General features: G+C 64.3%; 411 protein-coding genes, 6 tRNA genes, 1 other RNA gene and 2 pseudogenes (1 of these 420 only partly in view). 189 read left to right on the top strand and 231 right to left on the bottom strand.

Features of this window, described 5'->3' with window-relative positions; all coding sequences use genetic code 11:
- The first annotated feature begins 235 nt into the window (after window positions 1-235).
- Window positions 236-312 (top strand) — tRNA-Cys (locus C5B90_RS14425).
- Between the two features lie 63 nt (window positions 313-375).
- On the opposite strand, the gene C5B90_RS14420 is transcribed toward C5B90_RS14425, so the two are convergent.
- Window positions 376-3,933: a tetratricopeptide repeat protein gene (locus tag C5B90_RS14420; protein WP_115882444.1), complete on the bottom strand. Its 3,558-nt coding sequence runs from the start codon at window positions 3,931-3,933 to the stop codon at window positions 376-378.
- A gap of 210 nt (window positions 3,934-4,143) precedes the next feature.
- On the opposite strand from C5B90_RS14420, the gene C5B90_RS14415 reads away from it, so the two are divergent.
- Window positions 4,144-4,998 (top strand): hypothetical protein, encoded by an 855-nt coding sequence (locus C5B90_RS14415; protein WP_115882442.1) that lies wholly within the window; start codon window positions 4,144-4,146, stop codon window positions 4,996-4,998.
- A 12-nt stretch (window positions 4,999-5,010) separates the two neighbouring features.
- On the opposite strand, the gene C5B90_RS14410 is transcribed toward C5B90_RS14415, so the two are convergent.
- The 3 genes from C5B90_RS14410 to C5B90_RS14400 form a co-directional block, all read right to left on the bottom strand.
- Window positions 5,011-5,238 carry a hypothetical protein gene (locus C5B90_RS14410; protein ID WP_115882440.1) on the bottom strand — a complete coding sequence of 76 codons (228 nt, stop codon included), beginning with the start codon at window positions 5,236-5,238 and terminating at the stop codon, window positions 5,011-5,013.
- 49 nt (window positions 5,239-5,287) lie between these two features.
- Window positions 5,288-7,876 carry a heavy metal translocating P-type ATPase gene (locus C5B90_RS14405; RefSeq protein ID WP_115882438.1) on the bottom strand — a complete coding sequence of 863 codons (2,589 nt, stop codon included), beginning with the start codon at window positions 7,874-7,876 and terminating at the stop codon, window positions 5,288-5,290.
- 141 nt (window positions 7,877-8,017) lie between these two features.
- The gene (locus C5B90_RS14400; protein ID WP_115882436.1) at window positions 8,018-8,617 is read right to left on the bottom strand and encodes an AsnC family transcriptional regulator; all 600 of its coding nucleotides are present in this window, start codon (window positions 8,615-8,617) and stop codon (window positions 8,018-8,020) included.
- 132 nt (window positions 8,618-8,749) lie between these two features.
- On the opposite strand from C5B90_RS14400, the gene C5B90_RS14395 reads away from it, so the two are divergent.
- From C5B90_RS14395 to C5B90_RS14360, 7 genes are all read left to right on the top strand, one after another.
- Window positions 8,750-8,947 (top strand): heavy-metal-associated domain-containing protein, encoded by a 198-nt coding sequence (locus C5B90_RS14395; RefSeq protein ID WP_115882434.1) that lies wholly within the window; start codon window positions 8,750-8,752, stop codon window positions 8,945-8,947.
- Between the two features lie 111 nt (window positions 8,948-9,058).
- Window positions 9,059-9,241 (top strand): hypothetical protein, encoded by a 183-nt coding sequence (locus tag C5B90_RS14390; protein ID WP_115882432.1) that lies wholly within the window; start codon window positions 9,059-9,061, stop codon window positions 9,239-9,241.
- A 109-nt stretch (window positions 9,242-9,350) separates the two neighbouring features.
- Window positions 9,351-9,710, top strand: a complete 360-nt coding sequence (locus C5B90_RS14385) for a hypothetical protein (protein WP_058828399.1) — start codon at window positions 9,351-9,353, stop codon at window positions 9,708-9,710.
- Between the two features lie 229 nt (window positions 9,711-9,939).
- Complete coding sequence (locus C5B90_RS14375; protein ID WP_115882430.1) at window positions 9,940-10,476, top strand: DoxX family membrane protein; 537 nt, start codon at window positions 9,940-9,942, stop codon at window positions 10,474-10,476.
- Between the two features lie 247 nt (window positions 10,477-10,723).
- Window positions 10,724-11,713 carry an FAD-dependent oxidoreductase gene (locus C5B90_RS14370; RefSeq protein WP_115882428.1) on the top strand — a complete coding sequence of 330 codons (990 nt, stop codon included), beginning with the start codon at window positions 10,724-10,726 and terminating at the stop codon, window positions 11,711-11,713.
- A complete protein-coding gene (locus tag C5B90_RS14365; protein ID WP_199517500.1) occupies window positions 11,710-12,825 on the top strand; it encodes an iron ABC transporter permease in 1,116 nt (371 codons plus the stop codon). The genes C5B90_RS14370 and C5B90_RS14365 overlap by 4 nt, the downstream gene beginning before the upstream one ends.
- Window positions 12,825-13,706: an ABC transporter ATP-binding protein gene (locus C5B90_RS14360; protein ID WP_058566200.1), complete on the top strand. Its 882-nt coding sequence runs from the start codon at window positions 12,825-12,827 to the stop codon at window positions 13,704-13,706. Before C5B90_RS14365 ends, C5B90_RS14360 begins: the two co-directional genes overlap by 1 nt.
- A 69-nt stretch (window positions 13,707-13,775) precedes the next feature.
- Here C5B90_RS14360 and C5B90_RS14355 read toward each other — a convergent pair whose 3' ends face one another.
- From C5B90_RS14355 to fer, 5 genes are all read right to left on the bottom strand, one after another.
- On the bottom strand, window positions 13,776-14,249 hold the full coding sequence (locus tag C5B90_RS14355; RefSeq protein WP_115882426.1) for a peptidylprolyl isomerase: 474 nt from the start codon (window positions 14,247-14,249) through the stop codon (window positions 13,776-13,778).
- A gap of 69 nt (window positions 14,250-14,318) precedes the next feature.
- A complete protein-coding gene (locus C5B90_RS14350) occupies window positions 14,319-15,827 on the bottom strand; it encodes a hypothetical protein (RefSeq protein ID WP_233512017.1) in 1,509 nt (502 codons plus the stop codon).
- Between the two features lie 54 nt (window positions 15,828-15,881).
- The gene (locus tag C5B90_RS14345) at window positions 15,882-16,664 is read right to left on the bottom strand and encodes a cytochrome c biogenesis protein CcdA (protein WP_115882424.1); all 783 of its coding nucleotides are present in this window, start codon (window positions 16,662-16,664) and stop codon (window positions 15,882-15,884) included.
- On the bottom strand, window positions 16,658-17,257 hold the full coding sequence (locus tag C5B90_RS14340) for a TlpA family protein disulfide reductase (RefSeq protein ID WP_115882422.1): 600 nt from the start codon (window positions 17,255-17,257) through the stop codon (window positions 16,658-16,660). The genes C5B90_RS14345 and C5B90_RS14340 overlap by 7 nt, the downstream gene beginning before the upstream one ends.
- Window positions 17,258-17,370: 113 nt before the next feature.
- Window positions 17,371-18,102: a ferredoxin Fer gene (gene fer / locus C5B90_RS14335; RefSeq protein WP_115882420.1), complete on the bottom strand. Its 732-nt coding sequence runs from the start codon at window positions 18,100-18,102 to the stop codon at window positions 17,371-17,373.
- Window positions 18,103-18,250: 148 nt separating this feature from the next.
- On the opposite strand from fer, the gene C5B90_RS14330 reads away from it, so the two are divergent.
- Complete coding sequence (locus tag C5B90_RS14330; protein WP_115882418.1) at window positions 18,251-19,252, top strand: lysylphosphatidylglycerol synthase transmembrane domain-containing protein; 1,002 nt, start codon at window positions 18,251-18,253, stop codon at window positions 19,250-19,252.
- Between the two features lie 56 nt (window positions 19,253-19,308).
- Here the strand turns inward: C5B90_RS14330 and C5B90_RS14325 are convergent, their stop codons facing one another.
- The 4 genes from C5B90_RS14325 to C5B90_RS14310 all read right to left on the bottom strand — a co-directional run bounded on the left by C5B90_RS14325 (window position 19,309) and on the right by C5B90_RS14310 (window position 23,827).
- Window positions 19,309-20,277, bottom strand: a complete 969-nt coding sequence (locus tag C5B90_RS14325) for a hypothetical protein (RefSeq protein ID WP_115882416.1) — start codon at window positions 20,275-20,277, stop codon at window positions 19,309-19,311.
- Between the two features lie 204 nt (window positions 20,278-20,481).
- Entirely contained in the window at window positions 20,482-21,630 is a 1,149-nt protein-coding gene (locus tag C5B90_RS14320; protein ID WP_115882414.1) for an ABC transporter permease, read from the bottom strand.
- Window positions 21,627-22,304, bottom strand: coding sequence for an ABC transporter ATP-binding protein (locus C5B90_RS14315; RefSeq protein WP_115882413.1), 678 nt, complete (start codon window positions 22,302-22,304; stop codon window positions 21,627-21,629). Before C5B90_RS14315 ends, C5B90_RS14320 begins: the two co-directional genes overlap by 4 nt.
- On the bottom strand, window positions 22,301-23,827 hold the full coding sequence (locus C5B90_RS14310) for a hypothetical protein (protein ID WP_115882411.1): 1,527 nt from the start codon (window positions 23,825-23,827) through the stop codon (window positions 22,301-22,303). The genes C5B90_RS14315 and C5B90_RS14310 overlap by 4 nt, the downstream gene beginning before the upstream one ends.
- Window positions 23,828-24,415: 588 nt before the next feature.
- Here C5B90_RS14310 and C5B90_RS21270 point away from each other — a divergent pair.
- Genes C5B90_RS21270 through C5B90_RS14295 form a run of 3 tightly spaced genes read left to right on the top strand, consistent with a single transcriptional unit; the run spans window position 24,416 to window position 25,466 of the window.
- Window positions 24,416-24,709 carry a winged helix-turn-helix domain-containing protein gene (locus C5B90_RS21270; RefSeq protein ID WP_342764728.1) on the top strand — a complete coding sequence of 98 codons (294 nt, stop codon included), beginning with the start codon at window positions 24,416-24,418 and terminating at the stop codon, window positions 24,707-24,709.
- Complete coding sequence (locus C5B90_RS14300; protein ID WP_233512014.1) at window positions 24,702-25,190, top strand: hypothetical protein; 489 nt, start codon at window positions 24,702-24,704, stop codon at window positions 25,188-25,190. Before C5B90_RS21270 ends, C5B90_RS14300 begins: the two co-directional genes overlap by 8 nt.
- Before the next feature lie 42 nt (window positions 25,191-25,232).
- Complete coding sequence (locus tag C5B90_RS14295) at window positions 25,233-25,466, top strand: hypothetical protein (protein WP_058566210.1); 234 nt, start codon at window positions 25,233-25,235, stop codon at window positions 25,464-25,466.
- A gap of 343 nt (window positions 25,467-25,809) precedes the next feature.
- On the opposite strand, the gene C5B90_RS14290 is transcribed toward C5B90_RS14295, so the two are convergent.
- Window positions 25,810-26,349 (bottom strand): Lrp/AsnC family transcriptional regulator, encoded by a 540-nt coding sequence (locus C5B90_RS14290; RefSeq protein WP_058828410.1) that lies wholly within the window; start codon window positions 26,347-26,349, stop codon window positions 25,810-25,812.
- Between the two features lie 192 nt (window positions 26,350-26,541).
- Here C5B90_RS14290 and C5B90_RS14285 point away from each other — a divergent pair, with 192 nt between their 5' ends.
- The 14 genes from C5B90_RS14285 (at window position 26,542) to katG (ending at window position 41,299) form a co-directional block, all read left to right on the top strand.
- Complete coding sequence (locus C5B90_RS14285; protein ID WP_115882407.1) at window positions 26,542-27,024, top strand: hypothetical protein; 483 nt, start codon at window positions 26,542-26,544, stop codon at window positions 27,022-27,024.
- Window positions 27,025-27,327: 303 nt separating this feature from the next.
- The gene (locus tag C5B90_RS14280) at window positions 27,328-29,013 is read left to right on the top strand and encodes an ABC transporter substrate-binding protein (protein WP_115882405.1); all 1,686 of its coding nucleotides are present in this window, start codon (window positions 27,328-27,330) and stop codon (window positions 29,011-29,013) included.
- 52 nt (window positions 29,014-29,065) lie between these two features.
- On the top strand, window positions 29,066-30,085 hold the full coding sequence (locus tag C5B90_RS14275) for an ABC transporter permease (protein ID WP_058566214.1): 1,020 nt from the start codon (window positions 29,066-29,068) through the stop codon (window positions 30,083-30,085).
- Between the two features lie 2 nt (window positions 30,086-30,087).
- A complete protein-coding gene (locus C5B90_RS14270) occupies window positions 30,088-30,993 on the top strand; it encodes an ABC transporter permease (RefSeq protein WP_115882403.1) in 906 nt (301 codons plus the stop codon).
- 1 nt (window position 30,994) lies between these two features.
- On the top strand, window positions 30,995-32,137 hold the full coding sequence (locus C5B90_RS14265; RefSeq protein WP_058566216.1) for an ABC transporter ATP-binding protein: 1,143 nt from the start codon (window positions 30,995-30,997) through the stop codon (window positions 32,135-32,137).
- Window positions 32,134-33,198, top strand: coding sequence for an ABC transporter ATP-binding protein (locus C5B90_RS14260; RefSeq protein WP_004976503.1), 1,065 nt, complete (start codon window positions 32,134-32,136; stop codon window positions 33,196-33,198). The genes C5B90_RS14265 and C5B90_RS14260 overlap by 4 nt, the downstream gene beginning before the upstream one ends.
- Complete coding sequence (locus C5B90_RS14255) at window positions 33,195-33,557, top strand: hypothetical protein (RefSeq protein WP_115882401.1); 363 nt, start codon at window positions 33,195-33,197, stop codon at window positions 33,555-33,557. Before C5B90_RS14260 ends, C5B90_RS14255 begins: the two co-directional genes overlap by 4 nt.
- Window positions 33,554-34,705, top strand: coding sequence for a DUF917 family protein (locus tag C5B90_RS14250; protein ID WP_115882399.1), 1,152 nt, complete (start codon window positions 33,554-33,556; stop codon window positions 34,703-34,705). The genes C5B90_RS14255 and C5B90_RS14250 overlap by 4 nt, the downstream gene beginning before the upstream one ends.
- A gap of 8 nt (window positions 34,706-34,713) precedes the next feature.
- Window positions 34,714-35,631: a DUF1177 domain-containing protein gene (locus C5B90_RS14245; RefSeq protein WP_115882397.1), complete on the top strand. Its 918-nt coding sequence runs from the start codon at window positions 34,714-34,716 to the stop codon at window positions 35,629-35,631.
- A 1-nt stretch (window position 35,632) separates the two neighbouring features.
- The gene (locus C5B90_RS14240) at window positions 35,633-36,292 is read left to right on the top strand and encodes an AroM family protein (RefSeq protein ID WP_115882395.1); all 660 of its coding nucleotides are present in this window, start codon (window positions 35,633-35,635) and stop codon (window positions 36,290-36,292) included.
- Window position 36,293: 1 nt separating this feature from the next.
- The gene (locus C5B90_RS14235) at window positions 36,294-37,241 is read left to right on the top strand and encodes an aminopeptidase (RefSeq protein ID WP_115882393.1); all 948 of its coding nucleotides are present in this window, start codon (window positions 36,294-36,296) and stop codon (window positions 37,239-37,241) included.
- The gene (locus tag C5B90_RS14230; RefSeq protein WP_115882391.1) at window positions 37,238-38,170 is read left to right on the top strand and encodes a nitroreductase family protein; all 933 of its coding nucleotides are present in this window, start codon (window positions 37,238-37,240) and stop codon (window positions 38,168-38,170) included. The genes C5B90_RS14235 and C5B90_RS14230 overlap by 4 nt, the downstream gene beginning before the upstream one ends.
- On the top strand, window positions 38,170-38,829 hold the full coding sequence (locus C5B90_RS14225; RefSeq protein ID WP_115882390.1) for an aspartate/glutamate racemase family protein: 660 nt from the start codon (window positions 38,170-38,172) through the stop codon (window positions 38,827-38,829). Before C5B90_RS14230 ends, C5B90_RS14225 begins: the two co-directional genes overlap by 1 nt.
- A 313-nt stretch (window positions 38,830-39,142) precedes the next feature.
- Window positions 39,143-41,299, top strand: coding sequence for a catalase/peroxidase HPI (gene katG, locus C5B90_RS14220; RefSeq protein ID WP_115882388.1), 2,157 nt, complete (start codon window positions 39,143-39,145; stop codon window positions 41,297-41,299).
- A gap of 211 nt (window positions 41,300-41,510) precedes the next feature.
- Here katG and C5B90_RS14215 read toward each other — a convergent pair whose 3' ends face one another.
- Entirely contained in the window at window positions 41,511-42,401 is an 891-nt protein-coding gene (locus C5B90_RS14215) for a methyl-accepting chemotaxis protein (RefSeq protein ID WP_233512011.1), read from the bottom strand.
- 643 nt (window positions 42,402-43,044) lie between these two features.
- Here C5B90_RS14215 and C5B90_RS14210 point away from each other — a divergent pair.
- The gene (locus C5B90_RS14210; protein ID WP_115882386.1) at window positions 43,045-44,190 is read left to right on the top strand and encodes a Fic family protein; all 1,146 of its coding nucleotides are present in this window, start codon (window positions 43,045-43,047) and stop codon (window positions 44,188-44,190) included.
- A 226-nt stretch (window positions 44,191-44,416) separates the two neighbouring features.
- A complete protein-coding gene (locus tag C5B90_RS14205; RefSeq protein ID WP_233512010.1) occupies window positions 44,417-45,559 on the top strand; it encodes a hypothetical protein in 1,143 nt (380 codons plus the stop codon).
- Between the two features lie 256 nt (window positions 45,560-45,815).
- Here the strand turns inward: C5B90_RS14205 and C5B90_RS14200 are convergent, their stop codons facing one another.
- Together C5B90_RS14200 and C5B90_RS14195 are read right to left on the bottom strand one after the other, a co-directional pair.
- Window positions 45,816-46,337: a hypothetical protein gene (locus C5B90_RS14200; protein WP_115882382.1), complete on the bottom strand. Its 522-nt coding sequence runs from the start codon at window positions 46,335-46,337 to the stop codon at window positions 45,816-45,818.
- Entirely contained in the window at window positions 46,327-46,941 is a 615-nt protein-coding gene (locus tag C5B90_RS14195; RefSeq protein ID WP_115882380.1) for a helix-turn-helix domain-containing protein, read from the bottom strand. Before C5B90_RS14195 ends, C5B90_RS14200 begins: the two co-directional genes overlap by 11 nt.
- Window positions 46,942-47,300: 359 nt before the next feature.
- Here C5B90_RS14195 and C5B90_RS20890 point away from each other — a divergent pair, with 359 nt between their 5' ends.
- The 3 genes from C5B90_RS20890 (at window position 47,301) to C5B90_RS20400 (ending at window position 49,582) form a co-directional block, all read left to right on the top strand.
- Window positions 47,301-47,816 carry a hypothetical protein gene (locus C5B90_RS20890; RefSeq protein WP_199517499.1) on the top strand — a complete coding sequence of 172 codons (516 nt, stop codon included), beginning with the start codon at window positions 47,301-47,303 and terminating at the stop codon, window positions 47,814-47,816.
- Window positions 47,817-47,901: 85 nt separating this feature from the next.
- Complete coding sequence (locus C5B90_RS14185) at window positions 47,902-48,261, top strand: hypothetical protein (RefSeq protein ID WP_233512009.1); 360 nt, start codon at window positions 47,902-47,904, stop codon at window positions 48,259-48,261.
- A gap of 265 nt (window positions 48,262-48,526) precedes the next feature.
- Window positions 48,527-49,582, top strand: a complete 1,056-nt coding sequence (locus C5B90_RS20400) for a hypothetical protein (RefSeq protein WP_148708235.1) — start codon at window positions 48,527-48,529, stop codon at window positions 49,580-49,582.
- A 124-nt stretch (window positions 49,583-49,706) separates the two neighbouring features.
- Here the strand turns inward: C5B90_RS20400 and C5B90_RS14175 are convergent, their stop codons facing one another.
- The 4 genes from C5B90_RS14175 to C5B90_RS14155 form a co-directional block, all read right to left on the bottom strand.
- Entirely contained in the window at window positions 49,707-50,834 is a 1,128-nt protein-coding gene (locus C5B90_RS14175; protein WP_342764727.1) for an AAA family ATPase, read from the bottom strand.
- Window positions 50,835-51,627: 793 nt separating this feature from the next.
- Window positions 51,628-52,362 carry a DUF6339 family protein gene (locus tag C5B90_RS14170; protein ID WP_115882372.1) on the bottom strand — a complete coding sequence of 245 codons (735 nt, stop codon included), beginning with the start codon at window positions 52,360-52,362 and terminating at the stop codon, window positions 51,628-51,630.
- A 2-nt stretch (window positions 52,363-52,364) separates the two neighbouring features.
- Entirely contained in the window at window positions 52,365-53,324 is a 960-nt protein-coding gene (locus tag C5B90_RS20395) for a hypothetical protein (RefSeq protein WP_148708234.1), read from the bottom strand.
- Entirely contained in the window at window positions 53,321-55,225 is a 1,905-nt protein-coding gene (locus C5B90_RS14155) for a hypothetical protein (protein WP_115882366.1), read from the bottom strand. Before C5B90_RS14155 ends, C5B90_RS20395 begins: the two co-directional genes overlap by 4 nt.
- A gap of 144 nt (window positions 55,226-55,369) precedes the next feature.
- On the opposite strand from C5B90_RS14155, the gene C5B90_RS14150 reads away from it, so the two are divergent.
- From C5B90_RS14150 to C5B90_RS14135, 4 genes are all read left to right on the top strand, one after another.
- Window positions 55,370-57,163 carry a DUF262 domain-containing protein gene (locus tag C5B90_RS14150; protein ID WP_115882364.1) on the top strand — a complete coding sequence of 598 codons (1,794 nt, stop codon included), beginning with the start codon at window positions 55,370-55,372 and terminating at the stop codon, window positions 57,161-57,163.
- Window positions 57,164-57,210: 47 nt separating this feature from the next.
- On the top strand, window positions 57,211-58,263 hold the full coding sequence (locus C5B90_RS14145) for a DNA cytosine methyltransferase (protein WP_115882363.1): 1,053 nt from the start codon (window positions 57,211-57,213) through the stop codon (window positions 58,261-58,263).
- On the top strand, window positions 58,250-60,265 hold the full coding sequence (locus C5B90_RS14140) for an ATP-binding protein (protein ID WP_115882361.1): 2,016 nt from the start codon (window positions 58,250-58,252) through the stop codon (window positions 60,263-60,265). The genes C5B90_RS14145 and C5B90_RS14140 overlap by 14 nt, the downstream gene beginning before the upstream one ends.
- A 386-nt stretch (window positions 60,266-60,651) precedes the next feature.
- Window positions 60,652-61,749 (top strand): DNA cytosine methyltransferase, encoded by a 1,098-nt coding sequence (locus C5B90_RS14135; protein ID WP_115882359.1) that lies wholly within the window; start codon window positions 60,652-60,654, stop codon window positions 61,747-61,749.
- Between the two features lie 165 nt (window positions 61,750-61,914).
- Here C5B90_RS14135 and C5B90_RS14130 read toward each other — a convergent pair whose 3' ends face one another.
- From C5B90_RS14130 to C5B90_RS20390, 3 genes are read right to left on the bottom strand one after another with little or no spacing between them, the layout of a single operon-like run.
- On the bottom strand, window positions 61,915-62,634 hold the full coding sequence (locus C5B90_RS14130) for a DUF6339 family protein (protein WP_115882357.1): 720 nt from the start codon (window positions 62,632-62,634) through the stop codon (window positions 61,915-61,917).
- Window positions 62,631-63,641, bottom strand: coding sequence for a hypothetical protein (locus C5B90_RS14125; protein WP_233512007.1), 1,011 nt, complete (start codon window positions 63,639-63,641; stop codon window positions 62,631-62,633). Before C5B90_RS14125 ends, C5B90_RS14130 begins: the two co-directional genes overlap by 4 nt.
- On the bottom strand, window positions 63,638-65,581 hold the full coding sequence (locus C5B90_RS20390; protein WP_148708233.1) for a hypothetical protein: 1,944 nt from the start codon (window positions 65,579-65,581) through the stop codon (window positions 63,638-63,640). The genes C5B90_RS14125 and C5B90_RS20390 overlap by 4 nt, the downstream gene beginning before the upstream one ends.
- Window positions 65,582-65,725: 144 nt before the next feature.
- Between C5B90_RS20390 and C5B90_RS14115 the strand changes: the two genes are divergently transcribed.
- A complete protein-coding gene (locus C5B90_RS14115) occupies window positions 65,726-66,076 on the top strand; it encodes a hypothetical protein (RefSeq protein ID WP_115882351.1) in 351 nt (116 codons plus the stop codon).
- Here the strand turns inward: C5B90_RS14115 and C5B90_RS14110 are convergent.
- Complete coding sequence (locus C5B90_RS14110; RefSeq protein WP_233512006.1) at window positions 66,073-66,462, bottom strand: ArsR family transcriptional regulator; 390 nt, start codon at window positions 66,460-66,462, stop codon at window positions 66,073-66,075. The genes C5B90_RS14115 and C5B90_RS14110 overlap by 4 nt on opposite strands.
- 178 nt (window positions 66,463-66,640) lie before the next feature.
- On the opposite strand from C5B90_RS14110, the gene C5B90_RS14105 reads away from it, so the two are divergent.
- The gene (locus tag C5B90_RS14105) at window positions 66,641-67,648 is read left to right on the top strand and encodes a site-specific integrase (RefSeq protein WP_115882348.1); all 1,008 of its coding nucleotides are present in this window, start codon (window positions 66,641-66,643) and stop codon (window positions 67,646-67,648) included.
- 53 nt (window positions 67,649-67,701) lie between these two features.
- Here the strand turns inward: C5B90_RS14105 and C5B90_RS20385 are convergent, their stop codons facing one another.
- Entirely contained in the window at window positions 67,702-68,880 is a 1,179-nt protein-coding gene (locus C5B90_RS20385; protein WP_148708232.1) for a hypothetical protein, read from the bottom strand.
- Between the two features lie 115 nt (window positions 68,881-68,995).
- Between C5B90_RS20385 and C5B90_RS14100 the strand changes: the two genes are divergently transcribed.
- A complete protein-coding gene (locus C5B90_RS14100) occupies window positions 68,996-70,126 on the top strand; it encodes a site-specific integrase (RefSeq protein ID WP_115882346.1) in 1,131 nt (376 codons plus the stop codon).
- 50 nt (window positions 70,127-70,176) lie between these two features.
- Entirely contained in the window at window positions 70,177-71,544 is a 1,368-nt protein-coding gene (locus tag C5B90_RS14095; RefSeq protein WP_158547230.1) for a recombinase family protein, read from the top strand.
- Here the strand turns inward: C5B90_RS14095 and C5B90_RS14090 are convergent.
- Genes C5B90_RS14090 through C5B90_RS14080 form a run of 3 tightly spaced genes read right to left on the bottom strand, consistent with a single transcriptional unit; the run spans window position 71,541 to window position 74,399 of the window.
- Window positions 71,541-72,497 carry a recombinase family protein gene (locus tag C5B90_RS14090; protein ID WP_115882342.1) on the bottom strand — a complete coding sequence of 319 codons (957 nt, stop codon included), beginning with the start codon at window positions 72,495-72,497 and terminating at the stop codon, window positions 71,541-71,543. The genes C5B90_RS14095 and C5B90_RS14090 overlap by 4 nt on opposite strands.
- Window positions 72,497-73,279, bottom strand: coding sequence for a transcription initiation factor IIB family protein (locus C5B90_RS14085; RefSeq protein WP_115882340.1), 783 nt, complete (start codon window positions 73,277-73,279; stop codon window positions 72,497-72,499). Before C5B90_RS14085 ends, C5B90_RS14090 begins: the two co-directional genes overlap by 1 nt.
- The gene (locus C5B90_RS14080; protein ID WP_115882339.1) at window positions 73,272-74,399 is read right to left on the bottom strand and encodes a PD-(D/E)XK nuclease family protein; all 1,128 of its coding nucleotides are present in this window, start codon (window positions 74,397-74,399) and stop codon (window positions 73,272-73,274) included. Before C5B90_RS14080 ends, C5B90_RS14085 begins: the two co-directional genes overlap by 8 nt.
- A gap of 119 nt (window positions 74,400-74,518) precedes the next feature.
- Here C5B90_RS14080 and C5B90_RS14075 point away from each other — a divergent pair, with 119 nt between their 5' ends.
- The gene (locus tag C5B90_RS14075; protein ID WP_115882337.1) at window positions 74,519-74,767 is read left to right on the top strand and encodes a hypothetical protein; all 249 of its coding nucleotides are present in this window, start codon (window positions 74,519-74,521) and stop codon (window positions 74,765-74,767) included.
- Between the two features lie 41 nt (window positions 74,768-74,808).
- Here C5B90_RS14075 and C5B90_RS20380 read toward each other — a convergent pair whose 3' ends face one another.
- The 6 genes from C5B90_RS20380 to C5B90_RS14050 form a co-directional block, all read right to left on the bottom strand.
- Window positions 74,809-75,543: a hypothetical protein gene (locus C5B90_RS20380; RefSeq protein ID WP_148708231.1), complete on the bottom strand. Its 735-nt coding sequence runs from the start codon at window positions 75,541-75,543 to the stop codon at window positions 74,809-74,811.
- Window positions 75,544-75,884: 341 nt separating this feature from the next.
- Window positions 75,885-75,957, bottom strand: a tRNA-Arg gene (locus C5B90_RS14070).
- Between the two features lie 62 nt (window positions 75,958-76,019).
- Window positions 76,020-77,486, bottom strand: a complete 1,467-nt coding sequence (locus C5B90_RS14065) for an MATE family efflux transporter (RefSeq protein ID WP_304465970.1) — start codon at window positions 77,484-77,486, stop codon at window positions 76,020-76,022.
- A gap of 197 nt (window positions 77,487-77,683) precedes the next feature.
- Window positions 77,684-78,265 (bottom strand): 2Fe-2S iron-sulfur cluster-binding protein, encoded by a 582-nt coding sequence (locus tag C5B90_RS14060; RefSeq protein WP_115882335.1) that lies wholly within the window; start codon window positions 78,263-78,265, stop codon window positions 77,684-77,686.
- Between the two features lie 174 nt (window positions 78,266-78,439).
- Complete coding sequence (gene gnd, locus C5B90_RS14055; RefSeq protein ID WP_115882333.1) at window positions 78,440-79,339, bottom strand: phosphogluconate dehydrogenase (NAD(+)-dependent, decarboxylating); 900 nt, start codon at window positions 79,337-79,339, stop codon at window positions 78,440-78,442.
- Window positions 79,340-79,432: 93 nt separating this feature from the next.
- Entirely contained in the window at window positions 79,433-80,305 is an 873-nt protein-coding gene (locus C5B90_RS14050; protein ID WP_115882331.1) for a RimK family alpha-L-glutamate ligase, read from the bottom strand.
- Window positions 80,306-80,446: 141 nt separating this feature from the next.
- On the opposite strand from C5B90_RS14050, the gene C5B90_RS14045 reads away from it, so the two are divergent.
- Together C5B90_RS14045 and C5B90_RS14040 are read left to right on the top strand one after the other, a co-directional pair.
- Window positions 80,447-81,541, top strand: coding sequence for an aminopeptidase (locus C5B90_RS14045; RefSeq protein ID WP_115882329.1), 1,095 nt, complete (start codon window positions 80,447-80,449; stop codon window positions 81,539-81,541).
- Between the two features lie 116 nt (window positions 81,542-81,657).
- A complete protein-coding gene (locus tag C5B90_RS14040; RefSeq protein WP_115882327.1) occupies window positions 81,658-82,176 on the top strand; it encodes a high-potential iron-sulfur protein in 519 nt (172 codons plus the stop codon).
- A gap of 3 nt (window positions 82,177-82,179) precedes the next feature.
- On the opposite strand, the gene C5B90_RS14035 is transcribed toward C5B90_RS14040, so the two are convergent.
- Entirely contained in the window at window positions 82,180-82,482 is a 303-nt protein-coding gene (locus tag C5B90_RS14035; RefSeq protein WP_115882325.1) for a rubrerythrin-like domain-containing protein, read from the bottom strand.
- Window positions 82,483-82,636: 154 nt separating this feature from the next.
- On the opposite strand from C5B90_RS14035, the gene C5B90_RS14030 reads away from it, so the two are divergent.
- The 3 genes from C5B90_RS14030 to C5B90_RS14020 are packed head-to-tail and all read left to right on the top strand — an operon-like array spanning window position 82,637 to window position 83,986.
- Window positions 82,637-83,041 carry a 30S ribosomal protein S6e gene (locus C5B90_RS14030; RefSeq protein ID WP_115882323.1) on the top strand — a complete coding sequence of 135 codons (405 nt, stop codon included), beginning with the start codon at window positions 82,637-82,639 and terminating at the stop codon, window positions 83,039-83,041.
- A gap of 24 nt (window positions 83,042-83,065) precedes the next feature.
- Window positions 83,066-83,503, top strand: coding sequence for a hypothetical protein (locus C5B90_RS14025; protein WP_115882321.1), 438 nt, complete (start codon window positions 83,066-83,068; stop codon window positions 83,501-83,503).
- 54 nt (window positions 83,504-83,557) lie between these two features.
- The gene (locus C5B90_RS14020; RefSeq protein ID WP_115882319.1) at window positions 83,558-83,986 is read left to right on the top strand and encodes a DUF5807 family protein; all 429 of its coding nucleotides are present in this window, start codon (window positions 83,558-83,560) and stop codon (window positions 83,984-83,986) included.
- 63 nt (window positions 83,987-84,049) lie between these two features.
- Here C5B90_RS14020 and C5B90_RS14015 read toward each other — a convergent pair whose 3' ends face one another.
- A complete protein-coding gene (locus C5B90_RS14015) occupies window positions 84,050-85,309 on the bottom strand; it encodes a DHH family phosphoesterase (RefSeq protein WP_115882317.1) in 1,260 nt (419 codons plus the stop codon).
- A 103-nt stretch (window positions 85,310-85,412) separates the two neighbouring features.
- The gene (locus tag C5B90_RS14010; RefSeq protein ID WP_186328097.1) at window positions 85,413-85,874 is read right to left on the bottom strand and encodes a universal stress protein; all 462 of its coding nucleotides are present in this window, start codon (window positions 85,872-85,874) and stop codon (window positions 85,413-85,415) included.
- A 101-nt stretch (window positions 85,875-85,975) separates the two neighbouring features.
- Here C5B90_RS14010 and C5B90_RS14005 point away from each other — a divergent pair, with 101 nt between their 5' ends.
- On the top strand, window positions 85,976-86,431 hold the full coding sequence (locus tag C5B90_RS14005) for a universal stress protein (protein ID WP_115882316.1): 456 nt from the start codon (window positions 85,976-85,978) through the stop codon (window positions 86,429-86,431).
- 36 nt (window positions 86,432-86,467) lie between these two features.
- On the opposite strand, the gene C5B90_RS14000 is transcribed toward C5B90_RS14005, so the two are convergent.
- Both C5B90_RS14000 and C5B90_RS13995 read right to left on the bottom strand, forming a co-directional pair.
- Window positions 86,468-87,022: a GNAT family N-acetyltransferase gene (locus tag C5B90_RS14000; protein ID WP_115882315.1), complete on the bottom strand. Its 555-nt coding sequence runs from the start codon at window positions 87,020-87,022 to the stop codon at window positions 86,468-86,470.
- Window positions 87,019-87,387: a universal stress protein gene (locus tag C5B90_RS13995; protein ID WP_115882313.1), complete on the bottom strand. Its 369-nt coding sequence runs from the start codon at window positions 87,385-87,387 to the stop codon at window positions 87,019-87,021. Before C5B90_RS13995 ends, C5B90_RS14000 begins: the two co-directional genes overlap by 4 nt.
- Window positions 87,388-87,506: 119 nt before the next feature.
- Between C5B90_RS13995 and C5B90_RS13990 the strand changes: the two genes are divergently transcribed.
- Window positions 87,507-88,295: a DUF5806 family protein gene (locus C5B90_RS13990; RefSeq protein WP_115882312.1), complete on the top strand. Its 789-nt coding sequence runs from the start codon at window positions 87,507-87,509 to the stop codon at window positions 88,293-88,295.
- Window positions 88,296-88,344: 49 nt separating this feature from the next.
- Here the strand turns inward: C5B90_RS13990 and C5B90_RS13985 are convergent, their stop codons facing one another.
- Window positions 88,345-88,866, bottom strand: a complete 522-nt coding sequence (locus tag C5B90_RS13985; RefSeq protein WP_115882311.1) for a hypothetical protein — start codon at window positions 88,864-88,866, stop codon at window positions 88,345-88,347.
- A gap of 131 nt (window positions 88,867-88,997) precedes the next feature.
- Here C5B90_RS13985 and C5B90_RS13980 point away from each other — a divergent pair, with 131 nt between their 5' ends.
- Complete coding sequence (locus tag C5B90_RS13980) at window positions 88,998-89,450, top strand: hypothetical protein (protein WP_115882310.1); 453 nt, start codon at window positions 88,998-89,000, stop codon at window positions 89,448-89,450.
- A gap of 31 nt (window positions 89,451-89,481) precedes the next feature.
- Here the strand turns inward: C5B90_RS13980 and C5B90_RS13975 are convergent, their stop codons facing one another.
- The gene (locus C5B90_RS13975) at window positions 89,482-90,771 is read right to left on the bottom strand and encodes a dihydroorotase (RefSeq protein WP_115882309.1); all 1,290 of its coding nucleotides are present in this window, start codon (window positions 90,769-90,771) and stop codon (window positions 89,482-89,484) included.
- Window positions 90,772-90,885: 114 nt separating this feature from the next.
- Window positions 90,886-91,572, bottom strand: a complete 687-nt coding sequence (locus tag C5B90_RS13970) for a lipoate--protein ligase family protein (protein ID WP_115882308.1) — start codon at window positions 91,570-91,572, stop codon at window positions 90,886-90,888.
- Window positions 91,573-91,626: 54 nt separating this feature from the next.
- Here C5B90_RS13970 and C5B90_RS13965 point away from each other — a divergent pair, with 54 nt between their 5' ends.
- Together C5B90_RS13965 and C5B90_RS13960 are read left to right on the top strand one after the other, a co-directional pair.
- Window positions 91,627-92,538, top strand: coding sequence for a hypothetical protein (locus C5B90_RS13965; RefSeq protein WP_115882307.1), 912 nt, complete (start codon window positions 91,627-91,629; stop codon window positions 92,536-92,538).
- 219 nt (window positions 92,539-92,757) lie between these two features.
- Window positions 92,758-93,450, top strand: coding sequence for a helix-turn-helix domain-containing protein (locus tag C5B90_RS13960; RefSeq protein WP_115882306.1), 693 nt, complete (start codon window positions 92,758-92,760; stop codon window positions 93,448-93,450).
- Between the two features lie 200 nt (window positions 93,451-93,650).
- On the opposite strand, the gene C5B90_RS13955 is transcribed toward C5B90_RS13960, so the two are convergent.
- Both C5B90_RS13955 and C5B90_RS13950 read right to left on the bottom strand, forming a co-directional pair.
- Window positions 93,651-94,778, bottom strand: a complete 1,128-nt coding sequence (locus C5B90_RS13955; RefSeq protein WP_115882305.1) for a hypothetical protein — start codon at window positions 94,776-94,778, stop codon at window positions 93,651-93,653.
- 82 nt (window positions 94,779-94,860) lie between these two features.
- A complete protein-coding gene (locus tag C5B90_RS13950; protein WP_115882304.1) occupies window positions 94,861-97,452 on the bottom strand; it encodes a PAS domain S-box protein in 2,592 nt (863 codons plus the stop codon).
- Window positions 97,453-97,566: 114 nt separating this feature from the next.
- On the opposite strand from C5B90_RS13950, the gene C5B90_RS13945 reads away from it, so the two are divergent.
- Window positions 97,567-98,052 carry a PaaI family thioesterase gene (locus tag C5B90_RS13945; protein ID WP_008096600.1) on the top strand — a complete coding sequence of 162 codons (486 nt, stop codon included), beginning with the start codon at window positions 97,567-97,569 and terminating at the stop codon, window positions 98,050-98,052.
- Window positions 98,053-98,142: 90 nt separating this feature from the next.
- Here C5B90_RS13945 and C5B90_RS13940 read toward each other — a convergent pair whose 3' ends face one another.
- The gene (locus tag C5B90_RS13940) at window positions 98,143-98,715 is read right to left on the bottom strand and encodes a cysteine hydrolase family protein (RefSeq protein WP_115882303.1); all 573 of its coding nucleotides are present in this window, start codon (window positions 98,713-98,715) and stop codon (window positions 98,143-98,145) included.
- A 99-nt stretch (window positions 98,716-98,814) separates the two neighbouring features.
- On the opposite strand from C5B90_RS13940, the gene C5B90_RS13935 reads away from it, so the two are divergent.
- From C5B90_RS13935 to C5B90_RS13920, 4 genes are all read left to right on the top strand, one after another.
- On the top strand, window positions 98,815-100,260 hold the full coding sequence (locus tag C5B90_RS13935; protein WP_115882302.1) for an Hvo_1808 family surface protein: 1,446 nt from the start codon (window positions 98,815-98,817) through the stop codon (window positions 100,258-100,260).
- An 88-nt stretch (window positions 100,261-100,348) separates the two neighbouring features.
- Window positions 100,349-100,783: a hypothetical protein gene (locus C5B90_RS13930; protein WP_115882556.1), complete on the top strand. Its 435-nt coding sequence runs from the start codon at window positions 100,349-100,351 to the stop codon at window positions 100,781-100,783.
- A 46-nt stretch (window positions 100,784-100,829) separates the two neighbouring features.
- Window positions 100,830-102,260, top strand: coding sequence for an Hvo_1808 family surface protein (locus tag C5B90_RS13925; RefSeq protein WP_115882301.1), 1,431 nt, complete (start codon window positions 100,830-100,832; stop codon window positions 102,258-102,260).
- Window positions 102,261-102,375: 115 nt separating this feature from the next.
- Window positions 102,376-103,533 carry a nicotinate phosphoribosyltransferase gene (locus C5B90_RS13920; RefSeq protein WP_115882300.1) on the top strand — a complete coding sequence of 386 codons (1,158 nt, stop codon included), beginning with the start codon at window positions 102,376-102,378 and terminating at the stop codon, window positions 103,531-103,533.
- 88 nt (window positions 103,534-103,621) lie between these two features.
- Here C5B90_RS13920 and C5B90_RS13915 read toward each other — a convergent pair whose 3' ends face one another.
- Window positions 103,622-104,224, bottom strand: coding sequence for a TIGR00296 family protein (locus tag C5B90_RS13915; RefSeq protein WP_004976452.1), 603 nt, complete (start codon window positions 104,222-104,224; stop codon window positions 103,622-103,624).
- Window positions 104,225-104,374: 150 nt separating this feature from the next.
- On the opposite strand from C5B90_RS13915, the gene rnpB reads away from it, so the two are divergent.
- The 4 genes from rnpB (at window position 104,375) to C5B90_RS13895 (ending at window position 107,884) form a co-directional block, all read left to right on the top strand.
- Window positions 104,375-104,802: RNase P RNA component (gene rnpB, locus C5B90_RS13910), an RNA gene on the top strand.
- An 85-nt stretch (window positions 104,803-104,887) separates the two neighbouring features.
- A complete protein-coding gene (locus C5B90_RS13905) occupies window positions 104,888-105,994 on the top strand; it encodes a matrixin (RefSeq protein WP_115882299.1) in 1,107 nt (368 codons plus the stop codon).
- Between the two features lie 108 nt (window positions 105,995-106,102).
- Window positions 106,103-106,414 carry a hypothetical protein gene (locus tag C5B90_RS13900; protein WP_115882554.1) on the top strand — a complete coding sequence of 104 codons (312 nt, stop codon included), beginning with the start codon at window positions 106,103-106,105 and terminating at the stop codon, window positions 106,412-106,414.
- Window positions 106,415-106,651: 237 nt separating this feature from the next.
- A complete protein-coding gene (locus C5B90_RS13895) occupies window positions 106,652-107,884 on the top strand; it encodes a digeranylgeranylglycerophospholipid reductase (protein WP_115882298.1) in 1,233 nt (410 codons plus the stop codon).
- Between the two features lie 81 nt (window positions 107,885-107,965).
- On the opposite strand, the gene C5B90_RS13890 is transcribed toward C5B90_RS13895, so the two are convergent.
- Window positions 107,966-108,376, bottom strand: coding sequence for a hypothetical protein (locus C5B90_RS13890; RefSeq protein ID WP_199517498.1), 411 nt, complete (start codon window positions 108,374-108,376; stop codon window positions 107,966-107,968).
- A 94-nt stretch (window positions 108,377-108,470) separates the two neighbouring features.
- On the opposite strand from C5B90_RS13890, the gene C5B90_RS13885 reads away from it, so the two are divergent.
- A complete protein-coding gene (locus tag C5B90_RS13885; RefSeq protein WP_115882550.1) occupies window positions 108,471-109,703 on the top strand; it encodes an MBL fold metallo-hydrolase in 1,233 nt (410 codons plus the stop codon).
- Window positions 109,704-109,742: 39 nt separating this feature from the next.
- On the opposite strand, the gene C5B90_RS20885 is transcribed toward C5B90_RS13885, so the two are convergent.
- Both C5B90_RS20885 and C5B90_RS13880 read right to left on the bottom strand, forming a co-directional pair.
- Window positions 109,743-109,883, bottom strand: a complete 141-nt coding sequence (locus tag C5B90_RS20885; protein ID WP_199517497.1) for a hypothetical protein — start codon at window positions 109,881-109,883, stop codon at window positions 109,743-109,745.
- 173 nt (window positions 109,884-110,056) lie between these two features.
- The gene (locus C5B90_RS13880; RefSeq protein ID WP_115882548.1) at window positions 110,057-110,440 is read right to left on the bottom strand and encodes an SHOCT domain-containing protein; all 384 of its coding nucleotides are present in this window, start codon (window positions 110,438-110,440) and stop codon (window positions 110,057-110,059) included.
- Between the two features lie 238 nt (window positions 110,441-110,678).
- Here C5B90_RS13880 and C5B90_RS13875 point away from each other — a divergent pair, with 238 nt between their 5' ends.
- Window positions 110,679-112,790: a PAS domain S-box protein gene (locus tag C5B90_RS13875; protein WP_115882297.1), complete on the top strand. Its 2,112-nt coding sequence runs from the start codon at window positions 110,679-110,681 to the stop codon at window positions 112,788-112,790.
- Window positions 112,791-112,806: 16 nt separating this feature from the next.
- On the opposite strand, the gene C5B90_RS13870 is transcribed toward C5B90_RS13875, so the two are convergent.
- The gene (locus C5B90_RS13870; RefSeq protein ID WP_115882296.1) at window positions 112,807-113,082 is read right to left on the bottom strand and encodes a hypothetical protein; all 276 of its coding nucleotides are present in this window, start codon (window positions 113,080-113,082) and stop codon (window positions 112,807-112,809) included.
- 44 nt (window positions 113,083-113,126) lie between these two features.
- Entirely contained in the window at window positions 113,127-113,615 is a 489-nt protein-coding gene (locus C5B90_RS13865) for an Lrp/AsnC family transcriptional regulator (protein ID WP_058566265.1), read from the bottom strand.
- A gap of 202 nt (window positions 113,616-113,817) precedes the next feature.
- Between C5B90_RS13865 and C5B90_RS13860 the strand changes: the two genes are divergently transcribed.
- Window positions 113,818-114,765: a DMT family transporter gene (locus C5B90_RS13860; protein ID WP_115882295.1), complete on the top strand. Its 948-nt coding sequence runs from the start codon at window positions 113,818-113,820 to the stop codon at window positions 114,763-114,765.
- A 29-nt stretch (window positions 114,766-114,794) separates the two neighbouring features.
- Here the strand turns inward: C5B90_RS13860 and C5B90_RS13855 are convergent, their stop codons facing one another.
- From C5B90_RS13855 to C5B90_RS13840, 4 genes are all read right to left on the bottom strand, one after another.
- A complete protein-coding gene (locus C5B90_RS13855; protein WP_115882294.1) occupies window positions 114,795-115,715 on the bottom strand; it encodes a DMT family transporter in 921 nt (306 codons plus the stop codon).
- A 319-nt stretch (window positions 115,716-116,034) separates the two neighbouring features.
- A complete protein-coding gene (locus C5B90_RS13850; protein ID WP_115882293.1) occupies window positions 116,035-116,319 on the bottom strand; it encodes a DUF6360 family protein in 285 nt (94 codons plus the stop codon).
- A 128-nt stretch (window positions 116,320-116,447) separates the two neighbouring features.
- Window positions 116,448-118,226, bottom strand: coding sequence for a nitrite/sulfite reductase (locus C5B90_RS13845; RefSeq protein WP_115882292.1), 1,779 nt, complete (start codon window positions 118,224-118,226; stop codon window positions 116,448-116,450).
- An 88-nt stretch (window positions 118,227-118,314) separates the two neighbouring features.
- Window positions 118,315-118,638 (bottom strand): hypothetical protein, encoded by a 324-nt coding sequence (locus C5B90_RS13840; protein ID WP_115882291.1) that lies wholly within the window; start codon window positions 118,636-118,638, stop codon window positions 118,315-118,317.
- Window positions 118,639-118,942: 304 nt separating this feature from the next.
- Here C5B90_RS13840 and C5B90_RS20880 point away from each other — a divergent pair, with 304 nt between their 5' ends.
- Together C5B90_RS20880 and C5B90_RS13835 are read left to right on the top strand one after the other, a co-directional pair.
- Complete coding sequence (locus tag C5B90_RS20880; RefSeq protein ID WP_008096575.1) at window positions 118,943-119,113, top strand: hypothetical protein; 171 nt, start codon at window positions 118,943-118,945, stop codon at window positions 119,111-119,113.
- 195 nt (window positions 119,114-119,308) lie between these two features.
- A complete protein-coding gene (locus tag C5B90_RS13835) occupies window positions 119,309-119,980 on the top strand; it encodes a hypothetical protein (protein ID WP_115882290.1) in 672 nt (223 codons plus the stop codon).
- Here C5B90_RS13835 and C5B90_RS13830 read toward each other — a convergent pair.
- Window positions 119,968-121,212 carry a M20/M25/M40 family metallo-hydrolase gene (locus tag C5B90_RS13830; RefSeq protein ID WP_115882289.1) on the bottom strand — a complete coding sequence of 415 codons (1,245 nt, stop codon included), beginning with the start codon at window positions 121,210-121,212 and terminating at the stop codon, window positions 119,968-119,970. The genes C5B90_RS13835 and C5B90_RS13830 overlap by 13 nt on opposite strands.
- An 86-nt stretch (window positions 121,213-121,298) precedes the next feature.
- Between C5B90_RS13830 and C5B90_RS13825 the strand changes: the two genes are divergently transcribed.
- Window positions 121,299-121,372, top strand: a tRNA-Lys gene (locus C5B90_RS13825).
- A gap of 77 nt (window positions 121,373-121,449) precedes the next feature.
- Here C5B90_RS13825 and C5B90_RS20595 read toward each other — a convergent pair.
- Window positions 121,450-121,626, bottom strand: a complete 177-nt coding sequence (locus C5B90_RS20595) for a hypothetical protein (protein WP_158547229.1) — start codon at window positions 121,624-121,626, stop codon at window positions 121,450-121,452.
- A 392-nt stretch (window positions 121,627-122,018) separates the two neighbouring features.
- Entirely contained in the window at window positions 122,019-123,818 is a 1,800-nt protein-coding gene (gene pepF, locus C5B90_RS13820) for an oligoendopeptidase F (RefSeq protein WP_115882288.1), read from the bottom strand.
- A gap of 378 nt (window positions 123,819-124,196) precedes the next feature.
- Here pepF and C5B90_RS13815 point away from each other — a divergent pair, with 378 nt between their 5' ends.
- Window positions 124,197-125,534, top strand: a complete 1,338-nt coding sequence (locus C5B90_RS13815; RefSeq protein ID WP_115882287.1) for a M28 family metallopeptidase — start codon at window positions 124,197-124,199, stop codon at window positions 125,532-125,534.
- A gap of 9 nt (window positions 125,535-125,543) precedes the next feature.
- Here C5B90_RS13815 and C5B90_RS13810 read toward each other — a convergent pair whose 3' ends face one another.
- From C5B90_RS13810 to C5B90_RS13765, 10 genes are all read right to left on the bottom strand, one after another.
- Complete coding sequence (locus C5B90_RS13810; RefSeq protein ID WP_115882286.1) at window positions 125,544-125,870, bottom strand: hypothetical protein; 327 nt, start codon at window positions 125,868-125,870, stop codon at window positions 125,544-125,546.
- Window positions 125,871-125,974: 104 nt separating this feature from the next.
- Window positions 125,975-126,622, bottom strand: a complete 648-nt coding sequence (locus C5B90_RS13805) for an HAD family hydrolase (protein ID WP_115882285.1) — start codon at window positions 126,620-126,622, stop codon at window positions 125,975-125,977.
- 86 nt (window positions 126,623-126,708) lie between these two features.
- The gene (truA, locus tag C5B90_RS13800; RefSeq protein WP_115882284.1) at window positions 126,709-127,557 is read right to left on the bottom strand and encodes a tRNA pseudouridine(38-40) synthase TruA; all 849 of its coding nucleotides are present in this window, start codon (window positions 127,555-127,557) and stop codon (window positions 126,709-126,711) included.
- 90 nt (window positions 127,558-127,647) lie between these two features.
- Entirely contained in the window at window positions 127,648-128,115 is a 468-nt protein-coding gene (locus tag C5B90_RS13795) for a universal stress protein (protein WP_115882283.1), read from the bottom strand.
- A gap of 78 nt (window positions 128,116-128,193) precedes the next feature.
- A complete protein-coding gene (gene hisS, locus C5B90_RS13790) occupies window positions 128,194-129,489 on the bottom strand; it encodes a histidine--tRNA ligase (RefSeq protein WP_115882282.1) in 1,296 nt (431 codons plus the stop codon).
- Between the two features lie 93 nt (window positions 129,490-129,582).
- Window positions 129,583-130,488: an EamA family transporter gene (locus C5B90_RS13785; protein WP_115882281.1), complete on the bottom strand. Its 906-nt coding sequence runs from the start codon at window positions 130,486-130,488 to the stop codon at window positions 129,583-129,585.
- A gap of 75 nt (window positions 130,489-130,563) precedes the next feature.
- A complete protein-coding gene (locus C5B90_RS13780; RefSeq protein ID WP_115882280.1) occupies window positions 130,564-131,154 on the bottom strand; it encodes an alpha hydrolase in 591 nt (196 codons plus the stop codon).
- A 3-nt stretch (window positions 131,155-131,157) separates the two neighbouring features.
- The gene (locus C5B90_RS13775; protein ID WP_004976420.1) at window positions 131,158-131,523 is read right to left on the bottom strand and encodes a DNA-binding protein; all 366 of its coding nucleotides are present in this window, start codon (window positions 131,521-131,523) and stop codon (window positions 131,158-131,160) included.
- 105 nt (window positions 131,524-131,628) lie between these two features.
- Window positions 131,629-132,084, bottom strand: a complete 456-nt coding sequence (locus tag C5B90_RS13770; RefSeq protein ID WP_089776938.1) for a 30S ribosomal protein S19e — start codon at window positions 132,082-132,084, stop codon at window positions 131,629-131,631.
- A 115-nt stretch (window positions 132,085-132,199) separates the two neighbouring features.
- Entirely contained in the window at window positions 132,200-133,228 is a 1,029-nt protein-coding gene (locus tag C5B90_RS13765) for a lysylphosphatidylglycerol synthase transmembrane domain-containing protein (protein WP_115882279.1), read from the bottom strand.
- Window positions 133,229-133,393: 165 nt separating this feature from the next.
- Here C5B90_RS13765 and thiL point away from each other — a divergent pair, with 165 nt between their 5' ends.
- The gene (gene thiL / locus C5B90_RS13760) at window positions 133,394-134,287 is read left to right on the top strand and encodes a thiamine-phosphate kinase (RefSeq protein ID WP_115882278.1); all 894 of its coding nucleotides are present in this window, start codon (window positions 133,394-133,396) and stop codon (window positions 134,285-134,287) included.
- 59 nt (window positions 134,288-134,346) lie between these two features.
- On the opposite strand, the gene C5B90_RS13755 is transcribed toward thiL, so the two are convergent.
- The 5 genes from C5B90_RS13755 to C5B90_RS13735 form a co-directional block, all read right to left on the bottom strand.
- On the bottom strand, window positions 134,347-134,541 hold the full coding sequence (locus tag C5B90_RS13755; protein WP_115882277.1) for a hypothetical protein: 195 nt from the start codon (window positions 134,539-134,541) through the stop codon (window positions 134,347-134,349).
- A 201-nt stretch (window positions 134,542-134,742) separates the two neighbouring features.
- Window positions 134,743-135,882, bottom strand: a complete 1,140-nt coding sequence (locus C5B90_RS13750; RefSeq protein ID WP_115882276.1) for a site-2 protease family protein — start codon at window positions 135,880-135,882, stop codon at window positions 134,743-134,745.
- A gap of 445 nt (window positions 135,883-136,327) precedes the next feature.
- Window positions 136,328-136,573: a hypothetical protein gene (locus C5B90_RS13745; RefSeq protein ID WP_049917659.1), complete on the bottom strand. Its 246-nt coding sequence runs from the start codon at window positions 136,571-136,573 to the stop codon at window positions 136,328-136,330.
- Between the two features lie 307 nt (window positions 136,574-136,880).
- Window positions 136,881-137,666 carry a molybdopterin synthase gene (locus C5B90_RS13740; RefSeq protein WP_115882275.1) on the bottom strand — a complete coding sequence of 262 codons (786 nt, stop codon included), beginning with the start codon at window positions 137,664-137,666 and terminating at the stop codon, window positions 136,881-136,883.
- Between the two features lie 24 nt (window positions 137,667-137,690).
- On the bottom strand, window positions 137,691-138,035 hold the full coding sequence (locus C5B90_RS13735) for a hypothetical protein (protein ID WP_115882274.1): 345 nt from the start codon (window positions 138,033-138,035) through the stop codon (window positions 137,691-137,693).
- 93 nt (window positions 138,036-138,128) lie between these two features.
- On the opposite strand from C5B90_RS13735, the gene pyrH reads away from it, so the two are divergent.
- Window positions 138,129-138,842 (top strand): UMP kinase, encoded by a 714-nt coding sequence (gene pyrH, locus C5B90_RS13730; RefSeq protein WP_115882273.1) that lies wholly within the window; start codon window positions 138,129-138,131, stop codon window positions 138,840-138,842.
- Between the two features lies 1 nt (window position 138,843).
- Window positions 138,844-140,517, top strand: coding sequence for a lysine--tRNA ligase (gene lysS / locus C5B90_RS13725; protein WP_115882272.1), 1,674 nt, complete (start codon window positions 138,844-138,846; stop codon window positions 140,515-140,517).
- 39 nt (window positions 140,518-140,556) lie between these two features.
- Here lysS and C5B90_RS13720 read toward each other — a convergent pair whose 3' ends face one another.
- Window positions 140,557-141,072: a BGTF surface domain-containing protein gene (locus C5B90_RS13720; RefSeq protein WP_115882271.1), complete on the bottom strand. Its 516-nt coding sequence runs from the start codon at window positions 141,070-141,072 to the stop codon at window positions 140,557-140,559.
- Window positions 141,073-141,169: 97 nt separating this feature from the next.
- Window positions 141,170-141,709 carry a hypothetical protein gene (locus tag C5B90_RS13715; protein ID WP_115882270.1) on the bottom strand — a complete coding sequence of 180 codons (540 nt, stop codon included), beginning with the start codon at window positions 141,707-141,709 and terminating at the stop codon, window positions 141,170-141,172.
- A gap of 131 nt (window positions 141,710-141,840) precedes the next feature.
- On the opposite strand from C5B90_RS13715, the gene C5B90_RS13710 reads away from it, so the two are divergent.
- From C5B90_RS13710 to C5B90_RS13700, 3 genes are all read left to right on the top strand, one after another.
- On the top strand, window positions 141,841-142,293 hold the full coding sequence (locus tag C5B90_RS13710; RefSeq protein WP_115882269.1) for a hypothetical protein: 453 nt from the start codon (window positions 141,841-141,843) through the stop codon (window positions 142,291-142,293).
- Window positions 142,294-142,440: 147 nt separating this feature from the next.
- Window positions 142,441-144,228 carry a site-2 protease family protein gene (locus C5B90_RS13705; RefSeq protein ID WP_115882268.1) on the top strand — a complete coding sequence of 596 codons (1,788 nt, stop codon included), beginning with the start codon at window positions 142,441-142,443 and terminating at the stop codon, window positions 144,226-144,228.
- Between the two features lie 106 nt (window positions 144,229-144,334).
- Window positions 144,335-145,885 carry a heme-binding protein gene (locus C5B90_RS13700; RefSeq protein ID WP_115882267.1) on the top strand — a complete coding sequence of 517 codons (1,551 nt, stop codon included), beginning with the start codon at window positions 144,335-144,337 and terminating at the stop codon, window positions 145,883-145,885.
- 184 nt (window positions 145,886-146,069) lie between these two features.
- Here the strand turns inward: C5B90_RS13700 and C5B90_RS13695 are convergent, their stop codons facing one another.
- The 6 genes from C5B90_RS13695 to C5B90_RS13675 all read right to left on the bottom strand — a co-directional run bounded on the left by C5B90_RS13695 (window position 146,070) and on the right by C5B90_RS13675 (window position 151,042).
- The gene (locus tag C5B90_RS13695) at window positions 146,070-146,318 is read right to left on the bottom strand and encodes a hypothetical protein (RefSeq protein WP_115882266.1); all 249 of its coding nucleotides are present in this window, start codon (window positions 146,316-146,318) and stop codon (window positions 146,070-146,072) included.
- Window positions 146,319-146,391: 73 nt separating this feature from the next.
- Window positions 146,392-146,850 (bottom strand): SHOCT domain-containing protein, encoded by a 459-nt coding sequence (locus C5B90_RS13690; RefSeq protein ID WP_115882265.1) that lies wholly within the window; start codon window positions 146,848-146,850, stop codon window positions 146,392-146,394.
- 51 nt (window positions 146,851-146,901) lie between these two features.
- Window positions 146,902-149,055 (bottom strand): alkaline phosphatase PhoX, encoded by a 2,154-nt coding sequence (locus C5B90_RS13685; RefSeq protein ID WP_115882264.1) that lies wholly within the window; start codon window positions 149,053-149,055, stop codon window positions 146,902-146,904.
- 103 nt (window positions 149,056-149,158) lie between these two features.
- Window positions 149,159-149,623: a hypothetical protein gene (locus tag C5B90_RS13680; protein WP_115882263.1), complete on the bottom strand. Its 465-nt coding sequence runs from the start codon at window positions 149,621-149,623 to the stop codon at window positions 149,159-149,161.
- 175 nt (window positions 149,624-149,798) lie between these two features.
- On the bottom strand, window positions 149,799-149,969 hold the full coding sequence (locus C5B90_RS20875) for a hypothetical protein (RefSeq protein WP_199517495.1): 171 nt from the start codon (window positions 149,967-149,969) through the stop codon (window positions 149,799-149,801).
- The gene (locus tag C5B90_RS13675; protein WP_115882262.1) at window positions 149,969-151,042 is read right to left on the bottom strand and encodes an aldo/keto reductase; all 1,074 of its coding nucleotides are present in this window, start codon (window positions 151,040-151,042) and stop codon (window positions 149,969-149,971) included. The genes C5B90_RS20875 and C5B90_RS13675 overlap by 1 nt, the downstream gene beginning before the upstream one ends.
- Before the next feature lie 174 nt (window positions 151,043-151,216).
- Here C5B90_RS13675 and C5B90_RS13670 point away from each other — a divergent pair, with 174 nt between their 5' ends.
- On the top strand, window positions 151,217-153,400 hold the full coding sequence (locus C5B90_RS13670) for a GH32 C-terminal domain-containing protein (RefSeq protein WP_115882261.1): 2,184 nt from the start codon (window positions 151,217-151,219) through the stop codon (window positions 153,398-153,400).
- 13 nt (window positions 153,401-153,413) lie between these two features.
- Here C5B90_RS13670 and C5B90_RS13665 read toward each other — a convergent pair whose 3' ends face one another.
- Window positions 153,414-154,700: a glycoside hydrolase family 68 protein gene (locus C5B90_RS13665; RefSeq protein ID WP_115882260.1), complete on the bottom strand. Its 1,287-nt coding sequence runs from the start codon at window positions 154,698-154,700 to the stop codon at window positions 153,414-153,416.
- A 167-nt stretch (window positions 154,701-154,867) separates the two neighbouring features.
- On the opposite strand from C5B90_RS13665, the gene C5B90_RS13660 reads away from it, so the two are divergent.
- From C5B90_RS13660 to C5B90_RS13650, 3 genes are all read left to right on the top strand, one after another.
- Entirely contained in the window at window positions 154,868-155,785 is a 918-nt protein-coding gene (locus C5B90_RS13660) for an acyltransferase (protein WP_115882258.1), read from the top strand.
- A gap of 116 nt (window positions 155,786-155,901) precedes the next feature.
- Complete coding sequence (locus C5B90_RS13655) at window positions 155,902-156,198, top strand: hypothetical protein (RefSeq protein ID WP_115882256.1); 297 nt, start codon at window positions 155,902-155,904, stop codon at window positions 156,196-156,198.
- A gap of 50 nt (window positions 156,199-156,248) precedes the next feature.
- On the top strand, window positions 156,249-156,428 hold the full coding sequence (locus C5B90_RS13650) for a hypothetical protein (protein WP_115882254.1): 180 nt from the start codon (window positions 156,249-156,251) through the stop codon (window positions 156,426-156,428).
- A 266-nt stretch (window positions 156,429-156,694) separates the two neighbouring features.
- Here C5B90_RS13650 and C5B90_RS13645 read toward each other — a convergent pair.
- Window positions 156,695-156,765: transfer RNA gene (locus C5B90_RS13645), tRNA-Gly, on the bottom strand.
- A 275-nt stretch (window positions 156,766-157,040) separates the two neighbouring features.
- On the opposite strand from C5B90_RS13645, the gene C5B90_RS13640 reads away from it, so the two are divergent.
- Window positions 157,041-157,871 carry an NAD+ synthase gene (locus C5B90_RS13640; RefSeq protein ID WP_115882252.1) on the top strand — a complete coding sequence of 277 codons (831 nt, stop codon included), beginning with the start codon at window positions 157,041-157,043 and terminating at the stop codon, window positions 157,869-157,871.
- 33 nt (window positions 157,872-157,904) lie between these two features.
- On the opposite strand, the gene C5B90_RS13635 is transcribed toward C5B90_RS13640, so the two are convergent.
- Entirely contained in the window at window positions 157,905-158,600 is a 696-nt protein-coding gene (locus tag C5B90_RS13635; protein WP_115882250.1) for an enoyl-CoA hydratase/isomerase family protein, read from the bottom strand.
- A 60-nt stretch (window positions 158,601-158,660) separates the two neighbouring features.
- Here C5B90_RS13635 and C5B90_RS13630 point away from each other — a divergent pair, with 60 nt between their 5' ends.
- Window positions 158,661-159,338, top strand: coding sequence for a hypothetical protein (locus tag C5B90_RS13630; RefSeq protein WP_115882248.1), 678 nt, complete (start codon window positions 158,661-158,663; stop codon window positions 159,336-159,338).
- A gap of 78 nt (window positions 159,339-159,416) precedes the next feature.
- Window positions 159,417-159,488: transfer RNA gene (locus tag C5B90_RS13625), tRNA-Thr, on the top strand.
- Window positions 159,489-159,576: 88 nt separating this feature from the next.
- Here the strand turns inward: C5B90_RS13625 and C5B90_RS13620 are convergent.
- On the bottom strand, window positions 159,577-160,626 hold the full coding sequence (locus C5B90_RS13620) for a pectinesterase family protein (protein WP_115882247.1): 1,050 nt from the start codon (window positions 160,624-160,626) through the stop codon (window positions 159,577-159,579).
- 156 nt (window positions 160,627-160,782) lie between these two features.
- Between C5B90_RS13620 and C5B90_RS13615 the strand changes: the two genes are divergently transcribed.
- Entirely contained in the window at window positions 160,783-162,105 is a 1,323-nt protein-coding gene (locus tag C5B90_RS13615) for an MFS transporter (protein WP_115882245.1), read from the top strand.
- A 29-nt stretch (window positions 162,106-162,134) separates the two neighbouring features.
- On the opposite strand, the gene C5B90_RS13610 is transcribed toward C5B90_RS13615, so the two are convergent.
- Together C5B90_RS13610 and C5B90_RS13605 are read right to left on the bottom strand one after the other, a co-directional pair.
- Window positions 162,135-162,746 (bottom strand): class I SAM-dependent methyltransferase, encoded by a 612-nt coding sequence (locus C5B90_RS13610; protein ID WP_115882243.1) that lies wholly within the window; start codon window positions 162,744-162,746, stop codon window positions 162,135-162,137.
- A gap of 145 nt (window positions 162,747-162,891) precedes the next feature.
- Window positions 162,892-163,503, bottom strand: coding sequence for a metal-dependent hydrolase (locus C5B90_RS13605; RefSeq protein ID WP_172795736.1), 612 nt, complete (start codon window positions 163,501-163,503; stop codon window positions 162,892-162,894).
- 98 nt (window positions 163,504-163,601) lie between these two features.
- Between C5B90_RS13605 and C5B90_RS13600 the strand changes: the two genes are divergently transcribed.
- Both C5B90_RS13600 and C5B90_RS13595 read left to right on the top strand, forming a co-directional pair.
- The gene (locus C5B90_RS13600) at window positions 163,602-164,219 is read left to right on the top strand and encodes a hypothetical protein (RefSeq protein ID WP_115882241.1); all 618 of its coding nucleotides are present in this window, start codon (window positions 163,602-163,604) and stop codon (window positions 164,217-164,219) included.
- Window positions 164,220-164,260: 41 nt separating this feature from the next.
- Entirely contained in the window at window positions 164,261-164,914 is a 654-nt protein-coding gene (locus tag C5B90_RS13595) for a TrkA family potassium uptake protein (protein ID WP_115882239.1), read from the top strand.
- A gap of 352 nt (window positions 164,915-165,266) precedes the next feature.
- Here C5B90_RS13595 and C5B90_RS13590 read toward each other — a convergent pair whose 3' ends face one another.
- Genes C5B90_RS13590 through C5B90_RS13580 form a run of 3 tightly spaced genes read right to left on the bottom strand, consistent with a single transcriptional unit; the run spans window position 165,267 to window position 167,881 of the window.
- Window positions 165,267-166,133, bottom strand: coding sequence for a phosphate ABC transporter ATP-binding protein (locus tag C5B90_RS13590; protein ID WP_115882237.1), 867 nt, complete (start codon window positions 166,131-166,133; stop codon window positions 165,267-165,269).
- Window positions 166,130-166,828, bottom strand: coding sequence for an ABC transporter permease (locus tag C5B90_RS13585; protein WP_004976378.1), 699 nt, complete (start codon window positions 166,826-166,828; stop codon window positions 166,130-166,132). The genes C5B90_RS13590 and C5B90_RS13585 overlap by 4 nt, the downstream gene beginning before the upstream one ends.
- A 24-nt stretch (window positions 166,829-166,852) precedes the next feature.
- Window positions 166,853-167,881, bottom strand: coding sequence for a substrate-binding domain-containing protein (locus C5B90_RS13580; protein ID WP_115882235.1), 1,029 nt, complete (start codon window positions 167,879-167,881; stop codon window positions 166,853-166,855).
- A 231-nt stretch (window positions 167,882-168,112) separates the two neighbouring features.
- On the opposite strand from C5B90_RS13580, the gene C5B90_RS13575 reads away from it, so the two are divergent.
- On the top strand, window positions 168,113-168,589 hold the full coding sequence (locus tag C5B90_RS13575; RefSeq protein ID WP_115882233.1) for a PIN domain-containing protein: 477 nt from the start codon (window positions 168,113-168,115) through the stop codon (window positions 168,587-168,589).
- 45 nt (window positions 168,590-168,634) lie between these two features.
- Here the strand turns inward: C5B90_RS13575 and C5B90_RS20870 are convergent, their stop codons facing one another.
- The 12 genes from C5B90_RS20870 to C5B90_RS13520 form a co-directional block, all read right to left on the bottom strand.
- A complete protein-coding gene (locus tag C5B90_RS20870; protein WP_199517494.1) occupies window positions 168,635-168,811 on the bottom strand; it encodes a hypothetical protein in 177 nt (58 codons plus the stop codon).
- A gap of 218 nt (window positions 168,812-169,029) precedes the next feature.
- Entirely contained in the window at window positions 169,030-169,437 is a 408-nt protein-coding gene (locus C5B90_RS13570; protein ID WP_115882231.1) for an ACT domain-containing protein, read from the bottom strand.
- 152 nt (window positions 169,438-169,589) lie between these two features.
- A complete protein-coding gene (locus C5B90_RS13565; RefSeq protein ID WP_058566317.1) occupies window positions 169,590-170,228 on the bottom strand; it encodes a non-canonical purine NTP pyrophosphatase in 639 nt (212 codons plus the stop codon).
- Between the two features lie 54 nt (window positions 170,229-170,282).
- Complete coding sequence (locus C5B90_RS13560) at window positions 170,283-170,561, bottom strand: DUF5808 domain-containing protein (RefSeq protein WP_004967454.1); 279 nt, start codon at window positions 170,559-170,561, stop codon at window positions 170,283-170,285.
- Between the two features lie 63 nt (window positions 170,562-170,624).
- Window positions 170,625-172,283, bottom strand: coding sequence for a bifunctional N(6)-L-threonylcarbamoyladenine synthase/serine/threonine protein kinase (locus C5B90_RS13555; RefSeq protein WP_115882229.1), 1,659 nt, complete (start codon window positions 172,281-172,283; stop codon window positions 170,625-170,627).
- A gap of 33 nt (window positions 172,284-172,316) precedes the next feature.
- A complete protein-coding gene (locus C5B90_RS13550; RefSeq protein WP_004976369.1) occupies window positions 172,317-172,622 on the bottom strand; it encodes a 30S ribosomal protein S24e in 306 nt (101 codons plus the stop codon).
- A gap of 68 nt (window positions 172,623-172,690) precedes the next feature.
- Entirely contained in the window at window positions 172,691-173,230 is a 540-nt protein-coding gene (locus C5B90_RS13545; protein ID WP_115882227.1) for a GTP-dependent dephospho-CoA kinase family protein, read from the bottom strand.
- A 2-nt stretch (window positions 173,231-173,232) separates the two neighbouring features.
- Window positions 173,233-173,430, bottom strand: a complete 198-nt coding sequence (gene spt4 / locus C5B90_RS13540) for a transcription elongation factor subunit Spt4 (RefSeq protein ID WP_004967450.1) — start codon at window positions 173,428-173,430, stop codon at window positions 173,233-173,235.
- On the bottom strand, window positions 173,430-174,002 hold the full coding sequence (locus C5B90_RS13535; protein WP_004041780.1) for a DNA-directed RNA polymerase: 573 nt from the start codon (window positions 174,000-174,002) through the stop codon (window positions 173,430-173,432). The genes spt4 and C5B90_RS13535 overlap by 1 nt, the downstream gene beginning before the upstream one ends.
- A gap of 7 nt (window positions 174,003-174,009) precedes the next feature.
- On the bottom strand, window positions 174,010-174,378 hold the full coding sequence (locus C5B90_RS13530; RefSeq protein ID WP_115882546.1) for a twitching motility protein PilT: 369 nt from the start codon (window positions 174,376-174,378) through the stop codon (window positions 174,010-174,012).
- A 22-nt stretch (window positions 174,379-174,400) separates the two neighbouring features.
- Window positions 174,401-175,636, bottom strand: coding sequence for a translation initiation factor IF-2 subunit gamma (locus C5B90_RS13525; protein ID WP_115882225.1), 1,236 nt, complete (start codon window positions 175,634-175,636; stop codon window positions 174,401-174,403).
- A 237-nt stretch (window positions 175,637-175,873) separates the two neighbouring features.
- Entirely contained in the window at window positions 175,874-176,683 is an 810-nt protein-coding gene (locus tag C5B90_RS13520; RefSeq protein WP_115882223.1) for a DUF6517 family protein, read from the bottom strand.
- Window positions 176,684-176,809: 126 nt separating this feature from the next.
- On the opposite strand from C5B90_RS13520, the gene C5B90_RS13515 reads away from it, so the two are divergent.
- On the top strand, window positions 176,810-177,793 hold the full coding sequence (locus tag C5B90_RS13515; protein ID WP_199517493.1) for a DUF5787 family protein: 984 nt from the start codon (window positions 176,810-176,812) through the stop codon (window positions 177,791-177,793).
- A gap of 24 nt (window positions 177,794-177,817) precedes the next feature.
- Here the strand turns inward: C5B90_RS13515 and C5B90_RS13510 are convergent, their stop codons facing one another.
- From C5B90_RS13510 to C5B90_RS13490, 5 genes are all read right to left on the bottom strand, one after another.
- Window positions 177,818-178,000, bottom strand: a complete 183-nt coding sequence (locus C5B90_RS13510) for a hypothetical protein (protein ID WP_233512002.1) — start codon at window positions 177,998-178,000, stop codon at window positions 177,818-177,820.
- 61 nt (window positions 178,001-178,061) lie between these two features.
- On the bottom strand, window positions 178,062-178,274 hold the full coding sequence (locus C5B90_RS13505; protein ID WP_115882219.1) for a hypothetical protein: 213 nt from the start codon (window positions 178,272-178,274) through the stop codon (window positions 178,062-178,064).
- Window positions 178,271-179,095 (bottom strand): MBL fold metallo-hydrolase, encoded by an 825-nt coding sequence (locus C5B90_RS13500; protein WP_115882217.1) that lies wholly within the window; start codon window positions 179,093-179,095, stop codon window positions 178,271-178,273. Before C5B90_RS13500 ends, C5B90_RS13505 begins: the two co-directional genes overlap by 4 nt.
- Window positions 179,096-179,145: 50 nt before the next feature.
- Entirely contained in the window at window positions 179,146-179,757 is a 612-nt protein-coding gene (locus C5B90_RS21050; protein WP_233512000.1) for a hypothetical protein, read from the bottom strand.
- Window positions 179,758-179,807: 50 nt separating this feature from the next.
- A complete protein-coding gene (locus C5B90_RS13490) occupies window positions 179,808-181,220 on the bottom strand; it encodes an ATP-binding protein (protein ID WP_115882215.1) in 1,413 nt (470 codons plus the stop codon).
- A 348-nt stretch (window positions 181,221-181,568) separates the two neighbouring features.
- Here C5B90_RS13490 and nasA point away from each other — a divergent pair, with 348 nt between their 5' ends.
- The 6 genes from nasA to C5B90_RS20865 all read left to right on the top strand — a co-directional run bounded on the left by nasA (window position 181,569) and on the right by C5B90_RS20865 (window position 188,364).
- A complete protein-coding gene (gene nasA / locus C5B90_RS13485) occupies window positions 181,569-183,683 on the top strand; it encodes an assimilatory nitrate reductase NasA (protein ID WP_199517492.1) in 2,115 nt (704 codons plus the stop codon).
- Between the two features lie 58 nt (window positions 183,684-183,741).
- The gene (locus C5B90_RS13480; protein WP_115882211.1) at window positions 183,742-184,374 is read left to right on the top strand and encodes a molybdenum cofactor guanylyltransferase; all 633 of its coding nucleotides are present in this window, start codon (window positions 183,742-183,744) and stop codon (window positions 184,372-184,374) included.
- Window positions 184,375-184,639: 265 nt separating this feature from the next.
- Window positions 184,640-186,397: a nitrite/sulfite reductase gene (locus tag C5B90_RS13475; RefSeq protein ID WP_115882210.1), complete on the top strand. Its 1,758-nt coding sequence runs from the start codon at window positions 184,640-184,642 to the stop codon at window positions 186,395-186,397.
- Window positions 186,398-186,399: 2 nt separating this feature from the next.
- The gene (locus C5B90_RS13470) at window positions 186,400-186,579 is read left to right on the top strand and encodes a hypothetical protein (protein ID WP_115882208.1); all 180 of its coding nucleotides are present in this window, start codon (window positions 186,400-186,402) and stop codon (window positions 186,577-186,579) included.
- 130 nt (window positions 186,580-186,709) lie between these two features.
- Window positions 186,710-187,843, top strand: coding sequence for a thiolase family protein (locus C5B90_RS13465; RefSeq protein ID WP_115882206.1), 1,134 nt, complete (start codon window positions 186,710-186,712; stop codon window positions 187,841-187,843).
- A gap of 350 nt (window positions 187,844-188,193) precedes the next feature.
- Entirely contained in the window at window positions 188,194-188,364 is a 171-nt protein-coding gene (locus C5B90_RS20865) for a hypothetical protein (RefSeq protein ID WP_199517491.1), read from the top strand.
- A 50-nt stretch (window positions 188,365-188,414) separates the two neighbouring features.
- On the opposite strand, the gene C5B90_RS13460 is transcribed toward C5B90_RS20865, so the two are convergent.
- The 3 genes from C5B90_RS13460 to C5B90_RS13450 form a co-directional block, all read right to left on the bottom strand.
- Window positions 188,415-190,322: a cation:proton antiporter gene (locus tag C5B90_RS13460; protein WP_115882204.1), complete on the bottom strand. Its 1,908-nt coding sequence runs from the start codon at window positions 190,320-190,322 to the stop codon at window positions 188,415-188,417.
- A gap of 129 nt (window positions 190,323-190,451) precedes the next feature.
- Entirely contained in the window at window positions 190,452-192,452 is a 2,001-nt protein-coding gene (locus tag C5B90_RS13455) for a long-chain fatty acid--CoA ligase (RefSeq protein WP_115882202.1), read from the bottom strand.
- Between the two features lie 249 nt (window positions 192,453-192,701).
- Window positions 192,702-193,610, bottom strand: a complete 909-nt coding sequence (locus C5B90_RS13450; RefSeq protein ID WP_115882200.1) for an MBL fold metallo-hydrolase — start codon at window positions 193,608-193,610, stop codon at window positions 192,702-192,704.
- Window positions 193,611-193,693: 83 nt separating this feature from the next.
- On the opposite strand from C5B90_RS13450, the gene C5B90_RS13445 reads away from it, so the two are divergent.
- From C5B90_RS13445 to serS, 3 genes are all read left to right on the top strand, one after another.
- Window positions 193,694-193,954, top strand: a complete 261-nt coding sequence (locus C5B90_RS13445) for a hypothetical protein (RefSeq protein ID WP_115882198.1) — start codon at window positions 193,694-193,696, stop codon at window positions 193,952-193,954.
- A 140-nt stretch (window positions 193,955-194,094) separates the two neighbouring features.
- Window positions 194,095-195,663, top strand: a complete 1,569-nt coding sequence (locus C5B90_RS13440; RefSeq protein WP_115882196.1) for a DASS family sodium-coupled anion symporter — start codon at window positions 194,095-194,097, stop codon at window positions 195,661-195,663.
- Between the two features lie 108 nt (window positions 195,664-195,771).
- Entirely contained in the window at window positions 195,772-197,154 is a 1,383-nt protein-coding gene (gene serS, locus C5B90_RS13435; protein ID WP_115882194.1) for a serine--tRNA ligase, read from the top strand.
- A gap of 83 nt (window positions 197,155-197,237) precedes the next feature.
- Here the strand turns inward: serS and C5B90_RS13430 are convergent, their stop codons facing one another.
- Window positions 197,238-197,588, bottom strand: a complete 351-nt coding sequence (locus C5B90_RS13430; protein WP_115882192.1) for a nuclear transport factor 2 family protein — start codon at window positions 197,586-197,588, stop codon at window positions 197,238-197,240.
- Window positions 197,589-197,717: 129 nt separating this feature from the next.
- Here C5B90_RS13430 and C5B90_RS13425 point away from each other — a divergent pair, with 129 nt between their 5' ends.
- On the top strand, window positions 197,718-198,215 hold the full coding sequence (locus tag C5B90_RS13425; protein ID WP_042662239.1) for a DUF367 family protein: 498 nt from the start codon (window positions 197,718-197,720) through the stop codon (window positions 198,213-198,215).
- Between the two features lie 39 nt (window positions 198,216-198,254).
- On the opposite strand, the gene C5B90_RS13420 is transcribed toward C5B90_RS13425, so the two are convergent.
- Window positions 198,255-199,031, bottom strand: a complete 777-nt coding sequence (locus tag C5B90_RS13420) for a hypothetical protein (RefSeq protein WP_115882190.1) — start codon at window positions 199,029-199,031, stop codon at window positions 198,255-198,257.
- A gap of 138 nt (window positions 199,032-199,169) precedes the next feature.
- A complete protein-coding gene (locus C5B90_RS13415) occupies window positions 199,170-199,532 on the bottom strand; it encodes a DUF5518 domain-containing protein (protein ID WP_004976340.1) in 363 nt (120 codons plus the stop codon).
- 209 nt (window positions 199,533-199,741) lie between these two features.
- Here C5B90_RS13415 and C5B90_RS13410 point away from each other — a divergent pair, with 209 nt between their 5' ends.
- Window positions 199,742-200,719, top strand: coding sequence for an NOG1 family protein (locus tag C5B90_RS13410; protein ID WP_115882188.1), 978 nt, complete (start codon window positions 199,742-199,744; stop codon window positions 200,717-200,719).
- Between the two features lie 150 nt (window positions 200,720-200,869).
- Here the strand turns inward: C5B90_RS13410 and C5B90_RS13405 are convergent, their stop codons facing one another.
- The 4 genes from C5B90_RS13405 to C5B90_RS13390 form a co-directional block, all read right to left on the bottom strand.
- Window positions 200,870-201,607, bottom strand: coding sequence for an SIMPL domain-containing protein (locus tag C5B90_RS13405; RefSeq protein WP_115882186.1), 738 nt, complete (start codon window positions 201,605-201,607; stop codon window positions 200,870-200,872).
- Between the two features lie 137 nt (window positions 201,608-201,744).
- Window positions 201,745-203,049 (bottom strand): TIGR00341 family protein, encoded by a 1,305-nt coding sequence (locus tag C5B90_RS13400; RefSeq protein ID WP_115882184.1) that lies wholly within the window; start codon window positions 203,047-203,049, stop codon window positions 201,745-201,747.
- Between the two features lie 42 nt (window positions 203,050-203,091).
- Entirely contained in the window at window positions 203,092-203,814 is a 723-nt protein-coding gene (locus tag C5B90_RS13395; RefSeq protein ID WP_115882182.1) for a 5-formyltetrahydrofolate cyclo-ligase, read from the bottom strand.
- 108 nt (window positions 203,815-203,922) lie between these two features.
- Window positions 203,923-204,585 carry a helix-turn-helix domain-containing protein gene (locus C5B90_RS13390; RefSeq protein WP_115882180.1) on the bottom strand — a complete coding sequence of 221 codons (663 nt, stop codon included), beginning with the start codon at window positions 204,583-204,585 and terminating at the stop codon, window positions 203,923-203,925.
- Window positions 204,586-205,067: 482 nt separating this feature from the next.
- Between C5B90_RS13390 and C5B90_RS13385 the strand changes: the two genes are divergently transcribed.
- Entirely contained in the window at window positions 205,068-205,400 is a 333-nt protein-coding gene (locus tag C5B90_RS13385) for a hypothetical protein (protein ID WP_115882178.1), read from the top strand.
- 140 nt (window positions 205,401-205,540) lie between these two features.
- Window positions 205,541-206,158, top strand: a complete 618-nt coding sequence (engB, locus tag C5B90_RS13380) for a GTP-binding protein EngB (protein ID WP_058566346.1) — start codon at window positions 205,541-205,543, stop codon at window positions 206,156-206,158.
- A gap of 45 nt (window positions 206,159-206,203) precedes the next feature.
- Here engB and ddh read toward each other — a convergent pair whose 3' ends face one another.
- The 3 genes from ddh to C5B90_RS13365 form a co-directional block, all read right to left on the bottom strand.
- Window positions 206,204-207,130, bottom strand: a complete 927-nt coding sequence (gene ddh, locus C5B90_RS13375; RefSeq protein WP_115882176.1) for a D-2-hydroxyacid dehydrogenase — start codon at window positions 207,128-207,130, stop codon at window positions 206,204-206,206.
- Between the two features lie 115 nt (window positions 207,131-207,245).
- Entirely contained in the window at window positions 207,246-208,016 is a 771-nt protein-coding gene (locus tag C5B90_RS13370; RefSeq protein ID WP_115882174.1) for a DUF3179 domain-containing (seleno)protein, read from the bottom strand.
- A 273-nt stretch (window positions 208,017-208,289) separates the two neighbouring features.
- Window positions 208,290-209,522, bottom strand: a complete 1,233-nt coding sequence (locus tag C5B90_RS13365; RefSeq protein WP_115882172.1) for an NUDIX domain-containing protein — start codon at window positions 209,520-209,522, stop codon at window positions 208,290-208,292.
- 60 nt (window positions 209,523-209,582) lie between these two features.
- On the opposite strand from C5B90_RS13365, the gene C5B90_RS13360 reads away from it, so the two are divergent.
- The 3 genes from C5B90_RS13360 to C5B90_RS13350 all read left to right on the top strand — a co-directional run bounded on the left by C5B90_RS13360 (window position 209,583) and on the right by C5B90_RS13350 (window position 211,989).
- Window positions 209,583-210,077 (top strand): metallophosphoesterase family protein, encoded by a 495-nt coding sequence (locus C5B90_RS13360; protein WP_115882170.1) that lies wholly within the window; start codon window positions 209,583-209,585, stop codon window positions 210,075-210,077.
- Window positions 210,078-210,194: 117 nt separating this feature from the next.
- Window positions 210,195-210,950, top strand: coding sequence for a coenzyme F420-0:L-glutamate ligase (locus C5B90_RS13355; RefSeq protein WP_115882168.1), 756 nt, complete (start codon window positions 210,195-210,197; stop codon window positions 210,948-210,950).
- Between the two features lie 52 nt (window positions 210,951-211,002).
- The gene (locus C5B90_RS13350; protein WP_115882166.1) at window positions 211,003-211,989 is read left to right on the top strand and encodes a 5,10-methylenetetrahydromethanopterin reductase; all 987 of its coding nucleotides are present in this window, start codon (window positions 211,003-211,005) and stop codon (window positions 211,987-211,989) included.
- Here the strand turns inward: C5B90_RS13350 and C5B90_RS13345 are convergent.
- On the bottom strand, window positions 211,943-212,179 hold the full coding sequence (locus tag C5B90_RS13345) for a hypothetical protein (protein WP_058566353.1): 237 nt from the start codon (window positions 212,177-212,179) through the stop codon (window positions 211,943-211,945). The genes C5B90_RS13350 and C5B90_RS13345 overlap by 47 nt on opposite strands.
- Before the next feature lie 153 nt (window positions 212,180-212,332).
- On the opposite strand from C5B90_RS13345, the gene C5B90_RS13340 reads away from it, so the two are divergent.
- Window positions 212,333-212,590, top strand: a complete 258-nt coding sequence (locus C5B90_RS13340; RefSeq protein WP_115882164.1) for a hypothetical protein — start codon at window positions 212,333-212,335, stop codon at window positions 212,588-212,590.
- Between the two features lie 122 nt (window positions 212,591-212,712).
- On the opposite strand, the gene mutL is transcribed toward C5B90_RS13340, so the two are convergent.
- Window positions 212,713-214,404, bottom strand: coding sequence for a DNA mismatch repair endonuclease MutL (gene mutL, locus C5B90_RS13335; protein ID WP_115882162.1), 1,692 nt, complete (start codon window positions 214,402-214,404; stop codon window positions 212,713-212,715).
- Window positions 214,401-217,169: a DNA mismatch repair protein MutS gene (gene mutS, locus C5B90_RS13330; RefSeq protein WP_115882160.1), complete on the bottom strand. Its 2,769-nt coding sequence runs from the start codon at window positions 217,167-217,169 to the stop codon at window positions 214,401-214,403. Before mutS ends, mutL begins: the two co-directional genes overlap by 4 nt.
- 182 nt (window positions 217,170-217,351) lie before the next feature.
- Between mutS and C5B90_RS13325 the strand changes: the two genes are divergently transcribed.
- From C5B90_RS13325 to yciH, 6 genes are all read left to right on the top strand, one after another.
- Entirely contained in the window at window positions 217,352-218,308 is a 957-nt protein-coding gene (locus tag C5B90_RS13325; RefSeq protein WP_115882158.1) for a MoxR family ATPase, read from the top strand.
- A 5-nt stretch (window positions 218,309-218,313) separates the two neighbouring features.
- Window positions 218,314-219,342 carry a DUF58 domain-containing protein gene (locus C5B90_RS13320; RefSeq protein WP_115882156.1) on the top strand — a complete coding sequence of 343 codons (1,029 nt, stop codon included), beginning with the start codon at window positions 218,314-218,316 and terminating at the stop codon, window positions 219,340-219,342.
- Between the two features lie 61 nt (window positions 219,343-219,403).
- On the top strand, window positions 219,404-221,689 hold the full coding sequence (locus C5B90_RS13315; RefSeq protein WP_115882154.1) for a DUF3488 and transglutaminase-like domain-containing protein: 2,286 nt from the start codon (window positions 219,404-219,406) through the stop codon (window positions 221,687-221,689).
- 52 nt (window positions 221,690-221,741) lie between these two features.
- The gene (locus C5B90_RS13310) at window positions 221,742-223,007 is read left to right on the top strand and encodes a hypothetical protein (protein WP_115882152.1); all 1,266 of its coding nucleotides are present in this window, start codon (window positions 221,742-221,744) and stop codon (window positions 223,005-223,007) included.
- Between the two features lie 147 nt (window positions 223,008-223,154).
- On the top strand, window positions 223,155-224,198 hold the full coding sequence (locus tag C5B90_RS13305; RefSeq protein WP_115882150.1) for a hypothetical protein: 1,044 nt from the start codon (window positions 223,155-223,157) through the stop codon (window positions 224,196-224,198).
- Window positions 224,199-224,264: 66 nt separating this feature from the next.
- Complete coding sequence (gene yciH / locus C5B90_RS13300; protein WP_004976316.1) at window positions 224,265-224,558, top strand: stress response translation initiation inhibitor YciH; 294 nt, start codon at window positions 224,265-224,267, stop codon at window positions 224,556-224,558.
- Window positions 224,559-224,682: 124 nt separating this feature from the next.
- On the opposite strand, the gene C5B90_RS13295 is transcribed toward yciH, so the two are convergent.
- The 8 genes from C5B90_RS13295 to C5B90_RS13260 all read right to left on the bottom strand — a co-directional run bounded on the left by C5B90_RS13295 (window position 224,683) and on the right by C5B90_RS13260 (window position 233,296).
- Window positions 224,683-225,033, bottom strand: a complete 351-nt coding sequence (locus C5B90_RS13295; protein WP_115882148.1) for a rhodanese-like domain-containing protein — start codon at window positions 225,031-225,033, stop codon at window positions 224,683-224,685.
- On the bottom strand, window positions 225,034-225,597 hold the full coding sequence (locus tag C5B90_RS13290; RefSeq protein WP_058566376.1) for an NUDIX hydrolase: 564 nt from the start codon (window positions 225,595-225,597) through the stop codon (window positions 225,034-225,036).
- Window positions 225,594-226,094, bottom strand: a complete 501-nt coding sequence (locus C5B90_RS13285) for a DUF5809 family protein (protein ID WP_115882146.1) — start codon at window positions 226,092-226,094, stop codon at window positions 225,594-225,596. The genes C5B90_RS13290 and C5B90_RS13285 overlap by 4 nt, the downstream gene beginning before the upstream one ends.
- Before the next feature lie 24 nt (window positions 226,095-226,118).
- The gene (locus C5B90_RS13280) at window positions 226,119-226,625 is read right to left on the bottom strand and encodes a DUF5810 domain-containing protein (protein WP_115882144.1); all 507 of its coding nucleotides are present in this window, start codon (window positions 226,623-226,625) and stop codon (window positions 226,119-226,121) included.
- Between the two features lie 259 nt (window positions 226,626-226,884).
- Window positions 226,885-227,232, bottom strand: a complete 348-nt coding sequence (locus C5B90_RS13275) for a HalOD1 output domain-containing protein (protein WP_115882142.1) — start codon at window positions 227,230-227,232, stop codon at window positions 226,885-226,887.
- Window positions 227,233-227,392: 160 nt separating this feature from the next.
- Entirely contained in the window at window positions 227,393-230,605 is a 3,213-nt protein-coding gene (locus tag C5B90_RS13270) for a bacterio-opsin activator domain-containing protein (protein WP_115882140.1), read from the bottom strand.
- An 82-nt stretch (window positions 230,606-230,687) separates the two neighbouring features.
- Window positions 230,688-231,176, bottom strand: a complete 489-nt coding sequence (gene rimI, locus C5B90_RS13265) for a ribosomal protein S18-alanine N-acetyltransferase (RefSeq protein WP_115882138.1) — start codon at window positions 231,174-231,176, stop codon at window positions 230,688-230,690.
- A 155-nt stretch (window positions 231,177-231,331) separates the two neighbouring features.
- Window positions 231,332-233,296, bottom strand: a complete 1,965-nt coding sequence (locus C5B90_RS13260; RefSeq protein ID WP_115882136.1) for an aconitate hydratase — start codon at window positions 233,294-233,296, stop codon at window positions 231,332-231,334.
- Between the two features lie 306 nt (window positions 233,297-233,602).
- On the opposite strand from C5B90_RS13260, the gene C5B90_RS13255 reads away from it, so the two are divergent.
- The 6 genes from C5B90_RS13255 (at window position 233,603) to C5B90_RS20860 (ending at window position 238,965) form a co-directional block, all read left to right on the top strand.
- Entirely contained in the window at window positions 233,603-234,076 is a 474-nt protein-coding gene (locus C5B90_RS13255) for a deoxyuridine 5'-triphosphate nucleotidohydrolase (protein ID WP_115882134.1), read from the top strand.
- Between the two features lie 396 nt (window positions 234,077-234,472).
- Complete coding sequence (gene pan2, locus C5B90_RS13250; protein ID WP_115882132.1) at window positions 234,473-235,711, top strand: proteasome-activating nucleotidase Pan2; 1,239 nt, start codon at window positions 234,473-234,475, stop codon at window positions 235,709-235,711.
- A 111-nt stretch (window positions 235,712-235,822) separates the two neighbouring features.
- Complete coding sequence (locus tag C5B90_RS13245) at window positions 235,823-236,296, top strand: pyruvoyl-dependent arginine decarboxylase (RefSeq protein WP_115882130.1); 474 nt, start codon at window positions 235,823-235,825, stop codon at window positions 236,294-236,296.
- A 93-nt stretch (window positions 236,297-236,389) separates the two neighbouring features.
- Window positions 236,390-237,235 carry a sensor histidine kinase KdpD gene (locus tag C5B90_RS13240; RefSeq protein WP_115882540.1) on the top strand — a complete coding sequence of 282 codons (846 nt, stop codon included), beginning with the start codon at window positions 236,390-236,392 and terminating at the stop codon, window positions 237,233-237,235.
- Between the two features lie 98 nt (window positions 237,236-237,333).
- On the top strand, window positions 237,334-237,717 hold the full coding sequence (locus C5B90_RS13235; protein WP_115882128.1) for a DUF5811 family protein: 384 nt from the start codon (window positions 237,334-237,336) through the stop codon (window positions 237,715-237,717).
- Between the two features lie 1,086 nt (window positions 237,718-238,803).
- Window positions 238,804-238,965, top strand: coding sequence for a hypothetical protein (locus C5B90_RS20860; protein WP_199517490.1), 162 nt, complete (start codon window positions 238,804-238,806; stop codon window positions 238,963-238,965).
- A 28-nt stretch (window positions 238,966-238,993) separates the two neighbouring features.
- Here C5B90_RS20860 and C5B90_RS13230 read toward each other — a convergent pair whose 3' ends face one another.
- Window positions 238,994-239,317: a hypothetical protein gene (locus C5B90_RS13230; protein WP_115882126.1), complete on the bottom strand. Its 324-nt coding sequence runs from the start codon at window positions 239,315-239,317 to the stop codon at window positions 238,994-238,996.
- Window positions 239,318-239,510: 193 nt separating this feature from the next.
- Between C5B90_RS13230 and C5B90_RS20375 the strand changes: the two genes are divergently transcribed.
- From C5B90_RS20375 to C5B90_RS13215, 5 genes are read left to right on the top strand one after another with little or no spacing between them, the layout of a single operon-like run.
- The gene (locus tag C5B90_RS20375; protein ID WP_148708230.1) at window positions 239,511-239,777 is read left to right on the top strand and encodes a hypothetical protein; all 267 of its coding nucleotides are present in this window, start codon (window positions 239,511-239,513) and stop codon (window positions 239,775-239,777) included.
- Window positions 239,777-240,115 (top strand): hypothetical protein, encoded by a 339-nt coding sequence (locus C5B90_RS13225; RefSeq protein ID WP_115882124.1) that lies wholly within the window; start codon window positions 239,777-239,779, stop codon window positions 240,113-240,115. The genes C5B90_RS20375 and C5B90_RS13225 overlap by 1 nt, the downstream gene beginning before the upstream one ends.
- A 35-nt stretch (window positions 240,116-240,150) precedes the next feature.
- Window positions 240,151-240,669 (top strand): hypothetical protein, encoded by a 519-nt coding sequence (locus C5B90_RS13220; RefSeq protein ID WP_158547228.1) that lies wholly within the window; start codon window positions 240,151-240,153, stop codon window positions 240,667-240,669.
- A complete protein-coding gene (locus C5B90_RS20370; RefSeq protein WP_148708229.1) occupies window positions 240,666-241,217 on the top strand; it encodes a hypothetical protein in 552 nt (183 codons plus the stop codon). Before C5B90_RS13220 ends, C5B90_RS20370 begins: the two co-directional genes overlap by 4 nt.
- Window positions 241,214-241,909, top strand: coding sequence for a hypothetical protein (locus tag C5B90_RS13215; RefSeq protein ID WP_115882120.1), 696 nt, complete (start codon window positions 241,214-241,216; stop codon window positions 241,907-241,909). Before C5B90_RS20370 ends, C5B90_RS13215 begins: the two co-directional genes overlap by 4 nt.
- Before the next feature lie 204 nt (window positions 241,910-242,113).
- Here the strand turns inward: C5B90_RS13215 and C5B90_RS20365 are convergent, their stop codons facing one another.
- On the bottom strand, window positions 242,114-242,695 hold the full coding sequence (locus C5B90_RS20365; protein WP_148708228.1) for a hypothetical protein: 582 nt from the start codon (window positions 242,693-242,695) through the stop codon (window positions 242,114-242,116).
- 193 nt (window positions 242,696-242,888) lie between these two features.
- On the opposite strand from C5B90_RS20365, the gene C5B90_RS20590 reads away from it, so the two are divergent.
- From C5B90_RS20590 to C5B90_RS13195, 3 genes are all read left to right on the top strand, one after another.
- On the top strand, window positions 242,889-243,059 hold the full coding sequence (locus tag C5B90_RS20590; RefSeq protein WP_158547227.1) for a hypothetical protein: 171 nt from the start codon (window positions 242,889-242,891) through the stop codon (window positions 243,057-243,059).
- 4 nt (window positions 243,060-243,063) lie between these two features.
- The gene (locus C5B90_RS13200) at window positions 243,064-243,570 is read left to right on the top strand and encodes a metal-dependent hydrolase (protein WP_115882114.1); all 507 of its coding nucleotides are present in this window, start codon (window positions 243,064-243,066) and stop codon (window positions 243,568-243,570) included.
- 339 nt (window positions 243,571-243,909) lie between these two features.
- Window positions 243,910-244,683 carry an MvaI/BcnI family restriction endonuclease gene (locus C5B90_RS13195; RefSeq protein ID WP_115882112.1) on the top strand — a complete coding sequence of 258 codons (774 nt, stop codon included), beginning with the start codon at window positions 243,910-243,912 and terminating at the stop codon, window positions 244,681-244,683.
- A 9-nt stretch (window positions 244,684-244,692) separates the two neighbouring features.
- Here C5B90_RS13195 and C5B90_RS13190 read toward each other — a convergent pair whose 3' ends face one another.
- The 12 genes from C5B90_RS13190 to C5B90_RS20340 all read right to left on the bottom strand — a co-directional run bounded on the left by C5B90_RS13190 (window position 244,693) and on the right by C5B90_RS20340 (window position 254,552).
- Window positions 244,693-246,036, bottom strand: coding sequence for a DNA adenine methylase (locus C5B90_RS13190; RefSeq protein ID WP_115882110.1), 1,344 nt, complete (start codon window positions 246,034-246,036; stop codon window positions 244,693-244,695).
- A gap of 380 nt (window positions 246,037-246,416) precedes the next feature.
- A complete protein-coding gene (locus C5B90_RS13185; protein ID WP_115882108.1) occupies window positions 246,417-248,417 on the bottom strand; it encodes a minichromosome maintenance protein MCM in 2,001 nt (666 codons plus the stop codon).
- Between the two features lie 4 nt (window positions 248,418-248,421).
- Entirely contained in the window at window positions 248,422-248,937 is a 516-nt protein-coding gene (locus C5B90_RS13180; protein WP_158547226.1) for a ribbon-helix-helix domain-containing protein, read from the bottom strand.
- A gap of 25 nt (window positions 248,938-248,962) precedes the next feature.
- Window positions 248,963-249,184, bottom strand: a complete 222-nt coding sequence (locus C5B90_RS20360) for a hypothetical protein (protein ID WP_148708227.1) — start codon at window positions 249,182-249,184, stop codon at window positions 248,963-248,965.
- A 251-nt stretch (window positions 249,185-249,435) separates the two neighbouring features.
- On the bottom strand, window positions 249,436-250,845 hold the full coding sequence (locus C5B90_RS13175) for a hypothetical protein (RefSeq protein ID WP_148708226.1): 1,410 nt from the start codon (window positions 250,843-250,845) through the stop codon (window positions 249,436-249,438).
- Between the two features lie 2 nt (window positions 250,846-250,847).
- Window positions 250,848-251,591, bottom strand: a complete 744-nt coding sequence (locus tag C5B90_RS13170; RefSeq protein ID WP_115882102.1) for a hypothetical protein — start codon at window positions 251,589-251,591, stop codon at window positions 250,848-250,850.
- Window positions 251,592-251,640: 49 nt separating this feature from the next.
- Window positions 251,641-252,048, bottom strand: coding sequence for a hypothetical protein (locus tag C5B90_RS13165; RefSeq protein ID WP_233511998.1), 408 nt, complete (start codon window positions 252,046-252,048; stop codon window positions 251,641-251,643).
- 151 nt (window positions 252,049-252,199) lie between these two features.
- A complete protein-coding gene (locus C5B90_RS13160) occupies window positions 252,200-252,526 on the bottom strand; it encodes a hypothetical protein (RefSeq protein ID WP_115882098.1) in 327 nt (108 codons plus the stop codon).
- On the bottom strand, window positions 252,523-252,897 hold the full coding sequence (locus C5B90_RS20355) for a hypothetical protein (RefSeq protein ID WP_148708225.1): 375 nt from the start codon (window positions 252,895-252,897) through the stop codon (window positions 252,523-252,525). Before C5B90_RS20355 ends, C5B90_RS13160 begins: the two co-directional genes overlap by 4 nt.
- Window positions 252,890-253,195, bottom strand: coding sequence for a hypothetical protein (locus C5B90_RS20350; protein WP_148708224.1), 306 nt, complete (start codon window positions 253,193-253,195; stop codon window positions 252,890-252,892). Before C5B90_RS20350 ends, C5B90_RS20355 begins: the two co-directional genes overlap by 8 nt.
- The gene (locus C5B90_RS20345) at window positions 253,189-253,677 is read right to left on the bottom strand and encodes a hypothetical protein (RefSeq protein ID WP_148708223.1); all 489 of its coding nucleotides are present in this window, start codon (window positions 253,675-253,677) and stop codon (window positions 253,189-253,191) included. Before C5B90_RS20345 ends, C5B90_RS20350 begins: the two co-directional genes overlap by 7 nt.
- Window positions 253,671-254,552 (bottom strand): hypothetical protein, encoded by an 882-nt coding sequence (locus C5B90_RS20340; RefSeq protein WP_148708222.1) that lies wholly within the window; start codon window positions 254,550-254,552, stop codon window positions 253,671-253,673. The genes C5B90_RS20345 and C5B90_RS20340 overlap by 7 nt, the downstream gene beginning before the upstream one ends.
- A gap of 195 nt (window positions 254,553-254,747) precedes the next feature.
- On the opposite strand from C5B90_RS20340, the gene C5B90_RS13155 reads away from it, so the two are divergent.
- Window positions 254,748-255,260: a hypothetical protein gene (locus C5B90_RS13155; protein ID WP_115882096.1), complete on the top strand. Its 513-nt coding sequence runs from the start codon at window positions 254,748-254,750 to the stop codon at window positions 255,258-255,260.
- A 43-nt stretch (window positions 255,261-255,303) separates the two neighbouring features.
- On the opposite strand, the gene C5B90_RS13150 is transcribed toward C5B90_RS13155, so the two are convergent.
- The 8 genes from C5B90_RS13150 to C5B90_RS13120 form a co-directional block, all read right to left on the bottom strand.
- Window positions 255,304-255,618, bottom strand: a complete 315-nt coding sequence (locus C5B90_RS13150; RefSeq protein WP_115882094.1) for a hypothetical protein — start codon at window positions 255,616-255,618, stop codon at window positions 255,304-255,306.
- A 92-nt stretch (window positions 255,619-255,710) separates the two neighbouring features.
- Window positions 255,711-256,268 carry a hypothetical protein gene (locus C5B90_RS13145; RefSeq protein ID WP_115882092.1) on the bottom strand — a complete coding sequence of 186 codons (558 nt, stop codon included), beginning with the start codon at window positions 256,266-256,268 and terminating at the stop codon, window positions 255,711-255,713.
- Window positions 256,265-256,729: a hypothetical protein gene (locus tag C5B90_RS20335; protein WP_148708221.1), complete on the bottom strand. Its 465-nt coding sequence runs from the start codon at window positions 256,727-256,729 to the stop codon at window positions 256,265-256,267. The genes C5B90_RS13145 and C5B90_RS20335 overlap by 4 nt, the downstream gene beginning before the upstream one ends.
- Window positions 256,726-257,025 carry a hypothetical protein gene (locus C5B90_RS13140; RefSeq protein ID WP_115882090.1) on the bottom strand — a complete coding sequence of 100 codons (300 nt, stop codon included), beginning with the start codon at window positions 257,023-257,025 and terminating at the stop codon, window positions 256,726-256,728. Before C5B90_RS13140 ends, C5B90_RS20335 begins: the two co-directional genes overlap by 4 nt.
- Before the next feature lie 45 nt (window positions 257,026-257,070).
- Window positions 257,071-257,250 (bottom strand): hypothetical protein, encoded by a 180-nt coding sequence (locus C5B90_RS13135; RefSeq protein WP_148708220.1) that lies wholly within the window; start codon window positions 257,248-257,250, stop codon window positions 257,071-257,073.
- 32 nt (window positions 257,251-257,282) lie between these two features.
- Window positions 257,283-257,528 carry a cold-shock protein gene (locus tag C5B90_RS13130; protein WP_115882086.1) on the bottom strand — a complete coding sequence of 82 codons (246 nt, stop codon included), beginning with the start codon at window positions 257,526-257,528 and terminating at the stop codon, window positions 257,283-257,285.
- On the bottom strand, window positions 257,525-257,860 hold the full coding sequence (locus tag C5B90_RS13125; RefSeq protein WP_148708219.1) for a hypothetical protein: 336 nt from the start codon (window positions 257,858-257,860) through the stop codon (window positions 257,525-257,527). The genes C5B90_RS13130 and C5B90_RS13125 overlap by 4 nt, the downstream gene beginning before the upstream one ends.
- 90 nt (window positions 257,861-257,950) lie before the next feature.
- Window positions 257,951-258,256, bottom strand: coding sequence for a hypothetical protein (locus C5B90_RS13120; RefSeq protein ID WP_115882082.1), 306 nt, complete (start codon window positions 258,254-258,256; stop codon window positions 257,951-257,953).
- Between the two features lie 311 nt (window positions 258,257-258,567).
- Between C5B90_RS13120 and C5B90_RS20330 the strand changes: the two genes are divergently transcribed.
- The gene (locus C5B90_RS20330) at window positions 258,568-259,419 is read left to right on the top strand and encodes a hypothetical protein (RefSeq protein ID WP_148708218.1); all 852 of its coding nucleotides are present in this window, start codon (window positions 258,568-258,570) and stop codon (window positions 259,417-259,419) included.
- Window positions 259,420-259,431: 12 nt separating this feature from the next.
- Here the strand turns inward: C5B90_RS20330 and C5B90_RS13115 are convergent, their stop codons facing one another.
- From C5B90_RS13115 to C5B90_RS20320, 6 genes are all read right to left on the bottom strand, one after another.
- Window positions 259,432-259,749, bottom strand: a complete 318-nt coding sequence (locus tag C5B90_RS13115; RefSeq protein ID WP_115882080.1) for a hypothetical protein — start codon at window positions 259,747-259,749, stop codon at window positions 259,432-259,434.
- Between the two features lie 49 nt (window positions 259,750-259,798).
- Window positions 259,799-261,139: a hypothetical protein gene (locus C5B90_RS13110; protein ID WP_115882078.1), complete on the bottom strand. Its 1,341-nt coding sequence runs from the start codon at window positions 261,137-261,139 to the stop codon at window positions 259,799-259,801.
- Window positions 261,140-261,189: 50 nt separating this feature from the next.
- Window positions 261,190-262,869: a hypothetical protein gene (locus C5B90_RS13105; RefSeq protein ID WP_158547225.1), complete on the bottom strand. Its 1,680-nt coding sequence runs from the start codon at window positions 262,867-262,869 to the stop codon at window positions 261,190-261,192.
- 58 nt (window positions 262,870-262,927) lie between these two features.
- Entirely contained in the window at window positions 262,928-263,122 is a 195-nt protein-coding gene (locus C5B90_RS20325) for a hypothetical protein (protein WP_148708216.1), read from the bottom strand.
- A gap of 173 nt (window positions 263,123-263,295) precedes the next feature.
- A complete protein-coding gene (locus tag C5B90_RS13100) occupies window positions 263,296-264,570 on the bottom strand; it encodes a hypothetical protein (protein ID WP_134672481.1) in 1,275 nt (424 codons plus the stop codon).
- Window positions 264,571-264,641: 71 nt separating this feature from the next.
- A complete protein-coding gene (locus C5B90_RS20320; protein WP_134672482.1) occupies window positions 264,642-264,860 on the bottom strand; it encodes a hypothetical protein in 219 nt (72 codons plus the stop codon).
- Between the two features lie 59 nt (window positions 264,861-264,919).
- Here C5B90_RS20320 and C5B90_RS13095 point away from each other — a divergent pair, with 59 nt between their 5' ends.
- Window positions 264,920-267,931, top strand: coding sequence for a carboxypeptidase-like regulatory domain-containing protein (locus C5B90_RS13095; protein ID WP_115882072.1), 3,012 nt, complete (start codon window positions 264,920-264,922; stop codon window positions 267,929-267,931).
- A 176-nt stretch (window positions 267,932-268,107) separates the two neighbouring features.
- On the opposite strand, the gene C5B90_RS13090 is transcribed toward C5B90_RS13095, so the two are convergent.
- From C5B90_RS13090 to infB, 4 genes are all read right to left on the bottom strand, one after another.
- The gene (locus C5B90_RS13090) at window positions 268,108-268,341 is read right to left on the bottom strand and encodes a hypothetical protein (RefSeq protein ID WP_115882070.1); all 234 of its coding nucleotides are present in this window, start codon (window positions 268,339-268,341) and stop codon (window positions 268,108-268,110) included.
- Window positions 268,342-268,841: 500 nt separating this feature from the next.
- A complete protein-coding gene (locus C5B90_RS13080; RefSeq protein WP_115882066.1) occupies window positions 268,842-269,786 on the bottom strand; it encodes a site-specific integrase in 945 nt (314 codons plus the stop codon).
- Window positions 269,786-270,223: a hypothetical protein gene (locus tag C5B90_RS13075; RefSeq protein WP_115882064.1), complete on the bottom strand. Its 438-nt coding sequence runs from the start codon at window positions 270,221-270,223 to the stop codon at window positions 269,786-269,788. The genes C5B90_RS13080 and C5B90_RS13075 overlap by 1 nt, the downstream gene beginning before the upstream one ends.
- 50 nt (window positions 270,224-270,273) lie before the next feature.
- The gene (infB, locus tag C5B90_RS13070) at window positions 270,274-272,076 is read right to left on the bottom strand and encodes a translation initiation factor IF-2 (protein ID WP_115882062.1); all 1,803 of its coding nucleotides are present in this window, start codon (window positions 272,074-272,076) and stop codon (window positions 270,274-270,276) included.
- A gap of 199 nt (window positions 272,077-272,275) precedes the next feature.
- Between infB and C5B90_RS13065 the strand changes: the two genes are divergently transcribed.
- From C5B90_RS13065 to C5B90_RS13055, 3 genes and pseudogenes are all read left to right on the top strand, one after another.
- The gene (locus C5B90_RS13065) at window positions 272,276-272,521 is read left to right on the top strand and encodes a PRC-barrel domain-containing protein (protein ID WP_008096388.1); all 246 of its coding nucleotides are present in this window, start codon (window positions 272,276-272,278) and stop codon (window positions 272,519-272,521) included.
- A gap of 18 nt (window positions 272,522-272,539) precedes the next feature.
- Complete coding sequence (locus C5B90_RS13060) at window positions 272,540-272,998, top strand: NOB1 family endonuclease (RefSeq protein ID WP_115882060.1); 459 nt, start codon at window positions 272,540-272,542, stop codon at window positions 272,996-272,998.
- A gap of 196 nt (window positions 272,999-273,194) precedes the next feature.
- Window positions 273,195-274,439: pseudogene (locus C5B90_RS13055) on the top strand (RNA-guided endonuclease InsQ/TnpB family protein).
- Window positions 274,440-274,514: 75 nt separating this feature from the next.
- On the opposite strand, the gene C5B90_RS13045 reads toward C5B90_RS13055, so the two are convergent.
- A complete protein-coding gene (locus C5B90_RS13045; protein ID WP_115882058.1) occupies window positions 274,515-275,252 on the bottom strand; it encodes a CPBP family intramembrane glutamic endopeptidase in 738 nt (245 codons plus the stop codon).
- Window positions 275,253-275,581: 329 nt separating this feature from the next.
- On the bottom strand, window positions 275,582-276,874 hold the full coding sequence (locus C5B90_RS13040; RefSeq protein WP_115882056.1) for a glucose-6-phosphate isomerase: 1,293 nt from the start codon (window positions 276,872-276,874) through the stop codon (window positions 275,582-275,584).
- A gap of 72 nt (window positions 276,875-276,946) precedes the next feature.
- Between C5B90_RS13040 and C5B90_RS13035 the strand changes: the two genes are divergently transcribed.
- Entirely contained in the window at window positions 276,947-277,480 is a 534-nt protein-coding gene (locus C5B90_RS13035; RefSeq protein ID WP_115882054.1) for a hypothetical protein, read from the top strand.
- A 31-nt stretch (window positions 277,481-277,511) separates the two neighbouring features.
- On the opposite strand, the gene C5B90_RS13030 is transcribed toward C5B90_RS13035, so the two are convergent.
- From C5B90_RS13030 to C5B90_RS13015, 4 genes are all read right to left on the bottom strand, one after another.
- Window positions 277,512-278,195 (bottom strand): TVP38/TMEM64 family protein, encoded by a 684-nt coding sequence (locus tag C5B90_RS13030; protein WP_115882052.1) that lies wholly within the window; start codon window positions 278,193-278,195, stop codon window positions 277,512-277,514.
- Window positions 278,192-278,896 carry a PHP domain-containing protein gene (locus C5B90_RS13025; protein ID WP_115882050.1) on the bottom strand — a complete coding sequence of 235 codons (705 nt, stop codon included), beginning with the start codon at window positions 278,894-278,896 and terminating at the stop codon, window positions 278,192-278,194. The genes C5B90_RS13030 and C5B90_RS13025 overlap by 4 nt, the downstream gene beginning before the upstream one ends.
- Window positions 278,893-279,591 (bottom strand): CDP-alcohol phosphatidyltransferase family protein, encoded by a 699-nt coding sequence (locus tag C5B90_RS13020; RefSeq protein WP_058566396.1) that lies wholly within the window; start codon window positions 279,589-279,591, stop codon window positions 278,893-278,895. Before C5B90_RS13020 ends, C5B90_RS13025 begins: the two co-directional genes overlap by 4 nt.
- Before the next feature lie 127 nt (window positions 279,592-279,718).
- Window positions 279,719-280,384 (bottom strand): GNAT family N-acetyltransferase, encoded by a 666-nt coding sequence (locus C5B90_RS13015; protein WP_115882048.1) that lies wholly within the window; start codon window positions 280,382-280,384, stop codon window positions 279,719-279,721.
- A gap of 114 nt (window positions 280,385-280,498) precedes the next feature.
- Between C5B90_RS13015 and C5B90_RS13010 the strand changes: the two genes are divergently transcribed.
- Window positions 280,499-281,002 (top strand): DUF5812 family protein, encoded by a 504-nt coding sequence (locus tag C5B90_RS13010; RefSeq protein ID WP_115882046.1) that lies wholly within the window; start codon window positions 280,499-280,501, stop codon window positions 281,000-281,002.
- Window positions 281,003-281,047: 45 nt separating this feature from the next.
- Here the strand turns inward: C5B90_RS13010 and C5B90_RS13005 are convergent, their stop codons facing one another.
- The gene (locus C5B90_RS13005) at window positions 281,048-281,389 is read right to left on the bottom strand and encodes a hypothetical protein (RefSeq protein ID WP_058566399.1); all 342 of its coding nucleotides are present in this window, start codon (window positions 281,387-281,389) and stop codon (window positions 281,048-281,050) included.
- A 127-nt stretch (window positions 281,390-281,516) separates the two neighbouring features.
- On the opposite strand from C5B90_RS13005, the gene secF reads away from it, so the two are divergent.
- The 3 genes from secF to C5B90_RS12990 all read left to right on the top strand — a co-directional run bounded on the left by secF (window position 281,517) and on the right by C5B90_RS12990 (window position 284,473).
- Window positions 281,517-282,380, top strand: coding sequence for a protein translocase subunit SecF (gene secF / locus C5B90_RS13000; RefSeq protein ID WP_115882044.1), 864 nt, complete (start codon window positions 281,517-281,519; stop codon window positions 282,378-282,380).
- Entirely contained in the window at window positions 282,377-283,954 is a 1,578-nt protein-coding gene (gene secD, locus C5B90_RS12995) for a preprotein translocase subunit SecD (RefSeq protein WP_115882042.1), read from the top strand. Before secF ends, secD begins: the two co-directional genes overlap by 4 nt.
- Before the next feature lie 285 nt (window positions 283,955-284,239).
- Window positions 284,240-284,473, top strand: a complete 234-nt coding sequence (locus C5B90_RS12990) for a hypothetical protein (RefSeq protein WP_115882040.1) — start codon at window positions 284,240-284,242, stop codon at window positions 284,471-284,473.
- A gap of 69 nt (window positions 284,474-284,542) precedes the next feature.
- Here the strand turns inward: C5B90_RS12990 and rnhB are convergent, their stop codons facing one another.
- From rnhB to C5B90_RS12975, 3 genes are read right to left on the bottom strand one after another with little or no spacing between them, the layout of a single operon-like run.
- Window positions 284,543-285,190, bottom strand: a complete 648-nt coding sequence (rnhB, locus tag C5B90_RS12985; RefSeq protein ID WP_115882038.1) for a ribonuclease HII — start codon at window positions 285,188-285,190, stop codon at window positions 284,543-284,545.
- A 26-nt stretch (window positions 285,191-285,216) separates the two neighbouring features.
- Window positions 285,217-285,846, bottom strand: a complete 630-nt coding sequence (locus C5B90_RS12980; RefSeq protein WP_115882036.1) for a hypothetical protein — start codon at window positions 285,844-285,846, stop codon at window positions 285,217-285,219.
- Window positions 285,847-285,885: 39 nt separating this feature from the next.
- Entirely contained in the window at window positions 285,886-287,169 is a 1,284-nt protein-coding gene (locus C5B90_RS12975; protein WP_115882034.1) for a tRNA pseudouridine(54/55) synthase Pus10, read from the bottom strand.
- A gap of 260 nt (window positions 287,170-287,429) precedes the next feature.
- Between C5B90_RS12975 and C5B90_RS12970 the strand changes: the two genes are divergently transcribed.
- Window positions 287,430-288,407: a DMT family transporter gene (locus tag C5B90_RS12970; RefSeq protein ID WP_115882032.1), complete on the top strand. Its 978-nt coding sequence runs from the start codon at window positions 287,430-287,432 to the stop codon at window positions 288,405-288,407.
- A gap of 163 nt (window positions 288,408-288,570) precedes the next feature.
- Here the strand turns inward: C5B90_RS12970 and C5B90_RS12965 are convergent, their stop codons facing one another.
- The 5 genes from C5B90_RS12965 to C5B90_RS12945 form a co-directional block, all read right to left on the bottom strand.
- A complete protein-coding gene (locus C5B90_RS12965) occupies window positions 288,571-289,176 on the bottom strand; it encodes a twin-arginine translocation signal domain-containing protein (protein WP_115882030.1) in 606 nt (201 codons plus the stop codon).
- Between the two features lie 110 nt (window positions 289,177-289,286).
- Complete coding sequence (locus C5B90_RS12960; RefSeq protein WP_115882538.1) at window positions 289,287-289,859, bottom strand: DUF4112 domain-containing protein; 573 nt, start codon at window positions 289,857-289,859, stop codon at window positions 289,287-289,289.
- A 177-nt stretch (window positions 289,860-290,036) separates the two neighbouring features.
- Window positions 290,037-291,338 carry a malate synthase AceB gene (gene aceB, locus C5B90_RS12955; protein WP_115882028.1) on the bottom strand — a complete coding sequence of 434 codons (1,302 nt, stop codon included), beginning with the start codon at window positions 291,336-291,338 and terminating at the stop codon, window positions 290,037-290,039.
- On the bottom strand, window positions 291,331-292,368 hold the full coding sequence (gene aceA / locus C5B90_RS12950; protein ID WP_058566409.1) for an isocitrate lyase: 1,038 nt from the start codon (window positions 292,366-292,368) through the stop codon (window positions 291,331-291,333). Before aceA ends, aceB begins: the two co-directional genes overlap by 8 nt.
- Window positions 292,365-292,619 carry a hypothetical protein gene (locus C5B90_RS12945; protein ID WP_115882026.1) on the bottom strand — a complete coding sequence of 85 codons (255 nt, stop codon included), beginning with the start codon at window positions 292,617-292,619 and terminating at the stop codon, window positions 292,365-292,367. The genes aceA and C5B90_RS12945 overlap by 4 nt, the downstream gene beginning before the upstream one ends.
- Window positions 292,620-292,968: 349 nt before the next feature.
- On the opposite strand from C5B90_RS12945, the gene C5B90_RS12940 reads away from it, so the two are divergent.
- The 4 genes from C5B90_RS12940 (at window position 292,969) to C5B90_RS12925 (ending at window position 296,747) form a co-directional block, all read left to right on the top strand.
- Window positions 292,969-293,922: an ABC transporter ATP-binding protein gene (locus C5B90_RS12940; RefSeq protein WP_058566411.1), complete on the top strand. Its 954-nt coding sequence runs from the start codon at window positions 292,969-292,971 to the stop codon at window positions 293,920-293,922.
- Complete coding sequence (locus C5B90_RS12935; protein WP_058566412.1) at window positions 293,919-294,695, top strand: ABC transporter permease; 777 nt, start codon at window positions 293,919-293,921, stop codon at window positions 294,693-294,695. The genes C5B90_RS12940 and C5B90_RS12935 overlap by 4 nt, the downstream gene beginning before the upstream one ends.
- Window positions 294,696-294,841: 146 nt before the next feature.
- Window positions 294,842-295,741: a S49 family peptidase gene (locus C5B90_RS12930; RefSeq protein ID WP_115882024.1), complete on the top strand. Its 900-nt coding sequence runs from the start codon at window positions 294,842-294,844 to the stop codon at window positions 295,739-295,741.
- Window positions 295,728-296,747, top strand: a complete 1,020-nt coding sequence (locus C5B90_RS12925; RefSeq protein ID WP_115882022.1) for a hypothetical protein — start codon at window positions 295,728-295,730, stop codon at window positions 296,745-296,747. Before C5B90_RS12930 ends, C5B90_RS12925 begins: the two co-directional genes overlap by 14 nt.
- 184 nt (window positions 296,748-296,931) lie before the next feature.
- Here the strand turns inward: C5B90_RS12925 and C5B90_RS12920 are convergent, their stop codons facing one another.
- Entirely contained in the window at window positions 296,932-298,833 is a 1,902-nt protein-coding gene (locus tag C5B90_RS12920) for an ABC transporter ATP-binding protein (protein ID WP_115882536.1), read from the bottom strand.
- A 171-nt stretch (window positions 298,834-299,004) separates the two neighbouring features.
- Between C5B90_RS12920 and trmY the strand changes: the two genes are divergently transcribed.
- The 4 genes from trmY to C5B90_RS12900 all read left to right on the top strand — a co-directional run bounded on the left by trmY (window position 299,005) and on the right by C5B90_RS12900 (window position 304,157).
- On the top strand, window positions 299,005-299,601 hold the full coding sequence (trmY, locus tag C5B90_RS12915; RefSeq protein WP_007276073.1) for a tRNA (pseudouridine(54)-N(1))-methyltransferase TrmY: 597 nt from the start codon (window positions 299,005-299,007) through the stop codon (window positions 299,599-299,601).
- 84 nt (window positions 299,602-299,685) lie between these two features.
- A tRNA-Pro gene (locus tag C5B90_RS12910) sits at window positions 299,686-299,758 on the top strand.
- A 760-nt stretch (window positions 299,759-300,518) separates the two neighbouring features.
- Complete coding sequence (locus tag C5B90_RS12905; RefSeq protein ID WP_115882020.1) at window positions 300,519-301,757, top strand: ABC transporter substrate-binding protein; 1,239 nt, start codon at window positions 300,519-300,521, stop codon at window positions 301,755-301,757.
- A gap of 105 nt (window positions 301,758-301,862) precedes the next feature.
- Window positions 301,863-304,157, top strand: a complete 2,295-nt coding sequence (locus tag C5B90_RS12900; protein ID WP_115882018.1) for a hypothetical protein — start codon at window positions 301,863-301,865, stop codon at window positions 304,155-304,157.
- A gap of 145 nt (window positions 304,158-304,302) precedes the next feature.
- Here C5B90_RS12900 and C5B90_RS12895 read toward each other — a convergent pair whose 3' ends face one another.
- The gene (locus C5B90_RS12895) at window positions 304,303-304,497 is read right to left on the bottom strand and encodes a cold-shock protein (RefSeq protein ID WP_004041873.1); all 195 of its coding nucleotides are present in this window, start codon (window positions 304,495-304,497) and stop codon (window positions 304,303-304,305) included.
- A gap of 252 nt (window positions 304,498-304,749) precedes the next feature.
- Here C5B90_RS12895 and C5B90_RS12890 point away from each other — a divergent pair, with 252 nt between their 5' ends.
- Window positions 304,750-305,367 (top strand): bifunctional 2-polyprenyl-6-hydroxyphenol methylase/3-demethylubiquinol 3-O-methyltransferase UbiG, encoded by a 618-nt coding sequence (locus C5B90_RS12890; protein ID WP_115882016.1) that lies wholly within the window; start codon window positions 304,750-304,752, stop codon window positions 305,365-305,367.
- 13 nt (window positions 305,368-305,380) lie between these two features.
- On the opposite strand, the gene C5B90_RS12885 is transcribed toward C5B90_RS12890, so the two are convergent.
- Window positions 305,381-306,097, bottom strand: a complete 717-nt coding sequence (locus tag C5B90_RS12885; protein ID WP_115882014.1) for a hypothetical protein — start codon at window positions 306,095-306,097, stop codon at window positions 305,381-305,383.
- A gap of 119 nt (window positions 306,098-306,216) precedes the next feature.
- Between C5B90_RS12885 and C5B90_RS12880 the strand changes: the two genes are divergently transcribed.
- Both C5B90_RS12880 and C5B90_RS12875 read left to right on the top strand, forming a co-directional pair.
- Complete coding sequence (locus tag C5B90_RS12880; protein ID WP_042662640.1) at window positions 306,217-306,948, top strand: hypothetical protein; 732 nt, start codon at window positions 306,217-306,219, stop codon at window positions 306,946-306,948.
- Window positions 306,949-306,993: 45 nt separating this feature from the next.
- Window positions 306,994-307,542 (top strand): NUDIX domain-containing protein, encoded by a 549-nt coding sequence (locus C5B90_RS12875; protein WP_115882012.1) that lies wholly within the window; start codon window positions 306,994-306,996, stop codon window positions 307,540-307,542.
- Window positions 307,543-307,610: 68 nt separating this feature from the next.
- Here the strand turns inward: C5B90_RS12875 and C5B90_RS12870 are convergent, their stop codons facing one another.
- The gene (locus tag C5B90_RS12870; protein ID WP_199517489.1) at window positions 307,611-308,504 is read right to left on the bottom strand and encodes an alpha/beta fold hydrolase; all 894 of its coding nucleotides are present in this window, start codon (window positions 308,502-308,504) and stop codon (window positions 307,611-307,613) included.
- 189 nt (window positions 308,505-308,693) lie between these two features.
- Window positions 308,694-309,350: a helix-turn-helix domain-containing protein gene (locus C5B90_RS12865; RefSeq protein WP_115882010.1), complete on the bottom strand. Its 657-nt coding sequence runs from the start codon at window positions 309,348-309,350 to the stop codon at window positions 308,694-308,696.
- Between the two features lie 178 nt (window positions 309,351-309,528).
- Between C5B90_RS12865 and C5B90_RS12860 the strand changes: the two genes are divergently transcribed.
- Window positions 309,529-310,302 (top strand): CPBP family intramembrane glutamic endopeptidase, encoded by a 774-nt coding sequence (locus C5B90_RS12860; protein WP_115882008.1) that lies wholly within the window; start codon window positions 309,529-309,531, stop codon window positions 310,300-310,302.
- Between the two features lie 48 nt (window positions 310,303-310,350).
- Window positions 310,351-312,222 carry an SLC13 family permease gene (locus C5B90_RS12855; protein WP_115882006.1) on the top strand — a complete coding sequence of 624 codons (1,872 nt, stop codon included), beginning with the start codon at window positions 310,351-310,353 and terminating at the stop codon, window positions 312,220-312,222.
- 38 nt (window positions 312,223-312,260) lie between these two features.
- Here the strand turns inward: C5B90_RS12855 and C5B90_RS12850 are convergent, their stop codons facing one another.
- From C5B90_RS12850 to C5B90_RS12840, 3 genes are all read right to left on the bottom strand, one after another.
- Window positions 312,261-312,743 carry a cupin domain-containing protein gene (locus tag C5B90_RS12850; RefSeq protein WP_115882004.1) on the bottom strand — a complete coding sequence of 161 codons (483 nt, stop codon included), beginning with the start codon at window positions 312,741-312,743 and terminating at the stop codon, window positions 312,261-312,263.
- A gap of 76 nt (window positions 312,744-312,819) precedes the next feature.
- Window positions 312,820-314,340 carry a methyl-accepting chemotaxis protein gene (locus tag C5B90_RS12845; RefSeq protein WP_115882002.1) on the bottom strand — a complete coding sequence of 507 codons (1,521 nt, stop codon included), beginning with the start codon at window positions 314,338-314,340 and terminating at the stop codon, window positions 312,820-312,822.
- The gene (locus C5B90_RS12840; RefSeq protein WP_115882000.1) at window positions 314,337-314,618 is read right to left on the bottom strand and encodes a hypothetical protein; all 282 of its coding nucleotides are present in this window, start codon (window positions 314,616-314,618) and stop codon (window positions 314,337-314,339) included. Before C5B90_RS12840 ends, C5B90_RS12845 begins: the two co-directional genes overlap by 4 nt.
- A 186-nt stretch (window positions 314,619-314,804) precedes the next feature.
- On the opposite strand from C5B90_RS12840, the gene tgtA reads away from it, so the two are divergent.
- The 3 genes from tgtA to C5B90_RS12825 all read left to right on the top strand — a co-directional run bounded on the left by tgtA (window position 314,805) and on the right by C5B90_RS12825 (window position 317,116).
- Window positions 314,805-316,382 carry a tRNA guanosine(15) transglycosylase TgtA gene (gene tgtA, locus C5B90_RS12835; protein WP_115881998.1) on the top strand — a complete coding sequence of 526 codons (1,578 nt, stop codon included), beginning with the start codon at window positions 314,805-314,807 and terminating at the stop codon, window positions 316,380-316,382.
- Between the two features lie 73 nt (window positions 316,383-316,455).
- Window positions 316,456-316,731: a winged helix-turn-helix domain-containing protein gene (locus C5B90_RS12830; protein WP_115881996.1), complete on the top strand. Its 276-nt coding sequence runs from the start codon at window positions 316,456-316,458 to the stop codon at window positions 316,729-316,731.
- A gap of 79 nt (window positions 316,732-316,810) precedes the next feature.
- Window positions 316,811-317,116 carry a hypothetical protein gene (locus tag C5B90_RS12825; RefSeq protein WP_049916523.1) on the top strand — a complete coding sequence of 102 codons (306 nt, stop codon included), beginning with the start codon at window positions 316,811-316,813 and terminating at the stop codon, window positions 317,114-317,116.
- A gap of 50 nt (window positions 317,117-317,166) precedes the next feature.
- Here the strand turns inward: C5B90_RS12825 and epsC are convergent, their stop codons facing one another.
- Window positions 317,167-318,030 (bottom strand): serine O-acetyltransferase EpsC, encoded by an 864-nt coding sequence (gene epsC / locus C5B90_RS12820; protein WP_115881994.1) that lies wholly within the window; start codon window positions 318,028-318,030, stop codon window positions 317,167-317,169.
- A 276-nt stretch (window positions 318,031-318,306) separates the two neighbouring features.
- On the opposite strand from epsC, the gene C5B90_RS12815 reads away from it, so the two are divergent.
- A complete protein-coding gene (locus C5B90_RS12815; RefSeq protein WP_199517511.1) occupies window positions 318,307-320,286 on the top strand; it encodes a PGF-CTERM sorting domain-containing protein in 1,980 nt (659 codons plus the stop codon).
- 137 nt (window positions 320,287-320,423) lie between these two features.
- Here the strand turns inward: C5B90_RS12815 and C5B90_RS12810 are convergent, their stop codons facing one another.
- Entirely contained in the window at window positions 320,424-320,885 is a 462-nt protein-coding gene (locus C5B90_RS12810) for a pyridoxamine 5'-phosphate oxidase family protein (RefSeq protein WP_115881990.1), read from the bottom strand.
- A gap of 132 nt (window positions 320,886-321,017) precedes the next feature.
- Here C5B90_RS12810 and C5B90_RS12805 point away from each other — a divergent pair, with 132 nt between their 5' ends.
- The 6 genes from C5B90_RS12805 to C5B90_RS12780 all read left to right on the top strand — a co-directional run bounded on the left by C5B90_RS12805 (window position 321,018) and on the right by C5B90_RS12780 (window position 326,270).
- Window positions 321,018-321,371 carry a hypothetical protein gene (locus C5B90_RS12805; RefSeq protein ID WP_115881988.1) on the top strand — a complete coding sequence of 118 codons (354 nt, stop codon included), beginning with the start codon at window positions 321,018-321,020 and terminating at the stop codon, window positions 321,369-321,371.
- A gap of 121 nt (window positions 321,372-321,492) precedes the next feature.
- Window positions 321,493-323,250: an archaeosine synthase gene (gene arcS, locus C5B90_RS12800; RefSeq protein ID WP_115881986.1), complete on the top strand. Its 1,758-nt coding sequence runs from the start codon at window positions 321,493-321,495 to the stop codon at window positions 323,248-323,250.
- A 219-nt stretch (window positions 323,251-323,469) separates the two neighbouring features.
- Complete coding sequence (locus C5B90_RS12795) at window positions 323,470-323,739, top strand: hypothetical protein (protein ID WP_115881984.1); 270 nt, start codon at window positions 323,470-323,472, stop codon at window positions 323,737-323,739.
- Window positions 323,740-323,887: 148 nt separating this feature from the next.
- A complete protein-coding gene (locus tag C5B90_RS12790) occupies window positions 323,888-324,196 on the top strand; it encodes an ArsR family transcriptional regulator (protein WP_115881982.1) in 309 nt (102 codons plus the stop codon).
- 184 nt (window positions 324,197-324,380) lie between these two features.
- Window positions 324,381-324,770 carry a hypothetical protein gene (locus tag C5B90_RS12785; protein ID WP_058825810.1) on the top strand — a complete coding sequence of 130 codons (390 nt, stop codon included), beginning with the start codon at window positions 324,381-324,383 and terminating at the stop codon, window positions 324,768-324,770.
- A gap of 597 nt (window positions 324,771-325,367) precedes the next feature.
- Complete coding sequence (locus C5B90_RS12780) at window positions 325,368-326,270, top strand: hypothetical protein (RefSeq protein WP_115881981.1); 903 nt, start codon at window positions 325,368-325,370, stop codon at window positions 326,268-326,270.
- A gap of 15 nt (window positions 326,271-326,285) precedes the next feature.
- On the opposite strand, the gene C5B90_RS12775 is transcribed toward C5B90_RS12780, so the two are convergent.
- Entirely contained in the window at window positions 326,286-327,437 is a 1,152-nt protein-coding gene (locus tag C5B90_RS12775; RefSeq protein WP_115881980.1) for a hypothetical protein, read from the bottom strand.
- Window positions 327,438-327,547: 110 nt separating this feature from the next.
- Here C5B90_RS12775 and C5B90_RS12770 point away from each other — a divergent pair, with 110 nt between their 5' ends.
- On the top strand, window positions 327,548-328,570 hold the full coding sequence (locus C5B90_RS12770; RefSeq protein WP_115881979.1) for a DUF5305 domain-containing protein: 1,023 nt from the start codon (window positions 327,548-327,550) through the stop codon (window positions 328,568-328,570).
- Between the two features lie 26 nt (window positions 328,571-328,596).
- On the opposite strand, the gene C5B90_RS12765 is transcribed toward C5B90_RS12770, so the two are convergent.
- From C5B90_RS12765 to C5B90_RS12750, 4 genes are all read right to left on the bottom strand, one after another.
- Complete coding sequence (locus C5B90_RS12765) at window positions 328,597-329,190, bottom strand: hypothetical protein (protein WP_115881978.1); 594 nt, start codon at window positions 329,188-329,190, stop codon at window positions 328,597-328,599.
- Window positions 329,191-329,287: 97 nt separating this feature from the next.
- On the bottom strand, window positions 329,288-329,908 hold the full coding sequence (locus tag C5B90_RS12760) for a hypothetical protein (protein WP_115881977.1): 621 nt from the start codon (window positions 329,906-329,908) through the stop codon (window positions 329,288-329,290).
- 18 nt (window positions 329,909-329,926) lie between these two features.
- Entirely contained in the window at window positions 329,927-330,610 is a 684-nt protein-coding gene (locus tag C5B90_RS12755) for a hypothetical protein (RefSeq protein ID WP_115881975.1), read from the bottom strand.
- Between the two features lie 3 nt (window positions 330,611-330,613).
- Window positions 330,614-331,228, bottom strand: a complete 615-nt coding sequence (locus tag C5B90_RS12750; RefSeq protein ID WP_115881974.1) for a hypothetical protein — start codon at window positions 331,226-331,228, stop codon at window positions 330,614-330,616.
- A 450-nt stretch (window positions 331,229-331,678) separates the two neighbouring features.
- On the opposite strand from C5B90_RS12750, the gene C5B90_RS12745 reads away from it, so the two are divergent.
- Entirely contained in the window at window positions 331,679-332,839 is a 1,161-nt protein-coding gene (locus C5B90_RS12745) for a signal peptidase I (RefSeq protein WP_115881972.1), read from the top strand.
- A gap of 49 nt (window positions 332,840-332,888) precedes the next feature.
- On the opposite strand, the gene C5B90_RS12740 is transcribed toward C5B90_RS12745, so the two are convergent.
- The gene (locus C5B90_RS12740) at window positions 332,889-334,673 is read right to left on the bottom strand and encodes a hypothetical protein (protein WP_115881970.1); all 1,785 of its coding nucleotides are present in this window, start codon (window positions 334,671-334,673) and stop codon (window positions 332,889-332,891) included.
- A 375-nt stretch (window positions 334,674-335,048) separates the two neighbouring features.
- Here C5B90_RS12740 and C5B90_RS12735 point away from each other — a divergent pair, with 375 nt between their 5' ends.
- Window positions 335,049-335,306 (top strand): hypothetical protein, encoded by a 258-nt coding sequence (locus C5B90_RS12735; protein WP_115882532.1) that lies wholly within the window; start codon window positions 335,049-335,051, stop codon window positions 335,304-335,306.
- A gap of 27 nt (window positions 335,307-335,333) precedes the next feature.
- Here C5B90_RS12735 and C5B90_RS12730 read toward each other — a convergent pair whose 3' ends face one another.
- The gene (locus C5B90_RS12730) at window positions 335,334-335,729 is read right to left on the bottom strand and encodes a histidine kinase (protein WP_115881968.1); all 396 of its coding nucleotides are present in this window, start codon (window positions 335,727-335,729) and stop codon (window positions 335,334-335,336) included.
- Between the two features lie 99 nt (window positions 335,730-335,828).
- A complete protein-coding gene (locus C5B90_RS12725) occupies window positions 335,829-337,016 on the bottom strand; it encodes a tubulin/FtsZ family protein (RefSeq protein ID WP_115881966.1) in 1,188 nt (395 codons plus the stop codon).
- A 124-nt stretch (window positions 337,017-337,140) separates the two neighbouring features.
- On the opposite strand from C5B90_RS12725, the gene C5B90_RS12720 reads away from it, so the two are divergent.
- The gene (locus C5B90_RS12720; protein ID WP_115881964.1) at window positions 337,141-337,644 is read left to right on the top strand and encodes a zinc finger domain-containing protein; all 504 of its coding nucleotides are present in this window, start codon (window positions 337,141-337,143) and stop codon (window positions 337,642-337,644) included.
- A gap of 84 nt (window positions 337,645-337,728) precedes the next feature.
- Here C5B90_RS12720 and C5B90_RS12715 read toward each other — a convergent pair whose 3' ends face one another.
- From C5B90_RS12715 to C5B90_RS12695, 5 genes are all read right to left on the bottom strand, one after another.
- Window positions 337,729-338,745, bottom strand: a complete 1,017-nt coding sequence (locus tag C5B90_RS12715; RefSeq protein WP_042663325.1) for a cell division protein FtsA — start codon at window positions 338,743-338,745, stop codon at window positions 337,729-337,731.
- A gap of 132 nt (window positions 338,746-338,877) precedes the next feature.
- Complete coding sequence (locus C5B90_RS12710) at window positions 338,878-339,780, bottom strand: permease (protein ID WP_115881962.1); 903 nt, start codon at window positions 339,778-339,780, stop codon at window positions 338,878-338,880.
- Window positions 339,781-339,903: 123 nt separating this feature from the next.
- Complete coding sequence (locus C5B90_RS12705) at window positions 339,904-341,286, bottom strand: pentapeptide repeat-containing protein (RefSeq protein WP_199517488.1); 1,383 nt, start codon at window positions 341,284-341,286, stop codon at window positions 339,904-339,906.
- 96 nt (window positions 341,287-341,382) lie between these two features.
- Entirely contained in the window at window positions 341,383-341,742 is a 360-nt protein-coding gene (locus C5B90_RS12700; RefSeq protein ID WP_115881960.1) for a hypothetical protein, read from the bottom strand.
- 273 nt (window positions 341,743-342,015) lie between these two features.
- Complete coding sequence (locus C5B90_RS12695) at window positions 342,016-342,288, bottom strand: PRC-barrel domain-containing protein (RefSeq protein WP_115881958.1); 273 nt, start codon at window positions 342,286-342,288, stop codon at window positions 342,016-342,018.
- 400 nt (window positions 342,289-342,688) lie between these two features.
- Here C5B90_RS12695 and C5B90_RS12690 point away from each other — a divergent pair, with 400 nt between their 5' ends.
- Complete coding sequence (locus C5B90_RS12690) at window positions 342,689-342,919, top strand: hypothetical protein (RefSeq protein ID WP_115881956.1); 231 nt, start codon at window positions 342,689-342,691, stop codon at window positions 342,917-342,919.
- 78 nt (window positions 342,920-342,997) lie between these two features.
- Here the strand turns inward: C5B90_RS12690 and C5B90_RS12685 are convergent, their stop codons facing one another.
- Complete coding sequence (locus tag C5B90_RS12685; RefSeq protein WP_115881954.1) at window positions 342,998-347,524, bottom strand: dockerin type I domain-containing protein; 4,527 nt, start codon at window positions 347,522-347,524, stop codon at window positions 342,998-343,000.
- 490 nt (window positions 347,525-348,014) lie between these two features.
- On the opposite strand from C5B90_RS12685, the gene C5B90_RS12680 reads away from it, so the two are divergent.
- The 5 genes from C5B90_RS12680 (at window position 348,015) to C5B90_RS12660 (ending at window position 352,895) form a co-directional block, all read left to right on the top strand.
- Window positions 348,015-348,266, top strand: coding sequence for a hypothetical protein (locus C5B90_RS12680; RefSeq protein ID WP_115881952.1), 252 nt, complete (start codon window positions 348,015-348,017; stop codon window positions 348,264-348,266).
- A 500-nt stretch (window positions 348,267-348,766) separates the two neighbouring features.
- The gene (locus tag C5B90_RS12675; protein WP_115881950.1) at window positions 348,767-349,057 is read left to right on the top strand and encodes a hypothetical protein; all 291 of its coding nucleotides are present in this window, start codon (window positions 348,767-348,769) and stop codon (window positions 349,055-349,057) included.
- 177 nt (window positions 349,058-349,234) lie between these two features.
- Window positions 349,235-351,490 carry an NADP-dependent malic enzyme gene (locus tag C5B90_RS12670; protein ID WP_115881949.1) on the top strand — a complete coding sequence of 752 codons (2,256 nt, stop codon included), beginning with the start codon at window positions 349,235-349,237 and terminating at the stop codon, window positions 351,488-351,490.
- Between the two features lie 229 nt (window positions 351,491-351,719).
- Window positions 351,720-351,917 carry a hypothetical protein gene (locus C5B90_RS12665; protein WP_058826963.1) on the top strand — a complete coding sequence of 66 codons (198 nt, stop codon included), beginning with the start codon at window positions 351,720-351,722 and terminating at the stop codon, window positions 351,915-351,917.
- Window positions 351,918-351,995: 78 nt separating this feature from the next.
- Entirely contained in the window at window positions 351,996-352,895 is a 900-nt protein-coding gene (locus C5B90_RS12660; protein WP_115881947.1) for a universal stress protein, read from the top strand.
- A 51-nt stretch (window positions 352,896-352,946) separates the two neighbouring features.
- Here the strand turns inward: C5B90_RS12660 and C5B90_RS12655 are convergent, their stop codons facing one another.
- Window positions 352,947-353,981 (bottom strand): sodium:calcium antiporter, encoded by a 1,035-nt coding sequence (locus C5B90_RS12655; protein WP_115881946.1) that lies wholly within the window; start codon window positions 353,979-353,981, stop codon window positions 352,947-352,949.
- A 120-nt stretch (window positions 353,982-354,101) separates the two neighbouring features.
- Window positions 354,102-355,550, bottom strand: a complete 1,449-nt coding sequence (gene thiC / locus C5B90_RS12650) for a phosphomethylpyrimidine synthase ThiC (protein WP_115881944.1) — start codon at window positions 355,548-355,550, stop codon at window positions 354,102-354,104.
- Between the two features lie 355 nt (window positions 355,551-355,905).
- Here thiC and C5B90_RS12645 point away from each other — a divergent pair, with 355 nt between their 5' ends.
- A complete protein-coding gene (locus C5B90_RS12645; protein WP_115881942.1) occupies window positions 355,906-356,226 on the top strand; it encodes a hypothetical protein in 321 nt (106 codons plus the stop codon).
- Between the two features lie 273 nt (window positions 356,227-356,499).
- On the opposite strand, the gene C5B90_RS12640 is transcribed toward C5B90_RS12645, so the two are convergent.
- From C5B90_RS12640 to C5B90_RS12630, 3 genes are all read right to left on the bottom strand, one after another.
- A complete protein-coding gene (locus C5B90_RS12640) occupies window positions 356,500-356,925 on the bottom strand; it encodes an EamA family transporter (protein ID WP_115881941.1) in 426 nt (141 codons plus the stop codon).
- Window positions 356,926-357,100: 175 nt separating this feature from the next.
- On the bottom strand, window positions 357,101-360,817 hold the full coding sequence (locus C5B90_RS12635; protein ID WP_115881939.1) for a glycoside hydrolase family 97 catalytic domain-containing protein: 3,717 nt from the start codon (window positions 360,815-360,817) through the stop codon (window positions 357,101-357,103).
- A gap of 152 nt (window positions 360,818-360,969) precedes the next feature.
- On the bottom strand, window positions 360,970-362,127 hold the full coding sequence (locus tag C5B90_RS12630) for a multicopper oxidase domain-containing protein (RefSeq protein WP_115881937.1): 1,158 nt from the start codon (window positions 362,125-362,127) through the stop codon (window positions 360,970-360,972).
- 256 nt (window positions 362,128-362,383) lie between these two features.
- Here C5B90_RS12630 and C5B90_RS12625 point away from each other — a divergent pair, with 256 nt between their 5' ends.
- The gene (locus tag C5B90_RS12625; protein ID WP_115881935.1) at window positions 362,384-362,752 is read left to right on the top strand and encodes a helix-turn-helix domain-containing protein; all 369 of its coding nucleotides are present in this window, start codon (window positions 362,384-362,386) and stop codon (window positions 362,750-362,752) included.
- 3 nt (window positions 362,753-362,755) lie between these two features.
- Here C5B90_RS12625 and C5B90_RS12620 read toward each other — a convergent pair whose 3' ends face one another.
- A complete protein-coding gene (locus C5B90_RS12620) occupies window positions 362,756-363,394 on the bottom strand; it encodes a helix-turn-helix domain-containing protein (RefSeq protein WP_115881933.1) in 639 nt (212 codons plus the stop codon).
- Between the two features lie 156 nt (window positions 363,395-363,550).
- Here C5B90_RS12620 and C5B90_RS12615 point away from each other — a divergent pair, with 156 nt between their 5' ends.
- On the top strand, window positions 363,551-364,648 hold the full coding sequence (locus C5B90_RS12615; RefSeq protein WP_115881931.1) for a halocyanin domain-containing protein: 1,098 nt from the start codon (window positions 363,551-363,553) through the stop codon (window positions 364,646-364,648).
- 60 nt (window positions 364,649-364,708) lie between these two features.
- Here the strand turns inward: C5B90_RS12615 and C5B90_RS12610 are convergent, their stop codons facing one another.
- On the bottom strand, window positions 364,709-364,906 hold the full coding sequence (locus C5B90_RS12610; protein WP_004042032.1) for a XapX domain-containing protein: 198 nt from the start codon (window positions 364,904-364,906) through the stop codon (window positions 364,709-364,711).
- Between the two features lie 202 nt (window positions 364,907-365,108).
- Between C5B90_RS12610 and C5B90_RS12605 the strand changes: the two genes are divergently transcribed.
- A complete protein-coding gene (locus C5B90_RS12605) occupies window positions 365,109-365,732 on the top strand; it encodes a hypothetical protein (RefSeq protein ID WP_115881929.1) in 624 nt (207 codons plus the stop codon).
- Between the two features lie 84 nt (window positions 365,733-365,816).
- Here the strand turns inward: C5B90_RS12605 and C5B90_RS12600 are convergent, their stop codons facing one another.
- Entirely contained in the window at window positions 365,817-366,140 is a 324-nt protein-coding gene (locus C5B90_RS12600; protein ID WP_115881927.1) for a CGCGG family rSAM-modified RiPP protein, read from the bottom strand.
- A 119-nt stretch (window positions 366,141-366,259) separates the two neighbouring features.
- On the opposite strand from C5B90_RS12600, the gene C5B90_RS12595 reads away from it, so the two are divergent.
- Window positions 366,260-368,542, top strand: coding sequence for a nitric-oxide reductase large subunit (locus C5B90_RS12595; RefSeq protein WP_115881925.1), 2,283 nt, complete (start codon window positions 366,260-366,262; stop codon window positions 368,540-368,542).
- A gap of 110 nt (window positions 368,543-368,652) precedes the next feature.
- Here C5B90_RS12595 and C5B90_RS12590 read toward each other — a convergent pair whose 3' ends face one another.
- The 7 genes from C5B90_RS12590 to C5B90_RS12560 form a co-directional block, all read right to left on the bottom strand.
- Complete coding sequence (locus tag C5B90_RS12590) at window positions 368,653-369,963, bottom strand: RNA-guided endonuclease TnpB family protein (protein WP_115881923.1); 1,311 nt, start codon at window positions 369,961-369,963, stop codon at window positions 368,653-368,655.
- Between the two features lie 2 nt (window positions 369,964-369,965).
- A complete protein-coding gene (tnpA, locus tag C5B90_RS12585; RefSeq protein ID WP_115881921.1) occupies window positions 369,966-370,358 on the bottom strand; it encodes an IS200/IS605 family transposase in 393 nt (130 codons plus the stop codon).
- A 150-nt stretch (window positions 370,359-370,508) separates the two neighbouring features.
- Entirely contained in the window at window positions 370,509-370,883 is a 375-nt protein-coding gene (locus C5B90_RS12580; RefSeq protein ID WP_115881919.1) for a PIN domain-containing protein, read from the bottom strand.
- Window positions 370,884-371,114, bottom strand: coding sequence for an AbrB/MazE/SpoVT family DNA-binding domain-containing protein (locus C5B90_RS12575; protein WP_115881917.1), 231 nt, complete (start codon window positions 371,112-371,114; stop codon window positions 370,884-370,886).
- Window positions 371,115-371,306: 192 nt separating this feature from the next.
- Window positions 371,307-371,804, bottom strand: coding sequence for a hypothetical protein (locus C5B90_RS12570; protein ID WP_115881915.1), 498 nt, complete (start codon window positions 371,802-371,804; stop codon window positions 371,307-371,309).
- A 95-nt stretch (window positions 371,805-371,899) separates the two neighbouring features.
- Window positions 371,900-372,466: a halocyanin domain-containing protein gene (locus C5B90_RS12565; RefSeq protein WP_115881914.1), complete on the bottom strand. Its 567-nt coding sequence runs from the start codon at window positions 372,464-372,466 to the stop codon at window positions 371,900-371,902.
- An 84-nt stretch (window positions 372,467-372,550) separates the two neighbouring features.
- On the bottom strand, window positions 372,551-373,723 hold the full coding sequence (locus tag C5B90_RS12560; protein WP_115881912.1) for a TIGR04053 family radical SAM/SPASM domain-containing protein: 1,173 nt from the start codon (window positions 373,721-373,723) through the stop codon (window positions 372,551-372,553).
- 32 nt (window positions 373,724-373,755) lie between these two features.
- Here C5B90_RS12560 and C5B90_RS12555 point away from each other — a divergent pair.
- The 4 genes and pseudogenes from C5B90_RS12555 to C5B90_RS12540 all read left to right on the top strand — a co-directional run bounded on the left by C5B90_RS12555 (window position 373,756) and on the right by C5B90_RS12540 (window position 376,879).
- Window positions 373,756-374,114, top strand: a pseudogene (locus tag C5B90_RS12555) (DUF2249 domain-containing protein).
- A 140-nt stretch (window positions 374,115-374,254) separates the two neighbouring features.
- A complete protein-coding gene (locus C5B90_RS20585) occupies window positions 374,255-374,407 on the top strand; it encodes an HVO_2142 family zinc finger protein (protein ID WP_158250823.1) in 153 nt (50 codons plus the stop codon).
- A 167-nt stretch (window positions 374,408-374,574) separates the two neighbouring features.
- On the top strand, window positions 374,575-375,654 hold the full coding sequence (nirK, locus tag C5B90_RS12550; RefSeq protein ID WP_115881908.1) for a copper-containing nitrite reductase: 1,080 nt from the start codon (window positions 374,575-374,577) through the stop codon (window positions 375,652-375,654).
- 610 nt (window positions 375,655-376,264) lie between these two features.
- Entirely contained in the window at window positions 376,265-376,879 is a 615-nt protein-coding gene (locus tag C5B90_RS12540) for a hypothetical protein (RefSeq protein ID WP_115881904.1), read from the top strand.
- A gap of 32 nt (window positions 376,880-376,911) precedes the next feature.
- Here C5B90_RS12540 and C5B90_RS12535 read toward each other — a convergent pair whose 3' ends face one another.
- A complete protein-coding gene (locus tag C5B90_RS12535; protein WP_115881902.1) occupies window positions 376,912-377,217 on the bottom strand; it encodes a cupin domain-containing protein in 306 nt (101 codons plus the stop codon).
- Window positions 377,218-377,364: 147 nt separating this feature from the next.
- Between C5B90_RS12535 and C5B90_RS12530 the strand changes: the two genes are divergently transcribed.
- Window positions 377,365-377,664, top strand: a complete 300-nt coding sequence (locus C5B90_RS12530) for a hypothetical protein (RefSeq protein WP_115881900.1) — start codon at window positions 377,365-377,367, stop codon at window positions 377,662-377,664.
- Window positions 377,665-377,696: 32 nt separating this feature from the next.
- Here C5B90_RS12530 and C5B90_RS12525 read toward each other — a convergent pair whose 3' ends face one another.
- Together C5B90_RS12525 and C5B90_RS12520 are read right to left on the bottom strand one after the other, a co-directional pair.
- The gene (locus tag C5B90_RS12525; protein WP_115881898.1) at window positions 377,697-379,037 is read right to left on the bottom strand and encodes a hypothetical protein; all 1,341 of its coding nucleotides are present in this window, start codon (window positions 379,035-379,037) and stop codon (window positions 377,697-377,699) included.
- Between the two features lie 110 nt (window positions 379,038-379,147).
- Window positions 379,148-379,381, bottom strand: a complete 234-nt coding sequence (locus C5B90_RS12520) for a DUF2249 domain-containing protein (RefSeq protein WP_115881896.1) — start codon at window positions 379,379-379,381, stop codon at window positions 379,148-379,150.
- A gap of 371 nt (window positions 379,382-379,752) precedes the next feature.
- Here C5B90_RS12520 and glpK point away from each other — a divergent pair, with 371 nt between their 5' ends.
- The 3 genes from glpK to C5B90_RS12505 are packed head-to-tail and all read left to right on the top strand — an operon-like array spanning window position 379,753 to window position 383,598.
- The gene (glpK, locus tag C5B90_RS12515) at window positions 379,753-381,303 is read left to right on the top strand and encodes a glycerol kinase GlpK (RefSeq protein ID WP_115881894.1); all 1,551 of its coding nucleotides are present in this window, start codon (window positions 379,753-379,755) and stop codon (window positions 381,301-381,303) included.
- Window position 381,304: 1 nt separating this feature from the next.
- Window positions 381,305-382,384: a hypothetical protein gene (locus C5B90_RS12510; RefSeq protein ID WP_115881892.1), complete on the top strand. Its 1,080-nt coding sequence runs from the start codon at window positions 381,305-381,307 to the stop codon at window positions 382,382-382,384.
- Between the two features lie 47 nt (window positions 382,385-382,431).
- Window positions 382,432-383,598: a Cdc6/Cdc18 family protein gene (locus C5B90_RS12505; protein WP_115881891.1), complete on the top strand. Its 1,167-nt coding sequence runs from the start codon at window positions 382,432-382,434 to the stop codon at window positions 383,596-383,598.
- A 506-nt stretch (window positions 383,599-384,104) separates the two neighbouring features.
- Here the strand turns inward: C5B90_RS12505 and C5B90_RS21045 are convergent.
- Window positions 384,105-384,305 carry a hypothetical protein gene (locus C5B90_RS21045; RefSeq protein WP_115881887.1) on the bottom strand — a complete coding sequence of 67 codons (201 nt, stop codon included), beginning with the start codon at window positions 384,303-384,305 and terminating at the stop codon, window positions 384,105-384,107.
- Between the two features lie 411 nt (window positions 384,306-384,716).
- Here C5B90_RS21045 and C5B90_RS12490 point away from each other — a divergent pair, with 411 nt between their 5' ends.
- Window positions 384,717-385,586 (top strand): class 1 fructose-bisphosphatase, encoded by an 870-nt coding sequence (locus tag C5B90_RS12490; RefSeq protein ID WP_115881885.1) that lies wholly within the window; start codon window positions 384,717-384,719, stop codon window positions 385,584-385,586.
- Between the two features lie 685 nt (window positions 385,587-386,271).
- Here the strand turns inward: C5B90_RS12490 and C5B90_RS12485 are convergent.
- The 6 genes from C5B90_RS12485 to C5B90_RS12460 all read right to left on the bottom strand — a co-directional run bounded on the left by C5B90_RS12485 (window position 386,272) and on the right by C5B90_RS12460 (window position 392,502).
- Window positions 386,272-386,505: a hypothetical protein gene (locus C5B90_RS12485; protein WP_115881883.1), complete on the bottom strand. Its 234-nt coding sequence runs from the start codon at window positions 386,503-386,505 to the stop codon at window positions 386,272-386,274.
- Window positions 386,506-386,637: 132 nt separating this feature from the next.
- Window positions 386,638-387,744, bottom strand: a complete 1,107-nt coding sequence (locus tag C5B90_RS12480) for an oligopeptide/dipeptide ABC transporter ATP-binding protein (protein ID WP_115881881.1) — start codon at window positions 387,742-387,744, stop codon at window positions 386,638-386,640.
- Window positions 387,741-388,787, bottom strand: a complete 1,047-nt coding sequence (locus tag C5B90_RS12475; protein WP_115882528.1) for an ABC transporter ATP-binding protein — start codon at window positions 388,785-388,787, stop codon at window positions 387,741-387,743. The genes C5B90_RS12480 and C5B90_RS12475 overlap by 4 nt, the downstream gene beginning before the upstream one ends.
- A 42-nt stretch (window positions 388,788-388,829) precedes the next feature.
- Window positions 388,830-389,891, bottom strand: coding sequence for an ABC transporter permease (locus C5B90_RS12470; RefSeq protein WP_115881879.1), 1,062 nt, complete (start codon window positions 389,889-389,891; stop codon window positions 388,830-388,832).
- Complete coding sequence (locus C5B90_RS12465) at window positions 389,878-390,882, bottom strand: ABC transporter permease (RefSeq protein WP_115881877.1); 1,005 nt, start codon at window positions 390,880-390,882, stop codon at window positions 389,878-389,880. The genes C5B90_RS12470 and C5B90_RS12465 overlap by 14 nt, the downstream gene beginning before the upstream one ends.
- A 21-nt stretch (window positions 390,883-390,903) precedes the next feature.
- Window positions 390,904-392,502, bottom strand: coding sequence for an ABC transporter substrate-binding protein (locus C5B90_RS12460; protein ID WP_115881875.1), 1,599 nt, complete (start codon window positions 392,500-392,502; stop codon window positions 390,904-390,906).
- Between the two features lie 516 nt (window positions 392,503-393,018).
- On the opposite strand from C5B90_RS12460, the gene C5B90_RS12455 reads away from it, so the two are divergent.
- Complete coding sequence (locus C5B90_RS12455) at window positions 393,019-395,169, top strand: glycoside hydrolase family 3 N-terminal domain-containing protein (protein WP_115882526.1); 2,151 nt, start codon at window positions 393,019-393,021, stop codon at window positions 395,167-395,169.
- Between the two features lie 451 nt (window positions 395,170-395,620).
- Window positions 395,621-396,994, top strand: coding sequence for a TrmB family transcriptional regulator (locus C5B90_RS12450; protein WP_233511996.1), 1,374 nt, complete (start codon window positions 395,621-395,623; stop codon window positions 396,992-396,994).
- A gap of 125 nt (window positions 396,995-397,119) precedes the next feature.
- Here C5B90_RS12450 and C5B90_RS12445 read toward each other — a convergent pair whose 3' ends face one another.
- From C5B90_RS12445 to C5B90_RS12435, 3 genes are all read right to left on the bottom strand, one after another.
- Complete coding sequence (locus C5B90_RS12445; RefSeq protein WP_115881871.1) at window positions 397,120-397,938, bottom strand: IclR family transcriptional regulator; 819 nt, start codon at window positions 397,936-397,938, stop codon at window positions 397,120-397,122.
- 617 nt (window positions 397,939-398,555) lie between these two features.
- Window positions 398,556-399,812, bottom strand: coding sequence for a M20 family metallo-hydrolase (locus C5B90_RS12440; RefSeq protein ID WP_115881869.1), 1,257 nt, complete (start codon window positions 399,810-399,812; stop codon window positions 398,556-398,558).
- Window positions 399,813-399,941: 129 nt separating this feature from the next.
- Entirely contained in the window at window positions 399,942-401,204 is a 1,263-nt protein-coding gene (locus C5B90_RS12435) for an amidohydrolase (RefSeq protein WP_115881867.1), read from the bottom strand.
- A gap of 186 nt (window positions 401,205-401,390) precedes the next feature.
- Here C5B90_RS12435 and C5B90_RS12430 point away from each other — a divergent pair, with 186 nt between their 5' ends.
- The 6 genes from C5B90_RS12430 to C5B90_RS12405 all read left to right on the top strand — a co-directional run.
- Window positions 401,391-403,133: an ABC transporter substrate-binding protein gene (locus C5B90_RS12430; protein WP_115881865.1), complete on the top strand. Its 1,743-nt coding sequence runs from the start codon at window positions 401,391-401,393 to the stop codon at window positions 403,131-403,133.
- A 75-nt stretch (window positions 403,134-403,208) separates the two neighbouring features.
- Window positions 403,209-404,168, top strand: coding sequence for an ABC transporter permease (locus tag C5B90_RS12425; protein WP_115882524.1), 960 nt, complete (start codon window positions 403,209-403,211; stop codon window positions 404,166-404,168).
- Between the two features lies 1 nt (window position 404,169).
- Window positions 404,170-405,174, top strand: coding sequence for an ABC transporter permease (locus C5B90_RS12420; RefSeq protein ID WP_115881863.1), 1,005 nt, complete (start codon window positions 404,170-404,172; stop codon window positions 405,172-405,174).
- Window positions 405,171-406,247, top strand: coding sequence for an ABC transporter ATP-binding protein (locus C5B90_RS12415; RefSeq protein WP_115881861.1), 1,077 nt, complete (start codon window positions 405,171-405,173; stop codon window positions 406,245-406,247). The genes C5B90_RS12420 and C5B90_RS12415 overlap by 4 nt, the downstream gene beginning before the upstream one ends.
- A complete protein-coding gene (locus C5B90_RS12410; protein WP_115881859.1) occupies window positions 406,244-407,362 on the top strand; it encodes an ABC transporter ATP-binding protein in 1,119 nt (372 codons plus the stop codon). The genes C5B90_RS12415 and C5B90_RS12410 overlap by 4 nt, the downstream gene beginning before the upstream one ends.
- On the top strand, window positions 407,359-407,392 hold the 5' end (the start) of the coding sequence (locus C5B90_RS12405; RefSeq protein WP_115881857.1) for a hypothetical protein. 179 nt of this gene lie beyond the right edge of the window; 34 of the gene's 213 nt are visible here — the first part of the coding sequence; it begins with the start codon at window positions 407,359-407,361; its stop codon lies beyond the right edge, outside the window. Before C5B90_RS12410 ends, C5B90_RS12405 begins: the two co-directional genes overlap by 4 nt.

The raw sequence follows: 407,392 nt of genomic DNA, 5'->3' as shown, positions 1-407,392 counted from the left end.
CGTTCTGGTCAGTACTGGAGTGAGCGATCCTCTGGGAAATCCAGTTCGCCGCCCCCACTCATACAAAGCCCACTGGACTTCGGTCCAGTGGGCTTTTTTCATTTACAGCGAGCGGTAATCGCTCGCTCGCACACTACACAGACAGCGACCGCTCTCTCGGTCGAGACAGCGAAAACGCCCGACTCAGGTCGCACACCGTCAGGCTTAAGCACAAGACAGGGATACCAGTAACTGCGCCAAGGTGGCAGAGTTCGGCCCAACGCATCCGCCTGCAGAGCGGAACCCCCGCCGGTTCAAATCCGGCCCTTGGCTTTTCTCTTCGAACGCAACTCCCGTGAGCGACGCGTCTCGGTATCGAATCAGCGACTGACGACGTTATCGTACGAGTCGCTGTTCGAGCGCGCTGACCGCGTCGTCGTCGCCCAGTTCGTGTGCGAGTTCGAGGGCGTCGAGTGCGGCCTTCCGCGCTCGAACCCCGGCTTCGACGGAGGAAAAGCACGCTGCAGCGCGTCGTAATTCGTCGAGTGCGGTAGCGCACTCGCCGGCAGTACGGTGCGCACCAGCGCAGAGCCGCCGACATCGTCCTTCCGAAACGCCAGTCGGTGCGAGGTCCACCGCAGTTTCGAGCTGGTGAACACCGTTTTCGATCTGCTCGGCGCGCGTACGCGCGTGACCGGCAATCGCAGTCGTCATTGCCTGTTGATACGCCCCGAGTTCTGCGGCTCGAGACGAGGCCTCCTCGGCGATCTCTAGTGCGGTATCGATGTCACCTCGTGCAAGCTGTATCTGTGCTTGTACTGCTAACACTTCGACGAGGCGCGACTCGTTGTCCGAACAGTACGACGCCGCGCGCTCGGCACAGGTGAGCGCGTCGTCGAGTTCGCCTCGGTTGAGGTGCGTCTCGGCGAGCCCGTGGTACACACCACCGTTGACCCATCCGAACTGTTGACCGTCGATAACGTCTGTTAGTTCGAGGTACTGGTCATGTGCGGATTCGATGTCGCCACGTTGGAACTGAATCTCGGCGAGGTTTGTCGCCGAAGACGCAGCACCCATCTGGTCTCCGATTTCGCGTCGCACTTCGAGCGCCGCGCGAGTGTACTGCTCTGCCTCGTCGAGCGTCCCGTCTTCGATCTCGATGATACCGAGAATCGAGAGTGAGAGCGCCTCCCCCCAGCGATATCCGATCTTTCTCTGTAGCTGTAAGCTTTCACGGGCGTATTGACGAGCAAGCTCGTAGGAGCCGACCGACTGTTCCGTTCGCGCGAGGTTCGCAACCGTACTCGCAATTTTCGTCTCGTCGCCGACAGACCGACGAAGATCGAGTGCTCGCTCGTAGTTGACTCTCGCCGCCTCGTAGTCGTCGTTTCGCGCTTTGATGTTTCCGAGCGCGTTCAACACGTCACTGCGGCCCACGTCGTCATCGATTCGGCTGAACCGTTCGAGGGCTTCGTGTGCGTACTCGCGTGCGCGCTCGAACGACCCGCGGTAGCGTTCGACTTCGGAGAGCCCGGCGAAGCCGTCGGCGCGCGCGCGGACCAGCATCGTTTCGTCGAGGTCTCCGCCGTTGAGCGACGCGAGCGACTCGAACTCCCGCTCGGCGCGTTCGAGTTCGCCACCGTTGACGAACATGCGGGCGCGCCACCGACGCACGTCGAGTCGGAGGTCGTCGTCACAGGCTCGCGGCACGTCGACGTTCGAGAAGTCGGTCTCAGCGTACAGTTCCGAGAGCGTCGGGTTGTTGACGCCGAGTTCGAACACGCTGCGGACGAGTCGTTCCCCCCACGTTGAGGAGTCGCGCTCGATAGTGCGAACGATATCGGCGGTCCCGCCGAACACCGATTGGACGGTCTGGCGCGCGTCGTCGTCGTCGACGAGCGAGCAGAGCGCGTCGAGACATCGCTCGAACCGGCGGCGGGCGCGGCGCTCGGATTCGAGGTCGAGCAGCCGCTGGAGGAAGCGAGCGGACCACGTCTCGTGGACCGCGCGAACCCGCTCCCCGTCGGACTCGTCGTCGCCGAACGCGGAGTAGAGGACGGTCCGTTCGAGGGCGTCGAGCGATTCTTCGACGACGGATTCGTCGCGCTTCGACTCGGTGAGCGCGTACGCGAGCGGCGGCGAGACGCCGATTCCCGAGGCGTTCAGGAGATTCACGAGAACGCCGACGTCGACGCCGAGGCGCTCGTCGGCGCGTTCGAGGTCGGCGTAGACGGAGTCGATGTCGTCGAGGAGGCTCGTCGGGGCGGCGTTCCCTCCGGCTGCCGGCTCGGCGTGCCGGGCGAGTCGATGCAAAAAGAGATACATCTCTCCTGGCTCGAGGTCTCCGCCCTCGTTCGGGGTGAGTTCCTCGGGGTCGATATCGACGCTCGTTCCGACGGTCGCCTCGAAGTGCTCGACCAGTCTGGCTCGCTCGCGGGCGTCGATGACGGGAACGGAGACCACGTTTATCGACTGTGTCCGGTGGAATTCGAGGCGAGCGGTGCCGCGGAGCGAGCCGTCGCGCCATTCGCTTTCCCGACTGTCGAGGAGGAACGTCACGCGGTCGTCGTCGTCGAACTCGCGGACGAGTTCGAAGATGCTGTTCGCCTCGCTCCGGGTCGCGTCCTCGACGACGACGAGGACGTGCCCGCTGGCCTCGGCGAGGTAGGAACCGAGGTGCGCCGCGGAGGTAAACGGGTCGTGCTGGCCGGACTTCCGGTAGAGGACGGTACCCTGTTCGTGGCCGTACCACCGGCACGCGACGGACATACAGACCGTGCTCTTTCCCGCGCCGGGTGGCCCCGTCACGACGTGGTCGGTTCCCGAGCGGAGCCGAGAGAACAGGTCGTCAGTCACGTTCTCGCGTCCGTCTTCGGCCGGGCGCTCGCGGTCGAGCGCGTACCCGGCGCGGACCTCGCCGAGGTCGAAGCCGGCACGCCAACATGCCAGCGGCGGCGAGACGCCGACGCGGTCGAAGTACGCCGGAGCGAGTCGGACGAATCCCTGTGACTGCAGCGTCGTGGAGAGCGCCGGGCCGCGAATCGTTGCACTCGCACCGCGGTCGTCAGTTACGCTTCGGGGACCGGTTGTCGTCGCTTCGGCGTTCGCAGCGCCCGCTTTGGCGTCCGCGATGTCGGCTTCGGTTTCGGGAGCATCGCCGTCGGCGTTTCCGTTGAGGTCGAACGGGCTCGCGGCTTCCCAAATCGACTGCACGCGACGCCGGGCCCACGCCACGGCGCGCTTGCTCGTGTTTTCGATGACACAGCGGGCGCGCGCGTCGTCACCGTAGGCGACGACCGTCATCTGAGGCGTCCCGTCGAGCGTCGTCTGCGCGATGGCGAACGGGGGCACCTCGCCGACCCGAAGCTCGCAGTCCGAGACGGTCTGTACGGTTTCGAGAAACGCCGGGTACGCCCGCCAGATAGCGGTGACGACGGAGTCGGGCGCGACGAACCGACAGGAGTGCCCGTCGACGAGCCAGGTCGTACACCGGTCGACGAACGTCTGACTCGGCAGGTACGGGAGGACGAACGTCCCGTTGTTCGTCGCTTTGAGCCTGTTTCCGAGCGCATCGAACGGGTGTGAGACGCGCGGGTCGGTCCGCAGTTCGTCGGCTCCGACGACGGCCTCGACCGGAAGCGGGTAGTCGGCGGCCGCTCCCGCGACGAACGAGTCGAGTTCGAGCACGTCGGCGGCGGCGTCGCGGGTGGAACGAAACAGGGAGATGAACAGTCCGCCCTTCAGCGACGTGGTGTAGTCGCCGTCGTCGAGGACGAACCCCGCGGCGGTCAGGTCGCGTATCGCGCGGTCGACCGTCGAGCGGGAGTACGGGAGCGCTTCGATCAAATCTCGCTTGTCGAGGCGCGCGCCGTCCAACGCGTTGAGGAAGTCGAAGCGATTGGCGGCGAGTTCCAACTGTTCCGTGACGAGGTCGTCATCGCGCGTCACGACCAACTCCCGGCTCGGCTCCGTCGAACGACTGGTCGGTATCTCATTGGAGGATGGTTCGGCCAATAGTTTCAAAAACCCTTGTCAATCCACAGTTTCGACTGTTCGTCCGCACCGTCGTATTGGGGGCGGGAGTCGCCGCCGGCGGTCGCGCGACGCGGTGACACGCTCCGAGGAAAAGTAATCGTTATACGCCGCGTGGCCCATGCCGAAACCATGCAACGACGCGCCGCGGTCATCTCCGTCGTGTTCTTCCTGGTCATCGGTGCCGGTGCATACTCACTTATCGCGACTGCATCGACGCCGTCGGTCAGTTTCGAGAACCCCGAGTACTCGCTGGCACAGGGGGACGAGTTCTCCGTTCCCGATAGCGACCAGGCGTACACAGTGTCGTCGATAACCGAAGAGGAGGAGTCGGGCGGCCACGGTGGCGGCACCACGCTGGTCCGCTCCGGTGAACTCACCTACGTGAACGACTCCGCTCGCTTCACCGAGACGTGGGACAACGAGAGCACCGTCACGCTCGACGGCACGGACTACCGTGTCGAAATCGCCAACGTCTCCGACCCCACCGAAGCAACGCTGGTCGAGCTGTACAACGAGACCGCAATCCTCCAAGCTGACTCGAACGCCGACAACGAGACCGTCACCCGGGACGGCGAGCGCTACGTCGTCGTCAACGACTCGACGCTCGTCTCGGTCGACGAGTACTTCCCGGCGAACGAGACGCGCACCGTCGCCGAGGGTGACTCCTTCGACTACAACAACCAGTCTGTCACCGTCGACGCGGTCGAGACCTCCGGCGTGGCCATCGAGTGGTTCGCGTCCGAGGAGAACACCGTCACCGTCGAAAACGAGGCGAACCTGACCATCTCGGGACAGCAGTACCTCGCGTACTTCCCGGACGGCGAGACGCTCGTCCTGACGCAGAACTACGACAGCTACCAGGCGCAACTGTCCGAAATCGACAGCTTCCACGAGACGGAAAACGGCCTCTGGGGCATCGCTATCGTCTCGTTCACCACGGTCATTCTCCTCATCGGCATGGCGTTCCTCCCGTCGCGGTACTGAACGCCTCGCTCGTTACTGTTTTTCGCGCGCCTCACCCGCCCCGAGCCACGCGACTCCGGCACCGATGACGACCGACGACAGCGACCCGAGTATCTGGAGCGCCGCGACTGCGACGACCGACTCGCCGCCGGCGTAGCGCCACGGGGCGCTCACGAGCGTTCCGAGGCCGACAAGGACGAGGAACACGCCGACGGCGACCAGAAGCCACGGCGCTGGCCCCGCGGAGGTTCGAGTGGACATACCCTGAGAGAATCGCCGCGCGAGGAGAAAAATGAGGCGGCGAAGCGGACTACCGGCGGAGGAAGTCGAGGAAGCGGTAGTCGTGGTCCGGCGTGTAGGTCCGGAACAGGAGGCTGTTCGTGAGGACGGACACCGACGACAGGGCCATCGCGGCCGCGGCGAACACCGGCTGGAGGAGGCCGAGCGACGCGAGCGGAATCATCGCGGTGTTGTAGCCGAGCGCCCAGAACAGGTTCTGTTTGATTTTCGCGAGCGTTCCGGCGGAGATGCGGATGGCCTTCACCACGTCGAGCGGGTCGTCGCGCATGAGCGTCACGTCGGCGGCTTCGATGGCCACGTCGGTGCCGGAGCCGAGCGCCGTGCCGACGTACGCGGCGGCGAGCGCGGGCGCGTCGTTGACGCCGTCGCCGACCATCATGACCCTCGTGCCGTCGGCCTGCAGGGATTCGACGGCGTCGGCTTTGTCCTCGGGGAGAACCCCGGCGCTGACGTTCTCGGGGTCGATGCCGACCTGTTCGGCGACGGCGCGGGCGGTCCGCTCGTTGTCGCCGGTAATCATGTGGACGGTCGCGCCGCGGTCGCGGAGCGCGGCGACGGCCTCGGCGGCCGACTCCTTGATTTCGTCCGCGTCGGCGACGACACCCGCGAGGTCGCCGTCGACCGCGACGAGCATCGCGGTCTTCCCCTCGCTTTCGAGGTCGCGAAGCGCGTCCTCGGCGGGCGCGGGGTCGACGCCCGCGTCCGAGAGGAGTTTTCGGTTACCGACGAGGACGGTCTTCCCCTCGACGGTCGCGCGAATCCCGTGCCCGGGGACGTTCTCGAAGTCTTCCGGGTCGGCGAGGTCGAGACCGCGGTCCTCCGCGCCGGACACGATGGCGCGGGCCAGCGGGTGTTCGCTGTTGCGCTCGGCCGAGGCGGCGTACCGGAGCACCGCGTCCTCGTCGAGCGTCTCGTCGTCATCGGCGGTAACGACGCCCGAACCGTCGGCGGCGGGACCGACGGCGACCACGTCGGTCAGCGTCATCTCGCCTTTGGTGAGCGTGCCGGTCTTGTCGAAGACGACGGTGTCCACGTCTTTGACGCGTTCGAGCACGTCGCCGCCCTTGAACAGGACGCCGTTTCGCGCGCCGATTGCCGTCCCGACCATCGTCGCGGCCGGGGTGGCGAGGCCGAGCGCGCAGGGGCAAGCGATGAGCACGGCCGAGGCGAAGACGACGACGGCGAACTCGAACGTCGAGACCGCGCCGCCAGCCGCGACGGGGCCGCCCGCGACGAGTCCCCAGACGGGGAGCGACCGGATGAACCCGGCGAGCGCCTCGGGGAAGAGGAACCAGACGACGCCCCACAGGAGGGCGTTGGCGATGACCGCGGGCACGAAGTACGCCGAGATGCGGTCGGCGAGGTTCTGAATCTCGGGCTGGCGGCCCTGGGCCTCCTTGACGAGGGAAACAATCTGCTGGATTGCGGTCTCGGAGCCGACCTTGGTCGCTTCGACCACGAGGACGCCGTTTTGGTTCACCGTCGAGCCGACGACCTCGTCGCCTTCGGCCTTCGAGACGGGGACGGACTCGCCCGTGACCATTGACTCGTCGACCGCGGAGTCGCCGTCGACGACGACGCCGTCGGTCGGAATCTTCTCGCCGGGGCGGACCTTCATGCGGTCGCCGACCTCGACCTCGTCGAGGGGGACCTCGCGTTCGGTCCCGTCGTCGTCGACGAGCGTCGCGGTGTCGGCCTCGAGTTCGAGGAGCGTCCGGAGCGCCTCAGACGCCTGTCCCTTCGAGCGCGCTTCGAGGTAGTTCCCGAGCGTGATGAACACCAAGATGAGCGCGGCGGTGTCGAAGTAGAGACTGCCGGCGAGGAGGCCGACGAGGACGGCGACGGAGTAGAGGTACGCCGTGGACGACCCCATGGCGATGAGCACGTCCATGTTGGCGGTTCGGTTCCGGACGAGCGCCGTGTAGGAGTTCTCGTAGAACTCGCGGCCGAGATAGACCTGCACCGGCGTGGCGAACGCGAAGCCGACCCAGCCGATGGAGACGTCCGTGCCCGGAATTGTCTCGGGGAGGCCGCCACCGAACAGTTCGACCGCGAGCATCGCGAGAAGCGGGAGCGACAGCGCCGCGCCGAACAGCGTCAGGCGCTTCTGTCGGCGAATCTCGTCGTTGCGGGCGGCGTCGCGGGCGTCCTCTGCGCCACTCTCGTCGTCGCCGTCGTCTTCGCGGACGGGCGTGTAGCCGGCGTCTTCGACCGCCCGGTACATGTCTTCGAGGCTCGCGTCGGCGGGGTTGTAGGTGACGTGCGCCTCGTCGGTGGCGAAGTTGACCTCGGCGGCGACGACGCCCGGAACCGACTCCAGCGACTTCCGGTTCGCGTCGGCGCAGTTCGCACAGCTCATCCCGGTGATGCCGATGGTCCGGGTCTCCGAGAGCGCCTCGTAGCCGGCGTCCTCGACGGCGTCGTATATCTCGCGAAGCGATACCTCTTCGGGGTCGTACTCCACGGAACCCTCGTCGGTGGCGAAGTTGACGCTGGCGCTCGTCACGCCGTCGAGCGCCTCCAACGCCTCGCCGACGGTGCGCGAGCAGTTCGCGCAACTCATCCCGCGGATGTCTAGGTGGGCCGTTCGGCTACTCATCTTATCTACACCTACGTGCCCCTCTCTTACCTCGATTGCCCCTTCAGAACCGAACGTCCGAGCGGGTCAGAAATTTGGATTCGAAACCGCCGGCTCCGACGCTCAGTCGTCGCCTGCACTACCCACTCGTCGCCCGACCGGTCAGTCGTCGTTCGCGCCGGCTTCGAGGCGGTCGTATCGGTCTTCGAACCGGCCGAGACAGGACGAACAGCAGAAGTGGTAGAGCGTCCCGCCGATACGGGCGCTTTCGCCCTCGCTCGTCACCGTGTTGCCGCACTCGGCGCATTCGAGAGCGAACCCGGTCCCGTTGACCGTCGGCGTCCACTCGGCGGACTCCACGAGGCTCACCTCGTAGTCGCGGACCCGCGAGAGGTCCACGAGGTCGTCCAACTGGGCGCGGACGGAACTCCCGTCAAGTCGGGCGTGGGCCGTCACCTCGCCGTCGGCCGCGACGAACAGGTGTTGGACCGGGTCGGCCGCGCGGAGGGCGTCGCGGACCTCGTCGACGAACTCCGGGCGGACGGTCAGTCTGACGAGGACGGGCGTCCCGCCCGAGAGCGTCGATTGGTCGAGGTCCACGGTGAAGCGGCGGATGATGCCCTCCTCGCGGAGACGGTCGATGCGGTCGGAGACCGCCGGCGCGGAGAGGCCGACTTCGGCAGAGATGTCGCTGAAGGGTCGGCGGGCGTCTTCGGCGAGGAGTTCGAGGATGTGGAGGTCGGTTTCGTCGAGCGCGCGCATGCGCCCCGCTAGGGGCCACGATGTCATAGGTGTTCCTCGCGTTCGGCTTTCGATTCGAAAGTTGGAGTCGGCTAGTTGCCGAACCAACGAAAGGACAATTCACTAAATCGAGAACCTCCTACCTCGAACCGTATGCCGACCATCCTCACCGTCACCGGAATGACCTGCGAACACTGCGAACAGCGCGTCGCCGACGCCCTCGCCGGCGTCGACGGCGTCGATGACGCGACCGCCGACCGCGAGGCGGAGCGCGCGACTGTCGAGGGCGACGCCGACACCGACGTCCTCGTCGCGGCCGTCGAAGACGCGGGCTACGACGCGAGCGCCTGAATCCGAGACGCGCCCGGCCCGGGCGGTGCGGGGAACCGGGTGTCACGACCGAGACGCCGGTTCGACACGCCGACCTGAACCATTTTCCCCAGCGACCCGCTACCCTCGACCATGTACGCGCGGTCGTGGGCGGCCGTCCTGTTCGCGCTCGTCATCGGACTCCTCCTCGCGCTCGGCGTCGTCCGACTCGCCGCCGGCGACACCGGCGAGTTCGCACGGAACGCCGGCATCGCCGCCCTGCTGACCGTCTTCGCCGTCGCGCTGGTCAGAGACTGGGCGTCGAACGCGGAGTGAGTCTCGGCGACCGGGAGCCTCGTCCGGCCGATTCCTGAAAATACATCAATAAATTGTCTTTCACTTCGGGGGCAGACGGTTACAAGAGGCCGCGGTCCCAACCCCGCCTGTGTCTCCACCGAGCGACGACGACTTTCGCACGCACTCCCCGACGGCCCCGATAGACGACACGCCGACCGTCTCGTGTTCGCGGTGCGGCGAGGAGTGGGACCTCTCGTACGAACTGGACGAGCTACAGCTCGGCAATCAGTCGGTCGAGCAGTTCGCGCTCGACCACCGTCGCCACACCGGCCACTTCCCGGACGACGTCTCACCGTGGGTCGTTAGCTGCCGACAGTGTCCCGACGGCGAGCAGTTCCTCTCCGAGGCCAGCGCCCGCCGGTGGGCCCGCACCCACGCCCGCCACACGCGACACGAGGTGGCGATGGACCACGCCGACGACGACGGGGTCGTCATCGCACCCGAGTGAGGTGCGGCGGGAGTCCGGTCACCCCCGCCTCTCGGGTCGGGTCGTCGGCCGTGCGGTCGGCGGGACCGGCGACGTCAGGTCGAGACGTATCTTCGCGTTCGCGCCCGCCGAGGGTACCGGTTCGAATCGACGTGGACGGCCCGCCGATTCCCAGTTTCCGAGGATTCGAAAATCGGTCTGGATTTATAACCTCCCGGCGGTCCACGATTCACGTGTGAGGTGACAGACGATGGCCGCAACCGGCGAAATCGAGATGCTGGGGAACCGGATGGAGTTCGACTACGCCGAGGGCGTCACCGGCTACGTCCTCGTGTTCGCCCGGCTGGTCACGGGGTACTGGTTCCTCCACGCGGGGGTGACGAAGTACCTCGCCGCCGAGCCGTTTAACGCGGGCGGTTGGCTCGTGAACGGCACCGCCGGCGCGCCCGGCCCGGTCCACGCGTTCCTCGCGTGGGTCGGCCAGACGCCGCTGATGCTCGAGTTCACGAACGTCATGGTTCCGCTGGGCGAGACGCTCATCGGGTTCGCGCTCATCACCGGGGCTGCCGTCCGCCTCGCCGCCGCCGGGGGAACGTTCCTCATGACGTTCTTCTACCTCGGGAACGCCGACTGGGGTCACGGGCTGGTCAACGGCGACCTGCTGGGGCTCGTGATGTTCCTCGTGGTCGGCGCGCTCGCGGCGGGCCGCATCCTCGGCCTCGACGCGTACCTCGAAGAACTGGAGTTCGTCCGCCAGCGGCCCAAGCTCCGGTACCTCCTCGGCTGAGGGGATTTCGGCCACGCTGGGCCGCGTTCGTCCGGCAGCCCGCCGGTCTTTCTCTCGGACGTCGTTACCGCTGATTTGCGTGAGTCAGCCTCTTTGCGGGCCGTTCTCTGCGTGTCGGTGGATTTAGGAGTCCCTAAAATCCGAAAGTGGTTTATTGTATTAGGGACGCCTAAAACGTATGAACGAAGACGGAGCCGACTTCGACCACGCTTTTCGACGGGCTGTTCTCACGGGGGCTGTCTGAGCCGTGACCGACCAAGGCACCGAACCCGATTCGACGGACGTGGTCGTCGTCGGCGGCGGTCCCTCCGGATGCGCCGCGGCCGTCTTCACCGCACGATACGGCCTCGATACCGTCGTTTTCGACCGAGGGAACGCCGCCTTCCGTCGGTGTGCGTACCTCGAAAACTACCTCGGCTTCCCCGCCGGCATCGGCGTGGACACGTTCACCGCGCTCATGCACGAACACCTCGCGGAGGTCGGCGCGGACTACGTCGCGGACATGGTCGTCTCGGTCGAGCGACTGGGCGACGACGAGACGAGTACGGACGCGAGCGGGGACGAGTCGGACGCGTTCGACGCCGACGCCCGGCGCTTCGTCGTCCGCACGCAGGACGGTCGCCGGGTCGAAGCCGACTACGTCGTCGCCGCCGCGTGGTACGACGGCGACTACCTCCGCGGCCTCGACGACGACGACGCGATGTTCGAGGAACACGACCACCACGGCGAGGTCCACGAGCACTTCGATTCCGACTACGCCGACGACGACGGGCGGACCCTGGTCGAGGGACTGTATGTCGCCGCACCGTCGGGCGACCGGAACGCACAGGTCGGCATCGCCGCCGGACAGGGCGGCCACGTCGCCCGGTGTCTCATCGAGGACCGCCGGCGCGAACGCGGCTTCCCCGGCGACCTCGCGGCCCACTACGACTGGCTCCGCGCCGACACCGAGTTCCAAGGCGAGTGGGGCGACCGCGACCGCTGGCGCGAGTGGTTCGAAAGCGAGGTCCCGGACGACGCCGACCTCGACGACGAACGCCTCGCGGAACTCCGCGAGTCCTACATCGACCGAGCGTTCGACACCCGTCGGACCGACCACGAGGTCGAGACCGCCGAACCCCGCGGTATCCGGCGACTCGTCGAGGTAATCGGCACCGAACGCGTCCTCGACGCGCTCCCTGACGAGGTGCTCGCGGACTACCTCGACGGGCGCGAACTCGGAGGTGTCGAGCAGTGAGCGGAACGACGCCGACAGAACAGTCCTCGGGGTCGGTGCTGAACCGGTTGTTCGGCTGGATAGACGGCTCGCTCGTGTCGCTTTGTCTCGCCAGTCTCGTGGTCGTCGTGGTTGGCGGCCTCATACAGGTCAGCTTCGGCGCGTTCTCGATGACCATCGGCGAGGCGTGGCGCGCCGTCTTCGACCCCGCGGTCATCTTCGACCCGCAGGTCTGGCAGGTGTTCCTCCTCGGCGGCGAACTCCCAGACCTCAGTCGGCGGACGCTCATCGTCTGGAACATCCGGCTCCCGCGGGTGTTCGTCGCCGCTCTCGTCGGCGCGAACCTCGCAATCTCGGGCGCGATTTTCCAGGCGGTCACCCGGAACGAACTGGCCAGCCCGTTCATCCTCGGCGTCTCGTCGGGGGCCGGACTGCTCATCCTCCTCACGCTCGTCGTCTTCTCGGGGCTCGCGGCGTACCTCCCGCTTCTGGCGGCGCTCGGCGGGATGTTCGCGTTCGTCCTCGTCTACCTCATCGCGTGGAAGAACGGTACCTCGCCGGTCAGACTCGTCCTCGCGGGCGTCATCGTCGGCACCGTCTTCCAGAGCCTCCAGACGGGGCTGTTCTTCTTCGTCGACGACATCGGCGTCGTCCAATCGGCCATCGCGTGGACGACCGGGTCGCTCACCGGCACCGACTGGGAGCAGGTCCGCATGGCCCTGCCGTGGTCGATTATCGCCGTCGGCCTCGCGCTCGGAAGCTCCCGACAGCTCAACGTCCTGCTTCTGGGCGAACAGACCGCCCGTTCACTCGGGATGTCCATCGAGAAGGTCCGATTCGCCCTCTCGGGCGTCGCGGTCCTCGCAGCCGCCGCGAGCATCGCCGTCGCCGGCATCGTCGGCTTCGTCGGCCTCGTCGTCCCGCACCTCGTGCGGAACGTGGTCGGCAGCGACTACAAGCGGCTCGTCGTCGGCTGTCTGTTCGCCGGCCCGGCGCTGATGGTCGCCGCCGACGTGGGCGCGCGCCTCGCGCTCAACCCGATTCAGCTCCCGGTCGGCGTCGTCACGGGCCTCGTCGGCGGGCCGTACTTCCTCTATCTCATGCGCAAACAGCAGAACATCGGTGAAGTGTGATGTCGAACCAGCAATCAGGAGACTCCCAACAGATGGTACAACACGGCGAAACGGACGCGAACGCGGACGGACGCGCGAGCGTCGAAGACGGCTCGACACGCGAGAGCGCGCTCACCGGCGACGCGCTCGAACTCTCGTATCCGACGAGCGAGGAGCCGGTCGTCGAGTGCGAGCGAATCGACATCCCACGCGGCGAAATCACGGCGCTCGTCGGGCCGAACGGCTCCGGCAAGAGCACGCTCCTGAAGTCGCTCGCCAAACAGCTCTCGCCCGACACCGGGAACGTCTACCTCGACGGGAAATCCATCAGCGAGTACGACGACAAGGCGTTCGCGCGCGAGTTGGGGATGCTCTCTCAACAGCACGACTCGCCCACGTCGCTCACCGTCGAGGACCTCGTCTACCACGGCCGATACCCGCACCGGAGCTTCTTCGAGCAGGTCAACGACGACGACCACCAAGCGGTCGAACGCGCCATCGACCTCGCCGGCGTCGAGCACATCCGCGACAAGCAGATCGGCAACCTCTCGGGCGGCCAGAGTCAACTGGCCTGGATTGCGATGGTGCTCGCACAGGACACCGACGTGCTCCTCCTCGACGAACCGACGACGTACCTCGACCTGCACCACCAGCTCCGCGTGCTGGAGACGGTCCGCCAACTCAACGAGGAACGTGGCGTGACGGTCGCGGTCGTCCTCCACGACATCGCGCAGGCGGCGCGGTTCGCCGACTACCTCGTCGCCATGCAGGACGGCGAACTGTACGACTGGGGCCCGCCGCGCGAGGTCGTCACCGAGGAACTCCTCGCCGACGTGTTCCGCGTCGAGGCCGCGGTCAACTACACGCCAGACCCCGAAATCGTCCCGAAGCACTCGCTGTAGCGGTTCGACGTTCTTCCCTGACGCTCAGTTCTCGCGGGCCGTCACAACGTCTCCGAACGTCCGGAGCGCCTACTGGACGGCGACGATTTCGATGTCGAAGACGAGCGTCTTCCCCGCGAGTTCGTGGTTGAAGTCGACTTCGACCTCGTCGTCGCGGACGGCGGTAACGTCGCCGTGGAGGCCGTTTTCGGCGTGGACGTGCAGGCCGACCTCGGGCTCTTCGCCGACCATCCCCTCGAACGTCTCGGGGTCGTAGGTCCGAATCCGGTCGGGGTCGAACTCGCCGTAGGCGTCCGCCGGCGGGACGGTCACGGTGGCCTCCTCACCGGCCGACATCCCGACGACGGCCTCGTCGAGCCCCGGAATTATCTGCCCCGCGCCGACGACGAACGTCTGGGGGGCGTAGTCGTCGCGGTCCTTCTCTTGGGCCTCGTACAGGCCGTGTTCGACCGCGACCTCGTACCGCGAGGTGTTGAAGACGGTCCCGTCTTCGAAGCGTCCGACGTACGCGAGCGCGACTCGGTCTCCCGACTCGATTGCCATAGCGGGGGTCGGCGGAGGACGCGCATAAAAGTCGTCATCGAGGCATCCCGCCGGGGGAATCACCGCGGGTCAGGCTGGCGTCCGAAGCGCCGGCGGCCTGTTGCTGTCGGCCGTCGTCGCCCCCGATTCCGTCCCGTTTTCGATGCCCTCGACCCACGCCGGGGGCGTCGCGGTCGTCTCGCCGACGCGGCCGTAGGTCCACTCGAAGCGGACCCAGTAGAACCCCTCATCCGAGACGAGCGCGTAGGTCGCCGTCGCGTCGGCGACGAACCCCCGCTCGTCCACGTGGGCGACGAACTGGTAGTCTTGGACCGGTTCGACGCCACCGATGGCCGGGCGTTGGCTCCCCTCGATTCGGTAGTACGTGACGTTCCCGTCGGTCACTTTTCCGGTCACGTTCGTCGCCCGCGTGTCGAGATACTGGCGGACGAGTCCACGGTTTAACCCCCGCGGCTCGAACTGTACCGGCGGCGCGGTGGCGTTGCCGGCGACCCGGCGGATCCGCTCGACCCCGTCTTCGGTTTCGGAGACGTACCACGCGTCGCCATCGTAGTAGACTGTTCTCAGTCGGGTCCGCTCGCGTCCGGACTCGACGGTCTCGGCGATGATGTACCGGTCGCCGGCGACGGTGATGTCGGTGTCGTACTGGGTCCGCGTCGAGTTCGGGTCCGCGCCCTCGGGGCGGTAGATATCGACCCACAGCGTGTAGGACTCCTCGGCCAGTACGCGCTCGTGGGCCGCGCTGAGTGCGGTCAGGTTCTCGATGCCGTCCGGCCCGACGCCCGGGACGCGCTCTAACTCGCCCGGCTCGACGGGTTCGACCGGGCCGGAGCGCTGGCCGTCCCCGAGGCTCGGCGCGCCGGTGTTCCGCGTTTCCGACCCGGAGGTGCTCTCGGTCGCCGCGGTTTCCGACGGTTCCTCCGTCGCCACGTCGCCGCGCTCGGGTGTGGCCGTCGGCGGCCCCGACTCACCGGCCCCGCCCGTCCCGACGCCGGCGGACTGTATCGCCCCGTCGAGCGGGGACGGAACGAGGTCGAGCGCGACGGCGGCCCCGCTTACGACGGCGACGACGACGACGAGTGCAGTGAGTCCGCGAGCGGCGTCGCGGCCGCCCCCGGCGACCCGGTCGCCGAACCGTCGGGCTCCCCGCCGGGCGCGCAGCCGAAGCGGCGGGCGGAGGTCGTCCAGCGGCGCGCCGAACTGGCGGCGACAGACCGCGTCGGCGTCCGGGCGGTCGAGGGCGTACAGGAGTGCCTCGGTGATGTCGTCGGTGGAGAGATGTCTCACAGGAGGCGCGTCCGCGTCCGCGCCCGCGTCTCGTTCGGCCGTCGCCGACGCTTCCGACCGACGCCCGCTGACGGGCCGAAGCCGTACTGACCGGCCGCGACGCTCGGCGCGGACGACCCCAGACTCGACGCGCGTCTCGAAGCCGCGGGCGGCCCAGAGGTCGGCGATGACGGCCAGCCGCGCCCGTGTCGAGAGGCGTTCGAGGCGGGCGGCGACGACCGTCCGGTACCGGTCGGCTCGCTGGTCGGCGTTCATCTGGTACTTCCCTAGAAGGAGGAGACCGACGGGCATAGGCGCTTCTGCGAGTCCGGCGGTCGCGACGGTCTCCGACGCCGAGTCCCCGACTCAGACGACCGCGTCGAGGAGCGATTCGAGGGCCGGGGCGACGCCGAGCACGTCGAAGACGACGAGCAGGTAGTAGGCGCTGACGACCAGCATGACCGCGCCGGTGACGCGGTTGATGGCGGTCGTGTGGCGGGCGAACCACCGGGTCGCCCGTCGGCTGTACCGCTCCGAGACGAGGGCGAAGACGAGGAGCGGCGCGCCGATGCCGAGGCCGAACGCGAGGAACCCGAGGAGGCTCTCGGCGGCGGTGTCGAACAGCACGGGGACGCGCGCGAAGAACAGGGCGATGAAACCGGGGTTGCAGGGGAGGACGATTGCACCGAAGAAAAATCCGTAGGCGAACGCCGACAGCGCCGGGTGACGCGTCTCGGGTGGTTCGACAGTCGGGAGTCGCGCGAACACCTTCGCGTCGAAGAGGAGCGCGAGGCTCACGACGAAGAGCACGACGAAGGCCGCCGGCGAGACCACCTCGACGACCGCCGTGAGCGACACTTCGAGGAGGAGCGAGAACACGACGCCGACGACGAGCATGAACGACACCGCGCCGGCGGTGACGAGGCCGCCGAGGACGGCTATCGGGAGGCCGCCGTCGCTGTCGCCGCTGTCGTCGCTGTCGCCGGTCGCACCCGCCTGAGAGGATGATTCCCCGCTCGCACGCGAACTCTGTCGCGCGAGATACGCGAGGAAGCCGGGGTACAGCGGGAGGGCGCAGGCCGCGGTGAGCGGGGTGCCGACGCCGAGGACGAACAGTTCGAACAGCCGCGGCGCGAGGTCGGTCAGCACTCGCCGACCCGCTCGCGGAGGAACGCGGTCGTCTTGTGGCCGTCTTTGAGCCGCGTCGCGCTCCCGTCGGGACAGAGCCTGACCATCGGAACGACCGGCGCGCTCGCCATCGACGACCCGAACTCGGCGGTGAGACTCTTCGTGACCGACTCGGGCGAGACGGCGTAGCGCCAGTCGAAGCCGTGGTCCGCCGCGTGTTTCCTGACCTTCTCGGCGTCCTCGTTGGGGTCGATGTCGAGCGCGACCGTCAGCACGTCGTCGCCGACGGCCTCGTGGAACTCGATTAGCTCGCGCTGTTGGCGCAGGCAGTTCGAGCACCACACCGCGAACGTCTCCAGGAGAATCGGTCGGTCGAGGAGCCCCTCGATAGTGAACGTCTCGCCGGTTCGCACGTCGGTGAGTTCGGCCGTCCGCCACGCGCCGTCGCCGGCTGACGCGCCGGCCGTCCCGTCTCCGGTCGTCGTCGTGTCACCGCCGGCATCGACACTTCCGCCGCCGCTTCCACCGAGGCATCCCGCCAGCCCGACCGTTCCCGCCACGGCGCCCGCGCCCGCGAGTCGGAGGAAGTCTCTCCGCGTCGGCGTTCCTTTCATATCGTTGTAGGGTCGCTATCGAAGCTTAATTCGGCCGCGTTGGGGCGCGAGTGACGCACAACCCCGAGACCCCGCCGGGGCGCACGTCGGACAGGCCGGCCGCCGGTTTCCGGTCAGTCGCCGGCGCTCATCTTCCGGGCGTGCTGCGGGGGGAGCCGAAGTTCGTCGAGGCCGGGGAGATGCTCGATGTTGTAGACGACCTGCAGGTCGTCGGTCACCGGGAGGCTGATACACGACAGCCGGACGCCCTGTTCCAGCATCTCCTCCGAGAGGATGTGGTTCGAAGGCATCTTCACGTCGCCCTCGACGACCGCCACCGCGCAGTTCGCGCAGGCCCCGCCGCGGCAGGCGAAGGGCCAACTGTGGCCCGCGTCCTCGGCCGCCTTCAGGAGGTTGGTCCGCGGCTCGACGAACACCTCGCCGTAGGCGTCGCCGTCGAGGCCGCTTTCGGCGGCCTTCTCGAAGAGGTCGTCGTCGTCGAGCGACCAGCCGCGGTCGGTGAGCACGTCGTAGTCGAGGAACTCGACTCGCGCCCCGCGTCGTTCAGCCTCGGGCTCTGGGTCGTCCCCGGTCTGTCCGTTCCGGGCGGTGCCGGCGTCGTGCTGTCCGTTTCGGCTCGTCCCCTCGTTGGCCGGGCGACGGCTGTCCGCCTCGACGGGTTCGAGTTCGTCGCCGGGCTCGTAGCCGGCGCGAATCGCCTCGTAGGCCGTCCGAACAGCCTGAAATTCTTCGGCCGACCCGCCGTGGTCCGGGTGGGCCGACTTCACCCGCCGACGGTACGCGTCGACGAGTTCGTCCTCGTCTGCGTCCGGGTCGATGCCGAGCGTCTCGAACGGGGAGTCCACATCGGGGCTAGTAGGAACTCGCGAGCATAAATCCACGGCCACCGGCCGTCTCGTCGTGGTTTAGTCCTCGAATCGAGTGTGTAGTTCCGAGGACCGAACGCGGCCGCGAGCCGCGGCGGTTTTGTAGCGGGCCTCGTTTGCTTCGGGTGTGAGACGCGGGGTTCGATTCGTCGTCGGCGCGGGACTCGGCATCGGAGCGCTCGCGGTGTACCTCTGGTACGTCGGCCCGGAAGAGGTCGGCTCGCGCGTCACGGCCGTCGCTCCGTGGGCCGTCGGCGTCGTCTGCGCTCTGATGCTCGCCGAGGCGACCGTCGACGGCCTCGGCGTCTGGGCGTCGGTGCGCCCCCTTCGGGGCGGGCTCTCGCCACGGGCGAGCGTCCAGTTCGCGTTCGCCGGCGACTTCTTCGACGTGCTCAGCCCCGCCGGCCCGGTGAGTTCGGAGCCCATCATGGCGCAGTTCTTCGGCGTCGCGACCGAGACGAGCTACAGCGAGGCCCTCGGGGTCCGCGGCGTCGCCAAGTACGTCAAATCCGCCGCACAGCTTCTCCTGTCGGTCGCCATCGTCGGCGTCCTCTTTCTCGACGCGCCGACGCCGCGGTTCGTCCTCGTGACGCTGTCCGGCGCGGTCGTCGCGCTGTTGGTCGTCGGTGCCGCGCTCATCTGGGCGCGAGACGCGCTCTCGGCGGTCGTCGTCGCTGTCTTGGCCCCGGTCGTCCGCGTTGTCTCTGAACTCACTCGCGAGACACCGGTCGGCCGTGGGGCCGTCGCCGCCGCGGTCGAACGGTTCTGGGAGCGCGTCGTCCACTTCCGAGACGCGCCGGAACTCCTCGGCCTCATCGCGCTCAGCGGCGTCTTCGAGCAACTGATCACGTCGCTCGCGCTCTGGGTCGCACTCGCGGGCACCGGCACGACGGTGGCGTTTCTCCCGATCGTCGCCGTCATCCCGCTCCCGCAGGCGGCGAGCGTCGTCCCCATTCCGGGGAGCCTCGGCGCGTACGACGTGCTTCTCGCGGGCGCGCTCAGCCTCACCACAGGCGCGCCGGTTGCGGGGGCGGCCGCGGCGGTGCTCGTCGTGCGGACGTTCGAACTCCTCGTGTCGCTCGGGTGTGGTGGGGTCGCCACCGGGTTCCTGCGCGGCTTTCGGGCCTGAGACGGATTCGAAAGCGCGTCCGTCGCGTCGGCGCGAGGGGACGGGAGGAAAAACAGTCAGTCGGCGGCGCGCTCGTGAATCGGGACGCTCGCCAGCCCGACCGCGTTGGCCTTCGAGGAGACCGAGAGCGTCGCGTGCCAGCCCTCCTCGGCCGGCGTGACGTGCAGGGAGACGGGCTTCCACGACTCCGCCCGGCGGTAGAGGTCGAGGACGACCGGTAACACCGGAAGCCGCCCCTCGCGCGCCGAGAGCGCGTAGCCTTCGAGGGTCAGCTCCGCCGACCTCGTGCTGGCGTCCGGGCCGGGCTGCCACGGCGAGCAGGTGTACGACTCGACGAGGTCGAGCTGTTCCATCTCCGCCAGCGTCGCCCCCAGCGCCCCCGTGGAGTCGGGCCGCGACGTGAGGTGCGAGGCGGCGCGTTCGAGCACGTCAGCCTGCTCAGCCGACGTGAGGTGGACGTGGAGCGCGGTCGCCATGCTCTCCAACAGGCGCAGACAGAGGTCGTCCGCGCTGGACATGGTCTCCGCGAGGTCGAAGTACGCGTCCATCACCGCCGTCTCGACCGCCCGGTGGTCTGCGTCCACGAGCGCCTCGAACACCGCCGCCGCGACCCGGTGACAGAACTCGACCCGCTCGGAGCGCTCCCTGCCGTCGCTGCACTCGGGTCCGCCGTCCGTGCCGGCTCCGAGGTCGAGGTCGCAGGGCGGTTCGGGGAGACCGGGCGTCGCCCCGGCGGTCGCCCAGCCGTCGGCGGTCGCGCTCGCCCCACCAAAGCCCGGAACGTCGTCGTGTTCTGAGACGATGAGGTCGTAGTACGGGACGTTCGGGTCGTACCGCCTGAGGGCGGACCGATACTGTCTCGCCGCGCGGGCGGCGGTCTCCGCCGTCGAGCGGTCCGGGAACCGGAGCCCGTCCACCGGGACCGGTCGCTCTCCGGTCCGTCCGCAGACGAGTTCGTACGTCCCGTCGTCGCTCGCGAGCGATTCGATGTGAGTCCGAATCTGGGTGAGTGTCGTGCCGACCATGGTGTCTCTGTCTACTGGTTCGCGGGCCGTCGCCGACGCCGCGGTCCGTGCGTCGTTCGCTCGACAGATTGTTTAGGCCAACCTAAAACGTGTTGGTTCAGGCGGTCGGGCCGGGTGCCGAGGCGGACCGGTCGGTCTCGGGAGGCTGTCCGCTCGTACTGAATTGGCGCGCAAAAAACAGAACCCGACGGCGAAATTTCGGTGTCAGCCTCTGAGAGCGTCGACCGGGCGGTCGTTCGCGGCCTTCCACGCGGGGTAGATGCCGCTCAGGACGCTCGCCACGACGGCGAATCCGAACCCGTAGACGAGGTACTGCGAGCTACTCCAGTCGAGCGCGGCCAGCGGGTCGCCGGTGAGCGTGTTGAATATCACCAGCCCCGCGGCGAGCGACGCGACCGCGCCGACGAGGCCGCCGAGCGCCCCCATGAGCGTCGCTTCGGTCAGAATCATCCGCAACACCTCGATGCGGCGGATTCCGACCGCGCGGAGGACGCCGATTTCGCCGCGGCGTTCGACCGTGCTCATCAGCATCACGTTGAGGATGGCGACGCTCGCCACGACGAGCGAGATGCCGCCTATCGCCAGCAGGGCCGTCGACAGCGTATCGAGGAACCCGCCGACCTGCTGGGCGTTGCCGGCCGTCCGGATGCTCATCTCCTCCTCTTCGTCGGTGTTGAAGTAGTCGTCGAGGGTGGTCCCGATTTCCTCGGCTTCGGTGCCGTCGGCGGCGACGATAGTCACCGTGTCGTAGTACTGCTGGTCGGACAGCGCCGACAGCGGCAAGACGAGTTCGCCGCCGCCGCCGGGACCGAACGACGACCCCGACTCCTCGATGAAGCCCTCGATTCTGTACAGTTTCCCGTCGTACTCGACGGGGTCGCCCAGCTCCAAGCCGAGCGTCTGGGCCGTGTCGTTGCTGATGAGCGCGCCCGACTGGAGGCGAGTGGGCGCGTCGCCAGACGTGAGGTTGTACAGCGCGGCCGCGTTCGTCACCCCCGTGACGCTCATCCGCGCCTCCTGTCCGTTTCTCGTCGTCAGCGTCGTCGAGTTCGTCTTCTGGGGGACCACCGCCGCGTCGCCCGCGAGGTTCTCCATCATCTCGACTTGGTCGGGGGTCACACCGTCGGTGGCGCTGTCCTGTCCCGACGAGAGCGTCACCTCGTTGCCGATGTCGCCGAGTTGGGAGTTCGCCTGCTGTTGGAGGGCCACCGTCGCCATCCCGAGCGAGCAGATGGAGACGACGCCGATGACGATGCCGAGCGCCGCCAGCGCGGTTCTGAGCTTGTTGCGGCCGAGGTTGCGCCACGCCATGAGCGCGCTCGGGTACCGCCACAGGTAGCTGGCGACGCTCACGGTCGGCTCACCTCTTGAATGACGCCGTCGACGATGCGGACGGTGGTGTCGGTGTAGTCGAGCATCTGGTCGTCGTGGGTGACCGCGACGATGGCGACGTTCTCGTCTTCCTTCAGCCGCGTCAGCTCTTCGAGAATCGTCTTCCCGGTGTCCTGGTCGAGGTTCCCTGTCGGCTCGTCTGCCAAGAGGATGTCCGGCTCGTTGATGAGCGACCGCGCGACCGCGACGCGCTGTTGCTGGCCGCCGGAGAGCTGTCCGGGCGTGTGGTCGAGGCGGTCGCCGAGCCCGACCCGTTCGAGGAGGTCGACCGCCCGGTCGTGCCTGTCTACCGAGGTGTCCCACATCGAGGGGAGTTCGACGTTCTCGACCGCCGTCAGCATCGGGAGTAGGTGGAAGTCCTGAAACACGAACCCGATTCCGGTCCGGCGCTCTTCGGTGAGTTCGTCCTCGCTGAAGTCGGTCACCTCGCGGGCATCGAGGCGGACGTGGCCCTCGGTCGGCGTGTCGAGCAGTCCAATCATGTTGAGCATGGTACTCTTGCCCGAACCCGAAGGGCCGATGACGGTGACCATCTCGCCGCGGTCGGCGCGGAAGTCCACGCCCTTGAGCGCCTCGATGGTCTCCGTTCCGCTCTGGTAGCGCTTGACGACGTCCTTGAGTTCGATGACGCTCATGACTGCTGACGCCATCGGTAGACGCCGAACCCCACGGCGCCGATTACCACGACGCCGAGCGCCATCGGAAGTGCGGAGAGGATGCCGCCGGAGTCAGAGCTCTGACCGGGCGGTCCGCCGGCACCGGCCGCGGCCTGCGCATCGCTCCCGTCCGCGCTCGCACTCGCGCCCCCGGCGCTCGTGCCGCCGACATCGACGTCGACGACCTGTTCGAAGCGCTCGCCGTCGACCGAGTAGCTAATCAGGACGGGGACGCGCTCGACCGAGCCGTTCCCGCTCGCGGTCGCGGTCAGTTCGAACGTCGAGAACTCGCTCGTCTCGATGGTCCCGACGAAGTACTCGCCGTTCGAGGAACTGGGCGAGACCCCGTCGGACTCGGCGACGCTGATGAAGACCGAGTCGGCGTCGGCGCTCCCGAGATTCGCGGCCTCGCCGCTCAGCGTGACGGTCGACTCCTGTACTGTGGCTTCGACGCCGGTCAGCGCGATGTTCGAGGACTCCTGTGGGTTGTACTCGAACGTCCGTTCCGTCGTGTGCTGTTCGCCCGCGGCGGTGTACCGCGCGACGACCGTCACGGTCCCCGAGGGGACGTCCGTCCCGTCGAGCGCGACCGTTCGAGTCTCCTCGGCCGGCACGTCGGCCATGATGCCTCGGGCCACCGTCTCGCCGTCGACGACGGCGCTGAGTTGCACGTCGCGGAGTTCGACGTTGCCGTACTCCGTGAGCGACGCCTCGATGACGGACGACCCGTTCGCCGTCGTCGTTCTCGCGGTCAGTTCGGCGTCCACGTTCGACTCGTCGACGTCGACCGTCGCGTTCCGGGTTATCGTCCGGGTCACGCCCTCGTCGGTCTTGTACGTCAGCGTCGCCCCGAGCGTCTGCTCGCCGGTCTCGTCGAAGGTGACCTGATACGTGTTCGTCACCTGCGCGCCGGACTGAATCGACGCGCTCACGCGCTCTGCGTTCTCGACGGCGGCGTCGCCGCCCAGTTCGAGTTTGACGTTCGAGAGCGCACCGTCGTCGCCGTTCGAGACGGACACGTTGACCGAACTCTCCTGTCCCGCCACGAGGTCGGGCGTCGAGAAGGAAATCGCGGCCTCGTCGGGTTCGTCGACGTCAACGTACAGCGGGTAGTTGAGGCGGTGGTACGTCCCGTCGGAGTCCTGTGCGACGACGTGGACGGTCAGGCGCTTCTCGCCGGCGTCGGCGATGTTCATCGTCAGCGGGACGGAGATGGTCCCTCCCGACGAGACCGACCCGACGTCTTCGACGCGCGCGTACTCCTTCGACCCGCTCGAATCGCGGACGTACACGTCCGTGATATCGACCGGCCCAGAACTGCTCTCCAAGTTGGCTATCGTCGTCGTCACGGTGAACGACTCGCCCGGTGCGGGCTGGTCGACCGACGTGTTCGCCGACTGAATCGCGATGTCGGTCTGTGCGGCGCTCGCGATGCCCGCCGCGGAGCCGACCGAGGTGACCACGAGCAGTCCGACCAGGAAGGCGCTGACCCGTCTGCTCATCGCGTGCCCTCCGTCTGCGTCTGCCGACGTTCACGCGTCGCCGTCGACGCGACGCGCGGGACCACCGCGTCCCCGCGATACCTGACTGCGCTGTCCGTTCGAGCGTGTCTTCGCATGTTCACGGTCGGAGGGCTGTCTGCCACCGATTTATTCTATTGCCGACATTCCCCGAAAATCACTCACACGTTAGGCCCAAATTCGGGACAACCGCGGGGGCGTTCGATTTCGTCCCACGACTCGGGTCATGGAGTCCTCGACTATCGTTCGTGAACGTGTTCGTCTCCGAATTCTGTCCGTTCGGCTGCACCCGAATCCAACACGCACGAATCCGAATTTGGGTCTAACTTGTGCCTCTCTCGGGGGCAACTCTGCGTCGAGTTCGGCGAATCATTATCCGCCGTAGCGTGGGTGTATTCGATAGATGACGCACTCGATGAACTGCGAGACGAACACGCCCTCGACGACCGGCCGCGGGACGACCGCGACGGTCGCGCGACGATGACGAACCACGCCACAAGAACGCAGGCGCTCCAGCAGACGACGACAGATGCACGTCACGAACACCGGCGGAGCAGAACGGGAGCGCAGATGAGGCAGTTGCTGTGGTGGCTCGTCGGCGGGACTCGCGGCGGGAAGAACCGTCTCAGAATCATCCGCGCGCTGAACGAGCGCCCGGTGAACACGAACCAGCTCTCGAACGAACTCGACTTGAACTACAAGACCGTCCAGCACCACCTGGAGATGCTCACGGAGAACGGCGTCCTCACCACCAGCGGCGAGGAGTACGGCAAACTGTTCTTCTTGACGCCCAAGATGGACGACAACCTCGACCTCCTCGACGATATCGCGGAACAGACCGACATCGAGGACGAGGATGCATGAGACCGCGGCGCTCCGCCGGACCGTCGGGTACACCGTAGTCGCGGTCGCCGCCTCGCTGGGTGTCGTGTTCTCGCTCCCCGACGCGGGGGTTCCGACGTTCGTCGACCCGCGGACCCCGCTTTTCGGCGCGCTCGTGCAGACGAAGCTGTTCTTCTCGACGTTCACGACGCTCTTACTGGTCGTCCTGCTCGCGACGTACGGCCGCGTCTACCGCGAGTTCCCGAACCGGTTCACGCTGAGTCTCATCCTCTTTACCGTCGCGCTGTTGTTGCACGCGGTCACGTCGAACCGTTTCTCCCGCTGTTGTTGGGTTTCGGCCGCGGCGTCGAACTCGGCCCCTTCACGTACCTCCCGGACCTCTTTACGAGCGTCGCGGTGGTCATCCTCCTGTACCAGAGCCACAGGTAGGGGTCGCCCCCCGCGATTGGGCCGTCCGAACTCGGTGAGAGTTGTGCCTCATCTGGCCCCGAATTGGTCGTAAGTTCGGAAATCGAATTTCACCTCGCGGCTCGCACCCCGAACTATGAGTTCCGGTAGTGCCCCGTCCAAGCGAGACCGACTCGAACAGTACCTCTCGGCGCGCGCCTCGGAGGGCGCGTTCTACTTCAAGAGCAGGCACATCGCCGACGAGGTGGGGCTCTCGCCGAAGGAGATCGGGTCGCTCGTCGGGACGCTCCAGCGCGAGGCGGAGGCCGTCCGCATCTCCCAGTGGGGGTACACCCGCGGCACCACGTGGTACGTCGAGCGCGCCGACTGAACCGGGGAACGACTCGACCGACTGTCCGCAAAAGAAACCGTTGGTGGGGTTCCGACCCGGGGCAGGGGCAACTGGGTCCGAGGGGAGCGTTGCGTCGGGCCGGAGGGGGAGGGAACCGGTGACCGTCCGCCCGCCGAAACGGGCTGGTTGGTGTTCGGCGGGCGAGACGCGCCACCGACGGCGTTCGTCACGGGGGAGGGAGGGGGTGCCGCTGTCTCCCCGTCTGTCGAGTCGGCGGACGAGGGAATAGCGGTTTTCCGAACTTCGGGACAACACCGACCGAACTCCCGCCGAACTCCGTTCGGATTACACCCAATTCTCACTCGCGGCGACGCGGACCTGGTTACGACGCGTCGGGGGCCTCTTCGCCCGGCCTGTAGAACGTCCGGTGGAACATCTTGTACGAGTCGGTGATGGGGACGATGGTGTAGGTGTCGACCACGTCGCTGTCCTGCAGGAGTTCGCGGACGTAGCTGTTGATACTGCTCAGGGAAGACTGCCAGACACGAATCAGCAGGTCGTACTCGCCGATGCACTCGGCGACCTCGTACACCAGTCCCTCGTCGAGGAGTCGCTCGATAAACGCCGTGATTTCGTCGTTCGTGGAACCCTTGTCGTACGAGATGTGGACCTCGGCGTAGGGGTAGTCGGCCGCCCGAAAGACCAACAGCGCGAATATTTCGAGGATGCCGTCCTCTTGGAGCATCTTGCGTCGCCGCCGCGCGGCCGTCCGAGAGAGGCCGACGCGGTCGGCCAGCTCCGTGTCCGAGATTCGCCCGTCCTTGTTCAGTTCACGGAAGATGAGATAGTCCTTCTTGTCCATCCGGTCTTCGAGAAGTTCGACAACGCGCGGGTCCTCTATCCACTCCTGCGAATCGGGCATTGCTATTCTCACGGTTATACCGCTTAGCTTCATATATATGAATGTTTCTTCAAAATCTCCGAATCGGATGCAGTCTGTGAACGAATCGTTTACTCATGCCGGAACGACGAACGACCGAAATCGCAGGCCGTCGGGGGAACGCGCGTTTCGGCCCCCAAACACTTTTACTCCGCGTTCACGGAGGGTGTCGTCATGGTACGCGGAAAAATCAACCGAACGAACAAGGCTCTCGCCGATTGGGCTGACATCCTCACCGAGATCGACGAGGTTTCGACGGAACTCGAAGATTCAGGCTGGGAGACGCTCGTTCTTCACCCGGGAGACGTCGCCACCACGGACGCGGCGGCGGCCTCCGACTCCGGATTCCGGCTTCTCGTTCCGGATTCCGAACTCGAAGCGCTCGAATCGACCGTTTCGGGGCCTGATGCGGTGTTCGACCAGTTCGAAGTCTACCGCGCCCGCGACACGAACGTTCGAATCTTCGTCGTCGTCGTGAAATCCGAGAAAACGATGGAAGCGGTCCTTTACCCCGTGTTTTACGACTCAGACACCGACCACTCGTTCGTCGAAACGCTGCGGACCGAACCCGAGATTCGGACGACGGTGAGCGACTTGGGAGACACCCGTCGTTGCTCGTTCCGACACACCGAACCCACCCTGTTTCTCCCGCAGTAGCTACTCGCGAGTCGCTGACTCCGCCACGTTCTCGACCGCGCTCGACGCGACACATCCGCGATTAACGCGAAAGTTTCTGTCCACTAATTATACTATTAGATGTGTGTCTCTGTTCTCTGCTGGATAAGATAAGGTCGAATCAGCTTCTATTTCTGTTTAAGGGTCGTATTCGTCCATATCCGTGGGTTCTCGGTCCTCTCCATAATTATTACAAAGATAAAATTAGATGAATCAACATCTATTATAGACGATATGTTCAATCACTAGGAAAGCTTTATACGAATAGGGTATCCACAACTCTCCATGGCAACCGGCAACATAGAACGCAGAAAACTGCTGAAGCTCATCGGTGCGGGAGCGACGAGCGTCGCGCTCGCAGGCTGTCAGGGGGCCCAGCAGACCGAGACCACCGACGGGAGTTCCGGGAGCGACTCGACCACGACTGAACAGACGAGCGACGGCGGAAGCGGCGGGGGCAGCAACGACTTCCACTTCGTCGCCGGGCAGGTCTTCGGGACGCTCGACCCCGCAGAGCAGGTCGACTACACGCAGGGGCTCGCGGCGCAGAACCTCTACGACGAACTCATCACGGTCGACGCCGAGACGCTCCAGCCGACGGCGCACATCGCCGAGAGCTGGGACACCGAAGACGAGGGGAAGACGTGGGTGTTCACCGTCCGCGACGACGTGACGTTCTCCGACGGCACGCCGCTGACCGCCGACGACGTGGCGTACTCGCTCACCCGGATGCTGGAACTCCAGCGCGGCTACTCGTCGTTCTGGCTCGACTACCTCGACCCCTCGAACATCACCGTCCGCGACGAGCAGACGGTCGCCTTCGAGTTCAATCAGGCGTACGGGCCGGCGCTGGCGACGTTCGTCCAGTTTTACATCGTCAACAGCACCGTCGTCCAGGAGAACGAGCAGGACGGCGACTACGGAAACACCTATCTCCAGAGCAACTCCGCCGGGTCGGGCGCGTACGTCCTCGACAACTGGGAGCAAGGCAACTCCATCGAGGCGACCGCCTACGAGGACTACTGGAAGGGCTGGAGCGAGGACAGCTTCGACACGTTCCGTTCGACGGTCATCACCGAGGAGTCCACCATCAAGACGACGATGCAGCAGGGCGAAGGCGACATGACCGACCAGTACATGGGCACGCAGGCGTACGCGGAGATGGACTCGTACTCCAACGTCCGCGTCCCCGAGGTGCCGCAGCTGCAGTTGTTCCACTTCCCGCTGAACTGCCAGAAGGCACCGACCGACGACATCAACGTCCGGAAGGCCATCGCCTACGCCTTCGACTACGACAGCGCCGTCAACGACATCATCGGCGGCGGCGGCGTCGCGGCCGGGCCGGTCCCCCGCGAGATGGCGGGCCACAACGACGACCTCGTCCCGATGGAACAGGACCTCGACAAGGCCAAGGAGTTCCTCGACAAGGCGGACTACTCCGTCGACGAAATCAACGAAATCGGCCTCGAACACGTCGTCGTCGCCGGCACCGAACTCCAGCGCCAGATGGGGCTTCTCAACCAGGCCGGGCTGAACGAACTCGGCATCGACCTCGAAATCAACCCGCTGCAGTGGGCCCGCCTCACCGACCGCGCGACGAGCGCCGAGTCGACCGCCCACATGACGAACATCTTCCACACGGCGAAGATGCCGTCGCCGGACAGTCACACCTACCTGATGTACCACCCCTCCTCGTTCGGGTCGTACATCTCCCAGTCGTGGTACTCCACCGACGAAATCGCGGCCACCCTCGAAGAGGCGCGCAAGTCTACCGACCTCCAGTCGCGGCTGGAGAAGTACGAGGAGGCGCAGGCGCTCATCGTCGAGGGCATGCCCAGCGTCTACATCGCCAACCCGCCGTACCGCATCGGCATCAACGAGAACGTCGAGGGCTGGCAGTACCGCGGCGTGATGTCGTTCGACTGGGACGTCCACTCCATGACTCGCAGCGGCGAGGGCCGGGCGAAGTAGTCGCCCGACGACTTTCGACGCCCCGCCTCGGGCCGTCTTTCCAAACTCACCAATGTCATACGTAGATTACCTCGTTCGGCGCGCAATCCACTCGGTCCCCGTCATCTTCGGGCTGTCAGTGCTCATCTTCCTGATATCCCGCGTGATTCCGGGCGACCCCGTTCGATTGGCGCTCGGACCGGAAGCAACTGACCAGCAAGTCGCGGCACTCCGGGCCGAGATGGGCCTCGACCAGCCGCTGCCGATGCAGTACGCCGACTGGCTGTTCGGCGTCGTGCAGGGCGACTGGGGAATGTCGCTTCGGACGAACAACAACGTCTTTTCCGACATCGTCGCCCGCCTGCCCGCGACGCTCGAACTGACCGTCGTCACGCTGTTTTTCGCCGTGTTACTGGCGATTCCGTTCGGCGTCGTCGCCGGGACCAACAAGGACCGCTGGCAGGACCACCTCTCGCGCATCACCGCCCTGTTCGGCGTGTCGATGCCGCGGTTTTGGGTCGCTATCGTCCTCCAAATCGTCTTCGTCGTCAGCCTCGGGCTGTTGCCCCTCTCGGGGCGGCTCAGCGACGGCGTGGCACCTCCGCCGGCGGTCACGCGCCTGTATCTGGTCGACAGCCTCATCGCCGGCCAGTTCGGGACGTTCCTCGACGCGGCCACGCACCTCCTGTTGCCGACCGTCGCGCTCGGCCTCGCCACGCTGGCGCAGGTGATGCGGCTCATCCGCTCGGACATGATTGACGAGCAGCGCAAGGACTACGTCCTCGCCGCGCGGGCCTACGGCCTTCCGAACACCCTCATCGAATACAAGTACATGCTGCAAAACGCCTTTACGAGTTCACTCACGGTGGTCGGCCTCGCCTTCGGATTCCTCCTCGGGAACGCGTTCCTCGTGGAAATCGTCTTCGCGTGGCCGGGGATGGCGCGCTACGGCGTCCAAGCCATCCTCTACCAGGACTTCAACGCCATCGTCGGCGTCACCATCGTGGTCGGTATCGGCTTCGTGACCGCCAACTTCGTGGTCGACCTGCTGTACGGCTACCTCGACCCGCGGGTGCGGCTGGAGGAGGGATAGCCGTGTCCACGAAGACCTCCATTCCGTTTCTCGACACCGAGAGCGCCGCCCGGAGAGAGCGGATTCGACAGCTCAAACGCGGCTTTCGGACCTTCGCGGGCAACAAGCTCTCGCTCGTCGGACTGGCGATGATTCTGACGCTCGTCGTCGCGGCGCTCCTCGCGCCGTACATCGCGCCGTTCCCCGAACACGCCGGCGCGGGCGTCTACTTCGACCAGGCGAGCGAGCCGCCGAGCGCGACGCACCTGATGGGCACCGACACGACCGGCCGCGACATCTTCAGCCGCGTCCTGTTCGGGGCGCGCCTGTCGCTCCTGATGAGCGGTATCGTCCTCTCTATCGCCATCTCTATCGGCGTGACGCTCGGGCTCATCGCGGGCTACCTCGGCGGGACGACGAACACCGTCATCATGCGGGTGACGGACATCTTCCTCGCCATCCCGCCCACGCTCCTCGCCATGGCGGTGGTCGCCGCGACCGGCGCGTCGCTGTTCAACGTCATGGTCGCCATCGCCTTCTCGTGGTGGTCGTGGTACGCCCGCCTCGTGCAGGGCGAGGTGCTCTCGATAAAGGAAGACGAGTTCATCGAGTCGAGCCGTGCGCTCGGGTCGGGGTGGATGCGGACGACGTTCAGGGAGATTCTCCCGAACGTGGTCAGCCCCATCACGGTCAAAGCGACCCTCGACATGGGCTTCGTCATCCTCGTCGGCGCGGGCCTGTCGTTCCTCGGCCTCGGCGCGCAACCGCCGACGCCGACGTGGGGCGCGATGATTGCGCAGGGCCGCAACTACGTCACGAGCTTCTGGTGGATCGCCGTGTTCCCCGGGCTGGCGATTTCGTTCGCCGTCCTCGGGTTCAACTTCATCGGCGACGGCCTGCGCGACGTGCTCGACGTGGAGGTGGACTGAGATGGCAGACCCCATCTTAGAGGTGAAGAATCTCCACGTCCACTTCGAGACCCACGACGGGACGGCCGAAGTGATAAACGGCATCGACTTCGCCATCGACCGCGGCGAGACCGCGGCGCTCGTCGGCGAGACGGGCTGTGGAAAGAGCGTCACCGTGAAGTCCATCATGGGACTGCTCCCCTCGGCGACCATCCCCGAGGGCGAGATTCGCTACAAGGGCGAGGACGTGCTCTCGCTCTCCGACGCCGAGCGCCACTCGCGGCGCGGCAAGGAGATGAGCATGATAATGCAGGACCCGATGACGAGTCTCAACCCCGTCCTGACGGTCGGCGAGCAGATGATGGACGTGCTGAAGTGGCAGGGGCGACCGCGCCTGTCGCTGTCGAAACTCGTCCGCGACGCGCTGTCCACCGGCGCGAAAGCCGAACACCGGAAGCGGGCCATCGAGATGCTCGGCGAGGTCGAAATCTCGGCCCCCGAACGCGTCTTCGAGAGCTACCCGGTCGAACTCTCCGGAGGGATGCGCCAGCGCGTCCTCATCGCCATCGCGCTCCTGTCGGAGCCGGACCTGCTCATCGCCGACGAACCGGGGACCGCCCTCGACGTGACGACCGAGGCGAAGGTGCTCGACCTCCTCGACGAACTCGTCGAAGAGCGCGACACGAGCGTCCTCTACATCACCCACGACCTCGGCGTCGCCCGCGAGGTCAGCGACCGAATCAACGTGATGTACGCGGGCGAAATCGTCGAACAAGCGCCGACCGCCGACCTGTTTGCGAACCCACAGCACCCCTACACCCGCGGGCTGTTAGAGAGCATCCCGACGCTCTCGACCGGCATCGGCGACGGCATCGAGGGGCACCTGCCCGACTACACGAACCCGCCGGCCGGCTGTCGGTTCGCCGACCGCTGTCCGCACGCGGAGGCGGCCTGCCACGAGGCGTACCCGTACCCGCGGCAGACCGGCGCCGACCACGCGACCGCGTGCCACCTGTTCGACGGACTCCCGGCCCGCGAGCGTCACGAGTCGCTCGCCGCGGAACGGGTCGATATCGGCACCGCGCCGTGGCTGTCTGCTGGTGGTGACACCCATAGCGGCGACGCCCCCGGCGACATCTCCGCCGACGGGGGGACGGACCAATGAACGACTCAGCGTACACGACCGAATCGACGGCGGCGGCACAGCGCGACCGGGACCTCGACGACCCGATGGTCACGGTCGAGAACCTCAAGAAACACTTCCCGCTGTTCGAGGGCATCTTCCAGAAGAAAGCGGGCGAGGTCCGCGCCGTCGACGGCGTGAGCTTCTCCATCGCGGAGGGCGAGACGTTCGGCCTCGTCGGCGAGTCGGGGTCCGGCAAGACGACGACCGGCCGGTCGATGCTCCGCCTGACGGAGCCGACGAGCGGGCGGGTCGAAATCGACGGCCAGAACGTCGTCGACCTCTCCGACGGTGAGCTCAAGCGATTCCGCCGGAACATGCAAATCGTCCACCAGGACCCGGCGTCGAGCCTCAACCCGCGGCACCGCGTCAAGTCGATTATCGAGGCCCCCCTGAAGATTCACGACTACGGCGACTCCGAGGCCCGACTCGAACGGGTCGAGGAACTGTTGGACATGGTGGACCTCCCGCGGGAGTTCATGTATCGCTACCCCGGACAGCTCTCGGGGGGCCAGAAACAGCGCGTCGGCATCGCCCGCGCCGTGGCGCTCAATCCGAAGTTCGTCGTCCTCGACGAGCCGACGAGCGCGCTCGACGTGAGCGTGCAGGCCCGCATCATCAACATCCTCGAGGAGATACAGGAGGAGTTCGGCATCACCTACCTGTTCATCACGCACGACCTATCGCTCCTGAAGAACGTCGCCGACCGAATCGGCGTCATGTACCTCGGTCGGCTCGTGGAGGTCGGCGACGTGGACTCGGTGTTCGGGTCGCCGCAACACCCCTACAGCCGGGCGCTCCTCTCCGCCATCTCGACCATCAGCGAGGAGGACGAACTGGCGAAACCCGACCGAATCACGCTCGACGGCGAGGTGCCGGACCCGCGGGAGAAGCCCAGCGGCTGTGCCTTCCGGTCGCGGTGTGCCCACGAGTTCGACGCCTGTGCGGTCGAGGAACCCGAACTGTACGAGCGCGGGCCGGACCAGGTCGCGCGGTGTTTCCTCCACGACGACCGGTTCGAGGAGGGGGCAGAGTGGGAATGACCGCAGAGCGTGCGGAGCGCCTCGCCGCCCTCCGGCGGGCGCGGCAGAACCGGCCGTGGACCGACGAACTGCTCCGGTCGTGCGCGTCTGACCCGGCGGCGTTCAAGGCCGCCCAGTCGGCGTGTTCTGCCTGCGACCGGCCGTGTCGCGACGACGAGGTCTGCGCCACGGCGGTGGCCAAATCCGACGGGCTGTTCGAATCGATGGGCCGCGACCAGACGTACCACCTGCTCGCGGCGGGCATGAAGCGACTCCGGGCGCGGGGGACCGCGACGCTTCGCAACGCCGACAGACAGCGGCCGAACGCCTTCCTCAGCGTGACGACCGACGACGCAGACGCCCCCGAGGAATCCCAATGACGACAGACGACACGCGGACACAGACGGACGGAACGCAGAGCACGCCAAGAGACGACGCACAGCCCGCGCCGACCGACGGCGAGGGGACGATAACGGCCGAATGGGTCGAAGACGTCGCGGTCGGCGGCGCGGTCCTCGGCGGCGGGGGCGGCGGCTCGCTGGCCAAGGGCATCGAGTTCGGCGAACTCGCCGTCGAGTACGGCCGGCCGACAATCGTCTCGGTCGCCGACCTCGACCCGTCGGACGTGGTGTTGACCGTCAGCGGCGTGGGCGCGCCCGCCGCGACCGAGAGCCACGTCGACCCCGCGGACTACGTGCGCGCGGTGGAACTACTGGTGGACAGACTCGCGGCCGACGGGACGACCGTCGGCGCGCTGATGACAAACGAGATGGGCGGGTTCGCAACCGTCAACGGCCTGCTCCAGTCCGCCGTGACGGGCCTCCCGCTCGTCGATGCGGCCTGCAACGGGCGGGCGCACCCGACCGGGCCGATGGGCTCTATCGGGTTGTCGCAGGACTCCGAGTCGGTGCAGGCGGCAGTCGGCGGCGTACCGGGAACCGCCAGCCGACTGGAGACGGTCGTCGAGGCGGAACTCGGGACGGCGGCGTCGCTCGTCCGGCACGCGGCAGAAGACGCCGGCGGCCTCGTCGCCGTCGCCCGCAACCCGGTCACGGCGCGCTACGCCGAGGCGCACGCGGCGCTCGACACCTACGACCAGGCCGAGGCGGTCGGTCGCGCGGTCAGACTCGCGGACGACGGTCGCGACGCCGCCGAACGCGTCGCCGACGCCGTCGGCGGCGAGGTCTCGCTCGTCGGTCCCGTCGAGTCGTTCGCACTCGAGACGACCGGCGGCTTCGACGTGGGCGAGGTCGAAATCGAGGGGCGCGAACTCACCTTCTGGAACGAGTACATGACGCTCGAACTCGACGGCGAGCGCCTCGCGACGTTCCCGGACCTCATCACGACGCTCGACGCCGAGACGGGGATGCCCGTCTCGACGGCGGAACTCACGGAGGGTCGGTCGGTGGCGGTCGTCACCGCGCCCGCGACGAACCTCTCTCTGGGCGCGGGGATGGCCGACCCGGCGCTCTTCGACCCGGTGGAACAGGCGGTCGGAAAAGCGGTCAAATCACACGTATTCAACTAACGACACTCATGTTCGACAAGATTCAGCAAGCCTACGACATCCTCAGCCGTCCCGACGCGGACGGCGAACTGGTACGCGACGCGCTCGAAACGTACGGTCTCGACACGGAAGTGACGACCATCTCGACCGACGAGGGGTCGACCGACTTCGTCAAGACGGTCGTCCCCGGCCGCGACCCGGACGCGCCGACGCTCGGCGTCGTCGGTCGCCTCGGCGGGGTCGCCGCGCGGCCGGCCGAACTCGGCCCGGTCTCAGACGCCGACGGGGCCATCGTGGCTCTCGCGGTCGCGCTCCACCTCGGCGAGATGCGCGCCCGCGGCGACGTGCTCGCCGGCGACGTTCGCATCGCCACGCACGTCTGTCCCGACGCGCCGACCTCCCCCCACGACCCGGTGCCCTTCATGGGAAGTCCGGTCGATACACGCACCATGAACGAACACGAGGTGGACGAGGAGATGGACGCGGTCGTCTCCGTCGACGCCACGAAGGGCAACCGCGTCCACTGCGAGCGCGGCTTCGCCATCACGCCGACCGTCAAGGAGGGGTGGGTGCTGAAGGTGAGCGACAGCCTCCTCGACATCCAAGAGCGGGCGACCGGCCGCCCGCCGAGCACGCTCACGCTCACGATGCAGGACATCACCCCCTACGGCAACGACGTGCACCACATCAACAGCATCCTCCAGCCGGCGACGGCGACCGACGCGCCCGTCGTGGGCGTGGCGACGACGAGCGTCTCGCCCGTTCCCGGCTGTGGGACCGGCGCGAACTACCTCACCGACCTGCTCGACGCGACCGGGTTCGTCGTCGAGACGGCCAAGGACTTCACCCGCGGCCGCGCGTCGTTCTACGACGAGGCCGAGTACGACCGCCTCACGTCGCTGTACGGCTCGATGGGCCGCCTCCAGACCCTCGGCGAGGGCGTCTGAGATGTCCACGCTCGGACTCGTGACCATCGGGCAGGCACCCCGGACCGACGTGACGCCCGACATCGCGGCAGCCCTCCCGCCGGAGGTGGACATCGTCGAGGTCGGCGCGCTCGACCAGTTCGACTCGGCGGCCGAGGTCGAAGCCGCGGTCGGCCCGCGAGAGGGAAAGGCGGTGTACGTCTCGCGACTCACCGACGGGACGCCCGTCACCGTCGACCGCGAGTCGGTCGTCGGACTCCTCGGAGAGCGCATCCGCGACCTCGAATCTGAGGTCACGGCAATCGGCGTCCTCTGTACGGGTCACTTCCCGTCGTTCGACGTCAGCGTCCCCGTCTTCGAGCCGAGCGACCTGCTTTCGGCGTGGGTCTCGACCATCCTCGACGGGGGGACCCTCGGCGTCATCATGCCCAAGGAAGAACAGGAGGCCATGACGTTCGAGAAGTGGGCCGACTACGACCTCGTCACCGCCGCCGGGTCGCCGTACGCCGAGGAAGACGAGGTGTCGGCCGCGGCGGCCGAAATCGGCACCGACGCCGACCTCATCGTGATGGACTGCATGGGCTACACGCCCGAGATGAAGGCGACCGTCCGCGAGAGTACGGACACGAGCGTCCTGCTCGGGCGGTCGGTGCTGGCGAAGACCGCAGAGGAGGTGCTCTGACGTGGCCGACTACCGCGAGGTGGCGACGCGACTCCTCGCCGAGAACATGAACGCCGCCCCCGGAGAGACGCTCCTCGTCGTGACCGACACCGACACGAACCACATCGGGCGGGCGCTGTTCGAGGCTGGGGTCGAACTCAGCTTGGAGTCCGGCCTGTTCGAGATTCCGCCGATGGAGCGAAACGGGATGGAGCCGCCCGAGTCGGTCGCCCGCGCCATGGCATCGGCCGACATCGTGGTCTGTCCGACCAGCGCGTCGTTGACGCACACGCGAGCGCGGGAGGCCGCGACCGAGGCCGGCGCTCGCGTCGCCACGATGCCCGGCATCACGGACCAGATGTTCAGCGAGGGCGCGATTACGGCCGACTACGAGGAGGTCGAGCGCCTGACGGCGGCGCTCACGGAGAAACTCACCGCGGCCGACGAGGCCCGCATCGAGGTCGGCGACGCGTCGGCGACGATGTCGCTTTCGGGCCGCGACGGCATCCCGAGCGACGGCATCATCGCCGAACCCGGCGACTCAGGCAACCTCCCGTCCGGCGAGAGCTACATCGCGCCGGTCGAGGGGACGGCCACCGGCACGCTCGTCTTCGACGGCGGCCTCGCGGGAGTCGGCGTCCTCGACGAGCCGCTGACGGTCGAACTCGACGAGGGGCGCATCGCGTCTGTCGAGGGCGCGGCCGCCGACGAGTTCCTCGACGCGACGAGCGGCGACGACTGCGCCCGGCGAGTGTGCGAACTCGGCCTCGGGACGAACCCGGCGGCGAGCATCATCGGGACGGTCCTCGAAGACGAGAAGGTGTACGGCACCTGCCACGTCGCTTTCGGCGACAACCTCGGTTTCGGCGGAACCATCGACTGCGACTCGCACCTCGACGGTGTCATCCTCGAGCCGACGGTCTCGCTCGACGGCGAAGTCGTCGTCGACGACGGCGAGGTGCTCGTGTGAGCGACCGGACACCCGCAGCCGGTGGCCGCGAGGGCACGGACCACACGGGCCATGCTGACCGCACGGACCGACCCGCGCTCGACGCGGTGGCCGCCGAAGTCCCCGACCTCGCCCCGTGGCTGGCGCGTCGCGCGACGGTCCGCCAGTTCGACACCGACGCCGAGATTCCCGACGAGGAGGTCCGCGCGATGGTCGACGCCGGACGGAAGGCCCCGACCAGCGGGACGACTCAGATGTACAGCTTCGTCTGGATACGCGACCCCGACCGCCGCGAGCGGATTCACGAGCTGTGTAGCCGCGGTACCGTGCAGGTCGAGGAGGCGAGCCACTTCCTCCTCGTCTGCATCGACGTCCGCCGGATTCGACTGCTGTTGGAGCACCGCGACCGCGAGTTCCGGACGACGCCCGCGATGGGGCTGTTGGAGGGGTCGATAGACGCCTCGCTGGCCGCGATGGGCGTGATGCTGGCCGCCGAGAGTCGCAGCTACGGCGTCTGTCCCATCGGCAATATCCTGAACAACCTCACCGGGGTCGCCGCCGCGGCCGACCTTCCCGCGGGCGTCCTGCCGATTTTCGGGCTCTGTCTCGGCGTTCCGCGTCACGGCGAGGCGACAGAAAACGCCCCCCGAGTTCCACTCGACACGGTGCTCCACGAGGGCGGCTACCGCGACGCCACCGAGGCGCAACTCGACGCCTGCTACGACGCGATGAACGAGATGTACGGCGACAGCGTCTACGGCGACGACCGCCGCGAGTGGCAGGAGACGCTCGAACGCTACTGGGGACCGAACGGCTTCATGAACCGCCGCGAGGGCGAACTGCTCGACGCGCTCCGTCAGCAGGGGTTCTTCGAGGCCCGTGGCATCGACGAACCGGAAGATGCGGACACCGAGCCGGACGCCGACCGAAACGCCGGGGGTTGCGTCTGATGGTCGAACTCGGCGTCCTCCGCGTGCTCACGCTCGACGACGCCGAGGAGGTCGCACTTCACGGGCGGCTCATCGAGCGGCACTACCCGCACGTCTCGACGCTGTCGCGGTGCATCCCCGACCACCCCGACGGGATTCCGAACGCGGCCACCGAGACCGACGCCCTCCCGTACATCGAGGCGCTCGGCCGCGAGATGGCGACCGAGGTCGACGCGCTCTGCGTCAGTTGCGCGCTCGACCCCGGCGTGGAACTGCTCGGCGAGGCGCTCGACATCCCGGTCGTCGGCGCGGGCGCGAGCGTGGCCGCCGTCGCGTCCGCCCGCGTCGAGCGCGTCGGGACGCTCGGCCTCGAAAACGGGGCCGGGTCGAGCATCCGACACCTGCTCGGCGACCGACTCGCGGCCGAGGAAGTCGTCGAGGGCGCGGCGACGACGAACTTCCTCACGACCGACGACGGGCGAGCGGCGATTCGCGCTGCGGTCGACCGCCTCGTCGACGCCGGCTGTGACGTCGTCGCGCCGAGCTGTACCGGTATCTCCTCGTCGGGCGCGATACCCGACGTGCGGGCCGACGTTCCGATACCCATCGTCGACCCTGTCGTGGCGATGGGCGCGGTGGCGACGACCGCGGTCTCGCCGCCGCGTCCACTACGGCAGTAGGTTGCCGGACCACCCCGATGGCATTCCGCGCCGCTCGCGCCGCGCTCGGGGTCACACGCGCGGGCGACTTTTCGTGTACCCGACTGTGCGGGGACCAGCATCCTCAATCAGTCACCATAACGACACTAATCGATAGGTAACTCTACCGACAACCCACAACCGGTCAAAAAGACAATAGGATAGGGGAAACACATACTCGTAAAGAGCCCTCCACTGAGAATTATTCATAAAGTAAAAAGATTGCTTTGGCTATAGCCAAGACTTAATTCAAAATCAGTCAATTTTATCACCCAAAAGCGGTAACCGTTGGCGTATGAATGGCTCCGACCATGACTGGTGGCCGAACCAGTTGAAGCTCGAAATCCTCGACCAGAACGCACAACAGACCGACCCGATGGGCGAGGAGTTCGACTATACTGAGGAGTTCCAGAAGCTCGACTACGAGCAGGTGAAAGCCGACCTCGAAGAGCTGATGACCGACTCGCAGGACTGGTGGCCGGCGGACTACGGCCACTACGGTCCCCTCTTTATTCGAATGGCGTGGCACAGCGCCGGGACGTACCGCGCGCACGACGGCCGCGGCGGCGCCTCCGGCGGGCACCAGCGCCTCCCTCCGATCAGCAGTTGGCCGGACAACGTGAACCTCGACAAGGCGCGCCGACTCCTCTGGCCCGTCAAGAAGAAGTACGGGAACCAGCTCTCGTGGGGCGACCTCATCGTCCTCGCCGGCAACGTGGCCCTCGAATCGATGGGCTTCGAGACGTTCGGCTTCGCGGGCGGCCGCGCCGACGACTACGTCGGCGACAAGGCACCCAGTTGGGGCCCCGAAGAAGAGTGGGAGACGACTTCCCCCGACCGCTTCGACGAGGAAGGTAATCTCAAGGAACCGCTCGGGAACACCGTCATGGGCCTCATCTACGTCAATCCCGAGGGCCCCAACGGCGAACCCGACCTCGAAGGCTCCGCGAAAAACATCCGCCAGACGTTCAGCGGTATGGCGATGAACGACAAGGAGACCGTCGCGCTCATCGCCGGCGGCCACACCTTCGGGAAGGTCCACGGCGCGGACTCCGGCGACAACCTCGAAGCCGAGCCCGAGGCGGCTCCCGTCGAGGAACAGGGTCTCGGCTGGAAGAACAACCACGGCTCCGGAAAGGGCCCAGACACCATCACCAGCGGTATCGAGGGTCCGTGGACCAGCGCGCCGACCCAGTGGGACATGGGCTACGTCGCCAACCTGCTCGACTACGAGTGGGAGGCCCACAAGGGCCCCGGCGGCGCGTGGCAGTGGCGGCCGGCCGACGAGTCGCCCGCGGACAAGATTCCGGACGCGGCTCCGGACGCGCACCTCCCCGACCAGTTCGTCGACCCGATGATGCTCACCACCGACATCGCGCTGAAGAAGGACCCCGGCTTCCGCGCGGTACTCGAGGAGTTCCGAGAGGACCCCGCGGAGTTCCAGGAGTCGTTCGCCAAGGCGTGGTACAAGCTCCTCCACCGCGATATGGGCCCGCCGTCCCGGCTCCACGGCCCCGAGGTCCCGGACGAAGCGATGCTGTGGCAGGACCCCATCCCGGACGCCGACTACGACCTCATCGACGACGAAGATGTCGAGGAACTCAAAGCGGAGCTTCTCGACTCGGGCCTCTCTGTCTCCCAGCTCGTCAAGACGGCGTGGGCCTCGGCGTCCACGTACCGCGACAGCGACAAGCGCGGCGGCGCAAACGGCGCTCGCATCCGCCTCGAACCCCAGCGTAGCTGGGAAGTCAACGAGCCCGACCAGCTCGACGACGTGCTCGGCACCCTCGAAGGGATTCAGGAGTCGTTCAACGGCGCGCAGTCCGACGATACCCGCGTCTCGCTCGCGGACCTCATCGTGCTGGGCGGCGCTGCGGCCATCGAACAGGCCGCGGCCGACGCCGGCTACGACATCGAGGTTCCGTTCGAGCCCGGTCGGACCGACGCGTCGCAGGAACAGACCGACGTCGAGTCGTTCGAGATGCTCAAGCCGGACGCCGACGGCTTCCGGAACTACGTCGCGGACGGCGTCGACGAGCGTCCCGAGGACCTGCTCGTCGACAAGGCGGACCTGCTCGACCTCTCCGCGCACGAGATGACTGTCCTCGTCGGCGGTATGCGCGCGCTGGGCGCGAACTACCAGGACTCCGACCTCGGCGTCCTCACCGACGAGCCCGAGACGCTCACGAACGACTTCTTCGAGAACCTGCTCGACATGGATTACGAGTGGGAGCCGGTCTCGGACGACCAGTACCTGTACGAAGTGCGCGACCGCGAGACGGGCGACGTCGAGTGGGAGGCCACTCGCTTCGACCTCATCTTCGGCTCGAACTCCCGCCTGCGCGCCATCGCGGAAGTGTACGGCGGCGACGACGGCGAAGAAGAGTTCGTCGAGGACTTCGTCGAGACGTGGCACAAGATCATGAGCCACGACCGCTTCGACCTCGAATAACCGCGCCGCCCGCCGCGTTCGGTCGCGGTTGAGGCGCGCGAAGTCGGTCCCCGACGCGGCGTCTGCGGTCGCGCTCGCCGCCGCGGGCTGACTTTTTCGCTCGCGTTCTCTTACTCGCTCTCCGAGCGACTGCCATAGTGCGTTCTCGGAGCGGTTTCGACTCGGCTCGACTCGGACTAGATTGACCGAACGTCACCCGGCTTGACCCGGTTCAGTCGTCGGACGGAACCTCGCAGTCGAACGTTTCGAGCTCCTCTTGCAGGCCGCCGGTCTGTCCCCTGAGCTCGTCGAGTTGCTCTCGAATCTCCGAAATCGTCGCCACTCTGGACTCGGCTTGGCTCGCCAGCGCGTCGCTCTGTTCCGCGATGTCCCGCGAGTGGTCGGCGATACCGATAATCGCGTCGACCACTTCTTCGGTCGTCCGTGCACCGTCGTCGGTCGCGGTGGCGACCTCGTTGACCGACATATCGACGCTCTCGACGATTTCCGAGACCGCCGCGAACGCTTCGGCGGCGTCGGTCGTCGTCGATTCTCCCGTTTCGAGTTGCGCCTTCGTCTGTTCCATCTCGGCCTGCACGCGCGCCACGTCCTCGACCGTCTCGGTTATCGTTTGCTCGATGGCCGCCGAGTGGTTCTGCGTCTCGTCGGCGAGGGACTTCACCTCGTTCGCGAGGACGGCCACGATGACGAAAAAGTGGAAGTGCGCTTCGATGTAGCCGCCCGAGAAGTAGACGAGCAGGGCGGAACACGTCAGCAACCCGATTGACGCGAACCCGCTTCGCATTCGGCGCGGCAGCCACGGGAGCCACGCGAACAGCGCCAACCCCACGACTGCGCCGACGCCGAGCAAGACGTGTTCGGCGGGCGCGGCGGTGAGCGTTGCACCCGTGACGTACGGGTCTGACCCGGTGAAGTTCCCGAGGAGGTACAAAAGCGGCGCGTGCGTCACGAGGAAGACGAGGATGTTTCGGTGACGCGCCTGCCACGACTCGTTCGGAATCGAGTCCCCTTGCGGGACGTATCGTACTGCGTCTCGAACCCCCTGTCGCCACCGCCCCACACCGCCGCGACGGTTCTGCCTGTCCGCTGTCGACGTTCCCATACTCCTTTCCTTCGACTTCGGGGTGAAATGAATTGCCGCTCATTCATCAAGGATGATTCTCGTAACGGCGGATTTGAACTCAAAAACCCAAATATTGTGGTACTTTGTGGGATTTCGACATTTGTTTGTTTGATTATAGACGGGTTCTCGTGTGGCCGACGGGACCGGTCGTTGAATGGTTATCGGCGGCGGGGTTGGCGTGTAGTTAGGACCTGACCGAAGGTGAGTGAATTCGCCACGAGATGAGTACTATCGTTCACACGAAACAACACAAACAGACCCGACGGGCTTTCGTGCGGTGGGCGAACGCGTTCTATATTTCATGGTTTGGGTGGATGTAACATTCACTTTCAACGTGATCAGTAGATCGTATTTTGGATTCAGTTCGTTCGAAATCTGAATGTCGGTATCTGACCTCTCGGCTAGAACGACTCGTTGTCAAATTTCATCGCTAGTGGTAGGCAATGAAGACTCGCACAGTAACACTTGTTCATCTGCTTAAATAGGCGATTTACAAACGCCAGTCTTGACGACCGCCATTCGAAATTTTATGGGTCGCTCTGTACATGCTGCGGTGTGTTCTCAATCTTGTTCAATCGGTATATGAATAGTTATACATCCTCTCGCCCTGTATAACGAAAAAATGCGGACGAAGAAGCTCCCGAAGGAGGCACCGGGGACGTACGTTGAGTATCACCCACGTCCGTATTACTCGCCAGACCCGCTTCCTCCGGAGCCGAAAATTGAGATTCCCGTCGAGACACACGACCTCGTCGCCGACGCAGCCTATCAGATTGGCCGTGTCGATGGCATTAGCTCGACAGTCGATTTTGCGGCCGTCCTCTACACGACACTCATCCGAATCGAGGCAGTCGAGTCGGCTCGTATCGAGGGTGCAGAAGTCGACTATCAGGACGTCGCCGCGTTCCACACGAAGCACGAAGGTAACGCCGATGCCGAACCGCAAAGCAAGGACTTGCGTGAAGCTCTGAACTACGAAGACGCGCTCCTGTACGGTATCGAGCACATCGAACGTGGTGAGGAAATCACGCTTGAACTGATTACGCGTCTCCACGAGATGCTCCTCGACGGCGTCCGTAACGAAGGCGACGTCGTCGGGGAGTTCCGCGACCACATGGTCCGGCTCAACAGTCCGAATCCAGCTAAAGATCCGTTCGTTCCTCCCTCGGCGTCGTCTCTCGGTCCTCTCATGTCGTCACTCGTCGAGTACGTCGAGGCAGACGGCGAGTACCACCCACTTGTCGATGCCGCGATCATCCACTACTTCTTCGAGACGGTTCACCCGTTTTCGGACGGGAACGGTCGTCTCGGCCGACTCATCATCATCCTCTATCTGGTCGACCAGGGCTACATCGAGAGCCCGTACATCTACCCGAGTGCCTACTTCAACCGGCACAAGGTCGAGTACGTCGAGAAGATGCGCGCCGTGAGCGAGCAGGGCGAATGGGTCGAGTGGATCGACTTCTTCCTCGAAGCGCTCCGGTCGCAGGCCGAAGAGTCGTACGACCGCACGTGGGCGCTCAAAGAACTCCAGACGAAGTACGAAACAGAATACTCGGGAAGCACGTCGACGGACAGGTTTGCCCGCAAATTACTTGCAGTTCCGTACTTCACGGCGAACGACATCGTGCGAGAACTGGACGTGTCACGTGGGACGGCGTACAATGTCGTCGAGAACCTCGAAGACGCCGGCCTCATCGAAGAAGCGACCGGGGCCGACTGGGGCCAAGAGTACAAAGCGGTTGAAGTGTTCAACGTGTTCGAGTAGGTCGCTTCGGCGCGAAGGTTTAAGTTATAAACCGGGACCATCCCGGTTTATGCACCGTCGAACGTTCCTCACCTCGCTCACACTCGCATCGACCGCTGGTTGTACGACGAAGACTGACTCGTCCGCTGCATCGTCTAGGACGGAAGCGACACCAACACCTGAGACGAGTGGACCAGTACAACGTTCGGTCGGAGAGTCGTACTCACGGTCCAATGGTGCCACCATTGTGGTTGCATCCGCTCGGTTCAGCGGCGCAGCGCGGCTGGACGATGGAACCACAATCAGCCCAGAGCCGGGTAACGCTTTGATCTTAGCTGACGTCCGGTCAGCGAATACAGGTGAGTCGGTCGTCGACCTCCCTTCACGTGACTCTCTGGCACTTATCACCGGTGGGAGCCAGTACCAACCTCTCAAACCGAAGGGAAAACCGGGCGGGGAACCGACGCTCTCGTTCCCGCTCGGTGGGGCACTTTACGAAACAGTCGAAGACGCCCATCCTAACGTCACCGCGTTGGGCTGGGTTTTCTTCGAGGTCCCGGCTGACTCGACGGATTTCCGTATTTCCCTCTCCGATTCACAGTCGTCGACTTTGGAAGCGTATTGGGACGGAACGGTCGACCCGAGCTCGCTTCCAGATGTGGAAATCACGTCTCTCGATGTCCCCGAAGAACACGTTAACGGTGACCCAATAGAGTTCTCGGTGTCGGTGACGAACACCGGTGGGAGTGCTGGATTGTTCAACCAGCGGTTCTCTGTCGTACGGAGCACCGAGCCGAATGCACCGGGCGGCGTACTCGATACCACAGTTGAGCCTGGTGAGACGGTGACAATCGAAAGAACGGTCCCAGCAAAAGGGGTTCAAGACGTAACGATTGCAGTGCCTCCGGCGTTCGAGAAAACGACTCACGTCGTTCCCACGAAGGCACAGTTTGGAAGCTCTCACGAGCTACCGAATGGTGTCCAACTCCGGGTGAGCAAACCGACAGTCAGTGATACGGTCTGGGTCGACGAAAACGGAGGTGGCTTCGAAAACCACTCTATCGACAGGCGTTCGTTCGCTGTCTTCGAGATAACTGCGTGGAACCCGACGGATTCGATTATCTCAGAACCTGACAAGGACTGGTTCGAAGTCGAAGCGAACGGATTTGTCGATTCAAATTCGAACCGTGGGTTCGCACGTGGACTGCGTGAACCGGTCGAGATGCCATACTTCCGTGGCTCGCGTGAGCTTGCCCCCGGAGAAACGACGAATGGTGTCCTCTACTTCGACGTTCCGAAGAACACGAGTGTTGACGAGATCGCTTGTCGAGTGAAATGGCCTGTGACGGAACGTGCGAACAAGGTCTGTGAATGGAAGATGAGTGAATAACCCGGGCGTACAGGCCTGTTCGTCTTCGAAGAGTTGTGTAGAGTATCTCGATACGGTCTGGTTCGATAGGTACCCTTTCTTCTCGGCGAACGAAATCTACGGCAGTTCGTTCGTCCAACTGTCGAGGAACCTTCTGGGGCCTCTATGCACTGAATATGCGGTTTTAGAAAATGACGGACCCGACGGGAATGCGTCGCGGCCTGTGACGAATCTGTTTTAATTTGTGCGCTGTCTGGCGATTTTGCTCATCTTTTCCTCAAATCACTCGGACGTCGCCACCGTCGTCCATGATGTCGCTTCGACGAAGCACGAGAATCGATTCGCCGTACCCCTGCTGTACGACTGCGCCCTCTATCGCTGCCGCTGCAATCTTATCGTCGGTGAGAACGACGACCCGTGAATGGCCACTTCGGAGAAACTCGATTGCCAACCCGGCGAATACGGTATCTGCTTTCTCGACTTCGTGTTCGTTCTTGCCGGATTTTCGGGCAACCTCTCTTCGAACGTAGTCCATCGCTGCGACTGCATCGGAATCGGTTGGCGATGGTGGGTTGATTTTGGTCGCCCATCCTTCCTCGATGGCTGTTTCTACCCGGTCAGCGACGTGCATCGTGCTCAGTTCTTCGGCAACACGTTGGGGAACTTGCAAGGTTATCTGATGCCGTGCAGCAAACTTCCGAAGTTTCTGGAACTTCGAATTCTCCGGGCCCCCCACGGCGACGAAGAGGTTCGTATCCGCGAGGACGAAGTCGTCCGAGTGAAGGTCACTACTCCCCATCGAACTCCAGTTCGTCAGGGTCAGGCGAGATGAGTTGTTCGAAGTACGGGTCGTACTCTCGGCCAGCCTCCAAGACGGGCCGAACTGCATAGATGATGGCCATCCCTTCGACTGGCTTGGCGTCCATCTCTTCGGCCGCCATCCGTTGGGTGAGGTTCCCAGCGTAGTACTCTGCTGCCGCACGAACCGCTCTCACGAGTCGTCCAACGCCGTACCGATTGTGGAAGTATTCGGCATCGTCGTCGAATTCCGTGAGTGCGACTGCGTGGAGTAGCGTCGGGGTAATTGCGACTTCGCGGCCGTCGACGAACGCGAACGGTTCCGCGGTGAGTTGGTGGGGGCGCGTGCTCTCGTCGCGGTCGAGGACGCCGAGTCGTTCGAGTCGTTCGACGTCGTCGTAGGCCGTTGCACGAGCGAGGTCCAGTTCCTCGATGAGGCCTTGAATCGTTGCTGGCCCGTAGTAGCAGAGGTAGACGTACTCGCGGGCGAGGCGTGGGTTCTGCAGCAACGTCGTGGCTGCCAGCAACCCATCGAAATCGTCGAACGGTTGTGGAGGTGCGTCTTCGATTGGCGGTGCGTCGCCACGGTCAGTGAGGGTGGGCATACGTGAAATACGAAATCTATGTATTTTAGATTTATGCTGGTAGTACTAGTCCTCCGGAGTGTGAGTCCGTCACGCTACGTGACGAAATCGGTTGGCGGGAGAATATACGAATTCGACGGTTAGAGAACTCACTCTTTGGTTCTGAAGCGTTCCAGAAGTGTACGGACCCGACGGGCTTTCGTGCGAGGGACGAACGGGGTCTAGATTTCAAGTGGAAGAGAGGCTGTGGGGCACATTTTCAGCGTGCCCAGTCGACCATATTTTTGGATTCATTTCGTTCGCCAGACGAACGTTGTCCTTTGCCAGATTCATATTTCCAACCTAGTGGATATATGTTCTACCACCTCGTAGAATCGAGTATGCCCGAGGAAAACCAGAACGACCCTAACGCTTCGATGACCCGGGGTGAGCGCATCCGTGCCGCCGCACGGACGCTTCGAACGCCTCGAACGGCGTCGTGGGTTGCGAACGAGACAGAAGTCTCCGTCAAGACGGCCCAGAAGTATCTCGACCAACTCGTCGAGGACAACGTCCTCCGCAAAATCGAGCAAGGCGACCAGACGCTCTACTGTGTCGACCAGCTTATGGCGACCTACCGGGAGGTTGCGGCACTCCAGCGAGAACACAGCCGTGAGGAGTTGACGAGTGCCCTCGACTCGATGCGGAGCAAGATTACTGACTGGAAGCAGTCGTACAATGTCGAGACGCCTGGTGAACTTCGAGCGAGCATAGCCGACTTGGACGACACCGACGAAGTCGAAGCGCGGCGAGAGGTTGCTAGCGAATGGGAGCACCTCGCTGACCGTCTCCCAGTCGTTCGAGCGGCGCTCAACGAGTACGACTGGGCGACCAAACGAGACTCTATCTCCGCGTGACCAAATGGGGTTATCAGGAACTATCGACAGCTCAGTCTACGAGGGGCTGAAGGACGTTTTGCAGAGACACCCTGCCGTCACGTCGGTGTCCTACGAACCGGACAGCATCGTCAAGAAGTACATCCAAGCAGCGATTGACCCTAATCGAGTCGTGCCGACGACTGGGCCAGAGTCGCCGACGCTCGCCGTCAAGTGGCGGTTCGTCGGAGACGAGTCGCAGTTTCGGATACATTACGCCGACCCGAATACAGGGTTCAACTGTGGCTGGCATCGTGACGACGACCATCCCGAACTCGGGGCGGTTCACTTCCAGTATTATCTGCCCGACGAAGGAGAGACCAATCACGAGGCGGTGCAGTTCGAGAAGCAGATTCCGACGGAGGTTCTGTGGACGGTTCTGGATAGATTGTTTCAGGAGCGACTTCCGGAACTTGCGATGGAATAGCCATGGCTTGAAACCGGAGAAATATTCGTTCGCTCCTCAGATAGGCGATCCTATTTGGTACAGTCTAGCAATTAGAAGAAAGACAAGTTCGATAAGAATCTGTCATTGACTGCAACAGTGTTTTGATCAGAAAGCTAACCGACGATTAGCGTGCACCCATTACAACGTCATGTGTGGATGCTTCCCCTTCCCGATAGAGATTCTTGGTTGTCTACCAAGGATGAATAATTATACATGGTCCTTACATCTAACTGTATCCAACAAGATGGCAAGATTCCTCGTTGCGGACTCCTCTCTCATACAACAGGGACATCGGAGTTTCCTGATTGGGGTCGCATTGAAGATTCGGAACGGCAGTGAGTTCGACGAGCATTATTTTGATGTCGTTGAGGACCTTTTTGAGAAATACGACGTCGAAATACGGAATGCAGTACTTGACTCTAGCACTATCGTTTCTCGGGTCCCTAGTTTCCACGTTAGAGAAGCACGGCAAGACCTGATTGAAGGAATTGTAAATAACCCCGCGATCGAAAAGATTCACGTAGCGATTGGTTGGTATCTTGACGGTGTTGAGATCGGCGGGCGGTCAATTGGGGCCCGAAATTTTGTTGAGAACAAACTCTCGCAGTACTTCCCCGTTGTCACTGCATGGAACTCCCATCGAGAATCACTGGATTGGGACGACACCCCTACTGAACTCTGGCTTGATAATGTACAGGGCCGAATTACGAAGGCCTGGAAGTATTTAGGAAAAGAATTTGAAGATCTGAATCTGGTCCCTCACGGAGATACGACATATCCCTCTATTTCTTCGGCAGATATCATTGCAAACTATTTGGGTAGCACGCTGTCAAAAGATAAGGATTTCAGCGAACTTTCAAACCAAGCTCACAGAATTCTTTCGAGGCTCCGTGACGGAACTGAAGGAATAACCAGTAGCGACATTAATCACGAAATGAGCGAAGAAGACCACATAGTTCCAGAGTACGACTACGCGATTCGACCAGAACTCCATTACCCCCATCCAGTGTTCTTTATCCATGACGAGCACTTTTCGAACTCTGACCAGCCGGTCCTCAAGGAGACTGAGTTCCACGGTATGTTGCGCAGACACGCACAGGAGAAAGGTGGTTGTGTAGTAGGCTTGGAGCCACACCGTCTCCCTGCAATTGTACGTAATGATGATAAGATAGTCCCCACTTACGGTTCAAATACTGATGTGGCGAAAACGTTACAGAAACTGAATCCTACTACGGACCTTGAAATCATTGAGGCTGAATCCTTCATTAATGAGTTCATGGACAGTGATGCGTCTAGATAGTGTAGAAATGCGGTAGGCGTGGGAGCGACCCATTGCCTGCCGCGGGAAAGGGTGAAGTTGGAAGCGCCCCAGTGGGGCACCATCCACAACGGAATAATATAGGGACGTATACAAAAAACCTTGCTTAATCTCTCGTCTTGTATTGAGCGTCAACGTCGTTTAGTACATCTAATACAAACTCGCTAAGATCTTCTGGGCAGTTACCCTCAGAAATCGTGTTGAGGGCTTCGTTTAGCCACCTCCCTTTTTTATCTGGGCTCACATCAAGGTCCATCCAATCCTCTAACTCCCCACACGGTACGAGGTATACACCGTGCTCGCTCGCATCTTCGATCACGTTCTTGATTATCTCTTTGTGTTTCTCAGGCATATTTTCCACACCATCTTTCAATGTGGATATCTCGTCCTGTATCTGTGCGTAATCTGTGATTATTGGCTGTACCTCGTTATACTCCGCACCGCCCAGCATACCTCGAATTAAATCCGTCAAGTCTCGGTGAGGGTTGAGAATGTCTAAATCAACTATAGCCGCCACCGGTATCTGGGCATCCGTTGCTGCTCGAGCAATCTTATCAAGAGAAGATAGACCTAGTCCGTCAACGAACTGGATATCTGACTCATCGTGCTTTATTCGTGCAACGGCTTCGTATACTGCTCTATCAGAACCCCCTTCACAGACAACTATTCCGGTATGGAACGCGGATTCAAGTACTCTCTGGCTTCTTAGAAGCGGGTCAGTAGCGATTCGCTCAGCAGCGTCCAGGCCAATTTGATTGAACTGAGTATGATCTCCGGTTCGGTTCAATCGATGAATTGAGACGTTAGTTGGTGATTCCAGAACCCCGTTAAGGAAATTTGCGTTATGAGTGGACATTACAATTTGTTCTGTCGTTTCACACCCGACCTCGGCGATCCACTCACCTAAGCGCCGAGCCTGTGAGGGATGAAGAAATGCAGCTGGTTCGTCAAGAAGTAGTAACCGTGATTTCGAGACCAACAGACTTCCGACTACACCAGCAAAACTCAAGTAACCATCCCCAGCCTCATCAATCGGAGAAAACCCATTTTCTTCGATGAATTCGCCAAGTTCACGTGGATGTGAGGGGGGACTTTCGTCACACTGTCCAACTTGGATCCGGATACTGCCTTGGTCACTGTAGTCGATTACTGGTGAAACTCCGAAGACGTCCTTAAATATCTCTCTAAATTTCGAATACGATTCATCTGAGCGATACAGCATGGAGAGTGTCATGTTTTTAGGATTTCTACGAGTTTGATCAGCGCCGACTGATGACTCTGTAGCAAGTTGAAGGCGAGACGATGCGTCCAGAAAGGTCACGAGTGCTGGTGATAGAGTATCGAAGACCTCCCGAGATGATGTAGAGAGATTGTCGTTCAACCACCCTCGCCACTTCTCTGACTCAACGCTCACTGTGCGGCCAGCTTGACCACTCACAACTATTCTATCGCGCTCTTTGACATAGTGTAGACCACGTAATATCGGCCGGAAATCACCAGAGTGAAAAGAAAGAGAGCCAAATATTGTTGGATTTTTGTCTCTTAGTATGATGTTACGGATATCACGCAAAGTCTGTGTCTTCCCCGCGTTGTTTGGGCCGACTAGAACTGTGGTGTCCGCCAATCGGAGACTGTGGTCAAAGGACTCAGTTGTACGTTCACGATATAGTTTCTCTACAATCATTTACGGATGAAAACCCAAAGAACGTCAAGGTGATTAAAAATGTCTGTTACTCTCTTCTGTACTATATCTAAAAGAAATTTGAACACCGTCTGTGACTGAGTTATCAACATAAAGTTTAATTCATTTACATGAATTAAAAGGTACTCAGTAAAGTCAGAGACGGTACAGACTTGAACTGATGGACAGCGTTACGTATTCGGGAAATGCCGACGTTTTTGATTGTCAGCTAAAAAACTGGACGGGGCTCTGGTCCCAACCTGTACAAATCTTGGACTAGGTATGTCGTCAATTCAGTCCCGAGCCGAAAAGTAATACACTTTGATATGTTTGTGTTGTATCCAGTCTACGAACTAATTTTAAACTGCTCTATCTTTTGTTCTATCAACTTCCCCACTCCCTTGGCTCCGATTGCTTCTGCAGAGATGGACGAGAGTTCGTGACTCAGTGCTTTCGCCACCTTCTCAACGAGATCATTGTCGTCGATGAAATCGGCATCATCACGTTCGTAGGCGACCTTGGCGAAGGCTTGGACCGCGGCCTCACGGCGGAGGTCCTTACGGTCGAACAATCGATTAGCTATGTATTGGCGGGTCAGTATTTTCTCGGTTGGCCCGTATCCATCGTCCTCGGTTCGGGTGAAGTCAGCCATGAACCAGAGTCGTGCGAAGGCCGGTGCGTAGAGGTCTTCGGTCGATTTCGTGAACTTCTCTCGAAGTGATGTGATCGAAGTAGTTCCCTTCATCGGCCATCGGAATCGGACGTAGTCAGGACGCCAGACGACCGCCAAGTAGTGCCAAATTCCCGGGTCGCCAGCTGCTCTGCGAGGAACGTCGATAAATTTTCTCACGGCAGGTGCGACGGCAGCGTCCAAGTCCGAGCGATCCGACTCGAATCGGTGGCGGCCTTCGTTCATGACGTAGTCAAGCACTTGACCTAACGAGTCGAGATCTGCTTCGTAGTCAGTTTTCTCTACGAAGGGTTGGACCTCGCTACTGTCGTACGTGATATCGTCTTGGATGAACTCGTCTGTTACTAGGTTCCCTTCGCCACCAGTGGTGAGTCTGTAGAGTGTCTCCATCGTCAGATCATCTCCAATAGTCGTTTAATATCGTTGTATGGTTGCTGTCGCTGCTGGTAGATTGCCTCTACCTCGTTGATGGTCGTGGAGATTGCTTCGATGCCCAACGAACTCTCGAACTCGTCGACTGTACCGTCGGTAAAGTAGTGCCCACAGAGGTCGGTCAAGAGTGTCTCTTGCCAGTCGTACTCGATTCCCCCTTTGATGACTGCGTGCGTAGCTGCTTTGATCGTGAACTGCGTCAACATAGAGACAGCAAGATGATTTAGTGCGACACGTCCGATGAGTCCCTGTTTGGTCGGTCTCTCGATCGCGTTGATGGCTGCAACGACAGTCGGGTACGCCTCGTTGAGATACAGTTTTGGTTTAGCAGCATCGGTGACGTCTACGTGCCACTCAGCACCTGGCTTACCAGGGTTGTCGTCTCCGTTGAAGTCTGCGGGGATGACGGGGAGGTCACCGCTGAGCGACAACCGTGGCGGGTCGAGATACAGATCGACGTACGGGCCGTGAGCGAGCATCCGCCCACTCTGTCTACCGTACTCGTCGTCGTCCGGTCGGTAGTCATTCCGAATCAGGAGTGGTTCAAACTCGACACGACCACGGTAGGATTCTCTCTCTATTACGATGGTTCCGCTGTAAGTTCCTTGCTCAAGATCGTCAGTTTCGATGGGTTCGATAAATCGTCCGTGTGTCTGTGGAGCGTATCCAGCTACGACTAGTGCGCCCTCGACTTCGTTTGGTGGAAATACGTAGCTTAGTGTCTCGTCTGTGACTGACAATTCGACGTCGAACTCGGCAGTGTTCCACTCTTCATCGTGTTCGAATAGTGGGAACTCTGACGGGTCTTTCGGGAGTTCTTGTTCGTCACCGTCCAGACGTAGTTCGGTCGCCTCGAATCCGAGTGACTCACCGTCGTGATTGTATGGATAAGCGTCCTGATGGTATTGGTGAGTTGTCACGTTCTCGCCCCTCCAAGATTGGTCTCGATAGTGAAATTGAGCCGTGCTCTACCTTCTCCGACCGCATCGATACTTGCTGTCGAGACCGACATTGCATCGAATTCGACGGCGTCCTTTCCACCGGGGACTCGAACCATTGTCTCGTTGTTTTCCACAGACAAATTTGCGCCTGTTTCAGGGTCTGTTCCGGAAATGTTGTCCAACGCAACGGTCTCGATTACGTTGTTGGAAGAATCGAGTACAGCGAATTCCACCGTCAATCCCCAGTCGTCCTCCAAGGACTCTGTTAGCTCTAAAGTCCCCGTACTACGGTACTTGTCACCGATGTGATTGAGGTTGGATCTGACACGTTCTATAGTTCGACTACCACCACCCCCACCACCGCGGCTTCGACCTCGGTTCGGTCCTCCTGAGAAGTAGGGGAACCGCCGTCCGACGTCCCCGAGCATTTCACTGTCGTCGGAGCCGGCGGAGGTGAGAAGCTCCGTCAACCGTGCTGGTAGAGTGTCTTTGAACAGTGTATTGATCTCGCTGCTACCCCCTGAATAGTTATGTTCCAGTTTGCTGACTTCTTTCTCCCAAGTATCGTGGGCTTTCGGCTCAGCCTTACGGAAGAAGTCCTCGACCACGAGATCCGAATCAGGAATATCGTCGTCGTCAGCATCAAACGGATGTCGAGCTTTCCCTGCGAGGAGGATCGCCTGAAAGTGCTGAGTAGTGGACCGGGCGATGTGGTCGTACTTCCGGTATTTGACCACGTGGCGCGCGCCACGGAACAACGCAATCTGGTTCGGCATGCTGTTGGGTCGTGATTCGTGGCTTCGAACTACGAGAGTGACCTCTGCATCCGTCGACGACTTTCCATCCTTGTGTGCGGGCACTGTCAGTGGGATGTTGATCGCGGCTACGTCAGGTGCAGCACCGAGTGTTTCACTCGCCGAGTCCCGCTGTTGGTACGCTTCGATGAACGCCTCCAGGTCCTTGTTCGTTGTTGGGTCGATAGCCGAGGGTGAGCTATCGTCGGGTGCTTGGATAGAAATATCGAGACCATCCTCGAGAATTAGTGGCCAGTAGTACATGACTGCCAGATCTTCGATCCGCTCTATCACCTTCTGGGGAGAGCGACGGCTGCGACTAGGCTCTCGGAATCCCACGACGATTGCCGTGGTCCCGGTAGCATCAGCTCTAGCCCGACTTTCGTCTATGTGTAAGGCGTCCGCAGCTATGTCTGCTGCAGTAGGCCCCTCTATCGATACTGCTCTGCGGTCCTGAGTGCCGCTATTACCAATCCATCCGTCTCCGTGATATTCTTTCCCTCCGTATTCGTGGAATGGCAGATCGATTCGGCCCACGAATCGTGGTACATCTGTGTCAGACCATCCCTCAGGCGTCGTCAGAAACATGGCAGTCTTGATTCCGGAGAAACCCCACAGTACAGACGCACCGACACCGTGAACTCCGCCTTCTGATTCGTCTTTCGTAGATCGGCCAAAATCTTGAATCAGAGACGCGTAGTTAGTGTCGTCAGAAAATTCGTCCCCTGTCAACCCGGTCGTATTCTTGTCTTCGACCATCAGAAGTGGAAGTGTACCCTTCTCTATCCGGTCGACCATGTTCTGTACACCAATCTCGTCGTCGTTTTCCGCGACGGCCTCTAGGTGATCTCGGAACTTCGTGTCCCAGTTAATTGCGTCTAAGAACTCGTCGAGACGAGATCCTTCGAGTTGATCGAAGCGGTAGAGGAGTTCGGGCGTCAACCCATCTTGGGCTTCGTCAGCACTATTTTGGGCTGTTTCACGGACGAACTGTTCGAGTCGTTGGTCGAGCGCGATGTCGGTGAGTGCAGTGCCCAGCCTGCGTTCTCCCTGTTCACGCTTGTGGAAGTATGTCTCCAAATTCACAGACGATGCCGAACCGTGACCATCAGTGATATTATAATTAACTGATGAGTCGAATGGATATTGGAACCGCGCTAGTTTGGCCAATACCTCAATCTCAATTCCCCGGAAGGATTATTAGGATAAACTGACACTTGACTAATCATCGTGAGCGGAAGTCAGATCGATGCCGAAGAAGAATTCGTCCACAAACTGTACGGTGAGGACTATCTCTACCAGATTCCCAAGTTCCAACGTCCATTCTCGTGGACGGAGGAGAACTTCGTAGACCTCGTTGACGACTTGACCGACGCCTACGAATCGAACAGTCTGGCACACGGCGATTTATTGAATAGCGACCAGAAACTCGACAAGTCCCGAACGAAGGCCTACGAACCGTATTTCCTAGGGAGTATCATCTTGAACCGGGGCGGATCGACTGGAGACCGCTTTGACGTCATCGACGGCCAGCAGCGACTCACTTCGGTGGCAATCTTACTCTGTGTCCTCAGGGACCGTCTTGATCACGAAGGGTGGTCGACTTCTCTCGACCGTTTCGTCCAAGAAGAAGAGGACTTCGCGAAGGGGCAGGAAGGTTCCGTTAGACTCCGTATCCGAGACCGAGACCAAGCTTTCTTCGAGGAGAACGTCCTGGAACGCAAAGCGACACTTGACCCTGCCGATCCAGCCAACGGCGACACCGAACCGCAGCAGAACATTCTACAGGCAGTCTCTACCTTCGACGAACGGCTCGAACAGTGGGCCAGTCGTGGGAACGACCTCACCTCGTTAGCGGCGTTCATCCCGCAGCGAGTCGTGATGGTCCGAATAATGACGGATTCACTGAGCTCTGCGTTCCGTCTGTTCAACGTCACGAACGCACGTGGGATGCCCCTCAACAACGCAGACCTCCTGAAGAGCGAAAACCTCAGTCAGATCCCCGAGACCCACCGCGACGAGTACCAGCGAAAGTGGGAAGATATGGAAGAGGAGGTCGGGAACGAGGGGCTCGAACGGTTCATCGGGTACATGCGGCACATCCTCGTCAAGAACAAGTCTCAGAAGTCTATCTACGACGAATTTAGCGAAGTCTTCACGAAAAAGCCAGACTACCGCGGCCGTGACTTCGTCGACGAGCTCGAACAAGTCTTCGACGTCCATCGGAAGCGAGTGTACGACGCCAAACTAGACGCCGACGACGAACACAAGAACGTCTACTACGCCAACCTGGTCTCGGTCATGCGCGACTTCTACCCGTCGGACGAGTGGGTCGTGGCGTTGATAGAGTTCGACAAGACGTTCGACGACGAGGGCCTACTCTACGACTTCGTCTGTCGCCTCGAACGTCGGCTCACGGTCGACTGGTTGACCGGCTCGTCGAGCAGTGACCGATACTCACGCGTGTACAGTATCCTCAAAGCCATAGAATCGGCCGACGGTCCGCGGGAGGTCTTGAGGTCGGACTATCTCACAGGGGACTTGCGAGCCGAGAAAGAGGACTTCGAGGAATCGTTGGACCTACGCAACTTCTATCGGAAGGGGAACTACCAGTGGCCGAAGTACATCTTGATGCGTCTCAACTTGGAGCGGTACGACAACCGGAACGTCAAGGTCCAGTACGGGAACAACATCAACGTAGAGCACATCCTCCCACAGAAGCCGAGTAGTGGTTATTGGACCCAGCGTTTCAGTGACGAGTTGGAACGCGAGAAGTGGACGAACCGTCTCGGAAATCTAGTCCTCTTGGACGGGCGCAAGAACTACAAGGCGAGCAACCGGCCGTTCCCGAGAAAGTACAGAGAGTACTTCGAGAAGAAGAGCGACTTCGCGATAACGAACGAGTTGTCCGAGTTCGACAGTTGGACGCCGAGTCTACTCAAAGAGAGACACGAGAATCTGATCGACGAGTGTCTCGAACTGTGGATCGATTCGGCTGCCGAGACCGAGACGAACGTGGTATAAGTGAGTAATAGGATGATGCGCACGATGCTTTCCGGAGGATTTCCTAGATGAGTTCTAATCTCGCAGCAGTCGATCTCTTCTGTGGTGTCGGGGGACTGACTCACGGGCTGGAGCAAGCTGGCATCCCCGTCGCCGCCGGCGTCGAGATAAACCCCGACTGTAGGTACCCCTACGAAGCGAACAACGACGCCGAGTTCGTCAAGGCCGACGTCTCGGATATCGACTCGTCCGACGTCGAGTCACTCTTTCCCGACGATTCTACCAAGATACTCGCTGGCTGTGCACCCTGTCAGCCATTCTCTAATCTCAACAATGGACGGGACACGTCGCAGACCTCCGAGTACAGTCTCCTCCAGAGCTTCGGGGAGTTGGTGGAGGATATACAGCCTGCTATCGTCACGATGGAGAACGTCGCCGAGGTCCGAAACGAACCGGTCTACTCGGACTTCGTGAACACGCTGTTCAGAGAGGGGTACCAACTCTGGTTCGACAAAGTGAGTTGCCCTGACTATGGCATCCCACAACGCCGTAACCGGATCGTCTTACTAGCCTCGAAGCTCGGAGACGTCCCTTTGATCGACCCGACCCACGACCCCGCCGACTATCCCACTGTTCGCGAGGTGATCGGTAACCTACCACCGATCGAAGCTGGAGAGTATTCGAACGAAGACCACTTACACAAATCCCGTACACTGGAAGAGCAGAACCTAGAGCGGATCGGACAGTCACTACCCGGTGGGACGTGGAGAGACTGGGACCCCGATATCAGGCTCGATTGCCATCGAAAAGAGAGTGGCCGCTCTTTCGACTCTGTATACGGGCGGATGGAGTGGGACGCGCCTGCTCCGACGATGACGACACAGTACTACAACTACGGTAGCGGTCGATTCGGGCATCCTGAGCAGGATCGTGCCATCTCGCTCAGAGAAGGAGCGATGCTCCAGACGTTCCCCGAGGATTACGCCTTCGTCGAAGAAGGAGGCGACGTAGAGTTCAAGACGATCGGGAAGATGGTCGGGAACGCGGTACCAGTCCGCCTCGGCGAGGTAATCGGTCGGAGTATCGTTGACCACATGGAGGAACACGATGTCGCAGCTTGAGCCAGAATCTACAGAGTCGGAGAGTGATTCCCCGTACAAGATGTCTCTCAGCCTCAACGTGTTGAACCACCTAGGGCTGAACCTTTATAGCAACGTTCCTGCAGTACTGTCTGAAGCAGTCGCTAACGCGTGGGACGCCGACGCCGAGAACGTTGACGTGGACATCTACCCCGACGAAGAGAAGATCGTGATCGTTGACGACGGGCAGGGGATGGACGCCGAAGACGTGAACGAGCGGTACCTCCGTGTCGGATATCGAAGACGCCGAGATGACGAACGCTCGAACCGCACACCGATACACGACCGGCCTGTGATGGGTCGCAAGGGCATCGGGAAACTCTCCCTCCTGTCCGTAGCCGAGACTGTTGACGTGTACACGGCCAAAGATGGCGATCATAATGGCTTCAGGATGCAACTGAGCGAGATCCAGCGAGCCATCGGTGAAGAAGAGTCATCTTCTGGAGTCCAACAGCAACAGTACGTCCCGACACCACTAGACGACTTCCCGGACGAATTCACCGAAGGGACGAAGATCGTCCTCACCGACCTCACGAAGCGGGTTCACACCACCGAACACGCACTTCGGAAACGGCTCGCACGACGGTTCAGTATTCTCGGGACCGAGTACGACTTCACCGTGAGGATCAACGGCGAAGAGGTTACTGCGACGGATCGCGACTACTTCCACAAAGTTCAGTTCCTGTGGACGTTCGAAGACCACCACTATCGAGATCTCTGTCGTGATTCCAAGCTTGAAGCCCACGAGGAACGAGAGGGTAAGACCCCTGACGGATACAAGGTGTCCGGATGGATCGGAACCGTAGAGAAACCGAGTGACTTAGTTGAGGACTATCCGGGCCACGACACCGAAGCCGACGACCTGAACAAGATCTCTTTGATGGTCCGAGGGCGGATGGCCAAGCCAGACCTCTTGGAGAGTGTGAACGACAGTCGAATGTTCTCCAAATACCTCGTCGGTGAGATCCACGCCGACTTTCTTGATTACGACGACCAGGAAGATATCGCGACTTCGAATCGTGAGGACGTCGTCAAGGAAGATCCACGATATCAGGAACTCCTTGACTTCCTCCGCATCCAATTGAGCCACATCGCCGGGAAGTGGAACGACCTGCGTAACCAGCAGGCCTCCAGAGAAGCACGTCAAATTGGAATCGTCGACATGTGGTACGAGAGTCTCGCACCAGAACAGCGTGAGCGGGCTCAGAGTCTCTTGGGGAAGATTAGCCGGATGTCGGTGAAAGACGAGTCTGACCGGAGAGAACTCTTCAAGTACGGCATCTTGGCCTTCGAGAATCTGAAGTACCAAGAGAAGATCGACAGTATCGGCGACTTGACCGAGGCCGACGGACGGACGATCTCTCGCACACTCTCTGATTTAGACGACGTAGAGTCCTCTCAGCACCAGCAGATGGTCTCTCATCGGAAGGAAGTCGTAGACGCGTTCTTATGCCGAGTCGAAGAGAAGGGCGTAGACGACAAGACGTTCGTGCACTTGAGAGAGCACCCGTGGTTGCTGAACCCTGCCTGGGAACAGTCACCGGTTGACGAGGAGTTGCAGAAGACGGTCGAGAATTACCTATCCGAAGCAGGTCACTTCGACGGAGACGACGTCGACGAGTCGAGTATTCGGTGTGTTCGCGCAGCGTCTGGGTACACGTTGGTCGCGCTCCGTCACCCGACCGAACCCGCGAACTCTGGGCTCCACGATTTGGTCGATACGTTCGAGGATGCTCTCGAACACGGACTCGAAGAAGAGGGGTACGATACTCAGTTCGCAGACGTCGTCTTCGTGGTCCCCGACACCGAGACGTGGAGTGAGTTGGAAGGTCTCCTGAAGAAACGAGGAGTCGTCGTCAAGAAGTACGAAGACCTCCTGAGAGAGACGTCCCGAGTATACCAGTCCCGAACTTCGAACGACTCCCGGAATGGCCGTGTCTCGAGGCTCCTCGACCAGATTGACGACGGAGACGTGTTCGACTGACTTCTCTCGTGTTGCTGAACTTTTTGTACCAGAGCGTGACCAACGACCAGTATCGTGGACGAACTACACGCCGAACAGTTCCGTGTCGAGATCCTCGAATGGAGTGAAGACAACGTTCGTCGATATCCGTGGTGTGACCCCGAAGCCTCTCTCTACGGAGTCTTTGTCGCTGAGTTCTTCCTCAATAGAGCCCTGCCAAGACTGTCGTCTGGTGCCCCCCGAGTTTCTCATACAGTACGTCTCTAGAAGCAACTCACAGGTCTTTGTCTCTTTGTGATTTCGACACAGGCCAATACTGAAATCGGACTCGTCAACCGACCCCTCGTGTGTCGATATCCGGAGACGAACGCTTTATCTGTTCCGTCGAACTTCCATCCAATAGCAACATGAACGTATCCGCCGTTGACCTGTTCTGTGGTGCCGGAGGTCTCACGAACGGCCTTGAGACTGCAGGTGTAACGGTGGAGGCCGGTTTCGATATTGACGCGGATTGTCGGTACGCCTACAATGAAAACAACGAGGCCAACTTCGTACCCGCTGACTTAGCCGAAATCTCGAAGGAGAACCCCAAAAAAATAGCTGAGTGGTTGGACGATGATGCCGATGCGACACTTGTCGCTGGGTGTCCTCCCTGCCAGCCTTTCTCATCACTTAACCACGGCTCCGAGAGCGAAGACCACGAGATGTACGAGATGCTCTCCGAGTTCGGTGAGATCGTCGCCGCGATCGAACCAGATTTCGTGGTGATGGAGAACGTCTACGAACTTCGCCACGAAGTGGTGTACGAAGACTTCGAAGAGCTGCTGGAATCGATGGGCTACCTGTTGAACCCAGATTGGAACAAGCGGGTATTCTGTCCAGAGTACGGTATCCCGCAGACACGCCGGCGATGGGTGGTAACCGCGTCGAAGCGGGGTCCGTTCAACTTCTCCCCCAGAATTCACAACCGACCAAGTCAGTTTGAGTCTGTCAAGGAGCGAATCGACGACCTTCCTGCAATCGAAGCTGGTGATTCCCATCCCGAAGACTGGCTTCACACTGCTCGGTCACTCGACGACATCAACCTCAGACGAATCGAACAATCTGTTCCTGGGGGTACCTGGGAAGACTGGGACGAGGAGCTACTACTCGACTGCCACCTCGACGAGAGTGGACGTTCGTTCGGTTCCGTATACGGCCGGATGCGACCCGACGAGCCAGCACCCACTATCACGACACAGTTCTACAATTTGGGAAGTGGTAGATTTGGACACTACGATACAGACCAGAACCGGGCCATCTCGCTACGGGAGGGTGCGATGATTCAAACGTTCCCTCGTGACTACGAGTTCGCCGAAAAATTCGAAGATATCGGTATTACAAAACTTGGTCGGATGATCGGAAACGCAGTACCTCCCGCACTCGGTGAGATCATTGGACGGCGCCTGTTGGAACACCTACGGGGGGAGAAGAAACAGGCGGCGTTAGGTGACTACGTCGACTGAATAACCGCTCTGTTATTCGGTGGATATCTGTGGTTTAGAAACTCGTACGCCTGAGGGTCTACTTGTAGGCACCCAAACGAGGACACACGATGTCGAAATAGTCGTACTCGTACGGGATTGGAACACAGATTGGCGACTCTCGATTCGTAACTTGACGACGACAGTTCACCCTGACTCGACGTCTTCTCGAATACTCTGAACGACATCTACTAACTCTGATTTCGTCCGCCCTTCGAATGGTATCGTGGTGCCGGCACGGCGGAGCCTCTGTATCGTCTCGTCTATCACGTCGTTTGCTGCGAACGACTCTTCGTCTTCGTCGTAGAGTACTTCGAGACACGCAAGCGCCGCTGGTTTGTACCGGCCGAGCTGGATGTCGAACACACGGAAACAGAACCGTCGGCTCTCGAATGCCTTCTTGGTGTTCTCGTAGTCGCCGTCCTCTTGGGTCATCTCGGCAATCCACCACAACCGTTCGAAGGTACTGGAGGCCGAGTCGAGAGCAGAACCGTAGGTCCAGAACTTCTTCTTCATCCCCGTCTGACTCTCGTATCTCCACCTGTGGCGGACGAACCACGGGAAGTGACGCATCGCGAGATCGTTCCAGATTCTCGAGTCACTCGCTTCACTACGACTCAAATCGATCTCCTCGTGGACGGCGACTGCTGCCTCGGAATCCATCTCTCCTTCGAACTGTGGATACTCGTCTACGATCTCTCTCAGACGGTCCTCTAAAGCGTCGATGTCCGCACTGAAGTTCGTCGTCTGTGTATATCTCTCGAGCCTTCCTTCTTCGAAGAACTCTTTGTCACCCCTCAGGAATTCCTCGTCGTCCAATAGTCGCTTTGCATCGGTCTTCAACCGGGCCAAGGTCGTCTGTGTCATCTTTCCGCCAAGTTCTGGATGTGTTTCGTATAGTAGTCGGCTGGCTCTAGGAGCTCCTGTACAGCGCCTTCTATCTTCTTCGTCGCGAGTACCACAGACTCCGAGAGGTCCTCCTGTAGTCGTTCGGCGGTCTTCTCTGGTGTGTGATCAGGATAGAGCTCGTCGTGGAGTTCGTCGAAGACAGCTCCCTGCCACTCTGGTGCCCAATCGTCTTCGTCAGGATCGTACTCGGTCGCAGCGACCGTGACGAGACGAGTCCAAACTGGTGTCATGACTTGATTCCAAACGAGGTCTGAGACTACCTTCTCGTGTTCACTCTCGGCGTCCTGAATCACTGTGGTCACTTTCTCGTGGTCTTCGTTGAGCCACAGCACTGGCACATCAGGATCGCCTTCCAGGTCCAGATAATAGAACCGGTCCGAGGATGGGAAGCGAGTATCGTCGTCTGCCTCGTGGACCTCTTCGAACGATTTAGATCGGACGTCTAGGAGGCCTTGGTCTTCCCTACTCGTGTCGCTGATATCTATCCGCCACTCTGGGCCATCAGCGACGAAGACACCCGCGTCCGTCGCGTAGTTCATCGACTGCGACGTATCGGTCGTACGTATCAGAATCGGGCGGAGGTCAACGCTCCCCTTGACGTCTTTTGAATCGAACTCCCACGTTCCTTCGTACGTCCCCGAACTTATCGGGTCCCGAGCCAGTACAAACCGTTCACGGAGATACGTCTCCCGACAGTGAGCGGTGACGACGAGCATTCCCGGTATCTTTCCGAACTCCGGGAAGACCTTCCCCAGTAGGCCCTCTGGAATCGTCACTTCGATCTCTAAGGTGAGTGTATCCCAGCCCTCGTACTCTTTGATGTCGACGAGCTGATCGACATCTGGTTCGCTCGACGACTTGCCGTTGATTGAATACTCCGTCACCGAAAATTCGAGTGAACCAGGTTCACAGCGGTGGGGGTACGTTCGATAAGACAGCCCCTTGTTCAGTTGAATTTGCTTCACGAAGATGCCACCTCCTCGATGCTGATAGACCCGTCGACGATCTTGAACTTGGTCTCACCGAGGTCGCCCAACCTCGGATCGGCGTCAGCAAGAGATTCAGATCGTATATCGAATTCTATTTTCCCCGTGTCGTCCTTCACCTCTATCACCCCTCTACCGTCGTCAAGTCTCCGACCGACGTGGCTTCCTGTGACTTCGACCTCTTCGACTGGAATCTTGGAAGCTTCTCGATCGTCCTCGAACATGGCCGCGATTTCGATCTCGACCTCCCACTGTCTGATTTCGCCTTCGACATCCAGGTCGGGCTCTATCCACCCTACGAACGTCCACCTGTTCTTGTCGACTTCCGATTCTGTCACTCTCCAATCGAAAGGACTCGAAACGTTCGGCGTCGAGACGCCGTTACTCCTGCCTCCAGACCGACGCGTCTTCGGCAAGATGTCCCTGTCGGGGCGAATCGAGTCTCCAGAGCGTTCTTGGGTGCCGTATAGCAACTTCGAGAGGTGCTTCTTCAGTAAGTCCCTCTTCAGTTTTCGAACACGCTTGACACACCCCGGCTCGAAAGTTCCCTTGAGCTCGTCGTTTTTCTTCCCAACCCAGTCGTCGTGCGCTGGAGGCTCTGCCATCGCCAAGAACTCGTCTATAGCTCTGTCTTCTCGTGTTGGCGTCCGCCCCGGCTGGGTTCGTGCGTTGCCACAGGCGAGAACACCGTGGAACTTCTCCGAGAAACCGAGATGTCGTGCAGGCTTGTACTTGACCACCATCCCCGACCCTCGGAAGAAAGCGATCTCACCAACACGTTCTTCCTCGTCGGGATACGCCTTCCGTGCAGCGAGTGACACCGGACCACTCTCTGGTGTCTTACGGTCTTTTCGACTCCTTATTTCGTAGTCGAACTCTCTACTGGCAACCTCACCAGGCCCGCCTAGTGAATCTGGCGCACCGTCGCGTCTCTCGTAGCAATCGATGAAAGGGGCAACACCATCGTGGTCTCGGATCGTGTCGTCGGTGATCTCTCTTTCGTCGCCTGCCATGTCCAAGTACACTTCGAGGTCACCACGACTGATAGCAGGCCAAAAGTAGTCCGCTGCAGTCTGCTCGAAGATATCCGCGACCTCTGACGGCGATGGTTGTTCCTCCATTGAGGGATCTGACGGGTCGCGGAACCCGACGATCATCGTACTCGTCCCGGGTACGTCCGGTCTCTCCAGCGACAACTCTTGGGCGAGGTCTTCTGCCACGTTCGACCACATCGACTCTGGACGCTCCAAGTCCGGATTGCTCAGGCCAGTCGGTGATCCGAACCAACCTTCGTTGTCGTACCACTGACCACCTGGTGTTTGGTGCGTCGGAACGAACGAACGACCTACTAGGCGCGGTGAATCCTGGTCGTCTAATTCTTCGGCCAAGGTAGAGTTGAATACGACTGTCTGTAGCCCGCTGGCAACCCACAAGACGGAACTTCCGAGACCGTGTCTCCCACCTGTATCTCCAGTCTTGTTACTACTTCCGGGGTCGCGGACTAATGCCGCATAGTCACAATCGGTAGAAACCTCGTCTCCTTGTATCCCGCTCGTGTTCCTCTCTTCTGCGACGAGAATTCGCAGTTTTCCCCCACTGTCCAGATAGTCGAGGTACTCTTTGAGGCCAGGACTGCTTTGTTCCTGAGCCGCTGCACGTACGTGTTTTAGTAGGGAATCCCAACCGATCGCCTCCTCGAACACGTCTCGAGGGTCTTGGAGCTCTACGAGTCTGAACGTAACTTCGACAGGGTGCTCGTTCTCGAGCCCGGCGTCGTTGATATTCTGGAGAATCTCCTTCACGAAGGTATCGAGACTTCTATCCAGCGTCTTCTTCTGGAGGAGCCCCGGACTGTGTGACTGTCCTGGTGGTTGCTCTTTGAACCACCAGCCCTCGGGACGGGCTGAGTCAGATCGCATATATTGTTTCTGACTCTCACGTGGGACAGCCAATTATAAAAATGTGTGATTGTTCGTTGAAACTACTATTGCGCGATTGTGGTGTGTCCACTAATCTAAACGGTCCGTTACTTTCTTCGCTCGGAGCAACGACTCTGTTGCTGAATGACTGAATACGACGAGGATTCGATTCCATCACACGCCCTCAAATCGAACGGTCGTGAATGGACGTACGAAAAGCTTGACCCACGAACTCACCAGTGGACTCGCCCGTTAGACCAAGAAGAGTTCGACTGGGACGTTTCGAACGTTGACCTTGTCGGAACCGATGTCCCCGTTCGTGTCGTCAGTCTCGAACTCCACGACGGGTGGACGGTACAAGGGTTAGAGACTGCGGGACCAGACTACCACCGCCCTGGGTTCACAGAGACGATTTCTTCTGATTACGTCTCTTCTACAGCGGATTTAGAAGAGGCAATCGAGATGGTCGAAGACTTCGTAGCACGACTGTCCTAGATCACCGGCTCTACGACGACGTGTTTATGCTTCAGACGTGGTGCTTTATTTTGTCCATCTGTTTCAAATTCCACGACATCTAACTGAGCGAGTTTCTGTAGATCACGGCTGACGACTCCTTTGTCGATCTCCAATTCTGCGGCGAGCTGCCGAACCGACTGAGGTCTGTGTATCTTGAGGTAGTCTATTATCTTGATGCGCCGCTCGTGGAACACATCTCCTGCTCGGTTACGCCCCAAGACGAGCGTGTCTGGAAAGCCGTTGTAGGCAAGTGCTTCTACGAATTTCGAACGGAACTCCAGCTCTGGGTCAATCTCCGTGTCGCCTTCGAATTCATTTGGGTCTGTGATTTCGGGATGTTTTTCTGGCATAATTGTTCTGGACATCAAACCGTTGTGAAATATACAACGGTCATGTGTTGATATCCAACGACCGACCACATATGCATTTCTCAGGGATTGCAGAAGTTCACTGGAAGTCAGAACTATATTTAATTCCTTTGTGGGAGTTTATTCAATAGCCAGCCCAAGAACCGTCTGCCAGACTGTTCGTTGGCGTCGTAGCATGAGCCTCGAACCATTAGAACCCCAAGAAGCACTTGAATTATATCTGCTTGACCGAGAGAGCGAACTCTCGAAGGCAACTCAATACTCCCATCGGTCTCGTATCGGCCACTTAGTCAGATGGTGTGGTGAACAGGAGATCAACAACCTGAACGAATTAACTGGTCGTCGCCTTCAGGAGTATCGGCTCTGGAGGCGGGAAGAAGGAAACCTCGCACCTGCTTCTGAGAAGACCCAGATGGACTCCATTCGGGTGTTCGTCCGATGGTTGGAGTCAATGGACGCTGTCGTTCCTGATTTGAGTACGAAAGTCTTGTCTCCGTCTTTGAGCCCCGACGACGACGTTCGGGACGTCCTCATAGAGCGAGACGAGATGTTCGAAGTCCTTGGCTACCTTTCGAAGTACCAGTATGCCTCCTTACCACACGTCTCGTTGTTCTTGCTCTGGCATACGATGATGCGCGTTGGAGCTGCCCACGCTCTGGATGTCTCTGATTACAACCCTGAGGAGCAATACATCGAAGTCAAACATCGGCCTGAGACGGGCACTGCGATCAAGAACAAGGAGCGTGGAGAGCGATTCGTCGCGCTGTCTGACCACATCTGTTCTCTCTTGGACGATTGGCTCGTGAACAAACGACCAGAGGTCACGGACGAATACGGGCGAAGTCCACTCTTGACGACGTCACAAGGCCGTGTCGCCAAATCGACGTTGAGAGACTACTGCTATCAATATACGCGTCCGTGCGTGTATTCTAACGAGTGTCCTCATGGCAAGGTGATTAACGAGTGTCCAGCTACCGATAGAGACCAAGCCGCCAGGTGCCCATCGAGTGTCAGCCCCCACGCAATCCGTCGTGGAAGTATCACTCATTCTCTCAGTGAAGACGTACCGTATCGGGTCGTCAGCGACCGAGCAAACGTATCCCAATCGGTACTTGAGAAGCACTACGACCAGCGAAGTGAGCGCGAGAAGATGGAGCAGAGGAGGAAATATTTCGAAGAGTGACGGTGAATCGTGATCAATACAGGACCACATTCTGCACGTGCCCTACCACACTCTCAGTCGGTCCTCGTTTCGTCAACCGAATCCCAATTATATTCGACTGGTTCTTCTTTTGCATTGGCTTGTTTTTCTGCTACCTCAGAGTAGGGATATTTCAGCTCCTCGATTCCATGTGATTCTCGTACAGTAATCTTCTGACGTGTCCACCAGTTTTTCAACCGGAGCTTTGAGGGATCCCGAACTTCATCTGGTTCTGGGTAATACTCTGGAAGCGGATCAGGAGTCCAGTCCACACTTCGTTCTTCGAGATTCCCTTTTAAGTAATCCCAATGTAGTTCAATCCAATGACGATTATATTTCTCTATGGGGTCAATGACTGAGTTTGATATGTTTTGGGGGTTGTTCATTTGGAAACAAATCATCTTGGCTCGTTTTCGACCTTCGCGTACGAGGTCTCTAGCGACCTTCTCGTTCTCACTCCACTTAGCGATCTCTTCGTCCCCACTCCACCTATTTTCGTCAGTAGATTTCATCCGTTGAGGATCAAATTCCTTGTATATGTCTGTCATTAAAGAAATCTGATTTGCTCTACGAATTTCATCTCTTGACTTCTCTAACTCTTCCTTTGAACGAGTATCCGACCTCATGTACCGAACTATTGCAAACCGTCTTTTCAAACGCGCGAGCTCATACCACCATTCTTTGATAGATTTCGGTGGTCTGTTTGGAAATGGTTGCCATGACTCACCATCCGGACTCTCTACTTTTTCATTCGGAATCCCTTTGAGAGTCGCTATTGCCTTAGCAATGCGTAAGTCTTCGTCAGCAGGGGCACCCTTCTCCTCTTCTATTCGGTCGAAAATGTCTTCTGCACCTTCGGAATTTTGACCCTTCTTGATATGCCAACGTAGTGAATCAATAACACCCCTATTAACCGACCTGCTGAATGTTTTTTCTGAGACTGCAGAAAATAGAATCGTTTGAAGTCTGATCAACGCTCTTCGGTCTGGCCTCGTCGCGGCGTCTGGTCTGTGATTGGCTGACTCTGCAATCTCTGAATTCAGAGCACGGTTGACAATCTCACGTGACTCCTCTGGAGGAAGGTTTCTCAAATATAGTACCTCCGCTAAACTCTTTGTGAGACTTTCGCGAACCGCTTCTTTTCGCCTCGTGTTACTGCATTCACTCCACTCAAAGATTGTCTCTCGTTGATTCTCTGTGAGCCTATGTCTCATCTGGTTGATTGAACAGCCTCGAAACACTATATAAATCTATCCCAAAACCGGTTTCGTGCATTCAATTCACGAAATTAAAATTTGAGATTCTGACATTTGCATACCCCCTGTTGGTATGGATGTAGAGAACATGACTAAGTCTCCAATAAACAACCAGTCACCGAACAATAGCCACTTAGGCCGATCCAACCAGGCACTTCAGCCCATCTCCCCACCTGACGCAGTCGAGAGCTTCTTAGACAGTCGTAAGTACGAACTGTCTTCGAGCACAGTGAATCGTTATTCTGCGAAGCTCAATTACTTCATTGAGTTCTGTGAGCAATACGAGATCTCCAATCTGAATAATCTCTCGGGCCGTGATGTTGAAGCGTACAGATCCTGGCGCCGACACGAGTCGAGTGATAAGGTTGATACACTTGATTCGACCACACTCCGCGACGATATGTACCTGCTCCGAGCATTCTTGTTATACCTCACGAGAATCGAAGGCGTCGCATTCTGGGTGCCAGAAAAAGTTTCTATCCCCGAAGTAGAGCAGGGGAAAGGTATCCGAGACGTCGACATCTCTCGGGAGCGATTAGACGAGGTTATCGACCACCTTGAGAGCTTCTACTACGCGAGTAGAGCGCACGTGATTTGGCTTCTGCTGAGCCAAACCGGTCGGCGTCCTGGCGGTATTCACTCTCTTGATGTGGACGACTTACACGACTCTGGCGGCGACACGTATCTTGAATTCAAACACTGGGGCGAAGGGACGCGGCTCAAGAATGGGGTAAACGGCGAGCAACAGGTCTGGATTCGAGAGTCTACTGCAGCCGTAATCCGTGACTACATCGAACACAACCGAGTTGATGTCGTAGAGGATGACCGACAGCCTCTATTGACGTCGTCACAGGGTCGGATTTCAAAGTCGACTATCCGGCGTTGTATCTACAAATGGACTCGTCCTTGTCAGATAACTGGCGAGTGTCCAGAAAAGAGAGACATCGACGAGTGCGAAGCTGCTAACTCTCTCGGACGTGCTTCTCGGTGTCCTCTTTCGAAGCCACCGTATGCGCTTCGACATGGATTCATCTCAGAGATGAGGCGTGGAGGCCTGCCTAAGGCGGTAATTAGTGAGCGGTGTGACGTCAGTGAGGAGATTATCGACATCCATTACGATGAACGAACGACCGAAGAAAAACGGACGTACCGTCAGAACATGATGAACGAATATCTTGAACAGAATGCGGGGTACTTCCGATGAATCTCCAAAGCGTCTCTAACCACTGTCTGCACAGAGCTAATAAAGAACGTATGATGTCATCACTGTACGGTGCCGACATCATACCTACTTTAAGTGGCCCTGCACAGAGTATAAAAAGCGTCAGACATCAGGTGAGTGATTCTGCGCTCTTGTCGCTCTCTGATGTCGCAGCAGTCGCACTGACAGCGAGTTCTGCTCTGAATACTGGGCAAGTCGAACTACTGGATTTCAAGAAATCAGAATCCGACTTGTCGACAGACGAAAGAGAACCTCCTGAAGAGCCAAAGCAAATCGCTGAGGAAAAGAAAGGAATTCTCTACGCAAGGGTGAGTGGTCACGAACAAGCCAAGCGAGGAAGCATCCATTCGCAGGTTGATCAACTCAAGCGAGTCGCTGAGAAGAACTCTATCGAACTGGTCCGAGAAATCTGTGACGAGGCAAAGACTGGCAAGACATTCGATCGAGACGGTATCAGAACGTTGCTGAAACTGGCTCAGCGTGACGATGTCTCCTACGTTCTCATGCGAGATGTTGACCGACTAGGCCGTTCTGCAGCAGAGACTCTGTTCTTCATCTATATCCTCCAAACCGAATTCGACATTACGTTCCTGAGTAGCACCGGCGAACGGGACGTGGAAACAATCCACGGTCTCATGGACACGACACTCCGTGCTCTTATGGCAGACGTGAACAACGAGATTCGGATTGCGAGTGCACACAACTCGAAAGCCCGCTTGTTCCTCCAAGAACGAAAGTGGAACGCGTGGTATCCCCAGTTCGACCCGGTCGGCTACGAAGTCGCTGACGACGATTGGTTGACTATCGACCCCGAGGAGCTCGAGGCGGCCAAATTGATGTTTACGTCATTTCTCGAGAGCGAGACGTACGCTGAAGTGAGCCGTCAGGTGAGCGAGGTCGTCGGCATCCCGGTCCCTGCGACCACTATCAAAAACTGTCTGAAAAACCCAGTTTACATCGGACGGCCTTCGCTCCCCGAGGATGCTGTTGGTGGTTACGCCGGTACACTCGAGGTACAAGATGACGAATTGTCTCTCGTCGACGAAGACACGTTCTACCAGGTACAGCAAATCATCGAGGAGAAAGACGACCTCCACTCGTCTTCTTCTGACACAGTTGATCTGATAGAGATCTTGGACGAGTTTGATTTGCTTTCTGTGGTACTCACCACCCCCGTGGCGAGACTCCTGTGTCCCGAATGCGATGGGAGGTTACGGAAAAACGGAACACGTCCACTGGTCGGTAGCAAGGTTGTCCACAATTACGAGTGCGTCGAGTGTGGGAAGAACAGAAGATGGCCAACACGAGACGAGTACGAACGTCTCGACTTCGTAGAGAAACTCCTGAAGATGGATAAATTCGCCCGACGTATCGCGGGTCGCGCCTTCGATAGAAACTAAGCTCTCACACTCTCCTTTTGCAGGAGTGTCTGATAACTGATCAACGCTTCCGATATCTTTCGGCTCTTCCTTGCTTCAGACATCTTCTTTCTCGAACTCTTGCCCTTGGATTGGAACCGGCGCCGGACCGTCTGTGTTCGTTCGAATATATCCTCTTCTACTATCTGGTACTCTTCGACTACGTCGTCGACTTCCGACACTCTGTAGCGACCGATATACAACTCGTTCGTGAGAATTCGTTTGACTCCTGACGGTGACCAAGGCTTTCCACCTCTCGTCAGAATTTGTTTCTCGTTTAGCCACACCGCTACGTTTGGCATCGATTTCTCTCGGATATAGCGTTTGAATATCTCTCGCACCAGTTCAGCTTCTTCAGCATCGATAGCGAGTCGACCATCTTCTAGACGTGAGTATCCAAGTGGTGGCCGATTGTTGGGCCATTTGTGTTCCAACGCCATCGCTTTGAGACCCATCTTCGTCCGCTGTCTGATTAACTCGCGCTCGAACTCCGCAGCGTTTGCGATGTTTCGGAAATTGAATCTCCCAGACGGAGTCGTGGTGTCCAGTTGCTCCGTCACGCTATGAAGCGCAATTTCGTACTCTCGAAGCCGACGTTCGATTTCGACGGCGTGGATGATACTCCGGGATAGTCGGTCGAGTTTCCAGAAGACGACGACGTCGAACCGTCTCTTCTCTCCGTCTTGGAGCATTCGTTGGAATGCCGGCCGCTCGATATCGTGGCCACTCTCGGCTTCGTCGCGATACACGTAGTCGACGTCCCACCCGACCCGTTCACACCGCTGCCAACATTGTCGGACTTGCTCGTCTAACGAGTAGCCAAACCGTTGGTTCACGCTCGAAGTTCGAGCGTACACTGCAGCTCTCGCAGACTCGTCACGCTGTTCGGATTCCAAGTTTGGCCAGAGTTTCTCTGCCAACAATTGGTCGGACATCAGCGGACTCCCGCCGTCCGCAGGTCACCGAGCCTGACTCGTACCGTTTCCGTCGAGACCCCTGCTTCGTTGGCGATCTGCTTCTGTGTGTACTCCTCTTCGTGGGCGAGATACAACGCTGCCGCAGCGAAGCCGACAGGGTTCTTTCCAAGGTAGCACCCAGTATCGACTGACGTTTCGAGAATAGACTCAGCACGAGCTATTGTCTTCTCGTCGCTACCGAGCCGAGAAGATAGGAACGCCAAGAAGTGAGACGGTGCTGTCTGGGTCGGTGTCCGACCGATTTCCTCTTCAATTTCTCTGAGGAGCCTACTGAGATAGTTACCCTTCGCTCCGACGTGCTTTTCGACGAGTCGATGGGGAATCGGTTCTCTGCACTCACGAGAACTGGATAGCAGGACTGCACCGACGATGGACTCGGTCTTTCTCCCATCGAGGAGATTTGCCTTGACGACTTCTGCTAATGTTTCAGCGGCGTGTTCGTGAGTCTTGGCCCCTACGCCAAACTCTGAGGCAAGAGCGTACAACGTAGCGAAAACGTCTCTCAACCTTGCTTCCGTACTATCTGACACCGCGTACAGGTCCTCCCATCGAACTTCGATTTGGTCAACATCGTCTTCATCGGATGGCTGTTCAGTAGGGGGACTTCGGTCGTCTCTTACGACGAACCCACAGTTGGCACAGAACTGGTTCTGTTCGGCCACGGTAACGAGTTCGGTCGAACCACACCCTGGACATGGTTTATCTCGACCTGCCTCGAACACCTTTCCTCTCTCAGGCACGACTCACACCCTCCAGTCGGTTTTCAGACCCGTACCCCTCTGTAATCGGTAGTGGATGTAACTCAGCCGGGACCCCTCTATCCAGACACCTTGGGCAGAGTGGAGAGACGTACTCCACTTCTGCCTCGACCGACTCGTGTGCGAACTCGGAAGAACAACACTCACAGCTCCACGAAGTCGTCGAAGCTCGATTCGAGATGTCCGGGTATGCTGCTGCGATGGTGGGTGTAAGTTCGGCCTCTGGCCAAGCCTCGATGTGTTTCTCTACCGAATCTCGTGGGTACTCGACTCCTTCGACGAAACCGACCACCCCTGCGTCAGAACAATTGTCGTTTCCCTGGCCACACCGTAATCGATACTCACAGTACGAACATTCCCACTCAAAGTGCGGCTCTTCCGGTGGAAGTTGTCCAGCAGTCCTGAAGCGAGTGTGCTCTCTCGCCCATGCTACGACCAAGTCGTCCCAGAACTGGGGATCAAATTCGACTTGAAACGACTTGACGAGCAGAGACGTCCTGTCGACGTAGATGATTGCTCCATCGGAGATATCCTGCTCGTAGTGTTCTGAGAGTCCGTACATGTAGGCGTGAATTTGGGCGAGGTGCGTCTGATCCGGGGCTTCGAGTCTCTTCATCGCCCGATCCGACTTGGTCTTAATCTCCGTAACGAGGAGTGGGTCACCTTCAGGATCTACGAAGACTGGGTCCGTAGATCCCTTGATGTGCAGAGTCTCTTCGCCAGTTTGTATCTCGTAGTCGACGCGGAGGTCGTTCGCCACATAGAGGCCCGTCTCCTGGGCAGTCGAGGACAAGAACCGAAAGAGGATTTCTACCTCGAGTTTCGAGCCAAACCAGAATGTTCCACGAGGGCTTCGTCGCTCACTTGGGGCATTCAGCTGGCGGTAGAACACTTTTCGGTGGCACTGGAGTAACGAACTCGGATTGTGCCTATTGGCCTCTGGAACTCGTGGAGGTCCGTTGAAGAAGGGTGTTCCTCGTTCCAAGTTTTTCTTGAACTTTCTATCGGCGTACCACCGGTCGAAGAGGTCAGAACTGAGCCTCGCTACCAACTCTGTTGAGTCCACCTCTTGCGGGCCACCCGTGGTTTTGTGTGCGTCCATGTTTATTCCTACGTGGGAATTAATATGGCTATTTTTCAGGGTTTTCCTGACAGTCTGTGTATTAATTCCGTTAGTGGAGGAAATTTCTTTAGCCGGTCTAGTTTGTCGTGTCGCGGTAGATGGAAAGCAATGGTCCCGGACGAAGGCCGACGGTCACTGATGAAGAGATTCTTTCTGTCTTCGTCGACGCTTCGGACCCAGTGCTGATGGCGGACGAGGTTGCTGCAGAACTTCCTATTGGACGTCGCGGTGTCTACGAGCGGCTACGCAAACTGGAGGATAAGGGTGTGTTGAAGTCGAAGAAGACCGGCGCGCGCAGTACGGTTTGGTGGTATCCTGGTTTCACTGACACAATCGAAGAGGAATAGATATTCACTAAGTCGGTTTGTCAAGGTTAAGATCTGTCTTTTTAACTTCTAAGATGATCAATATTGTTCTCTTCAAGCCCTGAATTAATTTGGTCATCTTTCTCAGACACACCGGTGAGCACATCCTCAGAAAGGCGTAGTTCCTCAGTATCAAATCCTAAACTTTTCAACACATCTTTGCGAGTGGATTCTAGCTCTTTCAAATCACTTTCGAGTGTACTAATTCGTGTTTGTAGGTCTTCGTCGCCACCATCTTCTGCGGTTTCGATAACACGACCCATTTCGTCCCTTACAAGATCTAAGGAACGATGGAATTTGATGAGCTGCTCAATCTCGTCAGAGTCTAGTGTACCTATTTTTCCAGTGTTAGTTTCGTAGATAGGCGTTGCAAGGAGTAGTCCAACTTTCTCAAATGCTTCTGGAGTCGCGGATTGAATTATATCATGTGAGATGTTCTCAAGGGCGTCTTGAGCATTTTCTCTTGCTCCTTCGGGTATCTCCCCTAATTGTTCCTCGGCCATATTGACGAGTTGGTCTTCAATTATTTGCTGAAGAATACCCTGTGATTGCATAGTGTGGACTGCAATCCTAAGCTCCATGATCTCTAAACATTCAAGCTCTGTCGCTAAAGCTCGCCGAAGCCTGTTACTCTGTATACTCCTTTGCCTATTATTGAAAAAGAATGTCGATGCAAAAGAGAATAGACCGCCAGCCACAGCACCAATAAATGCAGCTACAGCTGGGTTTGATAAGGAGATAGGTATCTCAGGGAACATTTGTTAAATACTTGTTTTTCACTAACTAATTAATATACCTTCTCGAACTAATTGGCAATCCACGAAATATGAGTGATAGCTCAACTTCACCGTTCTACGCCTTCTTGATACACTGCAGCGTGCGGGAGATCTCGATTAAAACCAAATGGCTCGGGTATATTTTCATGGTGAAAGCATGAATACATCCTTTGCTACGCAGATTCTTCTCGTTTGAATCCTACCTAATCGCAATACAGCAGCGACCACCGTTCGGAAAACGAACGGAATCAATTCAGAAGTCGGCCTGCTCTTTATAAGTGATGTACCCACGTCTATCGAATCTACACCGTTCAGAAACCGAACGGACCCGACGGGATTTGAACCCGCGACATCTTGGTCCGGAACCAAGCACTCTGTCCACTGAGCTACGGGCCCTCAGCGGAGAGAGCTACACGGCACCGACGTAAAACCGTTGTGGAACCCACGCCGGCGGCCGATTACGTTCCAGTCGCGTCGGCGTCGACGACGCTGTGTTTCCACGTCCCGCGGGTGAACCACGCCGTGGCCGCAATCGCGCCGAGAATCTGTCCGACGGCCATCCCGAGCCAGATGCCCGTCTCGGCGAACCCGAACTGGAACGAAAGCAGGTAGACGATGGGCACGCGGCCCAGCCAGAGCGCGAACAGCGAGAACCCGAGGGCAGTCTTCGTGTTCCCCGCGCCGCGGTACGCCCCGAGGACGACCTGGAGGACGCCGATGAAGCCGAACTCGAACGCCCGGATGCGGATGTACTCGACGCCGAGGTCGATGGTCTGGGCGGCCGAGGCTGTCCCGGTCTGGAGGAAGAACGCGACGATGGGTTCGGCGAAGATGTAGGCGAGGACGCCGGTGACGAGCATGACGCTCGCACCGACCTTGGCGGCGAGCCAGACGGCGCTCTCGGCGCGCTCCGGTTTTTGTGCGCCGAGGTTCTGGCCGACGATGGTGTTCGTCGCCCGTCCGAGGCCGAGCGCCGGGAGGAACACCAGCGACGTGAGGCGGTTACCGAGACCGAACGCCGCGACAACTTCGGGCTTGAACGTGACGACCATCGCGGTGAGAGTGATGAAGCCGAGGGCGGTGGCGGACTGCTCAATGGCGCTCGGAACGCCGATATCGACGATTTGCTTGATGTACTCGAACTGCGGGCGGAAGTCGGCGAGCTGTACGTCGGGGCCGGCGCTCGTCCCGAAGATGACGTAGATGCCGATGATGGTGGCGACGGCGCGCGAGAGAACTGTCGCGTACGCCGCGCCGGCGACTTTGAAGCCGTCGAAGCCCGTGGCGGTGAAGAGGCTCGCCTGAAGGCCCTCTAATCCGAGCATCGAAAACAGCGGGTTGGCGTCGAAGCCGAAGATGAACACGGGGTCGATGACGATGTTGATGACGACGCTGATGAACATCACGACCATCGGGGCACGGGTGTTGCCGTAGCCGCGCATGAGCGCGGAGAAGACGAAAAAGCCGAAGAGGAACGGCAGGCCGAGGAAGAACACGCGCATGTAGTCGCCGGCGAGGGGGATGACCTGTCCGGCGGTCGCCTCCGAACTCGGGAGGACGCCGAGCATCGCGTCGGTGGCGAAAAAGCCGATGATGCCGACGACGACGGCGATGACGGTGATGAACGTGAGCGTCTGTCCGGCGACGGTCCCGGCCGAGCCCTCGCTTTTCGCGCCGGTGTACTGGGCGACGAGCGTGCTCCCGGCGACAGTGAAGCCGCCGCCGACGGAGATGAGCAGGAAGATGAGGGGAAACGCGAGGCTGATGGCGGCGACGGCGTCGGTCGAGAGCCGACCGAGCCAGACGGTGTCGGCGAGGTTGTACGCCACTTGGAGGAGTTCGGTGACGATAATGGGCCACGCCAGTTCGAACATCGGCCGTTTGAGGTCGCCTTCGGTGAGGGAACCTCCTTCGGGGAGGGACACTGAAGAGGTGAGACACGCGGAGACCGTTTGAAAGCGTCGATAGGGTCGTCGCCCGGTGAGGCGGTCGGCGGCGGACGGGAGCGGCTCCCGTGTGACCGACCGCGCCCGACGATGCGGGAGCTATTCGCAGAAGCGGCGACGACGACTCACGAACGGATGGCGTCGAGAGAAAACGGTGGGTGGTTGCGGTCGTCGCGTTACGGCGCTTCGCCGGTCTCGATGGCGAAGTCGGCCTTCGGGTAGGCGACGCAGGTCAGCGTGTAGCCGTTGTCCATCTCCTCGCCGGAGAGGGTCTCCTGCGTGTGGTGCGTGATGTACTCCTCGGCCGGGCCGTCGGTAATCTTCGCGGCACAGGAGACACACGAACCCTGCCGACACGCGTACGGGAGGTCCATCCCGGCGTCTTCGCCCTGGTCGAGCACGGTCTCGTTGCTCGCCAGTTCGATGGTCTCGCCCTGCTTGACGAACTCGACTTCGAAGTATTCGACTTCGTCTTCGGGCATGTCGGCGGGGCTCGGCTCTTCTTCCGCCTCCTCGCCTTCGAGTTCGGCGCCCTCTTCGCCGCCCGCGACCGCGGCGACGCCGCCGCCCCCGCCGATGGAACGGTTCATCGGCTCGGGGAAGTCGGTCTCTGCGACGGTCGCCGCGCGGCGTTCGAGGACTTCCTGTGTGATGTCGGCGGTCGGCTCCCAGCCGGTGCCCTTCGAATAGTGCAGGGCGACGGCGAGGAGTACCAGGACCAATCCGGCCCCGACACCCACCAGACTGATGACTGCCATACCGGCGGATATGGAGGGAGGGGTTAAGGAAATTGTGATTGTGGCGGCACCCGCGGGCGGTCGATTTCACCGCCGAAACGACGGTCTCACGCGGGTTCCCTCAGTATCGAGGGCGCGAGGTGTCCGTCGCGGTCGTCGCGGTTGCGCCGGGGCAGTTCGCCGGGGACGACCGTCTCAGTCGTCCTTCCGCGCGACCTCGTGACGGCCGAAGCCGTACCGGAGCCGGTTGGCGAGGCGGCGGGAGAAGCGGTCGTCGGCACGGGAGCCGAACCGCTCGGCGAGCGACTGGTAGATGAGTGGGACGGGGACTTCCTGTTCGAGGGCCTCCTGAACCGTCCACGTGCCCGTCGAGCCGCCCGCGACGTGGTCGTCCACGTCGCCGAGGTCGCTTCCCTCCTCGCGGAACGCCTCCTCGCAGAGTTCGAGGAGCCACGAGCGGATGACCGCGCCGTTGTTCCACGTGTTGGCGACCGATTCGAGGTCGAGGTCGTAGCGGCCCTCGGCGAGCAGTTCGAAGCCCTCGCCGTACGCCTGCATCAGCGCGTACTCGACGCCGTTGTGGACCATCTTCACGTAGTGGCCGGAGCCGGACTCGCCCATGTGGCCGTGGCCGGCGGGGCCGGTCGCCACGGCGTCGAAGACGGGAGTCAGCTCGTCGTAGGCCCACTGCGGGCCACCGACCATGAGCGAGAAGCCGAGGTCGGCACCGGCGGGGCCGCCGGAGGTGCCGCAGTCGAGGTAGGCCGCCGAGCACGCCTCGGCGCGCCGCACGGACTCCTCGAAGTGGGAGTTGCCGCCGTCGACGACCACGTCGTCCCCGTCGAGATGCGGGTCGAGGTCGTCGAGGGTCGCGTCCACTGCGTCGCCCGCGGGGACCATGAGCCAGATTCGCTTGTCGTCGCCGAGCCGGTCGGCGAGGTCGGCGACGCTGTCCGCGGGTTCAGCACCCGCGTCGGCGGCCGCCGCGACGGCTTCCGCCGAGAGGTCGAAGGCCACGACCTCGTGCCCGGCATCGAGCACTCGGTCGACTACGATGCGCCCCATCCGGCCGAGGCCGATGACGCCTAGTTGCATGCGTCGGCATCGTCCGCGGGGGGTGGTAGTGGTTGTGGTTTGGTGCGTGCGCGGCCGACCGCCGAGGCGACACCTTCAGAGCCGGCCGCCCGCTCAGAGCCGCGCCAACAGCGCCTCGGCCAATCGGTCGCCGGCGGCGTCGTCGGTCCGGAAGAACAGTTCGGGTTCGATGAGTTCGACTTCGAGGAGGAGGAAGCCGTCGCCGCGCTCCACGCCGTCGACGCGGGCGTACAGCGGCGGGTCGCCACCGAGGTGGGCCGAGACGGCGTCGACGACGCGCCGGGCGTTGTCGAGCAGCGTCTCGCTCGGCTCCTCGACGTGGACGCTTCCGCCGTGTTTCTCTTGGACGCGGTAGTCGCCGGGTTCGGGGCGCTTGACCACCGCGTGGCTGAACTCGTCGCCGAAGAAGACGAGCGACCACTCGCCGTCTTCGATGTCCGGCGCGAACTCCTGAACCAGCACGTCTTTCTCCGCGACGAGGTCGTCCACCCATTGCTGGGCGTCGGCGGCCTCCGCGCGGCTCAGCTGTCTCGTCTCGAATGCGCCCGCGCTCACGGCGGGCTTGACGACGAGTCCGTCCCACCCTCGCGTCTCGAAGACGGCTTCGAGGGACACGTCGCCGCCGCGTTCGACGTACTCCGTCGGCAGGGTCGAGACGCCGGCGTCGGCGAGGTCCCGCAAGTAGAACTTGTGGCTGTTCCAGTCGAGCGTCGTCGTCGGGTTCCACACCGCGCAGTCGGCGTCTGACAGGCGGTCGACCCACGCGGCGTACGCCGCCGGGTGGCGGTAGTAATCCCAAATCGACCGGACGACCACGGCGTCGAAGCCGTCCCAGTCGACCGACTCGTCGGACCAGACGACCGGCTCCGCCGCCACGTCACGCTCCCGGAGCGCAGCGAGGAACGAGGCGTCGTCGTCGACGAGTCCCGGGTGGTCCTCGGAGGTGGCGAGTGCGATGGAAGTCACGGGAGATGATGGCAGATATCGGGCGATAAGAGTTCTGTAACGCTCGGCCCGTCCGACGAACATCGCCCGCGTCGGGGTCGCGGTGGACGGTCTCACGCCCGCAGACGCCGACGTTTTTACCGCCCCGCACGAGGGTCGCGTATGGACGAACGCATCCACGAGCACGCCGCGGTGCTCGTCGACTGGAGCGCGCGAATCGAGGCCGGCGACGACGTGGTCGTCTCGGTCGGCGAGGGGGCTCACGACCTCGCGGTCGCCGTCGCCGACGCCCTCGGCGAGCGCGGCGCGAGCGTCGTCACGACCTACGCCTCCGAGGAGGTCCAGCGGGCGTACCTCCGCGCGCACGACGGCGACTTCGACCTCCCCGAGCACGAACTCGCCCTCTACGAGGCCGCCGACTCGGTGCTCTTCCTCGGTGGCACCCGCAACACGGCGGCGACCGCCGACGTGCCGACCGAGACGCGGCAGGCCTACGGCCGCGCCACGAGCGAGGTTAAAGAGGCGCGCATGGACACCGACTGGGTCTCGACGGTCCATCCCACCCGCGCGGCGGCCCAGCAGGCCGGTATGTCGTTCGAGGAGTACGCCGACTTCGTCTACGACGCGATTCTCCGCGACTGGTCGGAACTCGCCGACGAGATGGCGAACATGAAAGACGTGCTCGACGCCGGGTCGGAGGTCCGCATCGTCAAGGCGGACACCGACCTCACGATGTCCATCGAGGGCCGGACCGCGGTCAACTCCGCGGCCTCCGTCGCCTACGACTCTCACAACCTCCCGTCGGGCGAGGTGTTCACCGCGCCCGTCGAGGACGCCGTCGAGGGCGAGGTGTTCTTCGACGTGCCGATGACGCTGGAGGGCCAGCGCGTCGAGAACGTCCACCTGACGTTCGAGGCCGGCGAAGTGGTCGACTTCTCCGCGGGCACGGGTGAGGACGCGCTGGCCGGTATCCTCGACACCGACGAGGGCGCGCGCCGCCTCGGCGAACTCGGCATCGGCATGAACCGCGGCATCGACCGCTTTACCGACAGCATCCTCTTCGACGAGAAGATGGGCGACACCATCCACCTCGCGGTCGGGCGGGCGTACGGCGCGTGTCTCCCCGAGGGCGAAGACGGCAACCAGTCCGCGGTCCACGTGGACATGATAACCGACATGAGCGAGGATTCGCGCATCGAGGTCGATGGCGAGGTCGTCCAGCGGAACGGTACGTTCCGGTGGGAAGACGGGTTCTAAGCCGTCTCAGAGCTGTTTTCTGAACTCACCGTCTGCTGGGGTTGTGACGGTTAAGATACCATGGCCCGTGATAACGCTGCGCCTACTGAACCCGCCTGAGGACGTAGTCTTCGGCTATGGCACGATTCGTCCGAACGAGGCGGCGGTTCCTCGAACTGGCGGGGAGTGGTGCGGTTGTGGGTATCGCTGGCTGTCTCGGCGGCGGTGGGGGCCAACAGGAGACGGAGACGGAGACGACAACGACGACCGAAGCGATGGACGACGACCACGACGAGGAGCGTCCAGAAGGTGTCTCCGAGGAGGAGTTCGAACACGGTCCAGTTCCGGAGGCGTACCGGACCGCGCTCTCGCAGGCGAACGAGCGGCGGGACCCCGACGACCTGTTCACGAAGGAGGCGGTCAAGTTCCAAGAGGCGGACGACGCCGTCGAGGCGGGCCTTACCGAGGCCGGACGAGACTGCGGCAACTGCGCCGAGTACATCCCCGACAAGAACGGCGACGGCTTCGGAGCCTGCGCGAAAGTCGAGGGCTACGTCGACCCCGCTGACTGGTGTTCGCTCTGGGAGTCTATCGAGGAGGCCGAGGCCGAAGAAGAAGGGGGCGGAGACGGAAATGAGACTGCGTACGCCGTCTGAGGCTCACTCTTGGGCCACGCCGATGTTCTTCAGCGACCCGCCGCACCGCGGGCACACCTGCTCGTAGACGCCGTGTCCCGAGCGGTAGCCGCAGGTAGTACACTCGTACCACGAGCGCTTGACGAGTGTCGTCGGCTCCGCCTCGACTAACGTCTCCGTCCGGCGTTCGACGAGCGCGTCGGTCCGGCGCTCGACCAACTCCGCCGGACGCCGTTCGACGAGGTCTGTCGGCTCGGGACCGACCAGCGCCCTGGATTTGGCTTTGACGAGGTCTGCAGGCTCACGCGTGGCGATATCCTTGCTCATGCTACGGTGTACGCCGTGTCAGGTGTTAACTCTTGCCAGCACACGTCGTTCTCGCTGATACCGCCGAATTCGACGGTTTCGACCCGATTCGACGGGTGCGGTCCCGAGACGCGCTTTCGACGTACTTTTTATCCGCGACCGTTTTCATCCGCGCATGGCAGAATTCATGGTCGTCGTCGCCGACCCCGACACCGGTGCGACCTACCAAGTCGACGTCGAAGGACAGGACGCAAACCGATTCCTCGGCCGCGACCTCGGTGACGAGGTCGACGGCGCGGCCGTCGGTCTCGACGGCTTCACGCTCGAACTGACGGGCGGTTCGGACAAGGCCGGCCGACCGATGCACCCCGACGTCCCCGGCGGCGCGCTCAAGGAAATCCTCGCCGAAGACGGCATCGGCTACAAGCCGTCCCGCGACGGCGAGCGCAAGCGCGTCACCGTCCGCGGCCGCGAGGTCTCCGGCGAGACCGTCCAGATCAACGCGAAGGTCGTCTCCGGTGATGGCGACGTCGCCGCCGCCTTCGGCGAGGGCGACGACGAAGAAGCGGACGACGAATAACGCCGTCTCACTCCTCTCTTTCCCGTGCCAGAGCAACTGCCCTCCGACCATCCGTCGGTCCAGACGTTCCGCGCGAACATCGCCCGGAGCGGCGGGACCCGCCGCCCCTGTCTGCGCGTCCCCGACGACGTGACCGCCGAAGACGGCGAGTTCGTTCGGCTCCACCTCGGCGGCACCGCGTATCACGCCCGTCTCTCGGCCGACGCCTCGGGACTCGTGATTCGCGGCGCGTACGACAACAAGCGTCTCGCGCGCACCCCGAACAACGGCGAGAATCGGCTCGTCGAGTGGTGCAGAGAACACGACCGGGCCGACGGCGACGCCGTCGAACTCGACGAACTGGACGACGGCTACCAGTACGGCCTCCGGGTTCCCGGGGTCCGACAGGTGTACCGCGTCACCGAGCGCCCGAACGACTCGCTTTCGAGCATCGCCGAGAAGTTCGGCCTGCCCGACGAGTGACCGGTCGCACTCCGAGACACGCCGCTTTTACGCGCCGACCGCCCTAGGCGGGGTATGAGCAAGGTAACGGAGTACCTCGCAGGCCAGCGCCTCGACGACGTGGCGCTCTATCTCACCCACGAGTACCTCGACAGCCAGGGCAAACTCCCGAACATGGGCGTCGAAGTCGACAACGGCTACGTCCTCGTCGTCCCCGGTGACGACGGCCGCCGCGCCTTCGCGGCCGGCACGGGTATGGACGCCATGGAGTTCGCCCAGACCGCCATGGGCAACGACGGCGACATCGACGACGACCTGAGCGGCGGCACCTGCCCCGAGGCGGCCACTGAAGAGAATCACGAGGTGAAGTTCATCTTCTCCTTCGCCGAGGAGCAAAACGAGGAGGTCGGCGGCATCTACGAGGAGGGAGACGTGGTCCACGCCTACGCCAAATGCACCTGCGGGACGACGTACTCCGACCGCTGGGTCGTCGACGACGCGTAATCGGCCTCCGTCTTTCGACGCTGGTTTTCCGCTTCGGAGTCGGCTTCGGAGTCGCGTTCGCCGTTACCGCTCGGTCTCGACGCCTTCGTCGTCGTCGGCCGCCTCGTCGTCGGCTTCTGCTTCTTCTTTCTCGACCGCGTCGGCGACCTGCTCGAACGCGCGGAGGATGACGCGCTTCGTCGTCGCGCCCTGCGTCGTCCAGTGGTGGGCGTAGTCGAGCATGTCGTCGTAGATATCGGGCTTACAGCCGGCGGCCTTCGGGTGGCCGCCGCCGTTGACGAGGTCCGCGACCTCGTGACAGCGCTCGAAGTCGTCGGAGCCGCGGATGCTGGCGCTCCCGGCGGGCTTGACGACGACCGCCGCATCTGCGCCCGCCTCGCGGAGGGCGTCGGCGACCTCGTTCTGCGAACACCGGCCGTAGGTGACGCCGACCGTCCAGTCGCCGACGGTCTTCAGTTCGGCGCGGTCGACGGCGGCTTGGATGAGGTTCTCCTTTTCGACGCGGCGGTGGGCGATGTACTCCTCGACGACCGGCGGGAGGTCCGCGCCGTACGCGCCGACGACGGCGACGTACTCCTCTTTCGAGGTCCAGTAGGCGTAGTCCGCGAGGTCCTGACTCCGCTCGTCTTCGTTCAGCCAGAGGTCGTGGTCGCGGGTGACGGCCGCGAGTTCCGAAAACCGCTCGTCGAACTCGTAGTCGAGTTCGCGGAGCGTCACGTCGGTCGAACACTCTTCGTCGGACTCGCCAACGACGAGGTCGACGCCGGCCTCGCGGACCGCCTCGGCGACCTCCGGCTTCCACTGGTGGTGGTCGTACCAGTGAATCTCGCCCGCCGTCTCGACGAGCGCGGCGAGTTCCTCCTCAACGTACTCGAACTTGTCCGGACAGAGGTCACAGACGTACACCTCGACGCCCTCGGGGGCGTAGTCGGCGACGCGCTGGAGGTCGTCTTCGAGCGAGTACGGACTCGACCCCATCAGCGCGACCGGCGATTTCGGGCGCGCTTCTTCGTCTTCCTCGGCGACGGCGGAGTCGTCTTCCTCCTCGTCGTCCTCGTCGTCTGCGAGTTTCTCCTCGATGCGTTCTTCGAAGTCGGCCACGTCGAGGGCGGCGTCGTACGCCTCTCGGAGGAGGGCGACGCAGCCGAGGCCGTCGGCGTCGGTGTCGGTGACGACCGCAACCGACGCGTCTTCGAGTTTCTCTCTGGCGCGTTCTTCGGCGCGTTCTTCGTCGAACGAGTCGGGGTAGAAGAATCCGGCTCCGGGGAGCACGGACTTACGGGGGAGCGAGAGCTGAGAACTGTCGATGAGCTCGTCTTCCATACGCCGAACTCGGGCGCGACGGGGAAAACTCCTCCCGATTCGGTCGGCGGCGACCGCGTCGAACGTCTCGCGGGTCGCGACCGAACCGACCCACGCGGCCCGCTCAGGCGGCTTCGTCGCTCAGTAGAGAGTCCGTCGTCCCCTCTTCCAACTGGCGGACCGTCAGCACGGGCACCGGACAGGTCCGGACGACGCGCTCGGCGACGCTCCCGATGAGAAAGCGGTTCTCGCCGTGTCGGCCGCGGGTGCCCATGGCGACGGCGTCGGCGTCCACCTCGCGGGCGTAGTTCGAAATCTCGGCCGCGGGGCGGCCCTCTCGCACCGCGACGGTCACCTCGCGGTCGGTCGCGGCCTCGACCTCGGCGAGCGCCTCCTCGCCGCGTTCGGTGAGCGCGTCACGCATCTCGTCGCGGAGTCGATCCGGCGCGGTCTCCACGTCGCCGGCGTCGATGACGTACAGCGCGTGGACCGACGCGTCGAACCGCTCTGCGAGGTCGACGGCGACGCTGACCGCCCGGCGGACGCTCGCCGAGCCGTCGGTGGCGATGACGATGGTGTCGAACATGTCCACGGGTTCACGGCGCGGCGGCATAAAACCAGTCTGGGGCGGCCGGCCGTCGGGACCGTGGGGTGAGTTTTTTGTCGTCGCCCGACGCAGGTGGAAGCATGTCATCGCGCCCGCTCTCTATCGACCTCGTCCTCGTGCCGGTCGACCAAAGCGAGGAGGCGACGCGCGCGGCGGAGTACGCCGCCGCCGTCGCGGCCGAGTACGACGCCACGGTCCACGCCGTCCACGTCCTCGGCGAGGACGTCGTCCGTGCCATAGAGCAGGGCGTCGTCGACGAGGACGCCGTCGCCGAGGACAGCAAGGCCGTCACCGACACGGTCTCGGCCCTCGCCGACGACGTCGACGTTCCCGTCACCACCTCGGTCGCCTACGGCTTCTCGCGGACGAGCAAGCTCCGCCACCCCGGGAGCGTCGTCCTCGACACCGCAGAAGAGCTGAACGCGGACTTCATCGTCGTGCCCCGAGAACCTGTCTCGGGTGACCCCGGCGAAGTGCTCGCCAAGGCCGCCGAGTACGTCCTTCTGTACGCCAGCCAGCCCGTCCTCTCGGTCTGAATCGCAGGTCGTTGTCGTCGTGACTCCCCGTCGCCTTCAACCGCCCTCCTCGTCCGGAGGTTCGGCGAGCCGGATGGTCATCTCCAGTTCGAAGCTCTCGGCGTCGCTCGTCTCGAAGCCGACGGTCTGGTAGAGGCCGACCGCCGCGCGGTTCCAGCGCTCGACCGTGAGCCACACCTTCTCGACGCCGGACACCCGGCCGTGGCCGAGGAGCGCCTTGATGAGCCGCGTACCGATACCGGCGCGCTGGTACGTCTGGTGGACGAAGATGGCGAGTTCGTAGGCGTCGCCGTCGGGGACGAGCGTCGCGTGGCCGGCCACCTCGTCGCCGTCCCACGCGATGACGTTCAGGCAGTCCTCGTCGAGGATGTTCTCCAGCCAGTCGCGGATGCGGTCCTCGCGCCCCGGCGGGATGCCCTGCGCGCGGTCCGAGGGGTCGAACGCGTCGTACATCTCGACGAGCGCCTCCATCTCTTCGTCGGAGCCGTCGTACGCGCGCACCTCGATGGTGCGGTCTTCCCTGTCGGTGAACGACAGCGGCGGCGCGTCGTAGGGGTCGGCGACGGCGTCGGAGAACGTTCGGTTGCTCATCGTACTAGAGTGACGGTCACGTGGGAGTTCAAGAGGACGAACTCCGCGATGTTGCCGATCTGTATCTTCCCCATCGGGCTCGTCTCCCCGCCGCCGAGCACCAGTTGGTCGAACCCCTCGTTCTCGGCGAGGTCCACGAGGGCGCTCCCCGGGTCGCCGTCGAGCAGACGGACGGGCGCGTCGACACCGCGCTCGTCGAGCAGTTCCGTCACCCGCGTTTCGATGTCCTCGCGCGAGCGCTCGCCGGCCGGGTTGTCGACGATGGCGACCGTGAGGTCGTCGCCCACGTTGGCCGTCCGTTCGACCGTCGTTTCGAGCGCTCGGATGGAATCGTCGCTGCCACCGATTCCGAGCAGTACCTTCATGATTCCCAATCTCGCGGTCGTGATAGAAAACCCTTGCCCGGAATCGGGGGCGACACCCCCGCCGGCGGGGGACCGCGCGTCGCGGAACCCTTTTCGGCCGTGCCGCGGTAGCCCGCGGTATGACAGACGAGTCCGACGAGTTCGAGACGGGCGCGAGCGACGCCGAGGAGACGGCTCGCCCCGACGCGGACGCGCGAGCGGAGGCGGACGAAGCGGCGGCAGACGCGGAGATGGCAGACGCGTCGGCCGAAACTGCGGAGACGACGGGTGCGGAACCGACGGACTCGGAGGCCGCCGACGCGGCCGACGAGGACGCGACCGGCTCAGAGACCGACTCAGTTGATTCCGAGGCCGCCACTGCCGGAGCAGATTCGGACGCTGAAGACGCTGAGGCCGCCGAAGACGCCGTTCCGGAGGACGTACAGAAGTACGCCCGGTTCAAGAAAGTCGACGGCGCGCAGTACGACCGCGTCAACGACTTCCTCCGCCAGCGGACCTACGTGACGGCTCGCGAGTGGGCCATCGCGCGACTCTGCGCCGACTTCCGGACCGAGACGGGCGTCGAGATGACGAAAATCGGGAACAACCTCCCCGAACTCGTCCCCTTCATGACCGACACCTACACCCCGCAGGCGGTCAATCAGGCCCGCTCGGCGTTCCGCGACAAGGTCCGGAAGTCGGGCGCGACGTTCCTCTACGGCGCGATGTCCGGGTTCTTCACCGCCGAGGAACTCGACGAGATGATGTACGAGGTGACGGAAATCGCCAAGTTCCTGCTCGAAGTCGAGGGCGTGGACCTCTCGGTCGAAGAGGAACTGGAGGCCGAAGAGCGCATTTCGAGCGTCATGCGCGAGGTCCGCGAGGCGAGCACGGAACTGCGACAAGAAGAGCTGTCGGACGAGGAGTGAGGCCCTGCGGTCGGGGTCGGTTCAGAGCCGACTCCCCGCCGACTCGGAGTCAGGGGAAAAGCGGCTCCGGGTCCGACTGGACTAACTCGACGCGTCGGTCCGCCTCGACCGGTCGGACGTAAAGACGGAGTTCGCCCTGTTCTCGCGCTCGCGTCACCATCGCGTCAACCTTGTCCAGTCCGTAGTACAGCGGGACGACGACGGCCTTCGACGCCGCGGCGTCCTGCACGACAGAGACGGCGAACACGGTGTCGTCCTCGCGGGCGCGGTACACGTCGTAGCGGTCGAACTCGGCCGATTTGACCCACGACGACAGCGACTCGAACTCGCTTCCGGGGACGAGCACGTCGAACCCGACGCGCTCCGTCGCCTCGGGCAGGTTCGCCGGCGGCAGCACCGTCACGTCGCCGGGATGGAGCACGAGCGTCTCCCAGCCCTCGTCTTCGTACTCGGCCGCGGTTGCCTCGGCGTCCTCCACGACCGTCTCCCAGAACGACAGCAGTCCCGTGAGTGCGTGCGGTTCGTCCGCGTTCGGGCCGCGACCTCGGGGCGGCGTCTGCTCGTCGGTCATGCGTGTCACTCCCTCGGGGTGTCGGACGGGAAAAGGATTCGCTTGCATCGGGTCTGTTCGGTCCCCGACCGGACCTCCGACGCCCGGTGACGACGGAACTGCTATCTGTCTCCCCGCCGACAGTCGGCCCGATGCGATGGTCACTCCGTGCGGTCCTCGGGTCGTTTCAGCTCCCCGTCGCCGGTGCCGGGGTCGCGCTCCTCGCGTTCGTCTGGCGGACCGCCGTCACGATGCCCCCGCCGCCGCCCGGAAGTGACGGCTTCGCCCACGGACTCGCGGGCTTTTTCCTCCTCGTGTTCGGAGTCGCCGGCTTCGTCCTCCTCGCGGGCGGCCTGCTCATCCCGCCCGGTCCGGGGTACGGCGTCGAGTTCACTCGCAACCAGCGCTGGCTGTTCGCCTACGCGCTGGTCTCGCCGGTCCTCGCCGTGGGCGGCTTCCTCGCGACCGTCGTCGCATCGTCCGCACTCGGCGGACTCGGCGGCCTCGCCGGGTCGGCAGTTTCGCTCGTCGTCCTGACGGCACCGCTCGCGGTGCTCGTCGGCGTCGGCTGGAAGGGCGCGCAGGTCGTGGCCGCGCGGTTCTGAGGGTTCGGGCCCCAGTCGCGCTCAATCGCGCTCAGTCGCGGACGTTCTCGCCGGCGACTTCGCCGAAGCCGTCGCCGTCCCAGACGAACTCGCCGCGGAGCATCGTCCACTCCGGGAAGACGCCGGTGTGGCCCTCGAACGGGGTCCAGTCGCAGTTCGAGTGGAGGTCCGCGCCGCGAATCTCGCGGGCGGCGCCGAGGTCGTACAGCGCGAGGTCGGCGTCGGCCCCCGCCTCGATGCGGCCCTTGCGCGGCAGGTCGAACACCTCGGCAGGGTTCGCGGCCACCACGTCGCGGACGCGCTCGGCCGTGAGGTCGCCTTCGACGACCGCGCCGAGAAGCAGGGGTACCATCGTCTCGACGCCGGGGACGCCGCTGGGGGCGTCGAGGAGCGTCTGTTCTTTCTCCTCGCGCGTGTGCGGCGCGTGGTCCGTGGCGACCATGTCGATGCGGCCGTCGGCGAGACGCTCGAACATGGCCTCGCGGCGCGCCTCGGAGCGGAGCGGCGGGTTCATCCGGCCGTAGGTGCCCAACTCGGCGAGGTCGTCGCGGGACAAGAAGAGGTGGTGCGGCGTCGCCTCGCAGGTCGCGCCGCCGTCGCGGGCGGCGTCCACGCCCTCGGGGGTGCTCGTGTGGGCGATGTGAATCTGTGCGCCGGTCTCGCCGCCGACGCGGACGGCGCGCTCGACGGCGGCCGCCTCGGCCTCGGCAGTGCGGTAGGCGCTCCACGCGTCGGCGTCGGCGTCGTGGCCGACCCCACCGAGGTCGCCCTCGATGGCGGACTCGTCGAACAGGTCGGCGTCCTCGGCGTGGACCGTGACGGGCACGCCCGCCTCGCCGGCGCGCTCTGCGGCCTCGGAAAACAGGTCGGCCTCGATGCCCATGTCGCCGGTCGAGTCGGCGAGGAACACCTCACCGAGGGCGAAAAGCGGTCGGTCGAGGAGGCTGTCTGGGTCCCAGTCGGCGGTGACGCCGCCGTTGATGCCGTAGTCGATACAGGACTTCGCGGCGCGCTCGGCCTTCGTGTCGAAGCCCGCGCCGTCGGTCGTCGTCGGGTCCGTGTTCGGTTGGTCGGCGACGGTCGTCACGCCCCCCGCGGCGGCGCTCCGCGCGCCCGTCTCCCACGTCTCCTTGTGTTCGAAGCCCGGTTCGCGGAAGTGGACGTGCACGTCGATAGCGCCCGGTAGAAGCAGGTTCTCCTCGGCGTCGACGGTCTCCTCGTCGGCGACGGGGTCGAGGTCGCCGACCGCCTCGACGGTCCCGTCCTCGACGCGGACATCGACCACGCGGCCGTCGGCCAGCGTCGCGTTCTCGATTCGCATACGAGGGGGTGCGATGCGCCGGGTGCTAAGTCCGGCGGTTCGGGTAGTGGCGGCGGTTCGGAACGTGGCTTCGACCCATCGTATTCTCCCACCGCTGGACACGCCCCGCGTCGCTCACGCGAGGGCCGCCGCGTCTTCGACTCGGGTGTCCGCGTCGCCGACGAAGACGGCTTCGAGGGTGTCGCAGACCGCGTCCGGACTCGCCGGCCCCCCGGCGTCGGCGACGCTGCCCACCGAATCCGGGTCGAAGGGGACCTCGATGGCCTCGTAGACGGGCGCGAGCACGTCGGCTATCTCGTCGCGGTCGGCGACGACGACCACGCCGGAGACGAGTGCGCTCTCCTTGCGGACCCGCTGGGCGATGCCACAGAGCTTCCCGCCCGCTTGGACCGAGTGGTCGCCGGGACAGTACGATTGCGGAGGCTCGCCTCGGCGTGCGGGGACGCCGAGTGTTCGGAGGGCGCGGACGACGGCGGTCGTTCCGGCCTCGTACCGCGCGTCGAGTCCGGTCCGGGCGTCGTCGAGCGGGAGCGCGTGGGCAAACGCGACGGTGGTTCCCGTGTAGGCCACCGCGCGGCCGCCGACGGAGCGTTCGACGGCCGGGAACCCGCGTTCCTCGGCGGCGGCGACGGCCTCGTCGTACCGCGGGGCGTGGGTGTCGCGCCTGCCGAACGCGAGTTGTCGGTGCGGCGTCCACGCTCGGACGGCCGGTTCGCCCGTCTCGCCCGCCTCGCGGAGCATGGCCGCGGTGACCGCTCGGTCTGCGTCTCGGTCGGGCCCGCGGCCGCGGATGACGCGCATGCCCGAGAGAACCACCCCGACGTACCTAAGCGCACCCGTCCCGTCCCGACGACCATGCTGCGACTGCCGCGGTCGATGCTTTCGCGCTTCGAGCGCTTCTCGCTCTACAACTCGCCGTATCCCGCCCACGACAGCGGCTGTGCAATCGACCTCTACGTCGCCGACGACGACCCGGTGGCCCGCTCGCCCGTCGCGGGGGCCGTCCGCGAGACGCGGACTGTCCGCGCACCGGACAAGCCCTACGCCCACGACGACGAGTACCTCATCCTCGTCGATGTCGACGCCGACACCACCGGACTGGACTGGCTCGGCGACGCCGACGACGACCCGCGCGAAGGACTGGTCGCGCGCATCCTCCACGTCGACCCCGGGGTCGACGCGGGCGATGAAGTCGCCGTCGGCGACTCGCTGGGACGACTCGTCCGCTCCGGGTTCTTCGCCCCGTGGGTCGCAAATCACGTCCACCTCGGCTTTCGCCCTGCGGACGCGAATCAGCACCGCGCCCGGGGGTCGCTCCCAGTTTCGCCCGACGTGACCGTCTCGCCGCTCGACTGGGACGGGACGGGAACCGTCGTCGAGACGGCGGAGACGTTCGTCGTCCTCGACGCGCCGGCCCGCGCCGACGCGGGGGTTGGCCCCGACGAGTTCGTCGGCCTCGCGAGTGACGAGGGGGTCGTTCTCGACGGCGGCCTCGCCCACTACGGGTTCGGGGGCACGCTCTCGCCCGTCGGAGACGGGCAGTCGTTGTCGCTCCTCGGCGAGCGGGTCGGTCGGACCGCCAGTCGGGACGTTCCGTGGGCCGGCTTCGACGTGCTCGCCGACGGAGAGAAAGTAACCGGATTGTCACTATTCGCGTCCCGCGTCGATTTCGGGACCAAAATCGTCTGCCCCGGCCACGACCTCGCCGTCGGCGACGAGGTATCGGTCGCGATTCGCCCCAGTTCCGACCCCATTAGACTCGACTGATTCCGCAGAGATGATTTATAACTGACACGAATGGGTCGGTCGGTGGCGACTGAACGGGTCCGCCATATTGAGGGTCAGTTCTTAAACTCCTTTACTATGAAAGGGCGAGTCTCCGCAAAAAATATCCTTCGTTCACCCGTATTTTTCTCCGTTTGTGAGACTCGACATACGAACGTGTGCCGTCGTTTCGGTCTTCGACGCCGCCGTCCCCGCGCCGCGATGACCGACGACCGCGACACCGGGTACGAGGTCGAACTCGGCCACCCGCTGGCCAGCGTGTCCTCCGACGCGACGCTCGAAGACCCCAAATTCGAACTCACGTTCGTCGGCGGCATTCCCGTGTCCGGCAAGCCCGTTCCGTACTTCGTCGCCCGCGGGAAAGACCGCGAGACGCTCGACGACTTCCTCGACGACCACGCGAGCATCGAGCACTTCGAGCCGGTTTCCGACGGTCCCGAGGGACGGCTCTACCGCTGCGAGTGGGCGACCCGCGACGGTGATATCATCTCGGCGATTCGCGAGTGCGACGGCATCGTCCGCCGGATGGTCGGCACGAGATACGGCTGGTCGCTGTCGGTGTACTTCCCGTCGAACGAGCTGACCACCCGGTTCCACGACGCGTGTCTCTCCCGCGACATCGACATCGACGTGCGCCGCGTCGAGCCCGCCCGCCTCGACGAGCGTCACCCCCCGGACACCGCCCTCTCGGAGAAGCAACTGACGGCGCTTCGGCTCGCCTTCGAACGGGGCTATTTCGAGACGCCGAAAGAGACCGGCCTCGACGACATCGCGAGCCGGTTGGGCATCACCGAACAGGCGCTCTCGCAGCGACTTCGGCGAGCACTCCGGCACCTCGTGGGCTCGGCGATAGACGATATCGACGACATCGGCCGCGACTCGCGGTCCGAGTGAAGAGCCGACGACGCGTCAGAACGGGACCGTGGTGGGGATGTGGCAATCGGGCGCGGATTGCCACGGTGGTGTCGATAGTGAACCGCGATGGAGGCGACCTGTGGTCTCTCCGGCGGTGCGCCCGCGTGGGGGGTGCCACCGACGCATATCGATACGCCGATTCTAGTAATATATCTGACCCTTGTGTGGACAATCAGTATTTAAGCGGCGTCGAAGTAATCGAGGTACTCCGAGGCGAACGTCCGGACCTCGTCGTACGTCGGCGGCGACCCGTTTCGGACGAAGTGGCCCGCGACGGCGTTGCCGACGACGAGCGACTCCGCGCGGCCGAGGTCGAGGACGTGCGCGAGCGCGAGGCCGGCGTTGAAGTGGTCGCCGGAACTCGTCGTCAACACCGGGTCGTCCGTCCGGGGGACGCCGACGGCCGCGGCCCCCTCGTCATCGATGAGATGGGCCTCCTCGATGCCGTGGCCCGCGAACCGGCTGACGCCGAGGTGGTCGAACGCCGCCTGCGACTCGCGGCCGAAGTCGTCGCTCTCGACGCCCGCCAACCGCGCGAGATAGCGCGTCTCGTAGCGGTTCGCCGACGCGACGACGCGAACCGCGTCGTCCAGCGCGGACACCTGTTCGACGCCCGCGGCGACCACCTCCGGCTCCCGCTTTCTGAGGTCGCCGGGGTCCAAAAGCAGCGTCTCCGGCGGGTCAGACAGCGTCGGCCACAACTCCTCGCGGAGGCCGCGCGCCACGTCCGGTAGCTCGGGCATCTCCGACCAGTAGCCCATCCCGACGAGTTCGGTCCCGTCGACCAGTTCGGCCAGTCGGTCGAGGCCGACGCGCGACTCGATTCCGGCCCAGTCGAGCGTCATCAGCGCGCCGATTTCGGTGAGCATCAGCTTCCCGTCGTCGAACTCGACGGCGTCGGTGTAGCCCGGCGACCCGAGGGTCTCCAGCGGGAGGTGGCCGAACTCCTCGACGAACGGCTCTTCGACCGGGTCGCCGAGACAGCCGACGACTCCGGGCTCGAACCCCATTCGGTCGAAGGCGCGCGCGAGGTGGCTCACGTGTCCACCGGTTCGGACGCCGTCTTGAATCCACTCGAAGGTGAGCGAACTCTCCGCTTCGACCGAGTCGTTCACGCGGTCGGCGAACGCTTCGAGCGTCGGTACTCGCTCGTAGGCGTCGGCCGACTGCCGCTCGGAGACGAACTCCCGAACGCGGTCGATGTAGCCGTCGAACCCGAACAGCACCCGCCCGCCGTCGACGCGCTCGGGGAGCGACTCCCGGCACGAGTCGGCCGCGCGGACGGTCGTCTCGTCTGGTGTCTCCATGGCGCTCCGTTCGGACGACCCGCAATTAGTGTTGCCGCCGGCGGCGACACTCCCGTCCCGTCAGCGGTCGCTTCCGAGGCCGTCAGCGGTTGCTCTCGGTCGTGATTTCGAACCGCGCGCCGCCGTCGTCGCTCTCGACGAACCAGACGCTCCAGCCGTGGGCGTTCACGACGCTCATGACGACGCTGAGCCCGAAGCCGGTCCCCTCGGAGCTCGTGGTGTAGCCCGCCTCGAAGATGCGGGGGCGGTCGTCCGGCGGAATCCCCGGACCGTCGTCTTCGACGTAGAACCCGGCGCGGTCGTCGAGGGGGCCGACCCCGACGGTCACGTCGTCGCCGCCGTGGCGGATGGCGTTCGAAAAGAGGTTCTCGAGGAGCTGTCTGAGCCGCCCTCGGTGGGCGTCGACCGCGACGTCGCCGTCGACGACGAGCGTCGCTTCCGGCGCGTTGCTCGCGGCGGTCGTCCACGCCGCCTCGGCGACGGACCCGAGCGACAGCCGTTCGGCCTCGTCGACCGTCTGGCCGTTTCGCGCGAGCGCCAGCACGTCCTCGACGATGTCCGCCATGCGGTCGTGGGCGGCCGCAACCCGGTCCAGTTCGTCGTCGTCGTATCGCTCGCGGGCGAGTTCGAGGTAGCCCATCGCCGCGTTCAGCGGGTTCTTGAGGTCGTGGGAGACGACCGACGCGAACGATTCGAGCTGCTCGTTCTGGCTGGCGAGTTCGCGCTCGCGCCGACGTAGCTGCTGTTCGCGCTCGACCCGGTCCAAGACCGCGCGGGTGTTGGCGGCCAGCACCTTCGCCAGCGCGATGCGCTGGTCGGCCAGCGAGTCATCGTCGAGAGAAGCGACGAAGAACACGCCGTGGTCGGGAATCGGGACGATGAGCTCCTCTTTGACCCCGGCGTCGAGGACGAATCGCCGTGGGTTCGAGTCCACGTCTCGGTAGAGGTTGTGCTCGCCACGCTCGAACACCTCCCACGTCAGACCCTCCCCCCGCGGAATCGGCGGCACGTCGCCGAACACCGCCCACGCCTCGTCCGTGAACGCCGTCGGGACGAGCGCGTCCAGCGACTCGTCGTACAGGAGGACGCCGCTAATCGCGTAGTCGAGGACCTCCGTGGCGGCCTCGCAGACGATTTCGGCGACCTCCTCGCGACTCGTCGTCCCAGTCAGCCGCCGAGTCGAGGCGTGGAGCGCATTGAGCCGCTGTTCGTACCGCTTTCGGGCCGTGACGTCCGTCGAGATGCCGACCGCGCCCACGACCTCGCCGTCGTCGCCGACGATGGGCGAGACGGTGAACTCGACCACGTAGCTCTTCTCGGGGAGCGACAGCTCGATTTCGAACCGCTCGCGGGTGCTCTCGCCGTCGAGAATGGCGTCGAGGGCGGCCTCAACGCGCTCGTAGTATTCGGCGGCGAGATAGCCGGCGTCGCGGAGCGCGGAGGTGTGTCGGCCGACGAACGCCGACATGGGGATGCTCGTCCGCGACAGCGCGGCCTCGTTGATGAACTGGACCACACCCGCCTCATCGACCACGTACGCGCCCTGTCCGATGCTCTCGACGATGGTCTCGTACCGCTTGAGCCGCTGTTCGTAGCTCCGCTGCTCGGTTACGTTCCGCGAGGTGACGACGAACCCGCCGACCGAGGTGTCCGCCTGGTTGCTTCCGATGGATTCGATCCACGTCCACGACCCCTCGGCGTTCCGGTGGCGGTACCGAACGGCTTCGGTCCCGTCGGCCCCCGTCTGGAGCGCGTGGTCGAAGACGGCCTCGACGCGCTCCCAGTCGTCGGGGTGAATCAGGTCGGCGACGCGCCTGCCGGCCAGTTCGCCGGGCTCGAACCCGAGCACGTCGGTGACGGAGGGGCTCTGGTACTTGATTCGCCCGTCGGTCCCGACGAGGGTCACGAGGTCGCGCGCCAACTCCACGAGGCCGCGGAACTGCGCCTCCGTGGCGCGCTGTTCGGTCACGTCGCGCATCGAGACGAGGACGCCGTAGGAGCCGTGATACTCGATGTCCTTGACGTTCGCCGCGCACTCGCGGACGCCGCCGTCGGCGTCGACGAGGCGGACCTCGTAGCTCACCGGCGCGTCGCCGCCCCGCCGCCGCGTCTCGGAGATGCGGCTGACTTTCTCCCGGTCGTCGGGGTGGATGACGTCGAGAAGCGCGGTCTCGGCGAGTTCGTCGTCGCTTCGGCCGGTGAGTTCGGTCAGCCGGCGGTTCCAAAAGCGGAAGTCGCCGTCCTGCGCGATGAAGATGGCGTCGTGGCTCTGCTCGACGACGGTCCGGTACAGTGAGTCCGAGTCCCGGCCGCTCGACGCCCACCGGGAGAACTCGATGGTGCGCTCGATTCGCGCGGCGACTGCGGCGGTCGCCTTCTTCGTCCTTGGCAGACCGATGACGATGGCCCCGCTCCCGTGGGCCGACCCGCCGGCGCTCGCGGTTCCGTGGGTGACGAGAAAGAAGACCGGGACGACGCCGACTCGGTCGCGGATGCGGGAGACGAACTCGGTGTCGACGTCGCCGCAGAGGACGACGCCGCCGACCCCGTCGTCGAGGGCGTCGAACACCGCGTCCGGCCCCGCACACGACTCGGTCGTGAAGCCGCGTCGCTCGACAGCCTCGACGAGGGCGTCTGGGCACTCGTCGACGAGCACGACGCGGGAATCGCTCATACCGGTATCAGTCCGGGAAACTGTATATATCTCACGTGATACCGACCTGACGGGTGTCCGACGAGACCGCCTCCGACCGTCGGTTACATGCCATTTGACACACTCGTTCGTGACATGACCGAGGACTTTCCCGCCGAGGCCGCGGCAATCGTCCAGCGGCACATCGAGGACGAACACGGCTACCTGTCGTGGCTCAACACCCGCGTCGACGCCATCGAGCGCGGCCGCATCGTGATGACCATCCCGTACGACGAAAAGCTCACTAACACCGTGTCGCCGCCGACCATCCACGGCGGCATCGCGGCGACGCTCATCGACACCGCGGGCGGCATCGCCCTCCGGACGATGCTCGACGACCCGCTCGCCGGCGGCGTCGCCACCATCAACCTCAACGTGAACTACCTGCGGCGGGCGTCGGGCGACCTGACCGCGGTCGCTGAGGTCGTCCGCGCCGGCGGGTCAGTCGGCGTGAGCACTATCACCGTCGTCAGCACCGACCCGGAAGAGGACTCGGACGTGGCCGCCCGGCAGTCGCCGTCGAGCGACTGGAACGACGCCGTCGCCACCGGACAGGGCGCGTACCGGCTCTTTCGGGAGTGAGACGCGGCCGAAGGCGCTCCACGCGTCGGGGTCGGAGTCGGGGTTGGAGTCAGAGTCAGGGCTCCGCTCGCGCCCGGCGGGACCGCCGGCCTACTCGAACGTCACGTCCGCGAGCGTCGCCGTCTCGCCGAACAGCCAGTCGGCGTGGTCGACGGCGTACTCCTTGTGTTCCGCTTCGATGTAGCCGAGCGCGTCGGTGACGAGAATCGGCCGGTAGTCGCGTAGTCCGGCGCTCCCGGCGGTGTGGAGGACGCAGACGTTCGCCAGCGTTCCGCAGATGAGCAGATCGTCCACGCCGTGGCTGTCGAGCCACCCCTCCAGTTGCGTCTGGTAGAATGCGTCGTAGGTGTGCTTCTCGACGACGAGGTCTTCGTCGCGGACGTCGAGGTCGCCGTGGAGGTCGGCATCCCACGTCCCTTCGATGACGTGTTCGCCCCAGCGCTCGAACTCGTCGTAGTAGTGGTTGCCGTCGAACTGCTCTGGCGGGTGCACGTCGCGGGTATAGACGACGCGTGCGCCGGCGTCGCGGGCGGCGTCGACGAGGCCCGCGACGGGGCCGATTGCGGATTCGCTCCCCGGCGCGAACAGGCTCCCGTCGGGGTGGCAAAAGCCGTTCTGCATGTCCACGACGACCACCGCGGTTCGGTTCGGGTCGAGTGCCATGTGCGTGAGTTGCGCCGGGACGACCAAAACAGTACGCGCCGGTTCGATTCGAGGCCCGAACCCGACAAGGTACTTCACTTCGGAGCCCAAGGATACGATATGCGAACGACCGGTCTCCGCGCCGTTTTCGCCGCCGTACTCTTGGTTCTCGCCGGCTGTGCCGCGCCCACGGCCGCGCCGGGCGGCGACGCGCAACCCGCGACGCCCGACCCGGACAGAGAAGGATTCGCCGACCCCGACCAGGACGTGCTCGGCTGGGAGGACGGCTACTGGTACGACGAGCCAATCGCCGTCGACCAGTCCGACGGCCTCAACGACTCCGAGATGGATGCGTACGTCGCCCGCGGGATGGCCCGCGTCGAACACCTCCGGCAGTTGGAGTTCGACGAGCGCGTCCCCGTGAACGTCATCTCCCGCGCAGACTACCGGCGCGACAGCGCCAACAACTCGGGGTCGGCAGACTCCGAGTTCAACCGCTGGAACGACCAGGTGTGGGAGGCACTCTTTATCACCGGTGAATCGACCGGAAGCGCGAGCGCCATCTCCGAGACGACCGGCAGTTCGGTCCTCGGCTTCTACTCGCCGTCCGCCGACGAGATTAAAATCGTCACCAGCTCGACCGACGAGCCGACCATCGACAACACCACGCTCATCCACGAACTGGTCCACGCCCTGCAGGACCAGCACTTCGACCTGACCGACGCCCGCTTCCGCGGCGAGACGCAGGACGGCGACCTCGCCATCGACGGCATCGTCGAGGGCGACGCCAGATACGTCGAACAGCAGTACGTCGACCAGTGCGCGGCCGGCACGTGGGACTGCGTCGTCACGCCCGCCGCGGGCGGCTCCGGCGGCGGGTCGGGCGGCGGCGGCCCGAATCTCGGCATCCTCCTCACCATCTACCAGCCGTACTCCGACGGCCCGGTCTACGTCCACGACCTGTACGAACAGGGCGGCTGGGAGGCCGTCAACGACGCCCTGCGCAACCCGCCGGTGTCCTCCGAACAGACCATCCACGTGACCGACGAGTCGCCCCGTCCCATCTCCTTCGCCGACGAGGGGACGAACGGCTGGACCACCTTCCCCGGTCAGGGCGTCGAGGGCTCCGACACGGTCGGCGAAGCGTCGATGTTCTCGATGTTCTGGTACCAGGCCCGCACGTCTGGCGCGGAGACCGTCCGCGTCCAGTCCATCCTCGACACGACCTCGGAGTACGACACGTACAACTACGACGCCGCGCCGTCGAACGGCTGGGCGAACGACCGCCTGTTCCCCTACCGTAACGAGGCCGGCGCGGAGACCGAGTACGGCTACGTCTGGGTGACCGAGTGGGACACCGACGGCGACGCACAGGAGTTCCACGACGCCTACCTGAACATCCTCAGCGCCCACGACGCCACCCAGCGTGACGACGGCATCTACGTCATCGAGGACGGTTCATTCAACGACGCCTTCCGTGTCGTCCGCACCGGCGACCGCGTCGTCATCGTCAACGGCCCGGCACCCGCCGACGTGGACGAGATTCGGCCGGGGCTCGCCGGCTAAGTCGGCTCCGCGTTTCGCTCTGATTTTCCCGTCCTGTTTCGCCCACCCGGTGACAAAGCACTTGCCGCGAGACGACGCCGACCGTGGTATGTCCCGCGTTCGAACCCTCCCGCTGGCGGCGCTCGCCGCGCTCGCCGTCCTCTCCGGCTGTGTCGGCGTCCCGACTGCCGACGCGCCGGGTGAGTCGCCGTCGGTGACGACGGAAACGCCGACTTCGACGACGGAACTCACACCGACCGACTCGCCGACCGCGACGGAGACCGAGTGGTACTTCGACTGCAACGCCTCGCTTTCGGTCGACCCCGCGGACGAGGTCCCGGGTGACGCAACCGTCTTCGACTACGCGAACCTCTCGACAGAGCGGCGCGCGGAGTTCGACGCGGCAGTCGGCGAGTCAGACTCCGCAGCGAGCGCCGGCGCGGCGTCGTTCCCCGAGCAGACCGACGCCTACGAGTTCTGGGTGGAACGACCGTACGTCCGGTACGAAAACGAGACGTACACGTCCGTCGTCGCAATCTGTTGACCCCCCACGCCGAGACGCTTTTTCGTCTTCCACCCCTGCACCCGCTATGAATCGCCGTCGCCTCGCCGCCGTTCTCTCCGCCCTTCTCCTCGTCGTCGCCGGCTGTGCCGCTCCCGTCGCCGACCCGAACGCCGCGGGGGACGACCCGGATGGCGCGGACGGGACCGCGACCCCGGCCGACGACTGGCCGTGGCCCGCCGACCCGCCGACCGACCGACTGGGCTGGGAGGCTGGCTACTGGTACAACGAGTCCATCGCGGTCAACCAGTCCGACGGCCTGAACGCGACCGAGCGCGAGGCGTTCGTCGCCCGGACGATGGCCCGCGTCGAGGTCGTCCGCGAACTGGAGTTCGAGGAGTCCGTGCCGGTCGAAGTCATCTCTCGCGCCGAGTACCGAAACCAATCGGACGAGCCCGCGGACCCGGTCCACAGCGACTGGAACGACCAGGTGTGGGAGGCGCTGTTGTTGGTCGGCGAGGACCGGACCATCGACGAGGTGTTCGACGAACTGTACGGCGGCGCGGTGCTCGGCTACTACTCGCCCTCCGAGGACCGAATCGTCATCGTGAGCGACGACGACCAGCCGACCATCGATCGGCGGACGCTCGCCCACGAACTCCACCACGCCCTGCAGGACCAGCACTTCGGGCTGGACGGCTCGCCGCCGACGCAGGACGCCCAACTCGCCGAGAACGGACTGGTCGAAGGCGACGCCCGGTACGTCGACCGGCTGTACGAAGAGCGCTGTGAGACCGAGTGGGACTGCGTCCCCCGGCCCTCCGGAAACGGGTCGGGAAGCGGTTCGTTCGACTATCCCGTGTTCCTCACCATCTACGCGCCCTACAGCGAGGGTCCGACGTTCGTCTCGGACCTGCGCGAGCGCGGCGGCTGGGCGGCCGTCGACGACGCCTACGCCGACCGTCCCGCCTCGACCGAGCAGATACTCCACCCGAAGCGGTACCCCGACGAGCGCCCCGTCGAGGTGACGGTCGAAGACCGCTCGTCGGCCGCGTGGACGCGCTACGACACCGACCCCGTCGCCGACACGGTCGGCGAGGCGTCCATCTTCGCCACGTTCTGGAAGCACCGCGCCATCGACCGGAGCAACCTCCAGCGGAGCACTGGGGCGTACTCGCCGTACAACTACACGGCCGGTCCCTCCGAGGGCTGGGCCGGCGATGCGGTGGTTCCCTACCGCCCGGCGTCGGACGAGAGCTACGAGGCGAACCTCCACGAGCGCGGTTACGTCTGGCGAACGGTCTGGGACACCGAGGCTGACGCCGAGCAGTTCGAGCGAACCTACGTGACCTACACGCTGAGGATCCGCCTCGGCGGGTCGTACGCGGGCGAGAACACCTACCGCGTCGACGACGGCCCCTTCGCGGACGCCTATCGCGTGACGAGAGACGGTGACACCGTCACCATCGTCAACGCGCCGACGGTGGAACAGTTAGACGAGGTTCACGGTCGGGAGTGAACCCAGCGGCCCGGAACCGTGGTGAGCTGTCGCTCCGATTCGTCGAAGAAAATTCCTCTTCGACGCACGTGACCGATTATACACCTTTTTCATCGGCCGGGTGGAATCCGCGCCAATGAGTGACTTCGATATCGTCGGTTCCGAGGCCATCCGCGAGGGCGTCGCGACCGACGCCTACTTCGAGCGGACCGAGGCGACCCTCCGACACGCGGGCAAAAACCCCCGCGTCGTCGCCGAGGTGACGGCCGACCAGTTCCCCGACGGCGACTTCGAGCTGTTCGCCGGCGTGAAAGACGCCGCGGAACTGCTCTCCGGCCGCGATATCGACGTCGACGCCATGCCCGAGGGCCTGCTGTTCGACGGCGGCCCCGTGATGCGAATCGAGGGCGACTACCTCGAATTCGCCCGGCTCGAAACCTCGCTTCTGGGCTTCCTCTCGCACGCGTCGGGCTGTGCGACGGCCGCCCTCGAAGCCCGCTCGGCGGCTCCCGACTCGACCGTCCTCTCGTTCGGCGCGCGGCACGTCCACCCCTCCATCGCCGCGATGGTCGAGCGGAGCGCCCTCGTCGCCGGCCTCGACGGCTTCTCGCACGTCGCCGCCGGCGAGATTCTCGGGAAGGAGGCGTCGGGGACGATGCCCCACGCGCTCCTCATCGCCTTCGGGCGCGGCAATCAGGCCGAGGCGTTCCGCGCCTTCGACGAGGCCGTCGCCGAGGACGTGCCGCGAGTCGCCCTCTGTGACACCTACGGCGACGAGACCGAGGAAGTCCTGCAGGCGGTCGAGACACTCGGCGACGACCTCGACAGCGTCCGCCTCGACACCACCTCCTCGCGCCGCGGCGACTTCCGCCACATCGTCCGCGAGGTCCGCTGGGAACTCGACGCCCGCGGCCACGAGGACGTGGGCATCTTCGTGAGCGGCGGCCTCGGTCCGGCCGAACTCCGGCACCTCCGCGACGTGGTCGAGGGGTTCGGCGTCGGCGGCTACATCTCGAACGCCAACCCGGTGGACTTCGCGCTCGACATCGTCGAGGTAAACGGCGAACCCGCGGCCAAGCGGGGCAAGCTCTCGGGCGTCAAAGAGGTCTACCGCACGGCCGACGGCGGCCACCACGTCGGCCTTCGCGGGCGACCCGGCCCGACCGACGGTGAGGCGCTCCTCGAACCGCTCATCCGCGACGGTGAGGTCGTCTCGGCGTTCGACTTCGACATCGACGCGGCCGCGACGCGGGCCAGAGAAGACGCAAAGTTGGTCGGGTTCGGCGACGAGTAAGACGCGTTCTCGTTTTGCGGCGACGCTCGGGGCCGTCGCTCGCCAGTTAGGTTCTCCCCCCAAGGAGCCGCGTCGTCGCCGCGACGACTTACAGCGCTTCGACGCTCCCGCCGTCGTCGCGCTCGCGGAAGACCTGCCCTTCGAACAGGGTAATCATGGTGTCGTCGTCCTGCCACGCCAGCGGTGACAGGCCGGCCTTGCGGCAGGCGTTCGTGAGGAACTCCTCTTTCGACCAGCCGAGTTCGATAGGCAGCGTCGGGTACATCCAGCCGTGGGTGCCGCCGGCGTCGATGGCGACCCCGTGGGTACCGAGTTCGATGTCGGCGACTGGGTCGTTAGTCAGCGTGTAATTGTTGACGATACAAACAGAGATGTTCAGATTCGGGAGTTCGGGTGCTTCGATTTCGGTTTGGCACGAATCGCCCGACGCGGCCTTGATGGCCGCGTCGACGATGGCGTGACCGAGTTGGTCTTTCCCCCGATATGCGCCCGCACAGCCCCGAAGTCGACCGCGCCCACGTGTCGACTTGATGCGGACAAACGCCCCGGTTCGGGCGTAAAATGCGTCGCGCATGCTGCCCGGTTGCTCTCTCTGTCCATGAAGAACGTACGATTCGACCGATTCCCGCGCTAGTTCGACCGCCCGCGCCCCATCCTCGTAGGTGAGGTGTACGGTCTGCGCCTCGGACATATTATTATTCAAGTTCTGTGGTGACTTCAACGCTTCCCTCGAATGTTATCCACTTGTTATGTAGATTACGTGCCACATAACGGGTGACTAAACCCGTGTATGACCCCGTTAATCGAACCGCTTATCCGACCGACTGGACTAGGGTAGGTCGGCAGAGAGAGCCCAGTTCCCGTGCCCGAGACGGGCATGAGGAAAGTCCCCCCACCGTCCGGACAGGTGACCGGGCGCAAGCCCGGAGTCGGAGACGGCTGGCGCTGGAACAGAAACGAGACCGCTCGACTTGACCGATGATGCGCGCGCGACGGCTCCGCCGTCGCCGGCGTGGCCATCATGGCCGCGTGCGAACCGACCCGTAAGGGAAGGGAGTTAACCCGCAGAGGGAGCGAGATGGCGTCGCCATCTCTGACGGTCGAGAACGGATGGAACGGCGAATCCTCACCGGTGCAAGTCCGCGCCGCGAAGGTAGTTCGGACGGCGCGTCGGGTTCGCCCGTCGTGCCCTCGGGGCTCGCCCCGAGAAGGACGCGGACGCTGAGCCGAATGCTGGGACGAACAGAAGGGGGCTTACTCCTCTCAGCCGCTTTCGAACGCCCGAGCGGCCGCACCATCGGTCGATTCGCGCCGTCGGGAAACGCTCTTGACCGTTCGCCACCGCAGTCTCGGTATGCGCGGTTTGACCCTCCTCGTCGCGGCGCTCGTCGTCCTCGCCGGCTGTGCCGCGCCGGTGTCGCCGGGAGACGACGCGACGACTTCGACGACCGCTCCGTCCGCCACGACCACCGAAACGCCGCCGCCCGCAGCCTCGACTACGTCGCCGCCAGCGACCGCGACTGCCACGCCGACCGCGTCGCCGACGCCCGAGCCGACAGAGACGTTCACGCCCGCCTCCGGCTACGGCCCGTGGGGCTCCGAGCCGGTCGTCGTCGCCGTCGAGGCCGCCAATGCCGACCGCGACTACGCCGCGCTCGTGACTGAGGCGACGACGTTCTGGGAGGCGAACGACGCGCGCTACCTCGGCTACGAGGTCGACTACGAGGTCGACGCCGACGCCCGCGACCCGGACATGGTGGTCCGCTTTTCCGACACCATCCCCGAGTGTAGCGGACAGGCCGACGCGGTCGGCTGCGCGCCGTACATCACCGACGCTCGGCAGATTGACCGCCCCGAGACCGTCTACATCCGAACCGGGTTCAGCGACGACTCGACGGTCGAAATCATCGAACACGAACTGGGCCACACGCTCGGTCTCGCCCACGGCGATGAGCCCGTAGCCCTGATGAACGCCACGGGCATCCTCTACACGCCCCCGCGGACGAACGCGACCGAGAAGGCGTTCCCGTGGGACGACCCGAACTTCACGGTCTACGTCGACGACGCGAACGCCTCGGACCCCGACGCGGCCCGCGAGCAGATCCGTCACGCCCTCGATTACTTCGTCGACGGCGCGCCGGGGATGCCCGACAACCTCACCTACACCTACGTGGACGACCCGGCGGACGCCGAGGTTCGCATCTCCTTTGCGGACTCCTCGCCGTGCGCCCCGGGTGCGGTCTCCTGTGCCGCCGTCAGCGGCTACGACCCGGACGGGGACGACGCGTTAGAGACGTATGGAAGCTACCGGGTCATCCTCGTCGACCTCGACACCGAGGCCGTCGGCTGGCACGTCGGCTACTGGACCGCACACTACCTCGGCGCGGAGGCCGACGACGAAAAGCCAGAACCGTTCCGGAACGCGACGTACAACGAGCGCCGAAGCGAGTGGTGGACGTAGCGCGGTCACCGTGCCGGCCGTACCGGCGTGGTTCGCGCCGAAAACGGCGGTTATCGTCCGTTCGAATCGGCCGAGTCCTTCTTTGGTACGGCCCCCGTAGACACGGTCGTGATTCCCACCGACAGGCACGGTGACGCCCACCCCGCCTTCGACGAGGAGTCGTTCCGCGACGCGCTCGCCGAGTTCGGGGGCACGGACGCGGAGCGCCGGGTCGTCGCGCGGCAGGCCCGCGACCTCGCCGACTCGGGGCAGGCCGAAGCCGACCGCGGCGCGGCGCTCACGGGCGACGAAATCGTGCGGAACATGCGCGACGCGCCAGAGGGCGGCCCCGCGACGCGCTGGAACTGGTGGCTCGGGGCGCTCGAAGCCGCCTACGGCGGCTACCGCGAGTTCCAAGTCCGCCGTATCCCGAAAGCCTGACCCCCGCCTCCACGCGACGCTCTGTGGCTACGTAGCCGCCGTCTCTCTCCCCGTTGAGTGACGCGTCGCACCCTCCCTCGCCCGTCGTCTCTCCGATGTATCTGTCGCCCCTGAGCGGTCGGAATCCGCCGAACGTCCCCGCCGCTCCGACCGTTCAAAACCAAAGCAGATTACACGCTTGTTACAGAAAGGGTGTGTAACGCGTACGACCAACCTACCGGTGATGCCTACTCTACAATGACAGACAACTACGACGTGATTATCGCAGGCGCGGGCCCTGCAGGTGGACAGGCGGCACGAGACCTCGCCGCCCGAGGCTACGACGTGTGCGTCCTCGAAACCGAGTCCGAAGACGAGTTCCCCTCCAGGAGTAACAAATCGACCGCCGGGACGTTCCCGTCGGCGATGGCCTCGTTCAACATCCCCGACAAGGTCGTGATGAACTTCACCGACGACGTTGTCTTGGAGTCCCCGAACGACTATTACCACCGGCACCAACCCGGTGCGGTCCTCGAGTTCGCGGACTTCAAGAACTGGCTCGTCGACGAGGCGGAAGCCGACGGCGCGGAGTACCGTTTCGACGCGCGCGTCTCCAAGCCAATCATGGAGGGCGGCGAAATCGTCGGCGTCCGGTACAACGGCGACAAAGAGGTGTACGCCGACATCGTCATCGACGCCACGGGCCCGAGCGCGCCGCTCGCCAAGGCGCTCGGCGTGTGCGACCTCGACCGACAAAAGCAGGCTATCGGCATCGAGTTCGAGTTCGAGGGCATGGACCTCGCGCCCGAGGGCTACGGCGACCTCACGGACGCGATGATGCTCCGACTCGACCACGACATCGCGCCCGGCGGCTACTCGTGGATATTCCACACCGGCGGCGACACCGCGAAGGTCGGCGTCTGCTACATCCAAAACGAGGGACACCGTCACAACGCCAAGTCGGGCTACACCATCGACGACTACCTCCAGTACTGGCTCGACACCGACCCGCGCTTCGCGAACGCGGAGCGCCTCGAGGGCAAACAGCACCGCGGTTCCGCGCACATCCAACTTCCGGGTCGCATGAGCACGGACAACTTCATGGCTATCGGCGACACGGTCCCGACCGTCGACCCGCTGTGGGGCGAGGGCATCGACAAGTGCATGCGCTCGGGTCGGGCCGCGGCCGCGACCGCCGACCGCGCGCTCACGAACTCCGAGCGCGACACCTCAGCGTCCGAACTCGCCATCTACGACCAGTTGTGGCACGAGCGTGTCGCGCCGAAAGTCAAAAACCGCCTGTTCATGACGGAGATGCTCTACCGCGCCTCGAACGAGCGCTACGACAAACTGCTCGAAGACCTCCACCGCCTCCCCAACGAGCAGTTGGACGCCGCGAACGGCGGCAGTCCGCTCGCCATGTTCCGCATGCTCAAGTTCGAAGATCTCTCTATCCTCGCCTCGACCGCGAGGGATTGGTTCTCGAACTAACCACCGGACGGAACGGGCATCCCTCCCGGTCCCCACGACTCTCGTCTCTCGTCTCGATTCAGTCTCTCTTCTCTCCGTCGCTCACTCGCTTTCGTCGTGCTCGTCGCGCTCCCCGCCGTCGTCGCCGAGCATCGCCAGCGCGTCGGCCAGCGCCGCCCGCGCCGACGCGACGTGTTCGTCGGCCGCCTCGTCTTCGGTTTCGTCGACGTTCGACAGCAGGTGTTCGACGTGGCCGAGTCGCGTCCGGACCACCTCGTCGTCCGGGAGCGGGCCGACCGCGAGGTCGCCCGCGACGGCCTCTGCCTCGCCGAGCCACCGACTCGCGTCCTCGCGGACGGGCCGCGTCGCCGTCGCGGCGAGTCGGTCGTGGAGCGTCGCCACCAGTCGGTCGAGGTCGTCGCGGTCGGTTTCGGTCTCGGGTTCGGGGTCGGCCTCGGCGTCGGATTCGGGGTCGTCGCCACCGCGGTCGGGTTTGGAGTCGGAACCGGTCACGCCTCGGGAGACGGCGGCTGGCGTAAAAAGCGTCGAGTCCCGCGAGTCCGGCGGGACCGACGAGCAAAAGCCCCTCCGGTCGGTACTGCCGGCAATGAAACTCCAGTTCCTCGGCGGGGCCGAGGAAGTCGGGCGCAGCGCGATTCTCGTCAACGACTCGCTGCTGCTCGATTACGGGATGTTGACCGGGAACCCTCCGCAGTTCCCCGTCGGCTCCGTTGACCCCGACGCCGTCGTCGTCTCGCACGGCCACCTCGACCACGTCGGGACGGTCCCCTCGCTTCTCTCGGGCGACGACTGGCCGGCGGTCCATTGGACGCCGCCGACCGACGAACTCGCTCGGACGCTCGCGCGCGACACGCTCAAACTCCACGGCGGGAGCTACAACTGCCCGTTCACCGAGACACACGTCCGGCGGATGACCCAGCAGTCGGAACACCACGACTACGGGGAGGCGTTCGAGGCCGCCGGCCACGAGGTCACGTTCTACAACGCGGGCCACATCCCCGGGAGCGCCCACGTCCTCGTCGACGACGGCGAGACCCGCCTGCTCTACACCGCCGACTTCCACACCGACGACCAGCGGTTGGTCTCGGGCACGACCGACCGCCCGGACGCCGACGTGGTCATCTGTGAGTCCACCTACTCCGACGTGGAACACGACGACCGCGCGACCGTCGAAGAGCGCTTCGTGGAGTCGGTGCGGACGACCGTCTGGGAGGGCGGCACCGTCGTCGTCCCCGCGTTCGCCATCGGCCGGACGCAGGAGCTTCTCATGGTGCTCGACGCCCACGACATCGACTGCTACGTCGACGGCATGGGGACGCGCGTGCTGCAGATGCTCAGAAACCACCCCGACTACGTCCGCGACGCGGCGGCGCTCAAGCGGGCGAAATCGAACGCCCGAATCGTCTCGGGCAGGGACGGCCAGCGAAAGCGCATCGCCCGACAGAACTCGGTTATCGTGACGACGAGCGGGATGCTCTCGGGCGGCCCGGCGATGACGTACATTCCCGAGATTCGGGGCGACCCGACGAACAAAATCTGTCTCACCGGCTATCAGGTCGAGGGGACGCCGGGCAGGGAACTGGTCGAACGCGGCCGGTGCGAACTCAACGGCGGCGTCGTCCCGGTGGCCGCCCGCGCCGAGATGTACGACTTCTCCGCCCACGCCGACCGACACGGGCTCTTATCGTTCCTCGACGACTACCGCGACGCCCCGGTGTTCGTCAACCACGGCGACCGCTGTGCGGCGTTCGCCGAGGAACTCCGCGCCGACGGCTACGAGGCCGCGGCTCCAGAAATCGGAACGACGGTCGAGGTCTGAAGCGCGCGGCGGCCGACGTCGCCCCACGAGTCACCGGACTCAGGCGCGTTCGTCGTCCGTCTCCGGGACTTCTATCGACCGGCTCGCGGCGACGCACGCGGACACGCGAAGTCGCGTTCGCCGCGACCGAAAGCGACCGAGGAACGAGCCGAGCGCCCCACCGGATGAATCCGAACTCATGGTTTTAGGTTGGCCTAAACAATCATAGTCGTTGCGGTCAGCGTGCGCACTCTCTCCGACGGGGTCGGCGAGCGAGCGACTCCCCGCGACCGCTCCCCGACCGTCACTGCTTCATTCGACCGGAACCCCTTCATTTCGCCTGCAACGAGGCGACTGTCTCGAGTTCCGACGCGTCAGTCGCGTTCGAGTCGCTCGCGGCGACGGTCGAACTCCTCGTCGTCGATGTCGCCGCGGGCGTAGGCCCGGCGGAGTTCGTCGAGCGCGTCGTCGTCTCCGTCGTCCCCGTCGCGCAGGGCGCGGAACAGGAGGACGCCGCCGCCGACGACGACCGCGAGGACGAGCAGTTGACCGAACAGTCCCATCCCCCACATCCACCACGGGACGGTCCCACCGGTCCCGCCGTGCATCCACGTGTCGTGCATCCAGCCGCCGCCCCATCCCATCGGCATCCCGCCGCCGAGCCCGGCCATCCCGAAGAGGACGGGAAGCGCGAACAGCGCGGCCAGCGCGAGCAGGACGATGCCCGCGAGTCGCGTCGAGTCGTTTGTCGTCGTCATGGTGTTCACCGAGGCGGTGGCGTCCGCCTCACAGGTGACAGTACGCACTCCACGTTTAGGTCGATTGTCGCTTCGATTCTTCGGCTCCGCTGCCGGAAAAGCTTCCATTCCGCCGCTTTGCGTCGCCCTAACTTTGGAATCTTCGACGCGGGGGCGCAGCGTTCACTCCCCCGATCAGTCGTGATTTTCCGCCGACAACTGCCGGTTCATACTTGAACCTCGCTGTCCTTTCGCCGGTATGCCTGGTCGGCTGAACGTCCTCGTCGTCAGCGGGGACGCCGCCGTTCGCGAGCGTCTCGCGACCGAACTTCCCGATTCGGTCGGCGACGCCACGACCGAGGTCCGCGTCTCGACTGCCGACAGCCTCGACGCGGTTCACGCGGTGCTCGAACGAAGTCGCATCGACTGTCTCGTCGTCTCAACCGAAGTCACCGACTCGGAGGGCCGACCGCTCGTCTCGAAGCTCCGCGACGACGGCGTGCCGCTCGTCTCGTTCGAGCGGTCGACCCCCGACGAACACGACCTCGACAACCTCGGGCACGTCGTCTACGACGCCGCCCGTAACACCGTCGGGTCGCTCGACCATCGCGCGCTCTTCGAGGCCGTCAACGTCGGCCTCGCGGTTCGCAACCTCGAAACGCTCGAACTCGTCGACATCAACCAACACTACCTGAACATTCTCGGCATCGACCGGGCGTCGGTCATCGACACGACCCCCGCTCACGTCACGGCGGACGTTCCCGGCTACGACGCCGACCGCGCCCTCGACGAGGTCGAGACCGCCCGCGAGGAGGGCGAGCACGCCTTCACGTGGCCCATCGAGAACGCGTCGGGCGACACCATCTGGATTCGCGTCAGCCTCACCGTCGCCGAGATTTCGGGGCGGGACCGACTCATCTCGACGGTCGAGGACGTAACCGAAGAGCGCCGCCGCGAACGCGAACTCGAGGCGTTCAAGGGCGCGGTCGACGCCGTCGACGCCGGCGTCACCATCACCGAGGACGACCGACACGTGTACGTCAACCAGACCGCGGCCGACATCTGCGGCTGCCCGGACCCCGAGTCGATGCTCGGGACGGGCTGGGGACACCTCCACGACGAGTCGGAACTCGAACGCCTGCGGCGGACGATTCCACCCGCGCTCGAAGCCGACGGCAAGTGGCAAGGCGAGGTGGCGATTCGCCGGCCCGACGACGGCGACCTCGTTCCGGTCCGGTTCTCCATCACGTCTCTGGAAGGCGACCGGAACGTCATCGTCTTCCAGAGCCTCTCCGACCAGAAGGCCCGAGAGGACGAACTCGAACGGAACCGCGACTTCCTGGAACGCACCCAGCGCATCTCGAAGGTCGGCGGCTGGGAACTCGACCTCGTGACCGACACGCTGGCGTGGACTGACCAGACGAAGCGCATCCACGAGGTGCCGCTCGACTACGAGCCGGACGTCGACGACGCCATCGAGTTCTACGCCTCCGAGGAGCGAGACCGGGTCCGCGAGCTGGTGGACCGCTGTCGGTCCGAGGGCGTCCCGTGGGAAGACGAGTTCCGACTGGTCACCGCCGAGGGGTCAGAGCTGTGGGTCCGCACGCGGGGCGAACCGGTCATCCGCGACGGCCGGGTGGCGGCGCTCAGAGGGACGATACAAGACGTGACCGCCCGCCGCTCCCGAGAGCGCGAACTCGAACGGACGAACGCCGAACTGGAGGCGCTCAACCGAATCGTCCGCCACGACATCCGCAACGACATGGCCGTCGTCGTCGGCTGGGCGGAGCTACTCCGAGAACACGTCGACGGAGAGGGCGCGGACATTCTCTCGCGCATCCTCTCGACGGGACGCCACACTATCGAGATAACCGAGGTCGCCCGCGACCTGATGGAGACGATGAGCGGCGGCGGCGTCGAGACGCGCCCGATGTCGCTCGTGAACGCCGTCGAGCGCGAACTCGCGGTCCGCCGCGAGGCGTTCCCGAACGCGACGTTCGAGGTCGACGGCGAGGTTCCGGACGTGGCGGTGCGCGCGAACCCGCTCATCGCGTCGGTGCTCGGCAACCTCTTCAACAACGCCGTCCAGCACAACGACGGCAGCACCGTCGTCACCGTCTCGGCGACCGTGGACGACGACGCCGACATGGCGGTCATTCGTATCGCCGACGACGGTTCGGGTATCCCCGACGCACGGAAGTCGGTCGTCTTCGGGAAGGGCGAAAAGGGGCTCGAAAGCACCGGTACCGGCCTCGGGCTCTATCTCGTCCACCAGTTGGTCGACTCGTTCGGCGGCGAGGTCCACTTCGAGGACAACGAACCCACGGGTACGGTCGTCGTCGTCTCGCTCCCGCTCGCGTCGGCGGACTGAGCCGACCGCGACGCTCTCAGACCGTGTCGGTCGGCTCGTGGGACTCGGCCATCTCGGTCGCGGCGGCCGCGTACGCCGCCTTCGTCTCCTCGTCGGAGACGCGGCCCAGTTCGTCCTCGGGTACGTCGATGGCGGCGTAGGTGTCGCGCACGTCGGACTCGAAACTCGTCAGCGAGCGCTCTTTGCGGTGGTAGCGCGTTCCGTCGGTGGTCGCGTACACGAGGATGATGATGTTCTGTTCGTCGTCCGAGTAGGTCCGTTCGACCAACCACGTCCGCACCTCGTTTGCCATGGTCGAGTGTACGTGCGGAACCGTGATACGTCCCCGCTCGGTTCTCAGTCCTCGATACCCAACTCGTCGAGGAGCGTCTCCAGCGTGTAGCTCTGGAGCGCCCGGTGGCTGTCGCGCATCGCGGAGATGACGAACGTCGAGTTCGTCCGCTCGACCTCCGGCGTCGCCTCGAAGTCGCTGATGAGGCGCTCCACGCGGTCGGAGTCCGCGAGATGGGCGACGACGATGAAGTCCGTCTCACCCATCGTGAAGTAGAGCTGCGTGACGCCCTCTATCTCCAGCAGTTTGTTTCCGACTTCCTCGTACGACCCGCTGTAGTCCGCCAGCACTTCCACGACCACGGTGACGCCGAGTCCGAACGCCTCTAAGTCGATGTCGTAGAGGTCGTTCTCGATGACGCCGTCGTCCTTCAGGTTGTTCAGGCGGTAGTGGATGGTCGAGACCGGGATGTCTGTCTCTTCGTGTAGCTTCTCGGGACTGCCCGTCCCGAGGTCCGCGATGGCCTTCAACAGGCGCACGTCGCGTTCGTCCATACCCTCTCGTTGCGGTCGGTGACGTAAGTCCTTGTTCTGTCCGCCGTTTTCGCCACCTCTCTCGCGCTCTCGAACTATCACGAATTATAGAGGATTTCCTACAGCAAATCTGAGTATATTAAGTTTAAAATTCAACTCAAATCAAATCTCTTGTAGAAGGCTTTAACAACACACGTCTCTGAGAACTGAAACAGATTCGACCATGACGCGAACCACTTGGAGAAACATTCCGACGACGCCCCTGCTTTTCGTCGCGCTCGCGGCGATGTGGGGCACCTCGTTCGTCGCCATCGAGGTCGGCTTGGAGTTCTTCCCGACCCTCTCTTTCGCTGCGCTCCGCTACGAACTCGCGGGGCTCGTGATGCTGGCGTACGCCTGCTACTCCACCGACCGCTGGCGACCCGAGACCAGAGACGAACTGCTCGCGACGGCCATCGGCGCGGTGTTCATCATCGCCGCCTACCACGGCCTGCTCTACCTCGGACAGGAACACGTCCCCGGCGCGGTGGCCTCTATCATCATCAGCCTCTCGCCCATCTTGACGGCGGTCTTCGCCTCGGCCATCCTCACCGAGGGGTCGCTGGGGAAGACCGGGACGCTTGGCCTGTTCGCCGGGTTCGCCGGTGCCGTGCTCGTCGCCGACCCGGTCTCGGCGTTCTCGGGGTCGTCCGGGTCGGCGCAGGGACTCGGCATCGTCCTCATCTTCCTCGCGGCGGTGTCGTTCGCTCTCGGCGCGGTCCTTACCCGCCCGCTCCGGAGTGACCTCCCGGTCCAGTCGATGCAGGCGTGGTCGATGCTCGGTGGCGGTGTCCTGCTTCACGGCTGGGCACTCGTCCGCGGCGAGTCGCTTTCCACTATCGAGTTCGCCCCTGCCGGTATCGCGTCGTTCCTCTACCTGACGCTCGTCTCCGGCGCGGTAGCGTTCCTCCTCTACTTCGAGCTTCTGGACCGCCTCGGGCCGACCGAACTCAACCTCATCGGCTACGTCGAACCCGTGGTCGCGGCGCTCATGAGCTGGGCGCTCCTCGGCCACGTCATCGACACGACGGCGCTCGTCGGCTTCGGAGCCATCTTCTTCGGCTTCGCGGCGATGAAAAAGGAGACGCTGGTGTCGGTCGCCGTCGCGGTCCGACGACGGGTTGCGGCCTGAAGTCGGTCCGCGCTTCGAGTTCTGTTCTCTTATTCAGCTTCCGCGGGGACGCTTCCCCGGAGTCCGACCACCCGAGCCACGCTGTCGCGCTGGACGAGGAGGAATCCGGAGAGGATGACCCCGAAGCCGAGGACGGTCGCCGGCGAGACGGACTCGCCGAGGAACGCCCATCCGGTGACGGTGGCGACGACCGGCATCGCGTAGGCGACGAGGTTGCCGCGGACGGGACCGGCCTCCGCGAGGAGCGCGAAGTAGACCGGGTAGGCCGCGGCGGTCGCGGGCATGCCGACGTAGAGAATCGCGGCGACGAGCTCCGGCGACCACGCGACCTGCGCGACCGACTCGCCGAGACCGAGGCTGGCGGCGTGGATGCCGACGGCGGCGGCCGCCATCGCCCACGCGGTCTGCGGGAGCGTCCCGATGGACGGCCCGACGCGCTTGAGCAGGACGGTCCCGAAGGCGACCGACAGCGCCGAACAGACGATGAGCGCCTGTCCGACGCTCCCGCCGCCGAGGACGCTCTCGGGGCCGACGATGACGACGACGCCGACGAGTCCGAGCAGGATGCCGGCGGCGTCGACAGCCGAGATGCGCGCGTCGTCGAGGAGCAGGACGGCGAACACCGGGGAGGCGACGGGCATGATGCTGTACATGACGGCCGCCGCGCCGGTCGTCGCGTGTTGCTGGCCGAGGAAGAGGAACACGTTGTTCGCCCCGAGGACGAACGCGGCGCTGGCGAGGATGCCGAGCGCGTCGGCGCGGGTCCGCGGGAGCCAGTAGCCGCCGCGGACGGCGACGAGCGTCAGGAGGACGACGGCGGCGACGTCGACGCGGAAGGCGGCGAACAGCACCGGTGGGACCGAGCCGATGGCGGCCTTGATACCGACGAAGGAGGTGCCGAACAGCACCGCGGCCGCGACGAAGAGGACGAGAGTCCGGTGACGGCTCACGCCACCACCCCCCGCGCTGTGGCCGGCGTTCGATTCGCCGGGTGAGCGCGGGAGGTGGAATGCGGTCGACGCTCGGTGCGTGGACGGCGTAGAGGCGTCGTCTGTATCACAACACATCCTGCGACTTCCGAAGGCATATGTCTAACGATTGGTCTCGTTGCAGGACGAATACGCAGTTCGAGTCACTGTTTGCCACGATTCGTTGACTAAACTGGGTTAGAAGTTGTCATGGGTGGTGTTGTCACAGAACGGCGCGATTACACGGCCGGCCGCGCCGCTCGGGGGCCGTCGAACGTCGTCGAAAATCGGAAGGCGGCGGTCAGTCTTGCTGTTCGGCTTCGACGCGGTCGGCGTGTTTTTCGAGGTCGGCCGCGAGCTTCCGGGCCTCCTCGGGGGACAGCGTCAGTTTGTCCGCGTGCGGCGTGAGCGCGTCGAGTTGCGTCCAGTCGAGTTCGAGTTCGAGGGTAATCTCGTCGGGGTGCTTCCGCGGCGAGGTGACGTTACACACCGCGAACGCCGACTCCTCGAAGTCGTGACCCGTCGCCGACGCGTCGACGAGATCCAGCGTCGTGTAGGCGTTGACCTTCAGGATTCGGTCTGGCATCTGTGAGTAGTGTATGGTGTCGTCGTAAATAGGTAGCGCGGCGGCGAGTCGTCACCGACGCGGGCAAGTGTCCGGAGGTGACGACGAACGCGGCGGTCGCGGTCGGTCACCAGCCGGAAACGGTCGGCTCAGTCGTCGCTCGTGATGGGCGTGCCGTCGCCGTGGGTCGGCGCGGGACTCGCGTCCATCGAGTCGTCTTCGGCGTAGGGGTACCACGTGCGCTTCGTGTTGTGCATCATCGGGTCCTCGTAGCTGGTCTCTTCGGGTTCGACCAGTTCGGCGAGGTCCTCCTCGTCCGTCCGGGCGACGAACTCGCGGAACGTCTCGTCGCCCTCGCGGCGCTCCTCGAAGTTCGCGAGCAGGTTCTTGATGGCACCCGGCACCTCGTCGACGGGGACGCGCTGGGTGACCCACTCGGCGAAGTTCGGGTTCTCGCCGAGGCCGCCGCCGAGGCCGATGTCGAGCGCCTCGACCGGCTCGCCGTCCTTGCGGGTCTTCATGCCGCGGAGGCTGATATCGGCAATCTGCGGCTGCGCGCAGGAGGCCGTACAGCCCGAGAGGTGGATGTGGAAGTCCTCGACGCCGGCGGGGAGTTCGACGTTCTCCTTGAGCCAGCGGGCGTAGCGGACCTGCCGGTTCTTCGTCTCCACGATGGAGAGCGAACAGAACTCGGTGCCCGTACAGGCGATGGAGCCGCGCATGAACGGGTGCGGGTCGGGCGAGTAGTGGTCGAGGAGGTCCTCGTCCTGCAGCGCGTCGAGCTTCTCCTCGGGAACGTCGGTGATGATGACGTTCTGGCGCTGCGTGATGCGAACCTCGCCGGAGCCGTACTCGTCGGCGACGCGGGCGAGTTCCTTCGTGTCGTCGACGCCCATGCGGCCGACGAGGACGTCGAGTCCGACGTAGTAGTTGCCGTCGGCCTGCTCGTGGATGCCGACGTGGTCGGAGTGGCCACCGTCGGCGTAGCCGGAGTTGTAGGAGTACTCCGAGCGCAGGTCGTCGCCGGCGGTCTCCAGTTCGAAGTCGACGAACTCCTCTTGGAGGACGTTGCGGAACTTCTCCGCGCCCCACTCGTCCATCAGGAACTTGATGCGGGCGTTGTAGCGGTTGTCGCGGTCGCCGTTCTCGCGGAACAGCGCGGAGATGGCTCCCGAGACCTCGGCCGCCTGCTCGGGCGTCACGAACACGTCGATGTCGCGGGCGAGTCGCGGCTCGTTACGCGAGAGGCCGCCGCCGATGCGGATGTTGAAGCCCTTCGTCTCCTCGCCGTCTATCTCCTTGGTCGCGGGTTCGAGCGCGAGGTCGTTGATGTCGCCCTGTCCGCAGCCTTCGCGGCAGCCGGTGACAGAGACCTTCCACTTCCGCGGGAGGTTCGAGTGGTCGTCGTTGCCTTTGAACGTCTCGTTGAGCTCCATCGCGACGGGGAGCGCGTCGACGTGCTCGTGTTTGTCCTTGCCGGCGACGGGACAGCCGACGATGTTCCGCCACGAGTCACCACAGGCCTGTTGCGTCGAGAGGCCGACCGATTCGAGCTTCTCGAAGATTTCCGGGATGTCCTCCAGTTTGATCCAGTGGAGCTGAATCGACTGGCGGGTCGTCCAGTCGACGTAGCCGTTGCCGAAGATGGGGTTCTCGGCGGGGCCGCGGGCGTACTCGTCGGCGACCTCCGCGACGACTTCGGTCTGGCCGGGCGTCAGCACGCCGTTCGGCGTCCCGATGCGCATCATGAAGTACGACTCTTGGCCGTTGCGCTGGTGGTACAGACCCCACCATTTGAAGCGCTCGAACCAGGCGTCTCGCTCGTCTTCCGGGATGGTGTCCCAGCCCTGCTCGGCGAATTCGAGCAGGTGCTCTCGTATCTCGTTACCGTAGACCTCCGACTTCCAGCGTTCGACGTCCGTGGGCATTCGTATGAATGTCCATATACGTGCCCACGTAAGGCCCCGAGCGTACCGTCAACCCTTCCCGGTGCTGCCCAAAAGAGGAGAATGTTGCCTATTCGTTGTCGTCGCCGCGTCGAACCGGGAGGACGACCCGCTCGCGGTCGATATCGACGAATTCGCCATCGCGGAGCCTGCCGACCGGAACCCAGCCGGGAACGCCCGTCTGGCCGCAGGCGATGCACTGGCCGTACACCTTCGCGGAGATGGTTCTGCCGTCCGCGCCGACGTCGAGGACGTTCTCGACGACGAAGTCGGGAAGCTCGCACCCACAGAATGACGGGTCGTCGAGCCGCCAGAGTTCGCTCACGCTCACTTCTCTGGCGTCGTTCACGGAGACCCACGCCCCGTCGTCGAGGACGCGCAGGGAGACGCTCATACCTCACCTTCCGCGCTCCGGCTACCTATGCGGGGCGGCGCCCGCAATCCCCGCGGGGGAGCACGACGCGGGTTTCGACGGTCGTTCCGGCGTAGTCGTGCGATTGTGCCCGAAACCGGCCGTCAGAGGTAGGGGCAACCCGTTCCGGTAGCCGGGAGTGGGGGTACACATTACAGGTGCGGATTCCCTTATGCGGGTCCGGCCGGTACGTGGTGGTGATGAGTGACCACCGCACCGCCGTCCGACAACACGCCTCCGCCGACGTCGCCCCAGAGCTGTTCGAACCGTCACAGGAGGGTGACGCATGACCGGCGAGGCAGAACTCGAACCCGAACGCGACCGCGAGGCCGACGCCGAGGTCGAGTCGTCGACTGAAGCGGAGGAAGAAGACCCCACGGCTCACCTCAAAGACCTCGAAGACGGTGCGGGCTGTACCGAAATCTGGTCGCACCTCTCGGAGTCTCGCGAGGAGTAACCGCCCCCGCTCGCTCGCCACCCACCGCCCGCCGCCCGTCTGTCACCGGTCGCCGTCAGCGAATCCCCCGCCCTCTGCCGTCCCCCGTTTGCGGGCCTCCAGCTACTTGCTCGTATTCCGCCTGCCGACCGCTCGCGCGCGAATCTCGCCTCTCGGGGGGACGTTTTTAAGTCCGAACGCGTTACCGTCTCGTAGATGACGAACGACGAACGCCGAACGACCGAGGTTCCGGCCGACCGACGGGAACCGGTCGGTGAACCGGTCGTCCGCGGCGACCCCGCCGTCACGGGCGACCGCGCCCGCGAGGCCGTCGGCTTCGACCCCACCGACCCCGACAGCCTCGCCGAGGCCGCCAGAACGGTCCGCTCGTTCTCCGAGTCCACCGCCGGCGACGACGACCACGTGTTCATGCTTCGCGGCGCGGCCGCCTGCGCCGCGCTCGTCCGCGGTGTCGGCTCGTATAAACGCGCCGCCGAGCGCGCCGGCGGCGACGTGTCTGTCTCCTTCATCCGCAAATGGGCCCGCGTCCACGACCTCCCGCAGTCGGTCCGCCGGCACGTCGCCCGCGGCCGTATCGCTCCCACGGCCGCCAAGCACATCGCCCGCGTCTCGGGCGACGCCAGACTCCACCTCGCGTGGGCGACACTCGATGCCGGCCTGACCGTCCGCGAGGTTCGTCGCCTCGCCAGCGAGGTCAACGACGGCACGCCCGTCGTGGACGCGCTCTCGGCCCACGGCGTCGATATCGGCACGCTCGACGTGACGCTCCCGGCCGACGTCTATCTCGAACTCCGCCGCCGCGCCTCGCTCGAAGACGCCACCCCCGGCGACGTGGTCGCTGACGCCCTCGACGACTACCTCGACTGAAGGAACCGGCTCGCCGTCTCGCGAATCACGTCCCGCGCCACCTCGACTTCTTCCCACTCGACCGTCTCGTCCGGAAAGTGCGCCTGGTCGATGTTGCCCGGCCCGAACAGCACCGTCGGGATACCCGCCTCGACGTAGTGTCGCGAGTCCGCTCCGTAGGTCGCGCCGACAGGGTCGTCGTCGCGGCCGTCCGCCCGCAGCGCCCCGCGTAACGACTCCACGACAGGTTCGTCGGCGTCGATTTCGGCCGGCTCGAACTGCACGGAAAAGCGCTCGAACACCGGCGGGTGCGCCGAGAGCCACTCGTCGTCGGCGACGACGCGCGCCAGCCGTTCTTCGAACGCCGATTCGACCTCGGCGACCGTCTCTCCCGGCGCGACGCCGAGCCGCCACTCCGCAGTGAGCGTCCCCGCGACGCTCGACGCCCACGTCCCCGCCTCGACGCGGCCGACGCAGACGGGCCACGGAATCGGGTAGTCGAAAAGCGGATGGGTGACCGCGTCGGTCCGCTCCGATTCGAGGTCGAAGAACGCTCCGCGAATCGCCTCGAACTTCTCGATGACGTCCACCCCGCGCCAGCGCGAGGCCGCGTGCGCCGTGCGCCCGGTCAGTCGGAGTCGCTTCATGACCGACCCCTCGGTGGCGACGACCGGCTTGAGCCGCGTCGGTTCGGCGACGAGCGCGGCGTCTCGTTCGAACGGATAGGGGTTGTCGAGCGCGGCCGCCGCGGCCCCGATGCCGCCTTCCTCCTCGCCGACGACGCTCTCCACGACGACCCGCCCGTCGAGGTCGATGTCGCCCGCTTCGACGGCATCTCGGAGGTCGAGCGCGGCGAAGACGCACGCCGCGAGCCCCGCTTTCATGTCGGCCGCGCCGCGGGCGCTGACGGTGCCCGCGTCGTCGTCCCAGTCGGGTAAAAACGGGTCGTGCGTCCACAGCTCCCTGTCGGCGGGCACCACGTCCACGTGGCCGTTGAGGACGAGCGTCCGGCCGGCGTCGGGGTCGCCGAACTCGAACGCGCCGGCGACGCTCGGGCGGTTCGCCGTGTCGATGTCGTCGGGGTCGTCGGGAAACGACGGATGCTCGGCCAGACGCGCGGGGTCGGCGGTCCACTCGTAGGTGTCGAAGCCGAAGTCGTGTAGCCGGTTTTTGACCCACTGCTGGGCCGGGGCCTCGGCGCGGGCGACGCTCTCGAACCGGAGCAGCGCGTCCACGAAGTCGCGAAGGTCCATATTGTGAGGGACGGGAACGGGGTACAAAGCAGGAGGGGGCAACGAAAATAAACGCTTATCAGTATCCCCATTTAAAGAGACTTCGAGGGCTGGTAGCTCAGTTAGGCAGAGCGTCTGGCTTTTAACCAGACGGTCGGGGGTTCAAGTCCCTCCCAGCCCGTTTCTGCGACGAATTTCGCGCGGAGTGAAACGGCTCCGAAAGGGTTGAATCTGGGGGAGAGTCACGTGGAGCGAGAGCTACGATTCGCCTCCCTCATCGTCGGTACCGTCTCCGTGCCGTTGCCTGATTTCCGCTTCCACCGGCGGCTCGAGGCTGATAAGTTCGTAGAACTCCCCGTCTTTTCGAAAGCCGAGCACTACCTCGTCGACCCCCGTCGCCTCGTCCAACGTTAGCGTTAGATATTCTTCTGCCACATCTGGTAGCCCCCCGAAGCTGGTTACTCATCTAACTACACAAATGTTCTGGCAAACGTACTGTTTTGTGCGAAATTCGGACACGGCCGATAACCGACTCCCGAGTTCATGCGATAATCCTGGAACTCACGGATGAGATGAGAGTGTGTCCACACTTCTGACGCGCCTCGATGCGGGCGACACTGTGCACTCGCGTCCCCAGACCGGTCGATAACGGTCCAAAAGCGGTGAATACGGCGATTGAACGGCTCGACCGGCCGACGAGTCGCAGGAGGTGAACGAGTGCGCGAAGACGTTCGCGACGCATCGGTGAGTACAACGTCCACATCAACAGCGCGTCCGAGCAGGCCAAACTCGTTCAGGTCGGCTGAGCCCGGCCTGCGATTTTTCGGTTATTCGAGGTCGAGGAGCGTCGCGGCCTCGTCGAGGAACTCGGCGTAGACCGACATCGCGTCCTCGATGGGTTCGGGTTCGGTCATGTCGACGCCGGCGGTTTGGAGCACGTCGAGGGGGTACTCGCTGCCGCCGAGCGCGAGCGCCTCGCGGTAGTCCGCCGCGGCCGACTCGCCCTCCTCGCGGATGCGCTCGACGATGGCCGCCGCCGCGGAGATACCCGTCGCGTACTGGTAGACGTAGTAGTTGTAGTAGAAGTGCGGAATACGCATCCACTCGCGGGCGATGTGGTCGTCGGTCGCCGCGGGTTCGTAGTACGCCGCCTTCAGGTCGCCGTACAGTTCGTCGAATCGGTCGGGCGTGAGCGCGCCGTCGTCCTCGACGATTTCGTGAATCTGGAGCTCGAAGTCGGCGAACATCGTCTGGCGGAACAGCGTCGAGCGGAAGCGTTCGAGGTACTCGTCGAGGACGTGCGTCCGGAGTTCGTCGTCGTCGACGTTCTCCAGCAGGTACTCGGTCAGGAGCGTCTCGTTGACCGTGGAGGCGACCTCGGCGGTGAAAATCTCGTAGCTCGCATCGTGCCACGGCTGGGCGTCGTTGGCGAGTTCGGAGTGCATCGAGTGGCCCAGTTCGTGGGCGAGCGTGAACATCGATGCCGCGTCGTCCTGGTAGTTCATCATGATGAACGGCTGGGTGTCGTAGGTTCCCGCGGAGTACGCCCCGGAGCGTTTGCCGCGATTTTCGTACACGTCGACCCAGCGGTCTTCGAGGCCCTCGGCCATCCGCGCTTGGTACGCCTCGCCGAGCGGTTCGACGGCCTCGACGATGTACTCCTTCGCCTGTTCGTACGGAATCTCGGGACCGTGGTCGCCGGTGAGCGACACGTACAGGTCCCACATCTGGAGTTCGTCCGCGCCGATGGCCTCGCGCTTCAACTCGGCGTGGCGGTGGAGGTGGCCGAGGTTGTCGCGGACGGTGTCGAGCAGGTTGTCGTACACCTCGACCGGGACGTTAGGGCCGTCGAGAGCGGCCTCGCGGGCGGTCTCGTAGTCGCGGATGCGCGCGGTCTTCACGTCCTTCTTGACGCTGTTTTTCAGCGAGGTGCCGACGGCGTTGCGCACGTCGGCCCAGCGGTCGTAGAACTCCTCGTGGACGGTCCGGCGGAACTCGCGGTCGGGGTGTTTCTGAAGCTTCGTGAAGTTGCCCTGCGTGATTTCGACTGACGTGCCGTCGGGCTTTTCGACGGTCGGGAATTCGAGGTCGGCGTTGGCGAGCATGGAGTAGATATCACTCGACGCGCCGGTCACGTCCGAGAGGTCGGCGAGGACCTCTTCGACCTCGGCGGAGCGGGTGTGTTCCTTCGTCCGGAGCACGTCGTCGAAGTGGTGCTCGTAGGCTTCGAGTTCGGGCTCTTCCTCGACGAACTCGGCGACGCCGTCGCGCCCGAGTTCCTGTAGCTCGGGGTCCAGATAGCTGACCGCGCTGCGAGCCTTCGACGCCAGCGCCTCGGCGCGACCAGCCTGCGCTTGGTACTCCTGGTTCCGGGTGTCCTGACTGCTGCGGAGGTTCGCGTAGGAGACGACCATGGACACCTCACGGAGCACCGACTCCATCGTCTCGAGGAGTTCGAGGAGCGTCTCGGGGTCCTCGGTGGCGCGACCCTCGTAGCTCGCCAGCTCGGGGACGCGCTCTGCGACGTCCTCGTACGCCGCCTCCCACTCCTCGTCAGACGCGTAGATGCTGTCGAGGTCCCACTTGTACTCCTCGTCGATGTCGCTCCGCTCGGGAACCGAACTCATGTCGGGTGATTCGACGCACGCGCGGGTGGTAAGCCTTATCAATCGACGGGCGAAGCGGGGTCGAGGAGGGCGGTCGCGTCGCGGTTAGTGTCGGGTCGCTCTCGCTTCCCGAACCTGCGAGCCGTCCCGGACTAAGTCCTCGCAGTGCGGACAGACGCGGGGGGCGTCCATGCCCTCCGGGGCGAACACCCTGACGTAGCCTTCCGTGACGAAAGAATTGCAGTTCTGACATGTAGGCATGGCGGTCGTGCGTACCACGTCAACTGAGTTAGATGTTATGGGCGATTTTCGGGACCCGTCGCCGACTTCGACCGCGAAAGTCCGGCGGCCGCGCCCGGCGGCGCAAACCACTTTGCCCGGCGAGCGTGTGGGAGTGCCATGGACGACCTCTCCTCCGCAGTCCGCGAGGCGTTCGCCCGGACGTGGGTCGACGACCGCCCGTGGGAGTTCCTCACCGACCTGACCGCCATCGGCGACCGGATGGCCGGTGGGTCGGGCGACCGCCGCGCGAGCACGCTCGTCGCCGACGCCCTCGCCGACGCGGGCGTCAGGCGCGTCGAGTTCGACCCCTTCGAGATGGCGCGCTGGACCCGCGGCGACACGACGCTTGACCTCACCGCGCCCGACGAGCGGCGCTTCGAGGCCGTCGCGCTCCCGTACGCTCCGCCGGCGACCGTCTCCGGACCACTCGTGGATGTCGGCTACGGCACGCCGAGCGAAATCGACGCCGCCGACGTGGACGGCGCGCTCGCCGTCGCCAGCACGACGACGCCCGCCGGCGGCCGGTTCGTCCACCGGATGGAGAAGTTCAACTACGCCGTCGAGTCCGGCGCGGTCGGCTTCGTCTTCGTCAACCACCTCCCCGGGCAACTCCCGCCGACCGGGGCGCTCCGCTACGACGAGGAGGCCGCCGCGCCCGCAGTCGGTGTGAGCGCCGAAACCGGGTCGTGGCTGACCGACTACGCGGCCCGCGGCGGCGAGGCGACCCTCGCGGTCGACGCCGAGACGACGCCCGGCGAGAGCCGGAACGTCGAGGGTCGCGTCGGCCCCGACAGCGACCGCGAACTCGTCCTCTGTGCCCACTTCGACGCCCACGACATCGCCGAGGGCGCGCTCGACAACGGCTGTGGTATCGCGGTCGTCGTCACCGCGGCGCGACTGCTCGCCGAGATGGACCTCGACCTCGGGGTCCGAGTCGTCGGCGTCGGTGCGGAGGAACTCGGGTTGACCGGCTCCGAACACCTCGCGGACCGACTCGACCTCGACCGCGTCGCCGCCGTCGTCAACGTCGACGGCGCGGGGCGGTTCCGCGACCTCGTCGCCCACAGCCACACCTCGGAGGCGACCGCCGAGGTGGCGACCCGAGTCGGCAACGAGACGCGCCACCCGGTCGAAATCGAACCCGAACCGCACCCCTTCAGCGACCAGTGGCCGTTCGTCCGCGCCGGCGTCCCGGCGCTTCAGCTCAGGAGCGAAAGCGGCGAGCGCGGCCGCGGCTGGGGCCACACCCACGCCGACACCCGCGACAAGGTCGACGACAGAAACGTCCGCGAACACGGGATGCTCACTGCACTTATCGTCCGTGAACTCGCGGCGGCGGCCGCCGACGGGGAGATTCCACGGCTCGACGACGACGACCTCTCCGCGGCGTTCCGCGACGCCGACTTCGAGACGGGGATGCGGGCCGCGGGCATCTGGCCCGACGGCTGGGAGTGAGTCCAGCGGTCAGTCGTGCGCGGACGACTCGATGTCGTCTCCTCTGTCGCCGCCCGAGTCGCGCCCGTCGCCGCCTTCGTCGGCGTCGCTGACTTCGACCGTTAGCTCCGCCGCTTCGAGCGCGCTTTCGGTTGCGGCCTCGACGACCATCCCGGCCCCGATGACGACGTAGTACATCCCGTAGACGAACGTCGGCACGGCTATGAGGAGATAGAGCGCGAGGCCGGCGATACCCGTCAGGCTGGCGAGGAAGCCGCCGACGGCGTTGCCGACGCCGATGATAAACAGGCCGAAAACGATGCGAAGGGTCGCGTCCCACGCGTCGGACCGGTCCATGCGTGAGTCGACGGCGAGCCGCGTGATGTGTTTACTGGTCGATACGCGGCGCGGGGGCGCGGCACGGGCCCGCGGTGAGGTTTGCGTGGTCGTTCACCCGCGCGTCAGCACACCGCGAGCAGTTCGTCCAGCGAGTCGAGTTCGTAGGTCGGTTCGGCGGCCAACTGGTAGCCGTCGCGGTGGGGTCGGCGGATGAACGCCGAGTCGATGCCGGCGCGGTCGGCCGCGACCACGTCGACGTTGCTGTCACCGACGTAGAGCGCCGAGTCGACGCCGAGTTCGCCCATCGCGCGCTCGATGTAGTGCGGGTTCGGCTTTTTCACCCGCGCGCCTTCCACCGTCGGGTCGCGGCCGTAGGCTACCTCGAAGCGGTCGTCGATGTCGAACACGTCGAGGATGTGTTCGATGGTCGCGTGCTGGTTGTTGCTCACGACCGCCAGCGGGTGGTCGATGTCGTCGAGGACGACCACGTCGTCGTACAGCGGTTTCGTCCCGTTTTCCAGACACGCCCGCTGGGTCGCCGCGGCGTGACTCTCGTGGTGCGACCAGAAGTCGTCGACCGGTACGTCGTGGACCGCGCAGATGCGGCGCAGGCGCGTGAGGCCGCCGTTGATGACCCCGTCGACCGTCTCGGTCGTCGGTTCGACGTCGAACTCGGCGAACGCCCGCCTGACCGCCTCCCGCTGGACTTCGAGGAGCGTCGGCTTCGTCAGCACGCCGTCGTTGTCGAAGATGACAGCGTCGTAGCACATGGTCGGCGATTCGCACCCGAACCAAGATAACGTTGCTATGTGCGACCCCAACCGCTCCGGAGGGCTATTGACTCCTCGCGCGTCCGTCAACTGCTTTCTTCGCCGTCACCGACGCTTCCGGCGTCGCCCGCCACGACTCCGTCGCGGATGCGCGACCCGACGCGCCAGCCGATGCGGTCCGCCAGCGCCCGCTCGCCGAAGGCGGCCGCGGTGCTCTCGGCGGCCATCGAGTCCACGTCGAACTCGACGTTCGGGTAGTCGACCGCCGTGAGAAGCAGGGGCGTCGGCGGCGCGGGCGCGATGCCCGCGGGGCCGTCGAGGTGGTCGGGACCGAGCGCGTCGTCCACCTTCGACGGCGGGGCCGCGCCCGACCCGACGGCGCGGACGAGCGAGACGAGTCGGCGGACGAGTTCGCGGGCGAAGCCGCCGGCCTCGACGCGCACGAGGAGGAAGTCGCCGTCGCGGGTCAGGTCGCCGTCGATGGCCCGGACCGTTCCGTGGTCGTCGGGCGTGAGGTTGTGGAAGTCGTGTTCGCCGCGGCAGGCGTCGAAGGCGTCTCGCGCCCGGGCGTCGTCGAACCCCTCGCTCGGCGCGTGGAGGTCGTAGACGTACTCGCGGCGGGTCGGCCGGTGTCGGGCGTGGAAGTCGTCGGGGGCGTCGGCGGCGGCCCACGCCCGGACCGTGCCCGGGAGCTCCGAGTTCAGCGCCCGCGGCGTACACCAGTCGGGGCACTCGAAGGCGACGGTCTGTGCGAGCGCGGAGACGCCCGCGTCGGTCCGCCCGGCGGCGGCGTAGTCGGTCGGTTCCTCGTCGTCGTCGCAGACGCCGAGCGCGCGGCAGGCGTCGAAGAGGGCGTCCTCGACGGTCGGCACGTCCGGCTGTCGCTGGAACCCGTTGTACGGGCGTCCGTCGTAGGCGACGCGGAAGGCGCGCATGTCGGGTGATTTCCCGGCGGACTACTTAACCGACTCCACCCGATTCGCCAGCATCGGTCGCCCTGTCGATTTCGCGCCGTCGCCCCGCGACTACACGTCCGCGTCCAGCGACTGCTCGTCTTCGACCGGCGAGTCCTCGCTTCGGATGGTGAGCACCGGCACGTCGGCCATCCGGAGCACGCGCTCGGTGACGCTCCCGAGCAGGTAGCGCTCGATGCCCCGGCGGCCGTGGGTGCCCATCACGATGAGGTCGGCGTCGACCTCCTCGGCGTACCGGAGAATCGTCCGGTGCGGCGAGCCGTGTTCGACGGCCGTAACGACCTCGACGCCGGCCGCGTCGGCCGCCTCGACGGCCTCGGAGACGATGCGCTCGCCTTCCTCCTCGTAGGCGCGGACGAGGCCGCCGGCGTCGAGTTGGGTCGCGTGGAGGGCACGCTCGTCGACGACGTACAGGGCGTAGAGCGTCGCGTCCGCCGTCGCGGCGAGGTCGATGGCGCGGTCGAGCGCCTCGTCGGCGGGGGCGCTGCCGTCGATCGGGACGAGAATCCTGTCGTACATGTCACTCGTCTGTACGACGGGCGGGAACAAAAGGGCGTGCGCCAGTACCGGGGCGCGGGAATCGCGGGGCGAGTCTGCTTACTCGTAGTCCTCGTAAGTCGGCGCGTCGCGGTCGCCGGGGAAGTCCTCGACGGGGACGGTGGTCTGGTCGCCGCTCGCCATGTCCTTGACCGTCACCTCGCCGTTTTCGAGGTCGCGCTCGCCGACGATGACGACCGTGTCGGCGTTGACGGAGTCGGCGTAGGACATCTGCGCGCCGAAGCTCCGGTCGGACACGTCGGTCTCGACGACGTTGCCCGCCGCGCGGAGGTCGCGGGCGATGTCGGAGGCGACGGCGCGGGTGTCGCCGACGGTGAGGAGGTAGTAGTCGGTCGCCAGTTCCTCCTCGGGCCAGACGCCGGCGCGCTGGCAGAGCAGTTGGAGCGTCGCGCCGCCGATGCCGACGCCGACGGCGGGGGTGGGCTGGCCGCCGAACGACTCGATGAGGTCGTCGTAGCGGCCGCCGCCGAACGTCGCCCGCGACACGTCGCCCGTGGAGTCGAAGCACTCGAAGACGACGCCGGTGTAGTAGTCCAGTCCGCGGGCGGTCGTCAACGACACCTCGCAGAACTCGCCCGCGCCGAAGTCGTCGGCGGCGGCGAGGACGTTCCGGAGGTTCTCGACCGCGGCCTCGACGTTGTCGCCGCCGAACTCGGCGATTTCGTCGAGGTCGCCGCGCTCGATGAGGTCGGCGAACTCGCCGGCCTGGTCGTACGAGAGGCCGGCGTCCGAAAGCAGGCCGAGGTACTCCTCGCGTTCGACTTTCTCGGACTTGTCGACGGCGCGAACCGCGTCGGCCACGTCCACGTCGGCGTCGAACGACCGGAGCAGGCCGCCGAGGATGTCGCGGTGGGAGACGCGGAACTCGAAGTCGTCGGCGGTGAGGCCGAGGTCGGTCAGCGCGTCGGCGCAGAACGCTAGAATCTCGGCGTCGGCCTCCGGCTCCGAGGAGCCGAAGATGTCGGCGTTGGTCTGGTAGAACTCGCGGAAGCGACCCTGCTGGACCTGTTCGTAGCGCCAGAAGGGGCGGGTCGAGACCCACTTGATGGGCTTCGACAGCGCCTGCTGTTTGGCGACGACCATCCGGGCGACCGTCGGCGTCAGTTCGGGCGTGAGGGTGACCTCGCGGCCGCCCTTGTCCTCGAAGGCGTACAGTTCCTCGACGATTTCCTCGCCGGACTTGTCGACGTACATCTGGGTCCGTTCGAGGTGGGGCGTCCCGATTTCGCGGAAGCCGTAGCGGGCGGCGGCGGTCTCGACGGTGTCGACGACCTCGCGCCGGGCCGACATCTCGCCGGGATAGAAGTCACGAAATCCCTTGAGTCGGTCGTACATGCGCGTTGGTTGGCGAAGGTCGCGCTTGAAACCTGTTGTTCGGGCCGGCGTTCAGGTCGGCGGGCGCTCGTCGGTTCGTCGGGTCGTGGTCGATTACCCGACCAGCGCCGCGAGCGCCGACAGGTCGCCGAGGGCGATGAGCGAGACGCCCGCGACCGCGAGGACGGCCGCGGCGAGGCGAAGCCCGAACTGTGACTCCTTGAGGATGACCCCGCCGAGAACGACGGCGACGATGGCCTGCGTGTTGACGATGGGCGAGGCGATGCTCGCCGGCACCATCCCGAAGGCGGTCGAGGTGACGTGCTCGCCGACGGCGACGAGCGCGCCGGCCGCGACGAACTTCGGAACGTCGCCGCGAACGCTCGTCCAGTTGCGGGCCGCGACGGGTAGAACGGCGAGTGCCGCGCCGGTGAACAGCACCGGGACGAACACGCTCGTCGGGATGCCGAGTTCCTGCAGGGCGACGCGCTTCCCAACGTCGCTGGCGGCGTAACAGGCCGCGCTCGCCAGCGCGAGTTGGGCGGGCCGCGAGCGGACCGCGCGTCGCAGCGGGTCGAGGAACGCCCCGCCCTCGTAGTTCGCGACGTAGACGGCGACGGTGGCGACCGCGACGCCGAGAACCTGTAGCCCGGTCAGAAACTGGTTCAGAAACAGGATTTCGATGGGAAGGACGAACACCGGAACGAGCTTGTTGATGGGCGCGACGTAGGACACGTCGCCGGCGGCGAGCGCGTCGACGAACAGGATGAACGCGACGCCGACGAGCACCGCCGTGCCGGCGACGATGAGAACCCCCATCGCGCCGAGTTCGGCCAGCGAGGGGACGGCCGCGGGGTCGTACGTCACCACCGTGACCGGAAGGTACAGGAGGACGGCGAAGGCGTTGACGACGACCGTGATGACCGCGCCGGAGTACCCCGGAAAGTACCGCTTCAAGGCGAAGATGTAGACGCCCCAGACGAACGCGGCGAGAACGGAGTAGGCGATGCCGGGGTCCATGATTCATCCGGCGCGCGGTGGGGTGAAAAACGACGCGGTACGGACCGAGCCGGCGGTTACCGGACAGCGGCGTCCTCAGCGTCGGCCGTGGACGTAGCTCTGGATGTGGTCCGGGAACACCTCGTCGACCGCCGCCTGCCCGTGTTCGGCGGCGATGAGTTGGCGGAGTTCGCCCTCGTAGTCGGCCTTCGGAATCTCCTCGGAGGGACCGGTCTCCACGTCGAGATGCGACTCCACGAGGCGGTCGACCGCGCCGCGGCCGAACCCCGAAAGCGGCGAGAGGTAGTCGACGCCGTGGCGGTCTTCGAGGCTCTGGGCCTGCGCCCGGGAGATGGACGGCACGCGGTCGTCGCGGCGGGTGCCATCGGCGACGGCGTCGAAATCGAGGCCGCAAACTGCTTCAAGAGCGTGTTCGTGGACGCGCTGGATGCCGCCGCGAGGGTAGCCGTCTTCGACCATGCGGGCGATGGCCTGCGCTGCGACCTCGCGGTCGAGTTCCAGCGTCTCGAAGGCGTAGCCGAGTTCGGCCGCCGCGTCGCGGGCGTGCGTCCAGTCTTCCGTGACCCCGAAGTGGGCGGTCACGAGCGTCACGTCGTAGAAGGTATCGAGAAGCAGTGCAGCGAGCGAGGAATCCTTGCCGCCGCTGTAGAGGAGCGCGAGTTCCACGTGTTACCGACGGCGGATGTTGAAGCTCTTCGACTCGGGCTGCAGCTCTTTCAGGAGCGCCTTCATCTTGTCGTCGTCGATGCGGCCCTGGATGCGCCCGCTCTGGGCGAGGGCGACGATTTGGCGCTCGACCTGCTCTGCGAAGTCCGGCTTGGACATCTGCACCGCGTTGAGGCGCTGGCGGGCCTCGTCGGTCAGGTGCTGTTTGAGAAGCGCCTGTTTCTGCTGTTCGGCGCGCTGTTGGGCGGCCTCCTCGGCCTGCTGTTGCTCGGCGGAGCCCTGTCCGCCGCCGCCCCGCTGTTCTTGGAGTTCCTGCATCTTCTTCTTTCGAAGCTCCTCCAGTCGCTCATCGTCGGGACTGCCACTCATACCCTAGCGCACGGTCCGATGTCTGAAAACCATTACGGACCCGCATACAGACGGCTCTCGGGGAATCCGCCGTCGAAGAAGAACTCTCGGTGTGTGTCGGCGGCTCTACGCGTAGCGTTCGAGTTCCGGACGGTCGAGGTCGGAGAGCACGTCGGACGCGGCGTTGTCGAGGAAGCTCGTTCCCTCGGCGGTGATGCGGCGACCCTCACCCTTGGCGGTCTCGACGAGGCCTTCCTCTTCGAGCTGCTGGAGGAGCGTGCGGATGATGTTCTTACTGCCGGCGTCGCTGTGCGCACCGGAGACACTGTAGCGGTTGGTGCCGCGCTTGAGGCCGCCGTACTCGGTGGAGAGACGGTCGACGCCGACGGGGCCGTTCATGGCGACCTTGCGGAGCAGGCTCGCGCCACGGACGTACCAGAAGTCGTCCTGCTGGGGCGGGAGTTCGCGGGTCTGGCCGCTCTTCGCGAAGGCCATCCAGTCGGGTTGCTCGATACGGTCCTCGAGTCGTCCGGCGACCTCTTCGATGAGGGCGTCCGCCGGGACGTCATAGATGGTTACCATGGCTATTGGTTCATAATCGCGGCGTTTAAAGGCATCGTATTCGCCCGATACGGGCGGTTGGAGGCTCCTGCGCCCCGACCGGCGTCTGCCGGGCCGACAGCCCGCGTCCGTGCCGTCAGGACCGCCACCCGCGCACGCTCTCCGTGCTCATCACGAGGCCGCCGAGGACGACGGGCACCCAGTAGACGAACCCTCGGAAGACGACGACGCCCGCGGTCGCCACGTCGAACGAGACGGCGGAACTCGCGGCGGCGACGAGGATGGCGAGCGTCCACTCGATGCCGCCCGCGCCGCCGGGGAGCGGCGTGACGCCGGCTATCGCCCCGATGGGAACGACGAACAGCGCGATGGAGAAGGCGATTGGCGCGCCGATGGCGTGGAACGCCACCCAGAGCGCGACCATCTGGCAGAACCAGCCGAACCCCGACAGGCCGAGCGCGACCGCCAGTCCCCGCGGGTTCCGGCCGACGCGTTCGATAGAGCGGAAGAAGCCGTTGATGCGGCGCTCGATGCCATCGTTCGTGGGTACTGAAACCCGCGGAACGTACCGTGCGATAGTCCGGATAAACGGCGTCAGAGCACCGATGAGTCGGCGTTCGAGGCCGTAGCGGCGCTTCCACGCGGTGTAGACGGCCGCCGGAACGCCGACAGCGAGGGCGATGACGGCGACGAGCGCGATTTCGAGGTTGCGGCCGAGCGTCACCTCGGTGGCGTAGTAGCCCGCGCCGATGAGCGCGATGGTGATGGAGGGGACGAAGTTGATGGTGTCCACGCTGGCGATGGCCGCCAGCCCGGTCTCGTACTCGGTGTCGGCGCTCCGGGAGATGAGAAGCGCCGTCACGGGCTCGCCGCCCGCCTGTCCGAACGGGGTGATGTTGTTCGAGAACGTCGCGCCCGTGAAGATGAGAAACGAGCGGACTGTCGAGACATCCACACCGAGTACGCCGAGGACGGTCTTCAGCGACGCGCCCCACGCGACGAGCCAGACGAGCGTGATGCCGAAGATGGCGACCAGATACGTCGGCTCGGCCATCGTCACCCGGTCGATGAGCTCGTCAACCCCCGCGAAGTAGAACAGGACGGCGAAGACGACGATCGCCGCTGCGAAACCGAGCACCGTCGCGCGGAGGTTCTCGCGGGCCATTTGCTGGGGATGCGTCTACGATGGGCATTAAGTCACCGGATTCGACGGCCGAGTAACAGGTCTCGCGTCGCCGCCGTCGGGGATTCGGTCGCGCTCCCGTGGTCGGCGACACCGAGCCCACTTTCGGATAGATGGACATTTCCGCTCCGCCCGACACGTCCGCATATGGACGAGCGTGCCGCCCTCAGACTGCTCGCCGCGGACCTGCCGGACGCCGGCGACGACGCCGCCGTCGTGGACGACCTCGTCGTCACGACCGACATGCTCCACGAGACGACGGACTTCCCCGCGGGAACGACCCGCTACACCGCCGGTTGGCGGGCCGTCGGTGCGTCCCTCTCGGACGTGGCCGCGATGGGCGCGAGCGCGACTTGCGCCGTCGCCGCCTACGCCGCCGTCGAACTCGACGAGACGGAACTCGGCGATTTCGTTCGGGGCGTGCGGGACGTGTGCGAGGCGGTCGGCGCGGCGTACGTCGGCGGCGACCTCGACACCCATCAGGAGTTCACGACGGCGACGACAGCCATCGGCCGCACCGACGACCCGGTCCGGCGCTCGGGCGCGGAGCCGGGGGACCTGCTCTGCGTCACGGGCGAACTCGGCCGGTCTGCCGCCGCCGTCCGCCTGTTCGAGGCGGGCGAGACCGACCGCGCCAACAACCTCTTTCGGTTCACGCCCCGCGTCGCCGCCGGCGTCGCCCTCCGCGGGTCGGCGACGGCGATGATGGATTCGAGCGACGGCCTCGCCCGCTCGGTCCACCAGCTCGCGGAGGCCAGCGACTGCGGTTTCGAACTCGACTTCGACGCGCTCCCGGTCCACGACGGCGTCGCCGAGGTGGCGACCGATTCCGACGACAGGCGCGACCTCGCGGCGTTCTTCGGCGAGGACTTCGAACTCGTGTTCACGCTCCCTGAGTCGGCGCTTGACGCCGCCCGCGACGCGACCGACGTGCCGCTCACGGTGGTCGGGAAAGTCGTCGAGGAATCCGCCGACGCCGCCGTCGTCGCCGACGGCGAGGCCGTACCGGACCGCGGTTACACCCACGGCGGCGACGAATAGCTGACGCCGTTGGCAGCTACGGTTACTATCCGGTCGTCGAAGCCCCGGACACAGCCGAACTAACTGCCGGTCAGTTGAACCGCGATGTCTGCGATAACGTACGACGGAGCGATGACCATCACCGCGTAGGAGATAATCTGCGCAAGGCCGCCGAATATGCTCGCTGGGAAGGTGAACCCAGAGAAATCGCACGTCAGTGTTACCATCGCCAACAGGTATAACCCGACGACGTGGTAGAGTTCGTTTCTCTCCATAGGCGACGTCGAAGCTGTCTGGTGAAATACATTATGTCCGATTCGACCCCGGCCTCACGGCGGCTTCACCCGACCGGTAGCCAAACGAACGGGTGGCGATTTGTGGCAGTCTCAGCTAGCTATTCAACACATCATACCCGTCCTATTGAGCTGTTTCACGGCCCGAGTAACCCTCTCTTCGCACTGCCGTCCGCCCGCGCCTCACCCCGGAATGACCTGAACCGGCACGAGGAGGAAACACGCCGCGCCGAGGGCGAACGTAAAGAGGCCGACGGCCATCCGAGCCGGCCCGAGCGGCGTCTCGTCTATCGGCTTTGCCGGGCCGTTGTAGGCGATGAACGTCGCCATCAGCCCCCAGAAGAACCACAGGCCGACGGACTGGTTGAGGCCGAGGCCGCGGACGTAGTGGAGGTAGCCGGCGATGCCGAACAGGACGAGCGGCACGGCCGCCGCGAGCGACTCTTGGCGCTCGCCGAGCATCGCCCGGACCATGTGGCCGCCGTCGAGTTGGCCGACCGGGAGCAGGTTGAGGACGGTGAAGAACATCCCGACCCAGCCGCCGATGACGACGGGGTGGACGACGGTCCGGGGGTCGGTGTACTCCGTCGGCTGCCCGAGCACGGCCGCGATAGCGTCGAGGAGCGGCGGATTGTTGAAGACAATAGTGTCGGCCGACCCGGCGAGGACTCGACTCGGGACGGTCATCGGTTCGAGCGAGAGGCCGATGACGGTGACGACGATAGTCGCCGCGAGGCCGGCGAGCGGGCCGGCGACGCCGATGTCGAACAGCGTCTTCCGGTCGGGCATCTGCCCGCGCATGCGAATGATAGCACCGAGCGTGCCGAACGGGAAGATAAACGGGATGAGATAGGGCAGCGAGACGTTGACGCCGTGGTACCGACCGACTGCGTAGTGGCCGAGTTCGTGGACCGAGAGGACGCCGAGGACGGCGGCGGTGAAGGGCCACGCCCGCAGGATCACGAGCGGGTTCGCGGTGATGTCGGACAGGGGGATGTAGTACCACGCGTACGCGCCGACGAAAAGCGTCGAGAGGACTGTCAGCGCGAACAGCGTGATGTTCTTCCACGGGACCCCCTCGACACCCTGCGAGGCCGGTTCGACGATGACCACATCGGTCTGTCCGAGGTCGGCGACCTGCGCCTGCACGTCGTAGCCGGCCTCCCGGAACGCCGGCCAGATTTCGCGGACGAGCATCTGCTCGGGGACGAGCGACTCGCCGTAGTAGATTCGCCGACGGCCGTCTGACCGCACTTCGTGGACGTCGAAGACGGCGCGAAGCGCTTCCACCGGCGGTCCGTCCGCCGATTCGGACTGTTCCATTGACGGGCAGTAAGCGTGCGACGCGCATAAATCCCGTGACGGGACCCGAACCGACCCGGCGATGGCGACGCGAGAGAGCCGTCGCTCCGGGCGTTTACGTCGAACCGAGGAAAACGAAGCGTCGCGAAACCGTGCGGGTATCGCCACGGAACGGGTGGGCCGTCACCGGGGGTGTGTGGTGGAGCCCGTTCCAGCGGGCTTACGCGGGGGTTCGATTACGCTGCGCCGTGGGAGGGGCATCGGTTCGTCGGCGTCACGAACCGGGCGGGGCAGTCGGGCTGTCGGGCAGTCGAGTCGCGTCTCGGCTTGGGTTCCGAGCGCGCTCGGTGTGTGCTGTGGGGCTGTGGGTCGTTGCGGGGTCGCAGTCAGTTCGTCCGGGGACCGTCCGGGCGGTGCGCGGTGTTGGCGCTGGCGTCGGTCGGGGCCGGGGCGGGCAATGCGGGTTTCAGGCGGTCTCGACGCGCCACGTGGTCGCGCTCGTGTACGACCACTTCTCGATGGTCAGGTCCGTCGCGGAGTCGCGGAGCTTGACCATCAGTGCGCCGATTTCCTTGGGAGACAGGCCGACGTCGTCGGCGATGAATTTGCTCTTGAAGTACATCTCGCCGTCTTTCGCACGGTCGAGCAGGTACTGCTTGAGGCGGTCTTCCTTGGAGCTACTGTCGGTGGAGGGGGGTACTGTTGCGCTCATCTGGTACACCTCACTTCCACCTAATGGCCCATCACCTGTTATAAAGGAAGGTCCGTTAGAATTAGTTCGGCCGCTTTCAGCCTGAATCGACTCAAAGGGTACATTTTAGAAATCTTTGAAATCCGCTTAGATTTTTTAGAATCGATTTTGAGAAATCCTTTCTGAAAATAGTATGTTGAATATATGGGGGCAAATATCCCTCGTTTTCCCCCGTCTGACGCCGCATTTTGCGGCAATCCGTGCCGCAATATCGCCCGATTTTCGCGCCTTCGTGACTATCCGCGTATTCTGAATAATCCGCCCCACCTCAGCGGTCGTGGACCCAGAACTCCTCGTCGGTGGTCGTCTCCTTCTTGAATATCGGCACCTCGTCCTTCAGGCGGTCGATGCCGTCTTCGACCGTTCTGAACGCCTCTCGCCGGTGGCCGGCGAGGACGACGACGAACACGATGTCCTCGCCGTCGCCGATGACGCCCACCCGGTGGTGCATGAGGACGCGGAGAACGCCGTCGCGCTCCTCCAACTCCGCCGAAATCGCGGCCATCTTCGACTCCGCGACGCCGTCGTACTTCTCGAATTCGAGGCTGAGCGTCGGGTCGTCGTCTTCCGATTCCTTCGCGCGCACTCGCCCGGTGAACGTCGCAATCGCTCCGGCGTACACCTCGAGCGGGTCCGCCTTCGCGCGCTCGACCAGCGTTTCGAGCGTGACGTGCGGCTCGTGCGAGTCGATTTCGGCGGCGAGAGACGCAACATCCGCAGATTCCGCTGTTTCGGCCTCTGCGACGACGTTCGCCGCGTCGGCACCCGCGAGCGCGACGGTCGGGACGCGAGCGTCGGGGAATCCCGAGAGAAGCGCGTAGTCGTACTCCGCAGAGAGGTCGTCGAGGAGGTCGTCGAGGTCGCGGTCGTCGCCAGTTCCGACCCAGTTGCCGTCCGGCGAGAGCCCGTACGCGGCGGCGGCGCTGTCTGTCGACTCCGGTTCGGTCGCGCTCTCGGGGAGCGATTCGACGGTGGCGACGCGGCCGTCCAACTGCGCGGCGAGTCGGTCGCAGAGCGTCGTCGCGCCCGCGCCGACGATTCCAAGGACGTGCATACCCGAAGGACGGCCCGCGCCGGTTTAAGATTGCTCCGTGCCGGTCTCGTCGGACTCGGTCGGCGGCTCCGCCTTGTCCGCCTCGGCGCGCGGGCGGGTCCGATAGAGGTGGACGGCGATGGCCACGCCGGCCAGACTGAGAAGCGTCGCCACCCACGGGGCCGCCGCGCCGACGGGCGTGTCGGCCGTCGCGGGGAGCGTATCGAACTGCCAGAGCGCCCAGCCGACGGAAAAACAGGCCACCAACGCCCAGTTGAAGACGGTCCGCCGGTCGAACTCGCCGCGTCGGTGGCGGGCGAGAATCGCCCCGAGGGCGAGCACCCAGCCGACGACGATGAGCGTGACCGTCTCCACGGTGACGAGTCGCATACCGGTAGTCGCCGCGAGAGTGGTTTAAAGCCCCCGACACGGGCGTCTCGCACTTGATAACCCTTAAGATGCGCTCACGGATATCCGTGTGCAATGAGAGTCGTCATCTCCATCGGCGGAAGCGTGCTCGCGCCGGACCTCGACGCCCGACGCGTGGAGGGTCACGCCTCCGTCGTCGAAACGCTCGCGCGAGACGGGTGCGAAATCGGTGCGGTCGTCGGCGGCGGCGGCGTCGCCCGCGACTACATCGGTGCCGCCCGCGACCTCGGTGCGAACGAGGTTCAACTCGACCAGATCGGCATCGACGTGACCAGAATCAACGCCCGCCTGCTCATCGCGGCGCTCGGCTCGCAGGTCGACCCCAAGGTCGCCCACGACTACGAGGACGCCGGCGACGCCATTCGGCGCGGCGACATCTCGGTGATGGGCGGCGTCATGCCCGGCCAGACCACCGACGCCGTCGCGGCCGCGCTCGCCGAGTACGTCGACGCCGACCTGCTCGTCTACGCGACCAGCGTCGACGGCGTGTTCAGCGCCGACCCGAACACCGACCCCGACGCGACGAAGTTCGAGGAGATGACCGCGGACGAACTCGTCGACGTCATCGGCGACATCGAGATGAACGCCGGGTCGTCCGCCCCGGTCGACCTCCTCGCCGCGAAGCTCATCGAGCGCGCGAAGATGCGCACCATCGTTCTCGACGGCACGGACCCCGACCGCATCACGCCGGCGGTCCTCCGCGGCGAGCACACGGGCACCGACATCATCCCCGAGGGCGGCGACGAACCGACCTACTGGGCTCCCTGAGATGACGACCGACGACCCTTCCCGCGGTGACGCCCCCGCCGCGGACGCGACCGACGCCGACGGCGACACGGCCGCCACCCACCACGGCTTCTGGGCCGACGAGGTCGCCGACGAAATCGAGGCCCGCGACCCCGACGAACCGGTCGTCGTCAAGGGCGGCGTCTCTCCGTCCGGCGTGGCCCACCTCGGCAACTTCAACGAAATCATGCGCGGCTACTTCGTCGCCGAGGTGCTCCGCGAGCGCGGCCACGAGGTCCGGCAGGTGTTCACCAGCGACGACAAGGACCCGCTCCGGAAGCTCCCGCGAAAGCTCGCGGACGCCGACGGCAACATCGTCGGTCTCGGCGAGGTCGACGCCGGCGCGCTCGGCCGCAACCTCGGCAAGCCGTACACGTCGATTCCGGACCCGTTCGGCGAGGCCGAGTCGTACGCGGCGCACTTCGCGGCGCTCCTGAAGGCCGACGCCGACCGCCTCGGCGTCCCGGTGGAGATGATTTCCAACACCGAACTGTACGAAAACGGCGACTTCGACCCCGTGGTCGAACACGTCCTCGAACACGCCGACACCGCCCGCGAGGTGCTGGGCGAGTACCAGTCGAAGGTCGACGAGGACTACGTCCCCTTCAACCCCGTCTGCGCCGAGTGCGGCAAAATCACGGAGACGGTCACGGACATCGACCTCGACGCCGGCACCGTCGAGTACGTCTGCACCGACATGACCGTCGGCGACAACACCATCGACGGCTGCGGCCACGAGGGGACCGCGACGTTCCGCGAGGGCAAACTGCCGTGGCGCTTCGAGTGGCCCGGTCAGTGGCAGGTCCTCGGCGTCGACTTCGAGCCGTTCGGCAAGGACCACGCCGAGGGCTCGTGGCCCTCCGGTAAGGACATCGCCGAGAACGTCCTCGGAATCGAGCCACCGGTGCCGATGGTGTACGAGTGGTTCACGCTCAACGGCGAGGCGCTGTCGTCGTCCGCCGGTAACATCGTCACCGTCGCGGAGATGCTCGACCTGCTCGAACCCGAGGTACTCCGGTACTTCTTCGCGCTCAACCCGCGGAAGGCCCGCGACCTCGACCTCACGCGACTCGACCAGCTCGTGGACGACTTCGACCGCTTCGAGCGCGCCTACTTCGGCGAGGTCGACGACGAGAGCCTGACTCGCTTCGCCGAGCGCGCCTACCCGTTCGTCGTCGACGAGGTCCGCGAGGACCGGGTTCGACTCCCGTACACGTTCGCGGCCGTCCTCGGCATGACCGACGACGAGGACCTGCGCGTCAAGATGGCCCGCAACGAGGGCTTCTTCGACGAGGACACCCCCGACGAGGTGGTCGAGGAGGCGCTCGGTCGGGTCGAACGCGCCCGCCGCTGGGCCGAGAAGATGGACAACCAGTACAACTACCGCCTGCAGGTCGAACTCCCCGAGTTCGACTTCGAGCCCGCAGTCGAAGCCGCCCTCGACGACCTCGCTGACTTCGTCGCTGAGGGCCACGACGGCGAGGCGATTCAGGGGGAAATCTACGAGACGGCGCGCCGCCACGACATCGAGATGGGCGACTTCTTCGCCGCCGGCTACCGCCTGTTCTTCGACGCCGAACAGGGCCCGCGACTCGGCGAGTTCCTCGGCGAGCTAGAGCGCGACTTCGTCGTCACGCGACTCCGCCGCGAGGACTGACCTCGCCCGAACCGCGGTTCGCTGTTTGGGGTTCGATTCTCACGCTCGACGACCCGCGAGCAGCGCCACCGCACCGAGCCCCGCGACCGCGAGCGCGCCGAGACCCGCGCCGAAGCCGGGGATGCCGGTCTCGGTCGTCTCATCGGTGGCGGTCGTCGACGCTGCGTCCTCGACGACGACGCCCTCGGCCTCCGCGAGCGCGCTCGACTCGTTACGGACTGAGACGGAGAACGTCGAGCCGGGCGGAATCTCCGAGAAGTCGAGGGTCGCGGAGAAGTTCCCGTCCTCGCCGACGATGGCCTCGCTCGTCTTGAGGAACCGCGGGCTCGTGTCGCCGGCGGACTGGACGCGGACCGAGAGCGTCGTCCCCGCTTCGAGGTCGCTCGTCCCCCGAATCGTCGCGTCTTCGGCCTGCGTGACGGTCACGTTCCCGTCGGTTGTCGCGAGGCTCACCGACGAGGCGTTCTGTGCTGCGGCCGCGGTCGTCCCGCCGACGAGCGCGGCGCAGACGACGGCGGCGACGACGAACCAACGGAGTCGGATTCGTTCGAACATGCCATCCGACACTACTCGAATCCGGGAAAAATAGTTACCCGAATGTCAAATAGCTCTTTGAGTTACCGGTGGTGTGCGGACGGTGACTCGGTCGGTTTCAGTTCTCCTCGATGGCGTCTATCACGACCGCGCCGACGACGGCGAGTCGCGGGTCGATACGCTCGCGGTCCACGTCGATAGTGTACTTGTCCCGGAGAGAGAACTGCTCGCTCACCGCGCCGACCGGTTCGCCGGCCGCGTCCTCGATGCGGTACGAGAAGGGAATGAGCGTCGTGAGGAGTCGTCTAGCGACCGCCATCGGGACGTTGTCCTCGACGATTCGACCCACGACGGAGCCGTCGGGGCCGAGCAGTTGGTAGGTGTGTTTGGCGAACGAGAACGCGCCGCGTTTGACCGCGCCGACGCGCTCGCCGGTCCGACTGTCGACGATGTCGTAGGCGGCCGATACGTCGAAGACGCTGTCGGCCTTGACGCGGAAGCGTTCCTCGCCGGAGTCGTGGTCGTTCAGCCGGAAGTCCTCTTTCAGCTTGAACTTCTTTTGCTTCGCCGAGAGGATGGGGTCGTCTCCCTCGTAGACGACGTACTTGTTGCTGATGGACACCTTCTGTCGGACCTCGTAGCGGGAACTGTCGAACACGGTTCCCGATGGTCGCCGGGGTGGCTAAAACCCTTCTGGGGGACGACTTATGTCCCCGACGCGCGTACGGATGGACGGGCTCGTTCCCCCGCGAACGACGCCTACCGCGGCCTCGCCGCACCACACTTCACATGTCTCTCATCGACTTCATCCGGTCCGTGGAGGAATCGCAAGACGAGTTCGACGTCGAACTGGAGGAGTTCGACGCCGACTCCGAACAGGAAGCCGTCGACGACGAGTCCTCGGGCGGCCGCTCGTACGGCCGGCTGCTTCTCGTCGCCTTGCTCCTCGTGGGCGTCGCTTACGCCGTCTCCCGGCTTCGCTCGTCGTCCGGCGACTCCTTTACCGACATCGCGCTCGCCGACGACCCCGCCGAGAGCGAGACGGCGACCGACGACGCGGCCGACGACGAAGACGCCACGGTCACCGTCGAACACGACCCCGAAGACGAGACGGAAGACGCGGCGTCCGAAGACGAGGCCGACGAGGTTGACGAGGCCGACGACGCGGACGACGACGGCGACGACGGCGCGGTCGAAGTCGAAATCGAGTCGCCCGGCGACGACACCGACGAAAACGAGTAATCCGACGCTCTCCCGCGGGTCGGGTTAGTTGCGGTCGTCGTTCGCGGCCGCCAACGCCCGCCCGCGGCCGTCGAACGCGGTACCGTGACCCGAACGGTGGTACCGTAACCCGAACGCCTTTTGGCGCGCGCCGCTTCCCTTCGGGCGATGAACACGCTGCTTTGGGTTCTCGCCGGCTTCATCGCCTACTCTCTCCTCGCGGCGCTGTTGCGTGCTCGCGGTATCCTCCCCGAGTACGTCCGCGTCCAAGGTCCGCTCACGACGGTCCACACCCGTCGCGGCCGCGAACTCCTCGACAGACTCGCCGCCCCCAAGCGGTTCTGGCGGGCGTGGAGCAACATCGGTCTCGGCATCGCCCTCGTCATCATGGCGGGGACGTTCGTCCTTCTCGTCTACCAGGCGATCGTCATCCTCCAGAACCCGCCCGCTCCGACGCAGGTGAACCAGCCGCAGAACTTCCTCGTCATCCCCGGCGTCAACGACTTCCTCCCGCTTTCGGTCGCGCCGGAGATTCTCTTCGGTCTCCTCGTCGGCCTCGTCGTCCACGAGGGCGGCCACGGTATCCTCAGCCGCGTCGAGGGCATCGACGTGGAATCGATGGGCATCGTCCTCCTGACGATACTCCCCATCGGGGCGTTCGTCGAACCTTCCGAGGAGAGCCAGCGCCGCGCCGACCGCGGCGGCAAGTCGCGGATGTTCGCCGCCGGCGTGACGAACAACTTCGCCGTCACGCTCGTCGCGTTCGCCCTGCTTTTCGGCCCGGTCATCGGCTCTATCACCGTCGCGCCGGGCGTCGCCGTCTCCGGCGCGTACGCCGGTTCGCCGGCCGACGCCGCGGGCATCTCGGGCGGCGACCGCGTGACCGCCATCGAGGGCACGCCGGTCAACACGACGCAGGAACTCGACGCCGCGCTCCTCGCGACCGACGCGGGGACTGTGTCCGTCGAACTCGACGGCGAGCGGACCGTCTCGGTCACGCGCGAACTCGTCGTCGCCGGCTCCGTCGAAGGCAACCCCGCGAACTTGACCGTCGAGTCCGGGAGCGACCCGATTCGCGTGACTGCGGTCAACGGGTCCGCCGTCTCGACGCGCGCCGACTTCGAGTCCGCCGTCGGCGACTCGCGGTTCGCCCGCCTCGACACTTCCGCCGGCGAGCGCACCATCCCGGTCGGTGCCTACATCACGAACGTCGCCGAGGACGGCCCGCTGTACAACGCTACGGGGACGACCCAACCCCTCATCGTCTCGTCGTTCAACGGCGAGCGAATCACCTCCTCGACGGAACTGCAGGAGGCGCTCGACCGGACCGACCCCGACCAGACCGTCGCCGTTGAAGTCTACCGCGACGGCGGCTTCGAGACGGTGCAGGTGACGCTCGGCGAGAATCCGCAGGACGGAAACGGATTCCTCGGCGTCAACATCTTCCAGGGGACGAGCGGCCTGCTCCTGACCGACTTCGGCACGCAGGAGTACCCCGCGGGGACGTACCTCTCGCTTCTCGGCGGTGACGGCGGCGACGGTGGCGGCCTCGGCAGCGCCTTCGCCGGGTCGCCCCTGCAACTCGTCTACGTGTCGCTGCTTTTGCCCCTCGCGTCTGTCGTCCTCGGGATTCCGAACTTCCCCGGCTTCACCGGGCAGGTCGTCAACTTCTACCAGGTCGGCGGCCCGCTCGGCTTCCTCGGCGGCGGCGTCTTCATCGTCGCCAACGTCCTGTTCTGGACGGCGTGGATTAACCTCCAACTGGGGCTTTTCAACTGCATCCCCGGCTACCCACTCGACGGCGGTCGCATCCTGCGGACCTCGACCGAGGCCGTGGTCTCGCGGCTCCCGGTTGACGACCCCCACACCGTCGTCCGGACCATCACGACCTCCATCGGGCTCACGATGCTCGCGTCGCTCGTGCTCATGATATTCGGGCCGACGCTCCTCGGCTGAGCACTGGGTCGCCCCCCGCCGGGGACCGACTCGCTTCTCTTCGACGGTTCTCGAACCGCGAAAACGACTCGCAACTTCAATACCGGATGACTCCCTAGGCCCCCGTATGGTAGAGGCCCCACAGACCGACGAGGGCTGGTTCGCGCTGCACGACTTCCGAACCGTCGACTGGGACGCGTGGCGTGACGCGCCCGAACACGAGCGCCGCCGCGCAATCGAGGAGGGCGTCGCGTACCTCGACGCCCACGAGGCGGTCGAGGACGCCGAGGCGGGCGCGTCCGCTGTCTTCTCCGTGCTCGGCCACAAGGCGGACTTCGTGGTCGTCCACTTCCGGCCGACGCTCGACGACGTCTCCCGCGCCGAACGGCAGTTCGAGCAGACCGCGCTCGCGGCCTTCACCGAGCAGCCGACCTCCTACGTCTCCGTCACCGAGGTGTCCGGCTACGTCTCGGACGACTACTTCGAGGGTAACGAGGAGGACATCGACACCGGGCTGCTCCGCTACATCGAGGGCAAACTCAAGCCCGACATTCCGGAGGACACCTACATGTCCTTCTACCCGATGTCGAAACGCCGCGGCGAGGAGCACAACTGGTACGACCTCTCGTTCGACGAGCGCCGCGACCTGATGTCCACCCACGGCGACACCGGCCGGAAGTACGCCGGGAAAATCAAGCAGGTCATCGCCTCCTCTGTCGGCTTCGACGACCACGAGTGGGGCGTCACGCTGTTCGGCGACGACCCGACCGACATCAAGGACATCGTCTATGAGATGCGCTTCGACGAGGTCTCCTCGAAGTACGGCGAGTTCGGCCAGTTCTACGTCGGCCGGCGCTTCCCGCCGTCGGACCTCGGCGCGTTCCTCGCGGGCGACGGCGTCCCGACGAGCGAGTTCGGAGACGAGTCTCACCACGGCGGCCACCATCACGGCGAGGGCGGACACCACGGCGGCGACGGCCACCATCACGGTGAGGGCGGCCATCACCACGATGAGGGTGGCGACGGTCACCACCACGGCGAAAGCGACGATGGCGGCCACCACCACGGTGACGACGGCGGCGACGAAGCCGACGACGAGGACATCCGCGGTCAGCTCGAAGACCTGAACATCTACGCCGGCAAGCCCCACGGCGAGGACGTGTACGCAACGGTCCTCTACTCCGAGGCCGACGCCGACGAACTGTTCGAGGAAGTCGAGGGTCTCCGCGGCAACTTCGACCACTACCCGACGCACGTCAAGACGGCGGTCTACGAGGCCAACGAGCGCGGCCGGGTCGCCGTCGTCTCCATCTGGGAGACGGCGTCGGCCGCCGAGACCGCCGCGGGGTTCCTCTCGGAACTCCCCGGCATCGTCGAGCGCGCCGGCGAGGAGTCCGGCTTCGGCACGATGGGGATGTTCTACACCGTCAAGTCCGAACACCGCGGCGACTTCGTCGAGAAGTTCGGCACCGTCGGCGGCCTCCTCGAAGAGATGGACGGCCACTTCGACACGGACCTGATGGTCAACGTTGAGGACGAAGACGATATGTTCATCGCCAGCCAGTGGCGTTCGCAGGACGACGCCATGGAGTTCTTCCGCTCCGACGCGTTCCGCGACACGGTCCAGTGGGGCCGCGACGTGCTCGCGGACCGGCCGCGACACGTGTTCTTAGCGTAGCTCCGCGACCATCGGGAGCGGGGTGAGGAACCCCCATGTGGGGGTGACGAATCTTTTTGTCCAGATTTTGCCAGCGAGCGGAGCGAGCGCAGGAAAAGGTGGCGTGTACGTGCTCGCGGACCGGCCGCGACACGTGTTCCTCGCGCAACGCGGTCGAACGCCCAAAATCAGACTGCAGCTTTTTCTACGTGAGCGCGGCGCGAACGTCCCGGAGCTTCGGGCGGACCTTGTCGGTGCCGACGTTGTACGCGAAGTACAGCGCCACCGCGCCCATCACGACCGCCCACGCGGCGATTTCGACGTTGCCCTGTTCGAAGGTGACGAGCGCGAAGTGCTCGATGTACGCGCCGGCGACCGAGAGCCCCGCGCTCCCGAGACTGAAGACGAGAAGTTCGAGGAGGTCCGGAAGCAGGTCGACGAGTGAACTACGCATGGTCGTCCCGGACTCGGTCGAGTGTTGTGTCTCTTTTGGTCCCGGCACCGGGGTTCGTCCGACACGCGCTCCGTCAGTTCCGCTCGAAGGCCCGCTCTCTCCCGTCTCCGGAGGGCGATTGCGACCGCGACTGCGACCCGGAGACGTAGCGCTCGGTCTCGACCAGCTTGTCGAGGCGGCGCTCGAACTCCTCGTCCGAGAGGTCACCGGCGGCGTAACGCTCCCGCAGGCGCTCGATGGCCGATTCGTCGTCGACGGGGTCGTAGACCTCTCGGTCCGTCCTCCGCGCCCACTCGTCTTCGCCGTCTGACTCGCCGCGGAAGCGACGCAGGACGCGCCGCCCGCCGTAGGCCACCACCGTCGTCGACGGGGCGACGGCGAGGAACCAGACGACCGCCAGATGCGCTTCGAGCCCCGCCATCAGCGCGATGAGCATCATCCACACGCCGGTGACCACGCCCAGAAGTGGCGGGTTCCGGGCGACGACGCGAGCTTCTTGAGAGAGTGCCGAACCGAACCGTTCGAGGACCATCGGTCGAACGTGTCTCTCGAAATACAAAAAACTGCGTCCGAGCGGGGGTAGTTAGTTTCCGTTGCCGTTGCCGCGTCCCGGACTGTCGCCGTCACCGCTTCCGCCGTTTTCGCGTCCCGGAGCGTCGTCGCTTCGTCCCGGGTTATCGGCGTCGTCGCCGTCGGGGTCGTTGCCGTGACCGCGGTCGTCGTCCTCGGGCGTGTAGACGTACAGGCAGTCGTTCTTGTACGAGCGACCGAACTGGTCGGCGTCCTCGCAACAGAGCACGCGACCGTCGTCCATCACGGCGAGGTTGTCGACGTTGATGAGCGCGTCGTCGGCGACGGCGGCGGGGTCGCTCGCGTCGGGGCCGACGATGACGGGTTCGAGCGTCGAGACGTTGTAGTCGGACTCCAGTTCCGCGCGGTAGACGACGCCGCCGTCGACGCGCTGGAGCTGGAGTTCGCCCGTGTCGTTCGACATGTCGTCGTTGAGTTCGGAGATGCCGAAGTAGACGTCGTCGCCGGGTTCCGCGCCGTCGACGCTGTCGATACCCTCCGCCTTGTTGAACTCGATGGTCGCGCCGATTTCCTTCGCGGCCGCGCGGGTTTCGAGGAACGGGACGTGCCGGAGGTCGTCGCTGACCTCGTCCGGGCCGTACCACTCGTACTGCTTGCCCCACTCCACGATTTCCTCGTCGGTGACGTAGTCGCGGTTGCCGTTCTCGACGACCTCCCTGTCGGCCGCTTCGAGGAGGTCGGCGGTCACTTCGTCGCCTTCGGACCAGTCGGTGTGGGTTCTGAGGTAGTCGGCCTGCGTGACGTCGTCGTACTCCGCAATCCACTCAGCGACCTCGGCGTTGGTGGCGTGACCGAGCTTCAGCCACTCGAATTCGAGGTCCACGTCGGCAGGGGGCGCGGCGGCGGCCTCGTCGTCGTTCGTCACGAGCGGGGCGTAGAGCGTCCCGGCGAGGTCCATCGGGTCGTCGTAGCTCGGAATCGGCTCGTCGGCGACGAACTTGTAGATTCCCTTGCTGTCGCCGTCGGAGGCGAGGTAGACCGTCCGCTCGTCGGACTGCACGTCCGGACACTCCCACGCGGCCCGGCCCATGACGTAGTATTTGACCGGTTCGGGTGTCTCGGCGGCCGGCTCGCGGAAGTCGACGATGTAGCCGTAGCGGTACGGGTTCGGGTACACGTCGCCGATGGGCGTCAGGTCGTTGTCGTCGCCGGACTGGTCGACCGGTTCCGCGCCGAGGTAGTACGCGAGGAGCTCGACGCCGGCGACCGCCCAGTAGCTCTGGACGAACCACGAGTCGTCGTAGTAGTCGTCGACGGCCGCCTGAATCTCGGTCGGGTTCGGCCGGTTCCAGAACTCGTGTGCGCCGCGGAGTCCCTCGCCGGTTCCCTTCTCGACGATGTCGCTCACGGTCGCGGTCAGCGAGACACGCGGGTGGGCGTAGTTCTCCTCCGCCGACAGCATCGTGTTCCACGGGCTGAGGTCGCCGTAGCAGTTGATTCGCGTCCCGCCGAGGTCGCGGAGGGCGTCGGTGTTCGCGAGGTTCAGCGCGTTTTCGAGGTCGGCCTCCCACGAGCCGTCGTCGCCCTGACTGAGCGGAATCCGCGAGACGTTGCCCGGACTCGCCTCCCAGTTGGTGAACAGGTAGCCCTCGGTCCCCGCGTCGTTCGTGGCGACGAACTGGTTGCAGTCGGGGGTGTAGCCCGCGTCGGCGTACTTCGACCCGCTGAACTGGTCGCTCGTGATGTTCGTCCCGCCGGGCGTCTGCGGCACGCCGAGGAGTTCCGACCCGCCGTCGATGGCGTCGCGCTCGCGGGCCAGAATCTCGTAGTCGCCGGCGGCGGACCGGACCGCGCGACGCTCTTCGTTCGTCTCGGGCGTCGACAGTTCGTCGAAGTCGTTCTCGCCGTCGAACGAGAACTGGAAGCCGGAGAAGTAGCCGATAGCCGCCTTGTCGTAGGGTGCGGGGTTCTCGCGGTCGGGGTGCTGGAGGCTGTAGAGCAGCGACCCGTCGTCGAAGACGAACGGCCCCGTCACTTCGGCCCCGAACGCCGTCGTCGAAAAGCGCTTGAGTTCCCCCCGCACGAGCGGTGCCCGCGGCGTGTTCGGGTCGTCGGGGTCGGCCGCCTGACCGACGCCTGCCACGCTCGCTCCCAGCGCGGCGGCGACGGACGATGCCATGAGATTTCGCCGAGTAAACTCGACCATGCGAGCGAAGAAGCGAAACCGGCACGCGTGTAAGTTTATATGACAACAAGGTTGCAATACTGTCCGTGGGAGAGCAGTCTGTTGATTATATATCCGCCCGAGCTTACTCCACGACCGACACGCCGTCCCCGACGGAGTTTCCCTCGCGTTCGAGCGCCTCGACCCCCTCTCGAATCTCCTCGGCGCGCCGTCGGACGGCCGCGGCGTAGCGCTCGATTCGCGCCCGCTTTTTCCCGTAGAACGACGCCACCCAGTCGGCGTCGGCGTAGGGTTGTGACAGGAAGTACGCCGCGAGGGTGTCGCGGCCCGCTTGGATGATTTCCGGCGGCACGCCGCGGTCGCCCGTGCCGGCCTCGACGAACCCGTTCACGTCGAAGTACACGTCCGCGTAGAGTGTGGCGGTGTCGGCGTCGTCGAACTCGCGGCCCGCGTGGTCGGGCGCGCGGAAGCCGTACCGCCGGCCCTCTTCATCTGGGTCGTCGTATTCGACGATGCGGACGCCCAGCGGGTAGGTTCTGTACGCGCGCTCCGACCGCGTCTCGGGGGAAGGAGATGCTGAATTCGACATGTGAGTGTTCGCGTCACCCCGGCGCGAACGCGCCGAGGCGACCTACTGGTCGCGTTCGGCAGCGGCGGTGTAGTAGGCTGCTAAGTGCGATATATATCGACGGGGAGCGCTCGTGAGCGTCAGCGACCGAACAGACAGAACAGAAAAACAGATGCGACCGACTGCGGGCGCGCCGTTAGCGCCCGTTTCGGACGTATTTCGCGGCACCCACCACGCCGGTGAGGAGCGTCAGCGCTATCCAGCGGCCGGCGTCGTCGCCGCGTTTCTTGGCGTCGAGGCTGACAAGCCACGCGAGCACGACGTGGGCGACCGCGGTGACGCCGAGGAGGGTCTTCAGGCGACCCATCAGGCTTCGTTGCGCGCGCCCTTCGCGACGCGCTTGTCGAGGCCGGCCGCGCGGATGTCGTCGCCGTCGACCGACGAGCGGAGCGCGTCCATGCCGTCGAAGCGGTCGATACCGAAGTTGTCCGCGTACAGTTCCTCGACGCGGGTCATCTCCTCGTCAGTGAGTTTCGGTACGCCGGAGGCCTTCGCCCACTCGTCGATGTCGTCTTTCGTGCGGAACGTCGGCGTGACGGCCGCTGTCTCGTCGTAGCCGAGGAGGTAGGCGATGGACGCCTGCGCCATCGTCCGCTCGCCGTCGCGTTCGAGGAAGCGGAGCGCTTCGAGCTTCTCCCAGCCCGTCTCGTACCACTCGTCGGGGCGGAAGCCGCGGTGGTCGCCGGAGCCGAGTTCGGTCTCGGGGCGGACCTGCTCGTTCAGGAGGCCCGAGGAGTGCGGCACGCGGGCGATGAGGCTCGTCGAGGAGCCGGTCTCGCGGATGGTGTCGAGGAAGTGGTTGCCCACGTCCTGCTCGAAGGCGTTCCAGACGATTTGGAGCGCGTCGAACTCCTCTTCGATGGCCATGTCGCCTTCGGCCAGCCAGCCGATGGAGGGGCCGAGCGCCCAGCCGGTGGCCTTGATGAGGCCCTCCTCTTTGAGTTCGTCGAGGGCTTCGAGCACGTCGGGCGTGACTTCGTCGACGTTCGCGTTGTGGAGTTGCAGGAGGTCGATGTACTCCATGTCGAGGCGTTCGAGGCTCTTTTCGGTCGCCTCGCGGACCCACTCGCCGGTTATCTCCTTGGGGAGTTCGCCGTGGCCGGCCTGCGGGTTGTTGTAGAAGTCGTAGCCGATTTTGGTGGCGACGGTCACCTCGTCGCGGTAGTCGGAAAGCGCCTCGCCGACGACCTCCTCGGAGTGGCCGTGGCCGTACACGTCACCCGTGTCGAAGAAGTCGATGCCCCGGTCGATGGCGTGGTGGAGCATCTCGATGGAGTCTTCGTCCGAGCGGTCGCCCCACCAGTCGGTCCCGACGACCCACGCACCGAAGCCGACCTCGCTGACTTCGATTCCGGAGGTGCCGAGTTCGCGGTAGTGCATGGCCGGCCCTACGAATTGGGGCGACTTATTGGGTGTGTTTTGTTTTCGTCTCGTGGGAATCCTCGGCGGAGGCGGCGCTCGCGTCCCGCGGTCGCTCTCTGGATGCTGTGTGTATTTGCTCGCTACCGAGTGAATCCGCAGATTCATGCACGGTGATGTCGAACCACGTCAGCAATGGACGTGATTCCGGTTCGAGTCGGATTTCTCTTCGCGGCCGAACTCACGGAGGAACAGCGAGTGGCGTTCGAGTGGGCCGAGTCGATAGCGAGCGTCGAAACAATCTCTCTCGACGCCGTCGCAACCGGGGAGACCGACCTTTCCGAGTTCGACGTGCTGTGGTGGCACTCTGACCGCCACGTCGACGCCGACCTGCGTGCCCTCGCGGCCGAGTGTGTGCCCGCACTAGACGCGTACCTCGGTGACGGCGGCGGACTCCTCCTGACGCTCAACGCCCTCTCGGCGGTCGACACGCTGGGAATCGACTCCGTCGCACCCGACGCGGTCGGGACAGAGAACTCGCCGCACCCGACCGGACTGCTAACGAAGTCCATCCACGCGGACCACCCGCTTTTCGACGGGTTCGACACGCTCGGCGTCCACCTTCAACCGCCAGAAGCGCCGCGCCCATTCGCCCGGTACGAACACGTCCTCCCCGAGAACGGGCAGGTTCTCGCCAGCACGCTCCACGGCGACGACTTCCTCGTCGCGCTCAAGTCCGTCGTCGCGTGGGACCGCGGCGCGGGTGCGGGCGCGGTCTACGGTATCGGTGCCGAAGTCTCCTTTCTCACCCACCACGGCAACGACTTCGAGACGATGGGCGCGAACGAGCACCTCCTCCGCAACGCGCTCGCGGTCCTCGGCGGCCCCGCCCACCGCAGACCGTCGTTTACCGACCGCCCCGCCGACGCCGAGGGATTCGCCGCGATGCGCGAGCGACTCGGCGACGACCATCACCGCCCCCGGTACCATCTCGCCGGCCCCGCAAACTGGCTGAACGACCCGAACGGCGTCATCCAGTACGACGGGACCTACCACCTGTTCTACCAGTACAACCCCGGCGGGCCGTCCCACGGGTCGATTCACTGGGGCCACGCCACCAGCGAGGACCTTCTGCACTGGGTGGACCAACCGGTCGCGCTCGCACCTGACCAGGACGGCCCGGACCGCGACGGCTGTTGGTCCGGGTGCGCCGTCGTCGACGACGAGGGCGTGCCGACGATTATCTACACGGGCGGCCGCGACCACCACCAGCTTCCCTGTCTGGCAACGACGAGCGACCCGCTGCTCCGGTCGTGGGACAAAGCGCCCGACAATCCCGTCATCGAGTCGGCACCGGACGACCTCGACATCCTCGGGACCGACGACTGGTCCGCGGAGTTCCGCGACCACGCCGTCTGGAAGGTCGGCGACGACTGGTACCAGCTCATCGGCTCCGCCATCGCGGCGGTCGGCGGCGTCGCGCTCCTCTACCGCTCGCCCGACTTGCGCGAGTGGGAGTACGTCGGCCCGCTCCACTCCGGGAGCGAGGGTCACGGGACCGTCTGGGAGTGCCCGGAACTCCTCGACTTCGGCGACCACCAACTGCTGCACGTCTCGAACTACGAGGACGTGCGCTACTTCGTCGGTACCGCCGACCTCGACGCGCCGGCGTTCGCGGTCGAACGCGAGGGGCTGCTCGACTACGGCGACTTCTACGCCCCACAGTCCACCGTTGCCGACGACGGTCGGGCGCTCGCGTGGGGGTGGGTCAAAGAGACCCGCGGCGTCGACGCGCAGTGGCGCGCCGGCTGGTCCGGGTTGCTCTCGCTCCCGCGCGAACTCTCGGTGAACGCCGCCGGCGAACTCCGACAGCGACCCGCCGGAGAACTCGCCGACCTCCGCGGCCGAAGCGTCTCGCTCGACGCGAGCGCGCTCGACGCCGACGAGCACGCGTCGCTCAACCTCTCGGGTAACGCCTACGAACTCGCCGTCGACGTCGCGGTCGAGGGTGACGCGACGTTCGAACTCGGCCTGTTTGAGTCGCCGGCGCTGGGCGAGCGGACCGTCCTCCGGTACGACGGCGACCGGGTCACGGTTGACCGCGAGCGGAGCACCCGCGCCCACGACGCGGACCGAGAGCCCCGCTCGATGCCCGTCGAGGGCGACTCGGTGTCGCTTCGCGTGTTCGTCGACTGTTCGGTCGTGGAGGTGTTCGCCGACGAGCAGCGCTGTCTGACGACCCGGGTCTACCCGACGCGCGCGGACGCCGACGGCGTCTCGGTCGCGGTCCGACGCGGCGAGGGCGGCGGTCGGGTCGACGTTCGCTCGCTCGACGCGTGGGAACTCGACGCGACGTTCAAGGCGCGAAACCAAGCGTGACAGCCGCGTCCGTTCAGTAGCCGCCGCGGGTGGTGTCGCCGTTTCGCTCCCACCAGGGAGTCGGCAGTTCCTCGCGCGGTAGCGGCAGGTGTCCGTGGTCGAGCGTGTCGACGAGGTCGGTCTCGTCGCCGTCGAGGGCGACCCGGACGGTCGGCGCGAGCGTGCCACCGAACCGGCGCATCTGCTCTTCGGGAGGGAGGAGTCCCACGTCGTCGAGGCTCGGCCGGTCGTAGTCGAAGTAGTTGAAGAACGACGAGACGAGCAGGTCGTCACCGTGGTCGTAGACGAGCCACGAGTACGCCTGGAAGGGCGCGCCTTTCGGGTTCGTGAGCACCATCCCGTGGCCGTTCAGGGGTTCGTAGTCGCCCGCGAGGTCGTCGGCGACGAAGCCGTAGAGCGCGTCGTAGCCCGTCAACTCGGGCGCGAAGGTGTGGACGTGGCTGGAAACGAACAGGTAGTACGTCCCGTCGCGGACGACGAGATGCGGGCGCTCCAGTTCCTGATTGACGCAGACGGCGTCGAGAAGCGGCGGCCGGAGTTCGAAGTCGGTCGGGTCGCCGGTCGGCGAGTGGGCGATACCGACGCTGCCGTTGAACTCCTCCCAGACGGGGTCGTCGCACTCGCCGGCCCCCTCGGGGACGGGCGTGTTCGCCTCGAAGAGGAGGTACGTCTCGCCCGACGCGGGGTCCTCGAAGAACCACGGGTCGCGGAAGGTGTATATCATCCCGCGCGACTGGTCCTCGCGCTCGTACCAGTCGCCGTCCGGCGTGAGGATGATTCGGTGGTCCCACGACCCTTCGATGCTGAACCCGGCGTCGTCAGTGCGGACGGTACCACCCGTCGCCAGCGCGATACGTTGGGTGTAGGTTAGTTCCTCAGCGCCGTCCTCGCCCGCGGCGGTGTAGTAGAGATAGACGTCGCCGCCGTCGCCGTCAGGGTCGTACATCGCCGACCCGGCCCACTGCCGCTGGCCGAGCGTGCCGCCGTCGAAGACGACGCCGCCGGTGGTCCACTCCTCGCCGTCCACGGAGTAGAAGTACCGGATAGTCGCCACGTCGTGGCGCTTTCCGGGGAGGAGGTCCGACGGCGACGTCAACGAGAAGATGACGCGATAGCCGTCGATTTCGGCGACGGAACCGTCGCGGTTCCGGAGGAACCACGTGTCCCAGATGTGCAGGTCTTCGTCCAGTCGCTCGTCCGGGGGGTAGATGACCGGCGCGACGTTCGAATCGTCGCGGCGGAGGCGTTCGGCGTGCGCACGCGTCCACGCAGGCGTGCCACCTTCGAATTGTTCACTCATATTCCAGTTAACTTTGCCGTGGAGTATAGGTGTCACCCTTCGCGTGGTTTTTCGACCCGTTTCGACCCACTCCGAAGCTCGGAACCAGCTAATATTGCCCGGAGGAGGCCTGACGCGCGGTTCGCACAACCGAATCCATTTGAATCTCGACGGCTTACGACGGTGCAATGACGAAGGTCCACGTTTCGCTTCCGGCGGACGCCGAGGAAGGCCTGCAGGCCTTCATCGACGAGGTTGATGGTCGGCTCGCCTCGGACGAAGACACCTGCACGGTCGTTCGGGACACCCTCATCGACCTGTTCGGCGACCGCGAGGCGTGGGAGCGCTGGCAGAACGGCAAGCCCGTCTCGCCCGCGACGCGGGTCCGACTGCAGGGGTACGACCCCTGCAACGCGACGCTCGAAGCCGAGTACTACGCCGAGAAGGACGACGAGAAATTCAAGCGCTCGAAGCATCTCCAGTGGCTCTGGCGGCAGTTCGACGCGACCCCGATGGCCGACAACGTCGCCTTCGCCCTCCGGTTCCGACAGATGCTCGCCAACCACCTCTTCGAGGAGGCGGGCGACAATCTCCGCATCTTCAAAGGCGTCACCTTCTCGTACGGCCACAACATCTCCGTCGGCGACAACACGGTCATCCACGACGACGTGCACCTCGACGACCGCGGGAAACTCACTATCGGCGACCGCGTCTCCATCTCCGACAGCGCCCACATCTATAGCCACTCCCACGATACCGTCGACCAGACCGAGGTCAGGAACTACCACACGACCATCGGTGACGACGCGCGCGTCACCTACGACGCGATGGTGAACGCCGGCGTCTCGGTCGGTGAGAACGCCATCGTCGGGGCTCGGTCGGTCGTACAGGGCGACGTGCCCGCCCACCACATCGCAGTCGGCTCCCCCGCGAAGAGCGTGAAAGTAAAGCCCGGCTTCGAGGAGGTCGCCGAACCGCTCGACGGCGGCGGCGAGCGCCGCGCCGACGAGCGCGAGATACCCTACGAACTCCCCGACGACCTCGACGCCTTCGACGAGTTCGACCGCGACCTCGACGGTCCGGTGGATTCCCACCGACGCGAGTAACTCCTTTTTCGACGCGAATCCGCCGTGGCGGCATCACCCGCGACCACCGCCGAGAGCGTCAGCAGACCCGTTCGACCGAAGAACCGATATAGCATGCTAACGTAAGTCAATGTGTGATGGACGTCTGGGGTTGGATCGTCGTCTACGCCCTCGGGTTGACCCTGCTCCAGCTCCTGGTCTATCGGTATCTCGTCAACGGCGGTGAGCCGACGATGGGTGAGGGGTCCAGTCGGGACTCCGCCCGGACGGACCGCTACGCCCACCCCGAAATCGCGGCGTCGTTCGACGACGGCTCGCAGGCCGGCGTGCAGACGACGCCGACGGGCGAGCGCATCTGCCCGAACTGCGGGGTCGAAAACGAGGCCGACACCGCCTTCGACCTCTGCTGGAACTGCACCCGACGGCTCCGGTGACGACCCGCGGCCGAGCCCGTTTTACCAGCCCTCGACTAACTACGCGTATCATGGCCGACGACGACGAACTCCACGGCGAAATCGACGCGCTGGCTCGCGACATCGAGCGGGCGATTCTCGAATTCGACTCGGCCCTCGAACGCCACGCGATGATTCGGCAGACCGCCCGCGAACCGGTGTTCCGCTCCGAATCGCCGGAGCTTGACGACGTGCAGAACCTGTTTTTCTGAGTCGGCGAGGCGGACTCCCCTTCGAAGAAGGTGAGAGGCAACGCGAGGGCGTCACTACGTTCGACAGAAATGCGCCGACCGGGACTGAGCAAACCGACGGTTTGCGAAGGTCGGTCGGTAAACGACCGTAGGGAGTGCGCCGACCGGGAATTGAACCTCACTCGCAACGCTCCGCGTTGCTCGCTGCTTCAATTCCCTCGGGGCGTATCTCTTCACGCCACGGGACTCGGAGCCGTTCGGCTCCTCGTCTGGTTCCGTTCAGAAGATGCGCCGACCGGGAATTGAACCCGGGCTCCGAGCTTGGGAAGCTCGTGTCCTACCACTGGACCATCGGCGCGCTGTGCTCTGCTTGCGCCCCTGACTCGACCTCGCTCCGCTCGGTCGACCATCGGCGCTCACATTCGTTCGCCCCGTGGCTGACTTCACTTCGTTCAGTCACCCATCGGCGCGCTGTGCTCCGCTTCGAACCGCCTTCCGAAGCAAAAATTCGTAGACTGCGGGGGCACTTGAACGTAGCGCTTCAACCCATAACAGCCCCGTGAAAACTGGACGGTCGTCCATTGTTTTTGCGTGACACGTGACTATTTGGGCCCCCGGTTCCAACCGGCGCTCATGACATCCGTCGACGTTCTCTCGGAGGACGCCCCGTTCGACCTCCTGTTCTCCGAAGCGGAACTCGAAGCGCACCGCGAACACATCACGACCTTCATCGAAGACACCGTCGAGGCCGCCGGTGCCGACGGGGCCGTCCTCGGCCTGTCCGGGGGTATCGACTCGACGCTCACCGCCTTCCTCGCCGTCGAGGCGCTCGGGAAAGAGAACCTCCACGGCCTCGTCATGCCGAGCGTGGCGAACGCCGAAGACATGATGAGCGACGCCGAGGGCGTCGCCGAAATGCTGGGAATCGAGTACGACGTGGTCGAGATTCAGCCCATCGCGGAGACGTTCTTCGACACGTTCCCCGAGGCGGCCGACGACCGCATGGCCGCCGGAAACGTCTACGTCCGCACGCGGGCGGTGCTCAACTACTTCGTCGCCAACCACGAGAACCGCATCGTGCTCGGGACGGGCAACCGCGCCGAGGCGATGACCGGCTACTTCACGAAGTACGGCGACCAGGCGGTCGACTGCAACCCCATCGGGAACCTCTACAAACAGCAGGTCCGCCAACTGGCCGCCCACGTCGGCGTCCCGGAGGAACTCGTGTTACAGACGCCCTCTGCCGAGATGTGGTCCGGCCAGACCGACGAGGACGAACTTGGGCTCACCTACGACGCGCTGGACGCGATTCTCGCGCTCCACGTCGACGGCCCGCTCTCGAAGTCCGCAACGGTTCGCCACCTCGGGGTGACCGAAGAACAGGTCGACCGCGTGGTTGACCTCGTCGAGGGCAGCGCCCACAAGCGGTCGATGCCCCCCGCGCCGTCGGCGCTCGACGTGTAGGCCGCCGCGGGCCCGCCGCTCCGCCCGAAAAATTCACTTTTCGCGCGACGCCGCGATGTCGTCGACGTTCGCCCGATGAAGCTCCGCGAAGCCGGCGGCTTCCCGTTCGAGTCGCGCCTCTCGGCCGTCGCGGTCGCGCAGTCGCTCCTTGATGATTCGGAGCGACCGGTGGTCGTTGTCGGCCATCGACGCCGCGACCTCGCTCGGGTCGTCGACGAGTCGGGAGACGAGACCCATCTGGAGGGCTTCGCCGGCGTCGACGACGCGGCCCGAAAGCGAGAATTCGAGGGCGTGACCCTCGCCGACGACGCGCGGGAGACGGACTGTCCCGCCCCACGCGCCGAACAGGCCGAGTCGGACACCCGGTTCGCCGAGGGTCGCACGCGGGGTGGCCACCCGCACGTCACAGGCGAGCGCGAGTTCGACGCCGCCGCCGCGGGCCGCCCCGTCGATGCCGGCGACGACGACCGATTCGGCGGTTTCGATGGCGTCGGCGACGCGTTGGCCGTGTTTTGCGAACGCTTCCGGGTCGTCGAGGTCGGCGACGCTGTCGAGGTCCGCGCCGGCGCAGAACGCCGGGCCGTTCCCTCGGAGGAGGACGACCGGTGCGTCGGCCTCGACGACCGCGGCTTCGAGGGCGTCGAGGTCGGTCGGTCTGAGCGCGTTCCGTCGCGCCGGGCGGTCGATGGTCACGACTCGGAGGTCGCCGTCGTCCGTCGTCCGTATCATACGCCCGTTGTGCCGTGGTTTTCCAAAGGTCTTTGCCCTCCCAACCGTAAGTCTCGGCCGATGGACGACGCCGTGCGAGCCCGCGAGGCCGCGCGCGAGGCCCTCTCCGACATCGAGCCTGAGGCCCTCCGTGCGGCGCTGGACGAACGCCTCGACGCCGCCTCCTTGACGCCGGCAGTGCTCACGTTCGTGAGCGCGCGGGCCGTCGAACCGAAGGTCGACCTGAACGGGCTGGCCTCCCGCGCGGCCGGAGTGCAACTCATCTACGAGGGCCTCCGGCTCACCCGGTCGCTCGCCCACGACGAGCCGTGGTCGCATCTCGATAGCCCCGAGGAGGACACCGACGCCGACCTCGACATCCTCGCGGCGGACGTGCTCGTCTCGCGCGGCTTCTACCTCCTCGCCCGGACCGAGGCCGCCGACCACGCTGTCGAGACGGTCCGCGCCTTCGGCCGCGACCAGACCCGCCGCCGCTCGGCGGACGAGGCGGTACGCCCGGACCTCGACGGCGAACTCGAAGTGAACATCTGCACGCTCGCCGTCGTCGCCGGCACCACGGCCGTCGGCTCGGCCCCGCCGACCGCGCTCGTGGAGTACGCCGCCGGACTGGCCGACACCCACGACGGCGACTTCCCCCCGGCCGACGAGACCGTCTCCGAGGGGACCGTCGAGCGCATCGCGGCCCTCTACCGAGGCGGCGGTGGTGACGATGCGGTCACCTCCGCTGCGGACCGCTAATCGACATACGCTACCACGGTTCCGGGTCGGTTCGAATCGAAACCCCTAAAGAGTAACCCGGACAACCAAGGAATGCCTGCCTGGGTAGCTTAGCGGTAAAGCGCGTCCTTGGTAAGGACGAGACCCCGGGTTCAAATCCCGGCCTAGGCTCTTCTCGAAATTCGACTGTCGAGCGAGGCGTCTCGTCGCCGAGCAGTTGTTGGATTCCGGTTGAGACTGACCCGCCCCGCTCGCACGCTCATTCCTCCCAGTCCCACCACTCCCCACCACTCGCGGAACCCAACACATTCGCCTTCGAATACTGCGCAGCCTCGTCCTCGGTCAACACCGTCGCCCACGACACTCGCTCGCCCTCCGCCCCCGGTCCTCGACTGTCGTACTCCGCGTATTCGACCGTCTGCTCGGCTTCCGGGCGCGACCAGTTGTGCCACCCGTCGGGGAGGACGTGCGAGTCCAGCCATGTGCGAATAAACGCGGTTCGGGCGTGGTTCCGCCACGGGCGGCCGAGATACACCTCGGACACGTCGGCGTCGGCGGTCAGTTCACAGTCGAGAAAGACGAAGCCGAAGGGCTCGCGCTCCGGCGTGGAGGCCGCCGTCACGTACGAGTCGGCTTTCGAGTGGATGCGGCAGTCCTCGAAGACGGCGGTCGCACCGCCGAAGACGAAGTCGGTCGTCCCCTCGACGTAGCAGTCCGAGAAGTACTGGCGCGCGCCCTCGCCGGCGGCGTAGACGGTGTCTTGGTGGCCGAGGAAGCGGCAGTTCTCGAAGACGGCGCGGTCGGCGTTGACGTGGAGCGAAACGGCCTGTCCAACTGGGCCGGCGCTGTTCTCGACGGTCAGGTTTCGGGCGCGGAAGTCGTTGCCGCGGACCTTCAGCGTGTAGGTGAAGAAGGTGCTGTTGCGCCCGCGGTCGATTTTCTCGAAGTGGTCGCCGTGGCTGATGACGGTCTCCTCAGCACTCTCGCCGACGAGGGTGATGTCGGGGTTCCACGCGTGGACTTCGACTTTCTCGTCGTACACTCCTTCTCGGACGAGAACTCGGATTCGGTCCGGCGGGAACGACTTCGCGCCGTCGATGGCGGCCTGGATCGTCTCGTAGTCGCCGCTGCCGTCCTTCGCGACGACGTAGTCGTAGTCGCCGAGGTCGTCGGAATCGCGGGCATCCTCGGGGTCGTCAGACTCGTCAGCGCCGTCGCCGTCGTCAGCGTCCCCGAGAGTTCCGACCGCTCCGGCGGCGACGCCGAGACAGCCGACCGCAACTGCGAGAGACGTGAGTAATGCGAGCATGGGTCGCACCTCCCTCCCCGAAGCTATACGCTTGGGGGATACCGGTGGAACTCACGGCGGCGCGGGGTGCGGTTTCACCACGTCACCTCGAATTCGCGCCACACCATCACGAACTTCCACGATAAACATTTACACGCACGCGCTGTCGCCTGAGCCATGACACGGTTTTCGCGGCTCGGACCGGCCCGCGTCCGGTGGGCGCTCTGGGCGCTCCTGACGACGGGATTTCTCCTCGTCAGCTTCCATCGCGTCACCTCGGCGGTCCTCGCCGACGACCTCGCGCGGACGTTCGACACGACCGGCGCGGAACTCGGCATGCTCCACGCCTCCTTTTTCTACATCTACGCCGGCCTGCAGCTCCCGGCGGGCATCCTCGTGGACCGCGCAGGGTCGCGCCGGGTCGCCGCCGGCGGACTCGCGGTGATGGCGCTCGGCGTCTTCGGCTTCGCGCTCGCGCCGACCTACGGGGTGGCGTTCGCCTCGCGAGCGCTCCTCGGCCTCGGTGGGAGCGTCCTCTACACGGCGACGCTCCGGTTCCTCGCCAACTGGTACCGTCCGGACGAGTTCGCCACGATGACCGGGTGGACCGTCGCCGCCGCGGGGATGGGCGGCGTGCTCGCGACGACGCCGCTCGCGGTCGCAATCGACGCGGTCGGCTGGCGTTCGGTTCTCCTCGGGGTCGGCGTCGGCGGCGTCGGCCTCGCGGTCGTAACGTACCTCGCGGTCCGCGACCGGCCGCGGGACGCCGGGTTCGACCCCCTCGACGGCGTCCGTCCGCCCGCCTCGTCGGTCGAACTCGCGACGGTCGTCGAGAACACGAGACGCGTCCTCCGCGAGGGCGAGACGTGGCTGATGGGGACGATGCTGTTTCTCGTCTTGGGCACGAACTTCACCGTCACCGGCCTGTGGGGCGTGCCCTACATCGCCGACCTCTACGACGTGTCGGTCCGGACGGCCTCGCTTTTCGTCTTCGTCGGCAACGTCGGCTTCCTCCTCGGGTCGCCCGTGCTCGGGACGCTCTCGGACCGCATCGGCTACCGCACCGAACTCATCGTCGCCTCCTGTGTCGTCTTCACCCTCGCGTACGGGCTCATCTTCCTCTTCGTGACGCCGCCGCTCCTCGTGGTCGGCGTCCTGCTGTTCTCGGCGCTGTTCGTCATGGGCGGGGCCGTCATCGCGTTCACGGTCGCCAAGGAGCGCCACGACGCCACCGCGAGCGCGACGGTCACGGGCGCGATAAACAGCGTGGGCTACTTCGGCGCGGCGCTGTTCCCGGCGGTGATGGGCCTCGCCCTCGACGCCTACTGGACAGGCGAGATGGTGGCCGGCGCTCGGGTCTACACGCCGACCGGCTATCGCGTCGCGTTCGGCATCGCCACCGCCGCGGGAATCGTCGCGGTGTGCTGTGCGTACCTGCTCCACCGTCGGGAGTCCCGCGCCGATGCGGTCCCGTCGGCGACCGCGGAGCCGACCGACTGAACCGCGTGTTCTTCGCTAAAATAGCCGTTTCAGCCCTCGTATCGCGCTAACACGAACGGGTACTGGCTCCCCAACTCGTCGTCCACGACGAACTCGGCTTCGACCGCGAACCCGGTCGAATCGAGCGTCTCGTAGGTCTCCTCGATGTCGGGGAAGCTCCACCGCATCTCGACACCGCTGTCGAGCCAGTCGGGGTTCGAGCCGGTCCACGCCTCGCCGCCGACGGTCGAAAGCAGGGTGCCGCCGGGCCGGAGAACGCGGGCGAACTCCGCAAACACCCGCTCGTGTTCCGCGATTGGGACGTGGATGATGGAGTAGAACGCGCAGACGGCGTCGAATGAGTCCGACCGGACCGGAAGCGCGGTCATGTCGCCCTGCGCGAACTCTGCCGCCGGCACGTCTCGGTGGGCGAGGCGCAGTTGCTCGCGGGAAAAGTCGACGCCGACCACGTCGAAGTCGGCGGCGAGGGCGTCCGTCACGGGGGTTCCCTGCCCGCAGCCGGCGTCGAGGACCCGCGCGCCCGGGTCGAGGGTGTCGGCGAGTTCGCCGAGCACCGTGGGCGCGTCGTCGCTCCGCTGGTCGCGGTAGTCGTCGGCGAGGCTATCGTACGCGTCTCTGACGGCGCGTCGTTGGTCTGTCATTCTGGAACTCGGGTAAGTTCGACCGCGCGGTCGCCGGATAAGTGTCTTGTCCCGGTCGGCCCGCTCGCGGGCTGCCGGTTCGAGACGGAAGCGACGCTGAAAACGGAGAACCGGCGGTCGAGACGCCTCGAAAACGGGGAGCCGCTTACCGGAGGTCGCGGACGAACCGCTCCGGCACGTAGTCGACGACGTGGTCGGGTATCGCCGCGACGGCGGTCTCCGCGATAGCGACCATCGGCTTGCGGAGCAGGACGTAGACGCCGGAGACGGCGACTGCGGCGATGACGAGCGTCTCCGCGAGGCCGTCGAAGGCGAGGACCGGCGGGACGGCAAAGGCGAGCGTCAGCGCGAGGTCCTCGGGCGCGCCGTCGTAGCGAATCAGGCGCTTCGGGGCGAGCCACCGGCCGTTCCAGTGGTCGTAGACGGCGCGCTCGGAGGTACCGAGCCACGGCTTGAGTTCGAGGCCGCCGCCGAGCACGTCGGACGCGGAGTGGAGCGCGGCCGCCGCGAGGAACAGCGCGACGGCGAGCGTCGTAGTCGTCGGGTTCAGCGCGGCGACCGCTACCGCGGGCACGGCGAGCGCGCTGAAGTACACGGGGAAGTGAAGGGTCTTCCGGTGGCCCGCGTAGAGGTCGAAGTCGGGGAACAGGCCGCCGAGTGCGGCCGCGAGCACCGGGAGCATCCCGGCCTCGGGGACCAGCGCCCACACGGCGGTGCCGAGGACGACACCCGCGAGGGCGTGAGTGGTGGCCATCATCGATGGGGCGTATGCAATCTGGAGGAAAAACGATGTCGGTGGTCGTGCTAGCTAGTCTCACGGTCGAATTTAGGGCGCTCAGGCCGTATCACACCGCAATGGTCCCCAGTCGAATCGAGCGACTCGCGGGGCGGGCGATTCAGGTCGTTATCGTGTGTATCTTCTTCGTCGGTCTCTACACGCGGAACCTGAGCGTCGCCGTCAACGCGGTGCTCGCGCTGGCCGCGACGTTCCTCCCCGCGGTGCTCCGCCGCGACTGGGAGATTCGACTCCACCCGCTTCTCGGCCTCTGGCTGGCGCTGGCGGTGTTGCTCCACGCCATCGGCATGCTCGGCCCGTACCACTACATCGACTGGTGGGACCACGTCACCCACACGCTCTCGGCGACCGTCGTCGCGGCGGTCGGCTACGTCACCGCGCGGGCCGTCGACGAGTACACCGAGACCGTCTATCTCCCCGACCGCTTCATGTTCGTCTACATCCTGCTTTTCACGCTCGCGGCCGGCGTGTTCTGGGAGGTACTGGAGTTCGGCGCGCGCCTCGCCGCCGACGCCGTCGGCTCGGAGGCCGTCCTCGTTCAGTACGGTCTCGGCGACACCATCGTCGACCTCGTCTTCGACACGGTCGGCGCGGTGCTCGTCGCCCTCTTCGGGACGCCGCCACTCGCGGACACCATCGATTCGGTCACGGAGCGACTCGAACGGACTCGACCCTGACGGGGGCCATCTTTTAGCCACCCGGTGTGCATACTACTACCATGAAATTCGTTATCGTTGGATACGGGCGGGTGGGTTCGCGGACCGCCCGCGTGCTCCGAGAGGAGGGCCACGACGTGACGGTCGTCGACAACGACGACAAGAAAGTCGACCGCGCCCGCGACGAAGGCTTCGAGGCGGTACTCGGTGACGGCGGGACCGAAAGCGTCCTACGGGAAGCGGGTGTCGAGGGCGCAGACGCCGTCGGCGGGCTGACCGGCGACCCGAACATCAACTTCGCGGCCTGCATGCTCGGCAAGGAGTACGACTGCCGGACGGTCATGCGCATCAGCGAGGACTACCGCCAGGAGATTTACGAGCGCTACGCCGACGACGTGGACGAGATTATCTACCCCGAACGGCTCGGCGCGGCCGGCGCGAAGACGGCGCTCCTCGGCGGCGACTTCAACGCTATCGGCGACCTCACCGACCAACTCCGACTGACGACGGTAACCGTCCCCGACGACGCCCCCGTCGTCGGCGAACACGTCGCCAACATCGACCTCGGTGCGGACGGTCGCGTCTACGCCCACGGCCGGGAGCGCGAGCCGATGACGATTCCGCTTCCGGGGACCGTCGTCGAACCCGGCGACCAGCTAGCGCTCCTCACAGAGCGAAACGCGCTGGAGCGAGTCCGGTCGAAACTGCTCGGCTGACTCCTGCCCCCGAACCGACGCTCTTCTCTTCGCGCCGCCACCGCTCGAACCGGTGCCACTTGTACCGACGCTTGCCGCCGCCGAGATGTCTCTCTGCGGTGCGGTCTGCCTCGGAAAACAGCGCCGTAGTGGCGGCGCCGCGTTGTCGTACCGGGGGAAACCAGAACGACGATGGTGGTGGTGGTTTTCGTGCCGGGCGCGCCGGTGGGAGGATGGGAACTGAGGCCGAGTGCGCGCCCTATCACCGGGTACGTACGGGGAACCTTAAATCTGCGTCAGACAGGAGTCACACGCTATCTACGTGCAATATCTGCTGTTATACCTCCGGCAAAGCCGCCCCGGTTCCCCGCGCTCAATAAACGAGTTTCCCCTCGACGAACTGGCGGACTCGGTCGTCGTCCGGCGACTCGAACACCTCGTCGGTCGGCCCCGATTCGATGCACGTCCCGCCGAGGATGACGGCCGTCCGGTCTGACACCCGCCGGGCCTGCTGCATGTCGTGGGTGGCGAGCGCGACGGCGATGCCTCGGTCCCGCGCCGCCCGCATCGCCGACTCGATAGCGGCGGTGTTCCGCGGGTCGAGGTTCGACGTCGGTTCGTCCAGCAGTAACACGTCCGGGTCGGGTGCGAGCGCCCGCGCGATGGCGACGCGCTGGGCCTCGCCCGCCGACAGCGAGCCGGCGTCGCGGTCGACCTTGTCGAACATTCCGACCGTCCGAAGCGCATCTTCGACCGTCTCTGACGGCTTCTCGTGGCCGAACAGCCCCTCGACCGCATCGCGGACGCGAGCCGACCACGACCGGCGGACTCGAAGCCCGTAGGAGACGTTCTCCTCGACCGTCGTCGAGAAGAGACTCCGCGTCTGGAACGCCATCCCGACCCGGCGTCTGACCGCCAGTCGGCGCGCCTCGGGGAGCGCCCACACGTCGTCGTCGCCGACTTCGACCGTCCCCTCGTCCGGCCGCTCGAACATAGCGAGCAGTCGGAAGAGCGTCGTCTTGCCCGTCCCCGATGGACCGACGACGGCGAGAATCTCGCCCGGTTCGACGGCCAGCGAGATGTCTTCCAGCACCGCGCCGTTGCCGAAGCCGTGGCCGAGGTCGTGAGCCGCGAGTCGGGTCCCGCCGCGCCCCGTCCCGTTCGACGCCGGGTCGGGTGCGGTGGTCTCGTCGGGTTCTCCGGAATCGGGCTCACCGGCTCCCGGTCTCTCGGTCGTCATCGTCCCCTCCCGTTCCGTCCGGGGGTCCGGTCGCGGAAGCGCGCGCCGAGGGCGTTCACGCCGAGGACGAGCGCGAGCAGGATGGCGCCGAGGGCGATGCCCGTCTCGATGTTCCCCTTCCGCGCCTCGACGGTGATGGCCGTCGTGAGCGTCCGGGTGAACGACGTGCTGTCCGAGAAGACGATGTTGCCGCCGACGATGAGCACGGAGCCGACCTCGCTGATGGCGCGGCCGTAGGCGGCCAAGAGCGCCGTGACGATGCCGTAGCGCGCCTCGCGGACGACCAGCAGGGCGACGTCGGTCGAGGTGCCGCCGGCGGCGAACGCGGCGTCTCTGAGGTCCTGCGGGACCGACTGGACCGCCGAAAGCGAGACGCTCACGAGGACGGGGAGCGCGAGGATGGTCTGCGAGAGAATCATCGCCTCGGGCGTGAACAGCAGGTCGAACGTCCCGAGCGGTCCCGAGCGGGACAGCGCCAAGAGGACGACGAGGCCGACGACGACGCTCGGAAAGCCCATCCCCGTCGAGATGACGGAGGTGACGACCGACTTGCCGTAGAAGTCGCGGAACCCGACCGCCAGCGAGATTGGCAGGCCGAGCGCGGCGCTCAGCGCGACCGCCGCGGTGCTCACGTACAGCGAGACGGCCGTGATGCTGACGAGGTAGGTGAGGTTCAGGTCGCCGAGGGCGAACACGGGCGGTGGTGGGGTCCGGTCGGACTAAAAGTCCTCGGGGACGTGCTGTGCCACCCACGACTCGAACTGGGCGTCGGAGACCGACGCCGACGACGAGGCGTTCTCCCCGCCGTCGTAATCCTCGGGGACGTACTGGCCGAACTGCGGGTCCTCAGAGAGGGCGTTGGGGAAGAACAACTGCGACCCGTTCGCCGTGTAGTTGCTGATTATCTCCTGTCCCTCGGGGCTCGTGAGGAAGCCGGCGTAGGCCATCGCCAGCGAGTAGTTCACGTCGGGATACATCGCGGGGTTGACCGGGATGACGCCGTAGGGGTTCTTCAGGATGGTCGGGCCGCCCTTGAGCGGGCCCTGCACCTGGATTTCGAGGTCGATGTTGTCCTGTGTCGCGAGGAACGTCCCGCGGTCGGCGAGCGTGTACGCGCCCGACTGGTCGGCCTGCACGAGCGTGTCGCCCATTCCCTTGCCGATTTCGCGGTACCACGTCCCCGACGGCTCGACGCCGGCGGCCTCCCAGATGAGCAGTTCCTTCTTGTTCGTCCCGGAGTCGTCGCCGCGAGAGACGAACGTCGCCTCGGCGTCCGCGATGGTCGCGAACGCGTCGGCCGCGCTCTCCATCCCCGAGATGCCCGCGGGGTCGTCCGCCGGCCCGACGACGACGAAGTCGTTGAACATCACGTCGCGGCGGTTGACGCCGTACCCCTCCTGCAGGAACTCGTCTTCTGCGCCGCGGGCGTGGACGAGAATCACGTCCGCGTCGCCGTTCCGCGCCGTCTCGATTGCTGCGCCGGTCCCCTGTGAGATGGTCTTCACCCGAGCGTTGAACTTCTCCTTGAACACCGGGTTCAGGGCGTCGAGCAGTCCCGTGTCGTACGTGCTCGTCGTCGTCGCCAGCGTCAGTTCTTGGGTCGCGCCGCTTCCGCCTTGGCTCCCGCCAGCGCCCTCCGTAGTCTCGTTGTTCGCCTGCGGAGGATTCGCGTTCCCCGTGCATCCACTCAGTCCGAGAACCGCGCCGACACCGGCTGCCTGTAAGAAACGCCGTCGCTCTATCGCCATGCATTGTGGTTCGGCGAGTGCGGATTAACTGTTTCCCACGCAATGTAATCACAAACAATTTCAATATCGGTGAATTGTAACGGTTCGAGTCCGAAACCGGTTGCGTCGGATTCTTTTCGAGCCGTCCCGTGGTGACGGACATGAGTTGGGAGTCGCTTTTCGCTCGCGCCGCCGCCTATGAGACGACCGAAGCCGACATCACCGAGGCGCTTCGCGCCCGCCGAGGCGACGATGCCTGAGGCGGAGCCCTCACCCGCGCGGGTCGTCGCCGACGCCGACGTGCTCGCGGCTGACCTCCTCGTCGATGGTCCGTCCAGAGCGGCGCTCGACCACCTCCGGCGGCACTCGTGGACGACGCTCGTCGCCAGCGACCCGCTTCTCGACGACGCCGAGGCGGTCGTCGCCTCGCTCGCGGACGCCGACCTCGCGGCCGACTGGCGCGAGAAAATCGACTCGTGGGCCGAACTCGTCTCCCACCCGGACGGCGACAACCCCGCGCTGGCGTCGGCCTACCGCGGCGGCGCGATGCACCTCCTCACGTTCGACGACCGTCTCAGTTCGGCGCAGGCGGGCGCGGCGCTCGGCGGCCGCTTCCCGGTCAGCATCCGACACCCGAAGGCGTTCGCGTCGCTGTTCGCGCCGGAGAGCCTCTACGTCGAAGTCGAAGGCGGGTCGTACCCCGGTCCGGACCGCGACCCGCGGGCGTAGCCGCCGGCCGCCGGCCGCCGCCCCGACCGCCGACCACTCGTCGGGTCAGTCGCCGTTGACGATTCGAGTCACCGCGAAGATGGCGAGGACGGTCACGAGACCGAAGCCGAGGGCCACACCGAGTCCCTGCGAGGCGTCGCCGAAGAACACCGCGATGGCGGCGAAGACGGCGATTCCGTAGCCGCTCGCCGCACCGGCGGCGACGACGTTCGCTCGGTTCATGCGTCTCCGTACGCGCCCGCGGTCCCTGAGTGTGAACCCCCGCGATTGTGGGGAGTGACGGGGCCGGGGTCGGCTGTCAATCTGGCGGACCGCGTGCGGTCGGTACCGCTGGAGGGGCCGGTGACGAACGGAGGGTGCTCGTCGCAGTCGGGGAACATCACGGCTAGTCTGCTCCCGCCGAACGTATCAACCTGTTTGCTCGCGAACTAGTTTCAGCGTTAGTTCCCGTCGTCGGTGGCCCCGGCGCGCTCGACGGTACAGCCGAGCGATTCGAGTTTCGTCGCGGCCACTTCCACGTCGTCCTCTCGGACGAGCACGTGGTCGGTCGAGTACGCTGACAGCGCGAACACCGAGATGTCCTCTTCGGCGAGCGTGCCCGCGACCCGCGCCAGAAAGCCGACGAGTTCGAACGGCAGGACCATCTCGAAGGTGAGTCGCTTCCAGCCCCGCTCGACTTCGACGGCAGTCGCCTCGTCGACGCGCCCCTCCTCGACGACGACGGTCGTCTCGTTCTCGTCTCGAATCGTCGCGAACGCGTCCGGGTCGCCCCGTTCGGCCTTGATGACCGCGTAGGTCGCCGCCGAAACAGTCACGGTCCCGTCCTCGAAGAAGTCGCTCGGGTCCATGCGTCTCGGGGTCGCCCCGCCGGGGTAAACGTAGCGGCCGGTGGCGGTGGTCGTGGCGGCTACCGGTCAGGCCGTTCGCCCGATGAGATTCGCCTCGCTACCGCTCGGCGAACTTCCGTCGGACGCTTCGCGCCCGACGACGTTCGCTTCGCTCACTCCGTTCGCTCAGCAAACCACGTCGCGAACTTCGCTAACGCCCGCCCGCGGTGGGAGATGCCGTTTTTCTCCTCCGCGCTCATCTCCGCGAACGTCGCGCCGTCGTGTTCGAAGATGGGGTCGTAGCCGAAGCCGCCCTCGCCGCGCGGCGGGACGATGCGACCGTTGACGCTTCCGGTAAAGAGCTTCACCGGCAGCGCCTCCGTCTCCTCTGCGTCCTGTTCCGCGCCGCGGGCGGCCGCGACGGTCCGGTCGTCGCGGTCTATCGGGTCCGGACTCGCCTCGAAGGGTTCGCCGTCACAGTACGCGAGGACGCAACGGAACGAGGCTCGGCGGGGTTCGTCGAGTTCGGCCGCGGCCAGTCGGTGGACCGCCTCGACGCCGAGGGTGTCCTCGACGTACGAGGAGTACGGGCCGGGGAAGCCCTCGAAGCCGTCGATGAAGAGTCCGGCGTCGTCCACGAGCACCGGTTCGTCGGCGTAGCGGTAGGCCTCGCGCGCGCCGTGGGCCGCGATGGGGCCGAGTTCGGACGCCTGTACCTCGGTGTAGTCGAAGTCGAGTTGGGTCACGTCGTCGTCGAGGTACGAAAGCGCCTCGCGGACCTTCCCCGCGTTCGTGGTGACGTATCGGAGCATGTCCGGCCCTCCGCGGGCGGACGTGGAAAAGTCGTCGGTGTCGGTCGCTTCGCCTCAGTCGACGATGACTTCGACGGGGCCGTCGTCGGCCTCGGCCTCGTCTTCCTTTTCTTCTGCCTTCTGGCGCTCGTTCCAGAGGAGGCCGCCGGCGACGAGGAGGACGACCCACGACCGCCAGCTCGCGAGGTTCAGCGTGTAGCCGATGCCGAACGGCTTCTCCACCAGCATGCCCTTGCCGGGCTGCCAGTACGACGAGAGCAGTCGGCCGGCGCTCGGGCGCTCGAAGTTGTACGGGATGCCGAAAAGCGTTCCGCGCTGCGGTTTGTCTGCCATATGAGACGAATACGCCGGCTCGGGATAAATCGTTTTGGCCTTCCGACGGGGAGTCCGCGCCCGTTACCGGTACCGGCCGCGCGACTCGACCTCTCGCAACCGGGCGATAACCTCCTCGGAGCCGACGGCCTCGTAGCCCGATTCGAGCGCGTCGATGAGGGGGTCGGCGTCGTCCGCGGTCCCCTCGACGCTCTGGGCGAACACGTGGAGGTCCATCGCGTGGTCCTCGACGTGACCCGTGTGGAAGCCGAGGCCGAAGTCGATGAGATACACGCGCGGTTCGCCGTCCGGCCCCGTTCCGACCCGGACGTTCCGCGTGGTCGGGTCGCCGTGGACGATACCGGCCCCGTGGAGGCGCGCGAGGTACTCGCCGACGACGCGGACGGACTCGGGGTCCAGTCGCTCTGCGAGGTCCGCGTCGCCGACTCGCTGGAACGTGATGACACCCTCGACGGGGTCTATGTCCCGAATGACGGGCGTCCGAACGCCGGCGCGCCGGGCGTCGCTCGTCAGCCGCGACTCGGCTTTGGTTCGCTCGCGGCGGAGTTTGTCGTCCAGTTCCGGGTGGCGGTACGTCTTCGGGACGCGCCGCTTGACGACCTCGTCAGCGCCGATGTCAACGGTCGCCTCGGCCCCGCGAATCGCGCCGTCATCGGTGTAGGCGCGCGCGACCGACTCGTCCGCGCCGCGCCACGTCACGTCGACCTGGTCGGGGCGGAAGTTCGGGTCCACGGTCGATTCCTCGACCGCGAGCGTGTCGCCCGCGGCGAGCATCCGCGCGCCCAGCACGGCAATCATGCCGGCGTTGTCGCGGAGGAACCGCGGTTCGGGCGCGTGGAACTTCGCGCCGCGCTGGTCGCACATCTCCGCGAGCATCTCGCGCAGGCGGGCGTTCTGGCCCACGCCGCCGCCGAGGACGAGTTCGTCCGTCCCCGTCAGCGACAGGGCGCGCTCGGCCACCTCGGTGAGCATGGCGAAGATGGTCTCCTGCAGGCCGGCGCAGATGTCGGGGACGGGCGTGTCCGCGTCCGCCTCGTCCTTCGCGGCGCTCATGATGCCGGAAAACGAGAAGTCCATCCCCTTGACGACGTACGGCAGTTCGACGTAGTCGCCGTCTTTCGCGGCCGCCTCGACTTTCGGGCCGCCGGGGTGGGTCCAGCCGACGTGGCGGGTGAACTTGTCGATGGCGTTGCCGACGCCGGTGTCCATCGTCTCGCCGAGGACGCGGTAGCGACCGTTGTGATAGCCCAGCAGGTGGGCGTTCGCGCCCGAGGCGTTCAGACAGACCGGCGAATCGAAACCGGACTGATAGCGGCCGATTTCGAGGTGCGCGACCATGTGGTTGACGCCCAGCAACGGCACGTCGAGCGTCTGGGCGACCGAGCGGGCCGCGGTGCCGACGATACGGAGACACGGCCCCAGACCGGGGCCGCGGGAGAAGGCGACGCCGTCCACGACGGGGCCGTCGCCGTCGTGTCGCTCCGCGGCGTGCGCGAGCGCGGTCTCGACGACCTCGGGGACGGCAGTCCCCATGTGCTCTGCGGCCTCGCGCGGGTGGATGCCGCCGCTGTCGGGCTGGTAGGGGTCAGATTCGATGAAGACGTGGTCGGCCGAGGGGTCGGGCGTCCGCTCGGTTCCGGAGCGGAGCGCGTCGGGGTCGTCGGTCTCGAAAACCGCGGCGCTCGCGGCCCACGCTGTACCTTCGATTCCGAGAATGCGCATCGAGTGTGAAGAAACGGCGGTTCGAAGCCGGGACTACGCCTCTTCGGCTTCGACTTCGGCGTCGGTGATCTTGTTGCGCTCGAGCATGTGCTCCTGCTCGACGTCGCGCGCGAACTCGGGGCTCTCGTAGACCTTCGCGTAGCCCGCGGTCTTGCGCATGCCGAACTTCGTGTCGAGTTCGTGGACGACGACCTCGTCGGAGTCCTTGTTCAGTTTGGCCGCGAGCGAGTCGCGGACCGACAGACGGGAAGGCGTCGCTTCCTCGTGGACGATCTCGAATCGAACGTCCGTCCGGTGCAACATGGGGTTCTCCTCCTCGGAGATGATTTCGATATCCATGGTTCAGTTACCAGTAATTCCCCCCGAAGCAAGTAAAAGGATTTCGAAGGGACGAGCGCGCCCGCGTCTCAGGCGTCGATGGGCGCAACCACGGCGTCGAAGTCGCCGTCGAACTGCGCGAGGAGGTCCCGCATCTCGGTCTTGGCCGCGTCGGTGACGGTCACGCGGACCATTCCCTCGTCGGGTTGGCCGTAGACGACGGTCGAACCGACGGGCGCGGCGAGCACCGCCGGGAGCGTGGCGAGGTCCTCTTCGCCCTCGACGAGGAGCGTCGTCGGTTCGTCGGCGTCGAGCGCGGCCACGAGCGCCTCGACGAGCGCGACGGAGACGGTCCCCGGTTCGTTTTCGACCTCGACGAGGCGGCCGGTCTCGACCGCGCGGCGAATCTCCTCGCCGACGGCCTCGCGCTTCGTCTTGCCGTCGATGACGGCCACGTCCGGCGGGCGACCGGCGCGGCGGAGGTGGAAGGTGACGACGTCGCCGACGGCGACGAGCGGCGCGTCCGCGTCCTCGCTGGATGCGTCTGCGAGGAGGTCGTCGGCCTCGGTGTACACCGGGCCGAACGGCTCTTTGAACGCCGCGCGAAGCGCCGTCGGCAGGGTGAGCATGCTCAGCGGACCTTCAGCGCGTAGCCACCGGGTTCGGTGACGTTCATCTCGGTGGCGATTTCGCTGTCTTCGGGGTGGGTGATAACGACGTAACCCGCCCAGTCTTCGGTGAGACTGCTCGACCCGCAGTTCTCACACGTCTGTTTGTCCGGCTCGTTGACGAAGTGGCACTCGCGGCAGGCGAGACGGGGCTTCGCCATCAGTTACCCTCCGCCGAGGCCTCGCTCTGCTGGCGCTTCGATTCGAGCCAGCCGTGCTTGCCGAGCCCCGGCTGTTTGGCCGTGAGGCCGATCTTCGAGTCGCGCGGGTTGCGCTCGTCGATGCTCTTCGTGACGATGCGAGCGCGAACCTCGTCGTCGACGGCGAGCGTCTGGTTGGACTCGGTCGACGCGAGCTGTTGATTCTCGCCGTCGTAGGCGAGGTATTCGTCGGATATCTGCGAGACGTGCAGCAGGCCGTCGACCGGGCCGATGCCGACGAAGGCACCGAACTCGACGACTTCGACCACGATGCCGTCGACGACCTCCTGCATGTCGGGGTCGTAGGTGATGGCGTCGAAATCGGCCTCGTAGTAGACGCCGGGGCGGTTGGGCAGCACGGTGCCCTCGCCGATGTCGTTGACGTTCACGACGCTCACGACGCTCCCCACGTCTTCGTCCATCCGTCCTTCCAACTTGTCCTGCAACAGTCGCTTGACCCGCTCGGGCGTCACGTCGCCCAGGTGTCGGGGTGGGACTTCGACTGTATCTTTGAGTCGTACCCGTTTGTACATAGTTTCGTTAAGGTTCCGTGATTGCCAGCGTGGCGTGCCCCCGGATGCCGACGACGGGAATCCCGCAGTCGAGCACCCGGTCACGGAGGGGCTTGTCGTTCGTGACGACGTAGTCGACCTCGCCCGATTCGGCGAGTTCGACGACCGCGTCGTCGGCGTACGATTCCTCGGTTTCGACCGCCCGGCACCGGGTCGCTAGGTCCGCGCCCACGCTCGCCGCGACGCCTTCGGTCCCGGCGCCCGACGAGAGCTTCTCCAGCTCGTCGAGGACGGCCGTGGGGACCACGAGGTCCGCGTCGGCCGCGAGCAGCCGGTCGAGCTCGTCGAACACGCGGACGTTGAGTTCGACCGGCATCATGAGCGCGTTCGTGTCCATGACGACTACGGTGGCGGTCACGTCACTTGAGCGTCCCGATACCGATGAGCCGCCAGCGGGCGCCCACGCGGCGGTTGATGGCTATCTTCGCGCCTTCGGCGGCGCAGACGGGGCGCTTGAGCGAGACTTCCGCCTCGCCGCTTCGCGCGCTCGTCACCGCGCCGACCGTGGTCGCGGTTCCGACGGTGAGCATCAGGGGCTCGCCGGTGGATATCTCGTCGATACCCTCGTCTTCCTCGCCGCCGACGACGCGGTCGAGCAGTTCCACGTCCATGGTGAACTGCTCGCGCGTCGGCGGGAGTGTGCCGGGCTCGCCGGCGACCTGCCCCGCGAGCGCGTCGCCCTTCGTGAAGCTCGGGTCGAGACCGGTCCCGACGCCGCAGAGACCACCGGGGCGGACCTCGTCGACCATGTTGCCGCCCGCCTGCAGCGAGCGGACCTCGGTCGTGATGGAGCGCCATTCGGTCTGGCCCTCCTCGTCGACTTCGCGGCCGGGGCGGAGTTCGAGTTCGTCGCCCGCTTCGAGCTTGCCGGCGACGACGCTGCCGCCGATGACGCCGCCCATGAGACCGTCCCAGGTCGTTCCCGGGCGGTTGATGTCGAAGCTGCGCGCGACGAACATCCGGCTGTCTTCGGTCTCGTCGCGGTCGGGCGTCGGAATCTCCTCCTCGATGGCCTCGATGAGGAGGTCCAGATTGACCTCCTGCTGGGCGCTGATGGGGACGATGGGCGCGTCTTCGGCCACCGTTCCCTCCACGAACTCCTTGATCTGCTCGTAGTTGTCGAGGGCGCGCTCGCGGTCGACGAGGTCGACCTTGTTCTGCGCGATGACGATGTTCTCGATGCCGATGATATCGAGCGCCATCAGGTGCTCGGCCGTCTGGGCCTGCGGCACGTCCTCGGTCGCGCTCACGAGCAGAATGGCGCCGTCCATGATGGCGGCACCAGAGAGCATGGTCGCCATGAGCGTCTCGTGACCGGGCGCGTCGACGAACGAGACGGTGCGGCGTACGTCCGTCTCCTCGCCGTCTTCGGTCTCCTCTTCGACCGTGTAACACTCCGGCGCGTCAACGCCGGGAATCTGACGGAACGTCGCGTCGGCGTACCCGAGTCGGATGGAGATACCGCGCTTCATCTCCTCCGAGTGTTGGTCCGTCCACGAGCCGGACAACGCTTGAACGAGCGTCGTCTTTCCGTGGTCGACGTGACCGACGAGTCCGATGTTCACCTCCGGTTGTTGTGGGTTTTTCGTCACCATTGACCTCCTGAGAGTAATCTTGCGTGAACTTGGCTCCGAACGACTGATAAAGGTGCTGTTCTCGGACCGGGGCTGCTGTGGCTACGTCGGGCGGTCACACACCGCGCGCGGCGATTCAGCGGCGTCTCCCGCTCCCGGCGACGCCTCGAAAAATGGGTCGTCGTGCCCCCCAGCACGACGGTTCGTAGACCGATTCGAGTAACCCCTCGAACGGCTATCGGCTCCGGAATCCGTCGGTTATTCGACGCCCTTGACGAGCGAGCGAAGCTCGTCTCGGTAGGCGTCCGGCGTGAGTTCGAGGTCGATGTCGACCGAGACCTCGATGGCCTCGGTCGGCTCCTTGGTCACGCTGAGTTCGATGTTCTCGCCGGGGTGTGCGCCACCCGCGACGAGAATCGTCCCGTCGTGCTCCCAGACGGCGAGCATCCCGCTCACGTCGAACTCCTGACTCTCGATAGTGAACTCCTTTTCGTCGGTGAACGGGAACGTGATCTCGTCGAAGGCGATGGTGGCCCCGTACTCGGTCACGCGCGCCGAGTCGCCGGTGTCGACTGTCGTCGTCCGCGTGTCCGTCTGTTCGATATCCGTGACGTCCACGTCTTCCAACTGCCCCTCGTAGTGTTTCCGCGCGTGCTTCTCGACCAAGTCGACGACCGTCCCGCGGACCGTCTCCGGGAGGTTCGACAGGCTCGGATTGAGCGTCACGCGCGTCGCGAAGAACAGGGAGAACTGCCCCTCGGCCTGTCCGAGTGTCTTCTCTTTCAGCGTCTCCGCGAGGTCCATGTCTTCGTAGACGAGCGTCTCGAACGCCGCGGAGACGCTCGCCGGGCCAGCCGACCGCTCGAACGCCGGGTCCAGCGAGTGCCCCCCGATGTACTCCCAGCCGCCGGCTTCGAGCGTCCCCTCCGGCACCTTTGGCGGTGCCCGCGCGGCGCTCGCGGTCGTTCCGGAACTACAGCCGGCGAGTCCCGCGAGGCCCGCGCTGGCCGCGATACCGAGGTACGTTCTCCGTCTGATACTGTGGGCTGCGTTGTCTTCCCCCTTCATCGGTCAGTACTGCCGTGCTCTGTTTCAAATATGTACCTCCCTAAAAATCAAATACGAGAACACCGGGGCGACCCATCGGCAGGTCCGAGAGCGACCTTTTTGCCGCTCCGTCACCGACCGTCTCACGTGCCCGCTCCGGTGTCGTCGCCGTCGGAGTTCGCCTTCGAACTGGCGCTCTGCGCCCACCTCGAACAGACGACCGACTGGCTCCCCGCGCGCCAACTCGGCGCGTCGGTCGCCTCGCCGGGGAGCCGCATCATCGACGTGTGCGCCGTCGTCCCGGGGCCGGGATTCGACGAGCGCGCCCGTATCACCGACTGCGCGATTCCCGCAACGGCCATCGAGAGCGACGTGGGGGCCGGAAGCGCCGTCTTCTGGCGTGACGGCTTCGACTGCCACCCGGGACGCGCCCGGCGTGCCACCGACCGCGCCGTCGAAGTCGGCTTCTTCGAGTCCGAGCGCCGCCGGAGCAGAGAGTACGTCCGCCGCGCCGCCCGCTATCCGGACGACTGGTTCGCCCGACTCGTCGGCATCGAGAACAAGCCCGACCTCGGCACTCCCGGCGACCTGCTTCGACAACTCCGCCTCGACGTGAGCCTCGCGGTCTTCGACGAAGTGATTCTCACGACTGAGAGCTACGTCACCGGCGCGCACCTCAACCGCATCCCCGAGGAGGTCGGCGTCTGGCGCTTCGACCCCGGCACCGGCGACCGGGAGGTGGTCCGCGAGGCCCGCCCGCTTTCTCCGCACTCTACCGGCGTCGAACCCGTCGAGTACCACTCGCTCCACACCGACGTGGCGCTCGTCTCGCCCGCCGAAAAGCGAACCGCCCGCCTCCGACTCGCCGAGCGCGCCTACGGAAAAGGGTGGCGCGCCTACGACCTCCCCGCCTGCGCCCACGCCCGCGTCGACGCCGACGGTCGCCCCGTCTGCGCCCACTTCGACCGCGTGGTCGACCCCGGCTCCGAGTGCGGTGCCGACTGCTCGGCGTTCGAGGCGGCCGACCCGCCGGAACTGGACCGCGACGGCCTCCGCGAGTCGCGGACGGACTGGGTCGCCGACCCGACCGGCGTGGTCCGCAGACAGTCGGGACTCGACCGGTTCGGCTGACTCGCCCTGCCGCTCGTCGGGCCGCTAGTCGTCTCGCTCGTCGGAGTAAACCCAGCCGAGCGTCGCGACGACGCCGAAACCGACGACGAACACCGCGCCCTCGACCCAGTTCGGCTCGCCGGACCACGAGGCCACGAGGAACCAGATGACGCCGGCGACGACTGCCAGCGGCGTGCTGTATCGGAGCGCAGCGACGATATCGGACACGACCGTCCCGACGCGCTCCGGTCGCAAAACCGCACCGGACCGCCGGGTTCGCTCCCGGGCCTCACTCCGCGTCGGCCCGCTGTTCCATGTAGTTCCAGTAGGTGACGAGCGCGACGCCGATGACGGCGACGAAAACGACCTGGACGACGACGCCGAAGACGTCCAACTGGCCCGTATCGACGTACGTCAGGACGAAGTTGCCCGCGGCTGCGACGACACCGGCGACCATGAGATACCTGAACGCCTTGTCCTCGGCGACGGTTCGCAGCTTCACAGGTCGTACACCTCGCCGTCGACCGCCAGCGGCTCCTCGAACGCCTCGTCGGCGGGGTAGTAGTGCGCCACGTGGACGAGGCGGGTCTCGTCGGCGTTCAATTCCTCGCCGAGCGCGATGGCTCCCTCGCGGGTCATGTGCTTCGTGCCGAAGGTTCGTGCGACCCCGTTTTCGTCGTAGTCGTCGCCGCCGATGGGGTGGTACTCGCAGACCGACGCCGGGACGATGGCCTCGGCGAGAAGCAGGTCGGGGTCACGGAGCACGTCGCGGGACTCCTCGGGGATGGCGTAGGTGGAATCGCCAGAAAGCGAGAGCTTCGCGCCCGTCTCGGGGTCCTCGATGGCGACGCCGTAACAGACCAGCGGGGGGTGGACGACCGGCACGAACGTCACGTCGAGGCCGCAGGCGCGGAACGACTCGAACGGCGTCTGGTCTTCGACCGAGATGCGGTCGAGGTAGTCGAACTTCGAGCGAATCGCGTCGGCGACGCTCTCGCCCGTGACCGGGTCGACCTCGTCGGCGGCGTGGACCGCGAGGTCGTCGAGGAGGCGGTAGACGTTCCCGAGACCGTCGAGGTGGTCGAAGTGGATGTGGGTGACTAAGGCCTCGTCGGGAAGCGGCACGTCCTGCGTGAGAAACTGGTGGCGGAAGTCGGGGCTGAAGTCCACGAGGAGCGACTCGCCGGTCCGCTCGTTTTGCACGTGGACCGAAAAGCGCGTCCGCTCGATGCCTCGCTCGCGGGCCGCGAGGCAGGTCTCGCAGTCGCACCCGACGGTGGGCGTGCCGGTCGTGTCGCCGGTCCCGAGGAGGGTCACGCGCATTGACTCAACCACGGGGGCGGTGAGGTATAAACGTGGCCGACCGCGGCGAGTCAGGACCGGTATATCTGCCGGAACTCGACCACGGGGTGGAACGTCCCCGAGAGCGTCGTCGCTTCGAACTGGAGGTTCGCAGTAACCGTGCGCGGAACCGCCGAGACGAGCGCCTCGAATTCGACGGACGGCGTTCGTGCTTCACCGCTCCGGTTCGGCCACACCTCGTAGGCGAACATCACCCGTCTCACGTCCCCGTCGTCGTAGCCAATTCCTCGGCTGATATCAGCTAACGACTCGACGCCGAGTCGTTCCCGAACCGTCGCCATCGCCTCGGTTCCTGCGACGGTCCCACCGACTCGCGTCACCCACGACGATGCCGGTTCCCGGTCGTATATCGGCTCTTTCGTCGTTCCCGACTCGTTCACGTGTTTGCGATAACCGGTGCGTCGTCGAATCTCTGCAGTGTCCGGATAGTAGTCGTACTTCGACGAGTCTCGGTAGTCGCGCGAGATTGTAATCGGGTCACCAGAGGCGGGCGCAGGATTCGACTCCGGTTCGGGAAGGGGTGTCTCGGTGGACGGTTCGAGGTCCGACGTACACCCGGAAAGCGCCGTGAGAACCCCGCCCGCCACAATCGTGCGAACGAATCGGCGTCTGCTGGAGGGCATCGGCTCGCCGTTTGCGGCTCACTAGTAAATGTTTTGTCAGAAAGGGAGCGTTACTGCGCCGCGCCGGCGTCTTTCTGCGTCTCGCCTTCGTGTTCGTCCGCGTGGTCGTGGTCGTGGTCGTGACCGTCGTCCGAACCCGACCCCGCGACGAGTTCCGACGAGTCGGACATCATGTCGAGGTTCTTCAGGTTGTCACGCTCTTCGAAGTCGGCGACGGCTTCCAGCAGGTCGTCCTGCGTGAGTTCCATCCGCTCTTCGGTGAGCGCTTCGAGGACGGCCTCGCGGAGGACGAGTCGGAGGTCGGAGCCGGTGAGGCCCTCCGTCACGTCGGCGATGGCCGAGGGGTCGAACTCGTCGATGTCCATCCGGTTCGTGATGACCCGAAGGATGTCGGCGCGCATCCCGCGGTCCGGCTTGGGGAAGTTGACGATTTCGTCGAAGCGCCGCCACGCCGCCGAGTCGAGCTGGTCGGGGTGGTTGGTCGCGCCGATGAGGATGACCTCGTCGCGAATCAGCGAGATGTCGTCGATGCTCTTGAGCAGCGTGTTGACCGCGCGCTTGAGCGCCGCGTGCTCGTCCGACCGGCGGGTCTTCGCCACCGAGTCGAACTCGTCGATAAAGAGGATACACGGCGACAGCCGCTTTGCGACCTCGAAGGTCTTTTCGACGTTCTTGGCCGTCTCGCCGAGGTACTGGCTCGTGATCATCGAGAGCTTCACCTCGACGAACGGGAGGCCGAGCTCGTGGGCGAGCGCCCGCGAGACGGTGGTCTTGCCAGTCCCCGGCGGCCCGACGAAGAGGATTTTCCCGATTTCGCGGAGGCCGATGTCCGCGAGGTACTCGCGGTGCTCAATGGCCTTCATCAACTTGTGAATCTCGCCTTCCTGGTCCGTCGTGAGCACGAGGTCGTCGAGGGTCATCTCGATTTCCTCGGGCGCGCGGACCTGCACGAGGTCGAGCATCTCGGCGTCGTCCTCGTCGTCGAAGTACTCGTCCAGCAGGCTGTCTATCCACACGCGGTCGGCGTGAATCGGCCGGGTCTGTTCTCTGGCCTCCGCGTGGGTCACGTCCACGTCGTCTCGGTCCTCGACCGACTTCGCGACCGTCGGGTTCGTCACGAGCCGGTCGTAGTCGGCTCGTTTGACGAACCACTCCAGCGCCATCTCGGGCTGCGTCAGAGAGAGGCGGCCGGAGAAGTCCTCGCGCTGGGTGAACATGAGGTCGGAAATCGCGTCCCAGGGGTGTTCCACGCCGGTCGCCTTCCGCGCGATGGACTCGGTCACAACGAGCGGTCGCTCGATGCCGGCCATCGACGAGTCGTCCTCGTCGCCGTCGTCCTCGGCGTCCGCCCAGAAGACGCGTCGATACCGCGGGGGAAGGTCGTTTTCGTCAAGCGTTCGGTCGTCGGTGTAGAGGTGGGCCGTCAGCAGAAACTCGACAACCTCGAGCGCCCGTTCACTCATCCCCCAGAAATTGCCCGGGGAGACGCATAAGAGCGTCGGAGCGCCGCCGCTGGTGCGCGCGACCGAACTTCCCCGATGACAAGGAACTCGGCACGACTCCACCGTGTGACGTTAATTTCAGAAAAACAATTCAAAAACATATCCGAAAATGGATTTATTACGCGATTATATTCCTTTCACACGCTTGTATATTGTCTCTTTCTTCAGAATAATCGGGGAAAATATCCTTTCTTAAACGATTAGGGTTTTATGGTTATCTTCCGCCACTGTGAGCCAAGATAGTGAAATGATATTCACGAATGGAACGAGATGCCCGCCCAAATGCGGTACATCCTCGACGAATAGCCGGTGGTGAATCGCGTGGCGAAACAAGTCCCGACGACCTGCATGCGCTGTGCCGTGGGCTGTGGACACGTCCACCTCGGCTCCGACACCTCGTACGGGCTGGAAGCGGTTCGGGGGGACCCTTCACACCCCGTAAACAACGGGCTGGCCTGCGGTCGCGGCATCCGCGAATCGGCCGACCCGGATGGGTCGTGGCTCACGCGACCGCTCGTCAGGGAACACGGCGAACTCCGTCAGACCTCGTGGTCGGACGCGCTCGCGCGCGTCGGCGACGCCATCACCGACGCGATGGCCGACAACCCCGACGAGGTCGCTGTCCTCGGGAGCGGCCAACAGACGAACGAGGCCGCCTACGCCCTCGGGAAACTCGCCCGCGGCGGTATCGGCACCCGAAACTACGACGCGAACACGACGCTCTGCATGGCGAGCGCGGTCAAAGCCTACTACCGCGCCTTCGGGAGCGACGCGCCGCCGCCGACCTACGACGACATCCCCGAAGCGGAGACGCACCTCGTCTGGGGGGCGAACCCGGCCGTCGCCCACCCCGTGATGTTCCGGTGGATTCGACAGTCGGCCGACGACGGCGACCTCGTCGTCGTCGATCCCGTCGAGACGAAGACCGCGGGGGTCGCCGATGACCACGTCGCCATCGACCCGGGCGGCGACCTCGCGCTGGCGCAGGCGGTTCTCGGCCATCTCGTCGAGACCGACCGCGTGGACGAGGGATTCGTCGCGGAACACACCGAGGGGTTCGACCGAGTCGTCGACGAACTCCCCCCGGTCGAGGAGGCGGCGTCGGACGCCGGCGTCACCCTCGACGAAGTCGAGAAACTGGCGTCGCTCCTCGACGCGCCCACGCTCGTCTACTGGGGCATGGGCGTCAACCAGAGCGTCCGCGGTACCGCTACCGCCGGCGCGCTCGTGAACCTCTGTCTCGCCTCTGGGAACCTCGGCCCCGGCTCTGGTCCCTTTTCTCTCACCGGACAGGCGAACTCGATGGGCACCCGCGTCGTCTCTTCGAAGGGGACGTGGCCCGGCCACCGACCGTTCGAACACCCGGACCACCGCCGGACCGTCGCCGAGGCGTGGGACGTGCCCGTGTCTCGGCTCCCTGACGACAACGGACCGGGACCGGTCGGCATGTTCGAGTCGTCGCCGTCCGTCGTCTGGACCGTCGCGACCAACCCGCTCGCCGGGTTCCCGGACGCTACGGCCGCCCGTGAGGTCCTCGAAGACTCCTTCCTCGTCGTGCAGGACGCCTTCCGTTCCGAGACGGTCGAACTCGCCGACGTGGTGCTCCCCGCGGCGACGTGGGGTGAGTCCGAGGGGACCACGATGAACATGGAACGGACGGTCTCGCGGGTTCGTCCGGCCACCGAGACGCCGCCGGGCGTCAGACAGGACCTCGACATCATCGCCGACGTGGCCGCCCGCGTCGCGCCCGGACTGCTCCCGAGACCGTCGGTCTCGCCGAGCGACCTGTTCGACGAGTTCGCCGCCCTCACCGAGGGCACGGACGCCGACTGCTCGGGGCTCTCGTACACCCGACTCGACGGCGAGCGCGCCGTCCGCTGGCCCGCGCCGGACCCGACGAGCGAGGGCGGCTACCGCTACTACGACGCCGGCGACGGGGAGTCGGGCGACCCGACGTGGTCGTTCCCGACAGCGTCCGGGAAGGCGCAGTTCAGCGCGCTCTCTGGGTCGTCGCTCCCCGAACCCGCCGACGAGTCGTACCCGCTGACGCTCACGACCGGCCGCGAGGCCGACGGGTACAACACCGGAGTTCGCACGCGGAGCGACACGCCGGACCAGCCGGTCGCCCGCGCGCACCCCGACACTATCGACGCGCACCGCGACGCGGTCGCCGACCCCGAGGGCGACCGCCGAACCACTGTCGTCTCCCGCCGGGCGTCGGTCCCGGCGACGCTCGACCCCGACGACGCCGTCCCGCCGGGCCTCGTCTGGCTCTCTATTCACCATCCGATGACTAATCGACTTACCAGCCCTGCGGTCGACCCGCAGTCGAACGAACCGAACTTCAAGCAGTGCGCCGTCCGCCTCGAACACCCCGAGGCGACCGCGTCAACCGACCTCCTCGCGGCCGAGGTGAGCGACTGATGGCGCTCGCCGCCGCCGGCGGACGGCCCCGCGAACTCGAACGCGCCGCCGCCTGAGAATGGCCGACGAGTCGCACCCCCACCTCGACACCGGCCGTGCGGGCATCATCCTCGCCGGCGGCCGGTCGACCAGATTCGGCGGCATCGACAAGGCGACGGCCACCGTCGGCGGCCAGCCCATGATTCACCGGGTCGCCGCCTCGCTCGACCCCGTCGTCGACGAACTCGTCGTCAACTGCCGCGCCGAACAGCGGGACGCGCTCGCCGGCGCGCTCTTGGACTTCGACGTCCGGTTCGCGGAGGACTCTCACCCCGACCGGGGGCCGGTCTTCGGCCTGCGAACTGCACTGCGGGCGACGAGCGCCGAGTACGCGGCGGTCCTCCCGTGCGACATGCCGCTCGTTCCGAGTGGGTTCATCTCGCACCTCTTCGGTCGCCTGCAGGGCGGCGCCGGCGTCGTCCCACGAGTCTCTGAGACGATGCAACCGCTCCCCGCAGTCATCCACTGCCGCGCCGGTGTGGTCGCCTGTACCGACACCATCCGCGCCGGTGACGACCGCCTACAGGCCGTGATGTCCGCGCTCAACGTCACCGTCCTCGACGACCGCGAAGTGGAGGCTCACGCCGGAACGCACGCGTTTCACAACGTGAACTCCTTCGACGACTTGCGCGCGCTCGCCGCTCGTCGGTGAGTCGCGTTCGAGCCCCATACCACATCATCTTCCATTATGTTCAATTGTGGTTATCCAATAATCGCCCGACTAACTGCCCAAAATACAACCTTATATTCGGAATATTCGGTTATAGAATGGACGAATACGGCCTATAGCGCCGATTTCTAAAGATTATCAACGAATACTCTTATGAACCTCTGTCGAGTCGTGTTATCACGAAACATGACCAAGTTCGCAAACAAACGCACAGGAATAGTGGATGATTGCCCACTGGTGGTCGGAAATGGCGAGTAAGAAGGAAGCGTGGAAGTCGGAGCTCTACGGCGACGCGGTCCGCGAGAAGATCGAGGAGTTCGCCGAGAAAGGCATCGACGCCATCCCCGAAGACGAGCGCGACAAGTGGTTCACGCGCTTCAAGTTCTGGGGCGTCTTCCAGCAGCGGACGGGCCAAGACTCGTACTTCATGATGCGGCTGACGAACGCCAACGGCGTCCTCGAACCGGGACAGCTCCGGGCAATCGGCGAGGTCGCGCGCGACTACGCGTCCGGGCCGGTCGAGAACCCCGAGTTCGGCGACGCATGGTTGGACCTGACGACGCGCCAGTCGATTCAGCTCCACTGGCTCGAACTCGAAGACATCCCCGAGGTCTGGGAGAAGCTCGAAGCGGCGGGCGTCTCCTCGCGGTCCGCCGGCGGCGACACCATGCGGAACATCACCGGCTGTCCGGTCGCCGGCCGCGACAAACACGAACTCGTCGAGTCCCAGCCGCTTCTCGACCGCTTCCAAGAGGACCTCCGCGGGAACGACGCCCTGTCGAACATGCCGCGGAAGTTCAACATCAGCGTCACCGGCTGCCGGGAGGGCTGCGCGCAGGACTCGATAAACGACGTGGGGCTCGAACCCGCGAAGAAGGAGATTGACGGCGAGACGGTCACCGGCTTCAACGTCCGCGTCGGCGGCGGCCTCGGCTCCCGAAAGCCGCGCGTCGCCCGCAACCTCGACATCTTCGTCGCCGACGAGGACCGCGCCTACGAGGTCGTCCGCGGCTTCGTCGAACTCTACCACGAACACGGCAACCGCGACGTTCGGGCTCGCGCCCGCAGTCGCTTCTTCGTGGACGAGTGGGGCACGGAGAAGATTCGCGACCTGCTCCAGGAGGAGTACGTCGACTTCGAACTCCAGTCTGCGGGCGAGAACATCCGCGACGAATACACCTACAACGCGGGCCGCCCGGAGTCCGACGGGAAACACGACCACATCGGCGTCCACGAGCAGGCCAACGGCGACTACTACGTCGGCCTCAGCGTCGCCGTCGGCCGGCTCACGGCGTCCGACGCCATCGAACTGGCCGACATCGCCGACGAGTACGGCTCCGGCGAGGTCCGCCTCACCCGTCGTCAGAACCCGCTTCTGATGGACGTGCCGGAGGAGAAGCTCGACGACCTGCTCGCCGAGCCGCTCCTCGGAAAACACACGCCCGTCCCGAACCCGTTCCAGCGCGGCACGGTCGCCTGCACCGGGACGGAGTTCTGCTCGCTCGCGCTCACGGAGACGAAAGCCCGGACCGCCCGGATGCTCCGGTGGCTCCGCGACAACGTGGACGTGCCCGACGACGTGAGCCAACTGAAGATTCACTACTCCGGCTGTACCGCCGACTGCGGGCAGGCGAACACGGCCGACATCGGCCTGTTCGGCATGCGCGCCCAGAAGGACGGCGAGATGGTCGAGGCCATGGACATCGGCGTCGGCGGCGGCATCGGCGAGGACCCGTCGTTCGTCGAGTGGGTTCGACAGCGCATCCCGGCCGACGAGGTGCCGGGTGCCATCGCCTCGCTCGTGGAAGCGTTCGCCGAGCGCCGCGAGCCCGGACAGACGTTCCGCGAGTGGGTCGAAGCCGAGGGGACCGAAGCAGTCACCGAGTACTGTGTCCCCGAGGAGACGGACTTCGAAGCGCCGTACATGCACGACGCCAAGCAGTCGTGGTACCCGTTCGCCGAAGAAGAGGAAGCGAAGGCCGAACAGCCGGTCACGAGCGACTGAACATGACCGAACGCATCGCATCCGACGACCCGGCGGACGACGCAGACGCCGACGACGTGGCCTTCGAGCACGCCTCGGCGGACGTCGCGCCGGAACTATTCCCGGCGGAGCCAACGGTTGCCGACGCGGGTACCGGCGGAATCCCCGGTCGGCCGGACAGCGACTCCGCCACTCGTTCCTGACGTTCCGAGACTCGGTGCCGTCGTCTCCACTTTCACCGCTTTCTCGGCGTTTTTCGACCCGAAGAACAACTCGTTACGACGAATAGTGAGTTCTAAACTATTTATGGTGTTCGAACCCTGATGATGTGCCATGCCAGAGCCAGTCATCGCGGCCGCGTACCGCACGCCGTTCGGCAAGGCGGGCGGCGTGTTCGAAGACGTTCGAAGCGAGGACCTCTCGGTCACGCTCATCGACCACATCCTCGACGAACACGACGTCGACCCCGACGACGTGGAGGACCTGATGTGGGGCGTCGCCCAACAGCGCACCGAACAGGACAACAACGTCGCCCGCGTCATCGCGCTCCTGTCAGACCTCGGCGAGGGGACGCCCGCGACGAGCATCAACCGCTGGTGCGCCTCCTCGATGCAGGCTATCATCTCCGCGTCCGACGCCATCGCCGCTGGCAACCGCGAGTGCATCGTCGCCGGTGGGGTCGAAAGCATGTCCCGCGTGCCGATGGACGGCGACTCCTACCAGCACCTCCACCCCGAACTGAGCGAGCAGTACAACATCTTCCAACTCCAGATGGGGATGACTGCCGAGAAAGTCGCAAACGAGCACGAGGTCTCCCGCGAGGCCCAAGACGAGTTCGCGTTCCGGAGCCACCAGCGCGCCGCCGAGGCGACCGACTCGGGCCGCTTCGACGACGAAATCGTCCCGGTCGAGACGGACGACGGCGTCGTCACCGAGGACGAGGGCATCCGCCGCGACACCTCGATGGAGATTCTCGGCGGTCTCGAGCCCGCCTTCTCGGGCGACGGCTCCGTCACCGCCGGCAACTCCTCGCAGATAACCGACGGCGCGGCCGCGGTCCTCGTCACCAGCCGCGAGTTCGCCGACGAACACGGCCTCGACGTGCTCGCCTCGGTCGGCACGAACAACGTCGCTGGCGTCGACCCGACGGTCATGGGCATCGGCCCGGTCCCGGCCACCCGCGGCCTCCTCGACCGCGCCGGCACCGACATCGACGACTACGGCCTCGTCGAAATCAACGAGGCGTTCGCCAGCCAGTGTGAGTACTCCCGCCGCGAACTCGGCATCGACGCGGACAAACTCAACGTCAACGGCGGCGCAATCGCGCTCGGCCACCCCCTCGGGGCGTCCGGCGCGCGCCTCCCCGTGACGCTCATCCACGAGATGCAGAAGCGCGACGTGGACCGCGGCCTCGCGTCGCTCTGCGTCGGCTTCGGTCAGGGCGCGGCAATCGAGTTCAGCAGGTAAGGCGAGCGTTCAGCTGTTTTTTTGGTCCAGATTTTTGCCGAGCGAAGTGAGGGAAAAAGGTGGCAGCGGTGTGGCAATCGAGTTCAGTCGGTAGGGCGAGAATTCGGCTGTTTTTTGGTCCAGATTTTTGCCGAGCGAAGTGAGGGAAAAAGGTGGCAGCGGTGTGGCAATCGAGTTCAGCAGGTAGGGCGAGAATTCGGCTGTTTTTGTTTCGGTTTTCGAAGCGAAGTCGGTGAGACCGGGAGACGACGCGACGGTCGCCTCCCGCTCGTTTCTCCGCCGCTAACGCTCACGAACAGACGTGCGCCTTCCGTCACGTTCATACTCCGGAAGTCGAGAGTATCCCGGTGATGAACCTCACGACGACCGTACTGTCGGGGGCGTTCGCGGCGCTGGTGGCCGCCGGGGCCGCCTCCGCGGGGTTCGTTCCGAGGCCCGACCTCGGCGCGCCCGTCTGGTACGTCCTCGTCGCGCTCACCGTCGGCTACTGGGCGGTGTTCGTCCGCTGGGCGCGGCGCTGACCTGTCGGGGACGACGCGAAAAACCGAAATTCAGGGGGCGGCGAGAGCCGCTATTCGGGGTTGACTAACTCTTCTGCGTCCCGGACGGCCTCGCGCTCGCCGATGATGGTGATGCGGTCGCCCTCTTGGAGCGTGTACTCCGCGTTGGGGACCGTCGTGTCGCCGTTTCGCGAGACGAGGGTGATGAGACAGCCGTCGGGCAGTTCGGGTCCGACCTCGCGGATGGTCCGACCGATGAGTTTCTCGGCGGTGACCTCGACCTCTTGGACGTCGCCGGAGCGGCCGATTTCGCCCATCCAGTTCGACATCGACGGACGCTCGATGTAGTTGTCGAGCGCCTGCGCCGTGGCGATGGTCGACGAGATGGTCCGGACGCCGAGTTCTTCGAACGCCTCGACGTTGTCGGGGTTGTTCGCCCGCGCGAGGACGCTCTCGGGTTCGAACTTCGAGTTCGCCAACTGCGCGACGAGCAGGTTCACGTCGTCGTCGCCGGTCGCGGCGACCACGAACTTGGCGTTCGCGGCCCCCGCGGAGCGTAAGACGCTCGTGTCGGCTCCATCGCCGTGATGGACGGTAAAGCCCATGTTCCGGGCCGTCTGGACTACTTCTTGGTCCTCTTCGATGAGGACCACGTTCTCTCCGCGGTCTGCGAGGCGTTCGGCGAGCGCACGGCCCACTTTCCCGCCTCCGATGATGAGTACACGCATTGGGATGACGTCGAGGTATTCTGCGATCTGGCGAGCGAGGCCGGCCTCGAAGACGACGGTCGTCAAGATGACGAGGAACACCGTGCCGACGAGAATCGAGGCGCTCTGGTTCAGCGCGGCGGCCTGTTGGGTCAGTCCCTCGGCCGCGAGCCGTGTCGCCTCCTCTTGGAGAGCGATGGCGAACAGCGAGGCCACGGACGCGGGGATGATGCCGCGCGGGCCGACGAAGCTCATGAAGAGCTTCTCTTCTCTCGTGAAGCGGTCGCCGCGTGCCGAGATGAAGACCAACAGCGGTCGAATCACGAGCGCGACGGCGGCGACGACGGCGAGGCCGCCGACGCCGAGGTTCAGGAGGTTCTGGAAGTCCAACAGCGCCGCGAGGGCGATGAAGACGAACGACAGCACGAGCAGCGTGATGTCGCCTTTGAACGCCGAAATCTCCTCTTCGTACGGCACGTCCGCGTTGCCGAGGAGGATGCCGGCGGTCGCCACCGCGGCGATGCCGGCCTCCGTAGCGACGTAGTCGGCGGCCGCGTAGGATACGAGCGCGCCGGCGAGGACGAGCAGGCGCGCGTTCTGCGGCGCGTTGCCCGGCGAGAGGTCGACGTACCGGAGCGCGTAGTACAGCGCCCCGGCGACGATTGCGCCCATGACGACGCCGACGCCGAGGCGCTCGGCGAACAGGACCACGAGGGCGTCGGGGCTACTGACGCCTTCGAGGATGGCCTCGAAGATGACGATGGCGACGATAGCCGCCGTCACGTCGTTGACGATACCCTCCGTGTCGAGCGCCGCGCCGACTCGGTCGCGGACCGGGACGACTTCGAGAATCGGGGCGATGACCGTTGGCCCGGTCGCGACGAGGAGCGCGCCCACGAGGAACGATACCGGCCACGGCGCGCCGAGCGCGTAGCGGACGACGACGCCCGTCGCGACGAACGAGATTATCGCCCCGACGGTGACGAGGCGGAACGTCGCGGCCGGCGCTTCCCGTAGCTTGTCGATTCGAAGGTGGAACGCACCCTCGAAAACGATGATAGCGACCGAGAGACCGACGATGGCCTGTAGTGCGTTCCCGAACGAGTCGGGAGAGATGACGCCGAGGACCTCCGGACCGAGCAGGATGCCCGACGCGATGAGGAACACGACGCTGGGGACCTGAAACCGGTCCGAAAGCACCTGCGAGACCACGCCGATGCCGATTATCGCGGCGACGAGCGGGATGAGGTTGGCTCCTCCTGCTGTGGCCACTTATATCGCCTCCATTGATTCGGTCCATGTGACGACGGAAGATAAGTCCACACATCTCGGGCGGTGTTTCCGCGGACTCGGGGGTCGTTGGGCCAAAAAAACGGCTGGGGACGTTTCGGCTGTCGGATGTTACTGGGTCGCGGCTTGCCCGCCACCCCGCCGCTCTTCGCTCCGGCGGTCCTCGTCGTAGATGAGAGACACCTCGTCGGCGTAGCGGTCGAGGATGTTCCGGCGCTTCTTTTTCATCGTCGGCGTCATCAGGTCGTTCCCCTCCGTGAACTCCTCGGGGACGACGCGGAACTGCTTGATTCGCTCGTAGGACTCGAAGTTCTCGTTGGCCGCCTCCACTTCGGCCTCGATGCGCTCGTACACCCGGTCGTCGCGGCAGATGGCTTTCGGGTCCTCCGGGAGGTCGATGTCCTCCTCGTCGGCCCACTTCCGCAGGCCGTCGAAACTCGGCACGATGAGCGCCGAGACGAACTTGCGGCCGTCGCCGAGGACCATACACTGTTCGACCACCGACGAGGAGGCGAAGGCGTCCTCGATGGGGCCGGGTGCGACGTTCTTGCCCGTCGAGAGGACGAGAATCTGCTTGGCGCGCTCGCGGAAGGTGATGTAGCCGTCGGGCCGGAGTTCGACCACGTCGCCGGTGCGGAACCAGCGGTTGCCCTCGTCGTCCTCGACGAACGCCGCCTCGGTCTCCTCGGGGTTGTTCCAGTAGCCCTCGGTGACGCTCGACCCGCGGACGAGCAGTTCGCCCACCTCGCCGCCCGCGTCGCCGAGTTGGTCGCCGACGACGGTCGTGTCGAGTTTCGTCTCGACGTTCCGAAGCGGGTAGCCGATAGTGCCGATTTTCGGCTCCTCCGGGGGGTTGACCGAGATGACGGGCGAGGTCTCGGTGAGGCCGTAGCCCTCGTAAATCGGGAGGCCCATCGCGTGGTAGAGCGCGCACAGTTCGGCCGAGAGGCTTCCGCCGCCGCTGATGAAGAAGTCGAGGTTGTCGCCGAGCGCCTCGCGCACTTGCCCGAACACGAGGCGGTCGGCGAGGCGGTGTTTCGCGGTGAGCAGGTAGCCCGGCGCGTCGGTCGTGTGGTACGCCTGCCCGACGCCGACGGCCCACTCGAAGATGCGCTTTTTGGCGGGCGACTCGCTGGCTTGCGCTCGAATCGCATCGTAGAGCTTCTCGTACACCCGCGGGACGCTCGTCCCGGTCGTCGGCTGGACGAGTTGGAAGTCCTCGCGAAGCGTGTCGGGGCTCTCGGCGTAGGCGACCGCCGCGCCCGCCGCGAACATCATGAAGTGACCCGCCATGCGCTCGAAGACGTGGGCGAGCGGCAGGAACGACAGCGCCACCGAGCCGGGACCGATGACCGGCGTGTCGCCTTTGTCCGGGCGGGGACCGAACCGCCGGTAGCTCTCGTTGACGTTCGACCGGAAGTTCCAGTGGGTGAGTTGGACGCCTTTCGGCTGGCCGGTCGTCCCCGAGGTGTAGATGAGGCTAGCGAGGTCGTCGGGGTCGCGCTCGTCCAGCCACGACTCGTAGGCCGCCTCGTCGTACACCTCCTCGCCGCGGCGGTAGAGTTCGCCGAGCGTCAGCACGTCGTCGCGGTCGTCGTGGCCGTCGTACTCGTCCACGACGACGATAAACCGCAGGTCCAACTCGTTTTCGACGGCGAGCACGCGCTCCAACAGCTCTTCGTTCTCGACGACGACGGCGTTCGCACCGGGGTCCGAAAGCAGGTACTGCACCTGTCGCTCCGACGACGAGGTGTACACCGTGGTCACGACGCCGCCCGCGCCGAGGACGGCGAAGTCCGTCTGGGCCCACTCCATGCGCGTGTGCGCGAGAATACCGACGCGGTCGCCGGTCTCGATGCCGAGGTCGCGGAACCCGGCCGCGAGTCGGCGCACGATGCCCCGCATCTCCTCGTAGGTCAGGTCGGCGTAGTCGCCGTCGGGGGCCGCCGGAACGACGCCCTCGGCGACCAGCGACCGTCGGTAGACGCCGCCTTTGTACCGCTGTGCGACTCGCGTGGCGTTCCGCGACGCGCTCGATTCGAACATCCGTGGGAGGGTCGTCCGCTCGATGACAGGGTCGTCGAACGCCGCCTCCGCGTCCCGCCAGTCCATGCTCTGTTAGTAATGATTCAACATTTAAAACTATGTACGTTGGGTCTGTTGAAACACCGCGGTACCGCGGGGAAACGCTGATTTCGACCCCGAACGCGGCACTTTTGGGTCGGCAGCGGCAGTGTCAGCGCGTTGCCCGGGCTGGCTGACTCGGCCGAACTGGCCGAACTGGCCGAACTGGCCGAACTGGCCGAACTGGCCGGACTGGCCGGACTGGCCGAACTGGTCGACCCCGCCGACCGACTCGCGTCACTCGTCGTCGCCGATGTAGTCGAGGTAGCCGAGCACGCCGCGGGTGTTCAGTCGCTCTTCGTCGCGGGCCTTGCGCTCGCCCCACACCTCGGCCATCTGGGTGTGCTCGACGAAGTGGTCGATGACGGCCTCGTCGTCGCCGAGTTCAGCGCGCTTCTGTCGGATGGCCTCGACCCACTCCACGAGAACGCGCTTGTACTCTGCGGCGAGGTCGCTGTCGTAGGGCTTCGGGCCGAAGTGGCCGAAACAGACCGTCTCGGGGTCGATGTCCTCGATGGCCCGCACGTCGTCGAGCGCCTTCTGGAGGTGGAACTGCGAGGGCGGCGAGGTCTGTCGGAGCGTCCGCGACTTCGGCTCCCAGATACCTAGCGCGTCGCCGACGAACAGCACGTCGTCGCCGTCGTCGTGGAACATCACCTGGTGCGGCGCGTGGCCGGGCGCGTGATGGACCGTGAGCGTCCGGTCGCCGAGGTCGATTTCGTCGCCGTCGGTGAGGCCCTCGACGCGCTCTTCTTCGATTGGGAGGGGTTCGTCGTAGAACTGCCATTGGTCTTCGACGGCCGCCTTCGTGCCCTCGATGAGTCGCGACGGGTCCACGAGGTGCGGCGCGCCGATTTCGTGGGTCATGACGGTCGCGTCGGGGTAGCGTTCGGCGAGGTAGCCCGCGCCGCCCGCGTGGTCGAGGTGGACGTGCGTCGGCAGGATGTACGCGAGGTCGTCGACGCCGACCTCGTCGAGCATCCCGAAGACCGCCTCTCTGTCGGCGGCGATGCCGGTGTCGACGAGCGCCGGTTTCTCGGCGTCGACGAGGTAGACCGAGCCGTACTTCTCCACCTCGTACATGCCGCTGTCGACGTAGTAGAGGTCCGTACTGTCCGGGACGGGTTCGACGTCGCCAATAGCCATAGTTGACGGCCGTCTCCGGGAAAGAAAAGCGTTCGGTCGGCCGACCCCCCACGTTGATTACGGGCGACCGCAAAGCCGTCTCCATGTCCGAACAGGGTGGCGAACCGCTCCCGGACGTCGACATCTCGGACGTCTCGCCGATGGCGTGGCGACTGCTCAGAGTCGCCGCCGGCTACAACCAGCGGGCCGTCGAGCGCGCCGTCGACGACCTCATGCAGGCGCACATCTCCATGCTCGAATCCGGGAGCCGCGGCCTCTCGCGGTCGCGCCGCCGCGCCCTGCTCTCGCTGTACGCTGCGGAACTCGACGACGAACAGGTCCGCACGCTCGTCGACCACTTTTAAATCGCGTCGAGACGCGACGCGAAATCTCGCTTCTGTCTGCCGATTTCGACGGGAGGACGGCTGTCGACACCGATATACCTCCATTCGCTACCGTATTGAAAATAATTAAGTAAGACTATCGTTAGAGATAGCGTGTATCAATGATACGCGGTGTTACAAAGACTGCTCGCGGACGATTCGCCGTCTTCACGCTCGCCCTCGTCGCGTCTCTCGCGCTGGCCTTCGGGCCATCGCTTGAGGGGCTTTCGACGCGGGGTCAGTACGCATTAGCGACGATGGTGTTCGCCGGCATCCTCTGGGTGTCCGGCGCGCTTCCCCTCGCGGTGACGGCGCTGTCGATACCGGTGTTGCTCACGGCCTACGGCGTCTACGGCGATATCGACCCGGCGCTCGCCGGCTTCGCCGACCACCTCATCTTCCTCTTCATCGCCGGCTTCATGCTGGCGAACGCGCTCCAGAAGTACAACATCGACCGCCGCATCGCGCTGTGGCTCATGGCCGTCATGGGGTCGTCGCCGCGGCGGCTCATCCTCGCTATCATGCTCGCCACGGCGTTCCTGTCGATGTGGGTCTCGAACACCGCCACGACGGCGATGATGACGCCCATCGCGCTCGGCGTCCTCGCGCAGGTGCTCGGCCGCGAGGAGGTCTACGAGGCCGACGCCGACGAGGGAACGTTCTCGAACATGCAGATAGCGACCCTTCTCGGCACCGCCTACGCCGCGAGCGTCGGCGGGGTCGGCACCCTCATCGGCACGCCACCGAACGCGGTCGTCGCAACTCAACTCAACGCGCTCCTCGGCTACGACATCGGCTTCGCCGAGTGGCTCCTCGTCGGACTCCCAATCGTCGCTATCACCCTTCCCATCGTCTGGTACCTCCTCACGTTCCGCTTTTTCCCGCCCGAGGTCGACGACGTGGAGGGCGCTCGCGAACAGGCGCGCGAGTACCTCGCCGACGAGGGCACGCTCTCGACCCGCGGCCGTCGTGTCGCGTACATCTTCGCCGCCACCGCCGGGCTGTGGGTCGTCGGCGGCCTTGACCCCGTGTTCGAGTTGTTCCTCCCGGACCCGGTGTTCAACACCCTGTTCGGCACCGGCGAGGGCATGACGCTCCTCGGCGTCGAGGGGCATCAGGGCCTCCTGTACTACGTGATGGTCGGGATGTTCTCTATCCCGGCGCTCGTCCTCGCGGACACGATGGAGTGGGACGAACTGGCTGACATCGACTGGGGAACGATTCTCCTCTTCGGTGGCGGCATCTCGCTGGCTGACGCGTTCGCCTCCACGGGCGCGACGAAGTGGCTTGCTGAGGCCGTCTTCGGCTCCTTGACCGGCGCGCCCATCATCCTCGTCGTCGGCGCTATCGTGCTCCTCGTCATCTTCCTTACGGAGATGACCTCGAATACCGCGACGGCGACCATCATCGTCCCCGTGCTCATCGGCATCGGGAGCGTCTTCGCGGCGACGCTCGGACTCACCGAGGTCTCCGCGGCCGTGTTCCTCGCGGTCAGCGGGGCTATCGCGGCCTCGTTCGCCTTCGCGTTGCCGGTGGCGACGCCCCCGAACGCCATCGTCTTCGGGAGCGGCCACATCAAGCAGTCTCACATGATGCGGGCCGGGACCGTCCTCAACGTCGTGATGACCGGCGTACTGACCATCCTCATCTGGTTCCTCTTCCAGTTCGTCTGGCCGGCGTTCCTCTGGTAACCGACCCGTCGGTCTTCGACGCCCGCCAGCGTCTCTCCGTCCGGTCTCCGCTTCCCATCCCTCGGCGATGCGATACGATTTTCCCGCCCGCCCGGAAATCACAGCCCAATGATTGACAGGCAACTGCTCCGCGACGAACCGGAGCGAGTTCGCGACGCGCTCGCCGCCCGCAACATGGAGGGTGTGGACATCGACCGCGTCCTCGACGTGTACGACGAGTGGCGCTCGCTGAAGGCCGAGGGCGACGACCTCCGCCACGAGCGCAACGAGGTCAGCCAGAAAATCGGCCAGCTGAAGCAAGAAGGGAAAGACGAGGAAGCGCAGGAGGCCATCGACCGCTCGGGCGAACTCAAGACGGAGCTACAGGAGCTCGAAGCCCGCGCCGACGAACTCGAGGCGGAACTCGACGAGGCGCTCATGGAACTGCCGAACCTCCCCCACGAGTCGGTCCCCGTCGGGGCCGACGAGGCCGACAACGAGGAGGTCCGCCGCGTCGGCTTCGACGACCTGCGCGACCTCCCCGACGAGGTGACGCCGCACTACGACCTCGGCGAGGAACTCGACATCATCGACGAGAGCCGCGCGGCCAAGACCACCGGCTCGGGCTTCTACTTCCTGAAAGGCGAGGGCGCGATGCTCGAACACGCGCTCGTCCAGTTCATGCTCGACGTGCACCGCGAACAGGAGTACGTCGACCTGTTCCCACCGATTCCGGTCAAGACCACCTCGATGGAGGGTACCGGTCAGCTCCCGAAGTTCGCGGAAGACGCCTACCGCATCGGCGGCTCGGAGACCGAGAACTACGAGGACGACGACCTGTGGCTCTGTCCCACCGCGGAGGTCCCGGTCACGAACATGTACCGCGACGAGATTCTCCTGAAGGACGACCTCCCGCTGAAGCACCAGGCGTACACGCCGAACTTCCGGCGCGAAGCGGGCGAACACGGCACCGAAACCCGCGGTATCGTCCGTGTCCACCAGTTCAACAAGGTCGAACTCGTCAACTTCGTCGAGCCCGAGGAGTCGTACGACCGGCTCGAAGCCCTCGTCGACGAGGCCGCCGAAGTACTCGACCGACTCGGCCTGCCGTACCGTGTCCTCTCGCTTTGCACCGGCGACCTCACCTTCGCGTCGGCGAAGACCTACGACCTCGAAGTGTGGGCTCCTGGCACGGAGTCGGACGACGCCCCCGAACAGGGTGGCCGCTGGCTTGAGGTCTCGTCGGCCTCGAACTTCGAGGACTTCCAGGCGCGCCGCGCCGGCCTCCGCTACCGCCCCGAGCGCCACGAGTCGGCCGAGTACCTCCACACGCTCAACGCGTCGGGCACGGCCGTCGGCCGCGTCATGGTCGCGCTGCTCGAATACTACCAAAACGAGGACGGCACGGTCGACGTGCCCGAACCGCTCCAGCCCTACATGGGTGGCCGCGAGGTCATTGAGGGCCACGAGCCCGTCGGCGAGGCCGCCGTCGGTGCCGGGAAGAAAGACTGAGCGACTGACGCACGCCGCGACCGCGAGTTTCTCTTCTCTTCCCTTTCTCCCCTCTCTCCCGTTTTCCCCGGCGACGCACGCCGTCAGTTCGGCGACGACTTGACGAACGTCTTCAGGTCCGAGAGCTTCCCGTCGTGGGCACGGAACCGGTCGAGAAAGACGAACAGTTCGTCGCCGTCGCGGTCTTCGAGGTGGCCGCGGACGACGATTTCGTCGTCGGACTTCGACTGGATGTAGCGTTCGATGACGTGTCGCGTGTCCTTCTGCGGCCTGTCGTCTCGCATGAACGAGACGAACTCCTCGCGCCCCGAGAGCGTCATGTCGCCGCGGTGCTGGACGAACTCCGGTTCGAGGATGTTCCGAAGCATGTCGTATCCGTGGTGGTCGAGCGCCGTGTAGTACTGCCGGGCCAGATACGTCGCGTCGGGATGCACACCCGCTATTCGTCGGCCGGCGGCAAGAATCCGACGCCGGTGCTGCCGGCGTGCCGGCGCTGCCGTCGAACGCCCCGCGCGTGCCACCGCGTTCGGGACGCTTTTCTCTGCCAGCCGCGTATCGCGGCTGTGGACCTGCACGTTCGATACGAGGGCGACGACGACCCGAAGAAGTGCACGGCGAAGAAGCTCGAACGCTTCGACATGGCCGCCCTCCACGGCTCCGACCGCGAGACTCCCTACGGCGTCGTGCTCAACCCCCACGCCGACAGGGCGCTGTCGCCCGCCGACGCGGACACCGGCGCGCTCGTCGCGCTCGACTGCTCGTGGGAGTCGGCCGGCGAGGCCATGTTCTCGCTCCCCGGCGAGCACCGCGCGCTTCCCTATCTCGTCGCCGCTAACCCCGTGAACTTCGGCCGCCCGATGCAGCTGACGACGGTCGAGGCGATAGCCGCCGCGCTCGTCATCTTCGGCGAGAAGAAGCGGGCCGAGGACGTGCTCTCGAAGTTCAACTGGGGCCACACGTTCCTCGAACTCAACGAGGAGCCGCTCCGCCGGTATTCGGAGTGTGCGGACTCGACCGAGGTCGTCGAGATTCAGCGGGAGTATCTCGAACGCGGCGAGTAACACTCGACTACGGAGCGGCGAACCGCGTCGACTCCGCCTTCAGAGCCGGCTCGATGTCCAGTTGAGCGCGACGGTCGTCCCGGTGTCGACGCGCTCGGTCGGCGTCACCTGAATCACTCGCGCCCACGTCCCGCCGCTCGGCGCGGTGTAGTTCATCCCGCCGCAGTAACAGTCGACTTCGAGCGCGGGGTCTTCTTCGTTGTGACCGTCGTACGGATGGCCGGTTCGAGACCACGCGCTCCAGTCGATAGTGTCGCTGTCGTGGCGCGCGACGAGCGTGACTTTCAGCGGCTCGCCGATGGTCGTCGTCCCGTAGTGGATGTCCTCGCGGTCGGTGTCGACGGTGTCGAGCGACTGTGGCGAGTCGGGGAGCAGGTCGACCTCCGAGAGGTCTTGGGTGTCGTACGTTTCCGTCGCCTGCACTTCGGCGTCGTCGGGCGCGCGGTACACCTCGGTCGTGAACGGAAGCGACGAGTCTTCGAGCCGAAAGCCGAGCAAGACCTCGTCCGAGGGGACCGATGTCTCCTCGACCAGCGTCGGGTGTATCTCCTCGGGGTTCTCGACGAAGTCGGCGGCTTCGAGCCCGCTTTCGGTTGTTTCTTCCTCCTGTTCGGTCGTCTCGTTCGCAGTCGTCTCGTTCGCGGTCGTCGTGGTCTGCGTCTCGGTCGTGGTCTGTGTCCCCGCGTCGGTCGTTCGCGTCGTCGGGTCCGAGTCCCCAGACGAGCTACATCCAGCGAGACCGGTGAGACCGGCGACGGCGACGCCGCAAATCGATTGGAGGGTTCTTCGACGGGTGTGCGTTGACTCCTTACCCATGGCCGTCGGGTGTGGTCCCTCCCCCTTAGAGACCCGAGACCGTTTACGTGAAATAATGGGGCTTAGGACCATGCTAAACCCCGATTTCTGGACTATCGCACTCGGCGAGGTCAGGGGTCGCGGCCCCGCGCCGTCGGGCTACCCCTTCACCCACGCGCCGACGGCCCCGGCGATGGCGCTGTCGATTGCGAAGATGAGCGTCAACACGACGCCCGCGACGAGGACGCCGACGCCGCCGAGGAGTCCGCCCAGCGGCCCACCGGCGAGTCCGAGAAGACTCCCGAGCAGGGCCGCGAGGAGCGTCACGACGATGCCCGAGATGGACCCCGCGACGAGGCCGTTCCACGCGCCGTTACCGAGCGTGCCGCCCGCGAGGTAGCCCGCCGCGAAGCCCCCGAGCAGGCCCGCCCCGATTTGGCCGATGAGCGGGAGCGCGAGCCCGCCGGTGCCGACGACGACGATGACGACGAACCCGACAGCGACCGCTTTCCAGTCAGTCATGGGTCGAAGTAGGCCGCGGGCGGGCAAGAACTTCGTGGCGGTCGCGGGGTGCTCGGCCGCTCGCTCACGTCCGCGCCCCCGCGTCGGTCGGCCGCGACCCCCTCGCTTCCAGTCGAACCGTGCGTGAGACCTGCACGGCGAATCTACCGCTCGAAGCGCCGAGCCCCAAACGGACGCGCTTTTACGGCTCGGCCATGTAGCGGACTGCAATGATTTTCGAGTCTCTCCCGACCACGCCCCGGTCGGACGAACTCATCGACAAGGCCTTCTCGCGGGCCGCGCGCACGGGGCGAGCGAAGCAGAACAAGTTGGAGGCTCAGCAGTCGATGCTCCAGACGGCGTCGAACATCCTTTCCGACAACCTCGAGAACGTCGTCGTCGAGTGGCCCGACTTCGGGACGGTCGACCCCTTCTACTACGAACTCGCCGACGCCATCGTCGACGTTGACGAGGTCCGAAAGAGCCTCTCGGAAGTGATGTGGGCCTCCCGGCAGGTCGACAACATCGCCCGCGAGTACCAGCCGAAGCTCCGCAAGACCGACGCGGACCTCGCGCGAAAGCACCGAAAGCAGGCGTTCGCCCGCATGGCGAGCGTCGTCGAGGAGGTCGAAGACGACCTGCTCCGCATCGGCGAGGCGCGCGACGCCCTGAAGGACCTCCCCGACATCCGCCCGGACGAACCGGCAATCGTCGTCGCCGGCTACCCGAACGTCGGCAAGTCCTCGTTCGTCAACGACGTGACCCGCGCGTCGAACGAAATCGCCCGCTACCCCTTCACGACGAAGGGCGTCCAAATCGGGCACTTCGACCGCGACCGCATCCGCTACCAGATTATCGACACGCCGGGACTGCTCGACCGGCCCGAAGACGAGCGCAACGACATCGAGCGGCAGGCCGTGAGCGCCCTCGAACACCTCGCGGACGCCGTCCTCTTCGTCGCCGATGCCAGCGGGGCGTGCGGCTACCCCATCGAGTCGCAACTCGAACTCCGCGACGCCGTGAAGGCGCGCTTCGAGGAGCGCGACATCCCGGTGCTCACTGTCTGTAACAAGAGCGATCGCTCGACCGACATGGAGGCCGACCTCTACATGAGCGTCGAGACGGGCGAGAACGTCGAGGCCGTCCTCGACGCCGCGGTCGAGGCCATCGGGTTCGAACCCGACATCCCGCCGTCGCGCAACGAGTAATCGAATCGACGCGGATTTTCGGGTTCCGTCGTTTTCGCCACGCCGCGACACCTCGAGGGGAGAGCCGCGGCTACGGGGTGAGTATCGGAGAAAGAGGACGTGAGGTTGGCCGAACCGAGAGTTCAGTCAGCGGGGCGCGGGTTCCTATTCTTATTCGGCTTCGTAGACCATCTGGACGGTCGCCGAGACGGTCACGGGGCCGGGCGAGAGTTCGGTCGAACCGGACGAGGCGCGTGCGGCGTCCTCGGCGTAGGCGACCGGGTACGGACCGGGCGAGGCGCTGCCGCCGACGGTAGCGGTGTGGACGCCCGTGACGGTCAGGTCGGAGGCGCTGGCGACGGCGTCGGCGTCGGCCTTCGCGGAGTCGACGGCGCGGGTCAGGGCCTCCTCGCGGAGTTCGGCGCGCTTCTCGTCGGTGAGCGTGAAGGCGACGCCGCGGATTTCGCTGGCACCGGCACCGACCGCGAGGTCGATGACTTCACCGGCGCGGTCGGGGGCGACCTCGACGCGGAGGGTGTGGGTGGCGCGGTAGCCGAGGAGGTCGCGCTCCTGGCCGCTGTAGTCGTACTCGGGGTAGATGTTGAAGCCGGTCGTCTGGATGGCGTCCTCGGCGACACCGGCGTCGGTGAGGGCGGCGCGGACGGCGGCTACGTCGTCGGCGACGGTGCCGCGGGCCTCGTCGGCCGAGTCGGCGGTGGTCGTCACGGCGATGGAGACCACGGCGAGGTCGGCGTCGGCGGTCACTTCGCCGGTACCGGTCGTGGAGATGGTCGTCGCGTTCGTCGCGTCTACGCCGCCGTCGGTCGTCGCCTGCAGGGGTGCCGAGAGGCAGCCCGCGAGGAGGACGAGGCCGACGAGGAATATCGGAGCAATCGTGCGTCGTTGCATACCCATCGTACGTCGGTTCAGCTATTCAACTCGCGCTAGAGACAAAGAGCGACTGTAGCCTTCGAAACGGGTGACGAAATCCCCGGCGCGTGCCCGCTGGTCGCACGGCGACGCGCCGAAAGCGAGGGCGCGTCCGACTACTCCACGACGGCGACGTAACGCACTTCGACGTCGATTTCGCCGGTGGCCCACGGCGACAGCGGCTCGGGGGCGACGGCGTTCACCCGCCTCGTGAGTTCGCGTTCGACCATCGGCGGGTCCGAGGCCGGGTCGTAGCCGACGGTCACGACGACGCCGTCCGGCTCTTGCAGCGGCCCGCTGTCGTACTGCAGTTCCATCGATAGCAGTCGGGCGTCAGTGTCGGAGAGCACGTCCTCGATGGCGTCTCGCGCGTCGCCTTGGAAGTCGGCGTTCCGGTAGGTCGTGTAGGTGACCGCGCCGAGGAACGACGAGAGGACGAGCAGGCCGACCCCGATGACGGCGATACGGAACAGGGCGGCCCGGCGGGCCTCGTCGCGGCGAATCCAGCGTTCCGGCCGGTAGCCCTGCTGCCAGAGGACGCCGATGGCGACGAAGTTGACGGAGAGGATGTTGACGAGGACGAGGATGGCCGAGCCGACGACGGCCTCGGGCGCGCCCCACGCGACGCCGATGCCGACGACGGCGGTCGGCGGGACCAACGCGGCGGCTATCATGACGCCGACGAGCGCGGTCGAGACGCCGGAGGAGAGCGAAATCGCGCCCGCCGCCCCCGCGCCGAGCGCGATGACGAGCGACAGCACGTCGGGTGCGAGGCGCTCGTCCACCTCGGGAATCGAAAGCACCTCCGCGGGGGACAGCGGGACCGCGCCGGTCTGTTTGAGCAGGAAGGCGAAGACGGCGGCCGCACCGACCGCGAGGACGCCGCCGAGCGCCTGCAGGCGAACTCCGCGGGCGAACATCTCGTCGTCGTCGACGACGGTGCCGACGCTCGCGGACATCGCGGGACCGACGAGCGGGGCGATGACCATCGAGCCGACGACCACGGCCGGCGAGTCGAGAAGCAGGCCCGCGGTGGCGACGAGCGCCGAGATGACCGTCATGAGCACGTAGGTCGACACCGACGGCGCGAGGTCCGCGGCCTTCGAGGCCAGTTCCTCGCGGGCGATGCGGTCGCCGTTCTCGTCGTCTTCCTCGTACTGCTCGCGCAGTTGGTCGAACCGCTTGGACGCGACCGTCTCGGCCGCGACGACGACGGTGTAGGCGTCGCGCTCGACGCCCGCTTCGCGGAGCCGCGCCAACACCGGTTCGACGGCCTCCTTTGGGACCGGGAAGGTGACGACGGCGACGAAGCCGCGCCCGGAGGTCTCCTCGGAGACGGCGTAGTCCACGCCCTCCTCGTCGAGCGTCCGCAGGACGGCCTCGCGCTTGCCGGTCGGCACCAACACCTGTACGAGTCGCACGGCCTCACGTCGGCCCGGGCGGTGAAATAAGCAGGGGCTCGGCTACTCGTCGGACCCGTCGTGCAACCGCCGGAGGACCGGCATCTCGTCGAGGCGCTCGTCGGGGAGCGCGTCCCAGTCGATGCCCGTGGGTCTCGGATACGGGGTCTCGGTTCGGACCAGCCGCTCGGGGGTGACGACGATGTCCATCGGCACGTCGTGGGCGTCCGGCTCCGGCAGGTCGTCACGGACCTGTCGCTCGTGGACCGTCGTCGCCACGGTCGTCTCCGCGGAGACGGCTCCCAGCCCTCGCAACACCGCGTATTCGAGGTCGCTGAACCCCTCGCCCTTCCCGACGCGAGCGCCCGCCTCGGAGACGGCGACCGACCCCGAGACGACGAGGTCGATGGGCGGCAGGGCGTCGGGACCGACCTTGTCGGCGTAGGTCTCGACGTGCGAGACGGTCGGTGCGCTGTCGAGGTGTTCGTCGTCGATGCGCGCGGGGTCAAGTTCGTAGAAACACTCCTCGTCGCGGAGCCGCGGCACGGCCATGTAGACGGTCTTGCCCTCGCGGAGCGCCCGCCTCCTGACGGGGAGTTGCGGGGCATCCGGATTGGCCTTCACGGCATCGGCGTCGGCCCACTCGGGCGTCTTTGCGAGTCGCTCGGCGGCCGCGCTCGCGTCGGCGAAGTTCGGGATGCGGCCGTGCGGCGGGAAGGGAAACCGGGCCGCGCCCGACGATTCGAGGTCGTCCCACACCGTCGTTCGGAGCGTCGCTTTGTCCATCGCGTCGCCGCCGCGTACTCGCGGCGGACCAATAGCTCCCCCGCTCCTCCGTTCGGGGCGCGAGCGGCGTCCGTCGTCGCGGGCTCGGCAGGCCGGCGGGTCGGGGCGCTACGAGAGGTCGGCCGCCGACTGCGACAGAAGCACCTTCCGCAGGACCGTGTCGGCCCCGCGACGGACGCGCTCGGAGGCGGCCTGCGGGCTGATTCCGAGTCGGTCGGCCACCTCGCTGAGCGTGGTCTGGCGAGGGACCTCGAAGTAGCCCTCCGAGACGGCGGTGACGAGCGCCTCCTGTTGTTCGTCGGTGATGTCGAAGTTGTAGACTCCCGGCTCGCCCTCCGCGAGGGTATAGATGCGCTCGACGTGGAACTCGATGTCCTCCTCCTGACAGAGGTTGTGGAAGTCGGTGAGTGCCGCGTGGTCGTTGAACCGGAGGCGGAACATCCACGGGTCGTTGCCGTGGGCTTCGAGAATCGTCGCTTCGCTGTCGGTGAGAATCTGGGTCAGACTCGACGTGGTCTCGCCCCAGTTGACCTTGTACAGCACGCGGTCGGCGACGCGGGCGACGGCCGCCAAATCGTCGACGAGGCGGTCGTCTCGGACGGCGTGTTCGAACGCCTCGAAGTCGGCGCCCTGCGCCCAGAAGAACGGCATGACCTCACCGCCGGTCGGGACGACGCGCTCTAGCTCGATGTGGACGCCGTTCGACACGGCGGTGACCCTCCCGAGGTCGAAGCTCTCTGAGTCGATCGTCAACTCGACGATTACGGCCATTACTGGCTGACCTTCAGCCGCCGCCGTATTGAACTCTCTTGTCGAACCACTGCTAAAATTCGGGGCTTGAGGTGAGACAGGGAAGCCGGCATTCACCTCATTTAGCTAGCATTCAGGCCGATACAACCCGTTCGTGACCAGATTCGGTTCATAACGTGTCCCGTAGGTTTTCGGATGTGGTATTTCAATGACCGGAGTGTGAAAGCAGAAAGAGAATGCTGACTTGCTAGCTATGCTCCTTCGGGGAACGTAGTTGTGAACGCACACAGACATCGACAGCCGTACACCGTCAACCCGCGCCGTGGTGGCGCAGAGGTGTACGGACGTGTGATTGACGGGCCGCGCTCTCGACGGTACCGGTATCGGGTGGTGTCCACCGGGTGCCCGGAGCGGGGCCTTCCGGCGACTTGCGGGAGACGCTTTGGCTCGGCGTCTCGCGCCCGTCGCGCGACGCCTGTTCGGATCCAACGGGGGTCGCGCCGATGGTAGCCGCGACGTCCCCCCGCCTCGACGAGGCGTTCGACGCCCTCGGGAACGTCCATCGGCGACGGTTGCTGATGGACCTTCGCCGACGGCGACGCGCGCGCCTCGAAGCGGCAACGCGGGACGCGGCCGTTGGTGGCGGCCGCGACCGCGACCGACTGAAGGTGGAACTGTTCCACGTTCATCTCCCGAAACTCGCCGACGCCGGCTTCGTCGAGTGGAACCGTCGTCGCGGTTCCGTCGCGTGCGGCCCTCGATTCGACGAAATCGAGCCGCTGCTGCGATTCATCGACGAGAACGCGGGCGAGCTATCGGCCAGCGGCTGTGACTGACGCGGCCGCCTCATTCACGCGTCGTCGGCGAGCCGTCGTGGGGGCGACTCGCCCGGAGACGTGATTTTTTCGGACGCCGACGCCTCGCAGCGCGGCGTCCGTTCCGCCCATCTTATCTGTCGCGGTGGCGAACCACCGGTATGTTCCAAGACCGACCGGACCGCGACGAAATCGTCCTCGTCGGGCGGTCGAACGTGGGGAAGTCCACCCTGATGCGAGAGCTGACGGGTCACAGCAAATTCACGACGGGCAAGAAGCCCGGCGTCACCCGCAAACCCAACCACTTCGACTGGAACGCGGAGCACTTCATGTTCACCGACCTCCCCGGGTTCGGCTTCATGTCCGGCGTCGACCGCGACACCCGCGAGGCCATCAAGACCGACGTCGTCCAGTACATCGAGGAGCACGCCGACGACATCCTCGCAGCGGTCCTCGTCGTCGACGGGAAAAGCGTCATCGACATCATCGACCGCCACACCACCGAAGACTCCATCCCGCACGACGTGGAGATGTTCTTCTTCCTCGACGAACTCGACATCCCGACCGTGGTCGCGGTCAACAAGATGGACAAGGTCGACGACCGCGACGAGCGCCTGAACGACCTCTGCGACCGTCTCGGCCTCTTCCCGCCGTGGAAGCAGTGGCGGAACGTCATCGCGCCCATCACGGCCAAGCGGGGCGACATCTCGCACCTCGAAGAAGCCCTGCGGTCGCACCTCCACGAACAGGGCCGCGACGACCTGTTCAAGTTCCTCTGAGCGGCTCGCGGTCGCCTCCGCACTCCGGCCCGGACCGTCTCGCTCTCACACCACGCGGTTCGTGAACGATTCGCCGGCAGCTATCTTCTCGACGTTCTCCCGCACGAGCGCCGCGATGTCCTCGTGGTACTTCCCCGTCGCGGCGCTCACGTGCGGCGTGACGAGCACTTCGTCGAAGCCCCACAGCGGCGACTCCGCGGGGAGCGGTTCCTCGGCGAACACGTCGAGCGCCGCGCCCGCGATGTCGCCGTCGTCGAGCGCCGCCACGAGGTCGTCTTCGTCGACGACGGGCCCGCGCGCGACGTTCACGAGGTAGGCGTCTTCGCGCATCGCCTCGAACGCCGGCGCGTCGACCATGCCCGTCGTCTCATCCGTCAGCGGTATCGCCAGCACGACGAACCGGGCGTCGGCGATAGCCTCGTGGAATCGGTCGGGCGTGAACACCGTGGAGACGTTCTCGACCGGGTCGCCGGAGCGCCGGACGCCGACGACCTCCATGCCAAGAGCGGCCGCGCGGTCGGCGACGCCGCGCCCGAGCGTGCCGAGACCGACGACGCAGACGCTCTCGCCGTCGAGGGTGAACGGTTCCTTGTAGCGTGGGAGGTCCCACTCGCGGTCGTGCTGGGCGTCGCGGTAGGCGTGGAGGCGGCGGGCGAGCGTCAGCATGTAGGCGACGACCGTCTCGCCGACCGTCGTCCCGTGGACGCCCGTGCTGTTCGTCAGGGCCGTGCCGGCCGCCTCGTAGTCGGCGACCGGGAACTCGTCGTAGCCGGCGCGAACGCAGTGGACCCAGTCGGCGTCGACGAACGCGTCTCTGTGGCCGAACGAGACGACCGCGTCGCCCGGCCCGAACTCCTCGTCATCGCCGACGAGTTCGACGGGAACGTCGGAGTTCGAAAGCGCCTCCACGAACAGGCTCGGCGGCATCACGCGACCGACCGACTCGTCGACTGCGATGCGTTCGATGTGCATGGCCGAGGGGTCACCGCGGCCCACGAAGGAAGTTGCGCCTTCGGCGTCGGTGTCCGGTTTTCGGAGTTCTGGTTTCCGCTCTCCGGTGTCCAGTTCCCGGCTTCTATCACCCGACTTACGTCGTCTTCGACCACGGCGGCGGGAGGAGCACGTCGGTGTCGGGGTGGTTGGCGCGCCACTCCGCCCACGTCGTCACCGACGACGGGAGTACCGCCAGTTCCTCGCCGGACTGCGGGCCACAGATGCCCGTCGCCAGCAGTTGACTCCAGTAGCTCCCGGTCGCGTCGTCGTAGAGCACGAGATTTCCGGAGTTTCGGACCTCGGCATCGCCCGACGAGGCGGACGCGCCGAACGCCCGACCCTCCTGCACGCTGGCGAACCCGTAGACTGCGGGTGGTTGCCAGAGATGCCCCGTGACGCGGAAGACCGCGTCGGTCCCGGAGACGCGCCGAGTCGCGACCATTCCCGACTGGCAGATAGGACAGTAGGTAACGAGCACCGGGTCGTCGCCGAGAGTGTCGTTGACGACCTCGTGCCACCAGAGAACCGAAAGCGGGTACGCGCGGGCCGCGCCGCCGCGCTCGACGCCGATGACGAAGGCGTCGTCGGAGAGCCCTGCCCCGACCTCGTAACCGAAGCGGTACTTCTCGGCGACTTTTCGTCCCTCCCAACTCGGACCGACCGCAGGTTCGAGAATCGCCTCGATTCCCACGAACGGGTTCGGCGGGTCGTCGCAGACGGTGCCGGGAAAGCCGTGTTGGACGACCGGGTCGGGGTTCTCTGGCGCGGGAAAGCCGGCGACTGGTGGACGGACGCCCCCGCCGGTACAGCCCGCAATTCCGGCGGTGGCGACGGTACAGACGCCGAGAAATGCCCGTCGGTCCATGCGACAACTGCGGCTGGTGGGACCGAGACCTCATGGGTGTCGTGCGTCAATGTCGCACGGCCCGGGAAAGGAGACGCGTCTCGCGGTCGTCAGTAGTTGGTGGCTCGGATGAAATCCATCATCACAAGGGGCTGAGTGGGGGTAACCTTCTTCATCGCCACCGTGTCGCCGTCGGGTTCGGACGGTCAAGAATCCACCCCTTTCGGCCCGCCGGGCGGCGATGGGACGATGACGACGGTGCCGGCGGTCTCCAGATGGGTCAGCGCCTCCACCTTAGCCGTCCCACGCCGCCAGCGCGGCGTGTTCGGCCGCGACCGCGCCGATTTCGTCCGCGTCCAACACGCCGTCCTCGGTGACGACGCCCGAGAGCAGGTCCGCGGCGACGGCCTCGAAAAGCGGGTTCTCGGTCCGTACCGTCTCCTCTCCGTCGTACAGCGCGCCCGCGTCCTCGCCGACGAAGCGGTCGTCGCCGCGAACCTTGTCGCGGGCGCAGACGGCGAACACGGGGACGTTGGCGCGGGCGGCCGCGAGCGCGACGGGGAGGCTTCCGACCTTGTTGACGACGCCGCCGGACGCGAGCACTGAGTCGGCCCCGAGGAGGACGGCGTCTGCTCCCCCGCCCGCGACGAGTCCGGGGAGCGCCGCGTCGGTCGTCAGCGTCGCGTCTATGCCGCCTCGGGCGAGTCGTTCCGCGACGCCGACACCCTCGCCGCCTGGTCGGGACTCGGCGACGAGGACGGCTGTCCCGGCGGTTTCGAGCGCCGCGAGGACCGTCCCCGACCGCGAGAGCGTGGCGAGTCGGTCGTCCTCGCGCTCCCGGACGAGTTCGGCGGCTCGGGCGGCCGCCGCGTCGTCGGCTTCGGCGGCGGTGTCGATGGCCGCCTCGGCGCGGCGGCGAACCGATTCGGGTTCAGGGTCCGCGTCCGCCATAACGCGGTTGACGCGGTTCTCGACGGCGGCCATGCTCGGGCGCGCGTCGCGGAGTCGCCGGGCGACCGACGCGACCGCCTCCAACGAGTCCGCCTCGGAGGCGGCGTCGCGCAGGACTTCCAGCGCCCGGAGCGAAATCCACGCCGACCCGTGGGCCTCGTCGTCGGCGACGGTCTCGACCGCGGGCGCGACCCGGCGGTAGGCCGTCCAGAGTCCCGGGACCGTCTCGCGTTCCCGAATCGCGGTCGGCTGGACCCACTCGACTGCGGCGAGTTCCTCGTTCGGCTCGGTGTCCCGTGTCCGCGCGTCGAACAGGAACGGGTGGACGGTCCACTCGTGCCCTCCGTCGGCGACTGAGACGGGTGCTCCCGCTCGGACGAGGTCGGCGTCGGCCTCGCGGACGCTGACCTCCTCGGCGAGTTCGCGCCGGGCGTCGCGCTCGGCGTCAGCGGGGTCGCCCTCGACGTAGCCGGAGATACCGGCCCAGCGGCCCTGATACGTTCCGACAGACTCGCTCCGGCGGGCGAGGAGAATGCGGCCGCCGTGTCGGAGGAAGACGGTGACGACGTGTGGCATATCGTGACTTACGTCAGCGACTGACAAAACGACTATTCAGGCCGGTCGCGTGGTGTCGGTATGCGACTCGCTATCCTGAGCGACACGCACGTTCCGGGGCGGGCCGACGGGATTCCCCCGTGGGTCCAAAAACGGATCCGCGAGGCCGACCTCGTGATTCACGCGGGCGACTTCGACTCGCCGGACACGCTCGACCGCCTCCGCGACCTCTCGGCGCGGTTCGTCGGCGTTCGCGGAAACATCGACCCGCCGGCAATCGACCTCCCGTTCGTCGAGGTCGCGGAGGTCGAGGGGGTCACGTTCGTCGTCACCCACGGCACGGGCACGAGAACGGGCTACGAGTCCCGCGTCGCCGACGCGGTCAGGGACGCCGCAGGCAACGGTGCGGTCGGCGTCGCGGGCCACATCCACGAGGTGGTCGACGAGGTGGTCGACGGCGTCCGCGTCCTCAACCCGGGCACCGCGACGGCGGCGAATCCGGGCGACGACGCGACGATGATGGTCGGCTCTGTCGTCGACGGCACGCTGTCGGTCGAGGTCGTTCGCGACGACTGAGGTCGGCGCGTCGTCGTACTGTCTCGCACCAGAACCGCTTCCGGCCGCCCGCCTGCGATACCGGCCCGGTTCGCCAGCATCCCGTCGTTTTTCACCGCCCTCGCCTTCCGGTTCGGTATGGAGCTGTTTCCCGTCCCCGACGTGCCCGAGATTCGCGAGGGCGACGACCTCGCCGCCCTCGTCTCGGAGCGCGTCAACCTCCGGCCCGACGACGTGGTCTGCGTCGCCTCCACCGTCGTCTCGAAGGCCGAAGGGCGGTTCGCCGACCTCGACGACTTCCCGGCCGGCCCGCGGGCGCGCGAACTCGCCGCCCGCCTCGCCGAACTGACCGGCGACGAGAAGGACCCGCGGTTCGCGCAGGCGGTCCTCGAAGAGAGCGTCGACCTCGTCATGTCGGAGCCGTTCCTCCTGACGGAGACGCGGTTCGGCCACGTCGGCGTCAACGCCGGCATCGACCGCTCGAACGTCCCCGACCACGACCTGCTGTTGCTCCCGAAGCGCCCGAGCGAGTCGGCCGAGCGCATCCGCGCCGGCATCGACGCCGACCGAGTCGTCGTCACCGACACCTGCGGCCGGCCGTTCCGACACGGCCAGCGCGGCGTCGCCATCGGCTGGGCGGGGCTGAGCGCCTCGCGGGACTGGCGCGGCGAGGCCGACCGCGACGGCCGAGAACTCGGCGTCACCGTCGAGAGCGTCGTGGACGAACTCGCCGCCGCCGCTAACCTCGTGCAGGGCGAGGGCGACGGCGGCACGCCCGTCGTCGTCGTCCGCGACTTCGAGTGGGGCGACCACGGCGAAAGCGACGCCCACTTCCGCGACATCGACGGCGACTTCGTGCGACAGGCGCTCCGCGAGTGGCGCTACGACCCCTGACGACTCGCTTCACCATTTCACGCTCAGACCACGCACACACCACGCTCACACTATGCTCGGACTCGAACTCACCCCGGAACATCCCGTCGACGACCTCGTCGAACTGGGCACGCAGGCGGAACGCGAGGGCTACGACTCCCTGTTCGTCTCGTGTCACTACAACAACCGCGACCCCTTCGCGGTCCTCGCGCGGCTCGCGGCCGAGACCGACGACATCCGCCTCGGCCCCGGCGTCGCCAACCCCTACGAGCTACACCCCGTGACGCTCGCCGGCAAGGTGGCGACCGTCGCCGAGGCCTCGGGCGGCCGCGGCCTCCTCGGTATCGGCCCGGGCGACCCCTCGACGCTCCGCAACCTCGGCCTCGAAGACGAGCGCGGCCTCCGCTCCGTGCTGGAGGCGTTCAAGGTCGCACAGAAGCTCTGGGACGGCGAGCGCGTCACCCACGACGGCACGTTCGAGGCGACCGACGCCGGCCTCAACTTCGACGTGCCCGGCGAGGTGCCGGTGTACGTCGGCGGCGAGGGACCGCACATGTGCCGCATGGCCGGCAAGCACGCCGACGGCCTGCTGTTCAACGGTTCGCACCCCGACGACCTCGCGTGGGCCAGAGAACAGGTCGACATCGGCGTCGAGGACCGCCCCGACTCGCGCGGCGAGTTCACCCTCGCCGCCTACGCCAGCGTCTCCGTCTCGGAGGACGCGGACGCGGCTCGCGAGGCCGCCCGCCCGCCTGTCGCGTTTATCACCGCCGGAGCGGCCTCGCCGGTCCTCGACAGACACGGTATCGACGCCGACCGCGCGAGCGACATCGGCGAGAAGATTTCCGCCGGCGCGTTCTCCGAGGCGTTCGGCCTCGTGACGCCGGCGATGATAGACGCCTTCTCGATGGCCGGGACGCCGGACGACGTGGCCGACCAGATGGACGCATTGCTCGAACACGCTGATGGCGTCGTGGTCGGGTCGCCGGTCGGCCCCGACCTCGAAGAAGCGATTACTCTCGCTGCGGCGGCCTACCGGTCGACGAACCGACACCGATAATCCCGAGTTCCGCGCCGATTGCGCCGAGGGTGACGTAGGCGAACGCGCCGACGGCGAGGAGGATGAAGATGTTGCCGAAGAGGAAACTCACCGTCGAGAGCGGGTCGCTCAGCGCCACGTCGGCGAAGGTCACCACCAGTTCGAGGACGCTCGTGAGGAGCGCGATGACGAAGTCCGTGAGTGTTGCCATGCGCGACTCTCGGGAGTCGGGGGTATTGATTGTGTGGGTTTCGCACGGCGCTCACCCGACCGGTGAAACTCGCCTCGCCCCCCTGTTCGCGGCGGTCGTCCACCGCGCCGCTCGGTCGGCACCGATAAGGACCGCGCCCACGGACGCTGAGTCATGCCGAACCGCTCGCTCGACGACTTCGCCGGCGACGACGACGGCGCTGCCGACGAACCGACGGCTGTCGACGGCGCTGACGACTCACCCGATGCCAGCGATACCGATGCCAGCGACGCCGACGACCGCGACGTGAGCACGCTCGCCACCTATCGGTGGACGCCCGAGGCCGCGGCGTGCCCGCAGTGCGGGGAGTCGGTCCAAAAGCGGTGGCTCGACGGCGACGAGTACGTCTGTCTGGACTGCAAGGACTGGTAGCGGCCGGTCGCGCAATGCTAGTCACTATCTGGTAACTATCTCTCTCTGAGCCACCGCGCCACTTCGCACGACTCAGTCGGGGTGGCTCGGCAACGTTGCTCCCGCAGAGACCTCCCCGAGACCTACCCGAGCCGACCGCTTCGTCGGCCGAATCCGCGGACGAACGTTTCTTCGTCGATAGAGAGGACCGTCGGCCGGCCGTGCGGGCAGGTGTAGGGCGTCTCGCACGAGCCGAGTCGCTCGACTAACTGCGCGGCCTCGTCGTCTCCGAGGTCGTCGCCGGCTTTTATCGACGGGTGGCACGCGAGGTCTTTGAGCAGTTCGTCCCGGGGGTCGGCGTCGTCGCCGGCGGCGAGGCCGGCCACCACGTCCGCGAGCGCGTCCGGGGCGAACGGCCGGCCGAGCGGCGCGGGCACGGCTTCGACGCGGTAGGTGTCGTTCCCGCTCCCGTCGCCGAACTCGGCGACGCGGAACCCCAGTTCCTCGATGAGGTCGCGGTTCGCGTCGAGGAGCGCGGCGTCGGTCGGCGACAGCGAGACGGTCGCGGGCGGGTTGACGGAGACGGCGTCGATGCCCGCCGACTCGACCGCCTCGCGGAGTCGCTCGTAGTTGATGCGCTCGTGGGCCGCGTGCTGGTCGACGACGAGGAGTTCGTCGTCGGCCTCACAGAGCAGATACAGGCCGCGGAAGCGCCCGATAACGCGGAGGTCGTCGAACACCGACGCGGCCTCGACGGGCGCGAGCGAGCTATCGAGGTCCATCGCCACCTCGCCGCTTCGGCGGAGGTCGGCCGTCGAGAGCGCGTCGCGGACGCTCGCCTCGACCGCCTCGGCGACCGCGTCGGCCTCTCTGAAGCCAACCTCGTCCTTCGCGGGATGGACGTTGTGGTCGACCCACGCGGGCGGCAGGCGGAGTCGAACGACGCCGACCGGTTCGCGCCCGTCGGGCAGGAGCGTCTCGTAGCCGTCTGCGACCGCCCGGCGGAGCCGCGAGTCGGCGAGGGCGCGGCCGTTGACCGAGACGTGGATGTGGTCGCGTCGGGAGCGCGTCACCTCCGGGTGACAGAGCGCGCCGTCGACCTCGACCGTGGCCGTCTCGCCGGCCGTCGAGACCTCCCGCGACGAGTCGAACGCCGAGGCGTGGCTCGCGGCGTCGCGGCCGTACACCGCCAAGAGCGCGTCGGCGAAGCGGCCGGTTCCGGGCGTCGTGAGCGTCTCGCGGCCGTCGTGTCGCAGGACGAACCGCACGTCCGGCCGCGTGAGCGCGTAGCGCGTGACGACCGCCGAGACGCGGGCGAACTCGGCTTTCGGGGACGCGAGCGACTTCTTCCGCGCCGGGCGGTCGGAAAACAGGCCGGTCACTTCGACGGTCGTCCCGCGCGCCCGTCCCGCGGGCGAGACGGTCTTTCCGTGTTCACCGTCGGTCGCGTCCTCGCCGCCGTCGACGACGACTCGCGTCCCCCGCGGGCCGCCGTCGTTCGTCGTCAGTTCGAGGCGGGCGGCGGCCGCGGCGATGCTCGGCAGCGCCTCGCCCCGGAAGCCGAGCGTCTCGACTGTTTCGAGGTCGTCGGCCGCCGAGAGTTTGCTCGTCGTGTGTCGCTCGACCGCGAGCGCGGCGTCGGCCTCGGCCATCCCGCGGCCGTCGTCGGCAACGCGGATTCGCTCAGTACCGTCGCCAACGACCTCGATTTCGACGGTCTCAGCGCCGGCGTCGAGCGCATTTTCCACGAGTTCGACCACGACGCTCGCGGGGCGAGCGACGACCTCGCCGGCGGCGATTTTCGAGCGCGTCTCCGGGTCGAGTCGGCGAATCATTCGAGTTTTCCTTTGAGGTCGGAGAGGAGATTCAGCGCCTCCAACGGCGTGGTGTCTACGAGGTCGGCCTCGCGGAGCGCCTCGGCGACGGCTTCGAGTTCGGGGTCCGGTTCGGCCGTCGTGGTTGTCGCGGTTGTCGCAGTCGCTCGGTTCGGATTCTCGCTCTCTCGGTGGCCGTTCTCCAACCCATCGACGTAGGCGGCGAGCGTTCCGTCTTCGGCGGTGTCGTCGACTTCGCCATTCGTGGCGGCAGCGACGCCTGCGTCGGAGTCGTCCGCGCTTCCGGCGTCGGTCTCGTCCACGAGGTCACGAGCGCGCGCCACCACGCTCGCCGGCACGCCGGCCAACTGCGCCACTTCGACCCCGTAGGACGACGATGAGGGGCCGTCGGCGACGCTGTGGAGGAACGTGACCTCGCCGTCGCGCCGCGCGGCGGTGAAGTGGAGGTTGAACACGCCTTCGCGGTCGTCGGCCGCGTCGGTGAGGTCGTGGTAGTGGGTCGCAAACAGCGTCGTCGCGCCGACCTCGTCGTGGAGGAACTCGGTGGCCGCGCGGGCGATGGCGAGGCCGTCGGCGGTGGAGGTGCCACGGCCGACCTCGTCGAGGAGAACCAGTGAGTCAGCGGTGGCGTTGTGGAGGATTTCGGTCAGTTCGCTCATCTCGCGCATGAACGTGGACTGGCCGCCCGCGATGTCGTCGGACGCGCCGATGCGGGTGAACACGCGGTCGAGGACCGGCAGTCGGGCCGACTTCGCGGGGACGAAGCTTCCGACCTGCGCGAGGACACAGACGAGCGCCACCTGCCGCATGTACGTCGATTTGCCGGACATGTTGGGGCCGGTGACGAGCGCGACGCTCCCCTGTGGGAGGTCGGCGGGGTTCGGGACGAACTCGTCCTGTGCGCGCTCCACGACGGGGTGTCTGCCGGCGTCGATGTGGATGCCGGCGTTCTCGTCTGCGCCACCCGCGTGGAACTCGGGTCGGGCGTAGTCGTTCGCCACCGCCACGTCCGCGAGGGTTCGGAGCACGTCGAGGTCGGCGAGGGCGTCCGCGACGGCCTGAATCCGGGCCGATTCGGTCGCCACGTCGGCGCGGACCTCGCAGAACAGGTCGTATTCGAGGGCGTCGGCGCGGTCCGAGGCGCGGAGAATCTCGTCCTCGCGCTCCTTCAGTTCGGGCGTGTAGAACCGCTCCGAGTTCTTCAGCGTCTGGCGACGCTGGTAGTCGTCGGGGACGCGGTCGAGGTTCGGGTTCGTCACCTCGATGTAGTAGCCGTGGACCTGATTGTAGCCGACTTCCAGCGAGTCGATGCCGGTGCGTTCCTGCTCGCGGGCTTCGAGGTTCGACACCCACTCGCGGCCTGCCTCGGCGGTGCCGCGGATGTCGTCTAACTCGGCGTCGAAACCGTCGGCGATGACGCCGCCCTCGGTGATCTCCTGCGGCGGGTCGGAGACGACCGCGTCGCCGACGAGGTCGCGCACGTCTTCGAGTTCGTCCAGCGAGTCGCGCAGGTCCGCCAGCAGGTCGGAATCGGTTCCGGCGAGCGACTCGCGGATTTCCGGCACCCGGTCGAGCGTCGTCTTCAGCGAGCGCAGGTCGCGGGCGTCGGCGCGCTCGCGTGAGACGCGGGCGACCAGCCGTTCGAGGTCGTACACCGACGAGAGGTGCTCTCGGAGGTCGGCGCGAGCCAGCGCGTCGTCACAGAGGGCGTCCACGGCGTCCAGTCGGTCCTCGATTCGCTCGCGGTCGACGAGCGGGCGGCGGAGCCACGCCTCCAGTCGGCGGCGGCCGAGCGCGCAGGCCGTCTCGTCGAGGACCGAAAACAGCGTGCTCCCGGCGCGGGCGCTCCGCGACTCGAACAGTTCGAGGCTCCGGATGGCCGTCGCGTCGAGTTGGAGGAACTCGCGGGGGTCGAACCGCGTGACGCGGGTGACGTACTCCAGTTTCGAGTCGCCCTGGGCGTACTCGGCGTAGGCGAGCGCCGCGCCGACCGCCCGGAGTTCGGCGTCCGACTCGACCACGGCGTCCGGTCGGGGCGCGTAGGCCGACAGCGTCTCGCGGGCCGCGTCGGCGTCGAACGCCCCCGGTTCGAACGGCGTCTCCATCGGGTCGAACGAGAGGTTCGGGAGGTCGCAGTCCGGGCCGACGACGAGTTCGGCGGGCGCGAGGCGCTCCAGTTCTTCGAGCGCCAGCGCGCGGTCGGCCCCGGTGACGAGGCACTCGCCGGTCGAAACGTCCACGACGGCGAGGCCGTAGGTGTCGCTGTCGCCCTCGTCGTCGGCGCTGTCGCGGCTCTCGGCGTCGCCGCCGTCCCGAGCGACCGCGCCGAGGTAGGTCGCCCGCCCGGCGTCGAGCAGTTCCTCGTCGACGACGGTGCCGGGCGTGATGAGTTGGGTGACGGCGCGGTCGACGAGGCCGGACGCCTCCTCGGCGTCTTCGACCTGCTCCGCGAGCGCGACCCGGTAGCCGGCGTCGAGCAGGCGTTCGAGGTAGCCCGCGGCGTTGTCGATGGGAATGCCGGCCATCGGCCACGTCCCGGTGGAGTCCTCGCGCTGGGTCAGCGTCACCTCGCAGGTGCGGGCGACGGCCTCCGCCGCGCCGCAGAACGCCTCGTAGAAGTCGCCGACCTGAAACAGCACGACGGCGTCGTCGTGTTCCTCGCAGAGGTCGGCGTACTGCGAGAGCATCGGCGTCAGGTCGTCTCGCACTTCCAGCATCTCCGGCGGCGCGCCGTACACCGCCTCTCGCTGGGCGTCCGCGTTCATACCCACAAGGCGGGCGGCCGAGCAATAAAAACGGCCGGGAACGACGCGGTCCGAGGTCGTGCGCCGCCCGTCGCCCCGGTTGTACCGTGCACACACCCAGCAAGGTTAGGTAGACTGAGGCAATACTAACACACAGAGTCCCGCCGCCCCGCGGCACGGTCGGTGGGAAATCCGGGATATCAATGACTGATGCACATGCAGACGCCGACTTCGACCCCGCGCTCTCGGTCGAGGCGGTGTCGGATCTCGCGACACGAATCTCCGAGAACGTCGAACGAGTCATCGTCGGCCACCACGACGCCATCGAAGACATCATCGTGGCGCTGTTCGCCCGCGGCCACCTCCTCTTGGAAGACGTGCCGGGCGTCGGCAAGACGATGCTCGCCCGCGCCATCGCCACCTCGATAGAGGGGGAGTTCGAGCGCATTCAGTTCACGCCCGACCTCCTCCCGTCCGACGTGACGGGCGTGAACGTGTTCAACCAACAGACCAGCGAGTTCGAGTTCCGCGAGGGACCGGTCTTCGGGAACGTCGTCCTCGGCGACGAAATCAACCGCGCGCCGCCGAAGACGCAGGCCGCCCTCCTCGAAGTCATGGAAGAACTGCAGGTGACGGTCGACGGCGTCACCCGCCGCGTCCCCGACCCCTTCACGGTCATCGCGACCCAGAACGACGTGGAACCCGACCGGACGTACGACCTCCCGCTGGCCGAACTCGACCGGTTCATGAAGAAGATTCACCTCGGCTACCCCAACGAGGCTGAGGAGACGGAACTGCTCGGCCGCGTCTCGGGCCACCATCCCATCGAGTCGCTCGAACCCGTCGCGTCGGCGGGCGACGTGCGCGACGCCCGCGAGCGAATCCTCGAGGTGACGGTGAGCGAGCCGGTCCGGCGCTACGTCTCTCGGCTCGCCGCCGACACCAGAGCGCGCGCCGACCTCGGCGTGAGCCCCCGTGGCTCCATCGCGCTCGTCCGCGCCGCGCAGGCCCGCGCCGCCCTCGACGCCCGCGACTACGTCGTCCCCGACGACGTGCAACGCGAGGTGCGGAGCGTCTGGGCCCACCGCGTCCGGACGACCGACGAGCGCTCCGGCCGCGACGTGGTCGAGCGGGCGCTCGATACCGTCCCGGTCGAGTGAAACCGATGAGGCTCACCCTCCGCGGCTGGGTCGCCGTCGCGGTCGTGGTCGTCGGCGTCGCCAACGCCGTCGCCTACGGCCCGCGGGCGCTCAACGCCGTCGTCGTCCCAGTCGCCGTCGGCCTCGTCGTCGGCGCGGTGCAGGTCTGGCGTGTCTCGCCGCCCCGCGTCGAGCGCGTCGCCCCCGACGACGGCTTCCCCGGCGAAACGCGCACCGTCTCGCTCGACCTCGACGCCGACAGGCTGTTTCCGGCGACCACGACCGACGCGCTCTCACCCGGCCTCGACGGCGACACCGCGGTCGATTCGGTCGTCGGCGACGGTCGCGTCGACTACGAGGTGACCTACCGCGCCCGCGGCCCGGCGACGCTCGGTCCGGCGACCGTCGTCGCCCGCGACATCCTCGGGCTGTTTTCGAAGTCGTTCACCGCCGGGGGGACGACCGAGGTGCTCGTCTTCCCGCGGGTCCGGTCGCTCGGCACCGCGGCCCGCCGCGACCTCTCGGCGCTCGCCGACGCGGGGCGCACCAACGAGCGCGCCGAGTTCGACCGCCTGCGCGAGTACGTCCCCGGCGACCCGCTCCGCGACATCCACTGGAAGTCGAGCGCCAAGTCCGGCGACCTCGTGGTGAAAGCCTACGACGACCGGGTCACGGCCGACGCGGTGCGCGTCTCGGCCGGCGCGACAGACGGCCACGAGGACGACGTGGCCGAGGCGGCCGCGACGCTCTGCTGTGCGCTCCTCGACGCCGGCGTTCCGGTCCACCTCACCTCGCCCGCCGGAGTCGTCGAGGCGACGCCCGGCGACCGCCGGCGCGTTCTCGTCCACCTCTCGCGGCTTCGCTCGGGGTCGGTCCCCGACGAGACCGCCGAGGTCGTCGTCAGCGGCGACGCCGGGAAGACCCGCGTCGCGCTCGGCGGCCGCGAGACGACGTTCGACCGCCTGCGCGCCGACGGCGACGCGACGGCTTCGTCGCCCCGAGGCGCGGCGAGTCCCGCCGGAACCCGCGGAACCGACTCGGGGGTGTCGGCGTGACGGTCCCGCGCGACCGTTTTGACGGCGCGAGACGCATCCCTGCGCGCCCGGAGGTACCGCGATGAGCACCGACACGAACCGGCGTGGCTCGGATTCGGGGTCGGCCGCGACCGCGTCGGGATCGGCGTCGTCATCCGCGACGAACACTGTCTTCGGCGTTCCCGCCAACCTCCTCGCGACGGCGGCCTCGCTGGTCCTCATCGGCACGTTCCTCGCGGTCGTCTACGACATCACGAACGTCGTGGGTCGCCGCGACCAGTTCGTCCTCCTCGCCGCGGGGACGCTCACGCTCGCGACCGTCGTGGGTTGGACGCTCCGGCCCAGATACGCGCTCGCCCTCGCGGTCCTCATCGCCGCCGGCGGCTTCGCGGCGTACTTCCTCGCGCTCCCCGAGAGCCAGGTCGCGCTGCTCTCGCCGGAGCGCCTGCTGGCCGACACGTTCGCGCTCCTCAGCGGTCTCTCGGCGCTTCGGCTCCTGTCGGCCGACGTGTGGGCGCTCGCGGTGACGCCCGGCCCGGTGTTCCTCGCGTGGTATCTCGCCATCCGCGGGCGAATCGCGCCGGCCGTCGCGGTCGCCGGGAGCGGCCTCGGCCTGTTCGTCCTCACCACCGACGCGACGGGGACGCTCACGCTCCTCGGCGTCGGCGCGGGCATGGCCGCAGTCGGCTTCGACGGCATCGACCGCTTCGGGAGCGCCGGCGGCCAACTCGACGTGCTGACGGTCGTCCTCGCCGCGATGATCGTCCTCTCGGCCACCGTCACGGTCCTTCCCGGGGCGGGCGGGTCGCCGGTCATCCCCGACGAGGGCGTGGCCGACCAGCCGACCGTCGAGGCCAGCCTCGTGAGTGCGGACGACCGCATCTCTATCGTCGGGAGCATCAGCCTCTCACCGCAGGTCCGCTTCGAGGTCCAGAGCACGTCGCCGGACTACTGGCAGACGGCGACGTTCGACCGCTACACCGGCGACGGCTGGGTCAGGACCGGCGACACTCGCGATTACGAGGGCGGCCGGTTGGCCGGTCCAGACGGTCCGTCGCGGCTGGTCCGACAGACCGTCACGCCGGCGACGCCGCTCGACTCGATGCCCGCGGCGTGGCGGCCCGTCGCCGTCTCCGGAGCCATCGAAAACGAGACGCTCGTCACCCAGCAGGGGAACCTCCGGCCCGACCGAGTCGTCGAAATCGGCGAGACCTACAACGTCACGAGCGCCGTCCCGCAGTACACCGCGGCGTCGCTCCGACGGACCGGCACCGACTACCCCGACGAGATTCGCGAGCGGTATCTCGCGCTCCCCGACAGCACGTCCGACCGCGTCCGCGACCGCGCCGCCGAGATAACGGGCGACGCGGAGACGCCGTACGACAAGGCCGTCGCCGTCGAGGAGTGGCTCGAAGCCAACAAGGAGTACTCGCTCCGGGTGTCCCGCCCCGACGGCGATATCGCCGAGTCGTTCCTCTTCGAGATGGACGCCGGCTACTGCACCTACTACGCCTCGACGATGGTGGTGCTCCTCCGCTCGGAGGGCGTCCCGGCGCGCTTCGTCACCGGCTACACGACCGGCGAGCGCGTCGACGGCGACCGCTACGTCGTCCGCGGCCTCGACTCCCACGCGTGGGTCGAAGTCTACTTCGAGGACACCGGCTGGGTCCGCTTCGACCCGACGCCCGCCGGCCCGCGACAGGACGCGGAGTCGACGACCCTCAGCGACGCCCGCACCGAGGGCCAGACGGGCGTCGACACCAACGAGACGAACGTCGAGTCCAACGAGACCGAACAGCCCACGACGACCGCGAACGACACCGCGACGCCGACGGAAAACGGGACCGAGACGAACTCGACGCCCGTCGACAGCAGCGCGCCGGGCCCCAACATCGACGAGCGCCTCGGCATCACGCCGACCGGCGACGGCGAGGCCGAAGCGGACGAGGACGACGGACTCGCCCCCGAGATGCCGTCACGGGAGACGGTTTTCGTCGGTCTCGTCGGCCTCCTCGGCGTCGTGGCCGGCGTCAGGCGGACCCGGCTCCCGGCGCACCTCCGCTTTGCGACCGCGGCGTATCAGCGGCGCACCAACTCGCCGGCAGACGACGTGTTCCGGGCGTACGACCGCCTCGAACTCGCCCTCGAACGCGACTACCGGCCGCGTCGCCCCGGCGAGACGGTCAGGGCGTACCTCGATTCGCTCTCCCGCGTCGGCGTGGACGAGCGGACCCGACAGGTCGGCCGACTCTACGAGCGCGCCAAGTACGGCGACGGCGTCACCCGCGCCGACGCCGACGAGGCCGTGGCCGCGGCGAACGCCGTCGTCCGCGCCCGTCTGCCGCTCGTCAGACGCTGGACGGACTGAACGGCGGGAAGAACCGCGTCACTTTTTCTGCGTGCGCTCGCACGAACGCTCAATGGCGACACGAGACGCTGTCTTCGCAGTCCTGTGTGCCGCCCTCTGTGTGCTGGCCGTGGTCGCGCCGACCGCGGCCGCACAGGAGGCCCCCGCGAGCGGTCCGGGCGTCGAACCGCTCGTCCAGCAGGGCGTCGAACCGGACAGCACGCGAATCGTCGTCGAGGTCTCCGAGAGCGGCGACGCCCGCTGGGAGATTCAGTACTGGACCCGGCTCGACGACGAGAACACGACCGAGGCCTTCCAGACGCTCCGAGACGACGTGCGGGCCAACCCCGACGACTACACCTCGGCGTTCGCAGACCGCATCGCATCGACCGTCGGAGCCGCCGAGAACGCCACCGGCCGGGAGATGGCCGCGACGAACGTCTCGGTCGCCGCCGAGACGCGGTCGCTCCCCGATAGCTTCGGCGTCGTCAGCTACTCCTTCGAGTGGTCGAACTTCGCGGCGGTCGACGGCGACCGCCTCGTCGTCGGCGACGCCATCGAGGGCTTCTTCCTCGACAGTAGCTCCCGGCTCATCCTCTCGTGGCCCGACGAGTACGGCGCGACGACCATCGAACCCGCGGGCGACGAGACGCGCGAGCACACGGTCATCTGGCGCGGCTCCCAGACCGAGTTCGTCTCGGGCGAGCCGAACGTCGTTCTCGAACGCGGCGCGGGCGGGCCCGGAACGACCGCGACGGCGAGCCCGACCCCGACCGACTCGGAGACGCCCGCCGCGGGCGACGACCCGTTCCCGACGACGACCGCGCTCGTCGCGCTCGCCCTCGTCGTCCTCGTCGGTGCCGGCGCGCTCTATCTCCGCTCGCGGGGCGCGCTCGGCGGCGGCGACGGCGGCGCAGACGCGGCCGGTGCGGCCGGCGAGACAGACGCCGGAGCGTCCGCCGACTCGACCACCTCGGCCACCGAGGATGCGGCTTCGGCGTCGGCGGCCGACGACGCGGCTACCGCGGCGAGCGCTGGGGCCGGTGCGGACGCGGCCGCCGATGATGCCGACGCGGGCGACGACGGCGAGCCGAGTCCGCCGCCGGAACTCCTTAGCAACGAAGAGCGCGTCCTCCGGCTCATCGAGTCCCGCGGGGGCCGCATCAAGCAACAGGAGGTCGCCGGCGCGCTCGACTGGACCGACGCGAAGACGAGCAAAGTCGTCCGCGGGATGCGCGACGAGGGGACCATCGAGGGCTTCCGACTCGGTCGCGAGAACGTCCTCCGACTGCCGGAAGACGACGAGGACGGCGACGACGGCGACTCAGAAGAGGTATAAATTTCTTACGACCGTTTCGGTCGGTGGTCGGTCCCTAATCGGGGGACGGCGACGACCTGACCGCGACTCTCAAACTGCCGTTGACTGGGGTTGATTCGCGGGCACGACCGCACGTTTATATCGGAACGGGGTTCCAAAACGAGAGTGATGAGTCGACGAACCGCTGCGCTCGTCGTCGTCGCCGCCGTGGTGCTGGCGACGGTTGGCGCACCGCTCGCTCTCGCCGCCCCGGCCGGACCGATGGGACTAACGGCCACCGATGGCTCGGCCGCCGCTCCTGTCGCACAGACGACCGCAAACGACAGCGCGACCAACGACACGGCGACCAACGACAGCGCCGCGTCGTCGGAGACGCTCCCCGGTCAGCGCCTGTCCGCCGTCATCGGCGTGCAGGGCTCCGAGACCGACGGGGAACTCGAACGCCGTACCTTCGAAGCGCGCTTCGCGAACGCGAACTCGAACGCCTCGAAGGCCGCAGTCGTTTCCACGCAGGTCGAGACGGTACGCGAGCGCCTCACCGAACTCGAACAGCGCAGGGACCGCCTCGAAGCCCAGCGTGCAAACGGCACTCTCTCGGAGGGCCAGTATCGCGCGCGGTTGACGCAAACAGTCGCCGATATCGAACGCACCCGGAGCATGCTGAACCAGACGGCTGACGCCGCCTCGACGGTCCCCGCCGAGGACCTCTCGGCGCGCGGCGTCGACACGGCCGAACTCGACAGGCTCCGCACGAACGCGAGCGAACTCACCGGCCCCGAAGTGGCCGAAATCGCCCGCGAACTCGCGGGCAACCCCGGCAAGGGTATCGGCCGCGAGCGCGCCGAAAACGAGTCGAAAGCCGACAACGGCGGGCGACCTGACGACGCGGGGCAAGGTGACGCCCCGGGAAACTCGCGCTCTGAGGCGAGCGAGCGCGCCGATGACGTCCGCGCCGACGCCGAGAACGCCACCGACGGCAACGCGACCGACGTGACCGGCGACGCGTCCGAGGGCACGTCCGACGACGCAGACGGCGGCAACGCCCCCGAGACGCCGCCCGGCAACGACAAGCGGGCGAAGGACGCCGACGGGAGCGCACCCGTGGTGACCACCGACGAGCAGTCCGACGCTGACGACGGCACGACCACGACCGACGACGCGACGACGGACGACGAATCGGAAACGTCGTCCACGGACGACTCGGGCGCTTGAAGCCGGGGACGGCAACCCCGCCTCCCGATACTGTTTAATATCCCCATCCTGTAGGTCCACACTGTAATGTCGGAAGTCTGCTCGACGTGCGGGCTCCCTGAAGAGCTCTGCGTCTGCGAGGACGTGGCGAAAGAGTCTCAGGAGATAGTCATCCGCATCGACGAGCGCCGCTACGGAAAAGAGGTTACAGTCATCGAGGGATTCGACCCGAAGGACGTCGACATGGACAGCCTGTCGTCGGACCTGAAGTCGAAATTCGCTTGCGGTGGAACCGTGGAAGACGATTCCATCGAACTCCAAGGCAACCACCGCGGCCGCGTGGAGGACTTCCTCCGCGAAAAGGGGTTCAACGTCGCGTGACCGACCTCTGAGTTAGCCCGCCGTCGAGATTTTTCGAAGCAACTCAGTGCACACGAGCTGTTAGTCCGCTAGCCGTCTGACCGCTCGTGTCCGCGGCCGCGTCACGCGTCAGCGACGCCGCCGCTCAGCGGCGTCCGTCGTCGCGTTCGCCCTCGTCGATGCCTTCTTCGAGCGGGCCGTCCCACGCGTCGAGTCCGCCGGCCATGCTCTCGATTCGGGCGTCTTCCGTCCCCTCGTAGGCGGAAAGCAGGCGGACGGCCTGCACGCTCGCCTCGCCCCGCGGGCAGACGGTGACGATGCGCTCCGCGCCCGCGACGCGGTCGAGGTGCGAGACGAGGTTCGCGAGCGGGACGTTGATGCTCCCCGGTAGGTGCCCGAGCGCGAACTCCGCCTCGGTGCTCACGTCCACGACGAGCGGCGGGTCCTCGCCGTCGAGGAGTTCCTCGACTTCCGCGGGGGAGAGTTCGTCGACCATCTACAGCAGGCCCTCGTCGCGGGCGAGGAGGACGCCCTCGACGGTCGCGTCGTTCGTCGGCGGTTCGGTCGCCCGCTCGATGGCCTCTTCGACCGGCACGGCGCGGACCGAGAGGAACTCGTTGTCGTCGAGGTCGCGTTCGACCGGCGTGAGCCCCTCGGCGAAGACGAAGCCGCGGCGGTGGCGGAGGACGCCCGTCGAACACCACACGTCGCCGATGACCGACGCCGAGTCGGCGGCGAAGCCCGTCTCCTCGCGGAGTTCGCGCACTCCGGCGTCGGTGAACGACTCGCCCTTCTCGACGACACCCGCGGGGAGTTCGAGCTGCGTCTGGCGGATGTTCGGCCGGTACTGCTCGACGAAGACGACGTGGTCGTCCGCGACGGCGACGACGACGACCGCGGTCGCCAGTTCGGCCCAGTAGTAGCGCTTCGTGGTCCCGTTGGGCTGTTCGACGAGGTCGTAGCCGCCGGTGAACCAGCCGGTGTCGTACTCGATTTCGGACTCCAGCACGCGCCACTCGGGGTCGGGCAGGCGCTCGTGACGGCGGCCGTCGTCGGTCATCGGTCCGCTCCGGCCGCGTCGTCGGTCTCGGCGGCGTCATCGTCGGCCGCGGGCGACTCGTCGCGCTCGGGTTCCTCCCCGAGGAGCGTGTCGCGGTAGACGCGGCCGAAGGCGTTTCGTCGGAGCGTGCTGACGGCGGCGTCCTCCTCGTTTTGGAACGTCGTCGCCAGCACCGTTTCGGCGAAGGGGACCGCGTGCCACGCGACGCGCTCTACGTCGGGGTTGCCGAGTTCGACGACCTCGTAGTCCTCGTGGGCCGCGCGCCAGTCGTCGAACTCGTCGCGCGTGCCGACCGTGACCGAAAGCGACTCGGCGAACAGCGCGTTCCGGACGGTCTCGACCACGTCGCCGGTCACGCGTTCGCTGTACTCCTCGCGGTCGAACTCCATCGCCTTGGCCGTCTCGCGGACGACCACCTGTGCGGTCGGTCCGACGCGGTCGAAGGCGGCCTCGGCCTCGTCGAGCGACGCCGGAGCAATCGTCCCGTGGGTTTCCATCGCCAGTCGATTCGGGGCCCGGACTTACGACTCTTTCCTGTCCGTGTCGTCGTCGTCGACACTGTCGTTCTCACCGGCGTCGCCGGTCTCGTCGGCATCGCCGGCGTCGTCGCCCCCCGCGTCCTCGCCGGCTTCTTCCTCTTCGTACATCTCGCGGGTGAGCGACTGCGCCTGCTCGAAGATGCGCGCCGCGTCCCCCGACAGCGACTGTGACCCGCCGGAGCCGCCGAACGGTTGGGCCTGTCGGTCGGGGATGTCGTGGTCGTGTTCCTGTCCGTGCGCGTGATTGTGGCCGCGGCCCCCCGTGCGGTCGACCGTGTCCTCGAACACCTCGTCGAACTCGCGTTCCTCGGCGAGGTCAGAGACGAGCGGGCCGAGCGAGTCGGCGTTCAGGTCGGCCCACTCGGGGGCGTGTTCGTCCAGCCACGTCTCGTGGTCGTCGCCGTGGACGATGGCCTGCAACGCGAGGTGGTTCGCGAGGTGCGTCTCGTCGCGTTGCGGCGCGTCGCAGACCGGACAGGCGTATCCCATGCCCTCCGGTAGCGGCTCTGTGTACCAAAATCCGTCGCACTCTCGCGTCGCCCCGTGTTGCATCGCATCGCGTCGTGTCGTATCGTGTCGCATCGCGCCGCGTCGGCGTCGTCGGTCGTCAAAGGAAATGTGGCCGGGTCGCCCGCGCGGTGGTGGGTGGGTCGCGGGCGACAGGCGGCTCTCGCGGCACCGAACGAGGTGCCGCGTCGTGTGGTGGTGGGTGGTGGTGGTGATACCGATTCGTTCGTGTGTCGATGCGTCAGGCGGACTTGACGATGACCGTTCCGTCGGCCCAGACGGTCACGTCGCAGGCAGCGTACCGGAACCCGATTCGACCGCGCGAGGGGACGACCGACCCGCGGGTGCCGTCGTCCGTCACCGGTGCCCGCGCCAGCGGAGCGAACAGTTGGCAGAGTGCGTCGGGGTCGATAGTCTCGGACAACGGTGGGAGTTCGATGGCGTCCACGCCGTTCAGTTGAGCGGTCGCGGTGACGACTGTCACCGCGAGGGTGTCTCGTCCGCTCCAGTCGTGTTGGGCGACGACCTCGTCGGTCGTCCCCGTATTCCATCCCACATCGCTGCCCGGTAACACGCGAGTTTCATCCATGGTTCGATTCGCGTCGGCGCCTCGCCGACACCCATGCCGATGACGCTCGGGGATATATCGGTCGCTGCTATCCAACTAGTGGTGACACGCGCGCCACCTCTAGGTACCTAGAACCGCAACTGAAAATCAGCTGGTAACGTGGTCAGCACGTGGTACGTCCTCACTCGAAGACGCGTTCGACCAGCTTTCGCTCGGCCGCGCGCAGGTGGTACTGGTAGGTCGGCGCGCTGATGTCGAACGTCTCGGCGAGCGTCTCGGCGGTGCTGCGACGCGGCCACTCGTAGAAGCCGGCGAGGTGGGCCGCCCGAATCGACTCGTGCTGGCGACTCGTCCACGCCGCGCGCATCTCGGCAGCGAACGTCTGCGGCGACTCGGTGCCGTCGTCCGCGGTCCGCCGCGACAGCAGACTCGTCCCCGGGTAGTTCGAGTCGAGCGCGTCCACGAACGACCGGACCCGGATTCGCTCCGGCACCTCGGCGGTGAGCGTGGTCTGGGTTGGCGTCGCGTCGAGCGCGCGGAGGGTCGCCTCAGAGGCGTACAGCGTCTCGAACAGCGACTCCCGCGGGAGGCGGAGTTCGAACAGAGACCCCGAATCGTCGGTCGAGACATGGCGCACGCGCGTCGCGATGTCCCCCCCGGCGGCGACGACGTCCTCCGGCTCCGCGTCGCTGGCGACGAACGCGATGACGGAGCCGTCGGACTGCGGGATGACGCCCCCGAGGCTCACCGCGTGGCCGACCCGCCGGGCGAGCCGCGACAGCGACAACCGGTCGCCGCCGAGTTGTACCTGCACGTCCGTCCGGCGCTCGGTCAGCATGGCGTCGGCGCGCCCGGTGGCCGCGAGGGCGTAGCCGACCGTCTCGCCCAGGTCGGTGAGCAGGCCGTCGTCGTCGGCGAAGGCGTCCGGGCCGGTGGCGTGGACGACGAACAGCGCCTCCACCCGGTCGTCGGCGACTGCGGGGATGACCGCGATAGCGCGGAACCCGTAGCTGAGGGCGTCGCCGCGGTGGTCGGCCCACGCGGGGTCGTCGAGCACGTCAGCTATCACCTGTATCTCCCGGGTCTCCACCGCGGCTTCGAGCAGGGGAAACAGCGGCTCCGCGGACGCCACCTCTCCAAGTCGGTCGGCGTAGGCGGTGTCAGCACCGTGGACCGCGTCGCTCGTCGGCCGGTACGTCTCGTCCACGTCCCTGGCCTCTGCGTGCCAGACGATGGCGTAGTCGTCGGCGTCGACGAGGTGCTCGGCGACGGCCGAGAGCGCCTCACCCCGTGTCGGCGCGCGGATGAGCGACTGGTTGATGTTCCGGATGGTCGCGTTGATTCGGTCGAGTCGGGTGAGCGCCTCGTTCTGGGCCTCGAGCCGGCGGTCGCGCTCGCGTAGCTCCGCCTCGGCGTCGATTCGGTCGAGCAGTTCCTCGACCGTCGCAGAAAGCAGGTTCACGAGCTCCACGTCGACCTCATCGGGCGCGACGGTGCCGGGGTGGCCGGTGACGAGGACGCCGTGCCGACCGAGCGGCGCGGCGATGACGCGCTCGACGCCGTCGACGACGCCCCCGTCGGGCGCGAGTTCGACCACGCGGACCTCGCCGGAGACGAACGCGTCCCAGACCCCGCCGCGGTCGAGGCCGCTCCCGACCGGCTTGTCGCCGAGGCCGGTTCCGGCCGCGCCGACGCGGACGAGGCTCGTGTCCGCCTCGTCGAAGACGAACAGCTCCGTCCGGGCATCGCCGAGCACCTCGTCGCAGGTGTCGACGGCGGCCCGGAGGACCGCCTGTCGTTCGGTCGCGCCCATCATCTCTCGGGTCCGTTCGTGGAGCGTCGCGAGCAGGCGCTCGTAGCGGTGTCGCTTCGTCACGTCGCGGAGGACGCCGACCGAGCCGACTTCCTCGCCGCCGACGACCAGCGGCGTCCGGTGGTCTTCGACTCTGATGACCTCCTCGCCGGGCGTCCGCAGATCCAATTCCACGATTCCCTGCGAGGTCGACGCGAACGCCTCGTCACTGCCGTCGGTCGCACTCGCGTTCTCGGTGAGCAACGCCGTGGACGACCCGATGACGTGGTCACGGTCGAGTCCGGTGAGTCGCTCGAACGCGGGGTTGACCGCCGCGAACCGCCCCTCGTCGTCCAGCGCGTACACCGCGTCGGCGACGGCCGCCAGCATCCGCCCGTACTGCTCGGCTTCGACCTCGTGTTCCAACTGCTCCGTGATGTCGGTGAAGTAGACCGAGAGCCCCGTCTCGGAGGGGTACGCCCGAACCGCGTACCACGTTTCGAGGGGGTCGTAGTACTGTTCGAAGGTCGCCGGCTCCTGTCGCTCCATCGCGCGCTCGAACTCCTCGCGGAAGACGGCCGCCTCGGGCACCGAGTCCCAGATGCGCGTCCCCAACACCGCCGCGGCCGACATCCCGAGGCCGTGTTCGGCCGTCGAGTTGACGTAGGTGACGCGCCAGTCCGCGTCGAATCCCATCACCGCCTCGTCCATCCGCTCTAAGACCTCCGAGAGGGCGCTTTTCAGCTCGTGCCGCTCGGTCGCCGCGCCGACGACGGCAGCGATGTTCTCCAAAAAGAGCACGTCGTCGTCGGTGAACTGCCCGCGGGCGACGCCGTGGACGGCGATGGCTCCCCACCGGGTGTCGTCGCCGCCGATGGCCGTGCTCATTCCGCTTTTCGGACCCGACGGGCCCGCGTCGCTCGCGTGTTCGAAGCGCTCGTCGTCGTCGAAGTCGTCGACGAGCATCGAACGCCCGGTCCGGTACGTCTCGACCGCTTGCGTTCCCCCGGCCGCGGCGAGTCCGTGGCCCCGACTCGCCGACCAGCCCGCGGTGGCGGCAACGCGGAACGCACCGTCGTCGAGGCCCTCGAAAATCGTGACCGAACTGGCGTCGAGCACGTCGCGGACGCGACTCGCGGCGTGGTCGAGCGTCGAGTCGAGGTCGACGGCGGTCAGCGCCCGCGTTCCGATTTCGGAGACGACGCGCTGCTGTTCGATTCGGTCTCGGTGGCTCCGCGCGAGGGTGCACTCGCCGAGCGCCCGCTCGACGCGGAAGGCGAGCCACGACATCGTCTCGGGGTCGTCGTCGCGGACGACGTAGTCCGTCGCACCGGCTTCGACCGCGCGGGTCGCGGTCTCCTGGTCGGCGGCCGCGACGACGACCGGGACGTCGATGCCCTGGGCGTAGACATCGCGGACGAACGCCCCCTCGTCGCCGGCCGCCGTGGGGGCGGCTAGGACGATACAAGAGATGGCCGCCGAGGCGGAAACGAGTTCCGCGCGCGCCGCGGCGGGAGTGCGGACGTGCCGGACGGTCGTCGCTCCGTCGAGCGACGACAGCGACGAGTCGAGAGACGCCGCGAACTCGCCGTCGTCACTCACACAGAGCACGGTGGGAGACGGTAACACAACTCGTGTACGTGGCTCGTCGTGATAAGCGCTCCTTCGGCCACGGGCGGTCCTGTCAGGCGCGCTGCCACTCCGCCACGTCGAGGACCATGATGTACGCGTCCTCGCCGTCGCCGTAGTAGCCCGGCACCCGGCGGGCGGGTTCGAAGCCGAGGCTTCGGTAGAGACCGATAGCCGGGTCGTTCGAGACGCGGACTTCGAGCTTCACGACCGTCGCGCCCGCGATGGCCATCGCCGTCAGCGACTGGACGAGCAACTGCCGACCGAGCCCGTTCCCGCGGGCCTCCTGGCGGACCGCGAGGTCCTTCACGTGGCCGATGTCGTTGCCGTGGTTCGGCATCACGTCGGCGACGACGTAGCCGAGCACCTCGTCCCCGCGGGCGGCGACGAGAAACGCCGGCTCGTCGACGAACATCTCGAACGCGGAGTACGGCCACGGCTCGGAGAAACACGTCCGCTCGATGCGGAGCACGTCGAGGAGGTCCGCCCGGTCGACCCGCCTGACGACCAAGTCGCCGGCGAGCGCGTCGTCGAACGACGTCACGCTCGGCGCTACGTGGTTGGCACGCAAAAGCCCGACGGCACGGGTGCACGGCGGTGGTTGGGGCGGACGCTCACGGTCGCGGGCGGCTCACCCCACCGGCCGCGCGATGGCCGCCGCTCGCCGGGCGAAAAAGCGAGAAGGTGTGTTGGTCGCGTTTAGTCGTCCGCGGGGGCAGCGCCGCCCTCGGCCTGCTGCTTCGTGAGGGGGAGCTTGCCGCCGGCGGTGAGGATACGACGTTCGCGCTCGGAGGCGTGCAGGTTCGCCGTCGCTTCCCAGTCGTCGTTCACGCGGATGGTGAACTCTTCCTGGCCGGATTCGACGGCTTCGGCAACGTCGTCGACGATTTCGACGTCGTCGCCCTGCTCGATCTTCTCGTACGTCTCCTCGTCGATGGCGAGGGGGACGATACCGAAGTTGAACAGGTTCGCCTTGTGGATGCGAGCGAACGACTGCGCGAGGACCGCCTCGATGCCGAGGTACATCGGACACATCGCGGCGTGTTCGCGGGAGGAACCCTGACCGTAGTTCTCGCCCGCGACGAGGACGCCGGTGCCGGCATCCTTGGCGCGCTGGGCGAACGTCTCGTCGACGCGCGAGAGCGTGAAGTCCGAGAGGCGCTCGATGTTCGAGCGGAACTTGAGGATGTCGGACGTCGCCGGGATGATGTGGTCGGTCGTGATGTTGTCCTCCATCTTCAGGAGGGTCTCACCCGAGATGTTCGAGCCGAGGGGGTCCTGCAGGGGAACCTCGCCGATGTTCGGGCCCTTGATGAGCTCGTCGTCGATGGCGTCTTCGGCGTAGATGAGGTCCGTCTTCGAGCCGTTGTACTTGTCGGGGAGCTCGACGCCGGGGGCGTCGAGGCCGAGTTCGTCGGCGAGGTCGCGCGGGTCGACGATTTCGCCCTTGAGCGCCGCGGCGGCGGCGACCTGCGGCGAGCAGAGGTAGACGTTGTCGTCTTCGATGCCCGAGCGGCCCTCGAAGTTGCGGTTGAAGGTGCGCAGCGAGACAGAGTCGGAGGCGGGGACGTGGCCGATACCGATACACGGGCCACAGGTCGCCTCGGAGACGTTGACGCCGGCCGCCATCATCTCAGCCGTCCAGCCCTCGCGGGCGAGCATCTCGCCGGCCTGCTTCGAACCGGGCGCGACGATCATCTCGAGGTGCTTTGCGACTTCCTGGTCCTTGACCATCTTCGCGGCCGGGAGGACGTCCTCGTAGCCGCCGTTGGTACAGGAACCGACGAGGACCTGCTCGACCTTCTCGCCGGCGACTTCGCGGACCGGAACCACGTTGTCGGGCATCGACGGGCAGGCGATGAGCGGTTCGAGGTCGCCGAGGTCGATGACGATTTCGTCGGCGTATTCGGCGTCGTCGTCGGCCGTCAGCTCGATGTACTCGTCGCCGCGACCCTGGCGCTCGAGGTAGTCCTTGGTCTTCTCGTCGGTCTCGAAGAGCGACGAGGTGGCACCGAGTTCGGTCCCCATGTTGGTGATGGTGGTTCGCTCGGGCACGGTGAGCGATTCAGCACCGGGGCCGGTGTACTCGAACACCTTGCCGACGCCGCCCTTGACGGTCTCGCGGCGGAGCATCTCGAGGATGACGTCCTTCGCGGAGGACCACTCGGGGAGTTCGCCTTCGAGGCGGACGTTCACGACTTCCGGCATCTCGACGTAGTACGCGCCGCCGCCCATGGCGACAGCGATGTCGAGGCCACCGGCACCGATGGCGAGTTGGCCGAGGCCGCCGGGGGTCGGCGTGTGGGAGTCCGAGCCGAGGAGCGTCTTGCCGGGCGCGGCGAAGTTCTCCTTGTGGACGTTGTGGCAGATACCGTTACCGGGGCGGGAGAAGTGGGCACCATATGTCCCGGCCGCGGAACGGAGGAAGCGGTGGTCGTCCGTGTTCTTGAAGTCGAACTGGTAGGTCTGGTGGTCGCAGTACTGGGCGGCGAGTTCGGTCTGGGCCTCGTCGAGGTCGAGCGCCTCGAACTGGAGCCAAACCATCGTCCCAGTCGTGTCCTGCATCAGGACTTGGTCGATTTCGATTCCGATCTCCTCTCCGGGGGTGAGGTCACCCTCGACGAGGTGGTCCGAGAGAATCTTTTCCGTGAGCGTCTGTCCCATAACACCCGAACCTCGATGGTCCTCGGATATAAATCCCGCGTACTTCCCTATCTTCGAACGTGAAAGATAGCGCCGTCTCGGGGTTTCTAGCGTCTAAGGGCCATTAAACTCCTTGTTGGTTCTCCCATGTGACTTGTCACCGCGGGGGGCGTCACCGCCCCAAATGGGTGGTGATTCGGGCTCTCTCACCCCCCTCGATATCGGGGGTGTTTGGAGCCCGTCACGACCTCGGAATCGACGCCGCCCCCGGGCCGCCGACCGACCGAGGTTCGGCACAGTTTTGCGCCCGCTGGACGGGGTTCGGATATGCACCGCGCTGGCTCGTTCGTCGCACAGCACATCTCGCCGGTCACGGCCGAACAGGTCCAACCCAACGGCGTCGACCTGACGCTCGAAGCGGTCCTCGAACAGGTCGAACCGGGCCGCCTCGGCCGCGAGGGAAAGACCGTCGGCGAGCGTCGGGCCCTCGATTTCGCCGACCCGGACACCGAGACGTACCGACTCGACCCCGGCGGGTACGTCCTCCAGTACGCCGAGACGGTCCACATCCCCGAGGACCACGTCGGCTTCATCTACCCGCGGTCGTCGCTTATGCGGAACTCCTGTATGCTGAACACGGCCGTCTGGGACGCCGGCTACGAGGGGAAAGGCGAGGGTCTCTTGCAGGTCCACCACCCGGTCGAACTCGAACGCGGCGCGCGCGTGGCTCAAATCGTCCTCGCGGACGCGACCCACGACGAGACCTACGACGGGAGCTATCAGGGCGAGCGGACCCACTGACGGCTTTCGGTCGGTGGCTTCCAAGCATCGCGCGGCGGATAGTACCGGATGAATACCGACATCCCGAGTTACGGGACGTTCTCGGCGATGACGAATTCCTTTCAAGTCGATGGACGTCGTATTTGTTCTCGCGGAGGGCATGTCGGGCCGAAACGAGGGGCGACCTGTACACACCGAACCTCCGCAACTTCCTCCTTCCATATCTTCTTGATGCGCGTGTTCTCGCTGCGCCTGCCCGTTTCGCCCGAGTCGTAGACACCGCCCGCGGGCCGTCGATTCGCCCGGAAGACGAGCGGCCACGGGGTCGCTGTCACCTAAAACCGCTTCGAGCGGCGCACTCGTGTTCTCTGACCCAAAGGCACATTTACGCGCATGCCTAAGTGTGGCCAATCACTGATGTCACGGAGTCCATCTCTCCCGGAACGTCCTCATCTCGATCTGGACCCCGAGATGTCGGATGCAGAGCGTCTCTCTGCACTCCGCCAGCACTTCGAACGCATGGTCGACGTCAACCGCGAACTCGACCAGCGGCTCCAGAACGCCGACGACCGTCACGCCGAACTGGTCGACGAGGTCGACCAGATGAAGGCGCGAAACGAGGCCCTGAAGACGGCCTCGTACTACATCGCCACGGTCGAGGAGTTGACCGACGACGGCGTCATCATCAAGCAGCACGGCAACAACCAGGAGGTCCTGACCGAGTTCGCACCGAGCCTGAACATCGACGACATCGAACCCGGCGACCGCGTCGCCATCAACGACTCGTTCGCCGTCCAGACTATCCTCGACGACGAGACGGACGCGCGGGCGCAGGCGATGGAGGTCGTCGAGTCGCCGACGGTCACCTACGACGACATCGGCGGCATCGACGAGCAGGTCCGCGAGGTCCGCGAGGCGGTCGAACAGCCCCTCGAAAACCCCGAGATGTTCGAGGAAGTCGGCATCGACCCGCCCGCGGGCGTGCTCCTGTACGGCCCGCCGGGCACGGGGAAGACGATGCTCGCCAAGGCCGTCGCCAACGAGACCAACGCCTCGTTCATCAAGATGGCCGGCTCCGAACTCGTCCAGAAGTTCATCGGCGAGGGCGCGCGACTCGTCCGCGACCTGTTCAAGCTCGCCGCCGAGCGCGAACCGGTGGTCATCTTCATCGACGAAATCGACGCCGTCGCCTCGAAGCGCACGGACTCGAAGACCTCCGGCGACGCCGAGGTCCAGCGGACGATGATGCAGCTCCTCTCGGAGATGGACGGCTTCGACGACCGCGGCGACATCCGCATTATCGCGGCGACCAACCGCTTCGACATGCTCGACGAGGCCATCCTCCGCCCGGGTCGGTTCGACCGCCTCATCGAGGTCCCCAAGCCCGCCGTCGAGGGCCGCCGCCGTATCCTCGACATCCACACCCGCGACATGAACGTCGCCGACGACGTGGACCTCGACTCGCTCGCCGAGGAACTCGACGACTACTCCGGCGCGGACATCGCGTCGCTCACGACCGAGGCCGGGATGTTCGCCATCCGCGACGGCCGGACCGAGGTGACGGGCGCGGACTTCGACGCCGCCCACGAGAAGCTCTCGAACGTCGAAGAGTCCGGCACCGGCCCCATCTCGGGCTTCACGGACTACCAGTACTGAGGTCGGTTGCCGGGGACCGCCGCCGGAGACGGTCGTCAACGCCTCCACCTCCCCCGGCTTTCGAGCGCCACTATTCGTAACCCCCTTTTCCGCCGCCGCGAGAGTTCGGACATGAACACGATTCGCGTCGTCCGCGGAGTCGGCACCGCCCCCACCGAGATGGCGTCGTACGACGCCGCCCTCGCCGCCGCCAACGTCCACAACTACAACCTCGTCGCCGTCTCCTCGGTCGTCCCCGCCGACGCGACCGTCGAGGCGGTCGACGTGGCCCCCGACCTCGGCCCGGCGGGCAACCGACTGACCGTGGTGCAGGCCCGCGAGACCACCTCGACGCCCGGCGAGACGGTCGTCGCCGGCCTCGGCTGGGCGACCGGCTCCGGCCCCGGTCTGTTCTACGAGGCGTCCGGCACCGACGAAGCGAGCGTTCGCGCGGCCGTCCTCGACGGTCTCGAAGCGGGTCGGAACCTCCGCGAGTGGTCGTTCGACGACGAGGACGTCGCGCTCACGACCGGGACCCACGAGGGCGACGGTTACACCACCGCCGTCACCGTCGCGGCCTACGGACAGAGCGAACCCATCTTCTAAACCGCCCATTCGCTGACCGACGGACTCATCAGCTTTTGTGAGAATCCCTCCGGTATGAGTGGTGACGCGCCGTTCGACCTGTCCCCCGGGCGAGTGGCGCTTATCTACGCCGCCTTCGGCTTCCTCTGGGTCGCGACGAGCGACAGTCTCGTAGAGGGACTCCCTAACCACGAGATCATCCAGACGGCGAAGGGGTGGCTGTTCGTCGGCCTCTCGGCGCTGTTGGTGTACGCCCTCGTCAACCGGAGTCAGTCCAAACTGAACCGGGCCTCCGAGCAACTGGAATCGACACTCGCACACACGAGCGTCCTCCATCGAATCCTCAGACACGACATCAGAAACGCCTGCACCGCCATCCTCGGCTACGCCGAACTCGTCGAGTCGAAAGGCGACACGAGTTCGAACATCGACCCGGTCGAGGCGATTCAGGAGCGCGCGAACCGGCTGGTCGAAGTGAGTGACGAGGTCGCGCTCCTCCGCACCGTCGAACTCGCTGAGGGGAACGAAGTCGATGTCGACCTCTCCTGTGCGGTCACAGACGCCGTCGAGGACCTCGAAATGGAGTATCCGGAGGTACAGGTTTCGGTCGCCTCGCCGGAGACGCTCGTTGTGCGGGCGCACCCGGCGCTCCCGCGGAGTCTCGCGGAGTTACTCGACAACGCCGTCGTCCACGCCGACTGCGACGTGCCGGAGGTGCACGTCGGCGTCTGGCAACTCGGCGAAGTCGCCGGGGTTACCGTCACCGACAACGGCCCCGGTATCCCCGATGCCGAGCGCAATGCCCTCTTGTCCGGGGCGGAGACGCCGCTTTCGCACACCAGCGGCGTCGGCCTCTGGCTCGTCCACGCCATCGTCGACGCCTCCGGCGGGTCGCTCGACATCTCGAAGCCGAAGGCCCACGGGACCGTGGTCACCGTGTCGCTCCCGCGACCGGCCTGACGGCGGCGTCGCCGCGCGGCCAGTCGGTTTTCGATTCGCTCACCACATCACCGCCGACGACGGCTTTTTACACGTCCTACCCGTATCGCAGACGACTGATGAACGGGAACAACCCATATGCGGGCGCTCCCGGCGTGGCTGGGGCCGGCCAGCCGTCGGCCAACCGAGAACTGACCGTCGACCAGATGGACGCACTCCGGCGGGCCGTCGCCGGCATCGTCTCGCGGACGGAGTCGTACCTCCCCGAGGGGTTCGCCGTCGGCTCTGAGCTCTCGACCGGGGCGAACGGACCGCTGGCGACCGTGGCCGTCCACCCGCCGGTCGGCCACCCCGTCAGCGCCGGCTTCTCGCCGGACGCCGATGACCTCGACGCGGGACTCACCGACGAGGACCGAAACGAGGTCGCCCGCGGGCTCGCCGCCAGCGCGGCGTTTCAGGTGATGAGCGCCGTCGGCGACGACCTCACGCCCGCCGCGCGATAACCCCGACCGACCCCCGTCGCCGCCGGGGTCCGAGTGGCGACTGACCCGAGCGCTCCGTTGACGCTCGTCGTCCCGACCGCGGCCCAATTTTTTGGCTCTGTTGAAACCCTCAGCGTTTGTTCGGTGTGGCGTGACACAGACAGAGGTGAGTTCAGCATGACGACCTCGTTTGTTTCGCGCCGAATCCAATACAGCCGTTCAGCGATCTGTAAACTCAGAAGTAGTACACTCATCGACAGATACGCAAGGCGAGTGCCCCGGGACTTGACACCGAAACGGTTCACTGAGGGACCCTACTGAGACGACTACCCAGTAGGTACAGCGGCCCGCCGAACAGTACTAACAGCATTGAGGCACTCCCGCTCACGAATGAATTCGACACGAGATTGGTCTCTCCTGTGCTAAAGAACCCAAACAGGAAGACAAAGCCGAAGACGACAGCCAATTCACCCAATAGGAGAAGTCGCCGCTTCCGTCTCGGTTTTACAGTTCCCAGAACGAATTGGAGGCTTAACACCACTGACCCGAAGAGAATCCATTCTTGAAACTGAAGTTTGGTGAAATCACCAGTCCGAAGTTGCCATGTGGTAAGTATGGCACCGAAGGTTACCGTGGCGGCGCTAAGACTTGTAAGAACTGCTCGTCGCCTCGTGATTTGGTGTGGTCGGTCTTGACGCCAGAATTGTACTGTTACGAGAGTTACGAGGCTAACCGAGAGTGTGCCAATAAGAAACAGTACAAACCCGAATACACCGACTATTCCCCACGCACTTGGAAGAAGACCTATCGTTGTTGCAAATCCGTATCCAAAGAAAAAGAACCCGACCGTGAACATCATCGCGAGGATGAAGTACGTCATGCGTTCGTCTCTTTGAGGAGTCGAAGATGAAGTCCCTGAGTTCTGCATGGGGCTATTGCCAATATGACATATTCACCACACATTAAGTATTTCTTGAACGCTCGATTTTAGCTTTAGTTACTGCCGACTGGCACTCGCCGCGCTTCACGTGCAGTCTTGTCTCCGAGTTCTCTCGTCACTTCAGAACGAGAACAATACACTTCACGGAGGCGGTCGAAAGAGGAAGTATGGCTTCGATTTTCGGCTACGCGGACGAGATTGGTCCGACGACGCTCATCATCGTCGGCTTCCTGCTGTTTGTCTTCCCCGAACCGGCGACTTCGGCTCTCGGCGCGGGGCTGATGCTGTTCGGCGCGGCGTACTGGTTCTGGGAGTGGAACCGTCCCTGAGCGGACCCGAGCGAGCGAGTGACTCCGCTCAGACGCTCCCGCGACGGCGGTTTCGACTGTCGTCGTCGCGGACGCGAGACGTAACGCCGTCGAGTGGGACGTCGGTCTCGGCGGTCGTCCCCGACCCACCGGCCGGACCGGGCACCGACCGCGGCGTCGCAACGAACAACCCGTAGGCGAGCATGGCCGCGGAGACGAGGCCGCTCGTTCCCACGACGAGCGAGAGCGGGAGCGGCGAGAACGTGCCGACCGCCGTCCCGACGAGAAGTGGGAGCGGCAATGTCGCGAGGATGGCGTCGTACCGCGTCGCTTCCGAGACGATGCTGTCGCTATGGGGTGTTCGTGTGCGCATGATACCACTCGGCGACGAGTACGAACGTGTGAATATTAGCTATTTCGCCGGACCGGTCGGTCCCGCGGTCGCCTACTTCCCCCAGAATTAAGTCTCTGATTCTTTACGCTGTATAGAAAAATAGCTCAGTAGATTTAGCTAAAACATCAGAGAGCTGGCAGCTACTATATCGGCTCTCCACATAGTATGTCGTGTGAGCGAATCAGATTCTAACGACCAGAACCCAAGTGATGATGACGGGTCAGGTCAGAACGATTCGACGCACCGCCGAAAACCAAACGAACTGCAGATGCGGGCGGGAAAACTCTCGGTCGAAGCCAAATCCGTAGATGAGTCTGTAGGCGAACTCGCCGATATCGTCTCGGACGAGATGGAGTCCCTGATGCGCTACCATATTCGGGGCGAGATGGAGATGTTAGAGGAGCAGGACTTGCACTCCATCCTTCTGAGTGATGACTGATGCCGCTCATCCTCAGAGACCGACTCGGAGTGTTCTCTCTGTTCCCGCTGTTTTTCATCAACCTCGTCGCCAGCACAGCCGCCGTCCTCCTACACAAGATATACCCTGTCGTGGCGACCGTCGCCCTCGGCGTCTATGTGTATGTCTTACTCCTGCAGACTCGCCTGATGGCGTTACTGCTCGTGTCGGGTTGGGTGACGACGCCGATAATCGCACAGTTCACGCACGAGTTCTCAGTCGATGTGGCGGTCTACTCGATGGGAGTGTTCACCGCTTCGGTCGTCGCCGCCCACTTCATCGCAATCGTACTCTCAGCAATCACGGGATTTAGACTATGAACAGGAGACAATACCTATCGACGGTTGGCGCATCGGTGGCCGTACCAGTTGGTGTCGGCGGTGGCATCCTTAGCGAAATAGAGGAATCCGACCACCTCACTCCCGACGAGTTCCGACAGCAGATTCCCGACCAGATAGGGAATTATGAAGGCGGAATCACGCACGAGGGCGAGACGAATTCTTCAGGCACACTTCTCATCGCCTCGTATCAAGACTCGGCGTGGCCCGTCGGGATACAGTACATCGAGCAGAACGACCCGCAGCTGATAGCGATGATGCACTGCACGCACCACTATCCTGAGTCACTCTCTGAAACGGTGAATCGTCTGTCTCGCTTCTTCTCGAAAGTGGATGTGCAGTATGAACAGCTGAGGGACGGCAACCTCGAATACATCACCTACGAGTTTAGCGATGGGTATCGGGTTCGCACCGAGTACGACCTCCGAGAGAACGGGAAAGAACATCGAGCGTGGGTCAACGGAGACCTCCACAGCTTCGAAGACCAAATCGCACGGAACGAGTTCGTGAACGAAGAGGTGCAATCTCGAATATGAACAGGCGACAGTACATCTACTCAGTCGGTGGTATCGCACTCACGCCCACGCTCCCACTCGCACGCACGGACACAGGCAGGCACATCACGCCTGAGCAGTACAAGCGGCGAGTTCCTGAATCAATCAAAGGAGTTGAAGTAGAACTCAAAGAGCACGACACAGAATCCGTCGGGAAGCATATCTATTCAATATATTCAAATCAATCACCGTTCCCATCTATCACATACACGGAACACCCACCTGATACAGAAGGTAGGTCGCAGGTTATTGCCGATGTTGGTCGCTTACGATATGGGTTCGAGACTGTTTCAGGTGCGGTTCGATTTCTCCGACAAGCTATGACTCGGGTTGAGTATGAGAGGCGGGTTCGTGGAGAAGATGCTGGATATGCGTATGAATCGTATACGGTCGATGATTGGACGCTGACTGTACAGTTAGATAGGGACGACGGAGGTAGTACTGTAGTTATTGACGGCGAGTGGGTCGAGTTCGAGAATCGAAAAGAGCGGAACAAAGTCGTCAAGCAACTGGTTCAGAGAAAACTATGAAACGACGCAACTACCTCAAGACAGTTGGGGCGGCAGGCTTCGTCCCGAGTGCAATCCCCCACGCCGACCTGAATTCGGTAAACTACGACCCGATAGATGCAGGAGCGTACATCAAACGGTACGAGTCAGGCACAGTCCTCTCTCTATCCGTTCCATCAGGTCGAGGCGACTACCTCACCATCCACGGTCGAACAGATGACGGCGACCACATCATCCACGCTCCGCACCTGGACGAGCCGAACGAGTCGGACGATGAAGATGATGTGTATCACTTCTTCGAGCAAGAGCCAATCGCCGACTACACGCTAACCATCACGGAAGACGGCCACACCGAACAAGTCCAGTTCACAGATAGGGTCGTCCCGTACAATCCGAGCAAGGATTTCCTCGGTGACGCTGAATATCTTGGTGAAGTTGACCTCCTACGGCTAGGCGTAAGCGATACATCTTCCCACCTGAACTACGACCTCGATACCGACTTCGATGCAATTCTCTGGGAGACCTACGATGAGGATGAACAAGAGTGGGTGCGTCATCCCGCTCACGCCCACGCTCAGATGAACTACGACCTCGTGTGCCCGTGCGAAAAGAACTACATCGAGATTCTCGGGAGTAAGCGCCTCCGAGCGAAAGGCATCGTCGGCGATACCATCGAACACATCCCAATCGTTCGAGACCGAATCAATCGATAGAGAACACAGGTCTGCCTCGGGGATACGCACACGCCCGCTACTCCCGATGTTCAACCAGTAGAAGATTAGTACTCTACGAATTCCGTAGGTAGGGCGACTTAGAAAGACTCCGTGGCGAGCCTGTACTCTCTGGAGATTCTTAACCAACACAGCACGCTATGGAGGGGAGTTGTTGGTTAAGAGTTGCACGAGAAAAGAACTGAATCAGTCAGCGGGCTGTGCTTGCTGTTGTGCCTGCATCAACGGGGCGAAGTCCATCAAGTCAGCGTGCGTCCCGTAATCACAGATGACTGTATATCGATTATTATCTGAAGACCGTCCTTGCACCCACGGTGGATTGAACGACTCACCTTTCTCTTCGATAGTTCGCTTATTCCAGAGACCGATGAATTCTAACGCTTCAATAGTTCGTTCGTGTCGGTCGAGGTCTTCCAAATCATCATCTTCAGCGTACACGCACCGCAGAAGAACATAGAAATCGTGGAAACCATCTGGGAGGTCTGCGGGGACTATGAGGTCTTTCTTATTCTCACCAATCACCGTTCGAGTCTTCACATCTACCTCAAAACCTTCTACGACAAAATCCGCATCTTTCTTTCCGCCGAGGTGTTTATACTCGAAATTCGTATTTTGTTCTAAGATTTGCTTGAACGCCAGTTCCCCGAGGTCTCCGACATATCGGTCGAAGTCTCGCTCTTTCTTTGTTCTGTTATAGTCCTCACCAGCCTCGATGCCATCTTTCTGTGCCTGTTCACGCAGTTCTTCAGTAACCGCAAGAGAAATCATAACTACACTTAACTAATCTGTCATAAGTTCCCAAAGGTGCTCCCCTGAACGGAATACCACGAACACACGGGCGCACGAGAAATATAACTACAACAACATATTTGGGGATTGAGAAATATATTACAACTGTTCGTTTATGAAATTAGAACAATTACTTTCTCAGATTGAATCGGACGCAGGCAAGCTAATCGTGATGTATCTCCGTCGAGTCGGGACGGCAACCGTAGACCAGCTCGCAGATAGATTCTGCTGGTCGAAGATGAAGACCTACAACATCCTCTCGGCGCTCAGGGAGATGGAGATTGTTGCACCGCTTGAAGAATCCTCGAAAGAACGCTACGCTCTGAAACGGGTTGAACTATGAAACTATGCACAGTCAAGGACACAAAGGAATCGCCCTCTTGCTCTACTCGCCGATAACCTACTTCCTCCTCGAAACAGGACGGCCAATCTTTGCTGTCGGTGGACTCGTGTTAGTGCTGATGCTGTCGATGGTCCCAGACAAGGATATGGTCATCCCACTCTTGCGTCATCGAGGGCCAACGCACACGATTTGGTTTGCGGGAGTCGTCGGTGCAGTATTGGCGGGCGTCGGGATGGTGATTCAGTTCGGTCTTGACCAGATTGGAATCGTCGCTGTCGCTGTACCCGTGACTGGATTGTTCATCGTCGGCTTCCTGAGTATCGTGTATCACATCATCGGCGATGCACTGAATCCATCAGGCGTGCGCCCGTACAAACCAATTAGCTCGCACAAGCACGCACTCGGCGTCACAAAGAGTGGGAGTTTCCTCGGTAACTGGTTCTTCTACATCATCGGATTTGCCGCTAATCTGGTTGCGGTTGCACTCGGTCTCCAGGGATTGCTCGTGTAGACCCCGACCCCACCCTGTCGGCACATAGGCTCAATTCCGTGTACACAGACGACAATATATTGTCCGCTGTATACAGCGCAAGAACAGAATCAGGTCGGCGTCACAGCGAAAATCTGGTTACACTTGTAGCACTCATGGTAGCAATAGCCGCTCGACTCGTGCTGTTTGATTTTCTTCGGTTTGATGCGCTTACGGCACTCAGGACACTCGCAGTTCGGACCCATGCGAGCTAAGCTGCGCTCTACCCTATTTATGTGCTCTGCACGAATTGTGGCTCTTCCACCAAGCCGATGACTTGGTGACAAAAGCTAAAGCAACTGAGCTTAAAGTCTGGAGCGGATGAGTAACACCTTCGATTCGTTCGAGGATTTCACTAACCGCCTTCAGGATATCGAAGAGATGGGGTATGTCGAAACCCATCGGAGCGGAGACACAGGCATCGGCAAGACGCTCGAAGACCTCCTGGGTATCAAGGAGAACAACATCCCTGGTCCTGACGCCGCAGGTGTCGAGCTGAAAGCCGCCCGCCGAGACTCGGGGAGTATGATGACGCTGTTCACGAAAGAACCGCCGAGAGGTAGTCGTGAACTGTGGGCGTCGTCGCTCGTGGAGAAGTACGGGTATGAAGACGATGAGGGACGGCCCGCACTCAAAATCACACTCTCCATCGACGAGTACAACAATCAGGGCTTCCGCACCGTCACGAACGAGGAAGGCGTCCACATCGAGCACGAAGACGATGGCATAATCGCCACTTACCCGCTCGACCTACTCCAAGAGACCTACGAGGAGAAGTTCCCCGAGATGGTTCTCGTTGAAGCGGCAACGCAATCCATCGACGGCGACGAACACTTCTGGTACAACGAAGCGTACTACCTCGATGGGTTCGACGGCGACGAGTTCCTGAACCTGATTCGAGAGTCCATCATCACCATCGACCTGCGGATGCACCTGCGGGACTCGGGCGGCGCACGCAACCACGGCACAGCGTTCCGCATCAAGGACACGAGTAAACTCGACCGAGCGTTCGAAACCCGAACGCAGCTCCTCGACGGTATCGGTCGGGACGCAACAGTTACTGAATCCCCACAGCAAGGACTCAGCGACTTCTGAACTCGGCGGTTACGGCGCTCTGAGAATAACGATATTCTCGTTCGCCATCAGATTCCCTTTCGTGCCCTCGATGTTCTCAGGGGCGTTCTCCCACGGCAGCGTCTTGTTCGGGATTTCTCTCGGGAGATTAACATCAAACTCGTAGCCGATGTGTTCACAGAGTTCCCGAGTGATGAGGTGCGTCGGGATGTTCACTCGGCTCATCGTCCGATTGGCGACGACCCACGCCACAGGCTGACCTGACTTGGTGACTTCGGCCACCTGTTCCATCACGGCGTAGTAATCTCTGAAGAAGTCCATCGCATCTTCTGCACGCCCGTCCTTCTCTCTCAGCGTGTCGAGGGTGACTTTGAGCGTCTCGGAGTACTCTTCGAGTTCGGAGAGTGGTTCGAGAACATCATACCGCCCACCGAGACCCGTCTTGTCCACATCCTTCATCTCGTCATAAGTCACTTTTCCAGTCAACAGCGCAGGGTCTTGACTGAACTGCCCGTAGGCAACCGTGGTCTGGTGGTCGCCGTATGGCGGCGAGGTGATGACGATATCCGCCTGGTCTTCACCCACATCCTCAACTGCAGTTCGGGAGTCAGAGTAGTGGATGGTCGTGTCGAGGTCGTGGTCAACACGATTACTGTACTCCCGCATCTTCTCCATGTTCTGCTCTAGCTTCTTCTCGAAGATAGCCTCCACATCGGGATTGTGGTCTTCTCGGTCTTCCTCGGCGAGCCTGTAACGCTTGTACTCGCCGTTCCGCTGGTAGGATACCTTACGGGTCGTATGGGAGAGAACGATACGGAAGAAGCGGGCATACGCCTCTCCAAACTCATCGTCAACCGAATCGATACGGTCACGAAGCGCAGTCAACTCGTGGAGCTGCGGTTCGGGGAACCATCCGTCCCGAACATCAGGCATCTCTAGCCACTCGACTTCACCCGACTCGTCGTATGCCTCACGAACTTCTCGGAGGTCTTCCGACAGGCCGTCAACCAGAGCATCCCGAGCTTCACTCAGACCGCCACGCTCTAACGGAATCGACTTCGCCTCACTCAGCATCACGGCGAACGGATTGATATCGTTCCCTTCGGCGTTGAGACCGTGGAGTCTCCCCTCGACGGCGGTAGTCCCGCTCCCGCTGAACGGGTCGTACACGAGGTCGCCCTCCTCGATGACACCAGTTTGCTTGTAGTGTCCTAGGAGCGTATCGGGAATCTTCGGAATCATCCGAGCAGGATAGTTGTGAAGCCCGTGCGTGAGGTACTGCGTATCCGACTTTTCGAAAGTCCAGTTATAAGACTCCAGACTATCGTCGTCGGCTACTACACCGTCGATAGTAGATTGATGTGAATTAGTCATGCGTGGAGCGTAGTCACTTGTGAAGATGGTTGGCGGTATCCGTTAAGCACTTTTCGCTGTTGCTGAAATCGTGTTCCTGGCACATCAAGACACAGACACTCCAGGACAATATAGATAGTTTATTTGATAGTTTAGCTAAACTCGTTGAGCTATTCAGGTCAGGTCTATCAACTGTTTCTAACAAAGCTGCTAATTAGCAACAATCTCAGCAATTAGCAACTTGGCAAAATAAGAAAAAGAGAATTCTTCAAAGGAAGGCAAGATGAACTCGCTTTCCTCGCTCACTCAACTCCTCGAAATCGTATTCGTTGAACTGTTCTTCTCGGTTGTCGTTGTCGTTTTGGGTTGAATCGTGTCGTGTCATAGTGAATCACTTAGTGTTACTTCTGCGTGTGTAGTACGCCATCCTCATCTTCGTAGACTGTTCCATCATCGAGGCGACTTTCAACCGCCCACCGAATCGTCTCCTGGTCGAGCTGGTGGTTCATCACAATCCGTCGCTCGACTTCCTCTTGAGTCGGGTCGTCATCCTCAGCGTGGTGGAGCGCCTCAACAGCATCGACTACCTTCTCCTTTGCCTCCATCTGCTCGGAGTTCTCACCAGTCCACAGTACCGACTTGTCGATGTTCGCTTCATCGAGGCGGTTGACGGAATCGATGAGCATCTCTGCTCCACGAGTCATATCATCTCGTTCGATTCGGTCGTGTCCGTTGAGGCGGGCGAAGACTGTCGCAAGCCGCATAATCGTTGGCAGTTTTCGGAGGTCGATGTGGTCGCTATCGTCGGCCCGTAGGGAAGCGAACTCTTCAGCGATGAATTCGACTTCTACCTCAGCAGGCGGGGCAGGCTCGTGTTCTTTGAGGAATTCAACGAACTTCCCGAACTCTGACTTGGAGAGTCGGTCGTGGTTCGGGTCGTCAGCGGCGGCTTCTTGCCACCGACTCATCATCGCCGTCGCCTTCGTCTTATCTGCTTCTTCATCCTGATTATCCTCGATGATGAACACCAATCCAAATCGGCTGAGAAGTGCAGGGTCGATGGCAAACTGGTCATCAAACGCTTCATGTTCGTTGAATTTCCCATCGATAGGATTTGATGCGCCGATGAAGGAACCAGTAGTAGTGAGAGTCTGGTCTACATCACCGCTGTTGATTGTATACGACTGATGTTCAAGTGCCGACTTCATCCCCTGCATCTCTTCTGAATTCATGTCGGCGAGCTCATCCATCATCACATCTCGGTATCGGAAGTACGGTCCCGTTCGAGCGTACCAGCCACCTTTTTCTTTATCTTCCATTGCAAACCCAAGCAGTCCTGCTTTGCTTGACCCACTACCTTCAGCAATCTTCGAGCGAGCAACTGACTCCTCGATAAATTCGAGAATCTTTGTCTTCCCGACTGCAGGTGAACCAATCCCGATGATGTTGAGGTCGGAACGGTCCATCCACTCCACATCACCAGATACGATAGCAGCGAGGACTCCTTGCTTGAAGTCCTCAATCTCATCACCAACAATATGTGGAGCGAGAGACTCAAGCAAGAGTTCTTCAGCATCACCTGATTCAACGATTTCTTCGAATCGTTCTCGTTCTTCGGCTGTGATTTCGAGCGTTTCTCGTTCATTGTCGATTCCAAGGATGACAAGTTCTCGCTCTTTCACAGCGTCGTTCTTCTGTTCTCTGTAAGTGCGAGGGATGGCCGTGACTGTGACGGTCTCGCCGACCTCGACGCTATCGAGAAGCGGTGGGTAGAGGTGAGCGAGGATATCCTCACCTTGTCGGTCAGCAGTTGCGTCATCAGAGAGTTTGATGAGCTGGCGAGATTGCTCCACCTCCTCCTCATCAATAATTTTGAACTTAGACTGCGCCGTGTTGTTACAGTCTTTCGCAACGCACGAGTGCGGCTTATCGATTTGTCCGTCTACCGTGTACTGGCTGACGCTGTTTCGAGTACCACAGACAACGCACCGCCATACCGTGTCGATAGTGATTGGCTTCTTGGCGTACACCTGTTCCACGGTCGCATCAATCTGCACGAGGCGGTTGTGGTCAGCGGTAGTGAGTTCATCAACTCGTTTTCCGTCTTGTTCGGTTTCCACGACGATGTTCGTGTACTTGATATCATCCGACTGAATCAATCCCTGTTCTTCAGCACGCTCACACCCGATGAGTTCGAGGTTGTAAAGAGCACCATCTGGGTCGTTCCTGAATAGCCGTGGGAGGTTTTCGTTCAACTCGCTGAGAGTGTCAAAGTCGAGTGTGACTGTTACCGTCACATCGTCCACTTCAACCGTGGCGAGGTCTTCATCAAAGAGTTGGTCGATAGTCTGTACGAGTCCTTCGTTTCGTTCGAAGTCGAATTTAGTTAGATAGTCAATCATAGTTTTAGAGGTTGTATTTGTCTGCAAGGTCTTGTTCGGAAGTCGATTCTACAATTTTGTCTGGGAGGTGGTCTGCAGGCTCAATCTCATCAGTCTGCTCATCAGCGAGGTCAAGCACATCATCTACGGAGTCGCACTCGTCTTCGAGTTGGAGAACAGTCTCGACTGAAGATTGGGCGGCTACCGTCACATCAAGTTCTTCGTCACCAACAGCGAGATACGCCGCTACTGTGTTCAGCGCCGCTTCGAGTTCTTCTTCTGCCGACTGCTCTCGCTGCTCCTGTTCTTCGAGCTGCTCTCGCTTGTGTTCGAGGAGAGCCTGCTTAGACTTGATATCCTGCTCGATGCTCTCTTTCTGTTGTTCAAGCGAATCAATTTCATCTTCTAACCGAGCGATTTCGTCTTCGAGGTCGCCAGGAGAGAGTGCCTGCGAGAGTACATCTCGGATGAGAGCGGCACGAGAAGAGTAGCCACGCCGTTCTTTGACTGCATCAAGTTCTTTGACGAACTCTTCATCCATCGGGACGGACGGGTTTGCTGTGAGTTTATTCGTCATCACCTCCACGAGCGACTACACTCTCAGAATCTGCTGTTGGGACGAAAGTCTGCATCTCGATTTCGATTGTACCATCATCGTATAGGCGGAGTTCGACCGCTTCAGCGTCATCAGGACGCCACTTTTTCGGGATTGTTATCTGCCCGTATTCGGACATCATCTTCTTTTCTGTCTCTACGACTTCTCGTGAGTTATCGGATTCTTGAGTCATCCTACATATATGTATATGTTGACACCCTATTAAACCATCGGAAGGATGACACGAATATAACGACAATATAGTATTCGAAGACGATTAACCGAACAACCGAACAGAACTATCTATGCTAAAATATACTATGTTAGCAGCTGCTAACTTTCTTGCTAATTAGCAGCTTTACTATCTACTACCCAAACAACTATCACACTAAGTTAGCAGCTGCTAAGATTCCTGCTAATTAGCAGCTTTATTGGTATGAGATATTAGTGGAAACAGTCTATGGAAACTTCTTCATCATCAACGACCTCGTGATATCTTCGCCAAATCTTATCGCCTGTTACTTCACCATCGATGTTCTCGATGAGGTTCTCCAGCGAGTACTCTTCGTCGTTGCTGTTCAGGATTCGCTCGATGTGTTTCTTGAACAGGCTCTCAGCTTCTTTGTACGGTCGAAGTTCTGTTGACGCTGAGTAACCGCAGTTCGAATTAAGACACTCCCACTCTTTGCCTGATATCTGTTCCATATCAGTTTGGCAATCTGGGCACTTCGGGTCGGTGTCTACATCCAATTCAGCAGCTCCGTCGTCGCTGGTGAGGTCTGCGAACCCACGCCAGAGGATACCGTCGGTTTCGATGCATCCAACAATCTTCTCAGGCTCTTCTCGTGGGTCGGGATGGCGAATTGCTGACTCATCGTCCTCGAATACTTTGAGGCCGTGTCCGCTTGGGGTGAAGAACTGAACTGGAATCGTATCGACCAAATCAGCATCTTCTAAGCGTGTGAGTAACATCCCAGTCGTCACAGTATACCCTTGGAGCGTGTCGATGGAGATGGGACTGTGTTTGTAGTCGTGGCGAACTTGATAGATGTTAAATTGCTCTTCATCAGCCTCTTCCTCGAAGGATACCAGCTCGGCTGAGATAGCTCCGTCTGAAGGATTATCGAGAACGAAGAGATAGTGAGCGCCACTCGTGATTTTCTGTAGGCGGGGTTTCGGGAGCTCGTCTTGAAGGCGTTTGTAAACCTCGTAGGGGAGCGGCTTAGAGCGAAAGCCGTACAGCGTCCGTCGTACCCGCTCAATCTCGTTCTTGACTCTCGTGGCGGTCGTGTTGAGAAGTCGTTGTGGGAGCGATTGTCGCTCTACCTCAAGTAGCTCTTTCAGTCGGTCAGCTTCTTCTTCGATATACAACGCCCGCATCGAGTAGTAGTGAGTGAACGGAGCTGAGGCGATGAGGTCTCGACAGTCACGCCAGTCGGAGATTATCTCACCCATAGCGTCTTTCATCTCTTCGGTGGCCTTCTGGTGATTCCTGTGCTTTTCCAACTCCTCGACACGCTCGTTCATCTTCTCGACAGTCCTCTTTCGGTCATCGGGGTCGGGATGATTCCCAGAATACTCCCAGGCGTTTTGAACGCCGTTCGCAGTCCGTTCCACTCTGTTCAGCCAGTCTTTCTTATCCTGGGATGGAAACCACTCTTCCCGCACTCCAACTCTCAACAGAAGAAGTACGAGAACGACGACACCTCCAATTCGCATCCAACCAAGTACTGAATTTACTAAGAGCTGGTCAGCGAATCCTGCCAAGAGAGGCGGGTAGAAACCAGCGGCAGTAGGAATACCAATAAAGATGATAGTTGCGAGAGCCGAGAGTTTAGTCCACTTATCCGCCATCGTTATCGGAAGCAGTCCGTCGATACATGTGAACTCTGTTTAATTTCGGCGTAGACTTCCCAAACACTCTGCGGCGTCACTTCACCATCGACACGCTCGATGAGGTTGTCCAACGAGTACTCTTCTCCTTGACTCTCTACGATATCCTGTACGAACCCTTTGAAGAGCCGTTGAGCTTCGCTGTGTTGTCCTGACTCTCTGTCAGCGGTATAGCCACAGTCGTCGTCGGGGCAAACCCACTTCTTGCGAGTGATGCTGCTTTGTCCTCTCAGCGGACTCTTGTATGGATTTCCTCCTCGGCCCGTCGGTAGCTCGTAGGACTCACGAGTCATCTCTTTCTGACAGTCAGGGCATCGAGGAGTCAATTCAACATCCACGCTTTCGACCTTCACATCAGAGAACTCGGCGATACCTCGCCACGCCATCTCGCCTACTTCGACGCACCCGACGATAGTATCGATAGTCGGTGTTTCGTCTTGAACTTCTTCGACGGGGACGCCTTCTTCATCTCGTTCGATATCGAAAGTAGACTCGTCCGTAGAGAGTTTGGACTTGAGAAGCCAGCCTGTGAGAAACGCAAACCCTGCGATGAAGATATTTTGAATCCAGTTGAGGATTGTTGGTGAGAGGGCGTTGAAGATTGGAGACCAGCGAGCGACCGCCACGGGGAGATTGAAGAAGACGAGGACCAGCCCCGTTGCGGCGGAGATGATGGTTGCGATGTTTTTCGTTCGCTGTTCAACCATATGCGGAGATGTTGTTCAGGTGTTTTGTAACTACTGGACAAGCAGCTGGTCAGAATCCCGAACTGTGTATCTTGACTCGGAGTCCAACTGCCGCAACTGCGAGACCTCCGTAAATCAGGATATCAAGTGTACTCAGCAATCCTGCTTCGAGGAAGATTGGGATGGCGAGATAGATGCCGATGACAACGCCTGCGAGGTAGCCGAACGACCAGTAGCGGGATGCATCCACAGTCATCACCGCAGAGACGATTGATACAGGAATCACCCACCAGAAGATGCCTGGTGGCAAGTATCCTTGTTCGACCAGCAGCGGAACGAGTTCACTAATCAGGAGGGCAACAACGACGGTCTCGACAATCATCCCGACTCCTCGTTCGAGACCGTGGTCCATACCTGGCATCTTGCCAGCATATAATTTGTGTGAGAAATAGAGTGTTTCGCCTGTGATGACTGTCACCGAGGCAGACCTGTGCTCTCAAAGCGGATTCACAGGCGAGTGGATACATACGAGACGCCTGCACCCACGCACACGCCCACGAAGAATACTCCACCGACGAGAAGTCCGCCTGCATACGCTTCTGCGTCCCAAGTAGCAGAGGATGAGTAACTCATCGGATACCACCATCACCACCGACGATGACAACATCTGCACCTCTCCACATCGCAAACTCAGGAACCTCAAATACGGTTTGAACTCGGATGATTAACCGACCTTCGTTCTGACGAGTTGCCTGCAGAGCTTCGAATAAATACCTCTCAGACGCACAACCTCGTATCTTCATATCTTCTTCCTCAAAGTCGAAAACCTGTTCAACCTCATCGTATTCGACACCGACCACGACAATAATATCGCTACTATCGGGTTCCTCATCTCGTCTGTATGCGAGGATGGCAGCGCCGCCAAGGGACAGGAGAGCAACGATTACCCCAATCATCGGATACCACCTTTGAGTCGTTTGAACGCTGTTCTCGCTGTCTTCTTCCCGCTTCTTAGGATGATGCCGAGACCTCGACGAGCCTTACGGAGTACAACCGATACTGCTCGCTTCCCTCGCCTGACTGCGAGTTTGAATCGTCGCCGATGCCGTCGAGTATCCACGCCCAACTGTTGAAGCGTCATATCGAGCGTGAAGAGGTAGATGCCGACCGCCACGAGAGAGGCAACAATTGAGACAGCGAATCCAATCACGCCACCAACAGTCATCCCGAGTGCGCCACCGATGGCCATCACGACCGTCCCGACGATGCCGCCGATGAGAGCAGTACTCCCTGCAGGTTTCAGGTTAGAACGAGTGTCGTCAAACATCAGAATCACGAGCGTGCTTGCTCTGGTAGTGAGCATCGAGTAGTCGTTTCAGAACTAATCCTACAGCAGAAACCAGCAGTAGCCCGAGTATCGCATATTTGGCGAGCTCCGTATGGATGGCTGCTCCAAGACACCATCCTGTGCAGGTCATATTGATGTAGACAAGATAGACGAGCAGTCCCAAGTGAGCGAGTACAGCAGTCAGGGCAACATACACTCTCACTAGCGATGGAAGTTCAAGGACTATTGTGGCGAGACCACGCCCGAGGGTTCGACCGATTGTTTCAGCGTCTAACATGAGTCATCACCCTCGCTGAAATCGAGGTCGTCTAAAGTAGTCGGAGTTGCATCTATCTCATCCAATTCAAACCCGTGGTACTCGTCTGGTGCTTCACCTGCTCGAATCGCTGGAAGTGGGAACGCTCCAATCCACCACTCTTTCTCTCGTCCATCGAGGCGTGTCTTTATGGTCGTGTTCCAATTCTCTTCGATACGAATCTGCACATCGGCTCGGGAGTCAGAGACGATTTTGAGTTTATCAGCACGATACGCTAGTTCGTTAAAGTCCCGAATTAAGAGACGAGCCTGTCGTTCTTGCTCGTCTGTTGCAGCGACGATTTGAATATACAATTCTTCACCAGCTGTTGCTCTGTTCAAGGAGTCGATGATGCTGATGAGTTTACCCCGAGCGTGATGCTTAGTCCCAGAGATAGGAAGCATCACCACACCAAGCAAAGTCCACACCGTGCGTTGGAAATAGAAGAGGAATTTCTCTAACACGAGACACCACGGGCGTCGTCACCCTGATTGAGGTCGAGGACAGTCTCTAACTCACTACGGTTGAGGTCGTGGTCTACTGCAAGTTGAGCAAGGTCGCACTTGGACTTCCAGTCGAGGTCGTGGAATCCATCCACCTGACCAAGATTGTAATCGAGTTCTCGTTCTAACTCATCGAGATGGAATTGCGGCGGAATCTTGTCGTCGCTGAAGATATCGTCTAGCGGGCCATCATCGCTATCGTCTTCATCTTCAAATTCAGCTCTCGGATACGCTTGCGGTGGTTTTCTGAAATCGAACCGTGGAATCTCGAAAGTATTGAACGAGCGGCGTGGAGTTCCTACAGATGCTGTATATTCTACTTCATCACTACCTGCTGGAATATACTGGACTGTCCCACGCTCGGGGAGATGATACTCTGCATCAGCTGTGTCGATGAGCCACGGATGTACATCTTTGAGATGCCTTGGAACTAGTATGATGTGATGACCTTGCTTAATCACCTGCTGGACAAACCCATCCGACTCGTGACGCAAACTCTCGCAGTCATCGATTAGAATCGTGAACTGTTGTTCTGGATGTTCTTCGAGAATTGCTTCTACTCCTCTCCAAGATACTGCGTAGTATGCATCTTCTAGAGATTCAAGATTCGAGATGATAGGATTGGCATCTTTTTCAGCGATGTGGACACCATAGGTTGTTGTACCTGCTCCCATCTCCCCTGTTACTAGAGAGAGTTTGCCTCTTCCAGATTTTAACTCGTTCTTCAGCTCTCTAATCCGACTTTCTAATCGTCCTTTCTGTTGTTCGTGGAATTCAATCGCTATTCGTAACTGTTCTACTTCTCGTTCATAGTTGAAATTTAAACCAGAACTCATATCTAAATATATTGTCACATAACCTTATTAAACTATTGTCGTATTGTCACTTTCTCCCTCTCCTCTACACGGGTCTTAGGCGGTCTAATTATGTCGGACTGAGCGTTGCGGTCTCTGAATCAGTCTGAATTGCCTATCGATATTTGCGGGCGTTCAGTTACTCCTGTAGGGTTAGAGACACAAGCTTGGGACACTATGAAAATCAGAATTGAAGAGAAACTCATCCTCGAAGCGTTGTACAAGAACGACGAGCCGTTGTCCACGACCGACCTGAAATCATCGACGGGCATCGACACAGATGCGATTGGTTATTCAGTACGCCAGAAGCTCGAACCAGAAGGTCTCGTTGAGTATGAGTATCGAGAAGACAACGGAACAGAAGTCCGAGTCCACGACCTCACGGCTAAGGGCGAGTCGGAGATTCAACAGGGCTTGATTGGCGATGTGTTCGGCGAGTCGTCTGAAAGTGACCCTGAACGAGTTGCACTTGAGGCACGGATTGATGAGCTGGAAGAACGCTTGGGTGCGGTAGAGAACAAGACGCAGGCGAACAAGCAACTTCTCGATTCACTCCGCTCTCGGATTGACAAGGCAGCTGAAGTCATCCAGAAACACGACCGACGATTGAACGGGATTCGGTGGGCGCTTGAAGAGAACGGAGTCGTGGATGTAGTCGAGTATGTAAAGAAGGTAAAGAGCGGCGACTAGAGGCTTTCTCTGTTCTCCCGAAGCCGACCTGTGCTCTCTGTCGCTATTCTGTTTCTGCTTCGACTTCCTCAACATGGACGAGATTCTGGACTGGGAAGGGATTATTCTCGCCTTCGTATTCAGGAGAGTAGTTCCAGAGATTGCCGTCCACCTCATAGATGAAGGACTCCTTGTCGTTGACCTCGACTCGAACGACCTCTCCATACTCGTCATCCTCTTCCCATCCGATTACGCTCAGAGCCTCGACGGGCCACTCTAAGAATTTGATTGTATCTCCTGGCTCCAACTGCTCGAAGGTCTCGAAGTCATCGTCCGCAGGCTCACGGGCGTCCATACTCGGCTCGTGGGAGATAGTCATGGACCGATGGTGAGTCCCCGCCCCACTTAACGCTATACAGAGTCAGGATTGTCAGGCGAACCCACTCCAGATAGTATCAAACACACCCATCGTCACATCCAGATTTCGAGTTCCCCGAGGAAGTTCTCAAACGATTCAACGGCCCTATTTGCTGACGGTGAACCAGCCACGGTTATCTTACCGTTGTGGAATATCGAGAAGGTGCAGTCGTACTCGTCTGTTGTGTAGATAATCGCAGAGTGTTGTTCTGGTTCATATTCTGCGTTCTGGAACCCGAGACCAACTGCAAGCGTTGAGAGGTTGAACGAGGTTGGAACATCGGCGAGCAGGACACTATTCGAGACCTCGAACTCAACATCATCTCGTTGGTCTTCGTCCACCAGTCCGATGGCCTCGAAGCCGTCGAGAATCCCTTCAAATTCCTCAAACAGTTCGTCTTCCGAGCCTGCTCTCAGGATGAGTCGCCCGCTGGTGAACAAAGTCATCAACGGGAGTCTCGATTTCTTGGGTCGGATTTCGAGTCCAGGCTTCTCTAAGTCATATTCAACACCGATAGTGTCTGCGAGAATTTCGAGGTCAACTTCAACAGGTAACTCCCCTGCACCAACTGCTAAGGTTTCTTCAACCTCATACTCTGCTTCGACACTCATACCGCATCAGGAGCATCACCTCCGATTGAATTGGTTGAAGAGTTTTGTCCTTCCCACGGTGCAGAGTTGTTCTCATAGTCGTAGTCGCCGTAGTATGGGAACGGGCTATAATCAGTATGTTCGTGGACTCTGAAAGCCCACTTCTTGCCAGTATACTCGTTCGTGATGATTATGTCATCATCAGCCTCGAACAGATATTGATTTTCAACAGCACCTGTTCTCGGTTCTAATCGCTCTCCGTCATCAACTCGATAGACAGTATATCCGTTCTTGATTAACGGTTCTTCGAGCGTGACGAGAACAACTGTGCCGTCATAATTATCGAGGTCGTTCCACAACTCGTCAGCCTCTCCTAAGTGAGAGATTCTTACCGATGGGTCTCCAGTAGCGACACTAGCTACGCTTAACGAGATGAAGAGGAGTATGAATCCGACTGGCACGATGTAACTTTTGAGATTCATACTGCATCAGGAGCATCACCTCCGTGGTCAGGGTAGCCGTAATTGTTGATGGTCGGCATCGTGATTCTGTTATCCTCATCTCCATCTTCGTCGTCTTGGCCGTCACCAATCTTCATCGCCTGGTCGCAAGCAGGACACACATCCTCTTGGAAGTCCTCGTGGAACCACCGTCCCTCATCCTCGATGTGGCGCTGTTGGATTTTTTCACCACACTCTGGACACTCGACGATGTTCCAGTCGTAGCCGTTTTCTCTGGTAGTCGTTACAACCGTCAGTCGGAATTTTTTCGCTGACATAAGGAGCGATAGCGGAATCGAACCGCCTGAGTAGCACCAGCACGCCTATAAGTTACGCTTGTAGTGATTGCCGTCGTCCGTCAGTTCCAGGAGACCTTCTTCTCTGAGCGTTTTGAGGACACTTCGAATCGTCTCCATCGAGACTTCTGTGTCGTAGTCGTCAGCGATGGTGGTCTGGATATCTCGGGCGTTGAACTCCCAATCACGCACCCGCATCACGGACATGTGTACATAGTCCCGCTGCGTGTACTTGCGAATCATCGCTCATCACCCTCGGCGTCAAGGTCGTCGGGATTGGAGAGCCGCTCGATGTTAGTCACACGAGGGCCTTTCTCTGATTCCTCATACTCGAACGACACCTGCTGTCCTTCAGCGAGGTCAGGGCCACCAATATCCTGCATGTGAAAGAACACATCTTCATCGAGGACTTCGTTGGAAATCCAACCGTAGCCACCTGTGTCGTTGAAGAAGTCAACCACGCCTTCGAACTGAAATTGACTCATAACGCATCACCCTCTTGGATGAGGAATCGGACTGTGTGCCGCTCGCCTGCGTAGTAGACAAGCACCTCGAAACCCTGTGGCGTCCAGAAGAATTCGTGAATCTCTCCTGCAGATTCGAAGACGGCCTCAAACACATCGAGGTGTCCCTCGTAGATGAAGACCAACTCGTCCAAGTGGAACTCTGCAGTCTGGACAGGTGACTCGATAGCGAGGTCGTCGCCGTCTCGATAGATGAACACGCCGTCCTGTGAGTTGGCGTTGACGAGATTATCTGAGATTGCTACTGAGTTGTCTGTGCTACTTCCGTGAGTGTTGAATTGTTTCGTACTCATAGTTTGATTCTCCCGTCTTTAGAGCATAGCGAGTTTCTCGGTGGTGTATAGGAGCGCCGAAGGAATCGAACCCTCGTGTAGCCAGCACGCTTAGGCGTAGGCGACGGACTTGTTCTTCTCCGCCTGTTCCAGACAATCCTCGAATCGGTCGAGAGCGCCGTCGAAGTCGTCGTAGAGCTTGACAAGTCGTTCGTCACCGTCGATAGTTGCGACCGCCCACGCACCTTCCCTACAATCCCAAGTGATTGTGGCTGTTTGCTCGTATCCTCGTGGTGTGGTCCACTCGGCGACGAGGAGGTACTCGTTGAGGTAGTCAACTGAGTCGGCTTTTTCTCGGGCGAGGTCTACTGTTTCGAGTTCGATTCGTGCATCGGAAGTGCCAACTTTCTTACTCATATCCCTACATATGTGCCCCACCCTTATAAAACTTTCCAACCACAAAACCATGAAATAAACTCTTAGAGAGCACAGGTCGGCTTCGGGACGCCAGAGAACTGTTCTACTCCTCAAATTCATACGATACTGACCCCGCACTCTCCGAAAACAGAAGATAGAGGCGCTGAGAAGTACACGGGAGCGAGCCTGTGTTCTCTTAACCAACAACTCCGCCAGACGAGATATGCTGTTGGTTAAGACGCTCATCCGAGTTTGGCTTCAGAATATTGGTGGGAAGAATTGAAACACTACCAGCGTGAGCGTCAACTAAGATGGCTCAATCTCCATCGTGGATTCAAATCCTCGTCTCTTCTCTACTTCTCCCTGCAGCTGTTGCTCTCCTTGTTTCTTGGTTTGAGGCACGGCGTCGAGACAACCGAGACCGTAACGACTGGTTCGACAACATCGCCTCAGCTGCAAGCGGAATTGATAGAGCGTGGTACAAATCTTCAGAACTGACTACCGAGAAACAGCAGAACACCATCGAGACCGTCGATGACTATGTGGACCGACTGACGGAACGGAAGAACAGTACACTCTCACCATCAGACCTCACGGAAGCAATTGAACTCCTCGACCGAAAGTGGATAGATGCGAAGGACTCTCTCCCCGCAAATCAGAGTAGCCTATACGAGAATCTCGGAACATCTGTCCAACGAAAGGGCCGACAGGTAGGATACATCGCCGAGCAGAATCGACCGAAATCTCTGCGGGAACGATTATCTCAGTACCGCCCACATCCAATTGACCGAATCAAGCGGTTTCGAGAACTCGGGTTTGAGCGAGGTCGTGTCTGTCGGTTCTCGTATGACAACATCACCGTTCTCAAGGACTTCTTCTCTGTCGAGGAAATCAATCAGATTGAAAAAGGCGAGAAGTCGATTCGAGTGACAAGCCCGTTCGACTCACGATTCTGTGTGCGAGATTCGGATTCTGATGGCCCTCGATTCATCGCTATTGATGGATTCAGTAGACGCTCAACGGGACAGATGAAGTTCTCGTTCCGTGTGTTCCCCATCGAGGAAGACCAACTCATCCAGGAACTCAATTACGCTCAAGAGTGGGAGTTAGAAGATATGGAGAAGACTCGGGAGATAGCGTTTGAACTCATGGAAGTCGGCTAAGAGGCACTATCGTCAGTCGAGTCTGTCGAAAGCTTCCCTCAAGAAGACGAGTCCCCAGATACCGATAGCGACCATCATCATCGGTGAGATGTTCTGAAGCGTGCTGTTGACCGCAGGTGTGGCTCTCGGAACAAGATACGCCGTAATCGCCGCCACTCCTAGACCGCTCAGGAGCCACCGCCAGAAGTCGTTGTCCTCGGTGATGAATTCTCCAGAGTTAGGATGTTGTGGTTGGTCTGCACCGTGGTCTTGCCCTCGAATTTGATTAGCAACATACAGGCCAAGCAGAAGAGCGATGATTCCTGAGAGAGTCCAGCTCGGAAGTTGCATAGACTCGTCTATTTTCTGAACTGATTTAAAATATCATCCCACGAGACGGTCACTCCATCATCCGCTTCAAATCACTCAGTTCTCTGTCGTTGAGGATTTCCTCGACCATCTCCCACGAGTCGATGTGGTCTTTGTGGAGACCGCTCTTATCGAATATCTTCGCCCATCCATCTGGCGGGATGTTCCCAACCGTGTATTCGTCGCCTGCTGAATCGTTCGAGGTAGGGTTTTCTTCTACATCAGCCGAATCACGAACTTCCTCAGCGGTCTCATCGGCGTCATCTTCAACATCTGACTCGGAACTGTCAGAGAGCACAGGTTCGCTTGGGGCGTCGTCAGAAGATTCAGAGCGTTCAGATTCGGTCGATTCAAACGGCGTATCTTCTAACTCTGCTGCGGGCACATCTGGGTGTGGTGAATTCTGTCCCTTGTGACGGTCGCAGAAGTACTCAGGCTCTTCCCCGTATGGGATATGAATCATCGTCCCACAACGGTCGCCTTCTTTGTTTTCTCCGATACACTTTATCGCAGAGTCCTCACTCCACGACCAGTCTGTAACCTCGTTCGTATCGAAGTCGTATTTCGTCGGCGGGATGTTTCGGAGTGTTTTGAACTGTCCTTCAGGCTCGCCATCGGAACCAATCGTCTTGTAGAATTTGGCAACCTTCTTCGAATCTTTGTAGACGAAATCGCACAACTCTCTCACCCACTTGTGGATATCCTTGGTGCCGTGGCCGATGATGACCATGTTTCCATCGTTCTTTCTGATGAAAGTCACCATCGGGAAGAGCTGGTCTTCAACCGCTGACGAATCACCAGTCCCTGAAGCGTGCTTGTTTGCCTCGTCAAAGACAAAGAAGAACTCTGTATCTGGATTGTTCTCTATCCACTCATCGAGTTCGTCCATATTCTCGACCGTCGTCGCCTGTCGCAGACTCGTGATGTTAGAGAGAATTACGCCGTCAGGGTGTGAGAGTTTCCAGAGTTCCGCTTCAAAAATAGCGAAGTCAGTCTTCCCTGCACCCATATCACCCGAGAGATACTGGGTTACATAGTCGTCTTCAGACGGAGAGACATACTCAATCAGCCACTTCCAGAGGCGGGTGTGTTTGAGTTCAGGTGATTCTGCACGAGAAGTGAAGTACTTGAGGAGCATCATCCGCTCAGATTTAGCGGCTTGTGTTGCGTTCAGCGTCGTCGCCTTCGACACTATTCGGCGGTATTCTTTCGTCTCCTCATACGGGATATCTGTCGTGGCGACGGTATCCTTCCACTCTCTCCACGCTTCTTTCTTATCCGCAAGAATCCGAGAGAGTTCTTCATCGAGGACTTTGACGGCCCACTCGTAGAGGTGGTTGGCATCGTCTTTCCCTTCAACCTCATCTCGCATATCTGACGCTGTTCGACCTTGATTATACCCTCCACCTGAATTTGAAGTGGTCATCTGCTACCACCAGCCGTTTGGCTATTTTGGGAATTGTCAGATGGTGAGTCGGTGAGACCTTCGACTTCCCCAAGTTGTTCTTTGAGGTCTTGTTCGACCGTCTTCTCTTTCGTTACTATCTCCTCGTGATTCGTCTCAGAGAGGTCTTCTCGCATCCACTCATCTTTCTGTTGAGCACCCTCCATCAGCTCGCCCTCGATGCGGGCACTATCGATGGCTTTCAGCTGACGACCCCACTTCTTCGCCCAGTGCCATACTTCGTCAGATAGGACCGTGTACATCGAGCGGAAGTATTCAGCAACCTCAGCTTGCTTGCCCGAGCGTGCGAGTTTTGCAGGGTCCACATCTTCCATCACTATATATGCGATATTTTCTTTCGGGTCGTAGTGAGATACTACATACGCCTTTCGGTCAGTATTCAGATTCACCTCCATCAATCGTTTCTTACTGATTTCCACGAACTGTGTTGGAGCAGAGTCACTCTCACTAAGCCGCTTGTACACCTGCAGGTCAGCTTCTCGACTCGGACTGAGAAGCCACGGAGCATAATCGAGGTCGCCAATAGCAGGGTCGATATCGTGGAGATATGTTCCGTTCCGTCGGAGATACCACTTGCCGATGACCCATACAAAGGCGATGAACAGAACTGTATTGTACGCCCAGTAGACCATCAGGTTCGAATAGATTTCACTCAGCAAGACAAGCGTACTCGGGTCAAACCACTGCCCAACAAACGGCGGGTTGGCGAGGAGTTTCCAGAAGAAGGCGATTGGATACATATCCCAGAACGCCAAGACGCCGATGAACCAATTGAACCCGAGAATCCCTAAGAGACCGAATCCATGAACGAGGTCTTTGGCTTGTTTCGAGTACGGGTCGTCACGGCTTGGTAAGTCTTCATCTTGGTAGATACCACGGAGAGATTGACCAGCGAGCGGAATCGCAACCTTGCCCACTCGAAGGTTGAATTTGAGGACAGCAACGAACATCAAGATAATCACAATCCCACCGATGATGCCGATGAGCGGACCCATATCTCCCGCAGGGTTCCAGTTGATGACGAGAGCTGTGTATTGGATGTTGTACTGTGCGCCTGTCTCTATAGATTGGATGGATTCCGTCGAGGTAACTGAAACAGCCCATCCGAGCAAATTGCCTGTTGTTGGTGTCGTTAGAGTCTTCGACTCGCCTGGTTCCAACTCGTAGGACTTGATGCGTGGCTCCTGCCCTGCGTTGTTGTTCGTGACTACCCACTCCGTGTCGTTCGTCGGATTGTAAATCTGGAACTGAGCGTGCGTCTGATTGTGGGAGAGTTCGTTCAGGAAGATGCCGTTATTGAACTCGTGTTCTGCTTTGCTTGTGTTGAACGGCGGCTCGTCATCTCCTGCCGCTGTCGAGTTAGACTCGTTCGAGGATGAATCAGAATCGTCACCATCGCCGACTTGCACCACAACGGTATCTCCCGAGTCGCCTGAATCACCAGAATCGTTCGTGCCTGCGAAGTCTCCTGTCTCAGTTGGAGTGGCCGTCGAGGTCGTGTTGTTCGTTGAATTGTCCGCCGTGTCGTTGTCAGGCGTCGGCGTCTCCTGTTGGAACTGTACATCATCAGCGACTACATCACCAGACGGTGACGGAGAAGCGGCTACAGTCCCGACCGCACCCGTCACGGTCGTCATCAAGATGAGGAGAACAGCCAGAAGCGAGAGTAGATTGTGAGAAGTCATGTTGAATCACTTAGCGGAACCCAGTTTCTTTGAGGATTTTATTGAAGTTGTAGAGCAGTACGATTACAGCAATCACGCTGAGGATAGACCCGCCAATCCCGAGTACAGCAAATCCGATAGTCTTGACCGCCTCAGGAGCAAGGACAGCAAGCCCGACGAAGAACATCATCGCTGATGTAACTAAGACTGCGATGAAAGCGAGCATCTTGTCGCTCGTCCACGATGCTTTTCCAGGTGCTTCCGTTGAGTTGAGAAATTCTTGAATCATATTATATCACTTATTTTATGTTTTGGTTGTTGAGAGACGCCCTAAGAATCGAACTCAGGTGGAAGCACCAGCACGCCGAAAACCCTGTTACGGGTGGTTAAGCAACTATTCTAGAGGTTGTTGAACTTGAGACCGTTCTTCACCCAGAGGAGAGTGAAGAGCGTTCCAACAGTCGCAACGAATCCAGCGATGACCGTGAGTACAAGGACTACAGGGTCATCTGGAATCTGGTCGCCGAGTCCGCTGAGCGGGTTGTTGAAGTCACCAACACTACCGATGAAGCCGCTGTCATCCGAAGAGGAATCAGTCGCTACATCGATTGTCTGGGAGACCGTGCCGTTTGTAGCCTGAGAGCTATCTACGGTGAAGGTCTCCGTGTAGGTCGTCTCGTTACCGTCAGCGTCCGTGTAGACGATTTCACGAGTGTATGTGGAACCATCATCGAGACCAGTGAAAGTCACTGTGTTGCTGTCGTTACTTGTGACAGTTGCAGACGCAACAGCGGACTCGTTATCGCCGATACTTGAACCATCGTAGAGGTTGATATCGAAGGATTCGAGAGCCGAACCGTTGTTCTCGACTGTAAACTCATAGTCTACCTGCGTGCGCTGGAAGGTAAGGTCAGCAGTCGTCGTGTTGTTGTACGAGATGCTGTATACCGTCGAGGATTCGTCGTAGTGGTCGGCAGAGTGCCGTACTGTGTAATCCTCACCAGAAGCGAGTTCGGTACTGTAATTCTCGCTGAAGTTAGTCGTGTTGACTACCTCAGTTCCGTTCGAGTCTTCGATGACGAGTTGCTCGCCACTAAGGTTCTCGAAGGTAGTACCGTCGGAAGTCGAGAGACTACCGATTTCGAAAGTACCTGTTGCCTCGGAGTACTGGAAAGTATCCGAGTAGGATGTGTTAGCAACACTAACCGTTGCTTCACCACCTTCAGAGACGGTGAACGGCGTAGCGATATTGAAACTCGTTGAGCTGCTCACATCGGATGTGAACTCAACTACGATATCATATGTACCGTCCCCGTTATCTGTGATATTGTTAATTGAGAGAGGAGCACCGCCAGTTACCAGTACGCCCGACTCGTTCAGAGTGAGGTCGCCAGTCCCTGAATCAACTGTAATCGTTTCAGTCTCTCCTGTTGTGGCGTTATCCACAGTTAAGCTAGGATATGCGGTGTATTCTCCACTTGTCTCATCATATATTGGTTCTGCAACCTGAATCCCTGTCACGGAAGCAGCGGCGGCTGGTCCAGCGAAGAGGCTGACAACCAACATCCCGATAAGAGCGAGGACACCTGTTTGTGCGATACGACTTGGGCCGTCATCGCCACTACCAGAGGCAGTAGACGAATTTGGATTAAGTTTATTTAGGTAATTACCCATAGGAAACTATATACTTTCTACCACTAAAAGTGTTACCGTAATTTGATATATTGGACGCACGCATGAGCGAACTATTTCACATACCAGTATGGGCTGTTCTCTTTGTGAGCTAGCACATCCTCTTCCCACAACCCGTGCAGAGCGTGTGATACAGTAAACGCAGAAAGGTCTTCATCAACCTCGTCTTGGACGATTTCAACAGTTAGCTGAATTTTGTCCGTCTTGTGGATGACAGCATAGATTTTGTCCCGTGGCGTCGATTTTGATTTTCTTGAATCAGTCTCAGTCATACTTAAATAGTTACTGTCAGGGACTAAATATTTAGTGTTGTAAATAAGTTAATATAAGTATGACAAGTTTTCTTAGAAATTTGAGTATCGGCGAACAACTAACACTCGTAGTCATCGGACTGTTCTTCGTTGCGATGGTCGGGGGTGCGGCTATCGTCGGTGCGGCAGCGATGGATTCCGTCAACGACACTGAGCCAGTTGGCAACGAAACAGACGCAAAGACGACGGCCAATATTGCGTGGCTCAACGCAACCAACTGGGGCGGCTCTAACTCCACCGAAATCACGGCATACAACGAAACAGGCACAGTCCTCTGGCAGACCTCAGTCAGAAACGAAGATATCGGCAATACAGAAGGGTCAGCCCGCTCTGCTGTGGTCGGAAACGGCGAATATGTCTATGTCGCCTCGAATTACGAGTTATACAAGCTCAACGCAACTACTGGCGAACTCATCAACACAACAGGCAGCGGAGGTCAGCGTGTTGCCCTTGACCCATCTGGGAATCTCCTAACTACGCTCGACCACCAGCGGCAATCCATCTCTAAAGATACAGTCTACAGTCTCGACGCAAACGGGACGCTCACAGTCTCCGACGCCTCGTATGATGGAACAGGTAACTACTCGACCACAACGACTGCAGAATACGCTTCTAGCTCTTACGAGACCGAGAATATCTCTGAGGTGGCTCATCAAACTCATAACACCGTCCATGCGTCCACGGATGAGTATGTCGTCATCAGCGTCCGCATCGAGGGGCGTTCGGAGGACGAGTGGGACACGCACATCGTCAACCGCTCCACGGGCGAATCGGTCTACGAAATCGAATATACCGACCAAGGCTCGCTTCAAACTGCAGCTGTCAAGCCAAACGGGACGCTCATCGTCAACGCTTACATCAAGCCAGATGCGTCCGCACAGGGCGAAATCAACGAAACCTATGTCGAGTTCGATACGGCGACTGGAACAGTCGTCACGGAAAAGACAGGGAACGCCGCAGAATTAGAGCACGATTTTTTTCGGAACTCGTGGGTGAGTAGTCTCGAATATTACGCAGTCGGAGAGTATGAGGTCTCCATCAATAAAGCGAGTCTCTACTCGTATGACCACTCATACCAGATTTCCATCTACAACGAGTCTGGAGCGAAAATCTACCAGAACGACTCTGCTGAGTTTGGTCCTAATTATATCGACGCCTACGGTGGGACATACGATATCGAGGTAGATGGTCTCGGACTTCAACCACAGCGAATCAACAACACGACCGTCTACCACGCCCAGACAAACACTCAGAGTTTCTCAATCGAATATGCTGGAACTGGAACGCTCAATATCACCAGCGTCACCAACGACAGCGGAACGGAGCTCGAAAACTGGTCTGTCCAAGTCTCAGACTCATCAGGAGAAACGATTCGGTCAGCACAAAACACGACTGCCCCAGTTGAGTACGAACTGACTGCAGGAGAGTCCTATACGGTCGAAGTCAGCAAGTCTGGATTCAACACCACTCAACAGTCTGTATCCATCTCTGAGAACAATACGACGCAGGTAGATTTGACACTCGTAGACGAAACGACTGAAACAACAACGGATGACGGTGGCGATGAAACAACCACGGACGACGGAGATGATGTAGGAGTAATCGTCCCAGGCGGCGGTGGAGATGATGGCACAACTGATGTGCTTGCTGTCGTGTTCGGCGTCGGTGGCATCGGTTTCCTCATCTTCCTCTTGGTGGCCGTGCTTGCCTTCAGAAGCGGTCAGCAACAGTTCGCCCTCATCCTCGTGATACTCGTTCTGTCGATGATGGTCGCCCCACCGATGATGGTCGGCGATGTAACAGCCCAAACAACCGAGAGTGGTCCACCTGAAGAAGTCGCTGACCTCCTCGTCTTCACTGCCTTCGAGGATAGGAACGGACAGCCAATCAAGGACACCGTGTACGCTGTAGACCCAAGTACTAACGAGACCGCTTGGGTGACGGAACTCAACGCATCGGGAACAGGAAACGAGTCAGCAATCGCAGTCGCCTCTGACGAGACCGCCCACCGCATCTACGCTTTGACTATCGGCGACAACGATTCTGTCCGAGCCTACTCACTTGAGTCATCATCAGGCGATATCGTTGAATCTCATAAACTCAATCTCACCAGTTACCAGCTCGGTCGGTTCGCAGTCGCTGGCGATTCGAGCCTCTACTTCAATACACCAGACAAGACCTACTCCTTCGACTTCAGTTCGGACTCGCTGACCGAGATGTACACATACGAATCTGTGCCCGTGCAGGCGTACTCGATGGGTATCCAAGATGGGCAACTTGAGCAAGCCGCTTACGCCCCTGACTTGGAGGCTACCTTCGTATATGAGGGGACGAACCGTACTGATGATTTCGGCGGCTCACTCTCCCGCATCGACCATACTACTCAAGGATATGTCTACCAGACCTCGGGCGAATCCTATCTCGAATTCAGAACCGACGGTCAAACCACTTGGTCGTATGTCGAGTCAGAATCTCTCCTCCGAGCAGCTGCTTCCGATGGAACGAGTGTGTACGCCACAGTTGGTGATGAACTTCGGCAATACGGAACCACGGCAAACTCGGACGAAACAGTACTTTACACAGCCAACCCGTCCGACAAGACCTCTCACCGCCTCTCGACGCTTGAATACGATTCAGGACACCTTCACCAGTTTCAGACTCGACAAGGTAACACGGAGAACCTCACATCGGACACGCCCACGCTCGTCTACCGTATGCACGACCCAAGCACGGGCGACCTCGTGTATGAGACTAAGATAGCCCACGATTCGAATTATCATCGGTCGGTGGCCGTCGTTCACGATACGGATAAGATTTCGGCAATTGTTGGTGGGTCCGAACCAGCATACTCACTTGGAGATATCCTCGACGAGTATCTCCCGACTGAATACATCCTCGCAGGACTCGGAATCCTGTTCGTGGCGTTCGTCGGGATACTCCTCCTCATATGGAAAGTTGCTAAGATGCCGTTAAAGATTCTCTCGTTCCCGTTCAAGATGTTCTGGAAACTCCTGAAGATGTTGAGACCGTGAAGAAGTGCAAGTACTACTTTTTGCTAAGTTGCTAATTGCTAAGATTGTTGCTAATTAGCAGCTTTACTAATTATTGTTCTAATTACTGTTACTACTATACTACTATGTTAGCAGCTGCTAAGATTCCTGCTAATTAGCAGCTTTGTTGCTAAGTGCTAATATGGTTAGAAGGTAAGTCAGTAAGTGGGAGTGTATTCTTCACTCATCCTCCCAAGAATCTTCTCTCGGAGTATCTTCGCTTCTTTCTGTTGTTGGTTATCGATTTGTCCTTCTGCGGCACAGACTCCTAGATGATGGACGCAACTGTAATACTCGTCTAAGAGTTCATCGTCTTCGAGGTCGTCTAGGTTCGCTTCATCGTATTCTTCTCTGGCTTCCTCAGGAATCTCGTCAGTCACCTCGTCGCTCATACTGTATTATTGTACTATCTACAGCTTGTTAGGCGCTCCTCTCCTCGATTCGGGATAAAGTATATAGGATTTGATATAGGTTGTTAGAGTGTAGTCGGATTCTTGAGTCTAACCGCACTCGTGAGTTTGTCCGACTACAATTGCAGTCAAAATCTGAGTCTGGTTCAAACGGGTCGCTCCCGAGGTCGTGGGTTCAACTCCCACCGACTGCTTTTCCTTACTTCCCGAGCACTACAGGGTTTTCAGCCTCTATACTCTCACATGTCTAAGATTGACCCGAACGAGTATGATTTGAGTGAAGAAGAAGCAGAGAAATCTCTCAAGCGAGCAAAGCGGAAGAAGGAGCGAAAGTCGGGGTCAAGTGGGAAGTCTAGTTCGAGTAAGTCGAAGAAGTCGTCGGATGATGGCTCGAATATTGACGCTTTGATTGTGATTGGAGGTACTCTCCTGTTCCTCGGGTGGGCGGCTGACAAAGTGCTGGCTTTCCTATTGAGCCTGCTCTAAAACTTCGGTCGGTGGTTCTCGTTCGCTTCTTTGATTTCTTCTTGCTTAAAGTGGAGATAATTATCAGCAGTAACCTCAACGCTCTGATGACCCATCAGCAACGAGAGGAACTTGAGGTTCATCCCGTTCTTTACCCGATAGACCGCATATGAGTGTCTGTAAGAGTGGGCAGTTGGGTGGTGTAGTGGACGGCCCGCAGCGTCCTCTGCGTAAGTGTCGAGGATGCCTGCACGGTCGGCTACTCGCTTCACCACTTCGTTTGGGTATTTGTTCTGCACCTGTGTCGAGTACGAAGTGCAGATGAGGTAGTTTGAATCGGGTGCTTTGTCGTATTGCGCTCGCCCGCCTCGGTCGAGCCACTTTCGGAGGATGCGGGAAAAGTTAGATGAGTAGTAGACGATGCGATTATCGTCGTTTTTGGCGTTGTCTATCCAGATGCTTTCTTCATCTCTATCGATGTGATTGAGTTGGATAGATGCGGCTTCGGAGCGCCGAATTCCAGTTGACCAGAGGAGTTCGCATATTAGTTCTTCACGAAGCGATTCGTAGTGGTCTCGCATCAGCTGGTGTTCTTCCTTCGTCACATAGTGGATGCCGTCTTTGAGGTTTTGTTGAGCGAGAGTTTGGTCTCCGAGTTCGGTGAGGTCTACATCGTCGGCGGCTTCGATATCGTTCTTCTGCAGGAAGACACGAGTTGTGGAGAACAGTCCTTTGACGGTCAGGTCGGAGCCACCGTCCTCTAACAGGAAGTCGAGGAACATCTCCATATCTTCCTCGTCCACTTCTTCATATGAGTTGAAGCCAAACTCGTCAAGGAAGCGTTGGAATTTGCGGAGACCTTCTTGGGTGCGTGACCAAGTGGATTTATCGCCAGCACGCAGTTTCCGTCGCTTCACATACTGCACTATATCGTCGTCCGTGATTTCGTAGGATTTCTCCATCAGTTATCACCGTCTTCTTCGTCGTCAGGACGCTCTTTCGGGTTGTTGAACGCAAACCCGTCACCACCCTCTATCTCGTGTGCTTCTTCACCTTCGATACGAGCCACGATTTGTGGGTAGTACCACTCCCAGAGTTCTTCGTTCGCTTCGACGGACGCCTCTCTAACTTTTCCTTGACTCAGCTGGTCAAGGTGTGAAGATTTCACAGCGTCGAGTACTGTGTCGATATCCCCACGGAGCGATTCGATTTCTTGGAGAAAGACTTCTTCTTCTAATCCTTCTTCGCTCGACTCGGCGTAGTGAGCGGAGATGAAATCTTCAACACTTCGTCGGATGAGTTCGGTTAGTGAGCCGACTTCCTGTTCTTCCTCTACAAACTCGTCCCACTCTTCCTTTGTCTCCGAATTGACCTTGATGTTGATTTGGCTCCGAGGCACACCTGTAGCTACTCAGCAGGGGTTTATAGAAATATGGTATAATTGCGAATCTACTTCCCCCAGAAGGGGTCGCGGCGGCGGTGCTTTTCGAGGTAGCCAGACAGCGCCTCCAGTTCGTCGGTGGGGATGTCGTCGCGGAGCTCCTGTTCGAGAATCTTCGCGTGCTTCTCGGGAAGCTCTATCCAGAGCTCGTCACCCTCGTCTATCTGCCGGCCGACCGTCGGGCCGTCGATGGCGACGCTGACGCGCGACCCCGCGCGGGCGCTCGACACGTCCTCGCCGTTCTCTTGGATGCCCGAGAGCTGGCCAACGCGGTTGGCCTCGCCGTCTTCCCACTTCACGACGTTCATGTTGTTCTTGATGGTCCCGGACATGACTTCGACGCCGACGACGGCGGGGTTGTTCTGCCGGAAGACGTGGTCCTGAAGGATGCGGAAGCGACACGGGCGGACGATTTTGTCGAGAATCGTCTCCTGTTGGGCGCGCTTCATCTCGTTGACGTGGTCTTCGTACTCCTCGACGAGCTGATAGATAACGTCGTCTTCGAACAGCTTCACGTCGTTCTTTTCGAGTTCGGCCTCGGCGTTCGAGAGCACGTCCACGTTGAACCCGAGGATGACCTTGTGTTCGGGTTCGCGGGCGGTCGAGGCGACGGCCACGTCGCGCGGGGCCACGTCGCCGACCTCGGCGCGGAGGATGGGAACCTCAGCCTCCTGTAAGGCGTTCGCCATCGCTTCGAGACTGCCGAGCGTGTCGGCCTTGACGACGACGCCCTCCTCCTCGGTCGTCACTTCGATGTCGGCGAGTTCGGCTTCGACCTCGCGGATGACCTCGTCGAGGTCGCGGTCGCCGACGACGCGGACCGGCGCGCCGGCCATCGCGTCTTCGAGGTCGGGGGCGGCGATTTTCACACCGGCCGCGGCGCGGACCTCGTCGACCTTGTCGAACCGCTTTTCGGTGCGAATCTCGGCGTTCGGGCGGGGCTGGAGGAGCGCGCGGACCTCGGTGACGATGGGGTCGTTCGCGCCGCCGACGACGACGGTGTCGCCCGCGCGAATCGTCCCGTCGTAGAGGACCACGTCGAGGGTCGCGCCGAAGCCGCGTTCCTCCTTGACTTCGAGGACCGTCCCGGAGCCGGGACCGGCCACGTCGATGGCCATCTCATCTTTCATGTAGCGCTGGGAGAGGCCCATCAGGACGCCCAGTAGGTCCGGGATGCCCTCGCCGGTGAGCGCCGAGACGGGGACGACGCCGATGTTGGACTGGAAGTTCTGGACGCGCCAGTAGAAGTCGGAGGAAAAGCCGCGGTCGGAGAGTTCGCCGATAATCTCGTACAGTTTCTCGTCGAGTTTCGAGCGGGCGCGCTGGGACTGTTCCTCGTACGTTTTCTGGATGGGTTCCCCCTCTTGGGGGTTCCATCCCGGCGTCGTGTCTATCTTGTTCGCAGCCACGATGAACGGCGTCCCCGTTCGTTTGAGGATGTCGATGGCTTCCTCGGTCTGCGGCTGGAAGCTGTCGTTCACGTCGACCACGAGGATGGCGATGTCGGCGAGCGCCCCGCCGCGGGAGCGGAGGGTGCTAAAGGAGTGGTGACCCGGGGTGTCGATGAACAACAGCCCCGGGAGGTCGAAGTCCTCGGGTTTGACCAGACTGCCGGCCATCTGCGAGACGGTGTCTAAGGGGACCGCGGTCGCGCCGATGTGCTGGGTGATGGCACCGGCCTCACCCTCGCTGACGGCGGAGCCGCGAATCTTGTCGAGAAGACTCGTCTTCCCGTGGTCCACGTGGCCGAGGACGGCCACGATGGGTGTGCGAAGCGTATCGGATTGTGACGTCGAATCAGTGTCGGACATGAAGAATCGCCCCGGAGAAAGCTCTTACCGAAATCGAGTCGGTGACTCAAGTTAAGTCCATCGTCACGGCCGTGCGCATGAGTCCCATGATTCCCCGTGTCGACTGTTCTCGCGGCCCGTAGGCGGATTCGGGTCGGTCGTCGGCCGCCCGTCAGACGTGCCCGTGTCGTTTATGTGAACCGGCGAGGAAGGGGTGTGTATGGCCGACATACTCGCCGAGAACCTCTCCGGAAAGGCCGTCATGGGGTCCGACGGGACGGAACTCGGGATGCTGTACAACATCACGATGGATCTGAAATCGGGCGAGCTTCACGACCTCCTCGTCCAGCCGAACGAACAGGTCGCCCCGAGCCGTGTGGCGTTCGACCAGGACGACCGCGGTCGGTTCCGAATCCCGGTGAATCGCGTGCAGGCGGTCAAGGATTACATCGTCGTCCAACGGTAGTTTCAGGATAGATTCTCAATGCGGATTCTCGACGCTTCTGCGTTCATCCACGAGTACCACACCGACGACGAGACGGCCTCGATTCCCCTCGTCAAGGAAGAACTCACCGGCGAGCACGCCTTCCGCTTCGACGCGCTCGAAGGCGCGGGCATGTACGTCCACATCCCCGGACAGGGGACCGTAGACAAGGTGCTTCGCGCCGCGGGCGAGACCGGCGACCGTGACGTGCTCTCGGAGACCGACACGCGCCTCATCGCCGCCGCGTTCGAACTCGACGCGACGCTCGTCACCGACGACTACGCGATGCAGAACGTCGCCGAACGACTCAACGTCGGCGTCGAAGTCATCGCCCAAGACGGCATCGCTGAACAGCGGAACTGGAAGTTCCAATGTCAGGGCTGCGGCCGCGAGTTCGACGAGAACAAAGAGCGCTGTCCCATCTGCGGGATGGAGCTGACGCGGAAGAATCCGGCGTAAGCCGGTCGACCTGGCCGACTCGACTCGGCTGTCCGCGTTCTTTTTCAGCATTATACAAGGTGGAGTCTCCGACCTCAAGGAGTGAGCGAAGCAAGCGAGTAGGTCGGAGAGGAAACCGACATGGTACGGCACAACCGGCATACTCTGGCCACCTGACTCCTAAATAATTAAGAACCGATAGTTCTTCATCTGAAGTATGGAGTTGCGTCGAACCGCGCCGGTCAAACTCATCGTTCCCGATGAGCGACGCGACGACCTCCACGAGTCAGCTCGCCAGTTCCTTCACTGTGCAAACCGTGCCGCCGAGTTCTGTTGGGACGATCGCTCCTACACGAATTGCGTTACGGCGAACGCGACCGCACGGGATGCGCTCTATGAGGAACTGCGAGAGGAAACAGAACTCACCGCGAACCTCGTCCAAGAAGCCATCTGACGTGCCGTCCAAGCAACGACAGGGTGTGTCGAACGGTGGAAACAGGGCAAGCGCGTGAGCCGACCGGAGTTCACCTCGTGGAGTATGCTGTACGATAAGCGAAGCGCCACATTCTACCGAAACAAAGTTTCGCTTTCAACCGTCAACGGGCGTGTTGAGTGCGACTTTGAACTCCCGGCGGACAGCCCGACACCCTACGAACAGTACGTTCTTTCCGAAGAGTACGAGTTCCGGGCGAGTACACTCCAATACGACAAGGCGACCGACGAGTTCTACTTCCACATTACGACCCGGAAGTACGATGACGACGAGCCCGAGGTTTCGGCAGATACCGGGCACCAAACAGTCCTCGGTATCGACCTCGGCGTCAACAGCCTCGCAGTAGCTTCGACCGGCACGTTCTGGCAGGGAGACGAGTACGACCATTGGTGCCGCGAGTTCGAGAGGCGGCGTGGTGAGATGCAACAGCGCGGCACGCAGGCCGCACACAACGCGCTGCTTCGGCTCGGCAAGCGTGAAGAAGCGTGGCGGAAACAGTACATCTACACGGTTGCCAACGAGATCGTTTCGGAAGCCGTCGAACACGCCTGCGACGTGATCGTGTTCGAGGACCTAACAGACATCCGCGAGCGGCTTCCGGACGCGAAGTGGCACCACGTGTGGGCGTTCCGCCGCCTCGCCGAGTACGTCTCCTACAAGGCACCAGAGCAGGGTGTCTCCGTGGAGGAGGTTGAGCCGAACCACACGTCCCAACGGTGTTCTCGGACGGACTGTGGCTTTACGCACGACGGCAACCGCAAGGGAGAACACTTCGAGTGCCAGAAATGCGAGTATGAGGTCAACGCGGACTACAATGCGGCGAAGAATATCGGGGTGCGATACGCCCGGAAACAGACACATAGCCTCCGTTCCTCGCCCAAGTCGGGGAGCGGAGACGCACCAGTAGACGTGCGTGTGAATGGTGGGATGTTGAACGGTGAGAGTCACCAGCCTATTACTGGGGACTGATTGCCGGGAGTCCACATCAAAGCCCTACCCTCAAGGACCGAGGCGCACAGCGCCGAGGGAGTAGGGTAGGGTAGTTTACACCATGCCGGTCGCCTGCGCGTAGCTCACGAGGAACTGGACTGCGTTGTACAGTCCGTGGACCAGCGCGGCGACGAGCAGGTTTCCGCTCTTCTCGTAGACGAGCGCGAGGACGCTCCCGAGGAGGAACACCATCCCCAGCGAGACGAAGGCTCCCTCGCCGGAGAAGGACCAGACGTGAATCGACGCGAACACCAGACTCGACAGGACGACCGCGGGCGCGGGGCCCCAGAGTCGGCGGAGTTCACCGAAGGCGACGCCGCGGAAGATAAGCTCCTCCGCCGGGCCGACGAGGACGATGGTGACGACAGTGAGATACAGGAAGTACACCGGGTTCTCGCGGCCCTGCTGGGCGATGACGCTGTCGCCGCTCTGGATTCCCAGCGCGGACATCAGCGCCGACGCGCCGAGGTAGACGCCCATCACGGCGACGAACCCGCCGACGATCCACAGGGCGTCGCGGGCGGTCGGTCGCTCGAATCGAATCAGGTCCCAGTCGTCGCGGGCGGCGAGGTAGCCCGCGCCGACGACGCCGAAGCCGACGAACTGTCCGGCGCTCTGTATCGCGCCGATGAGTGCGGTGTCACCCGGAACAACGCCGCGAGCGAGGCCGCCGGCGACCGAGCCGAACGTCGCACCGACGAGAAGCGAGAGGGCGACGACGATGATGATGCCACCGTACGCTTGGAGGTGGTCTGCGGGGCTCGCAGACGCGCGGGCGGTGTCGTGTGCCATTGCCCTCTCCTTCGGAACGGGGTCGGATAACCGATTCGGGTCGATCCTCGTGATGCTGTGAAGTCACGTAAGTCTGCGTCGTTTGCGCCGTCTCGAGAGGAGAACCGGACTGCGGGAACCTCTCGAAAGCCCCCGCCGCGACGGCTCCCGCGGGCCGCCGCGGTCCTCAGCCTCCGGCCTGCGGTCCTCACCGCCCCGGGGTTCGCCCTCGCGGCGGCCCCTTTCAGTCCCGCCCTGTGGACTGTTCGGTAGTCGTCGCTGGTTGGTTGTTCTGTGGTCGTCGCAAAAGCTGGTTCTCGGCCGTAGTCGCCGTGAGCCTCTCGCTCCGACTACTCGACGACCAGCCGCGACTTCTCTTCGACCGCGTCCGCTTCCTCGAAGTCGCCGCCGCCGAGCAGGCCGCGGGCGGCGCGCTTGCCCCACTCGACCGCCGGCTGGATGAACGTGTCCACGCTGGCGAGTTCGCCGTAGAGGACGCAGGCGGCCTCCATCGCGTAGAGCAGTTCACCGAGGCCGTACTCGTCCACGCGGTCGAGTTCGATGCGGACGTTCGGACAGCCGGCCGCGGCGAGGCTCGCTTCGGTCGCCTCGAACTCGGCGTCGAGCAGTTCGCCGAGCGACGAGCCGCCGAGGTACGCGAGACCGTCGAGGTCGGTCTCGGGGATGGCCACGTCCTCGCGCTCCGTGGCGCGGACGAGCGTCACGAGTTTGTCGCGCGGGCCGGCGCGGTACAGTTGAAGCTGGGAGTGCTGGTCGGTCGCGCCGAGCGCCCGCAGGGGCGTCTGGCCGAGACCGTCTTTTCCGAGCGACTCGGCCCAGAGCTGGGCGAACCACTCGGAGAACGTTTCGAGCGATTCCGCGTAGGGCATCATCGCGTTCTGCCGCAGGCCGCGCTCGGCGAGGGCGTAGGAGACCGCGCCGTAGGCGTACGCCGGCGAGTCGAAAAGCGAGTCCGACAGGCGCGCCTCCTGTGCGGCCGCGCCCTCCAGCACCGCCTCGATGTCGTGGCCGCAGAGGGCGGCGGCGGCGAGGCCGACCGTCGAGAGCACCGAAAAGCGACCGGGGACGCCGTCCGGGACGGGGAGCGACGGGAGGTCGTGCTTGTCGGCGAGGTCGCGGAGGTTGCCCTCCTCGCCGGTCGTGACGAACGTCCGGTCGGCCCAGTCGACGCCCGCGTCGGCCATGGCCTCCTGCACGACGAGGAAGTTCGCCAGCGTCTCGGCGGTCGTACCGGACCGCGAGACGACGTTGACGACGGTCGACGCGAGGTCAAGCGAGTCGAGGAGGCGCTCGACGGCCTCCGGGTCGACGTTGTCGAGGTAGTAGGCGTCCACGTCGCTTTCGAGCGCGTCGGTGAGAGTGGCCGCGCCGAGGGCGCTCCCGCCGATGCCGACGGTGACGACCGCCGAGGGGTCGTCGAACCGGCTCACGGCGTCCCGAATCGCCGCGGGGTCGGTACTGTTCGGGAGGTTCAGCGATTCGTAGCCGTGTTCGCCGGCCTCTCGGCCCCGTTCGATGCGGTCGTGGGCGGCCGCGACGCGGCCGTCGAGTCGTTCGAGCGCCTCGCGCGAGACGCCGTGGGCCGACGCCGTGCCGAGGACGTTCCCGAGGTCTACCTGCATACAGGATGCCGCGTCGCCCGGCGTCAAAACGACACCGGTCGCTTTAATCGCGGCCGCTCCCAAGGGCGACCGATGGCAGACGACTACGGCGGCGTCATCGGCGCGTTCCCGTACGCCTTCCGGCACAGCGAGTCGTGGCTGTTCAAGTGCTACGTCCTCGTCGGTGCCCTCGCGACGGGTGTCGTCTCGCTGTTCGTCGCCTTCGGACTCGTGGTCCTCATCGGCGCGACCGCCGGCGTCCCCGGTGGCTCGCTTACCCTCTCGCGGTCGTTCTACGTCCTCGTGGGGCTGTTCGTCGTCGCGCCGCTGGTCGCTCCCGTACTGTTCGTCGCCCGCCGACACCGCCGCACCGGCTCGGAACCGCGGTACGACCTGAGCCTCGCGCTCGCGGGCTTCGTGTTCATGCTGTCGGTGTACGTCGGACTCGTCGCGTCGGTGCCGGCGGAGCTTCAGACGCCCGCCGAGCCGTTCGCGGTGGGTCCCGTGACCGTCTCAGCGCTCGTTCCCGTCGTCCAACTCCTCTACGACCTCCCCGCAATCTACGGGCTCGTCCCGCCGGTCGCGTGCGCGGTGGGAATCTACGGGATTCACCGACTGCTTCGGTAACTGCTGCGGACTCGTGTTTTCCGACTCAGCCTCATCCGACTCGCGTCGCTAACTCGTCGCGGTAGCGGTAGACGACCGCCGAGGCGACGACACTGATTCCGACGAGGAGCGCAACCGCCTCGTAGTTCGCCGCGCCCGCGCTCTGCCCGGCGGCCGCCGCGAGAGCGAACGTCGGCAGGCGACCGACGGCAACGAGGACGACGAGCGTCCGCAGTCGAAGCGGCGAGAGCCCGGCGAGCGCACAGAGCGCGTCGTCCGGGAACGCCGGCAGGAGAAACAGGACGAACAGGCCGGCGACGCCCCGGCGGTCGGCGAAGCCGTCGAACCGGGCGAGCACGTCGTCGGCGACGAGGCGCTCGACCACGGGCCTGCCGAAGCGCCGGGCGAGCAGGAAGACGATGGCACTCCCCGCCACGACGCCGACCATGCTGTAGGCCGTGCCGGCGACCGTCCCGAAGAGGTAGCCGCCGACGGCGGCGAGCGCCTGACCGGGAATCGGCGCGAACACCACCTGAAGCGTCTGGATACCGACGAACACCAACGGAGCGAACGGACCGGTCGATTCGACGGCCGAGCGGACCCACGCCGGGTCGGCGAGGCGCGGGGCGAACACGGCGACGCCGACCGCGACGGCCGCGAAGGCGGCGGCGACGGCCCCGACTCTGACGAGCGCCGCGTTCCGCGCCGCTACCGAGTCGAACAGGCGACCGGTCACAGGAACGAGGCGGTCTTGAGCCGGGCGTTCAGCGCGTACTTCCGCAGGTACTGGCGGGCGGTCGTTCGCGTCCCCCGCGCGACGGTTCGCCCGGCGCGAATCCCGTCCAAAATAGCGTCGGTCGTGACGCCGCCGTCCGCCTCGACCGAGACGGCCGTGTACGCCTGTCCGACCAGCGCGGGCCGGTGCGCGTCGCTCCCGCCCGTGCCCGGGAGTCCCTGCTGGCGGGCGTAGCGCCGCGCCTGCCCGTTTCTGAACCCGGTGAGCGTGTGCGCGTTGTACACCTCGACGGCGTCAACGTCCCGAATCGCCCGACGGGACGCGCCGTGTCGAAACGTCTGAAACGGGTGCGGCACGACTGCGAGCCCACCCGACTCGCGGACCGTCCGCGCCGTCTCGGAGAGCGGTCGCCCCGTCGCCGGCGGGTCGTCGACGCCGAGCGCGAGGAGGTGGCCGTCGGCCGTCGAGACCTCGACGCCGGGAACGACCCGGACGCCGTACTCGTGAGCGATGTCGAACGCCCGCGAGAGCGCCCCGACCGAGTCGTGGTCGGTGATGGCGACCGCGTCGAGGCCGACCGCCGCCGCGCGGGCCAGCACCGCTTCGACCGACATCTCGCAGTCGTAGGAGGCGTCGGTGTGGAAGTGGAGGTCCACCGCAAGCGTCTGCGGCCCTCGTGAGCCTTGCGCCCGATCGCTCATATCACGCCGAATTCGAGCGCGAGACAGCCGGCGACCGTCAGAACGCCGGCGACGCCCACGAGGACGTGGCCCGCGTCGGTCTTGTACGCCTTGTAGTCGGAGGTCATGAGCGGGCAGACCGCCACGATGGTCGCGCCCGCGACCCAGCCGTTCCACAGCGGGACGAACTGGAGGAGGAAGTAGTTCGCCAGCACGACGAGGTGCGTGTGGACGACCGTCGTCCCGTGGTAGTACGAGGTGCCGCCCTCGTCGCCGAAGCCCTCGCTGTTGTGGCGGATGAGTCGCAGGCCGCCGAAGGTGAGGACGACGAAGCCGACGACGGCGCTCACGACCGGGTTGGGCGCGAGCGCGACGTGGTACAGGAGCGCCGCCGACACGAGGTACGCGAAGATGTCGATGAAAGAGTCTATCTGTCGGCCGAACGCCGAGGCGGTCCCGGTCTTGCGGGCGTAGTAGCCGTCGGCCTTGTCGAAGGCGAAGCCGGCGAGAACGGCTACGATGGCCCAGTTCGGCTCGCCCGACACGAACAGTATCGCGCCGACCCACGCCCAGAAGAGCGCGCCCAGACTCAACCAGTCCGCGGCCCCGAGCCGCGAAATCATGTTCTCCCCCGTCGATGAGCGCACGACCTCGCTCGCCCGCGCGTCGACCGCGTCCAGCCTCCCGCGAAGTGCTGACCTGAGTTCGTCCGTCATGCCTGTCTGTCCGACACACTCGGCCGATTGAGTATAAATTTAACCGCTATAGTATATATAAATCAAATATCTATATACTAACGTTCCCGAACGGAGCGCTCGGGACGGAACTGAGTGCTCTGTACCGCTATGAACCCGGTTCGACGCGCCGGCGTCGCCACGGTCCGACCCGGTAGTACGCTCGGGCGCGGGCGACCCGGAAGCCGACGCTCTCGAAGGTCCACTGCGAGGGTCGGTTGTCGCGGGCGACGAGCGCGTGGACCGTTTCGGCCCCCTGTTCGGCGGCGACTGCGACGGCCTGCGAGACGAGCGCGGTGGCGATACCGCGGTTCCGCGCCTCGGGCGCGACGAACACCCGGCGGACGTAGCCCCCGGGGAAGGTCACGTCGGCCTCCAGCGGGTGGACGTGGTACGTCAGGCCGGGGTCGCCGAGAAAGAGGTAGCCGACGATGTCGTCGTCCGCGACGTCACCGTTCTCACCATCCTCGCCGTCCCTCTCGCCTCTCCCAGCGTCGAACGCGCACACCGCCGTCTCGTCGGCTCGGAGTTCGGAGAACGCGTCGTAACGTGCTTCGAACCGCGTCGCCTCCGCGGGGTCGAGCGCGCGAATCTCGACTCCCGCCGGGGGGTCGCGGTCGGCGTCCGCCGCGTCGGCGTCCGCCGCGTCGGCGTCCACCGCGTCGGCGTCCGCGACGTACTCGTCCATCTGCGTCGCCGTGAGTCCGCGGGCCTTGAGCGCGTCGTAGACGCGGCGGGCCGTCTCGGTCCGGGTCAACCGCCAGAGCGCGGGCATCGTCAGTCGCGTCGGCGCGCCGCGAGAAAAGCCCACCGTCGCCGTGGGTACAGGTGCCACACGCGGTCGAAAGCGCCCGAAACGGGGAAAAGGCCCGGTTGCATACACCGGGTGATGACCGAGCCCGAGTCCGAATCCGAATCCGAGTCCGAGTCCGAGCGAACGGGAACGTTTCTCGTCACCGCCGCCGACGAGGAGTCGGCCGTCCTGAAGGACGTTCACTCCGGGCAGGTTCACGCGCTCTCGTCGAACCCCGGCGTCTCCGAGGACGAAGCCGTCCGCGGGACCGTCGCGCCCGACCCGCCGATGAACGTCTCGTGGCAGCTCGTGGAGGTCGAGTCGCGCTGGACTGTCTCCGTCGAGCGCTCCACCGAGTCGCCGACGACGAACTCCCGCGACATCGCCGCCGACAACCCAGACGGCGAACTCGTCCGGGAGGAACGCGCCGGGACCGGCGAGATTCACGTCCTGTCGGTCCCCGACGACATGACCGAACAGGCCGTCGACGACATCCTCTCGGACCGCGAGGGCCTGCTCTCGCGGGCCGCCAGACTCGACGTGAACCGCGTCGAAGTCCGCTCGCAACCGGGCGTCGTCGCGGTCCGCTACATGCCCTGAGTCGGGCCTTTTCTGCTCTTCGCCCGCTCGGCGACTCGCGTTCTCCTATCGCTGTTCCGCCGTCGAGGAGACGGGACCGTCCGCGCTCTGGACGCACCACCCGCCGTGAACGCTTCCCTCGCGCTCGACGAACTCGACCGTCGTCTCGTCGCCGATGCGGGTCGCCCCTTCGGGGTCGAGTTCCTCCACGCGGAGCGTCAGCGTCAACGAGTCGCCGCAACAGCCCACGTCGAGGAACTCCTCCCACTCGTCGCCCGGTGCGGCGGCCTCGTGGACCCGCCGCAGGTAGTTCACGAAGCGGTCGGCGGTCAACTGGTCGTAGCCCCACGCGCTGAGTTCGTCGGGGAAGGAGACGACCACGCGGGTCGCCGTCGGTTCGGTCGTCATAGTTCACGATTGTCGGCCAACGACTATGGGCCTGTCGCGGGTTCGCCGCGCGCTCGTCAGACCGCTTCGCGGCCGAGGCCGTCCGCGGATAAGAAACCTTATTCGGCACCGCTCAGGACCGCAACCCATGGTTGAGTTTACGGTACCGGAGGTAGACTACACCCGGTACACGAATCGCCAACTCGTGGCCGTCCCCCTCGCGGTCCTCGCGGTGGCCCTCTTGGTCATCGGAGGGTGGTACGTCGCGACTGGCGCGCCGGTGAACCCGGGCGTCGATTTCACCGGCGGAACCGAACTCCGTATCGCAACGGATGCCCCGCAAAGCGAGGTCGCCGCGGCCTTCGACAGTCAGCCCGAATCGATTCGCTCCGTCGCGGCCGACGGAACGTACGTCGTGACCTTCCAGTCCGGGAGCGCGACGTCGACCGAACTCCAGACACAGGCCGAAGACGCCGGCTTCGAAGTCCGGTCTATCGACGCGGTGTCGGCTAACTTCGGCTCCGAGACGCAACTGCTCGCCCTCGGTGGCCTCGCGGTCGCCTTCGCGGGCATGAGCATCCTCGTGTTCGCCATGTTCCGCTCGTTCGTTCCCTCCATCGCGGTCGTCGTCTCGGCGTTCTCCGACATCGTCATCCCGGTGGCGCTGATGAACCTCCTCGGCATCGAGCTATCGCTGGGGACCGTCGCCGCCCTCCTGATGCTCATCGGGTACTCGGTGGACTCGGACATCCTCCTGAACAACCACGTCCTCCGACGGTCCGGTGACTTCTACGAGTCCACCGCGCGCGCCATGCGAACCGGTGTGACCATGACGCTCACGTCCATCGCGGCGATGATCGTCATGACCATCACGGCGACGCTGTTCGGCATTCAGTTGCTCGCCGCCATCGGTACGGTCCTCGTGTTCGGCCTCACCGCCGACCTGATGAACACCTACATGCTGAACGTGACCCTCCTTCGCTGGTACAAGTTCAAGGGGGTGGCCCGATGAGCACGCTCCGCGACAACTGGCGGGTCATCTTCCTCGTCGTCGCCGTCCTGCTCTCGACGTTCGCCCTCTTCTCGCCGACCATCGGGGGGCAGACACAGGGCCCCATCGCCGATGACAGCGGCGCGACGAACCTCAAGTACGGCCTCCAACTCGACGGCGGAACGCGAATCCGCGCGCCGCTCGTCGGCGTCACGGCCGAGGACGTCGAGTTCGAGGGCGATTCCGACCGCGTCGTCGAGCGACAGGTCGCCGCCCAGTTGGACGGTGCCGACGCCGCGGACGTCATCGCCCGTCTGGGCGCGGAGTCCAACACGGTCGAAGTGACCATCGAGAACGCCACGACCGACGACTTGGCCGCCGCGCTCGACGCCGCGGGCTACGCCCACGGCGAGGTCAGAGACGGTGTCACGGAGACGACCCGCGCCGAGACGGTCCGCGTTCTCCAGTCGAAGATCAACGAGGCCGGCCTCTCCGGCGGGACGGTCCAACAGGTGACCACGGCGACGGGCGAACACTTCATCCTCGTCGAGGTCCCCAACCGCGACCAGTCCGACGTCGTCGACCTCGTCGGCGAGCGCGGGACGGTCCAGATCGACATCTATCACCCGGTCTCGCAGAACGGCACGCGGACCTACGAGACGCGCGAGGCCGTCCTGACGCAGGCCGACTTCACGTCCATCGGGACCGCACAGGAGTCCCAAGTCGGAAGCGGGGCCTTCGTCCCCGTCTCCGTCCGGGACGAACCCGCACAGGAGTTCCAGTCGGCGGTCGTCGAGACCGGCCTCGCCCAGAACGGCGGGACCCGGTGTACCTACATGGAAGACGGCGGACAGAACACGACCGAGGGCTGTCTCCTCCTCGTCGTCAACGGTGAGGTCGTCAACGCCTTCGGCATGAGCGACGGACTCGCCGACACCATGCGGGCCGGCGAGTGGGCCGGCGCGCCGAGCTTCCAGCTCCAGACGCTCAACACGTCCGAGGCGCAGGAAATCGCCATCAACCTCCGCGCCGGTGCGCTGCCGGCCAAGCTCGACCTCTCGGGCGAGGACAGCGGCACCTCGTCGTACATCTCCCCGAGCCAGGGTGAGAGCTTCAAGTTCAACTCGCTCATCACGGGTATCATCGCTGTCCTCGCGGTCGCCGGCGTCGTCTTCGTCCGCTACGGCAAGCCGCAGGTCGCCCTGCCGATGATCGTCACCGGTCTCTCCGAGGTGTACATCCTCCTCGGGTTCGCCGCGGCCATCGGCTACCCGCTCGACCTCTCTGTCATCGCCGGCTTCATCGCCGTCATCGGGACGGGTGTGGACGACCTCATCATCATCGCCGACGAGGTGATGGCAGAGGGCACGGTGAAGTCGCGGAAGGTCTTCCAGTCGCGGTTCCGCCGGGCCTTCTGGGTCATCGGCGCGGCCGCCGCGACGACCATCATCGCCATGAGCCCGCTCGCCGTGCTCTCGCTCGGCGACCTGCAGGGCTTCGCTATCTTCACCATCCTCGGCGTCATCATCGGCGTCCTCGTCACCCGCCCCGCGTACGGTGACATCCTCCGACTCCTCCTGACCGAGGACCGCTGAGGTCGACCCGCTTTCGACCGACGCGTTCTTTCACTCGTTCGTCACGCGTCCAGCGCCGCGAGCCGACGACTCCGCCCGCAGGCCACCGTCGCGATTCTCGCAGTTGATACCTCTCCGACCGCTCGTCCGTTCCCCATGTCAGAATCGGGCGACTGCGACGGTTTCGGTCGTCCCCATTGGGATATACTTGCCGACAGAATCATATAGACTGTCTATAAAATACTGACCGAACCGGCAACCGATCAACCGCCGCCCGTCGGTACTCACGGTGCACGCACTCCACTCATGGAAGACACGCCACTTCGACGCGACGACATGGACGCGACGACGACTCGACCGACCGCCACGCGGCGGTCCGCCTCCGCGGACGACGAGGAGCTTGTCGCAATCGTCGCCCCGTACGACGACGCACCTGACGAGTGCACCATCTTCCCCGCAGGACTCTCCGAAGACGAGTTGCTGACGACGTGGCTCTCCGCGCAGGAAGGCGCGTACGTCTCGCTCGCCGAGATGCGGTAAGTCGTCTCCGCGACTCGCCTTCGAACCGCCCCGACCCTCCACTTTTTCGAACGTCGGTCCCGCGACGCCTCAGAAATCGCCCAGCGACGACTGCTCGTGCGCGGCCATGAGGTCGGCACACGTCGACCACGACTTCCGCGCGCAGTCCGGCAGAATACCGTGTTCGCGGACGTACTCCCGCAGGAACTCGCGGGTCGTCCCGTCGCTCGGGTAGCCGCTCCCCACCTCGCCGTACTCGTCAGCGATGGCCTCGACCCGGCGGTCGCGTTCGACCTTCGCGACGATACTCGCCGCGCCGACGATGGCGTGTTCGTCGTCCGCGCGGTGTTGGGCGTGGACCTCGACCGAGACGCCCGTCTCGGCCAGTCCCTCGCGGACGCGACGGCCGAATCTGGACTCGCTCACGTCGCCCGCGTCGCAGATGAGTTCGTCGGCGTCGGCGGCGACTTCGGCGGCCGCTTCGACCTGTGCCCGGACGGTCAGCAGGTTCATGTCCGTCTCGGGGTCGTCGATTGTCTCGGGTTCGACGAACGCGACGCCGACTTCGATGTCGTCGCGCTCCCGGAGTTTCGCGGCGAGTTCCTCGCGCCGTTCGGGAGTCAGTCGCTTCGAGTCGGCGATTCCGTCCGGGAGGGCGTCGGGGTCCGCCCGGACCGCCGCGGCGACCATCGGACCCAACACGGGTCCCTTTCCGGCTTCGTCGACGCCGATGTGCATACCTCGTCGGGTGTCGCGGACGAGAATTAGAGATTGCGGTCCGCGGCGACGCCGACCCAGCCAGCGAGTGTCGGCACTCCCACCGTGAGAACTGCGACGCTCAGCACGGACGCGAGGATGCTGGTTTTCACGTGGACGCCGAACACGACGACCCCAGCGAGGAATGCGGCCGTAAGGGCGTGTGCCACCTTCGGTTCGCCAACCGCTCGGGTGAGAACCGGCGTGGCTAACGCGGCCGCAAGCGAAAACAGTCCGCCGAGAACGACGTAGTCGAGAATTTGCGAGCCGCCACCAAGGGACCAGACCCGATACGTTGTCTCCTCGTATTCGACGTAGTACTCGCCCCGTCCGAGTGTGATGGTGTCGCTGTAGAAGAACTCGGGTGCGCCCGTTCCACGAAGGACAACGGTCGTGGAGTCGGCGGACTCTCCGAGTCGTTCGTGTGCGGTCGTTACCACCTTCTTGGCGGGCGAGGAGAGCGACTCACTACCGCGAAAAACCGCACCGTCAACGCTCTCGGCCTCCTCGGGAATCGAGTCTTCGACAGTCACGCGGTGGTCGTACTCCGGGCTTCCGGGCGCGGGGACGACGACGAACCCGACAGCGACGAGGATGACCGCGAGCACGATGCGAGTCACGTTGAGGGCGGAGGGCATCTCCTCAGAAAAGTCATTCAGCAGACAAGTGCTTTCTCCTCAGTCCTTGAAGAACTCGTCGTCCTCGAACGGTTCGTCCTCGCCTTCGACCGCGATGACGTCGAGCGCGGTGACGACCGCGCCCGTGTCGAGGATGCCGGCGAGACTCGGGTTCGTTCGCCCTTCGTCGCCGGAGACGAGTTCCTTGATGTAGAGGCCGCCCTCGCCGTGGACTTCGACGGTCGCGTGGCGCGCGTCTTCGAGGTCGCCGGTGGCGTCGTAGACGTGGCGGGTGCGGGTGATGCTCGCGCGGCGGTGGTCCACGCGATGGGGCGTGTACTGCTCGATGGTCGCGCCGGTGAGTTCGTCCAGCGCGGCCTGCAGGTCCTCGTCGGTCACGTCGTCGTCGAACTCGACGGCGGCGCGGTACTCCTTGCTCGCGTCGAGTTTCTTCACGCGCTCGACCATGTCGTAGGTGGCGAGCCGAAGCCCCTCGACCTCGATTTCGCCCTCGGCCATCGCGTTGATGTCGCCTTCGAGCTGTTCGACGTCGATGGTGCGGCGGCGGGGTTCCATGATTTCGACCACGAACGGTCGACCCGTCCCGAGCATGAGGGCGTCCACGTCCTCGCGGCCCGCGCCGTGGAACTTCGCGTCGACGCCGTCCATCACATCCATCACGACGGGGGAGACGAAGCCCTCGACGCTGTCCTCGTAGAGATAGCCCGACCCGCCGCAGTAGTCACAGGGCTCTTTGCCCTTGTAGCCCGAGCCGTCGCACTCGCGGCAGGGCCACTCGGTCTGCGGGATGTCGCGCGCGAGTTTCCGGTAGCGGCCGTAGACGAACGCGGAGTTGAGTTGCGCCTCGACGGTGTCGGCTTCGATGTCGAGGAGGAACTGCACGTCCGGGCGGGTGAAGTCCACCTCGGTGCCGGTGAGCCGACCCACGCGCTTTCCGACCTCGCGGTTGAACTCGGATTTGAACAGTTCGCCGGCGTCCTCGGGGAGCCCCGCGCCCTCGCGGAGGAGCAGTTCGTTCTCCTCGACGAGCGGGGGCGCACGGGTACCGACCTGATACGTCTCGACTTCCACGTCTTCGATGGCTTCGGCGCAGCGTTCGGCCCACTCGTCGAACTCGGCACAGGCCCCCTCACAGACCCAGCAGTCCTCGGTCTCGACGGCCTCGTAGGGCTCGTCGTCGTCGAGGGCGGCGGCGACCCGGAGCGACTTGCCCCGCTCGGCGTTCGTCAGCCCGAAACTGCGCTCGGCGAAGGCCCGACCCAGACAGGCGTCGCAGACCGGCCCGCTCTCGGCGAGCGCTCGCGCGTCCTCAAGGATGCTCATGTTCGGTCTCTATCGGGGCGCGCGTAACTAGCTTACTTTGTTCGGCGCGTCGCCGCTCGGTCGTCGCAGTCGTCGCGTCGCGCCCGGAGAACGTCGCCGAAACAGCCTCTCTACCGGTCTCGTTGACTCCCGCACCGACCTCCACTTCAGCTGAGACGTTTGTCAACACGCCCCGAGTGGAGTGCTATCTCGGCTCCGAGAAATTTGATGTACGGCGGCGTGGTAGCCGCTTCAACACCTGGGTCTACGGTCGATATCTCGTGTCTATCAATACGCAAACGAATCGGACGCTCGCACTGTTCGCGACCATCGCGGTCCTCTGGGGAACGTCGTTTATCGCCATCGAGGTCGGCCTCGATGTCCTCCCGCCCGTGCTGTTCGCCGCCCTCCGGTACGACGTGGCCGGGGTGGTGCTGTTCGCCTACGGTCTGCTCGCAGCCGAGGACTGGCGGCCCCGCGGCCGCGACGAGTGGCTCGTCGTCCTCGTCGGCGGGGCGCTCCTTATCGGTGCGCACTTCTCGCTCCTGTTCTCCGGCCAGCGGTACGTGACGAGCGGCGTCTCGGCCATCGTCATCAGCCTCGCGCCCGTCCTCACGCCGCTTTTCGCGTGGCCGATGCTGCCCGAAGAGCGCCTCGACGCGTTCGGCTTCTTCGGTGTGTTTCTGGGGCTGGCCGGCACGGTAGTCATCGCCCTCGCGTCCGGCTCGGTCGGCGGCCAACTTCTCGGCGTCGTCCTGCTCCTTCTCGCGGCCGCGGCGTGGGCGTTCGGCTCGGTGCTCGTCAAGCGCCTCCCCGGGAACCCGCCCGTCGTTCCGATGCAGGCGTGGATGATGCTCCTCGGCGCGGGCATGCTCCACGTCACGAGCCCCGTCCTCGGCGAACCCGGCCTCGCGAGCGTGGCGTGGTCACCGGTCGTCGTCGCCGCGCTGCTGTTCTTGGCCGTGCTCTGCAGCGCCGTCGGCTTCATCGCCTACTTCGTCCTGCTCGACCGCATCGGCGCGGTCGAAATCAGCCTCGTCAACTACGTCACGCCGGTCGTCGCCGCCGTCACCGGCTGGGCGTTCCTCGGCGAGCGCATCGGCCCCGTCACCGTCGTCGGCTTCGCGCTCATCCTCCTCGGCTTCGCGTTCATGAAACGCGACGCGCTCGGCCCGCTGGGGCGCCGTCTCGGCGTCCGCGTCGGCATCGTCGCGCCCGAACCGGCGGCCGACCCGGACAGTCTACCGGCCGACGACTGAGTGGCGTCCCGTCGCCGACGCTGCAGGGCTACTCTCACAAGGCTGTCGCGGAGCTCTCGCAGACTTGTCGCGTCCGGCGTCACGGCGCGAATCCCGACCCGCCTTCGAGTAGAAAAAAGTTCGCTACGTCCGACGCCGGCGTCCACGTCGGCGTCAGTCGTCCTCAGTTGTTGGTCTCGTTGTCTGACGACGTGGTCGTCTCGTTCGTCGTCGTGACCGTCTCGTTGGCGGCCGTCGTCTCGGTGACCGTCTCGTTCGTCGCGGTTTCGTTCGTGGTCGTCTCGTTCGTCGTGGTCGTGGTCGTGGTCTCCTCGGCGGCGGCCTCGTGGGTCGCGAGGACTTCTTCGGCACCCGCGCGGCCGACCCAGACGACCTCGACCGTCGAGTCGCTCTCGGCGGATTCGATTTCGAGGAAGTTACCGACCGAGAGTGGGTACTCCTGTCCCTTCTCGCCGTCGGCGACCCACGTCGCGGTGCGCTCGTCGTCGACGGTGACGTAGACCTCGTCCGTTCCCTCGTCGGTGATCTTCTCGCCGCCCATGTGAACGACGCGGAGGACGCCGCTGTTGGTACGGAAGGTGAGCTCGGGGTCCGGAACCTCGGCCGGTTCGACGTCGGCCGTCGTCTCGCCCGTCGTACCGTTGCCGGTCTCGTTGCCCGTCTCGTTACCCGCAGTCGGCTGCGACCCGGAGCCACCGCCCATACAACCGGCGGTGGTGAGGAGGGCTCCCGTCGCGGCGACGCTCTTCAGGAAAGTTCGTCGTTCCATACACGGTGGTTTGCAAGCTCGTATATATGTCTTGTAGTTTACAGTTTGGGGGTGGATAACCTGTCTCACACCCAGTTTTCAGTGTCTCGAATATCAGATACTTACAGCAGTCAAACCTGTCCGAGCGCCCACAGGGCGACGACCGCAGTCGCCGCGCCGAGCGCGACGAGCAGGAGGGTGATAGCGGCCACCGCGGCCAAGAGGAACCGCCGGTCGGCCGCCGCGGCCTCGGGAGAGACGTCGTCGTATCGGGCTTCCAACAGCCGGACGTTCCGGGCGTTGGCCTTCCACGCCGCGTCGAACACGTCGCCGACGAGCGGGAGCGACCCGACGGTCGCATCGAGGACGACGTTGCCGAGCATCCGCGCGAGCGTCGCCCGCGGCACGCCGAGCATCGCGGCTTCGACGAGAATGTACGCCGAGAGGGCCGAGGCCGTCGCGTCGCCGATACCCGGTACCAGTCCCAGTATCGGGTCGAGGCCGATGCGGTAGTTCGTCCCCGGAATCTCGAACGCCTCGTCGAGGTAGAAGCTCACCGCGCGGAGTCGCGCGAGGGTCTCCTCGTCGGCGACGCCCGCCGACTCGAAGTCGACGACTGCGTCGGGTTCCAGCGGTTCGTCGCCATCGCCGTCGCCGGCGCTCGCCGCCGCGGGCGTCGTCGGAGTGTTCGAGGAATCGTTCACACGCGTCGAATCGCGCGGGCGGAACTTGAGGATAGCGTCGAGTGGAAAAAGAACGCGACGCGCCGCCCCCACGGTTCGGGCGAGCGCGTCTCAGAGCTACGAAGCCGGACGCCGTCGTGTGACCAAGCCGAAGCCGGGGTCGACGGCGGAACCCCGAGGTGGCGTCGCTTCCCGGGCTTAGAGGCCCACCTCCATCGCGCGCTCGACGACGCCCGCGCCGTAGCGCTCTTCTAACTCCTCGTGTTGGTCCGGGCGGTGTTCGTACACGTCTTGGAACAGGCTGATGGGCGTCATCGCGGCCTGATAGGTCGCTTCGTCCCACATCCGGTCCTTGGCGATGTCGATTTCGGTGCCGCCGATACGGAGCGTCGCCGACTGCGTCATGGCGATCGCGCCGCGGCCGGCCTCCTTGGCCGCCTCGAACTCCTCCATGGAGTCGACGATGTCGTCCATGCTCGGGACGTACGAGGTCAGGCCGAGCAGTTCCTCGCGGAGTTCGTCCGCGGTGAGTTCCCGCGTGTCGCCGCCGACACGGAGTTCGTAGCCGCCGTCGGTGGCTTCGAGCGAGAGGCGGTCGCCATCGTACACCTCAGCCCCGTCCTCGGACGCGAGTTCGATTTCCTCGCCGCCCGCGTCGAGGAGCCAACTGCCGGTCTTCGGCGGGAGCGGCGAGGTGTTGGCCTCGACGACCTGCCCGGGGGTGAGCGACCAGATGCCGAGCATCCCCTTCGCCTGATTCTCGGTCATGCGCTCGCGGTAGCCCTCCACGTCGCGGATGTCGTCGTAGGGGCCGTCCACGGCGATACAGCCGGCAGCGCTGGCTCCGCGGGAGGTGTTGTGTCGAAGCTCGGGCCACGCCGGGAGTTCGCCCGTCGGCGTCATGGCGCGCATGTCCTTCGTGTAGTCGACCTCGCCGTCGACGAGGAGGAACAGCCGTTCGAGGTTGTTCGTCGGCTTGCCCATCTCGTCGCGGAGGTCGCCCATGGCGAGTTCGGCCTCGCCGCTCTCGATGATGACCGACATGGCGAGGCTCCCCTCGTCGAGTCCGTGCTCGTTCTCGACGATGGTGAACCACTCGTCGGCCTTCTTCCAGTCGTCGATGCCGCCGACTTCGGGGATGACGAAGCCGTCGATGTGCTCGACCGCGCCGTTTTCCGGGTCGGTGATTTCGAGTATGTGCTGGAAGCCCTGATACCGAGTTTCGGGGCTGTCGCGGTGCCAGACCATCCGGGGGTGAATCTCGCCGGGGAACTCCGAGCCGTGTTCGGAGATGACTTCGATGATGTTCTCGGCCCCCTCGTCGCGCATCGACGGCGCGGTGGCGTCCTCGTTGTCGGGGACCCACACGTCGGGGGCCTGCATCCCGCGGAGGCCGGCCGCCCGTCGGAGCATCTTCGCGGAGTCGTCTTCGCCCTCGACGGCCGTCGGCGAGGTGAAGAACGTCCGCACGAACTGCCGGTCGTGTCTGCGCTCAGTCATCGTCGTTGCTCGTGATGGGGTCGGCCTGCTCCTCGCTGAACCCTTCGGACTCCTCGATGCGGCGGCGCGCCTCGGGGTCGAACTGCGTCTCGATGTCCTGATACCGCGAGACGAACGACAGTTCGTGGTGGCTCTCGGTCGGGTGGTCGAGGTAGCGCTGTTCGAGGTCAAACTGCCCTTCTTCGTCCTGTTCGGCGAGCTTCTTGAAGTCCTCGTAGACGGCGTGCGCGCCCGAGTGGAGGCCGAACAGCGTGATGAAGATGTACTTGTAGCCGAGGTCGCCCAGCTCCTGGAACGTCAGCGGGTCCTCCTCTTCGGACCACGCGAACGACGACGAGTAGTTGAACGCGAGCTTCAGGTCCGGGTGCGTCTCGTGAATCTCCTCGGCGTAGGCGACGGCGTCCTCGCGCGAGGGGTTCGGCATTTCGGGCCAGACGATGTCGACGCCGGCGTCGGCGTAGATGCGGCCGCGCTCGACGTGTTCGTCCCAGTCGCCGTTCGAGGAGCCGTAGGCGTCGGTGCGGGCGATGACGACCGTGTCCTCCGACTGCTTGGCGTCGACGGCGGCCTCGAAGCGAGCCTTGGCCTTCTCACGGGAGACGATTTGCTTGCCCGCGATGTGGCCGCAGCGCTTCGGGGTCGTCTGGTCTTCGATGTGGACGGCGGCGACGCCGGCCTTCTCGTACTCGCGGACGGCGCGGCGGACGTTGTGGATGCCGCCGTAGCCCGTGTCGCAGTCGGCGATGACCGGCAGGTTCGTCGCCTCGACCATGCGCTTTGCGTTCTCGACCATCTCGGTCATCGTGACCATCTCCAGGTCGGGGAAGCCGAACTGCCCGAGGACCGTCGAGTAGCCGGACATGTAGGCGGCGTCGTGGCCCGTCATCTCGGCGAGGCGGGCGTCGAGCGCGTGGTACATGCCGGGGGCGAACACGAAGTCCTGCGTGTTCAGCATCTCCCGCAGTTCGCGGGCCTTCTGGTTGTCAACATCCTGTGCGAAGACGTCGCTGTCGAGTTCGGTCGGGTTCATTGGGTGTCGGTGGGCTGCATCGTTCGCTCGATACGATTCAGTTGGGCGCGGAGCGCGGCGAGTTCGCGCCGAATCGTCGTCATCTCGTCGTCCTCACCCGGCTGTTGGATGAAGGGGACGAGCGGCGCGTCCATGTTCTCCTCGTTGTTGGGGTATCGCCGCGCGACGCGAGGACGAGTCGTCGTCGAGCGAGTGGTAGTCGGCGTGCGGGTCGTCGTGTCGGTTCGGGTCGTGTTGTCGCGGTTTGTCATCGGTTACGTCGGTGGGGTCGGCGGTCGGTAGCGGTCGGTTCGAGTCGCGGTCGTCGAGCGGTCGGATGCGTGGTGTGCTGCGGATACTACCATCGGATGTCTCCTCACCCGGTTCGACTGCCGAGTCGTACAAATAGTTAATGATTGATAATGATAATATTAGTTAATGACTTAGTTCTGTACAGATGGATATTAGGCCCTAATTTGATATGTCATAGCATACCACAACATCTCCCGGGTCGGATGCGACCCGCTCGACTCCGCCCGGCGACCGGGCGTGCCACGCCGTGACGGGGCGTTCCGCGGACACTACGCTTAATCGCGTCCACGCCCGACGACGCACCAGCGAATGGCATCTGCGATTGAGATACGCGACTTGACGAAGTCCTACGGCGACGTCCGCGCCCTCGACGGCGTCGACCTCGACGTTCCCGAGGGGTCGTTCTTCGGGCTGTTGGGGCCGAACGGGGCGGGGAAGACGACGTTCATCAACATCCTCGTCGGCCTCGTCCGCAAGACCGGCGGCGAGGCGAGCGTCTTCGGCTACGACGTGGAAGACGACTACCGCGAGGCCCGCGACCGAATCGGCCTCGCGCCCCAGGAGTTCAACGTGGACCGCTTTTTCCCGATTCGGGAAGTGCTCGAACACAAGGCGGGCTACCACGGGATTCCGCACGACGAGGCCCGCGAGCGCGCCGACGAGGTGCTCAAGCGCGTCGGTATCTACGACAAGCGTGACACCCGCTTCGACTGGCTCTCCGGCGGGATGAAGCGCCGGTTCATGCTCGCGCGGGCGCTCATCACCGACCCCGACCTGCTCATCCTCGACGAGCCGACCGCCGGGGTCGACGTGCAACTGCGCCACGAACTCTGGGAGACCATCGTCGACCTCAACGACAGCGGGACGACCATCCTGCTCACGACTCACTACATCGAGGAGGCAGAACGCCTCTGCGACGAGGTCGCCATCCTCGACTCCGGGTCCGTCATCGAGGTCGCCAGCCCCGAGGAACTGATGGACCGCGGCACCGACGACATCGTCGTCCAACTCCGCGACCCGCCGACGGCGGTGCCCGACTTCGCGGCCGACGACGACCGCGTCGAGGCCGTCGAACTCGACGGTACTCGCCTCGTCGTGACGGCCCAGCAGGGCGGTCTCGTCGCCCCCGACGTGGTGCAGGCGCTCGACCGACAGGGCCACGAAATCGTCGACCTCGAAATCTCTCGCACGTCACTCGAAGAGGTGTTCGTCGAGATGACGAGACAGGGCGAGGGCCGCGCCACCGCGGAGGTCGAACAATGAGTCTCACGAGTCTCGACGTGACCGGCTTTTACGCCCTGCTTCGCCGCGAAGTCCTCCGGTTCGTCCGCCGCCCGCGCAACACGTTCGTCCCGCCGTTTATCACGAACGTGCTGTACTTCTCCGTGTTCGGCGTCATCCTCGGCGAGCGCATCAACGAAATCGCGGGCGTCCCGTACATCCTGTTTATCCTCCCCGGTCTCATCGTCCTCGGGGCTGTCTCCAACGCCTTCGAGAACGCGTCCTTCTCTATCTTCCACGGCCGCTGGAACCGCTACATCGAGGAGGCGCTCACCTCGCCGCTGTCGTACACCTCGATGGTCGGCGCGTACGTCCTCTCCAGCGCGACCCGCGGGGTGCTCGTCGGCGCGCTCGTCGCCCTCATCGGGATGGTGTTTACCACCGTCGGCGTCGCCCAACCGTTCTACCTCGTCGCGTTCATGCTCATCATCACCCTGCTGTTCGCGGGCCTCGGCGTGGTCGGCGGCCTCTGGGCCGACGACTTCGACGACCTGACGATGATGAACCAGTTCATCCTGCGCCCGCTGGTGTTCTTCGGCGGCGTCTTCTACTCGCTCAACGAGATTCCGGCGACCTTCCAGCAGGCGTCGCTCCTCAACCCGATGATATACATGGTCAACGGCGTCCGCTACGGCTTCCTCGGCGTCACCGAGGTGGACCCGAACCTCTCTCTCGGCGTGCTGACGGCGCTCACACTCGGGGTCGTCGGTCTCAACGTCGTTCTCTTCCGGCGGGGCTACGGACTGACCGACTGAGACCAGTCGGCCGTCATCGACCGTCTCTGGTGACGACCCGCCGTAGTCGGCGCATTTCGCCCCCGTCGCCTCGCGTTCTTGTCTGAACAACTGTCTTTTACGATGACAAGTATTTTCACAGCCGCTCTAGAAGTCACGTCCGCAGTATGGTATCAAAACCCTCCTCCGCGGCGTCGGCGCGGACCGTCTCGGTCCTCGCCCTCGTCGCGGCCGTCCTGGTTGGAGCATTCCTCGCCCCCGTCGTCTACGACGCGGCCGCGCCTACCCCAGACAGGGTCGCGGTCATCTCGGTCGACGGGTACATCTCCTCCTACACAGCTGACCAGCTGGAAGAGGACCTCCACGAAGCGCGAGAGAACGAATCGATAAAGGCCGTCGTCCTGCAGGTCGACAGCCCCGGCGGCTCTGCCGCCGCCTCCGAGCGGATGTACTTGGCGGTCAATCGGACCGCCCAAGAGATGCCCGTCGTTTCGAGCGTCCAAGGAACGGGCGCATCGGGTGCGTACTACACGATGCTCCCCTCCGAGAGCATCTACGTGACGCCCTCGTCCGTCATCGGGAGCGTTGGCGTCCGCGGCTCGGCACCCATCGGCGGCTCGTCCAACGAGATTCGCACCGGCCCCGACAAGGCGTCGATGACCGTTGACCAGCGCGAAGCGCAGATTGAGACGCTGAAGCACGCCTTCGTCGGCAGCGTCATGGACCACCGCGGCGACGACCTCTCGCTGTCGCGCGAGGAGGTCGCCTACGCGAAGGTCTACACCGGCGCTCGCGCCACGCAGAACGGCTACGCCGACGACATCGGCACGCTGCAGACGGCCATCGACCGTGCCGCCGCCGAGGCCGGCCTCGAAAACTACGAGGTCGTCGAGAAGGAGCCACAGGCCCAGTCGGGCATCATCCTCCTCAGCTCGGACAGCGGCGACTCGACGGTCGTCATCGAAGAGAGTCCCGTCGGATACGACGGCGTTCGCGCGCCGCAGTTCCTGATGGTGTACGGGCAAGTGCAGTACGAAGATGAGGTGATCGGTAATGTCTCAGCGTAACTTACTCGGCGGGACGGTCGTCTTCGCGGTCGCGCTCGGCCTCATCTTGGTCGGAGCCGCGGTGGCACCCTACGCCTTCCAACTCGGCGGTAGCGCCCCGGCAGACACGGAGAACGCCGCGAAACAGGCGTTCGACGCGGACGAACTCGTCGCTACGCCCGGTCCCGAATCGGGCGACGTGACGATGGATTCGAACGCGGAGCCGAAGACCGTCCTCATCGACGTGGGCCACGAGAACGACGTGAGCGAATCCGACATGCAACCGCTCGTCGACGCGCTCGTCGCCAACGGCCATCAGGTGAAGTACCTCACCCGCGAGGACGCCCAGCGGGACTTCAACGGCTCGCTCCGGCAGGCCGACGCCTTCGTCGTCGTCAACCCCGAACAGCCGTACACCGGCGACCAGCTCGCCGGCCTGCGCTCGTTCGAGGACGCCGGCGGCCGCGTCGCCCTCCTCGGGGACCCGCAGTCCGCGGGCACGACGAGCGTCCTCGGTCTCATCACCGTCTCGGTGTCGACTGGCGCTGTCGGCGGCGACGCCGGGTTGACCTCTGACTACGGGGTTTCGTTCGGTTCCTCGTCGCTGTACAACATGCACGATTACTACCTCAACTACGAGAACGTCTACGCCACGCCCGAGGGCGAAACCGCCCTGACCGAGGGCGTCGACGAGGTCGTGTTCCGCGACGCCGCGCCGCTTTCGGTCTCGGCCGATAGCGTCTCGCCGGCGCTCGTCTCCGGCGGCGAGACCCGCGTCGAGTCGATTCGAAAGACCGGTCCGTACACGGTCGCCGCGCAGAGCGAGACGGTCGTCGCCATCGGTGACGCCGACTTCCTCGCGCCCGAATCGGCCTACGAGGCCGACAACGAGGTGCTCGTCGGCAACCTCGCCGACTTCCTCGTCTCCGGCGACAAGGAGTCCGGCGCGCCCGCCCCGGCCACGCCCGAATCCGGTGGCGAGCCCGGGTCAGCACCCGGACAGGGAACCGCCCCGACTCCGGCGTAACCAACCCGAACGGGCACGTATCGACGCGACCGGGCTCTCCGTCTCAGCCATCACGGGCGGCCGGTCGCTCGACGCCGACACCCAGCCATCACTCACGCGACCGAAGCCGGACTCCCGGCTTCGCTGCCCCAACTCGTTTCTTTCGTCGTTCTTCGTCTAGCGTCGGATGCGGCTGGCGACTTCCTCAGGCGTCTTCGCCGCCGTCGGCGGTGACCCCGTCGGCGATGCGGTCCGCGTCGGCCTCGTCGGCCGCGCGGCTTCGCTCGACCAGTCGCGCGAGGATGTCCGCGGAGACACCCGATACGTCACCGGCTTGGACGCCCCAGAGCGTCGCGTAGAGACCGCCGAGTTCGACGAGTTCGTCGTGGGTGCCCGATTCGACGACTTCGCCCTCGTCGAGGACGACGATGGCGTCGGCGCGGCGGACTGTCGAGAGCCGGTGGGCGATGACGAGCGTGGTTCGCCCTTCTGAGAGGCGGTCGAGCGCGCGCTGGATGAGCAGTTCCGTCTCGGTGTCGACGGCACTCGTCGCCTCGTCGAGGACGAGAATCCGCGGGTCTTGGAGCATCGCGCGGGCGATGGAGAGCCGCTGGCGCTGGCCGCCCGAGAGCTTCACGCCGCGCTCGCCGATGCGGGTGTCGTAGCCGTCGGGGAGCCGCGAGACGAACTCGTGGGCCTCGGCGGCGCTCGCGGCCGCGACCATCTCCGCCTCGGTCGCGTCGAACGCCCCGTACAGGAGGTTCTCCCTGACCGTCCCGTCGAAGAGGTACACGTCCTGACTCACGTAGCCGATGGCCTCGCGGAGACTCCTGATTTCGACCCCGCGCACGTCGTGGCCGTCCACGCGGACCGCCCCGTCCGTGGGTTCGTAGAGCCTGAGGAGGAGCTTCGCGGCGGTGGATTTTCCCGCGCCCGTTGGGCCGACGAGCGCGACGGTTTCGCCCGGTTCGGCCGTGAACGAGACGTCGCGGAGCACCTCGCGGCCGGTCGCATAGGCGAACGAGACTCTGTCGAATTCGATGCGGCCGTCGATTGCGTCGAGGGACTCGGCGTCGGGCGCGTCGCGGACGACGGCCTCGCGGTCGGCCAGCCCGAAGATGCGCTCGCCCGAGGCGCGGGCGTTCTCGTAGGAGTTGACGATGCGGCCCGCACCCGACAGCGGGTCGATGAACCGCTGGGTCATGAACAGGAACGTGACGAACTCGCCGACGAGCAGGTCGCCCGTGAAGGGCGCTGGCGGGCCGAAGATGAGCCAGACGCCGCCGATAGCGAACGTGGCCGCGAACGCGACGCCCGCGAGGAGTTCCATCGACGGCTGGTAGAGGTAGTCGAGTCTGACGACCGCGAGGGCGCGCCGGTAGTAGTCCATGGAGGCGTCGGCGACGCGGTCCGTCTCGTAGTCCTCGGTCGCGGAGGCCTTGATGACCTCCATCCCCGAGACGTTGTTCTCGATGCGGGTGTTGAGCGCGCCGACGCTCTCGCGGAGGGCGCGGTACAGCGGCCGAATCGTCCGCATGAACCAAATGGTGAAGACGGCCAGAAGCGGGACGGCCACGAGCGTGACGACCGCGAGTTGGGCGTTCAGGTAGAACAGCACGCCCGCGATGCCGACGACGGCGACGACCAACTGGAGGCCGCCCGAGAGCGTGCTGTCGAGGAACGTCCGGAGGTTGCGCACGTCGCCGTCGAGAATCGACAGCACCTGTCCGGTCTGTTTGTCGTCGAAGAAGGCCATATCGAGGCGCTGAAGCGCGTCGTAGGTGTCCACGCGGACGGCGTGTTGGACGCGATTCGAGTAGACCGCGAGGCCGAGGCCCTGCACCCACGAGAGCGCGACGCCGCCGACGAACGCCCCGATGACGAGCCAGAAGCTCAACCAGAACTGCCCGGAGACGGTCGTCGGCAACCACGACGACGGGACCAACGGGAGGGCGTACGCCGTGTTCCGGAAGAACACCGCGTCGATGGCGACTCCGAGGACGAGCGCCGGCACGACCGCGATGAGTCGCCCGAGGACGCTCGCCAGTAGCCCGACGACGAACCACGCGAGATTCTCGCGACCGTATTCGGCGAACAGGCGGACTATCGGGTCGCGCCCGGCTTCGAGGCTCACTTACCCGAGGTAAGCGTCCGGCGGATATGACGTGCGCGGTCGGGGAGATTCGCGTCGTCGCTACGGGTGGCCCGCGGTGTCGCCGTCGCCCCCTGTCGCCCGCGAGTGGACACCGATAAGACCCTCACGCGCCGAGTCGGACGTATGCGCCAATTCATCGTCATCGGCCACGACGCGCCGACGACGCCCGACTTCTCGCTCGACGACATCGCGGGCGGGGCCGGCCGCCTCGACGTGCTCTGTCGCTGTGTCAACTCCGCGTTCTTTCTCTCGCACGACATCCGCGAGGACGTTCGGGTTCACCTCGTCCTCGGTGACGAGTACACCGTCCGCTTCGAGGGGTCGGAACTCCGCCGACTCAATCCCGACGAACGCTCCACCGCCGCGCTGATTCGCAAGGCGCTGGAGAAGCGCGAGGAGGCAATCGGCCACATGCCCGCCGAGTCGTCGCCGGGAGTTTCTATCCGCCGGATGGGCTTCGAGACGACGCTGGAGGAGGCCGCCCGCGACGCGACCGTGGTCGAACTCCACGAGGACGGCGACCCCGTGGTTCAGGTCGAACCGCCCGAAAACCCGCTTTTCGTCCTCTCGGACCACCACGACTTCACCGACGAAGAGGCCGAGTTGCTGGCGGCCGCCGCCGACGAGCGGGTCCGCCTCGGTCCCGAGATTCTCCACGCCGACCACTCGATTACGGTCGCGCACAACTACCTCGACACCGCGGGCTATTCGCGGTACTGAGTCGGGGTCGGCGGTGTGTCACGCGGTCTGACGGTGGCCCACAATCACAACTGTTAAACGCGACGGTGGCTTGCCTCAAAATGCGGGCCGGTGGGGTAGCTTGGTATCCTTCGGCCTTCGGGTGGCCGTAACCTCAGTTCGAATCTGAGCCGGCCCATTTCTACCCCTTTCAACGCCAACGAGCACCGCGTAGCGTGTGCGAGTCCCCCCGAAACGGTTGTCTGGGCGACCGAAGATTCGAATCAGGGAACGAACGAAGTGAGTGACCGTGGTTCGCGTGAGCACAGCGAGCGTGAAGAGGCGAGACGAGGTCTCGATAGATTCGAATCTGAGCCGTACTCGCGAACGAAGTGAGCGGGTGCTTGTGACGAGCGAAGCGAGTCACAGTGGGCCATTTCTACCCCTTTCAACGCCAACGAGCACCGCGTAGCGTGTGCGAGTCTCCCCGAAACGGTTGTTTGGGCGACTGAAGATTCGAACGCCCGAGCGACAGCGAGGGAAGTTCGAATCTGAGCCACTACTTCGCCCGTCCTCTCTTATTCGGTGACACAGGCGGTTCTGTTAGGTGAATCACATTCTCGCTCGCAATTCACCCACCAATACGTCGAACGCGTCACACCCCGTGCCGACAAACCGAAAGGTTTCAATAGTTTAGGCCAGCCTAAAACAAACGAGGGCGAGCGGTATCGACGGCTCGGCCGCCGCCTCGTCGCCGACAGACCCAAGGTGAGCGCGGAATCGGCCACACGGCCGTAGGCAGTCCAATCGCACCAAGCGGCGACGCGAGGCCGGCCCCCGACGTTTCCTGTCGGAGCCGACACTCGGCCGAACCGACGAGGCGCTGTTCGCGCTCGTGACGGCCCCGCTGTCGTCCGAGAACCGAAGCAATTATCTATTTTAGGCGGGCCTAAAAAACTATGGAACACGACGAGACGCCACGGAAGGGACTGACGCGGCGCGACTACGTGAAGTACGGCGGCGCGGCCGTCGGCGGCGGCCTGCTCGCCGGTTGTACCGGAGGGGGCGATTCGGAGTCTACGGACGCCGAGACCGAATCGACGACGCAGACCGCGACCGAGACAGCCACGGACACGGAGACCGAGACGCCAGCGGACAGTTCGTACTCGGTGACGATGTCGCCGGTCGGCACCGTCGAGTTCGACGAGCCGCCGCAGAGCATCTTCACGCGGTTGACTCACCACGCGGGGATGGCGTTCGCGCTCGGCCGCGGTGACGACGTGAATGCGGTCAACGGCCCGGCGTACTACGACACGACGTGGAAGCAGTTCACGGCGCGACTCCCGGGTGTCGAGGTCGACTGGGCGGACCTGTATCCCTCGTGGGAGACCAGCAAGGAGAAGCTCTACGAACTCGACAGCGACGTGCATCTGGCCGACCCCGCGTGGGTCGTCCAGCTCGAACAGTGGGACATGGACGACATCGAGGAGGTCGACGACAACATCTCGCCGTGGTTCGGGAACTCGCTGAGCGGCCGTCACGCGTCGCCGACCGACGAGTGGACCGGCGACTACGAGTATTACACGCTGTGGGAGCAGTTCGAGAAGGTTGCGCAGGTACTCAAAGAAGAGGAGCGCTACGAAGCGCTCGCGGCCGTTCACGACGACCTGCTCGCCACCATCGAGGCGGGTCTGCCGCCGGAAGACGAGCGCCCGAGCGTGGTGCTTCTCACGGCGGCCGACATCGAAAAGCAGATCTGGGCGTACACGGTCGGTAACCCCGGCTTTATGACCTCCCACATCCGGCCGCTCGCACCCCGCGACGCGTTCGAAGGCTCTATCGAGTCCGGCTCGAACGTCGACTTCGAGGCGCTGTTGGAGGCCGACCCCGACGTTATTCTCTTCCTGAGCGGGATGCAGCCGAACGTCAGCATGAACGACCTCCGAGCGACGCTCGAAGACGACCCCGTCGCCGCGGAGATTTCGGCGGTCCAGAACGGCCGCGTCTACCCGCAGGGCGCGCGCTATCAGGGTCCGATTCTCAACCTGTTCCAACTGGAGATGAGCGCCAAGCAGTTCCATCCCGAGGAGTTCGGCGCGTGGCCGACCTCGGACGGCGGTCCGTACCCCGAAATCCCGGAGGAAGAACAGCTGTTCGACCGGCAGCACGTCGCCGACATCATCAACGGCGAGTTCTGAGCGGTCGCCCACGCCGCACCGACGGTCCCGCCAACTGGCCCCGCATTCTCCGTCGCCGAACGACACAAGAGATTTGTTCCGTCCTCGACTCCACCACATAGACAGATGACGGACCGACCCGCGTTCGACCGACGGGCGTTCCTCGCCGCGCTCGGGAGCGCCGGTCTCGGGTCGCTCGCCGGGTGTTCGGCCCTCGGCGGCGACTCGAGCGAGACCACGAGCACCGCCGCCCCGACAGCCAGCGTCGACGCCGACGTCGCCCGCGACCTCGCCGCCCGGTTCGCGCCGACGCTCTACTTCGACGCCGACGAGACGTGGTTCCCGACGGACCCGCGGTCGTATGCGAGCGACCGGGACGGCGAGACGGTCGTCGACGGCTTCGACGCCTTCGACGGCTACCACGCGACACAGCGGGAGACCGGCGAGCGAGCGCCGGAGCCGACGGTGTTCTACAACGTGGTCCGATACGAGGACTCGTCGCTGACGGCGGTGCAGTACTGGTTCTACTCGGTGTTCGACCAGTTCACGACGAACTTCCATTGGCACGACTGGGAGGTCCTGCACGTCTTCGTCGACACGGCGGACGACGAGCCGGTCCCCCAACTGTACGTCGCGAGTTCGCACTCGCGGTCGGTGCCGAACAACGAGTTTCTCGACCCCGACCCCGACCGCCCGCCGCGGGTGCTGTCGGAACTCGGGTCGCACTCCAGCGCGCTCTCGCTCAACGACCGCGCCGACCGGTTCCAGCGGCTCCCGACGGGCGGGACGTTCGCGGACATCACGAACCGAGCGTTCGACCGCATCGAGGACGCCGCGGAGATACCCATCGCCTACGGCCTCCCGAGAGACGAGGGCGCGCGGCTGCCCTACGTCGTCCCGGAACTCGACGGCGCGCCGGTGTACGAAGACGAGCGACTCCCGTCGGTCACGCGCGAATCCCTCGTCAGCGAGGCGCTCACGATTCGGTCGTTCGACGCGCTATCGTCGCCGCCGACGGACCTCCCAGAACGGTCGACGGGACTGGTGTTCGGACCCGAGACGGCGGACGACGACGGCGACGCCGACGCGGACGCCGACATCGAGTACGCGCTCGTCCCCGCGGGCGAGGTCGAACACATTACTGAGTTCACCGGGCCGCAACTGAGCTTCGAGTTCGCGGTCCCCGGCTTCGTCGAGGACGCGATTGCGAGCCACCTCACGACGACGAGCACGCCGTGGAGTCAGTCGCGCTACGTCGACCCCGCGGCCGATATCACCGACCCGACCCATCGGAGCGCCCTCGCCGAGCGGTACGACGTCGTCGACGAGCCCTCGGCGCTCAACACGCTTTTCGTCCGGGTGACGGAGGCCGTCACCGACGCGGACGCGCCGGACGGCGAGGGCGTGACGACCCGTGAGTCGGGCGTCGAGTCCGTCCTCCTCTTGGAGAGTGACCCCGAGGCCGCGCCGACGTTCGGCGGCCTCGGCGTCCTGCAGAACGTGCCCGCGGGCGAGCATCGACTCACGGTCAACGGCGCGGGCTCGGCACCACACAGCGAGACGGTTCAGGTGGGCGACGCAGAGTCCGGTTCGTCGTCCACGACGGAGACCGAATCGTCATCCGACGGCGACGACGACGGCGGTACCCTCACCACGGCCGGGGTGGACGGCGAAATCCCGCTCGTCGCCCGGGAGTCCGCGACGAAAGTGGAAGTTGACGCCGATGGGACCGACCGCGACCTGACGGCGCTCGCGCTCGAAGACGATTTCGGCGGCCGACTGTACGACGCGCCGCTGTCCGGGCCGGACGCCGTCTACGTCCACCGCGGCGGCGCGTACACCGTCGAAGTCCGCGACAGTGACGACGAACTCGGCGCGTTCCGCGTGAACCCCGACCCGAACGCGGCGGCGGACGCAGACGCGGACTCGGACTCGGTCTCAGACGGCGACACCACGCCCGCGTCGATTCCGAGCGTCCGCATCGACGAACCCCGAACCGGGAAGGCGTCGCTCGCGACGTTCCTCGCAGATATCTCCGCGGAGACGGCCGCGGCGGTCGCGGCGGTCGATGATGGCTCGGACGATTCGGACGATTCGGACAACTCGGCGGACACGGGCACCCCGGACGACTCGACCCAAACGGCCACGGGCGGCGGGCAGGCGAACGCGGTTCGCGGGCTGGCGCAGGCGCTCGAATCGGTCGCCGAGGCCGCGAACCGGGCCGCGGAACGCGCCGAGGCCGGCGAGCGCGGCCGGGCGGACGAGAGCCTCGACACCGTCGCGTCGCGGCTCGAACGCGTGGCTGAGCGGTTAGCCGAGGCGCGCGGGGAGCTTCCGGGGTCGCTCTCGCGGGCGACCGACCGGCGACTCGAACAGGCGCGCCGTCGCTCCGAGCAGGCCCGTGCGGCCGACACGCTCTGAGTTAGTAGTTCGCGCGGCCGACGCGCTCTGGGTGGTGAGTGGAGAGTTCGCGTAGTCGACCGGCCGCGAACGCGTCGCTCGCCGGTCGAATATACGCAAAATGTGAGTTATCGTTCTGCCGCGAAACGCGGCGTACTAAATTAGTTTAAAGGCGCGTGAGGTTCGTCGCGCGGGGGCCCTTGGGGGCCTGCTCGATGTCGAACTCAACATCCGTGCCTTCTTCGAGGTCCGGGCCGCCGATGTCTTCCATGTGGAAGAACACGTCGTCGTCAGCATCGTCCGTCGAAATGAAACCGTAGCCGCCAGTGTCGTTGAAGAAATCAACGTTTCCTTTCGCCATTGCTTTTGAACACACACGCCCTTTACGGATAAGACTTGTGAGGGTCGTGTTGTCACGGGGTTATTTTATTGAATACTTTTCTGAATCATCGAACTTTGTAGACGAATGTTCTGATACGTCGGTTCTGGTCGCGTTCGCCTAGTAGTCTGACGGCGATTCCGCGGTAAGCTGTGGTATCGGCAGTTCTGCTCACCGAATTCGGCGGGCCGCGGCCGACGAGGCTTTACGCGTGGCCGGACGGTCTCCGACACCGTGGATGCTAACGACGTTCGTCGGAAGTGGGCAGACCGGTCGGGAGAGTTCTCGCCGGAGTACTACGCGTACTACGGACCGAACGAGACGAGCGAGTCGATTCGACGGGTGTTCGAGGGCTCGCTCGACCCCTCCGCGTCGATTCTCGAACTCGGCTGTGGTCCCGGTCGGCACCTCTCGCACCTCCGCGAACACGGCTTCGAGAACCTCCACGGCGTCGACATCAACCCCGACTGCTTCGAGGTGATGGCCGACGCCTACCCAGACCTCGCCGACTGCGGGACGTTCCACGCCGCCGCCATCGAGGAGGTCGTCGAGGAGTTCTCTCCGGGCCAGTTCGACGCCGTCTACTCCATCGAGACGCTCCAGCACATCCATCCCGACGACGCGTGGGTGTTCGAGGCGGTCGCTCGAAGTGCGAGCGACTACTTCGTCACCGTCGAAAACGAGGGCGACCAGTCGGTCCCGCCCGAGGACCGCGGCGTCAACGACGAGGAGTACGACTTCCCGCTGTACTACCGCGACTGGGCGGCCGTGTTCGAGCCGTTCGGCTTCGAACAGGTCGCTTGCGAGCACGGCGACCGCGACACCCTCCGCGTGTTCCGCCGGACCGACTGACCTCGTTTTCGACTCAGAACCCGCCGTAGCGGAGGTACACCATGTCGGCGATGAGGACGAGTTGGAACACTCCCTGCACGCCGCCGAGCATGGCGTTCTGTTTTCCGATGGCGGAGATGACGCCGGGGTCCGGGTCCTCGGAGGTCATCTCGAAGTACATCCGTATCTCGCCGGGCATCAGGAAGCCGAAGCCCTGCACCGTGAGAATCGTGACGACGACGAGCGCGACGACGATGGCCGGTGTGGTCATCTGAAAGTCGCCGATGGTGGTCGCGACCCACGCGAGCGACCCGACCGTGGCGACGGCGAAGACGACCTGCCAGCGCCGGTCGCGCCACGCGTTCAGCCGGCGACCGAGCAGGAGACAAATCGGAATCAGGTTCGCGGCGGTGAACAGCGCGAGCCACGGTTCGGCGTGGGGAAACACCCCGAGTCGCTGGGCGAGCGTGATGCCGCCCGCGATAGTGACGAGCGCCATCGACGGGAGGAAAAACGCGGTCTTCGGCGTGAGGCGCTCGAACACCGCGGCGCTCTGTTCGTCCGTCAGGCCGCCGATGACCGGCCCGAGAATCGCCCCCATGAACAGGTCGGTGCCCGTCCAGAGCAGGCCCGCCATGACGTGGACGAACGTGTGTTGCTGGAGCGAACCGGCCGTGACCGCGTACGCGAGTGCGACCACCGAGACGGCGACGATGCCGCCCGCGAATGCCGGATTCGCCCGTCGTGCCATGCCCCCGATTGTCCCACCAATCGTTGCCCTGTGTTGGCTCATCACGTTCGAGACGTGTACTATCGATGACAAAACCGGCGACGGACGCACTTATCCCCTCCAGCGCCGTCCCACCGACAATGACTGACGCCCTCTCGTTCGATATCACGAGCGTCGACGACGTCGCGGCCAACCGCGACGAGGTCGTCGCCGCGGTCGAGGCCCACGCGGGCACCATCGCGCGCGAACTCGCCATCCTCCAGGGCGGCGACTACGGCCAGGAGACGTTCAAGACGCGCCGCGGGACGTGGACGCTCAAGTACGAAGCGGGCGCGCTGCAGTACCTCCGGTTCAAGGGGAAGTCGGGCGGCGAGACGTACGTCGTCTCGACCAAACAGCCCCCGGAGCCGAAGGCGCTCGGAACGGCGATGCAGGACTACCCGGCGTTCGTTGAGGCGTACAACGAGCACGTCGAGTCGCTCGACGGCGTCCTCGACGACGTACCGACGGAGTTCCCCGCCGTGACGACGACCGAGGAAATCGTCGCCCAGCGGGACCAACTCGTCTCGACCATCCGCGAGGTGGCCGACACCATGGCGGGCGAACTCAACCGCTTCGACGGCGAGTACGGCACCTTCACCCAGCGGGTCGGCGGGACGCGCTGGGAGTTGAAGTGGGACGGCCCGCGGGCGTCGTACCTGCGCGTCGGTGGCGAGGGCGGCATCTACCTGCTGTCGCAGTACGAACCGCCCGCCGCACCCGACGTGCGCGAACTCGCCGGCGACTTCGTCGCGTTCGTGGAGGCGTACAACGAGTACGTCGACGACCTCGAAGCCGACCTCGCGACCGTCTCGTTCGACGACGCTGGGTAGCGGGGCACCGCGACGCTTTTGGAATCACCGCCGGCACGTGATGTCATGAGCGACGACGACCTCGCGTGGGAGACCACCGACACGCGCATCGACTACTCGTGTCCCGGCTTCGACATCCGCATGGACGACGTTCGGCTCCCCGACGGGACCGAGACGGACTTCCACTACGTCGACGAGCCGGCGGCTGTCGTCGTCGTCCCCTTCACGCCGGACGGCGACGTGGTCGTCATCGACGAGTGGCGGCAGGCCGTCGGCCGGACGAACCGCGGACTCCCCGCCGGCGGCACTGAACCGGACGACGACGACTACGCCGCGGCCGCCCGGCGCGAACTCGCGGAAGAGACCGGCCACGAGGCCGAGGCGGTCGAACCGCTCGTGACCGTCGAGCCGGCCAACGGTATCGCCAATTCGGTCCACCACTACTTCGTCGCGCGCGGGTGCGAGCCGAGCGCCGACCAGAACCTCGACTTCAACGAGAGCATCCGCCCGACGACGGTCGAGTACGACGACCTCAAGCGGGCCGTCCTCGCGGGCGAGGTGCGCGACGCCCGGACGGTTCTCGGCGTGCTCTACTACGAACTCGCCGGCGAGTAAGGAGCCGAGAGGGCCGTCGCTGGTTCCCCTTTTCGTCCTGCGTTTGCGTTCGCCTCCTGGGCCGCCGCTCAGGAGAGATGACGAATCAGCTCGTCGGTCACCTCCTCGCGCTCGTGGTGTACCCAATGCGACGCGTCGGGGAACGTCCGAAGCCGGCCGTCCTCGCAGTAGTCGATGCTCTGTTTCGCCATTGAGGGGACGAGTGCGATGTCGTCTTCGCCCCAACAGACCAGCGTCGGTTGGGTGACGACCTCGCGGGGCGGGCTTTCCGTCCGGAGGAACCCACGATACCAGTCTATTCGCGGCCCGATACCCGTGTGCCGCCAGGCGGCCCGATAGCGGTCGATAGTCTCTCGGTCGAACGTCCCCGGGTTGGACGTCTTTTCGAGGGCGGCGACCATCCTGCTCGCGTCGTTCCAACTGAGAATCCATTCGGGGAGCCTCGGCAACTGATAGAACCAGACGTACCAACTCCGGGCGATCTGCTCGGGGCTCGACCGCAGGGTCGTTCGGTACACCGCCGGGTGTGGGACGTTCAGAATCCCGAGTCGGTCGACCGCGGACGGTTGGCGGAGGGCGACGTTCCATGCGACGAACCCGCCGAAATCGTGGCCGATCAGGTGGGCAGACTCCCGTCCCTCGTCACGGATGAGGGCGCACACGTCCGCTGTCAGTTCTGACACTCGGTAGGAGTCGATTCCGTCGGGGGCCTCGCTCAGGTTACACCCTCGCTGGTCGGGGACGACCACTCGGAAGCCCGCCTCGACGAGCCGCGGAATCTGGGCGCGCCACCCGTACCAGAAGTCGGGATGGCCGTGCAGTAACACGACTAGTGGGTCGTCGGAGTCGCCTGCAGTAACGACGTGTAACCGGACGCCGTTAACGTGACGGGTGGTGGATTCGATGCCGGACGCGTCGATGAGCGAGCCGTCGGTGCTTGGGTGGGTGTCTGTGTCCGTCATTGCTGTTGGCTCGGAGTGATGATCGGGCGCTGTCTCTGTGCGGGACTCATGTGAGTTCGAACCGGTACCTAAGCGCAGGTGACAGACCGGGGTACGGCTACTGCCGTAGCCGTGAGGCTACTTTTATCACCGTGTCTGGCGCGAACCGCACCCACCGTCCGCCGTCCCGCAACGTCCGACGCGAAAACGTTAGCAAACAAGTTCGTTGAACACGCGCTGTTCGACTTTTCGGAGGTGTTCACCGGCCGTCGAAGGAGTGATTCCGACTGCCTCCCCAACGTCCCGAAGTGACGCCTCTCGGGGAACGTCGTAGTATCCCAACTGAACTGCCGCCTCCAGTACCTCCTCTTGTCGGGGAGTCAACGTCCTGCTGAACGTCGACTTGTCGGGTTCGAAATCGCCCATTTCGAGTAGTTCGACCGAGACACTCGCTCTTTCGACACCGACTTCGAACAGTTCTCCGAACGCCTCGTCGGTTCCCAGACACGTCAGCTTGATACCTCCGTCATCGGTGAAGCGCATCGGAGTCTCGATTACCAGCGGAGATTCCCGTTGTAGTTCCAGCGTCCGCCGCGACGGCTCTGTCGGTTCGAAATTACTCACGGCCATCCAAGGGTCATCTCCCGAGACGAGGTAGTCAATGACGCTCGGGGCGTTCTCCATAATCTGTCTGTATCGCTCTTGACTGCCGCTCGCTTCGGCGAACAGCAACACGGTGCCGTCGGCGAGCAACTCGACGTGATGAATCGCTCGCCTCTCGACCGACGGCGCTTCCGTCAACCGCTTTCCGAGGGGATGGAACGCGTCCCGACTCTCCGGTTTGACCAGCACCGCGAGATATCGCATACGCTGAGTTGAGCTGCGTCGCGGTAAAACGTAGCGACTGTCCGACATTTCTCGGTCGGCCGCGGGCCGCGCGTCAGTTCACCGAGTGGTCAGGCGACCGACTCACACTCGCGTTCGCCCCTCGAACCCCGTTCCGAGGCGAGAAGGATTTTGATGCCGGCGCTCTAAGAGGTCGCCTGTGGCTACTACGACGCGCCTCCCTGACCCCGTTCGGTCCTTCCTCGCGGCTATCGCCCTCGGCGGCGGCGGTCTCGCGGTGGGCACGATACTCGTCGTCATCACACAGCTCGCGGCGTTGAGCGCGGGCGTCGAACTGACGCCCCTCGCGCTCGTCGTTATATCGCTGGTTCTCCTGCAGGGCATCGCCTTCGGCGGCGTCGCCCTCGTCTACACCCGATACCGCGGCCTCGACCGCTCGTACTTCGGCGTCTCCGTCCCGTCGCTCCGCGACATCGTCGCGGTCGTCCTCGGCTACGTGACGGCACTCGTCGCGGCGTTCGTCGGCGCGTTCCTCGTCTCGACGTTCGGCGTCCAAGCGGGGTCGAACCAAGTGACCGAAATCGCTGCACAGGACCCCGAGGTGCTGTTGCTCCTCATCCCGGCGTCGTTCCTCCTCATCGGCCCCGGCGAGGAACTGCTGTTCCGCGGAGTCGTCCAGAACCGCATCCGCGAGTCGTTCGGCCCGGTTCCGGGTATCGCCCTCGCCAGCGCCATCTTCGCGGCGATTCACTACGTCGCGCTCACCGGCGGCGCGGGCGGCCGCCTCGTCACCATCGGCATCCTGTTCTTCCCGAGCGTCGTCTTCGGCTCGGCGTACGAACTGACCGACAACATCGCCGTCCCGGCGCTCATCCACGGCGCGTACAACGCGACGCTGTTCTCCCTGGCGTACCTCGTGTTCAAGTTCGCCGAGATGAACCCCGGCGAGGTCCCGACCGGACTGCTGTTCTGAGCGGCCGTCGATACCAGCCTTTTTCCTTCGCTATCCCCTCGAACAGACGTGTTCTTCTCCACACTCGTGTCGGTCGTCGAGGGACTCGTCCCGGCGGCCGTCACGGGCGATATGCTCGTCGTCTTCGCGCTCATCTTGCTTTCTCTCGTCTTGTTCGCCACCGAGTGGCTCCCCATCGACGTGACCGCCATCGTCGTGATGGTCCTCCTGATGGTGTTGGAGCCGTGGACGCAAATCACCCCGCAGGAGGGGCTTTCGGGGTTCGCCAGTCCGGCGACCATCACCGTGCTGGCGATGCTCATCCTGAGTACGGGCGTCAACCGAACCGGTATCGTCCAACTCATCGGGCGGAAGATGGCCGACTACGCCGGCACCAGCCAATCGAAGCAACTCGCCGCGACGATTGGCGTCACCGGTCCGGTGTCGGGATTCATCAACAACACGCCGGTCGTCGCCATCCTCGTTCCGGTCGTCGCGGACCTCGCGCACAAGGGCAAGACCTCGCCGTCGAAGCTCCTCATGCCGCTTTCGTTCGCCTCGATGCTCGGCGGTACCCTGACGGTCATCGGCACCTCGACGAACATCCTCGCCAGCGACATCGCGGCCCAACTCGGGCGGGAGTCGCCCGGTCTCGGTCTCCACGCCTTCAGCATGTTCGAGTTCACCAAACTCGGCGTCATCGTCTTCGTGGTCGGTGCGGTCTACCTCATGACGGTCGGCGTCCGCCTGCTCCCCAAACGGGTGCCCGCCGAGGACGACCTCGTCGAGGAGTACGCGCTTCAGGAGTACCTCGCCGACGTGGTCGTCCCCGCGGACTCGACGCTCATCGGCCAGACCGTCCAAGAGGCCCTCGGTGACGACGACCTCGACATCGACGTGTTACAGCTCATCCGCTACGGCGAGCAGTTCCTCGAACCGCTGGCCCGAAAGGAGATTCACGAGAACGACACGCTCCGACTCCGCACGAACCGGGAGACGCTCGAACGAATCATGCGCTCGGAGGGGCTGACGTTCGTCGGCGGCCCCCGCTCGGAGAGCGAACTCCACCCCGGCGAAGAAGAGCCTGTCATGGTCGAAGTCGTCATCCCTTCGGGCTCGTTTCTCGTCGGCGAGAGCCTCGCCAGTTCGACGTTCCGGCAGCGCTACGACGCGAACGTGCTCGCCTTTCGGACCCGCGGGAAGGTCGTCCGCGACCGGTTCGAGGACATCGACATCCGCGTCGGCGACACGCTCCTCGTGCAGGCTCCACCCGACAGCCTCACGCGACTCGTCCAAAACGAGGACTTCATCGTCGCCCACGAGTTCGACGACGCAGACTACCGAACCGAAAAGACGCCGTTCGCCGTCGCCATCATCGCCGGGGTCGTCGCGCTCCCGGCGTTCAACGTCCTCCCAATCGTCGTCTCGGCGCTCGGCGGCGTCGTCGCGATGATTCTCACCGGCGTCCTCAAGCCGAACGAACTGTACAAATCGGTCGAGTGGAACGTCATCTTCCTGCTCGCGGGCGTCATCCCGCTCGGCGTCGCGCTCCAACAGACGGGTGCCGCGGCGCTCCTCGGTGACGCCGTTGCCTCGACGGCGACGTTCCTCCCCGCAATCGGCGTGCTGTGGGTGTTCTACGTCGCGACCGGGTTGCTCACGAGCGTCATCTCGAACAACGCGAGCGTCGTGCTCATGATTCCGGTCGCCGCCAGCGCCGCCCAATCAATTGGGGCCAACGCGTTCTCGTTCGTCCTCGCCGTGACCTTTGCGGCCTCGACGGCGTTCATGACCCCCGTCGGCTACCAGACGAACCTGTTCGTCTACGGTCCCGGCGGCTACACGTTCTCCGACTTCCTCCGCGTCGGCGCGCCGCTGCAGTTGCTCCTGTCGGTCGTCACCGTGGCCGGCATCGCGTTCTTCTGGGGCGTCGGCGCGTAGGCGCGTCACCCCCGCCGTGTGAGTCGGCCACCGCCGACTCAGTCGTCGCCGTCGAACTCATCGCCGTCGAATTCGTGGTCGTAGAACGTCGAGACGGTTCGCTCCGCCGAACTCCCCGGCGGCGCGCCCACGTAGACGCCGACTTTGTCGATGTCCGGGTGTATCGTCACGTCGGGTTCATTCATGGTTGATATCGCCAGATACCGGAGCGGTTCGTCGCTGTCGTTGACGACGCAGTGCGCTCCGGACTCGTCGGTCGGACAGGGGACGTAGTCGCCTTCGCGGAGGGCGTGGACCTCGCCGCCGAGGCGGACCTGTCCGCGCCCGGAGAGGACGTACAGCGCCTCCTCGTTCGCGGCGTGGTAGTGATACGACCACGGCTGTGCACCGGGCGGGAGTTCGTAGAGGCTACAGCCGAGGTCGTCGCTTCCGGCGGCCGCGCCCAGTCCCTTCTGTTTGAACGTGCCTTCGACGCCGTCGCGGACCGTCCAGTCGAGGTCGGACTCGCTGACAGGTTCCATATCGGCCGTTCGGCGAGTCGGCGGAAAAACGTTCGTCGGGGGCGCTCGCTCGCGCGCCGGTCGTCGGTCTCGTCGGTCAGTTCGGGCGGTTCTCGCCGCGTCCGTCCGCCCGCATCGCTCGGTTAGGGGTCGAGGCGGGGGACGTAGCCGTCTCGCCGCCCGGTACACCGCCCGTCGCGCGCCCGGAGTCGAACTGCGAGACGAGCGATTTGAGCTGTTGTGCGCGCTCCGAGAGCGACGAGGACGACGCCGCAATCTGCTGGGTCGCGGCCGTCTGTTCTTCGGCCGCGGCGGAGACGTTCTGCGCCTCGGAGGCCGTCCGGTCGCTGAGGTTCGTTATCTCGTCCATCATCGTGACGACCTCTTGGGTCGACTGCGCCTGCTCGTCGGTGGCGCTGCTGATGGACTGGATGGAGTCGTTGCTGTCTTCGATTTTGTGGACGATCTCTTCGAGCACCTCGACCGTTTCGCCGACGGTCTCGCGGCTGGCTTCGACCTCGTCTTGCGTCTCGAAGGTGTCTTCGGCGACGCTCTCGGTCGACTGCTCGATGTCGCGGATGAGCGAGTCGACCTCCTGGGTCGCCTCGGCGGTCTCCTCTGCGAGCGTCTTCACCTCGCTGGCGACGACGGCGAAGCCCTCACCCGCGTCGCCCGCGCCCGCCGCCTCGATGGAGGCGTTGAGCGCGAGGATGCTCGTCTTCTCCGCGATGTCGTCGATGAGGTCGACGACCTCGCTGATCTGCGTGACCGACTGCTGGAGTTCCTCGACCTCGGAGACGGTCTCGGTCGACCGCGACTCCAACTGCTCCATCTTCTCGATGGTCGAACTGGCGGCCGCTTGGCTCTCCTTGGCGCGCCCGACGGTCTGTTGGGACTGCCGCGCGATCTCCTCGGACGAGGAGGCGATCTCCTCGATGGTCGCAGAGAGGTTGCTCAGTTCGGACTCCGCGGCGTTGAGGTTCCGGTGTTGCGTCTCGTTGCCCGCCGAAATCTCCTCGATGCTGTTCGCCACGTCCGTGCTCGTCGTCTTCACGGCGTCCGCGCTCGCGGTGACTTCGGAGCTCTCGTCGTCGACCTGCTCGGCGAACGTCTGTATCTGGACGATGACCGAGTCGATGGCCTCCAACATCTCGTTGAAGCCCCGCCCGATGCGGCGCATCGCGTCGTTGTTGCTCTCGGCGTCGACGCGGACGGTGAGGTCGCCGTCGGCGGCCGTCTGCATCGCGTCGCCGTAGTTCTCGGCCTGCCGTTCGAGGTCCGTCGTGAGCGCGTCGAGTTCCCGCCGCCGTTCTTCGGCGCTGTCGACGAGTTCCTTCATGTCCGCGACGATGGCGAGCGTCGCGGTGCCACCGATGGCGAAGACGGCGACCGTGGCGGTCATGAGCGGCGAGGTCACGAGGTTGAATATCTCGGGGTAGATACCGAGCTTTTCCATCGTGAGGCTGACCATCCACAGAATCGCCAGTACGGAGGCGAACGCGTACGTCAACCAGAACGACGCTTCGGCATCGGTGTCGCGGTAGTTGAGCCACGCCAGCACCGCCGCGCCGATGAATCCGAGGGTTCCGATAGCGTCGAACAGCGCGTCGACTATCACGAGCCCTCACCGCCTTTGATGACGTTTTTCCGGCGGACGTACGCGGCCGCGAAGAACGTGACGCCTGCGAGGCCGATGCCGACCGCGTGCTCGACGAAGTTGAGCACCGACCCGAGGAAGAGCGCCTCGACGTTCGTCGCGACCATCCCGACCACGAGCAGGACGTACCCCGCGGCGAACAGTTTGGTCTCGTCTCTGTACTGCGTGATAACCGGTATCAGCCCGACGAGGGCGACGGCGAGCGCGGTTACTTCGAGTGGTGATAAGTCGGCTAACATCTATCCTCTCCGTTGAGCCAATCTCTTTGTAAACTGTTCGCCCAAAAAATCACGTTTGATACCCATGGTGTATATTTTCTAGAATATTTCAACGCATGAGACTATTTCCGGTCGTGCGTCTGTTTTTGGGCGCGCGGCCGACCCGCGAACGCAACCCTTACCGCCGCGCTCGGGAAACGCCACTCCATGCGCGACCACTTCGAACTCCGCGACGGGGACCTCGCCGGCCGAATCGGTCGGCTCTCGGTCCCGCGTGCGGGGGTCACCGTCGAGACGCCGGCCCTCCTGCCGGTCGTCAACCCGAACATCGACACGATTTCGCCCGCGCGGTTGGAGTCCGAGTTCGGCGCGGACATCCTCATCACCAACTCCTACATCATCAAGACGAACGAGCACCTCCGCGAGGAGGCCCTCGACGTCGGCCTCCACGAGATGCTCGACTTCCACGGGGCCATCATGACCGACTCGGGGTCGTTCCAACTCGCCGAGTACGGCGAAATCGACACGACGACCGAGGAGATTCTCCAGTTCCAGTGGGACATCGGCACCGACATCGCCACGCCGGTCGACATCCCGACGCCACCGGACGTGGCCCGCGAGCAGGCCGAGACGGACCTCGAAATCACCAGACAGGCCCTCGCCGACGCCGAGGCGGCCGACACGGGCGAGATGCTCGTCAACGCCCCCGTGCAGGGGTCGACCTACCCGGACCTCCGCGAGGAGGCCGGCCGCCACGCCGACGCGACCGACCTCGACGTGTTCCCCGTGGGCGCGGTCGTCCCGATGATGAACGCCTACCGCTACGACGACATGGTCGACGCTGTCGCGGCCGCCAAGCGGGGCCTCGGCGTCGACGCCCCGGTCCACCTGTTCGGCGCGGGCCACCCAATGATGCTCGCGCTCGCCGTCGCCCTCGGCTGCGACCTGTTCGACTCCGCCGCCTACGCTCTCTACGCCCGCGACGGCCGGTATCTCACCGTCCGCGGGACCGAACACCTCGAAGACCTCGAATACCTCCCGTGTACCTGCCCTATCTGCACGGAGTACTCGCCTGACGACCTGCGGGCCGCGGGGTCGAAAGAACAGGAGCAACTGCTCGCCGAACACAACCTCCACGTCACGTTCGCTGAACTCCGCCGCATCAAGCAGGCCATCCGCGACGGCGACCTGATGGAACTCGTCGAGGAGCGCGCCCGCTCGCACCCGGCGATGCTCGACGGCTACCGCGCGCTCCTCGACCACGTCGACCAGCTCGAACGCGAGGACCCCGCCTCGAAGGGCGCGTTCTTCTACGCCTCCAACGAGAGCGCCCACCGCCCCGAGGTCGCGCGCCACCACGCCCGCATGGACCGCCTGACCGCCGAGGGCCACGTCCTCCTCACCGAGGGCGGCATCCCCTCCGGCGACGACTTCGACGCGACGTGGCGGGTCGTCCCGCCGTTCGGCCCGTTCCCGCGGTCGCTCTCCGAGACGTACCCGCTCACCGCCGAAGTGCCCGAGCGACTCGACCGCGACGCCTACGAGCAGGCCGCCCGCGGCGTCTCGCGGCTGGTCGAGGAGAACCCCGACGCGGCGTTCACGCTGGCGCACGGCGACTGGCCCGAGTCGGCGCTCGCTCGCGTCCCCGATTCGGTCGAGTTAGAGTCGCTTTCGACGGTCTCCGAGCGATTGGCCGACGAGAGTGACGAAGCCGACGAAGCCGACGTGAGCGACGGAGACGACGAGCGCGTCGAGGGCGACTCCGCCGGCCTGTCAGAGGAGTAGTGCCGGCCCGGGCGGTCGCGTCGGCGTCTGTCGGTCGATGCTCTTAGGTTCACCCGACGTATCAACGAACACGATGGAGGCTGTCCTCTGGTACGTACTCACGGGAACCCGCGGCGGTGAAAACCGTGTGCGTATCCTCAGGACCGTAGAGGAACAGCCGCGAAACGCCAACCAACTGGCCGAGACGCTCGACCTCGACTACAAGACCGTCCGGCATCACCTCGACGTGCTCATGGACAACGACGTGGTCCAGCGGAGCGGCGACGACTACGGCGCGGTCTATCTCCCGTCGCCGCGGTGTCGCGCCAACTGGGAGACCGTCGAGACAATCGTCGAGCGGATGGACTGAGCATGCGAGCCACGGACGCGGTGATTATGGAAAGATTTGGGAAAGCGTATATCAGGATGACGGGGAAAGGAGAGAACGAATGAGTATCTGGGTGGACGTCGCGACGGTCTCCTCGGGCGTCAACGTCGTCGTGCTACTCGCACTGTCGGCGGTGTGGGCCCGAAACTACCTGACCTTCAGGTCTAAACACGCCGTCGGACTCCTCGTGTTCGGGGTGTTCCTCCTCGCCGAGAACGCGCTGGCGTTCTACATGTACATCCTCGACCCGACGCTCTCGGGGTGGTTCAGCACCGACGTGCCCGTCATCGCGTGGCGACTGATGATGCTGTTACACGTCTTCGAGACGGTCGGTCTCGTGTTCCTCGCGTGGATTACGTTCGACTGAAAACGCTGTTTTCTCCCGCTCTCGTCCGGTTTTGACGCACCCCCGCCCGCTCAGTTGCGGTGTTTCCGCTCGTGAGTCGGGTGTTCCGAGATGTAGACGCTCGTGTGGTCCGGCACGTCTTCGGTGACCCACGAGTTTGCGCCGATGCTCACGTGGTCGCCGACGGAGACCGCGCCGAGCACCTTGGTCCCCGCGCCGATGACGACGCTGTCGCCGATGTCCGGGTGGCGTTTGTACCCCTTCTTGAGCGAGTGTTCGTCGTCCTCGTCCTCCTCGAAGTGGAGCGCGCCGAGGGTCACGTCCTGATAGATGCGCGCCCACTCGCCGATAGTCGTCGTCTCGCCGATGACGACGCCGGTACCGTGGTCGATGAAGAAGTAGTCGCCGATGGTCGCGCCGGGGTGGATGTCGATGCCCGACTCCATCTTCGCGTACTCGGCGAGTTCGCGGGCGTATTCGGGCGCGCCGGCCTCGTAGAAGGCGTTGGCGACGCGGTGGACGATAATCGCCTGCACGCCGGGGTACGACCGGATAAGTTCCATGTAACCGCGGGCGGCGGGGTCACCTTTGTACGCCGCTTCGACGTCCTTCTTCAGCGTCTCGCGGATATCTGGGAGCCGCTTGACGACTTCGTCTACGACGGGCTTGGGGTCCTCGTCCGTGTAGGGGTCGATGCCGGAGTAACAGAGCGCGCCGAAGTTGGCGACGCCGTCGCGGAGGAGTTCCTCGTCGCCGACCCACGGCCCGGCGTTCCAACAGCGCGGGAACAGGAGTCGCTTGATGAGGTCGACGTCCTCTCGCAGGTGATTCCGCCGCGGGAACGAAAGCGACGTGTCCGTGGGGAAGGGGTCGTCGTCGGCGCGGTAGGACGCCGCGAGCCCGAGATGCGCGTCGCCCGAGTAGGTGTAGGACATCCGATAGCGATAGTTGGTGGACGAGCGGTATTTAACCCCGTCTCATCGGGCCCGATTCGCCGCCTTCGAACCGCGACTTCCGAGCGCGAATCGACCTCACCAGTCGGCGCGCTCGGTCCGACGAATCGGTGCTCCCCCGACCGCCAGATAAGGCTTCTGGCCGCCGAAATCGGGCGACTGGGGACACATCGGGGAGAGATTTGGGTGACAGTTCGGAAAATCTTCTTTTAAATATTCGTCCCCCTCTGAGACATGCGACGCACACTCGCAGTGTTGATGACACTCGTCGTGGTCGTCGGGGGCATCCCGGCGGCCGCAGCGGCACAACAGGAGACCGCGTCCGTCTCCTTCGAGAACCAAGCGACAGGCGGGACGACCGTGACGGTCGACTCCGTCACGCTCCCCGACGGCGGCTTCGTGACGATTCACGACGCCTCCGTCACGGACGGCAACGTCCTCGGGAGCGTCGTCGGCTCGTCGATGTACCTCGACGCCGGCACGCACGAGAACGTGACCGTTCACCTCGACGAACCGGTCGGCGAGTCCGGCACGTTCGTCGCCATGCCCCACATGGACTCCGACGGCGACCGCGTCTACTCGTTCGTCGCGGCTAACGGCGAGGCGGACGGCCCGTACACGGCTGACGGCAGCGCCGTCGTCGACACCGCGATGGTCAACGCGAGCGCGACCGTCTCGATGTCCGACCAGCCCACGACCGGCGACTCGGTCGTGGTCGACCGCGTCGAACTCTCGCAGGGCGGCTTCGTGACGATTCACGACGCCTCCGTCACTGAAGGCGCGGTCTTCGAGAGCATCCGCGGCACCTCGGCGTACCTGCCCGCCGGCGTCCACGAGAACGTCCGCGTCGAACTGGACGCGCCCGTGACCGAGAACACGACGCTCGTCCCGATGGCGCACATGGACACCGACGGTGACGAGACCTACACCTTCCCCGAGTCGGAAGGCGAGACCGACGGCCCGTACACGGCTGACGGCAGCGCCGTCGTCGACACCGCGATGGCCATGCCTTCGGACACCGCGAGCGTGAACTACACCGCGAAGGCCACCGGCGGCTACTCCGTCGTCGTCGACTTGGCGTACCTGCCCGAGGGCGGCTTCGTGACGATTCACGACGGCACCGTCACCGAGGGCGCGGTGTTCGAGAGCATCCGCGGCACCTCGATGTACCTCGAACCCGGCCTGCACCACGACGTGCGGGTCACGCTCGACTCGCCGCTGAACGAGACGACCACCGTCGTCCCGATGGCGCACGTCGACTCTGACGGCGACGAGATGTACACCTTCCCCGAATCGGAAGGTGAGACGGACGGCCCGTACACGGCTGACGGCAGCGCCGTCGTCGACAGCGGCAACGCGACCGTCTCCGCCAGCGTCGACTACACGATGAAGTCCTCGGACGGCGCGACCGTCGTGGTCGACCGGGTCGAACTCTCCGAGGGCGGCTTCGTGACGATTCACGACCCGTCGCTGTCGGGCGGCGCGGTGTTCGATAGCGTGGTCGGCACCTCGATGTACCTGCCTGCCGGCGTCCACGAGGACGTCGAAGTCACTCTCGACGAGCCGATTCGCTCCTCGCAGGTGCTCACTCCCATGGCGCACATGGACACGAACGACAACGAGGAATACGACTTCGTGACCGGCGAGGGCGAGGCCGACGGCCCCTTCACGGCTGACGGCGGCGCGGTCGTCGCCAGCGCCCACACCTCGGTCAACGCGGTCGTGACCGCGATGGACCAGTCCGGCGACGGCACGACCGTCACCGTCGACTCCGTCACGCTCCACGACGGCGGCTTCGTGACGGTCCACGACGCGACGGTCACCGAGGGCCAGGTCTTCGAGAGCGTCCGCGGCACCTCCGCGTACCTCGAACCCGGCACCCACGAGAACGTCGAAATCACCCTCGACGCGCCGCTCGAAGAGTCCGGCACCATCGTCCCGATGGCGCACATGGACACCAACGGCAACGAGGCCTACGACTTCGTGACCGGTGAGGGCGAAAACGACGGGCCCTACGTCGCCGCGGGCGGCGCGGTCGTCACGACGGCCGACTACACGGTCGAAGGCATGATGACCGAGACGCCGACCGAGACGATGACCGACGAACCCACGACCGAGATGACCGACGAGTCGATGGAGACGACGAGCGAGTCGTCTACTGAAGCGCCCGGCTTCGGCCTCGTCGTGGCCCTCGTCGCGCTCGTCGCGGCGGCGCTCGTCGCCGCCCGGCGTCGGTAACCCCCCGCTGACGACGCACCGGCCCACCACCACACAGAGGCACCCTTTTTCGTACGCCGCGCGGGCCAGAAAAGCCACCCCCGCGCGGCACGCGCCCCGCTTTGGGGTTATTTTACGCCGCCGAGCGTGAGTGCCGACTATTCCGACGAACGCATCCGCGCCGCGTAGTCCCACGTATGCAGCCGCTCGGGGTGAATCCGAATCACGACCTCGTCGCGGTCGGGCGAGAGCAACCGCTCGGCCAGTTCCGAGTCGGTGTCGCCGAGATACCGGACGATGAGTCGCCGCAGCACTGCCTTCTCCGCGTCGGGTTCGACGGTCGCGGTGCCCCGGCCGCGGACGCCCCGGTACGGCGGGTCGTTGGTCGAGATTTCGAACGCCACGTCGTCGTGGGCGCGGAGGAACCGCACCACGTCGGCGTCGGCCGAAGTGGCACACCGGAGTTCGGCCGCCTCGGGGTCCCACTCGTACCACAGCGAGAGCATCCAGAGGTCGTCCGCTGGGGTGCGACACGAGAGCCGAATCGGGACGGTCGCGTCGGCGAGGAAGTCGTCGACGCGGTCGCGCGACCACGGGCCGGTGGGGTCGGAGGCGTTCATAGTGGCTGTTCGGGCGGGACGGGCTAAATTCGGTAGGCTCGGTGGAAGTAGAGCGGCGGAACCGGTGGCCTCGGCCGCCGGCGAGTTCGCCGTGCCACCAGACATAGAAGTGTCTGGACACAACTCCCTGTGATGACGGACACAGACCTCGGTACGGCGGTAATCGTCTACGACGACCCCGACGAGGGAACCGTCGAGAAACGCGTCGAAAACGAGAGCATCGCCTACTTTCAGGACCACTGGATAGTGAAACTCGACGAGGACGCCGGCGGCAACGACGTGGTTCGTCGGATTCCGATTCAGCGGGTCCACTACGTCGAGCGCTCCGTCGAGGAGTTCGAGACGGAGGTCAAGACGCTCCGAAACCAGGTCGAGTCGTTCGCGAAGAACTTGCAGTCGTCGTTACTCGGCGGCGGTGACGACGCCGACACGCGAACGGAAGACCCCCAGCGCATCGAAGTCGAAGACAGTCGGTCAAACGAGTAATCCCCTTCCTCTCCGCTGTTTTTTCGCGTGACTCGCCGTGTACGACGACGCCCGGCGTCCCGCCCAGCACGGCGCGCCCGCAGAAGACAAGTTAATTGCCCGTCGGGGGCCGAAAGCGGGTATGACCGATTACTTCGAGGTTCACGCCCGCGACGGCGCCGCCCGAATCGGGGAGTTGCGGCTCTCCGAGGCGGTGACGACGCCGGCGGTCGTGGACGACGTGCTCGCGGACGCCGGCAGTCTCTGGGCGGCCGAGCGCGAACTCCCCGACGGCTCCGACGACGTGCTGACCGTGCTCCCCCACCGCTCGCTTCCCGCCGGGAGCGCCGACGAGGTGCGCGAGTCGTTCGCCGTTGACTACCCCGACATGGATTTCCCCTCGGCAGCCGTCGTCACCGCCGACACGGCCGACGATTACGGCGCTGACGCCTACGTCCTCTCCGACGCGCAGGGCTTCGTCGGCCACGCGCGCGCCTTCCGCGACAACGTCATCGAGGCGAAGGAGAACCTCCCCGCCGACACGGCGCTCATGCTCTCGGGTGTCGCCACACCGCGCAACGTCTCGCTTCTCGTCTACGCGGGCGTCGACCTCGTCGACGAGACGCTCGCCCGCGCCCGCGGCCTCGAGGGCTTCTACCTCACGAGCGACGGCGAGTACTTCCTCGAAGACCTCGACGAATTCCCCTGTGCCTGCGAGGCCTGCCGCAAACCAGCCTCGGAGTTCACCCGCGCCGACGCCGCCGACCACAACGCCAACGCCCTGCGCGCCGAACTCGCGCGGGTCCGCCGCCGCGTGCGCGACGGTCGGCTCCGTGACTACGTGGAGGGGCAGGCCCGCCACGACCAGTGGCTGACCGCCCTGTTCCGACGGTTCGACCAGCAGTACAGCTTCATGGAGGAACGAGTTCCCGTCATCCGCGACTCGGAACTCACCGCGGCCTCCGAGGAGTCCATCGACCGCGTGGAGATTCAGCGGTTCGCCGACCGCGTGACCAAACGCTACCGGAACCGCTTCGACAACCCGCTCGTACTCCTGCCGTGCTCGGCGAAAAAGCCCTACAGCGAGTCCCAGAGCCACCGACAGTTCCAGGAGGCCGTCCAGTACCGCGCGCACATGGTGTCGATGACCTCGCCCATCGGCGTCGTCCCGCAGGAACTCGAACTCACCTACCCCGCCCAGCACTACGACTCGGTCGTCACGGGCGACTGGTCGGAAGACGAGAAGTCGTTCGTCGCCGAGGTGCTCCGGCGCTATCTGGAGCGCAACGACTACCCGCGAATCATCGCGCACCTCCCACCGGGCGCGTACACGGAAATCGTCGAACGCGTCGCCGACGATTTGGACCTCGACGTGGAGTTCACCGTCTCGGAACACCCGACGACGACGGAGTCCATCGGGAACCTCATGCGGACGCTCGACGGCGAACCCAAGTTCACCCGCGAGGAGCGCGAGCACAACGTCGTGAAGGCGCTCGCCGACTACCAACTCGGCCCGGAAGCTGGCGACGCGCTCTTTGCCGACGTGGAGTTGGAGATGACGAGTCGGTTCCCCAAACTGCAGGTGTGGAACGACGCGGGCGAGCAGTTAGCGACGATGGTCCCGCAGTACGGCGTGCTCTCCTTTACCCTCGAAGGCGCGAAGGTGTGGCGCGACAGCGACGCGCCGACGAAGACGGTCGAAATCGACGGCTTCGTCCCCCACGGCTCGGTCCTCGCGCCGGGCGTCGTGGACGCCGACGCTGACATCCGCCCGGGCGACGAGGTCGTCGTCGAGGGGCCGAAGGCGTTCGCCATCGGTCGCGCGGAGATGGGTGGCCGCGAACTCGTCGAATCTACGCGCGGCATCGGCGTCGAGATTCGCCACGTCGAAGAACGGTAACTCGAACCCGATCCGAGAACCGTCACCGGTCCGACCCAAATCGCCTGACACCTCTCGAAATCCCCTAACCATCTCTCAATCTGATATTTTTTCATCGAGGAATTAATCAGCTTTTGAACGCCGCTAAATGGGGCGTATACCCGGTTTTCTATGCGACGGGTCTCGTCGGAATTATCACGTCGCTATAACTTTAAGTAGTATCCCGGCCCAACGTGGGCCATGATGGCAGAACGACACGAGGGGGAGCGCTTGGAGTTCGACGAACTCCCCGACGATGGGACGATAGACTGGACGATTACCCAGGCGCTGTTGGCGGCGAGTGACTCCACGTCACGGGCCTTGGAATCGCACTTGCTACAGGCGCAGTACCACGGTGATGGCGGGGCCGACACGGCGGCGACGGCGCGACATATCGACGATGCAATCGACCGCCACACGCGAATTATCGAGGACTTGCGCCTCGCACGCGACGCGCTCGACCATCGGTAAGTCCCGAAATTGCCGCCCCTGTCGACCCTCGCCACGCGAACCCGATCGCACGCCCTCCTGTCGACATCCTCTCCGTCCTGAAGCGCGGGGCTTTAGCCTTGAATTTCGCATAAGCTGTTTATTTAACAGCGGCTACGAACAACCATGTATGAAGTTGGCCGTCCCAACTGACTTCGATATCCTCGAGGGACTCTCGGACAGGAGGCGGAACACCGCCGTAAATCTCTCGTATATCCTTGATAAGAACCGTTCGTACATCAACACACGACTGCCGATTTTAGCGGACTACGGGCTGGTGGCGCGAGTCGGGCCCGCGCCGAACTCCGGGCTGTACGAAATCACGGACAAGGGGCTGGTCGTCATCGAACACCGCGACCAGTACCGGACAGACGGCGTCGACTTCGACGCCCTCGTCGAATCCGAACTCAGGGCACGGACCGACGAGACGAACGCGTAACAGAGCAACGCGCCGCAACCGGAGGTCGGGACGGCCTTCGGAGGCACCCCGGCGCGCTGTTCTCGGTGACGAGTGGCCACGCTGTTCGACCCCGCCATCTCGGCGACGTCGTGGTATGGGAGTACGTCCGCACCATGCTGCGACCGTCGCCGCCTTTTTGCCGCCTTGCCGCCCAGTTCGAGGCATGGATATCGAACCACTCTCGCTCGGCGTTCCGAAGCCCATCATCGACTCGCTTCCGGAGGCCGACGGCACGGCGGCACAGGACATGCAACGCGCCGTTGAGGGGCTCGAAACCCGACTGAACCGGGCCATCGACGGCGCGGAGACGGAATCGGAGGCCGCCGGCTACGTGGTCGACGCGCTCGAACGCCTCGAAGGCCACTACGAGCGCTACGACGAGTTCATCCCCGAACTCCGCGCGTGGGGGCAATCGCCCATCTACGCTATCGCGTGGCGGAACCTCCAAGCGGACCTCATCCTCCAAATCGAGGAGTACGACTGGCTGAAGCCGCATATCGACCGAGAACGAAACCTCCGACTGGTCGAAGACGGCATCAGATTCGGCAAGTAACCAACACACTAAACTTTCTGACTAGACTGGTCGACCTTCGGTCCGAATAGCATTTCACCCATCATCAGAAATGCTGAATATACGAATTTCTACTCTGTAGTTGTGCGACCCCACAGTCGCGCTCAGAACAGAATCCACGACTTGATGAACTCTTTGAATAAGTCAGAATCTGTCTAATTAGGTTCCCAATTGATTTTATTGGAAAGAAAATAACACATTTGTACTCATTTAGATAATATCGTATTCTGCGCTCTTGTGCATGAGTTCTGCGAACGCGATTCCAAGATGCAAATGATATTGTATATAATAAACAATTCTATTGCTTCCGTCTCTACCAGAATTCGAGCAGACGAAATTAAATTTCAGATATCAATTCGTCTTCTAATACGAAATCTGTTAGCTCATCTGTTCTCGCGGAACGGGGGCACAAGGCCATCCTGTCTTTCGCCCGGAAAGCCCCAGAGATTAAGTGAACGTCCCGCGAGTTCAAAACAGTGCAATACGTTGGGAACGAGACACGTTCTCGCTCTCGTTCCCGCTCAGTCGCCACCGCTTCACGAACTCCCTCGCAACCCATGTTCACACCCATCGGCCAATATGGCAGACCGTAACGATGCGGAGTCGGGAGACTCCGACACCGAGATACAGAACTCGCCGTCGTTATCTGACCTTGCGGACCGCGTGGAAGACGGGACGCCGACCTCGGATAAATCGGGCGACAGCGCCTCGCCGGCGGGAGAAGACGGACCGACGACCGACCGGACGCCCTCGAAGCTCTCCGAACTCGCGGAGTCAATTCGGCGGAAACAGGGCTCGCCTGCGTCGCTACCGGACGACGAGGCGTCCGAGTGGGACCTCATCGACGACATCCCGGACGCCCCCTTCGACGAGGCCAACTTCGACGAGAAGGCGGAGGCAGTGTTCGACCTCGTTTCCGAGCAGTCTAACATCCTCATCGTCGGCCCGGCGGAGACCGCAGCGGAGTACAGCCTCTGTACGCAGCTCATGACTGGCGACTCGGGGGCCGCAAATCAGCTTCTCGTGTCCGTCGAGACGACGCCCGAAGAGCAGCTCAACATCCTCAACAACTACCGCGTCGGGAGCGTCGAAAACCAGACGCTCATCAGCGTCCAGTCGTACGACGCCTCCGGGAGAATCGACGCCGCCGACCTGCCGATAACTATCAGAACCGTCACGAAGGCGACGGACCTCCGTCGCATCGGACTCCTCATCACGAAGTCGCTGAACGAGTGGGGCGAGTCGTCGGTTCAATCGACGCTCTGTGTGCACTCGCTTTCGGACCTCATCGCCGCGGTGAACAACAACCAGCGCGTCTTCCGGTTCCTCCACATCCTCACGAATCGCATCTCTTCGGCGGGCGCACGCGCCCATTACCACGTCGACCCGGCGCGACACGACGACCAGACGCTCCGAACCTTCAAATCCCTGTTTGACGCAGCGATAGAGTTCGAGGCCGACGGGTCGCTATCGCTCGGCTGAGACGGGCGTCGCGCCTCACCGGACGTCGTCTTCGTTCCACTCGAACGTGTTCTCGTCGGCGTCCATCGCCGCGTCCGGGTCGATAGCATCTGTGGCGTCCGCCGTCTCGTCGGTCTCGTCGGTCCCGTCGTCGCCGGTCGAGACCGACTCGAACGAGTCGATTATCTCGTTGACCGCCGCCCGACTCTGGCTCACCGAGCGGTCGGACGTTCCCGACGCGTCACGCTTCGATTCGGGCGTTTGGTCGCCGGAGCCAGCGGGGCCCCGTGGGGCGTCGCGGTCGCTCGCGCCGTCGGGTCGTGCATTCGCACTCGGTGCGCGCCGCGTGCCACCGTCGCTACTCGCGACCGTCACGGTGTAGTCGGTGAGCACGAGCCATCTGGTCTCTTTTTCGACGCCGTGCAGCGGGCGCTGACAGTTCGGACACTCCGGGCTGGTGAGCAGCGCGAGGTCGATGGTCTCTCCGCAGTGTTCGCAGTCACCCTCGTGGGTATCGACTTCCTTTGCGGCCTGTTTCACCCGGCGAAGCTGCTCGCGTTCGGCCCGTATCTCGCGTATCTCGGCCCCGTACTGCGTCTCGAGCTCCGTGAGTTTCGTCTCGATGCGGCCGTCGGTATCGACGAGGTGCTCGAGAATCGTCTGGAGGTTCTCAAACTCGTCGTCGAACCGCGCGTCGAGCGTCCGGTGTCGCTCGCGGAGCGTCGATTCGACCTCGTCGAGTTCGTCCGGCAGGTCCTCGACCCCGTCGAGCGCGGCTTCGACCTCGTCGAGTTCGGCATCGACCTCGTCCAGTCGCGTCGTGAGCGCCTGAACCGACTGTTCGAGGCGCGCGCGCCGCTGTGCTTCCGTCTCGACCTCCGATTCGAGCCCCTCGATGAGTTCGAGGACCTCGGCTAGTTCGTCGTCGCTCACGGGCTTGTTCGGTTCCGTATCATCTCTGGACGGTGAGCGCGTTGCGTGCTTCGCCTCGCTGGACCTCTCGTCCGGGGCGGGGCTGTCGCGACCCAGCAGTTCCGTGATTTCGTTGAGTTGCCAGTGCGACGCGAGCAACTCCTGGCACAACTGGTCGCGCGATTTACCGGTCTCGCTCATTCGCTGGTCCAGCCAGGCTTCGAACGACGACGGAGTCTCGTCCGCTGGGTCGTTGTCGACGGGGTCGGAGACCATGTACTGTACTGCCTCGCAGAACCTATCGGTCGCTAGGACAAAAGTTTTCTTGCGTCTCGAACTACCTGCCCGTATGTACGTCCCGCGAGTGTCGCGTCCCCCTCTCGACAATGGGATTTGACGACCGCCTCGAACTCTTCGTCACGCAGCAGGCTCGGGTGCTGGTCGCCGTGCTCGCTATCGCGGGCGTCGCGTGTCTGGTCGCCGCCGGCTACGTCTTTCTCACGCCGACGACCCAGACGGTGACCGAAGAGACGAACGTGCAGTCGGTCGAGACCGGCGTCGACACGCGAGCGGTCGTCACCCAGAACACGACGCTCTACGAGCGCGGGTCGACGCTGGAGAACCGCTCTGTCTACTTCATGACAATCTCGCCCGACGTGTCGTTCCGCGTCCACACCGACGTTCCAGCGAATCAATCGGTCAACGTCACCCAGCGATTGGTCCTTCGCACCGTCGGCGTCCGAGACGGCTCGCCGTTCTACGAGAACGAGACTGTCCTCGTCGACGACCGGACGACAGTCACCAACGGGACCGCCGTCAACGCGCCCGTAGTCAACGTCTCCACGCTCGACCGCGACCTCCAGCAAAAGCGGACCGAGACCGGTGGCGTCGGACAGTTCAGGACGAGCGTCAACCTCACGGTGACGTACCAGACGGGCTCGTACAGCGGGACGCTCGAAGCGAGCACGCCGCTCGTGTTCTCCGGGCGGGCCTACTACCTCGAACGGTCGCTGGCGGACGACCGGCGGCACTCGACGACCGTCGCGCGGAGCGTGACGCAACCGTCGACCCCCGTCGAGTACGGCAGCCTCGTCGCGGCCGCGCTGGTGCTGTTCGGACTCGCGGGTCTCGTCATCCGCACCGAGTACCGGAGCGACCCCGAGGAACTCCGAACGAAAATCTCGCACAGTCGCCACGAGGAGTGGATTTCCCGCGGTGAGTTCCCGACAGACGCGAACAAGCCGTACATCTCGATTCTCACCCTCGAAGACCTCGTCGACGTGGCCATCGACACGAACCGTCGCGTCATCTTCGACCCCGAAATCGAGACGTACGCCGTCATCGACAGCAGCGAGATATACTACTACTCGCTCGACGAGACGAACACGCACGCGTGGCTCAATCTCTGAGTCGGACCGGGCAAAAACAGCGAACCCTACGGCGGTCGTTCGAGGTTCTCGAACTGGTAGCGGCGGTTCGTCACGGTGTGGTACGCCGCCGAGAGACCGAACGCCGCGACGATGGCGGTCGGGTAGGCGAGAAGCGGGACCGTCCCCGTCGGGAGTACGCCGGCCCACAGGGCCCCCACGACGAGGCCCGACAGCGCCGAGAGGCCGAGGTAGTACACCCCCCACGGAACCGAGTTCTCGGGGACGATGTCCATGTAGATATCGAGGCGCTCCATGCGCTCCGTGAGTTCGACTTCGCCCCGGTCGTATCGGAGGACGCCGGCCTGTTCGAGCCGCGGCAGGTGCGTCTGCTGGAGCGACGTGTAGACGGTCTTTCGCTCGGCGGAGGTCAGGTCCGGAATCTCCTTGTCCTGTTCCCACGCCGCGACCTGCTCTGCGAGGTCGGAGAGTTGGACCGTGCCGTCGGCCCGCTTGCAGTAGTGGAGGGTGTATCGCCGGCGGTGGTTGCTCATCAGGTCGAAAATCTCGTCGCGCGTCAACGCGTCGTCGCCCTCGCTGCCGTCGTCGGCCTCTGAGGCCGACGCGCGGCCGAGCAACCCACCGGCACCGCTGGGACTCATCTATCGACCGTCGATACTGCGCCGCCGCACATAGTTCCTCTGCTGTCAGCGGCCGCACAGATACCGCCTCGCCGGCGTCCCAACGGCATCACCCCGGTTAGTCACCGGAGTCCGACGACTCCCGCTCGACGTGAATCCGTAGCGTGGCGCTGTACGTCTCGGGGTCCGGGAGGTCCTCCAGCGTGCTCGGTCCAGTCCACGGGATGAGGTTGAGTTGGATACCGAACGGGACCGACTCGCCCGGTCCGAGGACTCCCTCTGATCCCGATACCGCCGGGCTCACGTCGAGGAGGTCGTCTCCGTCCGTTCCCGGGGCGAGCGCCTCGTCGCCCGCCGTGACCTGCAGCGCCGCCTCCACGTCTTCGAGTGTCGAGTCCGAAAGCGAGTCGCTCGTCACGTCGAACTCGAAGTAGATGCCGTCGATGTCGACCTCGCTGACGTTGGTGAGGCGGACGATATCCTCGAAACGCGTGATGGCGCGCTTGTTGACGCCGTTCTTGTCGCCGCCGGGGGTGAGTCGTGTCACGTAGCCGGACGAGTTCGTCTCGACGTGAATCGGCGGGTCGTTCGCCGCCGTGAGAGAGAGGTAGTCGGGTGCGACGATGCGAAAACTCGCCCCCGACGTGGACTGGGTCGTCGTCGTGGCGCTCACGCCGAGGACGCCGCCGACGATGAAGAAATTGCTGAGAACGAAGAGAGTCTGGCGGCGTGTGGGCATGGAAACCTCCGTAGGTCGTTAGACTTCGTCCGCAAACACGGTAACTTGGTCGATGAGTTCCATCTGGGTCGCAGTACCGGTCCCAAACCCGCCCGCACTCAGGCCGTACTCCTCGTTCAGGCGCGTGTTGGTCCCGTTGAACTCGATATCGACCTGTACGGTGTCGTTGGTACCGCCGGACGCGTCGAGCGCTACGGTGCTTCCGGTCGTCCCGTCGAGACTGGAGATGACCGTCGAGTCGTGCGTGAACTCGAACACGTCAGTTGCCTCGGATTTGGTCAGCTTGTCACCCGACGTGACCTCCTCGGTGAAGCCGCCGTCGTAGTAGAATCCCATCTCGTAGCTCTGGTCAACGTCGTTGTTCGTCAACTCCACGATGTTCGAGAACGTCTCGTCGGTGCCGACGACGCCGATAATCTGGACGTGAACCATCCCTTGGCCGTTATCAGAGACGGCCGCCAGCGGGAGGTCGTCGACGTCGAGGTTCTCGATTTCGGTGTCGCTGTACAGGCTCCCTCGAATATTCCCGCTCCCGGCCCCGCTCCCGGGGTTCACGTCGACGTTCACGTCGGACCGTTCGGTGATGATACTCATCGACGAGTCGGCGCTCGTACTCGTCGCGTCGAACGCGCCTGTTCCGATTGCCGTGCCGCTGCCGATGGCGAGCGTCCCGATTGCCGCGATGATGTTTCGTCGTTTCATAGATTAGCTGCTAGACTCGGTCGCGACGATGGTCAGACGCGGAGTGTTGTCGCTGCTATTGGTGTCGAATGTAGCGCTACTGTTAGTGAAGCCCTCCATATCTGACGACATCGTGTTAACAGTCACATCGACTCCCGTGGTGGATCCAGAACCGACTGATTGACTGTCCACGGTGAACGTGACGAGAGCGACGTTCTGACTATCCTGGCTGCTATCTTGAATGAGCATCGTCGTGTTCTTGTTCGCTGACGGCGACGAGCCGGGAGCTGCCGTAGAGACACCAACTGTGATTGTCTCGTCTTCTGCAGAGTTGTTTCCGATAGTAAGTACATCACTAAGCGTCGTGATCGCTTCTTGGTTGAAGCCACTACCAGCGTTACTTGAGGCGTCTGTACCAACCGAACCGAGATCGATCGTCAGCGTTCCATCGCTGCTGTCATCGGTCACATATTCGCCATCGCCAGTAATGGACAGGAACGCGCTCCCGTCGCCGGCCGTGCTCACACTCACTTCACGCGCCGCACTCACGGTCGTAAACGCTCCCGTTCCGACGAGTGCGCCACCGCCGCCGACGAGTGCTCCGAGTCCGATCAAGATGTTGCGTCTGTTGATTGCCATGGTTGTATTCTCCCTGACACAGGTGACTGCGTCGTTATCTCTTCCATCAGGTCCTACCCACTTTGTATTCCGGTGCTTGAACGAGTTCTCGGTCGCCGTTCCGTTCGACAAGCCCGGCTTTCTCCCCGGCGACCCCCGTTCAAGCCCACCTTTCGGGGCGCATGTTCGACGTTCAAGCGAGAATTTAAGACCGAGAAACCAGCTCGCAGTCTGTCGATTTTCGTTCGAACTCGACGTTCGTGATGCCTCTTTGCACGGCTCTTGGTGACACGGTTCTCGAACCGTAACATCATTGGACACGACATACTAGCACATCGGAAGCGATGGTCCCCCACATCGTGACGCGTGACGGACTCCGCCGACTCCCGCGCGCCCGTTCTCCGGGCCCCGAAAGACGGACGGAACGGCGATAGGTAATTACGGGTTCACACGTAGTGTTTCACACACGCCGTGAAACTCAGCGACGTCCTCGAATACGCGGTGCTCGGACTCCTCGTCCTCGCCGTCGTCGCGCTTCTGTTCGGGCAGGCGCTCGGCCAGCCGGTGCTCCTCGGTTACGTCGAGACGGGGAGTATGGCACCGACGATGGAGCCCGGCGACGGCTTCATCGCGGTCCCCTCGGTCCTGCTCGAAGACCCCGAATCCGGCGACGTGGTCGTGTTCAACGCGCGTGAACTCCACGGCGGCGGGCTGACGACCCACCGGGTGGTCAGGTGGACCGAAGAGGGGTACATCACGCGCGGCGACGCCAACCCCTTCACCGACCAAGAGAGCGTCGAGCCGCCGGTCAAGCGGTCCCAAATCGTCGCCGAGGCGCTCCAGGTGAACGGAAACGTCGTCGTCATTCCGCAACTCGGTGCCGTCGTGGGGGCGGTGAACGGGCTCGCAACCGGCGCGTTCGACCTCCTCGGGAGCCTCCCGGGCTTCGAGAGCGCCGCCGACGGGGAGCCATCACCCATGTTCCTCGTCGCCATCGGTGGGATTCTCATCGCGCTGAGTCTCGTGTTCGACGGCTCCGGTGGCGGGCGCAAACAGAGTTCGCACAGCCGTCGCCGCCCGGACTACTACACGAGCGGCGTCGTTCTCTTCCTGCTCGTCGTCATCGTCGTCACGCCCGCGACGCTGAGTATGGTTCTCGGGTCGGGGCCGACGGAACTGACCATCGTGAGTTCCGAGTCGCCGAACGAGAGCCCGCTCGTCGTCGGCGTCGGCGAGACGGCGGTCATCGACTACACGCTGACGAACAACGGCTACGTCCCGATTATCACTGTCCTCGAATCCCGTGACCCGGGCGTCTCCTTTGGTCAGTCCGTGCTCACGGTTCCGGGGAAGGGGTCGCGAAACACGTCGCTCACCATCCAAGCGCCGGACCAGACCGGCGCGTACGACCGCGAAATACGCGAACAGCTGTACGTTCCCGTGCTCCCGCAGACAGTCATCCTCGGCTTACACGAGGTTCATCCGTTCCTCGCAATCGCGGCTATCGACGCCGTGTTGGCGTTCGCGACGCTCCTCGTGAGCGTCCTCGCGCTCGGTCTCGGCCCGATTCGGCTGCGCTCGACGGGCCGGAACGTCTCACTCGTCGAGCAGTTCAGACGCAAGTATCTGTGAGTGCGCTGGACGCCGATAGTCTGCAACGTCCGCGCGCTCCCGACTACGACTACCCGCGAACCTGTCCGGCGCTCGGCGTTCCGGTCACTCCCGCGTCGCCGGGGTCGTAGTCGAGGGTGTCGTCCCGGTCCCGGACTTCGAGGCCATCGACCGAGAGCGTCGCCGAGGCGTCGCCGAGTTCGACGGTGAGTTCGGCGTTCGTGGTTCGCAGGCTCGCGTCGCGAAGGAACACGTCGCCGGCGGCCGAAAGCGACACGTCCGCGTTCGTCGTCTCGAAGACGCTGTCGTTCGCGCGGAGTTCGCCCGCGGATTCGACGGTAATCTGCGCGTTCTTCGTCTCGACCGTCGCGCCGTCGAGCGTCATGTCGCCGGCCCCTGACTGAAGGTCTATCTGAGCGTTCTTCGTCTCGATGGACGCGCCCGCGGCACCGACGCGCTCGCCAGTGAGGTCAATCTGTTTCTCCCCGTGGACCGTCGCGTCCTCGATGTCGAGGAGGCCGTCGTCGGCGTCGAGCGAAATCCGTCCGTTGACGACCGTAATCGAGGCGTTCCGCGCCGACACCGTCTCCCCGCTCACCTCGATGTCTCGGTTCCGGTTCTGGAGGCTCGCGTCGCGGATGTCCACCGAACCGTCGTCGGCCGCGAGTTCGATTTTTCCGTTTCGCGTGCTGATGGCCGCGCCGCGGGCCTGAACCGACTCGCCCGAGACGGTGACCTTGCCGTTCTGGTTGTCGAGCGTCGCTCCCGTGACGTTCACGGGGCCGTCGTCGGCCGCGAGGTCGATTTCGTCATTCGTGTTCCGGATGGTCGCGCTCCCGGCCTGAATCGTCTCTCCGGTCAGTTCGACCTTGTCGTTTTTCCCGCGAACCGTGCTCTCGCGCACGTCGAGCGTCCCGTCGTCGGCCGCGAGTTCTATCTTCCCGTTCTTCGCGTCTATGGTCGACCGACGGAGCGTTATCGACTCGCCCGAGACGGTGACCTCGCCCCAGTCGGAGACGACGGTGACGTCGGTGAACTCGATGCTCGTCTCAGCCTCGATATCGACCGAGTCACCGCTCGTGAACGTCGTGTGCCTGACGACGACGCGTTTGGCCGAGATGTCGATAGCGCGCCAACTGTTGTCGATAGTTCCGTTGTCGGTCCCGACGACGAGCACCGCATCGTCGTCGTCGAACGTCGCGACTTCCTGTTCGGTCAGGACGCGCTCGCCATCGTCGTAGGCGATGTCCTCGTCGGTGTCGACGTACGCGACGCCGTTCGACGGCCCCGAGGGGTTGCCGTCGCCGCCATCGCCGCCATCGCCGCCGTCGCCGCCATCACCACCATCGTTGCCACCGCCGTTGCCGGGATTGCCACCGCCGTTCCCGCTCGTGCAATCGTACTCGACTCGCGCTTCGAGCGTCGCCCCGGAGATGGAGACGCCGTCCGCCTGCGCCGAGTCGACTTCGACGATGAGTGTCGCCACGCCGCTGCCCGTGTTCGGTCGCCGGCAGTAGGCCGTCACCTGGTGTTCGCCGCCTCGTCCGAGCGTCGGCGACCCGTCGGACTGTGCGAGCGAGAGGGCGTTCGTGTCCAAGCGGGCGCTGTACTCGACCGTCACGTCGGTGCCGAGGTTGTTCACGATTGACCCGACCGTCACGGCGTTGCCGCGGCCGGGGCGCGTCACGACCTCGCCGGTCGGTTCGAGCGCGACGAGGGCCCGGTCGTCGCCGACGACCGAGACGTCGACCGGCCGCTGTCCGGAGACCGAGCTAAAACTGCCCGTCGGAACCGCGGCGAGCGTGACGCCGAGCACCGCGATGAGTATCCCGGCGTACCACAGGTTCTGATTCATGTGACGGTCTCCAGAGACTACCTGCTCCTTGGGCGCGGAGCGTCTTGTACACACCGGACTGCCGGGGGTCGGCTGTGTAGCCGTTCTCCTGTCGCTCGGCGCGTGAGGACAGTCTCGACTGGGGAGCGTTAGTTTCGCCCCGTAAAGGGGTGACCGAACCTAAGGGGAAGGGGGGAAGGGGGGATGAGTTCGGTCAATTGGATGCGTCCGAGGGGTTACTCTGTACGGTGCTGCATCCAACTGAACACAGCCACTTCGAATATATAAATCATTCTGATTGTCAGCTTGGAGAACAATCTCTCGGAAAGGTGTAACGAAGTTATCTTTGTTACAGCTAATGAAACGACTATGCTTCTCGGTATCGTCTCACCTGGTATGACGGAACACACATCGGCACGACGGCCCAGCGACGCACTCGACCGGGCGACGGCCCACGTCGACCGCGCCGAGGAACTCCTGTGGGAGTGCGCTCGCGACCTCCCGGACGACGCAGACGACGAGTTCGACCGACTCTTCGAACGGTTGTGGGCCGTACAGAACGAACTCAGACGGGTCTCGTTCTCGGCCGCCGACGCGGCCGACGAGGAGGAGCAGACGATGGTCCCGTTCGACTTCCCGTCGACCGGCAACTGACACGTCCCGGCTGGGTCGTGCCGGTGACTACTCCGCTTGCCGTTCCAACCACTCTCTCGCGTCGCTGACGAGGTCTGATAGTGCCTCCTCGATGGGCCCCTCGTCCGCGAGGTTCACGCTCCAGGTGACCTGCGACTGTACCGCTTGGAGGTTGAGCATCGTATTCTGGATTCGCGACGCCAGCACCACCGGGACCGTCGCGTCGAACCGCCGGATACCCTTGACCGCCTCGACGCCCTCGAACACCGGTGGGGCGTGAAGGCAGATGACGAGATGGGCCGGTGCCGCGGTCAACCGTTCGAACAACTCTTGATTCGACTCCACGAACTCCACGTCCACGTCGGACTGTGCCATCGCCGACCCCGCGGGTTGCGGGCCGTACGCGAGGATGCGCGGCGTCGCCGCTATGCTTGTCTCAGACACGCACCTAGCTGTTCACCGAGAGAGTATTTGACACTTTCTCCGGAACGAATCGCCGCCGGCCGCACCCCCGCTCCGGCGGCGGTCTGCGACGCGACCGGGTTAAAACAACGTATCGAGGCGCTCGTCGACGACTGCCTCCGCGTCGTCCCCGCCGTCACCGCCGTCACCGCCGGTCTCGCGGTCGCGGCGGTCGCGCTCGGCCTCGACGGCGGTCGACTGGATTTCGGACACGCGGTCGCTCCGCGACACGTCGCCGAGGAGGACGAGCACGCCGACGTGGTTCGACTCGGGGAGCGGGTAGTCGCCGCCGCGGACCTCCATGCTCCCGGTCTGCTCTTCGACCCACGTCCGACTCCGCTCGATGGCCTTCCGGTTGAGCCACTCGGGCGGGCCGCTGACGACGACCAATCCCCGGGACGCGGAATCCACGTCACACGGGAGGGTGAGCCGACCGAGCACCGCCTTCCGCGTCTGGGTCGTGATGCGGTTGATAGAGTCGAGTTCGTCCACCGACGACGACCCGCCGCCCAACAGCCCCTTGATGCTGAACCCGCCGCCGTCGTCGCTCTCGGGGAGTTCGCTCGCCGCGTAGCCGATAGTCGAGATGCCGCCGCCGCGGAGGGTGTTGATGACCTCCGAGGAGTCGACGACGCTCTCGCCGACCGTTCCCGACTCGCTTACCTCGCCCGAGGCGAAGAGGATGCCGAGGCGTCGCACCAACTCTTCGTTCATCGAGTCGTGGGCCGCCGCGACGTCCTCGCCGGCGTGCGCCCACGCCCCGTTGTCGAACGCGAACACGTGGTCGGTCACGTCGACGAACGTCTTGAGCGACCGCGCGGCGTTGCGCGAGTAGAGTGCGCCCTCGTCTGCGGCGGGGAGGATGCCGACGCCGTAGATGGGCTGTTCGTAGATGCGCTGGAGGTGCTTCGCGAGCACGGGAGCCGCACCGCTTCCCGTGCCGCCGCCGAGTCCGGCGAAGATGAGAAACGCGTCGGCCGTGGAGGTCGGCGACCCGTCGGTGCCGCGAAGGAGCTGTCGGCTGTCGCGCTCGGCGAGTTCCGCGGCGAGTTCGTTGTCCGCGCCGACGCCGTGACCGCTCACCTCGTCCGCGCCGAAGAGGATGCGATTCTCCTCGGGGACATTATCGAGGCCGCGGAGGTCCGCCGACGCGGTGTTGTACGCCACCGCGTCGACGACGTAGTCGGCGTTCGTGCGCTGTTCGTACCGAAGGAGGGCGTCGAGGACGTTCCCACCCGCTTGTCCCACTCCGAAGCAAAGGACCTTCATCGTCTCTCTGTGGCACGCCATCGATGGTGAATCTTCTGTTAGCGGACTGTCACCCGTAGTTCTTCGGCCCCGCCGCCGACGGGGTAGTTCTATACGACCCGGGTGAGAATTATCGGCAAACTGCATGACCTGTCCGCGGTGTTCACAGCCACTCTCGACGCTCTCGTTCGACGGCCGCGCAGCGCGCTACTGCGAGCGGTGCGGCTTCGTCGGCGTCGAGACGGTCCACGAGCGCGACGCGCCGAACCGAGAGTCGTGGGACGACGCGATAGCCCGCTTTCACGCGCGGGCGGTCCGCGAGGCGCGCGAGCGGGAGGAGGTCGTGGCGGCTGGAGACGAAGGCGGTAACGACGTGTCTGCTGACGGCGACAACGAGTCTGCTGACGACGACAACGAGCCCGCTGACGACGATAACGAGTCCGAACCCGAGGGCAACGAGGCTGACGCCGCCAACGGAGAAGCCGCCGCAGTCACCGACGAGAGCGACGCGACTGAAGGCGTCGCTGACTCCGGGGCCGTCGAGGCCGACGAGACGGGTGACAGCGACGCCGCTGACCGCGAGTCAAGCGACTACCAGCGCAAAAACGGGGAGGACGGCGACCGCGGGGACCGCACGGGAGACGAGTAACGCGCTCGCTCGCGCGCTCCCGGCGGCGCGTCGACCTCGGTCGTGACGTACTGTCCGGTCGGGTGCGTCAGTTCGGGTCGGCGCTCAGTTCGATTCCGGCGCGGCTTCCGCTTCGGGTTCCGGTTCGGGTTCGGAGGCGCTCCCGTCGGACTCCTCTTCGGAGCGGGCGGCGACGAGCGACCCGCGGGCGACGCTGTACAGCGGGCGGTCGATGCTCCGGACCTCGTTGACGGAGAACGGAATCGTCGAGTCTTCGAGGTGGTGTTCGAACAGCTCCTCGAAGCCGTCGGGGCTGGAGGTGCCGCCGGTGACGACGACGGGCACGTCGAGGCCCTCTTCGATGTCTTCCTCGTCGACCTCGCGCTCGATGTTCTCGATAACGTAGTCGAGGAGGTTCTCGTAGTAAATCGAGAGCGCGCCCTCGACGCCGCCGACGTCCGTGCGGAAGTCGAGCTGGAAGTCGTCTTCCTTGATGGACGTGACCTTGTCGACGGCCGTCCCGGTGGCCTGTGCGGTCTGCTGGTCGATCCAGTCGCCGCCGCGGGCGATGGAGAACTGCATGACTGGCACCGCGTAGTACGCCAGACAGATGTTCGTCATGCCCGCGCCGAACGAGACGCCGAGGCCGGTGAAGTTGTTGTCGGCGAGTTCGCTGTAGATGACCGCCATCCCCTCGTTGATGGGTTCGGGGTCGTAGCCCATGTCGCCGAGCATCGATTCGAGCGTCTTGTCGTGATACAGCGTCGAGAGGTCCGAGTCGATGGGGTCCGCCGGACTCGAATAGAAGAGGCGCTCGTTCGGCCGGGAGGGCGAGCCGACGACCTGCTCGATGATGAGCTTGATCATCGGAATCGCGGAGGACTCCTCGCTGGAGAGGATGCCGTGTTGCATCGGCCGGCGCGTCTCCTTGCCGAAGATGTTCGCGAAGTTGAGCGCGTCGTCGCCGACGACGTACACTTTGTCGTCCTTGCGGATGTGGAGCACGTCGCTTCGCGAGAGCATCTGCTCCGCCATGTCGCTGTAGTCGATTTCGACGAACGAGTTTCGCTGCTGGACAAATACGGTCTCACTTCCATCCTGGCTCGCGGACAGGATGTTCATGGTACCTACGTCAAGGCCTTTCGCCATACCTCACGCGTCGTAGGGCTGTCGCATAAATCTGTATGCGGTTTTGACATTCACTTCTGCCAATGAATCCAACGCCGAACCGATAGCCCGGCGTCCCGCGACGACTCAGGAGAACAGTCCGCGAATTCGGTCGACCACGCCGTCCGAGTCCTCGCGTTCGGCCTCCGCCTGCTGTTGCTTCCGAAGCTCGGCCAGCGCGGCGGCCTGGTCGTCCGTGCTGTCGCCGACCGCCGTGTCCTTCTTCCCGCCGCGGAGCCCCTGCAGCCCGGCGACCGCGTCGTCGACCCCGCCGCCGCGCGTCTCGGTCACCTTGGCGTTCTCGAAGCTCGCCCGGTCCACGTCGTCGACGGCGGAGGTATCGAGCTTGAGGCGGGTGGTCTCGGTCTTGCGGACGCCGCCCCACGACAGTTCGGTGTTCGACATCGCCTCGTCCATGTCGCGGCGGACCTGCGCGGAGACGGCTTCCTCGTCCTCGCCGTCGTCGGCCGTGTCGGTCTCCGCGTCGTTCCTGCCCGTAGCGGAGCCGCTCGTCCTCGCACGGGCGAGTTGGAAGCCGACGAGCGACGTGCCGCTGGCGGCGACGACCGCCACCGCGCCGAGCGAGTAGATGCCGACGATGCGGCCGCTCCGGTCGGCACTCGCGGAGACGTTCCAGTTGTGGGGGTACGCGCCGACGAACTGGACGACGGCGACCGCACAGACGAGGAGTCCAGCGGCCGCGAGGACCGTCGGGAACCGGTACTGGGAGGGAAGCAGGACCACGACTGAGACGAGGAGGAGGGGAATCCCGAGCGCGCCGGTGACGCCCGCGACCTCGCGGAGTTCGTACTTGAAGATGTTCTCGGGCGGGATGCCGCCGCTCCACACCACCGCCGCGAGCGCGACGGCGAGCAGTCCGATAGCCGTAAAGAACAGCGCGAAGCCCGCGTAGACGGTCGTCTCGTCGGGGTCGGCGTCGACGTACCGCCGGTAGAGGGCGATGAGGGTGTTCTGCCCGTCACTCGACATGCCTCAGACCACTCTCCGGCGCGACATATAATGTTCGCCGGGTTCGGGGTTCGTACCGCCGCCGGCGTCCGAACCGACGCCCCGCCACGACCCACCGCCGTCCCGTTATTCCCCGCCGAGTTGCTACTGCCCGCCGGCGGGTTCGACGGACATGTCGTAGGCCGCGACCGTGTCGCCGAGGGTCGCCTCGGTGAGCGTGGGGTCCGCGTCGAACCGCGCGCTGGTGAATCGGGCGGGGCCGCGGACGACGGTGTCGCCGAAGGCCGCAGCGTCCGTCACGTGCGTGTACGCGAAGTCCAGTCGGCCCTCGATTTCCACCCCGAAGACGAGCGACTCGACGGTGCAGTCGGAGAAGTCCACGTCGTGCGCGACGTGGACGCCCGAACAGAACACCTCGTCGCCGAAGCGCGCGTGGTCGCAGACGACGCTCCCGCCGACCGTGGTTTCGACCACGCGAACCGGCGAGTCGGCCGAACAGACCGCGTCGGAGAAGTCGAAGCCGCCGGCGACAGTCGCGCGGACGAACGACGCCGGTCCCGACTCGAACCGCGCGCTCCGGAAGCGGAGCGCCCGCCCCTCGACGGTCGCGTTGTCGAAGGAGACCGGGCCACCGAACGCGCTGTGCGTGAAGTCAACGGTCCCGTCGCGGGCGGTGAGCCCCGTGCAGTCGACCGGGCCACCGAACCCGGCGCTCGTCGCGTCGATACCGCCGTCCACGGTGAGTCGGGTCGAGTCGAGTTCGCCGTCGACCGTCAGGTGTTCGAGCGAGAGGCCGTCGCCGACAGTCGCCGACGTGGCGACGATGCTCCCGCGGACGCGGCAGTGCGCGAGGGAGAGCCGACGGTCGCACGTGACGTTCCCGAGGTCGAGACGGCCGCCCAGTCGGGTGTGGGAGAACCACGCCGGCCCGCCGAAACGAGCCTTCGCGAGCGACACGCCGTCGTCGACGACGCCCTTCCTGAACGTCGCCCCGGCCTCGAAGCGTGTCTCGGTCGCCACGACCGCCCCCGCGCTGAAGCCAGTCGCGTCGAATCGCTCGCCGAACCGCGCCCCGTAGAGCACCCAGCGGCCGCCGACCTGCAGGTTGCGACAGACGACCGCCGCGGGCGCGTCGAGTCGCTGCATGCACACCGCGCCGCCGACCGAGACGCGGTCGAGTCGGAGCGCGCCGCCGAGCGCCGCGTCGCGCAGGTCGATATCTCCTTTCACCATCGCGCCGCGGAAGTCAAGCGGCGCGTCGGACGCGAGCGTCAGCCCTGCGAGGTCGATGCGCTCGAACGTTCCGCCCACGAACGCCGACGGTCGCTCGGGGTCGGCAATCGCCTCGCGGAGCGCCTCGGTGACGGCCGCGGACCGCGTTTCGTCGACAGGGCGGTGAAAGAGACAGCGGTCGGCCGCACCGCTCGCGGGGTGCGGACACCGCCACACCGATGGCGATTCGTCGGCACCCGTCTCGTCGGCGGCGTCGAAGACGTGCTTGTAAGCACAGCGAGCGGGGCGTTCCACGTCGCTCGACCGTTCGTCGTTATCACGTAAATAGATTGTCACGACATCGAGAACGTCCGGATTCTCCCTCGTCGCCGACCCAGTCGGTTGACCTGATTACCGCTCGATGAAGGGCGCGCCGGCTTCCGCGTCGCCGACGACGGCCGAAAACGTCGCCGCGAACTCGAAGTCGCGGACGGGGAGCGTGACCAGTCGAACCGTCTCGCCGGTGCTGTCGTGGAAGCCGACCACGGTTCGGTCCGATTCGAGTTCGACCGAGCAGCCGGCGAAGACGGGGCGGTTGAGCTGTATCGTCCGCACCTCCCGGACTTCCTCCGGGGTCGCCTGCTCGCCGTCGTGTCGAATCTGGACGAGTCGCGTCTCGGTCAGAAGCACCGTCATCTCCTCGTAGTGGCTGACCGACCGGAGCGTCTCGTGCTCACCGACGAACTCGTGAATCGACTCGTAGAGGCTCATACGTCGCCTACTCGACCCACTCGTATCAACGTATCTACAACAGTTTTCGCGTCTCTCGACCGTCAGTGCGGGTCGCGAACGTCGCGACTCGCAGCCTGAACGGTTTGGGCCCAACCGTCTGTCAGAGGCGTGCAGGCGGGACGGGCCCCGTGGCTGGGCAATCGTGCTGTCCACATCCTGACCAACACGACCGCCCGCTATACGGTCGTCGTGCAGAGTATATCAACATATGTGCTCGTTGGCCGCGTGGACGGTCGAAAACCGGTGTTCGAATCAGTCGGCGGCTTCGATACCGGGGTCGCCCGTCAGGACGATGATGTCGGCCATCCCCCGAACGGACCTAAACGGGACCCGAATCCCCCGCGGGCCGACTTCCATTCCCTCAGGTGGGTCTTCGACCGAGACGAGAAGCGCGGTCACGCGGTCGGCGTCGAGGTCGACACAGAGGTCGACGGCCTCGCCCAACCGGTTCCCCGAGGCGGTGTACACGGGGCGGCCTTCGATGCTCGGAATCGGTTCGATGCCCGTCGGTGACTGGGGGACCATACCTACGCCATCGAACGTGTCAATGAAAAATACCTCGGTCGATTCGAGCGGTTCGACCCTGAGCCTATCAAGGGGCGAGGGTTTCCAGTCCAGACGAATACCGCGGAACAGTCGCCGATAGAGGACGTGAGAGGCCAGTATTAATTCGTGTCGATATGTATTTAGGTTCGCCTAATAAACATGACTCTGGTCAGGACGAACTGAGCCTCGGTGTTCCTTCCATAGACCCACCACCACTACCGAGGCCGACTGACCACTTTCTTACCTTCGAAGCCAACCGTGAGTAGGCGTCGGTCCCCCGCGCTCAGTCCGCAAGCGCCGTCGCCGAACGACGGGGGTCGCTCTCGGCCCGACGTGGTCCGGGCTTCACATTTATGTTGTTGAATATACATTTGTTCGTATGGTAACCAATCCGGTACGTGCCTACGGCGCGCTGATCGTCGTCGTCGCGGCGGCGGTCAGCGGTGCCGTCATCCTCTCCGGTTTCGTCGCTATCGACCTCGTACTCGACACGGTCACGGTGTGGGGATACATGGCTGCGGTCGGCGTGATGGTCGTCTGCGCGGTCGTCAGTTGGCTAACCGACCTCCCCGGTATCCTGTCGAACGAGTTCGGTAGCGGCGGTCGGTGAGACAACGCGGGAGCAGTCGCTCCCGCGTGGCCAGTTGGAAAAAGAAACGCCGTTGGGTCGTTCCCCCGCGAGGTGGGTTCAGTCCCGAATCTCGACGAACAACCGCTGTACGTCGACGATGTTGACCTCGCCGTTACCGGAGAAGTCGAACTCGTCGGCGTTGTCGGTGATGGCCGGACTGTTCCGGTTCGCGAACATGGCCTGCACGTCCGAGACGGTCACGTTTCCGTCACCGTTGATGTCCTCGAACGTTCCGTCGCCGTCCGGGTCGGTCGGCGCGGCGTCCGATTCGCCGACCGGCTCTAGCGCGACCGCGGTGAGGGTCGCGCCGCGCTCGGAGCCGACGTCGTACTCGGTGCCGGGTTCGCTTCCCAGCACCGTCTCCGACACCGCGAGTTCGGACGTTCCGGCGGACGTGAGCGTGACGTTCACGCGGGCGAAGGTGACGGTCCCGTTCTGCGCCGTGTCCATGCCGAACGCATCGATTGCGGCCGAGTCATTCTCCGCGCCGTACGTCACATTCGCCGTGTGTGGCGAACCGAGGACGGTCACGTCTGTAATCGTTCCCGCCGTGCCGTTCGTCAGGTTGAGCGTCGTTTCGAACGCGCCGACGCCGTCGGTGACGTTCGTCGCGACGAGGTCGACGCTCACGGTCTCGTTCACGCTCGCAGTCGTCGGCGTCGCGAGCGCCCGCACGTCGACCGCGTCCGGCGTCGCGTTGTCCGCGTCACCCAACTGGACGGTCACGTTTCGGTCTCCGGTGAGCGTGAGCGTCTCCGTGGTCTCGACGCCTTCGAGGTCGGTCGCGTTCGGCGGCGCTTCGACGGTCAGCCGGAGGTCGCCGACGAGTTCGACACCGGGGCGACCGGTCGCGTCGAGCACCATCGTCCCGTTCGGAAGCGTGCTTCCGGAGACGAACCCGACCGAGCCGTTGTTGCGGTGGTCGACGGTGACGCGGGCGTTCTCGACCGGGTCGCCGTTCGCGTCGACGACGGAGACGTTGAGGAGGTGTGCCTCGGGAACCGCGACTGCTCCGACGTCGTGCGGGGCGGTCCCCACGTCAATCGATGTCGTCGCGTAGACGTCAGAGACGCCGTCGCGCGGGAAGCTCACACCCTGTTCGCCGTACCGTTCCTGTCGGAACTTCACGTTGTACGTCCCGTTTTCCGCGACGGACACGCCGAACGACCCGTCGTCGGCCGTCCGAGCGAAGCCGCCGCCGGACGTCCCGTTCGTGTCGCCGAGGACGACCGTCGTCCGATTAACCGCCGGTTCGCTGTCCGGCCGGACGAACTGGCCGGTGACGTTCACTCGGTCGGTCAACCGGACCGTGAGGTTCGTGTCCGACGTGACGTTCAGCCGCGTCCCGACGAAGGTTCCGTTTGGTCCTCTGGCCTGGACCTGCACGTTGCCGCCGTAGTCGTTGGGGACCGCGTCCGGGCCGGCGACTTCGACACCCTGCGTCTGGCCGAAGATGAACCGCCCGTCACTGTCGGTCTCACCCCTGACGGAATCGAACACGCGGTTCCCGCCGTAGGCGACGACGACCGTCGCGTCGTCGGCCGGCTCGCCCTGCCTGTCGAGCACCGTTACGTTGAGCCGGCTGGCGCTCGGCAGTTCGTCGCTCCCGAGGTGCATCGATTCGTCGGCGTAGACGCGGTGCAGCGGGTAGAGGTCCGGAACCCCGTCGACTTGGCTACTCGGCTGGACGAACGAGACCTGATAGGCACCCTCGGCGGCCGTCAGGTCGTATTCGCCGTTCGGCCCGAGCGACGACACGTCGCCGTCGGATGCGCCGAGACGAGTGTCGAGGACGACCTCACCGGGCGGGACGGTCCCGTCGTCGGTCTCCACGAAGCCAGTCAGGTTCGCCGGCGACGCGCCCGTCTCGCTCGCGGCGAGCGTGAACGAGAGTTCCGTGTCGTTCGTCACGGTGACGTGCTGCTGTTGAATCGTCTCCTCGTACGCGTCGGAGTCCGCCGGCGGCGCGACCTCAACGGTCACGTTGCCGGTGAGTTCCACGCCGGGGCGGGGTGCGTCACCGAGGGTGAGCAGTCCGTTCGCGTTCGTCCGGGCTCCGTACGCCGCCTTCGCCGAGCCGTTCGCGTGCGTGACTCGGAGCCGCGCGTCTTCGACCGCAGTCCCGTTTTCGGCCGTCACGGAGACGTTGAGGACGTGGCCTTCGGGAATCTCCGCGTCGACGGTCGTCGTCTGCGACGTGTTGATTCGGTCGACCGCGTAGATGTCCGCGACGCCATCGCGCGGCCACGCGTCGGCTCTGGCGGCCGACTCGCTTCCGTTGAACTGGTAGAAGCCGACGTGGTATTCGGTGTTTTGCAACACCGACTGGTCGAACTCGGCGATGTCCTGCGTCGTGTTGTAGAAGCCGGTGTCGTTCGTCGTCGCGGCGGCCGTCGGGGTGTTGAGCGACTCGTCGAAGAACGCGACCGTGTCGTTGACCAGCGGCGTCCCGTCGGTCGTCGTTATGCGACCGGAGACGGACGTGGTCTCGCGGACCGGCTCCGCGCTCTGGTTGACGTCGATGTAGCCCTCGTCCGACGAGAGCCGACCGTCTGCGGTGACGGTCTGGACCATCGCGGAGTAGCTATCGGCCTCGGTCGTCGCCGGAACCCTGACTGTCACGTTCTCGCCCGGCTCGAGCGTCCGGGTCGTGAGCACGCGGTCTTCCGCGTCGTTGTCCCACGAGTAGACGGTGAGCACGCCGCCTTCGACCGTCTCGTCGGGGACATCGTAGTTGACTGTCACCGTCTCGCCGGGTGCGACTTCGGTGTAGCCGTTCCCGCGGTCCCCGACGCGGACGTTTATGTCGTACTGGCTCAGCGACGGGGACGTCCAGTAGTTGAAGTCCCGAGTACGGCTGTCGGCCGCGAGCGCGACCGAGAGTTGCGCGTCCGCGGGCACGTCGTAGGTGAACGACGCCTGCCCGCTCGCGTTCGTCGTCACAAGTCCGGTCGCGAACACGCCGGCTCGCAGGCCGTCACGCGCGCCGATGTACGCGACGGGTGCGTTCGAGACGGGCGCGCCGTTCGCGTCGGTGACCGAAACCGACCCGTTCGCCGACTGGCCGGGTACCGTGCCGTACTCTCCGTCAAGGTCCGTTCTGCCCTGTGAAATGCGGGTGGAGCCGTAGCCGACGACCGCGCTGTCGTTGACGGTCGTCATCGCGCGAAGTCGGACGTCCCTGTTGTGGTAGTCCGCGAGCGACCGCGGCAGGTCGAACGACACCGTCGCCGCACCGCTTCCGTTCGTCGTGACCGTCTGGTAATCGACGGCCGTCCCGTCGATTCCCGAGAGCACGCGAACGTCCGTATCGCTCACCAGCGTGTCGTTTCGCTCGACCGAGACGGTCGCCGTCACGGTCCCGTTCGGACCGACCTCGCGGGCGCCCGGTTCGACCATCACCTCGGCCACCGGCTCGTCAGTCTCCGGCTCGTCTGTCACCGGGTCGTCGTCCACGGTCGTCCGGTTCTCGACTTCGAGTTCGGCGTCTTCAGCGATTCGAACGCCGTTCGCGTGGAGCGTGACATCGTAGTGGACGCGATACTCCGTCTGGTTCGCCGGCACGTCCCACGACGTCACGAACTGACCGCTTGCGGTCGTCGTGAGCGTCTGCGTCTCGACGACCGCGTCGGTCTCGTTTTCGACGCGAAGCGTCAGCTCCTCGTTCGCCAGCGGCTCGCCCGTCTCGGTGAGAACCGTTCCGGAAATCGACGCGCGCTCGCCCGGTCGAAGCTCCCACCAGTTCGGGATGTTGACGGTGCTGATATACTCCGCCGAATCGATAGTCGCGCGCTCGGTGTCACCGTTCGGCCCGGTCGCGCGAACGACGTATGGCCCCGTCTGTGTCGTCGTGAACGTGAACCGAGCGAAGCTGTCTGCTCCCGTTGTCACGTTCCGCTCAGTTACGTTCCCGTCGGGTGCCTCAACCGTGATATAAACCGGGTCACCGGTCGTGGGTTCCCCGTCGACGCTCGTGTGGACGGCGACGCCCACGGTGCTGTTCCGCGGTGTCGTCTGGCGGTAGTACTGCGGAACGAGCTGGGCTCGCGCGCCAGCGGTAAAGCTCGCGTAGCCGGTGTAGCCGGTCGCCTCCGACGAGACGTACACTCGGTACTCGCCGTCATCACGGCCGGCGAGGTCGTAGTCGACGACCGCCGTTCCGTTCTCGCCGGTCGTCGCGTTGAACGTGTCCACCCCGTTCGGCGTCTCGATTTCGACGGTGACCGACGTGTTCGCCGGCACGTACTCGTCCGTCGTCACGTTCACCGCGCTCACGCGGATGTCGACGGTTCCGTCGCTGTCGTACGAGGGTTCGCCGTACTCGTAGGCGACGCTCGCCGCCACGTCGATTTCCGGGTCCGAGTCGTGGCTAACCGAACTGAGGAGTTCGTCGGACGACTCGGCGTCGCTCGCCGTGACCGTCGAATCGTCCGTGAGTTCGACACGTTCGGTCTGCTTTTCGATGCCGCCGTCGGCCCGTGCGTAGGTGACGACGAGATACTCCCCTCGCGGGAGCGACGACGTGTCCACATCACCCCCTTCGAAATGGTAGTCTTCGCCCGACTCCGTGTCGATGAACACCACCTCGAGAACCCCGCTTTCGTTTACTGGTTGTACTTCTGTGTCCGGTGGTTGCTGAATCTCCTCTGCCGCACTAACCCCAACCAATGCGACCGAGCAGACGAACAGCACTGCCCCTAGTGTAACTGCTATCCGTGCTCGCATCAGCGGCAAGTGCTTATTGAAATAGTATAATTGTATGGTACGTTGGAAACAATTGACTGGGCCGCGGTGTCGGCGAGTCTCGCGCCTCCTGACCGAACCACCGTGAGAACACCTTCGGGACCTTACAAGAGCAGAACAGAAAGGTGTAATGACTATAACTCTGTCACACTAGGTGTGGACATGGCTACCAATCCCGTCTCTCGGCGACTCGCCGATGGGGATCGTCCTCTCGACTGTCACTCGGAGAAACAATTATTGGCTGTTACATGGACTTCCAACCGAATGAGTGCCTTCAGTACTCCGTGAAAATGCGGATTCGTAGGTACTGACAAGGAACGTTCCATACAACATGGTGGCTACACACTACGAAGTGGGTGAAACAGTACCAGTAGACATCTGCTCGGTCCCCGCCGAGGAGGAAGAAATCACGTTCGCCGTCTCCGTCGACGTCTACGACGGGTACGGGAGCGCCAAGCACGTCTATCCGACAGAGCAAGTCGAACGAATCTGGGACCTGTTCGTCACGAGCGGCGACACCGACGAGGTCGTGGTCGCAGACGAAGTCCGACTCTACACGATTCCACACGACGAGCTCCGCTGAGCGGTTCGTGGTCGCGCGCTCGTTCGCCTCCGCGTCGCGCCCGACTCACGAGCGTGAGCCGCATTCGACGACCGAACATAGCGGTCGAAGTATCCGAGAGTTGACGATGGGTCACACGGGCCGAAACTCGCAGACGTACCATCGGCTCGACCAGACAACCCATCGACAGCTACGCGCGCTCACGCGACGGCAACCGCATCGATCCGGACTGGTCATGGAGGTACGGGTGCCGAGTAGTTCACGTATAGACGACTTACACGGCGCGTTAAGTGGACGCAGGTAGAACTCGAGGACCGTGCTTCGACTGTGGCGCGGTGAGCCGACAGTCACGGAAATTCCCGTACAGGAATTATCAATTCATCAGTTAGTTCTGTGAGTTGAGTAATAATTATCACGGTGCTCGTTGGACATATGGCTGGAACTTGAGCAGTACGCCTCCGGAGTATGGGTAAGGAGAGATGCTGCTTACAGTAATGAAAAATTGTGTGGGTTGTCAACGAATGGCCAAAGAGAGATACGATGCAGGGGAAACCGTACCGTCGACCATCTGTACAGTCGCCGACGACGACGAGGGGATGACGTTCGGGGCGACAGTCGAAGTCGACGAGGGAGAGGTTGCGTTCGCCGTTCCGGTCGAGGTCTACCACGGCTACGGGAGCGCGAAGCATATCTATCCGCTCGAACAGGTCGAAGACGTTTCGGACCTGTTCGTAACGAAGAGCCACTTCGAGGAGGTGTCCATCGCGGAGAACGTGCAGTTGTACACGATGCCGCACGAGTCGCTCCGTTGACTGCGCGGCGCGCGAGTCGGCCCTCGCGTCGACCGCGACCCGCCTCGTTCGACCCCGCTCGCCCGCCTCCTCGGCGCGAAAGTCCGGTGCCGAGCGGTCGAGTTCTACATGATTATTTCTCTGTATGTCTCTGTCGGAGCGAAGAGTCTACCTACCTGACCGTACCCATCACGAGCAATGACACTCGAAGACGACGCCCGAGACTACCATCGGCGTCCGCCCGCGGGGAAAGTGGAAATTGCGACGACGAAGCCGACGAACACCCAACGCGACCTGAGTCTAGCGTACTCGCCGGGCGTGGCCGCGCCGTGTCGCGACATCGCTGACGACGAGAATACCGCCTACGAGTACACGGCGAAGGGCAACCTCGTCGGCGTCGTCTCGAACGGCTCCGCCGTCCTCGGCCTCGGTGATATCGGGGCGCAGGCGTCGAAACCGGTGATGGAAGGCAAGGGCGTGCTGTTCAAGCGCTTCGCCGACATCGATGTGTTCGACGTCGAGTTCGACCACGACGACCCCCAAGCGTTCGTGGAGTCGGTCGCCGCGATGGAGCCGACGTTCGGCGGCATCAACTTGGAGGACATCCGCGCGCCCGAGTGCTTCGAAATCGAAGAGTCTCTGCGCGACCGGATGGACATCCCCGTGTTCCACGACGACCAGCACGGCACGGCCATCATCTCGGGGGCGGCGCTTTTGAACGCCGCCGACATCGCGGACAAGGAACTGTCGTCGCTGAACGTCACCTTCTCGGGAGCGGGCGCGGCCGCGACCGCGACGGCGCGATTCTACGTCTCGCTGGGTATCCCCCACGAGAACATCACGCTGTGCGACATCGACGGCGTTCTCTCGGAGTCGCGGGCCGAGGCCGGCGACCTCGACGAGTACGCCGAACCGTTCGCTCGCGGCGTCGACGACGGCGACCTCGAAGACGCAATCGAGGGCGCGGACGTGCTCGTCGGCCTCTCGGTCGGCGGCATCGTCAGTCAGGAGATGGTGCGGTCGATGGCCGACAACCCCATCATCTTCGCGATGGCGAACCCGGACCCCGAAATCGCCTACGAGGACGCGAAAGAGGCCCGCGACGACACGGTTATCATGGCGACCGGGCGCTCCGACTACCCGAATCAGGTGAACAACGTCCTCGGGTTCCCCTTCATCTTCCGCGGCGCGCTTGACGTGCGCGCTACCGAAATCAACGAGGAGATGAAGCGCGCGGCCGCCGAGGCGCTGGCGAACCTCGCTCGACAGGACGTGCCCGACGCGGTCGTCAAGGCCTACGGGGACGGCCCGCTGCAGTTCGGCCCGGACTACCTCATCCCCAAGCCACTCGACCAGCGCGTCCTCTACGAGGTGACGCCCGCCGTCGCCGAGGCGGCCATGGAGAGCGGCGCGGCCCGGCGCGAGCGTGACCTCGACGACTACCGCGAGGAGTTGGAAGCCCGCCTCGGGAAGTCCCGCGAGATGATGCGCGTCGTCCTCAACAAGGCGGCGACGAACCCCAAGCGGGTCGTCCTCGCCGAGGGCGAAGACGAGAAGATGATTCGCGCCGCGAGCCAGTTGGTCGAAGAGGGCATCGCCGAACCCATCCTCGTCGGCCGGACGAAGGAGATTCTCCGGACCGCCGAGGACCTCGGCCTCGACTTCGACCCGACCATCGCCGACCCCGAAAGCGGCGAGTGGAACCACTACGTGGACCACCTCTACGAGCGCCGCCAGCGCAAGGGCCTCACCCGGACGGAGGCGGCCGAACTCGTGCGGAGCGACTCGAACTACTTCGCCAGCGTCATGGTCGCCATGGACGACGCGGACGCGATGCTGACCGGGTTGACTCACCACTACCCCTCGGCGCTCCGCCCGCCGCTGCAGATTATCGGCACGGCCGACGACGCCGACTACGCCGCCGGCGTCTACATGCTGACGTTCCGGAACCGCGTCATCTTCTGCGCCGACGCGACGGTCAACCTCGACCCCGACGAGAACGTGCTCGCCGAGGTGACGAAACACACCGCCGAACTCGCCCGGCGCTTCAACGTCGACCCGCGCGCGGCGCTGCTTTCGTACTCCGACTTTGGAAGCGTCACGAACGAGGGGACGCGCAAGCCCCGCGACGCGGTCGAACAACTGCACGCCGACCCCGACGTGGACTTCCCGGTCGACGGCGAGATGCAGGCCGACACCGCCCTCGTCGAGGAGATGCTGACCGACACCTACGACTTCGCGGACCTCGACGACCCCGCGAACGTCCTCGTCTTCCCGAACCTCGAAGCGGGGAACATCGGTTACAAACTGCTTCAGCGCCTCGGCGGCGCGGAGGCCATCGGCCCGATGCTCGTCGGCATGGACAAACCCGTCCACGTCCTCCAGCGCGGCGACGAAGTCAAAGACATCGTCAACCTTGCGGGTGTTGCGGTAGTGGACGCCCAAGAGGAGTAGCGCGCTCCGAGCGGAGCGAGGATTTTTTGGTCCAGATTTTTGCGGAGAGGGTGAGCGGAGCGAACCCGAACCGGAAAAAGGTGGTCGTTCGACCTCGCGGGCGTCGCGGTGGTCGACGCCCAAGAGGAGTAGCGCGCTCCGAGCGGAGGAGTCTGAACGCCGCTGTCGCGACCGCCTTCGCGGTCGTGTCAGCACGAGAAATTAAATACGTTCAACAGAGTCAGGGAGTATGGTCGAGTTGGGTACGCACACGTCGGCGTCGGAGCGCCGGTTCGCACTCGGGTGGGTCGGGATGGCCATCGTGATGTCACTCGCGGTGGCAGCCATCGATTTCCTCGAACTACCGTTGCAGACGGTGTACGTGTTCGCGGCGGGCGTAACGCTTCGGGAGGTCATCGGACTGGCGGTCTGGGCGCTTCGACGCTGACGGCGAGGGCGCGGTCGACTTCTCACCTCGCAGCGACCACCCTCGTCGCTTTTGTGAGTTCGCTGAGAATATCGAACCATGTTCGACCGACTCCTCTTTCCGACCGACGGGAGCGACGGCGCGGACGCCGTCCTCGACCACGTCGTCGATATGGCCGCCGCCCACGACGCGACCCTCCACCTGCTGCACGTCGCCCCACCAGCGCCCGAGCGACGCCCGAACCTGCGCGAGGAGGGGGACGAAAGCGATGGAGCGGCAGGCGAGCGCCGCCGAACCGACGGTGAGCGATTTGTGAGCGACGCCGCGGCCCGCGCGTCCCAGTCCGATGCGGCGGTCGTGACGAGCATCGAACGCGGCGAGCCGTATCGGGTCATCACCGAGTACGCCGCCGAACAGGACGTTGACCTCGTCGTCATGCCGACCCACGGGCGGACGGGGCTGAGCCGCCTGCTCCTCGGGAGCACCACCGAGCGCGTCGTCCGGCGGTCCGACGTGCCCGTACTCACCGTCCGTCCCGACGCGGCGACCGACCTCGCGTACCCCTACGCCGACGTGCTGACGCCCACCGACGGGAGCGCCTGTTCGACCGCGGCGGTCACGTTCGGCAGCGAGTTGGCCGCGGCGACCGACGCGGCGCTTCACGCGATTTCGGTCGTCAACGTCGCCGCTTTCGGCGCGGACATCCGCGGCCCGCTCCTCATCGACGAACTCGAAGAGCGGGCGAGCGACGCGGTCGAACAAGCGGGCGACGTGGCGGCCGCCGCGGGCGTCGAGACGGTCCGCGAGTCCGTCGGCCGCGACGTGTCGATTCACCACGGCATCCTCGCGTACATCGACGAACAGGACGTTGACCTCGTGGTGATGGGCACACACGGCCACACGGGCTTCGACCGCTACATGCTCGGGAGTGTCGCCGAGAAACTGGTCCGGACCTCGCCGGTGCCGGTGGTGACGGTCAGAGAGCCACGAGACGAGTAGGTTGGGGGCCGAGCGCCGGCCCGCAGTCGGCGGACGCCGGCCGCTTTCGCGTCAGTTCCGAAGCAGGCTCGTAACGCCCGCGGTTTCGGCGATAATCCAGCCGACGAAGACGAGATACGCCGCGCCGAGCACGTAGCACTCCACCCGCGAGAGCGAAAGGTCCGTCCGGAGCAGGCCGAACAGCAGGACAGTCGCCAGCGTCAGCACGCCCAGCATGGGGACGGCGACGGCGAAGTCGACCGGGACGCTCCCGACGATGAGGACGCCCACGGGGATGGCGACGAGCAGGTCGAACGTGTTCGACCCGAGGACGTTGCCGAGGCTCGTCGCGCTGTTGCCGTCGGCGGCCGAGCGGACGCTGACGAGCGTGTCTGGGAGGCTCGTCGCGGCGGCGACGATAGTGACCCCCGCGAGGAACGTCGGGACGCCGAAGGTCCCGCTGAGCGATTCGACGCTCCCGACCAGTTGTTCGACGCCAATGAGGATGACGAGGAGGCCGCCGAGGAGTCGTACCCACTCCCGGCCGATGCCGTCGGCGACGCCAGCGTCCTCGGCTTCGTACTCCGAAACGTCCTGCCACTGGATGAACAGGTAGAGCCCGTAGAGGAGCAGGGGAATGAGCGCGACCGGGCGGGTGAGCTCCCCCGTCAGCGCTGGGCCGTCGGGCGCGGGGAAGTAGATGACCGCCAGCGAGAAGGTGACGACGAGCGTGGCGACGGCGACCATGTAGAACTGCGCCTCCTTGTAGACGACGAGCCGACTCGTTTCGAGGTCGCCGTCGGTGGCGAGCCCCGACAGCGCCGGAATCACGAGGATGTTGAAGATGGCCGAGCCGACAATTGCGCCGACGCCCATGTCGAAGACGCCCGCGGTGGCGGCGATGGCGACGCTGGCGAACTCGGGAAAGCTCGACCCGAGGGCGACGATGATAGAGCCCTGCACGACCGCGGGAAGGCCGTAGTACGCCGCGAGGTGGTCGGCGGACTCTTCGAGCCAGCCGCTGCCGACCCAGATGAGGCCGGTCGTCAGGAGAATCACGACGACGTTCGCGAGCGGCGACGACGGGACGAGACTGCCGAGGACCATTGGTACTCCCTTTCAGCGACGCGGAAAAAGAAGCCACCGACACGGGGTGGTCGAGCGCGGTGGGTTCGGTCGGTGGCCCGCGGAGTCGGTTGGTCGGTGGGTCGCGGACGCGGCGGGTCGTCAGTCGTCGCCGTGGGCGGACTCGGGCGTGAACGTGACACCGCCGATTTCGATTTCGTCGGGGACGCGGTCGGTGTCGTGCGCGCCGACCGGGGGGAGGTTCGCGTCGGCCGCGGGCGACGCGTCGAGGTCGGTCGCGGACGCGATTGTCTCCATCTCGCCGTCGGCCTCGCGGGCGTCCTGGTCGATACGCATCGAACAGAACTCGACGCCGCACATCGAGCAGAAGCGCGCCTCTTTGTAGTTGTCGCCGGGGAGCGTCTGGTCGTGGTACGACCGCGCCCGCTCGGGGTCGAGCGCGAGGTCGAACTGTCGCGTCCAGTCGAACTCGTAGCGAGCCTCCGAGAGCGCGTCGTCCCAGTCGCGCGCGCCGGGAAGGTCGTTCGCAACGTCGGCCGCGTGGGCGGCGATCCGGTAGGCTGCGAGCCCCTCGCGCACGTCTTCGCGGTCGGGGAGGCCAAGGTGTTCCTTGGGCGTGACGTAACACAGCATCGCCGCGCCGGCGCGGCCGGCTTCGGTCGCGCCGATGGCGCTCGTGATGTGGTCGTAGCCGGGAGCCACGTCGGTGACGAGCGGCCCGAGGACGTAGAATGGCGCGCCGTCGCAGACGTCCTGCTGGCGCTCGACGTTGTCGGCGATTTGGTCCATCGGAACGTGACCGGGGCCTTCGACCATCACCTGCACGCCGTAGTCCCACGCGGTCTGCGTGAGTTCGCCCAGCGTGTCGAGTTCGGCGAACTGCGCGTCGTCGCCGGCGTCGGCCAGACAGCCGGGGCGGAGGCCGTCGCCGAGCGAGAACGTCACGTCGTGTTCGGCGAAGATGTCACAGATATCCTCGAACGCGACGTACAGCGGGTTCTGCTCGCCGTTTTCTTCCATCCACTGGGCGAGGATAGAGCCGCCGCGGGAGACGATGCCCGTCTTCCGGCCGTCGGTGAGCGGGAGGTGCTCCATCAGCACGCCCGCGTGAATCGTCATGTAGTCGACACCCTGCTCGGCCTGTTTCTCGATGATGTCGAGGAGCAGGTCGCGGGTGATATCTTCGGGGCTGTCGACGCGCTTGACCGCCTCGTAGATGGGGACGGTGCCGATGGGGACCGGCGAGTACGCGACGTTTGCCTCGCGAATCTCGTCGAGGTTCGACCCCGTCGAGAGGTCCATCACCGTGTCCGCGCCGTAGTGGACCGCGGTGTGGAGCTTTTCTAACTCTTCTGTGAGGTCGCTCGTCGTCTCGCTGTTGCCGATGTTCGCGTTGACCTTCGTGGCGAACTCGCGGCCGATAATCATCGGGTCGAGCGAGTCGTGGTTGCGGTTCGCGGGGATGACCGCTTGCCCCTCGGCGACCTGTTTCCTGACGAACTCGGGGTCGCGGTTCTCGCGCTCCGCGACGCGTTCCATCGCAGGGGTGACGCGTCCCTCTCGGGCGTGTTGGAGTTGCGTTGACGCCATTGATTACCTAGTGATACAACTGGCTAATAACAGTTGTGACAGCCGCGGGTGCTGGAGACGGCCGGAGACTCCGGGAATGAGATAGTGGACCGAGTGCGTTCCCACCGGAATCCGACACCACGGGGTCAGTCGGCGGTGTCGAAACCCTCAGATACTGATAGGCGTTGCGTGCTGAATCGAGCGGGTGTTCGCAGCAATCTGCTAATGTCCCGTTCGGCTCGTTGAGAGCCGGTCGTCAAGTCAGTGTGTTCACCGTTCGCTGGTCGAGGCAGTATCGCTGAGCGGTGGTGTGGCGGAAGCGACCGCCCCGAGAACCGACCACAGCATTATGGCGCTCGCTTTCAAAATGCCAAGGATGCCAGACGACAAACAGGGTCGAGATAAGCAAGCGGCCAACGAAGAACAGCGCCAGCGCGAGCGAGCGCTCCAAGAGGCGCGTGACCGCGCCGACGAACCCAAACCTGGGGAGGAACTTGGGGACCTCGACGATGCACTTGAAGTTCAAGACTATCCGACCACAACGGAGCAACTCGTCGAGAACTACGGCGACTACGAGGTCGAAACACAAGGAGGGTGGAAACCCATCGACGAGGTGCTCGCTTCGGTCGACAACGAAATATACGACTCCGCGGACGACGTTCGCGACCGGATACAGCGACTGATAAATCGGAGATGAGTGCGTCCGAAGCCGTCCCTGTCGTGGCGATGTTTCGGTGACCTACGTCCCGAGACGCGTCCTCTCTGTACGTACCACTCTTTGGCCCGTCCACATCAGTACGTATTGGTCCACTGCGGTTGGATATGTTCTCTCTCTCGCTCGCGCTGTTCGGAGCGCTCTTCGCCCTGTCGGTGACCAACAAGTCTGACCCGGAAGACTACGGCCTCGGCTCCCCGAACTCGGAGCAGTAAAGCGCCGTATTACCGCTAGAGAACGACACGAGTCAGCGGGTCACTGGGTGACCAAGACGATTCCGACGACCGCGAACGCGATTCCCGTGAGTTTCGTGACGGTCAGTTCGTCTCCGAGAATTATCATCCCGATGATGGCCGCGACGACGAAGTACATCGCACCGAGAGTCGAGACCACCGTCGTCGACCCGTGAGTGAACCCGATGTACATCGAGATGAGGCCAATTCCGGTGAACAACCCGGCCACGCCGGCAAGGAGTCCGCCTCTCGGGGTCACTGCAAGCGATGCGTCTGAGACGATGATGAAGCCGAATGCGAGAAGCGCCGCCACGAGATACGAGATGGCGGCAGCGGTTCTCGGGTCGATGGACTCCGACGCGGCGTTGCCTAAGATGATCCAAATCCCCCACGTCACCATCGTAATCAGGCCGAACAACACAGCCGAGTCCATCTCCGGAAGTCCCATCACCGGCGCTTCCCCCGCGAGTCAAAAGAAATCGAACCGCCATTATCGTCGGTGTATATATGGGGTGGAAAGACGTGTTCGGAGGATTTGATGTTGAGACGTATCGTTCAGGGACGCCTCGGGCAAACTCGACGGGCCGAGGGGAACGCACGTCGGGCCGTCGCGTCGGCGGACTCTATCCCAGCGAGACGAACGGAATCGTCGCGCGCTGACCGGCGGCGTAGTCGAGGACCGACGACTGGGTCCGCCCGTCGGGCGCGACGAGGTCGGCGAGGAGCGGCGCGGCGTCGACCGCGCCCGCCTTCGCGCCGCCGAAAACGTACTCGCCGGCCGTCTCCGCGACGGGGCGGAGCGACCCCCGGTCTTCGGACTGGACCGCGGCGACGACTTCGAGGTCGGCGGCATCGACGCCGTCGAAGGCGGCCCGGTCGAGCGTCAGCGTGACGGTGTTCGCGTCGGTATCGACCGCCTCGCCGAGCGTGACTGTGCTCCCCTCGTCGTCGGTGAGGGCCGCGCCGGTGGCGTCGACGGCGCTCTTGGTGAAGCCGCTGAGTTCGAGGCGGTAGTGCCACGGCGCGTCGAACGTCACGTTCGCCCCGAGGTCGTCGAGACTCTCGTCAGCCCCGCCCTGTTTCTCGGGGTCGCGCACCCACAGGAGGAACAACTGCGGCGAGAAGCCGCGACTGCTCCCGAAGGCGTTGTAGAGGCTTTCGACCTCGAAACTGAACTGGTACCGACTCGGCGTCTGTTCGACCGTGACCGACCGGAGGTCGAACGCGCCGTCCTCGAAGGCCCCGTTGGTCGGATAGACGTACCCACCGGGGCCGTGGTCGTCTCCAGACGGGTCGCCGAGGTCGGCGACCGTCTCGGGCGGCCGTACCGTCACCGTCTCGTCGGCCAGCGTCTCGCCGTCTACCGTCTCGACGGCGACCTCGTACTCGCCGGGCGTCTCGATGGCGTACGAGAGTTCGTCCCGCGCATCGGTCGCCCCCGGCTCGAACCGCACGTTCGTTGTCGCGGCGAGGTCGCCGTCGACGACGAGACGGAGGGTCGTCCCGCCGATGTAGTCGCCGTCGTTCGACCCCGTCGCGGTCACGAACGACTCGCCGACGAACGGCTCGTCGCGCACCTCGACCGCGACCTCCTGGTCGGGCCGCCGGTATCGCGGCAGTCGCGCGAGGTCGTCGTTCGTGGCCGGTCTGAGTCGCATCGCGGTGCCGCCGGTCTCGACCATCGACGCGAGGACGGTCGTGTCCGCGGTGACGACCGCCTCGTCGACGCGGACGGCGTCGAGGTTCGAGTCGTACGCCGCGTCGGTACCATCGGAGTAGAGTTCGAGGACGTACGTCCCCTTGGTGTGACCGCGACCGTTCGACCCGCCGTGGCCCGCGCCGGTTCGGTTCTCGGTGTGTCCCTTACGCTCGCCCGGCGCGTCGTCGAGGAAGTCCAACGGCACGTCGAGGGCGCGGCCGTTCCCGTCGGTCATCGCGCCGACGAACCACTCGTCGTCGTGCTGTCGCGCGACCACCGAGTAGGAGCCGATTTCGGCGTCGACGACGCGGGTGTCGCTCCACGGCCCGGCAGGGACCGACTCGATGAAGTCGAAGGCGTCGACGGTCGGCCCGAGCGTCGGGTCCGTCGCCGGTTCAGGCATCGACGCGCCGGTCTGCGTGACGGCGACGGCGTCGAGGTTGAACCCGCCCGTGTCGCCATCGTCGAGTCGCACCGCCAGCACGTTGTCGCCCGCCGACAGCGACACCGGCGTCGAAACGGCGTTCCAGTCGTCCCAGTAGTCGGTCGGCGGGAGCGTCACCTGCCCCTGTTCGGCCCCGTCGACCAGCACCGTGGCCGTCCGCGACGTGTCCTCGGGGACGGCGTTGTTCTCCCCGTCGCTGGCGTACCGGAGATGCAGGTCGTACGTGGCGTCCTCGGCGACGCCCTCGACGGTCCACGAGAGCCCTGCGCCGGCGTCGACGGTGTTGGGGTCGATTGGGACGTACTGGCCGCCCTGTGCGCCCGCCCACCGCGCGGCAGTCGAAACGCCGTCCAGGTCCGCGTTCTCGGCCTGTGCCACGTCGCCGACGCCGACCGTGGCATCCCGGTCGGCGAGGTACGAACTCGGGAGGTCGGCGACCATCTGGAGGCCGCTGAAGTAGGTCGGATACATCGCCAGTTGTTTGGCTCGCGTCGTCTCGATGCCGCCGGACCCGGAGTCGGTGTCGAAAATTCCGGGCGTGTACTCGACGGGGCCGCCGAGCATCCGGGTGAAGGGGAACGTTACGTGGTGTTCTGGGTCGATGTAGCCGAAGGAATCGTACTCCTGTCCGAGGACGCCCTCGCGGGTCATGACGTTGGGGAAGGTCCGCCGCTCGCCGGTCGGTTTGAGCGGCTCGTGAACTTCGAGCATCTGCCGGTGTCTGGCCGCCTCGCGGTAGACTAACCGGTGGTGATTCACGAGCGGCTGGCAGTGGTGGTTGTACGTCTCCCCGTCGATGGTGACGCCGCTGTCCGCGACGTACCCCGTCTTTATCGAGTTGATGCCGAGGTCGTCGTAGAAGGCGAACGGACTCGACTCGCTCGTGAGTTGCGACTCGTAGTTCGAGACGTTACCGGCGGTCTCGTTGTGGGCGGTCATCGCGACCGGCGGGTCGAGACTGCGGCCGTACGCGGTCACCGCCTCGATGTCGAAATCGGGGTAGGACTCGTCGAAGTCCATCGCGCTGCCGTCTCCGGGGTAGGTTCGCCAGCCCTCGTTCCACCCCTCTACGAGGACGCTTGGAACGCCGTGTTCGCTGGCGAAGTCCATGTACCGCTTCATGCGCTTCGTCTGCGCCCCGTGGTTTCCGGTCTGTGGGCCCTGATACTGCCAGTTGGCGCGGCCGGTTATCATCAGCCACCAGACGCCGAGGAACTTCTGCGGTTCTATCCAGTCGGTCCCCTGCGGGAAGTCCGCGGGGTCGCGCGGCTCGTTGAGATTCACGACGAGCGTCGATCCGACGAGGTCGCCGGGGCTGGACCCGACCTGAATCGTCCGCCACGGCGTCGCGTGCGGCGCGCTCGCGGTCACTTTCGTCCCGTCGGGAAGCGGTGCGAGCGTCGAGCGGAAGGTCGTGGACCCGGCCGAGACGGGTTCGACTGCCATCGCCGCGTAATCGACGAGGCTCGCCTCGTGGACGCTCAGATAGCAGTCGTCGTCGGCTCGCATCGTCATCGGGGTGTGCGCGCCGCCGAACGAACTCTCGTCGCCGATTTCGCTCAGCGAGGTCCGCTCGTAGGCGTACTCGTAGCTGTTGAAGTCGTTTTCAACCCACCAGGCGGTGAAGTCGTCGGCGAACGCGAACTCCGTTTGCTCGCTCGTGACGACGAAGTCGCCGAAACCGGACGACTCGGGGAAGACGTAGCGGAGGCCGACGCCGTCGTCGAAGACGCGAATCGCGAGCGTGACGGTTCGCTCCGGCGCGGTCGTCTCGCTGAGACCGATGCGGAGTTCGTTGTAGTGCTCGCGAATCTCGTCGTACTGCCCCCAGACGGGCGACCAGCGCTCGTCGACCGTCGTCCGCTCGGTGCCGGCGACGGCGAGGTCGGTCCCGAACGCCGGTTGCTCCGCGAACTCGAAACCGAGTCCCGACGGTTCGACGACCCGACGGCCCTCGTACGTGACCGCGTAGGTCGGCGTCCCGTCGGAGACATCGACTCGGACGACGAGCGACCCGTCGGGTGACGAAACCGTCTGGACGGCCCCGTCGTCGTCGTTCGAGACGGTCGCGGCGATTTCGTCGGGAACGTCGAGCGTGTACGACGTCGCCGCGGCCAACGATGTGAGGCCACCGAGGAACTGTCTCCTACTGAACTCCGACTCGTCTGAGCTTGTATGAGATTGTTCATCAAACATTCTGGGAAAATTGTTATTCTATAACGAATAAAAATCTTATTGCCGCCTCGATAGTTGACACTATAGGGCAGCTCGGACGCGGCCGGTCACGCAGAATCAGTCGCTGAAACGCCGCCGGGAGCGCGCGCGAGCGCCGTCACCGACTTGTCAGCTCACCCATTGTAGCCGGCGTACTCCATCAGTTTCGCGAAGATGTCGGTGTCCATCGCCTCCTTGTAGACGACGCCGCCCAGCATGCCGCCGGGGTAGAAGTTCCCGTTCATGACGTGGTTGACCTTGTGGCAGTGCATGAGATAGATGCCGGGCTGGGAGTCAGCCGTGAACTCTATCGTGTGGCGCTCCGCGGGCGCGATGTTCGTCACGTCCATGTCGTGGCGGGCGGCCTCGGGGACGACGCCGCCGTCCTTTTCGACGACTTGGAAGCGGTGGTTGTGGATGTGCATCGGATGGCTCATGTACCCCGCGTTGACGTAGTGGACCCGGACGGTGTCGCCCTGTTCGACGATCATGGGCGAGCCGTCTTCGGGGTGGAGCGTCCGCGGCGCGCTCTTCCCGTTGACGGTGAACACGTCCGGCTTCCGGTTCCGGGGGTCGTAGCTCACGTTCTCGCCGGCCATCTGCCGGGGGAGCCGCGAGTCCCAGTCGCGGACGGTCATGAAGTACTCCCTGTCGGCCGGTTCGTACCCCTTCGGGTCGACGCGGAGGATGCCGTACATCCCCATCTCGATGTGCCGGTGGGTCTGGTAGTGACAGTGGTAGAGGTGCGTCCCGGGGACGTTCGCCGGGATGGTGTAGGTGTGTTTCTCGCCGGGGTCGACGCGGATGCCCGTCGTCGTCGGCACGCCGTCGTCCTTCCAGGCCTTGCGGACGCCGTGGAAGTGGACCGTGTGCGGGCGCATCCCGTCGGTGTTGTCCAGCGTGACCTCCATGTCGTTGCCCTCGGTCGTCCGGAGAATCGGTCCGGGGACGCTCGGCTCACCGTCGTCGGCGCTGAACGCCCACACCTGCGGGAGTTCGACGGGCCCGCCCATCGTCTCGAGGGGGTGAGCCGCGTGGCGCGCCGGCGCGCTCTTGAGGGTGACCTTCCCGCCCTGCTCGTCGACCTGCACGACCTCCGGCGGACTGGTGTACGGCAGCGCCGACTCGCTCGTCTGGGCGACCGTCGTCTCGTCCGTGCCGACGGCGGCGTTACCGTCGCCGTTCGTGGGCGCTGCACACCCCGCGAGACCGAGTGCTCCGACGCTCCCCGTTGCGGCGAGGAATTCGCGACGCGACACCGTCGAACCGGGTGCACCGACGTAGTTGCTCATTACAGTCGGTCGTTGCCCGGGGGAATGGAATACCGTCTCGCCGGTTCCCGCCAGTCAGGAGTTGTCCGAACATGTTCGGCGCGGTCGATACGTACCGGGCGGGGCAACGGTCGAACCGGGCGTGCCAGTTCGAATCGACGGCCATCGGTTCGACTGCACCGACGCTGGCACCCCACGACTTTCATACGACTCGGCGGTGTATGGAGAGCCGAACCGACGGCGCGCGCGCCGCGCCGAGCAACCCAAGTCTACGCAGATGTCGACGAATCCACTCTCAGACGCGCTCGAACCGGACTTCGAGACGGTGTTCGACGCCCTCACCAGCACGCAGTGTCGCGCCGTCCTCAAGCGACTCGACGGGCCGATGACCGCCTCGGACATCGCCGCCGCGTGCGACCTCCCGCGCTCGACGGTGTACCGGAAGCTCGAACAGATGGTCGAGGCGGGGCTCTTGGAGAAACGCGACCGCGGCCGCGACGCCGCCCGCTACGCGCTCGGCTTCGAAGAGGTGGTCGTGACGCGCGAACCGGGCAACCTCTCGCTTTCGGTGTCGTCGCCGTCGCGGTCGGCCTCGGACCAACTCTCGACGATGTGGTCGGCCGTCAGCGACCAGACCGACGACTGAGGGCTAGATCGTCGCGTCGTCTCGCGTGAGAAACGCCTTCATGACTTTCCCTTCCGCCCGGTGGAGCTTCTCGCTCGTCGTCGACTTCGCCAGCCCGACGGCGTCGGCGAGCCCGGTGAGCGTGCACGTCCGCGGCGTGTCGTAGTAGCCCTCGGCGACCGCCGTCTCGAGGAGGTCGTACTGGTCGTCGGTGAGGAGCGACTCCGTGTCTATCGACTGGTGGATGGAGACGAGGTCGAACGGGATGCCGAACTGGGTGAGCTGTTCGCCCAACTCCGAGAGGTTCTCCCGCGGCGCGGTCACCTCGACGGTCACCTCGCTGTCGACGATGGTGATGGGCAGTTCCAGCGGGATGCCCACCTCGCTGAGCGTGAGAATCAACAGCGGCTCGGTCGTCTCGAACTGCACCAGCGCGCGCTCCGGCTGGGCCTCGAGAATCGTCACCGAGACGACCGAGTCGTACTCATCGATGGTGGTGACGACCGGCTCGATGTCGGTCGCCCGTATCTCGACGAGGCCGACGCCCGTCTCGTCGGCCGGCATCGCCGCGAGGACGGTGAACTCGGCGTCCGGATAGCGGCCCGAGAGGTCGGAGACCCAGACCTGCTCGGGGAGCGTGATGGAGAGTGTTGCCCGGGGCATCGGTAGTGAAACGAACTCGTCCCCGCCGCACAAAGATAGTTCCGAACATGTTCGGCCCTCGACCGCGGTTCGGGAACCACCGAGACGGGCTTTTCACCGGAACCCCGACCGTCGAGTGTCGAGCGGGGTGGGTCCACCGCCTCGCCGCACTCAATCATGAGTTCGAACGATTCCACATCTCCGACGCTCGGCCGGCGAACCGTACTTCGACTCCTCGGCGGCGCGGCCGTCTCCACGACCGCGCTGGGGGGCGTCGCCGACTCCGCGCGAGCACAGTCGGGGACCGACCTCGACTCGTGGTTCGCACAGACCTCGAACTACGAGGGGGTGGTGGACAAGACGGGAAGTTCGACGGTGACGGTAACAGTGGGGTCGCAGGCAAACGGCGGCGCGTTCGGGTTCGGCCCGGCCGCGGTTCGCGTCGACCCCGGCACGACCGTCGTCTGGGAGTGGAACGGGAAAGGCGGGTCGCACAACGTCGCCGCCGAGGACGGGAGTTTCGAGTCCGACCTCGTCGGCGACAGCGGCCACACGTTCGAGCAGACGTTCGACACGGCAGGCGTCTACACGTACGTCTGTACGCCGCACAAGACGCTCGGCATGAAGGGCGCAATCGTCGTCGGTGACGCCGGCGGCGCGACCGCGACCGAGGCGACCGACTCGGCCAGCGAGGGAGAGTCAGAGGCGTCCGCCGAGAGCGGCGGCGAGGGTGACGTTGACCTCGACGCGTGGTTCGAAAACACCTCGAACTTCGACGGCGTGGAGGCGCAGACCGGCCTCCAGCGCGTGACGGTCGAGGTCGGGTCGCAGGCGAACGGCGGGGCGTTCGGCTTCGGCCCCGCGGCGATTCGCGTCTCGAAGGGGACGACCGTCGTTTGGGAGTGGAACGGCGAGGGCGGGTCGCACAACGTCGTCGCCGAGGACGGAAGCTTCGAGTCCGACCTCGTCAGCGCCGGCGACCACACGTTCGAACACACCTTCGAGGAGGCCGGGACGTACACCTACGCCTGCACCCCGCACAAGACGCTCGGGATGAAGGGTGCAGTCGTCGTCACCGACGACGAGGGCGGGCCGAACGCGTCGGTCGCCGAACCGTTCGGCGACTCCGAGACGGAGCGCCTCGGCGGCATCGCGCTGGCCGGGACGTTCGGCGCGATGCTGGCGTCGCCCGCGCTGTTCGGCGCGTTCATGTGGCTCAAAGGCGAGGGCGGCGAGTCGGCGGGCGAGACCTATCCGAAGGGGAACTCGGAGTAGGCCGCCCACAGGAGGAGTCGGGGGAGTCGATGCCGTGCTGAGTTTTCTCGAATTACGCGCTCAGAACAGCGACGCGAGCACCCCCGAGATATCGACGTGGAACCCCAACCGCTGGACACCCTTGTATCCGAGGTAGATGCCGACGATACCCAGTATCCCGGCGAGGTTGGGCGGGGCCGGAATCGGTGTTTCTATGAGGCCGAACAGGGCTCCGGCGAAGACGCCTGCCAGCAGGGCCAAAACGAGTTGCGAGGCCATAGACGTGTCATCCGCGTTCCCCGATAAATAGGTACAGCATCGACGCGAGCGCGGCGACCGCCTCCGAAACCACGAGGTCGCGGTCGGCGGTGTGCCGCGGTTGTGACCGGACGACAGCGAACAGAACTGGGACGCTGCCGAAGCACTCACAGCTGTGTCACCAGTCCAGAAAATTGTTACTGACTCCGGTGTGTTGCTACGTATGCGCCGTCGCGTGTTCCTCGCGTCCGCCCTGACCGCCGCCTCCACCCTGACCGCGGGATGTAGCTCTCTCGCCCCGCAAACCGAACACACGGACCCGGTTGTCGAGACCGACGACAACCCCCGAGACAGGGGAAAATACCTCAAATTCGGGGCCGGAGACGACGGTGACCTCGCCACCGTGGGCGTCGACCCCACTTCCGGCCCCCTTCCGAGGCCGCTCGCCGTCTCGATTTCGCACCCCGAGGGCACCGAACTCCGGTCGCTCACACAGCGGTTCGTGGCACCGGACGGCGACGGGTCCCCGCCGAAACTCTCACTCCGAGGGCCGTTCGAGGGAGGCCGCAAGCCCCACCCGTCGGTGTCGCTGTTCCGAGATGGGACCGCCGCAGTCGTCGAAGTTCACCGGTTCGGCGAGCTCGCCGACGAAACCGCGTTTCTCAACCTCGCGGTCACCGAATGGCCGGACTCGGCCCGCAGACTCGTCGTCGACAGTACCGTGGAACTCGTCGAGACGGGGACGGTCGAGCACACGCACGTTCTCGACGGCGAACTGGCGTTCGACTTCTTCGCCGAAACGGATACTGACGACGGACCCGCTGAAACACCGGATTCGGCGGGGTAGCTAGACACCGGCTCGTCGCGAGTGCGGACACCGGTCTCGACGTTCGAGACCGAGATACGACTACTGTTCGAGACCGAGACGCGACTACTCTACGTACACCCGCGTCACGTGCCCGCCACAGCCGCATTGCTCGACGTACTCGTACTGCAAACCCCCATCGAACCGCTCGGCGAGCGCGTCGTACAGGTACGTCTCCGGGTGACCGTGGTCGCCGTGGGTGACGAGGTTGACGTGGTGGCCGGCAGTCGTGTGTTCGACCGCGGCGACCGCCTCCGAAACCACGAGGTCGCGGTCCGCGGCGTGCCGCGGGAGTTCGAGGTTCGCCGACCACGAGGTGTCGTGGACGCGGTCGGTCGCCGAGTCGGGCGTTTCGTGGTCGTGGTCGGCAGGTCGCGAGTCGGTCGTCATGACGATTCGAGGAACGACTTCCGGCTCAAAGAGCGGCTATCCGAACATGTTCGTCCGGGCTGTTCGAGGCCGGGAAGCGGCGCGTGTAGCCTATAGCAGGCGTGTGAACCACGACCTGTATGGAGATTAAACGCAAGACCATCGCGAAGGCAATCGTCGTCGTGTTCGTCTTCAACCTCGTCGTGATGGGCGCGGGCGCGTGGTTCGCCTACCAGGAGGCCCCGCCGATTCCCGACGAGGTGGTCGGACCCGACGGCGACGTCGTCGCCAACGGCGACGTAATTCGAGAGGGTAAGACGGTGTTCCAGAAAGACGGCCTGATGAATCACGGGTCGATACTGGGCAACGGCGCGTACTACGGCGCGGACTACACCGCCGACGCGCTAAATTTGAAAGTCCAGTTCATGCGGAACTACTACGCCCAAGAGCGGTACGGTGAATCCTACGACCAACTCGACTCCGCCGACCAGGCCGCCGTCGCCGACGTGGTGAAATCCGACCTCGACGACAGCTACGAGGGCGGTTCGATTCAGTACACCGCGGCCGAGGTGTACGCCCACGAGCAAGTTCGACAGGAGTACGTCGAGCGCTACCACGAGGGCGACCACGAGCGCGGCGTCCCCGTGAACATGATCGACTCCGAGGAGGAGGCGCGGGCGTTCGCGGACTTCGCCATGTGGACGGCGTGGTTCTCCCACACCGACCGCCCCGACGGCACCCACTCGTACACGAACGACTGGCCGTACCAGCCCGGCGCGGGGAACGACGCCACCGCCGCTTCGATGACGTGGAGCGTCATCGCCATGGTGCTCCTCGTCGCGGGCGCGGGCCTCGGCATCTGGCTGTACAAGTCGGTCGAACTCCCCGAACCGTCGGCCGAGAATATCACGGTGCCCGAACCGGGTGACGTGAGCGTCTTCCCGAGTCAGCGGGCGGCGCTCCGGTTCGTCCCGGTCGCCGCCGGGTTGTTCTTGGCGCAGGTGCTGTTGGGCGGCCTGCTCGCGCACTTCTACATCGAGCGCGCCGGCTTCTTCGACATCGAGTCGATATTCGGCGTGCCCATCCTGCAACTGCTCCCGTTCGCCATCGCCAAGACGTGGCACATCGACCTCGGCATCCTCTGGATTGCCGCGACGTGGCTCGGCGCGGGCCTGTTCCTCCCGCCGCTTCTGACCGGCTACGAGCCGCCGAAGCAGTCGACGTACATCAACGTCCTCCTCGGCGCTATCGTCGTCGTCGTGGTCGGCGGCCTGTCGGGCATCTGGCTGGGTGCGAGCGGCTACATCGACGGCTCGCTGTGGTGGATTCTCGGCAACGAGGGGCTCGAATACCTCGAAGTCGGGAAGCTCTGGCAGTTCGGCATCCTCGCCGGCTTCCTCATCTGGGCGGCGCTGGCCGTCCGCGGCCTGAAGCCGCTTCTCGACAAGGAGCCGCCGTACGGGCTGGCGCACATGATTCTGTACGCCGGCAGCTCCATCGCCCTCCTGTTCACCGCGGGCTTCCTCTTTACCCCCGAGACGAACATCGCCGTCACGGAGTTCTGGCGCTGGTGGGTCGTCCACATGTGGGTCGAGGGAGCCTTCGAGTTCTTCATCGTCGCCATCGTCGGCCTGACGCTGGTGTCGATGAACCTCCTGTCGCGCCGGAGCGCCGAGAAGGCCGTCATGCTCCAGGCGCTGCTCGTCATGGGGACGGGCATCATCGGCGTCTCGCACCACTACTGGTGGGTCGGCATGCCCGACATGTGGGTTCCCATCGGGAGCGTCTTCTCGACGCTCGAACTCATCCCGCTGGTGTTCATCCTCTACGAGGCGCTCGGGCAGTACCGCGCGATGTCGGGTGAGTCGTTCCCGTACCGCCTGCCGTTCATGTTCATCGTCGCCAGCGGCGTCTGGAACTTCGTCGGCGCGGGCGTGCTCGGCTTCTTCATCAACCTCCCGCTCATCAACTACTACGAGCACGGGACGTACCTGACGGTCGGCCACGCCCACGCCGCGATGTTCGGCGCGTTCGGCTTCCTCGCGCTCGGCATGGTCACCTACATGCTCCAGCTCTCCATCGACGCCGAGCGCTGGGACGGCTCGTGGCTGCGCGCCGCCTTCTGGTGTTGGAACGTCGGCCTCGTGTTGATGGTGTTCGTCTCCGTCCTCCCGGTCGGCTTCCTCCAGTTGGAGACGGCGTTCACCGGGAGCTACGCCGCCGCCCGGAGCGTCGCCTTCTACGACCAGCCGCTGATTCAGACGCTGTTCTGGGCGCGGCTCCCCGGCGACACCCTCATCATCCTCGGGACGGTCATCTACGCGGCCGACCTCGTCAGAAAGCGGTTCGTCCTCCGGCAGTCCGCCGACGACCCGAGCGTCGAGGACATGGCCGTCGCCGAGAGTATCCTGGGCGACGACTAACGAGCGAGGCTCCGTCGAACCTCGCATTTTCTGCTAGCTTTTCGAAGTCGTGCTGCGTGACATCCTCCTCGCCGTAAACGGCGAGGCTTCCTACGCATGGGGAATACCAGTCAGTCGTCGTCACCAGAACCGGCGGTTCTGGTTGGCTCACGAGACGGAGTTTCGTGAACGCTGGCAGAGGGTTTCGACTCTTCGTAGGCCGTGAGCGTCATCTGCGCTGGTACGCTCTTCTCACGGTGAGTCGTGGCGGTGTCACAACCGCTCCCATCCCGAGGCGAGTCATCGCGTTCCGCCTTGTCAAGCGGGACGCTCTCTCCCCACGGGTCAACCCGTCGTGCGATATTCGCGGAAGCGTTGATGTCGGCCTGAAACGTCGAAACGTGGCAGTCGTCGTGCGGACACCGGAACTCGGCTTGTGAATCCCGCCGACCGATACGGTGGCACGAGTGGCACGTCTGCGAGGTGTACGCCGGATTCACGTACTCGACTGGGATGCCTGCTTCCGTCGCCTTGTCCTCGATGCGCCCTTGGAGCCGGGCGAACGCCCACGAGTGAAGCCGACGGTTCATGTACTTCCCGTAGTCGAGTCGTTCGCGGATATACGTCAGATTCTCCATTACCAACACCGGGTTTTCGAACTGTTGGGCGCACTCGACGGCTTCCCGAGACGCCTTCTCCACGATGTCGGTGAGCGCGTTCTGGTAGTGGTCGAACCGTTCGTCGGTACGCCACTCCGAAGCGTCACGCTCTTGGAGTCGTTTCAGGGTGGTGTGCATCTCTTTGCGGAGATGCTTCGCTCTGCTTCCGCTACGCACGAGCGGGTCAGTCGGAGAACCGTCCTTGAGGGCACAGCCCGTAATGAGGGCGGTTTCTCCGATGTCTAAGCCGATGTGCGTGGCGTCACCGTCCGTCGCTGGTTCTTCGACCGGGTACTCGACGGTGACGTGCAGTACCCAGTTCTTCCGATGTTGTTGAAGTCGTATCTCGCCCGCCTTTGCGTCCTCCGATACGAGGTCGTGCCAGAGGTCTTCCTGTCCGGGGTTGATGCGGAGCGGTATCCAGAAGTTCGTTCCCCGACCGGGACGGGGAACCCACCACGTGAACTCGTAGTCGCGTTCTTCAGAATGGTCGAACTTGGCGGCTTGGTTGGTGAGCCGTATCGGGTGTTCGTCGTCCAACTCCTTGGCGTTGTACGTCTTACGGAGTTTCGGGACGTAGTTGCAAAGGGCGGCCTTCGCCTGATACGGGAGGTCGTAAGGAGTCACGATGTCGCTCACTGCCGACATGGTACTCGCCCCGGAGTCGAACGCCTCTTGGAGACCGTCACGGTAGGTTTCGAGCAGGTCGCTGAGTTTCGACTGCTTGTGCGCGGTGGGTGGCGCGAACGTCGCCTGCAACGTCTTCGTGACGGTTGTGGACATCGCTACTGTTCCTCCACGTACTCCATCAACACGTCGATGCTCACCTGTCCGGTGGTAGCGAGGAAGTATCCCGGTTGCCAGAACGCGCTGTCGACCGCCTGCCGAGTCTCGGGGTACTCGTCCCGAATCTTGCGAGACGAAACGCCTTTGAGCGAGTTGATGAACTTGGTGAGGTTCGTGGTGGGCTTCGCCGTGAACAGGATATGAACGTGGTCGGAACCGCCGTTGACGTTCTGGATACTCACGCCGAAGTCCTCGGAGATGTCGCTGGCAATCTCACCGATGTGTTCGGCTATCTCGTCGGTGAGGATGTCCGCGCGGTACTTTGTGACGGTCACAAAGTGATATTGGAGCGCGTAGACCGTTTGCGACCCTTTTTCGAGGTTGTACTTCATTTGGTCGTGCCGATTTCTACACACCCAATTCTAATAAAATGTTTGCCGTCGTGGGATATTCGGCCTGCAACCGACGGTGGAACGTGTGGTAGTTGTCGGCTTCACGCCCGCCGTAAACGGCGGGATTCTCGCCTTGAAAAAAAGATAGTCTCACTCGTCTTGGGCTGTCTTCAGGTCGAGGCGCGGAGCAAACGATTCGTACGTCTCATCGCTCGAAACGATGGTATCACCATCTGATTCAACGAGGTGAAGCGCGTCGAACGGGGTGAACCCGTGGTCTTCGACGTAGGTCGCAGCTGTGACAACGGTGTCCACGTCACTACGTACTTCCAACAGAGCAGCGGCATTTGTGACGACTCGCTCTGTATCTCGTTCTTCACGATATGCAACCATGAGGAGTTCGATGAGTGTGAACTGAGACGTCCATAGTTCGTCCCGGTGGTCGCGGTATACTGCCTCTGCGGCGTCACCAAGCCAGTCTTCGTCCTTGATGAGTGCCAGAAGGAAGTCTGTCTCCGCGTACATTCAGCGTCCAGCCTCGTCTAGTGCTGCGTTACGTGCTTCCTGCCGGAGTTCTTCCGCTGTCTTCTCTACGTCTGCGAACTCAGAGCGAAGGGCATCGAGCGGGTCATCCTCGATTGGAATCAACTTGATACCGTCGTGAAGCTGGACGATGTGGTAGTGTTCGCCATACCGCTCTCGAATCTCTTTCGGGAGCGTCAGGCGTCCTCGACCATCCAGCGTTGCTTCGGACATACGCTCATATTAAGTGGGCAGATACAAGAATTTTCCCCAGAACGATTCAGATACCCACGCAAGCGAATCACGCTCGTGTGCTGAACTTATCCTCTGTCTGTGTCACACCACCCCATCAGATAACGGATGCACAACAGCGCAGCCGGCGACTGATTCACCGGCTCTGCTTTTCGCCGACATCGGACTGCCGACTCACTCCCACGCGAGCACCAGCCCCGTCGCGGCCCCGACGACGACCGTTCCACCGAGGGTCGCAATCACGCCCAGCGCCCCGAGGAACAGCGGGACAACGAGAAACAGAACAACGACCCTCACGAGCGCCGCCACCGGACCCATCCCGACCGGCGCTTCGAACGGACTCCCCTCCATCACGACCACCGCGAGTTCGAGCAGGTACATCGGGACCGGGAGCGCGAGCAACCCGACGAGGCCGCCGACGAGCGCGCCGCGGACTCGGGAGTTCGGCCCGCCGAGTCGCCGCCAGAGCAGGCTGGCGAGCAGGCCGCCGCCGAGAAAGCCCCCGGCGACGAGCACCGCCATCGGTCCGGAGGGGACGGCAGGGTCGCCGCCGGTCAGTAATTCGACCACCGGGTCGGCGAGAACGTACCAGAGCGCGAACGCGCCACCCGCGAGGGCGAACGTGAGCGACGGGCGGCGGCGCGCGGCAGAGAAGACCGAGGACCGAGGCATACAAGAGATTCGGCGCACCGGGAGAAGAAGTTCGCGGGCGGTGGAGAACCGACCGACGACGGGCGAAAACAGACCGAAAAACGACGCGCCGGACGCTACTCGACGACGACCGCACCCTTCATGCCGAGCGTCTCGTGGGGCGTACAGGCGTATTTGTACGTCCCCGTCTCCTCGAAGGTGTGTTCGAACGTGTGGCCGCTACTGCCCGCCAACTCCGATTCGAATTCGCCGTCAGCGGCGGCGACGTCGTGCGAGCCGCCCTTGCCGTTCCACTCCCAGACGACCGTGGTACCCGGTGAGACCCGCACGGCGGCCGGTCCGAACCCGAACGCGCCGCCGTTGGCCTGCGCGCCCACCGTCACCGTCACCGTCGAACTTCCCGTCTCGTCGGCGACGCCGTCGTAGTTGCCCACGTTGTCGAACCAGCCGTCGAACTGCGGGGCGCTCCCGCCGCCGGAACCGCTATCCGGACCGGTCGTTTCGCCGGACTCGGTCGTCGACTCCGCGGTCGATTCGGCGGTCGTCGCGTCGCCCCCGTCCGCCTCGTCCGCGTTCGCGGCGTCGCCGCCGGAGCCGGAACAACCGGCGAGCGCCGTCGACAGCGCCGCCGTCGCAGTCAGTGCCGTAAAGCGCCGTCTCGTGAGGTTGGTGTCGCGCGTCATCGACTGTACCTCGGCGGCGACGGATGCAAGCGGTTACCCCGAACGTGTTCGGGTCGGCTCCCGCAGGCCGCCATTCCCGAGGCGTCAGTCGCCCGCCGACCGACTTGCGGGCATCGGGCCGTCGTAGTCGGCGGGCACGTACCCGCAGAGCGGGTCGCTGGCCAGCGGGTCGCCGGTGTGGGCGTAGGCCCGCGAGCGACTGCCGCCGCAGACGTGGCGGAACTCGCACGCGCCGCACTTCCCACGGAGAGCGTCGCGGTCCCGGAGCGACCGAAAGAGGTCGCTCTCGCGGTACCGCTCGACGAGTCCGCCGTCGCGGACTGAGCCGGCGGACGCGGGGAGGAAGCCCGACGGGAACAGGTCGCCGGTGTGGCTGACGAAGGCGAAGCCGTCGCCCGCGGTGATACCGAGCCGGCGGCCGATGCCGTCGGTCGGGGGCGCGTCGCTCGCGTCCCGTCGGCGCTGGATGGCGACCCGACGGTAGTGGGGCGCTTCGGTCGTCTTGACGCCAAAAGGCGCTTCCTCGCTCACCTCGGTCAGCCACTCCATGACGCGCTCGGCCCGCTCGGGGGAAATCGGGTCGAGAACGCGCCCGCGCCCCACGGGGACGAGGAAGAACACGGACCAGAGGACCGCGCCGAGGTCGGCCACGAGGTCGCAGAGCGCGGGGAGTTCGCCGACCGTCTCGGCGCAGACAGTCGTGTTTATCTGGAGCGGGAGGCCGGCCTCGCGGGCCGCACGGGCGGCCGCGACGGTCTGCTCGAAACTCCCATCTTCGCCTCGGAAGGCGTCGTGCGACGCCGCGATCGCGCCGTCGAGGCTGAGCGCCATGCGCTTGACCCCCGCGTCGGCGAGGTCGGCGACCGTCTCGGGCGTCAGCGAGGACGTCCCGCTCGGGGTGAGCGTCATCCGGAGGCCCAAGCCGGTCCCGTACTCGGCGAGGTCCACGAGGTCCGAACGGGCGAGCGGGTCGCCGCCGGAGAGGACGACGAGTTGCCCCGGTCCGAACTCACGGGCTTGGTCGAGCAGGCGCTTTCCCTCCGCGGTGGTCAGTTCGTCGGGGTGTCTCGCGGGCGTCGCGTCCGCACGACAGTGGTCACACGCGAGGCCGCACGCCTGCGTGACCTCCCAGATGAGGACGAACGGCCGCCGCGAGGTGTCGATGCTCGACGGGTCCGGCGGGGCGGTCGCGGTCGGCGGTGCGTCCGCGTCGCTTCCCGCGCCCGCGTCGGTGTCGGCGTGTGGCGGTCGAGACATGGCTCTAGTCGGGTGGTTCGAAGGCCCGGAAGGTGAGCCACGCCCCGAACGTGTTCGGTTGCAGACCGGTGGCGACGAGACGAACACGTTCGGGGTGAATTTCCTGCTCCGGCGGCCCCACAACTTGGATATGGAGCACGAAGCGTACCTCGATGGACTCGACGCACCGAGCGAACGAGCGGTGGACTTCCTCGACGTGCGGGAGTTGCCGCCGCCGGAGCCGCTCACCGAGACGATGAACCGTCTCGCCGACCTCGACGGCGAAACCGTGTTCGTCCAGCTCAACGACCGCGAGCCGAAGTTTCTCTATCCGAAGCTCGACGACCGCGGGTTCGTCTACTGCTCGGCTGAGCGCGACGAGGGCGTCGTCACCGCGATTTGGGAACCCTGAGTCGTCGCTGTCACCGACTCTTCTCCAGCATTCCTCTCGTCAGCGTCGGCGTTGGCACTGTCTGCGTCCCGAAACGTGTCAGTCTCGTCTAATTTGGCATAATCGTTAATGTAATAACTCCTCACGCGTTTGTACGTGGTATGAGTTCAGACCACACGAATACCACCCACTCCGAATGGTGCCCCGACTGCGGCACGAAGATGGCCTTCACCGGTACGCAGCCAGCGGGACTCGCGCAGTTCTTCTGCGAGCAGTGTCGGTACCGCCGCGACCGGTTCGTCGGCGACGACTGAACCTCCGTTCGTCTTCTCGGGATTCGCGCGCTCGGGAGCGACCGCGTCCCCGTGTCTCGCAGTGTGGTACGACTCGCGAAGATGTTCGGAGCGCGTCTCCCAACTGTACAACCATTGTTCGTTTATACCCGTGTTCGGGCACTCGATTCAACCGGAGGGAGACACAGATGCTATCTACGACTCGGCGACGGACGCTCCAGTGGCTCGGACTCGGTGGCGCCGCATCGCTCGCCGGCTGTGCGACGAACGCACCGACCGCCGCACAGTCGCTCGACGAGACGGAGGAACCGACACAACAGCGCTCGACGAACCTCGTCGACCGGGTCGCGGCCGACCCCACTGACATCCCCGGCCCCATCGACCGAAGCGAGCCCGCCGAGGTCGACGTGACGCTCCGACCGGAGGAGGTGACCGCCGAGGTCGAAGACGGCGTGACGTTCACCTACATGACCTACAACGGGCAGGTCCCCGGCCCGTTCATCCGCGTCCGGCAGGGTGACACGGTGAACCTGACGTTCGAGAACCCCGAGGAGAACGCGATGCCGCACAACGTCGACTTCCACGCGGTCGCCGGTCCCGGCGGTGGCGCGGAGGCGACGATGACGAACCCCGGCGAGACGGCGCACCTGCGGTTCAAGGCGACCTACCCCGGGGCGTACATCTACCACTGCGCCGTGCCGAACATGGACATGCACATCAGCGCCGGGATGTTCGGGCTCATCCTCATCGAGCCGCCGGAGGGGCTTCCCGAAGTCGACCAGGAGGTCTACATCGGCCAGCACGAACTCTACACCGACAAGGCCGCCGGCGAGGAGGGCCAGCACAACTTCGACTACGAGTCGATGCGGAACGAGGACCCGACGTACGTCCTCATGAACGGCGAGAAGTACGCGTGGACGCCCAACGGCCGAGGACCGGCCGCGACCGTCGGCACCGGCGAGACGGTCCGGGTGTACTTCGTCGACGGGGGGCCGAACCTCTCCAGTAGCTTCCACCCCATCGGGAGCGTCTGGGAGACGCTCTACCCCGACGGCTCGTTGACGACGGAACCCCAGAGCCACATCCAGACGCGACTCGTCCCGCCGGGGAGCACGACCATCGCGACGATGAACTCGCCCGTCCCCGGCGACTTCAAACTCGTCGACCACTCGCTGTCCCGCGTCGCCCGCAAGGGTTGTATGGCGGTTATCCGCGCCGAGGGGCCGGAGGATCCCGAGATATTCGACCCCGACCCGGACCCGCAGTAGTGCCGTCGGACCACCCGGAAATCACCGACTGACTGCTGTTTTTTGGTATCTGTCTCTGTCGAACGCTCTCGGTGCTGAGAGAAACAGCGTGTGACGCTTAGAGGGGAGTTCGGCGCGTTAACTTTGCTACTGTAGACATTCGCGTCTGTAGATCTCGGTGAAGCATCAGGAGCCACTACTCCCAGTAGGAATCAACCGATTCACCAGCGAGTCGTGCGCGGACGAACAGGTACGCGAAATGAACTGGGACGTAGCCGAGACAGAAAATCCAGCCCTGTGGCTTCGAGACTAAGTCCCATGTGCGTTCAACGCCTCTCGTAGCATCCACCGAGAGCGTTTCCAAGCCAACTATCGACTCAAGAGCTGGTCCAACGACTATCACAAACACGCAGAGATAGAGAATAGCCACGGCAAGGATTTCGAACGATTGGTGAGCACGCATCGTTCCTCAAGTGGTGGACAGTAGATGTCGGCCGAAGATAAAGCCACTCTGAGGCTGGTTGGCATTCATTTTGCTCGACCGCTCCGACCGCGCCGAGCGCCGGCACCGAACGGTGAGTTGAACGTGTTCGGGGGTGGGCCTACGCCCGTGGCGACCCCACTTCGGACTATGCCAGACATTCCGTCCCTGTTCGGCGGGTCGCGAGGCGACCGCTTCGACGATAGCGACCAGTTCGTCCCCGAGCACCTGCCCGACCCGGACGCCTTCCTCGATGGTCACCGCGTCCTCGAGGGCGACGACCACGTCGCCGTCCACCGGGTCGCGCGCGAACTGTTCGAAGAACGGGGCGTCTACGACGTGACGTTCGGCTACAACCTCGCGCGACTGAACCTCGACCAGCGACACCCAGACGCCGGCTTCCGCTACGCGGAAGACCGAGACGACCCGTCGATTCTCCGCGTGGAGTTCACACCGACGACGCCGTTTTGCCCCCAGTCGAAGACACTCACCGTCGGCGCGTTCCGGGCGTGGAACGGCCTTGCCGACCGCCACGACTACGACCGCGTCCGGGTCCGCGTCGCGCCGATGCACCAGCAGGCCGACGCCATCAACGCGGAACTCGACGCGATGGATGCGGGCGACTTGCTGGCAGAGGCGGACCACTCGGCTCGCGCCGCTGGGTCGCCAGCGGGCGAGCGCGACGACGGGGTGGAATCGGGGTCACTATCGCTGTCCGAGGAGTTCGAAGCGGCGCTGAATCGGCTGTCGGGCGAAAAACAGTAGGCGTCCGTTTTCGTTCGTCGTGGTCCCGCAGTTCAGTCGTCGTTGGCCGGCGCGAACACGAGCACTGCGGTACTATCGACTGGGGCGCGCGGCGAGATGTCGCGGTCGCCGCCGAACCGCAGCAGCTCTCCCGCCGCGACCTCGTGCGTCTCGCCGCCGAGCGCGAGTTCCATCCGGCCGTCGACGACGTGGAAGACGATGTCGAACCCGGGGTGAGAGTGTTCCGGCACCTCGTCGCCGGCTTCGAGGCGGAGTCTGACGGTTTTCGGGCGGTCAGTCTCGAAGACGGGCGCGTGCATCTGCGGCGGGAGGTCGTCGAGCGCGGCGTGTTCTGGCATCACGAGTGAGTCGTCGGCCGCGCGGTCGGTAAGCCTGCGGCCGAACCTGTTCGGAGCGACACGACCGGGAGCGAACGAGACTGAGGGAACGAACCAGGTGAGTGACGGCAGGTGCGCTTTTGTCCTTCGCGGGAGATGACGTGTTCGATGCCCTCCATCGTCAACGAAACCGTGTTCAGCGAGCCCTCCGGCGGCCTCTTTCCTGTCGTCCAGCTCTGTGGCGCGGTCGTCTTCTCGGCTCTGTACTGGCAGTACGCCGTCGTAGAACAGTCCTTGTCGGGTGGGTGGCTCCTGTTCATGATTGCCGGGACTGCGCTGTCCGGAATTGCGGAATCGCTTCCGAAGAACCGGCGCCGAGCGGCCGGCGTCCTGCGCATCGCCGCAATTCTCGTCTTGACGTGCCTGCTCGCGATTCTCTTTCTCGCGCGCGAACTGCTCGGCCTCTGAGAGAGTGCGAGACGCGTCTCTGACGCCCTGACTCAGCCCGCGCCGTCGTCCGAATCGACAGCCGATGCGGCCGCGTCGCCGACCAACGATTGCGGACTGTGGAGCCAGATAACTCGCAGGAGGTTCGCGGCGAACACCGCGATACCGATGAGCACGAGCGTCCAGCCGGCCGTCTCGGCGGCCGGGGTGAGTCCGGCGAGGTCGTGTGCGACGACGGCGACGACGCCCGAGAGGACGAGGCCGAAGTCGAGGCGAGCGAGGCGGTCGCTGTAGAGGTCGTCGAGCATCGGCACGGGTTCGAGTCCGAGGCGGTCGCTGTAGCGGTGGACCCAGACGATGAAGGGGACGACGTGATAGAGCGTCCCGAGCACGACGAACCCGACGAACCCGAGGAGGAACAGTGAGTCGGCACCCGGTGCGCCGAACAGGCGGTCTCCGGCCAGCGGGTCCGCGAGCCACGCGGGGAGCGTCAGGACGGCCCAGCCGGCGAGCGCGACGGCCGCGATGGCGTATCGGGCGAGCATGGGCGTCCAGTTGACCGACGACTCGACGAGGCGACGGGCGAGAATCGTGGCGACGCCGAGAAGCGAGAGCGCGACGAGCGCGCCGCCGACCCGCGCGAGCGTCGGGTCAGAGACGAGTCGGCCGCCGGCGAGCGCGACGACGCCGAGTGGGTAGCCGACCTCCTCGCCCCGGCGGAGCCACACGTCGACGCCGCGGAGCTTCGTCTGGGTGAACATCGTCGCGAGCTGGTAGAGCGCGCCGACGACGGTCGTCACGACGACGCCGAAGACGGCGAGCGTGACGTGGGCCGCGCGGACGGTCCCGTGGGTCGCGCCGACGCTGGCGAAAAGCGGCCGCGTGAAGTCGACCGCGAGCAGGAACCCGAGTGCGGTGACGACCACGAGCGCGCCGATTGCGAGGCCGAAGTGGCGCTCAGTCACGTCGAACCCGTCGAGTCGAGAGAGCGTGCGCGCGATGTTGTAGGCGAACGTCCAGAAGCCGAGGAGGGCGACGGCACCGAAGACCGGCAGCAACGCGAACGCGCCGAGGAGGAAGCACCCCGCGAGGCCGACGAGGCCGACGCCGACGGCCCACAACTGCGCGGTCGCGAGCCGTCGGGAGTGGAGGTCGACGCCGGACCAGACCGGAACGAACTGCGTCATCGCACCCATGATGGTGACGCACACCCAGCCCGCGACGAGGAGATGGACGTGCGCGAGCCGGGCGGCACCGGGAGCGACGCCGACGGCGAGGCCGACTCGGAGGCCCACCGCGGCCGCGAGGAGACCGAGTGCGACGACGAAGTGCCGGAGCGGAATCGTCATCGGTGGCTGTCGAGCCGTGTCGATGTCGGCGGGAATGGCGCTCATACGCGGACTAGCGCGGCCCGGAGTCCTACCGGTGACTCCGAACATATTCGCCGAGGGTGGAGAAACGAAGGAGAGGACCGGGACCACGGCCCCGACCCGTGGTCACGACGCTACTTTTTCGGGAACGTCGCCGCGAATTCGTCGGGAGCGCGCTGTTCGACGGTGTAGTTGTCGGCGTCGAAGGCGTCGACTTCCGCCTGCATTTCGTAGAACAGCGGCTTCGGGTCGTGGTCGTTGAGCATCGTCAGCGACTCGCCTGCGTCGAGGTCGTCGAACGCGGCGTGAATCTTCGGGTGGCGCTCGACCGGTGGAAGTTCGCGCACGTCGAGGGTGGTGTCTGCCATACACGTCGAACCTCGCGGGAGACTACCGAGTCGATTGCCCCGAACACGTTCGCCGGCACACCCGAGTCGAATCGATACTACCTGTCGCACATTGCTAGTAAACATAATGATCTGCGACTGTTCTCGGTGAAGAATACGTTTGTCGCCGAGCCGTGTCCTGTTTCGAACGAGCACTGAATGAGTTCTGAATACGGGTTTTATAGCGCCTCTACTGCAGTTTCTGATTCTCAAAGTACTCTCTCGAACGACAGTCGTTTCTCGAGTGTCACCGACGAAAATCAGTCTGAGAGGTATATTTATAACGATTCAATATATTGTTTACTGGTAAGCCCACACCAGAAATAACAAATTGGGCAGGGCACGGAACACACATGACAGACACATACGTCGGTTCGATCGACCAGGGGACGACCGGAACGCGCTTCATGATCTTCGATCACAGCGGGCAGGTCGTCGGCAACGCCTACGAGAAACACGAGCAGATTTACCCGAATCCGGGCTGGGTCGAACACGACCCCCTCGAAATCTGGGAGAACACGAAACAGGTCATCACGGACGGGTTGGCCGACGCCGGCCTCGACGCGGCGCAACTCGAAGCGCTCGGCATCACGAACCAGCGCGAGACGACCATCGTCTGGGACCGCGAGACGGGCAAGCCGGTCCACAACGCGCTCGTCTGGCAGGACCGTCGGACGACCGACCGCGTCGAGGAGCTCCAGGCCGAAGACAAAGTCGAGTGGATTCGCGAGAAGACCGGCCTCGAAGCGGACGCCTACTTCTCGGCGACGAAAGTCGAGTGGATTCTCGACAACGCGGAGCCGCTGAAGCTCCAGAGTTCGCGCGGCGACGACCTCCGCAGTCGGGCCGAGGAGGGCGAACTCCTGATGGGCACCATCGACGCGTGGCTCATCTACAACCTGACGGGCAACCACATCACTGACGTATCGAACGCCTCGCGGACGATGCTCTACGACATCGAGGCGCTCGACTGGGACGACGACCTCCTCGCCGAGTTCGACGTACCCAAAGAGATGGTCCCGGAGGTCCGGCCGTCCTCGGACGAGAACCTCTACGGCCACACGGACGCCGACGGCTTCCTCGGTGCTTCGATACCCGTCGCGGGCGCGCTCGGCGACCAGCAGGCAGCGTTGTTCGGCCAGACCTGCTTCGACGAGGGCGACGCGAAGAACACCTACGGCACCGGCTCGTTCTACCTCATGAACACCGGGACCGAGGCGGTCTCGTCCGACCACGGCCTCCTGACGACCATCGGGTTCCAACTCTCCGGCGAGCCCGTCCAGTACGCCCTCGAAGGCTCTATCTTCATCACGGGCGCGGCCATCGAGTGGCTCGAAGACGTCGACCTCATCAACAACGCCGCCCAGACCGCTGAGCTGGCGCGTTCGGTTAAATCCACCGACGGCGTCTACATGGTCCCGGCGTTCACGGGCCTCGGTGCGCCCCACTGGGACGGTCGCGCCCGCGGCACCATCGTCGGCATGACCCGCGGCACGCGAAAAGAGCATCTCGTCCGTGCGACGCTCGAATCCATCGCCTACCAGACCCGCGACGTGGCCGAGGCGATGGAGGCGGACTCCGGCGTCGAACTGAACGCGCTCCGCGTCGACGGCGGCGCGGTCAAGAACAACTTCCTCTGTCAGCTCCAGTCCGACATCATCCAGACGGACATCGCCCGGCCGGAGGTCGACGAGACGACCGCCCTCGGGTCGGCGTACGCCGCCGGCCTCGCCGTCGGCTACTGGGACACCGTCGACGAACTCCGCGACAACTGGCAGGTCGACCGAGAGTTCTCGCCCGAAGCCGACACCGAGCGCGTCGACAAGATGTACGACCGCTGGCACGACGCGGTCGACCGCTCGCTCGACTGGGCGCGCGAAGACGAAGCCGAGGGGGACGAGTGAGATGGCCATCGTGTTCGGCCTCGAAGCCATCGACATCCTCGTGCTCGTCATCGCCTCGTTCGCGGGCGGGATGTTCGGCGCGTCCCTCGGGGCGCTGCCGGCGTTCATCTTCACCGGTATCATGGTGCTCGTCGGCGAGGCCGGCAACGTCGTCTCCACGGAGTTCGTCGGGGGCGGTGGCCTCGTCGCCGACGCCGCGGGCGGCTACGGTGCCGGCATCGTCGGCCCGCTGGCGTTCGGCCCCGTCTTCGGCCCCCACGTCGCCTTCGCGGGCGGCGTCGCCGCCGCGGCCTACGCCGCGAAGAACGACGGTATGCCCGCGCCCGCCGACGGCGACTACCACCCTGCGAAGGACATCGCGTACGCGCTCGGCACCCGGCCGGACATCCTCGCGGTGGGCGGCGTCTTCGGCGTCATCGGGATGGCGGTTCGCCAGACCTCTGCTGGGCTCGCACTCCCGCTCGACCCGCCGGCGGTCGGCGTCGTCCTGACCGCGCTGCTCGCCCGCGCCGTCTTCGGCTACGAACTCGTCGGAACCCCCCGCGGCAAGGGTTTCCTCGACGTGTCGCCGTTCGAGACGGGCAAAAAGCGCGAGGCGATGACCGACGGCGGGACCGCCACCGGCGGTTCGTACCGCCTCGCGGTCGAGCCGTGGCTCCCGCACCAGTACAAGTGGAGCGGCGTCGCCGCCGTCGGGATGGCCGTCGGCATCCTCAGCGCGTACATCTTCGCACGCACGGGGAGCCTGTTCATCCCGTTCGGTATCTCCGCGACGAGCCTGCTGTTCTTGAACCTCGGCGTCGAGAAGATACCCGTCACCCACCACATGAGTCTGCCGGCGACGTTCATCGCCAGCATGGCCATGCTCGACGGCGCGAGCGTCCCCGTCGCGCTCGTCCTCGGCGCGGGCTTCGGCGTCCTCGGCGGCGTCCTCGGCGAGGTGTACGAGCGCGTCTTCTACGCGCACGGCAGCACCCACTTCGACCCGCCCGCGGCCTCCATCGTGACGACCACGTTCGTCCTCGGCCTGCTCGCTATCGCCGGCGTGTTCACCACGGCCGGCGCGGTGCCGCTGCCGTGAGCAGTCAGAACTGATATACCTCCCATTTCGGAACTATCATCCACGACATGGACATCGAAGCGAGGATCAAACGTCGGCAGCGCCGTGACGGTGAGCCTCGCCTCCTCGTCGACTACGATTCGCTCTCGCCGGTCGCACACATCGACGACCCGGTGAACTGCGGACCGGTGTTGGAGCGACTGCTCGACTACCTCGACCCGGTGTTCGACGGTCACCTCCCGCCGAACGCCTACGTCTACGGCCCCAAAGGGTCGGGGAAGTCGGCGGTCGTGACGGCGCTTTTCGACCGCCTCGTCCGCGTGTCGAGCGTCAACAACGCCGCCATCCACACGACGACCCGCGTGCAGGCGACGTTCGCGCCGCGGTTCGTCTACGTCGACGCGCGCGAGACGTCGAGCGCGTTCGCGTTCTACCACGCCGTGCTCGATGCGCTCGTCGACGAGTCGGTGCCGAAGCAGGGCATCAAGACGGAGGCGCTCCAGTCGCGGCTCAAAGCGACGCTCGACGGTCCGAAGACGGGCGCTATCGTCGCCGTCGACCACCTCGAAGAGCCGGGGACGCTCGACGGCGAGACGTTCGTCGACCTCTGTGCCGGGCTTCCGAGCAAAGTCAGTTGGTTAGCCATCGGGCGCTCGTCGCCCGACGAGACGGTGCTGACCGACTACACGGCCAGCGAGATCGAGTTCGAGCCGTACCAGAGTCAGGTGCTCATCGACGTGCTGATGACCCGGGCGTCGGCCGCGGGGTCTCAGCGAACGCTCGACCACCGACTGGCTCGTGACATCGCCGAGTGGGCCGACGGCGACGCCCACGACGCGCTCGCGGCGCTGTTCGGCGCGGCCGACGAGGCGGCCCGGAACAGACATCAGAGCATCACCGCCGCCGACACCGCCGCGGGAATCGCCGCGGTCCCGCAGCCCTGTGTCTCGCTCGGCCGCGTGTTCGCGCTTCCGGAGAACCGCCAGCAGGTGCTCCACGAACTCCTCACGTTACGACCCGACCAACAGGAGTCGGTGCAGGCGACGAGCCAGCACATCGCCAACTCGGTCGACCTCTCGGCGGCGACGGTCAAGCGAATCCTCTACGAACTCGCCGAAGACGGCATCACCCGCCGGGTCACGGCGGAGCGCGTCGACCGGAAGGGGCGGCCGCCGAGCCGACTCGAACCGCAGTTCCCGACGGTCGTGTTCGAACGCTTATTCGCCGCTCGGTAATCTGGTTCCACTGAGCGACAACAAATTTATTATAGAAAATTGTCACAACTTCGTATGGGATTGACGATTACGCGACGGGCCACCGCTGGCATCCTCGCTGTCTGTTGTGGACTCCTTTCTACAACGATCGCTGTGGAGGTTATTGGTGGCTATCTCTCGATGGAAGGAATGCCAATCGTGTATGGCCTTCTGGGACTGTCAGCAGTCGGAACTCTCGTGTCGAATTGGTTTAGCCGAACCTCGTCGTGGAAGTCTCTGCCGCTGTACGGGGCATTGACGTTTGGAAGTTCGATTATGATGTTTCTCTATCTGTTCTCTCTAACGAGTGCCTGATGTTCCTTGACCCGGCGCTGGTGCACTACTACGCTGCCAGTTTCAACCGATGACCGGTCAAGTTCTGTCAGAAGGAGTGTGCAACAGACAGAGGGTGTAATCTCTCACGGAGCCTTCATTCCATCGTATCGACGCTGAACCAACCGTTCAGTAGCGCGTGCGAGTGGATTAACTCAGACGTCGAATCCGTTTCGCCTGAGTGCCTCTGCTAGTTCCCCATCAGGGTCAGCCGCAAACTCAACCAACGATGACTCAGGCCTTGTTGTCGTATATAGTTCAGAGTCAATATTGTCCGGGATCTCGTTCGCGTGCGTCTTATCTACAACTGCAACTGATATTTTTGGCCTCGTGTCCGCGTCTTTTGACTCGCCCATTAACTGATGGTACAGGGAAGCGATGTTTGGTTTTTCGCATATCCGATTGTGAGATTCTGGACTTGTTGAAATGATTAAGGATTGAGTAGTGAGGTATGCTGAATATAGAGGGTGTACGTAGCGATTTGCTCTGTCCCACATCGAGTGCTGAACCGATACCCGACTCACACGCTGTATTCAGCACGAGTCCAACCTCCCCCAGCGGAGGACTTCAACAGCGCCCGAGTCGAAAACCTGCCGCCTACTCCGTCGTCGGCGCGGTGCAACGCTTACGCGCGGGGACAGAACTATACTCCGTCCACGGTATCTGTAGGTGATGACGACCACCCCGACGCCCGTCCGCGCGCCGCCCGTCGGCGTCCCGTCGAATCGCCTCGGCGCAGCCCCGACTCCGCAGGGTGTATCGAACGCATGACAGACCCATCGAGTCGGGAGGACGACGTGGTCGACGCCGTCGTCGAGACGCTCTGTGCGGCCGCGCCGTCGATTCGAGCGGGACTGCCCGGTCGACGCGTCTACGAGGAGGGCACGAACCCGAGCGGCGAGCGCCAGTTGGAAGCCGACACCTACGCCGACGAACTGCTGTTGAAGCGACTCCGTCCCCTCGACGGCGTCGGCCAGTACGCCAGCGAGGAGCGCGCCGAGGTCATCGACATCGGCGAGGGCGTGTCCGTCGCGCTCGACCCGCTCGACGGGTCGACGAACCTGAAACCGAACAACGTCATGGGGACGCTCTACAGCATCTACGACGAACCGCTCCCCACGGGCGGCGAGAACCTGCTCGCCGCGGGCTACATCCTCTACGGTCCGGTGACGACGCTCGTGGCCGCCCGCGACGGCGTCGTCAGCGAGTACATCCTCGAATCGGGTATCAAGCGCCCGCTCCGCGAGGAGTTGACGCTCCCCGACGACCCCGCCATCTTCAGTTTCGGCGGCCGGGCCAACCACTGGTTCGACGAGTTCGAGACGTTCGCCCGCGAGACCGAACGCACCGAGGGAATGAAACTCCGCTACGGCGGGTCGATGATCGGCGACGTGAACCAGATTCTCCACTACGGCGGCATCTTCGCGTACCCCGCCCAGACTGACGCGCCGAGCGGGAAACTTCGACAGCAGTTCGAGGGCTTCCCCATCGGCTACATCATCGAGTGCGCCGGCGGGCGGTCGTCCGATGGCGAGCAGTCGCTCCTTTCGGGAACGCCCGACGGCATCCACGACCGCGTCCCGGTCTACGTCGGCAACGACTCGCTCGTCGAGTCGCTGGAAGCGCGACTGGGCTGACGGTCCAACCCAGGCGGTGATGGAGTCGCGTTCCGATACGAGGATAGCCCACTGAACCGAGCAACTCGTTCGTTGTCGTCTGAGTGACACGCCCGTTCCGAACGCGAGGGAATAACAAATTTATTAGTATTTAATTCAGATTTTGTTTGTGAACTTCACTCTCTAGAACACAACGTCTTCGACTGACCTCGACAGCCAACCGTCGAGACAGTTTAAGATTTATAATATTGCTCAAATAGTCAATCACTGTTGGAAGTTGTGTGGCTTTCACTCGAGGGGGTACGAACTCGGGATCGAGACCGATACTGGTGGTCGACGGCGAGGGAGACGCTATTATAGTGATAATTCGATACTTTCGGAGCGGGTAGTGTACCCACAACGGTTTTTTGGTGTCCGGACAGGTTGGAATCAAGAAGTGACTGGCTCCGCATAATTGCAAAACACATCCAATATTGACTCGTCAAATCCAAGCATAGTTGACGAGTTTATTGGCCACCTCGCTGCTATCCCAGGCGAGTCATGCCTGTTGACAGAGCAGTGATGAATATGAATAATCTGACGCAATTTCTATATGACTTGATTTCTTATATTATTACATAGAAGTGGTTGGGCGTCACGCAGTTGCTACGCTTCTCGTGAGACTAGCTGTTCCCCACCGATTTTCAGCGCTGTCACCAGTACTGTGTCACTCCTCTACGGACCGCTTCGTACAGAGCCAAAAGCCGCAGCCGAATCCGACCACCGTAACCGCGACGAGACCGATGTCGACGAGCGCGATCGCGTACGCGGCAGTTCCCGGTTCCAGATACAACAGCGAAAACCCGAGGAGGAGCCCCATCACGATGCCGATTGCGACGAACAGTGGGAACCGGTCACGCTGGTCGCAGATAACGTCGACAACTGTCTCTAATCGTGCCATATTGTGTCATGGCTGGCACTGATTATCAAGCTCTCGATTCGACCGATATCGATCAGGTTCGAGTCGAGATGGGAGGGAGGGCTCGCACCGGTTGCCAACGGGTGACGCGGAAGCGACAACCGCCCATTCACATCAGTCACCCTCCTCCGACAGCGGGTCGCTATCCCAATAGGTGTGGTTCGGGTCGTCTCTGAAGCAGGCGACGCGATGGCCAGCGGCCTCGCCTGACTGTTGGAGTTGTGGGAACTCCTCCCGACATGCCTCACGGGCTTCGGGACAGCGCGTGTGGAACCGGCACCCACTCGGTGGGTTGACTGGGTCTGGGATGTCTATCTTCCGCATCGGCGGCTCACCAGCCTCACCCGACTGTCGGGACAAGTTCGGCGTCGCCCAGCGGAGGACGTTCGTGTACGGGTGACTGGGGTCGCCGATGAGTTGGTCTGCTGGGCCGACCTCGACCAGATTCCCGAGATACATCACCCCGATTCGCCCGTCCCCGTGTTCTGCGAAGTACCGTGCGTTCGAGAGGTCGTGTGAGACGAACACGAACGAGGTGTCGAACTCCGACTGCAAATCGAGCATCAGGTCCATCATTTCGACCCGTAAGGAGACGTCGAGTGCGCTTATCGCCTCGTCTGCGAGGATGACGTCGGGATTCATCAAAAGGGCGCGACAGAGCGCCACGCGCTGTTTTTCCCCGCCGCTGAGCTGGTGTGGATATCGGTCCGCGAAGTCCGCTGCGGGGTTCATACCGACGCGTTCGAGAAGCGCGTGAATCCGCTCGCGGCGTTCGCTGGTCCCGACATCCGGGTGAGTGAGCTTGATCGGCTCTGCGAGGATGCTCAGAATCCGCCGGTTTGGGTTGAGCGAACTCCCGGGGTCCTGATGGATGATCTGGAGTGACGACCGAATCTCGTCGAACGGTATCTCTCCAGTGCCGTCTTTCGCGGCCCAGATGTCCTGTCCTTTGTAGGTCACCGTCCCGCCCGTCGGTCGCTGGAGTCCGATGGTCGTCTTCCCGAGTGTGGTCTTTCCACACCCGCTTTCCCCAACGAGTGCGAGGACGTCGTTCTCCTCGATGTCGAGCGAGACGCCATCGACTGCTTTGACCACGTCCGGGTCCTCGAAGAGGTCGAACAGCCCTTGGTCTTTTTCGAAGTGGACTTCGACGTTTTCGAGTGAGATGAGTGGCTCGTCGCGTTGGTCGACCTCAGTCGACGATTCGCCGGCACGACTCACGACCCACCACCTCCCGAGACCGGAACCGACTCCTCGGAACGGTCGAAGTGCAGCGCAATCTCGTCTCGTGCGTCTTCCGCGTAGTGACAGGCAACGGCGTGGCCGTCGTCGAGTTGCGTGGACGCCGGGTCTTCAACTCGGCACTCTTCGGTGGCGAGTGGACATCGCGGTGCGAACGAACACCCCTGTGGAACGTTGATGGGCGCTGGACTCTGTCCCTCGATTGGTCGCATCTCTCCGAGCGGTGCTTCGATGTCGGGCGTCGCATTGAGCAACGCCCGCGTGTATGGGTGCCCACTATTCGCGATGAGTTGCTCACGGTCGCCGACCTCGATGAGTTGGAAGGCGTACATGACGGCCATCCGGTCGGCGAGTTCGGCGACCAGCGGCAGGTCGTGCGTGATGAACACCATCGTCAGGTCGTACTTCTCCTGTAGGTCCTCGAGGAGCGTCAGGATAGAACGCTGCATCAGGAGGTCGAGTGCGGCGGTCGGTTCGTCCATCACCAGCACCTCGGGTTCGAGGATGAGCGACAGGGCGATGAGTGCCCGCTGTTGCATCCCGCCGGAGAGTTCGTGTGGGTACGACGTCAGCACACGGTCCGCGTCGAGGTACAGGTCTGAGAGGAGTTCACGGGCGAACTCCATTCCCGACGTAACGTCGGCGTCGTGGGCCTTCAGCGTCTCTCTGAAATGTCCGCCGATCTTCATCGTCGGGTTGAACGAACTCATCGCGCCCTGGAAGACCATCGACACCTCCTCCCACCGAAACTCTCGAAGTTCATCGTCGGAGAGTTCGAGTACGTCGACTGTGGTCCCATCGTCGCGGTGGTAGAGTATCTCACCGGACAGTCGTCCGGGGTCGGGGATGGCATCCAGCATCGAATCGGCGAACATCGACTTGCCGCTTCCGCTCTCGCCCACGATGCCGAGAATCTCGCCGCGTTCGATAGACATGCTCACGTGGTCCAACACGAACGTCTCGCCGCCGTCGTACGTGACGGCCGCGTTGTTGATCTCGATGATTGGGTCGTCTGTCGTCATAGCTGTCGTAGAGGTCGTCGTTTCGCGCTGTTTGGCAGTCATCTACAGTCCCTCCGTCATGCCGGTGTCTTTCTCGTCGGCCGAAGCAGTCGACTCAGACTCCCCCGTCAGCCGAGTGCGAACGCGCGGGTTGAACACGCGGTCCATCCCCTGTCCGAGGAGGATGAGGCCGACCGAGAGGCCGATAATCGCGGCCATCGGGACGAGAAGCCAGTGTGCGGCACTCCAAGAGAACAGGGCACCACCATTGTACGCGAAGTTCAGGGTGACGCCCCAGTTCTGGTCGGAGTACGGCAACACGCCGAGGAAGAACAGTCCAATCGATGCGAACACGACGTACCGGGCGGCGAACACGAAGTTGACCGTCACGTACGGCATGATGTTCGGAATCACGTCCTTCAGGATGATTCGCGGCGTACTCACGCCCATCGTCCGGGAGGCTTCGACGTAGTTGTTCTCTCGAATCGTCAGCACCTGTGAGTGGATCGACCGGCCGAGGCCAGCCCAGTAGTTGATGTTGATGACGATTCCGAGTAGGATCGGGTTCTTGGGATTGAACGTAATCGCGAGGATCATCACCAGTGGAAGCCCGGGGATGGCCATGACGAAGTCCGACACCGACATCAACACGCGTCCGACAGAACCACCCTTGTACCCAGCGACGGTCCCGACGAGGACAGCGATACCGGTCGCCCAGAGTCCTCCCGAGGTGACCATCAGCAAGATGTCTGGGGTCGAGTGAATGATGAGTGCGGCGAGGTCCGTCCCCGACGCAGTCGTCCCGAGCGGGTACTGCATGTTCTCGAACAGCGTTAGGTACCGCGGGGCCTGACTCGTCGAGGGCTCTCGCCAGAGACCGAAGACGGCCACGAGCGCCAACGACACGTAGAACCCGATGATGAGCAGTCCGAGTCGGGTTCTGCTGTCCGACCACGCGACGAGCATCGGTTTCAAGATGTTTTCCTCGTAGAACTCTCGAAGTCGCTCCTCGCGCGTCACCGTCACCGACGACGAGGCCGACCCTCGCCAGTCGACACCGGCACCGTCCGTCGCGACTGCGCTGGACTCCGCTGCGCTGGATTCCGCTCTCTCAGTACGCTTCATCAGAACCTCCGGCACTGATTCGTGGGTCGATCTTGCTGTAGGTCAGGTCGGCGATGTAGACGCCGACGATGAGCGCGACGGTGATGACGAGGAACGTTGCCATCATGAGCGGGTAGTCGTTCGCCTTCAGCGCGGCAAACATGTAGTAGCCGAGGCCGGTGTACGAGAATATCTGCTCCAGAATGACGGTCCCCGACAAGCGGAACCCGAGGAGCAGCAAGAACCCGGTGTACATCGGAAGGATGGCGTTTCTCGCGACGTACCGAGTCGCGATACGGCGGTCGGCGAGTCCGCGGAGCCTCGCGACCCGGACGTAGTCGTTACCGAGCACCTGGATACTGTTCCCGCGCATGGCCAACGCCTGCCCGCCAATCCCACCCAGCGTGTACGAGAAGATGGGCAAGAGACTGTGTTCGAGTGCGCTGAGCACGAACGGGACGCTCAGTTCTTTCTCGACGTTGGTCCCGACTGTTCCCGCCGTCGGCAACCATCCCCACTGGTACGCGAAGACGTACAGTGAGATGACGGCGACGACGTAGAAGGGGACGGACATGAGGCCGATCGAGAGGCCACTGAACGCTTTGTCGAACCGCGATCCTTCCCAGTAGGCCTGTAACGACCCGAGGAAGATACCGACGGCGAACATGAGAATCGTCGACACCAAGACGACGAACACCGTCCACGGCACCGCTTCGGCGATGACCTGTGCCACCGGTTCGCCCAGCGAGATTGACTCGCCGAAGTTCCCCTGCGCGACGGCACCCATGTAATCCAGGTACTGCCGCCAGAGCGGCGCGTTGGGGTTGATGTTCTGGAGATTCGAAATCCGGGCGTCGACCTCCGATGCCGGAACACCCTGGCGAAGCAGTTGCGCGCGCAACTGCGTGAAGGGGCCGCCCGGAAGGAGGCGAATCAGCCCGAACGTGAGCGTCGCGACCGCGAAGATAGTCGCGAACACCCTGGCCGTCCGACGGACGTAGTAGTTACTCATGGTTACGTTGCTCCACTTCGATTATCGCTCGGCCATGAGCTGTCCCTGGCGTGGGAGCCACTCGCTTGGCCACTTGATCGCTCGGTCGTCGCTCCCTTCTGCCGGGATGTCCCACTCGTCGGTGGTGAGCCACGACTGTTCGAGCTTCGCGACCAGCCCCAGTATTGGAAGGTTCTGGTTGTGGTGCCACGCGACGCGCTTGATGAGTTCCTCCGTCGTGGCTCGGTCCTGCGTGGTCGAAATCTCCTGTGCCACCGACAGTGGGTCGATAGTCATCTCGCCGCCGTCCATCCCGGGGACGGTCTGTTCGCCCTCCGGGAAGTTGTGGCCGCCGTCGATGTCCGGGTTAGTGAGCTGCCAGCGGAGCGGGAAGTACGGGAACGACGACCGGGCGCCACCGGGCATCCAGTAGAACGCGCCGATCTTGAAGTTGGACTCGGTGTAGCCGCCGAAGAAATCCCCCGTCGGCTTCTGGCTGATTTCGAAGTCGAAACCGAACGCGTTCAACTGGTCGACGACAGTGTTCGTCGCCGTGGTCCAGTCCGTCCAGCCAGCGGGGGTGTAGTACGTCCCACCGAGAGTTCGACCGCTGCTGTGCGTCCACGTGCCGTCTTCCTTCGAGTAGCCAGCCTCGCGGAGGAGCGCAGCGGCTTTGTCCGTCTGCGACACCGCCATGCCGTACCCCTCGAAGGAGTCGTACGCGTCACCGAGCCACGATTCCTGGTCGTCCGGGGCGATACCCGTAACCTTCGGTGCGGGCGCTTTCGTTCGCGGCCCTGCGTTATCAACGACCTGCTGGCGGTTGATGACGTGAGCGACCGCCTGCCGGACGTTTCGCTTACCGAAGTCGGGGTCGTCGTGATTGAACAAGACGCCGTACCCCCATTTCGCGGAGATGGTGACTTCTTCGACGGAGTCGGGGAAGTTGCCGACGATCTTCGGCGGCGCGAAGAGGCTCGTGACGAAGTCGAGTTCGCGGCCCATCAGACCCTGTTGGAGTGCGGTGTTGTCTGCCCGCGAGAGAAGCGAGATGCCGGCGAAGTTGATGTTGTCTGCCCCGTAGTATTCGGGATTCCTCGTGAGTTCCCACGACTGCTTCGACTTCGACGCGACCGAGAAGGGGCCGCTCGCGACCACGTCTCCTTCGTATTTGAACTGCTGGAGCTCCTCGGCTTCTTTGTCGAGGAACTGTTCGAAGGTCGGATGGTACGCGAACAGTCGGAGTGACCCGTTGGCGAGCGTGTGTTTGATGACCTCCGGGTTGGACGGTCGTTTGAGGTTGAGAACGACGGTCTTGTCGTCTTCACCCTGCTCGACGCTCTCGGTGAAGTCCCAAAGCGACGTGTTCATCTTCTTCATCAGGCGGAACTGCGTCAGAACGTCGCGCGCGGTCACGTCTTCTCCGGTATCCCACGACAGGTCGTCTCGGAGCGTGAGCGTCACCGTCTTCCCCTCGATGGACCACGCTTCGAGCGCGGCTAACTCGAACTCACCGGTCGAAAAGTTGTAGGCTGCGAACCGTTCGAAGACGAAGTTCCCTGCTCGCGGGTCGTAGTTCTGTGTCGCTTCCGGGTTCAGGTGAAGGTTCGTCGGGACGCCGTTGTTCGTGGCACCGACCATCTTCTTGTCGAGGACAGACGTCCCACTCGACTCGGAATCGTCACCACCAGTCTCGTCTCCGTTGGACCCGGTCGTGTCCCCGTTCGACCCACCGTCGTCAGTCGTTCCCCCTCCGGTGGAAGTCCCGCTACACCCCGCAAGGGCTGCGATTCCGGTTGTCCCGGTTAGTTCGACGAAAGTGCGCCGGCTGATCAAGTCGCTAAAGCGGTCAGTACTGTCTGACATGGCGTACTGATAACAAACCATAGCCATTGTTAATAAATATTTGGTTAGATGCGGTAGTTCGTTGTCGTAACGCTCCCGAGAGCGCCGCCCGAACACGTCGGCGTCGGAGGACACGACACGGTCTCGCGCTCGTCGCGAAACACGACCGTCTGCGCGACGCTAGCCACGCGTTGGCAAATGTATAAGTAGTAGTGGTCTTCTCTTCGCTGTATGCAGTCAGAAAGCAAGCATCCCCCTTACAGAGATGAGACTCTGCCGACCGACAAGCGCGTCGCGGACCTCCTCGACCGAATGACGGTCGAAGAGAAAGCTGGGCAACTCGTCGGTACGTGGGCGGGAGAGCTCGACGAGTTCAAATCGGTCGAAACGGTCGAAGACGAAATCGTCGAATCCGGAGTCGGCGCTGTTGCGTCGTTCGGATGGGCCGGTGCGCTCGACTCTCGAATCGACGACGTGGTCGAGACGGTCAACCACCTGCAAGAAGTCGCGCTGTCGAAGACTCGACTCGGCATCCCGCTGTTGTTCAACGTGGATGCTGTCCACGGTCACGCGTACGTCGCCGAAGGGACGGCGTTCCCGAACGGACTCGGGATGGCGGCAACGTGGGACGAAGACGGCGTCGAGAGCGCAGCAGCGGTCACTGCAACCGAAGTCCGTAAGTCGGGGGCACAGCAGAACTATTCGCCCACGTGTGACGTTGCCCGAGAGCCGCGGTGGGGTCGCACCTTCGAGACGTTCGGCGAGAGTCCATTTTTGTGCGGACGGATGGCAGGTGCGATGGTCCGTGGATACCAGGGCGACGGTCTCGGCGACCCAACTGCCGTGGCGGCAACCGCGAAACACTTCCCGGCCTATAGCGAGCCCGCACGAGGGGAAGATACTGCTCCCGTCGAAGTGTCCTCGTACCTCCTTCGAAACGTCTTCTTACCGTCGTTCGTCGACGCGATTGACGAGGGTGTCGCGTCCGTTATGCCCTGCTACAACGCAATCGACGGGAAACCCACACACGCCTCGCGCGACTATCTCACAGACCTTCTCCGAGGGAAACTCGGATTCGATGGCACCGTCGTCTCTGATTGGAACGGGGTCCGGATGCTCCACGAAGACCACCACGTCGCGAGCGACCACCGTGAGTCGGTCCGAATGACTCGCAACGCTGGACTCGATGTCGCATCAGTCGATGCGGTCGCACACGCGGACCATCTCGTCTCGCTCGTCGAATCGGGGGCGGTTGCAGAACACGTTCTCGACGAGAGCGTCAGACGCGTCCTCGACCTCAAATTCCGGCTCGGGCTCTTCGAAGACGCGTTCGTCGATGCGAACGAAGCGCGAGACGTCGTCGGTGCCGATGCGCATCGAGCCGACGCGTTAGCGACCGCGCGGAAGTCGATGACGCTCCTGCAGAACGACGATACGCTCCCGTTGGACCCCGCTGCCGACGTCGTCGTCGCTGGGCCGAACGCGGACAACCCGATTCACCAACTCGGTGGCTGGAGTGTCCCCGACGAGGCGGGCACCGACGTCATCTCAATCAAAGACGGAATCGAAGCCGTGTGTGATGGGACGGTGACCTACGAACAGGGAACGACGATAACCGAAGCAGTCGATATCGACGCCGCAGTCGAAGCGGCGGAGGATGCGGACGTCGCGGTGGTCGCCGTCGGAGAAAACTGGTATATCCACGAGTTCGGGCCGACCGCGGAGAGCGGGACTGCCTCGGACGAGTTTCCGAACCGAACCACGCTCGAACTCCCCGATGCGCAGCGCGACCTCGTGACCGCGTTGTACGAGACGGGGACGCCTGTCGTCGGGGTCCTCGTCACCGGTCGACCGCTGGCCGTGGAGTGGATGGCAGAGAACCTCCCGTCGCTGTTGCTGGCGTACTATCCGGGGACGATGGGTGGCCAAGCCGTCGCGGAGACGCTCTTCGGGGCGTGCGACCCCGGCGGGCGATTACCGATTTCGGTCCCCCGGTCCGCGAGTCACCTTCCAACCCGGTTCAATCACTTCCCGCACCCGACACCGATCGGTCCCGACGAGCATCTTCCGTCGTACGACCCACTCTTCGAATTCGGTCACGGGCTGAGTTACACCGACTTCGAGTTCGGTTCGATGAGCGTGACGCACGACCGAATCTCACCCCACGGGACCACGACAGTCGAAGTTCCTGTAGAAAACGTCGGGGACCGACACGGTTCGACCGTCGTACAGGTGTACGTCACCGACCAGGCTGGAACGCGCGTAACCCCGGTCCGGGAACTCTGCGGGTTCGAGCGTGTCTCGCTCGACCCCGGCGCCACAGAGACGGTGTCGATTCCCATTGATGCGACATCGATTGGGCGCGTCGACGAAACTGGGAGAGTGTCGGCGATTCCGGGTGAGTACACCCTTCGTGTCGGCGAGCAAGACGTCACGATTACCGTCGAACCGAAATCCAACTGACCGACCCCGGCGCGGACTGAGGTCCTCGTTCCGAGCGAGGTTTTCTGCGGCGATACCCTACCTGGCGGTTCTTCGTCGAGAGCTCAGCCAATACGGTTCCTCCCGCTCGACGATGCGGCGAGAACAGACACGGAACTGTCTCCTGTTGACCCCCGTTGAGCCCTGTTGAGCCGTTGCCCCGTGTTCTGTGAACGTCCTCGTGGACGCCCTCTGGACTCTTATTCAGCATTCCCCGGAGCCATCTTCATGTGGTTCGCCCACATGAAACATACATAAGTCTTTAATCAGGTCATACGGACTAGCATTTGAGAAAATAACTCAGAGTACGACGATATCTGTGTGAATCCTTATCGCCTCAAATATGGCTTTAGAAGCTACGTTCTTGAGCCTCTGTTTTAGATAGACTCGAACTCTAAGCCACCATACACAAGCAAATTTTCTGTATAGGGCGATGAAAAATAAGTTCGCTGATATTACAAACGCCTGCTTGAAGGCTTCTAACGGTGTATCTGTCCGTGGCGGTCGAATTGATTCGCTCCTCGGTCGGAACGCGAAGTCGTGTCGTCGGCTTAGCTACCATATTCTAGAGTATATCTGGGATAGAGGGGCCCATTTCCATTACAAAATTATGTCCGTAAAGATAGTGCTGGTCGAACGCAACCGGCTCCTCGAAAAAGGGTCGGGAATCAGCGAAGTATTCATGGTGAATGATGGTGTGAGTGCGAGTATGGACCGCGAAACGCTGACGAAAGCACTCGAGTACGCGGACCTCGCGTCGTACCAAGCCGACGCCTATCTCACGCTCCTCGAGATGGGCGTCTCGCCTGCTATCGAAGTGGGCCGTGAGAGCGCCGTCCCCGTCTCGCAAGTGTACGACGTTCTCCGGAGCCTCGAATCGAAGGGATACGTCGAAACGATCGAACGAGAGAAACTGTACGTGCAACCGTGTGACCCGGAGGCGGCGATGGCGGACCTCGAGACCAGGGGCGAACTCCTCCACGAGGCTGCCGAAGCGGTCCGCGAACGATACCGGACCCCCGAGCGGATGGACGCGCGTGTCGGCGTCACCAAGCGTGTCAAGACAGCCGTCGAGAACGCACAGGAGCTCATCGACGACGCGGAAACCGTCGTGGAGGTCGCCGGGTCGTTCGAACAACTCCAGTCGCTCTCCCCAGCACTTCGAGCGGCCCGCGAGCGAGGCGTCGTCGTTCGTGCATCGGTCTACATCGACCAGGGTGAAGAACCACCCGCAGCGTTCGATCCGAGCGGGGTGCTCTCAGAGCTTCGTGTGTGTACTATCCCCGGACCGTTTCTCGTCGTTATCGACCGAAACCGAACGTGTTTCGGACCGAACACGCGCTCCGACGAAGACTACGGCGTCCTCGTCTACGACCGTATCCTTCCGTTTGTCTTTCACTGGTTTTTCCTCACCTGCCTGTGGAACCCCTACCGGGTCGTCTATCTTGACGACGAAGATCAGTTCACCTACGTCACCATCGAAGAGTTCATTCGAGATCTCCTCCCGCTTTGGGAACGTGGGTTCGAACTCGGCGTCACCGTCGAAGGAGTCGACATTGCAGAAGGAGATGAGACGACTGTCGAAGGGAGCGTCGCCGACATCTCGTTCTACGGAGACGAGCGACCGCCGTCACGACTGGCACTGTCTGACCTGGGCGCGTACAAGAACCTCACACTCGACACGGGCGATGAAACGGCCGTCGTTGGCGGATGGGGTGCCGTCTTCGAAGACATGGAGATACGGACGATCACCTTGGAGCGTATCGACATCGGAGAGACCCCGCTCACCCACGAGAGACGAGACTGACGGGTCAGTTCTCGCCCGCTTCGAACGGCCGTCGACCCTGCCGCCCGAACACCGCACCCGAAATCGGGTGAGATGTCGCAAAAGATTACGGGCATATCTGTGTCATGGCCGTCGCGCGGTGTGGCTCAGTCGAAGCGCCCGGCGCTCGAACTCCGCGCGGCCATGTTCATGTTCACCTCGATGATGTTGGCCGTGCTCGTGACCATCTCGGGGATGGTGTCGTGGAACTGCTCGCCCTTGATGCGACTCGTCGGTCCGGAGACGCTCAGCGCGCCGAGGACGGTACCGTTGCGGTCGCGAATCGGCGCGCCGACGGCGCGGAGGCCCTCGATTTCTTCCTCGTCGTTGCAGGCGTAGCCCCGCTCCCGGATGGTGTCGAGTTCGTCGAACAGCGCGTCGCGTTCGGTGATGGTCGCCTCGGTCTTCGCCGGCAGGCCGTGTTGGTCGACGATTTCCTCCACCCGACTGCGGGGGAGGAACGCGAGGATGGCCTTCCCGGTCGACGACGCGTGGAGGTTGTCCGGGCGCTGAATCTTCGAGCGCTGGTACTGGCTGCCGACCGCGCGCTCGCCGCGCACCTTGAGCAGGCTGATGCGCAACCCGTGCTGTTCGGTCGAGAGATGGGCGTACTCGCCGGTCTTCTCCGCGAGCGCCTCGACTTCCTCCTTGCCGACTTGGTAGAGTATCTGCTGGTTGCGCACGTACTCGCCCAGGAGGAGGAACTGGAGGCTGAGATGGTAGCTGTCGCCCTCCTTGGCAACGAGGTTGTTCTTCCGCAGGGTCGCCAGATGGTTGTACACCGTAGACTTCGAGAGGCCTAGGTAGTCGACTAACTCGGCGACGCGCGCCCCGTTCAACTCCTCGAGCGCCCGGACGACGCTGACCGCCGTGTCCACCGTGCTCAGCGTGCGGGACGGCGCATCGGTGTTGGGGTTCTCGGGCATGCTACGAGAACGTCTATCGGGTGTCATAGCTGTTCCGAATATCTTGCAATCGAAACGTGATGGGGACAATCAGTGTTGAGACCGCCGCTCGAAGGCGGTTTCGGTCGATAATTGTCAACCCCAACTCGAAACCGGAGCCGCCCGCCACCCTCGCCCAGCGCGAGCGCGAATCTGCGTCTCCCCCGAGACACACCCGAAGCGACGGCCGCCACCCACGACCTCGATTGTCAGATGCGTGGAATCGGTTTTCCCTCCGATACTCGGCCGCTCGGCGACGCTATTCGCGGTCGAACCACACACGACTCGGAGAATCGTTGTATTTGCTGACAACACTGCGGGACAGAGCGAGTGGCTGCAGATTTCGCAGGATAAACTCGATGGCTCACGAGGTGCGGTTTCGACCGAAGCGGTACGGAGAAACTGTGTTCGCGTTCGAGAGCCTCTAGAACGCCGGAATACGAACGGCTGTGCGAGAGGCGGTCCAGTTCGGGGCCGCGTGCCACATATCGAGACAGACATCGCGGCCGCGACGAAATCGCGACAGAGACACGAATCTGGCCGTGAACTGTCTGAAAACGGAAACCTAGTTCACAACGGGACAGGCCGTCGGCCGCAACTCACACGCCGGCGAGGCGTGCAAGCGTCCCCGCGAGAACCGACGCTGCGGTCGCGCAGTCCGCCCAGTCAGTCCATTCGCGCGGGTTGTGCGAGAGGCCGTCCACCGACGGAGCGAACAGGAGTACGGCATCGGTGACACTGGCAACATTTGCAGTATCGTGCATCGCCGCGGAGTGCATGCGTTTCGCGTCGATATCCTCGGTCGCGGCCGCGTCGAGGGCGGCGTCGACGCAGTCGTCGGCCATCCGACTCGGGCGCTGGTCGCGGTAGCGGTCGAAGGTCGTCTCGACCGGGTGGGTGGTTTCGAGGCGCGCGAGCGCGGCGTCGGCCCGCTCGGCGATGGCGTTCATCGCCCGGTAGTTCACGTCGCGGATGTCCATCTGCAGCGTGACCTCACCGGGGACGATGTTACGCGCGTTCGGGGCCACGTCGAACTGGCCGACGGTTCCCACGGCGGTAGCGCTCTGGTTCTGCGCCACGTCGTCGGCCGCGGCCCGGAAGTCGACGACGAACTCGCTGGCGGCGACTAGCGCGTCGCGGCGCTCGTCCATCGGCGTCGCGCCCGCGTGGTCGGCCTCGCCGACGATGTCGGCCGCGCAGGTCGTGATGCCGGTGATGGCGTCGACGACGCCGACCGCCGCGCCCGCGGACTCCAGCACCGTTCCCTGTTCGATGTGGAGTTCGGCCCACGCGTCCCACGTCGCGGCGTCGATAGTGTCGGTCCCGCGGAAGCCGATGGCGTCGAGGTGGGTTTCGAGGGTCGTGCCGTCGGCGTCGCGGAACGCGAGCGCGTCGTCGGCGTCTCGCGCCCCCGTCGCCACCGACGACCCGAGCAGGCCGTGCGAGAAGCGCGCGCCCTCCTCTTCGGTGAACGAGACCACGTCGATTGGGCGGTCGAGGCTCACGTCGGCGTCTCGTTCTTGGAGCGTCCGGACCGCTTCGAGCGCCGCGTAGACGCCGAGCGGGCCGTCGAAGATGCCACCCTCGGGGACCGAATCGAGGTGACTACCGGCGGCGACGGGGGCCGCGTCGGGGTCGGCTCCGTCGGGAACCCACCGGCCGGCGATGTTCCCCACGGGGTCGATACGGACCGAAAGGCCGGCGTCGCGCAGTCGCTCGACGAGGAACTCGCGGGCGCGGCGGTCTGCGTCACTCCCCGTTAGAACGGTGCGGCCGCGCCCCGCCGGCGCGTCGATGTCGCCGAAGCGGGCGTTCGCTTCGATGTCCTCGCGGAGTCGCTGCTGGGAGGCCTGCATGTGCGACTCAACTCGCAAACGATGTCTAATAATTGTGCGTGTTCGTGGCAGATTCTACGGGGCGACGGCGGCGATGACGGGCGAGACGCGCGGCTGGTCGGGGTCGAACAGCCGTGTCGAATCGCCGCGTTAGAGCGTTCGAATCGTCTGACACACCACGTCGACGCCGATGTCGAGGGCGTCCTCGTCGATGTCGAACCGCGAGGTGTGGTGGCCGAACTCGTTGCTCGCGCCGATGCCGACGTAGGTCGCCTTCCCGCCGTGTTCCTGTACGCGCCGGATGAGGTAGGAGGCGTCCTCGCTGCCGCCGATGTCGAGTCGCGGGACCGTCTCGGTCACGTCGTCGAGGTCGGCCGCCGACGCGAGGACGGCCTCGACCATCTCGTCGTCGGCCGTGAAGGTCGCCGTCTTCCCGTAGAGACCCGTCTCGACCGACACGTCGTGCATGCCCGCGGCGTGGTCGAGGACGCGCCGGGCCTTTCCGAGCATGTACTCGTTCAGGTCGGCGGTCCCGCCGCGGACCTCGACGCGGAGGCGCGCCTCCTCGGCAATGATGTTCTGCGGATTGGGGGACTCGAACTTGCCGACGTTGATGCGGGTCGTCCCGTCGGCGTGGCGCGGAATCCCGTAGAGGTTCTGGACCGCGGCCGTCGCCGCGTGGAGCGCGTTTCGGCCCTCGTTGGGCGCGTTGCCCGCGTGGCTCGGAGCGCCTTCGAAGGTCACGTCGAGTTTCGCGTTTGAAAGCGGGTTCTCGTAGGCGGCGATGACCGTCCCCGTGGGGTTGCCGAGGCCGAGGTGGAGCGCGAGGAAGTAGTCGATATCCGCGAGCAGGTCGGTCTCGCTCATCGGCTTGCCGCCGCGGCCGCCTTCCTCCGCCGGCTGGAAGAACAGTCGGAGCGTGCCGTCGAACCCGCCGTCGTCGTCGAGGTCGCGAGCGATACCGAGGCCGATGGCGGTGTGGCCGTCGTGGCCGCACGCGTGCATCTCGTTGGGGTGCGTGCTCGCGAAGCCCAGTTTCGCGGGGCGGTGTTCCTCGTCGCTCGATTCGGTGCGTTCGAGGGCGTCCATGTCGACGCGGACGCCGACGGTCGGCCCGTCGCCGAAGCGCTTCTCGGCGACGAGCCCCGTGATGCCGTCCATCCGGTCGAGGTAGGCCTCGGGTGCGCCTTCCTCGCGTGCGCGTTCGACTGCGGTCGCGACCGCGTCGTCGTCGGGGACGCCCAGTCGCTCGTCTTCGGCGACGGCGTCCGGGCCGAGGTGGAGCGTGAACTCGCGGTCGTCGAGCGCGGCGGCGATAAGGGCGGTCGTGCGGAACTCCTTCCACCCGGACTCGGGGTGGGCGTGAAGGTCCTGTCGTAACTCTCGCAGGGAGAGCGTGCTGGCGTACGCCATGAAGCCGACATTGCAACCACCGCGTTAAACTGTTTGGGAAGCGGTAGCACAACGAACGCGACCGGAACTCCATTGCGATATAGTACCAAGATTGTGAGAGGTTGCCAAAGCTATAAATAACGGTGTTTCATGAGCTAAGGTATCACGCGTACCGCTACAAGGGTGTGTACGTAGCTCCAGAAAACAATGTCAGACGACAACATTACCGAGATAAACATGGACAGACGGCAATTTATTGCGGCCGCGAGCGCGGTCGGCGCGACCGCGTTTGCGGGCTGTACCGGCGGCGACGCGGGCGATTCCGACGGAACCGGGACGAGCGGCGGGAGCACCGACAGCGGTTCGTCGGGTAACTCCGGCGAGACCGTCCGCGTCAACGTCGCGCTCGCCGCGGAGCCGTGGAACTTCGACCCCGCACTCTGGACAGACACCGCGACCAGCACCATCGGCGGCCTCATCTACGACGAGGTCATCGAACTGACGCCCGACTCCGAACTCCAGCCCGGCCTCGTGACCGAGGTTCCCGACCCCGTCGACGGCGGGACGGCGTTCGAATACACGCTCCGCGAGGGCATCACGTTCCACAACGGCGACGAGGTGACCGTCGAGGACTTCAAGTACTCCGTCGACTGGATTCTCAACCCCGACAACAAGTCGCCGGTCAAGAGCCGCCTCCCGTTCGTCGAGGACACCGAAATCGTCGGCGACCGGACGCTTCGGCTCAACCTCTCCCAGCCGTTCGGGACGCTCAACTGGTGGCTCACCCGCGGCCTGGAGGGTATCGTTCCCGAGGGCTCCCGCGGCGACACCGCAGACGGAAAGGGACCGAGCGGCCTCGCGACCGACCTCACGCAGGACCCCTCCGGCGCGGGCACCGGCGCGTTCAAATTCGTCGAGTGGAAAAGCGGGAGTCACGTTCTCCTCGAGAAGAACGAGGACTACTGGAAGGAGGGCGCACCAGCCGTCGACGAGTTCAAGTTCGACTTCATCGGCGAGGACTCCACGCGCCTCGCAAACCTCCGGTCGGGCCAACTCGACCTGACGGACAAGGTCCCTCCGAAGGACTTCGAGAGCCTCAGCGGCCAGCCGGACATCACGACTGAGTCCGTCCCCGGCAACTTCACGCAGGTGCTGTACGTGAACCTCATGGAGTCCGAGGGTAACCCGATGAGTAACCGGCACAACCGCCGTGCGGTGCTGTTCGGCATCGACCGCGAGGAGATTCTCGACGAGGTGTTCTACGGGCAGGGCGCGGTCCAGAAGGGACCGTGGTACCCCGACAGCGACTGGACCTCGCCGAAGCTCAAGGAGATGCAGATGTACGACCCCGAGAAGGCCAAGAAAGAACTCGAACTTGCGGGCAACCCCGACGGCTTCGAGATGGACATCATTGCCACCAAGGGGTCGTGGTTCAAAGACGAGGCCGTCGTCATCCAGAACCAACTGTCGAAAATCGGCATCGAAGCCAGCGTCACCGCCGTCGACAAGTCCACACTCCTCAACCAAGTGTACAGCACGGACACGTGGCACGCCGCGATGGAAGACTGGGCGCAGTCAATTCCGGTCGCCACGTCGTGGCTCGACGCCGGCTACGCCGACAACAACCACAACCACAACAACTGGCACCACCCGTCCGAGGACCTCGAAGACATCTACGCGCCGAGCGGCCCCGCCGCGCCCGAAGACGCCGAGGGCGACTTCTCGAACGGCCACGAGTGGTACGTCTCGAAGCTCCGCGAGGCACAGGCCTCGACGGACGAACAAGTACAGAAGGAAATCGTCTGGGAACTGGAGGAGTACCTCGTCGAACACGGCATCCAGATCGACATCGCCTACGTCAACAAACTCGAGGCGTGGCGCAACGCCGTCAACGACTACGACGTGGGCACGTTCCAGGACAACTACCGCTTCGTCTCGAAGGGTGAGTGACGGACAGATGCACACGCGTTCGCGCCAGCCACGTCAAGTTCCAACGGCGACCCGGGAGGTGACTCTGCCGTGAGCATGTTCCGGTTCGTCCTCAAGCGCCTGCTGTTGAGCGTTCCCGTCCTCCTCGGGGTGAGCGTCGTCGTCTTCGCGCTCGTCCACCTCGCGCCGGGTGGTCCGGTGCGGGTGATGCTCGGCCCGCTCAGCAGCGAGGAACTCGTCAGACAGATTCGGATGGAGATGGGACTCAACCGCCCGCTGTACGTCCAGTACGGCATGTGGATGCTCGACGCCCTGCAGGGCGACTTCGGCGTATCGTGGACGGTCCAGCAGGGGACGCCCGTGACCGACATTATCGTCGAACGCATCCCGCTGACGGTCGAGCTATCGATTCTCAGCATGATTACGGCGATTCTCATCGCCATCCCGGCGGGCATCATCAGCGCCGTCCGCAAGGACAAGCCCGCGGACCACGCCGCGCGTATCGCCGCGCTGTCGGGGATTTCGATCCCCGACTTCTGGCTGGGTATCATCCTCATCATGATCTTCGCGGTGCAGTTTTCGTTCCCGTGGGCGACCGGTGGCTGGACGCCGCCGTGGGTCGACCCGGTGGCGAACCTCCAGCAGTTGTTCCTCCCGGTCATCACGCTCGGGACGGCCTACTCCGCGCTCATCGCCCGGATGATGCGCTCGGAGATGCTGGACACGCTCAGTCAGGACTACGTCAAGACCGCCCGCGCGATGGGCATCGGCGCGCGCGAAATCGTCCTCAAAGACGCCTCGAAAAACGCGCTCATCCCCGTCGTGACCGTCATCGGCGTCGGACTCGGCCAACTGATGAACGGCGCGATTCTGACCGAGACGGTGTTCAACCTCCCCGGTATCGGCAAGCTCCTGATACTGGCCATCGACCGCCGCGACTACCGCATCATCCAGGCGCTCATCCTGTTCATCGCGAGCGTGTTCGTCTTCGCGAACCTCGCGGTGGACGTGCTGTACGCCTACCTCGACCCCCGCATCAGACACGATGGAAACTAACATGGCAACGACAGACCACACGGACGAGGCGGTGCCGGCCGCGCAAGCCCCCGGTACGCACCACAGTCAGTTCGAGATGTTCTGGAAGGAGTTCCGCAAGAACACCCTCTCGCTCGTGGGGACCGCGATTATCCTCACGATGCTCCTGACCGCGCTGTTCGCGCCGTTTCTCGCCCCCCACGACCCGACGACGCAGTTCGAGGCACCGGACGGCGAACACAACCCGATGCCGATGGGCACCGAGATGCTCGTCGAGAACGACGCCGGCGAGGTCGTCGGCACGACGACGGCCTACCTCGGCACCGACCACCACGGTCGGGACATCCTCTCGCGCATCATCTACGGGTTGCGGACGCTGATGACCGTCTCGCTCGGCGTCGTCGGCTTCGCGATGGCGATTGGCGTGACCGCCGGCGCGATTGCGGGCTACTACCGCAACACCTGGGTCGACGAGGTCGTCATGCGCTTCATGGACATCCTGTTTTCCTTCCCGAGCCTCATCCTCGCCATCGCGGTGCTCGGCGTGCTCGGGGTCGGAAGCACGGAGTACGGCTCGTTCACCCTCCCGAACATCGTGAAGGTCATCGCCGTCATCGGCGTCGTCTACATCCCGAGTTTCGCGCGCGTCATGCGCGGGTCGGTCCTCAAGGAGATGGAAGAAGACTACGTCGACGCCGCGAAGTCGCTCGGCGCGAGCGACCGACACATCCTCGTGAAGGACATCGCCGTCAACACCCTGCCGACCGTCGTGGTCCAGGGGACGCTCTACATGGGGACGGCCGTCCTCGCCAGCGCCGCGCTGTCGTTCCTCGGACTCGGTATCCAGCCGCCGAACGCGAGTCTCGGGCTGATGCTGTCGAACGCCCGCGGCTACCTCTACAGCGGCGAGTGGTGGTACTCGGTGTTCCCCGGCCTCGTCATCGTCGTCACCATCCTCGGGTTCAACCTACTCGGTGACGGCCTGCGCGACGCGCTCGACCCCCGCAACGACGGAGGCGAGCGATGAGCGCCGAGCCGGACGAACAGCCGGTGCTCGAAATTCGCGACCTCGTCACGCGGTTCTACACCGACGAGGGGACCGTCAAGGCCGTCGACGGCTCGTCGTTCGACCTCTACGAGGGCGAGACGCTCGGCATCGTCGGCGAATCGGGCTCCGGGAAGTCCGTGACCGCGCTGTCGATGCTCCAACTCGTCGACAGCCCCGGTCGCATCGAGGGGGGAAGCGTCCGCTACCGCGGCGATGACCTGCTCGAAAAAAGCGAGGCGGAGATGCGGTCGATTCGAGGCAACGACATCGCGATGATGTTCCAAGACCCGATGACGAGTCTCAACCCCGTGTTCACCGTCGGCGACCAGATTAGTCGGGTCATCAAGACCCACCAGGACGTGTCGGACGCGACGGCCCGCGAGCGGACCATCGAACTCATGGCCGACGTGGGCATCCCCGAACCGACCTCGCGCGTGGACAACTACCCCCACCAGTTCTCCGGCGGGATGCGTCAGCGCGCGTTGCTGGCGATGGCTATCTCCTGCGAACCGGACGTGCTCATCGCCGACGAACCCACGACGGCGCTCGACGTGACCATCGAGACGCAGATATTCAACGTCCTCGACAAACTCCAAGAGAAGTACGGGATGAGCATCATCCTCATCACCCACGACCTCGGCGTCGTCGCCGGGACCTGCGACCGCGTCGCCGTCGCCTACGGCGGCCGCGTCGTCGAACGGGCCGGCGTTGACGACCTCTTCGAGAACCCGCGGCACCCCTACACCCGCGGCCTCATGCGGTCGATTCCGCGGCTCACCGACGACACCGACCGGCTGACGCCCGTCGAGGGCGACGTGCCGAACCTCACCGACCTGCCGTCGGGTTGTTCGTTCCACCCGCGGTGTCCGCACGCGACCGCCGAGTGCGAGTCGTACGACCCCGAACTACGGGAGGTCGAACCCGGCCGGGAAGCGGCGTGTCTCCACGCGCGCGGCTACAACCTCTCGAAGTCGACCATCGAAACCGAAGGCGTGCAAGCTGACGGCGGTAGTCCTGTGACTCCCGCGACCGACGGAGGTGCATCGCAATGAGCGACGACCCGCTGTTGTCCGTCTCGGGGCTCCACAAGTACTTCACGCAGAACGACGGCTTCATCGACCGCCTGCTCGGGGCCGACGAGACCGTGAAGGCCGTCAACGGCGTCTCGTTCGACATCGAGCGCGGCGAGACGCTCGGCCTCGTCGGCGAGTCCGGTTCGGGCAAGTCGACGACGGCGCGGTCGGTCCTCCGGCTGGACGAACCCACGAAGGGGACGGTCAGCTACGACGGCACCGACCTGACGGCGCTGTCGGACCGGGAGATGACGGAGATGCGAAAGCGCATCCAAATCGTCTTCCAGGACCCCGCGTCGAGTCTCAACCGCCGGAAGACCGTCGGCCAAATCATCAAACAGCCGATGGAGATTCACGGCCTCTACGAGGGCGAACGCGACGCCCGCGTGGATGAACTCATGGAGACGGTCGGCCTGCCGCCGCAGTACTCCAACCGCTACCCCCACGAGTTCTCCGGGGGGCAACGTCAGCGCGTCGGCATCGCCCGTGCGCTCGCGGTCGACCCCGACTTCATCGTCGCCGACGAACCCGTCTCCGCGCTCGACGTGTCGATTCAGGCGCAGATACTCAACCTGCTCGAGGACCTCCAGGAGGAGTTCGACCTGACGCTTTTGTTCATCGCCCACGACCTCAGCGTGATTCGCCACGTCTGCGACCGCGTCGCCGTGATGTACCTCGGCGAAATCGTCGAACTCGCGGACGCCGACGAGCTGTTTTCGAACCCCCAGCACCCCTACACGCGGGCGCTGTTGGGTGCGATTCCCCAGCCGGTCCCGGAGCTGGCGCGGCAGCGGCAGGTGCTCGAAGGTGAGGTTCCCTCGCCGCTCGACCCGCCCTCGGGTTGTTCGTTCAATCCGCGGTGTCCCGAGGCGACCGAGGAGTGCACGTCGGTCGACCCGACGCTCGACGACGTGGCGGGCGCGACCGGCGGCCACAAGGCCGCCTGCATTCACGTCGACGAGTTCGAGACCGGGGCGGGCGTCCCGAGCGCCGCACAAGACGTCGACGAGCGGTTCAGCATCGAGAACTTCGACGCCGAACCGACGCTCGCGACCGACGGCCGGGGTCGGAGCAGGGGTGACGACGACAGATGAGCATCGCCGTCAAACCGATGCTCCGAATCG

It is taken from the genome of Haloferax sp. Atlit-12N, assembly GCF_003383095.1.
Classification (GTDB): Archaea; Halobacteriota; Halobacteria; order Halobacteriales; family Haloferacaceae; genus Haloferax.
The sequence above is the reverse complement of the archived record's forward strand: the minus strand, read 5'-3'. Positions and strand labels throughout refer to the sequence as shown.

Bases quoted from the DNA above. Each gene is read 5' to 3' on its own strand.
- C5B90_RS14415 (WP_115882442.1), top strand. From the start codon at position 4,144: ATGCAACGACGCGCCGCGGTCATCTCCGTCGTGTTCTTCCTGGTCATC.
- C5B90_RS14410 (WP_115882440.1), bottom strand. From the start codon at position 5,238: ATGTCCACTCGAACCTCCGCGGGGCCAGCGCCGTGGCTTCTGGTCGCC.
- C5B90_RS14405 (WP_115882438.1), bottom strand. From the start codon at position 7,876: ATGAGTAGCCGAACGGCCCACCTAGACATCCGCGGGATGAGTTGCGCG.
- C5B90_RS14400 (WP_115882436.1), bottom strand. From the start codon at position 8,617: ATGCGCGCGCTCGACGAAACCGACCTCCACATCCTCGAACTCCTCGCC.
- C5B90_RS14395 (WP_115882434.1), top strand. From the start codon at position 8,750: ATGCCGACCATCCTCACCGTCACCGGAATGACCTGCGAACACTGCGAA.
- C5B90_RS14390 (WP_115882432.1), top strand. From the start codon at position 9,059: ATGTACGCGCGGTCGTGGGCGGCCGTCCTGTTCGCGCTCGTCATCGGA.
- C5B90_RS14375 (WP_115882430.1), top strand. From the start codon at position 9,940: ATGGCCGCAACCGGCGAAATCGAGATGCTGGGGAACCGGATGGAGTTC.
- C5B90_RS14360 (WP_058566200.1), top strand. From the start codon at position 12,825: ATGTCGAACCAGCAATCAGGAGACTCCCAACAGATGGTACAACACGGC.
- C5B90_RS14355 (WP_115882426.1), bottom strand. From the start codon at position 14,249: ATGGCAATCGAGTCGGGAGACCGAGTCGCGCTCGCGTACGTCGGACGC.
- C5B90_RS14350 (WP_233512017.1), bottom strand. From the start codon at position 15,827: ATGCCCGTCGGTCTCCTCCTTCTAGGGAAGTACCAGATGAACGCCGAC.
- C5B90_RS14340 (WP_115882422.1), bottom strand. From the start codon at position 17,257: ATGAAAGGAACGCCGACGCGGAGAGACTTCCTCCGACTCGCGGGCGCG.
- C5B90_RS14325 (WP_115882416.1), bottom strand. From the start codon at position 20,277: ATGGTCGGCACGACACTCACCCAGATTCGGACTCACATCGAATCGCTC.
- C5B90_RS14315 (WP_115882413.1), bottom strand. From the start codon at position 22,304: ATGAGCGTCATCGAACTCAAGGACGTCGTCAAGCGCTACCAGAGCGGA.
- C5B90_RS14310 (WP_115882411.1), bottom strand. From the start codon at position 23,827: ATGAGCAGACGGGTCAGCGCCTTCCTGGTCGGACTGCTCGTGGTCACC.
- C5B90_RS21270 (WP_342764728.1), top strand. From the start codon at position 24,416: ATGAGGCAGTTGCTGTGGTGGCTCGTCGGCGGGACTCGCGGCGGGAAG.
- C5B90_RS14300 (WP_233512014.1), top strand. From the start codon at position 24,702: ATGCATGAGACCGCGGCGCTCCGCCGGACCGTCGGGTACACCGTAGTC.
- C5B90_RS14295 (WP_058566210.1), top strand. From the start codon at position 25,233: ATGAGTTCCGGTAGTGCCCCGTCCAAGCGAGACCGACTCGAACAGTAC.
- C5B90_RS14290 (WP_058828410.1), bottom strand. From the start codon at position 26,349: ATGCCCGATTCGCAGGAGTGGATAGAGGACCCGCGCGTTGTCGAACTT.
- C5B90_RS14285 (WP_115882407.1), top strand. From the start codon at position 26,542: ATGGTACGCGGAAAAATCAACCGAACGAACAAGGCTCTCGCCGATTGG.
- C5B90_RS14280 (WP_115882405.1), top strand. From the start codon at position 27,328: ATGGCAACCGGCAACATAGAACGCAGAAAACTGCTGAAGCTCATCGGT.
- C5B90_RS14275 (WP_058566214.1), top strand. From the start codon at position 29,066: ATGTCATACGTAGATTACCTCGTTCGGCGCGCAATCCACTCGGTCCCC.
- C5B90_RS14265 (WP_058566216.1), top strand. From the start codon at position 30,995: ATGGCAGACCCCATCTTAGAGGTGAAGAATCTCCACGTCCACTTCGAG.
- C5B90_RS14260 (WP_004976503.1), top strand. From the start codon at position 32,134: ATGAACGACTCAGCGTACACGACCGAATCGACGGCGGCGGCACAGCGC.
- C5B90_RS14255 (WP_115882401.1), top strand. From the start codon at position 33,195: ATGACCGCAGAGCGTGCGGAGCGCCTCGCCGCCCTCCGGCGGGCGCGG.
- C5B90_RS14250 (WP_115882399.1), top strand. From the start codon at position 33,554: ATGACGACAGACGACACGCGGACACAGACGGACGGAACGCAGAGCACG.
- C5B90_RS14245 (WP_115882397.1), top strand. From the start codon at position 34,714: ATGTTCGACAAGATTCAGCAAGCCTACGACATCCTCAGCCGTCCCGAC.
- C5B90_RS14240 (WP_115882395.1), top strand. From the start codon at position 35,633: ATGTCCACGCTCGGACTCGTGACCATCGGGCAGGCACCCCGGACCGAC.
- C5B90_RS14225 (WP_115882390.1), top strand. From the start codon at position 38,170: ATGGTCGAACTCGGCGTCCTCCGCGTGCTCACGCTCGACGACGCCGAG.
- katG (WP_115882388.1), top strand. From the start codon at position 39,143: ATGAATGGCTCCGACCATGACTGGTGGCCGAACCAGTTGAAGCTCGAA.
- C5B90_RS14215 (WP_233512011.1), bottom strand. From the start codon at position 42,401: ATGGGAACGTCGACAGCGGACAGGCAGAACCGTCGCGGCGGTGTGGGG.
- C5B90_RS14210 (WP_115882386.1), top strand. From the start codon at position 43,045: ATGCGGACGAAGAAGCTCCCGAAGGAGGCACCGGGGACGTACGTTGAG.
- C5B90_RS14200 (WP_115882382.1), bottom strand. From the start codon at position 46,337: ATGGGGAGTAGTGACCTTCACTCGGACGACTTCGTCCTCGCGGATACG.
- C5B90_RS14195 (WP_115882380.1), bottom strand. From the start codon at position 46,941: ATGCCCACCCTCACTGACCGTGGCGACGCACCGCCAATCGAAGACGCA.
- C5B90_RS20890 (WP_199517499.1), top strand. From the start codon at position 47,301: ATGCCCGAGGAAAACCAGAACGACCCTAACGCTTCGATGACCCGGGGT.
- C5B90_RS20400 (WP_148708235.1), top strand. From the start codon at position 48,527: ATGGCAAGATTCCTCGTTGCGGACTCCTCTCTCATACAACAGGGACAT.
- C5B90_RS14175 (WP_342764727.1), bottom strand. From the start codon at position 50,834: ATGACACTCTCCATGCTGTATCGCTCAGATGAATCGTATTCGAAATTT.
- C5B90_RS14170 (WP_115882372.1), bottom strand. From the start codon at position 52,362: ATGGAGACACTCTACAGACTCACCACTGGTGGCGAAGGGAACCTAGTA.
- C5B90_RS14145 (WP_115882363.1), top strand. From the start codon at position 57,211: ATGAGTTCTAATCTCGCAGCAGTCGATCTCTTCTGTGGTGTCGGGGGA.
- C5B90_RS14140 (WP_115882361.1), top strand. From the start codon at position 58,250: ATGTCGCAGCTTGAGCCAGAATCTACAGAGTCGGAGAGTGATTCCCCG.
- C5B90_RS14135 (WP_115882359.1), top strand. From the start codon at position 60,652: ATGAACGTATCCGCCGTTGACCTGTTCTGTGGTGCCGGAGGTCTCACG.
- C5B90_RS14130 (WP_115882357.1), bottom strand. From the start codon at position 62,634: ATGACACAGACGACCTTGGCCCGGTTGAAGACCGATGCAAAGCGACTA.
- C5B90_RS20390 (WP_148708233.1), bottom strand. From the start codon at position 65,581: ATGCGATCTGACTCAGCCCGTCCCGAGGGCTGGTGGTTCAAAGAGCAA.
- C5B90_RS14115 (WP_115882351.1), top strand. From the start codon at position 65,726: ATGACTGAATACGACGAGGATTCGATTCCATCACACGCCCTCAAATCG.
- C5B90_RS14110 (WP_233512006.1), bottom strand. From the start codon at position 66,462: ATGTCCAGAACAATTATGCCAGAAAAACATCCCGAAATCACAGACCCA.
- C5B90_RS14105 (WP_115882348.1), top strand. From the start codon at position 66,641: ATGAGCCTCGAACCATTAGAACCCCAAGAAGCACTTGAATTATATCTG.
- C5B90_RS20385 (WP_148708232.1), bottom strand. From the start codon at position 68,880: ATGAGACATAGGCTCACAGAGAATCAACGAGAGACAATCTTTGAGTGG.
- C5B90_RS14100 (WP_115882346.1), top strand. From the start codon at position 68,996: ATGGATGTAGAGAACATGACTAAGTCTCCAATAAACAACCAGTCACCG.
- C5B90_RS14095 (WP_158547230.1), top strand. From the start codon at position 70,177: ATGATGTCATCACTGTACGGTGCCGACATCATACCTACTTTAAGTGGC.
- C5B90_RS14090 (WP_115882342.1), bottom strand. From the start codon at position 72,497: ATGTCCGACCAATTGTTGGCAGAGAAACTCTGGCCAAACTTGGAATCC.
- C5B90_RS14080 (WP_115882339.1), bottom strand. From the start codon at position 74,399: ATGGACGCACACAAAACCACGGGTGGCCCGCAAGAGGTGGACTCAACA.
- C5B90_RS14075 (WP_115882337.1), top strand. From the start codon at position 74,519: ATGGAAAGCAATGGTCCCGGACGAAGGCCGACGGTCACTGATGAAGAG.
- C5B90_RS20380 (WP_148708231.1), bottom strand. From the start codon at position 75,543: ATGTTCCCTGAGATACCTATCTCCTTATCAAACCCAGCTGTAGCTGCA.
- C5B90_RS14060 (WP_115882335.1), bottom strand. From the start codon at position 78,265: ATGGCAGTCATCAGTCTGGTGGGTGTCGGGGCCGGATTGGTCCTGGTA.
- gnd (WP_115882333.1), bottom strand. From the start codon at position 79,339: ATGCAACTAGGCGTCATCGGCCTCGGCCGGATGGGGCGCATCGTAGTC.
- C5B90_RS14045 (WP_115882329.1), top strand. From the start codon at position 80,447: ATGGACGAACGCATCCACGAGCACGCCGCGGTGCTCGTCGACTGGAGC.
- C5B90_RS14040 (WP_115882327.1), top strand. From the start codon at position 81,658: ATGGCACGATTCGTCCGAACGAGGCGGCGGTTCCTCGAACTGGCGGGG.
- C5B90_RS14035 (WP_115882325.1), bottom strand. From the start codon at position 82,482: ATGAGCAAGGATATCGCCACGCGTGAGCCTGCAGACCTCGTCAAAGCC.
- C5B90_RS14030 (WP_115882323.1), top strand. From the start codon at position 82,637: ATGGCAGAATTCATGGTCGTCGTCGCCGACCCCGACACCGGTGCGACC.
- C5B90_RS14020 (WP_115882319.1), top strand. From the start codon at position 83,558: ATGAGCAAGGTAACGGAGTACCTCGCAGGCCAGCGCCTCGACGACGTG.
- C5B90_RS14015 (WP_115882317.1), bottom strand. From the start codon at position 85,309: ATGGAAGACGAGCTCATCGACAGTTCTCAGCTCTCGCTCCCCCGTAAG.
- C5B90_RS14010 (WP_186328097.1), bottom strand. From the start codon at position 85,874: ATGTTCGACACCATCGTCATCGCCACCGACGGCTCGGCGAGCGTCCGC.
- C5B90_RS14005 (WP_115882316.1), top strand. From the start codon at position 85,976: ATGTCATCGCGCCCGCTCTCTATCGACCTCGTCCTCGTGCCGGTCGAC.
- C5B90_RS14000 (WP_115882315.1), bottom strand. From the start codon at position 87,022: ATGAGCAACCGAACGTTCTCCGACGCCGTCGCCGACCCCTACGACGCG.
- C5B90_RS13995 (WP_115882313.1), bottom strand. From the start codon at position 87,387: ATGAAGGTACTGCTCGGAATCGGTGGCAGCGACGATTCCATCCGAGCG.
- C5B90_RS13990 (WP_115882312.1), top strand. From the start codon at position 87,507: ATGACAGACGAGTCCGACGAGTTCGAGACGGGCGCGAGCGACGCCGAG.
- C5B90_RS13985 (WP_115882311.1), bottom strand. From the start codon at position 88,866: ATGACCGACGAGCAGACGCCGCCCCGAGGTCGCGGCCCGAACGCGGAC.
- C5B90_RS13980 (WP_115882310.1), top strand. From the start codon at position 88,998: ATGCGATGGTCACTCCGTGCGGTCCTCGGGTCGTTTCAGCTCCCCGTC.
- C5B90_RS13975 (WP_115882309.1), bottom strand. From the start codon at position 90,771: ATGCGAATCGAGAACGCGACGCTGGCCGACGGCCGCGTGGTCGATGTC.
- C5B90_RS13970 (WP_115882308.1), bottom strand. From the start codon at position 91,572: ATGCGCGTCATCCGCGGCCGCGGGCCCGACCGAGACGCAGACCGAGCG.
- C5B90_RS13965 (WP_115882307.1), top strand. From the start codon at position 91,627: ATGCTGCGACTGCCGCGGTCGATGCTTTCGCGCTTCGAGCGCTTCTCG.
- C5B90_RS13960 (WP_115882306.1), top strand. From the start codon at position 92,758: ATGACCGACGACCGCGACACCGGGTACGAGGTCGAACTCGGCCACCCG.
- C5B90_RS13955 (WP_115882305.1), bottom strand. From the start codon at position 94,778: ATGGAGACACCAGACGAGACGACCGTCCGCGCGGCCGACTCGTGCCGG.
- C5B90_RS13950 (WP_115882304.1), bottom strand. From the start codon at position 97,452: ATGAGCGATTCCCGCGTCGTGCTCGTCGACGAGTGCCCAGACGCCCTC.
- C5B90_RS13945 (WP_008096600.1), top strand. From the start codon at position 97,567: ATGACCGAGGACTTTCCCGCCGAGGCCGCGGCAATCGTCCAGCGGCAC.
- C5B90_RS13940 (WP_115882303.1), bottom strand. From the start codon at position 98,715: ATGGCACTCGACCCGAACCGAACCGCGGTGGTCGTCGTGGACATGCAG.
- C5B90_RS13935 (WP_115882302.1), top strand. From the start codon at position 98,815: ATGCGAACGACCGGTCTCCGCGCCGTTTTCGCCGCCGTACTCTTGGTT.
- C5B90_RS13930 (WP_115882556.1), top strand. From the start codon at position 100,349: ATGTCCCGCGTTCGAACCCTCCCGCTGGCGGCGCTCGCCGCGCTCGCC.
- C5B90_RS13925 (WP_115882301.1), top strand. From the start codon at position 100,830: ATGAATCGCCGTCGCCTCGCCGCCGTTCTCTCCGCCCTTCTCCTCGTC.
- C5B90_RS13920 (WP_115882300.1), top strand. From the start codon at position 102,376: ATGAGTGACTTCGATATCGTCGGTTCCGAGGCCATCCGCGAGGGCGTC.
- C5B90_RS13915 (WP_004976452.1), bottom strand. From the start codon at position 104,224: ATGTCCGAGGCGCAGACCGTACACCTCACCTACGAGGATGGGGCGCGG.
- C5B90_RS13905 (WP_115882299.1), top strand. From the start codon at position 104,888: ATGCGCGGTTTGACCCTCCTCGTCGCGGCGCTCGTCGTCCTCGCCGGC.
- C5B90_RS13895 (WP_115882298.1), top strand. From the start codon at position 106,652: ATGACAGACAACTACGACGTGATTATCGCAGGCGCGGGCCCTGCAGGT.
- C5B90_RS13885 (WP_115882550.1), top strand. From the start codon at position 108,471: ATGAAACTCCAGTTCCTCGGCGGGGCCGAGGAAGTCGGGCGCAGCGCG.
- C5B90_RS20885 (WP_199517497.1), bottom strand. From the start codon at position 109,883: ATGAGTTCGGATTCATCCGGTGGGGCGCTCGGCTCGTTCCTCGGTCGC.
- C5B90_RS13880 (WP_115882548.1), bottom strand. From the start codon at position 110,440: ATGACGACGACAAACGACTCGACGCGACTCGCGGGCATCGTCCTGCTC.
- C5B90_RS13875 (WP_115882297.1), top strand. From the start codon at position 110,679: ATGCCTGGTCGGCTGAACGTCCTCGTCGTCAGCGGGGACGCCGCCGTT.
- C5B90_RS13870 (WP_115882296.1), bottom strand. From the start codon at position 113,082: ATGGCAAACGAGGTGCGGACGTGGTTGGTCGAACGGACCTACTCGGAC.
- C5B90_RS13865 (WP_058566265.1), bottom strand. From the start codon at position 113,615: ATGGACGAACGCGACGTGCGCCTGTTGAAGGCCATCGCGGACCTCGGG.
- C5B90_RS13860 (WP_115882295.1), top strand. From the start codon at position 113,818: ATGACGCGAACCACTTGGAGAAACATTCCGACGACGCCCCTGCTTTTC.
- C5B90_RS13850 (WP_115882293.1), bottom strand. From the start codon at position 116,319: ATGCCAGACCGAATCCTGAAGGTCAACGCCTACACGACGCTGGATCTC.
- C5B90_RS13845 (WP_115882292.1), bottom strand. From the start codon at position 118,226: ATGCCCACGGACGTCGAACGCTGGAAGTCGGAGGTCTACGGTAACGAG.
- C5B90_RS13840 (WP_115882291.1), bottom strand. From the start codon at position 118,638: ATGAGCGTCTCCCTGCGCGTCCTCGACGACGGGGCGTGGGTCTCCGTG.
- C5B90_RS20880 (WP_008096575.1), top strand. From the start codon at position 118,943: ATGACCGGCGAGGCAGAACTCGAACCCGAACGCGACCGCGAGGCCGAC.
- C5B90_RS13835 (WP_115882290.1), top strand. From the start codon at position 119,309: ATGACGAACGACGAACGCCGAACGACCGAGGTTCCGGCCGACCGACGG.
- C5B90_RS13830 (WP_115882289.1), bottom strand. From the start codon at position 121,212: ATGGACCTTCGCGACTTCGTGGACGCGCTGCTCCGGTTCGAGAGCGTC.
- pepF (WP_115882288.1), bottom strand. From the start codon at position 123,818: ATGAGTTCGGTTCCCGAGCGGAGCGACATCGACGAGGAGTACAAGTGG.
- C5B90_RS13815 (WP_115882287.1), top strand. From the start codon at position 124,197: ATGGACGACCTCTCCTCCGCAGTCCGCGAGGCGTTCGCCCGGACGTGG.
- C5B90_RS13810 (WP_115882286.1), bottom strand. From the start codon at position 125,870: ATGGACCGGTCCGACGCGTGGGACGCGACCCTTCGCATCGTTTTCGGC.
- C5B90_RS13805 (WP_115882285.1), bottom strand. From the start codon at position 126,622: ATGTGCTACGACGCTGTCATCTTCGACAACGACGGCGTGCTGACGAAG.
- truA (WP_115882284.1), bottom strand. From the start codon at position 127,557: ATGCGCGCCTTCCGCGTCGCCTACGACGGACGCCCGTACAACGGGTTC.
- C5B90_RS13795 (WP_115882283.1), bottom strand. From the start codon at position 128,115: ATGTACGACAGGATTCTCGTCCCGATCGACGGCAGCGCCCCCGCCGAC.
- hisS (WP_115882282.1), bottom strand. From the start codon at position 129,489: ATGTACGACCGACTCAAGGGATTTCGTGACTTCTATCCCGGCGAGATG.
- C5B90_RS13785 (WP_115882281.1), bottom strand. From the start codon at position 130,488: ATGGACCCCGGCATCGCCTACTCCGTTCTCGCCGCGTTCGTCTGGGGC.
- C5B90_RS13775 (WP_004976420.1), bottom strand. From the start codon at position 131,523: ATGAGTGGCAGTCCCGACGATGAGCGACTGGAGGAGCTTCGAAAGAAG.
- C5B90_RS13770 (WP_089776938.1), bottom strand. From the start codon at position 132,084: ATGGTAACCATCTATGACGTCCCGGCGGACGCCCTCATCGAAGAGGTC.
- C5B90_RS13765 (WP_115882279.1), bottom strand. From the start codon at position 133,228: ATGGCCCGCGAGAACCTCCGCGCGACGGTGCTCGGTTTCGCAGCGGCG.
- thiL (WP_115882278.1), top strand. From the start codon at position 133,394: ATGGACGAGCGTGCCGCCCTCAGACTGCTCGCCGCGGACCTGCCGGAC.
- C5B90_RS13755 (WP_115882277.1), bottom strand. From the start codon at position 134,541: ATGGAGAGAAACGAACTCTACCACGTCGTCGGGTTATACCTGTTGGCG.
- C5B90_RS13750 (WP_115882276.1), bottom strand. From the start codon at position 135,882: ATGGAACAGTCCGAATCGGCGGACGGACCGCCGGTGGAAGCGCTTCGC.
- C5B90_RS13745 (WP_049917659.1), bottom strand. From the start codon at position 136,573: ATGAGCGCAACAGTACCCCCCTCCACCGACAGTAGCTCCAAGGAAGAC.
- C5B90_RS13740 (WP_115882275.1), bottom strand. From the start codon at position 137,666: ATGCACGTCCTTGGAATCGTCGGCGCGGGCGCGACGACGCTCTGCGAC.
- C5B90_RS13735 (WP_115882274.1), bottom strand. From the start codon at position 138,035: ATGCGACTCGTCACCGTGGAGACGGTCACGCTCATCGTCGTCGGCTGG.
- pyrH (WP_115882273.1), top strand. From the start codon at position 138,129: ATGAGAGTCGTCATCTCCATCGGCGGAAGCGTGCTCGCGCCGGACCTC.
- lysS (WP_115882272.1), top strand. From the start codon at position 138,844: ATGACGACCGACGACCCTTCCCGCGGTGACGCCCCCGCCGCGGACGCG.
- C5B90_RS13720 (WP_115882271.1), bottom strand. From the start codon at position 141,072: ATGTTCGAACGAATCCGACTCCGTTGGTTCGTCGTCGCCGCCGTCGTC.
- C5B90_RS13710 (WP_115882269.1), top strand. From the start codon at position 141,841: ATGTCTCTCATCGACTTCATCCGGTCCGTGGAGGAATCGCAAGACGAG.
- C5B90_RS13705 (WP_115882268.1), top strand. From the start codon at position 142,441: ATGAACACGCTGCTTTGGGTTCTCGCCGGCTTCATCGCCTACTCTCTC.
- C5B90_RS13700 (WP_115882267.1), top strand. From the start codon at position 144,335: ATGGTAGAGGCCCCACAGACCGACGAGGGCTGGTTCGCGCTGCACGAC.
- C5B90_RS13695 (WP_115882266.1), bottom strand. From the start codon at position 146,318: ATGCGTAGTTCACTCGTCGACCTGCTTCCGGACCTCCTCGAACTTCTC.
- C5B90_RS13690 (WP_115882265.1), bottom strand. From the start codon at position 146,850: ATGGTCCTCGAACGGTTCGGTTCGGCACTCTCTCAAGAAGCTCGCGTC.
- C5B90_RS13685 (WP_115882264.1), bottom strand. From the start codon at position 149,055: ATGGTCGAGTTTACTCGGCGAAATCTCATGGCATCGTCCGTCGCCGCC.
- C5B90_RS13680 (WP_115882263.1), bottom strand. From the start codon at position 149,623: ATGTCGAATTCAGCATCTCCTTCCCCCGAGACGCGGTCGGAGCGCGCG.
- C5B90_RS20875 (WP_199517495.1), bottom strand. From the start codon at position 149,969: ATGGGTCGCCTGAAGACCCTCCTCGGCGTCACCGCGGTCGCCCACGTC.
- C5B90_RS13675 (WP_115882262.1), bottom strand. From the start codon at position 151,042: ATGCACTACCGCGAACTCGGCACCTCCGGAATCGAAGTCAGCGAGGTC.
- C5B90_RS13670 (WP_115882261.1), top strand. From the start codon at position 151,217: ATGGACGTGATTCCGGTTCGAGTCGGATTTCTCTTCGCGGCCGAACTC.
- C5B90_RS13665 (WP_115882260.1), bottom strand. From the start codon at position 154,700: ATGAGTGAACAATTCGAAGGTGGCACGCCTGCGTGGACGCGTGCGCAC.
- C5B90_RS13660 (WP_115882258.1), top strand. From the start codon at position 154,868: ATGACGAAGGTCCACGTTTCGCTTCCGGCGGACGCCGAGGAAGGCCTG.
- C5B90_RS13655 (WP_115882256.1), top strand. From the start codon at position 155,902: ATGGACGTCTGGGGTTGGATCGTCGTCTACGCCCTCGGGTTGACCCTG.
- C5B90_RS13650 (WP_115882254.1), top strand. From the start codon at position 156,249: ATGGCCGACGACGACGAACTCCACGGCGAAATCGACGCGCTGGCTCGC.
- C5B90_RS13640 (WP_115882252.1), top strand. From the start codon at position 157,041: ATGACATCCGTCGACGTTCTCTCGGAGGACGCCCCGTTCGACCTCCTG.
- C5B90_RS13635 (WP_115882250.1), bottom strand. From the start codon at position 158,600: ATGATACGGACGACGGACGACGGCGACCTCCGAGTCGTGACCATCGAC.
- C5B90_RS13630 (WP_115882248.1), top strand. From the start codon at position 158,661: ATGGACGACGCCGTGCGAGCCCGCGAGGCCGCGCGCGAGGCCCTCTCC.
- C5B90_RS13620 (WP_115882247.1), bottom strand. From the start codon at position 160,626: ATGCTCGCATTACTCACGTCTCTCGCAGTTGCGGTCGGCTGTCTCGGC.
- C5B90_RS13615 (WP_115882245.1), top strand. From the start codon at position 160,783: ATGACACGGTTTTCGCGGCTCGGACCGGCCCGCGTCCGGTGGGCGCTC.
- C5B90_RS13610 (WP_115882243.1), bottom strand. From the start codon at position 162,746: ATGACAGACCAACGACGCGCCGTCAGAGACGCGTACGATAGCCTCGCC.
- C5B90_RS13605 (WP_172795736.1), bottom strand. From the start codon at position 163,503: ATGATGGCCACCACTCACGCCCTCGCGGGTGTCGTCCTCGGCACCGCC.
- C5B90_RS13600 (WP_115882241.1), top strand. From the start codon at position 163,602: ATGGTCCCCAGTCGAATCGAGCGACTCGCGGGGCGGGCGATTCAGGTC.
- C5B90_RS13595 (WP_115882239.1), top strand. From the start codon at position 164,261: ATGAAATTCGTTATCGTTGGATACGGGCGGGTGGGTTCGCGGACCGCC.
- C5B90_RS13590 (WP_115882237.1), bottom strand. From the start codon at position 166,133: ATGACGACCGAGAGACCGGGAGCCGGTGAGCCCGATTCCGGAGAACCC.
- C5B90_RS13580 (WP_115882235.1), bottom strand. From the start codon at position 167,881: ATGGCGATAGAGCGACGGCGTTTCTTACAGGCAGCCGGTGTCGGCGCG.
- C5B90_RS13575 (WP_115882233.1), top strand. From the start codon at position 168,113: ATGCCTGAGGCGGAGCCCTCACCCGCGCGGGTCGTCGCCGACGCCGAC.
- C5B90_RS20870 (WP_199517494.1), bottom strand. From the start codon at position 168,811: ATGAACCGAGCGAACGTCGTCGCCGCCGGTGCGGCGAGCGGCTACGGA.
- C5B90_RS13570 (WP_115882231.1), bottom strand. From the start codon at position 169,437: ATGGACCCGAGCGACTTCTTCGAGGACGGGACCGTGACTGTTTCGGCG.
- C5B90_RS13565 (WP_058566317.1), bottom strand. From the start codon at position 170,228: ATGCTCCGATACGTCACCACGAACGCGGGGAAGGTCCGCGAGGCGCTT.
- C5B90_RS13560 (WP_004967454.1), bottom strand. From the start codon at position 170,561: ATGGCAGACAAACCGCAGCGCGGAACGCTTTTCGGCATCCCGTACAAC.
- C5B90_RS13555 (WP_115882229.1), bottom strand. From the start codon at position 172,283: ATGCGCATTCTCGGAATCGAAGGTACAGCGTGGGCCGCGAGCGCCGCG.
- C5B90_RS13550 (WP_004976369.1), bottom strand. From the start codon at position 172,622: ATGGATATCGAAATCATCTCCGAGGAGGAGAACCCCATGTTGCACCGG.
- C5B90_RS13545 (WP_115882227.1), bottom strand. From the start codon at position 173,230: ATGCTCACCCTGCCGACGGCGCTTCGCGCGGCGTTCAAAGAGCCGTTC.
- spt4 (WP_004967450.1), bottom strand. From the start codon at position 173,430: ATGGCGAAGCCCCGTCTCGCCTGCCGCGAGTGCCACTTCGTCAACGAG.
- C5B90_RS13535 (WP_004041780.1), bottom strand. From the start codon at position 174,002: ATGTACAAACGGGTACGACTCAAAGATACAGTCGAAGTCCCACCCCGA.
- C5B90_RS13530 (WP_115882546.1), bottom strand. From the start codon at position 174,378: ATGGACACGAACGCGCTCATGATGCCGGTCGAACTCAACGTCCGCGTG.
- C5B90_RS13525 (WP_115882225.1), bottom strand. From the start codon at position 175,636: ATGGTGACGAAAAACCCACAACAACCGGAGGTGAACATCGGACTCGTC.
- C5B90_RS13520 (WP_115882223.1), bottom strand. From the start codon at position 176,683: ATGAAGGGGGAAGACAACGCAGCCCACAGTATCAGACGGAGAACGTAC.
- C5B90_RS13500 (WP_115882217.1), bottom strand. From the start codon at position 179,095: ATGCGCGTGACCCTCCTCGGGACCGGCGACACGACCGGCACGCCCACC.
- C5B90_RS21050 (WP_233512000.1), bottom strand. From the start codon at position 179,757: ATGCCCTCCAGCAGACGCCGATTCGTTCGCACGATTGTGGCGGGCGGG.
- C5B90_RS13490 (WP_115882215.1), bottom strand. From the start codon at position 181,220: ATGAGTGAACGGGCGCTCGAGGTTGTCGAGTTTCTGCTGACGGCCCAC.
- C5B90_RS13480 (WP_115882211.1), top strand. From the start codon at position 183,742: ATGGCCGACGAGTCGCACCCCCACCTCGACACCGGCCGTGCGGGCATC.
- C5B90_RS13475 (WP_115882210.1), top strand. From the start codon at position 184,640: ATGGCGAGTAAGAAGGAAGCGTGGAAGTCGGAGCTCTACGGCGACGCG.
- C5B90_RS13470 (WP_115882208.1), top strand. From the start codon at position 186,400: ATGACCGAACGCATCGCATCCGACGACCCGGCGGACGACGCAGACGCC.
- C5B90_RS13465 (WP_115882206.1), top strand. From the start codon at position 186,710: ATGCCAGAGCCAGTCATCGCGGCCGCGTACCGCACGCCGTTCGGCAAG.
- C5B90_RS20865 (WP_199517491.1), top strand. From the start codon at position 188,194: ATGAACCTCACGACGACCGTACTGTCGGGGGCGTTCGCGGCGCTGGTG.
- C5B90_RS13455 (WP_115882202.1), bottom strand. From the start codon at position 192,452: ATGGACTGGCGGGACGCGGAGGCGGCGTTCGACGACCCTGTCATCGAG.
- C5B90_RS13450 (WP_115882200.1), bottom strand. From the start codon at position 193,610: ATGGCTATTGGCGACGTCGAACCCGTCCCGGACAGTACGGACCTCTAC.
- C5B90_RS13445 (WP_115882198.1), top strand. From the start codon at position 193,694: ATGTCCGAACAGGGTGGCGAACCGCTCCCGGACGTCGACATCTCGGAC.
- C5B90_RS13440 (WP_115882196.1), top strand. From the start codon at position 194,095: ATGATACGCGGTGTTACAAAGACTGCTCGCGGACGATTCGCCGTCTTC.
- serS (WP_115882194.1), top strand. From the start codon at position 195,772: ATGATTGACAGGCAACTGCTCCGCGACGAACCGGAGCGAGTTCGCGAC.
- C5B90_RS13420 (WP_115882190.1), bottom strand. From the start codon at position 199,031: ATGGGTAAGGAGTCAACGCACACCCGTCGAAGAACCCTCCAATCGATT.
- C5B90_RS13415 (WP_004976340.1), bottom strand. From the start codon at position 199,532: ATGACTGACTGGAAAGCGGTCGCTGTCGGGTTCGTCGTCATCGTCGTC.
- C5B90_RS13410 (WP_115882188.1), top strand. From the start codon at position 199,742: ATGATTTTCGAGTCTCTCCCGACCACGCCCCGGTCGGACGAACTCATC.
- C5B90_RS13405 (WP_115882186.1), bottom strand. From the start codon at position 201,607: ATGCAACGACGCACGATTGCTCCGATATTCCTCGTCGGCCTCGTCCTC.
- C5B90_RS13395 (WP_115882182.1), bottom strand. From the start codon at position 203,814: ATGGACAAAGCGACGCTCCGAACGACGGTGTGGGACGACCTCGAATCG.
- C5B90_RS13390 (WP_115882180.1), bottom strand. From the start codon at position 204,585: ATGGCCGTAATCGTCGAGTTGACGATCGACTCAGAGAGCTTCGACCTC.
- C5B90_RS13385 (WP_115882178.1), top strand. From the start codon at position 205,068: ATGGTAGCCGCGACGTCCCCCCGCCTCGACGAGGCGTTCGACGCCCTC.
- engB (WP_058566346.1), top strand. From the start codon at position 205,541: ATGTTCCAAGACCGACCGGACCGCGACGAAATCGTCCTCGTCGGGCGG.
- ddh (WP_115882176.1), bottom strand. From the start codon at position 207,130: ATGCACATCGAACGCATCGCAGTCGACGAGTCGGTCGGTCGCGTGATG.
- C5B90_RS13370 (WP_115882174.1), bottom strand. From the start codon at position 208,016: ATGGACCGACGGGCATTTCTCGGCGTCTGTACCGTCGCCACCGCCGGA.
- C5B90_RS13365 (WP_115882172.1), bottom strand. From the start codon at position 209,522: ATGCCACACGTCGTCACCGTCTTCCTCCGACACGGCGGCCGCATTCTC.
- C5B90_RS13360 (WP_115882170.1), top strand. From the start codon at position 209,583: ATGCGACTCGCTATCCTGAGCGACACGCACGTTCCGGGGCGGGCCGAC.
- C5B90_RS13355 (WP_115882168.1), top strand. From the start codon at position 210,195: ATGGAGCTGTTTCCCGTCCCCGACGTGCCCGAGATTCGCGAGGGCGAC.
- C5B90_RS13350 (WP_115882166.1), top strand. From the start codon at position 211,003: ATGCTCGGACTCGAACTCACCCCGGAACATCCCGTCGACGACCTCGTC.
- C5B90_RS13345 (WP_058566353.1), bottom strand. From the start codon at position 212,179: ATGGCAACACTCACGGACTTCGTCATCGCGCTCCTCACGAGCGTCCTC.
- C5B90_RS13340 (WP_115882164.1), top strand. From the start codon at position 212,333: ATGCCGAACCGCTCGCTCGACGACTTCGCCGGCGACGACGACGGCGCT.
- mutL (WP_115882162.1), bottom strand. From the start codon at position 214,404: ATGATTCGCCGACTCGACCCGGAGACGCGCTCGAAAATCGCCGCCGGC.
- mutS (WP_115882160.1), bottom strand. From the start codon at position 217,169: ATGAACGCGGACGCCCAGCGAGAGGCGGTGTACGGCGCGCCGCCGGAG.
- C5B90_RS13325 (WP_115882158.1), top strand. From the start codon at position 217,352: ATGACTGATGCACATGCAGACGCCGACTTCGACCCCGCGCTCTCGGTC.
- C5B90_RS13320 (WP_115882156.1), top strand. From the start codon at position 218,314: ATGAGGCTCACCCTCCGCGGCTGGGTCGCCGTCGCGGTCGTGGTCGTC.
- C5B90_RS13315 (WP_115882154.1), top strand. From the start codon at position 219,404: ATGAGCACCGACACGAACCGGCGTGGCTCGGATTCGGGGTCGGCCGCG.
- C5B90_RS13310 (WP_115882152.1), top strand. From the start codon at position 221,742: ATGGCGACACGAGACGCTGTCTTCGCAGTCCTGTGTGCCGCCCTCTGT.
- C5B90_RS13305 (WP_115882150.1), top strand. From the start codon at position 223,155: ATGAGTCGACGAACCGCTGCGCTCGTCGTCGTCGCCGCCGTGGTGCTG.
- yciH (WP_004976316.1), top strand. From the start codon at position 224,265: ATGTCGGAAGTCTGCTCGACGTGCGGGCTCCCTGAAGAGCTCTGCGTC.
- C5B90_RS13295 (WP_115882148.1), bottom strand. From the start codon at position 225,033: ATGGTCGACGAACTCTCCCCCGCGGAAGTCGAGGAACTCCTCGACGGC.
- C5B90_RS13290 (WP_058566376.1), bottom strand. From the start codon at position 225,597: ATGACCGACGACGGCCGCCGTCACGAGCGCCTGCCCGACCCCGAGTGG.
- C5B90_RS13285 (WP_115882146.1), bottom strand. From the start codon at position 226,094: ATGGAAACCCACGGGACGATTGCTCCGGCGTCGCTCGACGAGGCCGAG.
- C5B90_RS13280 (WP_115882144.1), bottom strand. From the start codon at position 226,625: ATGGGATACGCCTGTCCGGTCTGCGACGCGCCGCAACGCGACGAGACG.
- C5B90_RS13275 (WP_115882142.1), bottom strand. From the start codon at position 227,232: ATGGATGAAACTCGCGTGTTACCGGGCAGCGATGTGGGATGGAATACG.
- C5B90_RS13260 (WP_115882136.1), bottom strand. From the start codon at position 233,296: ATGGGACAGACGCTCACGGAAAAGATTCTCTCGGACCACCTCGTCGAG.
- C5B90_RS13255 (WP_115882134.1), top strand. From the start codon at position 233,603: ATGCACCGCGCTGGCTCGTTCGTCGCACAGCACATCTCGCCGGTCACG.
- pan2 (WP_115882132.1), top strand. From the start codon at position 234,473: ATGTCACGGAGTCCATCTCTCCCGGAACGTCCTCATCTCGATCTGGAC.
- C5B90_RS13245 (WP_115882130.1), top strand. From the start codon at position 235,823: ATGAACACGATTCGCGTCGTCCGCGGAGTCGGCACCGCCCCCACCGAG.
- C5B90_RS13235 (WP_115882128.1), top strand. From the start codon at position 237,334: ATGAACGGGAACAACCCATATGCGGGCGCTCCCGGCGTGGCTGGGGCC.
- C5B90_RS20860 (WP_199517490.1), top strand. From the start codon at position 238,804: ATGGCTTCGATTTTCGGCTACGCGGACGAGATTGGTCCGACGACGCTC.
- C5B90_RS13230 (WP_115882126.1), bottom strand. From the start codon at position 239,317: ATGCGCACACGAACACCCCATAGCGACAGCATCGTCTCGGAAGCGACG.
- C5B90_RS13225 (WP_115882124.1), top strand. From the start codon at position 239,777: ATGCCGCTCATCCTCAGAGACCGACTCGGAGTGTTCTCTCTGTTCCCG.
- C5B90_RS20370 (WP_148708229.1), top strand. From the start codon at position 240,666: ATGAACAGGCGACAGTACATCTACTCAGTCGGTGGTATCGCACTCACG.
- C5B90_RS13215 (WP_115882120.1), top strand. From the start codon at position 241,214: ATGAAACGACGCAACTACCTCAAGACAGTTGGGGCGGCAGGCTTCGTC.
- C5B90_RS20365 (WP_148708228.1), bottom strand. From the start codon at position 242,695: ATGATTTCTCTTGCGGTTACTGAAGAACTGCGTGAACAGGCACAGAAA.
- C5B90_RS20590 (WP_158547227.1), top strand. From the start codon at position 242,889: ATGTATCTCCGTCGAGTCGGGACGGCAACCGTAGACCAGCTCGCAGAT.
- C5B90_RS13200 (WP_115882114.1), top strand. From the start codon at position 243,064: ATGCACAGTCAAGGACACAAAGGAATCGCCCTCTTGCTCTACTCGCCG.
- C5B90_RS13195 (WP_115882112.1), top strand. From the start codon at position 243,910: ATGAGTAACACCTTCGATTCGTTCGAGGATTTCACTAACCGCCTTCAG.
- C5B90_RS13190 (WP_115882110.1), bottom strand. From the start codon at position 246,036: ATGACTAATTCACATCAATCTACTATCGACGGTGTAGTAGCCGACGAC.
- C5B90_RS13185 (WP_115882108.1), bottom strand. From the start codon at position 248,417: ATGATTGACTATCTAACTAAATTCGACTTCGAACGAAACGAAGGACTC.
- C5B90_RS13180 (WP_158547226.1), bottom strand. From the start codon at position 248,937: ATGGATGAAGAGTTCGTCAAAGAACTTGATGCAGTCAAAGAACGGCGT.
- C5B90_RS20360 (WP_148708227.1), bottom strand. From the start codon at position 249,184: ATGACTCAAGAATCCGATAACTCACGAGAAGTCGTAGAGACAGAAAAG.
- C5B90_RS13175 (WP_148708226.1), bottom strand. From the start codon at position 250,845: ATGGCGGATAAGTGGACTAAACTCTCGGCTCTCGCAACTATCATCTTT.
- C5B90_RS13170 (WP_115882102.1), bottom strand. From the start codon at position 251,591: ATGGTTGAACAGCGAACGAAAAACATCGCAACCATCATCTCCGCCGCA.
- C5B90_RS13160 (WP_115882098.1), bottom strand. From the start codon at position 252,526: ATGATTGGGGTAATCGTTGCTCTCCTGTCCCTTGGCGGCGCTGCCATC.
- C5B90_RS20355 (WP_148708225.1), bottom strand. From the start codon at position 252,897: ATGTTTGACGACACTCGTTCTAACCTGAAACCTGCAGGGAGTACTGCT.
- C5B90_RS20350 (WP_148708224.1), bottom strand. From the start codon at position 253,195: ATGTTAGACGCTGAAACAATCGGTCGAACCCTCGGGCGTGGTCTCGCC.
- C5B90_RS20340 (WP_148708222.1), bottom strand. From the start codon at position 254,552: ATGAGTTCTGGTTTAAATTTCAACTATGAACGAGAAGTAGAACAGTTA.
- C5B90_RS13155 (WP_115882096.1), top strand. From the start codon at position 254,748: ATGAAAATCAGAATTGAAGAGAAACTCATCCTCGAAGCGTTGTACAAG.
- C5B90_RS13150 (WP_115882094.1), bottom strand. From the start codon at position 255,618: ATGACTATCTCCCACGAGCCGAGTATGGACGCCCGTGAGCCTGCGGAC.
- C5B90_RS13145 (WP_115882092.1), bottom strand. From the start codon at position 256,268: ATGAGTGTCGAAGCAGAGTATGAGGTTGAAGAAACCTTAGCAGTTGGT.
- C5B90_RS20335 (WP_148708221.1), bottom strand. From the start codon at position 256,729: ATGAATCTCAAAAGTTACATCGTGCCAGTCGGATTCATACTCCTCTTC.
- C5B90_RS13140 (WP_115882090.1), bottom strand. From the start codon at position 257,025: ATGTCAGCGAAAAAATTCCGACTGACGGTTGTAACGACTACCAGAGAA.
- C5B90_RS13135 (WP_148708220.1), bottom strand. From the start codon at position 257,250: ATGTCCGTGATGCGGGTGCGTGATTGGGAGTTCAACGCCCGAGATATC.
- C5B90_RS13130 (WP_115882086.1), bottom strand. From the start codon at position 257,528: ATGAGTCAATTTCAGTTCGAAGGCGTGGTTGACTTCTTCAACGACACA.
- C5B90_RS13125 (WP_148708219.1), bottom strand. From the start codon at position 257,860: ATGAGTACGAAACAATTCAACACTCACGGAAGTAGCACAGACAACTCA.
- C5B90_RS13120 (WP_115882082.1), bottom strand. From the start codon at position 258,256: ATGAGTAAGAAAGTTGGCACTTCCGATGCACGAATCGAACTCGAAACA.
- C5B90_RS20330 (WP_148708218.1), top strand. From the start codon at position 258,568: ATGGCTCAATCTCCATCGTGGATTCAAATCCTCGTCTCTTCTCTACTT.
- C5B90_RS13115 (WP_115882080.1), bottom strand. From the start codon at position 259,749: ATGCAACTTCCGAGCTGGACTCTCTCAGGAATCATCGCTCTTCTGCTT.
- C5B90_RS13110 (WP_115882078.1), bottom strand. From the start codon at position 261,139: ATGCGAGATGAGGTTGAAGGGAAAGACGATGCCAACCACCTCTACGAG.
- C5B90_RS13105 (WP_158547225.1), bottom strand. From the start codon at position 262,869: ATGACGACCGTGACGGGTGCGGTCGGGACTGTAGCCGCTTCTCCGTCA.
- C5B90_RS20325 (WP_148708216.1), bottom strand. From the start codon at position 263,122: ATGCTCGCTTTCATCGCAGTCTTAGTTACATCAGCGATGATGTTCTTC.
- C5B90_RS13100 (WP_134672481.1), bottom strand. From the start codon at position 264,570: ATGGGTAATTACCTAAATAAACTTAATCCAAATTCGTCTACTGCCTCT.
- C5B90_RS20320 (WP_134672482.1), bottom strand. From the start codon at position 264,860: ATGACTGAGACTGATTCAAGAAAATCAAAATCGACGCCACGGGACAAA.
- C5B90_RS13095 (WP_115882072.1), top strand. From the start codon at position 264,920: ATGACAAGTTTTCTTAGAAATTTGAGTATCGGCGAACAACTAACACTC.
- C5B90_RS13090 (WP_115882070.1), bottom strand. From the start codon at position 268,341: ATGAGCGACGAGGTGACTGACGAGATTCCTGAGGAAGCCAGAGAAGAA.
- C5B90_RS13080 (WP_115882066.1), bottom strand. From the start codon at position 269,786: ATGGAGAAATCCTACGAAATCACGGACGACGATATAGTGCAGTATGTG.
- infB (WP_115882062.1), bottom strand. From the start codon at position 272,076: ATGTCCGACACTGATTCGACGTCACAATCCGATACGCTTCGCACACCC.
- C5B90_RS13065 (WP_008096388.1), top strand. From the start codon at position 272,276: ATGGCCGACATACTCGCCGAGAACCTCTCCGGAAAGGCCGTCATGGGG.
- C5B90_RS13060 (WP_115882060.1), top strand. From the start codon at position 272,540: ATGCGGATTCTCGACGCTTCTGCGTTCATCCACGAGTACCACACCGAC.
- C5B90_RS13045 (WP_115882058.1), bottom strand. From the start codon at position 275,252: ATGGCACACGACACCGCCCGCGCGTCTGCGAGCCCCGCAGACCACCTC.
- C5B90_RS13040 (WP_115882056.1), bottom strand. From the start codon at position 276,874: ATGCAGGTAGACCTCGGGAACGTCCTCGGCACGGCGTCGGCCCACGGC.
- C5B90_RS13035 (WP_115882054.1), top strand. From the start codon at position 276,947: ATGGCAGACGACTACGGCGGCGTCATCGGCGCGTTCCCGTACGCCTTC.
- C5B90_RS13025 (WP_115882050.1), bottom strand. From the start codon at position 278,896: ATGAGCGATCGGGCGCAAGGCTCACGAGGGCCGCAGACGCTTGCGGTG.
- C5B90_RS13020 (WP_058566396.1), bottom strand. From the start codon at position 279,591: ATGACGGACGAACTCAGGTCAGCACTTCGCGGGAGGCTGGACGCGGTC.
- C5B90_RS13015 (WP_115882048.1), bottom strand. From the start codon at position 280,384: ATGCCCGCGCTCTGGCGGTTGACCCGGACCGAGACGGCCCGCCGCGTC.
- C5B90_RS13010 (WP_115882046.1), top strand. From the start codon at position 280,499: ATGACCGAGCCCGAGTCCGAATCCGAATCCGAGTCCGAGTCCGAGCGA.
- C5B90_RS13005 (WP_058566399.1), bottom strand. From the start codon at position 281,389: ATGACGACCGAACCGACGGCGACCCGCGTGGTCGTCTCCTTCCCCGAC.
- secF (WP_115882044.1), top strand. From the start codon at position 281,517: ATGGTTGAGTTTACGGTACCGGAGGTAGACTACACCCGGTACACGAAT.
- secD (WP_115882042.1), top strand. From the start codon at position 282,377: ATGAGCACGCTCCGCGACAACTGGCGGGTCATCTTCCTCGTCGTCGCC.
- C5B90_RS12990 (WP_115882040.1), top strand. From the start codon at position 284,240: ATGGAAGACACGCCACTTCGACGCGACGACATGGACGCGACGACGACT.
- rnhB (WP_115882038.1), bottom strand. From the start codon at position 285,190: ATGCACATCGGCGTCGACGAAGCCGGAAAGGGACCCGTGTTGGGTCCG.
- C5B90_RS12980 (WP_115882036.1), bottom strand. From the start codon at position 285,846: ATGCCCTCCGCCCTCAACGTGACTCGCATCGTGCTCGCGGTCATCCTC.
- C5B90_RS12975 (WP_115882034.1), bottom strand. From the start codon at position 287,169: ATGAGCATCCTTGAGGACGCGCGAGCGCTCGCCGAGAGCGGGCCGGTC.
- C5B90_RS12965 (WP_115882030.1), bottom strand. From the start codon at position 289,176: ATGGAACGACGAACTTTCCTGAAGAGCGTCGCCGCGACGGGAGCCCTC.
- aceB (WP_115882028.1), bottom strand. From the start codon at position 291,338: ATGACTGAGCGCAGACACGACCGGCAGTTCGTGCGGACGTTCTTCACC.
- aceA (WP_058566409.1), bottom strand. From the start codon at position 292,368: ATGAACCCGACCGAACTCGACAGCGACGTCTTCGCACAGGATGTTGAC.
- C5B90_RS12945 (WP_115882026.1), bottom strand. From the start codon at position 292,619: ATGACAAACCGCGACAACACGACCCGAACCGACACGACGACCCGCACG.
- C5B90_RS12940 (WP_058566411.1), top strand. From the start codon at position 292,969: ATGGCATCTGCGATTGAGATACGCGACTTGACGAAGTCCTACGGCGAC.
- C5B90_RS12935 (WP_058566412.1), top strand. From the start codon at position 293,919: ATGAGTCTCACGAGTCTCGACGTGACCGGCTTTTACGCCCTGCTTCGC.
- C5B90_RS12930 (WP_115882024.1), top strand. From the start codon at position 294,842: ATGGTATCAAAACCCTCCTCCGCGGCGTCGGCGCGGACCGTCTCGGTC.
- C5B90_RS12925 (WP_115882022.1), top strand. From the start codon at position 295,728: ATGTCTCAGCGTAACTTACTCGGCGGGACGGTCGTCTTCGCGGTCGCG.
- trmY (WP_007276073.1), top strand. From the start codon at position 299,005: ATGCGCCAATTCATCGTCATCGGCCACGACGCGCCGACGACGCCCGAC.
- C5B90_RS12905 (WP_115882020.1), top strand. From the start codon at position 300,519: ATGGAACACGACGAGACGCCACGGAAGGGACTGACGCGGCGCGACTAC.
- C5B90_RS12900 (WP_115882018.1), top strand. From the start codon at position 301,863: ATGACGGACCGACCCGCGTTCGACCGACGGGCGTTCCTCGCCGCGCTC.
- C5B90_RS12895 (WP_004041873.1), bottom strand. From the start codon at position 304,497: ATGGCGAAAGGAAACGTTGATTTCTTCAACGACACTGGCGGCTACGGT.
- C5B90_RS12885 (WP_115882014.1), bottom strand. From the start codon at position 306,097: ATGGCACGACGGGCGAATCCGGCATTCGCGGGCGGCATCGTCGCCGTC.
- C5B90_RS12880 (WP_042662640.1), top strand. From the start codon at position 306,217: ATGACTGACGCCCTCTCGTTCGATATCACGAGCGTCGACGACGTCGCG.
- C5B90_RS12875 (WP_115882012.1), top strand. From the start codon at position 306,994: ATGAGCGACGACGACCTCGCGTGGGAGACCACCGACACGCGCATCGAC.
- C5B90_RS12870 (WP_199517489.1), bottom strand. From the start codon at position 308,504: ATGACGGACACAGACACCCACCCAAGCACCGACGGCTCGCTCATCGAC.
- C5B90_RS12865 (WP_115882010.1), bottom strand. From the start codon at position 309,350: ATGCGATATCTCGCGGTGCTGGTCAAACCGGAGAGTCGGGACGCGTTC.
- C5B90_RS12850 (WP_115882004.1), bottom strand. From the start codon at position 312,743: ATGGAACCTGTCAGCGAGTCCGACCTCGACTGGACGGTCCGCGACGGC.
- C5B90_RS12840 (WP_115882000.1), bottom strand. From the start codon at position 314,618: ATGTTAGCCGACTTATCACCACTCGAAGTAACCGCGCTCGCCGTCGCC.
- tgtA (WP_115881998.1), top strand. From the start codon at position 314,805: ATGCGCGACCACTTCGAACTCCGCGACGGGGACCTCGCCGGCCGAATC.
- C5B90_RS12830 (WP_115881996.1), top strand. From the start codon at position 316,456: ATGGAGGCTGTCCTCTGGTACGTACTCACGGGAACCCGCGGCGGTGAA.
- C5B90_RS12825 (WP_049916523.1), top strand. From the start codon at position 316,811: ATGAGTATCTGGGTGGACGTCGCGACGGTCTCCTCGGGCGTCAACGTC.
- epsC (WP_115881994.1), bottom strand. From the start codon at position 318,030: ATGTCCTACACCTACTCGGGCGACGCGCATCTCGGGCTCGCGGCGTCC.
- C5B90_RS12815 (WP_199517511.1), top strand. From the start codon at position 318,307: ATGACACTCGTCGTGGTCGTCGGGGGCATCCCGGCGGCCGCAGCGGCA.
- C5B90_RS12810 (WP_115881990.1), bottom strand. From the start codon at position 320,885: ATGAACGCCTCCGACCCCACCGGCCCGTGGTCGCGCGACCGCGTCGAC.
- C5B90_RS12805 (WP_115881988.1), top strand. From the start codon at position 321,018: ATGACGGACACAGACCTCGGTACGGCGGTAATCGTCTACGACGACCCC.
- arcS (WP_115881986.1), top strand. From the start codon at position 321,493: ATGACCGATTACTTCGAGGTTCACGCCCGCGACGGCGCCGCCCGAATC.
- C5B90_RS12795 (WP_115881984.1), top strand. From the start codon at position 323,470: ATGATGGCAGAACGACACGAGGGGGAGCGCTTGGAGTTCGACGAACTC.
- C5B90_RS12790 (WP_115881982.1), top strand. From the start codon at position 323,888: ATGAAGTTGGCCGTCCCAACTGACTTCGATATCCTCGAGGGACTCTCG.
- C5B90_RS12785 (WP_058825810.1), top strand. From the start codon at position 324,381: ATGGATATCGAACCACTCTCGCTCGGCGTTCCGAAGCCCATCATCGAC.
- C5B90_RS12780 (WP_115881981.1), top strand. From the start codon at position 325,368: ATGGCAGACCGTAACGATGCGGAGTCGGGAGACTCCGACACCGAGATA.
- C5B90_RS12775 (WP_115881980.1), bottom strand. From the start codon at position 327,437: ATGGTCTCCGACCCCGTCGACAACGACCCAGCGGACGAGACTCCGTCG.
- C5B90_RS12770 (WP_115881979.1), top strand. From the start codon at position 327,548: ATGGGATTTGACGACCGCCTCGAACTCTTCGTCACGCAGCAGGCTCGG.
- C5B90_RS12765 (WP_115881978.1), bottom strand. From the start codon at position 329,190: ATGAGTCCCAGCGGTGCCGGTGGGTTGCTCGGCCGCGCGTCGGCCTCA.
- C5B90_RS12760 (WP_115881977.1), bottom strand. From the start codon at position 329,908: ATGCCCACACGCCGCCAGACTCTCTTCGTTCTCAGCAATTTCTTCATC.
- C5B90_RS12755 (WP_115881975.1), bottom strand. From the start codon at position 330,610: ATGAAACGACGAAACATCATCGCGGCAATCGGGACGCTCGCCATCGGC.
- C5B90_RS12750 (WP_115881974.1), bottom strand. From the start codon at position 331,228: ATGGCAATCAACAGACGCAACATCTTGATCGGACTCGGAGCACTCGTC.
- C5B90_RS12740 (WP_115881970.1), bottom strand. From the start codon at position 334,673: ATGAATCAGAACCTGTGGTACGCCGGGATACTCATCGCGGTGCTCGGC.
- C5B90_RS12735 (WP_115882532.1), top strand. From the start codon at position 335,049: ATGACGGAACACACATCGGCACGACGGCCCAGCGACGCACTCGACCGG.
- C5B90_RS12725 (WP_115881966.1), bottom strand. From the start codon at position 337,016: ATGAAGGTCCTTTGCTTCGGAGTGGGACAAGCGGGTGGGAACGTCCTC.
- C5B90_RS12720 (WP_115881964.1), top strand. From the start codon at position 337,141: ATGACCTGTCCGCGGTGTTCACAGCCACTCTCGACGCTCTCGTTCGAC.
- C5B90_RS12715 (WP_042663325.1), bottom strand. From the start codon at position 338,745: ATGAACATCCTGTCCGCGAGCCAGGATGGAAGTGAGACCGTATTTGTC.
- C5B90_RS12710 (WP_115881962.1), bottom strand. From the start codon at position 339,780: ATGTCGAGTGACGGGCAGAACACCCTCATCGCCCTCTACCGGCGGTAC.
- C5B90_RS12700 (WP_115881960.1), bottom strand. From the start codon at position 341,742: ATGAGCCTCTACGAGTCGATTCACGAGTTCGTCGGTGAGCACGAGACG.
- C5B90_RS12695 (WP_115881958.1), bottom strand. From the start codon at position 342,288: ATGGTCCCCCAGTCACCGACGGGCATCGAACCGATTCCGAGCATCGAA.
- C5B90_RS12690 (WP_115881956.1), top strand. From the start codon at position 342,689: ATGGTAACCAATCCGGTACGTGCCTACGGCGCGCTGATCGTCGTCGTC.
- C5B90_RS12680 (WP_115881952.1), top strand. From the start codon at position 348,015: ATGGTGGCTACACACTACGAAGTGGGTGAAACAGTACCAGTAGACATC.
- C5B90_RS12675 (WP_115881950.1), top strand. From the start codon at position 348,767: ATGGCCAAAGAGAGATACGATGCAGGGGAAACCGTACCGTCGACCATC.
- C5B90_RS12670 (WP_115881949.1), top strand. From the start codon at position 349,235: ATGACACTCGAAGACGACGCCCGAGACTACCATCGGCGTCCGCCCGCG.
- C5B90_RS12665 (WP_058826963.1), top strand. From the start codon at position 351,720: ATGGTCGAGTTGGGTACGCACACGTCGGCGTCGGAGCGCCGGTTCGCA.
- C5B90_RS12660 (WP_115881947.1), top strand. From the start codon at position 351,996: ATGTTCGACCGACTCCTCTTTCCGACCGACGGGAGCGACGGCGCGGAC.
- C5B90_RS12655 (WP_115881946.1), bottom strand. From the start codon at position 353,981: ATGGTCCTCGGCAGTCTCGTCCCGTCGTCGCCGCTCGCGAACGTCGTC.
- thiC (WP_115881944.1), bottom strand. From the start codon at position 355,550: ATGGCGTCAACGCAACTCCAACACGCCCGAGAGGGACGCGTCACCCCT.
- C5B90_RS12645 (WP_115881942.1), top strand. From the start codon at position 355,906: ATGCCAGACGACAAACAGGGTCGAGATAAGCAAGCGGCCAACGAAGAA.
- C5B90_RS12640 (WP_115881941.1), bottom strand. From the start codon at position 356,925: ATGGGACTTCCGGAGATGGACTCGGCTGTGTTGTTCGGCCTGATTACG.
- C5B90_RS12635 (WP_115881939.1), bottom strand. From the start codon at position 360,817: ATGTTTGATGAACAATCTCATACAAGCTCAGACGAGTCGGAGTTCAGT.
- C5B90_RS12630 (WP_115881937.1), bottom strand. From the start codon at position 362,127: ATGAGCAACTACGTCGGTGCACCCGGTTCGACGGTGTCGCGTCGCGAA.
- C5B90_RS12625 (WP_115881935.1), top strand. From the start codon at position 362,384: ATGTCGACGAATCCACTCTCAGACGCGCTCGAACCGGACTTCGAGACG.
- C5B90_RS12620 (WP_115881933.1), bottom strand. From the start codon at position 363,394: ATGCCCCGGGCAACACTCTCCATCACGCTCCCCGAGCAGGTCTGGGTC.
- C5B90_RS12615 (WP_115881931.1), top strand. From the start codon at position 363,551: ATGAGTTCGAACGATTCCACATCTCCGACGCTCGGCCGGCGAACCGTA.
- C5B90_RS12610 (WP_004042032.1), bottom strand. From the start codon at position 364,906: ATGGCCTCGCAACTCGTTTTGGCCCTGCTGGCAGGCGTCTTCGCCGGA.
- C5B90_RS12605 (WP_115881929.1), top strand. From the start codon at position 365,109: ATGCGCCGTCGCGTGTTCCTCGCGTCCGCCCTGACCGCCGCCTCCACC.
- C5B90_RS12600 (WP_115881927.1), bottom strand. From the start codon at position 366,140: ATGACGACCGACTCGCGACCTGCCGACCACGACCACGAAACGCCCGAC.
- C5B90_RS12595 (WP_115881925.1), top strand. From the start codon at position 366,260: ATGGAGATTAAACGCAAGACCATCGCGAAGGCAATCGTCGTCGTGTTC.
- C5B90_RS12590 (WP_115881923.1), bottom strand. From the start codon at position 369,963: ATGTCCACAACCGTCACGAAGACGTTGCAGGCGACGTTCGCGCCACCC.
- tnpA (WP_115881921.1), bottom strand. From the start codon at position 370,358: ATGAAGTACAACCTCGAAAAAGGGTCGCAAACGGTCTACGCGCTCCAA.
- C5B90_RS12580 (WP_115881919.1), bottom strand. From the start codon at position 370,883: ATGTACGCGGAGACAGACTTCCTTCTGGCACTCATCAAGGACGAAGAC.
- C5B90_RS12575 (WP_115881917.1), bottom strand. From the start codon at position 371,114: ATGTCCGAAGCAACGCTGGATGGTCGAGGACGCCTGACGCTCCCGAAA.
- C5B90_RS12570 (WP_115881915.1), bottom strand. From the start codon at position 371,804: ATGCCTCGGTCCTCGGTCTTCTCTGCCGCGCGCCGCCGCCCGTCGCTC.
- C5B90_RS12565 (WP_115881914.1), bottom strand. From the start codon at position 372,466: ATGACGCGCGACACCAACCTCACGAGACGGCGCTTTACGGCACTGACT.
- C5B90_RS12560 (WP_115881912.1), bottom strand. From the start codon at position 373,723: ATGTCTCGACCGCCACACGCCGACACCGACGCGGGCGCGGGAAGCGAC.
- C5B90_RS20585 (WP_158250823.1), top strand. From the start codon at position 374,255: ATGAGTTCAGACCACACGAATACCACCCACTCCGAATGGTGCCCCGAC.
- nirK (WP_115881908.1), top strand. From the start codon at position 374,575: ATGCTATCTACGACTCGGCGACGGACGCTCCAGTGGCTCGGACTCGGT.
- C5B90_RS12540 (WP_115881904.1), top strand. From the start codon at position 376,265: ATGCCAGACATTCCGTCCCTGTTCGGCGGGTCGCGAGGCGACCGCTTC.
- C5B90_RS12535 (WP_115881902.1), bottom strand. From the start codon at position 377,217: ATGCCAGAACACGCCGCGCTCGACGACCTCCCGCCGCAGATGCACGCG.
- C5B90_RS12530 (WP_115881900.1), top strand. From the start codon at position 377,365: ATGCCCTCCATCGTCAACGAAACCGTGTTCAGCGAGCCCTCCGGCGGC.
- C5B90_RS12525 (WP_115881898.1), bottom strand. From the start codon at position 379,037: ATGAGCGCCATTCCCGCCGACATCGACACGGCTCGACAGCCACCGATG.
- C5B90_RS12520 (WP_115881896.1), bottom strand. From the start codon at position 379,381: ATGGCAGACACCACCCTCGACGTGCGCGAACTTCCACCGGTCGAGCGC.
- glpK (WP_115881894.1), top strand. From the start codon at position 379,753: ATGACAGACACATACGTCGGTTCGATCGACCAGGGGACGACCGGAACG.
- C5B90_RS12510 (WP_115881892.1), top strand. From the start codon at position 381,305: ATGGCCATCGTGTTCGGCCTCGAAGCCATCGACATCCTCGTGCTCGTC.
- C5B90_RS12505 (WP_115881891.1), top strand. From the start codon at position 382,432: ATGGACATCGAAGCGAGGATCAAACGTCGGCAGCGCCGTGACGGTGAG.
- C5B90_RS21045 (WP_115881887.1), bottom strand. From the start codon at position 384,305: ATGGGCGAGTCAAAAGACGCGGACACGAGGCCAAAAATATCAGTTGCA.
- C5B90_RS12490 (WP_115881885.1), top strand. From the start codon at position 384,717: ATGACAGACCCATCGAGTCGGGAGGACGACGTGGTCGACGCCGTCGTC.
- C5B90_RS12485 (WP_115881883.1), bottom strand. From the start codon at position 386,505: ATGGCACGATTAGAGACAGTTGTCGACGTTATCTGCGACCAGCGTGAC.
- C5B90_RS12475 (WP_115882528.1), bottom strand. From the start codon at position 388,787: ATGACGACAGACGACCCAATCATCGAGATCAACAACGCGGCCGTCACG.
- C5B90_RS12470 (WP_115881879.1), bottom strand. From the start codon at position 389,891: ATGAAGCGTACTGAGAGAGCGGAATCCAGCGCAGCGGAGTCCAGCGCA.
- C5B90_RS12465 (WP_115881877.1), bottom strand. From the start codon at position 390,882: ATGAGTAACTACTACGTCCGTCGGACGGCCAGGGTGTTCGCGACTATC.
- C5B90_RS12460 (WP_115881875.1), bottom strand. From the start codon at position 392,502: ATGGTCGGTGCCACGAACAACGGCGTCCCGACGAACCTTCACCTGAAC.
- C5B90_RS12455 (WP_115882526.1), top strand. From the start codon at position 393,019: ATGACGGTCGAAGAGAAAGCTGGGCAACTCGTCGGTACGTGGGCGGGA.
- C5B90_RS12450 (WP_233511996.1), top strand. From the start codon at position 395,621: ATGAAAAATAAGTTCGCTGATATTACAAACGCCTGCTTGAAGGCTTCT.
- C5B90_RS12445 (WP_115881871.1), bottom strand. From the start codon at position 397,938: ATGCCCGAGAACCCCAACACCGATGCGCCGTCCCGCACGCTGAGCACG.
- C5B90_RS12440 (WP_115881869.1), bottom strand. From the start codon at position 399,812: ATGCAGGCCTCCCAGCAGCGACTCCGCGAGGACATCGAAGCGAACGCC.
- C5B90_RS12435 (WP_115881867.1), bottom strand. From the start codon at position 401,204: ATGGCGTACGCCAGCACGCTCTCCCTGCGAGAGTTACGACAGGACCTT.
- C5B90_RS12430 (WP_115881865.1), top strand. From the start codon at position 401,391: ATGTCAGACGACAACATTACCGAGATAAACATGGACAGACGGCAATTT.
- C5B90_RS12425 (WP_115882524.1), top strand. From the start codon at position 403,209: ATGTTCCGGTTCGTCCTCAAGCGCCTGCTGTTGAGCGTTCCCGTCCTC.
- C5B90_RS12420 (WP_115881863.1), top strand. From the start codon at position 404,170: ATGGCAACGACAGACCACACGGACGAGGCGGTGCCGGCCGCGCAAGCC.
- C5B90_RS12415 (WP_115881861.1), top strand. From the start codon at position 405,171: ATGAGCGCCGAGCCGGACGAACAGCCGGTGCTCGAAATTCGCGACCTC.
- C5B90_RS12410 (WP_115881859.1), top strand. From the start codon at position 406,244: ATGAGCGACGACCCGCTGTTGTCCGTCTCGGGGCTCCACAAGTACTTC.